The sequence below is a fragment of the Pantoea sp. XAF26B01_ASV70 genome, from assembly GCF_054512635.1.
This window is the reverse complement of record NZ_CM137251.1, coordinates 284,149-736,345: the sequence shown is the minus strand read 5'-3', so window position 1 is coordinate 736,345 and position 452,197 is coordinate 284,149. Positions and strand designations below refer to the sequence as shown.

The window sequence follows — 452,197 nt, the reverse complement described above, 5'->3', positions numbered from 1 at the left end:
CGGTAAAACCTTCATGGCTGATCCAGCTCATCCGAAGTTGAACAATGATGCTTTGAATATCTCAGGAACCAGCCGCGACGGAACTAAAGTTGCAATAACTGATGACTATTTCATGCAGGCTTTTGAATCAGTTAGTGAAAAGGATGAGGGCGTCGCCTGCGCAATGAAACTTTCACGGCTTCTAGGTTTGAGAACGGAAGAAACGGTTCAGTCTGTAAAATCACTTCAGACCTGGAAAAAAGCGCTGCAGAATGGAGATGAAAAGGTTCGCGTTGTTTTCGGTACGAAAGGAGGACGGCCGAGAGATACCACAATAATAAACCGAACTGAAACTATTGAAGCCATTAACAGAGCAATAACTTATTGTGCTGAAAATAATGGAAAACTTATCGATAAACCCTCAATTCATCTGGCAATTGAACGATACAGGAATATCGTACGTGAAGCGGGACTTGTTGGCGAGTTTGCTCCTCATAGTCTTAGATACGCTTATACAAAGGATGTTCTTCAATTCCATAAGGACAGAGGTTTTAGTCAGAAAGAGGCTGAGGCCCTCACCTCGATGGATTTAGGCCACGGTGATGGTAGAGGGCACTATGTAGCTCGGGTATATAACAAAACTAATTAAATCAATTTCAAATAAAGTGCTTCAGAGCTATTAGAAACGCTTGCTTAGAAAGCCAGCCTGCAACGCTGGTCAGTGCTGAATAGTCGCCTTGCGTATTAATGCCTTCAATATATTCCGCTATATCGCGACGCAAAGCCTCGACAATCAAATGTTCATCATCGACTTGATCATCGATGCACCTGAAGTTGATATCATCAATTTTATCATCAGTTACGCGAAAGAAAACTATGCATGGCATTTCAATCTGTTCTTCAACGCCCAAGGCCTCAATGAAACGCTTATTAAAAGCTTTTGCGTTCGGCTCAACTGCCGCAGAATGCAGGTAAAAAAGTGTCATGTCTTTACCGGTCTCCGCGTTAAGTATTTCAAATCCCCTTGCTGATTTGAGGGCTCTCCTAACAGGGCCGTGCTCCATGTCATAAAAAATAAATGCAAAGGCCTTTGCACGTTTCTCCCTCATGTGCTCTTTGCAGATAGTATCAAAAGTCCTTACGAACTCGCTGTATCCCATGCCCGTCGCCCGAGCCCCTTTAACTTTTGAGTCTAAAAAGACCGTAAACATAAGTTCCCTCGCTTATTAACTATTGGTCCTGTGATATCATATATTTTAGGATAACTTATATGTTTCCGATGTCCGTTTTAATCCTAACCTGAAAATCTTTTTTGGACTTGCCGGGACATAAATCATCCAGTAGGATATCCATGCTAACCGTTGTCATCACGACAACTGCCAATGTTCCGGTGATTTGAGAGGAACGCCTTAGGGTAATCACATGCCAATGTCATCACTACCTGAGAGATGACGCTTTCGGGCGGTAACAAATCTGTTTAACCTTTGAAAACAGAGACCCCTGCGGTTAAGGTCCTTTTCTACTTCGCACCACACTCCCATACACCTGTTTTACTCATCTGGCATTCTGTGCCTGATTCTCACTCCTGAGGGATACTTTCCCTCCGGGACGGTTCCCTTTTTTCATAAGGAATCGTACCGATGCATTACACCAGGATGATCAACCCTCTCACGTTACTTAATTGTGATTCGCCAGCTTCGGCAAAAATCATGGTGGATTACGTAAAAACTCAGCTTAACGTACGTCTGGATTACAGACTCATGGTCGATGCAGATCCACAGGTTCCTGCTGACGGCCTTCCTGACTACCTGACTTTTCTGAGACATGTCGCGCATACAGTTGGTTTTGCAACTGAGCATGGCTACATCAGACATGCCTTTATCGAGGAGGCAGTGAACGAGCTCACTCTTCTGGGGACGGCAGTTCACAGTCGTCACTGGAATGGGGCTTTTCAGCAGGGCGTTATCAGTTCCCGGGAGGACACAGAGCTGGACAACGCTATAGAGCAATCGCGCGCAGAGTTTTATCAGAGTGCTGATGCTTATGACATCGACTGACCGCCTTATTAACCGAACAGTTTCTCACCCTAACGGGACTTCTGTCCCCGTCAGGGGCAGGGTTCCTCAATTCTTTAAGGAATCCTTTATGAACGCATTAACGCTTACCGAAGATTTTCAAATCAGTGCCGGCGAACGTAACGCTTACAAAGTCGCACTGGCCAGAGCTGAAGGTGACCTGCTGATTATTGCAGCGCATCGCCGCCTTGGACTTAACACCAGTACCGATGAAGACGGATTTCCATACTACGTCTGGGAAATGGCTGACGTTGCCCGGGACCTGGCGGAACTGTCTGTACGTCAACTCGTGCCAGCATCCTGGCAGCCTTTCTTTGAAGGCCTCTGCCTCATGGCCAGAAACATTGATGAAGCAGCCTGGACGTTTTTTTTCGGCGGTGCCGTTCAGGACGAAGAGGGGCTGATGCACGAAGAACGTGAATGCCAGCGTTATGGCGAATGCTGAACGGACTGCTGTCTGTTTTACCCTTGCGGGGATTTGTCTTCCTGCGGAGACAAATCCTCCTTTCATCTGAAGAGGATTACCTTCATTTGGGTTAACTGTTAACCATCGGCCTGCGTCAGTTTCTGACAAAGGCTCTAACCCGCGCGGGGACAACCTCCCCGCCACAGCGGCGATGGTTTCTCCGCGCTTAATCAGGAGAAAACCATGAGCAGTATAATGCTTTCACTTATCACCCGCCTTTCTGGCGCACTCAACCGGCTTGCCGGCGCTCTGCAGCAACAGCAGGCCGAGTGGTTTACCAACCGCAGCGGCCGCTGCAGCTTTAAGGCAGACGTCGTGCCGACAGAGAACGGGTTCATGCCCGTCATCTCCCGTCGCACCGGCTTCACCCCACGCGACTGGCGTGTTGACCAGTTGCCGGGTGCCGGTACTTACGCAACAGCCCGTAAAGCCCTCAGGGCCGGACGGCTGCTGGCGCAGCAGATGGCGGAGCTTCGCTACCGTTTTGACTGATGGTAACTGAATGACACTTCCCGGAGGGGCTTCCCCTCCCGGGGAGGTCACCTCCTTTTTAAAGGAGCTCTTATGATCCGTTTTACGTCTACCGAACTGCGCCCGCTGCTGACACAGAATCAGGGCAAGGGACGTCCGCTGATACTCGAAAAGAATCTGGGAATTTACATCCGGGTGCCGGATGACAATGGCTGCGCGGAATGGCTGAAAGCCAGTGCTGCCGGCTGCAACCCTGCCACGGATTCTGACTGGTCAGCACTGTGCGATAAGTTAATACCTGAGAGGGAGTTTTCTTTCACCACATTCCTGGACCACAAAATATACGATGCCGTGCTGAACGAGCATCACGATTTGTACCTGAAGCCCGGAATTCATCAGGTGACTAAATCGCTGACCATTTACAAAGAAACCCAGCCACCACTGAAAGAGTATTTACCGGTTGCGGAATACCGCGATCAAGTACAGTGGCTTAGCGAGCAGTCCCGCCTGCATCTTCGCGCCTGCGTGTGCAACGCAGAACGTCTCAGCTGGCGTTCGCAGGCACTGAAGGTTCTCGACAGGGTTATCCGCCTCGATTCTAAGCGTGCTAAACCTGAAGATCGTAAGCGGTTTGACAGCGCCATATATAACGTCAAATCAGATATTGACTCAATTATGCTCGACGGTTCAGTACGTCGTTACTGATTTTCCCACTCCCCGGTGGTGCATTGTCCGCCACCGGGACAGATGCGCCGTTTTTCAGAGACGCATCTCATGAAGAAAAAAACAGCCGGCCGTAAGGCCACAACGGAACAACAGACTGACCTTTATCAGCAGGTCACCGACAAAATCATCATCGCACTGGAAAACGGTGTGCCGCCCTGGCGTCGGCCATGGCGATCGGCGCAGAAGGTTTACGGCGGCGGCTTGCCGGTTAATGCCGTCACGGGCAGGTACTACAGCGGCGTCAACGTGCCGCTACTGTGGATGGCTGCAGAGGAGGCAGGTTACGGAGCCGATCGCTGGCTGACGTATCAGCAGGCTAAGGCTGCCGGCGGACAGGTCAGAAAAGGCGAGCGGAGCGCGATGGCCATCATCTTCAAACCGTTCGAAAAGCAGCTCCGCGACGGCAATGACAGTCCGGTATTCAGGGACGGCGTGCCGGTGATGGAAAAGCTGGCCATGATGAAGCCGCTGCAGCTGTTCAACGTTGCGCAGTGTGAAGGGCTTCCCGATAAAGTGTATGCACTCACGGTGAAGCAACCTGACAGTGACGCTGAGGGATTCTCAACTGAGCAGCAGCAACAGGTTCTGGAAATCCTCAACGCAACCGGGGTGAAGTGCTCTTCTCACCGGCAGAACCGGGCGTATTACAGCCCGGGGGCAGATCGAATTGTGTTGCCTGCAACCTCACAGTTTCGTTCACCTGAAGACTACTGGTCCACGCTGCTGCACGAGCTGGTGCACGCGACCGGCCACCGCAGCCGCCTTGATCGTGAGGGAATAACCTCCTCATCAAGAGAGTTCGGTGATCCCGTATACGCCTTTGAGGAACTGATAGCGGAAACCGGCAGCGCGTTTCTTTGTGCGCATCTCGGCATTTTTGGTGAGGTGCAGCACGAGAGCTACCTGAACGGCTGGCTCAGCGTTTTACGTAACGACAAAAAAGCGTTCTTTCGTGCCTGCCGGCTTGCCCGGGAAGCGTCGGAATATCTGCTGAAGCCGCCGGGTGAAACCCGCACTGAAGCAGCGTAATTAACCCCGGCGACGTCAGTCGCCATCATCCCCCTGAGGGCATCTTCCTCAGGGAGATGCCCTCTTTTTTAAACGCAAAAGAGGAGTACAACGATGTTTTCATGGTGCAAAAACCGTCTGGAAATTACCGGCAAGTCTGTCTGCATCGATATCATGCAGTCCTGGATTGCCGGCACGGAAGTGCCGCTTTACCGCCACGCCATACGGCAGGCCATAAAGCTGTTTCTCGCCGGCTGTGCAGGCATACTCAAACCCGTTAAGGCAACGGAATACCGTGCTTATCCGGAGCTGATTTCATCAGGCACCGGAGGCAGCACATCACCGAACCAGGCATTTCAGCATTTTCTGGAGCTGCTTGAGAAGGACGCCTGGCTTGACGGAACAACGCTCTCGCGAATGGACAAAATCTGGGTCCAGTCGGGCATCGGTGACATCAAATGGGAGGCAATCCCGTTTGCTGCACGCCAGACCATCACCCGGCTTATGGCTGTCCATTACGCCGACTGGTTTGGCGTCGCCTCAGCGGGCGGTCAGTTTGACCCGCAGGAGCGCTGGGAGTGGCTCAGTATAATGCCGGACACCACCTGTCCGTGCGACATGCTGATGGTGATGCCGTCACGTCTGGCCACCGAGATTAACGGGGAAAGTGGCCTTTTCTGTGGTCTTAACACCACGTCAGAACTCTATATCCAGCTTTACGGGACGGAGTTTCCTGCGGGGCACCGGTCGGAGTGTAGCCGTGACGATATCGGTTCGCTGATACTGACGTTCTCCTCTCCCTGGTATCCGCCGTCGGCGGAAGTCATGGGGCAGATGTCGCAGAAGTTTGACTGTGAAATCCGTCACTACTGGATCTCTCCGGATGCCGGCACGTCGGGTTATCACTGTTTTGACAGCGGTGACCACGTCGACAGCGGACCTTATCCGGAGGAGGACTTGCAGTATCAGGTGAGTGAAGGGGCAAGGCTGTATCAGTTCAGTGCTGAAGCAGCTGCGCCGGCCGCCACTGCCGTTGCACACTACGCCGGCGTTCGTGGTTAACTACCGACAGATCCTAATCACAGGTCTGTCAGACAATGGTCACAGCATCTGCTGTGGCCGCTTTTTTCACCCGAAGGGGGAACATCGTTTCCCTTACGGGGCGTGTTCCCTTTTTTTCAGGAAAACACGCATGAGCGTCCGCATCGACAACGAGAAAGAATTTATCTCACTCTTTAACTCCATCGCCCGTGGCACCCGGCGTATCCAGGTGTTTACAGACTTCATCAGCTGCAGTGTGATCGCCATTCAGAATGGCCTGCATTTCTGTGAGAAGCGCGAACAGAAATATATGGCCATCGTGGGCAAATACAAAAAAGAGGACGTTTCATCGATGGCCAGACTGCTGGCATACGTGGTGAACGGACTGGAAGAAAAAACCTGTGACTTTCTCGGGCGCATTTACATGCTGCTTGAACTGGGTGACAAAGACAAAGAACAGTACTTCACCCCGTGGAGCGTGGCGCTGATGATGGCGCAACTGCAGTTCGGCGCGCAACTCAGCAATCCTGAAGAGGTTTTCAGAGACAAGCCGTTTATCACTTTTGCTGAACCGGCCTGCGGCTCAGGAGCTATGACGCTGGCATTCGCCAGCACGCTCAGGAATGCCGGTTATTCGCCACACCGCTATCTATGGGTGTCTGTTACCGATATCGATCCGCTGGCGGCGGGCATGGCCTATATCCAGCTTTCACTCTGCGGCATACCCGGTGAGGTTGTAATCGGGAATGCCCTGTGTGACGAACGGCGGCGGGTACTGCTGACGCCGGTGCATTACTGGAACGGATGGTCAGCACGTCTGCGTGCGCACTCTGGCATCAGGGCTGACGCAGCAGCGTGAAATGACATGATCCCATTAACGAACACTGAACAGAAGGAAAGACATATTTCTCAACATCTGAGGCCGGGTAACCGGCCTTTTTTTATCTTTATTTTGCGGGTATTGAGACGCTTGATTACCTGTAAAGGGCCAATTATTCCGACGCTGTTAACACTTTCGGTCTGGATGTGGTTTATTTTTACAGTATTCAATGAGTTACACCGAAGGTGACTGAGTGCGATTGACTGCCCTGGAATCTCTGGATAATACTGTATGCATAAACAGTAGATTAGGAGGTGCCATGACATGCTCACTTTATACAAATTCCCGCTATCCCCGATCTCGATAGCTGCACCACTTTTCCTCGAAAACTGTCAGGCTGGTTTTCCCAGCCCTGCTCAGGATTATGTTGAACGCGAGTTAGACCTCAACGAATATTGTGTAATGCGCCCTGCAGCGACGTTTTTTGTCCGCGCCTCTGGCCAGTCTATGACGGACATTGGCCTTAACAGTGGTGACTTAATGGTGGTAGATAAGGCCGAATCTCCCCGGCACGGCGACATTGTCATTGCTGAGATTGAAGGCGAATTTACCGTAAAACGCCTGCTGCTCCGCCCCAGGCTGACGCTCCAGCCCATGAATCCTTCCTTCTCCCCTATATACCCAGATCCGGAAACGCTCCAGATTTTCGGCGTGGTCACCTCATTTATTCATAAAACCCGGGGTGAGTGATGTTCGCAATAGTGGACGTCAATAGCTTCTATGCGAGCTGTGAAAAAGTCTTCAGACCTGATTTGCGCAACCAGGCAGTGGTTGTTCTGAGTAATAACGATGGTTGCGTCATCGCACGCAGTGCCGAAAGTAAAAAACATGTCCGTATGGGCGAACCCTGGTTTAAAATCAAAAACGAAAATTTCCCAGTTAAAATTCATGCCTTTAGCTCTAATTATGCGTTATACGCATCGATGTCGAACAGGGTAATGAGCGTTTTAGAAGCTCTGTCACCTCGCGTAGAACAGTATTCGATTGATGAGATGTTTCTGGACGTCCGTGGAATCGATTTTTGCACGGACTTCGAGACATTTGGTCGCGAAGTCCGTTGCAGTGTGCGTGAGCACACCGGCCTTACGGTCGGCGTTGGGGTTGGTAAAACCAAAACGCTAGCAAAATCAGCCCAGTGGAGCAGCAAAGAGTGGCCTCAGTTTGGCGGCGTCCTGGCCATCACATCGCACGTCCGTGCAGAGAAGATGCTTGCCCGCCAGCCCGTTGAGGAGGTCTGGGGAGTAGGCAGACGCATTGCCAAAAAACTGAACGGAATGGGTATTACAACCGCACTGGAGCTCTCCCGCGCCAATCCTGCAATGATCCGTAAACACTTCAGCGTAGTACTGGAGAGGACGGTGCGTGAGCTGAACGGCGAGAGCTGTATCAGTCTGGAAGAGGCGCCGCCGGCAAAGCAGCAGATCGTGTGCTCCCGTTCGTTTGGCGAAAGGGTCACGGAGTATGAACACATAAGACAGGCGATCTGTCAGCATGCCGAGCGGGCGGCCGCTAAATTGAGGGGGGAGAAACAATACTGCAGACAGGTTTGTGCATTCATTAAAACCTCGCCTTTTTCGCCCGGAGAGGCTTACTACGGAAATCTGGCTTCAGAGACACTGATGTCACCCTGTCAGGATTCCAGGGACATTATTGAAGCTGCGATGAGAGCGCTTGATCGAGTGTGGATAAACGGCCACCGTTATGCCAAAGCAGGCGTTATGCTGAACGATTTCACGCCTTCAGGAGTTGCTCAGCTCAATCTCTTTGATGAAGTTCAACCCAGAGCCAACAGCAAGCCTCTGATGCAGGTGATTGACCATATTAATCAGACTGGCATAGGGAATATCTGGTTTGCTGGTCGAGGAATAGCGCCAACATGGCAGATGAAGCGTGAGATGCTATCACCAGCATACACCACTCGATGGAGTGACGTACCTTCTGCAAAATTATGAAATAATTTTTATCATTTATAGCTAAGTTTGATTGAGTTTTTTAGGGAGGCATGTTAAAAAAGTGAGAAATAGGAAGGCTATAATCCCCCACTAATACAAATTCTTAACTGTATATAAATCCAGATGTACATGTGTTAGCGGAAAACATAAAAATTTTAATAATCGAGTTATGAATAGTAAGTGCCTGATATATCCTAGGTATTTCAATTTTTACGAGGCAATAGGATCATATAATCCCACTGCATTTAATTTAAAAAGGAAAGCATGAAAAGACTATTCTTTGAAGAGATTTTAAATTTAAAAGTGGAAATCAATAAGCTTCAGAATGATAAGGATAATGTGGCCATACTAGCTCAATTGCAAGAGACTTTGCTCGATTATCACTGTTGGTTGGAGAAAAAGTATCGCATCAGGAAAGAAAAATTTATAAATCTTCAAAGGATGAAGAAATCTACTGAAAATACAAAAGAAGTATCATTGCTAATCAAATCCGCTATCAAAATAAATAGATATCAGTTGAATGAAATAAAAGAGCTTAAGCTATGGTTAAGGCATATAGGGAACTCAATACCTCACCTTTATTATCACAAGGGCGATTTAAGAGCATACTCTTATTCATTAAATGATGAAAACCTTAAGGAGCTTTCTGGAGATATATTTGGCAAAGATGGGCTTGAGCTTGAGCTGGAGGTTTTTCGTGGTGGAATAGAGCAAGGCTATAAAACTCTGCTAAATGATTTAACAAGTATAATGCGTTATGGTGATGTCACCATCATGGAAAAAGAAATACCTTTTATTATAGAGGTAAAGAAAAGCAGCGCCACTAGTGATAAGGCAGATAAGCAGTTAAAAAATATGAAAGAGATTCAGAAATATCTTTTAGAAGATGTTAGTGAAACAATCAGGGGCGGGGGTTTCATCAATAAAAGGATCGCCATGAGCGAGGATGAAGAAAGTAATAAAGATGCGTTGAATAAGCATTTTTTTAAATCAAAAGAAAAAGGATATGAATTCACTAAAATTGAAGATGGGTTTTATTGCTTTAGTTATTTTCACTCGTCAAATTATAAAGAAAACTTAGATCTCTCAGCATTAGATGGAATGATTAAGCCAACATTTTTCTCTCTTAATAAATTCAAAAATGAAGAGGATCATTCTTTGTTTTATCCATATTCCTTATCAATTGAGGACCCAGTTATCTTTTCGTCATTTATTACTGGCCTTTACTCAATTTATTTTGTTTTTGACAGTCAGATAATTGACGACTCTGCTAATAAATATAATCTTGAGTACGAGTTCATTCCTGAAATTTATGCTATTAAAATGTGGGGGTATGAAGGCGTTAAAGCATACTCGAAAACTTTAATTAAGGCTTTAGTTGAGTTCTCATCTTTTCATTGGGCTGTAAGTCAGATGTTCAATAACTACAGGGTTGCTTTAGAAATGCAAAAAGATATGCAAGAAAACACTATTAAAGACAAATAGAATTTTAGGATGTACAACACAAAAATTGCTTTATCATAACGTATTATTCTGAAGCTTTTTGCCATTGTAAAGCGTCCTTATCAATAACGAAGGTGAGTAATTTATAGTAATCTCATTTATTCTTATACATTTTCATCGAAAGTTCATAAGAATAACGTTAAGATTATCAAGGCATCCATATCATCATGGATAAATTTTATAAATTAATAGGATTGAAAATGAGTGATAATTCTAGTTATGAAATATCTGTAGAGAAAGAAATCGATGAAGAACCATTTGTCGAGTTTGATATCTCAGTTACACCGGTTGATTCAAGCCTATCACTACTTTCTGATCAATTAGAAAATAAGGATATGATCATACCATTTTACCAAAGGAATTTCGTTTGGAAAATAGAGCAAGCTTCTAAACTAATTGAGTCATTTATTATTGGGTTGCCTGTTCCACAAATATTCCTTTATGTCAATGATGATGAGATTCTTGAGGTAATTGACGGTCAGCAAAGGCTTATGTCAATCAAATATTTCATGGATGGTTATTTTGGTGAGACTAAAACAGATAGAAGGCAAGTGTTTCGTTTAAAAGGACTTTCAGAGGCTTCATCACTGAATGGAAAAACGTTTTCAGAGTTATCGAGCAAGGATCAAAGGAAATTAAGAAATGCTACGCTAAGGGCCATTCATATTAAACAACTTTCACCTTCTAGAAGGAATGATTGTGTTTTCCATATTTTTGAAAGGTTAAACACTGGTGGCACACAACTTAAGCCTCAAGAGATCAGGAATGCAGTTTTCAGAGGCGAAATTGTTATGGCTTTACAGGAGTTGAATTCAAGCTATGGATGGATGAAAGCTTTAAAAATAAAAACCAATGATAAACATCAGAGAGACATGGAGTTCGTTCTTCGCATTTTTTCACTTTATAAAAACTGGCAAGATTATGAAAAACCTATGGTTCGTTTTTTAAATGATGCCATGCGTGAAAATAGGGACTTCTCTTCATCAAAAGCTAAGAAGTTTGCAAGCCGTTTTCCTTTAGTAATGAAAGCCATAGCTCAAAATATAGAGGCTCCGTTCAGGCCTAGAGGTGTTGTCAATATGGCGGTAATGGATTCAATAGTGGTCGCATTACTGGAATGTGAAAATTTTGATTTTAGTAAACTCAAAGATACCTATGAAGAAATACTTTCAGATGCAAACTTTCAAAGAACTACAGCAATGTCTACTGCCGATGCCGTGGTTTTGAAAGAGCGTTTCCAAATTGCAAGGGAGTATGTGCAAAGTGCATAAAACTATTATAGGTGATCTTATGAAAGAGTTAGATTTATTCTATGATCAATTAGACAAACTCGCTCCTATTAATGATCCCTCAAAATCGGAAGAAAGGAAAAAATTTGCTATATTTTATGTCGTTTGTGTTGCAGCAACATATGAGAACTGTATTAGGGAAATACTATACGAATACTCAGATTTTTATCATAAGAAATTTTCATTTCAAGTTGAAAAGAAATACGAGCGTTTGAATAGCAAGATTAAATACAATGATCTAAAATCGATCATTGCTAGTTTCGATGGTAATGCGAGATGGTTTGAAGGAAAATGCTCTAAAATAGGGAGGCAATTATCCAAAGACCTACTAAAAGCGTATGACCAAACTTTAGAATGGCGGCATTCAGCTGCGCATGCCAATAAATACCCTACCTCACTGGAGGAGATATATAGAAACCATAGTGTAGTTAAATATGTTATCTATGCATTTGAAGAGGCCTTGTTAGGTTATGTAGGGCAACAACTCCTATCAGAAGCATCTAAGAACGTTCACTTCGCAAAACAAATTAGCATTAGGGTACTCGCCATTTCTTCCTCTGAAAATGAAAAACATATGGAAATTATTGAAAATACAAAAGGGATTATCTCAAGCATTGATAGATTTAAGAAAGATAGACGTATTGCTAGAGTATGCAATAATAAGTCTCTTGAATTACTAACGAAATGTTCCCAATTATTGGATTTAGCAAGAGGGCAGATTAGAACTTTAAGCGCTTTAGGTAATGAATAAAGTATATGTAGCAGCCCAATGTCTCTGGGCTGCTCGATGAATGAGCCTTTTTTATAGGCTTCAAAGAGAATTTAAATTTTCCCGCAAATTTGTTATTCAAACTCACCGCGTGCCGACGCATGAATCTGGGTGAAAAGACGCCTCGTCCAGGTGTCAGTGACGTGCTTCGGATCGGATGAGATATACGTAGATACAATAAGGCTTTCGGATTTAATTCCTGATGCGCCGGCTCCTGTACGGCGAACTTCAATCGTCAGCCTGTCATTTCCCGCCCAGTTTCTGGACATACGATAATAGCTGCCGGGCTCTGCCGACCAGCTGGTGCCTTCAGAAATGGCCGAGGCTGACCAGCCCGCATTCCCCTGTCCGCTGTTGCGCACGGCAGCCACATCCCCGTCTGAGACGAAGCCGAACTTTTCCTTAAGACGCCTCGCCACCGTATCGACCGGTATCAGAACCGGCCCATAGGCATCGCTGATCTGATTGCGTTTTTCCGGCGTGGTCTGGTCTTTTACATCTGAAGGCATTTGATGACCGTCATTCAGCGAACCGAACTGGCCCAGGCCGTTCATGAAGCTGCTGCAGCCGCTGAGCGTGGTCGCCACCACAATGGCAGAGAGAGTAAGGGCTTTTTTTGACATGATATTCTCCGGTTCAGGGGCGGGCTGCACCCGGCAGCCCGTGTGCGTCAGAAAGTGAATGAAAGCTGCGCGGCAGCACCGTAGCTACGGTCTGTACCGGCCATGCCGGTCAGGTCGAGATGCACCACATTGAAAGGTGAAATCCCCACGCCGGCGGTAAGCATGCTCCGATCGCTGTTACGCATGTCTGCACGGTAACCGGCACGCAGCTGCGCCCAGTCCCAGGCATTCAGCTCGGCGCCCACGCCGGCATACTGTGCTTTTTCATCCGAGGCAAAACCGCTTGCCGGAGTCAGGTCAACGTCTGTGGCCAGCGTGACAAAACCGTTGCTCCACGCCGTGCCGGTAGTCGCCTGCGGGCGGATCTGGAAAGTGTCAGTGATGCCGTTGATTTCGCGGGTATTAACGTTACGTGATACAAGGTTTTGTCCGGTCAGTCCGACGGTCCACTCTGGCGTCAGCTGAGCCGCAAAGCCTATATCGACGTTTGCGCCGCTTTCTGAACGCTTCCAGTCACCGCTGCGGAAATCTGACGCGCTGTAATTACCGACGGAAACGTTGTAGTTCCAGGTATCCACGCGCTGGACCTTTGGCGTGATGCCGACAGAAACCGGCGTTTCGCCCAGGGTAAACTGATGCGCAGCGGCGACACCGTATTCCGTGACCAGCGCGGCGACGCCCTGCGCCCGTGAGGTCATCTGGTCAATATCCGTCTGAGTGGGCGAGAAAATGCCGCTCTGTGCCGCATCGAGATAAGCCAGGTCACGCTGTGTGATATCGGTGCGGACTTTCGCCTGTCCCCAGCCCTTTGCCACAAATGCGAAAGGGAGGGTGTCATTCGGAATGGCAATCACCGCAGAAAGCCCGGCACTGGCATGCCCGCTGTCGCCGTCAACGTCCTGCAGGGATTGTTTCAGCGCAGCCGCCTCTCGTGAACTGTTTCCGGTGCCCGCTGACTCGCGGAAGTCGTCAAAGGTGGTTTTTACCCTGTCCAGTCCATCACGCAGGTTATCCGGATCGCTGATTTGTCCCCCCACGCCCGGCAGGATGAGTCCGACGTGGTCACTTCCATCGTGGCGGGTCATCAGCGCGGGGTTGGCCAGCGCAGCGGCCAGATAATTTGAAGAAGCCACGCCCGTTCCCCCCATGGCATCGTTACGCGCCTCGGTCCAGGTGGCTGCGGCATTGACTGACGGCACGGCTGAAACCAGTAATGCCAGGATAATGCTGCGTGTTAACAGTTTTGCTTTCATCAGTTATTTCCTTTTCTTGTTTTTGACAAAGGGGTTTCCCTGGTGCTGATGCACCAAATAAATAAACAGGCTGAGTTTTTATTCTTTAAATACGGTTAACCGAATCTGATGACTTCTTTCAGATAGTCTTCCCACTCAGGTGTAATATGAAACGCCGGGTTTCGTTCCGGTTGCAGTTCCTCCTCGCCCCACATGAATTTTGAGCTGGTTTTTTGCTGGCGCTTAATAATTTCTTCAATGGCAGATAAGACCGGGAGCAGTAATTCAGACCCCTCTCTCAGACTGTCAAATATCCCGCGCGGTAATTTGCGAAATGAAATTTCAGCAATCCTGCCTTTCAGCCGCAGCAATTCGCAGAACGAGATAAAAGCATTTATCTCTGATTCACTGATAACGGAGTGCGGTATCACGCCGGTGAAGTAATTATTTTCAACAGACAGGCCATTAATGTATTTAATCCGGGTCGCTGCGATTAGCATCCCGTCGTCGGGATTAAGCCCTGGCTGACCGGTATCATGCTCTCGCCTGAAAAAACATAAGGACTGAACCGCTGCACCTTTGTGCGGCAGAAGGCATTCAGCAGCCTGCCAGACGTCCCGGAGCGCAATAATCTCCACCGGAGCAATGTCTTCACCGGCGAGCCAGCCGGACTGAACACCGAACCATGATGCAAGCTGCTCCAGTACAGGCAGGGTCAGATGATCGAGCGTGCGCTCACGGTTCTCCAGCACACTCATGCCGATGTTCAGCTCAGATAGCAGTGTGGCCACCTGCGCCACCTCAAGGCCGTGGCGGTCCATCAGGTGCCAGAAGCGCTCATAAACGCGGTTTACCGTGGCTTTGCGGGGCGCTGTCGTTTCAGTAATGACGCCCTCGATGATGACGTTGACCAGCTCAGAGACGGAGATACCGAGGTTGCGTGACACCTGGTGCAGAAACTCCCGCGATGCCGGCCGGAAACGTATGGCCACGGGCGGACTGCCGGTCTTTTTCCCCTCTGCGAACTGCGCCAGCAGCTGCCTCTGCCCGTCGGTCTGCTCAAGGGCGACGCGGGAGAGTATTTCTGTCAGGTTCATACGTTTCATAAAGGCCCTGTTGCTGGATGAATGAGAAAATATTTTGTTAATCTTTTTGTAGCCGGTGTGAATACAGTACCTGGCAGAGCCGGGGGCTGTATAACGCGATATTTCGATCGTTCAGATCGAATACAGGCATGTATTCAGTGTGAATAATTCCTTTACGGCCTGACAGCCGAAATTATTTTTCCGGTTCAGAAGATTTCCGCAGCAGCATTACCGGCCATTCGCTGCGTGACGGGCTGCGCCAGCGCCACTGCCTGAACAGAATTTCCAGCTGCATCAGGGCGCGGGCAGCATCCCGGAAAGGGACACTCGTCAGCCGGCTGCGGTAAGACCAGCCCTGCGCAGTCAGGTACGCCCTGAGTCTGGCCGCCCGCACCGGCGTCAGCAGGTGCGAGGCAATGACGACGGTCTTTCCCTCCTGCAGTGCGGATTCTGCCGCCTCATACACGCCTGACCAGAACCAGCTCACGCGCTCAGGCGTCAGCCCCACGGTGGGCTGCCAGGGAGACAGGTGCACGGTGATGCGTTTTCTGCGGCTCAGCATACAGGGCTTCCTGAGCAGCTGACGGGTGAGCCAGTCGAGCGGCCTGAGCATAAACGGCGAGGCGGCCGTCAGCATCCAGAGCGTCAGATCGCTGCACGGACCGGCCGGGGTCAGCAGGCTGAAAGCGAGCGTGAGCGCCAGCCAGAGAAAGAGGGTCAGGATAACCAGACGTTGCTGCATGGGTGTGTTCAGTTTAATTAACGGATGGTGCGCACAGAAAAGCACGGGACGTTAACGGCGTCCGTCGTAAACCCTGAATCCGGTATGAAAAATTAAAGCAAGCGGGATGTCTGCCTGAGGCAGATAAGGGTTTAGGGTTGCAAACCACGCCCGGTCTCATAGCGTTACGTCATTTCTGAAGCAGAATGAAAGGCAGTGACGATGGTGCGGATAATGAAATGGCTGGCTGGCAGGACGGCGCAAAAGCCGGCGGCGCAGCGGCTGAACACGGACGTGAAAGAGGTGGCGTTTCGCCCGGTCCTCACCGGCAGCGAACTGATGCAGACGGCTGAGCGGCGTAAGCTTGCGAAAATGCTGGCGGAAAACAGCCCCCTGTCGCAGTCCGTGACGGAGGCCTGGTGGCTTCAGCCGGCACAGGCACTGCTTGCGTGCGTACAGGACTGTCCTGCCGCGTGGCGCGGGCCTTACTCCGGGCCGGGGGGATTTGGCGACCTGAGCCTGAGCGTGGCGGTCAGGGCCGTCCGGCTGGTCCGGGGCATGATGCTGCCGCCCGGCGCGGCTTCAGAAGAGCAGTCTGAGCAGGCGCCGGGCTGGGTCTGCGCGGTGTTCTGGGCGGGGCTGTTTCATCATCTGGCCTGGCTGACGCAGGCCGAAGGTGCCACGGAAAAAGGGCGGGTGTGGTATCCGGGCCTGCAGGAGCCGGACAGCGCGTGGCGAATCCGGCCCGCAAAAGAGGTGCAGGTATCACAGCTGACGGGCCAGTACATGGCCGCACGGCTGTTACCGGCGTCCGGAATGCTGTGGCTGCAGCGCTGGCCGGAGATTTCACACTCCCTGCTGCAGTTTATGGCGGGTGAGCGCAGCGGTGTGCTGTACGGCATCATTGCTGAGGCAAGGCAGGGAGCCGGACTGAATTACGGGAATTTATCAGATGCATCCGGAGCGGAATTTGTAAGCATCGTGCCGGAAGTACAGGTCACTGAAACTGCACCAAATTTAGCACACATCGCACCCGTCCTTTTGTCGAGTCATATCAGTTCAGCAAATGTTTCAGAACCGATTGGAAGCGAAGCGGCAAAGTATACTGCACCTCAGTCAGGCGATGGGTCAGGAGGGGCAGAGAATGCCCCCCCGGTCATCACGGCACTGGTGTCGGCCCTGGACAGCATTGATACCGGTTCTGCCCCGGATGAGTCAGCCCCTGATGGCGCGGACAGTGATACGCAGGCAGACCTGCTGGTCGCACTGGACCGCATGACGGCCGGACAGTCGCCGGTCTGTACCGCTGAAGATAACATGCAGCCTCAGCCAGAGCCTGAGCAAACCGCGAGTGCCATGCTGCAGAGCGCGACTACGGAAGCAGTTTCGGCCGCAACAGACGGCGAGCGGTTTATGGAGTGGCTGAGGGAAAGCGTTGAAGGTGGCACGCTGACGGTAAACGAGCGTGACAGTCCGCTGCACGTCCTGGCCGGTTTTGTCTTTCTGGTGTCGCCGGACGTTTTCTTTAAATTCATTGCTTCAAAGCCAGAGAATAACGCCGACAAAAACAGGTTGCAGAAAAGTTTTGAGGCGCTGGGACTTCATCATTCACGAAATGGGAAAGGGTTATACCATTACCATAAATACGACTCGCCGGATAAAAGCGGTCGTTTTACCAGCCTGTCGGGATATATGGTACGGCCCGACATTATATTAAAAAGAGGAAGCTGTCCTGCGGACAGTATATGGCTTTCGCCACGGCGGGAGTAATTACAGGGTTAATAACACTGAGGCTGTCATGTCTGAAAAAGTGACTTTCAATATGATTCTGGAGGATTACTTTTTTAATAAAGTTCTCCGGGAAGCAACAGAATGGAGCTATAAAAAAGTCGTCAAAACGTTTACTGAATATGCCGGGGAATCATTATTACCGGGCAGCGTTACCCGCACGGATGTCCTTAAATGGCGGCGTCACGTCCTCAACGAACAGAAGCTGAGTAAAAGGACCTGGAATAATAAAGTTGCGCATATGCGGGCTATATTCAATCACGCGATGGCCAGCAAACTTATTTCTCTATCGGATAATCCCTTCAACGGGGTGGTCGTGAAACCTGAAATTAAGCGAAAAAAGACACTTACCCGCGAGCAGATGCGAAAGATCGATATTACCATGCAACGTAAGGTTGAACTCGAACAGCTGGGGATACTTGATGTCAGGCCAAACGCGTTGGAACCGGCCTGGTTCTGGAAGACGGTCATAGACACGCTGAAGTATACCGGTATGCGGCAGAATCAGTTACTGCACATCCGGCTGTGTGACGTTGACCTGAACATGGGCGTCATTGAGCTGCGGCCTGAAGGATCTAAAAGCCACCGTGAGCATCGTGTGCCCGTGACCGACAAACTCAGACCCGGTCTGGAGGAGCTGTGCAGGCAGGCGGTCCGGAAAGGGGCAAAATTAAAAGACCAGCTGTTTAACATTAACCTGTTTAACCGGATAAAGAAAAAAAGGTCAGAGGCAGTAACATGGATCATCTGCCGCTGCGGGCTTTTTTCAGGCGGCTGTCAAAAGAGTGCCAATGTGACATCAGCCCGCACCGGTTCAGGCATACAATTGCCACAGATCTAATGAAAACCCCGGAACGAAGCTTGAATGACGTCAAAATGCTGCTGGGACATTCCAGTGTGGCGGTGACACTGGAATACGTTGAAGCCAACATGGATCTTCTGCGGCATAACCTTGAAGAAGCCTTCAGGGTTTAAGACTAATCTTAACCCAAATTTCTAATTAGCTGATAATAAAAAGGGAAAAAAGGCGGGGTTTTACTTTACAGATCGTTGACATAACTGCGATGAAAAGGTAAATACCTGTAACTGAAATACTCGGGATGCGAGAAATCCGGATGATGCGCTAACATCATCCGGATTCTTAATCCCTAAACCCCAGGTGCAGAACGAACGTGACTCATCCTGCACGATGACGAAAAGGGATCTCTGTCTTGCCCGTTAAGAATCTCACCCCTTAACGAACAGGCTCTGAAGAGTGGTGCCCGAACCCGGAATCGAACCAGGGACACGGGGATTTTCAATCCCCTGCTCTACCGACTGAGCTATTCGGGCAACGGGGCGCATTAAACCAAAGCGGCCCGGCAGCGTCAAACGCTTTTCACCAAAATCAAATCGACTGACCGCTTTTCCATCAACCCAAAGAGTGGGTCTGACCTGCCGCCATAAACCTCTCTGTTGGCCGGATATATTTTAGTCAGAAAGCAGGCAGAGTCTGCATTGTGACGCGAAATTGCCGATATAGCATGCGAGACCAACACTAATAATAAGGATCGCCATGTTTTCCACCATTACATCAGGTATCGCTTCCCGTCACAGCTGGCAGAAGCGTTCACACTCAGCGGCAACGCTGAGCTCTCTCAATGGCTCCATCGCCATGATTGAATTCTCTCCCGATGGCTCCATTCTCAGCGCGAATGCGCTGTTTCTGGCGCGCATGGGCTACGCGCTGGCGGAGATCGAAGACCAGCACCACAGCCTGTTTTGTACCGCAGAGCAGCTTGAGTCGCGGGACTATCAGGATTTCTGGCTGCGACTGAACCGGGGCGAAAGCTTCAGCGATAAGTTCCTGCGCGTGGCGAAAAACGGCCGACCGGTATGGCTCGAAGCCAACTATGTACCGGTGCAGAACCGCCATGGCCGGGTGATTAAAATCGTCAAACTGGCAACCGACATCACCGATCATATCAACGATGCGCAGGAGCAGCGCGCCATCACCACCGCCATAGAACGGTCGATGGCGGTGATCGCTTTTAACCTCAAAGGTGAAGTGCTGAAAGCCAATGACAACTTCCTGAAAACCATGGGTTATCGTCGTGAGGAGGTAGAAGGTGTTCACCACCGTCGCTTCTGCTCGCAGGCGCTGCGCGACAGCCGCGAATATAGCGAGTTCTGGCAGCAGCTGAACCGCGGCGAATTTGTCTCAGGTCAGTTTCCCCGGGTCAATAAACGGGGTGAGACTATCTGGCTGCGCGCCACCTACAATCCGGTGTTTGACGAACAGGGCAGGCTCTACAAAATCGTGAAATTCGCCACTGATGTGACCGCGCAGGTGGAAAAGAATCAGCAGGAACATGATGCGGCACAGCGGGCTTATCACACCGCGCTGCAAACGGATGAAAGCACAAAGCTGGGTGCCGATGTTATCGCCAGCAGCGTGCAGACCATGAACGCCCTGGCGGGTGAACTGCAGGGGATCTCCGGTGATATTACCGGACTGAGTGAATCCTCAGAGCGTATCGGCGCGATTGTGGAAGGTATCCGCCGGATAGCCGATCAGACTAACCTGCTGGCGTTGAATGCCGCTATTGAAGCGGCACGGGCAGGAACCCATGGCCGCAGCTTTGCGGTAGTGGCTAATGAAGTCCGCACGCTGGCAGCAAACATCAATCGCGCCACCACCGACATCGAAAATCGGATACAGCAAAACCATCAGCTGGCGAGCCGGGCACTGAAAGGGATTGAATCCAACCTGAAGCGCGCCGATCAGGGCGTACAGCTGGCCCAGGAGGCGGGCGGCGTGATTGCGGAAATCCGTGAAGGCGCAACGGATGTAGTACGCGCCATCGGCCAGGTGACCAAAACGCTTAAAGTCTGACGCTCTGCGGGGGCAACCGCCCCCTTTTAAGGTGTTGCCTGAACCGGCGCTTCTGGCACCGGCGGGATAAAGATATGATCCAGAATCGCCCGCATTACAGGTGCCGCAGTAATTCCTTCGTTGCCACCATTCTCCAGAATTAACGCTACCGCCACTTTCGGGTCATTAAAGGGCGCAAAGGCGGTGTAGAAGATATGGTCACGCAGCCGTACCGGTATCATCTTCGCGTTATAGGTCTGGTTCTGGCGCAGGCTGAACACCTGCGACGTCCCGCTTTTCGCAGCGATGCCATAGGGTGCCGTGTGGAAATATTTATAACCGGTGCCGTTGGGTGCGTTAGCCATGCCAAACATCGCGTGGCGTACCAGCGACCAGTAAGGTGAATGAGGATCGCCAATCTGCGCTTCATGCTGCTGCGGATGATAGTTCTCCACCAGCGTGCCGCGCTGGGTTTTCTCCAGCAGATGGGGAGCAATGACCCGACCGTTATTAATCAGCGCCACCATCGCTTTCACCATCTGAATGGGTGTCGCAATCCAGTAACCCTGCCCAATGCCAACCGACACTGTATCACCCTGATACCAGGCCTTTTTATGCACCTTCTGCTTCCACTCACGGCTCGGCAGTAAACCGCTGTACTCCTCATTCAGGTCAATGCCGGTCGATTTGCCATAGCCAAACTGGCTGAGCATGGTGTGAATGCGATCGATGCCCATCATGAACGCCACCTGGTAGAAGAAGGTGTCGGCAGACTCTTCGATTGCCCGCGTCACATCCAGCATGCCGTGCCCGGTTTTTTTCCAGTCGCGATAGCGCCGGTCCGTGCCTGGCAGCGTCCAGGTAGGTGCGCCAAAGAATTGCGACTGCGGCGTAATCACATGAGTCAGCAGCGCCGACATCGCCATGTAAGGCTTCACCGTGGAGGCGGGCGGATAGAGTCCCTGCGTGACGCGGTTAATCAGCGGCAGATCTTTGTCCTGTAGCAGCTTTTTATAGGCCTGATAGCTGATGCCTTTTACAAACGGATTGGGATCGTAGCTGGGGCTGGAGACCATCGCCAGCACGGAGCCGTCGTGCGGATCTTCAATCAGCAGCGCCGCACGCTGCCCCGCCAGCAGGCTTTCCACATACTGTTGCAGGTGCAGATCCAGCGTCAGCGTCAGGTTTTTACCCGCGACCGGCGGTACCTCTTTCAGCACCCGCACAATGCGGCCATGATTATCCACTTCCACTTCCTGATAACCCGGCTTGCCGTGCAGCAGCGCTTCGTAATAACCCTCAATCCCCTGCTTACCAATGTTATGGTCAGCCGCATAGTTTTCGGCGATGCCTTCCGCATTTAGCCGTTTATAGTCGTTATCGTTGATTTTCGACACATAGCCGATCACATGCGCCAGATCCGCGCCATAGGGATATTCACGATCCTGGTAGGTCTCAATGCTGGCGCCAGTGAAGTGAAACTGATTGACCGCAAAGCGGGCGACCTGCTCTTCAGTCAGCTCCTCTTTCAGCACCACCGGCTTGTAACGGCTGGTCTGCTTCAGCGCATGGCGGAAGGTGTCGATTTCGTCCGGCGTCAGATTAACGATCGGCGTGAGTGCCCGCAGCGTGGCGTCCATGTCGCTGATTTTGTAAGGCGTCAGCGTAATGGCGTACCAGCTGACGTTTCGCACCAGCGGAATGCCGTTGCGGTCATAAATCAGCCCGCGCGTCGGGGCGATGGGGATCATTTTGATGTCGTTCTGGTTAGAGCGCGTCTGGTAATAGCCATGATCACGCACCTGTAAGCGAAAAAGGTTTACGCCAAGAATGGTGAAACAGAGACAGACCAGAGCAAAGGCTATTGCAGCGCGGCGGGCAAACAGCTTCTCTTCAGCTTGGAAGTTACGAAAGTTCATCAGGGGGCATTATCAGGCGATTAATTATTATCTGTTATTGCGCACCATGATAAAGCGCGATCGCGGGCGTGCCAGCGCGAAGATGCACAAGCCTGACCAAAAGTGTGTCATTTGATGTGAATGTTACCGGGACGGCGAGGCGGGAAAATGCAGATCCCCCGGTTAAGGGGGATCTGCGCAAGGGGATCGGGCAGCAGGCGTCAATGCCTGCCACGCTGATTAATCACCCAGCAGAACAGACTCCAGCGCAATCTTGATCATGTCGTTGAAGGTGGTCTGACGCTCAGCAGCGGTGGTCTGCTCGTGCGTACGGATGTGGTCTGATACGGTGCAGATGGTCAGCGCTTTAGCACCGAACTCTGCGGCCACACCGTAGATACCTGCAGCTTCCATCTCAACGCCGAGGATGCCATATTTTTCCATCACGTCGAACATCTGCGGATCCGGGGTGTAGAAGAGATCGGCAGAGAAGATGTTACCTACGCGCGCTTCAACACCCAGGTTTTTCGCCGCATCAACCGCGTTACGCACCATGTCGAAGTCAGCAATCGCAGCAAAATCGTGATCTTTGAAACGCATACGGTTCACTTTGGAATCGGTGCAGGCACCCATACCAATCACGATGTCACGCAGTTTTACATCGGCACGCACGGCACCACAGGAGCCCACACGGATGATCTTTTTCACGCCGAAGTCGGTGATCAGCTCTTTGGTGTAGATGGAGCAGGAAGGAATACCCATTCCGTGGCCCATTACAGAGACTTTGCGGCCTTTATAGGTGCCGGTGTAGCCCAGCATCCCGCGCACGTTGTTAACTTCTACCGGATTTTCCAGGAAGGTTTCAGCAATGTGCTTTGCACGCAGCGGATCGCCAGGCATCAGCACGACGTCTGCGAAATCGCCCATTTCAGCATTAATATGAGGGGTTGCCATTGTTTAATCCTTGTTAAATTGCTGATTTACAGCATGTTCTTGCCATAGTCCATCTCGGACAGGCCAAAATAGTGTGCAATTGTCTGACCAATATCGGCGAAAGTTTCGCGGTAACCGAGTGAACCCGGCTCGACTTTCGGTCCGTAGATAAGAATCGGAATGTGCTCACGCGTGTGTTCAGTACCTTCCCACGTCGGGTCACAGCCGTGGTCAGCGGTCAGGATCAGAATGTCATCTTCTCCGACTAACTCCATCAGCTCAGGCAGACGACGGTCAAACAGCTCCAGCCCGCCCGCATAACCGGCAACATCACGACGATGTCCCCAGGTTGAGTCGAAATCAACGAAGTTAGTGAAAACAATCGCCTGATCCGGCGCGGTTTTCATCTCCTGAATCGTCGCGTCAAACAGCGCATCCAGACCGGTCGCTTTGACCTTTTTGGTAATGCCCTGCTCAGCATAGATATCGGCGATTTTACCCACGGAGATCACGTGACCGCCCTTCTCATCCACCAGCTTTTTCAGCATGGTGGCGGATGGTGGCTCGACTGCCAGGTCGTGACGATTGCCGGTGCGCTCAAACTGACCCGCTTTGTCGCCCACAAACGGACGGGCGATAACCCGGCCAATGTTGTAGCCACCTTCGGTCAGCTCTTCACGGGCGATTTCGCACAGCGCATAGAGACGATCCAGACCAAAGGTCTCTTCGTGACAGGCGATCTGGAACACCGAGTCCGCAGAGGTATAGAAAATCGGCTTGCCGGTTTTCATATGCTCTTCGCCCAGCTGGTCGAGGATCACCGTACCTGAAGAGTGGCAGTTCCCGAGATAGCCCGGCAGATCTGCGCGCTCGACCAGTTTGTCCAGCAGTTCCTGAGGGAAGCTGTTCTCTTTGTCGCTGAAGTAGCCCCAGTCAAACAGCACCGGCACACCGGCGATCTCCCAGTGGCCTGACGGCGTATCTTTACCTGACGAAAGCTCGCTGGCGTAAGCGTACGCGCCGGTGATTTTCGCCTCAGGATCCAGACCTGCCGGGAAGCGGCCGGTCGACAGCTCTGCGGCTTTGCCCAGACCCAGCGCGGTTAGATTAGGCAGATGCAATGGGCCTTTACGTCCCTTGTCTGCTTCACCCCTGAAACAGGCTTCGGCGATGTGACCTAAAGTATCCGAACCTGCGTCGCCGAATTTATCGGCATCTTTACTGGAGCCAATTCCAAAGGAATCGAGAACCATAATAAAAGCACGTTTCATGCAAGTCTCCTGCGCATTGGCGCGTGACAAGTCAAAAAAAAGCGATCAGATCAGTATACCCGAATGCATCGCAGCTGGCACCGGTTACCGGTCAGTTAGCTGATATCGCTCACACGGCGATAGACAACCGGCGTCTCAGCCGGGGCGAAATTACCGAGCACCAGCGCGGCTTTGACCGCGGCGGCGGCCTGCTGCCATTTGTCTTCGCTGCTGGCGTGAATGATCGCCAGTGGACGCTGCGCATCGGCACGTTCGCCCAGGGTGATCATGTCGCTTAAGCCGACGCTGTAATCAATACTGTCGCTGGCACGCTGACGTCCGCCCCCCATTGCCACCACCGCCAGACCCAGCGCACGGGTATCCATGCTGCTGACGATGCCTGGCTGGTCGGCATACACCGGCTTGCTCAGCATGGCTTGCGGCAGATAAGCGTCGTAGCGTTCCACGAAATCGGCAGGTCCCTGCTGGGCAGCGACCATACGACCAAATACCTCGGCTGCTTTGCCGTTATCCAGCACCGTCATCAGTTTCTGACGCGCTTCGGTGTCGCTGGCGGCCAGTTTGCCGGAGACCAGCATTTCGCTGCAGAGCGCCAGCGTCACTTCCAGCAGGCGCGGATTCCGCTCTTCGCCCGTCAGGAAGCGAACCGCTTCACGCACTTCCAGCGCGTTACCGGCTGAGGAGGCGAGAACCTGGTTCATATCCGTCAGCAGTGCGGTGGTCTGGCAACCTGCGCCATTGGCGACGCCAACAATTGACTGCGCCAGACTTTCTGACGCCTCGTAGGTTGGCATAAACGCGCCGGAACCCACTTTGACATCCATCACCAGTGCATCCAGCCCTTCTGCCAGCTTCTTCGCCAGAATCGAGGCGGTAATCAGCGGGATCGAATCGACGGTGGCGGTGATGTCACGCGTGGCGTAGAAACGCTTATCCGCCGGTGCCAGCGAGCTGGTCTGGCCGATAATCGCCACACCCACCTGCTTAATGATCTCGCGGAAGCGATCATCGCTCGGGAAGATATCGAAGCCCGGGATCGCTTCCAGTTTATCCAGCGTGCCACCGGTATGGCCAAGGCCACGACCCGAGATCATCGGGACATATCCGCCGCAGGCCGCGACCATCGGCCCTAACATCAGCGACGTCACATCGCCGACGCCGCCGGTCGAGTGCTTATCCACCACCGGCCCATTGAGGTTAAGTGATTTCCAGTTCAGTACCGTACCGGAATCACGCATCGCCATGGTCAGCGCGACCCGCTCAGGCAGCGTCATATCGCGGAAATAGATGGTCATCGCCAGCGCGGCGATCTGACCTTCCGAAACGGTGTTATCACGCACGCCATTGATGAAGAAGCGAATCTCCTCTTCAGTCAGCGCATGGCCGTCACGTTTTTTGCGAATTATTTCTTGTGGCAGGAACAAGGTAACCCCCTGGTTCAGGGAAATCAGGATGGGGAACAGGCGGTCAGCGACCGCCTGAAGGATCAGTAACCCGCTTTGCTGGTGTCGCTGTCATGACCCAGGGTGTTGAGCAGGCTCGCCAGCAGGCTTGATGCACCAAAGCGGAAATGACGCGCATCGGCCCAGTCGGCACCCAGCGTCTCTTCCGCCATTTTCAGATAGATAGCGGCATCTTCAGCGGTGCGCACGCCACCAGCGGGCTTAAAGCCAACCTGCTGGCTGACGCCTTTATCACGGATCACGTTCATCATGATCTGCGCCACTTCAGGCGTGGCGTTAACCGGCACTTTACCGGTAGAGGTTTTGATGAAATCGGCACCGGCATCAATGGCAATCTCAGAGGCCTGACGGATCAGCGCTTCCTGCTTCAGTTCACCGGTTTCGATGATCACTTTCAGCAGCACATCTGCTTCGGCACAGGCGGTTTTACAGGCTTTCACCAGATCGAAACCGACCTGACTGTTACCGGCGATCAGCGCACGATACGGGAACACCACATCCACTTCATCGGCACCGTAGGCGATAGCGGCGCGGGTTTCTGCCAGCGCAATATCAATGTCGTCATTGCCGTGCGGGAAGTTAGTCACCGTAGCGATGCGGATCTCCGGGGTACCCTGCTCGCGCAGCGTTTTACGGGCAATCGGAATAAAACGCGGATAGATACAGATTGCGGCGGTGTTGCCTGCCGGGGATTTGGCCTGATGACACAGGGCGATCACTTTTGCGTCGGTGTCGTCGTCATTCAGGGTGGTTAAATCCATCAGTTTCAGGGCGCGCAGGGCAAGGTCTTTGATATCGGTCATGAGGCTCTCCAAAGGATCGGGGTGCAACCCACCGGCTCGCCGGCGGAATGTTATAATAATAACACTCTGATGCGGCCTGATATGTGCCAGGAGTCACATAGGAATAAGAAATTAATGCAACATTGCCACGTTTACTGTGACTAACATTACAGATAACGGTACCTGATGGTCATTATACGCCAGCGGGTGCAATGTTACTATTATCACATTTAAGCGCGAAGGCTGCAGGTCGGGTGAGACGCGGGGGGGTCAGTTGCGCAGCGCCGGGAAAGCGGGGTCGAGCTGAAATAGCTGCTGACTGTTGTGCCACAGCGCATCGGCAATCTCCTCAGGTGACTCTTCACGCAGGCTGCAGAGCACCTCCCACACCTGACGCGCCCGCTCCGGACGATTAGGCTGGCCCTGAAAGCCCTGCAGCGGCATATCGGGTGCATCGGTTTCCAGCAGCAGCGAAGAGAGCGGCAGCTGCGCCACAGTCTGGCGGGTTTTGCTGGCGCGTTCATAGGTAATGGTCCCGCCGATGCCAATCGCATAGCCCAGCTTAATAAAGGCCTGCGCCTGCTGCAGGCTGCCCGCGAAACCATGCACCACACCACGGCGCGGCAGATCGTAACGACGCAGAATCTGCGCCAGCTTGTCATGAGTGCGGCGCGAATGCAGGATCACCGGCAGCTGATACGCTTTCGCCAGCTTAAGCTGCGCCTCAAGAAAGCGTTGCTGCTTATCAAACTGCGGATCGTCGCGATAGAGATCCAGCCCGATCTCGCCGATCGCCACCAGCTTACGCGGCCGCTGTTGCAGTAAGGTTTCCAGCTGGTCGAGATGGGCCTCCTGATGATTTTCGATGACGATTGGATGCAGGCCCAGCGCGGCATAGAGCGCCGGTTGCGCCGCGGCTAACGCGCAGACCCGCTCAAAGCGGCTGGCATCGATCGCCGGAACGATAATCTTTTCCACGCCAGCTTCTGCAGCACGTGCCAGGCTGCCAGAGATATCCCCTTCAAACGGCGGAAAATCGAAGTGGCAGTGCGTATCGATAAACTTCATGCCAGCGATCCTTTGTCGTAATCAGCATCATTATCCGCCAGCGGCGGTGTGATGATGAGGCGGGTATCGGGTGCATTGGCTGCCGGAGCAGGCGGCGTTACGATACGCGCCGTGGTCATCGGTTCCGCATCACTCAGCCACTGGCCCAGCGTGGCGAGGAAATAGCGACCGCAACGCCGTCCCAGATGATAATCCTGATTCAGTGAAGCGATGCGGCTCCCCAGCGCACTGCTGGCCAGCGCATGCGGCGGAAAGATTTCGATAATGCGCAAATCATCGGGCGGATTCTCAATGAACTGCTGAATTTCCCGATAGCTCTGCTCATGCTTATTCAGCACGTTGATCATCGGCTGCAGTGCGCCGGTGCTGAGCCAGCGTTCCATCCGCTTAAACCATTTCGGGGTGTAGAACATCTGCGAGGGCACGGTGCGGATCACCACAATGGTATCAGCGCCACGGCGGGCGGCTTCACGCACCGGAATCGCATCGCTGATGCCGCCATCGAGATAGCTGATCCCTTCCAGACTGACCCCCAGCCGGTAAAAACCGGGAATGGCACTGGAGGCTTTGATCAGATCCAGCCAGTTATCGGCGGTCGGGTTGAAGTAGCCAGGCGTGTAGTCGTCACTGCGGCAGGCGCACATATAAAACTCGCGGCCGCTGGAGAACAGCTGTTCCGCGCTGCTCATCGCCAGCGGAAATTCACTGCGGGTGATATCTATCAGCCAGTCGAGATCGATCAGATTGCCACCACGCACAAAGCGCAGCGGATCAAAAAAGAGTTTACTGGTGGTATAGCGGGTAATCACACGTCGGGCATAGCCGGGCTGACCACAGACATAGGCAGAAAGATTTTGTGCACCGGCAGAGGTGCCGAGCATCAGCTGAAAGGGGTTGAATCGGGCACGCTGAAATTCATCTAATACGCCTGCGGTGAAAATGCCGCGTTGACCGCCGCCTTCACAAACCAGCGCAATTTTCTGAGATTTAAACGGAGTCAGGGCCAGAGGTTCAATGGCGCCGAGCGTGACAGGAATGCGTATACCCACTGTGCGAACCTCAAAAAGGGGTTCCGGGTCTGCTGGAGGATCGATCCGTTAAAGACGGCAGCATTCCGGAGAACCAGTCATATGTTCCTTTAACCGGCAGGCCAGCTGGGCTGGCTTACCTTGCAGCGATGTGAAGGTGTCCCTCTCTTCACGTCAGTCGCTACAGATGACTGGTCTCCGCTCTATGCTTTGCGTTGCATTACACTGCAGGACTCATCGGCTAAAGCTTTTTACGGCCGGTAAACAGGCTGATGAGGAACAGGATAATACCAACGACGAAGACAACTTTAGCTGCCCATGCTGCTGTGCCCGCTAAACCGCCAAAACCTAACGCTGCAGCGATCAGTGCGATCACCAGAAAAATAATGCCCCAACGAAACATAAGCCTCTCCTTACCCTATTTAAAAATCGAATATTTTAAAATCGATCTGCTTATTTCATCCCCGGATGGGTATCTTTTATTCGTACGGCCACAGAAGTGGCCGTACGCAAGCTTAAGATTTAACCGTCAGGTCATTCTTAACGCTTTTCACGCCTTCAATGGCTTTAGCAATGCTTTCTGCACGATCTGACTGTGCCTGATTAGCAACCTGCCCTGAAAGCTGAACAACGCCGTCTGTGGTCTCAACTTTTACGTTGCGCGACGGAACAATGTCATCCGCTAATAGCTTAGCTTTAATTTCGCTGGTCGTAGCGGTATCGCCCGCATAACCTTTCATTGATGATGCTTTGCTGTCTCTGACGTGTAGTTTGTCGCTGACGGATTTAACACCTTCGATTTTCTGCACCACAGCTACAGCTTTCTCAGCCTGATCCTGTGAGGTGACGAAACCGCTTAAGGTCACGACGCCGCTATGCGTTTTTACCGAGATATCCGTGCTTTTAATTGCGTCATCATCTACCAGCGCCGCTTTGGCTTTGGCGGTGATGCCGCTGTCATCCATATAACCATCGACTTTTTTCATAGAACTATCGATTTTTGAACCCGCGCTGTCGGCTGTCTGTGACGCTTTCTGCGACATTGATTCGTCAGCCAGTGCGCTGCCGCTGATCAGTGCTGAGCCAATCATGGCGGCCATCAGGGTTTTAGCAATCTTAGTCTTGTTCATCGATATCTTCCTTCTATCAGTTAACTCACCCAAAAACTGTGGGCGCAACAGAGGCACAGGTGCCGCTGCGTTACAGGACGTAAGGACAAGAGAAGTCTCTTCCGCCGTCCGATAGAGTAATCATAGACGGCATTTTGCAAATTGCCTGGCTAACTGGTTGATCACACGTCAAAACAGAAGAAAAACGGGGTTTTTAGGAGGAGTCTGGAAGGAGGAAAACAGGGCCACTCCCAGCTGGAATGGCCCGGAAACAGGCGATTAGTGCTCGCGCGTTTTGCGGAAACGGACGTCAGGGTAACGTTCCTGCGTAATATTAAGATTAACCATGGTTGGCGCGATATAAGTCAAATTATTGCCGCCATCGAGTGCCAGGTTAACTTCGTTTTTACGCTGGAAGTCCTCAAACTTTTTCGCGTCGCTGCATTCAACCCAGCGCGCCGTAGAGACGTTGATCGCTTCGTAGATCGCTTCGACGTTATATTCGCTTTTCAGACGGGCAACCACCACATCGAACTGCAGCACCCCGACCGCGCCCACGATCAGATCGTTGTTATGCACCGGACGGAACACCTGTACCGCACCCTCTTCCGACAGCTGAACCAGCCCTTTCAGCAGCTGTTTCTGCTTCAGCGGATCGCGCAGACGAATACGGCGGAACAGCTCTGGCGCGAAGTTCGGAATACCGGTGAACTTCATGTTTTCACCCTGAGTAAAGGTGTCGCCAATCTGAATGGTGCCGTGGTTATGCAGGCCGATGATATCGCCAGGATACGCTTCTTCAACGTGCGAACGGTCGCCCGCCATAAAGGTCAGGGCGTCGGAGATCACCACATCTTTGCCGGTGCGCACCTGACGCAGCTTCATCCCTTTTTCATATTTACCGGACACCACACGCATAAAGGCCACGCGGTCGCGGTGTTTCGGGTCCATGTTGGCCTGGATCTTAAACACGAAACCGGTGAACTTCTCTTCTTTCGCTTCTACCGTGCGGGTGTCGGTGTCACGCGGCATCGGACGCGGTGCCCATGCCACCAAGCCATCCAGCATATGGTCAACGCCAAAGTTACCCAGCGCGGTGCCGAAGAAGACCGGCGACAGTTTGCCGCTCAGGAAGGCTTCCTGCTCAAACTCGTGCGATGCGCCCTGTACCAGCTCCAGCTCTTCACGCAGCTGTGCCGCCAGATCGTCACCGACTGCGGTGTCGAGGTCCGGGTTGTTCAGCCCCTTCACGATGCGGACATCCTGAATGGTGTGGCCTTTACCGGTCTGGTAGAGATAGGTCTCATCTTTGTAGAGGTGATAAACCCCTTTGAACAGTTTGCCGCAGCCGATAGGCCAGGTGATCGGTGCGCAGGCAATTTTCAGCTCGCTTTCCACCTCATCCAGCACTTCCATCGGGTCGCGGATGTCACGGTCAAGTTTGTTCATAAAGGTCAGGATCGGCGTATCGCGCAGACGGGTAACTTCCATCAGCTTACGGGTACGATCCTCGACGCCTTTAGCGGCATCAATCACCATCAGACAGCAGTCAACCGCGGTAAGCGTACGGTAGGTATCTTCCGAGAAATCTTCGTGACCCGGGGTATCCAGCAGGTTCACCAGGCTATCGCGATAGGGGAACTGCATCACCGAGGTGGTAATGGAGATACCACGCTGTTTCTCCATCTCCATCCAGTCCGACTTAGCGTGCTGGTTAGAGCCACGGCCTTTTACCGTACCGGCGGTCTGGATAGCCTGTCCGAACAGCAACACTTTTTCGGTAATGGTGGTTTTACCGGCATCCGGGTGCGAAATGATCGCGAAGGTGCGGCGGCGTGCCACCTCTTCTAAAAAGGGATTAGACATGGAATTCTTCTCAATAGGCAGCGCAACTTACTGGCGCTGCTGATAAATCACGGTGGCCGGCAGAACCTTACCGGCGGGTAAACGGTGCCAAAAACGATCTTTCATCGTTGGCGGGTCAGCGCGAAGTTACATTGGCGTGAATTCCGGTTACCTGGTCAGCTTTAAGGCGGCATAGCATACAATATTTTGCGCGCGCGGCCTACAGGGAGAGGGGCAGGATTTCAGGGGCGGGGAATCGGGGAAAGGTGGATGCCGCAACAAAGCGGGACGGGTCTGCACCCGCCCCGCCTCCGTTATCCCAGCACCTTTCTGACGCAGGCTTTGAAGATCTGCACACCAATCTCCAGCGAGTCGAGATCAAAATGCATGTCGGGATGATGCAATCCGGGCGTCAGGTTGGTGCCCAGCCCCCAGAAGCCCGCTTTTACACCCGGACGCTTCACCGGATAGTAGAAAAAGTCCTCGCTGCCTGGCGTGGTCCGGGTTGACAGCGCGCCCTCTTCGCCCAGCACCTCGACGATCGCGGCGCGGATCACCGCCGTCGCCTCATCATCAATCTCGGCGGCGGGCATCTCTTTTAATACGCGGACCTCGGCGCTGGCACCCAGGGCCGCCACGCTGTGAGTAATGGCGCGCGTGACCTGCTCTTTCAGCAGCGTCATCGGCCCGTTCTCCTGCGAACGCAGATCCCAGACTACGCGGGCTTCATCCGGCACCGAGTTGGTGACACCGGCGTCGCACAGGAAGCGGGTCGCTTTGACGCTCCAGGTCAGGCCGGGCGAGAGGTGGATGGAGTTGACCGCCTGAACCGCCTGTACGGCAGCATCCAGCGCATTCACCCCCAGGTGCGGACGCGCCGCATGGGCGGGCTGGCCTTTGATGGTCGCTTCCAGCGTGCTGCAGGCTGAGTAGAGCACCGCAGGCACCGCCTGGCCGACCACGCACTCCTCCAGCGGACGCAGATGGAACCCCAGAATCATCTCCACATCATCCAGTGCGCCACCTTCGATCATTGAGAGCGCACCGGCGCCCAGCTCCTCGGCGGGCTGGAACAGGATCTTCAGCCGGCCACGTTTCACCGCGCCCTCCTGCAGCAGAGCCGTCGCCGCCGTCAGCACGACCGAAGAGTGACCGTCGTGACCGCAGGTGTGGCGCGCACACGGCACGCCATCAATGATGTGCCCCAGCGCATCCATATCCGCGCGCAGCGCCAGCACCGGACCCGGCACATCGCTGTCGATCTCGGCCACAATGCCCGTGGTGTTATTGATATTGCGCGTCACCTTCAGGCCCGCTTTCTCCAGCTGATCGGCGATGTAGGCCGAGGTTTTCACCTCCTGAAAACCCAGCTCCGGAATTTCGTGTAAATAGTGGTAATGCTCTAATACCTCAGACACAGGGTTACTCCTGAATAAACAGACGCATAACAGACATTGCGATCAGCGCGTTGATGATGCTCACCAGCATCAGCAGCGGCCAGTATTTTTTTGGCACATCGGCCACGCCCAGCAGCCGTCCCATATATTGCAGCTGCGATCCCATCAGGAAAATCGCCGGGGCCAGAATCGTGATATCCGCGCCGGTCAGCAGCCCTTTGGTCAGCAGACTCACCGCTACGCCGGTACCCGCCGACGATGAGAGCCAGGCGGTGAGCAGCACCGTAATTGCCTCACCCGGCAGGCCGAACAGCCCCATCACTGGCGCAAAAACGTGCCCGAGAAACTGCATGATGCCGAGCAGATTGAGCACTTCTGCCAGCACATAGGCCATCACCACATTTGGCATCAGGTTGTGAATGGCGATGTGAAAGCCTTTACGCGCGCCGGTCACAAACACATCAAAGGGATTACTGCTGGTCGTGATTTTATTTTCCATCGGCGAAATCCTTCTTATAAACACTGTTTAACACAGCGCGCGTTATCGCCGCACCGACAAATTTCAGCACGAACATTAATAACAGCGGAATAATAATCGGCAGCGTCATTGAGGCGAATAGCGCGGAGCCGATGGCGAAATAATTATTGATTAAGCCGGCACCGGAATATTGCCAGGCACTCATCACCACCACCTCTTTTTTACCGATCTGATTCTGGTCGGCCATCTCTTTGGTTAATGCCGCGCCCGCGTCGGTACTTTGCAGGTCGGTGATTAACGCCAGACCGCAATGGCCCGGCAGCCCCATCAGCGGCTTAAGCAGCGGCGTCAGCAACCGATGCGCCGCGCGAATCGCGCCGTAGTGGGTGAAGATTTCCAGCACGCCCAGCGCCAGCATCACCGTGGGCGTCAGCGACAGCGCAAACAGGAAACCCGCTTTGGCACTGAGTCCGCCTGCGCCAAGAAAGGTGTTGCTGGCGGGATCTTTCATGGTGCCAAAGCTGCCGCCCAGCGTGGTGAAGTCAAAGGCGCCCAGCCATGAAAGACCCTCGACGTTATAAAACAGCCCTGAGAAAAACAGGATGGCAAAAATTAACGCGACATAACTGCCTTTGGTCGCCGTCATTTTTACCGGACTTACCACACTTTCATCTGACATTATTTTCTCCTGATAACCTGGCTTGCCGCCTCTTCCCTGCCGTGGCAAGTTTCAATATATGGAACTGAGTTCTAAGCATGATTTATGCCAGAGCCGATTGGCGCGCGATGATTAATGGCCCTGCTGTCACCTCTGGGCGTTTAATCCACGCCCTGCCTGTTATGGCTCTGCGAAATATCTTTTTCTGACGGCAACGTGATATTTCCGGCGCGTTATCAGATGACCGCTATTTCTCCAGCTTCAGCGGCGATTGCACCAGCAGGATAGCGACCGGGCGCACTATCATGGTGCTGAAATCCTGATTTTGTTGCCCGATAAGGAGTGATGCAGAATGAGAATCGCTCGCATTCAATTTGCGAAATAATTCTATTTAAATCAATCAGATAAATTGGCTGTTTTTGCGGAAAAGCCTTCGCTTTACTAACATATTTGATGCATAATTCACCGACTATACCTGTTTATTTAACATCTTCTTAAAAGGACTCGGCCATGCTGACTGCTGAAATGACTGGGCGTTTAAACGACCAGCTGAACCTGGAATTTTTCTCTGCCAATCTTTATCTGCAAATGAGTGCCTGGTGCAGCGACAAAGGCTTTGAGGGTGCCGCTTCCTTCCTGAAGATGCATTCACGCGAAGAGATGCAGCATATGCAGCGTCTTTTTGATTACCTGAGCGATACCGGCGGCATGCCGGTGCTGGGTACCATCGCTGCGCCGCCAGTCTCTTTCACCTCGCTGAATGAAATTCTGCAGCAGGCGCTGGAGCATGAGCAGCTGATCACCAGCAAAATCAATGAACTGGCCCATGCTGCCATGACCTCACAGGATTACTCTACCTTCAACTTCCTGCAGTGGTATGTTGCCGAGCAGCATGAAGAAGAGAAACTGTTCAAAACCGTGCTGGATAAACTGGCGCTGGTCAGCAACAGCGGCAACGGTCTGTTCCTGGTCGATAAAGATCTGGGCCGCATGAGCACCGAGAACCACGCAGAATAATGTTTATCGGCCCCTTTTCGGGGCCGATCTTATTGCCGTCTTGCTGACACCACTGCACCGCTATTCCAGCCGGTAACTCGCGGCTTTCACGCCATTCACCCACAGTTCACGGCTTTCACCCGCAGGCAGTAACAGCGCGATCTCCCGCCAGGCTGGCTGGTAATCTCCACGTTTTTCCACCGTCAGCTCGATACGCGTGGCGCTGCTGCAGAGCGTCCAGCGAAGCCATAGCGCATTACCCTGCTGCCAGCCGTGGCTCTCGCCATCGTCATCAAACATTTCGCCTTGTGTCTGCACGCCTTCGGGGGCAGGCCATAGCTGCCATTGCCGCACCGTATCACGCCGCGCATCGGTGGTGCTTTCGCACTCGCCCAGCGGGATCACCGCACCGGCCCTTACCAGCAGCGGCAACCGATCCAGCGGCGCATCCAGCGTGATGGTCTCACCGCCCGCAAACGCCTTGCCGCTGTGCCAGTCATACCAGCCGCCGCGGTTACGGGGCAGATAGACTTCACGACTGCGCGCGCCCTGCTCCACTACGCTGGCGACCAGCAGATCGCGCCCCAGCATAAAGTCATCACACTCCTGATAGGTCAGCGGATCCTGCTCGTGATCGAGGAAGGTCGGGCGCAGCATCGGCTCATCTTCCACACTGGCCTGCCACGCCAGGTTATAGAGGTAGGGCATCAGGCGATAGCGCAGCCGGATCGCCTCGCGGATCATCGGTGTGACCTCCGGGTACATCCAGGGCTCGTTTACCGTGTGATCGTCATTCCAGGAGTGAATAGTAAAGCGCGGGTGCATAACGCCATTCTGAACCCAGCGCACAAACAGCTCGGCATCCGGCTTATCGCCCGAGAAGCCGCCGACATCGTGCCCGACGTTAAACAGCCCTGAGAGGCTCATCCCCAGTCCCATGCGGATGTTGTAGCGCAGGGTTTGCCAGCTGGTGCGGTTATCGCCGCTCCAGGTCTGTACATAGCGCTGCATCCCGGCGCAGCCGGAACGGGAGATCAGATAAGGGCGTTTGTCCGGTGCAAATTGCTGCTGGGCTTCCATTGAGGCGCGCATCATCAGCAACGGCATTACCGGCCGGATATGCTTGATGGCGATCGGCTGACCAAAACCGTGACAGCGCGCTTCGCCATCCCACACCTCATATTCGTTGTTGTCATTCCAGGTGGAATCGATGCCCTTTTCCAGCAGCTGCCGGGTGACATTCTCCTGCCACCAGCGCACCGCCTGCGGATGAGTGAAGTCGAGGTGCGAGCCTTCATCGTCCCAGAACACCGAACGCTCAGGACGATCCTGCTCAGAGTCACGAATAAACAGCCCATGCGCAGCCACTTCCTGATAGCGCGGATGATCCTGCAGCAGGCAGGGCTTGATGTTGGCTGCCAGCTTCATTCCGGCAGTATGAAACGCGTCGCTCAGCGCATTGGGATTCGGGACTTTGTCGTAGTTCCAGTTGAAGACGTAGCGCTTGTTGTTAATCGAGGTGTAACCCGAAGAGAGCTGGAACGAGTCGCAGGGAATTTCATGCTCGCGACACAGACGGATAAAGGATTGCAGCTGCTGTTGCGCGTCGGGCGCGTCGGTGTAGTGCATGGTGGACCCACTGTAGCCCAGGCTCCACTTCGGCTGAAACAGGGTGCGACCGGTCAGACGCACAAAGGCTTTGGTGACGTCGAGCAGCGTCGGGCCCAGCATCATGTAGTAATCGAGATCGCCCGCCTCGGCGCGGTAGCGACGATAAGGGAGATGGTAGTTATCCAGCTCATTCCCCAGATCGAGCCAGCTGCTGCTCAGGTTGTCATAGAACAGGCCAAAACTGACGCCATCGCGCTGCGTCAGGGTAAACGGAATATGTTTATAGAGCGGATCGGTGCTGGCGGCGTTGTAGCCCATGGCGTCCAGATTACGCATCTCAAAACGGCGGTTAACGCGGTTCAGATCGCCGCTCTTCTCGCCCAGGCCATAAACCCGATCCTGCGGCTGGCGACGCTGATAGTGCTCGACTCCATCACCGTGCGCATTGAGCAGATAGGCACCGGTGTGACGGTCGGCGGCCAGCGGCTGCCAGCTCTCACCATCAAACTGCTCCCAGCTCAGGCAGAGCGGCTGATGCACCGTGACACGCAGCCGTTGCGTGCTGATGCGCAACTGCTGCGCATCGTGTTCAACCTTAAATGCCGGCAGCGTAAAGCCATCCAGCGCCTCACGATCCCGCCCCTGCCAGGGCACGTCGCTGACAGGGGCAATGCTCCAGGTGCGGTTCAGCGCCAGCTCACCGTCGCGCTTCAGCAGCACGCGCATCAGCTTATCCTCCAGCACGTAAAGCCGCAGGAAGTGACGATCTTCGACCTTGAGTTCAACAAAGTGATCGGCCTGCTGATGCAGCGTCCAGTTCTTCAGGGTTTTCATCGCGATATCCTTATGGGTTAGCAGGGCGCTGGCGGCGTTCGGCGACCAGCATCACCAGGAAAACGGCACCAATCAGGTCAAAGAAGCCCATCGCCACAAACAGCGGATTGAAGCCGATGGTATCGGCGGTGACACCGATAATCAGCGAGAAGATAAAGCTGGCGATCCAGGCGCAGGAGCCGCGCATGCCGTTGACCGTGGCCATCTGGCGGCGATCAAAACGCTCCACCACCAGCGCGCTCAGCATGCAGGAGATCACCTGATGGCCGAAGCCACCGACGGAGATCAGGGCGATCGCCAGCCAGGGATCTTTTACCAGCGTCATCAGCGCCAGTGAGACCATCAGCAGTGCGCCGGTCACCGAACTGGCAACAATCGAATTGACGCGGGTGAGACCAAACCAGCGCACATAGATTTTGGTCAGATAGCCGCTGGCAACGCTGCCGAGGTCGGCGGCCAGAAACGGCAGCCAGGCAAACATCACGATCTGCTTGAGATCCATGCCGCGCTCATTGGCCAGATAGAGCGGCACCCAGAAGCTCAGTACCGCCCAGGCCGGTTCGGCCAGAAAAGCCGGGATGGCGATGCCGTAGAATTTCTTCTCTTTACCAATCACTTTCAGCGCGGTGAAGAACGGCAGTTTTTCCCCGATCGCTTCGTTGTCCTGATTAATAAAGGCCCGCTCTTCATCAGAGAGACGAGGATGGCTCTCGGGCGAGTGATATCCCCACCACCAGAGTGCAACCCACAGCAGGCCCAGCCCGCCTGTCAGCAGAAAGGCGCCCTGCCAGCCAAACGTTATGTGCGCGACATAAATAATCGGCGGTGCCAGCATGGCACCAATCGAAAAGCCGACGCCCGCCCAGCCCGCCGCGACCGGACGCTCCTTTTTCGGAAACCAGTCACCGATCGCTTTGGCGTTCGCGGGCGTTGCCGCCGCCTCAGAGGCGCCCATGACAAAGCGCAGCAATGCCAGATGCAGCCAGCTTCCCGCGCCGGCGTGCAGCAGACAGGTCACCGACCAGATCAGCGCACAGATCAGGAAGCCCATCTTCAGTCCGATCACATCGATCAGCCAGCCGCAGATTGGCTGAAACAGGGTATAGGCCAGCTGAAACGCCGCCACCACCCAGGAGTACTGTTCGGTCGTCATGTGCAGACTGTTTTTAAGTTCCGGTGCCAGAATGCCGAGCGAGTTGCGGGTGATGTAGTTGACGGTTACACCCAGCAGGAACATTCCCAGCATCCACCAGCGTAAATTTTTAATCACGCGCACCGTGCGGGATGCACTGATGGGTTTGGTTGTTGATTCGAGGCTCATTGTGCCACTCCTGATTGCCATTGATGACGCACACCGCCTGCTGGCGTACCGCGTGTCCTGTAACGAACTTAGAAAAGTGCGAAACGTGGGTACAGACACTTTTTTGCAACGCTTTTCATGGCAGGCTGGATCCCGGCAGAAAATGGCACTGAAACGCTTATCTGACGCGATTCAGCAGGTTATGAAAAATTTTTCATCAGCAGATTTGAAGGCGATCACAGAATGAAACAAAGGCTGAAAGTAAGCGAAATTGCGGCACTCAGCGGCGTCTCCATCAGTACGGTGTCGCGGGTGCTGGCGGGTAAAGCCAATACCCGGCCCGCCACCCGTGACAAAGTGCTGGCCGTGGCGCAGCAGCAGGGCGTGCTAAACAACCTGCACAGTGGTCGCCTGCTGCTGAATAACCTGATGGTCTTTGCCCCGCCGCGCGCCTTTGATGTACGCAGTGACATCTTCTACTACAAAGTGATTCAGGGGATCAGCCAGGCGGTGGAGCCGCATGAGGTGCGGCTGCGCTACTGCCCGCTGGAGGAGGTGGAAAGTGATGCGGCGCTGTTTATCGATAAGATGCAGCAGACCGAAGCGGCACTGCTGATCGGCATTGATGATGAGCATATTCATCAGCTGGCGGCGGAGATGAACAAACCCTGCGTGCTGATTAACGCCCGCGATCGCCGAATGCGTCTGCCTTCAGTCTCGCCCCATCATCAGCTGATTGGTGAATTCTCAGCGCGCTATCTGTTTGAGCAGGGACACCGGCAGATCCTGTCGCTGCATTGCTTACGCCGCTACACCATGGAGCAGCGATTGCAGGGGGTGCGCGACGCCTGGCATGCCATGAACCTGCGGTTTGACAGCCGCCAGCATCTGCTGACCCTGAACAGCTTCAGCAGCAATGAAGCGGCGGAGCGGCTGAGTGAATATCTGCGCCACTGCCCTGATGCGCTTCGCCCGACCGCGATTCTCGCCAGCGGTGATTACATTGCGGCGGGCGCCGTCACTGCCCTGGAGCAGGCCGGTCTGCGGGTGCCGCAGGATATTTCGGTGATGAGTATGGATGGCTTCAACCTGGCCGCTATCCACGATATTCCGCTGACCTCGGTGCAGGTGCCACGTGATGAGCTGGGCGCAGCGGCAGTGAGAATGTTGCAGGAGATGCGACTGAATCCCGGCACACCCACTGGCAGCCTGCTGCTGAATGGCAGGCTGGTGGTGCGCGAGTCGGTGCGGCGCATTCGCGATAATCTCAGCCATGCGCCGGTCCAGCAGCATGGCCTCTATGATTAACACGGTATGGATTAACACGGTATGGATTAACCCGGCGCGGATTAACCCAGCGTTTTCAGCCGCAGTTCCGACGGCTGAGGCCGTCCGAACAGGAAGCCCTGGAACAGGGTACAGCCCTCATCGCGCAGCTTAGCGAACTGCTCATCGCTCTCCACCCCTTCGGCGGTAATCTGGATATCCAGACTGCGACTCATGCCGGTGATGGCGCGGATAATCGCCAGCGCCTCGCGGCTGTCACCCATATCATTGATAAAGGATTTGTCGATTTTGATTTTGTCGAACGGGAAAGATCGCAGATAGCTCAGCGACGAATAGCCGGTGCCGAAATCATCCAGCGCAATCTGCACGCCCAGCGCCTTGAGGTTTTGCAGGGTACGGATATTACCCAGCGAATCATCCAGCAGCACCGATTCGGTGATCTCAACCTCCAGCCGTGCCGGATCGAGACCCGACTCTTTCAGCGCGCCTTCCACCACCGGCACCAGCGAGCTGTTTTTAAACTGCAGCGGTGAGAGGTTAACCGAGACCGACTGCTCCCCTTCCCAGCTCGCCGCTTCGCGACAGGCTTCGTAGAGTGCAAACGCCCCCAGCATATGAATCAGGCCGGTCTCTTCAGCGATCGGGATGAAGTCGTTGGGCATGATCAGCCCGCGAATCGGATGATGCCAGCGCATCAGCGCCTCATAGCCAATGATGGTGCGGTTATCGCCGTTGGTGATGGGCTGATAGTAGAGCCGCAGATGCCCGCCGCTAATCGCATCGCGCAGATCGTTTTCTATCAGGCGTCGACTGCGCGCCACATCGTCCATCTCCAGCGTGAAATGCTCATAGCGGTTGCGGCCGTTACGTTTGGCTTCATAAAGCGCCATGTCCGCACAGCGCAGCAGCTGCTCCGGCGTATTGGTAATGGTGGTGCTGAGCGCAATACCCACGCTGAGCCCGACCGACAGATTATGGCCTTCAACGTTGACCGGCGGGCGAATCGCCTCAATCAGGCGCTGCGCCACAATGCTCGCCTCTTCATTACTGGCCACCGAAGGCAGCACGATGGCGAACTCATCGCCTCCGATACGCGCCAGAGTATCCTGGTCACGCAGCGCGTTACGCAGACGCTTAGCCACACTGCGCAGCAACTCGTCGCCAATCTGGTGGCCCAGCGCATCGTTCACATTTTTAAAGTTATCGAGATCAAGGCAGAGCGCGGCGGTCTGGCGCTGTATCTGACCGGCAGTGCGCAAGGCTTCACTCAGACGCTGGCGGAACAGAATGCGGTTCGGCAGGCTGGTGAGATTGTCGTGGTGCGCCATATGGTGAATACGGGCATCAGCAGCGCGCTGGTCAGTGACATCTTCCACCAGCAGCATCAGGTAGTTACGTCGCGCATCCTGACCGTTAATCGCGGTGGCGCGGGTATGCAGAATGCGTTCGCCGCTGGCGGTCATCAGCAACTGCTCACGCTCATGCATGCCCTCACTGCGCAGCGCAACATCCGCCAGATTATTAAAGTAATCGCTGAGTTCGGGCGACATACATTCATGCGGGCGCTTGTTGACGATCAGCGATTTCGACAGGCCAAACAGCTGCTGAGTGCGGTCGTTAACCAGCAGGATCTCGCGGGTGATCGCATCTTCAACAATCACGCAGGAGGGAATGTTGGCGATGATATTATCCAGGAATTTAGAGAGCGCGGTTTTCTGGGTGCTCTGGGCTTCAGCCAGATCCCGGGCGCGCAGCACCTGCTGCTCCTGCTCACGGCGTTCCGTGCGGTCGCGGGTGATCTTAGCGAAGCCAACCAGCTTACCGTCATCATCGTGGATCGCGTCGATGACCACATGCGCCCAGAAGGCGCTGCCATCTTTGCGGTAGCGCCAGCCCTCATCTTCAAAACGGCCGGTCTTAAGCGCGATACCGAGATTCGCTTCCGGGATGCGGTTCAGCCGCTCCTGGGAACTGTAAAACAGCGAGAAGTGCTGACCCACCACTTCATCCGCTTTGTACCCTTTGGCACGCTGCGCACCGGCATTCCAGTTCACCACCACGCCATCGACATCGAGCATATAGATGGCGTAATCGGTGACCCCTTCTACCAGCAGACGGAAACGCTGCTCCTGCTCCCGTTGCTGACTGCGGACGCGCTGCTGTTCGGTGCAGTCGCGGGTGATTTTAGCGTAGCCCAGCAGCTTACCCTGATCGTCGCGGATCGTGTCGATCACCACATGCGCCCAGAAGGCGCTGCCATCTTTGCGGTAGCGCCAGCCCTCATCTTCAAAGCGGCCGGTGCGATAAGCGGTTTGCAGGTTCTGCTCCGGGACACGGTTCAGGCGATCCTGGGCGCTGTAGAAGCGGGAAAAATGCTGGCCGACAATCTCTTCCGCCACATAGCCTTTGGCGCGCTGTGCCCCGGCATTCCAGTTCACCACGTTGCCGTCATGATCGAGCATATAGATAGCGTAATCGGTAACGCCCTCCACCAGCAGGCGGAAGCGCATCTCCTGCTCCCGCTCTTTGCGCTGCTGCTCCTGCTGCTGAGTGCAGTCGCGGGTAATACAGGCGTATCCCACCAGCAGACCGGCGTCATTGCGTATCGGGTCGATCGTCTCGTGTGCCCAGAAAGCACTGCCATCTTTGCGATAGCGCCAGCCTTCGCTTTCATGGTGTCCGGTAGTGGCAGCCATATCCAGCCCACGCTGCGGCAGGCCCCGGCGGCGATCTTCTTCGCTATACAACAGGGCGAAGCTGCAGCCAATCATCTCGTCTGGCGTATAGCCTATCGTGCGCTGAGCACCCTGATTCCAGCTGCCGATGATACCGTCAGGTTTTAGCATAGTGATGGCGTAATCATTCACGCTTTGTACCAGCATGCGATAGATGACCTCAGAGTTATTATCCATTGTGATTAGCCTGCTGCTCTGTAGCCGGATGACGGCTTAGGAATGTTCTTAATAGCGTGCGCAGACTACAGCCGAAAAGAGCTGAGATGACAAGCGCATTAAGAAGATTAATCAGTGTTTATAAGGGGTTTATCGGCAGCGGCGAGTAAATGTTCAATGACTCCGTGGCGGCGGCGCGTCAGGCGACCCGCTCCCAGCGCGAGGAGAGCGAATAACGGTGCTGCCAGCAGAGCATTGCCGGACTTTGGCTCATCAGCTGCTGGCACTCTTGCGGCGCGACAAACGCCGGGATCACTTTCTGGGCCGCCGTCTGTCTGATCAGCGCCAGCTGATCGTCGAGTGGCGGATGCACATTCCACGGCAGCCAGCGTGCCATGCCGGATTGCAGCATCTCAAAGGCACGAGTGCCGCTGGAAACGTGACTGCTGAAGATCAGACGAAAGTCGGGCTGATGGCTGAGCTGCGCCGCCAGCCCGCTGTCAGCCACCGCATCCGCCGCGACAATTACCGTATCCGGTCGCCAGCGGTCGGGTGTTGCGACGCGTAATAACCGGGCCAGCGCCAGCATCGCCGCGGCGGGCAGGCTGTTGAGCGCCAGCAACTGCGCCACCTCTTCGCGCACCTGGGGACACATCACCACCGGCAGCCCGCGAGCGCTGAGCTGCAGGGCCATCTCAGGGCCGCGCCCGTGCAGCGGCGCGGTGACCACGGCGCCCCCTTGTGCCGCCAGGGCCAGCGCGTCGATCTGCTGCGCCAGTCGCTGATTGCGGTCGCCATAGGAACCATCGGTAATCAACAGCCGTGCGCGTGGCGGGCAATCAAACGGCAACAGCAGCGATTCGCGACTCCAGTCGCCCATATAGGTGATGCCACCCGCAATTGGCAGATGAAACCAGATCGATCCTGGCGAATGCCCGCTGCGACCGGTAAAGAGATTCAGCGGCCCCAGCGCGCACTGGCCGCGCAATGGCAGGATGCGTCGCGCCTGAGCCGGAACGCCAGCCTCGCCCAGCTGCTGCCAGGTAATCTCACTGGCATAGACCGGCGGTGAACCGATGTCGGCCCAGCTATCCAGCGCCGCCGCGTGATCCACATGGGAATGGGTCAGGCAGAGCGCATCGACCTGGCCGATGGCGTCCATTGCGGGCCGGACGCCCGGCTCCGGCCCGGCACCTAAATCCCATAACAGACGGTATCCCTCTATCTCCAGCAGGAAAGCGGCCGGCAGTTTTCCGCCGACGCCGCTGATCACCGTCAGGCTTGCCATGGCAGGACTCCCTGCGGCAGACGGCGCGTCAGCCGTGAAGCCAGCAGCATTAAGCCCAGCACGATCCCAATCATCAGGCATCCGACCGCCGCCGCCAGCGGCGCCGATCCGCCTTCATCCAGGAAAATAATGGTCGGGCCAAGCGTCTGGGTTTGCGCGGTAACCAGCAGCACTGAAACCTGTATTTCATTCAGCGCGGTGAGGAACACCAGCAGCGCACCGGCCAGCACAGAAGGCGCCGCCAGCGGCAGCAGGATGTCAGTCATCCGCCGCATCAGACCCGCGCCGCATAAGCGCGCCGCCTCATCCAGTGACGGTTCGATTTGCGCGAACCCGGCTAGCGTCGGCCTTAACACCAGCGCCAGGAAATTGGCCAGATAGGCCGCGAGAATAATCCACACCGTTCCGTAAAGGGAAAATCCCAGCAGCGGCAGCGGTCGCAGGAAAAACAGCATCGCCGCCACGCCGGTGACAATGCCGGGCAGCGCATAGGTCAGCTCACTGGCGAATCCCAGCCCCCGCACCAGCCGGGTACGATGCCAGCTGAGAAAGAAAGCCAGGAACAGTGCCATGACGCTGAGCAGCAGCGCCGTCAGGCCGGTGAGCCACAGGCTGGTAAAGAACGCCTGCCGTATCGCCGGATAGCCCCATAGCGCCTGCTGAAAATTCTCCAGCGTCAGGGTTTGCCAGTTCAGAGCCTGACCGAAACCGCGGGTTAAGGCGGTGGTGAGCAATGCGCTGAGCGGCAGCAGCAAGGTGATCACCATCCACAGCCAGGCGATGATTTCGCCCGGCAGTCGCGCGCGCCGCAGCGGCTGGTGCCAGGGTCGTGGCGATCCGCTGACCCGGACATCGCGTCGTCCGCCCAGCCAGCCGCTAATCAGCATCCCGGCGAGGGTGATCAGCGCAATCAGCATCGAGTAGACGGCGGTATTGGGCAGCGCACCGGGGCCGAGGGTATTGAGCTGCTGATAAACCAGCGTAATCAGCGTCGGCACCCGCGCCGGAATACCCAGCATTGCCTGGATACCGAAATTCCCGACCGCAGCGACAAACGCCAGCGCCGCCCCGGCGAAGATCGCGGGGCGCGCCAGCGGCAGGATCACCGTGAACAGAATCTGCCGGGGTGATGCGCCGCTGATACGGGCCGCCTCCACCAGTTCGGCGGGGAGTCGACGCAGGCCAGCCCGCACCGTGAGGAACACCAGCGGCGCATTGTGCAGACCCAGCAGCAGTACCATGCCGGTCGCGGAATAGAGCGGTTGCTGACCGGGTGCCAGCCATGTCCCGCCCAGCGCATTCACCGCTGTGGCCAGCAGACTGCCCGGTGCCAGCGCCTGTACCCAGGCCAGCGCAGTCACCTGCGGCGGGATCATCAGCGGCAGGATAAAGGCGAATACCCAGGCCGCTTTGGCACGCAAATCAGTGAGCGCCACCAGCCAGGCGGCCACCGTTCCCAGCAGCAGCGACAGCAACGTCGCGCTGATGCCGATCGCCAGGGTATTCAGCGTGGCACTGAGCACCCGCCGGCTGGTCAGCAATCTCAGCAGGCGATCGCTATCCAGTATGCCATCCGGTGCCAGCGCGGTTCCCATCAGCCGGGCAAAAGGTGCCACCGACAGCAGGCCGATCACCAACACCAGTATGCCCAGCACCAGCGGTTCCGCCCGCCATCTGCGATGCCTGGCGGCCTGGCCTCTTCGCCATTCGTTGCCCAGCACGCTCACGATCAGCCGCCAAACAGTTCAGTAAAGGTTTTGCGGACCTGAGCATCCTCGGCCACCGCTTGTGCCACATCCGGCGTCAGCAGCGTGATTTGCTCAATCGGCGCAAAGCCACCGGGTGCCGCCACGCGGGCATCGACCGGCCGGTTGCCCTGCTTCGCCACCAGCTGCTGTCCCGCTTCCGACAGCATGAAATCAACAAAGGCTTTGGCGGCCGGCAGATTATGCGCCGACTTCATGATCGCCACCGGCTCGGTCACATAGGAGACGCCCTCCTGCGGATAGACCAGATCGATGGGCGATCCCTGCTTTTTGGCGCGGATAATATCGGCATCCGTGATCACGCCATACTTATCCATGCCGCTGGCAACCGCTTTCAGCGCCGGTCCATTGCCGCCCTGTGGCGCAATGCCGATGGCGGCCAGTTGCTGATAGAACGCCCAGCCTATCGACGGGGTATGGATATCGGTATGCAACTTATAGAGCGCCGCACCGGAATAGAGGGGACTGGGGACCGCAATCTGGCCTCTGTTTTCTTCTACTGCCAGCGCTTTCCAGCTACTGACCGGCTTCGCACGCTGGGTGTTATAGGCGATCACCGTGGCGATAATTTTGGTACCAAAAAAGGTTTTATCCGCATCGTAATAGGCAGGCTTCAGGTGGCTGACCGGGGCGGCCGGATATGAATAGAGCTGCCCCTCTTTCTTGAGCGCACCCAGATTGATCGCGTCGGCCACCAGCAGCACATCGGGTTTGACCTGGCCGCTCATCATCTCCGTGCGCAGCACGTTCATCAGTTGAGTGGTGCCGTTGCGGGTCCACTCCACCTCCACCGCCGGATACGCGGCCTTAAACGCATCGATGGTCTGTTGCGCAATTTCAGGTGCCTGCGACGTGTAAACCACCAGCTTGCCGCCGGGCGCGCCGGCCGCCTGCAACAGGGTTGAGGCCGCGAGGCCCGAGAGCAACAACAGCGCGTGAAGCGGAGTACGAAAAGCCGTTTTCATGGTTTCTGAAACCCTTTATGCAGGAAGAATCCAGCCGTCATCGACGGCGACGCCGACGGTGTCATCCACCGCCAGTAATGCAGCATCATTAAGCGTCAGCGACAGGCTGACATCCGGTTGATTAAGCGGTCGAAGGTTGATCTGATGGTAGCCACCGCGAAAGATAATGTGCTCAACGCGGGCGGCAAACTGCCGCTCTCCCTCAGTGGCGAGGTGAAAACTGACGCTGTGGAAGCTGGCTTTGCCGTGCGGCAGCGGGCGCTGGTGAGGCGAGCAGCGCAGCAAAACCCGCAGCCCGCAGAGCGTGGCGGTTGCCTGACCCGGATCGAGCGGCTCAATGTCGCTGACCGGCAGCACCCGCCCCTCATCAATAAAGGTCGCCACCATCTCATTAGCCGGTTCGCGCCACAGGGTCTGCGGGCTGGCGAACTGCATTACTCTGCCGTGTTCGAGCACTACGATGCGGTCGGCCAGTGCCATCGCTTCGCGTTGATCGTGGGTGATATAGAGTAAGGTGGCGCCGCTGTGGCGATGGAAGCGGCGGAACTCCTCTTCCATGGTGGCGCGCAGATGGACATCAAGGTTAGCCAGCGGCTCATCCAGCAGCACCAGCGTCGGCCGTGCCACCAGGCAGCGTGCCAGCGCCACGCGCTGGCGCTGACCGCCGGAGAGATCGGCGGGTCGGCGGTCGGCGAAGCGATCCAGCCCGACCAGCGTCAGGGCCTGGGTGGTGCGCAGTTCGCGTTCTGCGCGCGCCACACCGTTCACCTTCAGGCTGTAGCCGACGTTCTCCGCGACCGTCATATGCGGCCACAAGGCGTAGTTCTGGAACACCACGCCGAGCTCGCGGGCTTCCGGCGGCAGGTGCAGCCCGTCTGCGGCAACCTGACGTTCACCGATGCGGATTTCACCGCTGTCGAGCGTTTCAAAGCCGGCCAGCAGGCGCAGCAGGGTGGTTTTGCCGCAGCCAGAAGGCCCAAGAACGGCGACAAACTCGCCCTGATTAATCTGTAACGAAATCGCGTCCAGTACCGGCTGGGCGCCGAACGCTTTACTCAGTCCGGTTAACGATATTGCCGCCATCTTACTCTGCCTTTGCCGTTAACATGCTGGGCAAAACGCTACGACAGTTTGATGACAGCCCGGTGACAGCCAGGCTTACGGGACGCGAAAGCCGGGCTGGCGGAGCGGCATCGGGGCGTGCTCGCCCCGTGGCTTACTGCTGGGCGGTGAGCGCCGCAATCGGCTGCCAGATCTCGGTTAATGCGCCCTCTTTGCCGGTAAAGGGATCCTGCGTCGGTAACGGCACTTTTTTCACCTGCTCTTGGGCCATTTTCAGCTTCGCGGGCTCATCGCGCAGTGTCTCCGGTGACATCCCATGCGGATAGGCGCCAATCACCATAAAATCTTCGCTGGCGCTGACCTGCCGATGGCCGACACCCGCCGGAATCAGGACTGCATCGCCTGCGCGCAGGGTCACCATCCGGCCACTGTCGCCGCCAAACAGCACTTCCGCCCAGCCTTCAGCGACGCCCAGCAGTTCATGGGTATTAGGATGATAATGGGTGTATGGGAAGATCGGATAGCGCCAGGCGGGAGGCCAGCCGTTCTCCTCAAAGGTTTTCTCAAACCACGCGGCGATCTCCTCCTCTTCCGGCACCACGCGCGGCCAGATAATCAGAGGTAACGGGTTATTGGGTACACCGCCCGACGGGCTGGCGAGCATCAGATGCTGAGGATTGTCAGAGGCCCCGGCCGAGAAGGTGCCAGCGGCAAAGGACATCATTAATAGCAGACTGGAGGATGAGGCACGCATACAGGTTCTCCGATGTTTTTCTAAGTGTGGCAAACCCGCGGCACAATGCAATGTGCGCCAGACGGCACAATTGAGATAATTGACTGATATTGCTGACTAAAGCCAAATGTGTCGTTAACTATAGGGTCGGAGTGTGCCTGCGCGACAGAGGGTAGCGGTTCTTACTGCGGCAAAGTGTTGCAAAATGTCAGGCGGGAAGTCTAAAGGCGCAGCAGCCCGACGCCCCGGTCACTGTCGTATAAACTGTTATATAAAAAAAGCACAGATCTGTTTCTGATATGCTTGACTGTTATCTGTTGTAATAGCTAACAGATGACAGTGAGGTAACAAATGGACGCTATTAAACAAATCCTGATTGACGAGATCGCCCTGCTTAACCGCGAAGAACGTCGCGACAATTTGCCGCGTTTCAGCCTCTCGTTTCTGAAGAACCACCCTGGCCTCTGGGCAGTAATGTATCTCTGCTACGGCCTGTGCGTGGCGCTGATTTTCACCACCGAGATGCTTGGCTGGCCCGCCTTCTGGTTTGCCACCGTGTTTGTGCTGGTGATGAGTGTGCTGATGCTGCTGGATATCAACCCGAAATATCGCTTTGAAGATATCGATGCCCTCGATCTGCGCGTTTGCTACAACGGCGAGTGGTATTACATTCAGCCGGTGCGCGAACAGGCAATCTCACGCATTCTGTCGCTGCCTGAGACACCAGAACGCGTGAAGAGCGGTATCCAGCGTCTGCTGACGCAAAAAGGGGAAGTGGACTTCTATGATGTCTACTACCTGACCTGGGGCCATCAGGAAGCGGCGCGGGTTTAATCCGCCTGCCCTTCCGCCATCAGCTGACCCAGCTTCGCGATTGCCGCCTCGGCCCGACTATCCCACGGCCAGGCGGTATTTAACCTGAAGCAGTGCCTGAACTGCTCACCTGCCGAAAACAGCTGCCCCGGTGCAATACTGATCCCCTGAGCCAGCGCCCGCTGATAGAGCCGGGTCGTATTGATGCTTTCCGGCAGCGTCACCCAGAGAAAATAGCCGCCGCGCGCTTCGCTGACCGTGGCCTGCGGCGGCAGCACCTTCATTAACGCCTGGCGCACCATCTGCTGTCGCTTCGCCAGAATCTGTCGCAGCCGCTTCAGATGGGTGTCGTAACGCCGCGTGGCAAGAAAATCGGCCAGCGCCAGCTGCATCGGCGCACTGGTAGAGAGCGTGCTCATCAGTTGCAGCCGCTGAATACGCTGCGCATGCTGCCCCGCCGCGACCCAGCCGACCCGAAATCCTGCCACCAGCGACTTTGAAAATGAGCCACAGTGCAGCACGTTCCCCTGGCGATCCCAGGCTTTCGCCGGCAGCGGCGGCGCATCACCCGCCCAGAGTTCGGCATAGACATCATCTTCAATCATCGGTACCTGATAACGCGCCAGCAGTGCGACCAGCTGCTGTTTGCGTTCCGGCGTTAAGGTTACGCTCAGCGGATTCTGCAGGGTGGTCATCAGCCAGCAGGCTTTCACCGGCCAGCGCTGCAGTGCCTCCTCCAGCTGGACGAGGTCGATGCCATTTCTGGCATCGACCGGGATCGCCAGTGCCTTGAGCTTAAGCCGCTCTATCGCCTGCAGCGCGCCATAAAAACTCGGCTGTTCAATCACCACATAATCGCCCGGCTCGGTCAGCGATTGCAGACTGAGGTTCAACGCCTCCAGCGCTCCGCTGGTGATGACAATTTCATCCGGCGACAGGGTGATGCCCTGACGCGCATAGCGCTGCGCCAGCAGCTGTCGCAGTGTAGCGTTGCCGGGCGGCAGATTGTGCAGCGCATCGGTTGGGGTCAGATGATGAGAGACGTTAGCCAGCGAGCGCATCAGCTGGCGCTGCGGAAAGAGTGCGGGATCGGGAAAGGCGGAGCCAAACGGCACGATGGCCGGATCGCGCGTGGCCTGCAGCACATCAAACACAAAGTCGTTGATATCGACCTGTTCACTGATCGCCACGCTCAGCGGCGCGGGTGCTAAGGCACGCGGTGCAACGTAGTAACCCGACTGTGGACGGGAGACGATCCAGCCCTGACTCTCCAGCAACTCATAGGCATGCAGCACCGTCATCAGGCTGACGCCTTGCTGCGCGACCTGCTGACGCAATGACGGCAGACGGGTGCCCGGCAGCCAGATGCCGGCCTCTATCTGCTGCTGAATCTCATCCATCAATCGCTGGTATTTCGCCACGGGTGACCTCTCCTTGTTTGACCGTGAATAGTCTGACCGCGAGACTTTACCACGCACGGCGACCAATGACAGGCGGCGCGAATCGCTTTATCCGATTGCGCTGATTCTTCACGGCTTGAGGCAGGTCAGATCACAGCGACCTGCGGCGTCAGCGGCTGCCCGGCTTCGGCTTCGGCTTCGGCATTAAGACTCACTTCCGCAATCGCCTCTTCAATTTCTGCCACCACATAATCAGCCAGCTCCGGCACCCGCTCCGGGGGAACCGGCTTGCCCAGCAGATAGCCCTGCAGCGTATTACAGCCCAGGCTGGTCAGGAAGGCCTGCTGCTCAGCGGTTTCAACGCCTTCGGCCACCACTTTCAATTGCAGCGACTGCGCCAGCGCCACTATCGCCGACACGATGGTGGCATCTTCTGTGTGATGCTGCAGCTCATTCACAAAGGCCCGGTCAATCTTGAGTTCACTGGCCGGTAGCCGTTTCAGATAGAGCAGGCTGGAGTAGCCAGTGCCAAAGTCATCAATTGAAGCTTTCACCCCGAGCTGGGTCAGCTCAGTCAGAATACGCACGCTCTCATCGGGATCGCGCATCGCGGTGGTTTCCGTCACCTCCAGCGTCAGCAGTTCGGCCGGAATCTGATGTTTTTCCAGCGCATCCACCACCGTCTTCACCAGATTCGATTGCTCAAACTGCAACGCCGACAGGTTCACCGCCACCGACCAGTGCGGATGGCCCTGCAGATGCCACTGGCGCAGCTGGCGACAGGCTTCATGGATTACCCAGTTGCCGATATTGACAATCATTCCGGTCTTTTCTGCCATTGGCAGAAATTTATCGGGCGACAGCAGGCCGCGCTGCGGATGCTGCCAGCGCAGCAGCGCCTCAAAACCGAGAATCGGACCGCTCGGCGCGCAATATTTTGGCTGATAGAACAGGCGCAGTTCATCATGATCCAGCGCCTGCCAGAGATCGTTATTCAGCTGAAGCTGGCTCTGGGCCTGAATGTTCATTGAAGGCTGAAAGAAGGTGTAGCCGTTACGGCCATTATTTTTAGTGTGGTACATCGCCGCATCGGCGTTGAACATCAGTTCGCGCTCATCCACGCCATCGCCGGGATAGACCGCGATGCCAAGACTCAGCGATACCACCAGCTCATAGCGTGAGATATCAAACGGACGATCCACCGCTTTGACCAGCTTATCGGCGATGGCCGCCGCATCATTGGGATCGTCGATCTCCACCAGCAGCACAAACTCATCACCGCCAAGCCGCGCCAGCGTGAAGTAGCCGGTCATCTGCTCGCTCATGCGCTCGGTCACGCCGACCAGCAGACTGTCGCCAATGTGGTGCCCGAACGCGTCGTTGACCGCCTTAAACCCATCGAGATCCATAAACATCAGGGCAAACTGCCTCTGCTCACGGTTCGCTTTGTTAATCGCCTGCTCCAGCCGATCCTCCAGCAGGATGCGGTTGGGCAGTCGCGTCAGGTTGTCGTGCAGCGCCAGCTGTGCCAGCTCGCGATTGGCTTCAGCCAGCGAACTGGCGAGAATCGAGGTACGCGCCTGCATCCGCGCATCCAGCATCGACACCAGCAAGGTAATGCCCAGAATCGAAATAGTGACCACCGTGACCAGAATCGCCAGCCAGTTGCTGTTGACGCCCTGCCCGACCGGATGACTGTGGACGGGAAACTCTGCCGCCATCATGCCGGTGTAGTGCATGCCGGCAATAGCACAGCCCATCACCACCGATGCGCCAATGCGCAGCAGGGTGACCCGACTGGTCTGTCCTTCCCGCAGGTTAAACGCCAGCCACAGCGCGGTGCCAGAGGCGGCCAGGGCGATCGCTACCGACAGCGCCACCCAACCCCATTTCCAGACGATACCGGGGGAGAACATCAGCGCCGCCATGCCGGTGTAGTGCATCGCGACTACGCCGCTGCCGAGGATCAGCGCGCCGCCCGCCAGGCGCGGCAAAGGCAGATCGCCATTGCAGACCAGCCACAGCGCAAATATCGACGCACAAACCGCGATGGCCGCAGAAAAGGCGGTGAGCCCGGCGTTGTAGCTCATGACCATCTCCATGTTCATCGACAGCATGCCGATAAAGTGCATCGCCCAGATGCCGATGCCCATGGAAAAACCGCCGCCGAACAACCAGACCAGCGCAACTTTGCCGGTTGAATGCACCACCCGTCCCGCCATATCTAAGGCGGTGAACGAAGCCAGCATCGCGACAAGAACGGAGACGATGACGATAAAAGAGTCGTATGAGGTCGCTAACATAGTGCATTCCCGCGAAAGCAGAGCTTGTGGTTGGGCAGAGGGTTTTAAAATTATTCTCTTAGTTATCGGCACAGCCCGGCGGTTAATGAGCCGCGAACCCTGCATCCTTCCACTCATTCTGAGTGATGAAATCTATCGTTGCTGTCAACACAGTCAGCCGGACAGTGACGCCACCGGCTGTCGCAGTGAGGGAAAACTCAGCGCCTCAACCCGGTCCGCTGGCGTCGGCTTGCCCAGCAGATAGCCCTGCAGCGCATCAAAGCCTAAGCTGGTGAGCAAATGCTGCTGCTCTTCAGTCTCCACCCCTTCCGCCACCATGCGCAGATTGAGGCTCTGCGCCAGGGTCAGCATGGCGCTGACTACGGTCGCATCTTCACTGCCGGGCCGCAGGCAGTTGATAAAGCTGCGATCAATTTTGAGTTCACTGGCATCCAGATCTTTGAGATGCAGCAGGTTGGCATAGCCGATGCCGAAGTTATCAATCGCGACGCTGACACCCGCCTGCTGCAATTCACGAATGCGCTGCTGGCTGAAAGCGGGATCGCGCATGGCAATCGCTTCAGTGATCTCCAGCATCAGCGCGCTGCCTGGCAGCTGGTAACGCGCCAGGGTCTGCGTCAGGATAGTCAGCAAATCACGCTGGTGAAACTGCAACGCGGAGAGATTCACCGATACCGTCCAGTCACTCTGGCCCTGGCTGTGCCATATCCTGAGCTGACGGCAGGCCTCCCCGATCACCCAGTTACCCAGCGCAATAATCTGACCGGTTTTTTCGGCGCGCGGCAGAAACAGCTCAGGCGTCAGTAAACCGCGCTGCGGATGCTGCCAGCGCAACAACGCTTCGAATCCTATTAACCTGGTGCCGCCGGAACAGAATTTGGGCTGATAGAACAGCCGCATCTGCTCGCGCTCTATCGCCTCCCACAGATCGTTCGCCAGCTCCAGCTGATGCTGCGTCGCGGCGCTCATGGCCGGTTCAAACAGGCACCAGCCGTTTCGTCCGCTGTGTTTGGTGTGGTACATCGCCGCATCAGCATTAAACAATAGCTCCTGCCGGTTGCGACCGTGCAGCGGAAAGATCGCAATGCCCGCGCTGAGTGAAACGTGCAGCAGATAGCGGTCAAGTTCAAACGGCGAACTGATGACTTTAACCAGTTTTTGCGCCAGCTGGCGGGCTGCGCTGATATCGCACTCAGCCATCAGCACAAATTCATCGCCCCCCAGACGCACCAGCAGCATCGTGTTGCTGAGCTGGCTACACAGCCGTTCCGCCACCGCCACCAGCAACCGATCACCGACATGATGTCCCCATGTGTCATTGACCGCTTTGAAGCCATCGAGATCCATATAGATCACGGCAAAGCGATGCTCATTAAGCATCGCCTGTTTAATGGCGAGATCGAGCTGCTGCTCCAGCATTACACGATTGGGCAGCGTGGTCAGGTTGTCATGCATCGCCAGCTGACGCAATTCCTGGTTAGCGCGATTGAGGCGGGTCGCCAGACGCGCGGCGCGTAGCTGCGCATCCAGCATCGAACTCAGCAGAGTGATACCCAGAATAGTCAGGGTAATCAGCGTTACCCACACCGCCAGGCCCGCATTACTGACGCCGTGCGGCTGCATCATACTGCTGGGGCTGAACTCTGCTGCCGCCATACCCACATAGTGCATACCGGCGATGGCGATGCCCATGACCAGAGAGGCCAGCCCGCGCATCAGCATCAGATGATGATCGCCCTGGCGCAGATGAAAGGCCAGCCACAGCGCCAGGCCAGAGGCCGCAAACGCAATCAGCACAGAGAGCGCCACCAGCAGCGCATTCCACTCCGGTTGCGGTTCAATCAGCAGGGCATACATACCAAGATAGTGCATGACCACCACACCCGCGCCCAGGATCAGCGTGCCGCTCAGCAGCCGCTGGCGGGTGAGATGCAGGCCACCCACCGTCTGGCCAAAAGCCAGCACAGACGCCAGGATCGCCACCAGCAGCGAGAGGATCGTCAGTCGCGTGTCATAGCGCATCATCATCGGCAACATCATCGCCAGCATCCCGATAAAGTGCATTGCCCAGACGCCAATCCCCATTGCGATGCCGCCCACCAACAGCCAGAACCGGGCGCTCCAGCCACGGGATACCGCCACTCGTCCGGCGGTATCCAGGGCTGTAAAAGAGGCAATGAACGCCACGATCAGCGAAACGCAGATCAGGACGCTATCCCAGGTGACAGGCAACATGTGCAACTCCTCACCACCCGCGGAGAAACGGGTGCTGTGTACAGTCTGATAAGTGATCTGAAAACACCCGATGGGTGAAAGTGATTAAATTTCGGTATTTTATGGTCCTGAAGGCCGGGCAAAACGCGCCCGCCGACGCTGGCCATTTATAACCTGCATCTTATTAACCGCCCGCAGAGCAAGCCGGTAAACCGTTATTATGTCTGATTGGTACAGGAACATATCACCGAAGCAGAAAGCATGCCAGATACCGAAAAAACAAAGAATTTTGTTTAATCGCCTCGTCTTCGCGCCTTGCTGTTACTGGGTTATCGGCCGGAGTGACGTTTTGATTAATCAAAAATAAATAGCAAGGCTTCGCGTAACGCTTTAACTGATCTATAGTAAGTAAAACTGATATAAATCAGCATTCTTAAGTCTAAGATTTTTCTTAAGATAGCGGCACTGCCTCCCTTGTTATTTTATTTCCTTTATTTTGGGTTGAATCGTTAATAAACACCGGGTGAAAAAGCACTGACTCTGGATAATCCGTAAGGAAATATTATGAAACTCAAGCTTTTTCTGTTTGCCGCTGCAGGATTAACTGTCGCTATTCCGTCATTAACCCAGGCGGCGACGACCTCGGGAACCATCAATGCCACGTTAACCCTGACCACCGGTTGTCTGGTGAACGGCCAGTCGGCTACGGCGGGCGTTAACTTCGGTACCCTGAACTTTGGTAGCAGCGCAGCCACGTTCGATACCCTGAACGCCACACTGGTCGGTGCGGCTGGTAACGGTATTTTTGTGCGCTGCACCACCGGTCAGGATTACAACGTGGTGGTCACCAGCAGCAATACTGCACCGGCGACCATCTACGGCACCGCCTCTGCATCGCCGCGTTATCTGGTGCTGGGATCGGATAATGCGCAGGGCATCGCCTATACCCTCTACAGTGATGCCTCCTTTACCACGGCGATCGCCAACAATACGCCTATCGCCGCCAGCGGTACCACCGATCCGACGCTGGGGACCAACTACGCCATCTATGGCCGGGTGGTCGGCGGCGGCTTCAATCCCCTGATCCCTGCCGGAACCTATACCGACACGATTAACGTTGCCGTGAACTATTAACTGCTGTCGCAGGTAAATACGGGTGGTTCTCTGGCGATCCTGCCTGACGATCGCATGCGGTCTGCCCCTGCTGACAGGGAGTATCAGCGCCTGGAGTCTGCCAACCAGCACCTTCCAGGTTACCGCGTCAATTGTGGCAGGCTGCGTGATATCCGGTACCAATACCGGCGTCTTTGGCACGCTTAATTTCGGTACGCAGTCTGGCGTGGCGGCGAATACCGTCAACGCCAGCTATCTGCAGAGCACCTCGATTAATCTCGCCTGTACACCGGGCACCACGCTGAGCATGAGCATTAATCAGGGCAACAATTTCACCACGACCCGTAACCTGAAGCTGCCCAATTTCAGCAACACCGTTCCCTACACGCTCTTTAGCAACGCCAGCCGCACCACGGTGATCCCAGTCAATCAGGCGGTGCCGCTGAGTTATAGCAATGCCAATAACATTACGCTGCCGATCTACGGTCAGCTACAACTCCCCGGCACTGCGCGCGCCGGCGTTTATACCGACACGCTGACCGTCACCCTGAGCTGGTGAGGTGATAGAAAACAAGGATATGATCATGAAGCCACTGCGCGCCCTGTTGCTGCTGCTAAGTTCCACCCTGCTCTCCCCGGCCTTCGCCGCGAATTCGGTCATGATCTGGCCCATCGATCCCGCCATTAATCCTGAAGAGAAAGCCAGCGAACTCTGGCTGGAGAATCGCGGTAACAGCACCACCATGATGCAGATCCGCGTCTTCAGCTGGCAGCAGAACAATGGCCAGGAGCAGTATCAGACTCAGCAGCAGGTAGTCGCCAGCCCGCCGATGGTGCGGATGGAGCCAGGCCAGAAACAGCTGGTCAGGCTGATTAAACAGACGCCGCCTGCGGCCGGTAAAGAGCTGGCCTATCGGGTGGTGCTGGATGAGATCCCGACCCCGCGTAATCCCGGCGAGAATCAGGCCGGGCTGACTTTCCAGATGCGCTATTCGGTGCCGCTGTTTGTTTATGGTACCGGGCTGAACACAGACAGCGCTCGCCCGGCTCTGCGCTGGCAACAGGTCAGCGAGGGCGGCAGGCGCTGGCTCCAGTTAACCAACAGCGGCAGCGGTCACGCCCGGTTGAGCAATGTGGCGATTGGCGGTCGCAAACTGGGCGAAGGCTTATACGGCTATGTGCTGGCTGACAGCTATCACCGCTGGCCGCTCACCTCGCCGGTGAGCGGCGAACTCACTGCAGAGGTTAACAAGAGCCAGTGGCGCAGCGCTGCCCAGAAGTAAGCGCTGAATGAGACCGTTTTCCCTGCATCCCTGCGCGCTGGCCGTGGCCAGCGTTATTTACGCTTTTACGCCGGATCCTGTGCTGGCGGAGACTTACACATCCCTGCCCCCGCCACCCAGCCTGCAGACCAGCAGCAACGGTCAGCAATATATGCTGGAGCTGGTGATTAACCAGCAGGAGAACGGCAATATTGTGCCGGCAGAGCAGCGCGACGGTCATTTCTGGATTCGCAGTGGCGATTTGCAGCGTGCCGGCCTGCCAGCGGATAAGCTGGGCCAGCAGCCGCAGGTCGATGTCAGCAGCCTGCAACCCATCAAAGTGGAGTATGACGCTGCGCGACAGCGTCTGCTGCTGACCGTACCGCCTGAGTGGCTGCCCGGTCAGGTGATTGGCGAGGCGAAGAACGGACCGCGCTATCCAGGCCGTACCAGCAGCGGCGCGCTGATTAATTATGATCTTTACGCCAGCCGCACGGATAACAGTGGCTCCCGCCTGTCCGCCTGGAACGAACTGCGGCTGTTTGGTGATGCCGGTCATTTCTCCACTAATGGCGTCTGGCAACAGCAGCTGGAAGGCAGTACGACTTATCAGGATGATGGCTATATCCGCTACGACACCTGGTGGAGCAATGAAGATGAGAATGCGGCGGTAAGCTGGCGGGTCGGCGATCTGGTCACCGACTCGCTGGCCTGGAGCAGCAGCGTGCGGCTCGGTGGCATCCGCGTCGGTCGCGACTTCAGCGTCCGTCCCGATCTGGTGACCTATCCGCTGCCCGCCTTTTCCGGTCAGGCCGCCGTCCCTTCCACCGTCGATCTCTTTATCAACGGCTATCGCTCCAGCCAGGCGAACGTGCAGCCTGGCCCCTGGTCGATGACCAATGTGCCATTCGTTAACGGCGCAGGTGATGCCGTGATCACTACCACCGATGCGGTTGGCCGCCGTGTCACCACCACCATGCCGTTTTACGTCTCCAGTAACCTGCTGAAATCGGGGCTGTCGGACTACGCCTTCTCTGCCGGGGCAATCCGCGAAAACTATGGCATAAAGAACTTCGATTATGGTGAGGCAGCGGCCAGCGGCTCTTATCGTTACGGTATGACCGACTGGCTGACGCTGGAGAGCCACGCCGAAGGCAGCGAAACGCTGGCGATGGGCGGGCTGGGTGGTCAGCTGCGCGTCGGCAGCTGGGGCGTGGTCAACGGCGCGGTGGCGCAAAGTCAGCTCGATGGCGAGAGCGGCAGGCAATATAGCTGGGGATATCAGTACAACAACCGCTGGTTCAACATCGGCACTCAACAGACCCAGCGCAGCAGCGACTTCGGCAATCTGGCGCTGGTCGGCAGCCGTGCCGGTAGCCAGGCGGATAGCCGCTACGCACTCTCACGCCGCAGTGCTCAGTACAGCGCCAGCGTCTCGCTGAACCGCTTTGGCAGCGTCGGTGCCGCTTTCATCGACATCACTGACGGTCAGGGCGATCGCACCCGGCTGTGGAACCTCTCATGGAGTAAAAACCTGTGGGGTAACAGCAGTCTGTATGTCTCGGCCAGCCGCGATCAGCAGGAGAAAAGCTGGACCGGAGCGATTTCGCTGGTGATCCCGTTTGGCGAACAGGGCAGCGTGGCCCTCAGCAACGAACGCGACCAGCGTGGCCGCGACAGTCAGCGCGTTTATGCCTCACGCGCCATGCCCAGCGACGGCGGGTTCGCCTGGGATGCCTCCTGGGCGAATCAGAGCGGAGACAGCGGCGATTATCGTCAGGGCAGTCTGCGCTATCGCAACAACCAGATTGATACCTCGGCGGGCTTCTATGGCGATGATGATAACCTCACCCAGTGGGCCGATCTCTCGGGTGCGCTGGTGTTAATGGACAACAGCGTCTTTGCCGCTAACGAGATCAACGACGCCTTTGTGCTGGTGAAGACCAACTATCCCGACGTTAACGTGCGCTACGAGAATCAGTCGATGGGACGCACCAATCAACAGGGTTATCTGCTGGTGCCCGCCATCAGCAGCTACTACCCGGCCAAATATGATATCGACACCCTCGACCTGCCGGCAGATATGACCACGCCACGGGTTGAGCAGCGCTTTGCGGTGAAACGCCAGAGCGGCTATCTGCTCAACTTCCCGGTGGAGAAACTGCGCTCAGCCAGCGTAATCCTGGTCGATGCGCAGGGCCAGCCGCTGCCGGTATCAAGCCTGGTGCAGCGTCCCGATCATCCCACCGAGTATGTCGGCTGGGATGGCATCGTCTGGATGGAAGATCTCACCGCCAGTAACCCGATGCAGGTGGTGACGCCCGATGGCCGCCAGTGCGAAACCGAACTGCGCATCGCCAGCGGTCAGCCGCAGGCGCTGAAAACTTACGGCCCCCTGACCTGTGCGCTGCCCGCCCCTGCCGCAGGCAGCGCCCCCTCTCCCGCTGAATCTTTTACGTCCGGAAACCGACCATGATGAAATCTGTAATACTGGCTGGCCTGCTGCTGTTACTGCCGTCGCTGGGCTACGCCGCCTGCGCCCTGCCCGCCTCGACCGCCAGTTTCGGTTCAGTCACAACCTTTGTGGCTAACACCACCGTCAGTTCCACCACCACCAATGCCAACGTCAACTGTGGCGCGGGTGCCGGGCTGTCGCTGCTGGGCAATAACCAGATCACCTTTCAGCTGACGGGCGCGACCAATAGCAACGGCACGCGCGGTACGCTGAAACGCAGCGGTGATACCGGCAGCGATAATGTGCCGGTGCGGCTCTGCACCGACACGGCCTGCGCTACTGAACTGACGATTGGCGGCACGCCGTTTGTCTATGGTTCGCAGACCCTGATCAACCTGGCGGGTTTGCTCGGCAGCCTTAACTTCGCCATTCCGGTCTATCTGCGCACCGTTCCTGGTCAGGTGGTCGCCGCCGGGACCTACCAGCTGACGCTGAATATGGCTGTGACTTATCGCATCTGCACCAGCGTTGCGATTGGCAATATCTGTTTAAGCGAGCAGAACGGCAGCGGTGTCATCCCGATTAATATCACCGCCATTCTTACCAATGACTGCACCACCATCACCGCGCCGAATATCAGCTTTGGCAGCGCGCCGCTGGTCGGCAGCTTCTCCGCCGTGTCACAGACCATCAATGTGTTGTGCAGCAAAGGCAGCACCTATACCGTCGGGCTGAGCAATGGCAGTTATCCGGTGGGCAGCGTCAGGAATATGGCGAGCGGCGCGAATCGGCTAAGCTATGAAATTTATAAAAGTACCACCAGCAATCGCTGGGGATCGGCAGGCACTGAACGCTGGAGCAGTACCACCTCGACGGCGGTATCCACGGATGGACTGACGCGCGGTTTTAACTACACCGCGCGCATCCTGACCACGCAGAACACGCCGCCAGCCGGAAACTACAGCGACAGCGTGGTGGTCGATTTGTCGTTTTAGAGTGAAGCACTGACCGGCGTGCCGCTGTGACGGGTCTGATACTGCTTCACCATCCGGCCAATCAGCAACGTGCCGATCAACCCACAGACTGCGGCAAAGGTCAGCCAGACGCCCGGCATCGCTTTGTCACCGGTGGCATGGATCAGGTAGCTGGAGATGGCAGGCGTAAAGCCGCCAAACAGCGCCGTCGCCAGGCTGTAAGCCATGGAGAAACCGGCGGCGCGCACCTCCGCAGGCATGATCTCCGCCAGATAGACCACCATCGCGCCGTTATAGCTGGCATAGAGAAACGACAGCCACAGTTCCGCTTCCAGCAGGTGGGCGAAGCTGGCCGATCCCACCAGCCAGTGCAGCACCGGCCAGGTGGTGACAATCATCAGCAGGGTAAAAATGATCAGCAGCGGACGGCGACCGACGCGGTCCGACAACGCCCCCATCAGCGGCAGCCAGATGAGGTTTGAGACACCGACACAGAGCGTCACCAGGAACGCCTGCTTGTCACTCATCATCAACACCGTTTTACCAAAGGTCGGGGTAAAGGCGGTGATCATGTAGAACATCACCGTGGTGGTGACCACCATCAGCATCCCCGCCAGCACCAGCGCCCAGTTGCTGGCGACAGACCGCATGATTTCCGTCATGCTCGGATGATGTTTACGTTTGCTGAACGCCTCGGTCTCTTCCAGCATCCGGCGGATATAGAACAGGAACGGCACAATCAGACAGCCGATCACAAACGGGATACGCCAGCCCCACTCCGTCACCGCCTCTTTCGCCAGCAGATGATTCAGCATCAGACCCAGCAGAGCAGCAAAGATCACCGCAATCTGCTGGCTGCCCGACTGCCAGCTGACGAAAAAGCCTTTGCGTCCTTTGGGCGCGACTTCGGCCAGATAGACCGACACGCCACCCAGCTCCACGCCCGCCGAGAAGCCCTGCAACAGCCGTCCCAGCAGGATCAGAATCGGCGCTGCCACGCCCAGGGTGGCGTAGCCCGGCACCAGAGCGATAGTCAGGGTGCCCATCGCCATTAAGCCCAGCGTCAGCAGCAGCCCTTTGCGACGACCATGATGGTCGATGTAGGCACCGAGGATGATCGCCCCCAGCGGGCGCATCAGGAAGCCGGCACCAAAGGTCATCAGGGTCAGCATCAGGGAGGCAAACGGGTCATCACCGGGAAAGAAGGTTTTTGAAATGGCGGTGGCGTAGTAGCCAAACACCATAAAATCATACATCTCCAGGAAGTTACCACTGGTGACGGTGAAGATGGTTCGGGCGGCACTTTTCGGCGGCTTTTGTAAAGACGGGGTGTGACTCATAACGGCTTCCTGTTGTTTTTTAGCCGTTTTAGCCTGCCTGATGCGGGATTAATGTGACCTGGCTCACCATTGCACTTTACAAACCCATGTACATAAGTAACAACCAATTAACAAGTCAGTTCGAGGAGCATAAGTGATTACCCTGGCCCTGATTTGCCTGATTTTATAGGGCTGGAGAGCAGCCATAAAAAAAGGCGACCTGAACAGTCGCCTTTTTCCTGAGCCGGATAACCCGCTATTTCTTCACGGTTTCCATGCCCATCAGACCAATTTTCAGATAGCCCGCCGTGCGTAGCTTATCCATCACGCTCATCAGCGTTTCATAATCGACTGACTTATCCGCCTGGAAGAAAATGGTGGTCTCTTTATTGCCCTGGGTCTGGTTAGTCAGCACGTTAACCAGCGACTCCGGCGTGACCTGATCGTTACCGACGTAAAGCTGCTTATCCGCTTTAATCGACAGGTAAACCGGCTTTTCCGGACGCGGCTGCGGCGCGCTGGTTGAGGCGGGCAGATTGACGCGTACGTCGACCGTGGCCAGCGGCGCGGCCACCATAAAGATGATCAGCAGAACCAGCATGACGTCGATAAACGGCGTCACGTTGATCTCATGCATTTCACCATCCGTTTCCAGATCGTCGTTTAATCGCATTGCCATAAGAACTTACCCTAAGCGCAGTTTCTGAGCCGTCGCAGGACGCGGAACATCAGTTGCGACGGTGCCCAGATCGATATCACGGCTCTGCAGCAGCATCACCTGAGCGGCGACATCACCCAGCGAGGCTTTGTAGTTGGCGATCATGCGGGCAAAGACGTTGTAGATCACCACCGCCGGAATCGCAGCGATCAGGCCAATTGCGGTTGCCAGCAGCGCTTCGGCGATACCTGGTGCAACAACCGCAAGGTTCGTCGTCTGGGTTTTAGCGATGCCGATAAAGCTGTTCATGATGCCCCATACGGTGCCGAACAGGCCGATAAACGGCGCAACCGAACCGATGGTCGCCAGGAAGCCATTGCCCCGGCCTGCATGACGGCTGAACGCAGCGACGCGGCGCTCAAGGCGGAAACTGGTGCGATCTTTAATCCCGTTGGTATCTTCCACGCCAGCCGACAGTTCAAGCTCATTCTGCGCATCATTCAGCAGCACCACACTGTGGCTGTGGCCGGTAAACGACTGGGCAATGCGGGCGGCGTCATTCAGATTGCGGGCTTCGCTCAGCGCCAGATGCTCGCGCTTCAGGCGGCGCTTAGCGGCGCTGAGTTCGGCATATTTGCCGAAGAAGATCGCCCAGGTCACCACTGAGGCCAATAACAGGCCAATCATGACCACCTTTACCACGATATCGGCATGTTGATACATGCCCCAAACGGAGAGGTCCGTTTGCATCAAATCACTGGCTACCACGCTGCTTCTCCAACTTCTGATTCAGGGATGCGAGACAAGCGCGAATAATAGCAAAACGACGGCGAATTGATAGTAGTTCTCATTAGTATTTACAAAGCTGATCGACGCCATTTACCCGCAATTGACCAGGTTTAAACACTTTTGACAAGGATGTTTCGAAAATGTGAAGTTGCATGAAAATTTATTAAAACATCGTTTCAAAATGTGATGGCATTCATTCAATCAGCATTGCCGCATTTTACTGGCGCGCGTTTTCACTATGCTGGCTCCACACGGTTCTCTCCGGTTAGCCCCCGACGCCGGACGCCGTCCTACCTCAGCGGGAGACAAAATAATGAGAATGACGAAAACATGCCTGGCCAGTGCCCTGGCGGCGATGATGATGAGCGCCACCGCCACGGCACAGGTGATCAAAGTGGCTGAAGTCCAGCCTGCCGGTTATCCGACCGTGGTCGCCCTGCAGCACATGGGCGACAAACTCAAACAGGCCACCGATGGACGGCTGGAGATGAAGCTCTTCGCCGGTGGCGTGCTGGGGGACGAAGATCAGACGCTGCAACAGGTGCAGCTGGGCGCAATCGACATGATCCGTGTGTCGCTGGCGCCAGTCACCTCGATCGCCCCGGAAACCAGCGTGCTGACCCTGCCCTACATTTTCCGCGACATTGACCACATGCACAAAGTGCTGGATGGCGAGATAGGCCGCGAGATTGCCGACAAATTCGATAAAGATCCCAACGCCCGCATGGTGTTCCTGGGCTGGACCGATGCCGGTGAGCGCAACATGATCACCAAGAAGCCGCTGGCAAAACCGGAAGATCTCAAAGGCATGAAGATCCGGGTGCAGAACAGCGCCATCTCGCTGGCGACGCTGAAAGCGATGGGCGCGAATCCGGTGGCGATGGGCGTCAGTGAAGTGTTCAGTGCGATGCAGACCGGCGTGGTCGATGGCACCGAGAACAATCCACCGACCTTTGTCGCCCATAACTATATGCCGGTGGCGAAGTACTACACCCTCAGCGGCCACTTTATCCAGCCAGAGATGATCCTGTTTTCAAAACGCGCCTGGGATCGCCTGAAACCTGAGGATCAGGCGCTGCTGAAGAAGCTCGGCAAAGAGGCGCAGGATGAGGAGCGCCAGCTCTGGGCGACCTATACCGAAGAGTCGATCGCCAAAATGAAGGCAGGTGGCGTCACCTTCCAGCAGACCGACCGTGACTACTTCGTCAAAGCGACCCAGCCGGTGCGCGATCAGTTTGGCGGCAAATATCAGGATCTGATGACCCGGATCGCTGAGGTGAAATAACCCTTCCGCGCCACACTGCCGTGTGGCGTGCTTAATCAGGTATCAATTATGGCTGCTTATACACGTCTGATGGATGGGCTCTATCTGCTCTGCATGCTGGTGGCCGCCGTGGCACTGATGATTATGGTGACGGTGATCCCGATCGGGATCTTCGCCCGCTACGTGATGAACGGCGCGCTCTCCTGGCCGGAACCGGTGGCCATTATCTGCATGATCATTTTTACGTTTATTGGCGCACCGGTCGGACTGCGGGCCGGAACGCATATCTGCGTTTCCATGGTCACCGATCGCCTGTCACCCGCCCGGCAACGCCTGATGCTGCGCGTCAGCGATCTGCTGATGATCATCACCTGTCTGGTGATCTTTCAGGCCAGTTACAGCCTGTGCGAAGCGATGTGGGTACAGACGCTCGCTTCATTACCGGCAGTGACTTACGGCGAGATGTATCTGCCGATTCCGATTGGTGCGATCTTTACCCTGCTGTTTGTTGTTGAGCGATTGCTGACCGGCGATCAGAGCCAGCGGCCGATTGTCACGCTGGGCGGCACCCACTAACGCGGAGCAGAAAAATGGATGCATTGATCTTGATAGGCAGTTTGCTGGTGTTGCTGATGGTGGGTTTTCCGGTCGCCTTTGCGGTGGGGCTGAGCGCCTTTATTGGCGCCTGGTGGATCGATCTGCCGCTGGAAGCGGTGGTGATTCAGGTGACCAACGGCATTAACAAATTTTCGCTGCTGACTATCCCGTTCTTTATTCTCGCGGGTGCGATTATGGCGGAGGGCGGGATTGCCCGGCGGCTGGTCAACTTCGCCTATATCTTTGTCGGCTTTATTCGCGGTGGCCTGTCGCTGGTGAACATTGTCGCCTCCACCTTCTTTGGCGCGATTTCCGGCTCATCGGTGGCGGATACCGCCTCGATTGGCTCGGTGATGATTCCGCAGATGGAGGAGAAAGGCTATCCGCGTGATTTCGCCGCCGCCGTCACCGCCAGCGGCTCAGTGCAGGCGGTGCTGACGCCACCCAGCCACAACTCGGTGATTTACTCGCTGGCGACCGGCGGCATGGTGACCATCTCCTCGCTGTTTGTTGCCGGTATCTTTCCCGGCCTGCTGCTGGGGGGCTGCCTGATGATAATGTGCCTGGGTTTTGCCCATAAACGCGGCTATCCCAAAGGAGAACGTATTCCGTTTCGTCAGGCGCTGAAAATCTTCTTCGACGCGTTCTGGGGCCTGTTTACCGTGGTGATCATTATGGGTGGCATTCTCTCCGGCATCTTTACCGCCTCGGAGTCCGCCGCGATCGCCTGTATCTGGGCCTTTTTCGTCACCATGTTTATCTACCGCGACTTTAAATGGAGCCAGCTGCATATCCTGCTGTTCCGCACCATTAAAACCGTCACCATCGTGATGGTGCTGATCGCCTTCGCGGCCGGATTCGGCGCGGTAATGACCTTTATGCAACTGCCGACGATTATCACCGAGGCCTTTACGAGCCTCTCCGATAACAAATATGTGATCCTGATGTGTATCAACATCCTGCTGCTGGTGGTGGGGACGCTGATGGATATGGCACCGCTGATCCTGATCCTGACGCCGGTGCTGTTGCCGGTCGCCACCGCGCTTGGCGTCGATCCGGTTCACTTCGGCATGATCATGCTGACCAACCTCGGGATCGGCCTGATCACCCCGCCGGTCGGTACGGTACTGTTTGTCGCCAGTGCGGTCAGTAAGCAGAAAATCGAGCAGGTGGTCAGAGCCATGCTGCCGTTTTACGGCATGCTGTTTATCGTGCTGATGCTGATTACCTATATTCCCGCCATCTCCCTCTGGTTACCGCGCCTGATGGGCGTGATGTAGCGTCGGCAAAATCGGGTCCGGTGGCGGACCCGATTTTCATCCTGCGAAGCACTCTGATAATCACCATTGAGTCTCAACCCTGCTGGTCGTTTCGTGGTAACGTGAGGGCTTAGTCAGAAGCGGCAAAGGCGACTCATGACCACCAGAAAAATTGATACCACGCTCGTCAGTGCAGGACGCAGCAAGCGTTATACCCAGGGCTCGGTGAACAGTGTGATTCAACGGGCCTCCTCGCTGGTTTTTGATACGGTCGCGGAGAAGAAACGCGCCACCGCCGGTCGGGCAAAAGGCGAACTCTTTTATGGCCGTCGTGGCACCCTGACGCACTTTGCGCTGCAGGATGCGATGACGGAGCTGGAAGGCGGCGCAGGCTGTGTGCTCTACCCCTGCGGCGCGGCTGCCGTGGCGAACGCGATTCTGGCGTTTGTCGAGGCGGGCGACCACGTGCTGATGAGTGGCGCAGTCTATGAACCGACCCAGGATTTCTGTACTAAAATCCTGACTAAGCTGCAGGTTTCAACGGGCTGGTTCGATCACTGCATCGGCAGTGAAATCGGTGAGCTGGTGCAGCCCAATACCCGGGTCGTTTTCCTGGAATCACCGGCCTCTATTACGATGGAAGTTCAGGATATTCCGGCGATTGTGGCGGCGGTTCGCGCCAAAGCGCCCGAGGCGATCATTATGATCGACAACACCTGGGCAGCCGGTATCTTATTTGATGCGCTGGCGCACGACATCGATATTTCGATTCAGGCGGGCACCAAATATCTGATTGGTCATAGCGATGCGATGATCGGCACGGCGGTCGCCAATGCGCGCTGTATCGATCAGCTGCGCGAGAACTCCTATCTGATGGGTCAGATGGTCGATGCCGATACCGCCTACATGGCGAGTCGGGGGCTGCGCACGCTGGGCACCCGTCTGCGTCAGCATGAAGAGAGCGCGATTCAGGTGGCAGAGTGGCTGGCAGCGCGTCCCGAAGTGGCGCGGGTTAATCACCCGGCGCTGGCGCAGAGCAAAGGTCATCAGTTCTGGCAGCGTGATTTTAACGGCAGCAGCGGCCTGTTCTCTTTTATCCTGCAGGAAAAACTCAGCGCACCCCAGCTGGCGGAATATCTCGATCACTTCCATCATTTCAGCATGGCTTACTCCTGGGGCGGCTATGAATCGCTGATCCTGGCGAATCAGCCGGAAGAGCTGGCCGCGATTCGTCCGGCGGGTGGAGTCGATTTCACCGGTACGCTGGTGCGACTGCATATTGGTCTGGAGCACGTTGACGATCTGCTGGCTGACCTGGACGCCGGTTTTGCGCGCCTGACGCGTTATTAAATTCAGGCAAAAGATAAACAGACGCTAAACAGAAGATGAACCGGGTAGCGGCCACCCGCAGAGTTTGCCGGGCTGCTGCTCATTTATTGTTAAAATTTATCCCAGACCGTTCAGGTCATCAGTGAGGTCGCTGCATTTATTGCGCAGCGCCGCGACCGATTGCCTGAATGCAGACGGATAGTTCCTTGTGACGTGATGGAATAGCAAATGGGTGTTTTACACGAGATTGTCCACGCGCTCTGGCATCAGGATTTTGCCGCGCTGGCAAATCCGGATGTGGTGTGGGTGGTGTACGGCGTGATGTTCCTGACGCTGTTTCTGGAAAATGGGCTGTTACCCGCCTCTTTCCTGCCGGGCGACAGCCTGCTGCTGCTGGCGGGTGCGATGGTGGCAAAAGGGGTGATGGATTTTGTGCCGACGATGGTGATCCTCACCACCGCCGCCAGCCTGGGCTGCTGGCTGAGCTATCTGCAGGGTCGCTGGCTGGGAAATACCCGGCTGGTGAAGAGCTGGCTGATGCATCTGCCCGCGCAGTATCACCAGCGCGCGTGGAATATGTTTAACCGTCACGGCCTGATGGCGCTGCTGGTCGGCCGTTTTCTGGCCTTCATCCGGACGATCCTGCCGACCATGGCGGGCATTGCGGGCTTGCAGAATGGTCGCTTTCAGCTGTTCAACTGGCTCAGCGGCGTGCTGTGGGTCGGCATCGTCGTGACGTTTGGCTATGGCATCAGCCAGGTGCCGTTCATCAAGCGTCATGAAGATCAGGTGATGGCGATCCTGATGATACTGCCGATGGTGTTGCTGTTTCTCGGGCTGTTCGGCAGCATTCTGGTTATCTGGAAAAAGCGTCGGCAGAAACAGGCCTGACGTCAGCGCGTAGCATCAGGATCCGCCGCCACTCAGGCGGACGGATCCGCTACCGTCTGCCGCACACGATTCACCTCTTCCCCTGGCGTCACGCCAAAATAGCGCTTAAATTCCCGCGAAAACTGTGAGGGACTTTCATAGCCAACCCGCACCGCCGCCGCACTCGCTTTCAGTCCATCGTGCAGCATCAGCAATCGCGCCTGATGCAGGCGATATCGCTTGAGATACTGCAGGGGCGACGTCTGCGTGACCGCTTTAAAGTTGTGATGAAAGGCTGAAACGCTCATGTTCACTTCCGCCGCCAGCGCATCGACGCTGAGGTTTTCCGCATAGTGATTCTCAATCCGTCGCAGGGCTCGCGCGATCAGGCTGAATTGCGTCTGTCGGCTCACCAGTGAGAGCAGCGCACCACCAATCGGGCCAGTCAGCACGTAGTAGATAATCTCCCGCACGATGTGCGGCCCCAGCACCCGCGCATCGCGCGGCTGGGTCATCACATCAAGCAGCCGCTCAGCGGCACACAGCATCGGTTCCGTCAGCCACGCCGAGTGGATCCCCGAGGTCTGCGGCTGCGGCTGGAACTGATCGTCATCGCCGATTTCAATCAGCAGATCCTGCAGGCTGGCGGTATCGACATTAAGGCACAGCCCGGCAATCGGCACTTCTGGCGAGGCCCAGGTTTCGCACTCCACCGGCAGCGGCACCGTGAGCATCAGGTACTTGCTGGCGTCATACTGAAACACCGTGCTGCCGAGATAGCCGGTTTTGCTGCCCTGAAACAGGATCACAATGCCGGGCTGATACATCATCGGCGTACGGGGACGATATTGATTAGCGTAAATCAGCGACACATTTTCGACCGGGCAAAGACGGTCGTGACCATGGGTCATTAACGTGACGACCTGCTGCGCCAGCCGGTGACACAGGGCATCGTGCGCCATAGCGACTCCTTTTACGGGCAAAAAGCCAGTGTGCCGTGCGAATGCCTGAATCACCAGCAGCCTGGAGAATCAGGCAAGAAATTTACCGGATCGGGCATGCGGCAGAACCGCTGTTGTTGCCTCAGCTAAGCAGGCTGAGAATTGTTGGCTAGACTTAAGCACAGTGAAATCTCACGGATTAACCGCAACGGAAAGGAGCAACTATGGCAGACCAACCCATTATCAAACTGCGCGATGGCAATATGATGCCGCAACTCGGACTCGGCGTGTGGCAGGCCAGCATTGAAGATGCACGTCATGCGGTGCTGAAAGCGCTGGAGGTCGGCTATCGCTCAATCGATACCGCCGCCGCCTATAAGAATGAAGAGGCGATTGGCCAGGCACTGCAGGAAACTGACGTGCCGCGAGAAGAGATTTTCGTGACCACCAAACTCTGGAACGACGATCAGCAGAACGTTCAGCAGGCGATGGAAACCAGCCTGGAGAAACTGAAACTGGAGCAGGTTGATCTCTATCTGATGCACTGGCCGTGCCCGGAAAAAGACAATTATGTCGATGCCTGGAAGAAGATGATTGAACTGCAGCAGCAGGGGCTGACTAAAAGTATCGGCGTCTGTAACTTCCATGAGGCGCATCTGAAGCGACTGCTGGATGAAACCGGTGTCACGCCGGTGGTGAACCAGATTGAGCTGCACCCGATGCTACAGCAGCGCACGCTGCATGCGTGGAACGCACTGCATCAGATCCAGACCGAATCCTGGAGTCCGCTGGCGCAGGGCGGCAAAGGGGTCTTCGATCAGGAGATCATCAAGTCGCTGGCGAAGAAATATGGCAAGACGCCGGCACAGATCGTAATCCGCTGGCATCTGGATAGCGGCCTGGTGGTGATTCCGAAGTCGGTGACACCAGCCCGCATTGAAGAGAACTTTAAGGTGTTCGACTTCCGTCTGGACAAGCATGAAGTGAGCGATATTGCGAAGCTGGACAGCGGCAATCGTCTGGGGCCGGATCCGGAAACCTTTAACTAAGGCTGGGCGTCACCGGGGACCTCACCTTATCTGCCCTGCGGCGGGGGCAGCTAACGATTAACGCGGTCAGGCGGGCTCTCCCTGCCTGACCGCGCTGTTATGCGCTGGGCTGCACCACCAGCTGACCGGCAGTGCCGCGGTCGGCCAGTTCCAGCGTCTGACTGTAGTAGACGAACGGGAAGTGATCTGACGAACTTTGCGGGAAAGTGACCATCAGTTCCACGCTGCCATCGACCCACACCGTATCTTTCCAGCCACGATCTTCACCCATCGGCTGTGCACCATTCACACTTTTAATCAGGAACATCACGCCCTGGATATGCAGCGACTGTGGCCGGTCAGCATGCAGGATCCAGCGCTCAAAGGTGCCCTGCTGTGCCGTGGTGTCAATGCGGCTCATATCCCAGATCGCGCCGTTAATGCCCGGCATGCTGTCACCGATGCGGAATTCACGGGTGCGAACCGCCACGCCATCCAGAATCTGATCGGCCAGCAGCCGCATCGGCAGATTATCCGTCACCAGCGGCAGCAAGCCGGTTGGCCGCAGCGTCAGGATCAGGGTTGATGTCAGAATGGAGGATGGCTCAAAGAAACCGCGCAGCCGATCCATAATGCCCGCCGCCGTACCTGCGGTAATCGACACTTCATCGCCCTGCGACATATCCACCAGCACTTCGCGGCGTTCGCCCGGCGCCAGTGACAGGCGCTGCACCGCGACCGGCGCAGGCAGATAGCCCTGATCGCTGGCGATGACCATAAACGGGCGATTGTCGCTGAGCACCATCTCATAGCGGCGCGCATTCGAGGCGTTCAGCAGACGCAGACGCACCCAGCCGCGTGATACCTCCACAAACGGATTGCGTACGCCATTCACCAGCAGCGTGTCGCCCAGGAAACCGCCATCCTGCGGCGGGTCATAGACCGGCGTGGCAAAGTTATCGAGCCGCTTGTCCTGAATGATAATCGGGAAGTCATCGACGCCGTAATGCTTCGGCAACGGCAGCTGCCTGCCAATATCATCTTCCACCAGCCACATCCCCGCCAGTCCGTTATAGATGTGCGGAGCCATGCGGTTCGGCGTGTTGGCGTGATACCAGCAGGTTGAGGCCGCCTGACGAATCGGCAGCACCGGCGACCAGTCGACACCGGCTGACATCATACGCGGCGCGCCACCCATCAGCGCGCCCGGCAACTGCAGGCCGCTGATAGTCATGGAGACCGGCTCGTTCAGACGGTTGCTGTAGATCAGCTTAACGTCATCGCCGCTGTAAACCCGGACGGTCGGGCCAAGATAGAGGCCATTAATGCCCCACACCGGCACTTTGTTGTTGTCGCCATTAAAAGACCAGTGGCTGCGCTGCATTGTCAGGAACAGCGGCTGGCCGCGACGGGATTCCAGCAACGGCGGAACCGGAAGTGGCGTATCGCCATTAGCTGAAGAAGCGGCACGCGCCGCATGAGGTAGTACACTGGCGCTAAGCGCCGCTCCGGCAGAAAGCTGGATGAACTGACGTCTGCTGAAAGACATAAAACTTCTGACCCTTTACGCGTGGCGCTAGGCGCCGACCCTGTTTTTATTGATCTGTTTTTGCTGTGCTGCGTTCACGGCGGGCGGACGTGCCCCGCCGTGCGGCATCCCTGCAGGATAGTTCGGCGAATGGTTCGCCGGTCAGATATTTCCGTTTTTTTCGCGTTCTGCGACTTCGGCGTTCAGCTCTTCCAGCTTTGCCGCCATCAGTTCGCGACAGTGGGTCGCCAGCTTACGCACCGACGACGACTCGAAAGCCTTTACATCAATCGGTGGCAGCATCTCAACGATTACCAGCCCGTTTTTCCAGCGATTGAGGTTGATCTTGCCATGCGTGTTAGAGACCACAATCGGAATGATCGGCACACCCGCCGCCACTGCGGCGTGAAAGGCACCGGTTTTAAACGGCAGCAGGCCACGGCCACGACTGCGCGTTCCTTCCGGGAACATCCAGATGGAGATGCGCTTACTGTTAAACTCATCTACCAGCTGACCGATCGTGCCGCGTGCTTTTGCACGGTCATCGCGATCGATCAACAGGTTACCGGTCAGCCAGTAGAGCAGGCCAAAAAATGGCACCCACAACAGGCTCTTCTTGCCCACCGTCACCGTACAGGGCTGCACCATTTTAGCCGCGGTGACCATGTCGTAGTTGTTCTGATGGTTCGCGATGTAGATCGCATTACCATAATTCTCAGCACCTTCCGGTCTGCGCAGTTCTACTTTAAGGCCAAACACCGTCGACAGTTTGCCGAACAGATGGCCAAATGTGGCGACATGACGCGGATTGCGCGGTGAAAACAGACACCAGATACAGCCAGATATACAGACTAAGATCGAATAGATGACCACAATAATGGCACGCAGAATCAGTAACATAGTTCCCTCATTGAGCCACGGCTGACGCGGTGTCAGCCGGGTAGTTTACGCTTCGCTATCCGGGCTCGCCGGACGCGCAGGCGCATCCAGTTCAACACGATCAATTTTTTGCAGGCCGCGCGGTAACAGCGTGCCGCGACGTCCGCGATCGGCGCGGAATTTTTGTAGCTCTTCACTGCGCAGCAGCATTTTACGCTTGCCCACGTGCAGCGTGATAGCGCTGCCCGGCGGCAAAATCATCAGCCAGGCCAGTTTGTCCTGACCGGCGGCCGCTTCCGCGGATGGAATCGAGATGATTTTGTTGCCCTTGCCTTTCGACATCTGCGGCAGCTCCCCGACCGGGAACATCAGCATCCGTCCCGCCTGGGTGATCGCCAGCAGCATGTCATCTTCATGATGGACGGCCATCGGCGTCATCACACGGGCGTTTTCCGGCAGCGTCAGCAGCGCTTTACCGGCGCGGTTGCGCGACACCAGATCGCTGAAGGTACAGATAAAGCCATAACCCGCATCAGAGGCCATCAGCAGGCGCTGGTCATCCGGCTCCATCAGCACCTGTTCAACTACCGCACCCGGCGGTGGCGTCAGCTTGCCGGTCAGCGGCTCGCCCTGCCCGCGCGCGGAAGGCAGCGACGTCGGATCCAGCGTGTAGCTGCGGCCGGTGGAGTCGATAAAGGCCACCGGCTGATTGCTCTTGCCGCGTGCTGCAGCCAGATAGCTGTCGCCCGCTTTGTAGCTGAGTCCGGCTGGATCGATATCGTGGCCTTTGGCGCTGCGCACCCAGCCCATCTGCGACAGCACAATGGTCACCGGTTCAGACGGCACCAGCTCGGTTTCGCTCAGGGCTTTGGCTTCTTCACGCTCACGCAGCGGCGAGCGACGATCGTCGCCGTAGCTGGCGCTGTCAGCCTGTAACTCTTTTTTCAGCAGGGTATTCATCTTGCGTTCAGAGGCCAGCGTGGCCTGCAGCTGATCGCGCTCTTTTTCCAGCTCCGCCTGCTCGCCACGGATCTTCATCTCTTCCAGTTTTGCCAGGTGGCGCAACTTCAGTTCGAGGATCGACTCGGCCTGGGTTTCGCTGATGCCAAAGCGTGACATCAGGACCGGCTTAGGCTCATCCTCAGTACGGATGATCTCGATCACTTCATCGATGTTCAGGAACGCAACCAGCAAACCTTCCAGGATATGCAGGCGGCGCAGCACGCGATCCAGGCGGTGATTCAGACGACGTTTGACCGTATCTCGGCGGAACACCAGCCATTCGGTCAGGATCTCATGCAGGTTTTTCACCGCCGGGCGGTTATCCAGCCCGATCATGTTGAGGTTAACGCGGTAGCTCTTTTCCAGATCGGTGGTGGCGAACAGATGGTTCATCACCTGATCGAGATCGACGCGGTTGGAGCGCGGAACGATCACCAGGCGGGTCGGGTTCTCGTGATCCGATTCATCACGCAGATCCTCCACCATCGGCAGCTTTTTATTGCGCATCTGGTTCGCAATCTGCTCCAGCACGCGCGCGCCCGACACCTGATGCGGCAGCGCGGTAATCACCGCCTCGCCCTCTTCCTTCTTCCAGACTGCACGCTGGCGAATCGAGCCGCGACCGGTCTGATAGATTTTGCGGATCTCGTCACGCGGCGTGATGATCTCCGCCTCTGTAGGATAATCAGGCCCCTGGACAATATCCAGCAGCTGTTCCAGCGTGGTTTTCGGCGAGTCGATCAGTGCGATGGCGGCCTGAGCCACTTCGCGCAGGTTGTGCGGCGGAATATCGGTCGCCATACCCACGGCAATCCCGGTGGTGCCGTTCAGCAGAATATTGGGCAGGCGCGCCGGTAACATCTTCGGCTCCTGCAGCGTGCCATCAAAGTTCGGCTGATAATCGACCGTCCCCTGACCCAGCTCACCCAGCAGCAGCTCGGCATATTTCGACAGGCGGGATTCGGTGTAACGCATCGCCGCGAATGACTTGGGATCATCCGGTGCACCCCAGTTACCCTGGCCATCGACCAGCGGATAACGGTAGGAGAACGGCTGCGCCATCAGCACCATCGCTTCATAACAGGCGCTGTCGCCGTGCGGATGGTATTTACCCAGCACGTCACCTACGGTACGCGCCGATTTTTTGAATTTTGCGCTGGCGCTAAGTCCCAGTTCGGACATGGCGTAGACGATACGTCGCTGAACCGGCTTTAATCCGTCGCCAATGTAAGGCAGGGCGCGGTCCATGATGACGTACATCGAATAGTTTAAGTACGCATTCTCGGTGAATGTGTGCAGGGCAAGACGCTCTGCACCATCCTGAGTCAGTTCACTCATTAATTTCTCATCCTCACATCGTGGCCCACAACGGCGGGACACCCGGCGGTGGTTTGGCGAGGATAGTACCTTATTCGCTGGTGTTAGTCACAGGGGAAGCGCGGGAGAGCAGGCTTCCCGCCGCGCGATTTTATGTGCCAGAGGCACGCCGGATTCAGACCGGCAAGTGTCTGACCTCTCTGTGGAAGTGGATCAGGGCTTTGCGCCCATCCACTGGCGGGCAATGTCACGATATTCGCCGGTGGCGGTGCTGAGATGCAGCCACTGATCGACATAGAGCTTCCAGCTGATATCGTCACGCGGAATCATGTAAGCCTTCTCGCCATACTGCAGCGGTTTGTCGGGATTGATCGCGCAGAGCGTCGGGTAATGTTGCTGCTGAAAACGCGCTTCAGAGGCATCGGTGATCATCACATCCGCCTTGTTGTCCACCAGTTGCCGGAAGATGGTGACGTTATCGTGGAACAGCGTCAGTGAGGCCTTTGGCAGGTGGCTGTGCACAAAGGCTTCGTTGGTGCCGCCTGCCGGTTCAATCAGCCGCACGTCAGGCCGGTTGAGCTGTTCGATGGTCTGGAAGCGATCTTTATCGCTGCAGCGCACCAGCGGGATTTTGCCATCCACATCCAGCGGCCGGGCGAACCAGGCGGTCTGCTGGCGTTTCAGCGTGACGGAGACGCCGCCGACGGCGATATCACACTGCTTTGCCAGAAAATCGGGCATCAGGTTTTTCCAGCTGGTTGGCACCCACTCCACTTTCGCGCCGAGCGAGGTAGCCAGCGCGTTCGCCATGCTGATATCCAGCCCTTCATACTGACCATCGGGTCGCAGGTAGCTGTAAGGCTTGTAATCGCCGGTGGTGCAGACCTTAAGCGTTTTAGAACTGAGGATGGTGTCGAGATGAGATTGTGCCTGGACAGCACCGGTGGCCAGCAGCAAAGAGAGGACAATTTTTTTCATTTTGCGTTTTTCTATAATTGTTTTCACAGTGAGTTTGCCTGCCGATGGTGCCATAAACCGGCGCATTGTTGCTTCCACAGCAAAAGTGTTGTGATCAACCTCCCATTTTTCTGCGACCCCAGCGCGCGTAAGCTAAGCGCCATATTCAGGAAATGAGGCAAACAATTCATGAGCAAGATTTTAATTATCGATGGCGGCAAAACCTTTGCCCACTCTAAAGGCGAACTGAACCACACGCTGACCGACGTTGCGGCCAGCCAGTTGCGTGACATGGGGCATGAGGTGTCTGTGACCCTGGCTGACAGCGACTACGTGGTCGCCGATGAAGTGCAGAAATATGTCGATAGCGATGTGGTGATTTATCAGATGCCTGGCTGGTGGATGGGCGAACCGTGGACCGTGAAGCGTTATATCGATGAAGTCTTTACCGAAGGCCACGGCTCGCTCTACGCCAGTGATGGCCGTACCCGTTCTGATGCGGCGAAGAAATATGGTTCCGGCGGTCTGCTGCAGGGCAAAAAATATATGCTGTCACTGACCTGGAACGCGCCGCTGCAGGCCTTTACCGATCCGGAGCAGTTCTTTGAAGGCGTCGGCGTCGACGGTCTTTATCTGCACTTCCACAAAGCTAACCAGTTCCTGGGCATGGAAGCGCTGCCGACCTTTATCTGCAACGATGTGATTAAAGCGCCGGACGTGCCACGCGATATTGCCGCTTATCGGACCCATCTTAGTCGCGTTTTTGCGTAAGATGGCTGGGGGATACCCCCTATTTTCCCATGAAAGAGGAATTCGCGAATGTTAACAGTCGTTGCTGAAATTTGTGTCAAACCCGGTCGCCGTCAGGCCGTGCTGGATGCGGTGAAAAAACTGATCCCCCTGGTTTTAGAAGAAGAAGGCTGCCATCAGTATGACGCGCTGCTGGACCATCAGGCGCAGGTGCCGTGGAAACAGAACTCGCCGGACTCCATTTTTATGCTGGAACAGTGGGAAACGCTGCGTCATCTGGAGCAGCATCAGCAGATGCCGCACATGGATGCGCATCGCGCCATCATTAAAGATGATGTGGTGGATGTGAAGATTCTGGTGCTGGAACCCAGCGCCTGATTCGTGCTGAAGGCTTAACCCCTTTTCGGTAAACGGGGTCAGTCTGCTGACAACCTCAAACCTGAGTGCCTCTGGCAGCAATGAATTAGCTCAACGCGAAGGGAACACGGTCAGAAGAGGAAAGCGTCCCGCGCCAGGGATGGCGCGGGTAGAGCGACCAGGGACTGGCTTGAGCGCCTTTCCGATCTGACCGTGTTCCCTGTGCAAGCACAATCTCACAGCGAATCCGGCCAGACTTGCCAGCATCTCCAAACCCCTGCCCTATGACAGGGGTTTTTTATTATGGCAGGAGAGATCATAGCAGCTGACGCCGATCAATCTCGGTGCGGAGAAAATCCAGAAAGCAGCCGATGCGCGAAGAGAGCGTGGTGTTGCGGTAATAGACCGCATGCACCGGCAACCGCAGCTCGCGGGTTTCAGCGGGGAGAACCGGCACCAGCCGGCCTGCCGCGCAATCTTCCCGGCTGACAAAGTCGGAGAGGCGTGCGATCCCCTGTCCTGCCAGCGCCAGCTGCCGGATGGTTTCGCCGCTGGAGGCAGAGATTGTGGGCTTAATGCGCATGAAATCGCCATCAGGCTGCCAGATCGGCCAGACGTTGTGCGCCTCAAGATGGCTGAAGCCGATGATTTGATGCTGCGCGAGATCAGCCACGCTCTGCGGGGTGCCCGCTTTCGCCAGATAGGCCGGACTGGCCATCAGCCGGATCGCACTGCTGCCAAGCATCCGGGCGCGCAGCGTAGAGTCGCGCAGTTCGCCGATGCGAATGGCAATGTCCGTTTGCTGCTCCAGCAGATCGATCAGGATATCGTCGGTATTCAGTTCAAGCTGGATCAGGGGATAGCGGGCGCGGAAATCGTCCACCAGCGGCACAATCACATGCAGCATAAAAGGGGTGGCGGCGTTTACCCGCAGCCGCCCTGACGGCATCTCGCGCCGCAGGGCTATCTGCTCTTCGGCCTGCTCAACCGAGGCCAGGATCTGTCGCGCATGCTCCAGAAAAACCTGTCCCTCTTCGGTCAGCGCCAGCCGTCGGGTGGTGCGATGCAGCAGGGTGGTCTGCAGCTTGCTCTCCAGCCGGGACAACGCCCGGCTGATGCCCGAACTGGTCTGCGCCAGCTGGGATGCCGCCGCGGTAATAGAACCGCTGTCCACCACCGCCACCCAGGCACGTAACTCTTCCAGGGTAATTTTCACAAGGATTACTGTCTCTGCTCTGAATCTGCCGGGTTCTCCGGGGATGTGCTGGCTGAAGCACAAAGAGAACAGGACGCTTTCGCGTCCTGTTTTTTTACACTTCGATATCGGCCTTGTCGCCTTTTTCCTGCAACCATTTACGCCGGTCTTCGGAGCGTTTCTTCGCCAGCAGCATATCCATCATGCGCAGCGTCTGATCGATATCCTCTTCACTGATGGTCAGCTGTACCAGACGGCGGGTATTCGGATCCAGCGTCGTTTCACGCAGCTGTAAGGGGTTCATCTCGCCCAGCCCTTTAAAGCGCTGAACGTTAGGTTTGCCCTTTTTGCGTTTCAGCTGCTCCAGCACGCCCTCTTTCTCATCTTCATCCAGCGCGTAGTAGACCTCTTTACCGAGATCGATACGGTAGAGCGGCGGCATGGCAACGTAGACGTGTCCGTTTCTGACCAGTGAACGGAAATGTTTCACGAACAGGGCACACAGCAGCGTGGCGATGTGCAGACCATCCGAGTCCGCATCCGCCAGAATGCAGATCTTGCCGTAGCGCAGCTGTGAAAGATCTTCGCTGTCGGGATCGATGCCGATCGCCACGGAAATATCATGCACTTCCTGCGACGCCAGCACCTCATCGGAAGAGACTTCCCAGGTGTTCAGGATCTTGCCCTTAAGCGGCATGATCGCCTGATATTCACGATCGCGCGCCTGCTTGGCCGAGCCGCCTGCCGAGTCCCCTTCGACCAGGAACAGTTCTGTTTTATTCAGATCCTGCGCGGTGCAGTCTGCCAGTTTGCCCGGCAGAGCCGGACCGCTGGTGAGCTTTTTACGCACCACTTTTTTGGCTGCCCGCATACGTCGCTGGGCGCTGGAGATCGCCAGCTCAGCCAGCTGCTCTGCGATCTGGATATTCTGGTTCAGCCACAGGCTGAAGGCATCTTTTACCACGCCAGAGACAAAGGCTGCGCACTGGCGTGAAGAGAGGCGCTCTTTGGTCTGCCCGGCGAACTGCGGATCCTGCATCTTAACCGACAGCACATAGGCGCAGCGATCCCAGATATCTTCAGCGGAGAGCTTCACGCCACGCGGCAGAATATTGCGATATTCGCAGAACTCGCGCATCGCATCCAGCAGCCCCTGACGCAGACCGTTGACGTGAGTCCCGCCCTGCATGGTCGGGATCAGGTTAACGTAGCTTTCAGTTAACAGCTCGCCGCCTTCCGGCAGCCACAACAGCGCCCAGTCAACCGCTTCCACATCGCCAGCAAAGCTGCCGACAAACGGTTTTTCCGGCAGCGTCGGTAAGCCATTCACCGCTTCGCACAGGTAGTCCGTCAGGCCATCTTCGTAGCACCAGGTCTGTTCGGTATTGTTCAGCTTGTCTTTAAAGACAATCTCAACGCCAGGACAGAGCACCGCTTTGGCTTTCAGCAGATGTGATAAGCGTGACACCGAAAAACGTGGGCTGTCGAAGAAGCTTTCATCGGGCCAGAAATGGACGCGCGTGCCGGTGTTGCGTTTAGCCACCGTGCCGGTAACCGTGAGATCCTGGACTTTGTCGCCGTTCTCAAACGCCATGTCATAGATTTCGCCATTACGGCGCACCGTGACTTCGACGCGTTTTGACAGGGCGTTAACCACCGAGATGCCGACGCCGTGCAGGCCGCCCGAGAACTGATAGTTTTTATTGGAGAACTTGCCGCCCGCGTGCAGACGACACAGGATCAGCTCGACGGCAGGCACGCCCTCTTCCGGGTGAATATCCACCGGCATGCCGCGACCATCATCAATAACTTCCAGCGACTGGTCAGCGTGCAGAATCACTTCAACCCGCTTCGCGTGGCCGCCCAGCGCCTCATCGACGCTGTTATCAATCACTTCCTGACCCAAATGGTTGGGCCGCGTCGTATCGGTGTACATCCCCGGGCGACGGCGAACAGGCTCAAGGCCAGTCAGGACCTCAATGGCATCCGCGTTATAGTTAGATTGACTCATCGTAAATGTCTGATTAGAAGGGTGAAATGGGGTGCGATTTCCGCATTACTCAGGGATGATTCAGACCGAGAAAGTCCAGAATCTGCGGGAAATGGCGCTCGAATCCAGTAAATGCATGATTTCCGCCCTCTTCTACCGTGTGACGGCACGCGCTGTAATAGTCGAGCGCCTGACGGTAATCGAGAACTTCATCGCCGGTCTGTTGCAGCAGCCAGAGTAAATCGGGCGCTTCCAGCGGTTCAATCTGCATTACTTTCAGATCGTAAATGTGGCGTGACTCTAACACATATTGCTGGCCGGTGTAGGGATTCTGATTTTCGCCCAGGAAATCCGCCAGCAGCTCAAAAGGCCGCACCGCGGGATTGACGACCACAGCAGGCAGCATAAAGCATTGCGACAGCCAGGTGGCGTAATAACCGCCCAGCGACGAGCCTACCAGCCCCAGCGTTTCGCCACTGCGGCTCAGTACCAGATCTTCCAGCATTGCGGCGGCATCGGCCGGAAACGTCGGCAGCTGGGGCACGATCATGTCGATCTCCGGATGCTGCGCCTCTAACCATTGCCGGAACTGCGTCGCCTTAGCCGACTGCGGCGAGCTGTTAAAACCGTGCAGATAGAGTAATGCCGCCACGCGTCAGTATCCTTCTGAGTCTAAATCGGGACGAAAAGCGTCGGTGTCGAGCCGGTTAACCTCGGTCTCAAGGCCGCCATCCGGATACAGCGTGAACCAGCGCCAACCTGGTGCCACGGTGTCGATCGTAAAGCTGGTGCAGTGCGGTTTGAACTGAACGCAGGTTGAAGGGGTGGCCAGCACACGACGACCGTGCCACTCAACATCCAGCTCCTGGTGAATATGACCACAGACCAGCGTCCGGGCTAACGGGTAATGCTGTAACACCGCATCGAGCTGATGTGAGTTGCGCAGGCTGTGCTGATCGAGCCAGGTACAGCCAGAGGCCAGCGGATGGTGGTGCAGCAGGACCAGTGTATGACGTTGCGGATAGCGGGCCAGCGCGTTATCGAGCCACTCCAGCTGATAATCGCTCAGCATCCCGTGCGGCACACCCGAGACCTGGCTGTCCAGCAACACAATTTGCCACTGCTCACCCACCAGCACCTGTTTGTGGGCATTGATATGAGCGGCTGCCAGCGTGTCGAACATCGCGGGTTGAAAATCATGATTACCGGGCAGCCAGACGCAGGGCCGCGGCAAACGTGAGATGCCCTCAGCAAAATGCTGATAGGCTTCGATAGAGTGATCCTGGGCGAGATCGCCGGTGGCGATAATCAGGTCGTAATCGCGATGTTGCGCAATAATCGCATCCAGCACCGCTTTATAGCTCGACCAGGTGTTCACCCCAAGCAGCGATTCATGTTTTCCCGCGAACAGGTGGGTATCCGTGATTTGCAAAATCCTGATTTCGGAACCGTTCGCTGCAGGAAGAGTTAGCAGGCTATCCAAAGCGTTTCCTTCGTCTCCACGCCATTTACTGCATTATACGCATCAGCAGACCGGAACTGCCATCGCACCATGTGCCAGGCAGTAGCGCAGCCAGTCTGCGAGAAACTGGTTTATCTGATGTTTTTCATCGCGCTGATGCAATTTTTTATTAGGATAATCATAGCGCGCTTTGAAACGATAGATCTGTTGAGTTGAACACACTTCGGCGACCATCGCATCGTGATAGAGCCTTACCGACATCGAGGGCAGACTCCAGTAACTCACGGCAGGCGCGACCTGGCGGATCTCCACCAGCGTGGTGTAGCGTGTGGACTCCTGGATCGTCAGCTGATAACGGGCGCCACTCACCTGATAGATCACCGATTCTCCCGCCTCATCGTTACGCGGCAGCAGGCGGCGTAACTGGGCGAAATTGGTTTCGCAGAGCCGCATCATTTCGGGAAAGTCAGGGGTATAGCGCTGTTTCATTTTTGTATCCACTCTTCGCGTAGTTTCTCATGGTGCAACGCCAGCCATTGCAGGGCGATGACAGACGCCGCATTGTCAATTATCCCCTCTTCCACCCAGCGGTAAGCCTGTTCGCGGCTCACCACATGGACAAGAATATCCTCATTCTCTTCCTCCAGACCATGGCATCCCTCTGCCTGGCTGGCATCCACTTCCCCAATCAGCACCGACAGACGTTCGCTGGTGCCGCCAGGGCTGGCCAGATAGTTAAGCATGGGCTTAATCCGGCCGACCTCTAATCCTGCTTCTTCAACGGCTTCACGGCGCACGACCTGCTCAACAGATTCACCGGGCTCAATAATGCCGGCGACCATCTCCAGCAGCCAGGGCGAAACACTGCTGTCATAAGCCGGGATGCGGATCTGTTCAATCAGCACCACTTCATCGCGTAAGGGATCATAAGGTAGCAGCACGGCGGCATGTCCGCGCTCAAAAACTTCGCGCTGTACTTCCCCACTCATTTCGCCGTTAAACTGGCGGTGGCGGAAGCGATAACGTACGACGGAAAAAAAACCATCATAGACGGTTTCGCGTGCAATAATTTCTACATCGTTTTTTGTGAAAGTCACAGGGGATTTTTTTTCTTCCGGCATCATCGGGTTCCTTATGCAGATTGAGGTGGAGCGAAAAAAGCCTGTAACCGTGCTCCATGTAAGTGGTTCTTTCTGAATTATTTACGTAAATTAGGGGGAGAAGGCACGTTCAGCCAACTTATCTCACAGTTGCCCTCTGCTAGAATCGGCGATAATTTTTTGGCTTACCCGGCAGCGCACCCACTGCAATTTGCTGCAACAAAAGGAATGCAAATGAAAAAACTGCTCCCATTTTTTATTGGGCTGAGCCTGGGCGGTTTCAGCTTCGCCAGCCAGGCCGAAGACCTGCTTCAGGTTTATCAACAAGCACGTCTGAGCAACCCGGATCTGCGCAGCGCCGCTGCCGATCGCGATTCTGCCTTTGAGAAAATCAACGAAGCGCGTAGCCCATTATTACCCCAGCTCGGCCTGGGTGCAGACTACACCTATAACAACGGCTATCGCGACAGTAGCGGTCTCCATTCCAACACGACCAGCGGCTCGCTGCAATTAACCCAGACTATTTTCGACATGTCGAAATGGCGCGCACTGACCCTGCAGGAAAAAGCTGCCGGTATCCAGGATGTGACCTATCAGGTGGCGCAGCAGGATCTGATTCTGAACACCGCGACCGCCTACTTCAACGTGCTGAAAGCGATTGATACCCTTTCTTACACCGAAGCGCAGAAACAGTCGATCTATCGCGAGCTGGATCAAACCACCCAGCGCTTTAACGTTGGCCTGGTTGCCATTACTGACGTACAGAACGCCCGTGCGCAATATGACAGCGTGCTGGCTAACGAAGTGACCGCGCGTAATAACCTCGATAACAACGTGGAAACGCTGCGTCAGATCACCGGCATGGACTACATGTCGCTGGCGTCGCTGAGCATTGATCGCTTCAGAACCGATAAGCCCGAACCGGTCAGCGCGCTGCTTAAGCAGGCGGAAAGCCGTAACCTGTCGCTGCTCTCTGCGCGTCTGAACCAGGATTTAGCCCGTGAGCAGATCCGCTCAGCTGAAGCTGGTCACATGCCGACGCTGGGTCTGACGGCCTCTACCGGCATGTCGAACAGCAAATATGGCGGCAGCCGTGCGAACCAGAGCCAGGGGTCTACTGACTCCATTACCGGTTCTAACCAGGTGGGTCTGAGCTTCTCACTGCCACTCTATAGCGGCGGCAGCGTCACCTCTCAGGTGAAACAGGCGCAGTACAGCTTCGTCAGCGCCAGTGAATCGCTGGAAAGCGCGCACCGCTCTGCGGTTCAGACAGTCCGCTCATCGTTTAACAACGTGAATGCTTCTATCAGCAGCATCAACGCTTATAAACAGGCCGTGGTCTCTGCGCAAAGCTCTCTGGATGCGTCAGAAGCGGGCTATCAGGTTGGTACGCGTACTATCGTTGATGTGCTGGATGCAACCACCGTGCTCTACAACGCTAAGCAGCAGCTCTCTGATGCGCGCTATAGCTATCTGATTAACCAGCTGAATATCAGCTATGCGCTGGGTACGCTCAATGAGCAGAGCCTGCAGAAACTGAACAGCCAGCTGGGTAAAGAGATCCCGACCTCACCGGAAACGGTAGCACCGGAAAATGCACAGCAGACCGCGCGCGTGGATAGCGGTCCGGCAGCAACCGGCTCTTCTGAGGCAGCACGTCCTGCGGCTCGCCACAGCAGCGGTAATCCTTTCGGTAATTAATGAGCGGACGGGCTGCTTTGCGGCCCGTCTCTCTGTTGAACGTATAACTAAGTAAAGATCCCTGTTGTATCAGGCCTCCAGCTTCAATTTTACCCCCCCATCCCCTATTCTATGCGCTACCTTTGGGCACAGGATAATCATAATGAAACGCACAAAATCTATTCGCTATGCCGCTTTTCGCAAGAGCTGGCAGGCACGCCATTTAACGCCCGTTGCTATCGCCGTTTCGGCGGTATTTATGCTGGCTGGTTGTGAACAGAACGACGAAACAGTTTCGATGTACCAGAATGCCGATGACTGTTCAAAAGCCAATCCGGGCCAGAGTGCGCAATGTACTACCGCATTCAATGAAGCCAAAAAAGAGGCGGAACGCACCGCGCCAAAATATGCCACGCGTGAAGATTGTGTCGCTGAATTTGGTGAAAACCAGTGTCAGCAGACACCGGCTCAGGCGGGCGTGGGCACCACTAATGCCGAATCGCAGCAGAGTGGCGGCAGCTTCTGGATGCCACTGATGGCAGGTTACATGATGGGTCGCATGATGGGCGGTGGTTCGGGCTTTGCACAGCAACCGCTCTTCTCACCGAAAAATGCCCGCAGCCCGGCCAATGGTCAGTTTGTTGATGCATCAGGCCGTAATTATGGTGCAGCAACATCCGGCAAAAGCATGACCGTGCCGAAAACGGCGCTGGCACCAAAACCGGCTACCACCTCCACCATTACCCGTGGTGGCTTTGGTGAAACCGTCGCGAAGCAGAACAGCATGCAGCGTAGCAGCGCCAGCGGCACTTCCAGCCGCTCAATGGGAGGCTAACGCCCCGATGGAACGCATTGCCATTTCAGAGCGCCCAGGCTGGCGCGAAAAAGCCACCGAGTTCGGTTTTCGTTTTCACACCATGCATGGTGAACCCTACTGGTGTGAAGATGCTTATTATCAGTTCACGCTGGCGCAAATCGAGCATCTGGAAGATGTGACCGCTGAATTACATCAAATGTGCCTGCAGGTGGTGGAAAAAGTGGTTAACAGCGAAGCGTTGCTGGCTAAATTCCGCATTCCTAAACACACCTGGGACTTTGTGCGCGATTCATGGCATCAGCGTCAGCCTTCGCTTTACTCTCGTCTGGATCTCGCCTGGGATGGCAAAGGCGATGTAAAGCTGCTGGAGAACAATGCCGATACGCCGACCTCGCTGTATGAAGCGGCGTTTTTCCAGTGGCTGTGGCTGGAGGACCAGCTCAACGCCGGTCAGCTCCCCGCAGGCAGCGATCAGTTTAATAGCCTGCAGGAAAAGCTGATTGAACGCTTTGCCGCGTTACATCAGCAGCACGGCTTCAACTGGCTGCACTTCGCCTGCTGCCGTGATACCGACGAAGATCGCGGCACCGTGCAATATCTTCAGGATTGCGCCACCGAAGCGGGACTGCCGAGTGAGTTTCTCTACATGAATGAAATTGGACTGGGCGAAAAAGGGGAATTTACCGACGCCCAGGATCAGGTGATTAGCAACCTGTTCAAGCTCTATCCGTGGGAATTCATGCTGCGTGAGATGTTCTCCACCAAGCTGGGCGATGCTGGCGTGCGCTGGCTGGAACCGGCCTGGAAAAGCATTATCTCGAATAAAGCCTTGCTGCCGTTGCTGTGGGAGATGTTCCCGAATCATCCTAACCTGCTGCCCGCCTGGTTCGCGGAAGATGACGTGCCGCACATGGACAAATATGTGGTGAAGCCGCTATTTTCACGTGAAGGTGCCAACATCCGCATCGTGGAAAATGGTCAGGAGATCGCCCGCGTCGATGGGCCGTATGGCGAAGAGGGAATGATCGTCCAGCAGTTCCATCCGCTGCCTAAGTTTGGCGACAGCTATACGCTGATCGGCAGCTGGCTGATTGACGATCAACCGGCCGGTATCGGCCTGCGGGAAGATCGCGACCTGATCACGCAGGATCTTTCCCGTTTCTATCCGCACGCTTTTATCGGTTAATGCACCGCAATAATAACAGGCCAGCTTCTGGCCTGTTTTCTTCTGGCTTCACTAACCTACCTGAACCGACAACATGCTGATCGCACCCATCTCCATGCCATCAACCGGAATGCTGATGGCGTCATCTGGCTGACGTGCGCCAAGTACATAGAGCAGCGGCAGATAGTGCTCAGGTGTCGGATTAGAAAGCGCCGCACCAGGATGATCCATAAAGTTAACCAGCGGATGAGAAGCAGCATCGCTCTGCACCGCCAGGTTATCGCGCACGAACTGTTCAAAACTGCTGGCCCATGGATAAACTTCGCTGTTGCCATCCCAGCGCATTTTACGCAGGTTATGTACCACGTTGCCGCTGGCGACAATCATCACGCCCTGATCGCGCAGTGCAGCCAGTTTCTGGCCCATCTCAAAGTGCCATGCCGCAGGTTTGGTGCCATCAATGCTTAGCTGGACCACCGGAATATCAGCCTCCGGATACATCTTGATTAGCACACCCCAGGAACCATGATCCAGTCCCCACTCGTGATCCAGCGTCACCGCAACGGGCGCTAACTGCTCCACCAGCTGCTGCGCCAGTTCAGGCGATCCCGGTGCCGGATAGCGCGTATCAAACAGCGCCTGCGGAAAGCCCCCAAAATCATGAATGGTCTCAGGCTGTGCCATTGCCGTCACGGCGGTGCCGCGCGTATACCAGTGCGCCGAAACCGCAATAATTGCGCGTGGACGTGGCAGAGTATCGCCCAGGTGACGCCACGCGGCGGTATAGCGATTCTCTTCAAGAGCATTCATCGGGCTGCCGTGACCCAAAAACAGCGCTGGCATTCGTAACTGGCTCATTCGTGATCCCCGGGATCGAGTATTTGATAGCCATTACGATACGCGCATCCTCTGCTTTATCACGCGGATAACCATGATGGTGATCATCAGGAAATTTGAATGAAATTTAACGTGGCAGGTTTAACAGTGTTTTCGGCATGAAGGAAAGAGGAGAAGTCAGCGGTCAGGCCGCGCCATCCCGGGCGTCAGGAAGAAAAACAGGCCCAAGAGGGGCCTGTTTATCGCGGCAGCCAGATTAGCTGGCGTGGCGTGTTTCATGCGCGCGACGCCAGGCGATCAGATCTTCAATGGTCACCACCGGCATGTTGTGCTGACGGGCGAACGCAATCGCTTCTGGCGCATGGGCCATGGTGCCATCATCGTTGGTCAGTTCGCACAGCACACCTGCGGGCTTAAAGCCGGCCAGGGTGACTAAATCAATAGTCGCTTCGGTATGCCCGCCACGGGTTAATACGCCGCCTTCACTGGCACGCAGCGGGAAGACATGACCAGGGCGATGCAGATCGGTGGGTTTGGCATTGTCGGCAATGGCGGCGCGGATGGTGGTGATACGATCCTGCGCGGAGACGCCCGTGGTGACGCCTTCTGCGGCCTCAATGGTCACGGTGAAGCCAGTGCCGAAAGAGCTGGTGTTGTTTTCCACCATCATTGGCAGATCGAGCTGCTGGCGACGCGCTTCGGTCAGGCAAAGGCAGACGATGCCGCTGCCGTGACGGATAGTCAGTGCCATCTGTTCAACGGTCATGGTTTCTGCGGCGAAGATCATGTCGCCTTCGTTTTCGCGATTCTCATCGTCGAGTACCATCACACCGCGTCCCTCACGCAGGGCGGCGATAGCACGTTCTACACGCTGTTCAGGCGTGCCAAATTCAGAAAGTAGCGTCTGATTCATGGTAATAAAAACCTTAAAATGTATGGGTTACCAGAATCAGGGCGTGCTTAGGAGTGACGTCAAAAAGACGTGGCAATAACGTGAAGCAGACACAATTGTCCGACAGATGTCGTTACCCTCTCCCATCCGGACTGTAACCGTCGGCCCCGGAATTACACCGGATCTGCTGACCTTTACCTCTCTTTTCATCAAGATAAAGCGCTCGCGGGCTTTCAGCCGAAGCTGATTTACCGCCGGTGGGGAATTGCGCCCCGCCCTGAGAATAAGCACTTTAACTATAACGCCGATCGTTTGAGGCGGCAATCATCAATAGCGCAATTGCTTTTGCATTTCCTGCGTTACCGATTTGAGGTTTATCCTTTTCATTTCTGGCATTACACTTAACACTTATTACGTTGGTAAACACGCTGACACAGCTCCCCGTAACCAGGAAATCATCATGATCGACACGAAAAAAATTGAACAACTTGCCCGTCAGGTTCACGAAGCGATGCCTAAAGGTGTTCGTGAGTTTGGTGATGATGTCGAAAAGAAAATTCGTCAGGTTCTTCAGGCGCAGCTGACCCGGATGGATCTGGTCAACCGTGAGGAGTTTGATGTGCAGACGCAGGTATTACTGCGTACACGTGAGAAGCTGGCGGCGCTGGAGCAGCGTCTGGCGCAGCTGGAAAGTCAGGGTTCATCAGCCGGTACGCCGCCGACGGCAACCGCACCAGTAACACCTGCTGCGGCGACCACACCATCAGCCGCCGTAGCGACCTCACCTGCAGCCTCGCCGTCACCGGTTGCGGACGTGGTGAAGCCTGTTGCGGACAACAAGCCAGAATAAGCCCTTAAGCGGGAGCGCGGCTCCCGCTTACGCTGCGCTTTAGCTGCCGCGGATGGTTTTGATAATGTTGGTAGTGGAGATACCATCTTCGAAGTTCAGCACCTGAACGTCGCCGCCATTTGCCCACACTTCTTTGCTGCCCGCGATATCTTCCGGCTTGTAATCTCCCCCTTTGACCAGCAGGTCAGGGAGAATGCCCGCAATCAGCCGCTGCGGCGTATCCTCTTCAAAGACCACCACCCAGTCGACCGCTTCCAGCGCGCCCAGCACGATCATCCGGTTTTCCTGCGGATTCACCGGACGGCTTTCGCCTTTCAGACGTTTAGTTGACGCATCGCTGTTTACCGCGACAATCAGTCGATCGCCGAGCTTGCGGGCATTTGCCAGGTAGGAGACATGACCGGCATGCAGAATGTCGAACACGCCGTTGGTCATCACCACTTTTTCGCCACGGCGGCGGGCCATCTCAACGGCGGCTTTTAACTGCGCTTCGGTCATGATGCCGAAACCCTGTTCCGGGCGGGCATGAATCGCATTTTCCAGCTCAACGGTGCTGACGGTAGACGTACCCAGTTTACCCACCACCACACCCGCAGCCGCGTTGGCAAGGAAACAGGCTTCTTCCAGCGAATCACCGGCCGCTAATGCCGCCGCCAGCACGCCAATCACCGTATCGCCCGCACCGGTCACGTCATAGACTTCCTGTGCCTGGGTGGGCAGATGCAGAGGCGCTTTGCCCGGCTGCAGCAGCGTCATGCCATTTTCTGAACGGGTCACCAGCAGCGCGGAGAGGTCAAAATCGGCGATCAGCTGGGTGCCGCGCGCCACAATTTCCTCTTCGTTTTTGCATTTACCGACCACGGCTTCAAATTCAGAGAGGTTCGGCGTCAGCAGCGTCGCGCCACGGTAGCGCGCAAAATCGGTGCCTTTCGGGTCGATTAATACCGGTACGCCCGCTTCGCGCGCCAGAGTAATCATGGTCTGCACGCTGGAGAGCGCGCCTTTGGCGTAATCGGACAGCACCAGCGCACCCGCGGCGGCCAGTGACTCACGCATTTTCTGGTGAATCGGCTCCGGATCGACCTGATCAAAGCCCTCTTCAAAATCGAGGCGGATCAGCTGCTGATTACGGGAAAGCACGCGCAGTTTGGTAATGGTCGGATGGCTTTTGACCGCCACGAAGTCACAATGCACGTTGACGTCTTTCAGCGTGTTACTCAACACTCGCGCCGCATCATCTTCGCCAGTCAGGCCAATCAGGCGCGACGCGGCACCGAGTGCTGCAATGTTCATCGCCACGTTTGCCGCGCCGCCAGGGCGCTCTTCAACCGTGTCCACTTTCACCACCGGAACCGGCGCTTCAGGGGAGATACGGCTGGTTGGGCCATACCAGTAACGATCCAACATTACATCGCCAACAACCAGCACTGAGGCTTGGCCGAACGCGGGCAGAGTCACTTTCATTCCAGACACTCCAGACTGCATTAAAAATAGTGCGCGGATGATAGCACAGTTGCGATTTGTGCTATCAGCATCACGCCAGGATAGACGCAGGCGTTATCAGCCAGCGCTGCCAGCTGCTCAGAACCGTCTGCCGCTCCGCTGCATAGGCCTCTGGCTCAACGTGGCCGGGCTGTTCCTGCAGGGCGCGATGGTGCAATGCGTCGCGCAGCGTCACATAAGCCTGCGTCAGCGCCTGTGCTTCATCGGCGGGCATTTTATGGTACTTCGCCATCAGCTCGAAAATGCGCACATTGTCAGACCAGCGCGTCAGTTCAGGCTGCTCAGCGGCGTAGCGTAAGACAAGATATTGGGCGATGAATTCAATATCGGTGATGCCGCCCGCGTCGGCTTTGATATCCCAGCGACCTTTATGTTTGTTGCTGAGGTGAGCGCGCATCTTTTCACGCATCTCACGCACTTCCGTTTGCAGCGCTTCCGCGGCACGTGGCAGTGACAGAATCGCCTGACGAATTACGCTAAAACGTTCACCCAGTGCCGCCTCGCCAAAGACGACGCGTGCCCGGACCAGCGCCTGATGCTCCCAGGTCCAGGCTTCACTGCGCTGATACTCTTCAAAGGCCGCAAAGGTACTGACCAGCATGCCCGCCGCGCCCGAAGGACGCAGGCGCGCATCCACTTCGTAGAGAATGCCGGAGGAGGTGCGGGTACTGAAAAGATGCATGATGCGCTGGGCGAGGCGCAGATAGAACTGGCGGCCATCGATGCTGCGCTCCCCTTCTGTCACCGCGTCTGCCGGGCAGTCATGCAGGAACACCAAATCGAGGTCAGAACTGTAACCCAGCTCCCAGCCCCCCAGTTTGCCGTAGCCCAGCACGGCAAAACCGCGTTCATGTTCATTACTCAGATGCGAAGGACGGCCGTAACGCTGCACCATCATATTCCACGCCTGGCGCACCACAGATTCGATAATCGCTTCTGCCAGCCAGGTGAGATGATCGCTGACTTTCATCACCGGCAGCGTTCCGGCGATGTCGGCGGCAGCAATACGCAGATGCTGTGCCTGCTTAAACTGCCGCACCGCTTCCAGCTGCTGCTCTTCGTCCTCGGTAGGGATGCGCAGCAGATACTGACGCAGCTCATCGCGATAGGCATCGGTGGCGGTTGGCTGATAGAGCGTGGCGGGATCGAGCAGTTCATCCAGCAATAAGGGATGACGCGCCAGCTGGCTGGCTACCATCGGTGAGGCGGCGCACAGGCGAATTAAGTGGCGCAGCGCACCGTGATATTCGGTCAGCAGCTCCAGATAGGTGCTGCGGGTCAGCACGCCGATCAGCAGCGGCGTCAGGCGACCGAGCGTCACCGCCGCATCTTCACGCGGGCAGACTTCGCTCAGCAGACGCGGCATCAGCTGGTCCAGCGCCTGACGGCCACGCGGGCCGATGGTGCGCCGGTTGATATCCTGACGAAACGCCTCCAGCGTCTGGTGCAGCGTAAGCCGCTGCTCGTCACTGAGTTGCGGCACCAGCGGCGCCAGTTCGCTATCCTCCAGCTGGTCCTGCCACAGCACCTGAAACTCTGCCAGCTCACGCTGATCGCCAATCTCAGGGGTATCTTCGCCAATCAGCTCGTCGAAGATGGCGCGCACCGCCGCCATCTGGCCGTCGAGCCGGGTCATCAGAGCAGGCCAGTCGGCACAATCCATCGCCCACGCCAGCCGGGCGCGATGCAGTTCATCCTCTGGCAGGGTCTGGGTCTGCTCGTCGCCCAGGCTTTGCAGCAGATTCTCCAGCCGCCGCAGGAACAGGTAGGCAACACGCAACGCATCGACCTGTTCCGCGGGCAGCAGGGCCAGGGTTTTGATCGCCTCCAGCGTCGGCAGCAGTGAGCGCAGCTGCAACGAGCGCTCACGTCCGCCGCGAATCAGCTGGAATACCTGCACGATAAATTCGGTTTCACGGATGCCGCCCGCGCCCAGTTTGATATTGTTTTTCAGCCCGCGTCGCCGCACTTCGCGGCTGATCATCCCTTTCATGTTACGCAGTGACTGGATCACGCTGAAGTCGATGTAGCGGCGGTAAACGAATGGCCGCAGCATCTGCTGCAGCTCCAGGCTCCAGCGATCGTGGTCATCACCCATCAGCCGCGCCTTGACCATGGCGTAACGCTCCCAGTCGCGTCCCTGCTCCTGGTAATAATCTTCCAGCGCGGCAAAGCTCATCACCAGCGGGCCGCTGTCGCCAAACGGGCGCAGCCGCATATCCACCCGATAGACAAAGCCATCCATGGTGGGTTGATCCAGCACTTTGATCAGCCGCTGTCCCATGCGGGTAAAGAACTGAGCGTTGTCGAGTTCACGCCGTCCGCCACGCGTTGTGCCGTTTTCCGGCCAGGCAAAGATCAGGTCAATATCAGAAGAAAAATTGAGTTCGCCGCCGCCCAGCTTGCCCATGCCCAGAATCAGCATCGGCTGCGCGTCGCCGTCCGCATTACAGGGCGTACCAAAATCACGACAGCAATCCTGATAAACCCAGTCACGCGCCCGGCTGATCAGTACTTCGGCTAATGCGCTGAGCTGTTGCAGGCTCTGTTCGGTTGTGGCGTGCTGCAGAGACTGCATCCAGGCGACGCGTACCAGCATACGGCGACGAAACAGCCGCAGTTCGCGCATCAGGCTCGCTTCACTGTCGATGCCGCTAAGCGCCTGATTGAGCCACGCAGAGTAGTGTTGCCACTCATCAGGCTGCGGCGGCTGGTCGAGCATCGCCTGCCACCAGTCGGGATGTTGTTGCAGGTTTTCCAGCACAAAATCGCTGAAAGCCAGTCCGGCAGCCTGCTCCGGGCTTAACGAAGCCAGCGGAACCCCAATCTGTCGGGCGGCCTCTTCGGCCTGGTCGCGTAGCAACGCGGGAAGTGCTGACAACATAACTCCCTCCTTGATGGCGTGACGGAATACCCGTTAGCGGCCAGCGCCGCTGGTGAGCCAGAACGGAGGCTGTTTCAGCGCCTGCATTGCCAGCCAGGCTAACCCGGACGTCTGTTTTTCATGAATTGCCGACAGCAGCTGTTGCCACGGGTCGAGCCAGCTGACGACCGCCTCAGACGGATAGAATCCCGCCAGCAGGTGGACGGTAAGCAATTGACGCGCCAGACGGGTAGCTTTGTCCTGATACTCGTTGGGTTGTTTTACCGTGATGAACGTTTCTCTCAGATCCGCATTGACGCGGCTCAGCATAATGTCGCTGAAGCGTTTATAGGATCCCTGCAGCTTGGCTTCCCCTTTGGCATCGATCCACTGACGCCACTGAGATTCAGCCAGCCAGTGTGTCAGCGCCAGCTGCGTCTCAACCGAGAGGGAAGATAAGCAGAAAGTGGCAGCATCCTGCTCTTCATTCACCAGCGTCTCTTCCAGCATGGTCAGTTGCTGACGCAGCGCACTGCTGGCTTTACGCGGTACCAGCGCACCAAACAGGCTGAACGCCTGACGCAGCAGATCCAGCGCTTCGCGCACCGCATCCTGGGCCGCCGCATTGCCGCGCAGCCAGACTTCTTCATGATATTGCCAGTGATGAAGTCCTGCCGACATCGCGGCCACCATGCCCTGCTCTACGGTGGCTTTGGCGCCCGCTTTCAGCAGCGGGAAAGGCTGTATCTGGCGCGGCGGATTACCCTGCGCCAGCTGATAGCCGCGGGCGGCTTTGCTCAGGCTGCCCATACGCAGACCGCCCAGCGCCACCAGCTGCTGTGCGAAGGCCAGCAGATCCTGGCGTTCGCCACGTTTCAGCTCCAGCTCGATCTCGCACAGCGGTTCGCTGAGATCACCTGCCGTGACCTCGCCCTGATCAAACGCCACTTCAATTTCACTGTTGCCTGTGGTGATCAGCCAGATCTCGCGCTGGAAATGGGTGGTGAACAGGGGCTGCAAGCGCGGCTGCAGCGCCGCGACATCGGTGCCCTGCGGCCAGATCTCTGCCGGCAGGCGTGCAATGTCCAGAACCGGTTCGCTGAGCTCAACGTTGTATTCCGGACGCTGATGCAGTCCGCCGAGCGTCTGCCCCGCCGCTTTCAGCGTCATTTCATAACGCTGGTCTACGCCGCGGATACGCAATCCCATATCCCAGCGTCGTAGCTGGTTGTCGTCGGTTTCAAAGTAGATGTTGGTCAGCTCGCGAGCAGCCTGATGCTGATGCGGCAGAGTGGAGAGCAGTTCAGCCAGTTTCCCGGCCGCCTGTGGAGTTGCAATGAACTTTAGTTCGATTTCGATGGTCATAATTTTTTATTCACTACGCCGCTGGCACTTAAGAGGGTGTTTCCTGCATATTTCAGGCGATTATCAGCAGGTTACTCAAGCTGTCGCCTGGAGGGCAAGGGGTTATCAGGCGAAGATTAATGCACAGAAGCCGCGCTGTCTCTGCTTTCTTTGCTCTTTCGCAGACCTTTTCGCACTCTCATGAGACCAGGATAGTTCTCATTCAGATTTATGCGAGGCCTCTCCAGACTGTGCCGGTAAATTTTTAGTCAGACTAAGCCAAACGAAATCGAATGAAAAAAATTACTCTCGCTGGACTCACTTTGCTGGCCCTTAGCACCCTTGCACCTGCCCATGCCGAAGAAAAACGCTATGTTTCTGATGAACTTTCTACCTGGGTTCGCAGCGGACCGGGCGATCAGTTTCGCCTGCTCGGTAAGCTGAACGCCGGGGAAGAGGTGCAGCTGTTACAGACCAACAATGACACGCATTATGGCCAGATCCGTGATTCGGAAGGCCGTACCACCTGGATTCCCCTGTCGCAGCTCAGTGCTAATCCGAGCCTGCGCACCCGGGTGCCTCAGCTTGAGCAGCAGGTGAAAGATCTGACCGCCAAACTGGATAACATCGACAACAGCTGGAACCAGCGCACGGCTGAGATGCAGAACAAAGTCGCCAGCAGCGACGGCGTTATCAACGGGCTGAAAGGCGAGAATCAGAAGCTGAAAAATGAGCTGATCGTCGCGCAGAAGAAAGTCAGCGCCGCTAACGTTCAGCTGGATGATAAGCAGCGCACCATCATCATGCAGTGGTTTATGTATGGCGGCGGCGTGCTGGGCGTCGGCCTGCTGCTGGGCCTGTTACTGCCGCACATGCTGCCGCGCCGTAAGAAAAGCGATCGCTGGATGAACTGACACCATTTAGCCGGATTTGAGCAGGGGATCCAGGATCCCCTTTTTGGCATGTCTGCAATCCGGGGAATCTGTGCAACAATAAAATGATATGCACCGCTGATTTCAGGCGCGGGACGCGCCCGGCGTGCAGGTCATTTCTTTTTCTCTGGAGTTTTGCGTGAAGACGTTTCTTGTTGGCGGTGCGGTGCGTGATGCGCTGCTGAATCTGCCGGTTACAGACAAAGATTGGGTGGTGACAGGTTCCACGCCCGAAGCCATGCTTGAGCAGGGCTATCACCAGGTCGGTCGCGATTTTCCCGTTTTCCTGCATCCCGTCAGTCGCGAAGAGTATGCGCTGGCACGTACCGAGCGGAAAAACGGGAAAGGCTACACCGGTTTTGTCACCTGGTCCGCGCCCGACGTGACGCTGGAGCAGGACTTACAGCGCCGCGATCTGACCATCAATGCGATTGCGCAGGATGAAAACGGCGTGCTGGTCGATCCTTATAATGGCCAGCGTGATATTGCCCTGCGCCTGCTGCGTCACGTCTCTGACGCCTTCAGTGAAGATCCGCTGCGGGTACTGCGCGTTGCGCGCTTTGCGGCGCGTTTTGCCCATCTCAACTTTCGTATTGCCCCCGAAACCCAGCTGCTGATGCAGCAGATGGCCGAAAGCGGCGAGCTGTCGAATCTCACTGCTGAGCGGGTGTGGAAAGAGACGGAAAAGGCGCTGAGTTCCCGTAATCCGCAGGTCTATTTTCAGGTCCTGCGCGACTGCGGTGCATTGCAGGTGCTGTTTCCTGAGCTGGATAATCTGTTTGGTATTCCTGCGCCGATTAAGTGGCACCCGGAAATCGATACCGGCGTCCATACGCTGATGACACTGGCGATGGCCGCCGCCCTCTCCAGTGAGATCGAGGTGCGCTTCGCCACGCTGTTCCATGACGTCGGCAAGGCGCTGACGCCGCCTGAGTTGTGGCCCAGCCACCACGGACATGGCCTGGCCGGCGTTCCCCTGGTCGAGGCGCTGTGCCAGCGACTGCGGGTGCCAAATGCGATTCGCGATCTGGCGCTGATTGTGACCGAATTTCACGACGTGGTGCACACCATTGAACGGCAATCTGCCGCGTCGCTGGTAGCACTGTTTGACCGAATCGATGCCTGGCGTAAGCCACAGCGCGTTGAGCAGATGGCGCTGACCAGTGAAGCGGATGCGCGCGGGCGAGCCGGACTGGAGAGCATGCCTTATCCGCAGGGCGACTATCTGCGTCGTGCTTTTGCGCTGGCGCAAGCGGTTCCGACCAAAGCGGTGGTCGAAGCGGGATTTAAAGGTGCAGAAGTGCGGGAAGAGTTGACGCGACGACGGATTAACGCCGTCGCGCAGGGTCTGGCGATTACGCAGCCTGACTAGCAGGCTGCGCTGGCTTTACATGAAGACCATGTAAACCGCGGCTGCCACAATAAAGCGGTAGATCGCGAACGAGACAAATGAGATGCGTTTGATCAGCTGAAGGAAGGCTTTAATCGCAATCAGCGCCACGATAAACGCCGTGACAAAGCCCACCGCGAACATCGGGAAATCCGCCATCGTCAGGAAGCCGATGCTCTTGTACAAATCCAGTACGGTTGCACCCATCATCATTGGCACTGCCAGGATGAAGGAGAACTCCGACGCGGCATAGCGGCTCACGCCCATCAGCATGCCACCGGAGATGGTTGCACCGGAACGTGAGAAGCCCGGCCACAGCGCTAAGCACTGGAAACAGCCAATCATCAACGCCTGACGATAGGTAATATCATCGACGCCCACCGCTTTCGGCTGTTTTGGCTTAAGGTACTCAGCTGCCAGCAGCAGCACACCACCTACCACCAGGGCGTACATCACGTTGATCGGATTAAACAGCGTTTTGATCTGATCGTGCAGCACCAGACCCACGACCACCGCCGGTACCATACCCAGCAGGATATGGATCAGCGACAGACGGCCAGTGCCGACGCCTTCATGTTTGACTTCGCCAAAGTGGATGCCGATCAGGCCAAACAGACGGCGCCAGAACATCACTACTACAGCCAGAATCGATCCTAACTGGATCACAACTTCAAAGGTCTCGGCTTTTTCACCCTCAAAGCCCAGCAGGTGACCCACTATAATCATGTGCCCTGTGGAAGAGACCGGTAAAAATTCGGTCAGCCCTTCCACAACGCCCAGGATTGCAGCTACCCAAAGCTGATGAATATCTGCCATCAAATGTTTCCTCTATCCGTTTCAAAACCATTAAAAAGGCGGTAGCGCGTGGCTATCGCCTGAAATCATGCCGCTATCAGCCTGAATTAAACCTTAAGGTCTACACCATTTCGCCTGCTGTAACGAAACGGTACACGCTATGACAGACAGTAATTTGGTTTGGTTTCATTGTGATGGCAATCACATCGTATTTATTTAGGAATAGTCCCGCGCTCAATTCGCACGCCAACCTGTGCTGCCTGAGCTACAGCCCCCGGTTTGCTTACCTTTATGCGGACGCCAGGCGAATTGAAACGGTTCATCAACAGATCCGCGATTTCTTCAGCAACCCGTTCAACCAGCGCAAAACGACTGCTGGTAAGATGCGTCAGAATCGCCGAGGAGACATCCGCATAGCTGAGACAATCTTTCACATCGTCGCTGCTGGCCGCCAGACGGTTATCCCAGGCCATTTCGACATCGAGCACCAGCTTCTGCTGTATGCCCTGTTCCCAGTCGTAAACGCCAATAGTGGTGAAGACCGTGAGTTGTTCTATAAATACGATATCCATGATGAGAGTCTCTGTTTTTGGCTAAGCCGGATACCACTTCCGGCTGATTATGCGTATTATCCACGGTTAAAGAGATCAAAACGACCCTAAAGGGAACGGTACGGTGTTATGAGTGCTTTCGCGCTTGGTATGATTATTTTCGCGTATCTTTGCGGTTCGATTTCCAGTGCGATTCTGGTTTGCAAACTCGCTGGCCTGCCCGATCCGCGCACACACGGTTCCGGCAATCCGGGTGCCACCAACGTCCTGCGTCTGGGCGGTAAAACCGCAGCAGCCAGCGTATTAGTGTTTGATGTGCTGAAAGGGATGGTGCCGGTCTGGCTGGCCTATCTGATGCACGTGACTCCGCTCTATCTGGGCCTGACCGCCATCGCCGCCTGTCTGGGTCATATCTATCCGGTATTCTTTCACTTTCGCGGTGGCAAGGGTGTGGCGACGGCATTTGGCGCGATTGCGCCGATTGGCTGGGACTTAACCGGGCTGGTCACCGGCACCTGGCTGTTAACGGTCTTACTCAGCGGCTATTCCTCGCTGGGTGCCATCGTCAGCGCGCTGATTGCGCCTTTTTATGTGTGGTGGTTCAAACCGCAGTTCACCTTCCCGGTTTCTATGCTCTCCTGTCTGATCCTGCTGCGTCATCACGACAATATTCAGCGGCTGTGGCGGGGTCAGGAAGGCAAGATCTGGAAGCGCAAAAAGAAATCTCAGCCATAAAAAAAGCCGGCAAGCCGGCTTTTTTCACATCAGATGGCGGGCAGTTCCGCCAGCGGCCAGCGCGGTCGCACGCTGACGCTTAACTCTCCCCGCGTTCCGCCTTTTAACCGCACCATGCCCGCATACGCGATCATCGCACCGTTATCGGTACAGAACTCCGGGCGGGCGTAGAACACTTCGCCGCCGCGCTTTTGCATCATGATCGCCATCTGCTCGCGCAGTGTGCGGTTAGCGCTGACGCCACCGGCGATCACCAGACGCTTAAAGCCGGTCTGATCCAGCGCACGCTTACATTTGATCGACAGCGTATCTACCACCGCATCTTCAAAGGCGCGGGCGATGTCAGCACGGGTCTGAGCATCATCATCATTGGCGCGGATGGTATTGGCGGCAAAGGTTTTCAGGCCAGAGAAGCTGAAATCCAGGCCCGGACGATCGGTCATCGGACGCGGGAAGGTAAAACGTCCCGCCGTGCCCTGCTGCGCCATCTTCGACAGCATTGGCCCGCCCGGATAATCCAGCCCAAGCAGCTTGGCCGTTTTGTCGAACGCTTCACCCGCGGCATCATCGATCGATTCACCCAGCAGCGCGTATTCACCAATGCCGGTGACGCTAATCAGCTGCGTATGTCCGCCCGACACCAGGAGTGCGACAAACGGAAATTCCGGCGGATTCTCTTCCAGCATCGGCGCCAGCAGGTGGCCTTCCATATGGTGGACCGGCACGGCGGGGACTTTCCAGGCAAACGCCAGGGCGCGGCCAATGGTGGCACCAACCAGCAGCGCACCGACTAGTCCAGGGCCTGCTGTGTAAGCCACCGCGTCGATCTGCTGCGGCTCCAGACCGGCCTCTTTCAGCGCAGCCTGAATCAACGGCACGGTTTTCCGCACGTGATCACGTGAGGCCAGTTCCGGCACCACACCGCCATAATCGGCGTGCAGTTTTACCTGGCTGTAGAGTTGGTTAGCCAGTAATCCGGCCTCGTCATCATAGATTGCGATGCCGGTTTCATCGCACGACGTTTCAATACCCAGAATTCGCATTGCATCACCTCATTCTTGCGGCGCGCAGTTTATCACAGCAATTGGATGTGCAGCGCGGGCATCCACCGTAAAAAGTCATTTTCTGTCGGCTAAAGAGTGCGCTATACTCCCGCCCCTGGAAAAACCGGCAGCCGCACAGGCAAACGCTCCTGTTGGTTTCAAATTATCCATGGTGCTTTACAAACCAACTTGAGTTGGAGTAAAATGCTGCACCATTTTGAAATGTGCTGGCGCCGCAGTCAGCAGCAAAAACCGAATTTTATCGAGGTGAGAGTTACATGCCGGTAATTAAAGTACGTGAAAACGAGCCATTTGACGTAGCACTGCGTCGCTTCAAGCGTTCATGCGAGAAAGCAGGCGTTCTGGCTGAAGTTCGTCGTCGTGAGTTCTATGAAAAACCGACTACCGAACGTAAGCGCGCTAAAGCGTCAGCAGTTAAGCGTCACGCCAAGAAACTGGCTCGCGAAAACGCACGCCGCACTCGTCTGTACTAAGTCGTTCCGGAGGTCCGCCTCCACCGCGTGATTCACGCAGACAGAGTCAAGTAAAAGGCCGTGCTTTCCGAAAGGAAGCGCGGCTTGTTGCCGTTTATGAGCTGAAAATCTGGGGCGTATGGCTGGACGAATTCCACGCGTATTTATCAACGATTTACTTGCCCGCACGGATATCGTGGATCTTATCGATGCCCGCGTTAAGCTGAAAAAGCAGGGTAAGAATTTCCATGCGTGCTGTCCTTTCCATAATGAAAAAACGCCCTCTTTCACCGTAAACGGCGAAAAGCAGTTCTATCACTGTTTCGGCTGTGGTGCACACGGCAACGCTATCGACTTTTTAATGAACTTTGATCGTCTGGAGTTTGTGGAAAGTATTGAAGAGTTAGCCACTTCCCACGGTTTAGACGTGCCTTACGAAGCAGGCAGCGGGCCCAGCCAGATGGAACGCCATCAGCGCCAGAGCCTGTATCAGCTGATGGAGAACCTGAACGGTTTTTATCAGCAGGGTCTGCAGCAATCCAGTGCGCAGCCAGCACGCGACTATCTTGATCGTCGTGGTCTGAGCGCCGAAATCATCAATCACTTCGCCATAGGTTACGCGCCAGCCGGCTGGGATAACGTTCTCAAGCGTTTTGGTAAGCAATCGGAAGATCGCGAGTCATTGATGGAAGCGGGCATGCTGGTCAGCAATGACAAAGGCCGAACTTATGACCGGTTTCGCGACCGCGTCATGTTTCCGATCCGCGATAAGCGTGGACGCGTCATAGGTTTTGGCGGACGCGTACTGGGTAACGATACGCCGAAGTATCTGAACTCGCCGGAAACACCTATTTTCCATAAAGGCCGCCAGCTCTATGGCCTTTATGAAGCCGTTAAGAACCATCCTGAACCCGCCCGCCTGTTAGTGGTTGAGGGATACATGGACGTGGTTGCGCTGGCGCAGTACGGGATAGATTATGCCGTCGCGTCATTAGGCACCTCCACCACTGCTGAACACATTCAGTTGCTTTTCCGCAGTACCGACACCGTGATCTGCTGTTACGACGGCGACAGGGCTGGTCGTGAAGCGGCATGGCGTGCGCTTGAAACCGCATTGCCTTACATGAATGATGGTCGTCAGCTACGCTTTATGTTTTTACCCGATGGTGAAGACCCGGATACGCTGGTGCGCAAAGAGGGTAAAGACGCCTTCGAAGCGAGGATGGAGCAGGCAATGCCGCTCTCTTCGTTTTTATTTGATAGCCTGCTGCCGCAGGTGGATCTGAGCTCACGCGACGGAAAAGCGCGCCTGAGCACGCTGGCTTTACCGCTGATTACGCAGATCCCTGGTGAGACCTTACGTATTTATATGCGTCAGGAACTGGGGAATAAGCTGGGTATTCTTGACGACAATCAGCTTGAAAAGCTGATGCCGAAGCTGGCCGCAAGCGGAACGACGCCGGTAGCGCCACCGCTGAAGCGTACCACTATGCGCGTGCTGATCGCGTTGCTGATTCAGAGTCCGCAGCTGGCCACCCTGGTGCCTTCGCTTGATGGGTTGTCTGAGTCAAAAATGCCGGGTTTACCGCTATTTATTGAATTAGTGGGCCGTTGTAATGAGAATCCTGGATTGACCACCGGTCAGCTACTAGAGTTATATCGCGGAACAAATTTTAGTCAGACGCTTGAAACACTGGCGATCTGGAACCACATGATAGTAGATGAGGAAGCCGAAGCGGTGTTTCAGGACTCGCTGGCCAGCATCTACGACTCTGCTCTTGAAGAGCGCCTGGAGTTTTTGATTGCGCGTGAACGCACCCAGGGACTGAGCGCCGATGAGCGCCGGGAACTCTGGACTCTCAGTCAGGCGTTTGCCAGAAAGTAACTGTTTTCAGCACGCTGCCCGTTCTGACAGATGAAAGGGCAGATTGCCTGTTTTAGTGCTGACACCCGTTTCGCTACCGTGAACAGTCCGGGATCGAAATGGCCCGCAGCACATAGTTTTAAGGCCGCAGGCGTCGAAGTCAGTCTGGTCACCGCCAGCGCACAGCTTCCGGAGCGTACTGAAGTACGTGAGGAAAGCGAGCACTGCCGGAGAGCAGAATGGCAAGTAAGCCAGGCCAGCAGCACAAAATTTAAAGGCCGCAGGCGTCGAAGCCAGTCTGGTCACCGCCAGCGCACAGCTTCCGGAGCGTACTGAAGTACGTGAGGAAAGCGAGCACTGCCGGGGACAAGAATGGCAAGTAAGCCAGGCCCTTAGCACAGAGTTTATACAAGCGGCTTAAGTGCCGATTACTGATGGGCAAAGCCCACGCCGCGACGAAGGCAGCGGCAAGAATTAAATGCCTTTACTGCTATTGTTGGCTCGCTGCCGACCGACACCAATCTAATTTAACAGAAGTGTGGATACCGTCTTATGGAGCAAAACCCGCAGTCACAGCTCAAGCTTCTTGTCACCCGTGGTAAGGAGCAAGGCTATCTGACCTATGCTGAGGTCAATGACCATCTGCCGGAAGATATCGTCGACTCAGATCAGATCGAAGACATCATCCAGATGATTAACGACATGGGTATTCAGGTGGTTGAAGAAGCCCCGGATGCCGACGATCTGATGCTGAACGAAAACAGCTCCGATACTGACGAAGATGCCGCGGAAGCTGCCGCTCAGGTGTTATCCAGCGTTGAATCTGAAATCGGGCGTACCACTGACCCGGTCCGCATGTATATGCGTGAAATGGGTACCGTTGAACTGCTGACGCGCGAAGGCGAAATTGACATCGCTAAGCGTATTGAAGACGGTATCAACCAGGTTCAGTGTTCTGTAGCCGAATACCCTGAAGCGATTACGTATCTTCTGGATCAGTACGACAAAGTTGAAGCAGGCGAATCACGCCTCTCCGATCTGATCACCGGTTTCGTCGATCCTAACGCAGAAGAAGATATCGCCCCAACGGCAACGCACGTGGGCTCTGAACTTTCTGAAGCCGATCGTAAAGACGATGAAGAAGAAGATGAGGAGGATGATGACAGCTCCGACGACGATAACTCAATCGATCCGGAACTGGCGCGCGAGAAGTTTTCTGACCTGCGTAAGCAGTATGAAACTACCCGCGCAGTGATTAAAAGCAAAGGTCGCAGTCATGCTGCCGCCGTTGCTGAAATCCAGAACCTCTCTGATGTCTTCAAGCAGTTCCGCCTGGTACCGAAGCAGTTCGATTACCTGGTAGGCAGCATGCGCACCATGATGGAACGCGTCCGTACGCAGGAACGTCTGATCATGAAGCTCTGTATTGAGCTGTGCAAAATGCCGAAGAAAAACTTCATCACGCTGTTTACCGGCAACGAAACCAATGAAACCTGGTTCAAAGCCGCACTGGCCATGAACAAGCCGTGGTCTGAAAAGCTGCTGGAAGTGCAGGATGACGTGACACGTTCCCTGCAGAAACTGGCGCAGGTCGAAGAAGAGACCGGTCTGACCATTGAACAGGTCAAAGACATTAACCGTCGCATGTCGATCGGTGAAGCCAAAGCACGTCGCGCCAAGAAAGAGATGGTGGAAGCTAACCTGCGTCTGGTTATTTCGATTGCCAAGAAATATACCAACCGCGGTCTGCAGTTCCTTGACCTGATTCAGGAAGGTAATATCGGCCTGATGAAAGCGGTAGATAAGTTTGAATATCGCCGTGGTTACAAGTTCTCGACCTATGCGACCTGGTGGATCCGTCAGGCTATCACCCGCTCTATCGCCGACCAGGCGCGTACCATCCGTATTCCGGTGCATATGATTGAGACCATCAACAAGCTCAACCGTATTTCACGCCAGATGCTGCAGGAGATGGGCCGCGAACCTACGCCGGAAGAGCTGGCTGAACGTATGCTGATGCCAGAAGATAAAATCCGCAAGGTGCTGAAAATCGCTAAAGAGCCGATCTCTATGGAGACGCCGATTGGTGATGATGAAGATTCACATCTGGGCGATTTTATCGAAGACACCACGCTGGAGCTGCCGCTGGATTCTGCTACCTCAGAGAGCCTGCGTTCTGCGACCCATGACGTGCTGGCTGGCCTGACCGCGCGCGAAGCGAAAGTGCTGCGCATGCGTTTCGGTATCGATATGAACACTGACCATACGCTGGAAGAAGTGGGCAAACAGTTCGACGTTACGCGTGAGCGTATTCGTCAGATTGAAGCCAAAGCTCTGCGTAAACTGCGCCATCCGAGCCGTTCGGAAGTGCTGCGCAGCTTCCTCGACGATTAAGTCAGACAAAAACCCCGGTTCGCCGGGGTTTTTTATGCCTGCCTGTTACTGCCTCTCCCCTGCCCTGCGCAGATTCATTCGTTCCCCGCATGCAGTTCCACATAGAGCTGACGATAAGCCTCTACCATCTCGTCCAGAGATGCGCGATTAAGGCCGCTGGGATTCGGCAACACCCACACCTGCGTTTTCCCCATACATATAGGCTGTTTGCCCCATTCGACTTTGCTCTGCTTAAAAGCACGACGAAACGCATCCTTACCCAGAATCGCCAGCGCAGCCGGCTGGTAATCCAGCACCTTTTCCATCAGCCGTTTGCCGCCATCGCGCAGCTCATCAGGCGCTAACTCACTCGCCTGCACTGTGGGCCGCTCAACCAGCATGGTGATGCCGCAGCCGGTTTCCGTTAAGCGCTGCTCCTCTTCCGGCTTCAGCTGCTGCTGGGTGAATCCGGCCAGATGGATCACTTTCCAGAACCGGTTGCCGGGATGCGCAAAGTGAAACCCCTGATGGGCGGTTGACTGACCCGGGTTAATGCCACAGAACAGCACATCAAGATCGGAGGTGATGATGTCGCGGATCGCGTGTTCGCTCATGCCGCCACCTCCAGCGTACGCTGCTTCAGCGCATCGCGGCTGCGTTGCAGCATCTGGCTGGCCTGCTCTGCATCCGGACAGGCTCGCGCCATCGCCAGCGCGCCAACCATCTCTGCGAGCATGCTGGAGGCCAGCGCTTCCGCATCGGGCAACTCCAACTCACGTAATATCTGCGCCAGACCGGCATGCATCGCGTTAAAGCCCTGTGCGAAGATCTGCCGCGTTGGCTGTGGAAGATGAGCTACTTCACTCACCAGAGCGGCTAATGGACAGCCCTGCGCCGGTGCATTGCGATGCGCCTCGGAAAGATAGCTATCAATAAAATCTGCCAGCTGCTGCGCTGGCTGGGTCACGGACTCCGCGGGCTTTAAGGTATCGGCTTCAGCAAACATATGCTTCAGCACCTCCTCAACCAGCTCCTCGCGTGAGGTAAAATGCGCATAAAAACCGCCGTGTGTCAGCCCGACCCGCTTCATCAGCGCCGCTACACCAATTCCTTCGGTGCCGGTTTCACGCATCACGCGCGCCGCCTCATCAAGGATACGCCGCCGCGTATGCGCTTTGCTGCTCTGCTTCTCCATCTCATCTCCTGCGGTGTCTGCTACGTAGCGTCTGGCTATTATAGTAATTATTACGGTCATCATATTCCAGCTTGACGACAGATATGATGATCGTCATATTGATGGCTATTATGACGACCATCATACGAGGAAAAAGAGATGTCACAATCAGGCACAGCTTTAATCACCGGCGCATCCAGCGGTATCGGTGCGACCTATGCAAAACGACTGGCAGCACGCGGTTATGATTTGATTCTGGTCGCACGCGATCAGGGGCGGCTCACCACCCTGGCTGACGCACTGGCAAAGCAGCACGATATTCGGGTGACGGTTATGGCGGCTGACTTAACGCACGAGCAGGATCTGCAACGCGTGGAGTCGGAACTCGCGAACAACGCACAGATTACGCTGCTGCTGAACAACGCGGGCATGGGCGTTGAGGGTGAGTTTCTGGAGGCGGACATCACACGCATTAACACCATGCTGGCGTTAAATATTCTGGCACCCACCCGTCTGGCACAGGCGGCTGGCCGGGCTTTCAAAGCGCGCGGAAATGGCATCATTATCAATATCGCCTCGGTGTTGTCGCTGGTGCATGAGATGTTCAACGGCGCTTATAACGCCACTAAGTCTTATGTACTGACTCTGACGCGTGCGATGCAGCGTGAACTCGCAGAGAGCGGCGTGCAGGTACAGGCGGTGTTGCCCGGTGCGACCCGTACAGAAATTTTCGACCGCGCAGGCCAGTCTATTAATGACATCCCGGCTGAAATGCTGATGGACGTTGATGAGATGGTGGACGCCGCGCTTGCCGGACTCGACAGCAAGGAGACGGTAACCATTCCGGCACTGGAGGATCTGCAGATGTGGCACGACTACGATCAGGCACGTGGCACGATGGTTCCTCATCTTTCGCGGAATCAATCAGCATCCCGTTATCGTCAGCGCTGAGTCAGCTATCAGCCATAATGACTGAAGTCCGGTTTCACTAAAGGCACGGAGAAGCATTATCCGTGCCTGTTTGCGACTTAGGGATCGCGGTTCGCCAGATTTGTTATAGAAATCAGCAGGTAAATCACTGCTGCTTATTTCAGCAACCGGTGGCTGAGTGCTGGATTGCCCTGAAGAGATACTTTATAATCCCCGCTCCGCTGGCCCCTTAGCTCAGTGGTTAGAGCAGGCGACTCATAATCGCTTGGTCGCTGGTTCAAGCCCAGCAGGGGCCACCAAATTTTACCTTTAAAATCAGCATATTGAAGCTAGCTTTCAGGGTGGCTTTTTTGTTTATCCTTCAAATCCCCCTTCCTTGTTTCTCTCTTCCTATAAAAATCTGAAATTTTTCTGTTAAGCCACCGCCAGCTAACCCGGCAGGCCGGAAATCTGCTGATTGATGTCCGATTCCATCAGATGGAAAGTTCGGCCTTTCGCGAACTCAACAGGCGGCGTGATGATGCCTTAGTGCGCATATCTCCACTGGTCGGGGCCGTGCCGAGTAAACTACGTCAGGGAGATGAAGGCTTCAGTATATTGCCGCGTCAGTAGTTTCACCTCTCCCTTTCCCTGATTAACCTCACACTCTCATACCCACTATTTTCCCCGTAAAAGACACCGCTAATCCTCACTCTGATAGCCCGACTGATACCCCGGAGTCACTTTTTAACCCTGCAGAGGGTGTATCAGATTATTTTCATAAACCCGCTATATTTACGGATATAAACAAATGCAGTCCAGACGGGCCAATTGAAATCTGCACAACGTGTGCGCTGAGGTCAGATTCACAATGCTGCAGATTAATTTATTGAACAGAAGAGTATGAATAGATTAGAGGTTTATCATGAAAAGTTCATCAAGTGCTGAACTCTGCTGCCGGGTAATTCGTGGAAGAACCATCATGCCGCTGAAGAAAGTTGCGTTGTATCAGGTCGAATTTGAAAATGGCAGATTTGCTGTGTTACGCATTAATAACCTTCTGACGCTTCAGGAAGGCGATATTATCTCAAGAGTTAATGAAGTGTGGTCTGCAGGACCAGATATTATTCAACTGTCACCATTCGAATTTCTCGGCCAGGGTGAATCACAACGTTATTTCACCGAGTACGAAAGATAATGCAGAATTATCAGCACATTGAAATTAATGTTACGGATAAATTGCCTCAATGAGGGATAAGGTTAAACAGTATGACTTGCTGCTGCCTGGTGATCGCAACATAAAAAGACGACGGACTTTATATAACATACAATGACTTACAGTGAGGGCATAAGACTGCCTGTCCTTTATTCTTTTTAGCTACAGACTGTCTGGAAAACTTTTTACACACCGGACACTGTGTATTGGTTTCGCTGCTGTGTAGCGCGTCGAAGAGAAAGCTCAACCAGGTCATGTCGTTATCCTCTGAAATGTTGCCATCAGCGTAACACAGTAGAAGTAAATTAATTTTTTTATCTGTCGGGTCTGATGTTAAACAGGGATAAGGTGAGGAGAAGGCAGCTGTTTATTTTTTTAACTTTATTTTATCGCCATAAGAGAACGCCAGCCGGTTAATCAGGATAGCTACGAATAACGGAAACAGGACTATAATCAATATCATCTACACCTGTTTATCACCTCCAGCCCTTCTTTTGGCTCCTTTTTTGTCATCCTTTCTTTTTTTCCGGATCCAGCTGCTGCGTAAGCGCAAGGAAATGAGTGTGAAAATAAAACTGACGACGTGGTTCAGCCGGGAAAGTGAATTACCCGATGAGCATTTTCCTTTGTTCCCGACTGAAGGTATTTATCAGGCCCACCGGCCAGATATTTTTTCGGCTGAACAAATGGATAACTACGGCGAAAAATTAGCGAAAACGCATAATCTGTCGGGTGGAAAATGGTCCTACCGACTGTTGCAGCAGCTGGCAGATAATGAACTGTCATTGACGCGCAGCGCAGAGATCCTGAGTGAAGGCGATAAGCGCAGCCAGACACCGGCGGCCGTCTGGATACTGGATAATTTTTACATCATTGAAGAGCAGATCCGCCTGGTCCGGCACCTGTTACCGGCAAAATTTGGTAAAGGACTGCCCATGCTGGAGGAGTCGGCTCATTACCTGCGCATCCAGGCTATCGCCGAGGAGATGATTAAGCACAGTGATGGCAGACTGGAAACCAGCGTCCTGCATCCTTTTATCGCTGCCTACCAGCGCGTTACGCCCCTGCTGCTCGGCGAACTGTGGGCCATGCCTGCCATGTTACGGTTTGCGCTTATCAACAATCTGTCCCGGATTGCGGCTGACGTCGCCAGGGTACATCAGGAACGTAATAAAGCGGAGCAGTGGATCAGCGATATCCTCTCCACTGCCGCCGAAGATGCGTCAAAAGTTATTCTGGTCATCGCTGATATGGCCCGCCAGAACCCGCAGGTTTCCGGCGCTTTCGTCGCTGAACTTGAACGGCGCTTAAGTGGCCAGAACAATACTCTGGCGTTAACCTGGGTCGAACAACAGCTGGAAAATACCGGCCGGAAAACCTCGGAAGTCATTGAGCAGTTCAACCGGCAGCTGGCCCTGAGTCAGCTCTCTGTCAGCAACAGTATTACTGGCCTGCGGCAACTCGGCGAAATTGACTGGCAGGCCTTTGTCGAATCCGTCAGCCTGGTTGAGAAAGTCCTGCAGCAGGATCCCACCGGAACATACCCGCTGATGCATTTTGACAGTCGCGATGACTACCGCCACGTGATTGAACGTCTGGCACGGCACAGTCGCTTTGATGAACGTGAAGTCGCCCAGGCTGTGCTGACGCTGGCCAGCCAGCCTGATCTTCACCTGCGTCAGCAGCATGTCGGCTATTACCTGCTGGATAAAGGATTTCAGCAACTGGAACAGCAGCTTGACGTTAAGGTGACGTGGCTGAACAGGAGCCGGCAGCATCTGAGTCAGACCCCTTTACTCTCCTGGTTAGGCAGCCTTTTACTGCTGACAACCGCGTTTACCGCCGAGATGCTCTACAGCACCCATCAGGCGGGCATGGTATCTTTATTGTGGTTGCTGGTGCTGCCCGCCATCATTGTCAGCAGCCAGCTAGCCTTGCAGTTGCTGAGCGAGTTAACCACCCGTAGCCGCCATCCCCTTCCCCTGCCCCGACTCGATTATGCTCTGGCGGTACCGGAGCATGACCGCACACTGGTAGTTATCCCCTGTTTACTCAGCAGCAATGAGGGAACAGACGCCCTGCTGCGCTCTCTGGAAATCTGCTATCTCGGTAACGCCTTAGTGAATATCAGTTTTGCGTTACTGACCGACTTTACCGATAGCGCCGAACAGGACCATCATCATGACGCCGCGCTTATCCGTTACGCCGTGCTGAAAACGGAAGCGCTGAATCGGCGCTACAGCGGGGGTAAATCGGATATTGCGCTGTTCTCCCTGTTACACCGTGACCGCACCCATAATATTTCTCAGGGTGTCTGGATGGGGTATGAACGCAAGCGCGGTAAGATCCATGCCCTGAATCGCTGGCTTCAGGGTGAAGAAAACGCCTTCAGCGTCACGGTAGGTGCCACGCAGACGCAGCTGCACAGCGTTAAATATGTGATTACTCTCGACAGCGACACAATACTGCCGCGTGAGACAGCGCATAAGCTGATTGGCGTCATGGCCCACCCGCTCAATGCGCCGGTATTCGACGATGTCAAAAATCGGGTAGTTGAAGGCTATGCCATCCTGCAGCCTCGTCTGGCTGAAGAGATACCGGTTAACGGTCAGAGCCGCTATGCCCGGCTGTGCAGCAGCATTCCGGGGAATGATGCTTACTCCTCACTCTCATCCGATATTTATCAGGATCTGTTTGGTGAAGGCTCATTTGTCGGCAAGGGTATTTACGATGTCGCTGCCTTTAGCCGGGCGATACGCAATACCTGTCCGGAAAATCTGGTGCTGAGCCATGACCTGCTTGAGGGGTGCTATGCCCGCTCCGGTGTGGTCAGTAACGTCGTCCTGTATGAACAATATCCGGATAGTTATCTGAGCGATGTTGCCCGACGATTTCGCTGGGTGCGGGGCGACTGGCAGCTCCTTAACTGGCTACGGTTGCAGGTGCGGCAGGAAGATTGCAGCCGTCAAAAAAACCCGCTCAGTGCGCTTTCCCGCTGGAAATTAACAGACAATCTGCGCCGCAGCCTGGTAGCGCCTGCCCTGCTGATGCTGGTGTTTATGCTGTGCACGATAGTACCGAACCCAATATTCTGGCTAGGATGCATCATGCTCTTTCTGCTGCTTCCGGGACTGCCAGCGTTGGTAATCGACGGGGTGACGAAAAGTAAAACGCGTGCCTGGCGGCAGCATCTATCCATGCTGGTCACCGATGCCTTTAACCGCCTCTCCCGCGCTGGCCTGGCGCTGGCCATCCTGCCTCACGAGAGTTACTGGTCGCTGAAGGCGATTATCGTGACCTTATGGCGCCTGACTATCAGCCATCGCTACCTGAACGAGTGGAAGAGCGCTTCATCACTGAAACCTGTCGAGCCTGATGTGCGCCATTTCTACCGCCGCATGTGGATTAATCCGGTAGCAGGCGCGGCTCTGGTATTCCTGACCAGCCTGAGCATGCCGTCGATGACGCATGTCGCACTGGCGCTCGCTTTATTGTGGGCGGTCGCCCCCGCGTTACTGAGCCGCATGAGCCAGCCCAAACGCGCTCAGCCAGGCAGCCTTTCAGCGGAACAGCGCATCTTTTTGCGTCGCACCGCGCGTAGAACCTGGGCCTGGTTTAACGAATTTGCCAGCAGTGATAACAACCATTTGCCGCCGGATAATCTGCAGGAGATTCCGGAGTCGCGGGTGGCCAACCGGACCTCACCGACCAACATTGGCCTGTCGCTGCTGGCAAACCTGACGGCATGGGATTTTGGTTATATCAGCCAGAATCGGGTCATCAGCCGGACGCTCGACACCCTCGATACCCTTGATCGAATGGAGCATTTCAGAGGACATCTTTATAACTGGTATGACACCCAGACGTTAAAACCACTGAACCCACGCTACGTCTCAACGGTAGACAGCGGTAATATGGCGGCTCACCTTGTGACCCTTCAGGCTGGCCTGGCGCAGTGGAAATACCAGCCGGTGATGTCTCTCCCCTGTATCCTGGAAGGTCTCTCCGATACCTTCTCACTGCTTAAAGACCAACTGAGCGACACCCGCAGCGACATTGTGGAACAAATCGCAGCTAAGCTAAGCCTGATGCAGCGCGCTTCACCCACCGATTTTCACGCCGGGATGCAGGCTCTGCTGGCATTAAGCGTATTGGCAGAACAGGCTTATCTTCCGACAACGCGGGTAAACTGGCCGGCGCTTTTCCATCAGCAGCTGGTGGATTTTACTCAGGAGTGGTCCCTCCTTTTCAGCTGGGTTAGCCCGGATGCGCCACTGCCTGCCGACATTCCGTCATTGCTGTGGCTCGCTGAGTTGAACCTGAACCGCCCCGGACTCCCGGAAAAACAGGCAGAGACTGCGATATGGGCCGCCCGCGAACGAATGGCTGCCCTGCTGGAGCTGGACAGCCGCCTTAGCGATCACGCCAGTATGGACTTCCGCTTTCTCTATTATCCGGCCACGTCTTTACTCAGCGTGGGCTATAACATGGACAGCGGTCTGCTGGACGCCAGCAAATATGACCTTTTCCCTTCAGAAGTCCGCCTGACGCACTACTTTGCTATTTCCACCAGTCAGCTTCCGGCCAAGAGCTGGTTTGTACTGGGGCGCTTATTTACTCAGCTTAATAACCAGCCCGCCGTGATGTCATGGAGCGGCTCAATGTTTGAATACCTGATGCCGCACCTGGTCATGCCGGTTTACCCCGACACGCTGCTGGAAAAGATGGCGTTATCGGCGGTCAGGCAACAGATTGCCTCGGGTAACAGCACCGATACGCCCTGGGGCGTTTCGGAATCGGGTTACGCTGCGTTTGACGTCAATCATAACTACCAGTATCGGGCATTTGGTACGCCAGAACTGGGTCTGAAACGCGGCCTAAATGACAATCATGTTGTTGCGCCCTATGCGACGCTGCTGGCGCTGATGGTGCTGCCGCAGGAGGCGACGGCTAATCTGATAAGACTTAAAAAAATGGGTGCCAGCGGTGACTACGGTTATTACGAAGCGCTGGATTTCACCGCGGATCGACTGGCTCCCGGTCAGCCATTTGCGATCGTCAAATCGTATATGGCTCATCATCAGGCGATGGGATTGCTTGCACTCTCTCACCAGTTGCTGGATGCGCCCATGGTCGCGCGGTTTATGTCCAGCGCACTGTTTCAGTCGTCGCGTTTGCTGCTTCAGGAAAAAGTGCCTGATGATATTGAGCTCTATACCCCACGCCGCAGTTTTGTCGAAAACAGTGACCCTAAACAGCAGCGCAGCATTCCCGACCAGCGTGAATTCAGTGGTTCAGATCCGCGCCAGCCACAACTGCAGCTGCTTTCCAATGCAGATTATCATCTGATGGTGACGCACGCGGGGACAGGCTACAGCCAGTGGAAGGGGCTGGCACTCACCCGCTGGCGTGCAGATAGCACCAGCAACAACTACGGAACGTTCTGCTACGTTACCGATCAGCAATCCGCCGAAGTGATTGCTCACAGCTATCAGCCGACCTGCTGCGAGCGTCCGCATTATAAAACCCGTTTCAATGATGCCGGGATTGAGTTTGACGCTTCAGGCACCACCTTCAGCATTCACACGCATATCGTGGTCTCCCCGGAAGATGATGTGGAGATCAGACGCATCACGGTCACTAACCGTTCCCGTCAGACCCGCCCGTTTGATATCACCAGCTACACCGAAGTGGTACTGGCACCAGCAGCCAGCGATATGGCCCACCCTGCGTTCAGTAATCTGTTCGTCCAGACTGAGATCGTTGACAGGCTGGAAGCGATTCTGGCTCACCGTCGGCCACGTGAAGAGAAAGAAGTGACGGCATGGATGTTTCACGCGATGGCGATACATGGCAATACCGGCCGCCAGACCTCTTTTGAAACCGACCGGGCTCGTTTTCTCGGGCGCGGCAGGACGCCAGCCGATGCTCAGGCGCTGATGCCGGGCAGTGAATTAACGGGTCAGCAGGGAGCGGTGTTAGATCCCGTGTTATCAATTCGCCAGTCAGTGACGTTAAAAGCGGGAGAGGCCGTCACCATCGATATGCTTTACGGTGTGACACTTCAGCGTGACACCACTATTGCGCTGATTGAGAAGTACCGTAACCACATCAGCGCCGATCGGGTGTTTGAACTGGCGTGGTCCCACAGTCAGGTCGCCTTGCGTCAGTTGAATATCCGCACCGAAGATACCAGCCTGTTTAATCAGCTGGCCAGTGCCGTACTGTTTTCCAGCGCCGAAATGCGTGGCGAATCAGACGCGCTGATGCAGAACCGGCTGGGCCAGGAGTCATTGTGGCGCCATGCGATTTCGGGTGATCTGCCGATTCTTTTGGTTCGGATAGAAAACATTAATCAACTCGACCTGGTCACCACGCTCATTCAGGCGCACCAGTACTGGCGACAAAAAGGACTGACGGTCGATCTGCTCATCCTGAACAGCGACCAGGGCGGCTACCAGCAGAACCTGTTCAATCAGCTCACGACCCTGATCCCTGCCGGAGATGAACGGCAGCAGGCGGACAAACCTGGCGGCATATTTATCCGCAAAAGCGAAAGTTTTTCCGCTGACGATCTGCAACTGTTGCTGAGCGTCGCGGCGGTCGTGCTGGAAGGCCGGAACGGCAGCCTCGCCGATCAGCTCAGCACGCTGTTAAAACCGGTGCGCACCCCGCCTGCTTTTGCATTTCCATCGGTCAGTAAGACGCCGCCGCCTGCAGCCGTCACCTTTTCGCCGGAGCGGTTGCAGTTTTTTAATGGCACCGGTGGCTTCAACGAGGACGGCAGCGAATATCACATCATTCTTTTCGGCCAGCAGCAGACGCCTGCGCCGTGGTGCAATGTGCTGGCCAACAGCCAGCTTGGTACCGTCATTTCCGAGAGTGGTCAGGGCTATAGCTGGTATGAAAACGCGCATGAATATCGTCTGACGCCCTGGCACAATGACCCCGTCAGTGACAGCTCTGGCGAAGCGCTTTATCTGCGTGATGAAGAGACGGGTGATGTCTGGTCGCCCACGCCGCTTCCGGTTCGCGGCAAGGGGGATTATCTGACCCGTCATGGCTTCGGTTACAGCACGTTTGAACACACGGAGTATGGCATCAGCAGCACGTTAACGGTGTTCGTGGCAGAGGAGGCGCCGGTCAGACTTTCCCTGCTGACGCTGAGTAACCTCTCTGGCAAAACGCGTAATCTGTCGATTACCGGATACGTCGAATGGGTTCTGGGTGAGCTGGCGAGCCGCTCCGCAAGGCATGTGGTGACCTCCCCTGCCGCTATCGCGACAGGCAGCGCGGTTCTGGCCAGAAACTTTTATAACAGCACGGGCTCTGCGCGGACCGCTTTTTTTGCCGTCACAGGTACCCGGATTGCGCACAGCGGCAACCGGCTTGAGTGTCTGGGTCGTAACGGCACCACACGGCAGCCCGCGATGATGAATGTTCGTGGTCTGTCGGGTAACACCGGGGCAGGAATGGATCCCTGCGCCGCGCTGCAGACGCTGACGACACTGATTGACGGCGACAGCCGCAGCTTTGTTTTTGCCCTCGGCGTGGGGGAAGATGAGGGTGCAGTGACCGCGCTGATGCAGCAGTTCCTCTCCACCGGGGAGGCACAGAATGAGCTGACCAGGGTTAAACAGCACTGGCACCAGCTACTGACTAAAGTGCAAATCCAGACACCGGCAACGGAGGTCGATTTACTGGCAAACGGCTGGCTGCTTTACCAGACGCTGGCCAGCCGTTTGCTGGCACGCAGCGGATATTACCAATCCGGTGGTGCCTTTGGTTTCCGCGATCAGTTGCAGGATACGCTGGCGCTGACCCACGCTGCCCCTCAGCGCCTGCGCGATCAGCTGTTGTTGTGTGCATCCCGCCAGTTTATTGAGGGAGATGTACAGCACTGGTGGCATCCGCCTGCTGGCCGTGGCGTCAGAACCCGCTGCTCCGACGACTACCTGTGGCTGCCCTATGCGCTGTGCCGCTATGTGCAGGCAACCGATGATATGGCGCTGCTGTCACAGCCCGTCAGCTACCTTGAAGGTCGCCTGCTGGCAGAGGACGAAGAGTCTGTCTATGAGCTTCCGGGCGTCAGTAAGATTAATGAACCGCTATGGCAGCACTGCGTTCGCGCGGTTAACCACGCCCTTAATTACGGTCAGCACGGCCTACCGCTGATGGGCTCAGGGGACTGGAACGATGGTATGAGTACCGTCGGGATTGCCGGCAAGGGTGAAAGCGTCTGGCTCGGCTTCTTCCTCTATACGGTTCTGGACCGCTTTGCCGCGCTGGCTGTGCGGTTCGGCGATACCGATACCGCCCGCCACTGTCAGGAGCACGCGCAGACGCTCAAAACCGCGCTTAACCATGCGGCCTGGGATGGCGAATGGTATCTGCGCGGCTTTTTTGACAGTGGCCAGACGCTCGGTTCACATGCTGACAGTGAGTGCCGGATAGACGCCATTGCCCAGAGCTGGTCGGTACTCTCTGGCGCAGGCGAGGACGCCAGATGCCGGTCAGCGATGGAGGCGCTTTATCAGCATCTGGTTGATAAGGATAACCGGCTGATTAAATTGCTCACTCCGCCTTTCGATGGCGCAGGGCCAAATCCGGGCTACATTCGCGGTTATTTACCGGGCGTCAGGGAAAATGGCGGTCAGTACACCCATGGGGCTCTGTGGGCGATTATGGCCTTTGCGGCGATGGGTGAAACAGAGCGCGCCTGGTCCCTGCTCTCTATGATTAATCCGGTTAATCATAGTGGCAATCAACAGGATATGACGATCTACAAAGCAGAGCCTTATGTGATGGCTGCGGATGTGTATGCGGCCGAAGGCCACAGCGGGCGGGGTGGCTGGACCTGGTATACCGGTTCGTCAGGCTGGACCTATCAGCTTATCAGTGAGAGTCTGCTTGGGATAACCCGGCGCGGCAACGCGCTGTCTGTCCGGCCACAGCTTCCCGCTGACTGGTCAGAGATAAAAATTGTCTACCGTGAGGGGGAAGGGATCTACAACATCCGGGTCACTCGCGGTGACAGCACCTATCAGCTGTGGCTGGATGGCAAACGGTGTGACGGTGACGAAATAGCGCTGGAAAGCCATCGCCAGGAACATCAGGTTGAAGTCAGGCTGGGCTCTGCATCAGGTTAAGTTAAACCTGACACCCCGCCTGCATCAGGTTAAAGAGGAGATTCAGTGACCTTTGCGAGCGGGCCGTTGAGCTGCCACCCGCGTCAGCACGGGCAGCTCAACGGCAGCGTTCTGGTGAGTGGCGAGGGTTAATCGCCTGCTCACAATTATCTGTCGCCCTGCCCTGTTTTCCCTCGCGAAGCCCATGCTATCTTGTGGTTTTGATTTTTTCAGTGGGCAAAATTGATGACAAAGTTGCGGGTAGGGATCGTGTTTGGCGGGAAATCGGCTGAGCATGAGGTGTCGTTACAGTCGGCCAAAAATATCCTTGAGGCGATCGACAAAACCAGGTTTGACGTGGTGTTGCTGGGCATTGATAAGCAGGGACACTGGCGTCTTAACGATGCTTCAAACTTCTTACTTAACGCTGAAAATCCGGCGCTGATCGCGCTGAATCACGCCGCTGAAGATGTGGCGCTGGTGCCCGGCACGACTCAGCAGCAGATCATCACCCGTCATAACGCCCATCCACTGTCGCAGATCGACGTTATTTTCCCTATCGTGCACGGTACGCTGGGTGAAGATGGCTCCCTGCAGGGCCTGTTGCGTATGGCCTCGTTACCTTTTGTCGGTTCCGACGTGCTGGGCTCTGCGGTCAGCATGGATAAAGATTTTACCAAACGCCTGCTGCGCGACGCCGGCCTCAACGTCGCGCCGTGGGTGAGCGTCACCCAGGCCCAGCGCGCACAGCTGGACGCCAGCGCAGTCATTGCCCGCTTTGGCCTGCCGCTGTTTATCAAACCCGCCAACCAGGGTTCATCGGTGGGCGTCAGCAAAGTGGACAGCATTGAAGAGTTTGATGCCGCGCTGGCGCTGGCCTTCTCCTTTGACCGCAAGGTGCTGATTGAACAGGGTATCAAAGGTCGCGAGATCGAGTGTGCGGTGCTGGGCAACGATGCCCCTGAAGCCAGCCCCTGCGGTGAAGTGGTGGTGCATGACGCCTTCTACTCGTATGACACCAAATATATCTCTGAGAGCGGTGCGCAGACGGTGGTCCCGGCAGCCATTTCACCGGAAACCAGCGATGCGATACGTGAGGTTGCCATCAAAGCCTTTACCGCGCTGGAGTGCTTTGGCATGGCGCGCGTCGATGTGTTTTTAACTGCCGATGGCGAAATTATCGTCAACGAAGTGAATACCCTGCCCGGCTTCACCAATATCAGCATGTATCCGAAACTGTGGCAGGCGGCCGGACTCAGCTATCAGGATCTGATCAGTCGTCTGATCGACCTGGCGATTGAACGCCACCAGCAGGCCAGTACCCTGAAAAGCAGCGTCAGCTGACAGAACCCGGCGGCGTGGCGTTATGCCACGTCGCTGGTGATGGCACGGTAGTTAACCGGCGAGGTCTGATTGCGGCCATTGCGTTTCGACAGATAGAGATTTTTATCGGCTGCGGAGATCAGCCGGTTGATCACGCGGTGCCACTCCGTCGCCTCACCGGCACTGCCATGCGCCAGCCCCAGACTGACGGTTACCGTGGCCGTACTGCCCTGCAGCCAGAACTTCTCTTTAGCCATCTTCTGCCGGATGCTCTCAGCAAGAAAATAGAGCTTTTCCGGATTCTGGTCGAACAGCACCACCGCAAACTCTTCGCCGCCAAAACGGCAGATGCGCCCCTCTTTACCCACGACGCGCTGCATACGGCGGGCGATCTCTTCCAGCACGCTGTCACCCGCATCATGACCAAAATTGTCGTTAATCGCTTTAAAATAGTCGACATCCAGCAGGATCACGCCCGCCCGGCGGTCCGGGAAGATCGGCTCAGCACGCAGACTTTCATAGAGGCCGGAACGCGACAGCAGCCGGGTCAGGAAGTCATAGTTGGCGCGCAGCGCCAGACGCTGGTTGAGCTGGCGAATCGCATCCATGCTCACCGCCACAATCAGCGGGCTGATCGCAATGGTCGCCACGCCCAGCCGTGCCGAGGTCAGATGGGTGATCGGCAGCATATTGTCATCGCCCTGGATATTCATCACACCGTGCGAAACCAGAATAATTTCGCTAATGCCGGTGAGCAAAATCACCAGGCTGGTGAGCGGCATCGGCAGCACGATGGCGCACCAGACCAGCGCCGGAACCGGGAACGTCAGGCTGCCTGCGCCGCCCATCATCGCGCCAATCATCAGCGAAAAAATCACGGCGACAACCGGTGCCAGCTTGCGCATCTGCATTAACTGCCGGGGCGACAGCGACGCCCAGTCGCGCGTCAGCAAAAAGGGCAGCAGCATCAGCCCGGTTGAGAACTGTTCGCTGAACCATTCGCCCCAGGCCGTCACCAGCCCGCTGTTAAAATCGGCCTGCTGCGCCAGCGCCCCCCAGCTGGCGCAGGCCAGTCCGGCCAGCAGACAGGCCGGAAAAATGCGCAGCACGCTGGTTATACGCTCGCTGCCGGAGTCGTGCTGAAGATGTTTTACCAGCAGCGTCACCGCCACCAGCACAAACAGAAGATTCGCCATGTTGAGGGTAAAAGCAGAGAGCGCCCAGCCTGAAAAAACGATGTCGTTAAACACCATCGCAGCAAAGGTGGCCAGGTAATAGCGGGTCTGATGCAGAAAAGGATTCCGGACGATCACGCCAGTGACAATCGCATTGACCGGCCAGAACAGCGACAGCTCCTGTGGAAAGCGCAGGTGTCCGCCGATAAAGCAAAACAGCAACGTGATTAAAAACAGTGAAAATGCGTTCTTCTTAACGTTGTGCTCTTCAAACAGCTGTATGCGCATACATCCGGACCTTGTCACAGAGAGGCTGGCTGTCCACGCCAGCCTGGACAGGCGCGTGGTGTCAGAATGATTAAATCCTGAATCTCCTCAATGTCATCCGGCGATAAAACCTCGTTTCATGGGCTAACTCAGAAAAGTTACCGTTTTGAGGCTAAACCCATCAGATGACAGCAAAAACTGGGGCTCTATTATGCATCGCAAATAAAAAAATCGGATATCCGAGATATCCGATTTTTGCTGTTCTGACGACTTTACCGTTGCGCTAAACGCTATTTTACGGCAACCGGCCACTGACTCAGGCGAATGCCGCGTTTGTCGGCATTATCGCCAAAATCTTTCAGCACCGCTTTGACGTCGGGATCGATATATTCCGCATTGTCGTTATCGACGATGACTACGCTGTTCTCCGGGATCTCATCCAGCAATCCCTGCAGCTTTGGATTGTGCATAAAGGTCAGGTTCTGCTGAAAGCGCAGCACGTAGTGGTCGTCATAGCGGGTGAGCTGCAGCGCGTTGCGATGGCTTTTATAGATGCTATAGAGGATCTGCGTGGCGATGCCGATACCAATCCCGACCAGCATGCCCAGCGTGATAATACCGACGATGGTGGCCAGAAACGGCACGTACTGCTGCGCGCCCATCCGGAACTGCTCAATAAACAGTTTGGGTGTCGCCAGCTTGTAGCCGGTATAGAGCAGCACGGCAGCGAGGCTGGCCAGCGGAATGGCGTTCAGCATCTCACTGAACCACATGCCGCAAATCAGCAGCAGCACACCGTGAATGAAGATCGACAGTTTGGTCTGCGCGCCCGCACTGACGTTAACCGAACTGCGCACAATCACCGCCGTTATCGGCATCGCGCCAAGGAAACCGGCCGCCAGGTTACCGATGCCCTGCGCGAACATCTCTTTGTTAGGCGATGGCGCGGGCGTCTGAGGACGCAGTTTTTTCAGCGCCTCCTGACTCAGCAGCGTTTCCAGACTGGCGACCAGGGCTAAGGTTACCGCAACAACCCAGACCTGCGGATTCTGCCAGGCCATCCAGTCGGGCGTTTCCAGCTCTGCTACCAGCGCGGAAATGCTGTCAAAAGCGGGCAACGAAATACGCGCCAGACCGCTGGTCATCTCCGGGAACAGCCGTCCACCCAAGACGGTAGCAAGGCAGCCTATCAGCACGGCAATCAGCGGCCCAGGGATCCAGGCCAGCGCTTTGATCCGCTTCACCGGTGCGGTAGTCCAGAGACATAAAATGGCCAGGCCGACACCCGCTACCGCTACCGCAGGCAGCGAGAAGGTCATCTCACCGGTCACCAGTGAAACCAGCTCCGCATCGCCCGCGGCTCCCAGCGCCACCGGGATCTGCTGCATGATCAGCAGCAAACCGATCGCCGCCAGCATCCCTTTGATGACGCTGCCCGGCACCAGCGAAATAAACCGTCCGGCACGCAGCAGGCCAAACAGACATTGCAGTGCTCCGGCGATAATCAGCGCGGTGAGAAAGGCGGAAAAACTGCCCAGAGACGCCATTGAGGCAACGACGATGGTGACCAGGCCTGCCGCCGGGCCGCTGACGGCAAACCGGGACGGACTCAGTGATGTGACCACCAGGCCGCCAATCACACCAGTCAGCAGACCGGCAAACGGCGGTAATCCGCTGGCCTGTGCGATGCCAAGACAGAGCGGTAAGGCGACCAGAAACACCACCAGACCCGCAGGAATGTCGCGACGCAGGGTATCGAGGTTCATAATGAAGGTTCCTCTGCAGATTGATGAATCAGCTCTTTAAGATGGCCGGAGCGCAGGTCATACACACAACCAAACACCTCCAGTTCCTGGCCCGATTGCCAGATTTGCCGGACCGGTTCAGATTTCACCAGTCTGGCGAATTGCGCCTTAACGTTGGCCTCAACCAGCCGATCGAGCTGTTCACCCGGCTCCGCGTCTGAAGGGGGGCTTTCCGCCAGGCCATGCTGAATGTCATGACGCAACGTCTGAATGCGTCTCGCCAGCGCGCTCTCCTGCCCGTCCAGCACGCTGCCCGGCAGATTCTGCGCGGCTTCCACCCCACCGCAGCCATAGTGGCCGCTTAATACAATGCGTTTTACACCGAGAAAGAAGAGCGCGTATTGCAGCACGCTCAGTAAATTGTCATCGTCTTCAATCACCATGTTGGCGATATTACGATGCACAAAGAGTTCGCCAGGATGGGAGCCAGTTAAGACTTCTGCCGGAACGCGACTATCAGAACAACCTATCCAGAGTGAGTGCGGCTTTTGCTGATGAAGGAATTTTTTAAAGTAGTCTGGATTACGCTGGCGGCGCTGTAATGCCCAACTGCGATTTTTCGCTAATAAGGGTTTAAGTGTCGTCACAATCATCTTCTCTCTACTACCGGGATGTCGCATCCTGGCTAACCACAAAGTGTATCGGCTCACAAATAAAGCGTGAGCCGCCAGGTAAATAAGAACTGAGTCACAGAAAAAGGTTATAGCCGCTAACCATTACCAATGCACGAGCAATATTTCACAGCACTTTAACATCATGCTATTTGTCAATCTGGCGTCAGTAAGAGTCAGGGGTGAGTAAATTTAATTAAGCAGCAGAGAAGTGAAATAATTAGCGGAAATCATTTTAAGTTCAATAATTTCAATAGATTAAAATACAAAAGATAATAAACTAAAGTTATTGCTGACAAAAAAATACAATCATTAACCAAGGGGATATTCACTGCCATACCAACCGGCCTGCTTTTTACCAGGAATACTCTTAATTAAAAAATTAACCATTAGCACGATCAACCGGCTTAATTGCTGATAGCCAGTCAGATATGCCTGATTTTAGATAAGAATGAAGCAAGAGATAATTAATTTAATTTGCAGCAAAATAGTGACGGGAGAAAGTAAATCAGGACCATGTTTTAACAGAGCCTGACACGGTCAGGCTCTTTTTCTTGACGAATTATTTACCGTTCCAGCTTTGCAGGCGCGATTCCCGCACAGACAGCTGCTGTTCGGGCGTCAGTTTATTGTAGTTTTCCGCCATTCCGCTCTCCCAGTCGCCGTAGAGCGGATTCGGCAGCACGATGAACTGCGTTCCAAACTGCTGATGGTTAAGATTCACAAAATCACGACGCGTCTGATTACCCTGATGCCAGGTCGCGCCACCAAAATCGTTGAGGTTATCGCCAACGTAGAGCACCACGTTATAGCCGGCATTTTTAATGGCATCGAAACGCGCCTGCTTATTGGAGCTGTCAGTATTCAGACGTACCGTTTTATCGCTGACGTTGGGGAAGCCAAGCTGCTGCATGTTAGCGACCGTGGCCGCGTAATCTTTCTGATCGCGGTTCGACACATAGAACAGCGTGCCGCCATTCTGTGTGACATGACGCGCAAACTCTATCGCGCCCGGCACCGCTTTCGCCTGCCGCGCCTGTGTCCAGGCTGACCAGGTTTTGCTGCTGAACGGCTGGCCGTTCTTCGCCTGCCACGCGCTGTAGGCGCTGTTATCCAGCATCGTCTCATCCAGATCGACAATCACCGCTTTGGGTTTGCCAGTCAGCGAGGGGGCCTGATCAAACGCCATACGCGCGGTATTAAATGCCTGCCAGGTCAGCGCCTGATATTCACCAGACTGCTGGAACCAGTTTACCGCCAGCACCGATTGCTGGCCGAGTTGCTGTTGCGCGGTCTGATGTGTCGACGAGGCGCAGCCGGTAAGCAGCAGCGCGACCAGTCCGGATGCAGCCAGTTTTGCGGAGGTTTTCATCATTTCATCCTTAAGGTGAGAAAGGTCTGAGGAGAAGCTTCAAAAATGTAGCAGTTAACGTAAGCTGTGGGCAGCCCAACGCACGCTGTTATAACAGGAGATTCCTATGGCCGTGATCCCGCGCTCGCCATTGCTCGATTCGCTGGAGTGGCTCGAATATGCGTTTCAGCCAGCCGGTGAGCCCCCACCCGCTGATGCAGCCTATGGACATCAGCGCCACAGCGCGACCGTGGTCACCGATATCGAGAACATCCCACCCAAAAGCTGCGAGTCTGACGGCGTGATTAGCAGCGGGACGCGCCCGGTGGCGGTCTACACCGCCGACTGCCTGCCAGTGCTGTTCGCCGATCGCCAGCAGCGGATCGTGGCCGCGGTTCATGCCGGACTCAAAGGTACGCTGGCGGGTGTGCTGACCCGCGCGGTTGAAAAACTGTGCGAGCAGCGCTGTGAGCCGCAGAACCTGATGGTGGCGATCGGTCCGGCGATGGGCCCCTGCTGTTATGAACTGGCCGAACCGCAGCTGGCGGAGATTGCGCAGAACCCGGCATTGGCCAGCGGGCTGCGCTGGCACCAGAACCAGCCGGTTAATCCTCTGGCGCAACGTCCACAGGCCGCTGCCCGCCAGCAGGGTGTCTGGTTCGATCTGCCTGCGCTGGCAACGCAGTTGCTGATAAACGCGGGTGTGCCAGCTGCGCAGATCGATAACGTCAATGTCTGCACCTACTGCATGGCCGAAAGCGGTTCAAGCTACCGCTTCAATACCCACCACGGCAGCGGCTATCACTCCCGCTATTCGTGGATCCGTCGACGTTAATGGGTTTTCTGGCACCGCGCTGACAGCATGTAGCGGAACCTGAACAGCGACGGGCGCTGACGCCTGTCGCAAAGCTACGCGGGCCACGGATGGCGGTCTTCACCTCTTTGCGCAAGGCACGGGCGACCTCCGCCCACTCTTTGTTACTCACCTCACTCCCCTGCCGTTGTTTATGATTTCACTCACACCCTGACATTCTTTCACTTTTTTTTAACGCAGAAGTGGCTAGAGTGAACTCATCCGACCACTTTACCGTGAGTGACTATCATGTCCGTCAATCCTGACTATCCTGCGCTGTTTACGCCGCTGGACCTTGGCTTTACCCGACTGAAAAACCGCTTTCTGATGGGGTCGATGCACACCGGACTGGAAGAACACCCGGATGGCGCAGCCCGGCTGGCGGCTTTCTACGGCGAGCGGGCGCGTGAAGGCGTCGCGCTGATCGTCACCGGCGGCATCGCCCCCAATGCCCAGGGTGTCACCACCGCGCATGGCGCGATGCTCACCGACGAGACGCAATGTGACTGGCACCGGCAGATTACGGAGGCGGTACATCAGCATCAGGGCAAAATCGCCCTGCAGATCCTGCATACCGGTCGTTACAGCTATCAGCCCGATCTGGTTGCGCCCTCGGCACGCCAGGCGCCGATTAACCCGTTTACGCCACAGGCGATGAGCGAGGCGGCGATTGAACAGACCATTGATGACTTTGCCCGCTGCGCCCGCCTGGCACAGCAGGCGGGCTACGATGGCGTGGAGATCATGGGTTCCGAAGGCTATCTGATTAATCAGTTTCTGGTGAAGCACACCAATCAGCGCACCGACCGCTGGGGCGGCGACTTCCGGCAGCGGATGCAGTTCGCGCTGGCGATTACCCGCGCCGTTCGCGCCGCGACCGGTGACGCCTTTATCATCATCTTCCGGTTGTCGATGCTCGACCTGATCGAAGAGGGCAGCACGCTGGAGGAGACGCTGTTGCTGGCGGGCGAGCTGGAGCAGTGCGGCGTCACGCTGTTTAATACCGGTATTGGCTGGCATGAGGCGCGCATCCCGACCATCGCCACCTGCGTGCCGCGTGCGGCCTTTGCGTGGGTGACGCAGCGCCTGCGTGAACAGGTGAAGGTGCCGGTCATCGCTACCAATCGCATCAACCATCCCGCCGTCGCCGAGCAGCTGTTGCAGTCCGGCTGCGCCGATATGGTGTCGATGGCGCGCCCTTTTCTCGCCGATTCCGCCTTTGTCACTAAAGCACAGCGCGGTGAACCGGACAGCATCAACACCTGCATTGCCTGTAATCAGGCCTGCCTCGATCAGGTGTTCGCCGGTAAAATTACCTCCTGCCTGGTCAATCCGCGCGCCTGCCATGAGTCGCTGATGCCGGTCATCGCCAGCACCGCCCCGCGCAGGCTGGCCGTAGTGGGTGCCGGTCCGGCCGGCATGGCGTTTGCGCTGCAGGCGGCGCAGCGCGGTCATCAGGTAACACTCTATGAGGCCGCGCCGGAGATAGGCGGTCAGTTCAATATTGCCCGGCTGATCCCTGGCAAATCGGAGTTCAGCGAAACGCTGCGCTATTTCCGGCATGAGCTGGCGGCCGCAGGCGTGACGGTTCAGACGGGCTGGCGGGTGACGGCGGATCAGTTGAGTGACGCCGATGAAGTGGTGCTGGCGACCGGCATTCAGCCGCGTACGCCCGATATTCCGGGCATCGACCACCCCAGCGTGCTGAGCTATCTGGAAGTGCTGCGCGATAAGCGCCCGGTAGGTAAACGGGTAGCGATTATCGGCGCCGGCGGTATTGGCTTTGATGTGGCGGAGTATCTGTCACATCCATCCCATGACGAGGATCTGGCGGCGTTTTATGCCGAATGGGGCATCGACCACAGCCTGACGCAGCGTGGCGGCGTGATGAAACCCGAGCCGCCTGCCGCGTTACGGCAAATCTGGCTGCTGCAACGCCGATCGGGAAAACCGGGTGCCGGGCTGGCAAAAACCACCGGCTGGATCCATCGCGCCAGTCTGCAGGCGCAGGGCGTAGAGATGTGGGGCGGCGTTGAGTATCTGGCGATTGATGACAGCGGCCTGCATCTGCGGCGCAACGGCGAAACGCTGCTGCTGGAGGTCGATAATGTGATTATCTGTGCCGGACAGGAGCCGCAGCGCGAACTGGAAGCCGCGCTGCGTGCAAAAGGACAGAGGGTGACAGTCATCGGCGGTGCGGATGTGGCGCAGGAGCTGGATGCGCGCCGTGCGATTGCGCAGGCGACGCAGCTGGCATTAACCGTCTGACTAGCGCATTTTCACCGCGCGCAGCACCACAAACTTCTGGTTAGAGGCGATCAGCGTACAGTTACCAAACAGCTTCTTCAGCTTGTGGTGATAATCGAGGTGGCGGTTGCCGACAATGCGCAACTCGCCGCCATACTGAAGGCAGCGTTTGGCATCGCGGAACATCTGCCATGCCAGGTGATCGGTCACCGCGTGCTGCTGGTGGAACGGCGGGTTGCACAGCACCGCGTGCAGCCGATCTGACGGATAGCCACTCAGCACGTTGTTCACCAGGAACTGACAGCGTGACAGATCCTCAGGACGGTTCACTTCCACATTAAGCTTGCTGGAGGCGACCGCCATGTAAGACTCATCAAGGAAATGCACCTCGGCCTGCGGGTTCTGCTCCAGCGCCACCAGTCCCACCACGCCGTTACCACAGCCGAGATCGACAATCTCGCCCTCAATGTTTTCCGGCAGATGCTGCACAAAGAGCCGTGCGCCGATATCCAGCGAAGCGCGCGAGAAGACGTTGGCGTAGTTGTGAATCTGATAAGGGGTGCCATCCAGCGGCCAGACCAGCGTCGGCGTGGCCTCACGCAGTTCAGGCTTGCTGAACTGGCTGTAGATCAGACGCGCTTTTTTCCACGCCAGTGAGGTTTTGGTTTCACCAATGATCTGTTCGAACAGCTGCAGCGTAGAGTTATGGATCTCTTTGGCGCGCGCCGCCGCCAGAATCACCGTATCAGGCGTGACAACTTCGCGAATGGCGCGCAGCTGGTGCTCCAGCAGCGCCAGGGTTTTAGGCACCTTGATCAGCACAGCCGCAGGTGAAGCAGGCAGGTCAGCCAGGCTATCAACAAAGTGAACGTTGCTGTCATCCAGCCCATTAAAGGTCAGATTCTGACGGGCGGCCTGCTGGCTCAACCAGGAGTCGCTGACGTGCCAGACGGTACGCGAATTCAGGGCGCAGGTTAAGGCCCCGAAACTGTCGTTGAAGACCAGCACCGGCCCCTCTGGCAGCGCCTGCTGTAACAGATATTCATCAGCCGCATCCCAGGCTTGTAATGGACTTTCGTCACGCATCTGCGGGAAGCGATGCAGGATCAGTGTGCGATCGTTCAGTTCAAGTTGGCTCATGAATTCTCCGGCGTGGTACACTTTGGTTGATTTTCGCCCCAAAATCGGGGGCGCAGTATACTGTCTTTCGCCTGGAATCCCTAATGTCCTCACTGATCTACCTTCAGGGTTATCCTGCCCCCCTTCTTGAGCAGGTTCAGTCGCTGATCGCCCATCAGCGCTTAGGTGCGTTCCTGCAGGAACGTTATCCCGACACCCACGACGTGATGAGTGATAAAGCGCTGTATGACTACACGCAGGCGCTGAAAAATCGCTATATGCGCAATGCGCCGCCGATCAGCAAAGTGATGTGGGATAACAAGATTAAGGTGATGAAGCATGCACTCGGGCTGCACACAGCCATCTCGCGGATTCAGGGCGGTAAGCTTAAGGCGAAAGCGGAAATCCGTATCTCGACCTTTTTCCGCCTCGCGCCAGAGCCGTTTCTGCGGATGATCGTGGTGCATGAGCTGGCACACCTTAAAGAGAAAGATCACGATAAGGCGTTCTACCAGCTCTGCTGCCATATGGAGCCGGATTATCACCAGCTCGAATTTGATGCGCGACTGTGGATGACGGACCAGGCGATGCGCGGCAACGCGGCTTAAAGAAACTCCTGCGCTTTCTGAATCAGGCTGGTTTTGGTCAGCGCGCCCAGAAAGCGCCGTTCCTGCGGATTGTTGAGCACCGGCAACCGCTCCAGTGTCACCGCCGCAAAGGCTTCCCATCCCTCACGCATACTCTGATTCTGATACACCACCGGGAAATCCTGATCCATCACGCACTGCACCGGTGAGTCGAGGGTGATCTCCTGGGCCAGCACCCGGCGCGAAATTTCATGAATCGAGACCACACCGAGGAAAGCGCCCGCGGCGTTGATCACATAAACATAGCGTTCACGCTTCAGGGAGCTGACCGCCAGCGCCTTCCCCACCGACTCCTCCGGCTGCAACGCCGCACCCGCAATAATCAGCTCGGCAATGCGCATGTTATCGAAATCATATTTCGCTTCTGAACGGCTGAAGTGATGACTCACGACCGGATAAGTACTGGCGGATTGCAGGCGATAGACCACCATCGACGCCAGCACCGTGGCGATCATCAGCGGAAACAGCAGGCTGCTGTTGAGCGTCATCTCCAGCACCATCAGCATCGCCATCAACGGCGCCTGACTGACCGCCGCCAGCACCGCCGCCATACCAATCGCGGCATAGAGCAGCACATTGCCGAGCGGCAGATGCAGCGCCGCACCCACCGTCGCGATGATCACCCCCAGCAGCGCGCCAATCAGCAGCGAAGGGGTAAAGAGTCCGCCGACGGCGTTCGACCCTACCGACAGGCTGGTAGCAAGGGTTTTCAGCACCAGCAACAGCAGCAGACCCGGCAGCAGGTAGTGCCCGGCCATCACTTTGACGATCACCTCGTAGCCGTTGCCGAGGATATCAGTGGAGATCAGCGCCAGTAAGCCGACCGCAAAGCCGCCCGCCCCGAGGCGCAGCGGCAGGGAGGCGACCCGGCTGAACAGCACTTTGCTGCGGGCGATGCATTTAATCACGATCCAGCCCGCCAGACCGGCGCACAGACCAATCACCACCGTCATCAGCAGGCTGCTGAGATCCATGGCGAAGTTCGCGTTTGCCAGCGGATAGAGCGCGCTGCGAAAACCCAGCGTCCACATGGTCATCACCGCCGTGGCGGCAGCGATGATCAGGGGGATCAGCCGCTGCAACGCAGAAATGCCGAAGGCGATTTCCGCCACAAAAATCGCTGACGCCAGCGGCGCATGGTAAACCGACGCGAGGCCCGCCGCCGCGGCCATCGCCACCACGTCACTGTTTTTCAGGTTAAGTGAGGCCGGTAACAGGCGACCAATCGCACTGCCGCACAGTGCCGAGAGCTGCACCATCGGCCCCTCTTTACCTATCGACGCGCCGCTGCCGATACTGGCAATCGACGATAAGGCGCGGAACAGTGAGGTCCGGGTCGGCACCGCATCCAGCCGGGCGTTGATCACTTCAAGGTAATCCGTTTTCACCGTCTGCTGCTGCTCGATGGCAACGGCATAACGCAGAAAATAGCCCGCCAGTACGCCGCCCGCCCCCACCAGCAGCGGCCAGAAGATCCACGGCCAGAGATGCAGGGATTCGGTTATTTCGCCACTGCGGGCAAACAGCAGATGGTTGATCAGTTCAATCACGCCGCGGAAAGCCAGCGTCACCAGCGACGCCGCACACCCGACCGGAATGGCGATCAGAAGTGTGGTCCAGTTTAATGCGTGCTTACTTGCTTTCACCTGCGCTCCCTGGTTGGTACATAAACATCATCGCTTCCGCATATTATTGGAATGCGGATCGCAGGATCAATCCCTGCCCGCCCGGCACCATTGCACAGCGTGGGTGAGATGTTACTCTGCCGCTTTACAGCTGCCGGAGAGATGACGTGATTCGTTTTGCCATTGTGGGAACAAACTGGATTACACGCCAGTTTATTGATGCCGCTCATGAAACCGGAGCGATGAAGCTCTGTGCGGTCTATTCACGCAGTCAGCAGCAGGCTGAGGCCTTTATCGCCGATTATCCCTGCAGACAGACCTTTACCTCACTGGAAGCGCTGGCCGCCAGCCCGGAGATCGATGCGGTCTATCTGGCCAGCCCCAACGCCCTGCACTGCCAGCAGGCGCTGCTGTTTATGTCGCACGGCAAGCATGTGATTTGCGAAAAACCGCTGGCCTCTAACCTGGCAGAAGTGGAACAGATGATCGCCTGCGCCCGTGAGCATCAGGTGGTGCTGTTTGAGGCGTTTAAAACTGCCAGCCTGCCTAATTTCCTGCGGCTGCAGCAGGCACTGCCTGACGTGGGTAAACTGCGAAAAGCGCTGCTGAATTACTGCCAGTACTCCTCACGCTACCCACGCTATCTCAACGGTGAGAACCCCAATACCTTTGATCCGCGCTGGTCGAATGGCTCAATTATGGATATCGGTTATTACTGTCTGGCCTCGGCGGTGACGCTGTGGGGCGAGCCAGATCGTGTGCAGGCCAGCGCGACTTTGCTTGCGAGCGGCGTGGACGCGCACGGCGTGGTGGTGCTGAGTTACGCTGATTTCGATGTGACGATCCTGCATTCGAAGGTGAGTGATTCCAGCCTGCCCAGCGAGATTCAGGGTGAAGCGGGCGCGCTGGTGATAGAGAAGTTATCGGAGTGCCAGCAGCTGACTTTTGTGCCGCGGAGCGCGGAAAAGCAGACGCTGAGCCAACCGCAGCATATCAACACTATGCTGTATGAAGCCGCCGCTTTTGCCCGGCTGGTTGAGCAGCGTCAGGTGGACCACCCTTCGCTTGAGGTTTCGCGGATTACTGCGTCGCTGCTGACTGAGATACGCCGCCAGACCGGCGTAATCTTCCCGGCCGACCAGGCTGCTGTGTAAATATTTCTAAATATGTCTGAGAGGTGTTGCTTCCTGTGCGGCTAAACCGTAACTTACCCTCCTGCAAAGGGGAGTAACTTGTAAGCTGATTGATCGTCATTACGATGCGAAAGCATCCGGTCATCAGGCAACCCGGAATCAATTTCTGTGTTGTAAGTGAGACCTTGCCGGAAGGCGAGGTTTGCTTACACAAAAATAAGCGGCTGACGTCTTCTGACTTCAGCCGTTTTTTTTTATTTTTCGGACAGGATACGAATATGCAAACTGTGGGTACGCCTTTACTGTGGGGCAGCTTTGCGGTTGTGGTGCTTATCATGCTGGCTATCGACCTGCTGTTGCAGGGACGCCGTGGCGCGCAGACCATGTCTTTCAAACAGGCGGCCGTCTGGTCGCTGATCTGGGTTTCAGTCTCACTGCTGTTCAGCGCCGCCTTCTGGTGGTATCTGGAGGGCAGCGCGGGACGTGAAGTCGCTAACACGCAGACGCTCGCCTTCCTGACCGGTTACGTGCTGGAAAAAGCGCTGGCGGTGGATAACGTCTTCGTCTGGCTGATGCTGTTCAGTTACTTCTCTATTCCGGCCAATCTGCAGCGCCGGGTGCTGATCTATGGGGTATTAGGCGCTATCGTGCTGCGTACCATCATGATCTTCGCCGGTAGCTGGCTGGTCACGCAGTTCAGCTGGATCCTCTATGTGTTCGGTGCCTTCCTGCTGTTCACCGGTGTGAAAATGGCGCTGGCGAAAGAGGATGACAGCGCGGTGGGCGAAAAACCTGTGGTGCGCTGGCTGCGTAAGCATCTGCGCATGACTGACGATCTCGACGGCGAGAAGTTCTTCACCCGCAAAAACGGCGTGCTGTTTGCGACGCCACTGCTGCTGGTGCTGATCATGGTAGAAATCAGCGACGTGATCTTTGCGGTCGACAGTATCCCGGCGATCTTCGCCGTGACCACTGACCCGTTTATCGTACTGACCTCAAACCTGTTCGCTATCCTGGGTTTGCGTGCCATGTACTTCCTGCTGGCAAACGTGGCGGAACGGTTCTCGATGCTGAAGTATGGCCTGGCGATTGTGCTGGTGTTCATCGGCTTTAAGATGCTGATTGTCGACCTCTACCATATCCCGGTCGGTATCTCGCTGGGTGTGGTCGGTGCCATTCTGGCATCAACCCTGCTGATTAATGCCTGGGTTAACCGCAAAAGAGACCAGAAAAAGCTCGCACCATAATTACCTGCAGGGGCAGCCGATGCCCCTGTTTTATTTTGTGGCAGCCTGTCACGCCATTTCATCCCTCTGTCACACTTCCACTATCCAGCATAATAAAAATCTGACCTGCTCCACAGTGACAGAACTTTCTCTTTTCTCGTCCGATCTTTTCCTTATACTCCGCCGGGCAAACCGTTTTAGCCGATGCAAAACATCGCGTCTGAAACTACATCCGCGACAAAATATAGAAAATATTATGCAGAAAACTCTCTCCGCACGTCTGGGCACGCTGCTCGCCGGAAGCCTGGTGAAGCAAATCATGATTGGGCTGATCGCCGGTGTGGCGCTCGCCTGGATTTCACACGATGCCGCTATCGCGGTCGGTCTGCTGGGTGAACTGTTTGTCAGTGCGCTGAAAGCAGTCGCGCCATTGCTGGTACTGATGCTGGTGATCGCCTCGATTGCCAACCACCAGCAGGGCCAGAAGAGCAATATCCGGCCGATTATTATGCTTTATCTGCTGAGCACCTTTTTCGCGGCGGTGGTCGCGGTGGTCTTCAGCCATCTGATCCCGCAGACGCTGACGCTGGCGGTGGGCACCACGGAAATCACACCACCATCCGGCATCACCGAAGTGTTACGCGGACTGCTGATGAGCATGGTGTCGAATCCAATCACGGCCCTGATGAACGCCAACTACATCGGCATTCTGGTGTGGGCAATTGGTCTCGGGCTGGCGTTCCGTCACAGCAGTGACACTACCCGCGCCTTTCTCAATGATGCCTCTCATGCGGTGACCTGGCTGGTACGCTGCGTGATTCGCTGCGCGCCGATTGGTATTTTCGGTCTGGTGGCCTCGATCCTCGCGTCTACCGGCTTTGGCGCGCTGTGGCAATATGCGCATCTGCTGGCGCTGCTGCTGGGCTGTATGGTACTGATGGCGCTGGTGGTGAACCCGCTGCTGGTGTTCTATAAAATCCGTCGCAACCCCTATCCACTGGTCTTCACCTGCCTGCGCGAAAGTGGCGTGACCGCCTTCTTTACCCGCAGTTCTGCCGCCAACATTCCGGTGAATATGGCGCTAGCGAAACGTCTGGATCTGGATGAGGATACCTATTCGGTGTCGATTCCACTGGGCGCAACCATCAGTATGGCGGGGGCATCGATTACCATTACCGTGCTGACGCTGGCGGCGGTGCATACGCTGGGGATCAGCATTGATGTGCCGACGGCAATTCTGCTGAGTCTGGTGGCATCACTCTGTGCCTGTGGTGCATCTGGCGTGGCGGGCGGTTCGCTGCTGCTGATCCCGGTGGCCTGTAACATGTTCGGCATTCCGAATGATCTGGCAATGCAGGTGGTGGCGGTCGGCTTTATTATCGGCGTCCTGCAGGATTCAGCGGAAACCGCGCTGAACTCCTCAACCGATATTCTGTTTACCGCCGCTGTCTGTCAGGCAGAAGCGGAGCGCGAAACCAGCCGGGCTTAACCTTTCAGATAGCTCAAAAGCTCAAAGAGTGGGTGGCAGAGTCCGAAGAGCAAAGCGTCCCGCGCCAGGGAAGGCGCGGGCCGAGCGAGCAGGGATGCTTTAAGCGACTTTGCGATCGGACTCTGCCACCCACGAAGGGCACAGGATTAACCGACGGTAATAACAACATCAGGATCGCCATTGTTTGCCTGACAAACTATAGCGTCACACCGCTTTTGAAAATCGCCAGCTCGCGGAAATCGTTCTTCTCGTTGTTGGTCGACTGACCGCTGGCAATCGCCACAATGCTGTCGACAAAGTCTTCCAGCATCGCATCCATACTCATTCCCTCGATCAACCGTCCGGCATTAAAGTCGATCCAGTGCGGTTTCTTCTCCGCCAGCGGCGTATTGGTGGCCAGCTTCACCGTCGGCACAAAACCGCCATAAGGTGTGCCGCGTCCGGTACTGAACAACACCATGTGGCAACCGGCGCCTGCCAGCGCACTGGTGGCGACCGCATCATTACCCGGCGCACTCAGCAGATTCAGCCCCGGCGTTTTTAACCGTTCGCCATACTTCAGCACATCGACCACCTGGCTCTGCCCCGCTTTCTGAGTACAGCCCAGCGACTTCTCCTCCAGCGTGGTGATACCGCCCGCTTTGTTGCCTGGCGACGGGTTTTCGTAGATCGGCTGCTGGTGATCGATAAAATACTGTTTGAAATCGTTGATCATCGCCACCGTTTTGCTGAAGGTCTCCTCGTCGCGACAGCGACTCATCAGAATCCGCTCTGCGCCAAACATTTCCGGCACTTCGGTCAGTACGGTCGTGCCGCCATTGGCGATCATCTGGTCCGAGAAACGTCCCAGCAACGGATTGGCGGTGATGCCAGACAAACCATCCGAACCGCCGCACTCCAGACCAAACTTTAGCTCGCTGAGTTTGCCCGGCTCGCGCTGGTCGTGACGCATTTTTTCATACAATGCGTGCAGCCGCTCCAGCCCGGCTTCCACCTCATCGTCATGCTGCTGGCACACCATAAACTCGACCCGGTCGCTTTCAAACGCGCCGAGGGTGTCACGGAAGGCATCAACCTGATTGTTTTCGCAGCCGAGACCAATCACCAGCACCGCGCCAGCATTAGGATGGCGCACCATGTTCTGCAGCATGGTGCGGGTGTTTTCGTGATCCTGCCCCAGCTGCGAACAACCGAAGGTATGGCTGAACAGGAACGCGCCATCGATGTCTTCTGCATCCTGCGTCTCCTTCAGAAAGCGCTGCAGGATCTGACGCGCAATGCCGTTGACGCAGCCGACGGTCGGCAGGATCCACAGCTCATTGCGGATGCCGACCTCGCCGTTAGCACGACGGTAGATCTGCACCTCACGGTCACCCGGCTGCGGCGGCAGCGTCACAAACTCGGGCTGATACGCATACTGATCCAGATCGCTGAGATTGGTGCGGGCGTTCTGCGAATGGATTAACTCACCGGCGGCCACAGGCTGCGTGGCATGGGCAATCGGCAGCCCATATTTGATCACCAGCTCATCCTGCGCGATAGGCTGCAGGGCAAATTTATGCCCGCGTCCGACCGCCTGTTGCACCGCCACACGCAGTGGCGGCAGCTCTATCGTGGCGCCCGCGTCTAAATCACGTAACGCCACGGCGACATTGTCGCGGGGATCAATTTTAATTGCGTCTTGCATAGCGTTATCTCAGTTGGCTCAGCGCCTCACGCATTCCGTGGGCGATGATATTTTGCAGGTGTTGGGTGACAGCCGCAGCCAGTCCGGGCTGACGGGTTAAATCTTCACCCCAGTGTTGCGCGTCGCTGAGTACGCCGTTCACCAGCTGTTGCGGTGACAGCTGATCCGCATCAAGTGCTTTCCAGGCGTCGGCGTAGCGCTGTAACCACTGCGGCTCGTCCTGCAATGGCCAGCTTTTGCCGGCTGACTCGCCGCGATAAAAAGCGATCAGCGCGGCCAGCGCAAAGGTGATGTGTGTCGGCCACTCGCCGGTTTGCTGATGCGCGGCAAGGAGTGGCGTCAGCAGACGGGTGCGGAATTTGGTCATGCCATTAAGGGCAATCGACAGCAGCGCGTGGCGAATAAACGGATTGCGGAAACGACGCTGTACCGCATCGGCAAACACGTGCAGTTCATCGGCAGGCAGATCCAGCGTCGGGATCACTTCGTGACGCAGCAGGCTATCCACAAATCCGGCGATAGCCGGATCGGCCATCGCCTCTCCCACACTCTCAATACCGGCCAGAAACGCGACCGGTACCATCGCAGTGTGTGCGCCATTGAGAATGGCCACTTTCTGCGCTTTATAGGGCGCAATGTCATCCACATGCCGAACCTGCGGCGACAGCGCCGCCAGCTTCAGTTCATTAAACAGCGCCGACGGCCCCTGAATCACAAACTGATAGTAGACTTCGCCCGCCACCAGATAGCGATCTTCATAACCCAGCTCGCGTTGCAGCGGCTCGCTTTCCGCCGGGAAGCCGGTGACGATGCGGTCGACCAGGGTGTTATAGAACGCGCAGTGCTGATGAACCCAGGTTTTAAATTCGGAGGGCAGATGCCACTGATCGGCGTAGCGCAGCACCAGATCGCGCAGCGTGTCGCCGTTATGGTCAATCAGCTCGCACGGCACCACCAGCCAGCCCCGGTCGCTGGCGCCATTGAAGTGGGAATAGCGCGCCCACAGCAGCTGCGTCAGTTTGCCGGGGAAACTGCTGGCGGGCTGATCGGTGAGCTGATCGGTGCCGACAAAGGCGATGCCCGCTTCGGTGGTATTGGAGAAGACCATGCGCAGATCAGGATTACGGGCCAGCGCCATAAACTCGCCGAACTGCTGCCAGGGCTGGATTTCACGATTGAGGCTGCGGATCAGCCGGGTTTCGCTGACCTGCTCGCCCTGATCGTTCAGCCCGCGGATCAGTGTGGTATAGAGTCCATCCTGCTGATTCAGGCTGTCGCTGACTTCACGGTTGCGCGGCCGCACCACCACGATCCCGGCATCGGTGCCCTGATGTTCATTGAGCCAGTCGATCTGCCAGTCAATAAAGGCGCGCAGGAAGTTGCCTTCGCCGAACTGGATCACCCGGTCGCGATAGACTGCGCCCGGAAAGTCGTGACGGTTTAGCCTTTTCATTATCAGGCTCCCAGCTCGATGCCGAAGTAATCGCGGGCATTGTTGAAGCAGATGTTCTGTACCATCTGACCTAACAGTGCTTCATCGGCTGGCGCTTCACCCTGCTCCACCCAGCGGCCTATCATCTGGCACAGTAGCCGGCGGAAATATTCGTGGCGGGTGTAGGAGAGGAAGCTGCGGCTATCGGTCAGCATGCCGACGAAACGGCTCAGCAGACCAATCTGCGCCAGCTGCGTCATCTGACGCTGCATACCATCCAGCTGATCGTTAAACCACCAGGCTGAACCAAACTGCATCTTGCCCGCCTGACCTTCGCCCTGGAAGTTGCCCGCCATGGTGGCCAGGACTTCGTTGTCGCGCGGGTTCAGGCAGTAGAGAATGGTTTTAGGCAGCGCATTATTGAGATTCTGCGCGCCCAGCAGGCGTGCCAGCGGTTCGGCCAGCGGCTGGTCGTTGATCGAATCGAAGCCGACATCAGGCCCCAGCAGCTGGTACTGGCGCGGATTGGTGTTGCGCAGTGCGCCAATGTGATACTGCTGCACCCAGCCACGGCGGGCATATTCGCTGCCCAGCCAGACCAGCACCGCCGTTTTAAACTGTGCCGTTTCCTGCGGGTTGGGTACGGCACCGCTGCGACGACGCGCCAGAATCGCATCCAGCATGGCGTCATCCGCCTCGGCGTAGCAGACCACATCCAGCGCGTGATCGGAGACTTTACAGCCGTGCGCCGCGAAGTGATCCAGCCGCTGATGCAGTGCGCTGCGCAGATCGTCAAAACGCTGCACGCTGATGTCCGTCAGCTGCTCCAGCGTCTCGATCCACGGCAGGAAGGTTTCCGCTTCGATATTAAACGCTTTGTCCGGACGCCAGCTCGGCAGCACTTTAACGCTGAAGCTGGCATCGTCTGCCAGCGCGCGGTGATGGCGCAGGTCATCCAGCGGATCGTCAGTGGTGCCCACCATCTTCACCTTCATCTGCTGCATGATGCCGCGCGTGGTAAAGCTATCCTGCGCCAGCAGTTCATTGCAGCGATGCCAGATGCTGTCAGCCGTTTTCTCAGAAAGCAGCGTATCGGTAATACCGAAAGGCCGGCGTAACTCCAGGTGGGTCCAGTGATAGAGCGGGTTGCCGATGGTGTGCGGTACGGTGCGCGCCCAGGCGTCAAATTTTTCACGATCGCTGGCGTTACCGGTACAGAACGCCTCAGCCACACCGTTGGCGCGCATGGCCCGCCACTTATAGTGATCGCCCTTCAGCCAGATGTCATAAAGGTTGGCGAAGCGATAATTTTCGGCAATCTGCTGCGGCGGTAAGTGGCAGTGATAGTCGAAAATCGGCTGATCCTTTGCATAGTCGTGATAGAGACGACGGGCGAATTCGGTATCCAGCAAAAAATCTTCGGTCATGAAACGTGACATACATGCTTCCTCATCGACTGAACCACGGATGGCCCAAAGTTATCATACCAATTTTAGTCCGTTACGGATTTATTTGCGATCCTGCTCACATAAACGGCGGTAGCTGGCTGCCGTTATGGACGTTTTTGTCGCCCGCATCGCGCTAAATGGCTGTCATTACGCAGGTTTCCAGTATCCCACAGTGCAGAAAGGGTTTTTGTGATGGCTCTCAACTTTTAAAGTTGTATAACAAGTTAGGCTCTCGCCCCATCGTGAGGTCGTTAGCGACTCACAAATGGCAAGGTCATAACAGGGTTGCTCATACAGAACCTGCGGGCGTGAGCAGAGCTGCATCACGTGCTGTCCCGCTCCAGATAACAACAGCGGCAAGACCGCATACAGAACTGGAAGAGGTAGAGGATGCGTAAGATCAAAGGGTTACGCTGGTACATGATTGGACTGGTGACGCTCGGTACGGTGTTGGGGTATCTGACCCGTAACACCATTGCCGTGGCGGCCCCGACATTAATGTCAGAGCTGCATATCACCACGCAGCAGTACTCCTACATAATTGCGGCCTATTCAGCCTGCTACACGCTGATGCAACCGGTGGCAGGTTATGTACTGGATCTGCTCGGCACCAAAGTCGGCTACGCGGTGTTTGCTATTATGTGGGCGATTTTCTGTGCCGCTACGGCGATGGCGGGCAGCTGGGGCGGACTGGCGCTGGCACGTGGCGCAGTCGGTGCGGCTGAAGCGGCGATGATCCCGGCCGGACTGAAAGCGAGCAGCGAATGGTTCCCGGCTAAAGAGCGTTCGGTCGCCGTGGGCTACTTTAACGTGGGTTCGTCTATCGGTGCGATGCTGGCTCCGCCGCTGGTGGTCTGGGCGATTGTGGCGCACAGCTGGCAGATGGCATTTATCATGACTGGTGTGCTGAGCATGGCCTGGGCACTCAGCTGGCTGGTGTTTTACAAACACCCGAAACAGCAGAAGAAGCTGAGCGATGAAGAGCGCGACTACATTATCTCCGGCCAGGAAGCGCAGCATCAGACCGGCAACACCCGCAAAATGTCAGCACTGGAGATTATCCGTAACCGCCAGTTCTGGGGTATTGCCCTGCCGCGCTTTCTGGCAGAACCGGCATGGGGAACGTTCAACGCCTGGATTCCGCTGTTTATGTTTAAGGTTTACGGCTTCAATCTGAAAGAGATTGCGATGTTCGCCTGGATGCCGATGCTGTTCGCGGACTTCGGCTGCATCCTCGGTGGCTATCTGCCGCCGCTGTTTCAGCGCTGGTTCGGCGTTAACCTGATCGTCTCCCGCAAGATGGTCGTGACGATGGGTGCGGTGTTAATGATTGCGCCGGGCACCATCGGCCTGTTCACCAGCCCCTACGTCGCCATTGGTCTGCTGTGCATCGGCGGGTTTGCGCATCAGGCCCTCTCTGGCGCGCTAATCACCCTCTCCTCAGACGTTTTCGGCCGCAATGAAGTTGCCACGGCTAACGGCCTGACCGGCATGGCAGCCTGGACCGCCAGCACCATGTTTGCGCTGGTGGTCGGTGCACTGGCCGATACGCTGGGCTTCAGCCCACTGTTTGCCGCGCTGGCGGTGTTTGATCTGCTGGGCGCCGTCGTTATCTGGACGGTTCTGAAAAATAAACCCATTTCAGAGCTGAATGCCGAAGCCGTTATTCCGCAGGCCAGCGCCGTTCGCAGTTAATCTGCCGGGCTGGCGCAAGCCAGCCCATTTCCTCGCACCTCCTGAAGTGGTATAACAACTTATCTGTCTGCTACCAGGATTGTGCTATGGACTTCACTGAATCCCGTCGACTTTATCAACAGCTGGCCAGCGAGCTGAAAAGCCGCATTGAAACCGGGATCTATCCGGTGGGTGACAAACTGCCTGCTGAGCGCCTGATTGCCGAAGAGATGGAAGTGAGCCGCACCGTCGTACGTGAAGCGATCATCATGCTGGAAGTTGAAGGCTATGTTGAGGTCCGCAAAGGCTCGGGCATCCACGTCATTGCCAGCCAGCAGCAGAACCGCATCGCTTCCACCAGCAGTCAGCTGGAGTTCGCCACGTTTGGCCCCTTCGAACTGCTTCAGGCTCGTCAGCTGATTGAGAGTAATGTGGCCGAGTTCGCTGCAACGCAGGTAACGCGTCAGGACATTATCGACCTGATGGCGATTCAGGAAAAAGCCCGCCAGGAGGATCACTTCCGCGACTCCGAGTGGGATATGCAGTTTCATGTACGTATCGCGCAATCCACCCAGAACAGTGCCTTAGCCGCCATCGTTGAAAAAATGTGGCTGCATCGCCTGCACAATCCCTACTGGCTCAAACTTCACGAACACATCGACCAGCGCAGCATTCTCAGCTGGTGCGACGACCACGATCAGATTCTTAAAGCTCTGATGCGCAAAGATCCCGCCGCCAGCAAACTGGCGATGTGGCAACATCTGGAAAATACTAAACAGATGCTGTTTAACGCGACGGCGGATGATTTTGAATTTAACGTGGATCGATACATGTTTGGTGAGAATCCGGTCATCCTGCCTGATGGGTCCAATAACGCCCGCTAAAAGTGCCTGAAAATGCCCTGAGATGGTCAGTTAATCTGCAATAGTGTCAGGTCATGTAAAGCTCCTTTTTACACGCCGTTTCACAAGGTAAAACTCCTGTTCGCCAGAGAGTTTTCCTGTCTCAGACAGGCGATTTTTGTTACAGTTATCGCCCTTTTATTACCCTTTGCGACTGGGGGTTATAAAGTCGCTGATTTAACAATCAATTCTGGAAGGATCCGGAAAATCCCGCCCAGGCTGCGCTCCTAAAATTTATAACGAAATGCCGGTCTGCGTTTAAGTCCCTGTGGGACATGTTTAACAATGATGTTCAGGAATGAATTGATGGATATTTTGCAATCGTTGCTGCATGCCCTCTGGCAGCAGGACTACGAAACCCTCTCCGATCCCACGCTGGTATGGGCCATTTACGGCGTGCTGTTTATGATTTTGTTTTTAGAAAATGGCCTTCTTCCCGCTGCATTTCTGCCAGGTGACAGTCTGCTGATTCTGGTCGGCGTACTGATTGCCAAAGGCACCATGAGCTTCCCCCTGACGATTCTGGTTTTAACGACCGGTGCCAGTCTTGGCTGCTGGGTGAGCTACTTACAGGGCCGCTGGCTGGGTAACACGCCCACGGTACAGAAATGGCTCTCCCATCTTCCCGCCCAGTATCATCTGCGCGCGCACAGCATGTTCCATCGTCACGGCTTATCTGCCCTGCTGATTGGTCGCTTTATCGCGTTTGTGCGTACTCTGCTGCCTACCATCGCCGGATTGTCAGGCCTCAGTAATGCCCGCTTTCAGTTCTTCAACTGGGTAAGTGCGTTCCTGTGGGTAGTGATTCTGACCGTTATCGGCTTCGCGCTGGGTAAAACCCCGATTTTCCGTCGTTATGAAGATGAGATGATGTTCTTCCTGATGATGCTGCCGCTGGCGCTGCTGGTGTTTGGTCTGGTGGGATCGCTGGTGGTGATATGGCGTAAGCGTCAGGCGAATCAGAACGGGAAAGCCGAGTAATGAAACTGCTGCAGGCTATTCCTAAACGGTGGTTACCGTGGTTGATCGCTGGCGTCTTTGCGCTGGTCGCGCTTTGTGTGGTCCCCGGTCTGATGAAGCACGAGACGGTGGTGCAGATTCGGGTTTCCCATGCTGGCGCCACCCTGCCCGATGGTTTTTATCTCTACCAGCAATTAAGTGCGCAGGGTATTCGTATCAAAAGCATTACGCCTGCGGGTGATGCACTGATCATCCATTTTGATAGCGAAGAGCAGAGCCTGGCGGCCCAGAAGGTGTTACGCCGTCTGCTGCCACAGGGCTTTATTGTGGCGCAGCACGATCACTCTCAGCACCTCTCACTGGCGTAATCCCCCGACTCCCCTCTCCTTTTCAGACCGTCGCGCCATCCTGCGGCGGTCTGAAAGGCGCTCTATCTCCCGGTCTTCTTTGAACTTTTTACTATGGGTGTCTATGCTTAAGCGAGAGTCGATTCTTAGCACCCGCAGCCATATGATTACGCGGGTGATGACGGATCAGGTCGCAATGGAAGGGTCCAGGACCAATGAAATATCAAGTATTACTGGGAGTCGCGCTGTTTTCGCTGTCGGGATCGCTGCTGGCGGCAGAATCGCTGTGTGAGCAGAAAGAGCAGGATATTCAGCGTGAAATCGGGATGGCGCAGAAGCATAACAACCAGCGCCGGGTTAACGGTCTGGAGCGCGCGCTGACCGAAGTCCGGGCCGATTGCAGCGACAAAAAGCTCGAGGCCGCCCATCTGGAAAGAATTAACGCTCAGAAGCAGAAAGTTGCTGAGCGTGAGCACGCACTCAGGGAAGAGCGTGAAGAGGGCCATGACAAGGAGAAGATTGCTAAGCGACAACAAAAACTGGATGAAGCGCGCCGGGAGCTGAAAAAGTTACAGGCGGAGCCCTATTAATCGGAACTAACCAACTGATGTTAAAGGAGTATTTTATGTCTAAAGACACATCATCGGAACATTTGCGTGCTGAACTGAAAAACCTGGCCGATACCCTGGAAGAGGTGCTGAGCAGCAGCACTGAAAAATCCAAAGGCGAGCTGGATAAACTTCGCAATAAAGCGCGTGTGGCGCTGGATAGCTCACGTGAACGTCTGGGCGAATCAAGCGAGCGCATTGCTGCGACCACCCGCGAAGCGGCGCAAAAAGCCGAAGGCTACGTGCGTGAAAATCCATGGCATGGTGTGGGTATCGGTGCAGCGATTGGCGTCGCACTGGGCATGCTCATTTCGCGTCGATAATTATGGCTGACTCACAGCATAACCACGGCCCGGCTAAAGGGGTCATTAACATCGGCCAGCGCATTGTTACCACGCTGGTTGGCATGGTCGAGACACGCGTTCGTCTGGCAGTGGTGGAACTGGAGCACGAGAAAGCTAACCTGATTCAGCTGCTGTTGATGGTTGGCCTGACAATGCTGTTCACTGCATTTGGTCTGATGAGCCTGATGGTTCTGATTATCTGGGCAGTGGATGCGCAGTACCGTCTGATGGCCATTGGCATCACGACCGGCACGCTGCTACTGCTGGCGGTTATTCTGGGGCTCTGGACGCTTCACAAATCACGTCAGTCCACGCTGTTGCGCCACACGCGCAAGGAGCTGGAAACAGACCGGGATTTACTTGAGGACCAGCGCTGATGAGCCGCCGCGAGCGTGAAGAACGCATCCATGAACTGCTTAAGCATGTGCAGCAGCAGCGGCTGGATTTAAGCGCTGCGCGGCGTGACTGGCTGGAAGGCACCGCCCATTACGATCGCGGCTGGTTCACCTTCCTCAGCTTACGCCGCTACCTGGCCATTGGCAGCAGTGCGCTGGCTATCTACTCCGTTCGCAGTCCCAACATGCTGTTACGCTGGGTAAAACGGGGATTCGGCGCCTGGAGTACCTGGCGCATGATCAAGTCCGCTCTGCCACCGCGTTAATTTTGCTAAAAGCCGGTCCTGAAAAGGCCGGCTTTTCTTCATCAGAATTTCTGAAAAACACTGACAGTATATCTCGCTTACAACCTTTCCACTCCGCGACTATCATCTCCAGCTATCAACCCAATGAACGCAATACTGCTTTCAGCGGGCATAAACCTTGCGGGCAGCTTGCCCTGCATCCCTGATAGCGCTGGAGTAAATGATGAAAAAATTCGAAGACGTTGGTTTGTTACTGGCTCGCATCCTGATGCCAATCCTGTTCATTACGGCTGGCTGGGGCAAAATCACCGGTTATGCAGGTACTCAGCAATATATGGAAGCAATGGGCGTCCCGGGCTTTATGCTGCCGCTGGTTATCCTGCTGGAGTTTGGCGGCGGTCTGGCTATCCTGTTTGGTTTCCTGACACGTTTCACTGCCCTGTTTACTGCAGGCTTCACCATCCTGACCGCGTTTCTGTTCCACAGTAACTTTGCCGAAGGCGTGAACCAGCTGATGTTCATGAAGAACCTCTCTATCGCCGGTGGTTTCCTGGTGTTAGGTCTGGTGGGTCCTGGTGCGTACAGCATTGATCGCCTGATCAGCAAAAGAAAAACACAGCCAGCGATTGCGCGCTAATCTCACATAAAGCGTAATGCCACATATACTTAGCAGGGCGGGGACATTTCCCCGCCCTGTTTGCATTGGAGCCATTATGGGACAGTTAATTGACGGTGTCTGGCATGACACCTGGTACGACACCAAATCTACCGGCGGACGCTTCAAGCGTTCAGAGTCGGCTTTCCGCAACTGGGTTACCGCGGATGGCAGTGCTGGCCCGGTGGGTAAAGCGGGATTTGTCGCCGAACGCGACCGCTATCATCTTTATGTCTCGCTGGCCTGCCCCTGGGCGCACCGCACGCTGCTGATGCGTCAGCTGAAGGGCCTTGATAGCATGATCGATGTCTCCGTAGTGCATCCGCTGATGCTGGAGAATGGCTGGACGTTCGATGATAATTTTCAGGATGCGACCGGCGATAAGCTCTACCAGAATGAGTTCCTCTATCAGCTCTATCTGCACGCCGATCCGCAATACAGTGGCCGCGTAACCGTGCCGGTATTGTGGGACAAGCAGCAGAACACCATCGTCAGCAATGAGTCTGCCGATATCATCCGCATGTTCAACAGTGCGTTTGATGCTGTCGGTGCCCGTGCCGGGGATTATTATCCTGTTGCTCTGCACGAAAAGATTGATGAACTGAATAGCTGGATCTACGACACCGTGAACAACGGCGTTTACAAAGCGGGCTTTGCTACTTCTCAGTCCGCTTACGACGAGGCAGTCACTGCGCTGTTCCATTCGCTGTCGCGGCTGGAGCAGATTTTAGGCCAGCATCGCTATCTCACCGGCGATCAACTGACCGAAGCGGATCTGCGGTTGTGGACCACACTGGTGCGATTTGATCCGGTCTATGTGACCCACTTTAAATGCGATCGCCATCGCATCAGTGACTACAGAAACCTGAGTGGTTTCCTGCGTGATATCTATCAGATGCCTGGTATCGCAGAGACGGTTAATTTGCCGCATATTCGTCATCACTACTATTGCAGCCATAAGACCATCAACCCGAATGGCGTCATTTCGCTGGGCCCGGCGTTTGACTGGGACGAGCCGCACGGCCGCGGTTAAGCTGCCTGCATATCGCGCAGGGAGCAGATACAATCTGACCGCAATGACAATCTAAACGCGAAGGGAACAGGGTCAGAAGAGGAAAGCGTCCCGCGCCAGGGATGGCGCGGGCCGAGCATGTCAGGGATGACGGATTTTGCGACTTTCCGATCTGACCCTGTTTCCTTTGCAGGCGCGATCTCACCGCTGACCTTCAAACCACCGCGCGTCACAAAGCAAAAACCCCGCCGAAGCGGGGTTTTTGATAAAAAGCCGACGCTGACCGTTCAGGCAGATTGCTTAAACCACACGTCGCGTATCTGGTTTTGGGGGGAAGAGTCGCTTGATTAGTGCTGGAGATTGGGTCACTGAAGATTGTCAGCGAAAATCTACCTTACTTAGCGTTAGCGAATGTGATTTGCTGTCATGAGATATATAGAAGTAAGGCGTAACATTACCTTCCTTTTCCCATTTTTCAGACCATCCATTATGCTCCACCGCCCTGTAACCTAAGGACGCCAGATAATTTTTAACCTCAACTAAAGGAGCATCCGTGCTGTAAACAATACTACTTTCCTGCGGTTGACTACCATCCTGCGCGGTAAACGTAAAATGATATGATTCAGATGCACGTGGGGCCCTCCTGATATCCCTGTCAGTGTATAGATAATATGCCCATAGATTTGACTGAGTGTAACCTTCATCCCGTTCAGCCACCTTCTGCATACTAAAATCAATCAGCATGAAAATAATGATAATGACAGCGCCGATTGCAGCGATCCTTTTTAACATTTTCACTCTCTGTTTACTGAAATGCGTTAATGATTCCGGCTTTATCATTAGACCGTCGCACTATGTCATCATTCGGAGTAAATTTATATGGCATAACCTGTTTCATAAATCGCGGAAGCTGACCTTTATAAGGGCGTGGGCAGGTGAATTTTTCTATAGGATCAGGAAATAACAAGGGTAAAAAAACCCGTATTCTTATAACGACTAATCGGTCCATAATGGTCCCATCGGCGTAGGGCTGATTCTTTGCTGGCAATCTTAAGTTCTCCCCAATATACGCGGGGATAATTAACTTTATAGAAACCAAATAAGTCCGACACAAGATCCTCGCCACTGAAACCGCTATCAGTATACCAACTAAACCAGGGCATTGACTGCCAATTTTCAAAAGCGACAGCAGTACTCATCATCATCGCCAATGCAATACTCTGCCTTTCTGTGAGAGTTCTCCCTTTTTTTATCTCCCAGACATTAAAGCAACCAGTAGCAAATCGGCTGATCCCCATAGTTTGTTCATAACGCACCCGGTAATAAGAATCGCTGCCAGCTTCACCAGTGGAGAACTGTGCCATAAGTTTACGAACATCATCTCCGCGAGCGTGACCCATATCAAGCCAGCCAAGCACTCCTGAATAAAGAAGCCCATGCCTAATCCCGTTTTCTGAACCAAATCGGGATGAATCCAGGATTTCTCCACGATTGCTCAAATTGGGTACCTCACAAATCCACGAGTCATAATTCCCTCTATTTAATTTCCATTTTCCCCTGTGAGGAATATTACAAAATTTAACCACAATAACAATAAGCACAAACCACAGGAAAAGCTCTATTTAGTGAATGCCATGTGTACGGTAACCCGCGAAAAATGATGCACCGGTATTAGCTGTACCTGTACTCAGTATCGAATATTTTGCTATATAGGCAATGCTTCGACTTTGTGATGTATATGAAGCTGTAATTGCTGTTGATGTAAATGCAAAAAGTTTTTCATTCTCTGTAGTCGTCTGCCCAGGGACGCTGAGCATGATGCACCAAACTTCGACATTGATCGCTGCATGCTTATACTCTGCAAAGCAAAATCCCGCCGAAGCGGTAATGCCAGTCAGTTAAGCGACAGGTGATAACGCAGTCTGGTGCCGGGCAGGGGCTGGCGGTCCTCGCGCCGCTGCGCGGTCCCTTCACTTCATTCCTCTGCCTGACGGACCGCCGGGGATGGCACATCCTGTGCCGCCCCGCCTTTCGCCCGCGTCCTGCGGGCTCTCCTGGCAGACTCATTCTGTTCAGCGCTGCGGATTGCCTGCCCCAGCCCGGCCCCAGCTTGCTCTGAAACTTCCGTGCGTATTGTTAAAAAGGGCACGAGAGTGGAGGCCAGCGCGCCTCTGCTGCTGAAAGGGCTATCCACAGCGCTGAGGCGTGACGGCGGGCCAGAAGTCCATGCCGGGAAGCGTGGACAGTTCGGGGCCGGCCAGGGAGGGCCGATCCCCGAACGGTTCGTCGGCACGACGTCAAAGCCGAAGGTACCGCGTGAGCGGCGCGAGGACGGCCCGGCAGCAGCAGCGGTGCTCAGGCCCGCACTTCGGCTCGCTTGCCCATAAAAAAGGCTGTCACGTTTGACCGTGACAGCCTCTACAAATCTAATCTTAACTGATCAGCATTACGCCGGAGCGGGGTTTTTGATAAAAAGTCGAAGCTGACCGTTAAGTCAGGAGCAACCAACCATACGTCAGGCATCTATGGCGCAGGAGTTGTCTAGTGTCGCAAACCGTATCGCAGTTTGTGTTGCAGATAAAGCCAAGCTGCGATGGTTTATCCTCTACTCTTTCTTGCTGGATCGCCTGCTTTCCCATTCTTCTCTAGCAATTTGTAGCTGTTCATCTCTCAACTTTTTTTCGTCAATTCTATCTTCTGTGCCATAGGTGTCTGTTTGAATCCGCTTCGAACCTTTCGCGATATGCATCCAATCTTCACGAATTTTTTTAATTTGTTGTGAAATTTCTGTCATTGGATTTTTGGCACCCAATTGACTCATACCAGCAAAAGAAGCCATGTCGTATTTATAATTAGTGACCTCTTTCTTCGTAGAGTTTGGTTTTTTGGTCCAGCTAATGTTGACTTGAAAAACCTTCCCTTCTATCTGTTTGTAGTCACAAAGATTACTGGTCATTGTTTGACCATTTCTTAGGACGCTTATTTGCCGTAAAGGGATAGTCTGATCTTTTCGATGGGAGGCATTTTGGAGAGGTGGATCAAATGTGACCTCAATGTTGAATGCCGGTGCGTTCCCAGTGTTAGCAATACTTATATCAAAGTACAGCATCGACCATGCGTTAGGTTCCAGCGTTGCCACTACTTGAGGCTGCTCGGAGGCATCGACCATTCGCTTTGTCTCATCTGCCAAAATACGGGTTACACGCCATAAGAAAAAAGTTGCTACGGCAGTTAACAGTGCAGCAAAAGCAGAAATGAAAGTGCTGATTTTGTCAATTTGATCAAGGAAGTAGTGAATCATTTGTTCGTACCTTATGCCTCAGCCCCTGTTGATTTTCCCATATTGTATGCTGCTGCGGGTATTAGTTTTATAAATTCTATTCACTATCGTCAGTATCAAAGGTTTTGCTGTACGGACAGCGCTTCGACTTCGTGACGAAGGTAAATGTGTAGATGCTGTTGCTGTAGAAGCATAGTGTTTTGCCGTTTTCGGTCGAAGATTGTTTTGGAGAACTCATCATTATACGCCCCGCTGAACATTCAAGGGTCACCGTTAGCAGCGCTAAAACTAACCAACAAAACTTCATTACGCCTCTCCTGTGAATGCAACCATTGAGTCGATACCAATCAACAAACTATATGGTGTAGTAACCACATTGATCAATTTTATTTATCGTTAAAATCGAAATTATCACTTAAAGTGGTTAGAGTGTTTCTCCGAAGATTGATACATCAATTGTTTCCAAGGAGATGGTGTTGAACGCTAAATTCATAAAAAAAACAGATTTATATTTTTACCTCTATATGGTTGCGCCGCTATTGTTCCCAGTGGTTTACTTCATTAGCAACAATGACATAGTCGCATGCGGTGCTTTCTACGCACTAGCCTTTATCTGTATGTTTTTTGACCGAAAGGGGTTAATCAAAATCGGGGATATACCTAAAACTGGGATTGTCGGATCAGTGGTAAGAACACTCTTTTTCCCTCCTGCGTATGTATTCCTCAGAGCGGAGGATGCTGGCATGAAAAAGTGGCGCTGGTTTTTGACTGCCATTGCCATTGCTCTTGTCACTGCATATATCAGTTCAACGATAGATAAAAGCGAGTCAATCAAGACAGCAGCTTGTGAAATTACAACATCAATCTTTAAAGACCGGGACAGCGATGTGAAATGCATCGTTGTTAATGACCTTGAGAAGGTTTCAGGCAAGTACTACCGTGCCAAGGCCCTTCTCACTAATGGTGTTGATATGCCAATCACAATCGAAGACCGTGGTGATGACTACATTTACGTGACACTTGCACCTCTCAATAACTTGATTGATTGACAAATAAGGGGAGAAATCCCCTGATTTCCTACCCCGCTCCCCTGCTGCTGCTGCTGCTGCTGCTGCTGCTGCTGCTGCTGAGAATATTCCAGCAATGCCCCTCACTAAAAGTACATCCCCCATAAAACATCAACGGCACGATGTCTGATCGGTAAGGCAGTCTCTATCTGTTCGTTGTATTTGAATTTATTCTTTACCAAATATCTATTACACTTGTTGACAAACATGATCTTGATGATAAAAGCGCGTTTATCGACGCCATAAGGTAGAATTAGTCCCCCTTCAAGCAAAAGGTAATTTTATGCTCAACCTGCTTACTTACCCAGATGCAAAGCGCTGGCTCAATGATGCACTCAAGCGACATTCATCAGAAATTTACGGGAAAATAAAACCTGCTGTAGTTTGGACGAACTCTTTGGATGAGGAGGGACAGTTGATTGTTCCTGTTGATCCTTATGAGTTATCTCAACTGATAAATCAAGATCCGTTCATAATACTCCATAACCATGATCCGGGTAACCCGAAAGGACAGGTCTTAGAAAGCGCCGTGTTTGAAGATGGCTCTGGTGTTGTTTTTGTTGCTGCTATTATGGGGTTTTACGCTGGGGGTAATACATTAGAGTTTGGAACAATGGATTTGAATTTGGATGATATTTACCAGTCTCCACGAGAGCTACCTGATATGACAGAAGAAACTTGGATTGAATTAGCCTATGATCCAAGGGATGTTAGTCCACAGTGGATCGAACACATCAGCAAAAATGCACCGTTAAAAATTAAAACAAACGAGTCATCATATAATGATGCCCAAACAACTCAAGAATTGGTTAGCATCGGAATCAGTTACTTAGCTATAGTTTGGAATCCCTTTGTGACTGCTGTTGCATCAGAAGCTGGAAAGAAAACATATACGGCGCTTCATAACTGGATTTTGAAATTATTTAATGAATTATCTGAAAGAAAAAATCCCATTATCAATCTTGTTTCCCATCAAAACGGGTGTCAAGTATCTTTCATATTACGTGGTAAAGACGTTAAACAACACTACGCTGCCCATAAAATGTTATCGAGTGCTGGGGTACAAGCTGCCGAGTTGATAAGAAAATTAAAAAATCAAGACAAGGTTCCAACACAGCTAACATATGAATGGGATAAAGAATCCCAGTTATGGTATCCAACATATGCAGTGCTGACGGACAAAAGCATAATTGTTGATAGAGCGACACTTATCGCTATAGAACAATTACCTGAGGGATTAAGCCTCGGATTAATCAAAGGGAAGTCGCGGACATGATTTAAGCATAGCTATTGGTTTTCATCTGTAGAGCACAGCTTGGTATTTTTCGTAACATGGTCTGTTATGAGTATAGGTATTAGTAAAAACCAGTACGTTTATTGCGTCAGTAAAGTATGCCTATGCCGCATCCCTGCTGGCGCGGAGTCGTACCAATTGCCAGATTTTTCACTCAGAAAAGTTTCGGCGAGGCGGGGACGAATTTAAAGCGGTCCGGATTTTCTTCCTGGATTTTTCGAGCGGCGTTTATTGCCCTTTCCAGTGCGTCAAGGGCGATGTCAGCGGGGCATGGTGGTCCCTTCTTATTAACGGTCATGGGGCGCCCCAGTCAGGAGCATATCGCGGAGTCGCTGTCGCATAGCGTCACTCTCCGCTGCGGCTACTTCCTCAGCACGACGTTTTGCTTCGTTAGTGGCGTCTTGAACAAGCTTGTCCACTTCACGCTCCATCGCGGCGGCGAGTTCGTCGTGATATGCATCCTCCACCTGTCGTTTCAGGTCGGCGATCTCCTTCTCCACCAACTCCATCGGTTTGCGTAGCGTGATGCTTATGTTTCCCTTACCAGCAACGTAGACCGACTGCGGAAGCGATATGTCATATCGCCAACCTTCCAGTGTCCTCTCTTGGAGTTGTTGGATAGCCAGCGGCGCGGCAGCATTGAAACGCTGGAAGGTGCTGGTTGCTGTGTAGCGTTGTATAGCCGTATCAATACGCGCTGCCAGCACGGCGACATCAGGTCGGAACCGTTTTGCGGCCTCGCTTAGGAATGCCTGTAAATCGCTCTCTGCGGCTCTTAGAACCTGTCTCTTTGTAGCCATTGTTATCTCCGTAATCAGCTGTAAATGGACGTAAAAGCCTGCTGGCGCTCTCAGTGGGCGTCATTTGGTGCGACCTTTAATACGGTCATCTTTTGGTGTTGATGTATCAGGCTATTAGGCGTATTCGCCGTACTAACTCTGACCACACGCGGGGCAATACTGGGGTGTCTGAGGGCAGAATCGAAACCATCGAGTTACTTCGGCCCGACCAAATGTCACACCAGCGAGACTGCGCTCTTCCAGTGCAGCCAAAGCTCGGTATGTAGTAGACAGCGGCAGTTCTACGCAACGAGAAACCATCTCGGCAGTAACGGGAATATCAATTGTGTTTAAGTAGTGCAGAACGTTGATCCTCGGGGTTGTGGCGCGTAGATCAACGGTATTCAGTAAGTTTGCCAGAGTTGTACGTTCTGCGCGATTGGGATACGTGAACAGAACTGGCGTGGGCATTACATACATTGTGCTCCTTATGAAAGTGGGAAGGGTTTAAACCCTATGCATTGATTTTACACGATTTACTTAAAAAAGTAAATTTTAATGAGAATGATTATCATTTTAGCCAATCAAGGTTCTTCACGACTGGTAGTAAATCAGAAACAGTAAATCGGTGGGTGTAACGCTGTGTCTGACCTGTCTGTGAGTGCTCATGACCCACCACCTGCTGCACAAGCTGTGTGTTATTGGTCTTCTGCGTTTCGGTGATAAAAGTGTGTCGTAGGCTATGCACGATTCGGCGGCTTTTGTAGTCGTCCATATACTCAATACCCGCAGTTTCACGTATTACATGGAAAATACGGGTAAGCTGCGTATTGTTAGTTATTTCATATTGTTAGTTATTTCAGGAAAGACCTTTTCGCCAGCTTTTTTACCTTGTAGGTATTTTAAAAAACCCATATCAACCAGACGAGGTGCAAGGGGGACTTGTCTCGTTCCGGCATCTGTTTTGCTGTCCTCAATCATAATGTAGTGCCATTTACTGTCATCATCGATACGAACATCCGATACCATTAGTTTCGATATCTCAGCACGTCGGGCACCCGTGTACGAAAGTAACAAGAAGGCCCATTTCTTCCAGTCTTCAAGTGTCGAAAAATGCTCAACCAGCTTCCGCATTTCTGTACGACTGTAGTTGCCATAGCTCTTGCTTTGAGCTTCGTATCTAACGTTGTTTGTTGGCGATGTTTCAAGTGCTCCAATTTCCACGGTTAGGTAGGTGGAAAACAGCCCCTGGCAGAGTTTCAGATAATCTTTGACCGTCTTAGGTGCTACGACATCCTCTTCCGGGATATCATCAAGATCCAGACATTGCTGGATAGCCATGCTTTTGTAGGGCTTCTTGTTCTGACGTGGAAGCCCTTTCACTACTTCAAGCAAGTTTTTAATATCACGCCGGGTAATATCCTTAACGGGTGTATCAGCTCCCAGCACTAATTTAAAAACCTCGAAATATTTCTCATTACCTTGTCGAATCTTCGGTTTCCAGTCGGATTTAAACTTGAGGAATCCTTCCCACGCCTCGGACAAGGTTAGCACCTCTTCTGTGGCGATATCTTACGGAGTGGTTAACGGCGTAAAGGTAGCTGGAATGCTTTGTTTCATACTGGCAAGTATTTGTGAATAACCACCAAAATCATTGCGTGAAAAAGCGGACAGTGCCGATTGTGACTGATGCAGGGTAACAGAGTATTTTGCTGCGGCATCTGCTATTGCCCTTTCCTTTCCGTCGATATCAAAACCGGATGACAAGGATTTTTTGAAATAAACCTTGGTCGCTGATTCTTCACCGCTGAACAATACATCCTGATAATAATTCTGGAAGAAAGATGAGCTAACTTCTTTCAGGCCCACTGGCGTGGGTGACATTGCACTTTCTAAGCGTTCTATACGAGCTTCCGCAGGGATAGATTCGACATAGGCCAGAACTTCAGCATTCAGACCCGCTACAAATAAATCAATATCTTGGATGGTAAGTTTTTTCATCGTTTTTATGATTTCGGCAAATTGCTGTCGCGTTATCCTACCAAGCCTGAGCAGAGAGATGGAAGGCGCAAGACGAGAAATCATTACCTGGCAACGACGAGGGCTATCAGTCCCTAACGAGCAACGGAAAAACTGGCTATCAGGAAAGCGAAAATAGACATAGTAAATGTCATTACGGCGGAGTGTGTGGGGGATGTTGCAACCGTTGGTGTATCCCATTTTGTATCCCAATTGGTTTCTGAGAACCTGAGACACACCAACGTATTGTTTTTGAATGAGTCGAAGCTGACCGTTAAGCCGGGTTCTGTCGTGGACAGTCATTCATCTAGGCCAGCAATCGCTCACTGGCTCAAGCAGCCTACCCGGGTTCAGTACGGGCCGTACCTTGTGAACCCCTATTTGGCCTTGCTCCGGGTGGAGTTTACCGTGCCACGAACTGTTGCCAGTCGCGCGGTGCGCTCTTACCGCACCCTTTCACCCTTACCTGATCCCATTTCTGGGCCATCGGCGGTTTGCTCTCTGTTGCACTGGTCGTAGGCTTGCGCCTCCCAGGCGTTACCTGGCACCCTGCCCTATGGAGCCCGGACTTTCCTCCCCTCTGCCCGTCTCCCCACAAGTGAGGACGACGACAAAGCGGCGACTGTCTGGTCAGCTTCGGCGCGGGATAATAGGACATTCGCCGGCGTTTGTCACGCCTCTTGCTGCTCCAGCGCATACTTATAAAGCGCATTTTTCTTCACGCTGTGGATCTCAGCGGTCAGCGCAGCCGCGCGTTTCAACGGCAACTCTTTTTGCAGCAGCGCCAGCGTACGCAGCGCATCGGCTGGTAACGCATCTTCATCATCGGTCTTGTAACCTTCGACAATCAGCACCATCTCGCCTTTGCGACGATTCTCATCTTCTTTTACCCACGCCAGCAGCTCGCCGACCGGTGCACCGTAAATCGACTCCCAGGTTTTGGTCAGCTCGCGCGCCAGCACCACGTAGCGTTCGGCACCCAGCTCACTCACCATATCCTGCAGGCTGTCGATCAGACGGTGGGTCGACTCATAGAAAATCAGCGTGCGCGGCTCCTGCACCAGCGCCCGCAGGGCGTCGCAACGGCCTTTGGTTTTCGCGGGCAGAAACCCTTCGTAACAGAAACGATCGGATGGCAGTCCTGCGGCACTTAATGCAGCAATGGCAGCACAGGCGCCCGGCAGCGGCACCACACGAATGCCCGCTTCACGGCAGCGACGCACCAGATGGTAGCCCGGATCGTTGATCAGCGGCGTGCCAGCATCAGAAACTAAGGCTATGCTTTGACCCTCCTGCAGCTTCGTCAGCAGCAGTTCAGCCTTGTGCTGCTCGTTGTGGTCATGAAGTGAGAAGAGTCGCGCATTGATGGCGAAATGTTGTAGCAACAGTCCGGTATGACGTGTATCTTCCGCAGCGACCAGATCGACGCTCGAAAGCACCGTCAGCGCCCGCTGGGTGATATCACCCAAATTACCAATCGGGGTTGGAACGATGTAGAGCGTGCTGGCAGAAATCTCTGCCCGATCGAGTTGTTTCATTGTTTCATCCGAATTGCCGATTTAATATTGAGCATCTTGAAAAAAACATCACTGGATACAGTATGCTTCCTTCAAAAGTCGTTCGTCATAAAGCAGGACGCTTTCTGCCTGTCATTCTTGCTGGGCTGATTTTAGCCGCATGTAGCGGTCAGGGGCCGCAAACCTCAACCGTCAATATTCAGGGGCCCGTCACAGCCAGCTCCGCTTACTATCTGCAGCAAGCGCAGCAAAGCAGCGATGATAGCAAGACCGACTGGCAATTACTTGCAATCCGCGCCCTATTGAAGGAAGGAAAGTATCCTGAGGCGACTCAGCAACTGAGCCAGTTGCCGCAGCAGCTCTCTGAGACGCAGCAACAGGAATCCCTGCTGCTGAAAGCGCAATTGCTGATTGCACAGCAGAAGATCAAAGACGCCGAACCGCTGTTAGCGGCAGTGAAAACCGGCGCACTGTCGCAGGATCAGCTGGCGCGTTACTACAGCCTGCAGATCGCCAGCGCACAGGGTCGCCCTTCACTCTCGCTGCTGCGCAACTATATTGCCCAGGAGCCGCTGCTGAAAGGCACCGATCATCAGGGCAATATCGACGCCACCTGGCAGACACTGACCCAGATGTCGCCGCAGGAAGTCAGCAACCTGGTCATCAATGCCGATGAAAATGTGCTGCAGGGCTGGCTGGATCTGCTCGCGGTCTGGCGCGCCAACACGCAGGATGCCGAGATGCTCAAGTCAGGCATCAAAGACTGGCAGACCCGCTATCCGCAGAACCCGGCGGCCAAAACGCTGCCGACGCAGCTGAGCCAGATGCAGAACTACACCAAAGCTTCAACCAGCATCATCGCGCTGCTGCTGCCGCTGAATGGCCAGGCTCAGGTGTTCGCCAACGCGATTCAGAAAGGCTTTAATGATGCGAAGAATGGCATCTCCGCGCCGGTCACTCAGCCTGCGGCAGCTCAGCCCGCCGCTGCTGATGCAACCGCCAGCACCCAACCCGCTGCCGCTGCTGGTTCTTCCACCGATCCCATCAGCGCGCCGCAGCAGCAACAGCCTGCCGACACGACGCCACAGCCTCAATCACAGCCTGCTGCCGCAGAACCGGCCAGCAACGCACAGATCAAGGTCTATGACACCAGCAGCCAGCCGATTGAGCAGGTGATGCAGCAGGCACAGCAGGATGGTGCCACCATCGTGGTCGGCCCGCTGCTGAAGAGCAACGTTGAGAAGGTCGCCAACAGCCAGACGCCACTGAATGTGCTGGCGCTCAACGAGCCGGAAAAGATCCAGAACCATCCGAATATCTGCTACTTTGCGCTTTCTCCTGAAGACGAAGCGCGCGATGCGGCGCACCATATCTGGGATCAGGGCAAACGCCAGCCGCTGTTGCTGGTTCCGCGTAGTGGACTGGGCGATCGCGTCACCAACGCCTTTGCTCAGGAGTGGCAGACGCTGGGTGGCAGCACGGTGATGCAGCAGCGCTTTGGTTCGACCTCAGAGCTGAAGCAGGGCATTAACAGCGGCGCGGGCATCAGCTTATCCGGTACGCCAGTGAACGCTGCACCTGCCGAGCCGCAGGGTGTTACGATTGCGGGCCTGACTATCCCGGCACCGCAGCAGAACACGCCAGATGTGGTCAGCACCAGCAGCGGTGGTGGTGTCGATGCGGTCTACATCGTCTCAACGCAGGACGAACTGCAGCTGATCAAACCGATGATCACCATGCGCACCGGCAGTCGCAGCAATATCTCGCTCTACGCCAGTTCGCGCAGCGCGCAAGCCGGTGCCGGCCCGGACTTCCGTCTGGAAATGGATGGCCTGCAGTTCAGCGATATTCCGCTGCTCTCCGGCAGCAATCCTGGCCTGATGCAGCAGACGTCGAAGTCATTCAATAATGACTATTCGCTGGTGCGTCTCTATGCCATGGGAATGGATGCCTGGACGCTGGCGAATCACTTTAACCAGATGCGTCAGTCACCTGGCTTTACTCTGGACGGCAATACCGGCAAGCTCAGCGCCGACACGGATTGTGTGATCAACAGGAAGTTGACATGGAACCAGTATCGTCGGGGCGAAATCGCACCGGCCAACTAAATCGGCGTCAGACTGGCGCCAGGTATGAAGAAGATGCCCGGCGCTATCTGGAGCAGGCTGGCCTGATATGGGTCGCCAGTAATGTTCACTTTCGCAATGGTGAACTTGACCTGATAATGCGTGACGGGCACTGTTGGGTGTTTGTTGAAGTTCGCTACCGACGCGATGCGCGTTATGGTGGCGCGCTCGCCAGCGTAACCCGGAATAAACAACAAAAGCTGCTGCGCGCTGCCGCTCTCTGGCTGGCGCAACGCGGCGGCAGTTTTGAAACAGTGAATTGCCGTTTCGACATCATCGCCATTACCGGCACGGCGCTCGAGTGGCTGCCGAATGCCTTTAATGCAGACGTTTAGAACCAGGTGGTCGTGTGCAGGACAGAATTAAAGCGTGTTTTACCGAAAGTATTCAAACTCAGATTGCCGCAGCCGAAGCGTTGCCCGATGCCATCTCCCGCGCCGCTATGACGCTGGTGCAGTCGTTACTGAATGGCAATAAAATCCTGAGCTGTGGCAACGGTGCCTCATCCGCCAATGCACAGCACTTCGCCGCCAGCATGATCAACCGTTTCGAGACCGAACGCCCAAGCTTACCGGCGCTGGCGTTGAGCGCCGACAATGTGATGCTGACCGCGATTGGTAATGACCGCCTGCACGATGAGATCTATGCCAAGCAGGTGCGCGCCCTGGGACACGCAGGCGATGTGTTACTGGCTATCTCAACCCGTGGCAACACCCGTGACATCGTTAAGGCCGTGGAAGCGGCGGTAACACGCGATATGACTATCGTTGCGCTTACCGGGTATGATGGCGGAGAGCTCGCCGGACTGCTGGGTCCGCAGGATGTGGAGATCCGCATTCCGTCGCATCGCAGCGCCCGTATTCAGGAGATGCATATGCTCACCGTTAATTGCTTATGCGATCTGATCGATAACACTCTCTTTCCCCATCAGGAATGACCGAAGGAGCACGAATGAAAGCATTGAATGCTATAGCTATTCTGTTAACCGCCATGCTGCTGCAGGGCTGCGTTGCGGTTGTGGCGGGTGGCGCAGCGGTTGCCACTAAAACGGCCACCGATCCACGCTCGGTGGGTACGCAGGTTGATGACAGCACGCTGGAGCTACGCGTGACTAACGCGCTGGCTAAAGATCAGCAGATTAAAACCGATGCCCGCATTATCGCCACGGCCTATCAGGGCAAAGTGTTGCTGACCGGTCAGGCGCCTTCGCAGGAGATCGCCGGTCGTGCCAAACAGATCACCATGGGCGTTGATGGCGCAACCGAGGTCTATAACGAGATTCGTATCGGCCAGAAAGTGACGCTGGGCACCACGTCGTCAGACACCTGGATTACCACCAAAATCCGATCGCAGCTGCTGGGCAGCGATCAGGTGAAATCCTCCAACGTGAAGGTGACGACGGAGAATGGCGAAGTGTTCCTGCTGGGTCTGGTGACACCGCAGGAAGCGCAGGCAGCGGCTGATGTCGCCAGCCGCGTCAGTGGCGTGAAGCACGTCACCACGGCCTTCACCATGCTGAAGTAGTACGCAAAACGCAAAAAAGGCGGCCATGGCCGCCTTTTTTATTGCCCGATGTTCAGACGGGAATGTCGATGACCAGTGCGCGGGTCGCGGTTTTCGCCGTCAGTTGCAACAGCTTCTCTTCCTGCAAAAAGGCACCATCGCCACAGCCCAGCTTCTCCTGATGATCCGTGCCGGACATCGCTTCCAGCGAACCGTGAATCGACTGCAGATAGGCACGCGGCCCCTGTAACCGCAGCGAATGCTTTTCGCCTGGTGCCAGCTCGACCTGATGAATCCACACCTGCTGACGCAGTTGCAGACTGTCGTCCATGCCATCCGGCGAGGCGATCAGCTGGGACAACCGGCCATCCGTCAGGGCGATTTTCTGCATCCGCGGATTTTCGCGCTCCGGACAGGCGGCCAGCCAGAGCTGCATGCGTGTCAGCGGTCGATCTTTGCTCAGGTTCATTTCGGTGTAACTCACACCCGGCTGGGCAGAGAGCAGCAGCGCTTCCCCTTCCCGCACGCTGATGGTGTTGCCTTCGCTGTCGCGGTATTCAGCTTCACCCTGCAGCACGATGTTCAGGACATCAACCTGTGGATAGGTGCGCGGCTGAAAAGCGGCACCTGGCGCCAGCACTTCCTGGTTCAGTACGCGCAGTGACGCGTACCCCATCAGTTTGGGATCAAAATAGTGGCCAAAAGAGAAACTGTAGCGCGCCTGTAACCAGCCGAAATCGGCCTGACCACATGCGGACGCACTGCGTGTTGTTATCATTGTTTACCTCCAGCATCCGGTGACGAGGATCGGCCACGGACTATATGCTCCCATGGTAAAAGTCTGGACGCCGGATTGTTAGCCAGTTAATCTGCCGGGCATGTTCAAATTTCCTGACAGAGAACCGGGATGGCTAAAGAGCGTGCGTTAACCCTTGAATCTTTACGCGTTATGGATGCGATTGATCGGCGTGGCAGTTTTGCCGCGGCGGCGGATGAACTGGGGCGCGTCCCTTCCGCCCTCAGCTACACCATGCAAAAGCTGGAAGAGGAGCTGGATGTGGTGCTGTTTGACCGTTCCGGTCACCGTACCAAATTTACTAACGTGGGACGCATGCTGCTGGAGCGTGGCCGGGTGCTGCTGGAAGCAGCCGATAAGCTCACCACCGATGCGGAAGCGCTGGCACGTGGCTGGGAAACCCATCTGACCATCGTCACCGAAGCACTGGTACCTGTTGATGCGCTGTTTCCGCTGGTGACGCGACTGGCCGACAAGGCCAATACGCAATTTTCGCTGGTGACGGAAGTGCTGGCGGGCGCATGGGAACGGCTGGAACAGGGCCGGGCCGATATCGTGATCGCCCCCGATATGCACTTCCGCGCCTCCACCGAGATCAATACGCGCAAGCTCTACACCATGATGAGCGTCTATGTCGCCAGTGCCGACCATCCGATTCATAACGAGCCTGAACCCCAGTCTGAAGTGACGCGGGTGAAATACCGTGGCATTGCGGTCGCAGATACCGCGCGTGAGCGTCCGGTGCTGACCGTGCAGTTACTGGATAAGCAGCAGCGCCTGACCGTGAGCAGCATGGACGATAAGCGCCGTGCGCTGCTGGCTGGCCTGGGCGTGGCGACCATGCCCTATTCGCTGGTAGAGCAGGATATTGCGGAAGGCCGTCTGCGGGTGGTGAGTCCGGAATATACCCGCGAGGTCGATATTATTATGGCGTGGCGGCGTGACAGCATGGGCGAAGCCAAATCCTGGTGCCTGCGTGAGATCCCGCGCCTGCTGGCGAAGAAAAACTAAAGCGCCGATTCAGGGCGAGGGCCAGGAGCGGCTCAGGCAATCCATCGCCACTGCCCTGAAGCGGGTGAAATCGGTGCTGTCCCGCAGGCGTGTCATCGCCCTTTCACGCAGGAACGTCACAAACAGATCGTATATCGCCATCGCCTCTTCATATTCACTTTTGCTGATCGCCAGCAGGAAAATGACATAGGCGGTATCGTCTCCCCAGGCGATGCCGTGCGGCGCCAGCACGGTGTAAACCACGGTTTTCTTTGCCAGCAGCCCCAGCGAGTGCGGCAGCGCAATGCCTTCGCCGAGCATGGTGCTGACAATCGCTTCGCGCTCTTCAACCGACGGATAGAACGCCGCATCCACAAATCCCTCCGCCTCCAGTTGATCGCACAGCTGGCGAAACAGTTCAGACTGGGTCATCGGCCTGTCGACGATATGAAAGTGCTGAGCATCAAAAAATTTCGCCAGCATATAGGGCCGGGTACGGTCCACCAGCACCAGCTTGCCAATCTGTTCCAGCTGAAAACCGGTGGGAAACGGCGACATCACCACCACCGGTTTCTCTTTTTCGCTGAGCCGGATGGTAGAGATAACAAAATCTTCGTCGATGCGGCTGCGCGCCTCATACTCGCGCTGGGACAGGCGGGCCGTGACCTGCAACTGCGGATATTTGCGCAGCAGCATCGCCTCAATCATTCGCAGCGTAGAGTTACCGCTGTCGCAGACCAGCAGCACCTGCGGATGACGCTGATAACCGACGTCATAGTGGCGCTCCAGCCCGACACCGATATGCAATACCAGAAAGCCAATCTCATTCTCGGTGATGACGTAAGGGGTATATTTCCCCCAGCTGGTCACCGCCGCTAAGGTGACATCATAGGCCATGGGATAGTGCTGTTTGATGTTGCTGAGCAGCGGGTTGGGAATATGAATCTGATAGCGCACCCGCGTAATCATGGTTTTGATGTGGGTGAGCAGGTCAGCACGCAGCTGCTGATCGTTTTGCAGATTGAAGTTGTAATGCGTGTTGATAAAGCTGAGCAGATAATCCACCAGCGCGTCGGCGTCATCAGCATTGATGGCGCTGGGAGCAATCGCCTGAATGCGTCGCGCGGCGATATTGACCCGCAGCCAGTTCTCTTCCGCCGGTGAAATCGGTTTGCTGACCAGCGGACGCATCAGATTAATCAGGTGATGGGCCGCTTCACGCACCTCATCACCAATCTCCTCTGCACCCGGATCGTTAAGCGGATAGCCTTCACTGATGCGCCGCACCGCCACGGCGCAGTAAAGCCGCAGATAGCGTTCACCCTCATCGCTGAGCCGAATGTTGTGCTGAGCAAAACAGCTTTGCAGCAGCGGGCGCAGCGTCTCCAGCATGCCGCTGTTCAGCGCTTCGATAGTCAGCAGCGGGCTCTCGGGCTGCGCCTGATCAATTTGCCATAACAGGTCGGTCAGGCAGGTACGAATTGCCACTTCGCTGCCAAACAGCTTCATGCCGTAGTGTGGCTTGCTCTCAATGGTGAGGTGATAGCGCCCCAGCCATTCGCGCACCTCCGCCATATCATTCTGCAGGGTCGCGCGGCTGACAAACCACTCCTCTGCCAGCTCTTCAAGTTTCAGGGAATAGGCGGCGGTAAGAAAGCGGGTCAGCAGGTAGCGAACCCGATCCGGCGAGGTGCGCGGCACCCGTAGCGGCGACGCGGTATGCTGTTGCAGATGCTGAAAGCGCTGAGCATCCTCAATCTTCAGCTGATAGCCCGCGCCGCGATTGAGGACAAACTGCGCGCCATGTTCTGCCAGCAGCGCATTCAGCGCCGTGATATCGGTACGCACGGTGCGTGTCGAGACGGCGAAACGCCGCGCCAGCTCATCCTGAGGCAGCGTTTCGTTTTGCATGGCATCGAACAGTTGCGCAAGGCGCTGATTGGGAAATCTCACAAGCGTTACCTGTTTGCAGACAGAAATAGGGAACATCAGCCTACGGAGATCGTCTCGCAACGTCCATGCTGCGCGATCTGCCTGTTGCAGGCAGATCGTGTTGATCTCTAAGCCAGCAGCGTTTTACAGATGGCCAGCAACTGCTTCACATCTTCAACGCGGGTCTCTCCGCTGGCTTTGTCGATGATCGAACTGTAGACGTGCGGGATCACTTTGCTGACGCCCGACTCCAGCGCTATGCGCACGATCTCACCGAAATTTTCCAGATCGATGCCGCCGGTTGGCTCCAGCCAGAAATCCAGTTTTGCACAGGCTTCCGCCACAGCGCGATACTCATCCACCGCCTGCAGACCGCCCATCGGGAAATATTTTACCGAGCTGCCGCCCATATCCTGCAGCATCGCGATGGCCGTTTCGACGGGCACTATCCCGTCACGCTGTTTTGAGCTGCGCGGTCCTGTGGAGATTTTCACCTGACCTGGCGTGCCGGTGGGCGAGATCAGCCCGTTCACTATCGTCTGCGACTGCCCCAGCAGCGCACGGCTGGTGGCGACGCCGGTAAAGACCTGATTCACATGCTGCGGTTGCAGCACTGCCGCGATCTCACTCACCATCTGTGACTGGTTGGGATCGCCCGCACCCAGACCAATCGAGAGCGCATTATCGATCAGCGCGGCATACTCGCGCATATCGGCGATAGCGGCTTCATTGCTGGCGTAGTTTTTCGACAGTACGCCGACCAGCACATGCCCTTCTGCCGCCTGCCAGATAGCGCGTGCATTCTCTTTCGATCCCGCCAGTACGTTAAGGCAGAGACGATCCTGATAGAAATTGGGGGTCAGCGTCATGCGTTTTTCTCTCCGTTTAACAGTGCCTGAATGCGGGTGAAAATAGTGTGCAGTTGATCGGCGCTGACGCTGCGCACGTCCGCCTCAATGATCCCTTCGTTGGCTTTGTAGCCACGGAAGTAGATCGCCACATCGCCGTTTTTCAGCGCCTGCACCAGATCGCCGGTGCGCTGCTGGATCGCGGCTTCGTCGAACTTGATCTCAGCACGGGCGATGTCGCGTCCGGCTGCGTCCCACACTACCCGGGCCGTCACGCCATTCAGACTGTTGAGCTGTTCAATGAACGGCGTCATTTTTTCCACCATCTGCGCACCACTGATTTTTGGCTGCGTCAGATAGTTTTCAATCGCCTGGGTCAGCCCCAGGATCCCCTCTTTGCCCACTTTCATCGCGCGGCCAATGCCGTTGGTCTGGCGTTTGACCCACTCAACGTAGTGGTGTCGGCCAATTACCAGTCCGCTGGTCGGCCCTTCAATCGCTTTTGCTCCGCTGTAGATCACCAGATCGGCACCCGCCTGGTAGTAGCATTGCAGATCCTCTTCTGCCGCCGCATCGACGATCAGCGGGACGCCATGCTGGCGCGCAACGGCTGCGGCCTGCGCCACATCGAGATGGCTCTTCTGCACACAGTGGTGCGATTTTACATAGAGGATCGCCGCGGTCTGTGGGGTGATCGCCGCCGCCAGCTGGGCGGGTGAGCACTCGTTGCTGTAACCCGCTTCCACCAGTTGCCCGCCACCCAGTGCCACCATGCTGCCGACCGGTGCGCCATAGTTCACGTTGTGCCCTTTCGGCACCACAATCTGATGCGGGACGGTCAGCGGCGCGGCATGCAGGTTATCCACCAGCCAGTCGTTGTCTTTCACAATCACCGCCGCCACGCTCTGGGCGATACCGGCCGAGGCGCAGGAGACCACCAGCGCGTTCTCCACCTTCAGCAGACCGGCGATATAAGCACCGGTCTTATCCACCAGATCTTTCATTTCGAAGTAGTGATCGAGGCCATATTTCACCGTATCGATCACCTCACTCGATGGCGTAGAGACGCCGAGGATCGTCATACGGCCAGAGGCATTAATCACCGGCTTCAGGCCATACTTTTCATATACCGAGGTCATGCGCTATTCCTTCTTCAGTCGCGATCCACGTACCAGCAACGACGGCCGCCAGCGGGACCAGATGCTTCTCACCTGCGACCTGTTCACCTTCTGAATCGATGAATGGCCGGGTTTCCTCTTTGACGCTAAACACTGTCAGATCGGCGTCGTAGCCCACTTTCAGCTGGCCTTTGCGCTGCAGGCGCAGTCCTGCCGCCGCATTGACCGTTACGCAGTCAATCACCTGCGGCAGGGTCATACCGACACTGAAAAATTTCGACATCACATGCGCCAGGTTGTGAACCGGTCCGGCCAGACGATTGCGGCAGTAGATGTCAGAGCTGATGGTGTCGGGCAGAATGCCCTGCGCAATCGCCGCGCGGGCGACTTCAAAGCTGAAGCTGGCACTGCCGTGGCCGACATCAAGTTTGACGCCACGCGCGATAGCCTGTTTTACCGCCGCTTTGAGTTCGCCCTGCGGCGTCAGGATACGGTTGGGTTTGCCGTTAAAGCAGTGCGTGATGATATCGCCCGTGGTGAGCAGATCCGCAATCTGGTCGAGATTGGGCGGATTATTGCCAATGTGAACCATCAGCGGCAGCCCGCCGGTTTCCTGCTGGATCGCCTTCGCTTTAATCAGCGGCTGCACACCATTCTCGCCCACCACGCTGCTGCTGATGCGCGCCTTGAGGCCGACAATAAAATCGGGCAGCCGCGCCACCGCCTGCTGCACCGCCTCGCCATCTATCTGCGTCATGTCAGCCAGCTCATTCTGGGTGACGATGCCGGTGCGGGCGATATTGATCAGCGCATAAACCTGGGTCTGTGCCGCGCGTGTCAGCCGGTAAAAGTCATCAATGTGCTCTGCGCCGGTGCTGCCCGCATCGACAACCGTGGTGACGCCATGCGCTACGCCAATCGCATCCGCTTCATCATGATAAATTGGTGATTTGGGATAGCAGTGAACGTGGGAGTCGATCCAGCCTGCGCTGAGGTAGTAACGGCCAGCCAGATCGCGCTCGTGCTGCGCGTTACCCTGCACCTTGCCTATGGCGGCGATACGGCCATCCTGCAGCGCAATGTCGACCACCTGCTCATCGCTGAGACGCGCACCGCGAATAATCAAGTCGTACATGGTTTCTCCTTAACGGCAGCCCGCTGCCGGGCTGCCGGTGAGATCAGAGAGCAATCGGAAACAGTGCCCCAAGGATCATCGCGCCGAGGATGGCGCCGCCGGTAATGGGCTTGTTCCAGAGATAGAAGAGCAGCGCGCCCAGCAGCGAACCCAGGCCAATCGGAATGGATGCCGCCATGGCTGACAGGATGATCAGCGGCCCCAGAAAGCGCCCCGAGGCATTACCCGCACCCATCATCACGTCTGCGCCGTAGGTTGAGTCGTTCTGATTGATGGTGAATTTACGCGCCAGAATAATCAGGTAGCCAATCGCCACACCAATCACCAGGCCCGTCGCCAGCGAGGCAGCGAAGTTCGCCACCGGGAAGACAATGCCCGCACCCAGCAGCAGTGCCGGAACGCCCAGCCCGACGCCGGTCTGAATCGCCCCGCCGATATCCAGAATGCCCACCAGCGAGCCTTCGATGATACGGGCGAACAGGAAGCTGGCACCAAAGGCGGCGACCGCGCCGTAGACGCCGGTCTCCATGCCTGCGCGCAGCATCGACACAAACGCCACTTCGTTGAACGCGCCGATGCCATAGAGGTAATACATGTGTGTCCCGGCAAAGACGCCAGAAGAGAGCAGGCCAACAAAGATCGGGAAAGACCAGTCGGCGTACCAGAAGCCTTTATTTTCGTTCATCGCATCGCCTCTTATTTGCCGCTGACTGAGTTATGGATCATGTCGAGCCAGCCGGGAATGCCGAGCTGGAAGGACTGCAGCAGCTTCATATCGAAACCACGGAAGAAGCCGCTCAGCACAAACAGCAGCACGATGGCGGTCATCATGACTTTGGTGACCCGGTTCCAGCCGCTCTCTTCCACGCCTTTACCGATCAGGATACCCAGCACCAGTCCCGGCACGGCGTTGCCCATGATCAGCTGCGCCAGACCGCCAAAAATGGTGGCCCAGAAACCTGACTTTCTGCCCGCGTCGATCGCCGCCAGCCAGAAGATCACCGGCATGACGGTGTTCACCAGCAGGTTAGCGGCGGGCACCAGCACTTTGACCGCCGTGACCTGCAGCGCAGCCGGAACAGCCGAGGCGGTGGAGTTGAGGAAGGCGACCACGATCATGCCGATGATGCCGCAGGCGATGGCCATTTTTTTCGGATCGTGCAGCGTCTCCGCCACATTACGATTCTTCACCATCAAGGCGGCCGCACCCCAGTTTGGAATGATGCGATGATCCACATCCTGAGTGAATGAACCGGCTGCAACCGACGATGCCCAGGCATTGAAAAAGAAGCCAAGACCAAAGGAGAAGTGGGATGCCGGATCGCCCTCGCACGAGTTCAGTTCGCCCAGCGTACGGAAAGCGCCCATGCCCTGAGTGGTTGGCGCGTGGAACATGCGCGCCGCACCCGCACCGACGCCGACCCCTACCAGCCCGCCAATGATCAACGACTTAAACAAAATGATTAAAAACATGTTGTTGTACCTTGTTGTCGTTTTTACCTGCCCAATCGCACGCCGCCGCATCGCCCACGCCTGATCATCGCGATGTCGCGACAGCAGAGCATCGGGCAAACGGCTGGCTGGCGTTAACAGGCTCTGCTTTACGATGCCGCCGTGAACGCCACCTGTTCGGTGTCGAAAACGGTGACGCTGACGGTGATCTCCAGCGTGACGCTGAAGCTCCGCCGTTGGCGCGCCAGAAAGAAGAAGAGAAACTTCTCGGTTTTGACGCTCTCCTGCGCGCGCAGCACCCGGACATCCTGAGGTTCAATGCGCAGCAGAATTTTTTGCGTCGCGCGCAGAACCTGGTTCTGCACACGACTCAGGGCATCGGCAAAGGCTTTCGCTTTGGTGTCGCCTTTGCCCTCGACCGTCACCTGGGTAACGTATTGTTCTTTCATAATCAGCTGCCGTGCTTCTTGTTCCAGGCCTGCACCAGCCGCTCACCTAACTCTTCTTTATCCATAAAGCCGAAGCCCAGCACCGTGGCACCTTCATTAATGGCGGTGACGCCTTCGTCGACAGAACGCATGCCATGCTTTGCTTTGTAGCCATATTTGTTCTGAGCGGTGATAGCACCGGCGCCGCCGCTGCCGCAGAACGAGATGCCGAAATCGGCGTTTTCCGCCTTCATCACGTCACCCAGTTTCATGTCAGCGGCGACACCTGGCACCACGACGGCACGGCCACCCGCTTTTTCGATGCCCGCCGCCACTTTCTGTCCTTTACCTAAACGATCACCAATCACTACTGTTACCATCTTATGTTCCTCTCTGGTTGTTTGATCGCGCGACTTCAATATGCACTGACAGCAGCCAGGCCTCTTCGCGGGGCAGATTGCCAAACAGATCGACGACCTGCTGCGCCAGCGCTAACGTTTCCGGCGGAATATCCTCAAACAGCTCCGCTTCCACTTCCGGCAGCGGCTCACCGCTCAGCGAGCGTGACGCCATGGCACCGACATGCGATTGCAGCATCTGCTGCTGAACCGCATTGGGCTGAATACCCTGCTGCTGATAGATCGCAGCAATCTGCGTCATCACGCTGTCAGCCAGCTGTTGCACTTTCTCAGGTGCCGCTTCATACACCGGGACGCCGTTATTACTCACCTTGCTACTCCTGTTAAACCGGATAATTCGCGTTAAAAACAAATTAGCGGTCATCGCCCCGGCTGTGGAGAGGCAACATTTCCAGCAGCAAGTGGAAATTGAAGTGAAGGTTGTGCGTCAGATCGCAGGCTGCATGCTTAGTGCGACACGCGTCGCAGAATGCGTAATTTGATGGATTTAACCGTGTAAGACGGTGATGTTGTGCGGCGACAAGCCGGACGCGCGGGGGTTCAGGGTGCGGTGATAAGCAGAAGTGATGGTAAAAAACCGCCGGCCTGGCTGGCCGGCGATCTGATTAACGGAATTTCTTATGGTTGGTATTGCGGATGTCGTCGAACTTCGCTGCTTCGCGTTTCGCCCCGTCCACATTGTTGGCTTTCGCCAGCGCGCTGACCACATCGATCTGCGCGATCAGTGAGTCGATACCGGCATGGAAATCTTTCACCTGTGGGCTGTCAGCCGGCTGGCCTTCCAGCTTATCCGGCGTGCCCTGTCGCGCATCCTGTGCCGCGGCACGCATTTTGGTCAGCGCCTGCTGCATCTCCTGGGCATTGTCACTTTTTTTGACGATTTTCAGGTTCGCATTCAGTGTATCCATATCCTGCTCCAGATCCGCCGCATAGAGACTGACGCTGGAGAACAACAGAGAAGCCGACAACATTGCAATCACATGCTTACGCATCATTACTTCCTTTTTATTGTGATGAAAAAAAAGCAGCCAACCGGCTGCTTCAGGAATCCATCTTTATTGTCCCGCTATCTTCATCTCAGGCAGTAACACTGAACCGCACTGGATATTGCTGCGGGTTTCAATATCGTTACCGATGGTCACCATATTGCGCCACATCTCTTTGAGATTTCCGGCGATAGTCACTTCGCTGACCGGGTACTGAATAACGCCATTCTCGACCCAGAACCCGGCCGCACCGCGTGAGTAATCACCAGTAATGGCGCTGACGCCCTGTCCCATCAGTTCGGTCACCACTAACCCGGTGCCCATCTGCTTCAGCAGGTCGTCAAAGCTGTGGCCCTGGCCCGCAATGCGCCAGTTATGAATGCCGCCAGCGTGACCGGTGCTGGTCAGGCCCAGTTTGCGGGCTGAGTAGCTGGTTAACAGCCAGGTCTGCAGCACGCCATCTTTGATGATGTCGCGCGCCTGGGTACGCACCCCTTCGCTGTCGAATGGCGTGGAGGCGAGCCCTTTCAGCAGATGCGGCTGTTCATTGATGGTGAGCCACTCCGGCAGGATCTGCTGACCCATAGAATCCAGCAGGAAGGTCGATTTACGGTAAACGTTGCCGCCGCTGATCGCGCCAACCAGATGACCAAATAAGCCGGTTGCCACTTCTGAGGCGAAAATCACCGGGGCTTTCATGGTCGGAAGTTTACGCGGTGCCAGACGGGAGAGCGTGCGGCGCGCGCACTCTGCACCGACCCACTCCGGGCTCTTCAAATCTTCAAACGCGCGCCCAATGGTGTAGGCGTAGTCGCGCTCCATATTACCATCCTGCTCGGCAATCACGCTGCTGGAGAGCGAGTGACGGCTTGAGCAGTAGCTCTGTAACATACCGTGGCTGTTGCCAAAGACTTTGATGCCGACGTGGCTGTTGAAGCTGCCACCTTCAGTGTTGGTAATACGCTTGTCGGCGCGCAGTGATGCCTGTTCCGCCTGCGCAGCCAGTTCAATGGCGCGGTCAGCATCAATCTCCCAAGGATGGTAGAGATCCAGGTCTGGCGCATCATAGGCCAGCAACTCTGCGTCGGCCGGACCGGCAAAGGGATCGGGCGAGGTATAGCGCGCAATATCAATCGCCGCCTGCACGGTGCGTTTGATCGCGTCCGGGCTGAGGTCGGTCGATGAGGCGCTGCCTTTACGATTCTGATGATAGACGGTGATGCCCAGCGCACCGTCGCTGTTGAATTCGACGTTTTCCACTTCGCCATAGCGGGTGCTGACCCCGATGCCGGTGGTTTTACTGACTGCCACTTCCGCGCTGTCAGTGCTTGCTTTAGCCAGTTCAAGTGCCTGCGCAATGGCCTGCTCCAGTACTTTTCGCTGTTCTGCAACCTGAGTAGATACGTTCATCGACCTGCCGTCTAATCTTATGTGTGAATGATTTGAGTCTATCAGAGTCAGAGAACAATTTCGCAGTCACCCGATAAACTGGTAGGATTAGCCTCTTTTTTTGGGAGCCCGGAAATGACCAAACAGCCCGATGAGTGGCTCGACGATGTGCCAGATAATGACGAAGAAGAAGATGAAGAGATTATCTGGGTCAGTAAGAGTGAAATTAAACGCGATGCAGAAGAGTTAAAGCGCCTGGGTGCCGAACTGGTTGATCTGGGTAAAAACTCGCTGGATAAAATCCCGCTGGATGAGCGCCTGCGTACCGAAGTTGAACTGGCACAGCGCATCAAGAAAGAGGGTCGCCGCCGTCAGCTGCAGCTGATCGGTAAACTGCTGCGCAGTATTGATGTGGAGCCGATCCGCGTTGCGCTGGATAAGCTCAATAATCGCCATAACCAGCAGGTTGCGCTGTTCCATAAACTGGAAATGCTGCGCGATCGTCTGATTGAACAGGGTGATGAAGCGATGGGCGACGTGATTGCGCTTTATCCCGATGCCGATCGTCAGCAGTTACGCAGCATGATCCGTAACGCGCAGAAAGAGAAAGCGGGCAGCAAGCCGCCGAAGTCTGCCCGTCAGATTTTCCAGTATCTGCGCGAACTGGCCGAAGCGAAGTAACGCCATGGCGGGCAGCCTCGCCCGCCTCCCGGCAGCGCATTCATCGATAGATATAGAGAATACCGGTGCGCAGCCGCAGCTGGCGTTCGCTCGATGTCGCAGAACGTCCGATATCACCAAAGGTGACGTAAGGCACCCAGACGCGATCGTTGCCAAGCGCATAATCGAACTGTAACTCCTGTTCGTAATCGTCATGTTTATTGGCAAAGAGTTTCGCATCCGCGTGCTTATATACCAGCTTATAGGTGGTGGTCAGCCGATCGCTTTTATTTCGCAGATAGAGATCAAAACGGTTGGCAGTGCGATGCCGGTCAGTATCGCAATAATCAATACCGCCGGTGCGGCATTGATCGTCATGCGCATAATCGGTCAGCTCAAGACGATAAAGGCCACCGAGAGACCAGCGATCATTAAATTTATACCAGGGTGCCACACCAAATTTCCATTCAGTGCGCGAGGAGTTAAATTCTGGCTGAATAAAAGGCGACACTGTCCAGTTTCCCCAGTAATACGACTTCAGAAAGGTCACCTCCACTACGTTTAACACGGTGTCATTATAATATTTGTCTTTTGGATCGGCGCCGCCGGTTTTGAATTTGGTTTCGACGCCGAGAAACATATTGTCCGGCAGCGTGGTGCTCAGACCCAGCTTGTCGTAGTGCGTGCGGTCGCGAAGGCGGTACTCATGCCGGTAATCAACGGTGGCCGTGGCCAGCGCCGCAGCAGAACTGCATAACAACGCGGCGCCCAGCAAAAACGACAATGAATTATTGTTTCCCATATGAACATCCTTATTAGTGGTAATCAGAGCAATGAATTATCCGAACTCATTCGTTTAACCCAGAGTTAACTTATATTTAAAACCCTCATCAATATAAGAGCGCGCATAAAGAGAACCTGTTATTTATCCCTTTAACTTTAACGCGTTAATTATTATTCCTCAGTTACTACAGGGATGATGCTAGAAATAACCGGCGAGAGCGGCCTTTCTGTTTCAGACACTAATAAGAAAAATATGGCAACGGCAGGAAGAGTGAGCAGATCGAATTCAAAAATATGCGGGATTTATTGAGGGAATAATATTTCCGGAGATAATGCTTTTAAAAAAAAAGCGCCCGAAACGGGCGCCTGTGACATTATGCCAGCCTGTCCAGCAGCTTCTGGTGGATGCCACCAAACCCGCCGTTGCTCATGACCAGAATCGTGTCGCCTGGCTGAGCGGCTTTGGCCACCATTTCCACCAGGGTATCGATATCCGCGCTCCAGTGCGCAGGCGGAATGCACGCTTCTGCGACATCAGATACCTGCCACGGAATATGGTGCGGCTGGAACAGAAAGACCTCATCAGCTCGCGCCAGCGACGGTGCCAGATCGTTCTTGCTGACGCCCATCTTCATGGTATTAGAGCGTGGCTCCAGCACAGCCAGGATACGCGCTCTGCCGCCAACTTTGCTACGCAGGGCAGCCAGCGTCGCCAGAATCGCGGTCGGATGGTGGGCGAAGTCATCATAGACTTTGATGCTGTTCACTTCGCCGCGCAGCTCCAGCCGTCGACGCGCATTGATAAAGCTGTTCAGCGCCTGGCCTGCATCTTCCGGCTTCACACCCACATGGCGCGCGGCAGCGATCGCCATCAGCCCGTTGTGCATATTGTGTTCACCCACCAGAGCCCAGTTCACTTCCCCGACTTTTTCGCCGTCGAGCCAGATTTCCCAGTGAGACGCATCGTTGGTGAGCTTCTTCGCCTGCCAGCGCCCGTGCTCGCCGACGTTCTCGTGTTCGCTCCAGCAGCCCATCGCCATCACCTGTTTGAGGTTAGGATCATGTTCCGGCAGCAGGATCTTGCCCTGGCCCGGTACGATCCGCACCAGATGGTGGAACTGCTTCTGGATCGCGCGCAGATCGTCAAAGATATCGGCGTGATCAAACTCAAGATTATTGAGGATCAGCGTACGTGGGCAGTAATGGACAAACTTGGAACGCTTATCGAAAAACGCGCAGTCGTACTCATCCGCCTCAATCACGAAGAATGGACTTTTTCCTAATTTTGCCGAGACATCGAAGTTTCCGGGCACACCACCAATAATAAAGCCTGGCTCAAGGCCGCAGGCCTCAAGAATCCACGCTGCCATGCCGGCTGTGGTGGTTTTGCCGTGGGTTCCCGCGACCGCCAGCACCCAGCGATCGCGCAGCACGAAATCGTGCAGCCACTGCGGGCCAGAGAGGTAAGGAATGTTGCGTTCCAGCACCGCTTCCACGCAAGGATTACCCCGCGTCATCGCGTTGCCGATAATCACCAGGTCAGGCACCGGGTCAAGCTGACTGGCGTCGTAACCTTCTGTTAATTCAATACCTTGCTGTTCAAGCAGAGTACTCATAGGTGGGTAAACGTTGGCGTCTGACCCGGTCACCTGATGACCAAGTGAACGGGCCAGCATCGCCAGACCGCCCATAAAAGTGCCACAAATCCCGAGGATGTGAATGCGCATTACGTGATCCATTACTCAAAAGTTCGGCGCACAGTGTAACGCCGCTCGCAGATGGAAGAAACGGATTAGGACTATGGTTTTTGAAGTTCAATCGGCTAAACTGCGTACGCATCCGTTGGCAGACTGTTACGCGTGCTGCCACTCCATCGAAGATTCAGGGAATGTGTTATGAAAACGTTGGGCGAATTTATCGTCGAGAAGCAGCATGACTTTCCGCACGCTACAGGTGAACTGACAGCGCTGATTTCCGCTATTAAGCTGGGTGCCAAAATCATCCACCGCGATATCAACAAAGCCGGTTTAGTGGATATTCTGGGTGCCAGCGGCGTCGAGAATATTCAGGGTGAGCAGCAGATGAAACTTGATCTGTTTGCCAACGAGAAACTGAAGGCAGCACTGAAAGCACGCGGCATCGTCGCCGGTATCGCTTCTGAGGAAGAAGACGAGTTTGTGATCTTTGAAGGTGAAGAAAACGGTAAGTACGTGGTGTTAATGGATCCACTGGATGGTTCTTCTAACATTGACGTTAACGTTTCTGTCGGCACCATTTTCTCTATCTACCGCCGCGTCAGCGAACCGGGTACGCCAGTTGTTGAAGCGGACTTCATGCAGCCAGGCAACAAGCAGGTCGCTGCCGGTTATGTGGTTTACGGCTCCTCCACCATGATGGTTTATACCACCGGTGCAGGCGTGCATGCGTTTACTTACGATCCGTCTCTGGGTGTGTTCTGCCTCAGCCACGAACGTATGACCTATCCACCAACGGGTCACACCTACTCCATTAACGAAGGTAACTACATTCGTTTCCCGCAGGGTGTGAAGAAATATCTGAAGTTCTGTCAGGAAGAGGATCTGCCCACGCACCGTCCTTATACCTCACGTTACATCGGATCGCTGGTCGCGGATTTCCATCGTAACCTGCTGAAAGGCGGCATCTACCTCTACCCAAGCACTGCCAGCCATCCTCAGGGTAAGCTGCGCCTGCTGTATGAGTGCAACCCGATGGCGTTCCTGGCAGAGCAGGCGGGCGGTAAAGCCAGCGACGGTCAGAAGCGTATTCTGGATATTCCACCGGTCACGCTGCACCAGCGCTGCCCGTTCTACTGCGGTAACGAGGCGATGGTGAACGACGTTGAGCGTTTCCTGGCCGAGTTCCCGGATTGCCGTCAGGGTTAATCCGGCAGGGGTATAAAAAGTCATATAAAAAGTAAGGGCGCGATTTTCGCGCCCTTGCTGTTTTTACGCCGTCTGCAACCTGAACTGCGCCATGGTTGCCTGAAGCTGATCGGACTGCGCTTCCAGCGACTGGGTCGCGGCGGTTGCCTGCTCCACCAGCGCCGCGTTCTGCTGCGCCGCCGCATCCATCTGTGTGACCGCCAGATTGACCTGCTCAATGCCACGGCTCTGTTCGTCGGAGGCCATCGAGATTTCTTTCATCAGTGCCGTTACGCGCATGACCTCACCAGAAATCTCATCCATGGTTTCCCCGGCCCGCGTCGCCATCTCGCTGCCCTCTTTGACCCTCGACTGTGAATCACTAATCAGCGTACGGATCTCTTTGGCCGCGTTAGCGCTGCGCTGTGCCAGCGTGCGCACTTCATTTGCCACCACCGCAAAGCCACGGCCCTGTTCGCCTGCGCGCGCCGCTTCAACGGCCGCGTTGAGCGCCAGGATATTGGTCTGGAAGGCGATACCATCAATCACGCCAAGAATGTCGCCGATACGATTGGCACTGTCGGTAATCTCATGCATTTTTTCCATCACATAGCAGACCACCTCCGCGCCGCGATCGGCAGTATCAGAGACCGCGTTAGCCAGCTGGTGCGCCTGCTGGGCGTTGCTGGCGTTAAGCCGCACGGTTGCCGTGAGCTGCTCCATGCTGGCGGCCGTCTGCTCCAGCGAGGCGGCGGACTCTTCGGTACGCTGCGACAGATTGACGTTGCCCGCGGCCAGTTCACGACTGCCGATGTCGATCTGCATACTCGCTTCGCGCACCTGACTCACCGAGGTACGCAACGACTGCTGCATCCCGGCGAGCGCATGATTAAGCCGCCCCAGCTCATTGTTGCCCGACGGTGGCAGCGCCTGCGAGAGGTCGCCCGCCGCGACCTGCTCAAGATGGAGAATGGCCAGGTTCAGCGGCTGCAGCAGCATCCGGCGCAGCAGTTGCCAGGCGAGCACCAGCAGCAGCAGTGTTAATACCACCGCCACGGCGATCAGGATTTTCATTTTGGTTTCGTTGTAGGCCGCCTGCGCCAGCTGGGCCTGGGTGATCTGATCGGCCAGCTGGCTGAAGTCCGTGACGGCCTTGTTGTAGCTGGCTGCCAGCGTCGCCAGGTTGCCTTCCAGCAGCTGGTAATACTCGTCGGTATATTGCTTATCCAGGGCGTTCATCATCGGTTTGATACCCTGGTCGAGATAGGCTTTGTAACTGGCCGAAACCGCATCGGCCAGCTTTTTACCGTGCGCCGTCACCGTTCCGGCGTCCACAAAGCGCTTCAAACTTTGCTGTGATGAGACCACATCCGCCTGCGACAGTTTTGTTACTGCCGCCCCCTCTTCCAGTAAACCAATTTCAATTTTACGCACCGCCAGCGCGGCGTTAGCGCGGGCCCGCATCAGATCGGCATTGCTCTGGTAAAGACTGTTCAGCTCGATCCCCTGAATGCGGTTGATCACATCCAGCGAGCGATTCCCTTTGTTAATTGCCACGATACCCATAAAACTCACCGCCAACAGCAGCAGTGTCATAAATGCCAGCAATGCCAGCAACCCCGTGCGAAGTGATAACTGTTTCATCCAGATAGTTTCCGTGTATGTGAAAAGGCAAATTTTCCAGCGGCCCTAAAACGGATGAAGTATCGGCAGTAACGGCGCGAAACTTTAACCCTGATTAGTGTTAACAACTTGATCATCACGGGAACATCCATCAAGCTAATCGCCGCTTATCCGTTATCCGGAGAAAAGAATGAAACCAGGATTACTTCTGATGCTGCTGTGCCTCAGCACGGCGGCGCTGGCAGAGGATCTGCCGACAGACGCCTCGCCCGATCGCTGCCTCAATGACGCCTCGACTACCCTTGCCATGAACCAGTGCTACGCTGCGGCCAATCGGGCCTGGGATCAGGAGATGAATAAGCAGTACAACAAACTGATGAAAACCCTCTCCGGCGAACCTAAAAACAAACTGCGTGCCGCGCAACGCGCCTGGATGAGCTACCGCGACAGCTGGCTTGAGGCGAGCCGCAGCCAGCTCAGTTCACAAGGCTCGCTGGGCAGCGTGGCGCTGAGCGCTCAGAGCCTGAGCCTGGTGCGCAATCAGGCACTGATGTTGCAGTCACTTGGTAAAGGCAGCTGTGCTAACCCCGATGACTGCTGATCGATAACCGGTTTTTGCGCTGGCTGAAGTCAGCGCGCTCATTAACCTTCAGGGAGAAACCATGGCTGCTTACGCCTCGACCATCATTCTGATTTGCCTTGCCGTGCTGAGTTATTTCGTTCACAACAACGCGGTCACAATTTCAATTCTGGTGCTGCTGGCGATTAAAATTACCCCGCTGGCTCAGTTCTTCCCCTACGTAGAAAAACAGGGCATTACCTTAGGCATCATTATTCTTACCGTGGCGGTGATGGCCCCGCTGGCAAGCGGCTCACTGCCCGCCTCTGCGCTGATCAAGTCGTTTGCTAACTGGAAGTCGATTGTGGCGATTCTGGTGGGGATCTTTGTCGCCTGGCTGGGCGGCCGTGGCGTGAACTTTATGAGCGTCCAGCCTTCGGTGATTGGTGGTCTGCTGATTGGTACAGTGATTGGCGTGGCGTTCTTCCGAGGGGTGCCGGTAGGACCACTGATTGCCGCAGGCATTGTTTCGCTGTTTGTGGCGGCTAAGTAGCGTTTGGGCGCATTCCGAAACGCCAAAAAGGGGGCATACTTTCAGAGTCAGTTGGCTATAATAGCCGACACTCAACATACGACTACTGAAGGAATGCCAGATGAGTTTGAACCAGGTGCCAGCAGGTAAAGACCTGCCAGAAGATATCTACGTTGTCATTGAGATCCCAGCGAATGCTGATCCGATCAAATATGAAGTTGATAAAGAGTCTGGTGCCCTGTTTGTAGACCGTTTCATGTCTACCGCCATGTTCTATCCGTGCAACTACGGCTACATCAACCATACCCTTTCTCTGGATGGTGATCCGGTTGACGTACTGGTTCCGACCCCGTATCCACTGGTTCCAGGCTCAGTGATCCGCTGCCGTCCGGTTGGCGTGCTGAAAATGACCGACGAGTCTGGCGAAGATGCCAAACTGGTTGCCGTTCCGCACACCAAACTCTCTAAAGAGTACGATCACATCAAAGATGTGAACGACCTGCCAGAACTGCTGCGTGCACAGATCACCCACTTCTTTGAGCACTACAAAGATCTGGAAAAAGGCAAATGGGTGAAAGTGGATGGCTGGGATAATGCCGAAGCCGCTAAAGCTGAAATCATCTCCTCTTACGAGCGCGCACAGAAGAAGTAATTCTGCTGCCGGTTTGTGAGTCGAAAAAAAAACACCGTCCGGATGGACGGTGTTTTTGTTCAGGCCTCTGGCTCCTCATCGCGCTTCAGCCAGTCACCACTCATGATGCGCTGGCGTCCTGCCACTGAGCGTTGATAGACATAAAGCCATGCACTGCCAAACGGCGTCTGAGTCAGATAACGTTTGTACTCTCCCCCTTTGGTGCGAAGCGCATCCAGCTCCGCAAGGGTTGAGGCATCAATGCGGTACACCTCACAATGTACCGCTCCATTGCCCTCAATCACGCCGGGATAATGGCCCAGACTGTAAAGCTCAAAGCCTTCAATCTGGTGATCACCCAGCCACTGCGCATTCGTCATCCAGTGACTGTTTCCCTGTTTGCGCCGTAAACTGCCGTAGACAATTATTCGCATTGCTAAAACTCAAACTGATAGAGCAAATCGAGAGCCTGATCCACACCGGACACGGCTTCCAGATAGAGTTTAGGCATCAGGCGGTAACGCAAGGTTAACGTCGCCAGTGAATCAAATATGCCAACACCGTATTTTACCTGCAGACCCGGTAGCACATAGCCGCTGACCTGCACCTGCTGGCTGTCGCCAACACCGGCAGTATCAACAGCGAGATTGCTGACACCGAATGTCTCCCCGATTTTACCCACAACCTGCCCACTTTGTGCAACCCCTAAGCCAACAAGTGCTGAAGTGAGGGCGTTACTGTCGCCGTCGCTGCCCAATCCCTGACCGCGCAGCAGATAGGAAAGCGCTTCCTGTTGCGACATCGCCGGATCGGAGAAGACTTCCGCTTTTGGCTCATCCGCCAGGCCAGTGACGCGCAGACCCGCGGTGACGCCATCTTCGGTGGCATCCGGGTTACGGATGGCTTCCAGGTTGACGTAAGGCTGATCCGGCGGACCGGCAAACTGCAGCTCGCCTTTACGCACGATCAGATCCTGACCATAAGCGTGGAAGCGACCGGACGGAATGTTGATCTGACCGTTCAGGCCGAGTCCTGACTTATCCTGCACCATTTTCAGATCGCCATTCAGCTTCGCTTTCAGGCCAAACGCAGAGAGCCGCACATCGTTGCCGACGTGGATCACCAGATTGCTGTTAATCGGAATCGCGGCGGTTTGCGGTGCAATCGGCTTCAGCTGTTTATCCAGCAACAACTCATCCGACGAAACGCCAGTGGCGCTTTCCGGCACTTCCTGCACCGTGATGCGCGCCCATGGAATATCGACCCGGCCATCAAGGTTAAAGGCCGCTGGCGTCGCTTCAAACACCAGATCCGGCGAGACATCCATGCGCACCATCGGCGGCACGGTCACGCGAACCCGGCTGCCCTGCGCCGCAATGCGCGCACGCCAGTTGTCGAGCTGGCTCCAGTCTGCGTTACCGCTGAGGTTGATATTGCCCTGCCCGGTCTGCACCAGCCCGTTCAGGGTGGAGCTCATGCCGTTAAACACCAGATTCAGGTTGGCACTGGTCAGGTCAACCGGCATAAAGTTGCCATCCACATCCACACCCGTCAGGCCAAGCTGACCAAATACCTGCGGCTGCTGCACGCTGCCGCCCAGGCGCAGGCTGCTGTTCAGGCTGCCTTTGATCTTCTCGCCCTGCATCAGTGCCGGATTGAGCATCGCCAGCGAGACATTGCGGATGTTGACGTTACCGCCCAGCGTGCGACGGTTTTGCGGATCGTCGATCTGCACGTTGCCATCCAGCTGACCGTTATTGGCGATGCGGATCAGCCAGTCGAGCTGGGCGCGCCCGTTTCGCAGCGCGGCATTGAGGTTCAGCGTGTCAAAGGCGATCGGCAGATTGTTGCCCTGCACATCCTGCACCACTTTCACGCCGTTGCCCTTCAGCGCCACGGTACCGGTCGGCAGGCTGCCATCGGCAGTCCAGTTGACGCGCACGTCGCCGCTGAACAGGCCGCTAAGCTGAGTCGCATCCGGCATAAACGGCTTCACCATCGCCAGGTCAAAGCGATTCAGCACCACATGCGCCTTGCCTGCCGGGCCCACTTCAACCGGCTCCGGCACACAAATTTGCGCATTGGGGTTCTGCCAGCAGTGTGGGCCGATGGTGGCCGTCTGGCGGCTGTTCAGATAGTCGATGGCCATGGCGCGGGTCAGACGCCACTCACCGACTGGCGTATCAAAGTGGGTGTCGTTCAGCGACCCTTTCCAGCGCTCGGTCTGGCGATCAAAGCTGCCGTTCAGCGCCAGCTGGCCAGAGACCGGTTTGCCCTGCACATTGAGCTTCAGCTGATGCTGATGCTCATTGCCGTCCGCGTTCAGCGTCAGCAGGCTGATGTTCAGCGCATCCTGCTTCAGCTGCTCGACGCGCAGTTGCAGTTTACCCGCCACCTGCTCGCCGGAACGGACGTCGCCATTCAGGGTGACGCGATTGATCTGCATCTGCTGCCAGCGCAGACCACGGGCATTAAGATCGGCCAGCAGCTGCGGTGCCTTCAGGGTACCCCGCGCTTTTATTGTGCCGTTGATGACGCCGCCCAGACCCGGCAGCGCATTGTCGAGCTGGGGTGCGTCGATACTGGCATCGAGATCCAGACTGTCGCCCAGCGCGCCTTTAACATCCAGATGGTTGCGTCCCAGCGCCAGCTTAATGCCCGGCACCGTCCACTGGTTGTAGCTGTTACCGGTCAGGGAGCCATCAGCGGTCACGGCGTTCTGTTTCACATTGCCTTTCAGCTGTAGCTGCGGCACGCTCAGTTGCCAGCTGCCACCATACAGACTGCCGCGGGTGGTGATTTTGCCATCCAGCCTTGCTGGCCAGTCGGGATACTGTTTAGCGGTATTAATTCCCGCCAGCGTCAGCTCACTGCGCCAGCTTATCGCCTTGCTCCAGTCCACCAGCGCGGTGAGATCGATATTGCCCTGCAGCGCAGCCACGCGCAGGCGGTCGAGGCTGAACTGCTCAACGTTGCCTTTACCCGTCAGCGAGATCGTCGCCGGTGGTACAGATTCACCCTTCACGGCAGTCTGCAGCGACATCACATAGTCGGTGGCTTTGCCTTTGAACTGATAGTCCAGGTTATCCGCCTGATACGCTACCGGACCGGTCAGCGGCCAGCGTAACTGCGGACTGGTCAGCTTCAGTGACAGCGGCAGTCCCGCCACCGCCAGCTGGGTCGTGGCGTCCAGCTGCGCATTCACTGGACCGGAGAGGTTCAGCCCCATCTTCAGCTCGTCGCGCATCGCGCCATTAAGTTTCAGCGCGAGCTTTTCGCCTTTAATCGGATCGGTATTCACTGTGCCGTTAAGGGAGAAATCGACAGGCCAGTTATCCGCCAGCGTCGCCTGACCGCTACCCTTCAGGTTGCCGAGGTTCGAGTCCACCTCCAGCGTGCTGAGCTGCATCTGACGATCGGCGGTTCTGGCTTTCAGCAGCAACCGGCTGACGGAAATATCGGTGTCGCCGGTAATGCGCAGCTGTTCACCCAGAATCTGCTGCACCTCAATATCCAGCGGCAGACGGAAATCAGGCATCTCAGGCAGCAGGGGTTGCGCAAACATCGCCTGCAGCGTTTCACCCAGCGGTTTTTCAGCGGGATGTGGCTGCTGGACTTTCGGCTCCACCACCTCGTCATTGACCACTTTCGCCGCTTTCGGCAGCGCAATCAGCAGGCTTTGAATATGGGTCGGATTCAGCGTCAGCGCACGATCCTGCCACTGCAGGCCGGTGGTGAAGTCGAGCAGCGATATTGCGGTATCATCAACTTTGACATTGATATTGTGCAGGCCAAAGTGACGCAGCGTGATGGGGTATGGCGTGCTGAGGTTAGTGTTGCCACTCTCCTCTTCCGGCGCTGGTGCCGCAGGCGTCATTTTCTTGCTGTCGACCACCACGCTGATATCGCGCAGGGAGACATCGTTAACGCACACGGAGGAGTGCAGCAGGCAGTTGAGATCCACCGCCAGATGAATTTGCCCGGCATCAACGCTGACGCCGGGCATTTCGTAACGCAGACCGTTAAGGGTCAGGTTACGCCAGCCCCCATCGACCTGCTTGATTGACAGGCCCGGCACCCAGCGCGACGCACCTTTCAGCACTAAATGCAGCCCAGGCGTGGTACCGATTAAAAATGCCACCCCACCCAACAGCACGACCAGAAAGATCAGAATGCCGATCAGGACCTTTTTCCACAGCTTCATAGTTCTGGCCCCAGCCCTACGTAAAATTGTAATCCATGCTCTTCGTCATCCCCGATGGGTCTGGCGATATCAAATTTGATTGGGCCAACCGGTGAAGACCAGCGCACGCCGACGCCCGCACCGGTTTTGACGTTACTTTGCTTGATGTCGTTAACCGCTTCGCCCGAGTCGACAAACACCGCGCCCCACCATTTCCCGGTGACGTTGTACTGATATTCCAGCGATCCGGTGGCGAGTTTTGATGCACCGGTGAGTTTGCCGTCATCATCGCGCGGTGAAATATTTTTGTATTTGTAGCCACGAATACTGCGGTCACCACCGGCAAAGAAGCGCAGATCCGGCGGCACTTTTTCGAAGTCGTTGGTTTCGATCCAGCCCAGATTGCCGCGCGCCACAAAGCGATGACTGTCGCCAAGGGTACGGATCCAGACGTTTTGCGCCTGCAGGATCAGGAAGTCGACGTCTGAACCCCAGGTGGTATCAGAGACGTCTGCCGAATAGCGCTGTGAATCGCCCCATGTCGGCATCAGGCCGCCACGGGAACGGGTACGGTTTACGCTGACGCCGGGATAGAGCAGCATAGTGGTGTTGGTCACGCTGCCCTGAGTAAAGTGATCCAGGCTCCAGCGCAGGTTGACCGCCTTCTGCCAGCCGCTGCTGCTGTCCCAGTTGCGCGACATCGCAAGCGTAGTGGTATCCGCTTTGGTGTCGTTGAGGTCGGTGCGCTTCAGGCCGCCGGAGAAGGTGTAGTACTGCTCAAGCGGGCTTTTCAGCAGCGGCACTTTGTAGCTGAGATCGACCTGCTGTTCCGGCGCGGAAACGTAGGCGCTGGCCGCCAGGCTGTGGCCGCTGTCGTTGATCCACGGTTTTTTCCAGGTCCCTTTCAGGCGCGGACCGACGTCTGTGGAATAGCCGACGCCGGTTTCAATGGTGTTTTCGGTGCGGGGTGACATTACTGCGCTCAGCGGCAGCACTTTGGTCTGTCGTCCCTTGCTGAATTCCGGCGCGACCACCACCGAATTAAACCAGCCGGTAGCGGAGAGGCGGCGATTCAGCTCGGCTAAATCGCGGGAGCTGTAGTAGTCCCCCTCTTTAAACGGCACCAGGTTTTGCAGGTACTCTTCGCGAATTTGCGATCCCTGGAAAGTAACGTCGCCGAAGCGATAGCGTTCGCCACTGTCGTAGTCGATATCCCAGAACGCTTCACGCCGCTCAACCGAGACACCAAGCTGGCTTTTTTTAAACATGCCGTCGAAATAGCCGTTACGCAGTGCGAGATTAGAGAAGCCGCTTTTGAATTTGTCATATTGCCCGTGGTTAAGCTGGCTGCCCACTTCAGGGCGTCCCTGCTTCACCCAGGCTTTGTAATCCGCGTCATTGCGCGCATCGCCTTCGACCACAATCGTGCTGCCGCCGATTTTTACCGGTTCACCAGGCGTTACGTGTGCCACTAATACCGGTCGTCCACCCTGCGCAGGCGCGGGGCGGGATTCGAAATCGATGGTGGGCTCGTAATAACCGAGCGCGCGCAGCCCCTCTTTTATCGCAACAGAAACGCGCGCGCGAAAGCGGCCATCATTAGAGACCTCATCGCTGCCGATGGTGGACAGACGCGCTCTGACATTCTTTTGCAGATCCCCGGATAAGCCGTCTACCTGTAATCGCACTGTCGCCGCCTCAAGGGCGGGCGCGGCAAGCAGCAGGCCAGCCATGCAATAAACATAAAATCGTGGCACCTGTACTCCTGTTAATCATGCCGGCCCCTTTTCCGCGGGGCGCTTATTAATCTTCTTTGCCCGCACTACCGCAACGGCAACATCCTCATCATAGCCGCACTTTATGGCAAACGGCGGAGCAACACTGACATCTAAGTCAAATAACGGGGCTATTGTCGGTAAATGGGGTGAGCGATACAACTCCTGCGGGTCGGAATGATCAGTCCGATATGACTCACTCAGATAAATCCGAGTCTGTAACCGGCCGCTCTGGCTGCTAATGCGCCCTTAAGCAGCGGTTTGCCCTCTGGCGGCGCAATGAGCGCTCCTGCTATAATCGGCCACCACAGGCATGCCGCCTGTTTTCATTTCTGCCCCGACATGTCGTTTGTTGTCGAACTGGCGCAGACATTTTTGGCACGGATAGCTTTGTTTCACGGATAAACCAACTCTGTTTGCGCTTACCCACGCTGCCCAGGCCAAAAATGACAAGTGGATAACCCTTTGGATCTCATATGTTAGATAGCTTACTTGTCATTCTGTTACTGATCGTAATCAGTGCCTTTTTCTCCCTGTCGGAGATCTCGCTGGCGGCCGCCCGTAAGATCAAACTGAAACTGCTGGCCGATGAAGGCAACGTAAATGCGCAGCGCGTGCTGAAAATGCAGGAAACGCCGGGCATGTTCTTCACCGTGGTGCAGATTGGCCTCAACGCCGTCGCCATCCTGGGGGGTATTGTTGGCGATGCGGCGTTTTCGCCGGTTTTCAGCGGCCTGTTTAACCGGTTTGTCTCGCCGGAACTGGCGGAGCAGCTCAGCTTTATCTGCTCCTTCACCATCGTCACCAGCCTGTTTATCCTGTTTGCTGACTTAACCCCAAAGCGGGTCGGCATGGTCGCACCGGAAACCATCGCGCTGCGCATCATCAACCCGATGCGTTTCTGCCTGCTGATAATGCGTCCGTTGGTGTTTCTGTTTAATGGCCTGGCTAACGTCTTCTTCCGTATTTTCAAGCTGCCGATGGTGCGTAAAGATGACATCACCTCCGACGACATCTACGCGGTGGTGGAAGCCGGTGCGCTGGCTGGCGTGCTGCGTAAGCAGGAGCATGAGCTGATTGAAAACGTGTTTGAGCTGGAGTCACGTACCGTTCCCTCCTCAATGACCTCACGTGAGAATATTGTCTGGTTTGATCTGCACGAAGATGAGACCAGCCTCAAAACCAAAATCGCCCAGCATCCTCACTCGAAGTTTCTGGTCTGCAGCGGCGATATCGACCATATCGTTGGCTATGTTGACTCCAAAGAGCTGCTGCTGCGCGTGCTGGGTAATCAGAGCATGGCGCTGAACAGCGGCCTGCAGATTCGCTCGGCGCTGATCGTGCCGGACACGCTGACCCTCTCTGAAGCGCTGGAAAGTTTTAAAACCGCCGGAGAAGATTTCGCGGTGATCATGAACGAATATGCGCTGGTTGTAGGCATTATTACCCTGAATGATGTGATGACCACGCTGATGGGCGATCTGGTTGGTCAGGGTATGGAAGAGCAGATTGTAGCGCGCGATGAGAATTCATGGCTGGTTGAAGGCGGTACGCCGATTGATGACGTGATGCGCGTGCTGGACATTGATGATTTCCCGCAGTCAGGCAACTACGAAACCATCGGCGGCTTTATGATGTATATGTTGCGTAAGATTCCGAAGCGTACCGATTTTGTGAAGTTTGCTGGCTACAAGTTCGAGGTGGTGGATATTGATAGCTATCGCATCGATCAGCTGCTGGTCACCCGCATCGATGAACGACCGCCGGTGCTGAGCATGACGAAAAGCGAAGAAGAGTAGAATGACCAGCAGTCTGGCCCAGCAGGCGTAATTGCTGCAGGCAGTCTGGAAACGGACAGCGCGGAACAACCGGAATGTGACGTAGTCTGTGAGAATTGTTGGCACTGCTCAGGTTCAGAGTGACAAATAAAATGGCCTGACTGGCCAGACACTAAGGGCGCCATCGGCGCCCTTATGATTAGTTGAACTCAAGTTTGAGACGAACGACCTGGCGGTTAATTTCTGACATCACGCTCAGGTGCTGTTTGTCTTTGACGCGCGGGATTAATACTTTCCCTTTGTCGAACTCGAACGCGCCGACGTCCTTGATATACAACCTTCCTTTGAACAGCGTTTTTACATATTTCGCTATTTGTAGCGGATTATAGCGCTGGAAGATCTTCATACTGACTAACTCCTGTACATTTTTAAGCACGCTTCGCTGTTTCCAAATTTGGTTCCAGCCCATGAAGCGCGAATTCGCGATAACTATAGAACACTCAAACCTACTAATGTTCCTAAAAGTGATTTTTTTTACTGAATTGACACATCATTACAGAACACTCTGTTATCAGGCTCACACAACACAGTATAAACCTTCGTTGGTTAAGGAATTGTGGCGGCCATAACAAACCTGACACCTTTCCAGGACAGGCGCATCATCCCTGCTTACTATTGCAGTAAAATGACTAACTGGTCTGATCACTCAAGGAAATAGCAATGCGAATAATTCTGGCAGCTGTAGCGTTGTCTTTACTGATACCGGCAAGCGTGATGGCTCATGACCTCAGGCAGGATATGCGGGTACCGGCCGTTGGCGTGAACGACAAAGGCGAGCTGTTATTGCAGCAGGATAAGTTTAGCTACAAAAACTGGAATAGCGCGCAGCTCGGCGGAAAAGTTCGCGTGGTTCAGCACATCGCGGGTCGCTCATCCGCTAAAGAGATGAATGCCGCATTGATCGAGGCGATTAAGGCCGCGAAGCTGCCGCATGATCGCTATCAGACCACCACCATCGTGAATACAGATGATGCCATTCCCGGTACGGGCATGTTTGTGCGCAGCAGCGTCGAGACTAACAAGCAGCAATATCCGTGGTCGCAGTTTGTTGTCGACAGCAAGGGCAATGTGCAGCATGCCTGGCAGTTACAGCCGGGCGGTTCCGCCATTGTGGTGCTGGATAAGCAGGGTAAGGTGAAATTTGTGAAGGATGGATCGCTGACGCAGGATGAAGTGACAAAAGTGATTACGCTGGTCACCTCCCTGCTTAAGGATTAATCGCTGAAGCCCCGGTGGGAAGAGCATCGCCCGCCGGGGTTTCAGCCTTCAGCAGGCTGAGCGCTCAGACAGCGTTAAAACAGTGAAACGCGGAAGCCAGGATTAAGGAAGGATTCGCGCGGCGCGTAGTCCAGAGTTTTACCCTGCCAGTCGTGCACATGCGCGCCCGCCGCCATCGCCACGGCATGGCCCGCGCCGGTATCCCAGATGTTGGTGGGTCCGAAACGGGGATAGAGCTGCGCTTTTCCTTCTGCCACCAGGCAGAATTTCAGTGAGGATCCGGTCGCGACGGTCTGATGTTCACCTAACTGCTTCAGGTACTCTTTCATCTCATCGTCGTCGCCATGTGAACGACTTACCACCACCAGCGGAGGACGCGCATCACGGACATGAATCTGTTCACGCTGACCGCCCTCCTCTTTCCACGCTTTGCCGTCTGCAGCGGAATACATCACGCCCAGCACCGGCGCATAGACTACGCCCATTACCGGCTTGCCTGCTTCGATTAGCGCAATATTAACGGTAAATTCGCCGTTACGCTTGATGAACTCTTTGGTGCCATCCAGCGGATCGACCAGCCAGTAGCGCTGCCAGTGCTGACGCACTTCCCAGGCTGGCGGATCTTCTTCTGACAGCACGGGGAGATCAGGCGTTAACTTTTTGAGGCCCGCGAGGATCACCTCGTGTGCAGCGATATCCGCGGCGGTCACCGGCGAATCATCCGATTTGTGAGAAACGTCAAGCGGCGCGGCACCGTTATAGACCTGCATAATCGCGTCGCCTGCTTCGCGTGCCAGTTGGCAGATTTGCTCTAACATTTTTCACCTCATTGTGTCTGTCTGCTGCCGGATCAGCTCATCGTCAGATAGTGACATTTTAGCAGTTCCGCCTGAAGTACCCATTTACAGGCACTTTGGCGATTCAATTTATAGATATATCAATATCATAGTTACCCATTTATCGCCACGCCTGTGCCGCTACGCCTCCATCGTTTAAGAATCCGTCGCTGACCGATGCGCCAAAACGTTATACCCATCACGATTTAAAATGACTATCTGTCATGCTTTTACATTATTTTGAGATCCTTATTTATTTTGCAGCAGGAGCAAGCATGTTTAAGCCCGGAATGATGTTACTGGCACTGAGCGTTTCCGTCGCCACCCAGGCGGCGACGGTGGATTTGCGGATACTGGAAACCACCGATCTGCACAGCAATATGATGGATTTCGACTATTACAAAGACACGCCAACCGAGAAGTTTGGTTTGGTGCGAACCGCCACGCTGATCCACGCCGCACGCCAGGAGGTGAAAAACAGCCTGCTGGTCGATAACGGCGACATCATTCAGGGCAGCCCGCTGGGTGACTACATGGCGGCCAAAGGATTACGTGAGGGCGAGATCCATCCGGTCTACAAGGCGCTCAACACGCTGGATTACAGCGTCGGTAACCTCGGTAATCATGAATTCAATTATGGCCTGCCCTACCTGAAAAAAGCGCTGGCGGGCGCACGCTTTCCCTATGTGAACGCCAACGTGATTGATGTGAAGAGCGGCAAACCGCTGTTTACCCCATACCTCATCAAATCCACTACGGTGGTTGATCGTGAGGGCAAAACGCAGACCCTGAAGATAGGTTATATCGGCTTTGTGCCGCCGCAGATCATGGTGTGGGATAAAGCCAACCTGCAGGGCAAGGTACGCGTCGATGACATCACCGAAACGGCTCGCCGCTACGTGCCTGAGATGCGCGCGCAGGGCGCCGATCTGATTATCGCTATTCCCCACTCCGGCCTGAGCAGCGAGCCGTATCACACGATGGCGGAGAACTCGGTTTACTATCTCAGCCAGGTGGAAGGCATTAACGCCATCCTGTTTGGTCATGCGCATGCGGTCTTCCCCGGCAAGGAGTTTGCTGACATCAAGGGTGCAGATATCGCCAACGGCACCCTGAACGGTATTCCGGCGGTGATGCCAGGCATGTGGGGCGATCACCTTGGCGTGGTTGACCTGGTGCTGAACAATGAGGGCGGACGCTGGCAGGTGAGCAGCGGCAAAGCACAGGCGCGGCCAATTTACGATACCGCAGCGAAGAAATCGCTGGCGGCAGAGGATCCGGCGCTGGTGAAGGTACTGGCTGACGATCACCGCGCCACGCGAGAGTTTGTGGCGAAGCCCATCGGCAAGTCCGCCGATGTGATGTACAGCTACCTGTCGCTGGTACAGGACGATCCGACGGTACAGATCGTCAATAATGCCCAGCGCGCCTACGTGGAGCATTTCATTCAGGGCGATCCGGATCTGGGCCGCCTGCCGGTGCTCTCTGCTGCTGCGCCGTTTAAAGCGGGCGGACGTAAAAACGATCCGGCCAGCTATGTCGAAGTGGAGAAAGGCGCGCTGACCTTCCGTAACGCGGCCGATCTCTATCTCTATCCCAATACCCTGGTGGTCATGAAAGTCACCGGTGCGCAGGTAAAAGAGTGGCTGGAGTGCTCAGCGGGCCAGTTTAATCAGATCGATCCCCACAGCACGAAAACGCAGTCGCTGATCAACTGGGATTTCCGCACCTATAACTTTGATGTGATTGACGGGGTTAATTATCAGATTGATGTGACCCAGCCCGCGCGCTACGACGCAGAGTGTCAGTTGATCCATCCTGAGGCCTCACGTATCCGTCAGCTTAGCTGGCAGGGTAAACCCGTCGATCCACAGGCGACCTTCCTGGTGGCGACCAATAACTATCGCGCTTACGGCGGTAAGTTTGCCGGCACCGGAGATAAATACATCGCCTTTGCCTCGCCGGATGAGAACCGTTCCGTGGTTGCCGCCTACATCAGCGCGGAAACCAAAGCGCACGGTGAAGTTCAGCCGAAGGCGGACAATAACTGGCGGCTGGCACCGATTACCTCATCCACCCCACTCGACATTCAGTTTGAAACGGCACCGGGTGACAAAGCGACCGGGTTTATTAAGCAGCATGCGCAATATCCGCTTCAGCCCAAAGGGACAGATGCGATCGGCTTTGCTCTGTGGCAGGTGAATTTACAGCAGAAATAAGGCGGAAGAAAACGCTGCAACCGGGGGGGTTGCAGCGTGCGGAATTACAGAATTTCCAGCAGTTCGACTTCGAAGATCAGGGTGCTGAATGGTGGGATAGAGGCACCCGCACCGCGCTCGCCATATGCGAGGTTCTGTGGGATCACCAGTTCCCATTTTGAGCCAACCGGCATCAGGGTCAGCGCTTCAATCCAGCCTGGGATCACGCCGCTTACCGGGAATTCCGCCGGTTCGCCACGGGCAACAGAGCTGTCGAATACGCTGCCGTCGATCAGTTTACCGGTGTAGTGAACGCGTACGCGATCCTGACGTGATGGGATTGGACCTTCGCCCTGCGTAATCACGCTGAACTGCAGACCTGATTCGGTGCTGCTCACGCCTTCACGCTGCGCATGTTCCTGCAGGAACGCCTGACCTTCTGCGGCCATGGCTTCGGTGCGCTCACGACGCACGCCTTCAGCGCGTTCATGCACTTCACGCAGTGCGCGATGAACCACATCAACCGGTACGGCCGGCGAGTTCCCTTCCAGCGCGTCGCGCAGACCCGCGAGCAGTGCTTCTGGTTGCAGACCCTGCAGACCAGATTCCAGCAACTGCTGGCCAACCTGTAAACCAATACCGTAACTTGCTTGTGCTTCGACGCTGTCGAAAGAAGGGGTAGTCATCTTCGTTCCTTTCACTCTCGGATAAATTCGAACGGGCAGCATAGCAGCGCAGGCCGCTGGCGTAAAATGCCCTGCATCGCAGATGACTTTTGCCGGGGAAAGAGAAACAATAGAGCCGTCAATTTTATCAATGCTGGCAGGCACTTCGCGCCGGTATTGCCCATACTATAACTATCGGGGGGGATCACCCCCTCTGTAGCACACGAATAAGAGAGCAAATATGGGCCAGATAGCCCCACGACGCCGCAGGATGCGTGCAAAATATCTTGTATCCCGGCTGCAGACCTGGCTGGCCGCACGCAGGCTAAAGCAGCCTGCCGGAGAGGAGGAACCCCGAATGGCTTCAGACACGTCATCCCGCCTGCCGACATGGCTTCAGCGTATCTGGCATTTTACCGACCACATTCGCTGGATGGACCCGCTGCCTGCGCTGCACCGCCGTGGCATTGTGGCCGCACTGCTGGTGATGCTGGTGGCGTTTCTCTGGCCCGCCAGCACGCTGCGCTATCCGGTCGAGCAGCCGGTCGCACCCCAGACGGAGAAAGAGGTGCCGATGCAGGCGGATATTTATGAGAACAACAGTAGCCGCCAGCCGTCATCCTCACCGTCTCAGCAGACGCCAAAAGCCGATTCTCAGGGCGAGTGGCGCAATCTGACCATCGCTTCCGGTCAGACGCTGGCGCAGCTGTTTCGTGATAATAGTCTGCCGGTCAATGATGTGTTTGCGATGGCGCGGGTGGAAGGCAGCGATCAGCCACTCAGCTCACTGAAAAGTGGTCAGCAGGTGAAAATCCGTCAGGATGCGCAGGGGGCGGTAACAGGTCTGACGGTGGAGGGCGCAAACGGTCCGGTGCTGTTTACACGTCAGCCAGACGGCAGCTTTATTCGCGCGCAGTAACGCGAACAGCGGCGATTGAAAGGCACAAAAACAAAAACGCCGGCACAGGGCCGGCGTTTGTGTCGTGCTCAGTTAATAAAGATTAACCAGCAACTACTTTCACGTTCAGTTTCGCGAATACTTCGCTGTGAACCTGGAAGCTTACTTCATGCTCACCGGTAGTACGCAGAACGCCGTTCGGCAGACGAACTTCGCTCTTAGCCACTTCAACGCCAGCTGCAGTCACTGCATCAGCGATGTCGCGGGCACCGATTGAACCGAACAGTTTACCTTCATCGCCCGCTTTAGACGTGATGGTTACAGTGCCCAGTTCATTGATTTTCTCAGCGCGTGTAGTTGCTGCAGACTGAACGTCAGCCAGTTTGGCTTCCAGTTCAGCACGGCGTGCTTCGAAGAACTCAACGTTTTTCTTGGTAGCAGGAACAGCTTTGCCCTGTGGTACCAGGAAGTTACGAGCGTAGCCCGCTTTAACGTTAACCTGATCACCCAGGGTGCCAAGGTTTGCTACTTTATCAAGCAGAATAACTTGCATTACCTTATCCTCTTAAAGTCGTTAATGGACAGTTGCCGATTACTGATGACGATCAGTGTACGGCAGCAGAGACAGGTAACGCGCACGCTTGATGCAGCGAGCCAACTGACGCTGGTATTTTGCACGAGTACCGGTGATACGGCTCGGGACAATTTTACCGCTTTCGGTAATGTAGTTTTTCAACGTTGCGATGTCTTTGTAATCGATCTCAACAACGCCTTCCGCGGTGAAACGGCAGAACTTGCGACGACGGAAATAACGTGCCATTAGGCTAGTCTCCAGAATCTATCAATTCAATCTGCTCGGCATGGAACACCACTTTGCTCTGGCCATTTCGTGCCTGATGGCAACTAATGAAACCGTCGAGTGTGAGTTGCGTGCCGACCGTTATATGTTGAGTAATCACCTGATGGGCGCTGCCGCTGATAATAACCGGCATACGACACCAGGCTTGCCGGTGAAACCCGGCCTCCTCCTGCACTGAGCGGTGCTCAAGCACGAACTGACAGTGAGGAATTCCTGACGGGCTAACTCTTCGAACCGGTGTCTTGCACACAGTGCCAGACAGGCGAAGTCGATTAACCGTCACGATGGATTACTCTTCAGAATCCCCAGCATCTGACTCATCAGCGGATTCGTTAGCAAAATCTTCGCGACGATCACGACGCTCATCTTTCGCTTTAACCATCGGCGATGCTTCAGTTACCGCGTTTTTAACGCGCATAACCATGCTACGGATAACGGCGTCGTTGAAGCGGAAGTTCGTTTCCAGCTCATCGATCGCTTCCTGCGGCGCTTCAACGTTCATCAGAACGTAATGCGCTTTGTGCAGTTTATTGATCGGGTAAGCCAGCTGACGGCGGCCCCAGTCTTCCAGACGGTGAATCGTGCCTTCTGCACCAGTGATAGCACCAGTGTAACGCTCGATCATGCCAGGAACCTGTTCGCTCTGGTCAGGATGAACCATAAATACGATTTCGTAATGACGCATCGAAATTGCTCCTTACGGATTATTCAGCCTCCTGTCGGGGTCAACCGCGGCCCATGGAAGCAAGGAACGTTATAGGCTGTGTCCCACAAAGGTTCGTTGTGACGAGCGTTTGTGGGACACAGCCTGAGAATGCGGCTGAAAAATTGACGCGTAATCATACTGGCGGCGACGGCTAAACTCAAGCGCACATTTCAACAAATGCCATCCGGCGTGCCATATACGGTAGCTTTTCGTGCTAATCATGTGAATACAGCGCGTTAAGCGGGAAAGGTTCAAAAAAGCTGATAAAGAGCTTCAGGCGGACGATCTGGCGATAATGTGCACAGTCGCTAAACTTAATGCAGACGCTACGGTTTGGCTTATCGGCGTCTAACAGAGTGTGTTCCCTGAAGTGAGGAGTCGGGCATGAAAACGTTCGTCATCGCCACTTTACTGGGTCTCTTCCTGTCTCCACCCGCTCTTGCCAGCAATGCTGACTGTGCGCAGCAGATAAGAAGTCACAGCAGCGAAGCGGCATCGGGTTATATCTACGTTAATCGGCTGGATGCGCCACAAAAGAATCCGGTCAACGCGCCTGCCAGAGCAGCAGAAAAATCGTCTGCGCACTGGTAAGTGCTGGTAAATTTACGGGCGGCAGATCCACTCTCCGCCCGCTCATTTTATAGCTGCTGTTTAAAAAAGCTGACCAGCGCCGTCAATGCTGATGGCGTGATCTTATGTCCAATCTGTTTTTCAGACAGCGAAGTCAGATGCTTCGCCAGCCCGTTGTCACGCAGCGCCCTCTCCAGCCGGACGCTCTCCGCCCAGGGCACCACCTCATCCGCCTCACCATGCCACAACAGCAGCGGACGGTTTGCCAGGGCCTCCAGCCGGTTGCAGGGATCGTAGTCGGCCAGCGGTGCCATGCGGGCAGCAAACTGCGCTTGCTGCTCAGGCGTGTCGGCCACCAGCGGCGGAAAGAGCGACTGACTGAGCTGCATAAAATAGCCCGATCCCATCAGGCAGGCGACGCTCTGAATCTGCGGATAACGTGCCATCGCGCCCAGCGCCGTCATGCCGCCCATCGACGCGCCCGCCACCGCAAAACGCTCGCTGGCGATCAGATCGTCAGCGCGCAGCGCCGATTCCAGCTGCGGCAGCTCATCAATGTTCTGTTTCAGAATCTCCCAGAAGCGACCAAGGCGTGCATCGGCATCGCCGTGATAGCGCGCGCCGTGCAGATCCGCATCCGGCATCACCGCCCGGAACCCCGCCTGTGCCAGCGCGACTGCGAAGTAGGCGTAGACCTCTTTTGAAGAGGTAAAGCCGTGATAAAACAGCACGGTAGGCAGTGGCTGATGCCGTTGTCCGGCAGGCGTGGCGTGCAGGCATTCGATACCGGCCAGCGTTTCTGTGGTGAGTTCAATCATGGTCTCTCCTGAGAAGGGGCAAGGCGTGCCGATTGAGTGTACGTCTGCGGGTTAATTTACGAAATCCCCTGCTGCGTTTAGTCGCCAGATTTCGGCCTAAACTTTTCCCGCGCTTTGCCGTTGATGTTGTGTCCCCCTAACTTGATCAAAGGTAATTTATGAAGCGTCTCTCTCTCAGCGGCCTGAGTCTTGGAGTTAAGCTGTCTGTACTGACGTCTCTCAGCGTAGCGTTATTGTTGCTGGTTCTGACGCTAACCCAGAGCCACACCGCTTCGCGGCAGCTGGAAAATCTCGCCATCGATGACATGCAAAACCAGGTGCAGGGCATCAGTGAAATGGCCACTATGTTCAACGCCACCCTCACCGAAGAGGTGGCTCACTACACCAGTCTGTTTACCAGTTTCCTGCCTAAGCGTTTTAGCCTGGATGAAGGCTCCCGGGTGCAGGTCGGTGCCTTCTCGACGCCGGTGCTGCGCGCCGGGTTAAAAACGCTGAACCTCGACCAGACCGCGGTAGACGATTTCACCGAACGCACCGCCGCCGTGGCGACCATTTTTGTGCGTGATGGCGATGATTTTATCCGTATTTCCACCTCGCTGAAAAAGCAGGATGGCAGTCGCGCAATCGGTACGCAGCTTGACCGCAACGGCGCCGCCTGGAAAAGCGTCAGTCAGGGCGACGTCTATCAGGGGCTGGCGACGCTGTTCGGCCATCGCTACATCACACAATATCAGCCGGTAAAAGATGAGAGTGGCAAGGTTGTCGCCATCCTGTTTGTCGGCGTTGGCATTGATAAGCAGTATGCGCTGATGCGTGAAAAAATCCTGGCACGCAAGCTGGGTGATAGTGGTCATTTCTTTGTGCTCAACGGCACGCCCGGTAAGACGCAGGGAGAGTATCTGTTCGATCAGCACGACGAAGGAAAACGACCCGCCTGGGATGACGCGACACTCCAGCCGCTGCTGACTCAGCCGCAGGGCATGCTGCAGGCAGAGATCAACGGCGAGCACCAGATTCTGGCATGGCAGCAGCTGCCGGGCTGGAACTGGGTGATTGCCGGCGAAGTTAACCGTGAAAGCCTGCTCGCCCCGATTACGCATAGCCGTAACCTTTTCCTGATAACCGGACTGATTCTGGTGGTGGTCTTTGCGCTGGGGTTTGTCTGGTACAGCCGTCGGGCGATTACCCGTCCGCTGCAGCAGGTGATCCATCTGGCGGAGCAATATGCCGCCGGGAATCTGCAGGTCCATATGGATACCCAGCGTCGCGATGAAGTGGGCCAGTTGATCGTTGCGATCAACGGCATTGGTGATGGTCTGGAGAAAATCGTCAGCCAGGTGCGCGGCGCGGCGCAGGAGATCAGCGACGGCACAGACACCATCGCGGCCAGCAGTCATAACATCAGCGAGCAGATCGGACGTCAGGCCAGCAGTGTGGAACAGACCTCCGCCAGCATGGAGCAGTTTGGCGCGACGGTTGAACACACCGCAGACAGCCTGCGTCAGGCGATGTCACTGGTGGCCGAAGCCAGCGATATCGTCAGTCACGGCAGCCAGACGGTGGTGCGCTCGGTCAACACCATGTCGGCAATTAAGGTTTCATCACAAAGCATTGCGGATATCACCCACGTGATTGAGTCGATCGCCTTCCAGACCAATATCCTGGCGCTGAACGCCGCCGTTGAAGCGGCACGTGCCGGGGAACAGGGCCGTGGCTTTGCCGTGGTGGCCGCAGAAGTGCGTGCGCTGGCACAGCGTTCTGCGCAGGCCGCTAAAGAGATTGATGGACTGATTGCGACCTCCATCAGCAACGTGGCGGAAGGCCATCAGTTATCTGAGCAGACGCGCGATGCGATGAGCGACATTGTGACCCACATCGAGCAGGTGCAGGCGCTGATGGGCGAGATCAACGTGGCGGCGCAGCAGCAGGCGGCAGGCATCGGCCAGGTTAATCTGGCGATGAACCAGATCAGCCAGGCGACTCACCAGAACAGCGAACTGGTGACACAGGCGGAAAACAGCGCGCAGAACCTGAGTGATAAAGGGCATCACCTGACCCAGTTGGTCAGCGTATTCAGCCTTAAATCCTGACGTCATTCAGGGCGATGACATACACTTAATGCTTCGTCCTGAAAGAGGGTTTTGCTATGCGTTTCGCTTATCTACTGATGATAAGCCTGCTGCTGGCAGGCTGTTCCGCGCTTGAGACCACGCCAAAAGCACCGCCCGCGCCGACGCAACAGGCGCAGGAGATTTCACGGGCGCAGAGTGGTGGTTTGCCGAAACTGGGCAATATTACCGTTAATGTGCGCGGCTCACCGGATGATGCCGGGCGGGCCGTGGCCACCCGGGCTAACCAGGCCGGTGCGGCTTACTATCAGATCGTGGCGCTGAGTGAAACGGTAATGCCCGGTCTCTGGTACGCCAGCGCGATTCTTTACGGCGCATCACCTGCCACAGGCACGGGCCAGTAAACGGTCTGTGATTGCTGCCTCAAGGGGGCGGGAGCCACGCCGATCGAGCCACTGCTGGCACCATGCATCCGCCAGCGGCGGTTCGCCATATTTCAGTAGCTGAGCGCCGGTCGCAAGCTGCAGCAGCGTGCGGGTCACCTCGCGCGCCTGCTCTTCGGGGACTTTGCTTATTCGCAGCCGTAACTGACGCCAGCGCGCATCGAAATGACGATTACTCCCTTTCACCGCTTCAAATTCCTGGCCCAGCATCTCCGAAACCTCTGCCTGACGGGTGAGCACGCGCAGTACGTCAAGACACATCACGTTGCCCGACCCTTCCCAGATGCTGTTGACCGGTATGTCACGATAGAGGCGCGGCAGCTCGCTCGCTTCGCAGTAGCCGATGCCCCCCAGCACTTCCATCGACTCCGCGACGAACGGGGCTCCCGCTTTGCAGATCTGATATTTTGCAGCCGGAGTGAATACGCGGGCAAACGTGACCTCATGCGGTTTTGCCGGTTGTGACCAGGCGCGCGCCAGCCGCATCAGCAGCGCGGTTTGTCCCTCCAGCTGCAGCGCCTGCTGTGCCAGAACCTGACGCATCAGCGGCTGATCCACCAGGTTTTTCCCCATCACCTGGCGCTGATGTGCATGCCAGAGTGCCACCGAGAATGCACGCCGCATCTGACCATGACTGCCGAGTGCGCAGTCGAAGCGCGTCATACCGCCCATTTTAAGGATCAGCCGCACGCCTTCGCCCTCTTCTCCCAGCAGCCAGCCGGTCGCATCGCGAAACTCCACCTCACAACTGGCATTTGAGCGATTACCCAGCTTATCTTTAAGCTGCTCAAGCTGGATGGCGTTGCGTGACCCATCAGGCAACAGGCGCGGCAGGAAGAAACAGCTTAATCCGGCGGGCGTCTGCGCCAGCACCAGATGCGCATCGCTCTGCGGCACCGAGAAGAACCATTTGTGGCCGGTCAGCCGGTAGGCTTCACCCGGGCCGCGCGCCCCCAGCGGCTCGGCCCGGGTAGTGCTGGTGAGCAGATCGCTGCCGCCCTGTTTTTCCGTCATGCCCATACCGATCAGCAGACCCTGCTTCTGGTCGCCGGGCTGCGCATGGGTATCGTAACGATCGCTGAGCAGCGGATCGAGCCAGCCTTCGAACGCGGCGGGCAGATAAGTCTGCAGCAGTGGAATGGCCGCGTGCGTCATGGTCACCGGGCAAAGCGTGCCCGCTTCAACCTGTGCGTGCAGAATAAAGCGCGCAGCGCGCGCCACGCTGGCCTGTTCACGTACTGTGGGATGCCAGCTGAGATTATGCAGGCGGCTGGCGCAGACACCCTGCATCAGCAGGTGCCAGGCGGGGTGAAAACGGACTTCATCCATCCGTACGCCACGGGCGTCGTAGCGCAGCAGCTCAGGTGGCTCCGCGTTGGCGAGCCGGCCCAGCTCCAGCGACTCGGCGCTGCCCAGCTGTCGGCCTACCGAAGCCAGCCATTCCCGGTCCCATCCGGCGCCTTCGCGTGACAGTGCCTCGCCGAGCGGCGTATCAGACAGGAACAGGTTGCTGTTGCTCAGAGGATGGGGCTGATTAAAAACGGTGTGTGTTGTCCAGGTCATAACCACTCCTCGCGGATGTCACTCAGTAAGTATACCCGTCGTCTTTCAAGCTGCATTTTTGTTGGCTGCGTTCACTCACCCGAATCACTTACTCATGTAAGCTCATCGGGATTCGTTCTCTTGCCGCCTCAATGCAACCCGAAATCCTTTGGGTATATACGAATGACGCGCAGTTATGCCTGGTACAGAAACTAATTTGTGGCGAGGATCACATCGGGGATCAGGCGTTGCGCTGACGCACCGCTTCAAACAGGCAGACACCCGTAGCCACCGAAACATTCAGCGAAGAGACGCTGCCGGCCATCGGAATGCTGATCAGCTCATCGCAATGCTCACGGGTCAGACGACGCATGCCTTCCCCTTCCGCGCCCATCACCAGCGCCATCGGACCGGTCATTTTGCTCTGGAAGACGGTATGGTCAGCTTCACCTGCGGTACCGACAACCCAGATGTTGTACTCCTGCAGCAGACGCAGGGTACGTGCCAGGTTGGTGACGCGGATCAACGGCACATTCTCTGCCGCGCCGCTGGCCACTTTTTTGGCCGTTGCATTCAGGGGCGCAGAGCGATCTTTCGGCACGATAATCGCGTGCACACCGGCCGCATCGGCACTGCGCAGGCAGGCACCCAGATTGTGCGGATCGGTGACCCCGTCCAGCACCAGCAGGAAGGGTTTGTCCAGGCTCTGCAGCAGATCCGGCAGGTCGCCTTCCTGATACTGACGACCCGGTTTTACCCGCGCCACAATACCCTGATGCACACCGCCTTCAACCTGGCTGTCGAGCCACTTGCGCTCGGCCAGCTGAATCACGACCCCCTGAGCTTCCAGCGCGGCGACCACGGGTTGCAGGCGACGATCGTCGCGGCCTTTGAGGATAAAGACTTCCTGGAAACGTTGTGGATCACGTTCCAGCAGCGCCTGCACGGCATGGATACCAAAAATAATTTCGCTCATCGATCTGCTCAGTGTTTGGAAATGAATGAATGACCGCCCTTTCTCAGTGAGAAAGGGCGGGTGCGCGCATCAGTCAGGCTGCGCCTTTTTTCTGGCGCGCTTCGCCCGGGTGGCGGCGGCGATTTTACGGGTTTTTTCCGAGACGTTTTTACTTTTATTCTCGGTATTTGCAGCGGCGGGCTTACTCTTGTCGCCCCGGAAAGCGGCGTCCGGCTCGAAGTTGGACTTCTTGCTCGCATCACGACGGCGTTTCGCTGGCGCTTTGTCGTCACGCTTCGCCCGGTCGCGTGCGGTTTTGCCTTCACCACGTACCTGACGCTGGCTGGAGATCAGGGCAAAGTCGATTTTACGCTCATCCATATGGACGGCTTCAACACGCACTTCAACCGTGTCACCCAGACGATAGGTGCGACCGCCCGATTCACCGATCAGACGCTGACCTACCGGGTCAAAACGGTAGTAATCGTTGTCGAGCGTCGAAACGTGGACCAGACCATCAATGAACAGATCGCTTAAGCGTACAAAGAAGCCAAATCCGGTCACGCTGGAAATGACGCCGTTGAAGACGTTGCCAACCTGATCCTGCATGAAGTCACACTTGAGCCAGTCCGCGACGTCACGGGTCGCTTCATCGGCGCGGCGTTCGGTCAGAGAACAGTGCAGGCCCAGTTGCAGCATCTGCGGCATGTCGTAGTGATAGCCGCCGGTTGCTGTCGTCATATCTTTGGCGACGCTGCGATCTCTCGGCATCAGGTATTTAATGGCGCGCTGTACCAGGCCTTTACCTTCGTCCTGCTCTTTTGCCAGCAGATATTTGATGGCGCGATGCAGCGTCAGATCCGGATAACGACGGATTGGCGAGGTAAAGTGCGCATACGACGAGAGCGCCAGACCAAAGTGACCGCGGTTTTCCGGATCGTAAACGGCCTGCTTCATCGAACGCAGCAGCATGGTTTGCAGCATTTCCGCATCAGGACGATCGGCAACCTGCTTCAGCAGCGCCGCATAGTCGATTGGCTGCGGTTTATTGCCGCCAGGCAGGCTCAGTCCCAGCTCGTTGAGCACGGTACGGAAGCTCTTGATGCTTTCGTCGGTCGGGCGATCGTGATCGCGGAACAGCGCCGGTTCCTGATTTTTCTCAACGAAGCGTGCCGAGGCGATGTTCGCCAGGATCATGCACTCTTCGATCAGCTTATGGGCGTCATTACGTGACACGCGCTCAACACGCTCAATACGGCGCTCGGCGTTGAAGATAAACTTCGCCTCTTCCGTTTCAAACGAGATACCGCCGCGCTCTTCACGAGCGGCTTCCAGCGCATGATAGAGGTTGTTCAGCTCTTCAAGGTCTTTAACCAGCGGCGCATACTGCTGGCGCAGCTCTTTGTCGCCCTGCAGAATGTTCCAGACTTTGTTGTAGGTCAGACGCGCATGGGAGTTCATCACCGCTTCGTAGTGCTTGAAGCCGGTCAGTTTACCTTTGGTCGAGATGGTCATCTCGCACACCATACAGAGGCGATCGACCTGCGGGTTAAGCGAACATAAGCCATTCGACAGCACTTCCGGCAGCATCGGCACAACCTGCGACGGGAAGTAGACCGAGGTTCCGCGCTGATGCGCTTCGTCATCCAGTGGGGTGCCAGGACGGACGTAATAGCTGACATCCGCGATAGCTACCCACAGACGCCATCCGCCACCACGCTTCTTCTCACAGTAAACAGCATCATCAAAGTCACGGGCATCTTCACCATCGATGGTGACCAGCGGCAGCTTACGCAGATCGACGCGGCCTTTTTTGGCCTCTTCCGGGACTTCTTCTTTCAGTTTGCTGACCTGAGCTTCCACTTCCGGCGGCCAGGTGTGCGGGATTTCATGCGTACGCAGCGCCATATCCACGGCCAGGCTGGTACCCATATCATCGCCCAGAATCTCGGCGATTTTACCGATCGCTTTGCTGCGACGGTTCGGACGCTGGACCAGCTCAACCACCACCACGGAACCCATACGGGCATTCATCGTCTCTTCAGGTGGGATGAGGATGTCAAAACTCAGGCGACTGTCGTCCGGTACCACGAAGCCAGCACCGGCATCGGTAAAGTAACGGCCAACGATCTGATTGTTGCGGGGTTCCTGCACCCGGACCACGCGCGCTTCGCGGCGGCCTTTGCGATCGGCACCCAGCGGCTGCGCCAGGATCACGTCACCGTGCATACAGAATTTCATCTGTTCTGCGGAAAGGTAGAGGTCATCTTTCTGACCTTCTGCCCGCAGGAAGCCGTAGCCATCACGGTGGCCAATGACTTTACCGCGCAGGAGATCAAGACGTTCTGGCAGGGCATAACACTGACGGCGGGTGAACACCAGCTGACCATCACGCTCCATGGCGCGAAGGCGGCGACGCAGCGCCTCAAGGTGTTCTTCTTCCTGCAGATTCATCTCTTCAGCCAGCTCTTCGCGGCTGGCCGGTTTTTCACGTTTTTCTAACAGAGCCAGAATAAATTCACGGCTCGGAATAGGGTTTTCGTATTTTTCAGCTTCTCTATCCTGAAAAGGATCTTTTGACATAGCGGTTCCTCCGATGTCATTTAATATTTATTTCCACCGGCGATCTGGACAAGATGATCTCATAAAGTGGTGTATTTCCTTCGACCAGATCTGCCAACGTATAGCTATCCAGCTCCTGCAAAAATCGCTGCACCGCATCATGTAGCGCCTGCTTCAGACGACAGGCTGGCGTGATGGAACAGGACGCGCAATCCACTAATTGTAGTGGTTCCATCTTACGTACCACATCGCCAATGACAATCTGACGAGCTGGCATACCCAGACGAATGCCCCCGTTTTTACCACGCGTTGCGGCGACATAGCCCGCCCGGCTCAGCTGATTGATAATTTTGACCATATGATTACGGGACAAACCATAAGTGTTCGTCACTTCCGTAATATTGGTCTGCTGACCTTCCGGCAACGATGCCAGATAAATCAGTGCCCGTAAGCCATAATCAGTAAAACTCGTGAGCTGCACAGTAACCTCAGTGAACCTTCAGGCGCGGCGTGACCTTATCCGCCCTGTGATTGATGCCAGGATTAAATCGGATCGCCATTCGATTAGCTACGATGATAAACCAGAGTCTGTCTGGCCGTGCGCTTTTTTAAGCCAGCAGAAGGTTTGACAAGCGAAGGGAGGTTAAGTGGCATCAAAGAATGGAAAAACAAGGGCCGGACAGCGTCCGGCCTGAATGATTACGCGTCGAACGGGTCGCGCAGAATCATTGTTTCACTACGATCAGGGCCGGTTGAGATGATATCAATCGGCACACCCGTTACCTCTTCCACACGCTTGATGTAGTCACGCGCAGCCTGAGGCAAACCTTCCAGCGTCTTGACGCCAAACGTTGTCTCGCTCCAGCCTGGCAGGGTTTCGTAGATCGGCTCAATGCCTTCCCAGTTCTCTGCCGCCAGTGGCGTGGTGGTCACTTCGCGGCCATCAGGCATACGATAAGCCACACAGATCTTCACCTCTTTCAGGCCATCCAGCACGTCCAGCTTGGTCATGCAGAAACCTGACAGGGAGTTGATCTGGACCGCGCGGCGAACCGCTACCGCATCCAGCCAGCCGGTACGACGACGACGACCGGTGGTCGCGCCAAACTCATTACCCTGCGCACAGAGGAATTCGCCGGTTTCATCGAACAGCTCGGTCGGGAACGGGCCTGCGCCAACGCGGGTTGAGTAAGCTTTCACAATACCCAGCACGTAGTCGACATAACGCGGGCCAATGCCTGAACCGGTCGCTACGCCACCTGCGGTGGTGTTGGATGAGGTCACGTACGGATAGGTACCGTGATCGATATCCAGCAGCGTACCCTGCGCACCTTCAAACATAATCAGATCGCCACGCTTACGCGCGACGTCCAGCAGTTCAGATACGTCAACGACCATGCCAGTGATGATGTCAGCGACTTCCATCACATCACTCAGCACTTTATCGAAGTCGACTGCCGGCTCTTTGTAGTACTCCACCAGCTGGAAGTTGTAGAAATCGACCACTTCTTTCAGCTTGGCAGCAAAGGTTTCTTTGTTAAACAGGTCGCTGACGCGCAGGGCACGGCGAGCGACTTTATCTTCATAAGCCGGTCCGATGCCACGCCCCGTGGTACCAATCGCTTTGGCGCCACGAGCACGTTCACGCGCCATATCCATCGCAACATGATATTGCAGGATCAGCGGACAGGCTTCAGAAATCAGCAGACGTTCACGTACCGGAATCCCGCGCGCTTCCAGGCCTTTCATCTCTTTCATTAAGGCTTCAGGAGAGAGCACTACGCCGTTACCAATGATGCTGGTGACGTTATCGCGCAGAATGCCAGAAGGGATCAGGTGGAGGACGGTTTTTTCACCGTTGATGACAAGCGTGTGGCCCGCATTGTGGCCGCCTTGATAACGCACAACGTAATTCGCGCGCTCAGTCAGAAGGTCTACAATCTTACCTTTACCTTCGTCACCCCATTGGGTGCCCAGTACGACGACGTTCTTACCCATTTCTCAAAATCACCGATTGCTTAAAAAAGGATTCTACCATCTGATCCCGTGGTTTTCAGCACTTTTAGCATACGATTGCGCGCTTTTTTGCCTGAGTTTTGATCACTACAACATGTTGGGGATAATAGCGTTGAAAGGCACAATTTAGCCGGTCTGAACGTGAGCCTCAGAGGTTGCCGTGCAGGCTGAGCATGCAGTAAATCACCATACCAGCAACGACCAGTCCTCCACCAAAGCGGTGCAGCAGACGATCGGGCAATCGCGTCATCGTCAGGATCATGCGTCGCCAGGCGCGCGGCATAAACATCGGTCCCAACCCTTCCAGCACTAACACCAGCGCCAGCGCCATCCAGATGCTTGTTTTCATTCTGATACCCAAAAAAAAGGGCCGACAACATTGTCGGCCCACAGGTTATATCAGTTCTTAGCGTGTCGCGTTAGAGGGCGCCTTCATATATCGGAAGAAGTCGCTATCCGGGCTTAACACCATCACATCCTGATCGCTATTGAAGCTGTTTTCATAGGCACGCAGGCTACGAATAAAGGCGTAGAAGTCAGGATCTTTGCTGAACGAATCGGCAAACAACCGCGCCGTTTCCGCATCACCGTCACCGCGTGTAATCAGCGCTTCACGCTGGGCTTCAGCCAGAGTACGGGTGACCTGGTAATCGGCCTGGGCGCGCAGTTTTTCCGCCTCTTCCTGACCCTGTGAACGCTGGCTACGCGCTACCGCTTCACGCTCAGCACGCATACGGTTGAAGATCGCATCAGACACTTCAGTCGGCAGGTTGATCTGCTTGATGCGAACATCCACCACCTGAATACCTAACGCCGCCATACTGTTCGGGTTTGGTGCTGGCTCGCTGCTGTTGGTTTCACGCTCGACACGGGCCGCTGCACTGGCAATCGCGTCATCAGCCGCAGGGGTTGCGATTTCATCATCGTTGCCTGCAGAGCCGGTATTCAGCGCGTCACGCACATCGGTGGTCAGACGACCACGAGAGTCCGTTACGATATCTTTCACATCCAGACGACCCATCTCAGAACGCAAGCGGTCACTGAACTTACGTTTCAGCAGCACTTCCGCCTGAGAGACATCACCGCCACCGGTGGCCAGGTAGTAGCGACTGAAGTCGCTGATACGCCACTTGATGTAGGAGTCCACGATCAGATCTTTCTTCTCTTTGGTGACGAAGCGATCGGCCTGGTTATCCATGGTCTGGATACGCGCATCCAGCGTTTTAACCGTTTCCAGGAATGGAATCTTGAAATGCAGACCCGGCTCAAACACCTGCGGCTTGTTTTCGCCGTCGCGCAGGACTTTACCGAAGCGCAGAACAATGCCTCGCTGCCCTTCCTGCACCACAAACAGGGACGCATAGAGCGCCACCAGCACGACAATGATTAAAAATACTATTGGCTTACGCATCGATTACTCTCTCCCTTCGCGCTGGCTGTCGCTGCGCTGAGCATTTGCCCGACGCTGATCCATGATGTTGTCCGGACTGTATGACGACGTTTCATTGCGGCTGGCACTGCTATCGGAGCGCGCAGGCAGCGAAGAACCATTCGCGCCTTTCTGACCATTCTGGCCCGATGAAGTCTGACCGCCACGCATCAGTTGATCCAGCGGCAGCACCATCAGGTTATTACTCCGATCGTTAACCAGTACTTTGCGGGTATGGCTCAGCACACGTTCCATGGTCTCGATATAGAGGCGCTCTTTGGTGATTTCGGGTGCAGCTTTATACTCAGGCAGGATCTTGGCGAAACGCGCCACCTCACCCTGCGCTTCCAGAACGGTACGCTCTTTGTAAGCGCGTGCCTCTTCCAGAATACGTTGCGCCTGGCCGTTAGCACGAGGCTGAACTTCGTTGGCGTAAGCTTCGGCTTCGCGAACATACTGCTCGCGGTTTTCGCGTGCGGCAATCGCGTCGTCAAATGCAGACTTCACCTCTTCCGGCGGACGTGCAGCCTGGAAGTTGACGTCCAGCACCGCGATCCCCATGTTATAAGGGCGAATCGTCTCGTCGATTTCACGCTGGGTATCGCTACGCACCACAGTACGACCTTCGGTCAGGATGCGGTCCATGGTAGAGCGACCAATCACGCCGCGCAGTGCGCTGTCGGTAGCCTGACGCAGGCTGTCGTCCGCGCTGGTCACAGCATAAAGATAACGTTCCGGATCGGTCACGCGGTACTGCACGTTCATCTCCACGCGCACCACGTTCTCATCCGAAGTCAGCATGACGCCAGAAGCAGCCAGTTCGCGCACCGATTCAACGTTAACCGCACGCACCTGATCAACGAATGTCGGCTTCCAGTTCAGGCCGGGTTCGACCAGATGGCTGAATTTACCGAAGCGCGTCACCACGCCACGTTCCGCTTCTTTGATGGTGTAGAAACCGCTTGCAGCCCAGATGACTACAGCAGCAACAGCCACGATACCAACAATTTTGCCACCGCTGCCGGAGCCGCGCTGACCGTTGTCGTTCTGTTTGCCACCGCCCAGTCCACCAAGCTTCTTGCTCAGCTTACGGAAGATATCATCCAGATCAGGAGGCCCGGATTCCCGTCCTCCCTTATTCCCCCCAGAGTTGCCGCCTTGATTATTGCTGCTTCCCCACGGGTCGCGGTCCTGTCCGTTATTTCCGGGCTGATTCCACGCCATGTTTCTACTCCATTTATTGTAATTACGATTTTTACCCTTCAGCTTTCGGATTGCAGCGGTGTTGGCTGCCTTCGCTCACCCCGGTCACTTACCTGCGTAAGCTCCCGGGGATTCACTCAGTTGCCGCCTTGCTGAAATCCAAAATACTCGGGTAACGCCAGCGTATTCGGGTCTGCAAAGAAAGTGCGACAATCTTCAATTTTTAAGGTAAATGCGTTTGGGCAATATCAAACAATGTAACTGGTCAGCGACGGTTCCTGCTTACATAAACGCATCCACTCAATAATGGGCATACGAATCTGCAATCCTACACTGCCGTCTTCTTCATTCCACTCTTTCTCAATCGCCTGCAGCTGATAGAAACGGCTGCGAAGTCGCCCCGCTTCCGGTGGCAGACGTAATGCGTGCTGGGCTATTTCACCCGCCAGACGCTCAGACAGCGCCTGCCATAGCAACGGAATGCCTGCGCCTGTCTGGGCGGAAAGCCAGACGCGGATTGGCAGGTTCTCTTCGTTACGATCGATACGCGGTTCAAATCCGTCGAGCATATCGATTTTATTCATCACCAGTAACGTCGGGATTTCGTCCGCTTCAATTTCTTCCAGTACGGCATCGACGGCGGCGATATTTTCCGTGACGCGAAGGTCAGCCCCATCAATCACGTGCATTAACAGCGTCGCCTGACGTGTCTCCTGCAGCGTGGCTTTAAAAGCGGCAACCAGATCGTGAGGAAGATGGCGAATAAAGCCTACCGTGTCCGCCAGTACCACGTCCCCGACATCAGCAACATTCAGACGGCGCAGTGTAGGGTCGAGCGTCGCAAACAGCTGGTCTGCGGCAAAGACGTTGGCGGAGGTCATGGCGTTAAAGAGGGTCGACTTGCCGGCGTTGGTGTAACCCACCAGCGAAACCGTTGGCACATCCGCTTTGGCTCGTGACTGACGTCCCTGCTCACGCTGTTTTTCAACTCGCTCAAGACGAGACAAAATCTGACTGATACGGCCGCGCAGCAGTCGGCGGTCCGTTTCTAACTGCGTTTCACCCGGGCCACGTAAACCAATCCCGCCTTTCTGGCGTTCAAGGTGGGTCCAGCCGCGCACCAGACGTGTCGCAAGATGGCGCAGCTGTGCCAGCTCAACCTGCAATTTACCTTCGTGGGTACGTGCGCGTTGGGCAAAGATATCCAGAATTAAACCGGTGCGATCAATGACCCGGCATTCGCACAGGCGCTCGAGGTTTCTTTCCTGAGCGGGCGTAAGGGCATGATCGAATAATACGACCGATGCTCCTGTTGTTTTTACCGCATCGGCAATTTCAACGGCCTTTCCTTCACCGACAAAATACTTGGGATGTGGCGCTTTGCGGCTGCCAGTAACCACTTGCAGCGCCTCAACGCCAGCAGAAGAGACCAGGGTTTCAAACTCCTGCAAATCTTCTACTTCTTTGTCTTGGGAGAACCAGATGTGTACCAGTACGGCCTGCTCACCGGCTTCATAACGGTCAAACAAGCTATAACCTCGCTAAATAAAAGACCAGGACGGAAAATCGCTGTTCTCCGTTCCTGGCTGTACGGTGACGCGTTATTCTGCGTTATCACCGTCTTGTTGTGGCTGTGGCTGCGCAGTTGTGTTGCTGCCGCCATGATGGTAATTGTTGCTGCCGCCACCGGTATTATTGCTATGGTGAGAAACCGGGCGTGAAGGAACAACGGTAGAAATGGCGTGCTTATACACCATCTGACTCACCGTGTTTTTCAACAAAATGACGAACTGATCAAATGACTCAATCTGACCCTGCAACTTAATACCGTTAACCAGATAAATCGAAACCGGAACACGTTCACGACGCAGTGCGTTCAAAAACGGGTCTTGTAATGATTGCCCCTTAGCCATTCTATCTTTTCCTTATATGCTTGTTGTTTGTTGCAAGTAGAACCTATGGTTCTGAAAAAACTGCGTAAAAATTTGCGCACGATAACCCATCAATTGTACACAATCACCCATGCTTCGCACTAAGAACCTGTAACACTGTATCACGCGCCAGCCGGGGCTCGTCACTGTCAAGCCAGTGAACATTTTCCCAACCGCGTAACCAGGTCATCTGTCGCTTAGCAAGCTGCCGGGTTGCGCAAATTCCCCGATAAACCATCTCGCTGTAATCGATTTCGCCCGATAAATAAGACCACATCTGACGATAGCCAACACAACGAATGGAAGGCATGTCCGTATGCAAATCACCTCGTGCAAAAAGGGCCCGAGACTCCGCTTCAAATCCTGACGCCAACATCTGCTCAAAACGCAACGCGATGCGCTGGTGCAGCAATTCACGGCTCGCGGGGGCGATGGCAAACTGTTGCACGTCGTAGGGTAACGCTTCACCGGATGTTTTTGTCAGTTCCGTTAAAGTTTTACCCGAAATAAAAAAAACTTCCAGTGCTCGCGAAAGTCTCTGCGGATCATTCGGATGAATACGACTGCCGGCAACCGGGTCGATTTCACACAGCTGGCGGTGTAAAGCTTCCCAGCCTTTTTCACGCGCCGTTTGCTCTATCCGCTGACGAACGTCGGGATCGGCCGAGGGCAACGGCGACAATCCTTCAAGTAACGCCTTGAAGTAGAGCATGGTTCCACCAACAAGCAACGGTATTCGTCCGGCTTCAACGATATCCGCCATTTCTGCTAAAGCATCCCGCCGGAACTCCGCTGCCGAATAGGCTTCAGCGGGATCGCGAATGTCGAGCAGACGATGGGGTGCCACTGCTAACTCCTCAGCCGACGGTTTCGCCGTACCAATATCCATCTGACGATAGATTAAGGCAGAGTCTACGCTGATTAGTTCCACTGGTAACCGCTTACGCAATTCAATTGCTAAAGCAGTCTTGCCAGAAGCCGTGGGTCCCATCAAAAAAATAGCCTTTGGCCGGCCAGCCTGGTTTAATTCACTCATGCTTCAACGCGTTGATCGCGCTCTCAATCTCTATGGGCTGTAATAAGCCTGAAGGCGGCGATTTCAGTAGCTGTGGGCAAAGCCGTTCAAGCTCTGCCAGCAGGTTGATCGCCTGTGAGTGATTCCAGTCGGAGGACTCTGTATCCTGACGCCGCGCCAGCCACTGGGCCAGTTGCGTCGCAGAGATCTCCTGCTGCCGGGCGAGATAGCCTAACAGCTCAGGAATCAAGATTTGTAAATTTTGTGTTCGTAACGGTAAAGGCACCGCGCGTAAGGTCACGTGGTCACCTTCGGGCTGAAGATCAATACCCATCTGATTGAGCAGGCTGCTCTTTTCTTTTGCGGCCTGCCGTTCATCCAGGGCGATTTTGAGCCGCACCGGAATCAGCAGGGGTTGCGGTTTAAGCCCTTCCTCACCCGGTTCAAGCTGCGCCTGTTTCAGCCAGCGCGCCGCGACCGGCAGCGCCATCAGCATTAACTTCTGATCCTGCTCCAGCAGCGCATAGTGGTTTTGCAACACAGTCAGTACCCGGCCAAAGCTCTGGGCATGCGCGGCCAGCGGCGAGGGTTTTTCGGCCGGACGCGGTGCCGGTTCACGGTTTTTTGGCGGCGGCGTGGCGCTGACAGGCGTTTTCAGCAACTGCTGATAAACCGCGCCTTCACGCTGACGATACACGTTCTCTTTGTTTTGCCAGGCCGGCGCCGCTGCGGGCGGTGTTTGCCGCGTGGAGGCTGAAGATTGATTCTCGCTGGCGGGCGCTGCAGGCTGCGCAAAATGATTCCCCCCCGCCGCCTGACGGTTTTCCGGCTGCCAGCGCGGTGCGGCTTCTTCTGCCTGCAGCGCAGGCAAAATGGGTGACGCTATCGCCTGTAACGCGCTGACCACGCCCTGATAAATAAAATCATGCACCAGGCGTGACTGATGAAAACGCACTTCATGCTTGGCCGGGTGAACGTTGACATCCACCTGATGCGGATCGATCTCCAGATAGAGCACGTAAGCGGGCTGCTGGTCATCCTGGAGCTGGGTCTGGAAAGCCTGGCGAATAGCGTGATTAATCAGCTTGTCGCGCATCATCCGGCCATTGACGTAGCAATATTGTAACTCGGTGACCTGGCGCGAACCGGCGGGATCGGCGACCCAGCCGCGCAGCGAGAGATCATCATGCTGCCAGTCAATTCGCAGCGCATGCTGAATAAACGTGGTGCCGCAGATAGCCGCCAGTCGCCGTTCGCGCTGGCTCTCCTCGCTGACGGCCCGATACTGACGCATCATTTTGCCGTTGTGGCTCAGTGAAAGCGCGACATCAAAACGCGCCAGTGCAATACGACGGATCACTTCGTCGATATGACCGAACTCGGTTTTCTCTGTGCGCATAAATTTGCGGCGTGCCGGGGTGTTATAAAACAGATCCAGCACTTCGAGCGTAGTCCCACAGGGATGCGCAGCCGGTTTAACCGTTACCGTCATATCACGCCCTTCCGCATAGGCCTGCCAGGCTTCGGTTTGATCGGCGGTACGTGAGGTTAAGGTCAGGCGGGAGACAGAACTGATACTGGCGAGCGCTTCACCGCGAAAACCCAGGCTCATGATCGCTTCCAGATCATCCAGTGAGGCGATTTTACTGGTGGCGTGTCGGGCCAGCGCCATCGACAGCTCGCTTTTCACGATGCCGCAGCCGTTGTCACGAATGCGGATAAGCTTTGCGCCCCCCTTTTCAATATCAACGTCAATGCGCGTTGCACCAGCATCCAGGCTGTTCTCCACCAGCTCTTTTACAACCGATGCAGGACGTTCAACCACTTCACCCGCCGCAATCTGGTTTGCCAGTTGGGGCGGTAAAATTTGTATCGGCATGGTTTTCCTTTTAGCTGGCCGCCCGGCGCAGCGGCCGGGCAAACAATCAGGATGCAGGGATTTTCAGGTTCTGCCCCAACATGACGTTGGTCGATTTCAGATTATTGGTCTGCATTATCGCTTTCGGGCTGACGCCATAATGTGCGGCAATGCCGGTCAGTGAATCCCCCACAACCACTTTATGACGCACAATGCCGCGTGGCGTGGCGCGCGTGGTGCGGCTGGCGGCCGCACTGGCCGGCACTTTCAACCGCTGTCCGACCCATACCACATCCCGCTTCAGGGTGTTCATTTCACGCAGGGTCGACATGCTGACGCCATACTTCGCGGCAATCCCGGAAAGTGTCTCACCGCGCGTTACCGTATGGCGCTGAGTTACGCCGGTATATTGCGTCACCCCGGTCGCCGGGTTGCTGGCGACGTTAACCGCTGGCGACGAGCCCAGCGGCCGGTTTTCCTCCTTTGGGATGGATTGCAGCGGGTGCGCCAGGAAATAAGTGCGCAGACCTTTATAGATCGACTGCGCAATCTTATCCTGGTGTGCGCTACTGCCAAGCAGTCGCTCCTCCGAGGAATTACTGATAAAGCCGGTTTCCACCAGCAAAGAAGGAATATCGGGTGAACGCAGCACGCCAAGACTGGCATGCTCAGGCAGACGTTTATGCAGCGACGTCACGCTGCGCATCTGCTGCAACACTTTCTGGGCGATGTCATAACCGACCCGCTGCGAGTGACCGAATTGCAGGTCAAGTACCGCCTGGCTGAGGTAGGGGTCGGCCTGACTGTTAGCCAGCAGGTCACCTGCGCCGCCCAGCAGCTCAGACTGTTTCTCTTTCTGCTCCAGCCAGTTAGCCATCTCGTTATTGGCCCGGCGGTTTGATAATACCCAGACCGATGCACCGGTCGCCGCATGGCTCGGCGCGGCGTCAGCATGAATTGAAACCAGCACGTTGGCGTTGGCTTTACGCGCCACGTCGGAGCGGCCCATAACCGAGATAAAATAGTCGCCATCACGCGTCAGGACGCCTTTAAACATCGGATCGTTATTCAGCAACACCCGCAGTTTACGTGCAATTGCGATTGTGACGTTCTTCTCTTTCAGTCCGCGCTGCCCGATAGCGCCGGGATCCTGACCGCCATGTCCGGCATCAATCGCCACAATCACGGTATCATTCTGGCTGACGGCCCGGCCAGGACTCACGGTGCTGGCTGTGCTGGTCACGGACGTCACCGGATTCGAATTAAAGGGGTTAGCCGCTGCGGCACTCTGGGTGGGCACGCGCGTCGGGGCCGTTACCGGCGCAGGCACACTGCGCGTAACAGCAGGTGGCTTACCGGTAATGGTGAAGACCACGCTGTAGCTGTTGCCATTGCGCTGGGTGACCGCCCGGGTTTTACCCGCCTGCGTCAGCTCAAACACCAGCCGCACGCTCTGTTTATCTTTCGGGGTGCTGGTGCGAATTCGCTTTACGATGTTTTCGCCGCTGAAATTTAACGGCAGCCCCTGAACCACGCCGCTCTGGCGCACATCAAGCACCACACGGTCAGGATTGCGCAGCGGGAAGAAGCCATAGACAGGCTGTCCGGCAAAGTTCAGGGTGATGGTTGCCTGGCTGTCGCCATTAGCGACTTTGATATCCGATAGGGTGGCGGCAAACAGGGGTGTACAGACCAGCAGCAACAGTGTCACCAGCGCTATTTTCATCCGTGACATCATGCCTGATCCCTGCCCTGACCAAATTGTTCAAGCCATTGCTGGCCCGACGAGGATTGTGCCGTCAGTTCCGCTTCACGCGCCTCACCCACGTAACGCAGCGTTAGCGTGAGATCGGGCGGCGGCAGAAAACCGGCGCCCTGCTGCGGCCATTCAACCAGGCAGATAGCATCGCCGCTGAAATAGTCGCGGATGCCCATGAATTCAAGCTCTTCAGGATCGGCAAGACGATAGAGGTCGAAGTGATAAAGTGTGCGGTCGTCCAGCGTGTAAGGCTCAACCAGCGTGTAAGTAGGGCTTTTGACGTTGCCCTGATGGCCCAGCGCCTGCAGAAAGCCGCGGCTGAAGGTGGTTTTACCCGCCCCCAGATCGCCATAGAGATAAATCACTGCCGCGCTGCCACAGGCGCGCGCCAGCTGAGCGCCCAAACTGAGCGTAGCCGCCTCATCGGGCAAAGAGATAACACAGGTCTTCATGCTTCTTTATTCATCTCAGGATTAACAAACTGCCACAGCAGATCCAGTAAATCAGTTGCCAGCATACCGCGCGTACCACGTTCCGCAGCGACCGCATCGGCCGCGGCACCATGTGCAACGCAGCCGGCGCAGGCCGCATCAAACAGCGTCAGTTTCTGGCCCACCAGCGAGGCGATGATTCCACTCAGGAGATCGCCCATACCGCCGGAGGCCATACCGGCATTGCCCACGTCAGCAAAGGCCATTTCACCTTGCTCGCTGGCAATCAGCGTACCGGCACCTTTCAGTACCACTACACCACCATAACGCTGCGCCAATGTCTGCGCTGCATGTAAGCGGTCACTCTCAATTTCACTGGTCTCGGTATTCAGCAAACGCGCCGCTTCTCCAGGATGCGGCGTAATAATGCGATTCTGACGTTTCTCCGCACTGATTGCCAGCAGGTTAAGTGCATCCGCGTCCCAAAGCATCGGCTTTTCACTGCTCGCTACCCGCTTCAGCGCCCGCTTTCCCCAGTCGCGCTGACCCAGACCGGGCCCTATCGCAATGACATCGGCCCACTCCAGCGCCTCCGTCAGGCGCTCATCGGTCAGTTCATCGACCATAATTTCGGGCCGGGCGGTCAGGATCGGAATAATATTATCTTTGTGAGTAAGTACTCGCACCAACCCACTACCGCTGCGCAACGCCGCTTCGGCCGTCATCCGTACCGCGCCAGCGGTACCGGCATCGCCCCCCACTACCAGCAGCCGGCCGTGACTGCCCTTGTGCGAGGTTGGTTTGCGCGGCTTGAGCCAGCGGGTTAATGCGCTGGCATCATAACGCGCAATGGGAGCCACTTCGCCCGCCAGAAAAGCGGCCAGGCCGAGATCGGCATAGTAAAGCTCTCCAATGTAATCTCGCGCTTTGCCGGTGATCTGGCCCGGTTTAAGAGCAACCACACTCAGCGTATGGCTGGCATTAATTACCTCACCGGGCGCGGTGCCATTGCGGGCTGATAAACCGGAAGGCATATCAATGGCAAGTTTCGGCGCCGCATGAGCGTTCGCCTGCTGGATCAGCGTGGCATAGGGTTCTTCGGGCGCACGATGACTGCCGGTTCCCAGCAGCGCATCCACAATCACATCGATCTGCTCTGGCCAGACCGCATCGGCCGCATGAATTTCACCGCCCGCATCCAGCCACGCGTCCCGTGCACGCTGCGCCTCTTCCGGCAACACTTTTTCACTTTCGCACGCCAGCAGCGTAACGGTTTTGCCCGCCGCCTGTCCCAGTCGCGCCAGCACATAACCATCGCCACCGTTATTGCCGTGGCCACACAGAATCAGCCAGTGGCTGGCCTCTGGCCAGTGCGCAGTCAGATGCTCGTAAGCGGCCTGTCCGGCACGCAGCATCAGCTCATACAGCGTAATGCCGAGCGCATCGGCCCCCTGTTGCTCAAGCCGGGCCACAGCCTGCGCAGGCCAGACAGAATATGGTAAACTGCGGCTGTTTTTCTTCGAATCCTGGTTACTCATGTCATACCCTCTCGATCTTCATCAATTCGCACAACAGATTAAACAGTGGGGATTGGATCTCGGCTTTCAGCAGGTCGGCATCACCGATACCGATCTCAGTGCGGAAGAGCCGCGCCTGCAGGCGTGGCTGGATAAGCAGTATCATGGCGAGATGGAGTGGATGGCGCGACACGGCATGATGCGGGCGCGTCCTCATGAACTGCTGCCCGGCACGCTGCGCGTTATCAGCGTTCGCATGAACTACCTTCCGGCCAAAGCTGCCTTTGCCAGCACGTTGAAAAATCCCCAGCTGGGCTATGTCAGCCGTTATGCATTAGGTCGTGATTACCACAAAGTATTGCGCAATCGACTGAAAAAGCTCGGAGAAATGATCCAGCAGCATTGTGGCGAGCTTAATTTTCGCCCGTTTGTGGATTCGGCCCCGCTGCTTGAGCGGCCGCTGGCGGCCAAAGCGGGACTCGGCTGGACCGGCAAACATTCGCTGATACTGAATCGGGAAGCAGGCTCATGGTTTTTCCTCGGCGAACTGCTGATCGATATTCCGCTGCCGGTAGATACACCGCAGCAGGAGCAGTGTGGCCGCTGTGTCGCCTGCATGACGATCTGCCCCACCAGCGCGATCGTTGAGCCCTACGTCGTGGATGCCAGGCGCTGTATTTCCTATCTCACCATTGAGCTGGAAGGCGCGATCCCGGAAGAATTTCGCCCGCTGATGGGCAACCGGATATATGGCTGTGATGACTGCCAGCTGATCTGTCCGTGGAATCGCTATGGACAACTCAGTGACGAAAGCGACTTTTCACCGCGAGCGGCGCTACACGCCCCTGAGCTGATCGATCTGTTTCAATGGGATGAAGCGAAGTTTTTACGCATCACTGAAGGCTCAGCGATTCGCCGCGTTGGTCATTTACGCTGGCTGCGTAATATTGCAGTGGCGCTGGGTAACGCGCCCTGGTCGCCCGAAATCGTTCAGGTACTGGAACAACGACTCGGTGAAAGTGACCTGCTGGATGAACATATTCTGTGGGCAATCACGCAGCAGCAGCAGAAACGCGAGCAACTCGTGGTTGAAGTGCAACCTGCCCAGCAGAAGCGCCTGGTTCGTGCAGTAGAGAAGGGTTTACCGCGTGATGCGTGATTGAACAGCTTGATCGCGAATTATCGTTTTCCACATGCTGTGAATAAAAATAAAAAGCTGTTGTCATTCAACTGCAACAACGCTGATTTTGCTGTTAAATAACAAATTGAAATATTTTCATAATGATAAATATCAATAACTTATATAAAAGTTGTGTTTATTTAATAATGAGGCTATCGCTTCGGTTAACCTGCAAGGTTGTGGATAACTCTGTTCAAAAGCCATTTACAGATCGCCGTAACAGGCGCAGATGATGGGGTGCAGTGCTGTGGATAACCTTCATGAAACAATCAAAATCACGCGACGTAAAACAGTCGGCTAACGGACTGAAATGAGGGTGATGTTAAATCTGGAGCGGGAAACGAGACTCGAACTCGCGACCCCGACCTTGGCAAGGTCGTGCTCTACCAACTGAGCTATTCCCGCATAGAAGGGCACTGCTAAATAAAACTGGAGCGGGAAACGAGACTCGAACTCGCGACCCCGACCTTGGCAAGGTCGTGCTCTACCAACTGAGCTATTCCCGCAAAGAGGGTACTGCTTACATTTTAAAACTGGAGCGGGAAACGAGACTCGAACTCGCGACCCCGACCTTGGCAAGGTCGTGCTCTACCAACTGAGCTATTCCCGCGCCTTGTACCGTTAATAAATTCTTCACCGGTACGGGGTGCGCATTATACGAGAAATCGTTGCTGCTGCAAGCGTCTGAAAGCAAAAATTTTCGCTTTCAGCGCGTTTGCTGATTAAATCAGCAACCTGGTGATTTCATGCGCACCCGTCGCCGATTAAAGCTGCAAAAAGTGTTCGCGGTAGTACGCCAGCTCCGCCACGGACTCACGGATATCATCCAGAGCCTGGTGCGTCCCCCCTTTTTTGAAGCCAGGAAGGATATCGGGTTTCCAGCGACGAGCCAGCTCTTTCAGGGTACTGACATCCAGATAACGATAGTGGAAGTACGCTTCCAGCTCAGGCATGTACTTAAACAGGAAACGACGATCCTGCCCGATGCTGTTGCCGCAGATAGGCGAGGTGTTCGCCGGAACCCACTGTTTCAGGAACTCAATGGTTGCCAGCTCTGCTGCGCGATCGTCAATCTGACTCTCCTTCACCCGCGCAACCAGACCGCTGTTGGTATGAGTGCGGACATTCCACTCATCCATCAGCGCCAGCTGCGCATCGGACTGATGAACGGCCATGACCGGCCCTTCCGCCAGAATGTTCAGGTTGGCATCAGTCACCAGGGTCGCAATTTCAATAATGCGATCGTGCGTCGGATCAAGTCCGGTCATCTCAAGATCAATCCAGATCAGATTCTGTTCATTTCCAGTAGCCATGCTGTTTCCTGCGGTTGCTGTAGTCGTCATTTACGATGAATAAGGTGTATCATAGACGTTTTGCCCAGCCGGGCGAAATCTGGCTAACGCTGTGAGGGTGAGTGAGTAAAAATAAACTGTCGAAGGGCCAACAACGCCGCGTAAGCGCTAACCACGATCGCCGTCTCAACCAACGCAGAGAGCGTCCGGAAGCGGATGACAACCTGTTTGGTGAAGCTGCAGATGGGGTCGTTGTCAGCCGTTTTGGCATGCACGCTGATGTTGAGGATAGCGCAGGCGTCGCCCACCGCTGCAATATCCGCCGTACCATTCGTTCGCTGGTCACCGGCGACCGGGTGCTGTGGCGTCCGGCAACCAGCGGCAACAAAGGTATTGTTGAAGCGGTGCATGAGCGCACCAGCGTATTAACCCGCCCCGATTTTTACGACGGCGTGAAGCCGATGGCGGCGAATATCGACCAGATCATCGTCGTCTCCGCAATCCTGCCTGAACTGTCGTTAAACATCATCGACCGCTATCTGGTTGCCAGCGAAACGCTGGATATTGAACCGTTGCTGGTACTGAACAAAACCGATCTGCTGGATGACAAGGCGCGCGACTTTGTCGATAAGCAGATGGATATCTATCGCAATATTGGCTATCGCGTGGTGATGGTCTCCAGCCGGGCGAAAAACGGCATGGACGACCTGAAAGCGGCGCTGACCGACCGCATCAGTATCTTTGCCGGTCAGTCTGGCGTCGGCAAATCGAGTCTGCTGAATGCCCTGCTCGGCTTCGACAAAGAAGAGCAGGTCGCTATTCTGACTAACGAGGTTTCGGATGGCTCAGGCTTAGGCCAGCACACCACCACCGCATCGCGCCTTTATCACTTCCCGGACGGCGGCGATGTGATCGATTCACCTGGCGTGCGTGAGTTCGGTTTATGGCATCTTGAGCCGGAACAAATTACCCGCGGATTTGTCGAATTCCGCGCATTCCTTGGCGATTGCAAATTCCGCGATTGTAAACACGGCAGCGATCCCGGCTGTGCCATTCGCGAAGCGGTCGAACAGGGCAAAATCAACAGGTCCCGTTTTGATAACTACCACCGTATCCTGGAGAGCATGGCGCAGGTAAAAACGCGTAAAAATTTCCCTGATGGTGAAAGTTAATCGGTATAACCGCGTCTGAACGGATAAGCCGGGGCATTTTGCGAGGTGCATTCCAGTCGCGCGTCCAGACCGTGCAGCGTGCCGGAATTCGGGTATAGTCGCCATCTGAACGGGGCGCTGCTACAATCCGCCCCCTTTTTTACAACGTCATAAAATAGCCAGGAGGCTAAGGTGTTTGATCGTTTAAAACTCGGCTTGAATCATATTCTCCCGAAGAAATGGCTGACTGAACTTGCCGGTTGGGGCGCCAGTCGCCGCGGTGGTTGGTTGACCAAACTGGTCATTGACATCTTTGTCTGGTTTTACAAAGTCGACATGGCGGAAGCGCGTAAGCCCGATACCGCCAGCTATCGCACCTTTAATGACTTTTTCGTTCGTCCGCTGAAAGATGATGCGCGTCCGGTGGATGCCGATGCCAATCTCATCGCCCTGCCCGCGGATGGCGCTATCAGCCAGCTCGGCCACATTGATGGCGATCAGATTTTCCAGGCTAAGGGTCATCACTACACCATCGACGCCCTGCTGGCGGGTGATGAGCGGATGGCATCCCAATTTGTTGATGGCGAGTTCGTCACCACCTATCTGGCGCCCCGTGATTATCACCGCGTCCATATGCCGTGCAACGGCATCCTGCGTGAGATGATTTATGTGCCTGGCGACCTCTACTCCGTCAACCCGCTGACCGCGCGTAATATTCCCAACCTGTTCGCCCGTAACGAGCGCGTCATCTGCTACTTCGAAACCGATATCGGGCCGATGGTGCAGATCCTGGTGGGTGCCACCATTGTCGGCAGCATCGAAACCGTCTGGGCTGGCACCATCACGCCACCGCGTGAAGGCGTGATCAAGCGCTGGCACTATCCGGCAGCGGATGATGAAAGCGCCGTGGTGCTGTTGAAAGGCCAGGAAATGGGCCGCTTCAAGCTTGGCTCTACCGTCATCAATCTGTTCGCACCTGGCCGCGTCAAACTGGCTGAAAGCCTGGAAGCAGAAAGCAAAACCCGTCTGGGTCAACCGCTGGCGATTGCGCTGCCGGTCGCGACAGACATTTCAGACGTCATCGTCGATTAAATTGAGTGTCCTCTGTGCGTTCGATTCTCCTCCTGCTGCTGAGCCTGTGGCTCAGCAGCCCGGCCTTCGCGGCCAGCCTTCCTGACGCCAGCCAGCTTAAACAGCAGCTGGAAGAGATAAAATCGGCCAAAAGTTCACCCTCGCAGGCTGAACAGATCCAGACGATTGAAGCCGCCTTAAACTTTCTCTCTGAACGCGATGAATCGCTGGAGCGCGCGGCGCAATATCAGCAGGTTATTGATGATTTTCCGCGTCTGGCGCGCGAACTGCGTCAGCAGATCGCCGCGCTGAGTGACAGCGGGAAAACCGTGCGCAACAACATGAGCAGCGCCGAGCTGGATCAGGAGATCCTGCAGGTCAGCAGCCAGCTGCTGGAAGAGGGGCGTCAGGCACGGCAGGAGCAGGATCGGGCGCGTGAAATCAGTGATTCGCTGTCGCAACTGCCGCAGCAGCAGACGGAAGCACGCCGGGCGATGACGGAGAGTGAACGCCGTTTGCAGAGCGTCAGCAGCAGTTCGCCACAGGGGCAGCTGCAGCTGGCGGCTCGCCAGGCGGAAAGCGCCGCGAATAAAGCGCTGGTCGATGAACTTGAGCTGGCACAGCTCTCTGCCAACAACCGTCAGGAACTGGCGCGGATGCGGGCTGAAGCCCACCAGCGCAAAGCGACTCAGCTCGATAACTATCTTCAGGCGCTGCGCAACCAGCTCAACGATCAGCGGCAACGTGAAGCCGAAGTCGCGCTGGCCCGCACCGAGCAACTGGCAGAAAACAGTGGCGATCTTCCGCCAGAGATCAGCGATCAGTTTCGGGTTAACCGCGAACTCTCGGTTGCCCTGAATCAGCAGGCGCAGCGCATGGATCTGGTGGCGTCGCAGCAGCGACTGGCCACTAACCAGATTATTCAGGTCCGTCAGGCGCTCTCTACCCTGCGTGAACAGTCGCAGTGGCTGGGTGCCTCTAATCTGCTGGGCGAAGCGCTACGGGCGCAGGTCGCGCGTCTGCCGGAGATGCCCAAGTCGCAGCAGATTGATAATGAGATGGCACAGCTTCGCGTGCAGCGTCTCAATTATGAAGATCTGCTGGAGCGCCAGGAGGCGCTGCGCAAGGGACGGCAGGCCGATGGTCAGCCCTTCACCGCAGACCAGAAGCGTATTCTTGATGCGCAGCTACGCACTCAGAGGGAACTGCTCAATTCGCTGATCTCCGGCTGTGACACGCTGATTCTGGAGATCACTAAGCTCAAGGTTGGCAACACGCAGTTGCAGGATGCGCTGACGGAAGTCAAAGAGGCGACGCACCGCTATCTGTTCTGGACCGCCGACGTTAACCCGATTGGTTTGAGTTATCCGCTGGATCTGGCCAAAGATCTTTCCCGTCTGCTGTCGCTGGATACGCTGGGTCAGCTCGGCAAAGCGATGGCGATGATGTTTACCAGCCGCAACTCAGTGCTGCCGATTATTGGTGCGTTGCTGCTGGTCGGCTTCAGCATCAGTTCGCGTCGCCACTTCAATGCTTTCCTTGACCGTTCCGCCAGCAAAGTCGGCAAGGTCACTCAGGATCGTTTCCGCCTGACTATCCGTACCCTGTTCTGGTCGATCCTGGTGGCGCTGCCGCTGCCGGTGTTATGGGGTGCGCTGGGTTATGGCCTGCAGAACGCCTGGCCCTACCCTATCGCCGTAGCGATTGGTGATGGCATTACCGCCACGCTGCCGCTGCTGTGGGCGTTTATGATCAGCGCTGCCTTTGCCCGTCCTAACGGCCTGTTCATTGTGCATTTCCGCTGGCCGCAAAATCGGGTGGCGCGCGCCATGCGCTACTACTCGCTGAGCATCGGATTAATTGTGCCGCTGATTATGTTGCTGATCGCCTTTGGTAATCTGGAAGATCGGCAGTTCTCCTCATCGCTGGGCCGTCTCTGTTTCATCCTGATCTGCGGGGCAATCAGCATTGTCACCGTGAGCCTGAAGCGTTCCGGGATTCCGCTCTATCTCGATAAAGAGGGAAATGGCGAGAACATGGTGAATCGGATGCTGTGGAACCTGATGATCGCTATGCCGCTGATGGCTGCCCTCGCCTCCGCTGTGGGTTATCTGGCTACCGCGCAGGCGCTGCTGGCGCGACTGGAGACCTCTGTCGCCATCTGGTTCCTGCTGCTGGTTATCTATCACATTATCCGGCGCTGGATGCTGATTCAGCGTCGCCGTCTTGGCTTTGATCGCGCCCGTCAGCGTCGTGCCGATATGCTGGCTAACCGTGCGCGCAGTGAAGAAGAGAAGGAGCAAGGCTCTCTGAACACTGATGCGATTGAAATTGAAGAGCCGGTAATTGACCTGGATGCGATCAGTGCGCAGTCGCTGCGGCTGGTACGCTCTATCCTGATGCTTATCGCCCTGGTCTCCGTGATTGTGCTGTGGTCAGAAATCCATTCGGCCTTTGGCTTCCTGGAGAATATTCAGCTGTGGGACGTCAGTACCTCAGTACAGGGCGTAGAGTCGATTCAGCCCATCACCCTGGGGTCAGTGCTGATCGCCATTCTGGTGTTTATTATCACCACCCAGCTGGTGCGCAATATGCCCGCGCTGCTTGAGCTGGCGCTGTTGCAGCATCTTAATCTGACGCCAGGTACGGGTTACGCCATCACCACACTGACCAAATATCTGCTGCTGTTGATTGGCGGGCTGATTGGTTTCTCAATGATTGGTATTGAGTGGTCGAAGCTGCAGTGGCTGGTTGCCGCGCTGGGTGTGGGACTGGGGTTTGGTTTGCAGGAGATTTTTGCCAACTTTATCTCAGGTCTGATTATCCTGTTCGAAAAGCCGATTCGTATCGGCGATACCGTGACGATCCGCGACCTGACCGGCAGTATCACGCGAATTAATACCCGCGCGACCACCATTACCGACTGGGACCGCAAAGAGATCATCGTGCCGAACAAGGCCTTTATCACTGAGCAGTTTATTAACTGGTCGCTGTCCGATTCCGTGACGCGCGTGGTGCTCACCATTCCGGCTCCGGCGAAAGTCAGCAGTGAACAGGTGACCACCATTCTGATCCAGGCGGCTGAACGCTGCAGCTATGTCCTGGACACGCCGCAACCGGAAGCCTTCCTGGTCGATCTGCAGCAGGGCATTCAGTTATTTGAACTTCGTGTGCATGCTGCTGAGATGGGACACCGTATGCCGCTGCGTCACGAACTGCATCAGTTGATTCTGAGCGGATTTGATCAGCACGGTATTGAGATGCCGTTCCCGCCGTTCCAGATGCGTATGGAAACCCTGGGTAAGAAGCTGCCTGCCAGCAACGGCACACCCGCTGCCCGCGCCTATAAGTCTGGCGGACTGTAATGCAAAACGCCCGGCAAAGCCGGGCGTTATTGCAAGTCTGAGCCGTCAGTTACTGCTTAACGAACTCTTCGCCCTGGGCGATATCTTTCTTCAGCGTATCCAGCATGCCTGACAGCGCCTGCTGTTCGTAAGCGCTGAGGGTACCAATCGGCCTGCGTTCAGCCACACCGTTTTTACCCAGCAGCAGCGGCTGGGAGAAGAAGCGCGCATGTTCACCCTCGCCTTCTACGTAAGCACACTCCACCACATTAGCTTCACCCTTCAGCGCGCGTACCAGTGACAAACCGAAACGTGCGGCTGCCTGGCCCATCGACAGCGTGGCCGAGCCGCCACCCGCTTTGGCTTCCACCACTTCGGTGCCGGCGTTCTGGATGCGTTTGGTCAGATCAGCCACTTCCTGATCGCTGAAGCTGACGCCTTTAACCTGCGACAGCAGCGGCAGAATGGTTACGCCAGAGTGGCCACCAATGACCGGGACTTCCACCTGGTCAGGCTGCTTGCCTTTCAATGCAGCCACAAAAGTATTGGCGCGAATGATATCCAGCGTGGTCACGCCGAACAGCCGATTTTTGTCGTAAACACCGTGCTTTTTCAGCACTTCTGCCGCAATGGCCACGGTGGTATTGACCGGATTGGTGATGACACCAATCAACGCTTTAGGTGCCGTTGTGGCAACCTGTTCGATCAGATTACGGACGATACCTGCGTTAACGTTAAACAGGTCGGCGCGATCCATACCGGGCTTACGTGCGACACCCGCGGAAATCAGTACCACATCGGCACCCTGTAAGGCAGGCGTGGCGTCTTCTCCACTGAATCCCTGAATAGCCACTGCGGTAGGAATATGGCTGAGATCAACGGCAACACCCGGCGTAACCGGCGCGATGTCATACAGCGAGAGTTCTGAACCTGCGGGAAGCTGGGTTTTGAGCAGAAGTGCGAGCGCCTGGCCTATGCCGCCAGCGGCACCGAGAACGGCAACTTTCATTCTTAACTCCTTATTAAGGTGGGGCAGAGATGGGCCGAAATTCTATCTGTGTCAGACCTTAATCAACTGCTCAGGCGATGATAAATATCCGTTGTTAATTCTACGTGTTTTCACACTTAATCTCCGGATTCAAAAGTTACTTATCATTGCACCTGAATGACCGACAACTTTGCCGTCGTCAGACAGAGAACGGCTACGTGCGTTTTCTGTTACTACACCACCAATAATATAACAACTTTGCAACCTTCGCCTTCCGGGGCTGTGACGCGTGTTTTGGTCTGAGCGGATTTATTTGCTATTATCGCCGCCCGCTAGCCGCCCGGACGCTGCTCATCAATCGAACGATTGCATAAAAATGCATATAAATGCATAATCACCACTCTGCCGCGGGCGGATGCGCGGTTATTCTCTCTATTTATTGGTAACCTATGCGAAACCCATCGAAACAAGACGATCTGGTTAAGGCTTTCAAAGCCTTATTAAAAGAAGAAAAATTCAGTTCCCAGGGCGAAATTGTTCAGGCGCTTCAGGACGAGGGCTTTGAAAATATCAATCAGTCCAAAGTCTCGCGAATGCTGACCAAGTTTGGCGCAGTGCGCACCCGGAATGCCAGGATGGAGATGGTCTATTGCCTGCCCGCTGAGCTGGGTGTGCCGACCACCACCAGCCCGTTAAAAAACCTGGTACTGGATATCGACTACAACGATGCCCTGGTGGTGATTCATACCAGTCCCGGCGCAGCACAGCTGATTGCACGTATGCTGGATTCACTGGGTAAGTCGCACGGGATTCTGGGTACCATCGCGGGTGATGACACAATCTTTATTACCCGCGCGCGTGACTTCACCGTTAAGCAGCTGCACGGTGCCATCCTCACCCTGTTTGAACAGGAACTCTGATCGCGGACTGACGACCGGCCATCATGCGCCAGATCGTCAGTTCGTTCTCTCTGCTCACCCCGTTCCACGACAGTTACCCGCTCTGGATAAGTAATAAGCCTGCTTTTACACGCCCGGCTGTTGGTCAGATCGATAACTCTGCTTCACTTTATGCGCTATTTTACACTGCTTTACATCACTGAACCGGCACCATTGCCCGGATCCAGATCAAACTCCAGCCCGATACACCCCCGACTTTCGCACTAAAAGTTAAAGTGATCTATCTCACTGTTTTTGCAATTAAAAGTGGCTTAAAGGTTACTTTTTGCCCTTTTTTTATAACGTTAAGTTATTAAAAGTAGCCATAAGGATAAAGAATCACAAAAAAACATTATTAGCGGGGTATTAATTTCTGACGTTATTAGTTCTATACTTCTTTTCGTGATGCAAATCACACTAAATAAAAAGATAAAAATAGACGACGAGGAAAAATCTATGAACGTAAAAACTACTATTGCTACCCTGAGCATTCTCTCCGCCCTCTCATTTGGTGCTGTGGCAGCAGAATCTATTGATGCGTCACAGGCACAGAATCTGCAGGCTGTCGGCACCATCAGTGTCAGCGGCGTGGCGGGTTCACCGATGGATATCAAACAGAAACTCAGCGACAAAGCCGATCAGCAGGGCGCAAAAGCCTATCGCGTGATTGAGGCATACAACAACGGCAACTATCACGCTACCGCCGCACTGTATAACTAAGGCGTAACCGATAATGCCATCTGCTCTCTGTCTGACGCGCCCTTTTGCGCTCCGGAGAGCTGAAGCAGAAATTTCAGGAGAGTTGACCATGAAAATGAAATTAGCTATCGCTGCACTGAGTCTGGCATCCCTGTTCTCAGTGGGTGCTAACGCCGCCAGCCTGGTGTCCAATGAACAGGCACAGGGTCTGCAGCCAATGAATCAGACCATCAGCATTGGTGGACGAAATGGCGACCAGACGCATATCCGTCAGGTGCTGTCAGAGAAAGCGGATGCCCAGGGCGCAAGCCACTATCGCATCATCGAAAACAACCAGGATAACACCTGGCATGTCACCGCTGAGCTTTATAAATAATTAACCGTGATGACGCCTGAAGGGCGTCAGAAGATATCGACGACCCGCCTTTACGAGTAACCGCAGGTTGTTGAATGTATTGAGGAGATAATCATGAATATCAAAACAACCATCGCTACAGTCAGTCTGCTTTCCGTTATGGCGTTCGGCGCATCAGCCGCACAGCTGGTCACCGGCGATCAGACGCAGAACCTGCAGCCTGCGGGCACCGTGACCATCAGTGGAACCGCGGGATCGCCAATGGATTACCGCGCTGAGCTTTCTCAGAAAGCGGATGAACAGGGTGCCAGCGCCTATAAAGTTATTGAGGCGCGCACCGGCGATAACTATCACATCACCGCACAGCTTTATAAATAATTCCTCGTCAGATGTATGACGAACCCTTTGGCCCCGCTCGCCGGGGCCTTTTTTTATCTGACGTTTTATCTGACGTTAAAGTGAAGCTGACCTTCCAGCTCCTCTTCCGCTTCATCAAATAACAGAATCAGCGCGCCATAACGCCGTCGCTGTCCCCTGCCCAGATTAACAAACTCAATCTCCAGCGGCAGCGGTAACAGATCGCCTGTCACCACATCCCATAATCCATCCAGATCGCAGATGCGGCGCTCCTCCAGCGCAAATCGCTCGCTGAACTGGCGGAAGAAATGGGCCTGATCGACAATTTCATTAAAATCAAAACGCTCGATTTTCATGCTGACGGCTCCCATGCTCCGTCTGCGGGCGACCTGCGTCGCCCGTTACTGTCCGCTAGCTCAAACCGCCCAGGTGCAGCGCTTTGACCTCCAGATACTCTTCCATGCCGAGTACCGAACCTTCGCGGCCCAGCCCCGACTCTTTCACACCACCAAACGGCGCCAGCTCGGTTGATACGGCACATTCATTAATGCCGATCATGCCGCTTTCCAGCGCGGCTGAAACACGGAACACCCGCTGCAGATTCTGGGTGTAAAAGTATGCGGCAAGGCCGAACGGTGTATCGTTAGCACGACGGATGACCTCATCTTCATCATCAAAGCGGAAACAGGCAGCCACCGGACCAAAGGTCTCCTCCTGCGCGAGCTGCATCCCTTCGTGCGCCTCAGTAATCACAGTGGGCTGCCAGAAGTTGCCACCCAGCGCATGTCGCTCGCCACCCGCCAGTAATTTGCCACCTTTTGCTACCGCATCATTGACGTGCTGCTCAACCTTTTCCACCGCCGATGCCTCAATTAATGGCCCGACAATCACGCCCTCTTCCATGCCGTTGCCCACCTTCAGCTTGTTCACTTCGGTAGCCAGCTGCTGAGTAAAACGATCATAGATAGCATTGTGAATGTAGAAGCGGTTTACGCTGACGCACACCTGGCCCGCATTACGGAATTTGTTGGCAATGGCGCCCTGTACGGCGGCATCAATGTCGGCATCGTCAAACACGATATAAGGGGCATTACCCCCCAGCTCCATCGACACTTTTTTCATGGTTTCGGCAGCATTGCGCATCAGCAGCTTGCCCACCTGGGTGGAGCCGGTGAACGAGATTTTACGCACCGCTTTGCTGGCCATGATGGCATCGCTGATGGCATGGGTATCACCGGCTACTGCATTCAGTACACCATCAGGCACGCCTGCCTCCTTCGCCAGCGCCAGCAGGGCAAAGGCAGAGAGTGGCGTGTTATTGGCAGGTTTGATAATGCCGGTGCAGCCGGCAGCCAGAGCTGGCCCCAGTTTGCGGGTCAGCATCGCCATCGGGAAGTTCCACGGCGTAATGGCAGCCACAACGCCAATCGGTTCGCGGGTTGCCAGAATACGGGAGCCGGGTTTAGCTGGCGGAATAATCTCACCATTGGTCCGTTTCGCCTGCTCGGCGAACCACTGAATAAAACTGGCGGCGTATTCTACTTCCCCTTCCGCCTCTTTCAGGGGCTTGCCCTGTTCGGTCGTCATCAGCTGTCCCAGCCAGCGCTTGTTCTCAATGATCAGCTGGTACCAGCGAGTGAGAATTTCAGCGCGCGCTTTTGCAGTCTGCGCCCGCCAGGCGGGAAATGCGCGCTCCGCTGCGGCGATAGCCTGTTCCGTTTCAGCTTTACCCGCTTTTGCCACCTGTGCAATCACCTCACCGGTCGCCGGATTGGTCACGTCAAAGGTAGAAGGCGCCTGATGCCACTGACCGTCCGCTAAATAGCCGGTCCGGAACAGTTCGCTCTCTTGCAGTGATTTCATTGATTCGCTCCTGTCAGTTTTGCTCTTCCGTCTGGAGAGTATAGTTGGCAAAAGCGACAGATTTTGTGATGGGTGGGGATTGCGCAGGCCGCTGCAGGTCACAGCGGCCAGATTCAGATTTGGATGAGCGTGTTCTGATACTTATCCAGCATCATAGCCAGTCGTTTTACCGGTTCCGTTACGCTGGCGGGAGCCTCGTAATGGGCCAGTTTTTCCTGATAGACATCCAGCTCTTTCAGCAGACGTTCAAAGTAGTAACGCCGCTTGTCATCGCTGCTGGCGGAGATCACCCGGTCAGCGGTGTAACGCAACTGCCGGTGATAAGCAGAGAGATCGGCATTCACCGGCACTTCTGCGTCGCGTAACCGCTGATGACCGATGATCAGCGTCAGGGCGATGCGATATTTGTTGATATCGCCCGGAAACAGATTCAGCAGCAGAAACAGTTGCTGATAGAGCGCTGGCAGATGGTTTTCACGCCGGCGCGCCTGATTGGTCGTCATGGCAGAGACAGCCGCATACATAAAGCGGTTCAGCAACTTGCGGCCGGTGCGCGCTTTTGATTTATCACGAATCAGCAGGATCACCATCATCGCCACGAAGCAGCCGATGACCTGGCCCAGAACGTTATCGAGAAAGACGTTAATGTGGAATTCCATCGGATTATCCAGCACCAGAACGTTAAGGGTGCCAATCAACGCCCCCAGCGTGCCGAGCTGACGCCGCTGAATGAAGATACCACCGATAAAACCGAGCAGGCCGATTGCGATGCAGAGCAGCAGTGCGCTCTGCTGCGTCGCCGGGAGTACATACATAAAGTAGAGCGCGCCCAGCGGAACCGCGACCGTCATGCCGTAGAGAAAGTCCTTTGCCATCATCAGCGGGTTGGGCATGCGCATCGCCAGCGCGGTGATGACAGCCAGCATGACCATGCAGCCACTGCCAGAGGTCCAGCCGGTATAGAGCCAGAACAGCGAACCCAGCGCGGTCGCCACAAAGGTACGGATACCATTGATCATCGCATGATGCGTTTCAGCGGAACGCGCCTGGATCACCACTTCGCGCTGCAGAATCTCCTCTTCCAGCGAGGTGATCCGGCTATTACTTTTGATCCCTTTCAGCAGCAGCAGATATTCGGTAGCAGTGCCTACCCAGCTGGCCAGCGTGACCGGCGTTGATTTGCCGCTGGCACCAATCACCCGCCGCATCACTTTCATCCGCTTATGCACCTCTTCAACGGTCGAGGCTGGTTTTTCAACCATCAGACGATACTGGGGCGGAATGTAATCAGGACGGGAATTCTGGATCAGAAAGGTTTCGGCTGCCTGTGTAATCAGCGTCAGTGACAGCGTATTGAGCATCTGCAAACGGCGATTGCTGTTCTTCCAGCGTGAGGACTCCATCATCAGCTGGCTGCGCATACTGTTCAATGCCGTGGTGCGCCTTACCAGCGCGCTCCAGGCTTTATCGACCTCTTCTTTATCACCGTGAGCGACGCAGAGTTGCAGCAGGTTATAGTGTGCCACCAGCAGCGAATCGACCTCAGCGTCGATCACTTTTTTAATCGAACGGGGTGAGAAAATCATGTCGGCCAGAATGGCACACAGAATGCCGAGTACGATTTCACTGCAGCGCTCTACCGCATATTGTGGCACCAGCGTCAGACCGCCGCTGGCATTAGCCGTCACCACAATAATCAGCGCGGTGTAGCCCGCCAGTCCGAGCGCGTAAGAGTTTTCTACCTTGATCAGCGAAGAGAGCCAGACGCAGAGTCCTGCCCAGATGCAGCACAGCAGCAGCATCACGACCGGTGCACGCACGGTGGCGATCATGATGGTCAGCGCGGCGATACAGCCAATAAATGTCCCGATAATACGCAAAACGCCGCGATAGCGCAGCGCCCCGGAATAGGGGTCCCCCCCTGCTGCAAACGCGGTGCCGCCGGCCACGATACCGGCGGTCATCACCGCCCAGCGCGGCGTTTCAAGGTTAAAGTGAAAACCCACCATCAGCGCTAACACCAGCGCAAAGGTGAGCTTTACCGGGAACCGCAGGAACTCGATCATATCGCCCTCTTAACCAAACTCACGCAGGCGATTAAACAGTCGGACCATCGGTGAAACCTGTTCAGGCTGACGATCGGCCTGACCGGTGATCACCACTGTCGCTGTCGTGCCCGCCGGGAAGCGATTGCCGGGCTGCTGATCAAGCCGGATGCGCACCGGCACACGTTGCGCCAGACGCACCCACTCCAGATTGGAGTCCACCGTTGCCATGCCTTTGCTGTCGACCGAGCTGCTGCTGTTGGTGACGCCAGCCGCCACACTGTCTACGGTGCCGCGCAACACGATGTTGCTGCCAAGTGGGGTGACTTCCGCGCGGAAGCCCTTCTCCACGCCGTGCAGTTTGGTCTCTTCCAGGTAAGCCAGCACATAGAAAGAGTGCTGCTGAACCAGCGCCACGGCAACCGAACCACGGGTAATAAACTCACCCTGGTAGACATTCAGGTTAGTGACCCAGCCATCGGATGGCGCTTTCACCGTGGTGCGCTCAAGGTCAATCTTCGCCAGATCGCGTGTCGCCACCGATTTCGCCAGCTGATGTTCGCTGGTTTGCAAATCGTTATTGGATTGTTCGATAGCCTCGCGCGACATGGCGGAGGTGCCCAGCTGGTTACGGCGCCCGGCTTCGCGACGTTTCTCACTGACCAGTGCCTGGTAATATTCAACATCCGCCTGCGCCTGATCGAGCGCTTTTTGATAGCGCGGCCGGTCAACCACAAACAGCGTATCGCCCTTCTTCACCAGCTGGTTGTCGTGCACCGGAACCTCGGTAATCAGGCCGGTGACGTCAGGGGAGATCGCCACCACGTCAGCGGCGAAACGCGCATCACGGGTCCAGGGCGATTCGGTATAGAAGACCCAGGCACGGAAAATAATGACCACTGCGATGATGACCAGCAGGATAGTAATCGCGTAGCGCGCGATTTTTCTTATGAGTGCTTTCACTTAAACCTCAGACTAATAAACGGGAGACAAGGTAAAACACACAGCAGTAAAGCGCTGTATTAAAAAGTGCCGGATGCCAGACAAGATCGTAGATACCGCTCGGCGTAAGCACGCGTTTCACTAACCAGAACAGCATCAGTGAAATAATAAGTTCGATGAAAATGGGCGGAAAAGAGAGCCCAAACATGACAAATACCGGAAGCACACTCATCACAAATCCTTAGTTCGACCTTGCCGGGATACTCATGCCTCTTCAGATGTCGCAGGAAAACCCTCTGGAAGCGTTATCCGAACCGCAGCTGGCTTAATAATAGCGTATCATCGAAGGGTATCAGGCAATGAAGAATCACCGGGAAATACCCCGGCGCGCTTATAATAACGCGCCTGACTATAAGTTTTCTACAGAATGTGATCTAAATCACTTTTAAGTCAGAGTAAATAATGGAACGACTGAAAGGCATGTCTGTCTTCGCTAAAGTGGTCGAACTGGGTTCGTTTACCGCTGCGGCGCGTCAGCTTCATCTGAGCGTCTCATCAATCAGCCAGATCGTCGCGAAACTGGAAGATGCATTGCAGGTGAAACTGCTGAATCGCAGTACCCGCAGTATCGGGCTGACCGAAGCGGGCAAAATCTATTATCAGGGCTGTCGCCGTATGCTGGCCGAAGCGACGCAGGTGCATGAACAGCTTTACGCTTTTAACAATACGCCCATTGGCGTACTGCGAATTGGCAGCTCCTCTACCATGGCGCAGAACGTGTTAGCTGGCATGACCAGCGATATGCTGCGGGAATATCCGGGGCTGAGTGTGAATCTGGTCACCGGCGTTCCGGCCCCGGATCTGATCGCGGATGGTCTGGATCTGGTGATTCGGGTGGGAGCGTTAAAAGATTCCAGCTTATTTTCGCGTCGCCTGGGTGCGATGCCGATGGTGGTGTGCGCCGCAAAAAGCTATCTGGCGCAGCATGGTACGCCGGAGAAGCCGGGTGATATCGATAATTTTTCCTGGCTGGAATATAGCGTACGGCCCGATAACAATTTCGAACTGATTGCGCCGGAAGGATTAGTGACACGCCTGGCACCGCAGGGGCGTTTTGTGACCAATGATTCCCTGACGCTGATTCGCTGGCTGAAGTCGGGCAATGGCATCGCCTATGTGCCGATGATGTGGGTGATTGATGAGATCACCGCAGGCGAGATCGATATTCTGTTTCCGCAGTATCAGTCCGATCCGCGCCCGGTCTACGCGCTCTATACCGAGAAGGATAAGTTACCGCTTAAGGTGCAGGTCTGTATCGATTATCTGACCGGCTATTTTGAACAGGTGGCTGAACAGTATCAGCAGCATCGTAAAAGCTAACAATAGATTGTTGACAACATCTGTCCCGACCAGCTGTAAGACCCAGCCAGCGAAGGGAACACGGTCAGATCGGAAAGACGCAAAATCCGTCATCCCTGACACGCTCGGCCCGCGCCATCCGTGGCGCGGGACGCTTTCCTCCTCTGCCCGTGTTCCCTGCGCTTTCAGCTATTGCATTGCTGCCAGGTTCATCCGGCTATGGATTTGTCAGCATTCTGACAACCCGCCAGGCGGCGGGTTGTTGGGGTCACATCAGGCGGTGCCGCCGATGGTCAGTTTATTCAGCTTCAGGGTCGGCTGACCGACACCGACCGGCAGGCTCTGTCCCTCTTTACCACAGACGCCGACGCCTTTATCCAGCGCCAGGTCATTACCCACCATCGAGATCTGCTGCATCGCTTCGATGCCGGAACCAATCAGCGTTGCGCCTTTAACCGGTTTGGTGATTTTGCCGTTCTCAATCAGATAAGCCTCTGAGGTTGAGAAGACAAATTTGCCGGAGGTGATATCCACCTGACCGCCACCAAAGTTGGGCGCATAGAGGCCATACTCAACGCTTTCAATAATATCCTGCGGCGATGACTTGCCAGCCAGCATATAGGTGTTGGTCATGCGCGGCATCGGCAGATGCGCGTAGGATTCACGACGTCCGTTACCGGTAGGGCTAACCCCCATCAGTCGCGCATTCAGCTTGTCCTGCATGTAGCCTTTCAGTACACCATTCTCAATCAGCATGTTGTACTGACCGGGAACGCCCTCATCATCTACTGCCAGTGAACCGCGCAGCCCTTCAAGGGTGCCGTCATCCACCACGGTACAGAGGTCAGACGCAACCTGCTGACCAATTTTACCGCTGAACACCGAGGTGCCACGGCGATTGAAGTCGCCTTCCAGACCGTGACCGACCGCTTCATGCAGCAGCACGCCCGGCCAACCCGCACCCAGTACCACTGGCAACGCACCAGCAGGTGCGGCCACGGCGGAGAGATTCACCAGCGCCATACGCACTGCTTCACGCGCCCAGGCGTCAGCGCGGACTTCGCCATCTTCATCTGCCAGGAAAAACGCATAACCGGTACGCGCACCGCCGCCGCTTGCGCCGCGTTCACGTTTGCCCTGATCTTCCACCTGGACACTAATAGAGAGGCGAACCAGCGGACGGACATCTGCCGCCAGCGTGCCGTCAGTCGCGGCTACCAATACCTGCTCGTAAACGCCGGTCAGGCTGGCATTGACTTCCTGCACGCGCGGATCAGCCGCACGAGCCACTTTATCAACGCGATGCAGCAGGGCAATTTTGTCTTCACGTGTCAGGCTGCTCAGCGGATCGATAGCCTGATAGAGCGAACGGTTCATCACGGCAGAAAGCGTGTGTGCCTTGCCATTTCCCTGTTCGCGTACGATGCTGCGTGCGGCTTCAGAGGAGAGACGCAGTGCATTCAGCGTGATCTGGTCTGCATAGGCGAAGCCGGTTTTCTCCCCGCTGACCGCGCGCACACCCACACCCTGATCGATATGGTAGGAGCCATCTTTAATGATTTTGTCTTCCAGCACCCAGGATTCGTGAAAGCTGGACTGAAAATAGAGATCGGCATAATCCAGACGACGTTCTGAAAGCTGCCCTAACAGGGAAAATAGGTCCTGCTGATTAATGCCGTTAGCAGTCAGTAACTGCTCACTTACCAGGTTCAGAGTCATCGTTTCTCACTCATTATGTGCTCAGATAATCATAGCCTGCGGTAATTCCGGTACGGCGTCAAATTCACTTGTTGTCAGTTTCACGCGGTTTACGCAGCACTTCATTGATTTCCGGTTTATCCAGCGGGCCACTGATGTGATAACGCAGCAGCGATATCTTGTTCCACAGGGGTCCCAGAACTTTACTGGCGGCAAACACCGCCGCGCCAATTACCGGATTGATGGCAAAAGCTGTCGCCACACCGACCGAGGCGGATATTTCCGGCGCAACCACCGCTTCCATGTCGATCTGACGCTTCACCAGGTCGAGATTACCCTGCATCGCAATGTCCGCTTCCAGGCCATCCACCAGCAGATTATCGGTGCGCATCATGCCGTTTTCGATCCAGGCGGTGCCGTTAATCGAGTCGAAGTAGAAAGAATTGGTGAAGGTGTCGCTGAAGTCGAAGCGCAGCTTGCGCAGTAGCGCATCAAAGCTCACCAGCCGCAGAATTTTCCCGGCGGCACCGGTATTCACATCGGCGATCTGGCCTTTGCCAAAGTGGGTCTTCAGGGTGCCGCTCAGCGTCTCTGCCGAGGGCTGCCAGGGGGCAGAGCGCCAGTGCAGGTCATACGCAATATCAAATGGCGCATCGCGCAGCGGCGTGTTGACCCCAAACCAGTTGGTCGCGTTATTAATATTCGGGCCTTTCAGCGTGCCCTTCAGCGAAGTGCGCTGGTCGTCCGGGCGGTTAACCCATTCCCCGTTGATTTTCAGTTGTGAACTGCCAGTATCCACTTTTCCGTTAGTAAGCGCTAACGTATCTCCGCGGGGTTGCAGCATCGCGGAGACCTGACCATATTTCTGACCCAGCACCCAGCACTCTTTACAGCGCAACTGTAACGCGGGCCACTGGCTGAAGTTAATATTCGTGGCTTTTTGAGGTGGCGCTTTGCCGCCTTTGCCTTCACCGTTATCCCACTGCGGATTGTAGTAAAGGTAATCCAGGTTCACCTGCCACGGTGCTTTCGGTGCCATTGCCAGCGCACCATGCAGCTCTTTAGCCCTGACGCCGACCTGACCCTTGCCGCCCGCACTCTGAGCCAGTGTCGCTTCAACCTCATGCCATTGCTGCCCGGCCAGGGTGACGGCCGGGCTACGAAGCGTGATATTGCCGGGCAGCGTGACGCCACCCGTTTTGAGGCCGCCGCCTGACTCGCTGCCCCCGGATGCTCCCCCTGCGGCCATCATCGCCACCCAGGCCTCGCCATCCAGCGCGGGCAGGTTCAGTACCATGCCGGGATGATCGGGCAGAGCAGGTGTTTTCTGCGCATCATTCAGCCAGATGCCACGATCGACGCGCAGCGTCGGCTCCAGCAACCAGCGGCTGTTAAAGCGATGGTTTGCATCGACGCTGCCACTGAGATCGAAATGGTGCAGGTCGCCACTGGCCTTGATTGCGACTGGCATCGCCTCACCGGCTTTCTTATCGAGCGGTGCAGGTAAGTGACTACTTACTTCTTTTGCATTACCGTTCAGCGTCACGTCATAACGCGCGCCGCCATGATGGGGCAGCGTAATATTGACGTCGCCCTGCCACGGCAGATTTCCGCCCAGCTGCTTGCTGACGGCTGCAGGAAGCCGGCTGATTTTAGCAGGCTGCCAGTCGCCCTGAAGTTTGACGTTCACGCCAAAATCGTCCGGATTCTCTTTGGTGCTGAAACGCACGCCCATCGGCTGACCAAACCAGTTCGCACGCAGATCCTCACTGGCCAGATTGCCGTTGTCGTAACGGAAGCGCCCGGAGAGATTGTTAATGGTGGTTTTTAACGGTTTGATAAACAGCGAATTATTGTTCAGGTCCACATTGCCACGGGCATGAACCTGCTCACCATCCAGCGGGATATCCAGATTCAGGTGGCCGCCGACGCGGCCTTTGATTTCCAGCTGTTCCAGCGCGGCACCCAGTGAAGGTTTCAGCGGAGTCTGCCCGAAATAGTCCGCGATCTGCTGGCCTTCACCACTGATATCACCCTCAATGATCAGTTTTTCTTTCAGGTAGTCGGGGATGACCGCAGTGACGTTGCGCGCGTCCACCTCGCCCAGTTTCGCCACCGGCGCTTTCATCCAGAGGCCGTCATTCAGGAAGTTAAGGTCGATATCGAGATTGCTTAACGCTGGCCATTTGGGCTGAAACGCATAGGTTGCCTGGCGAAGCGGCACCCAGACCTGGAACATGCCATCATTATGCTTGAACGGGAACAGCGCCGGATTACCGGCAAACAGCAGTGTGGCGTTGTCCACCTTGCCACCCTTCACTGCCCCACTCAGATAGTGCGTCAGGCTGTTACCCAACAGCGGCACCGGGAAGTAACGCCAGGCATCGCCCGCATCGGTAAGCCGGATACCAGCCAGAATATCCAGACGAGGCTCACCGCCGCTATTCTGCTGGTAGCTGAAGTCGCCGCGCGCCCAGAGCGAGCGTGCCTCCAGGTCAAGATTTTCGCCCGCCAGCGTGAGGCCATGATCATCATTCAGCCAGCGCAGCGCACCGGTCACCCGCTTAATCTCTAACGGAGCCTGGAACATGTCGCCATAGGGAACGGTCGCCGCCCCCATATCCACACTGACCTGACCATTGCTCAGGCTGCCGCGCGCTTCACCGCTTAAATGGCTGATGCCCGGCAACAGTTTCCAGTGCTGCCAGCTGAAATCACGCCACTTCACCTGTACGCGGGTTTTTTCAGGCTGCTGTAACGGAATATCCAGCGCCAGGCCATCGATGGTGCCCTGTGGCTGCAGCGTCTGCCAGTTTTCAAACAGTGCCGGAGAGAGCGGCGCAAACAGCGGAACGATCGGCGCAATATGACTCAGCACCAGCTGTGTGGCGCGAACGCGCACTTCCGGCTGACCATCCGGTCCCAGCATCTGCTTATCTTCAGGACGCCATAACAGAGAGAAGTGACCGGCGGGCCAGGCGTGGCCGTCGGTGCTGAGCCGGGTTTGTGGCACATTGACCACCCAGCCATTCTGGAAACGTGACAGATGCGCGGTCAGCCCATCGACCTCAATGCGGTGTCGTCCGGTCTCGCCCTGCCAGCTGGCTCCGCCCTTGCGCAGCAGCAGATCACCGGCGTAGATGTCGCCATCGCGCAGGTTAACCCAGGCCGCCAGGCTAAATCGGGCGCTATCCAGTCGTGTATTGTCACGCACCCAACGGCCCAGCCACGGGCGCATATCGACGTCGTCGGCCTGCATCCAGATGCGGCCATCATTGAGTAAACCGTTGCTGTCGTTAAGATCAAGCCGCACCTGGACCACGCCGTGCTGGCCGGTGAAGCTCGACAGGCTGACTTCGCCTTCGGCCCGGTGGCGGTTATCTTCATTGACCCAGGTGAGTCGCGGGATCGCCAGCTCAGCATGCTGACCGGAAGGGGTGCGGAAACGGATGGTGCTGTCACGCAGGTCAAAATGGTCAAACTGACGCAGGAAGAGTTCGTTTATCTGCGCCGGACGGAAGCTGTTTTTCTCTTTGTCGTTATCCAGCAGCGGGCGATTAGTATCGAGGTGCAACTGCCAGAAGGTCAGATCGCGAAACTGCCACCGCCAGTGCAGCAGGGACTGCCAGACGTCGAGAGCCAGATTGATACGTTTGATAGTGAGTTTGCCGTTCTCATGCAGATCGACGCTAAGATCGCGAACCTGCAGGGTTGGGCCAAAATTCTCCCATTTACCCTGTAACTGGCTGGCGTTGACCGGCACGCCGCTGCTGTCGGAGATGTATTGCAGAAGGTTGCTGCGATAGCTGTCGAGATGCGGCATCACCAGACGCAATCCGCTGACCAGCAGCGCGACAATCACGATGATTGCCGCGACCAGCAGTAACAAAATCCTCGGCAACTGCCTCACTCACGCCTCTCCTTGTGTTCCGTAAACGACGGATAGTTGGTTCTCATACCCGACCGTCTCCCGATAAAAGCGTTAAAACGCGCATTTTATCTCAAACAAGGGCGATTTTTCAGCCCGATATCCGAAGAAACCGGTGACCGGGCTGGCGTTACATCATCACTACGTCGAACTGCTCCTGAGTGTAGAGCGCTTCGACATGAACTTTAACCTGCTTGCCGACAAAGATTTCGACTTCAGCCAGTGCATGAGACTCGTCAGTTTTTAACGCCTCACCCACCGTCGGTGAAACATAGACCAGAAAGCGGTCAGAATCATAAGCGTGATGAACCCGGACAATCTCACGCATGATTTCATAGCAGACCGTTTCAACGGTTTTCAGCGTGCCGCGCCCTTTGCAGACCGGGCAGTCCTGACACAAAACGTGCTCAATGCTTTCACGGGTACGCTTACGCGTCATCTCCACCAGACCCAGCGCCGAGAAACCATTAATACCGGTTTTAACCCGATCTTTACTGAGCGCGCTTTCCAGCGAATGCAATACCCGGCGGCGATGGTCTTCGTTGCTCATATCGATGAAGTCGATAATGATGATGCCACCAAGATTACGCAGTCGCAGCTGACGTGCGATCGCCTGAGTGGCTTCAACATTGGTATTAAAGATCGTCTCATCAAGGTTACGATGGCCGACAAACGCACCGGTGTTGATATCGATGGTGGTCATCGCTTCGGTCTGATCGATGATCAGATATCCGCCTGACTTTAGTTCAACTTTTCGATCCAGCGAGCGCTGAATCTCATTTTCGACGTCAAACAGGTCGAAAATAGGCTGTTTACCGTTGTAGAGCTCCAGCTTACCGGCCATTTCCGGGATATATTCACCGGTAAATTCCACCAGCATATCGCAGGTCAGGCGGGAGTCGACCCGGATGCGATCCAGCGCCGCGCCCGCAAAATCACGCAGAATGCGCTGGGCCAGAGCCAGCTCACCGTAGAGCAGGCAGCGGGTCTGATTGCGCTTTTTACGCTCGCTGACTTTGGTCCAGAGTCGTTTGAGAAAAGCCGCGTCCTGCGCCAGCTCCTCTTCCCCGATGCCTTCTGCGGCGGTACGGATAATAAAGCCGCCCAGATCGTCGCAGTAGTCAGCCACGACCGCTTTAAGCCGATCGCGCTCTTTCTCGCTCTCAATACGCTGAGAGACACCCACATGCGATGCGCCTGGCATAAAGACCAGGTAACGCGAAGGCAGCGTGATGTCAGTGGTCAGCCGGGCACCTTTGGTGCCAAGCGGGTCTTTGACGACCTGAACCACCAGATCCTGTCCCTGCCGCACCAGCTCGGCGATATCCCGCACGATAAAGTTTTTCTTTTCGTCGCCCGCCACACATTCAGTATGCGGCATGATATCTGAGGCATGCAGAAAGGCCGCTTTCTCCAGACCGATATCAACAAAGGCGGCCTGCATGCCGGGCAGAACACGGCTTACACGGCCTTTATAAATATTGCCAACGATGCCGCGCCGCGCCTCACGCTCAATGTGAATTTCCTGCAGTATGCCGCCGTCAATATAGGCAACACGTGTTTCAGAAGGCGTGACGTTTACCAGTAATTCAGCCGTCATGTTGACCCCTTACGGCACGCAGTGACTCGAAATGGCTGATCAACTCCCCTGTCTCAACCAAGGGTAATCCGACCACTGCATGGTAGCTTCCATTAATTTTGCGGACAAAGTTTCCTCCCCTGCCCTGAATACCGTATGCACCCGCTTTATCCATTGGCTCGCCGGTCGCGATATAGTCGTCGATGTCGGTGGCGGTTAAGGTGCGGAATGTCACATCAGTGATTACGACGCAATCCAGCGCCTGCTGACTGTCGGCCAGCGCTACCGCCGTCATCACCTGATGCGTATGACCAGAGAGTTTGCACAGCATCGCGCGGGCATTAGCGGCATCGCGCGGCTTTTCCAGCACTTCGCCATTCAGCACCACAATCGTATCCGCGCCCAGCACCGGCAGATCCTGCGCGGCCAGTTTGACACCCGCCTGCGCTTTATCATTGGCCAGACGGCGGACATAGATCTCCGCCGCTTCGTTCGGCTGACGCTGCTCTTTAACGTCAGTCACGATGCGCTCGAATGTCAGACCAAGTTGAGTTAACAGCTCACGACGACGCGGTGAACCGGAAGCAAGATAGAGGGTTACCATAAATTTCCTTATTGAACAGCGAACTGACGACGAATTTTTCTCATCAATAAGAATAGCCAGGGCCAGAGAATACCGTCGACGACACTGCTCCAGAAAATTTCAGGTCGGAATGAAACGTTGATTACCAGGAATTCAGCCCAGAAGACAATCACATCCATCGCCAGCGACAGCACCATAACCATTAACGCTTGCTGCCACAACGCTAAGTTGCGGAATAACTGGAACTTAAAGGCAATCAGGTAGGCGATGATACTGAGCGCCAGCGCACGCACGCCGAGTGTGGAACCCGCAATCAGATCCATGATGGCACCCAGCACAAATCCGCTACCGACATTGACCCGATGCGGCAGTGCGAGTACCCAATAGATAAGGATCAACAGCAGCCATGAGGGCCGGAACATATAAATTTCATCCGGCCAGGGCATGATCTGCAGGACAAGCGCAACCAGGAAGGAGAGCCAGATGACCCAACGTCCCTGGCTGCGATATCGACTCAAGGCTGCCCCCCGCGTGAACGCGAGGAGTTGCTTTGTCCACTGCTGCTGGTAGCTGACGGTGCAGGCGGTCCCATCTGTACGGCAGGCGCAGGCGGGCCCATTTCTCCCGCAGGCGGTAAGACCTGCGGCATCATCTGCATCAGACGCTCGTTCGCAACGCGATGAACTTCATCCTGCGGCAGCGGCATATCACCATTGCGATCGGCGCCCCACAGCAGCAGCAGGTAACGCAGACGCTGCAGACCCGCGGTCGGATGCGCCTGAATCACCGTATAGGCGCGTTGGGTATCCACTTTTACCGAGGAAACCACACCCACCGGATAGCCTTCAGGGAATCGGCCACCAATACCTGAAGTCACCAGTACATCGCCGACCCGAATGTCCGTATTACCCGGCAGATGCTCAAGCTGAAGATCTTCAGTACAACCGTTACCTGCGGCAATGACACGAATATCATTACGCAGCACCTGAATCGGCAGGGCATGTGACGCATCACAGATTAGCAGAACACGGCTGGTGAGTTGTCCGACAGCAATGACCTGACCGACTACCCCTTTATCACTGATGACCGGCTGGCCTTCATAGACGCCGTTGACGCTGCCTTTGTCGATTACCACCTGGTCGGTGTAAGGATCGGTGCCGGTAGAAATGACCTGTGTCACCATCTTTTGCTCATCCTGACGCAGCGGTGAACCCAGCAGTTCACGCAGGCGTGCGTTTTCCTGCTTATATTGCCCCAGCATTAGCAGGTTACTGTTTTTCAGGAAGAGCTCACGACGTAACGCTTTGTTTTCCTGCTCGAGTTGCTGACGCGACGCCAGCGACTCTGACACGCCATCCAGCAACTGACGTGGCCCATTGGCCAGGAAGTAAAACGGACTGACCGACGTATCCAGATAGTTGCGTATTTGGGTGAAAGAACCCACACGGCTGTCGGCAATGATAATGGCAATCGCCACGATAACCGCCAGGAATAGACGCAACTGCAGGGAAGGTCCCCTGCTAAAAATCGGCTTCATATAATCTGCGTGATCCTCGACAACAGGAGAGGAAGCGACGGCATAACACCGTGCTTCCCTGGGCTGAACGCACTGCACCGGCACAGATTGCGCCGGTTCACATGCCACTCCCTCGCATGATCATTGCGTTCTTAGCCGGTTGAGGCAATTATTCTTCGCTGAACAAATCGCCGCCATGCATGTCGATCATTTCCAGCGCTTTGCCGCCACCGCGAGCCACACAGGTCAGTGGATCCTCAGCAACCACAACCGGAATGCCCGTCTCTTCCATCAGCAGACGATCCAGGTTGCGCAGTAACGCACCACCGCCGGTCAGCACCATGCCGCGCTCCGAAATATCTGAAGCCAGCTCAGGCGGACACTGCTCAAGGGCAACCATCACCGCGCTAACGATGCCGGTTAATGGCTCCTGCAGCGCTTCCAGAATTTCATTAGAGTTCAGTGTAAAGCCGCGCGGTACACCTTCTGCCAGGTTACGACCACGCACTTCGATCTCACGGACTTCATCACCCGGATAGGCTGAACCGATCTCATGCTTAATACGTTCTGCGGTCGCTTCGCCGATCAGTGAACCGTAGTTACGACGCACATAATTAATAATAGCTTCATCGAAACGATCGCCACCAATACGCACTGACGAGGAGTAGACCACACCGTTCAGCGAGATCACCGCAACTTCTGTGGTACCGCCACCAATATCCACCACCATTGAGCCAGTCGCTTCTGAAACGGGCAGACCCGCACCAATTGCTGCAGCCATTGGCTCTTCAATCAGAAACACTTCACGCGCGCCTGCGCCCTGAGCGGATTCACGAATCGCGCGGCGTTCAACCTGTGTTGCCCCGACGGGTACGCAGACCAGCACACGCGGGCTGGGACGCATAAAACTGTTGCTGTGAACCTGCTTGATGAAGTGTTGCAGCATCTTTTCGGTCACGAAGAAGTCAGCGATAACGCCATCTTTCATCGGACGAATCGCTGCGATATTGCCTGGCGTACGGCCAAGCATCTGTTTGGCCTCATGACCCACGGCCGCAACACTTTTCGGTGAACCGGCACGATCCTGTCGAATAGCGACGACGGAGGGCTCGTTCAGTACGATGCCCTGTCCTTTCACGTAAATCAGGGTATTCGCGGTACCCAGGTCAATGGACAAGTCGTTGGAAAACATGCCACGAAATTTTTTAAACATACTAAGGGGTAATCCTGCAAGCTGGGGGCGGAAAATAAAATCCGCTTACTTTACCAACCACACGAAGCTGCCACAAGGCGCAAAAACGTTCTGCTTCGGTGAAAAAAGACGCCTGATTGCGTTTAAGTCATCTGAACTGGCGATCCACAACAGCAGAATGGCGACCAGACGCCATCAGCACTGCATTTCACGCTATTTCCCCTCGCCCTGTCCGACATAAAATCTAACATTTCCGGCAGTAAGTTCAGAGGTTCAGACGCGGATAAACATTAAAAAAAACCGTAAATTTCCGTCAGTACGACAGCAATTCATTAAATACGGTAACGTTGTGAATACTTCTTCACGTTACTGTTAACCGGAAGCGAGGGAGCAAAAAAGTCGCCCTGCCCACCTGCTACGCCCAACGCGACTAAAGTTTGCCACTCCGCTTTAGTGCGGACACCGGTAGCAAACACCTGAATGCCCGTACATTTACAGACTTCCAGCAGACTCTGCACAAACAGCTGATTTTCAGTCCGGCGCTCAATATTGCGTACCAGACCGGCATCAAGCTTGATCAGTTCCAGCGGCAGCTGTCGTATGTAGGCGCTGCTTACCACGGTTAAACCCGCCTGATTTACCGCAACCCGACAGCCAAAAGCCTTAAGTGCGCGGAAAACTGGCGTTAAACGGTTGATGTGTTGACAAACATCTGCCTCGGCAAGTTCAAATAAAAATCGTTTTCTTTGCGCTTTCGGGCACTGCAGCAGCATGTTCTGCAGCCAGAGGACAAAAGAGCGCTGCAGAAGCGAGGTAATCGTCACCGGGATCACCAGCGTCTCTTCTGGCCAGAGTTCAGAGAGTGCCGCAATGCGAGTCATTAACTGGCGATCCCAGCCATCAGCCATGCCGAGCTGCTGTACCAGGGGCATATATTCTGCGGCCAGCACTTCTTTATCGCCGTCGAAGATGCGGGTCAGCATCACCCGGTGCTGTACCTTACCCTCAATATTGACGGTGGGTTTATGATAGAGCCGCGGGCCGCCACGGCTAAGCGTGTTCTCCAGCAGGGTTCGCCAGCGCACACTACCCCGCCCGGCGTCCTGCGGATTTCCGGCACCATTGGTCCAGTTGTTGCCGCCCAGCAGTGCCGCACGTCGGGTAGCCATTTCGGCATTTTCCATCACCTGCGGCACAGTCTGCCCGCTGTGCCAGGCGCTGATACCGATATGAATGAGATCATCACGATTAACCAGCCGCATCGGCGGCAGAGAATCAACAGCATTGATCAGCTGATCCGCAATACTGTTTGCCTCTTTAAGACTGCGATGCGGCAGTAGCACGGCAAAATCACTGCGGAAATAGCGTGCCAGCAGGGCGCCAGGATAGCGCAGCACAAAGGTGGAAAGCATGTTGACGAAATTGAAGAGGTACTCCTCAACCAGCCCCGGCTCCAGCGAATCCTTCAGCGTGTCCAGATCGGGCAGGCGCACCATCATCACCACACCATGGGTGCCGACAGCTTCCTGATCCTCCAGCAGGGTGGCGAGCTGGTTATCAAAGAACAGCCGGTTGTTGAGACCGGTGCGTCCATCCTGCGCAGCAAAGGTGCGGATCAGCGTGTCGATACGCAGACGCTGCTCGCCCGCTTCCTGCAGATCCGCCAGCAACACATCCAGTGCGCGGCTCGCTCTCGGTGGCCACTCATCCGCACCGCGTTTCGGCATTACGCCGCGCTCACCGCTGATAATCGCCTCTGCCCGCACTTCAAGATGCTCCATACCGCGCCACTGACGACTGAGCCAGCGATGCATCAGCAGCAGCACCAGACTCATCACCAGCATGACGGTAAACAGGATGCCCAGCGTAGAGGTGCCGGTAATGGAGCGCAGCCAGGTTTTGGCAGGATCAAGGGTGACGACCCGCAGCTCTAACCCCGTCTGGTGCATCAAAGGCACATCGACCTGGATAAAACGATTAGGCTCGTCTTCCAGCATCTGGTTTTCGTGTCGGGAGAGGGTAAGGAAAGTCTGCCTGCCGTTGTGAAGGGAAATCTGCTCGGCATTCATTATCGGCATCATACGCGTGAGCCAGACATGCAGCTCTGCCGGCGTCTGGGTGAACATCGCCTGATCCACTTCGGTCGCCAGTATCTGCGCCCGATGTTCAACCCGCTGATGACTGAACCAGAAAACACTGAATGCACAGCCTGCCAGCATCAACGACATGGCCAGCAGGCTTAAAAAGGTAATAAACGCAGATAATTTTGTGGTTAATCGCATCCCTGTGCCTGTATTACTGCGGTGATAACCGGATCACCCAACCTTGTACCGTCAGCCTGACGAAAACGCGAGCAAAAATAGCATAATTTGCCGTTGCCGACAGCGCCGGGACGTATGAAGCCGAAGTATATCGTCGGGATATCATCGCTGACGTTGATCCTGGCACTTTTCGGTGCATTCTCATCGTACCGGCCAGCCAGGAAATTTCACATTTTCAGGGCGAAACTGGCTGATATCAGTAATAGTCATCATGCTGGTTAATGACATCCTGTCTGGAGAGGGCACCATGAAACGCACACCCCGTCTGACCGAAGCCGACGTAACGCCGGAAAGCATTTTTAACATGAAGCGCCGCCAGGTGCTGAAAACGCTGGGACTGAGCGCAGCGGCGATGGGTATGCCGGGCGTGGCGCAAGCCGATATTCTCAGCTGGTTCAAAGGCAACGATCGCCCACCCGCGCCAGCAGGCCGGCCGCTGGACTTTACCAAACCAGCGCAATATCAGGCCGATCTGACCTTAACGCCTGCGGATAAAGTTTCCGGCTATAACAACTTCTATGAGTTCGGGCTGGATAAGGCCGATCCGGCTGCCAATGCCGGTACGCTGAAAACAGAACCCTGGAAACTGACCATTGATGGCGAAGTGGCTAAACCCGTGACCCTGGATATGGATGACATCTTTAAACGGTTTGCCATGGAGCAGCGAATCTATCGCATGCGCTGCGTGGAGGCCTGGTCGATGGTGGTGCCCTGGATAGGCTTCGAGCTGAATAAGCTTATCTCTCTGGCGGAACCCACCAGCAAAGCGCGTTTTGTCGCCTTTCAGACACTGTACGATCCTGAGCAGATGCCAGGTCAGAAAGATCGCTTTATTGGCGGCGGACTCAATTATCCCTATGTCGAAGGTTTACGTCTGGATGAAGCCATGCATCCGCTGACCATTCTGACCACCGGCGTCTATGGCAAAGCGCTGCCGCCGCAGAATGGCGCGCCGATTCGCCTGACGGTGCCGTGGAAATATGGTTTTAAGGGCATTAAGTCGATTGTCAAAATCACCCTGACCGCAAATCAGCCACCAACGACCTGGAATCAGATCGCCGCAGATGAATATGGTTTTTATGCCAATGTGAATCCGCATGTTAATCATCCACGCTGGTCGCAGGCCACTGAGCGATTTATTGGCCCGGGCGGCAGTCTGAAGGTCGAACGTCAGCCAACTCTGCTGTTTAACGGCTATGCCGAACAGGTTGCGTCGCTCTATCGTGGCCTGGATTTACGGGAGAATTACTAGGTGGTACGCCTGTCGATAAAACAGATCACCTGGCTTAAGGTGATTCTGCATCTGGCGGCCCTGTTGCCGCTGGTTTATCTGGTTCTTGCCGCGATGCAGGGCGGCCTGAGTGCGGATCCGGCAAAAGATATTCAGCATTTTACCGGCCGCATGGCGCTGAAACTGCTGCTGGGTACGCTGCTGGTCTCACCGCTGGCACGTTATGGCAGGCAACCGCTGTTAATCCGCACGCGACGTCTGCTTGGCGTCTGGACGTTTGTCTGGGCTTCTCTCCATCTGCTGAGCTATTACCTGCTGGAGCTGGGCGCTGACAATCTGCGTCTGCTGGGCAGCGAGCTGATTTCCCGTCCCTATCTGACACTGGGGATTATCAGCTGGCTGATATTACTGGCCCTGGCGCTGACGTCGTTTCAGCGCGCTCAGCGCAAGCTCGGTAAGCGATGGCAAACTCTGCACAACGCGGTCTATCTGGTGGCCATTCTGGTGCCGATTCACTATATCTGGTCAGTGAAAACCGTGTCACCCCAGCCACTTATCTACGCACTACTTGCTGCAATACTGTTAGCCTGGCGTTACAAAAAATTTCTCAAATGGTGGCCTCGCTAGCGCTTCACCCGTTGTTTTCCTCTGCACTTTTCTGATAAAAGATGTGGCCCGCAGGCCACATCCGATCATCTTCGCAGATAAGACCAGTATTTTGCTGCGAAATGACACGAAACGGATATAATGCCCGGCTTTATTGCTCGTCGGGTCTTCTTTTTCATTCTCAAAGGTGACAAATGAAGATTCGCAAGGTATTTTACGCGATGCCTCAATGATTGCGGGAGATGGCAGCACGATGGCGCATAAATTACATATTCTGCTTTTAAACGGGCCCAACCTGAACCTGTTGGGAACGCGTGAACCTGAGAAGTATGGTCATACCACGCTGCGTCAGATCGTTGACGATTTGACACGTCAGGCAGACCAGTTGAATGTGGAATTGAGCCACCTGCAAACCAATGCTGAATTTCAGCTGATTGATCGCATTCATGAGGCCAAAGGCAATGTGGATTACATCATTATTAATCCTGCCGCGTTTACCCATACCAGTGTCGCACTACGTGATGCCCTGCTGGCGGTAGAAATACCGTTTATCGAGGTTCATCTCTCCAACGTGCATGCCCGCGAGCCCTTCCGCCATCACTCCTATCTTTCTGATGTCTCTGCTGGCGTGATCTGTGGGCTTGGCGCTGACGGCTACACATGGGCTTTACAAACGGCAGTAAAACGCCTGTCTCAAACTAATTAATCAAACTGAGTACGGAACCCCACTCATGGATATTCGTAAAATTAAAAAACTGATCGAACTGGTTGAAGAGTCTGGCATTTCAGAGCTGGAAATTTCTGAAGGTGAAGAGTCCGTTCGCATCAGCCGTGCACCTGCAAACGTGGGTTACCCGATGATGCAGCAGACTTACGCTGCGCCGGTTCAACAGCCTGCTCTGGCAACAGCTGTTGCTCCTGTTGCAGCGGTTGCCGAAGCGGCACCGGCTGAAATCAGCGGTCACATCGTGCGTTCACCAATGGTAGGGACCTTCTACCGTACGCCGAGCCCGGATGCGAAAGCCTTTGTGGAAGTCGGCCAGAAAGTGAATGCCGGCGATACCTTGTGCATCGTCGAAGCCATGAAAATGATGAACCAGATCGAAGCTGACAAATCAGGTGTAGTGAAAGCTATCCTGGTTGAAAGCGGTCAGCCGGTCGAATTTGACGAGCCACTGGTTATCATCGAGTAACGGGGCAGATCATGCTGGATAAAATTGTTATTGCTAACCGTGGTGAGATTGCGCTGCGCATTCTGCGTGCCTGTAAAGAACTGGGCATCAAGACTGTTGCGGTACACTCAAGCGCGGATCGTGACCTGAAGCACGTGCTGCTGGCAGACGAAACCGTCTGCATCGGCCCGGCGCAGTCAGTTAAAAGTTACCTCAACATCCCGGCGCTGATCTCTGCTGCAGAGATCACCGGCGCGGTGGCGATTCACCCTGGCTACGGCTTCCTCTCTGAGAATGCCGATTTTGCTGAGCAGGTTGAGCGCTCCGGCTTTATCTTTATCGGTCCGAAAGCAGACACCATTCGCCTGATGGGCGACAAAGTCTCTGCGATTAATGCGATGAAGAAAGCAGGCGTCCCAACCGTACCCGGTTCTGACGGTTCGCTGACCGATGATATGGAAAAAAACCGTGCCTTTGCGAAGCGCATCGGTTATCCGGTCATCATCAAAGCCTCTGGCGGCGGCGGCGGTCGTGGTATGCGCGTTGTGCGCAGCGACAAAGATCTGGAACAATCCATCAACATGACGAAAGCGGAAGCCAAAGCGGCTTTCAGCAACGACATGGTTTACATGGAGAAGTATCTGGAGAATCCGCGCCACATCGAGATTCAGGTTCTGGCTGACGGCCAGGGCAACGCGATCTATCTGGGCGAACGTGACTGCTCTATGCAGCGTCGTCACCAGAAAGTGGTTGAAGAAGCGCCAGGCCCAGGTATTACTGAAGAACAGCGCAGCTTTATCGGCAATCGTTGTGCCAAAGCCTGTATTGAGATTGGCTATCGTGGCGCAGGTACCTTCGAGTTTCTTTACGAAAACGGTGAGTTCTACTTCATTGAGATGAACACCCGTATTCAGGTGGAACATCCGGTGACCGAGATGATCACCGGTGTGGATCTGATCAAAGAGCAGCTGCGCATTGCTGCGGGTCAGCCACTGTCGATCAAACAGGACGAAGTGGTTATTCGCGGACATGCGGTCGAGTGCCGTATTAACGCTGAAGATCCGGTCACCTTCCTGCCAAGTCCGGGTAAAATCACCCGCTTCCATGCGCCAGGCGGTTTTGGCGTGCGCTGGGAGTCGCATATTTACTCAGGCTACACCGTACCGCCGTATTACGACTCCATGATCGGTAAGCTGATCACCTATGGCGAAACGCGCGACGTGGCTATCGCCCGCATGAAGAATGCGCTGGCGGAACTGATCATCGACGGTATCAAAACCAACGTTGAACTGCAGATGAAAATCATGTCCGACGAAAACTTCCAGCACGGTGGAACCAATATCCACTATCTGGAGAAAAAACTCGGCTTGCACGAGAAGTAAACGCAACGCTGAGTCAGTCAGAGGCCGGTTAATCCGGCCTTTTTCTTTTGCCGCTGGCGTTAAGGTTGAATCATGGATGCTCGTTTTATACAGGCACATAAAGAGGCGCGCTGGTCGCTCTACCTCACCCTGCTCTGGCTCGCTGCCTGGGGGCTTTCTGCCTGGCTGGGTGGCAGTGAAATTGGTATCACCGGCCTGCCGCGCTGGTTTGAACTCTCCTGCCTGTTTGCTCCCCTGTTGTTCATATTCCTGTGCTGGATGATGGTGCGGTTAATTTTCCGCGACATGCCGCTGGAGGACACAAATGAACAGTGAAATTATCCTGCCGTTACTGATTTATCTGGTGTTGATTGCCGCGCTGTCGGTGTTTGCCGTGCGCAAAAGGCGCGAGGGTAGCTTCCTCACTGAATATTTCCTTGGCAGCCGCTCCATGGGCGGATTTGTGCTGGCGATGACGCTCACCACCACCTATATCAGCGCCAGCTCGTTTATTGGTGGTCCCGGTGCCGCCTACAAATATGGGCTGGGATGGGTATTGCTGGCGATGGTGCAGGTGCCCGCCGTCTGGCTCTCGCTGGGTGTGCTGGGGAAAAAGTTTGCCATCCTGGCGCGCAAGCATAATGCGGTGACGCTGAATGACATGCTCTACGCCCGCTATCAGAGCCCGCTGCTGATCTGGCTGGCGAGTCTGAGCCTGCTGGTTGCCTTTATCGGTGCCATGACGGTGCAGTTTATTGGCGGCGCGCGGCTGCTCGAAACCGCCGCAGGCATCCCGTATGACACGGGTCTGCTGATTTTTGGCGGCACTATTGCGCTCTACACCGCTTTTGGCGGGTTCCGTGCCAGCGTTCTCAATGACGCCATGCAGGGCATCGTGATGCTGATTGGCACATTTCTGCTGCTGTTCGCGGTGATTCATCAGGCTGGCGGCCTGAGCACGGCCGTGCAGAAACTACATGACATTGATCCCGCTCTGCTGTCGCCGCAGGGACCGGGTGAGATTATAACGCCGACCTTCCTCAGTTCATTTGTCGTGCTGGTCTGCTTTGGGGTGATTGGCTTGCCGCATACTGCGGTGCGCTGCATCTCTTATAAAGACAGCAAGGCAGTCCATCGGGCCATTATTCTGGGTACCATTGTGGTGGTGATCCTGATGCTGGGAATGCATCTGGCCGGTGCGCTGGGCCGGGCGATACTGCCGAATCTGACCGTGCCGGATAGTGTTATACCCACCCTGATGATCACTGTGCTGCCACCGTTAGCTGCCGGACTGTTTCTGGCAGCCCCCATGGCAGCCATTATGTCGACCATTAATGCCCAGCTGTTACAGGCTTCGGCTACGCTGATCAAAGATCTCTATCTGCGTGTTGCCCCACAGCAGATGGAAAATGAGACGCGGCTGCGGCTGTTATCTGGCACCATTACGTTCGCACTGGGTCTCCTGCTGCTGATTGCGGCCTGGAATCCACCCGATATGATTATCTGGCTCAACCTGCTGGCCTTTGGCGGCCTTGAGGCGGTTTTCCTCTGGCCGCTGGTACTGGGTCTCTACTGGGAACGCGCTAATGCCGCAGGCGCCATCACCGGCATGGTGGTGGGTGGAGGCTGCTACGCTTTTCTGGCGAGCCTGAACCTGCAGATTCTGGGTTTTCATCCCATTGTGCCCTCACTGCTTTTAAGCCTGCTGGCATTTTTAGTGGGCAACCTGTTTGGACGCGCGCCGCAAACGGTCGACGCGCCGCAACATTGACGGAAAGAGAGACGTTATGCCGTGGATTCAAATCAAAATTAATAGCTCAGGTGAACACGCGGAAACGCTGAGCGATGCGCTGATGGACATCGGTGCGGTTTCAGTGACCTTTCAGGATACCAACGACACGCCGGTGTATGAGCCGCTGCCAGGTGAAACCCGCCTGTGGGGCGATACCGATGTTATCGGCCTGTTCGATGCAGAAACTGATATGGCCGCGATTACCGCCGAACTGGCGCAGCATCCGTTGCTGGGCGCCGGTTTTCGTCACCGGATCGAGCAGATCGAAGATAAAGACTGGGAGCGCGAATGGATGGAAAACTTCCATCCGATGCGCTTCGGTGAGCGGCTCTGGATCTGTCCGAGCTGGCGTGATGTGCCGGATCCTGATGCCGTCAACGTGATGCTCGATCCCGGCCTGGCGTTTGGGACCGGCACGCATCCGACCACCTCACTCTGCCTTACCTGGCTTGACGGGCTGGATCTGGTGGGCAAAACGGTGATCGATTTCGGCTGTGGTTCGGGGATCCTGGCGATCGCCGCACTGAAGCTGGGTGCGGCTCAGGCGATCGGGATTGATATCGATCCGCAGGCTATTCAGGCCAGCCGGGATAATGCTGAGCGCAACGGCGTCTCTGATCGCCTGTCGCTCTATCTACCCCACCAGCAACCCGAAAATCTGCAGGCTGATGTGGTGGTGGCCAATATCCTGGCCGGCCCGCTACGTGAACTGGCACCGCTGATCAGCGTACTGCCGAAGTCTGGCGGTCATCTGGGCCTCTCGGGCGTGTTAGAGAGCCAGGCAGAGAGCGTCTGCGAAGCGTATGTCAGCGAGTTCACGCTCGACCCGGTTGCGGTTAAAGAGGAGTGGTGCCGGATAACCGGGATTAAATCCTGAATATGGCGCCTGTCTGCCGCCTCTGATATCGCTCTGCCCGGAACAAAGTGCCTTAACAGAACATTCAGCCAGCCCGTAGCGTAAGTTGCGGGCTTTCCCGATTTGAAATGGATGCTTGTATCGTTAATCACGGCATGTGACGTTTTTTATCTGGCGAATTGACGTACTTTTCTGGAAAAACTTTTGCTCACAATTTCAGCATAAATTGTTAAGTCATTGATATTTAAGCTTAATAAATATGCGCATCGATCATGACCCGGATTTCATTGATCTTTCTTGCTGATTGTTCAAAGTTTGGCCTTTCATCTTCCTGCAAAAATGCGTAATATACGCCGCCTTGCAGACACAGTATGGCCATTCTGACTTCATGCGTATTGGAAACCTCCAGCTGAGAAATCGACTGATTGCAGCACCGATGGCCGGTATTACCGACAGGCCGTTCAGGGCGCTGTGTCACGAAATGGGTGCAGGCATGGCAGTTTCTGAGATGTTGTCTTCAAACCCGGAAGTCTGGGCTAGCGACAAATCTCGATTACGTATGGTTCACAGCGATGAGCCAGGCATTCGCGCCGTGCAAATTGCCGGTTGCGATCCCAGTGAAATGGCGCAAGCTGCACGCATTAATGTTGAGGCTGGTGCACAGGTCATCGACATTAATATGGGATGCCCTGCCAAGAAGGTTAACCGCAAAATGGCGGGTTCAGCCTTGCTGCAATATCCCACCGTGGTGGAGTCAATTCTCTCCGCAGTGGTTAATGCAGTGAATGTGCCGGTTACGCTGAAAATTCGTACTGGCTGGGATCCTGAAAACAGGAACTGTGTCGCGATTGCCCAATTGGCTGAACGCTGCGGTATACAGGCTCTGACGATACATGGTCGCACTCGTGCCTGCCTGTTCAACGGAGAAGCTGAATATGACAGCATTCGGACAGTTAAGCAGAGTGTCTCCATTCCGATTATCGCGAATGGAGACATAACTGACCCGCATAAAGCCAGAGCGGTGCTCGACTATACAGGGGCCGATGCTCTGATGATAGGACGTGCTGCTCAGGGAAGACCGTGGATCTTCCGGGAAATCCAGCATTATCTGGACACTGGGGAGTTGCTTGCCCCGCTGCCGATGGCAGAGGTCAAGCGCTTGCTTGTTTCGCATATACGTGAGCTGCACGACTTTTACGGTTCAGGCAAGGGATACCGTATAGCGCGAAAGCACGTCTCCTGGTACCTGCAGGAGCACGCCCCGAATGACCAGTTTCGGCGCACATTCAACGCCATTGAGGATGCCAGCGAACAGCTGGAGGCGTTGGAGGCATACTTCGAAAATCTTGCGTAACGAAATAAAGAGCTGAAAGAACTATGTTCGAACAACGCGTAAATTCTGACGTACTGACCGTTTCAACCGTTAACTCACAGGATCAGGTAACTCAAAAACCTTTGCGTGATTCGGTTAAACAGGCACTGAAGAACTATTTTGCTCAACTGAATGGTCAGGATGTGAGCGACCTGTATGAGCTGGTTTTGGCTGAAGTCGAGCAGCCTCTGTTGGACATGGTGATGCAGTATACCCGTGGCAATCAGACCCGTGCTGCCCTGATGATGGGTATCAACCGCGGTACGCTGCGTAAGAAATTGAAAAAATACGGCATGAACTGATTTTTAGTTCTGTCTGTAAATCACGCCAGCCTTCGGGCTGGCGTTTTTATTTGTGCGTCGACGCACAAAGCCACGGTAATGATAGTGAAACAGTTTCCGGTAATATGGTAACTGTAGTTGCAATCGCTGGCGTGATATTTCACCCTCTCGCTTTCGCCCGCTGTGATTTGACTTAGTGCCTGCCTGACCCTCACCTCGCTTCACATCCCCGCCACTGCTGGGTATGTGACTTTCTGCGCATTAAAAAGCAACGCAATCTCTTCATACATTTCTGCCTGAGTGAATGCTCACACTGCTCCCACATAGTGAAACTATTTGCACTAAATGTGATCGGGTCGACTCGCATTGCTTCCTTTTGGTGCGCCATATTAGCGGAACTTTCTAAGTGCTTCCGATTATTAACCGTTCTTTCATACGAATTCAGGAACCTGCAAACCTGGCATCAGCTTTGCAGAGTCGTGGATGGCTGACCGCCACAGACAGGAAAAACGCACACTAAAGTGCGCAAACATAACAACATGATCCCGCCACACAGGATGCTTTATGAAAAAGATGATGCTCTCTACGCTGATCGCTGCTGCCTCGCTGGTTGCCGTTGCTCAGCAAGCACACGCAGGCACCACACTGGATGCGATAAAGAAAAAAGGTTTTGTTCAATGTGGTATCAGTGACGGCTTGCCGGGCTTCTCCTATGCAGATGCTGGCGGCAAGTTTACCGGTATCGATGTGGATGTGTGTCGTGCGACGGCTGCCGCTGTGTTTGGTGATGCGACCAAAGTGAAATATACCCCGCTGACCGCGAAAGAGCGTTTTACCGCTCTGCAGTCCGGCGAGGTGGATGTGCTTTCACGTAATACCACCTGGACCTCATCGCGCGATGGCGGCATGGGCTTCCTGTTTGCGGGCGTGAACTATTACGACGGTATCGGCTTCCTGACTCACCAGAAGGCCGGCCTGAAAAGTGCGAAAGAGCTGGATGGTGCCACTGTCTGTATTCAGGCGGGAACCGACACCGAGCTGAACGTAGCGGACTTCTTTAAAGCCAACAAAATGCAATATACGCCTGTAACCTTCGACCGCTCTGATGAATCGGCTAAAGCGCTGGATAGCGGACGTTGCGATACGCTGGCGTCTGACCAGTCTCAGCTTTACGCATTACGCATTAAGCTGGGCAAACCGGACGAATTTATTGTTCTGCCCGAAGTGATCTCCAAAGAGCCGCTGGGGCCGTTGGTGCGTCGTGGTGATGATGACTGGTTCACCATCGTGAAGTGGTCGCTCTACGCCATGCTGAATGCGGAGGAGATGGGCATCTCCTCGAAGAACGTTGACCAGATGACGGCCAAGCCAACCACACCAGACATGGCACACTTCCTGGGCGCCGAAGGTGATTTTGGTAAGGATCTGAAGCTGGATAACAAGTGGGCCTACAACATCGTCAAGCAGGTAGGTAACTATCAGGAAAGCTTTGACCGTAACGTCGGTAAAGACAGCGCACTGAAGATTGCACGTGGTCAGAATGCGTTGTGGAACCAGGGCGGTATTCAGTACGCACCACCGGTACGTTAACAGACCTCACTAATCGGGCACCCTATTCTGTGGTGCCCTACCCCAGCTTTCGTTACTGAGGTTTCAACATGTCACAACGCCCAACCGTGAAAAGGGATTTTTCATTTGGTAATCCCACGGTTCGCGCCTGGATTTATCAGCTCATCGCCGTCGTCGCGGTGCTTGGTGTGGTGGGTTATCTGGTGCATAACACCATTATTAACCTTGCTAATCGCGGTATTACATCGGGGTTTGGATTTCTTGAGCGCACTGCCGGTTTCGGCATCGTTCAGCATCTGATTGAGTACACTGAGGGAGATACCTACGCGCGCGTGTTTCTGGTCGGATTAACCAACACGCTGCTGGTCTCTGCACTCTGTATTGTTTTCGCTTCGATTCTCGGATTCGCGGTCGGTCTTGCCCGCCTTTCTGACAACTGGCTGCTGCGGAAACTCTCGAATATCTATATCGAAACCTTCCGTAATATCCCACCCCTGCTGCAAATCTTCTTCTGGTACTTTGCAGTCTTACGCAATCTACCGGGCCCACGTCAGGCGCTGAATGCTTTTGACCTGGCATATGTCAGTAATCGCGGACTCTACGTTCCATGGCCGACCTATGCAGCAGGCAGCTGGCCGTTTGTTATTGCACTGCTTCTGGCCGCGGCTGTGAGCTATGGCCTGTACCGCTTTAACCGTAAACATCAGCTGAAAACCGGTCAGTTACGTCGCACATGGCCCGCTGCCGTTGTGATGCTGATTCTCTTTCCTTTGCTTGCACACATTGGGTTTGGCCCAGCCACGCACTGGGATGTGCCACAACTGCGCGGTTTCAATTTCCGTGGCGGCTCGGTGATGATACCGGAGCTGGCAGCCCTGACGCTGGCACTGTCGATTTATACGTCGTCGTTTATTGCTGAAGTGATCCGCTCCGGGATCCAGTCGGTCCCCTATGGTCAGCATGAAGCAGCGCGGTCGCTGGGGCTGCCTAATCCGGTTACGCTGCGCCAGGTGATTATTCCTCAGGCCATGCGCGTCATTATTCCGCCACTAACCAGCCAGTATCTGAACATCGTGAAGAACTCTTCACTCGCCGCCGCTATCGGTTATCCCGATATGGTGTCGCTGTTCGCCGGATCGGTACTGAATCAGACCGGTCAGGCTATCGAGACGATTGCTATCACGATGGGCGTTTACCTGATTATCAGCCTGCTGATATCAATGCTTATGAACTTCTACAACCGCAAAATTGCGCTGGTTGAGCGTTAAGAGAACGGGATAACTATGTCTGTGACTACGCATGAAACGCCCCCCGTCCCGACGACTCTGGTCAGTCGCGCCTGGTTTTGGGCTCGTAAAAACCTGTTTTCCAGCTGGTTTAATACGCTACTGACGCTGTTTTGCATCTGGGTTATCTGGCACGTCATTCCGCCCGCGCTGAACTGGCTGGTCTTTCAGGCAAACTGGATCGGCACCACGCGCGCCGATTGCACCAAAGAGGGTGCCTGTTGGGTCTTTATCCATGCTCGTTTCGGCCAGTTCATGTATGGGCTTTACCCGCATGAGTTGCGCTGGCGTATTAACCTGGCGCTGGTGATCGGCCTGCTGTCGATTGTGCCGATGTTCCTGAAGAGCCTGCCGTATCGTGGACGCTACATTGCTGCCTGGGCTGTCATCTATCCGGTGATTGTCTGGTTTCTGCTGTATGGCGGCTATCTGGGGCTGGAACGTGTCGAAACACGTCAGTGGGGCGGATTAACGCTGACGCTGATTATTGCGTCGGTGGGTATTGCCGGTGCGCTGCCGCTGGGTATTTTGCTGGCACTGGGCCGTCGCTCACGCATGCCGGTCGTGCGCACGCTGTCGATTATCTTTATTGAGTTCTGGCGCGGCGTGCCGCTGATTACCGTGCTGTTTATGTCATCCGTGATGCTGCCGCTGTTTATGTCTGAAGGCACTAACATCGACAAGCTGGTGCGCGCGCTGGTCGGGGTCATTCTGTTCCAGTCCGCCTATGTGGCAGAGGTGGTTCGCGGTGGCCTGCAGGCACTGCCGAAAGGTCAGTACGAAGCAGCCGAATCTCTGGCGCTGGGCTACTGGAAGACGCAGATGCTGGTTATTCTGCCCCAGGCGCTGAAGCTCACTATTCCCGGCCTGGTCAATACCATCATCGCACTGTTTAAAGATACCAGCCTGGTCATCATCATTGGTCTTTTCGATCTGTTCAGCAGCGTCCAGCAGGCAACGGTCGATCCGACCTGGCTGGGGATGTCGACCGAAGGTTATGTCTTTGCTGCACTGGTCTATTGGATCTTCTGTTTTAGCATGTCGCGCTACAGCCAGTATCTGGAAAAGCGCTTTCACACCGGGCGTACATCGCACTGAGGTTTTACATGACTGACTCTATGACACACTCTTCCGACGCGTTGATGATCTCGCTTGAGAACGTGAATAAATGGTACGGGCAATTCCATGTACTGAAAGACATCAACCTGCAGGTTAAACCCCGTGAACGCATCGTACTGTGCGGACCTTCCGGCTCCGGCAAATCGACGACGATCCGCTGTATCAACCATCTGGAAGAGCATCAGCAGGGCCGCATTGTTGTTGACGGTATCCATCTTAATGATGACGTTCGTAACATTGAGCGCGTGCGCACCGAAGTCGGTATGGTCTTCCAGCACTTCAATCTCTTTCCGCATCTGACCGTACTGCAAAACTGCACGCTGGCACCTTCCTGGGTAAGAAAGATTCCAAAGAAGGAAGCTGATGAGCTGGCCATGCACTATCTGCAACGCGTGCGTATTGCCGAGCATGCACATAAGTTTCCGGGCCAGCTCTCTGGCGGACAGCAGCAGCGTGTCGCCATCGCCCGCTCACTCTGTATGAAACCCAAAATTATGCTGTTTGATGAGCCCACGTCAGCGCTGGATCCTGAGATGGTTAAAGAGGTGCTGGATACGATGATTGGTCTGGCGGAGGATGGGATGACCATGCTGTGCGTCACCCATGAGATGGGCTTTGCCCGAACGGTGGCTGACCGGGTGATCTTTATGGATCGGGGAGAGATCGTCGAAGTCGCGCCACCACAGGAGTTTTTTGCGAATCCAAAATCGGAGCGTACCCGGGCGTTTTTATCGCAGGTTATTCACTGATCAGACGTTCAGTTATCTCATTACCCGGCCTGGTGCCGGGTTTTTTTATAGCCTGAACAGCCGCTTTAATATGCTTACTGACCTGTTGCTGTTATGAATAGACAGACAGATACGCTGTGAAGAGGGAGTTTTATCGCGGTTTGCCACAACGAAAAAAGCCCTTCGCATACGCAAAGGGCTCTCTCTTATTTGATGCCTGGCAGTTCCCTACTCTCGCATGGGGAGACCCCACACTACCATCGGCGCTACGGCGTTTCACTTCTGAGTTCGGCATGGGGTCAGGTGGGACCACCGCGCTACAGCCGCCAGGCAAATTCTTTTATTTACCGAACTCGTGTCTTAACTGGTGCTGATACCCAGAGTCGAACTGGGGACCTCACCCTTACCAAGGGTGCGCTCTACCAACTGAGCCATATCAGCACACTAAATTTGATGCCTGGCAGTTCCCTACTCTCGCATGGGGAGACCCCACACTACCATCGGCGCTACGGCGTTTCACTTCTGAGTTCGGCATGGGGTCAGGTGGGACCACCGCGCTAAAGCCGCCAGGCAAATTCTTTGTGCTCTGTCCTGTGTCTTTTGTGCTGATGCTGCGTTGGCCGCCCTCGCGCTACTCCGTCACATACTTCAGTATGCTCCTTCGTATCGCTCGGTTGCCGCCTTGCCTCAGCGCAAAATCCTTCGGACTTCAGTCCGCAGGACACAACTGTATCCGGTTAACAAGCTGAAAACCTGTCTCTCAAAAACGCCTCTGGCGTTGTAAGGTTAAGCCTCACGGGTCATTAGTACCGGTTAGCTCAACGCATCGCTGCGCTTACACACCCGGCCTATCAACGTCGTAGTCTTCAACGTCCCTTCAGGACTCTCAAGGAGTCAGGGAGAACTCATCTCGGGGCAAGTTTCGTGCTTAGATGCTTTCAGCACTTATCTTTTCCGCACTTAGCTACCGGGCAATGCCATTGGCATGACAACCCGAACACCAGTGGTGCGTTCACTCCGGTCCTCTCGTACTAGGAGCAACCCCCCTCAATTCTCCAGCGCCCACGGCAGATAGGGACCGAACTGTCTCACGACGTTCTAAACCCAGCTCGCGTACCACTTTAAACGGCGAACAGCCGTACCCTTGGGACCTACTTCAGCCCCAGGATGTGATGAGCCGACATCGAGGTGCCAAACACCGCCGTCGATATGAACTCTTGGGCGGTATCAGCCTGTTATCCCCGGAGTACCTTTTATCCGTTGAGCGATGGCCCTTCCATTCAGAACCACCGGATCACTATGACCTGCTTTCGCACCTGCTCGAGCCGTCACTCTCGCAGTCAAGCCAGCTTATGCCATTGCACTAACCTCACGATGTCCGACCGTGATTAGCTGACCTTCGTGCTCCTCCGTTACTCTTTAGGAGGAGACCGCCCCAGTCAAACTACCCACCAGACACTGTCCGCAGCCCGGATCACGGGCCTACGTTAGAACATCAAACATTAAAGGGTGGTATTTCAAGGTTGGCTCCACGCAGACTGGCGTCCGCGCTTCAAAGCCTCCCACCTATCCTACACATCAAGGCTCAATGTTCAGTGTCAAGCTGTAGTAAAGGTTCACGGGGTCTTTCCGTCTTGCCGCGGGTACACTGCATCTTCACAGCGAGTTCAATTTCACTGAGTCTCGGGTGGAGACAGCCTGGCCATCATTACGCCATTCGTGCAGGTCGGAACTTACCCGACAAGGAATTTCGCTACCTTAGGACCGTTATAGTTACGGCCGCCGTTTACCGGGGCTTCGATCAAGAGCTTCTCCTTGCGGATAACCCCATCAATTAACCTTCCGGCACCGGGCAGGCGTCACACCGTATACGTCCACTTTCGTGTTTGCACAGTGCTGTGTTTTTAATAAACAGTTGCAGCCAGCTGGTATCTTCGACTGGCTTCGGCTCGGGGAGCAAGTCCCTCCACCTACGCGCCAGCGTGCCTTCTCCCGAAGTTACGGCACCATTTTGCCTAGTTCCTTCACCCGAGTTCTCTCAAGCGCCTTGGTATTCTCTACCTGACCACCTGTGTCGGTTTGGGGTACGATTCTGTGTTACCTGATGCTTAGAGGCTTTTCCTGGAAGCTGGGCATTTATCACTTCAGCACCGTAGTGCCTCGTCGTCACGCCTCAGCGTTAATAAGGGACCGGATTTACCTGGACCCTCCGCCTACACGCTTAAACCGGGACAACCGTCGCCCGGCTGATATAGCCTTCTCCGTCCCCCCTTCGCAGTAACACCGAGTACAGGAATATTAACCTGTTTCCCATCGACTACGCCTTTCGGCCTCGCCTTAGGGGTCGACTCACCCTGCTCCGATTAACGTTGAACAGGAACCCTTGGTCTTCCGGCGAGCGGGCTTTTCACCCGCTTTATCGTTACTTATGTCAGCATTCGCACTTCTGATACCTCCAGCATGCCTCACAGCACACCTTCGACGGCTTACAGAACGCTCCCCTACCCAACAACACATAGTGTCGCTGCCGCAGCTTCGGTGCATGGTTTAGCCCCGTTACATCTTCCGCGCAGGCCGACTCGACCAGTGAGCTATTACGCTTTCTTTAAATGATGGCTGCTTCTAAGCCAACATCCTGGCTGTCTGTGCCTTCCCACATCGTTTCCCACTTAACCATGACTTTGGGACCTTAGCTGGCGGTCTGGGTTGTTTCCCTCTTCACGACGGACGTTAGCACCCGCCGTGTGTCTCCCGTGATAACATTCTTCGGTATTCGCAGTTTGCATCGGGTTGGTAAGCCGGGATGGCCCCCTAGCCGAAACAGTGCTCTACCCCCGAAGATGAGTTCACGAGGCGCTACCTAAATAGCTTTCGGGGAGAACCAGCTATCTCCCGGTTTGATTGGCCTTTCACCCCCAGCCACAGGTCATCCGCTAATTTTTCAACATTAGTCGGTTCGGTCCTCCAGTTAGTGTTACCCAACCTTCAACCTGCCCATGGCTAGATCACCGGGTTTCGGGTCTATACCCTGCAACTTAACGCCCAGTTAAGACTCGGTTTCCCTGCGGCTCCCCTATACGGTTAACCTTGCTACAGAATATAAGTCGCTGACCCATTATACAAAAGGTACGCAGTCACCCTGATAAATCAAGGCTCCCACTGCTTGTACGTACACGGTTTCAGGTTCTGTTTCACTCCCCTCGCCGGGGTTCTTTTCGCCTTTCCCTCACGGTACTGGTTCACTATCGGTCAGTCAGGAGTATTTAGCCTTGGAGGATGGTCCCCCCATATTCAGACAGGATACCACGTGTCCCGCCTTACTCATCGAGCTCACAGCATGTGTGTTTTTGTGTACGGGAGTATCACCCTGTACCCTGCGACTTTCCAGACGCTTCCACTAACACACAAGCTGATTCAGGCTCTGGGCTGCTCCCCGTTCGCTCGCCGCTACTGGGGGAATCTCGGTTGATTTCTTTTCCTCGGGGTACTTAGATGTTTCAGTTCCCCCGGTTCGCCTTGCAGCACTATGTATTCATGCTGCAATGATGCACAGAGTGCACCGGGTTTCCCCATTCGGACATCGACGGCTGTAGCGGTTCATATCACCTTACCGTCGCTTTACGCAGATTAGCACGTCCTTCATCGCCTCTGACTGCCTGGGCATCCACCGTGTACGCTTAGTCGCTTAACCTCACAACCCACAGGCGTTTTACAACGCTGCGAATTGCAAGCATTTGAGAGACTCGAACGCATCGCATTGTCATCCCTTATTACGGAGGAATGACGCGCTGCGTCGTTTCAATTTTCAGCTTGTTCCGGATTGTTAAAGAGCAAATATCTCAAACGCGGCCCGGCTGCTTACGCAACCAAATCGGTTTTGAGATACTGTATGGAGACACCTTTCACCTGTCACCAAGCAGGTGGCGTCCCCTAGGGGATTCGAACCCCTGTTGCCGCCGTGAAAGGGCGGAGTCCTAACCGCTAGACGAAGGGGACACAAAAGTGTCACGACTTCGCAGCCGTCCTGCTCATTACTTTTTATCAGACAATCTGTGTGGACACTGCGCGGGAAGGTATCTTCAGGTAAGGAGGTGATCCAACCGCAGGTTCCCCTACGGTTACCTTGTTACGACTTCACCCCAGTCATGAATCACAAAGTGGTAAGCGCCCTCCCGAAGGTTAAGCTACCTACTTCTTTTGCAACCCACTCCCATGGTGTGACGGGCGGTGTGTACAAGGCCCGGGAACGTATTCACCGTGGCATTCTGATCCACGATTACTAGCGATTCCGACTTCACGGAGTCGAGTTGCAGACTCCGATCCGGACTACGACGCACTTTGTGAGGTCCGCTTGCTCTCGCGAGGTTGCTTCTCTTTGTATGCGCCATTGTAGCACGTGTGTAGCCCTACTCGTAAGGGCCATGATGACTTGACGTCATCCCCACCTTCCTCCGGTTTATCACCGGCAGTCTCCTTTGAGTTCCCGACCGAATCGCTGGCAACAAAGGATAAGGGTTGCGCTCGTTGCGGGACTTAACCCAACATTTCACAACACGAGCTGACGACAGCCATGCAGCACCTGTCTCACGGTTCCCGAAGGCACTAAGGCATCTCTGCCAAATTCCGTGGATGTCAAGAGTAGGTAAGGTTCTTCGCGTTGCATCGAATTAAACCACATGCTCCACCGCTTGTGCGGGCCCCCGTCAATTCATTTGAGTTTTAACCTTGCGGCCGTACTCCCCAGGCGGTCGACTTAACGCGTTAGCTCCGGAAGCCACTCCTCAAGGGAACAACCTCCAAGTCGACATCGTTTACGGCGTGGACTACCAGGGTATCTAATCCTGTTTGCTCCCCACGCTTTCGCACCTGAGCGTCAGTCTTTGTCCAGGGGGCCGCCTTCGCCACCGGTATTCCTCCAGATCTCTACGCATTTCACCGCTACACCTGGAATTCTACCCCCCTCTACAAGACTCAAGCCTGCCAGTTTCAAATGCAGTTCCCAGGTTAAGCCCGGGGATTTCACATCTGACTTAACAGACCGCCTGCGTGCGCTTTACGCCCAGTAATTCCGATTAACGCTTGCACCCTCCGTATTACCGCGGCTGCTGGCACGGAGTTAGCCGGTGCTTCTTCTGCGGGTAACGTCAATCGACAGGGTTATTAACCCCATCGCCTTCCTCCCCGCTGAAAGTACTTTACAACCCGAAGGCCTTCTTCATACACGCGGCATGGCTGCATCAGGCTTGCGCCCATTGTGCAATATTCCCCACTGCTGCCTCCCGTAGGAGTCTGGACCGTGTCTCAGTTCCAGTGTGGCTGGTCATCCTCTCAGACCAGCTAGGGATCGTCGCCTAGGTGGGCCATTACCCCGCCTACTAGCTAATCCCATCTGGGTTCATCCGATAGTGAGAGGCCCGAAGGTCCCCCTCTTTGGTCTTGCGACGTTATGCGGTATTAGCCACCGTTTCCAGTGGTTATCCCCCTCTATCGGGCAGATCCCCAGACATTACTCACCCGTCCGCCACTCGTCACCCAAGGAGCAAGCTCCTCTGTGCTACCGTCCGACTTGCATGTGTTAGGCCTGCCGCCAGCGTTCAATCTGAGCCATGATCAAACTCTTCAATTTAAGTTTGATTTGCTTAAACAAGTTAAGCGGTGCTCATCTGTAAAACGTCATAATGAATTTCATTATGTGTTCACTCGTGAGGCTTGATATTTTCTTACGTCCGGAGACGCTGATATCAATCCTGCGAGTGCCCACACAGATTGTCTGATAAATTGTTAAAGAGCAGTGCGAACAGTGCGTTAGCGTCCTGTCGCGAGGTGGCGTATATTACGCTTTCCTCCTGCAGAGTCAACCTCTATTTCAGAAGTTTTTCTCCGGCGGCGCAGTCTCCTGTGCCTCTCAACCCGCTTCCCGTTGCCGGTGTTCCGTGTCGATGGAGGCGCATTATAGGGATCCCGTTTCAGAGCACAACCCTTTTTTTGGATCTTTTATCTGAACGGTTATAAATGATCCAGATTGATGAGATCGCCAGCGATCCAGGCCAGAATTGGCTTGTCAGCTGCCTGAAATCGCATCAGGCTGCATTGAAAACAGAACAAAGGAGAACATGATGACTTCCGCCCTACGTCCATATAAAGACCTTTTCCCGCAAACCGGCCAGCGCGTTATGGTCGATCCAAGCAGTGTTGTGGTCGGTGATGTCATAATGGAGGACGACGTGAGCATCTGGCCGCTGGTTGCGATTAGGGGGGATGTGAATCAGGTGCGCATTGGTGCCCGTACTAATGTACAGGACGGCAGCGTTCTGCACGTTACGCATAAATCAGCGTCTAACCCGCAAGGCTTCCCTCTTATTATTGGCGAGGATGTCACGATCGGGCATAAAGCGATGTTGCACGGCTGTACCATTGGCGATCGCGTGCTGGTCGGAATGGGATCGATTCTGCTTGATGGCGTAATAGTAGAAGAAGAGGTGATGATTGGTGCCGGAAGTCTGGTGCCGCCAGGTAAAAGACTGGAGAGCGGCTATCTCTATCTGGGTAGTCCGGTCAGGCAGATCAGGCCGCTGAATGACAATGAGAAGGAAGGTTTACGCTATTCCGCTAATAATTATGTCGCCTGGAAAGATGATTACCTGGCGGGAGATAACCAGATCCAGCCCTGAGCATCAATATTATCCTGACGGATAGCCGCTTCGGCCTCATCTTCCAGATCCCAGCGATGGTGCTGAAACAGCGCCATCGCCTCCCCTTCACCAAAACGTGAGGCCAGCGACTTCCCGCTGATTGCACAGGTCAGCCGCATGCCGTTGACCAGCACCGGGAAACAGACCGCGTTCAGTTCAGCATTATAGGTTTCATCATCAGGAAACTGTATCGCCTGATTCATGGCTGCATGGCCTGTTTAAGCTGGGTAATCACCGGCGCGATTTCCGGCATCACACCGTGCCACAGATAGAAGGCATGAGCAGCCTGCCCCACCAGCATGCCCAAACCATCTGCCAGATGAGCCGTGCCCTGCGCCTGACACCAGCGCAGGAAAGGCGTCAGCCCGCTTTGATAAAACATGTCATAACAGCGCACATCAGCATGAATGACTGCTGCAGGTAAAGGAGGGGTTTCGCCATTCACACCGCTTGAGGTCGCATTAATGATCAGATCAAAGTGCTGATCTGTCAGCTGCTCAAAACCACATGCGCGGATAGTGCCGCTCGCTGCAAACAGGCCAGCCAGCTCTTCCGCCCGCGCGGCGGTACGGTTAACAACAGTGAGTGTCACGCCTGCTGAGAGAAGCGGCAGAATGACCCCACGTGCAGCACCGCCCGCCCCCACCAGCAAAACCTTGTCACCAGCATTGATCATCTTCAGCCGTTCAAGATCGCTTAACAGCCCGATACCATCCGTGTTGTCACCCAGGATCTGCCCATCGCTGAGTTTTTTCACCGTGTTTACCGCGCCGGACAGGGCTGCACGTTCGCTGAGCTGATCGGCAAATTCCCATGCCTGCTGTTTAAAAGGTAACGTCACGTTGGCGCCACGGCCTCCCTGTTCGAAAAAGGCAGAGAGCGCCTGAGGAAAACCATCTATCGGGGCACAAATCCGACCATAGCGATGTTCAACGCCCGTCTGTTCAGCGAAAGCCTGATGGATCAGCGGAGATTTACTGTGGTTGATCGGATTACCGAAAACGGCGAATTGATCCATGAATTAGCCCTGACGTATAAGTTCGCCGCTGATGACATCGCGGATTTCAGAGGGATTGAGCCGCCCACCTGTTTTTCCCGACAGAACCGGGAACTGCTCACCAAACTGCTGCTTCACTTCTTCAGCCGTTCGGCAGGGAGGCAGGCCTGACAGATTTGCACTGGTTGAGACCAGCGGTTTACCAAATGCGCGGCAAAGGGCCTGCACATCAGGATGGTCACTGACGCGAATGGCCAGTGAATCAAACTGTCCGGTAAGCCAGCGAGGCGTTTGTGGCGGAACGGGTACGACAAAGGTCACCGGGCCGGGCCAGCATGCAAACATCCGCTCACGCTGGATCACAGACAGTTCCCGAGCGGAGATGTAAGGTTCCAGCTGGGTGTAATCAGCCGCAATCAGGATAAGCCCCTTTTCTACCGGACGCTGTTTCAGTGCCAGTAAAGCCATGACGGCAGATTCACTGTCAGGGTCACAGCCCAGACCAAATACGGCTTCAGTAGGATAGGCGATGACCGCCTGTCGATTCAGCTGCTCTAGGCAGGTTTCAAGTGAATCGGCGAGGTGTTGATTTTCCATGGTCTATGAATTCTCTTCAGCAATGGCTTTGCCACAACTTTTACTGGCGCAAAAGCGTTTGATCCCTTGGGCCGTCTTTTTTTCAACTAATAGCGGATACTGGCAATAAGGACAGATTCCGGCAATGGGTGTCAGATTCACAACAAACTGGCAGGCTGGATAGCGATCGCAGGAGTGAAACGTTTTGCCGTAACGGGAGCGCCGCTGAACTAACCGGCCTTCATGGCACTGTGGACAGGCCAGCGAGGTTTCATCTGGTTTGTCGATGGTTTCGGTGTATCCGCATTCCGGATAGAGGCTACAGCCAATGAACATGCCAAATCGCCCCTGCCGCAACACTTTATCCGCACCGCATTCGGGACAGGCGTGGCCTTCCAGCACTTTGACCACATGACCATCGGCCTGACCCTTTAAGGGTCGAATGTAGTCGCATGCCGGGTAGTTCGCGCAGCCCAGAAAAGGACCGTGTTTACCGGAGCGGATAACCAGTTCTGCCCCGCAAGCGGGGCAGGGACCCTGTTTACGCACGGTGAAGAGTGCAGCTTTACTCATAGCGATCAATGCATGAAAGGAAATTTAATGCAGCATACCTTCATTGGCGTCGAATAGCAGTTCTTCCATCTGCTGATAGGCATTTTCACATCCGGGAATGTTGAACAACACCATCAGTACCACCCATTTGAGATCCTCCAGGTCAAACTCAGAGGTATCCAGCGCCATAATGCGTTCGATGACCATTTCACGCGTTTCCAGGTTCAGCACCTGAATCTGCTCCAGGAACAGCAGGAAACCACGGCTGTCAGCATCTAAACGTTTGCTCTCTTCATCGGTATAAATACGCATGGAGAGCGGATCATTTGTCAGTAAAATTGGCGCAACCAGTCCTTCCTGATAGTCAGCCAATCTTTCTAACCAGTTCAGCGCACTGTAAATATCTTCACGATGGAACCCGGCATCCGTCAGGTCGTCTGTCAATCTGTCCTGATCAACACCCATTTCTGCTTCGTTGTGGATATATGTCTCAAACAAATACATCAGTACGTCGAACATGGCATGCCCTCCTCAATCGGACATAGCCGCCGGGTACAGCTGCGATCCATCCTGCTAACTCCAGTTCCAGCAACTGAGCTGAGATAACTGGCACAGATTGGCCGGCACGTTCAGCGACAACGTCAACAGGTGTAACATCATCACCTACGTTAGCCAACACATCAGCAAATGGCAATGGAGCATCGTCACTCACCTCAGAATAAATTTCACCGGCCGGTGTCATCGGCAGCCAGTTAAGTGCACTTGCCAGATCTTCCACGATGTTATGGGGATGGGCCACCAGCAGCGCCCCCTGCTGAATCAGCCAGTTTACGCCTTCGCTTAACGGGTTACCGAGCGCGCCAGGTAAGGCATAGACATTACGATTTTGCTCCAGCCCATACCGCGCCGTTACCAGGGAACCACTCTTCAGCGAGGCTTCTACCACCAGCACCCCATGGCTCAGGCCGCTGATAATACGATTACGGCGCGGAAAATTAAGCGGATGCGGCAGGGTCGTCAGCGGAAACTCAGAAACTACCGCACCACCCTGTTCAACGATCTCTGCGGCAAGATGGGCATGATTGCTGGGATAGAGCCGCTGCAAACCACTACCTAACACGGCCACCGTTTTACCGCCTACGTTGAGTGCTGCCTGATGCGCAACACCATCAATACCCCTTGCCAGTCCGCTGGTAATGGTCAGACCGCTGAGGCTTAAGTGCTGGGTAAACCAGTCGCACCAGTAGCGGCCATAGTGTGAACAGTTTCGGCTGCCCACCACCGCTAACTGTGGTGTGCTGATAAGCGCAGGATCGCCATCAATATAGAGCAGCGGCGGAAAGCGGTTGGTTTCTTTAAGACGGGCAGGATAGGCCGCGTCCAGAGCAGTCACCAGATGGTGAGCCGGACTCTGAGCCAGCCAGGAATAGACTTCTGTAAGATTTTTTTCATTATAATCATCATATTGCTGGCACTGGCTCTCATCTAAGCCAAGCCGGATAAGCTGCTCCCTGTCTGCCTGTCCGGCACCTATTTGCTGCGCCACATCAACCCAGCGTTTTCCTGTCATTCCAGTGACGGCGGCCAGCCGTACAGACTGCGCTATTTTGTCCATCTTCAGCTCCCTGATCGCCCTTGCTTCCTGCCGCAGAATGCTGTCAATCAGGCCTCGAAAAGTCTACAATATAAGGTAGTAATCTTTTCTTAACCGAATACAGATCTGGATATTTATGTCAGTTTTGCAGGTATTACATTTCCCTGACGAGCGTCTTCGCAAAGTTGCTGCGCCCGTTAAAGAAGTTAACGCAGACATTCAGCGTATCGTTGATGATATGTTCGAGACGATGTATGCCGAAGAAGGTATCGGTCTTGCGGCTACGCAGGTCGATATTCATCAGCGCATTATCGTGATTGACGTCTCTGAAAGTCGTGAAGAGCGTTTAGTGCTGATTAACCCTGAGCTGCTGGAAAAAAGTGGTGAAACCGGCATTGAAGAGGGTTGCCTCTCTATTCCGGAACAGCGCGCATTTGTTCCGCGTGCCGAGCGGGTAAAGGTCCGTGCACTGGATCGCGAGGGTAAAAGTTTCGAACTGGAAGCCAGCGAGTTACTGGCCATCTGTATCCAGCATGAGATCGATCATCTGGAAGGCAAACTGTTTATCGATTATCTGTCGCCTTTAAAGCGGCAACGGATCAAAAATAAATTAGAGAAACTGGCGCGTCAGAACGCGCAGGCTTCCTGAGATCTTAATAAGGGATAAACGTGTCTGCCCCGCTAAAAATCATCTTTGCTGGCACACCTGACTTTGCAGCGCGTCATCTTGACGCGCTGCTTGCTTCTGAACATCAGGTTATCGCCGTATTCACCCAACCCGACCGTCCTGCTGGTCGCGGTAACAAATTAACGCCAGGCCCGGTCAAAACGCTGGCGATGGCACATGACATTCCGGTTTATCAGCCTAAGTCACTGCGACCTGAAGAAAATCAGCAACTGGTTGCTGACCTCAAGGCCGATGTGATGGTGGTTGTAGCCTACGGATTAATTCTGCCCAAGGCCGTGCTTGATATGCCACGTCTGGGATGCATCAATGTCCATGGCTCACTGCTGCCACGCTGGCGCGGAGCTGCGCCTATTCAACGTGCGCTCTGGGCTGGCGACAGCGAAACCGGCGTGACCATCATGCAGATGGACGTGGGACTGGATACCGGCGATATGCTGCATAAGCTGGCCTGTCCGATTACTGCCCAGGATACCAGTGCCACGCTGTATGACAAGCTGGCACAGCTTGGCCCACAGGGGCTGCTGGATACGCTGACATTACTGACCACTCAGCAGGCTTCACCTGAAAAACAGGATGAAACGCTGGCCAACTATGCTGAGAAACTCAGTAAAGAGGAGGCACGTCTTGACTGGACACTCTCTGCAGAACAGCTTGAGCGTTGTATTCGCGCTTTTAACCCGTGGCCGATGAGCTTTTTCACCATTGAAGATCAGCCGGTTAAAGTCTGGCAGGCAAGCGTTCTGCCCCACTGCGATCGTGCGCTTGGTGAAATTATCCATGCTGACAAGCATGGCATCCAGGTGGCAACGGCTCAGGGCGTACTGAACCTGCTCCAGTTGCAGCCCGCCGGTAAAAAACCGATGTCGGCTCAGGATCTTCTCAACTCGCGCCGGGAATGGTTTGAACCTGGAACCCTTCTGGACTGACTCTCAGGCCCGGTCCCTCACCGGGCCTTTTGTTTGATGACAAAACCCTATGACTAAATCTATCAACCTGCGTAGCCTCTCGGCTCAACTTATTGAGCGTGTGGTCGACAAGGGCGAATCCCTGAATACGGCACTGCCAGCCGCCCAGAAAAAGCTCTCTGACAAAGATAGCGCATTAGTGCAGGAGATCTGTTTTGGCGTATTGCGCACATTACCGCAGCTGGAAGCGCTGATTGGCAAACTGATGGAGCGTCCACTTACCGGCAAACAGCGGGTTCTGCACTATCTGATCATGGTCGGGCTTTATCAGCTGGAATATACCCGTGTGCCTGCCCATGCCGCACTGGCAGAAACCGTCGCGGGCGCCGAAGTACTGAAGCGCACCAGTATGAAAGGCTTATTAAATGGCGTATTACGCCAGTTTCAGCGTCAGCGGGAAGAGCTGCTCGCCACTGTTCAGGATGGCCCGCAACGCTATCTGCATCCGGGATGGCTGCTAAAGCGTTTACAGCATGCCTGGCCGGAACAATGGCAACAGATTGTCGAAGCAAATAATCTGCGTCCGCCGATGTGGCTGCGGGTTAATCGCCAGCACCACGATCGTGACACGTGGCTGGCTATGCTGGCCGAAAGCGGCAGGAATGCACAGCCTGCTGTCGATGTGACGGATGCGCTGCGGCTTGACGCCCCTGCCCCGGTCAGCCAGCTACCAGGCTTTGATCAGGGTTGGGTTACCGTGCAGGATTTATCTGCTCAGCGCTGTGCCTTGCTGCTTGAGCCCCAAAACGGCGAACAGATTCTGGATTTATGCGCTGCGCCCGGCGGTAAAACGACCCATATCCTTGAAATCGCGCCTCAGGCCGAAGTTATGGCCGTCGACGTGGATGCGCAGCGTCTTAAACGCGTAAATGAGAATCTGCAACGACTGGGTATGAAAGCAGACGTGAAACAGGGTGATGGACGAACGCCGCAACAGTGGTGCGGCGATCGTCAGTTTGACCGTATTCTGCTGGATGCGCCCTGCTCTGCTACCGGTGTGATCCGACGCCATCCTGATATTAAGTGGCTGCGTCGCGATCGGGATATCGCCGAGCTGGCAAAGCTTCAGGGTGAAATTCTTGATGCTATCTGGCCGCACCTGAAACCTGGCGGTACACTGATTTATGCCACCTGTTCCATCCTGCCTGAAGAGAATCATCAGCAGATAGATGCTTTCCTGCAGCGCCAGCATGATGCGCAGGCTGAGCCCCTCGGAGATGCGCCCGCGAACGGCTTACAGGTATTCCCGGAAGCCGAGGGCGGAGATGGTTTCTTCTACGCTAAGCTGATAAAAAAATCGGGTACAAACTGAAATGAGTATTGATAAGCGATGAAAATAATCATTCTGGGCGCAGGACAGGTTGGCGGAACCCTGGCAGAAAATCTGGTGGGTGAAAACAACGATATCACGGTGGTTGATACCGACTCTTCACGCCTGCGTCACCTGCAGGATAAGTTCGATCTTCGCGTCGTGCAGGGTCATGGTTCTCATCCACGCATTTTACGTGAGGCGGGTGCAGAAGATGCCGACATGCTGGTTGCCGTAACCAACTCCGATGAAACCAACATGATTGCCTGTCAGATTGCTTATTCGCTTTTCAATACGCCGAATCGTATCGCCCGTATTCGCGCGGCCGATTATCTGCGTGATGCGGACAAATTATTTATTCCTGAAGCGGTGCCTATCGATCACCTGATCTCGCCTGAACAGCTGGTGATCGACAATATCTATCGTTTAATCCAGTACCCTGGCGCATTGCAGGTCGTCAACTTTGCTGAAGGCAAAGTCAGCCTCGCCGTGGTGAAAGCTTATTATGGCGGGCCACTGGTAGGAAATCCGCTGTCGATCATGCGTGAGCATATGCCACACATTGATACCCGCGTAGCCGCTATATTTCGTCAGGATCGCCCCATTCGCCCGCAGGGTTCAACCATCGTAGAAGCGGGTGATGAAGTCTTTTTCATTGCAGCCAGTCAGAACATTCGTGCGGTAATGAGTGAAATGCAGCGGCTGGAGAAACCTTATAAACGGATTATGCTGGTAGGTGGCGGTAATATCGGTTTCGGTCTGGCACAAAAACTTGAGAAAAATTACAGCGTGAAGCTGATTGAACGTAACCCCCAGCGCGCAGCAGAACTGGCAGAGCATCTTCACGACACAGTCGTCTTTTATGGCGATGCGTCAGATCAGGAACTTCTCGCTGAAGAACATGTTGATCAGGTTGATCTCTTTATCGCCGTCACCAATGATGATGAAGCCAATATTATGTCAGCCATGCTGGCAAAAAAGATGGGGGCGAAGAAGGTTATGGTGCTGATTCAGCGCCGCGCCTACGTCGATCTGGTACAAGGCAGCGTTATCGATATCGCTATTTCACCTCAGCAGGCCACGATTTCTGCCCTGCTTGGTCATGTGCGCAAAGCGGATATCGTGGGCGTTTCATCGCTACGACGCGGTATTGCAGAAGCGATCGAAGCGATAGCGCACGGAGACGAATCAACTTCACGCGTGGTCGGCCGCTCCATTGATGATATCAAACTACCGCCAGGCACCATTATTGGCGCAGTGGTTCGTGGAGACGATGTGATGATTGCCAATGATAACCTGCGAATTGAACAAGGTGATCATGTCATCATGTTCCTGACCGACAAGAAGTTTGTATCAGATGTGGAACGTCTCTTCCAGCCGAGTCCATTTTTCCTGTAAATGCCGCGTTTATAGGCGAACAGAACACAAGGAACGCAAAACTGCCGCTTAATTCGCTGTGTTGATGGCAAAACCAGTAGGGTTTGTTAGACTTTATGGCATTGGCTTGGGCAAGGAGATAAGTATGAGTTTAATCAAAGAGTTTCGCGATTTCGCAATGCGCGGCAATGTGATGGATTTAGCCGTCGGTGTCATCATCGGTGCTGCATTCGGTAAAATTGTTTCATCGTTAGTCGCCAACATCATTATGCCGCCTTTAGGCTTACTGATTGGTGGTGTCGATTTTAAATCATTCGCCTGGGTACTTAAGCCTGCAGTTGGTGATGCTCCAGCCGTTGTAATGCAGTACGGTATCTTCCTTCAGACCATCTTCGATTTCGTCATCATCGCTTTCGCAATCTTTATGGCGATCAAGTTAATGAATCGTCTGTACAAGAAAAAGGAAGTAGAGAAGCCAGTGGCTAAACCGTCAAACGAAGAAGTTCTGCTGACTGAAATCCGCGATCTGCTGAAACAGCAGAATAGCCGGGTCTAGTTAATAAGCCGCCGCACAGGCGGTTTTTTTAACCGTAAAAGCAGAAGGGCAGTGATAAGACGCTTTCTTATCACTGCCCTCCCATCCAGTCCCCTTGCCATGTTTCTCTTTCCGCTTGAAACTACCTTTACCCTTTTGCTTCTGCTCTATGCGTTGCCGAAATAGTGGGTCGTGTAACAGAGCCTGAATCGCGTTATCGCGGATTTGCCCTTTGGTGTGCTGATATTTACTCATGACGCCTCCTGTTGAGATGGTCTGATACTCTATTCCTTTGCAGCAAAATAACAATATGCTTATTTGCTCGAAGCCTCTCCCCGCTCCAGCGCCTCAAGAATTGAGCACGAAATGCTACTGTGACTGTCACCACAACAGGCATCGGAAAGGTGTCGCAGGGAACGCTGCATCGTTTCTAACTCTGCGATCATCTGAGCAACTTCACTCAGCCGTTTTTCAACGATCGCTTTTGATTCCTGACAGGTGTGATGCGCAGGATCAACCCGGATCGAAAGTAGCTCTCTGATCGCTTCCAGACTGAAACCCAGTTTACGACCATAACGAATAAATTTCAGACGCTGAAGATCGCCCTCGCTGTAAAGGCGAAAGCCACCTTCAGTACGACCATCATGATCCATCATCTGCTGCTTTTCATAAAAACGGATAGTGTCTGGCGTCACCTCCGCAAGCTTAGCTAACTGACCGATACGAAACATTTACTCCTCCTCGCGGAAACGATGCTGAATAGCAGTGGAATAACTGCCATGGAGAAAATCGGTACTGATACCCGCCTGGCGTAATCTTAGCTCCAGCACCTGAAGCCGATGGCAATGATCCTGATAATTTTGATCCGCAGGATCGAGGTTACGAAGAAGATCGTTAACTTCCATGGCTTCCCGTCTGAGCTCAAGCTCCGGCGGCAGAAAGCCCGCATTTTTCAGTAAACGGTAGCCTGCTCTTAACTCAGGCGGAACATGACTGTCATCATCCAGCTGCAGCGGCTTACCGGAGCCGGGAAGATTACTCAGCTCGCCTTTTTCCAGCGCCGCTTTGATGTGCTGTTCAGCAAGTTCATCAACCAGCCACATAGTTAGCTCCTTTGAACATGAAAAGAGTAAGTTCTAAGGTAGTAAATTTCAGGCAATAAAAAACCCGCCGAAGCGGGTTTTTTACGTTGCTACAGATTACTCTGCGGCTGCTTCTGCTTGAGCTTCTGGACGATCAACCAGCTCGATGTAAGCCATCGGAGCGTTGTCACCAGCACGGAAGCCACACTTCAGAATACGAGTGTAACCACCGGCACGGCTCGCGAAACGCGGGCCCAGCTCATTAAACAGTTTTGCCACGATCTCGTTATCACGAGTACGGGCGAATGCCAGACGACGATTAGCTACGCTGTCGGTCTTGGCAAGAGTAATCAGCGGCTCAACTACGCGACGCAGTTCTTTGGCTTTCGGCAGAGTCGTTTTGATGATCTCATGACGAACCAGAGAACCGGCCATGTTGCGGAACATAGCCTGACGATGGCTGCTGTTGCGGTTCAGTTGACGACCACTCTTACGATGGCGCATGACCTTATCCTTCTCAGTGAAACCTTAACCTGTGATCTGATTATTCATCAGCAATGCTTGCTGGCGGCCAGTTCTCGAGGCGCATGCCCAGAGAAAGACCACGCGAAGCCAGCACATCTTTAATCTCGGTAAGAGATTTTTTACCAAGGTTAGGCGTTTTAAGCAGCTCAACCTCGGTACGCTGTACCAGATCACCGATGTAGTGGATAGCTTCTGCCTTAAGGCAGTTAGCAGAGCGGACAGTCAATTCCAGATCGTCAACAGGGCGCAGCAGGATCGGATCGAATTCTGGTTTCTCTTCTTTAACTTCCGGCTGACGTACATCACGTAAGTCAACGAAAGCTTCAAGTTGTTCTGCCAGAATGGTTGCCGCACGACGAATCGCCTCTTCAGGATCGATTGTGCCGTTGGTTTCCATTTCGATGACCAGCTTGTCCAGGTCGGTGCGCTGCTCTACACGCGCTGCTTCAACATTGTAGGCGATACGGTCTACAGGGCTGTAGCAAGCGTCAACTAACAGGCGGCCGATTGGGCGCTCATCTTCTTCCGAATGAATTCGGGCAGAAGCCGGCACATAGCCACGACCACGCTGAACTTTGATACGCATGCTGATAGCAGCGTTCTCATCGGTCAGATGGCAAATGACATGCTGAGGCTTGACGATTTCGACATCACCATCATGGGTAATGTCGGCTGCAGTCACAGGGCCAATGCCAGATTTATTCAAGGTCAGAATAACTTCATCTTTCCCCTGAACTCTTACCGCCAGCCCTTTCAGGTTGAGCAGGATTTCCAGGATATCTTCCTGTACTCCCTCTTTGGTGCTGTACTCATGAAGTACACCATCAATTTCAACCTCGGTCACCGCGCAACCCGGCATGGATGAAAGCAGAATACGGCGCAGTGCGTTACCAAGAGTATGGCCAAAGCCACGCTCTAAAGGCTCAAGGGTCACCTTGGCGTGCGTCGAACTCACTTGCTCGATATCTACCAGGCGCGGTTTTAGAAACTCTGTCACAGAACCCTGCATTGTGTCCTCTCTTTGGTACTAAGCCTTACTTGGAGTAAAGCTCGACGATCAGGTGTTCGTTAATGTCCGCAGACAGATCAGTACGTTCAGGAATACGCTTGAACACACCTTCCATCTTAGTCGCATCAACTTCCAGCCAGGTTGGCTTTTCACGCTGCTCAGCCAGCTCCAGAGCGGCCTTCACGCGAGATTGCTTTTTGGCTTTCTCACGGATGCTAACGACATCATTCGGAGATACCTGATAAGAAGCGATGTTAACAACGCGACCATTTACCAGAACAGACTTATGGCTAACCAGCTGACGTGCTTCTGCACGAGTGGCACCAAAGCCCATACGATAAACTACGTTGTCCAGACGACCTTCCAGCAGAGCCAACAGGTTTTCACCGGTGTTGCCTTTCAGACGAGCTGCTTCTTTATAATAGTTACGGAACTGACGCTCCAGCACGCCGTAGATACGACGAACTTTTTGCTTTTCACGTAACTGACCGCCGTAATCAGACAGACGCGGTTTACGCGCACCATGCTGACCAGGGGCTTGTTCAATCTTACACTTGGAATCAATCGCGCGAACGCCAGACTTAAGGAATAAGTCAGTGCCCTCACGACGGCTCAGCTTGAGCTTAGGACCCAAATATCTTGCCATTTTCTTTCTCCAACTATCCTAAAAAAACGGGCGTTATACGCGACGTTTTTTCGGCGGACGACAACCGTTATGAGGGATCGGAGTCACATCAGTAATATTAGTGATGCGGAAACCAGCGGCGTTCAAAGCACGAATCGTAGATTCGCGACCTGGACCCGGACCCTTTACCATAACTTCCAGGTTCTTAATTCCGTAATCTTTTACCGCTTCTGCACAGCGCTCTGCAGCGACCTGAGCAGCAAACGGAGTGGATTTACGTGAACCGCGGAAACCGGAACCACCGGCGGTTGCCCAACCCAGTGCGTTACCCTGACGATCAGTAATGGTAACGATGGTGTTGTTAAAAGAAGCATGGACATGAGCCACGCCATCTGAGACTTGTTTTCTTACACGCTTACGTGCACGAACTGGTGCCTTTGCCATTATTTACTCACCCCGATTATTTCTTGATCGGTTTACGCGGACCCTTACGGGTACGTGCGTTGGTCTTAGTACGCTGACCGCGAACCGGAAGACCACGACGATGGCGCAAACCACGGTAGCAACCAAGGTCCATAAGACGCTTGATGCTCAGGGTGATTTCACGGCGCAGATCACCTTCTACAACGAATTTCGCAACTGCATCACGCAGCTGATCAATTTGTTCTTCAGACAGCTCACTGATCTTAACATTTTCAGCAATACCCGTTGAAGCGCAGATGGCTTTAGAACGAGTTTTACCGATACCGAAGATCGAAGTTAATGCGATAACGGTATGTTTTTGATCAGGAATGTTAATGCCTGCTATACGGGCCACTATGCACTCCTATAATTAAACAAGCACGTCCCATGCTGAAAAGCCCGTTTTCAGGATACTCAAATGGAAACGCACTGACATACAAAAGATTGGCTGGCTAATCTAGCCAGCTCAACCCGACTTTGCAAGAAAAATATGTGACAAAATCAGCCTTGGCGCTGTTTATGCTTTGGCTCGGCGCTGCAGATCACACGGACGACACCGTCGCGACGAATGATTTTGCAGTTACGACATAATCTCTTGACGGAAGCACGAACTTTCATTTTTACTCTCCGTAACTTCTCAACCAACTGAATTAACGGCCGTAGCCTTTCAGGTTAGCTTTCTTCAGTGCCGACTCGTACTGACTTGACATCATCAGAGTTTGCACTTGAGCCATAAAGTCCATGATGACGACAACTACGATAAGCAGTGAAGTACCGCCAAAGTAGAAGGGAACCTTCATCGCATCACGCATGAACTCCGGGATAAGGCAGATAAACGTAATGTAGAGAGCGCCGATTAAGGTCAATCGCGTCATTACTTTATCAATATACTTCGCCGTTTGCTCTCCCGGACGAATTCCCGGTACGAATGCACCAGACTTCTTCAGGTTATCTGCTGTTTCACGTGGGTTGAAAACCAACGCCGTATAGAAGAAACAGAAGAAGATGATTGCAGTCGCATAGAGTAGCACATAAAGCGGCTGTCCTGGCTGCAAATACAGCGAAATTGTTGTCAGCCAGTTCCAACCGGTACCGCCCCCAAACCACGATGCAATCGTTGCCGGGAACAGAATAATGCTGGAAGCAAAAATGGCTGGAATGACGCCTGCCATGTTCACTTTCAACGGTAAATGTGTGCTCTGTGCAGCGTAAACGCGACGACCCTGCTGACGTTTTGCGTAGTTCACCACAATGCGGCGTTGACCACGTTCAACAAAGATAACAAAGAAGGTCACTGCGAATACGAGTACTGCAACCAACAGCAACAGAAGGAAGTGCAGGTCGCCTTGCCGCGCTTGCTCGATGGTATGGCCAATGGCCGGCGGGAGACCCGCAACGATACCTGCGAAGATAATGATCGAAATACCGTTACCGATACCACGTTCAGTAATCTGTTCGCCCAGCCACATCAGGAACATCGTTCCTGAGACCAGACTCACAACAGCGGTAAAGTAGAAAGCAAAGCCTGGATTCATTACCAGGCCTTGCATCCCTGGCATATTCGGCAGACCGGTAGCAATACCGATCGACTGAAATATGGCCAATACCAACGTACCGTATCGGGTGTACTGGCTAATCTTACGACGGCCAGCCTCCCCTTCTTTCTTAATTTCCGCTAACGCTGGATGAACCACCGTTAATAACTGGATGATAATCGATGCCGAAATATACGGCATGATGCCCAGTGCGAAGATAGAAGCACGGCTCAGAGCACCACCAGAGAACATGTTAAACATTTCAATGATGGTGCCACGCTGTTGCTCAAGCAGTTTGGCAAGTACAGTGGCATCAATACCAGGGATTGGAATAAAAGAGCCAATACGGAAGACAATGAGTGCGCCGATTACAAACAGCAGTCTGCGTTTCAGCTCACCAAAGCCACCCTTGGCACTTTGAAAATCTAATCCCGGTTGTTTAGCCATCTGCTACTTATTCCTCGATTTTACCGCCAGCAGCTTCGATTGCAGCACGTGCACCTTTGGTGACACGCAGACCGCGAACCGTTACCGGTGTAGAAACTTCACCAGACAGAATTACTTTAACGAATTCAATCTGAACACCGACAATGTTGGCTGCTTTCAGCGCGTTCAGGTCGACGATACCGCCTTCAACTTTCGCCAGATCAGACAGACGAATCTCTGTGGTGATCATTGCTTTGCGAGAGGTGAAACCGAACTTCGGCAGACGACGGTACAGAGGCATCTGACCACCTTCGAAACCGCGACGTACGCCACCGCCAGAACGTGAGTTCTGACCTTTGTGACCACGACCACCGGTTTTTCCGAGGCCAGAACCGATACCACGACCCAGACGCTTGGTAGCGTGCTTAGACCCTTCGGCCGGAGACAGAGTATTTAAACGCATCTCTTACTCCTCCACTTTAACCATATAGGAAACCGCGTTAACCATACCGCGTACTGCAGGCGTGTCTTCACGCTCAACGGTGTGGCCAATACGACGCAGACCCAGGCCAACCAGAGTGGCTTTATGCTTAGGCAAGCGGCCGATTGAACTACGGGTTTGAGTGATTTTAATAGTCTTAGCCATCGTGATTACCCCAGAATTTCTTCAACGGATTTACCACGCTTAGCAGCGACCATTTCCGGAGATTTCATATTGCCCAGGCCGTCGATAGTTGCACGAACCACGTTAATCGGGTTAGTAGAACCATAGGCTTTTGCCAGTACGTTATGAACTCCAGCGACTTCCAGAACGGCGCGCATTGCACCACCGGCAATAATACCGGTACCTTCTGAAGCCGGCTGCATGAACACGCGGGAACCCGTGTGTGCACCTTTAACTGGGTGCTGCAGGGTGCCGTTGGTCAGCGCGACGTTAACCATGTTGCGACGGGCTTTCTCCATCGCTTTCTGGATCGCTGCTGGAACTTCACGCGCTTTACCGTAACCAAAACCTACGCGACCATTACCATCGCCTACCACAGTCAGTGCTGTGAAGGAGAAGATACGACCACCTTTAACAGTTTTAGAAACACGGTTTACCGCGATCAGTTTTTCCTGCAGTTCGCCAGCTTGTTTCTCGATGTGTGCCATCTTAGACCTCTACCTTAGAACTGAAGGCCAGCTTCACGGGCAGCATCTGCCAGTGCCTGGACGCGACCATGATATTGGAAACCGGAACGGTCGAAAGAAACACCAGTGATGCCTTTTTCGATTGCGCGTTCTGCGATAGCTTTACCTACTGCAGCTGCGGCTTCTTTATTACCGGTATACTTCAGTTGTTCAGTGATAGCTTTTTCTACAGTAGAAGCAGCGACCAGAACTTCGGAACCGTTCGGGGCGATTACCTGTGCGTAAATATGACGCGGGGTACGATGTACCACCAGGCGAGTAGCACCCAGCTCTTTGAGCTTGCGACGTGCACGGGTCGCACGACGGATACGAGCAGATTTCTTATCCATAGTGTTACCTTACTTCTTCTTAGCCTCTTTGGTACGCACGACTTCGTCGGCGTAACGGACACCCTTGCCTTTATAAGGCTCAGGACGACGGTAGGCGCGCAAGTCCGCTGCAACCTGACCAATCAGCTGTTTATCAGCGCCTTTCAGCACGATCTCAGTCTGAGTTGGACATTCTGCAGTGATACCCGCGGGCAGCTGGTGATCGACTGGATGAGAAAAGCCCAGAGACAGGTTAACCACGTCGCCTTTAACGGCTGCACGATAACCTACACCAACCAGCTGCAGCTTCTTAGTGAAGCCTTCGGTAACACCGATTACCATTGCGTTCAGCAGCGCGCGAGAAGTACCCGCCTGCGCCCAGCCGTCAACGAAACCTTCGCGCGGAGCGAAAGTCAGAGCGTTGTCAGCATGCTTAACTTCAACAGCATCATTGATAGTACGAGTCAGCTCGCCGTTTTTACCTTTAATCGAAATTACCTGACCGTTGAGTTTTACCTCTACGCCGGCAGGAACAACGACAGGTGCTTTAGCAACACGAGACATATGTATCCTCCGATTACGCTACGTAGCAGATAATTTCGCCACCAAGACCTGCCTGGCGCGCTGCACGATCAGTCATGACACCTTTAGATGTAGAAACTACAGCGATGCCCATACCAGCCATTACCTTTGGCAGCTCATCTTTTTTCTTATAGATGCGCAGACCAGGACGGCTTACTCGCTGAATGCTTTCTACAACAGCTTTGCCCTGGAAATACTTGAGAGTAAGTTCCAGTTCCAGCTTGATGTCGCCTTCGATTTTGAAATCTTCAATATATCCTTCTTCCTTCAGAACGTTGGCAATTGCCAATTTCAGCTTGGAGGAAGGCATGGTGACCGCAACTTTGTTTGCGGCCTGACCGTTACGGATACGGGTCAGCATATCCGCGATCGGATCTTGCATGCTCATCTGTGTTACTCCCGTGATTCAATTGGTGACAATTACCAGCTAGCCTTTTTCAGGCCCGGGATTTCACCGCGCATGGCGGCTTCGCGGACCTTGATACGGCTCAACCCAAACTTCCGCAGGAAACCGTGCGGACGACCTGTTTGACGGCAGCGGTTACGCTGACGCGAAGGGCTGGAATCACGCGGCAGACTCTGCAGCTTCAGAACAGCATCCCAACGATCTTCGTCGGAAGCGTTCACATCAGAGATGATCGCTTTCAGTTCAGCGCGTTTAGCGAAGAATTTGTCTGCTAATTTTGCACGCTTAACTTCGCGTGCTTTCATAGATTGCTTAGCCATTAAGTAACCCTACCTTACTTACGGAACGGGAAGTCAAAGGCAGCCAGCAGAGCACGGCCTTCATCATCAGATTTCGCAGTAGTGGTAATGGTGATATCCAAACCACGAACGCGATCGACTTTGTCGTAGTCGATTTCTGGGAAGATGATCTGCTCACGTACACCCATGCTGTAGTTGCCACGACCATCGAATGACTTAGCGGACAAGCCACGGAAGTCACGGATACGTGGAACAGCAATGGTGACCAGACGCTCAAAGAACTCCCACATGCGCTCGCCACGCAGAGTTACTTTACAGCCGATCGGATAGCCCTGACGGATTTTGAAGCCTGCAACTGATTTGCGTGCTTTGGTGACCAGCGGTTTTTGACCGGAGATTGCTGCCAGGTCTGCTGCTGCGTTATCCAGCAGTTTCTTGTCAGCGATCGCTTCACCAACACCCATGTTCAGGGTGATCTTCTCGACCCGAGGGACTTGCATGACAGAATTGTAGCCAAACTCTGTCATGAGTTTCTGGACTACTTCGTCTTTGTAGTAATCATGCAGTTTCGCCATCGTACTACTCCAAATTACTTGATAGTTTCGCTGTTAGACTTGAAGAAACGGACTTTTTTGCCGTCTTCGAATCTAAAGCCTACACGGTCAGCCTTACCAGTTGCCGCGTTGAACAGTGCAACGTTAGAAACCTGAATAGCAGCTTCTTTTTCAACGATGCCACCTGGTTGGTTCAGAGCCGGAACCGGCTTCTGATGTTTCTTCACCAGGTTGATACCTTCAACGATGACCTTACCAGAAGACAGGACATTCTTAACTTTACCGCGCTTACCTTTATCTTTACCGGTTAACACGATAACTTCGTCGTTACGACGGATTTTAGCTGCCATTGTTCGCTCCTTAGAGTACTTCTGGTGCCAGAGAGATAATTTTCATGAACTTTTCAGTACGAAGTTCACGAGTTACCGGCCCAAAAATACGCGTACCGATAGGCTGCTCACTGTTATTGTTCAGAATAACGCATGCATTACCATCGAAGCGAATGACAGAACCGTCCGGGCGACGAACACCCTTCCTGGTGCGCACCACTACCGCCTTCAGGACATCACCTTTTTTGACTTTACCACGCGGAATTGCTTCCTTGATGGTAACTTTGATGATGTCACCGACGCCTGCGTAGCGACGGTGCGAGCCACCCAGAACCTTGATACACATTACGCGACGTGCACCGGAGTTGTCGGCGACGTTCAGCATAGTCTGTTCTTGGATCATTTTAGTGCTCCGCTAATGTCAACTACTACTTCGGGACCTAAACCTCAGGTCGTTAGAAAGCCCCATAATTGAGGGCGCGGCATTGTAACACCGGTTCTCACAGATGGGTAGAAAAAATAAACGGCTCTCAATCGAGCCGCTGATTTCCCCTGATGACAGGGAGGGCGTATTCTAGGGAATAGTGCGAACAGTAGCAAATGTAATCTGCCTTATTTTTCGTCGCCTCCCAAATAAAGTGCCCTTCTGACTCAACCAGCCAGTTTCCTGGCCAGTTGGTTATGCTGACGCAACACGGCTGGCAGTTCAATTCCGGCCACTTGTCCGTCCCGTACCCGGACTTTTCCGTTAATGATGCTATAGGCAACCTGTCCCGGATTACAGAACACCAGGGCGGCTACAGGATCGTGCCCTGCCCCGGCAAGTCCAATTCGATTCAGGTCAAAAATGGCCAGATCGGCCATCATGCCCGGCGCAATGGTGCCCACATCATCGCGGTTTAGTACCTTTGCTCCACCCAGCGTCGCCAGTTCCAGTGCCTGACGTGCCGTCATCGCATCCGGGCCGAAGCCAACGCGTTGCAGCAGCATCGCCTGACGAACCTCGGCCATCATGTCTGAGCTGTCATTGGAGGCTGAGCCATCCACACCCATACCCACGTGTACGCCGGCATCACACATATGGCGTATCGGCGCAATACCGGAACCGAGACGCATGTTCGAGCAGGGACAGTGCGCGACGCCGGTACCGGTACGTGCAAAGAGTTCTATGCCATGCTGATCCAGTTTGACGCAGTGTGCATGCCAGACATCCGGTCCTACCCAGCCGAGGTCTTCAACATACTGTGCTGGCGTCATATTGAATTTTTCACGGCTATAACGGATATCGCTGTCGTTCTCCGCCAGATGGGTGTGCATTGAGACGTTGAAGCTGCGTGCCATCGCTGCGGATTGCTTCATCAGCTCACGGCTGACTGAAAACGGCGAACATGGCGCAACCACGATGCGTAACATCGAACCGTGGCTGTCATCATGGTAGCGCTCAATCACACGCTGCGTATCTTTAAGAATGGCGGCTTCATCCTCTACCAGTGCATCGGGTGGTAAGCCACCCAGGGACTTACCGACGCTCATGCTGCCCCGGCTCGCATGGAAACGCATGCCCATTAAGGCTGCAGCCTCAATACTGTCGTCAAGCTTACAGCCATTCGGGTAGACGTAGAGATGGTCACTGGTAGTGGTGCAGCCGGAGAGCATTAACTCGGCCATGGAGATCTGTGTTGAGATATGAATCATCTCAGGCGTCAGATTCTGCCACAGTGGATAGAGGTGGGTCAGCCAGTTAAAGAGCTCGCCGTTTTGCACTGCAGGAATAGCGCGGGTCAGGCTCTGATACATGTGGTGATGCGTATTGATCAGGCCAGGGATGACAATATGTCCTCGCAGATCGATGATCTCATCCGCGCTATCAGGTAACGAGCGTGCTTCCCCGACTGCAAGGATCTTATTTCCTTTTATCAGAATAGAGGCGTTACCTATTTCCCTACGGTCAGCATCCATGCAGACCACACATTCAGCATTCTTCAGTAACAGAGTTCGTTCCATGCTATTGCCTGTGGGTAGTGGTTGTGTGTTACCCGATAATAGCGGCAAGCTTTTGGCAGAGCTAATCGCAGGTAACGCAGCTAACAGTGGCAATTTTAACAGTGACCGGCGTAAGCGGTCATGACTCTCCATTTTCACGGCACATTTCCTTGTACAGTTATGATAACCCCGGCGTTTATAGCCTGGCGTTTTCAGGCCACCTCGCCTGAAGAGAGGCAGCTTAATCCCTGCAAGCCCCTGAATTTGTGAGCGCCATCAAATCCGTATTGCTGCGGGCACAAATGGATCAAGCCCGAATCGCAGGCAAAAAAAAACCCCCTGCCGAAGCAGAGGGTTTCCTCAGAAAAAACGATTCTTATTACAGAACAGCTTTCTCGATTACGCGAACCAGGGTCCAGGATTTAGTCTTGGACAGTGGACGGCATTCGCGGATTTCTACCACGTCACCAATTCCACATTCATTGTTCTCGTCATGGATGTGCAGCTTGGTCGTACGTTTAATGAATTTGCCGTAGATCGGGTGTTTCACGAAACGTTCGATAGCAACAACTGCAGATTTCTGCATTTTGTCACTTACTACACGACCCTGCAGAGTACGGATTTTATCGGTCATTACGAACCCGCCTTCTCAGTCAGTAAAGTCTTAACGCGTGCAACATCACGGCGAACCTGTTTCAGCAGATGAGTCTGCTGCAGTTGGCCAGATGCTGCCTGCATGCGCAGGTTAAATTGCTCACGCAGCAGATTAAGCAGCTCAGTGTTCAGCTCTTCAACGCTTTTTTCACGCAGCTCAGTTGCTTTCATTACATCACCGTCTTAGTTACAAAGGTGGTTTTGATAGGCAGTTTTGCTGCTGCCAGCTTGAATGCTTCACGGGCCAGCTCTTCTGGTACGCCGTCCATTTCATACAGGACTTTACCAGGCTGGATCAGGGCAACCCAATACTCTACGTTACCCTTACCTTTACCCATACGCACTTCCAGCGGCTTCTCGGTGATCGGTTTGTCCGGGAATACTCGGATCCAGATCTTACCTTGACGCTTAACTGCACGGGTCATAGCACGACGTGCTGCTTCGATCTGACGAGCAGTCAGACGACCACGGCCAACAGCTTTCAGACCGAAAGTACCGAAGCTGACATCCGTACCCGCAGCCAGACCGCGGTTACGGCCTTTGTGCACTTTACGGAATTTCGTACGCTTTGGTTGTAACATCAGCGACTCTCCTTACTTACGGCCTTTACGCTGCTGCTTTTTAGGTTGAGCAGCCGGTTCCGGTTGTTCAACAGCAGCCATACCACCCAGGATCTCACCTTTGAAGATCCATACCTTAACGCCGATTACACCATAAGTGGTGTGCGCTTCAGAGGTGTTGTAGTCAATGTCAGCACGCAGTGTGTGCAATGGCACGCGACCTTCACGATACCATTCGGTACGTGCGATCTCGGCGCCACCCAGACGGCCGCTAACTTCGACTTTAATACCCTTCGCGCCAAGACGCATGGCGTTCTGAACTGCACGCTTCATAGCACGACGGAACATCACACGACGCTCCAGCTGTGAAGTGATGCTGTCAGCTACCAGTTTCGCGTCCAGTTCCGGCTTGCGGACTTCGGCGATATTAATCTGTGCAGGAACGCCAGCGATATTCGCGACGACCGTGCGCAGTTTTTCTACATCTTCGCCTTTCTTACCGATAACGATGCCCGGACGAGCGGTGTGAATAGTCACACGGATGCTCTTCGCTGGACGCTCGATAACGATACGAGAGACAGATGCTTTAGCCAGTTCTTTAGTCAAAAACTGACGTACTTTAAAATCGCTGTCCAGGTTGTCAGCGAATTCTTTGGTGTTCGCAAACCAGGTAGAGTTCCATGGTTTTACAATACCCAGGCGAATACCATTAGGATGTACTTTCTGACCCATTGCTAGTCTCCAGAGTCTCAGCGATCGGACACAACCACAGTAATGTGGCTGGTGCGCTTCAGGATGCGATCTGCACGACCTTTGGCACGCGGCATAATGCGTTTCATGGTCGGACCTTCATCAACGAAAATTTTCGTGATTTTCAGATCGTCGATATCAGCGCCATCGTTGTGTTCGGCGTTAGCAATGGCAGATTCCAGAACTTTTTTGACCAGTACAGCCGCTTTCTTATTGGTGTAGGTCAAAATGTCCAGTGCCTGCGACACTTTCTTACCGCGAATCAGGTCAGCAACAAGGCGAACCTTCTGAGCAGAAGAACGAGCGTGGCGATGTTGAGCTAAAGTTTCCATCTCTTCCTCCTACTTATTTCTTCTTGGCTTTTTTATCAGCCGCGTGACCGCGATAAGTACGTGTCGGCGCGAATTCACCCAGTTTGTGACCAACCATTTCGTCGGAAACAAAGACAGGAACGTGCTGACGACCATTATGGACAGCGATGGTCAAACCGATCATGTTAGGAAAGATCGTTGAACGACGGGACCAAGTGCGCAAAGGCTTCTTGTCACCGCTTTCCACCGCTTTCTCTACCTTCTTCAGCAAGTGCAGGTCAATAAAAGGACCTTTCTTGAGAGAACGTGGCATGGCTTATCCTCTAATATTATTTGCTACGGCGACGTACGATAAACTTATCGGTACGCTTGTTGCTACGGGTCTTCTTACCTTTGGTCTGAACGCCCCACGGAGTTACCGGGTGCTTACCAAAGTTACGACCTTCACCACCACCGTGCGGGTGATCAACTGGGTTCATCGCGGTACCACGAACGGTAGGACGAACACCACGCCAACGGGCTGCACCAGCTTTACCCAGAACGCGCAGCATATGCTCAGCGTTGCCGACTTCGCCCAGTGTTGCGCGGCAGTCAGACTCGACTTTACGCATTTCACCTGAACGCAGACGCAGGGTAACGTAAGAACCTTCACGCGCAACGATCTGCACGTAAGCACCGGCTGAGCGAGCAATCTGACCGCCTTTGCCTGGTTTCATTTCTACGTTATGCACGGTTGAACCCACCGGGATGTTACGCATCGGCAGAGTGTTACCTGCTTTAATCGCAGCATCAACGCCAGATTGGATCTGGTCGCCGGCTTTCAGGCCTTTAGGGGCCAGGATGTAACGGCGCTCGCCGTCTTTGTACAGAACCAGTGCGATGTTCGCAGAGCGGTTCGGATCGTACTCAAGACGTTCAACAACTGCCGGGATACCGTCTTTGTTGCGTTTGAAGTCAACAATACGATAAGCCTGCTTGTGACCACCACCGATATGACGGGTAGTGATACGACCATTGTTGTTACGGCCACCGGATTTGCTGTTTTTTTCTACCAGCGGGGCAAATGGTTTGCCCTTGTGCAGCTCCGCGTTTACCACTTTAACTACATGGCGACGACCCGGAGATGTCGGTTTACATTTAACAACTGCCATTGTCTTTCTCCTCCGACTTACTCAGCGCCGCCAGCGAAGTCCAGATTCTGGCCTTCTTTCAGGGTGACGTAAGCTTTTTTCCAGTCGCTACGACGACCGATACGCTGTCCTTGACGCTTAACTTTGCCCTTAACTACCAGGGTGTTTACGTCTTTAACTTCTACTTCGAACAGTTTCTCAACAGCAGCAACGATCTCTGCTTTGGTCGCGTCATTAGCAACTTTGAGAACGATGGTATTGGTTTTTTCCATCGCGCTAGATGCTTTTTCAGATACGTGCGGCGCGCGCAGTACTTTCAGCAGACGTTCTTCACGGATCATGCCAGCATCTCCTCAACTTGCTTAACTGCATCAGCAGTCATAACGACTTTGTCGAAGGCGATCAGGCTAACTGGGTCGATACCGGATGCATCACGTACGTCAACCTTGTACAGGTTGCGCGCAGCCAGGAACAGATTCTCATCCAGTTCACCGGTGATGATCAGCACGTCTTCCAGAGCCATGTCTTTCAGTTTCTGTACCAGCAGCTTGGTTTTCGGTGCTTCTACAGCAAATGATTCGACAACGATCAGACGATCTTGACGTACCAGTTCGGACAGGATGCTTTTCAGCGCGCCGCGGTACATCTTTTTGTTAACTTTTTGACTGTGGTCCTGCGGCTTCGCAGCAAAGGTCACACCACCTGAACGCCAGATTGGGCTCTTTACAGAACCTGCACGCGCACGGCCGGTGCCTTTTTGACGCCATGGCTTTTTGCCTGAACCGGTTACTTCGGCGCGAGTTTTCTGCGCGCGAGTACCCTGGCGGGCGCCAGATGCGTAAGCAACAACAACCTGGTGAACCAGCGCTTCGTTGAAATCACGACCGAAGGTAGTTTCGGAAACAGTCAGCGCGCTCTGCGCGTCTTTCAATACTAATTCCATTGCTATCCCCTTACGCCTTCACAGCTGGTTTAACGATCAGGTCGCTACCGGTAGCACCGGGAACTGCACCTTTAACCAGCAGCAGGTTGCGCTCAGCGTCAACACGTACTACGTCCAGACTCTGAACGGTTACGCGCTCATTACCCAGCTGACCTGCCATTTTCTTGCCTTTGAACACTTTGCCCGGAGTCTGGTTCTGACCGATAGAACCCGGAACGCGGTGAGACAAGGAGTTACCGTGAGTAGCGTCCTGGGTACGGAAGTTCCAGCGCTTAACGGTACCGGCGAAACCTTTACCTTTAGAGGTACCGGTTACGTCAACTTTCTTAACTTCAGCGAAAATCTCAACGCTGATGCTCTGACCTACAGAGTATTCTTCACCTTCAGCGGTGCGGAATTCCCACAGGCCACGGCCAGCTTCAACGCCAGCTTTAGCAAAATGACCAGCTTCAGGTTTGGTCACACGGTTTGCTTTTTTAGCACCGGTGGTAACCTGAATTGCCTGGTAACCATCGTTTTCCAGGCCTTTGACCTGAGTAACGCGGTTCGCTTCAACTTCGATTACGGTGACGGGGATAGAAACGCCATCTTCAGTGAAGATGCGGGTCATGCCCACTTTTTTACCGACTAAACCAATCATTGTTTCAACCTCTCAATCGCTCGATGACCTGATTAACCCAGGCTGATCTGCACGTCAACACCGGCAGCCAGATCCAGACGCATCAGAGCATCAACGGTTTTTTCAGTTGGCTCAACGATGTCTACCAGACGCTTGTGAGTGCGGATTTCGTACTGATCACGCGCATCTTTGTTAACGTGCGGAGAGATCAGAACAGTAAAACGCTCTTTGCGGGTTGGCAGCGGGATTGGACCACGAACCTGCGCACCAGTGCGCTTGGCGGTCTCAACGATTTCCGCGGTTGATTGATCGATCAGACGATGATCAAACGCTTTAAGACGGATACGGATTCTTTGGTTCTGCATGAGACCAGAGCTCCAAACTTTTTATAGACGAAAAAAATTACTACTCGAGCCCATTACGATTGATGGGAGAGTGTAATCGTTCAGCATATAACTCCACAATTGGGAGTATTGTCAGGCGGCCTAAATTTCAGCCGTCTGCGATTCTGCTCGAATCGCGCCTGCAATATCTGCAGGCCCGCGCATTATACGTAAATCTGTTCAGGAAGCAACCCGTGTTGAGGTTTTACCCATTAAATTGTGGCCGGTTCGTGAAGCGTGCGTCGCATTGCACTGCCGTATCGCTGATAAATCAGTTATTCAGTTGTGAGTCTGTTTCCGCCCTTCTTCATTCATAGGTGACACAGAACCCGTTGCCCACGAGAGTGCATCTAACCTTTCGTCCGGAGCATAATCATGTCGCCCACTCTGATAACTCACATTGCTGCACTCGCAGGCGGAGGTGCATTGGGAAGCTTTCTTTCGCTGACCAGCCAGCGCTTCACCCCCGCCCTCTCACCCGCTCAATGGTTTGCCCTGCTCTGCTTTCCGGGTTCGCACTGTAATCATTGCCAGCAGCGCCTGCTGTGGCGAGATGCGCTGCCGTTAGTCAGCTGGCCTGGCTTAAAAGGACGGTGTCGCTTCTGTCATCGCGCGTTCGGCGCAGAAAGCGTTGTCATTGAATGGCTGTTCGCCCTTCTGTGCCTGCTGGTGCTGCAGAGTTTTGACCACTCTGCGGAGGCTATTTTTATTATTACGGCCTCCGGCCTCTTGCTGCTCGTGGCTGCCATCGATCGTCGCCACTTCTGTATACCTGACCCGCTCAATTATCTGCTGCTCTGGTCCGGATTATTCCATGCCACGCTGTCCGGAACCGAAACAACGGCGATATGGGGTGCTGTGGCGGGCTACTGTGCGTTGTGGCTGCTCGCCTGGAGCTATCGGCAGATGCGGGGGTACGAGGGATTAGGTTATGGCGATATCAAGCTCCTCGCAGCGTTAGGTGCCTGCTGTGGCTGGCAGGCATTACCCTGGATTGCGCTGGGTGCCACCGTTATGGCGCTGACGTCGATCGTGATGCTGCAACTGCGGGGTTTTATTCAGGGGGACAGCCCGCTGCCGTTTGGCCCTTTCCTGGCCATTGCGGGCTGGGTAACGATAGTGCTGCAGACCCGATTCACTCTTGTTTGATTTGAGCCTGCAGATAGTTCTGGATGCCCATCTTCTGGATTAACTCAAGTTCCGTCTCAATCCAGTCGATGTGATGTTCCTCATCAGCCAGGATTTCAATCATCATGTCACGGCTGACATAGTCATGCACTTTGTCAGCATAGGAGATAGCTTCACGTAGGTCTTTCGCGCCCTCCAGCTCCAGATTCAGGTCTGAACTCAGCATCTCTTCAACATCTTCACCGATACGGAGCCGTCCCAGATCCTGAAGATTTGGGATCCCTTCAAGGAAAAGAATACGCTCAATATATTTATCGGCATGTTTCATCTCATCGATTGATTCATGGTATTCCACATCATTGAGGCGCGTCAGACCCCAGTTTTTGAACATGCGCGCATGAAGAAAGTACTGATTGATAGCAACCAGTTCATTTCCAAGCAGTTTGTTGAGATGACTGATAACTTTGATATCGCCCTTCATTGTTAACCCTCCGCGTCTGGTTTATTAGAGCGTAGATGCGGTTAAAAAGAAGTCAAAAAAACGCGACAGATATTGTGGGTATTCACGCACCGATCGTCGGTCAGGCTATCTCTTTGTAGAGTGGTGCATGCTGCATCTCTTCATCCATAATTTCACGCGCAGCACGAATGCATTTGCCGCATTGCTTGCCGACCGGCACAAGCTGGCGCAGTTGCTGAATAGATTTTGGCTGATAGCGACGCACGACTTCACGAAGGGTTTTATCACTGATGGCATTACACAGGCAGACGTACATTGATTCATCACTCGGGTACATTTTCTGTACACAGTGTAAATGCGAATCGTTTTTATTTCAAACCCACCCTTTGCAGGGTTATGGCGTTTTCAGAGCAAAAAAAAAGAGCACCGAAGTGCTCTTTTTACTGTGTTGCAGTGGCCATTTACACAGCCACAGCAGATATCACAATTAAGCGATAACTTTAGCAACAACACCCGCGCCAACGGTACGGCCGCCTTCGCGGATTGCGAAGCGCAGACCTTCGTCCATTGCGATTGGGTGGATCAGGGTAACAACCATTTTGATGTTGTCGCCTGGCATTACCATTTCAACGCCTTCTGGCAGCTCTACTGAGCCGGTTACGTCAGTTGTACGGAAGTAGAACTGTGGACGATAGCCTTTGAAGAACGGAGTATGGCGACCACCTTCGTCTTTAGACAGAACGTAAACTTCTGACTCGAACTGGGTGTGCGGCTTGATTGAGCCTGGCTTAGCCAGAACCTGGCCACGCTGGATGTCTTCACGCTTGATACCGCGCAGCAGAACACCACAGTTTTCGCCTGCCTGACCCTGGTCCAGCAGCTTACGGAACATCTCAACACCGGTACAGGTTGATTTCACAGTATCTTTGATACCCACGATTTCAACTTCGTCGCCGACTTTAACGATGCCGCGCTCAACACGACCGGTAACAACGGTACCACGGCCAGAGATTGAGAATACGTCTTCGATTGGCAGCAGGAACGGCATGTCGATCGCACGCTGTGGCTCTGGGATGTAGTTGTCCAGATGCTCAGCCAGTTCGATGATTTTCGCTTCCCACTCTGGGTTGCCTTCCAGCGCTTTCAGAGCAGAACCACGAACGATTGGAGTGTCGTCGCCTGGGAAGTCATATGCTGACAGCAGGTCACGAACTTCCATCTCTACCAGTTCCAGCAGCTCTTCATCATCAACCATGTCACACTTGTTCAGGAACACGATGATGTAAGGAACGCCAACCTGACGACCCAGCAGGATGTGCTCACGGGTCTGTGGCATTGGGCCATCAGTCGCAGCAACAACCAGGATCGCGCCGTCCATCTGCGCAGCACCGGTGATCATGTTTTTCACATAGTCGGCGTGGCCTGGGCAGTCAACGTGCGCATAGTGGCGAGTCGGGGTTTCATACTCAACGTGTGAAGTGTTGATGGTGATACCACGTGCTTTCTCTTCTGGTGCGTTATCGATCTGATCGAATGCACGAGCCTGGCCGCCGTAAGTTTTAGACAGTACGGTGGTGATAGCTGCAGTCAGGGTGGTTTTACCGTGGTCGACGTGACCGATGGTGCCCACGTTTACGTGCAGTTTGTTACGCTGAAATTGCTCTTTCGCCATGGCGATAATTCCTTACGTTGTGCCTTCACCATCTGGGTGAAGGCATCAGTTCAAATTTAAACCGTAGCTTATTTGCTACGAGCTTCAATAACGGCCTGCGCTACGTTGTTTGGCGCATCGTCATACTTCAGGAACTCCATGGAGTAAGAAGCACGACCTTTGGTCAGAGAACGCAGCTGAGTTGCGTATCCGAACATCTCAGACAACGGAACTTCAGCGTGAATCTGAACGCCAGTAGCGTTAGATTCCTGCCCTTTGAGCATACCACGACGACGGCTAAGGTCACCGATGACATCACCCGTGTTCTCTTCTGGCGTTTCAACTTCAACCTTCATGATAGGCTCAAGCAGAACAGGTGTCGCTTGTTTAAAGCCTTGTTTGAAGGCAAGAGACGCGGCCAGTTTAAACGCCAGTTCTGAGGAGTCGACATCGTGGTAAGAACCGAAGTGCAGACGCACGCCCAGATCCACAACCGGGTAACCAGCCAGAGGGCCTGATTTCAGCTGCTCCTGGATACCTTTGTCAACCGCAGGGATGTATTCACCAGGAATCACACCACCTTTGATGTCGTTGACAAATTCGTAGCCTTTCGGGTTCGAACCTGGCTCCAGTGGGTACATGTCGATAACAACATGGCCATACTGACCACGACCACCAGACTGCTTGGCGTGTTTACCTTCAACATCGGTAACTTTGTTGCGAATCGCTTCACGGTAAGCAACCTGTGGTTTACCCACGTTTGCTTCAACGTTGAACTCACGCTTCATACGGTCAACGATGATGTCGAGGTGCAATTCACCCATACCGGCGATGATGGTCTGGTTAGATTCTTCATCAGTCCATACGCGGAATGATGGGTCTTCTTTTGCCAGACGGCCCAGAGCCAGACCCATTTTTTCCTGGTCAGCTTTGGTTTTTGGCTCAACGGCGATAGAGATTACCGGCTCCGGGAACTCCATGCGCTCAAGGATGATGACGTTATCTGGGTCACACAGGGTGTCACCAGTGGTCACATCTTTCAGGCCGATCGCAGCTGCGATATCACCCGCACGAACTTCTTTAATCTCTTCACGCTTGTTAGCGTGCATCTGAACGATACGGCCCAGACGCTCACGGTTTGACTTAACCGGGTTGAACACGGTGTCACCCGTGTTAACAACACCAGAGTAAACGCGGAAGAAGGTTAAGTTACCCACGAACGGGTCGGTAGCGATTTTGAACGCCAGTGCAGCAAACGGCTCGTTGTCATCAGAGTGACGAACAGCCGGCGTGTCTTTACCGTCGTCCAGCATACCGTTGATCGCGGTAACGTCAGTCGGTGCTGGCAGATATTCAACAACTGCATCCAGCATCGCCTGAACACCTTTGTTCTTAAATGCAGAACCACAGGTTACCAGGATAATTTCGTTGTTCAGAACACGCTTACGCAGAGATGTTTTGATCTCTTCTTCAGTCAGTTCTTCACCACCGAAGAATTTCTCCATCAGCTCATCAGAGCCTTCAGCAGCGGCTTCAACCAGCTTCGCATGCCATTCTTCAGCCAGTTCCTGCATATCAGCTGGGATATCTTCGTAGACGAAGGTTACACCCTGGTCTGCGTCGTTCCAGTTGATTGCTTTCATTTTCACCAGGTCAACAACACCGGTGAATTTCTCTTCTGCGCCGATAGCCAGCTGCAGAGGAACTGGAGTTGCGCCCAGACGAACTTCCATCTGTTTAACAACTTTCAGGAAGTTAGCACCCATGCGGTCCATTTTGTTAACGAACGCAATGCGTGGAACTTTATATTTGTTAGCCTGACGCCATACAGTCTCAGACTGTGGCTGAACGCCACCAACTGCACAGTAAACCATTACCGCGCCATCAAGCACACGCATAGAACGTTCAACTTCGATGGTGAAGTCAACGTGTCCTGGGGTGTCGATAATGTTTACGTGGTGTGGTTCAAACTGCTTGGCCATACCAGACCAGTAACAGGTGGTTGCAGCGGAGGTGATGGTAATACCACGTTCCTGTTCCTGCTCCATCCAGTCCATGGTTGCTGCGCCGTCATGTACTTCACCGATTTTGTGGTTTACACCGGTGTAGAACAGAACGCGTTCGGTAGTGGTAGTCTTACCGGCGTCGATGTGCGCACTGATACCGATATTACGGTAGCGGGCAATGGGTGTTTTACGAGCCATTTGATTCCTCTGATTCTCGGACGTTCAAGGTAAGTCGACCCCAGCGGGTTGGCTGATTGAGCGCCCGCTGGTTTAACAACTACGTGGTGATTACCAACGGTAGTGTGCGAACGCCTTGTTGGCTTCTGCCATGCGGTGAACGTCTTCACGTTTCTTAACTGCTGTACCTTTGTTCTCTGCAGCATCAGAAAGTTCGTTCGCCAGGCGAAGAGCCATTGATTTATCACCGCGTTTACGAGCAGCATCTACGATCCAGCGCATTGCCAGAGCATTACGACGAACCGGACGGACTTCTACTGGTACCTGATAAGTAGAACCACCAACGCGACGTGACTTAACTTCGACAGTCGGACGCACGTTTTCCAGGGCTACTTCAAAAGATTCCAGCGCGTTTTTACCTGAACGCTGAGCCAGGGTCTCAAGCGCGGTATAAACGATTGATTCTGCAGTAGATTTTTTACCATCTACCATCAGGATATTTACAAATTTGGCCAGCAGCTCTGATCCGAACTTAGGATCTGGCAGAATTTTACGCTGACCAATGACGCGACGACGTGGCATGGAAATACTCCGTTGTTAATTCAGGATTGTCCAAAACTCTATGAGTTTATTTTGACATTTAATTTAAAACGTTTGGCCTTACTTAACGGAGAACCATTAAGCCTTTGGCTTCTTCACGCCGTACTTGGAGCGAGCCTGCTTACGGTCTTTAACACCTGAGCAGTCAAGCGCGCCACGAACGGTGTGGTAACGCACACCTGGCAGGTCTTTTACACGACCGCCACGGATCAGGATCACGGAGTGTTCCTGCAGGTTATGACCTTCACCACCAATGTAGGAGGTAACTTCAAAACCGTTGGTCAAACGCACACGGCAGACTTTACGCAGTGCGGAGTTTGGTTTCTTAGGAGTGGTGGTGTACACACGAGTACAAACGCCACGTTTTTGCGGGCAAGCTTCCAGCGCCGGCACGTTGCTCTTTGCAACTTTGCGGACGCGTGGTTTGCGAACCAGCTGGTTAACTGTTGCCATTAAATAGCTCCTGGATTTGCTTTTGCTTCGTAAACACGTAATAAATCACCTCGTAGAATTACGAGGAGGCAGAATTTTAGGGCTGAGTCAAAGGGGTGTCAAGAAATAACCAGGTTTTAGCCGATTACCAGACCATTTGTTGCTGATGCCTGATCGTTAGCGTGACAAACCCAGTATAGTCTACTGACTGCACACGAGTCGAAATTTGTCCAGCGAGACCGCGAGCCTGGACATCTTCGTCCAGCACCCAGAGCGTCGCTTCGCTCTCTGACAGTCGCATCAATGCGTGGCTGCCAGCTATAGCGGCCAGCACGCCATCCTGCAATAGCAGCAGGTCATCACCCGCACCCGCCATTAAAAGCAGGCTCTCAAGGTCACAGTGTGCCGGTGAGTGCAGTAACGTATGCAGCATTAACGTCTCTTAAAAAGTAAGAATGCGATCGTAGCTGGCCAGCGTCTGTCGCAGCGCCGGCGCGTCCAGTAGCGTAACATCCAGCAACCGGTCAGCGTCAACCTCTAATCCACGCGCTATCAGCGATGTCCGGCAGAGATAGCAGTGTTCAATCTCATACAGTGCCAGCACGCCAAAGGTCGCGGCATAGTGACGGCTCTTAATCGTCTCAGGTTGCTGGTGCAGATTAAGCTGCAGCACGCCATCACCGATAAAAAACAGGCCGATATCCTCACTGAGCGCGCCCGTGGCCAGCGCGGCATCCAGCCCTTCACGTCCTGCGCTGCTGCCGTGCGGCGCCCGGGTAAAGACAAACGCGACCCGATTCATCAGAACTGCACCATGCGTTCACAGCTTAGCGCCGCTTCCGCCAGCGCGCCCAGCCCACTCAGGGTAAAGCCCGGCTGCAGGTTACTGCCCGCCAGCTGGAGTCGTGCCGCTTCCTGCTGGTCGCTGACGCCACGACGCAGCGCGGCCGCCACACAAATATTCAGTGCCACACCCTGCTCCTGATGCAATGTCTGCCACGCGCGCACCAGATCAAACTCATCACTGGCGGGCGACGTCAGTTGGTTAGCGTTCAGCACCCCTTCGCGATAGAAGAAAACGCTGTCAAGCTGATGGCCTGCCGTCAGCAGTGCGCGGGCAAACAGCCAGGCACTGGTCGCCTGTTGCGTACCGTAAGCCGGGCCGGTGACCAGCAGGGTGTAACGCATTACCGCTCCTGCCCCTGGAAGTCGCCATTTTTAAACTGACGGATGTAGAGATAGACGGTGTGTTTGGAAATATTCAGCCGATCGGCCACCTGGTTGATGGCATCCTTGATGTCGAAGATCCCCTTCTCATACAGGTTCAGCACAATCTGACGATTCTTGGCGTTGTTCGATACATTACGGTCAGCACTCACCTCTTCAATGGTGAACTCCAGCGTCTGCATCACCAGATCGTCTACCGAACTGGCGAAGTTGACGTTGGAGTCAACCTGCTGCATCTCGGGCGGCATAAAGGTCGACATGATCTGTGAGAACGGCACATCAAGGTTCATGTTGATGCAGAGCAAGCCAATGACCCGTTGCTGACGGTTACGAATCGCAATCGTGACCGATTTCATCAGCACGCCGCTTTTGGCACGTGTGAAGTAAGCACGGGAGACATTACTGTCCGCGCCATGCATATCATGCAGCATACGCAGGGCTAAATCGGTAATAGGCGAACCGACTTTACGTCCAGTGTGTTCACCATTAGCGATACGCACGGCCGAACACTTAAGATCTTCAAGCGAATGCAGGACAATTTCACAATGCGAACCGATCAACATCGCCAGGCCATCCACGACAGCCTCGTACGATTTCAGAATATCGTAATCACTTTGTTCGAACGGGCGCTGCTCCAGAAGATCGAAGTCGCTCAGTTCACCCGGATTGAATGGATTAGACATTGAAGAGTATCACCCTGAATGGCTGGAGCCTGTCACAGCGGCTTATGGGCAGACTCAATATTGGGATAATTAGGCAGGCATTAGTCTGGCAAATGTCGTCGGCTTATGCCAGAGGTTTGTCGTGAAGCCGAAATGAAACCGCCGCCCGGAGGCGGCGGTCAGCAGATTACTGCGCTTTTTCTGCAGCAGCAGGCGCAGGAGCCTGTGCTTTTTCATCTGCCTTTGGCGCTGGTTTGATATCAAGCAGCTCGACATCAAACACCAAGGTGGAGTTAGCCGGGATGCCCGGAACGCCATTTTTGCCGTAAGCCAGATTTGGTGGGATAACCAGCTTGATCTTGCCGCCTTTCTTCACGTGCTTCAGACCTTCAGTCCAGCCAGGGATGACACCATCCAGACGGAATGAAAGTGGCTCGCCACGGGTATAAGAGTTGTCGAATTCAGTACCGTCAATCAGCGTACCTTTGTAGTTTACCACTACAGTGTCGCTGTCTTTAGGTGCGTCGCCGGTACCCTCTTTCTCAACTTTATACAGCAGGCCGCTTTCGGTTTTCTTCACGCCGCTCTCTTTAGCAAATTTGGTTGCGTAAGCTTCGCCCTTTTCAGAGTTCTCTTTCGCATCTTTTTCCATTTTCGCTGAGGCTGCGCCTTTCACGCGGCCTTCAAAGGATTGCAGCGTCTGCTCAATCTCTTCATCAGAGAGTTTGCTCTTGCCACCAAATGCATCCTGAACACCAGCGATCAGCTGCTGCTTATCCAGTTTGATGCCCAGTTTTTCCTGCTCCTTCAGGGAGTTGTCCATGTAGCGACCCAGTGAAGCACCCAGCGCGTAGGCAGACTGCTGGTCTTCATCTTTGAAGGCAGCATTTTTCGGTGCCTGAGGCGCAGACTGTGGCGCGGCGGCTGGTGCAGCCTGTGGCGCCGCAGCGGTATCTGCCGCCATTGCCAGCGGAGCATTCAGCGCAACAGCCATGGTGGTAGCTAACAATGTGACTTTAAACAGTGATTTCATCCATTCTCCAAAACCGAAGCGTCTAACCTCGGGAAACATTGCGGACTTCAGGGTCCACACTATAACTTTACGTGGCAGTGTCGAACACTCCCACAATGTAATTACCCGGTTAACCTCCGACCTTTATAACATCGGGAAGTTTCATCAGAGATGATGCCGCGCTGCCTTTTTTCAAGCGCAACGCCTCCGGGCGTGAAAAAAACAGGTGATTCCTGGCATTCAGATCGTAGAATCACGCCCCGAGTCGCACCTTAACAGAGGAACAGGTCATGCAACAATCTGAGTGGGAACAGCGTCTGGAGACGCTGGAGAGCAAACTGGCCTTTCAGGAGATGACTATCGATCAGCTGAACAGCGCGGTCGTTCAGCACGAGCTGGAGATGAATAAGATGCGTGAGCAGATGCGCATTTTAACTGACAAGCTCAAAGCGAATGCGCCATCGATCGTCGCCTCACAATCTGAAGAGACGCCACCACCGCACTACTGATCGCGGGCTATCTGGCCCCGGCTTACCCGGGCAGAACCAGAATACGCGCCAAAAGAAAGGCCACCCGAGGGTGGCCTTGAAAGGTCTGTTGAGACTTAGTGGCTGCAGCCGCAGCCGCCAGTGCCACAACCGCCTTTACCCTGATCGTGGTCGTGATCATGGCCGTGATCGTGGTCATGATGATGGCCATCTGCACCGTGAACGTGGCCATGAGCCAGTTCTTCCGGCGTGGCTTCGCGGATAGCAACCACTTCAACGTTGAAGTTCAGGTTCTGACCCGCCAGCATGTGGTTACCATCAACCACGACGTGATCATCTTCCACTTCGGTGATTTCTACCGGTACCGGGCCCTGATCGGTTTCTGCCAGGAAGCGCATGCCAACCTGCAGTTCGTCAACGCCCATGAAGACGTCTTTAGGAACGCGCTGCACCAGGTTATCGTCATACTGACCGTAGGCATCGTTTGCCGGGATATGCACGTCAAACTTGTCGCCGGCAATGTGGTTTTCCAGCGCATTTTCCAGACCAGAAATCAGGGAACCATGACCGTGCAGGTAGTCTAACGGTGCACTCACCGGTGACTCGTCAACTAACACGCCGTCTTCTGTACGTACCTGATAGGCCAGGCTTACCACCAGGTCTTTTGCTACTTTCATGATATCTCCTAACCGTTGAGAGCTGAGATCCCGTCTCATTGGTCTATTCTTTCGTGCAATAACACCAACCAGAAAGGTTCGGGGCTGAGTACAAGAGGGTTTTCACTTTCTCTTGCGACTACAGCGTTAATGGCGACAATTGTAACGGAATTCAATCCCGCTGTAAGTCCAGGCGTAAAAAAAGCTGCGCCATTCCGCTACTCAGGATGAAAAATACCGATAACCTGCTCATTAGTGCGAACCTGATCGCGCGCCTGCTTATCGGCCTCACGCATCTGGTGACCACACTTCACGCACTCCACCACATCGACATTATTTTCACGCCACATTGCCAGCGTGTCCTTCTCCTGGCAGTGCGGGCATGTCGCACCAGCAATAAAACGTTTACGCATTAGCTTCTGCCTGTTTAAAGAGGTTATTCATCATCGTCCCAGCCGTCGATCTGCCGCTTTTCGCGCTGCATTTCACGCTGGAAGATATCTTCCAGTTCACGCCGCGCTTCACGGACGCGCGAAGCCTGCGCGCTTTCAGAGAGATTGGGCATCAGCTCGCGCAGCATCCGCATATCAAGATGGCGGAAATACTGCTGGGCGCGGTGCGCCTGATGCGGATGCATCCCCAGCGTCATCAGCGTTTTACGTCCCAGCTCCAGCGCACTGGAGAAGGTCTCACGCGAGAACTGCGTGACGCCCGCCTGAAGCAGTTCATGCGCTTCTACACGGCCCCGGGCGCGCGCCTGAATCTGCAACTGCGGAAAATGCTGCTGGCACAGATGTACAATCGTCATCACATCTTCGGGCTCGTTACAGGTGATCACAATCGCCTGAGCGCTGGCCGCACCGGCTGCCCGCAGCAACTCCAGTTCAGTGGCATCGCCGTAATAGACCTTATAGCCATATTTCCGCATCAGACTGACTGCACTGATGTCGCGCTCAAGCACGGTGATGCGTTTGTTATTCGCCATCAGCAAACGACCCACCACCTGCCCGAAGCGACCAAAACCCACCACAATCACCTGCGGCTGATCGTCTTCGACAAAGTGTTTCTCTGCCTCGTCATCCGGCTCATTGAAGCGGCGTGCCAGCAGACGATCGATTCCCTTCATCAGCAGCGGTGTGGTCATCATCGACAGGGTCACCGTCACCAGCAGCATCGGCAGTTGATCGCCAGAGAACAGCTTTGCCGAGGAGGCCGCTGAAAAGAGCACAAAGGCGAACTCGCCCCCCTGACTCAGCACGCCAGCAAACTGCTGCCGCTCAGAGCTGCGCAAGCCATAAATGCGCGCCAGCAGATAGAGCACCAGCGTTTTCACCGCCACCAGCGTCACGACACCCAGCAGGATGGTCACAATATGGGTATAGAGCACACCGAGGTTGAGCGCCATGCCAACCGAAATAAAGAACAGGCCCAGCAGTAAACCTTTAAACGGGTCGATGGCGACTTCCAGCTCATGCCGGTACTCGCTCTCTGCCAGCAGGATCCCGGCAATAAAGGTCCCCAGCGCCATCGACAGACCCAGCGCATCCATAAACAGCGCCGAGCCCAGCACCAGCAGCAGCGAAGCGGCGGTAAAGACTTCGCGCACGCCCGACGCAGCGATGTAACGGAAGATAGGCCGCAGCAGATAGCGTCCGCCTACCAGCATGCCGGCAAACGCCAGTACTTTCATGCCGACCTTCATCCAGTCGATATGACCGCTGTCGGTTCCGGCCAGCAGCGGGATCAGCGCCAGGGCTGGGATCACCGCGATATCCTGAAACAGCAACACCGAAAAGCCCAGTTGCCCCGCTTCGCTGCGGTTCATGCCTTTATCCATCATCAGCTGCAGGGCCATGGCGGTCGAGGACATCGCCAGACCAATGCCGCCAATGATCGCAGCCTGCCAGCTAAAGTTGGTCAGCCACAATAAGCCGCCCAGAATCGCCGCTGAGAAGATCACCTGCGCCGCGCCGACGCCAAAAATGGAGCGGCGCAGCGCCCACAGCTTTGCCGGGTTCAGCTCCAGCCCGATAATAAACATCAGGAACACCACGCCGAGCTCAGAGAAGTGCAGAATCTCGTCGACGTCGCTGATAAAGCCTAATCCCCACGGGCCGATAGCGATACCCGCCACCAGATAGCCCAGAACTGCACCAATACCGAGGCGAGCCGCCACCGGTACAATCAATACCGCCGCGACCAGATAAATCACCCCGGCGGTCAGCAGCGTTTGCCCTTCCATCTATACCCCTCCATTCGGCAGCGGTGCCGCCAGCCAGTCGCCATAGGCGCGGGCGTAATTTTTCATTAATTCAGGACTCTGACGACGCGCCCAGTAGACGATCATCGGCGGCATCCAGTGCATACGGCACATCTGCGCGGTCAGCTCAAAAGGACGCATAATGTCATTGAGCGAATAGCGGTTCAGACCCTGATGTCTGAAGGCACTTTCCGGTTCTCCGGTGGTGACGACGCTGCGCCAGTACTTTCCTTCCAGCGCATTGCCATCCACGCCATTGGCGAAACCGCGCGACAGAACTCTGTCCAGCCACTCTTTCATCAGCGCCGGACAGCTATAGGTATAGAGCGGATGCTGAAAAATGATGACATCATGTTCACGCAGCAGCTGTTGTTCATGGTGAATATCGATAAAAAAATCCGGATAGGTTGCGTACAGATCGTGCACGGTAACGTGTTCCAGTGCCTGAGCCGGCTGCAGCAGAATCCGATTGGCGATCGAATCCTGTGATTCCGGATGAGCATAAAGCAGCAAAACCCTGGGTGGCTGCGACATCCTTTCCCTCCAAAGCGTCGTCATTGGTGCGGTTTTCCGCTACCATGCACGACGCAGCAAAATCTCATTATGTTGCCAGTAAATTAACATATTCTGACGATACGGCGCTTACATGATTGTCTTCTCAGCCTTACAAATTCGCCGCGGCATCCGCGTCCTGCTCGACAATGCCACCGCCACCATTAATCCCGGCCAGAAGGTCGGGCTGGTGGGTAAAAACGGCTGTGGAAAATCCACGCTGCTGTCGCTGTTAAAAGGTGAAATCACCAGCGATGCCGGTACCGTCACTTTCCCCACTCACTGGGCGCTGGCCTGGGTGAATCAGGAAACCCCTGCGCTGGATAAAGCCGCGCTGGAGTACGTGATTGATGGCGATCGCCAGTTTCGCCAGCTTGAAGCAGAACTGGCGGACGCCAATCTGCGTGACGATGGCAATGCCATCGCGCTGCTGCATGGCAAGCTGGACGCGGTGCAGGCGTGGAGCATCCATGCGCGCGCCTCAAGCCTGCTGCATGGTCTGGGCTTCAGTCAGGAACAGCTGCAACGCCCGGTCAGCGACTTCTCGGGTGGCTGGCGCATGCGCCTCAACCTGGCACAGGCGCTGATTTGCCGTTCCGATCTGCTGCTGCTGGATGAACCGACCAACCACCTCGATCTCGATGCGGTGATCTGGCTGGAGCGCTGGCTGAAGAGTTATGAAGGCACGCTGATCCTGATCTCGCACGATCGTGACTTCCTCGATCCCGTCATCGACAAAATTATTCATATCGAACAGGAGTCGATGTTCGAATATACCGGCAACTACAGCTCCTTTGAGCGGCAGCGCGTCGCCAAACTGGCTCAGCAGCAGTCACTGTATGAGAGCCAGCAGGAGAAAGTGGCGCACCTGCACAGCTACATTGATCGCTTCCGCGCTCAGGCCACCAAGGCGAAGCAGGCGCAGAGCCGCATCAAGATGCTGGAGCGCATGGAAATGATTGCGCCCGCCCATGTCGATAACCCGTTCAGCTTCACTTTCCGCAAGCCGGAGAACCTGCCTAATCCGCTGATGAAGATGGAGAAGGTCACTGCGGGTTATGGCGATCGTATTATTCTCGACGCCATCAAGCTCAACCTGGTCCCCGGCTCGCGCATCGGCCTGCTGGGACGTAACGGTGCCGGTAAATCGACCCTGATTAAGCTGCTGGCGGGTGAGCTGGAGGCGATGGACGGCAAGATGGGTCTGGCGAAAGGGATCAAGCTCGGTTACTTCGCCCAGCATCAGCTGGAGTATCTGCGAGCTGATGAGTCACCGCTGCAGCATCTGTCGCGTATTGCGCCTGAGGTGCTGGAACAGCAGCTGCGCGACTATCTGGGCGGCTTCGATTTCCGCGGCGATAAAGTCACTGAAATCACTGAGCGCTTCTCCGGCGGAGAGAAAGCGCGACTAGTGCTGGCGCTGATTGTCTGGCAGCGCCCTAACCTGCTTCTGCTGGATGAACCCACCAACCATCTCGATCTCGATATGCGCCAGGCGCTGACCGAAGCGTTGATCGACTTCGAAGGTGCGCTGGTCGTGGTATCGCACGACCGACATCTGCTGCGCGCGACCACCGACGATCTCTATCTGGTGCATGATGGCAAAGTGGATGTGTTTGAAGGCGATCTCGAAGATTATCAGAAGTGGCTGAGCGATCTGCAGAAGCAGCAGGCGCAACAGGATGCCGCGCCGAAGCAGGATAACGGCAACAGTGCCCAGGCGCGTAAAGACCAGAAGCGTCGTGATGCTGAACTGCGCACCCAGACGCAACCGCTGCGCAAAGAGATAGAGAAGCTGGAAAAGCAGATGAGCAAATGGCAGAGCCAGCTGGCCGAAGCCGAAGCTCAGCTCTCAGACAGCGCTATCTATGAACAGAGCCGTAAAGCGGACCTGACCACCGCGCTGCAGCGTCAGGCGGAGAGCAAATCTGCGCTGGAAGAGGTGGAGATGGCGTGGCTGGAAGCGCAGGAACAGCTCGAACAGATTATGGCCTCATAAAAAAATCTCCCCGCGAGCGGGGAGATTCTCTTTTAACGAGGTTTATCGCCCAGCACCGTTGCCCGCTGCATAATGCGCCGGGCAGGATAGTAATCAGCATTGGCATAATGCTGAGTGACCCGATTATCCCAGATAGCCAGATCGTCTGGCTGCCAGCGCCAGCGCACCTGAAACTCCGGTTTGGTGGCGTGCGCAAACAGAAAGCCCAGCACCGCATCACTCTCTTTCTCGCTTAAATCGACGATCCGCGTGGTAAAGCCCTCATTCACAAACAGCGCTTTTTTGCCGCTGACCGGATGGGTGCGGATGACCGGATGCTGCACCGGCGGATGTTTTTCTACCGCCTGCTGCCAGCGCTGATGCTCCTCCTCCGTTTTGCGGTACTTATACTCCTGGAATGACTTTTTGAAATCATGCTCGGCATGGAGACCTGCCAGCAGCTGCTTAAAGGGTTCAGAGAGCGCTTCGTAAGCCGCAATGCCGCTGGTCCAGAGCGTGTCACCCCCCGACTCCGGTAATACCTTCGAGGCCAGCAAGGCGATCGCTGGCGGCGTATCAATAAAGGTGACATCGGTATGCCAGTTGTCATTATCTGGCGGATTATCCTGATGGGTATCCAGCACGATAATCTCCTCGACGCCTTCCGCATGCGGATAGACCGGATGGATGTGCAGATCGCCAAAGCGGATTGCCAGCGCGCGGTGCTGTTCCGGCGTTATTTTCTGGTCACGCAGAAACAGCACCTGATGACGCAGCAGGCCATGATAAAGCTGCTCAAACTGAGCATCACTCAATGGGCGAGACACATCCAGGTTTGAGACCTGCGCGCCAATGTACGGGCCAAGCGGGGTAAAACTGAGACGTTCGTTCATGATTGTTCTCCACTCCAGGGCGTCAGACGGCGCTGCAACGCGCGGAGCCCGAGTTCTAAGCTAAAAGCAATAAAGGCGATTACCGCGATACCCGCCAGCACCACATCGGTGGCGAGGAATTCTCCTGCTGACTGCACCATAAAACCCAGACCCCGCGTGGCAGCAATCAGCTCAGCGGCCACCAGCGTTGACCAGCCAACCCCCAGACCGATGCGCAGACCGGTGAGGATCTCCGGCAACGCGCCTGGCAGAATCACCCAGCGCAGCAGTTGCCAGCGATTAGCCCCCAGCGAGCGCGCCGCACGCAGTCGGACCTGCTGCGTGTTACGCACACCGGCCAGGGTGGAAAGCGTCACCGGCGCGAAAATCGCCAGATAGATCAGAAGGATTTTCGAGGTCTCACCAATGCCGAACCAGATCACCATCAATGGCAGATAGGCGAGTGGCGGAATCGGGCGATAGAGTTCAATCAGAGGATCGAGCAACCCGCGAGCGACCGGGCTGAGGCCCATCAGGATCCCTACCGGAATGCCGATGGCGGCAGCGGCAGTCAGCGCAATCAGCATTCGTGTCAGGCTGGCGGCCAGATGCTGCCACAGCGTGGCATCCATAAAGCCCTGCGCGCTGGCAATCAGCAGCAGCTTGCTTAACACCTGCTGCGGCGACGGCAGGAACAGCGGGGCAATCAGGCCCAGCGCGGTCACGCCCCACCAGAGCAGCAACAGCAGAGAGAGACTCAGCATGCTCAGCGTAAAGGCGGTTGAAAACGGCCAGCGCAAACGACGGCGCACCGGCAGAGACTTGTCATTGATGAGTGCACTCATGCAAACGCCTCCCGCTGATCAAAGACCCGGCTCAGCACATACTCGCGCTGGGCGATAAACTGCGGATCGGATTTGATGCTGCGGCACGACTCTCCCGCGGCAAAGCGCTGACCAAAGCCAGGACGCAGCCGCTCTACGATGCGGCCCGGTCCTGGCGACAGCAGAATCAGTTCGCTGGCCAGGAAAATCGCCTCTTCTATGTCGTGCGTAATCAACAGAATCTGTTTACCGCTGTCGCGCCACAGCGTCAGCAGCAGGGTTTGCATCTGCTCTCGGGTAAAGGCATCCAGTGCGCCGAAAGGCTCATCCAGCAATAGCAGTTGTGGATCGGTAGCCAGCGCACGCGCAATGCCCACCCGCTGACGCTGACCACCGGACAACTGCCAGATGGCGCGCTTTTCCGCACCTTCAAGCCCCACCTGCCTGATTAACCGGCGGGCAATCGCGTCGCGATCCGGGCGTGACATCCCCGCCAGCTGCAGGCCAAAGGCGACGTTATCCAGCACGTTGCGCCACGGCAGTAATCCTTCATGCTGAAACACCACGCCGCGCTCCGCACCAGGCCCGGTCACCGGCTGGTTATCCAGCGTGATGCTGCCCGACTCCACCGGCAGGAAACCGGCAACCAGATTGAGCAGTGTGGTTTTGCCGCAGCCGGAGGGGCCGAGCACCACCAGCAGTTCATGGCTATCCAGCTGCAGATTGATATCCTGCAACACCGGCTGTCCGGCATAACGGGCATTAAGGTGAGCGATGCGCAGCATAGTGCCTCCTTAAGGTTTAACTAATGGCTCGACGAAACGGGAGGTCACATAGCTGCTGTAGTCGTTATCCGCCTGCGGCACCCGGCCCTGTGCTTTCAGAAACTGCGCGGTATCGACGATCGCTTTATTGACCGGTTTGCCCAGTTGCTCAACCTGCTGCTGCGCCGTGAGGTAGGTATTGCCCTTCACCAGACCGGGCACCTGTGCTTCCGGCACACCGCTAAGGCGAGAGAGTTTGCTGAGGTTATCGGACTGCTTCAGCCAGCTGTCGGGGCTGTTCAGGTAGGCCTGCTGCGCGTCAAGCGCGCTGCGGGCAAAAGCAGTCACGATCTCCGGATGCTGCTGAGCAAAATCTTTGCGTACCACCCAGACATCCAGCGTCGGCGATCCCCAGCTTCCCACTTCCGCAGAGTCGGTTAACACCTTGCCCTCTTTTTCCAGCTCATTAACCGCCGGTGCCCAGACGTAAGCGCCATCAATGTCGCCACGCTGCCAGGCAGCAATAATCGCTGGCGGCTGCAGATTGACCAGCTGTACCTGTGACGGTTTGATGCCCCAGTGTTTCAGCGCAGCCAGCAGGCTGTAGTGGGTGGTGGAGATGAACGGCACCGCGATGCGTTTGCCAATTAAATCTTTGGGCGTAGTGATGTTCTTCTTCACCACCAGCGCTTCAGAGTTGCCCAGCTGAGAGGCGAGTAAAAAGGCTTCAATCGGCAGCTTCTGCGCCGCCGCGACCGCTAACGGACTGGAACCGATATTGCCAATCTGGACGTCACCGGACGCCATCGCACGTAATACCCCGGCGCCGCTGTCAAACTTGCGCCAGTCAACGCTGGCCCCGCTCTCTTTAGCAAAGCTGTTGTCAGCCTGCGCCACTTTCGCCGGCTCAGCCGAGGTCTGGTAAGCCACGGTGACATTGACCGCATCAGCCCGAAACGCCAGCAGCGCCAGCGCTGCGGCTAAAAAAGTTAAACGTGTTGCTGCCATGATCACTACCCCACCGTTTTTATAGTGGAGGCAGTGTCTCTGCGCGCTATAGTTTCATAAAGGAATTAAAAATTATCCCTAATAGAAATAAGTTCTTAGATCACTATCTGCAAAACAAAGTTAAAAATCGCAAATGCTGAAAATAGCTAAAGTAAGCAAAAATGTCAGGCGCTCACATTGTCCCTGTGCTATTCATATGCGTTCCCAATTATTGCCTGTTAAGGTTTCTGAATCCGATGTCGATCGAGAAAGTCGCTCAGCTGGCTGGCGTCTCCAAAGCCACGGTATCGCGGGTTCTCAACGCGCATCCCGGCGTGAAGCCCGATACGCGTGAGAAAGTTCTGGCGGCAATCTCTGCCTGCGACTATCAGCCCAACTTACTGGCGCGTCAGCTGCGTACGTCGCAAAGCAACATGCTGCTGGTGCTGATCTCGGATATCACCAATCCCTTCTGTTCACGCGTGGTTCAGGGCATCGAGGCCGAAGCGGAACTGCACGGCTATCACATCCTGCTCTGTAACTCCGCCTCGCAGCTCCAGCGTGAAGCCGCCTATCTCTCCCTGCTGACCGGAAAAGTGGTGGATGGCGTAATTACTATGGATGCGGCCTCCGGTTTACAGGATTTGCAGGCGCTCATTGCCGGGGCGCCCTGGGTACAGTGCTGCGAATTTGATCCGGATATCCCCGCCTCCTCGGTCAGCATTGATCACCTTGAAGCCGCGCGCGACACCGTCCACTACCTTGCCGGTAAAGGGCGTAAACGCATCGGGCTGATCAATGGCGACATGCGTTACCTTTACTCACATCATCGTGAAAAGGGCTACCGGCAGGCGATTGAGGAGCTGGGGTATGCGTGGTCCGGCGTCTCCTACACTTACGAAATCTCCTGTGAGGCGGGCAGTCAGGGGCTGAGGGAGTTGATGGCGCTGCCGGAACCGCCGGATGCGGTGTTTGCGGTTTCAGATGTGCTGGCGGTAGGCGTGGTGCATGCGGCGCTGGAAGCGGGTCTGCGCGTGCCGGAAGATCTGGCGGTGGTCGGGTTTGATGGCGTGTCGTTTACCCGCAGCCTGAATCCGCCGCTGACGACCATCGAGCAGCCGATGAACCAGCTGGGCGCGCGTAGCGTGCAATTGCTGCTGCAAAAGATCCGCAATGCTAATGCGCCAGTCATCCGCGAGGTGCTGCCGTGGACGCGCGTTGAACGCGCATCCAGCTAACTTAGTGCCAGATTAACAGCACGCAGGCAGCGGTCAGCAGCCCCATGGCGAGGTTAAAGATTTTCCAGGCGCGACGGCTGCGCAGAATGCGGCCGATCATCGCACCAAATCCCATCCAGATAACACCCGACACCAGATTAACCAGAAACATGCCGATGCTTATCGCCATCACTGAATGGCGATATGCGTCACCGGCCAGGCTGAAACTGGCGACCGCGCCCAGCGCCATCAGCCAGGCCTTGGGATTGATCAACTGCAACAATCCGCCCTGCCAGAAGGGCATCGGCGCATCCGGCGCCTGATCGGTTTCCAGCTTCTCATAACTGGACGTCGCTATCTTCCATGCCAGCCAGAGCAGATAGAGGCTACCGGCGATTTTCAGCACCAGGTGCAGCGAAGGATAGAGCAGGATCAGCCCGCCGACGCCAAAGGCCACCATCAGCAGCATCACCTGCATCCCGATCATGATGCCAATCATCAGCGGAATGGTGCGCATAAAGCCAAAATTAGCGCCCGAGGCGGTGAGTAACATATTATTAGGCCCGGGCGTAATGGCCGCGACCCAAAGAAATCCCAACATTGATAAGAAAAGACTCAGTTCCATGGCAATCGGGTACTCCTTACCCTGCAAGAAAAAACTTATCGAAGCTAACAGTGTGATATGGAACAGACAAGCTTTTACCACATGAAATTTACCGGACCGGAAAACGAGCACTTCACGCCTCCTGAGAGTCTGCGTAACGCGCACCTGCAGACCCTGCTGCCGCGCCTGCTACGTCGTCGTATCACGGGCGATCCCCACTGGCAACGTCTCGACCTGCCGGATGGCGACTTCGTCGATCTCGCCTGGAGTGAAGATCCGCAGTTCGCGCAGCATAAACCGCGCGTGGTGCTGTTTCATGGGCTGGAGGGCAGTTTTCATAGCCCCTATATTCATGGACTGATGGCGATCTGCCATGCGCGCGGCTGGCTGGCGGTGGTGATGCATTTTCGCGGCTGCAGCGGCGAACCGAATCGGCTCAACCGCATCTATCACTCCGGCGAAACCGAAGATGCCCGTTTTTTTCTGCACTGGCTGCGCACCCGCTGGGGCCGCGTACCCACCGCCGCGGTCGGTTTCTCGCTGGGCGGTAACATGCTGGGCTGCCTGCTGGGCCAGCAGGGCGCAGCCGCTGAGGTAGACGCGGGCGTCATTGTCTCCGCTCCGCTGTTGCTGGAGCCCTGTAGCCTAAAACTGGAACGCGGCTTCTCACGCGTCTATCAATACTATTTGCTGGCGCAGCTCAAGAAAAATGCCCGCCGCAAACTGCACGCCTGGCCGGATACGCTGCCGGTCAATCTGGCGCAGCTGAAATCGCTGCGGCGACTGCGCGATTTTGATGATGCCATTACCGCCCGCGCCCACGGTTTTCTGGATGCGGCCGATTACTATCATCGTGCCAGCGCCATGCCCTGGCTGAAGCACGCAGAGAAACCGCTGCTGATCATTCACGCCAAAGATGATCCTTTTATGAGTGATGAGGTGATCCCGCACAGCAGCCAATTATCTGCCACTATTACTTATCAACTGACACCACACGGCGGCCATGTAGGTTTTGTTGGTGGGACATTACGCCAGCCTGAAATGTGGCTGGAACAGCGTATCCCCCAGTGGATCGCCCCTTTTCTGGATAACTGATCTCGTGATTATTCCCTGGCAACAGGTCTCACCTGAGACCCTTGAAAATCTGATTGAAACCTTTGTGCTGCGCGAAGGCACGGACTATGGCGAGCAGGAACGCAGCCTGATCGACAAGGTGGCCGATGTGCGACGTCAGCTGGAAACGGGTGAAGTGGTACTGGTGTGGTCGGAACTGCACGAATCGGTCAATATCATGCCGCGCAAAGAATTTCGTGGCTGATGCACCCAACGGCATTTCGTGTTAACAATGCCTATTGCCCGACCTCACAGGGAGCTTTTCTATGTCTGCACGTCATCCCATTATCGCGGTGACTGGTTCCAGCGGCGCAGGGACCACCACCACCAGCGTGGCGTTTCGCAAAATCTTTCAGCAGCTCGATCTTCATGCGGCGGAGCTGGAAGGTGACAGTTTTCACCGCTTTACCCGCCCTGAAATGGATATGGCGATTCGTAAGGCGCGCGATTTAGGACGTCATGTCAGCTACTTTGGCCCGGAAGCCAATGACTTTGGCCTGCTGGAGCAGAGCTTTAAAGAGTATGGTCAGAGCGGACAGGGCCAGTCGCGTAAATATCTGCATACCTACGATGAAGCGGTGCCGTGGAATCAGGTGCCCGGCACCTTTACGCCGTGGCAACCGCTGCCGCAGAACACCGATATTCTCTTCTACGAAGGGCTGCACGGCGGTGTGGTGACGGCGCAGCACAACGTAGCAGAACAGGTTGATCTGCTGGTTGGCGTGGTGCCGATTGTGAACCTGGAGTGGATACAGAAGCTGGTGCGCGACACCGGCGAGCGCGGCCATTCACGTGAAGCGGTCATGGATTCGGTAGTGCGCTCGATGGAAGATTACATCAACTTCATCACACCACAGTTCTCACGCACTCACCTCAACTTTCAGCGCGTCCCGACGGTCGATACCTCAAACCCGTTCGCTGCCCGCTCTATTCCGTCACTGGATGAGAGCTTTGTGGTGATCCACTTCCAGGCGCTGGAAGATATCGACCTCCCCTACCTGCTGGCGATGCTGCAGGGCTCGTTTATCTCGCACATCAATACGCTGGTGGTGCCTGGCGGCAAAATGGGTCTGGCGATGGAGTTGATCATGGGTCCGCTGGTGAAGCGGCTGATGGAAGGTAAGCGAATAGAGTAAGAGGCCAGCAAAAACCGCTCTGAGAGCAGATGTCTTTCATAAAGATGGTAAAACTGGCTTTCCTGCGGCTAAAGACTTACCGCTGAGCAGGCTTCAGGGAGCATAAACCTTTCGCAAAGACGCAAAACCGCCATCCCTGGCCCGCGATGCTTTGCTACAGGTATATGCTCCCTTCGCTTCACGTCCGGCAACCGCATCCGGTTTCAGGAAGGTCGCTACAGACAACGCCTGGGCAGAAAGAATCTGGCAGCAATAGATAAGTTCAACACGCTGGGAACCGGGTCAGAAGAGGAAAGCGTCCCGCCGCCCGGATAAAAACGCCGGGAGCGTTTTTGAACAACGCAACGCGTTGGCCCGGCTACGGGCGCACCTCAGGGATGAGGTGCGTAATCGCGCGGGCCGAGCGGCCAGGGATTGGCTTAAGCGACTTTCCGATCTGACCCGGTTCCCAGCGCAGGCACAGTCTGACAGCAGAGCACGACAGATTTTGCCCGCGACCTTAAAAGATCCCTGCTGGTACTAAAGTTCGATCACTTCATAGCTATGCGTAATGTTGACGCCTTTACCCAGCATGATGGCCACAGAGCAATATTTTTCAGCAGAAAGATCCACGGCGCGTGATACCGCTTTATCCTGGAGGGCTTTACCACTCACGATAAAATGCAGGTTGATGTGCGTAAAGATTCGCGGCGCCTCTTCACGACGTTCTGAGGTCAGTTTTACTTCACAATCAGCCACATCGTTTCGGCCTTTTTGCAGAATTGATACCACGTCAATCGCGCTGCATCCGCCCGCCGCCATCAGCACCATCTCCATTGGGCTGGGCGCTTTATCACCCGAATTTCCATCCATCAGTATCTGATGGCCGGATGAGGATTCTCCGAGGAATGTCAGCCCTTCTACCCATTTCACTCTTGCCTGCATGATTTTTGCTCCGGAATACGCTGTTTTGTCGCCAGAGTACGCTTTCGCCTGGTAAACAGCAATCCAGAGAAATCCGCCCGTAGCTGAAGCGAGACAACAGAAGACAGTCGGCAAAAGCTGTGCTACAAACAGTGCTGAAAATATTTTTCGTCACCCGATGACGAAGCCGGGAAGGATGATGCGCACTGCGCCTGATGCGGCCCGAATAATTTCCTGAAATGGAAACGCTTGAAGCTTTCACCGCCTGACAGGGAAAACTGCCCCCTGTATTTTGGGCACGATTACAACAGAGGATAATAGCGAATGGTTCTCGGCAAACCGCAAACAGACCCTACACTCGAATGGTTCCTGTCCCATTGCCATATTCACAAGTATCCATCCAAAAGTACGCTGATTCACCAAGGTGAAAAAGCAGAAACGCTTTACTACATCGTGAAAGGTTCCGTTGCGGTTCTGATTAAAGATGAAGAAGGCAAAGAGATGATTCTTTCCTACCTGAATCAGGGCGATTTTATTGGTGAACTTGGCCTGTTCGAAGAAGGCCAGGAGCGCAGCGCCTGGGTACGTGCGAAAAGCGCGTGCGAAGTGGCGGAAATTTCTTACAAGAAATTCCGTCAGCTGATCCAGGTTAACCCTGACATCCTGATGCGACTCTCATCGCAGATGGCGCGTCGCCTGCAGGTGACGTCTGAAAAAGTGGGTAACCTCGCTTTCCTCGACGTAACCGGACGCATTGCACAGACCCTGCTCAACCTGGCGAAGCAGCCAGATGCCATGACGCATCCCGACGGCATGCAAATTAAAATCACTCGTCAGGAAATTGGCCAGATTGTTGGTTGTTCACGTGAAACCGTGGGCCGTATTTTGAAGATGCTGGAAGATCAGAACCTGATCTCCGCACACGGCAAAACCATCGTCGTTTACGGCACCCGCTAATTCCTGTCACCCACGGCGTGATGGCAACATCACGCCGTTATTGTTTGTGTTGGGCCGATGTGGCGTCGAATTATTTACCATCCTGAAGTTAACTACGCCTTGCGGCAAACGCTGGTGCTCTGTCTGCCGGTGGCGCTGGGCTGGCTGGCTGGCGACCTGCAAAAAGGTCTGCTGTTCTCATTAGTGCCCGCCTGCTGCAACATCGCCGGTCTGGATACCCCGCATAAACGCTTCTTCAAACGCCTGATTGTTGGCGGCAGCCTGTTTGCCCTCGGCAGCTTTCTGATGCAGTGGCTCACCCTGCATGCTATTCCGCTGCCGCTGATTCTGTTTGCCATGCCCTTATTGCTCGGCGTTACCGGGGAGATCAGCCCGCTGCATGGTCGTCTGCTGCCCGGCACCCTGATTGCCGCCATCTTTACCCTGAGCCTGATTGGCCGCATGCCAATCTATGTTCCCCCGCTGCTCTATATCGGCGGCACGCTATGGTACGGGCTCTTTAACTGGTTCTGGTTCTGGCTGTGGAAAGAGCAGCCAATGCGCGAAAGCCTGAGCCTGATCTATCGCGAGCTGGCTAACTACTGCGACGCAAAATATACCCTGCTGACGCAGCTGACCGATCCAGAAAAGGCGCTGCCGCCGCTGCTGGCTCGTCAGCAGAAAGTGGTCGATCTGATTAACACCTGTTATCAGCAGATGCATATGCTGTCGGCAAGCCGCGATCACAGCCATAAACGGCTGACGCGCGCCTTTCAGGTGGCGCTGGATCTGCAGGAACATATCTCGGTCAGCCTGCATCGGCCGGAAGAGGTGCAGAAGCTGGTCGAACAGAGCCACGCCGAAGCGGTGATCCGCTGGAATGCCAAAACCATCTCGGCCCGGTTGCGGGTGCTGGCGGATAACATTCTCTATCACCAGCTACCCGATCGCTTTGCGATGGATAAACAGCTCGGCGCGCTGGAGAAAATCGCCCATCAGCATCCCGACAATCCGGTGGGTAACTTCTGCCTTTACCACTTCAACCGCATCGCGCGGGTCCTGCGCACCCAGAAACCCCTTTATCAGCGCGATCTGATGGCTGACCGCCAGCGCCGTCTGCCGCTGTTACCGGCACTGCGCAGTTATCTCTCGTTTCGCTCATCGGCCCTGCGCACTGCCGGCCGCTTTGCGGTGATGCTGATGCTGGGCAGCGCGCTGGCGCTGTTCTTCAACATCCCCAAACCCTACTGGATCCTGATGACCATCATGTTCGTCAGCCAGAACGGCTACAGCGCTACCCGTGTCCGCATTCAGCACCGGGCGCTGGGCACTTTTGCCGGTCTGGTGATCGCGGCCGCCACGCTGCGCATGGCGGTGCCGGAGTCGCTGGTGCTGCTGATCATGCTGGCAATTACTTTTATCAGCTATCGCTTTACCCGCCAGTTTTATGGCTGGTCGATGATTGGCTTTACGGTCACGGCGGTTTACTCGCTGCAATTGCTGTCGCTGAATGGCGCGCAGTTTCTGCTGCCGCGACTCATGGATACGCTGATGGGTTGTCTGATCGCCTTTGGCGGGATGCTCTGGCTGTGGCCGCAGTGGCAGAGCGGCTTACTGCGGCAGAACGCCCATGACGCACTGGAAACTTATCAGGATGCGCTGCGGCTGTTGCTGGGTGACGAACAGTCACCAGAGAAACTGGCTTATCAGCGGGTGAAGGTCAATCAGGCACACAATGCGCTGTTTAACTCACTGAATCAGGCGATGCAGGAACCCGCGTTCAACTCCCGCTATCTGAGTGATATGCGGCTTTGGGTCACGCACAGTCAGTTTATCGTCGAGCATATCAACGCCATGACGATTCTGGCGCGTGAGCACACCATGCTCACTGCCTCGCTGGCTGAGCGTTACCTGCAATCCTGTGAAATCGCGCTGCAGCGGTGTCAGCAGCGGCTGGAATATGATGGTGAAAGCTCACAGGTTAACCTGCTGGATGAGCTGGAGAACATCAGTGAGGGACCGATCACGGTGGTGGAGCAGCATGTGCGGCGCATTCTCGATCATCTGAGCGTGATGTACACCATTTCATCGCTGGCGTGGAACCAGCGGCCGCAACATGGCCGCTGGCTGATCAGACGCTTACGTAAAAACTAAGCTAGCCGTTGAGCACGTTGCCGACGGCCGTGGCGAAGCGGCTCATGCCCTCTTCGATATCGGCAGGCTCAATGATCAGTGACGGGGCAAAACGCATCACGTCGGTGCCGGCAACCAGCACCATCACGCCTTCTGCGGCCGCGGCATTCAGGATATCGCGTGCTTTACCGGCATGCTGCGGTTTCAGCGCCGCGCCAATCAGCAGACCCTTGCCGCGAATATCGCTGAAGAGATCATACTTCGCATCGATGGCCTGCAGCGCCGTGACAAAGTGCTGACGACGTGTCTCAACGCCTGCCAGCACCTCCGGCGTATTGATAATATCGAGCGCAGTTTCGGCGATGGCGCAGGCGAGTGGATTGCCGCCATAGGTGGTGCCATGCACGCCCGGCGCCATGGTCGAGGCGATCTCGTTAGTGGTCAGCATGGCGCTGACCGGGAAACCGCCGCCCAGCGCTTTGGCTGAGGTCAGAATATCGGGCTGGATGCCATAATGCTCATAGGCGAATAGCTTGCCGCTGCGCCCCATGCCGCTCTGCACTTCATCCAGCACCAGCAGCGCCTGGTGCTGATCGCAAAGCTCACGCAGTCCCTGCATAAATTCCTGCGTTGCGGGCACGACGCCACCCTCCCCCTGAATCGGTTCAACCACAATGGCGCAGGTATGATCGTCAATGACCGCTTTCACTGCGTTCAGATCATTGAACGGCACATGGACGATATCCGCCGGTTTAGGCCCGAACCCATCAGAATATTTTGGCTGTCCGCCGACCGTGACGGTAAACAGCGTCCGGCCATGAAAGGCGTTATGAAAGGCGATAATCTTACTTTTGAATGGGCTGTGACGTTTGCAGGCGTAGTAGCGCGCCAGCTTAAAGGCGGCCTCGTTGGCTTCGGCCCCGGAGTTAGCGAAGAAGACCCGCTCGGCAAAGGTCGCCTGAATTAACTTACTGGCAAGACGCAGCGCCGGTTCGTTGGTGAAGACGTTGCTGGTGTGCCACAGCGTCTCGCCCTGACTTTTCAGCGTCTCGACCAGCGCAGGATGGCAGTGTCCAAGTGCGGTGACGGCGATACCACCTGAGAAATCGATATACTCTTTGCCCTGCTGATCCCATACACGACTGCCCTTGCCTTTTACCGGCACGAACTGCGCAGGTGCATAAACAGGCAAAATAACGTTATCGAACGTCTCCCGCGTGACCGCAATTTTTTCCGCTGCCATTGATGACCCCATTTAGATGATTGATGTGCAACTTTGAAATAATAATCACAAAATATGCATAAAAAATCACTCAAAGGCAACTTATTGCTCAAGGAAATTGCGCAGCAGCTGATGTCCCTGCTCGCTGAGAATGCTTTCGGGATGGAACTGCACGCCTTCCAGCGCCAGGGTTTTATGGCGGAATCCCATAATTTCGTCAGGCTCGCCGTCACGCACCGTCCAGGCAGTCACCTCGAAGGCATCTGGCAGGGAGTCGCGCTGTACAATCAGCGAATGGTAGCGGGTCACGGTTAGTGGATTATTCAGAGTGCGGAACACGCCCTGGCCAGTGTGCTGAATCGCAGAGGTTTTGCCGTGCATCACCTGACGCGCACGCACGACCTGCGCGCCATACGCCTGCGCAATTGCCTGATGGCCCAGACAGACGCCCAGCACCGGCAGCTGACCGGCGAAATGCCGGATCGCCGCCAGCGAAATGCCTGACTCCGACGGCGTGCAGGGACCAGGGGAGATCACCAGATGAGTCAGCGGTAACGCCGCCATCTGCTCCAGCGTGATGGCATCATTGCGCACCACCTGAACCTGCGCGCCCAGCTCGCAGAAATATTGATAAAGATTCCAGGTAAAGGAGTCGTAATTGTCGATAAGCAGCAGCATGGCCAGTCCAGAATAATTACCCGCGCCGCTATTCTACGCGGTTAAGCCGCCTCGCTCACCATTTTCGCAAATACCTGCTCCAGCAGAGTCAGGTCTCCGGCCACACCGGCCTGATTCGCCGCTTTCCAGCTTTCAGCGTCAGTCTCTTCCCAGGAGAGCAGATAACCGGCATGCAGCGCCAGCTGTTCAAAGAAAATCCGCTGCGCCCGACCGTTTCCGTGGCGGAAAGGATGCAACATATTGATTTCGCAGTAGTAGTGGGCAACACGCTCAATAAACGCGTCACGTGGCAGGTCAGCAAGGCCCTTCTCCTCCTCCAGCGCGGCCATCAGGGCGTTACCTTCCTTTTCGATATATTCGAAATGACAGAACGGCGTCTCATCGCGCCAGATATCGATAGTGCGCAGTTCACCAGCCCAGCTGTAGACGTCCTGAAACAGCGTACGGTGGATCTGGCGCAGGTAAGGCAGTCCAGGATTACGTGGGCCCAGCTCCAGCGTGGCGGCACGCGCCGCACTAAAACTCAGCTCCGCCTTACGCAGCTGCGCGGCATCGTGAATATCGGGCAGGTTTTTCAGCACATTGTCATGCTGCCACAGATAGGGATCCTGGCTGACGGCGGTATTAGAGTCCATATTGCCTCCTCAGTGACGCCAGACGTGCGGCCGCATCATCGCTGTTTACGCTGGTTTCATTTGGCGAGAAGCCTTCCAGCCGACAGCTGGCCTGATAGCTGGCGCTACGCCGCTGTCGCCACAGGGTGACCTTCTGTTTTTCGGTGAGTTTGTTCGCCATGCCGCCTCCTGCTCAGGTTTTTGCCCTAAGTATAAGAGCAAATTCTGGCTTTGCCGGATGCGGCAGGCGGTCGCCATCCGCAGATGGCGACGAACGGACTTAAGGCAGGACTTTGGCGGAGAGGATAACTACCGGTTTGGATGGAACATTCTGGTAAGGACCCACATCTTTGGTCGGTACCTGAGAAATTTTTTCAACCACATCCTGACCTTTCACAATCTTACCAAATACGGCATAGCCAAAATCGCGCTGTCCGTGATCGAGGAATGCATTATCCGCGACGTTGAGGAAGAACTGGCTGGTCGCACTGTCTTTATCGGCGGTACGCGCCATGGAAATCGTGCCGCGCAGGTTACGCAGGCCATTATCCGCTTCATTCTTGATCGGCGCGTTGGTCTGCTTCTGCTGCATGTCCGTAGTGAAGCCCCCACCCTGCACCATAAAGCCCGGGATCACGCGGTGAAAAATGGTGTTGTTGTAAAAACCGTTGTTGACGTAATCAATGAAGTTTTTCACAGAAACCGGCGCTTTCTGGTTATTCAGTTCGAGTTCGATATTGCCGGCGGAGGTGGTGAGCAGAACGTGGGTGTCACCTTTTGCAGCCAGCGCCTGGGCGGAAACGGAAGAGAGCGCTAACAGGGTGATGGCCGCTGTTAAAGTACGTTTAAACATGAAAGATTCCTTACCTGGGAGAGCGGGCACAAAAACGTGATTGATTGTAAAGAGACTCTATTCCAGGAGCCAGCGTTTTACCTATATTTACGCTGTGGCAGCAAATGAGGGGAGCAAACGTTAAACCCCGGCAATTACGTGATTAAAATCACACAACACATGAAATATGGATCTCTGGTTTCACTGGTTGTTTATTAAGATCACGGTTCCGTTTACACTTTCTGACACTTTTTGGCACCCGGTTCTCAACAGGTTCAGAACATGACAAACCGTAATCGTATTGGCCTCACCTGGATAAGCTTCTTCTCCTACGCGCTTACCGGCGCGCTGGTGATTGTTACCGGCATGGTAATGGGCGATATCGCAAAAGATTTCCAGATCCCCATCTCCAGCATGAGTAATACCTTCACCTTCCTCAACAGCGGCATCCTGGCGGCGGTTTTCCTGAACGCCTGGCTGATGGTGATTGTGCCACTGAAGCGTCAGCTGATTTTCGGCTTCGTCCTGATGGTACTGGCGATAATCGGGTTGATGACCAGCCGCGATCTGACCGTCTTCTCGCTCTGTATGTTTGTGCTGGGCGTGGTCAGCGGCATTACTATGTCGATCGGCACCTTCCTGATCACCCATATGTATGAAGGCCGCCAGCGCGGTTCGCGCCTGCTGTTTACCGACTCCTTCTTCAGCATGGCGGGCACGCTGTTTCCGGTGCTGGCGGGGATTCTGCTGGCGCGTCAGCTGCCGTGGTACTGGGTCTACGTCTGCATCGGCTTTATCTACGTCGCGATCTTCATCATGACGCTGTTTGTCGAGTTCCCGGTGCTGCGTAAGCCCGAAAACAGCCCGACAGTTGAGAAAGAAAAATGGGGTGTGGGCGTGCTGCTGCTGGCAGTGGCGGCGCTCTGCTACATTCTGGGCCAGCTTGGCTTTATCTCCTGGGTGCCGGAATATGCCACCAAAGTCATGGGCATGAATATTAATGATGCCGGACAACTGGTGGGCAGCTTCTGGACCGCGTATATGGTGGGTATGTGGGCCTTCAGCTTCCTGCTGCGCTTCTTCGATCTGCAACGCATTCTGATGGTACTGGCGGGACTGGCTACCGTACTGATGTACTGGTTCGTCAGCAGCAGCGATGCCAGCATGCTGAAGTGGATCATTATGGTGTTGGGCTTCAGCTCCAGCGCAATTTACACCACCATCATCACGCTCGGCTCGCTGCAGACCAAAGTAGCGTCACCGAAACTGGTGAACTTTATTCTGACCTGCGGCACCGTCGGCACCATGCTGACCTTCGTGGTGACCGCGCCGATTGTTGAGAAGAGCGGCGTGCACACGGCGCTGGCCACCGCCAACGGCCTCTACGCGGTGGTGTTTGTGATGTGTGTCCTGCTGGGGCTGGTCACTAAACATCGCTCGCACGGTCACGTTACGCATTAATCATTCAGGGCGGCGATTGATCGCCGCCCTGCTGTTTAACGCCGGAAGTCTATCCGCTCCCGCTCCCGCCAGTAAATCTCGCTTTCTGCAGGTTTCGTCTCTGCCACCACAGTGCCGCGACGCAGCGAGTAGCGCACCGGAACCTGCCTTCTTACCGCATCAAAACCACTCTCTGCCGGCAGAATAATCAGGCTGGCATCGTTGCCGGTCTGAATGCCATAGCCTGACAGCTGCAGCGTCTTCGCGCTGTTATGCGTAATCAGATCCAGACCCGCATCAATCTGCTCATAGCCCATCAACTGACTGACGTGTAAGCCCATATGCAGCACCTGCAGCATGCTGGCGGTGCCCAGCGGATACCAGGGATCGAACACATCGTCGTGGCCGAAACAGACGTTAATCTCCGCCTCCAGCATCTCTTTCACCCGCGTAATGCCGCGCCGCTTAGGGTAGGTATCAAAGCGGCCCTGCAGGTGAATATTGACCAGCGGATTCGCGACAAAATTAATGCCCGACAGCTTAAGCAGTCGAAACAGTCGTGAGGTATACGCGCCATTGTAAGAGTGCATCGCGGTGGTATGACTGGCCGTCACGCGCGCGCCGTTGCCATCGCGATGCGCCAGCGCCGCCACGGTTTCCACAAAGCGCGACTGTTCATCATCGATCTCATCGCAGTGAACATCGATCAACCGATCATAGCGGTTAGCCAGCGCAAAGGTTTTATGCAGCGACTCAACGCCATATTCACGGGTGAATTCGTAATGCGGGATCGCGCCGACCACATCCGCGCCCAGCCGCAATGCCTCCTCCAGCAACGCTTCACCGTTGGGATAAGAGAGAATACCCTCCTGGGGAAAAGCAACAATCTGGATAGTGATCCACGGCGCCATCTCTGCCTTTAGCTCCAGCATCGCTTTAAGCGCCGTCAGTGACGGGTCAGAAACGTCAACATGGGTACGGACAAACTGAATGCCGTTGGCAATCTGCCACTTCAGCGTCTGCATCGCCCGCCGCTTAACATCTTCATGGCTGAGCATGGCTTTGCGTTCAGCCCAGCGCTCAATGCCTTCAAACAGCGTCCCGGACTGGTTCCACGCGGGTTCGCCAGCGGTCTGGGTGGTATCCAGATGAATATGCGGCTCAATAAAAGGCGCGCAGGCTAAGCCACCCTCGCCGTCCAGCGATTCATCCGCCGGTGAAGCGTGCTGCGGCTGGGCTGAGAGCCGGGCAATTTTGCCATCGGCGATGGCGATCTGCCATAACCCATCCCGCCAGGGTAAACGCACGTTATTGATCCACTTAGGTGACATCATTGCCGACTCCTTTTCCGGTTTTGTGTTTTAAAACTAACACGATTCAGGTGACCCGCCGCAAGCCCGAATAATCAGCGGGTTATCCGCACCAGAAAAAATTATTTCAAATCAACCATATACCTCTTAATGTGTATATGGCGTCGTGGTTGATGTATATCAATAAGTGCCAGAAACGGCGCGCTATTGTAGCCGCAGATATCGCAAATTTGAGGCAAAAATGAGCAAGCACAATGTCGTCGTTATCGGTAACGGCATGGTCGGCCACCGCTTCATAGAAGAATTACTAGAGAAAGCGGAACCTGACCAGTTTTCGCTGACCGTCTTTTGTGAAGAACCCCGTGTCGCCTATGATCGTGTCCACCTGTCCGCCTACTTTTCCCATCACACCGCTGAAGAATTGTCGCTGGTTCGTGAAGGCTATTACGACAAACATCAGGTCAATCTGCTGTTGGGTGAACGCGCCATCACCATTAACCGTGATGAGAAGCTCATCCACTCCAGTACCGGTCGCGCGGTGCATTACGATACGCTGATTTTTGCCACCGGCTCTTATCCGTGGATCCCGCCAATTAACGGTGCCGAAGGCAGCGACTGCTTTGTCTATCGCACCATCGAAGATCTCAACGCCATCGAAGCCTGTTCGCGCCGCAGCAAACGCGGCGCGGTGATTGGCGGCGGCCTGCTGGGGCTGGAAGCGGCGGGCGCACTGAAAAATCTGGGCATTGAAACCCACGTCATTGAATTTGCGCCGGTGCTGATGGCGGAGCAGTTAGATCAGCAAGGCGGTGAGCAGCTTCGTCGCAAGATTGAGCAGATGGGTGTACGGGTCCACACCGGTAAAAACACCCAACAGATTGTGCATCACGAGCAAGGCGGCAAAACGCTGCAGTTTGCTGATGGCAGCGCGCTGGAGGTCGATTTCATCGTCTTCTCCACCGGCATTCGCCCGCAGGACAAACTGGCGAAGCAGTGTGGATTAGCACTGGGGCCGCGCGGCGGCATCGCCATTGACGACCAGTGCCGGACCAGCGATCCCACTATCTACGCCATCGGTGAGTGCGCTGCCTGGCAGAATCGCGTCTATGGCCTGGTGGCGCCGGGTTACAAAATGGCCCAGGTCGCCAGCGACCATCTGCTGGGCCGCGACAATGCGTTTACCGGCGCGGACATGAGCGCCAAACTGAAGCTGCTGGGTGTTGATGTTGGCGGCATTGGCGATGCGCGCGGCACCACGCCAGGCGCTCGCAGCGTGGTCTGGCTGGATGAGAGCAAATCGATCTACAAGCGCCTGATTATCAGCGAAGATCAGAAAACCCTGCTGGGTGCCGTCCTGGTGGGCGACACCAGCGATTATGGCAACCTGCTGCAGCTGGTGCTGAATGGTATTCCGCTGCCTGCTAATCCGGAAGCGCTGATTCTGCCAGCCGGCAGCGGGGATAAACCGGCCATCGGCGTCGATTCTCTGCCTGATACCGCACAAATCTGCTCCTGTTTTGACGTCAGTAAAGGCGACATCATTAAGGCGGTACAGGGTGGCTGTCATACCGTGGCAGCACTGAAAAGCAGCACCCGTGCCGGCACCGGTTGCGGCGGCTGTATCCCACTGATCACCCAGGTTCTCAACAGTGAACTCAGCCGTCAGGGCATTGAGGTCAATAACCATCTTTGCGCCCACTTCGCCTGGTCACGTCAGGAGCTTTATCACCTGATTCAGGTAGAGGAGATTAAAACCTTTGACGAACTGCTGGCCCGCTATGGTCAGGGTTATGGCTGTGAAGTGTGCAAGCCGGTGGTTGGCTCACTGCTCGCCTCCTGCTGGAATGAATATGTGCTCAAACCCCAGCACGCGCCGTTACAGGACAGCAACGACCTCTACCTTGGCAACATCCAGAAAGATGGCACCTACTCGGTGATCCCGCGCTCGCCCGGCGGTGAAATCACGCCCCAGGGACTGAAAGTAATTGGCGAGATCGCCGAGCGCTATCAGCTCTACACCAAAATTACCGGCTCTCAGCGCATCGGTCTGTTTGGCGCGCAGAAAGACGATCTGCCCGCTATCTGGTCACAGCTGATCGACGCCGGATTCGAAACCGGCCAGGCCTACGCCAAGGCGCTGCGGATGGCGAAAACCTGCGTTGGCAGCGCCTGGTGCCGTTATGGCGTGGGTGACAGCCTCGGCTTCGGCGTGATGCTGGAGAACCGCTACAAAGGCATCCGTACGCCGCACAAGATGAAGTTTGGCGTCTCTGGTTGCACCCGCGAATGTGCGGAAGCACAGGGCAAAGATGTCGGCATTATCGCGACGGAAAAAGGGTGGAACCTCTACGTCTGCGGCAACGGCGGCATGAAACCGCGCCATGGCGATCTGCTGGCGGCCGATCTCGATCAGCAGACGCTGGTCACCTATCTCGACCGTTTCATGATGTTCTATATCCGCACTGCCGACAAACTGCAGCGCACCTCGCTGTGGCTGGAGAGTCTGGAAGGCGGCATCGACTATCTGCGTAAGGTGATCGTGGATGACAAACTTGGCCTCAACGGCCAGATGGAGCAGCAGCTGGCCGCACTGCGCGCCAGCGTCAGCTGTGAATGGAAAGCGACGCTGGAAGATAAGGATCACCTGACGCGCTTTGCCCACTTTATCAACTCGCCGCAACGCGATCCTGGCGTGCAGCGGGTCGCGGAGCGCGACCAGCACCGCCCGGCACGCGCCGATGAACGCATTGCCGTGACCCTGATTGAGGAGACCGAATCATGAGCCAGTGGAATCCGGTGTGCCCGCTGACGCAGATCCTGCCCGCTACGGGCGTCTGCGCGCTGGTCAAAGGCCAGCAGGTTGCTATCTTCCGTCCCCGCAACGATGAGCAGCTCTATGCCATCAGCAATATCGACCCCTTTGCCGATGCCAGCGTGCTGTCACGCGGCATTATTGCTGAACATCAGGATGCGCTCTGGGTTGCCAGCCCGCTGAAAAAGCAGCGTTTCCGTCTTAGCGATGGCTACTGCATGGAGGATGAAACGCGCTCCGTGGCGGCCTGGCCGGTGCGGGTCAATGCCGGACAGGTTGAAGTCTGCCTGTAACTCCCGTCAACAGCCCGCCTCCGCGGGCTTTTTTAAGGACGTCTGATGGACTACTTCCCCTTATTCTGCCGCCTGCAGGGCCGACGCTGCCTGCTGGTCGGCGCAGGTGACGTGGCTGAGCGGAAAGCCCGCCTGCTGCTGGAGGCCGGCGCCGAGCTGCTGGTCGGTGCCCTTGATTTCTCCCCCGCCTTCCGGCAATGGGCGCAGCAGGAAACCATCACGCTGCTGCCAGGGGCGTTTGATCCGCACTGGCTCACCGGCTGCTGGCTGGTGGTCGCCGCAACCAGCGACGATGCGGTTAATCAGCAGGTGGCTGAAGCCGCCGAAAAACAGCAGATCTTCTGCAATCTGGTGGATGCGCCGCAGCAGGCCAGCGCCATTATGCCGTCGATTATCGATCGTTCCCCGCTGATGGTCGCCGTCTCTTCCGGTGGACGCGCGCCGGTACTGGCGCGCCTGTTGCGGGAGAAGCTGGAGGCGATGCTGCCGCAACACCTTGGCCAGCTGGCGCAGCTGGCAGGCACCCTGCGCACGCGGGTGAAACAACAATTCAGCGCTGTCAGTGCCCGCCGCCACTTCTGGGAACGCTTCTTTAACAGCGAGCGGCTGGCCCAGACGCTGGCCAACGGCGACAGTGAACGCGCGGAGCAGATTACCCACCAGCTCTTTAACGCTGACCTTCGCCAACAGGGTGAAGTGGCGCTGGTCGGTGCCGGTCCGGGTGATGCCGGATTACTGACCCTGAAAGGCTTACAGCTGATCCAGCAGGCAGACGTCATCGTCTATGACCGGCTGGTCTCCAATGAGATCCTGAATCTGGTGCGCCGCGATGCCGAGCGCATTTTTGTCGGGAAACGCGCCGGACATCACTGCGTACCGCAGAATGAGATTAACCAGCTGCTCTGCGAACAGGCGCAGCGGGGAAAACGCGTAGTGCGGCTGAAAGGCGGCGATCCCTTTATCTTTGGTCGCGGCGGTGAAGAGCTGGAAGCGCTGGCGCAGCGGCAGATTCCGTTCAGCGTGGTGCCGGGGATCACCGCCGCATCGGGCTGTGCGGCTTACAGCGGTATTCCCCTGACCCACCGCGATCATGCGCAGAGCGTCAGACTGGTTACCGGACATCTGCAGAAAGAGGGCTCGCTCGCCTGGCAGACGCTGGCGGCGGAACAGCAGACGCTGGTCTTTTATATGGGGCTCACGCAGGCCGGAGACATTCAGCAGCAGTTGATAAAGCACGGTATGCGCAGCGATATGCCGGTAGCGCTGGTGGAAAACGGCACCACTACGCGTCAACGCGTGGTCACCGGGACACTGAGCGAGCTGGAGGCGTTAGCCGGTCAGGTGACCAGCCCCAGCCTGATGATCATCGGCAGCGTGGTAAGTCTGCGTGACAGTCTGCGCTGGTTCTGAGTCCGGCAAATAAAAACGGCGGGCACAATGCCCGCCGTCCTGGTTGTCTGCTCAGCCATTACGGCATCGCGACAAAGCCTACCGCCTGATACACCTTCTTCAGCGTTTCCTGCGCCTGTGCGCGTGCTTTGGCCGCGCCATCGCGCATCACCTGCTCCAGCAGTGCTTCATCGTTGCGGAAGCTGTGATAACGCTCCTGCAGCTCAGAGAGCATACCCGACACAGCATCGGCTACTGCGCCTTTCAGGTGACCATACATCTTGCCTTCGAACTCCTGCTCCAGCTCGGCGATGGTTTTACCGGTCACGCCCGACAGAATATCCAGCAGGTTAGAGACGCCCGCTTTCTCTTTGATGTCGTAGCGCACCACTGGCGGCTCTTCAGAATCGGTGACGGCGCGTTTAATCTTCTTCACGACCGCTTTCGGATCTTCCAGCAGGCCGATCACGTTATTGCGGTTATCGTCAGACTTGGACATCTTCTTCGTCGGTTCCAGCAGCGACATCACGCGCGCGCCAGACTTCGGAATCAACGGCTCTGGTACTTTGAAGATATCGCCATAAATCGCATTGAAGCGATGCGCGATGTCGCGGCTCAGCTCCAGATGCTGCTTCTGATCTTCACCCACCGGCACCTGATGGGTCTGATAGAGCAGAATGTCAGCCGCCATCAGCACCGGATAGTCGAACAGACCGGCGTTAATGTTCTCTTCGTAACGCGCTGATTTATCCTTGAACTGCGTCATGCGGCTCAGTTCACCGAAGTAGGCATAGCAGTTCAGGATCCAGCTCAGCTGCGTGTGCTCTGGCACATGCGACTGAACAAAGATGGTGCTTTTTTGCGGGTCGATACCACAGGCCAGATAGAGCGCCAGCGTGTCCAGCGTCGCTTTACGCAGTGCAACAGGATCCTGACGCACGGTGATCGCGTGCAGATCAACGATGCAATAAATGCAGTGGAAATCATCCTGCATCTGCACCCACTGACGCAGCGCTCCCATATAGTTGCCAATGGTCAGTTCGCCGGACGGCTGTGCGCCGCTGAAAACGATGGGTTTCATACTTATGTCCTGATATTTACAGCCCCAGAGCGGGCAAAAGTTCGTCGAAAGAGTCGAGGGTTAAATCGGGCTGGCTGGTGGCAATCGGCTCGCCATAGTTATAGCCAAAGGTCATGCCGATATTGGGTACGCCCGCCGCCTGCGCCGCCTGGATATCATTGCGTGAGTCGCCGACAAACAGCAACTCATTCGGCAACACACCAAAGGTACCCAGCACCATAAAGATTGCCGCAGGATGCGGTTTTTTAACCGGCACATCGTCGCCACCGATAATCAGCGAAAACGCATCAGCAATGCCAAGCGACTCCAGCAGCGGTGCCACAAACGGCGTCGGCTTGTTGGTGACTATCGCCATCGGCAGCCCGGCGGCCTTTAAGGCGGCCAGCGTCTGCTTTACCTGTGGAAACAGCGTACTGCCCGCATCCACGGTATCGGCATAATGCCGGTCAAACAGTGCCCGCGCATCACGCTGCTCTTCCGGCTGCGGCTCACGGCCCAGCGCGAAGGTCAGCGCGCGGGCCATCATGATATCCGCGCCGTTGCCAATCCAGGTTGAGACACGCTCAAGGCCCGCCTGCGGCAGACGGAGATCGTTCAGCGTGCGGTCAATCGCATCGGCCAGGCCGGGTGCGCTATCCACCAGTGTCCCATCAAGATCAAACGCCAGCGCACGAATATCAGTGAAATGAGCCATTGGCCTTCTCCAGTTCGTTGCGCATATCGTCGATCACTTTTTTATAGTCAGGGTGACCGAAGATCGCGGAACCGGCGACAAACATATCGGCACCGGCGGCAGCGATCTGGCCAATGTTGTCGATCTTCACGCCGCCATCCACTTCAAGACGAATGCTGTAACCGCTCTGATCGATACGTCTGCGCGCTTCACGCAGTTTATCCAGTGTACCAGGAATAAATGACTGACCGCCAAAGCCAGGGTTCACTGACATCAGCAGAATGATATCCAGCTTATCCATGACGTAATCGAGGTAGCTCAGCGGGGTCGCCGGGTTAAACACCAGACCCGCTTTGCAGCCATGCTCTTTGATGATTTGCAGGGTGCGGTCAACGTGTTCGCTGGCTTCGGGATGAAAGGTGATGTAGGTGGCACCCGCTTTGGCGAAATCAGGGATTAGCGCATCTACCGGCTTCACCATCAGATGCACATCGATGGGGGCAGTGATGCCATAGTCGCGCAGTGCTTTCAGCACCATCGGACCCATGGTCAGATTAGGCACGTAGTGGTTGTCCATCACGTCGAAGTGAACCACGTCACCTCCGGCCGCCAGCGCTTTGGCTGTGTCTTCGCCCAGGCGAGCAAAGTCCGCCGAAAGGATTGAAGGGGCCAGCAAATATTGTTTCATCCGATTCTCCCACTGTTGTGCGCCAGCACGCAGGCTGGCGTAATGCGTTGGTCGCGGACGAAACAGACTAGCTATAAAGTGCCAGCAGTTCGTCGACCTTGGTGCGACCCGTTATGCTTCGGCTGATAGAACGCCGGGCTTTGACCACATGTAACTCTGCATCCTGATACCATAAACGCGTCAGTGCAGTGTCGTGGTTAGAAATCAGTACCGGTATCCGGTTCTCCGACGAAGCCAGCTTTGCCGCTAACGCCGCCAGGTTCTCCTGCTCACGCAGGCTGAAGCTGTTGGTGTGATAAGCCGTGAAATTGGCCGTTGCCGACAGCGGCGCATAAGGCGGATCGCAATAGACTACCGAGCCTTTACCGGCATTGGTCAGGGTAACATCGTACGATTCACAGACAAACGTCGCTTTTTGCGCACGCTCGGCAAACCATAACAGTTCTGCTTCCGGAAAGTAGGGTTTGCGATAGCGGCCAAACGGCACGTTGAACTCGCCACGCAGGTTATAGCGACAGAGGCCGTTGTAACAGTGACGGTTCAGATAGAGGAACAACAGCGCGCGCAGGTAGGCGTCGGTGCTGGTGTTAAATTCGGTGCGACGCTGGTAATAACAGATCTCGTTGTTACTTTCCGGCGTAAACAGCAGCTGCGCGTCACGGATGAAATCCGCCGTGCGCGTTTTAACAATGTTATAGAGATTAATCAGGTCACTGTTGATATCAGCCAGATGGTAGCGATCAAATTCAGTGTTCAGAAACACCGAACCCGCGCCAACAAAGGGTTCTACCAGACAGTCGCCTTGCGGCAGATGGCGATGGATCTCTTCTACTAAGGGAAATTTTCCCCCTGCCCATTTCAGGAAAGCGCGATTTTTTTTCATGCTGTCGTGGTTATTACATCTTATTGTGAGGCTGTGGCTGGACCGACAGCAGATCTGCGCTTAAAACGGGGCCAGAAACTGGCCCCACATCCGCTATTGGCTGGCTTCTTTCTTCACCTGGCTTACTGGTTTAACCCACGGGTTCTTCGCACGCACTTCGGCAGGCAGTGAGGCTACCGCGCGTTTGGCATCAGCCGGTGTGGCATAGGAACCACTCACCAGCACGTACCACGACTGACCGTTACGGGTGGTTTTGTAGACGTGATACCCACTCAGATTCTGCTGCTTAGCCCAGGCATTCAGGCTTTCCGCCTTCGATGCACCGCTCAGCTGCAGGGTATAGCTGCCGCCTGGCAATGATTTGCTGGCTGAACTGCTGCCTGCCGCCGCAGTGGCCGGAGCAGAAGGGGCTGGCGTACGTGCTGGCGTGGTATGTGTTTTGCTGTCACGGGTTGCAGGCTTCGAAGCAGTTTTATGCGATGAATCGTGCGCCGGACGGGCAGAAGTGTTTGATTTGTTTGGCGTCTGACGGCCTGCAGGGGCCGTAACCGGATTCGCAGCCGTTCCGGCATTGCCGCTGACCGTGGCAGGGGCTGTTGGCAGTGAACTGCCACCCTGCGTGCCCATCGCGGCACTGTCGACCTGCTGCTGCTGATTACTCAGCGCGCTGTTCAGATCGCCCGGCAGCGTGACACGCTGCTGATTTGCTGGCGTCTCAACAGGGGCGGCCTGCGTAGGCGTTGAAGCCACAGGCGGCATTGAGACGTCGCGCTGCGGGTCAGACGCAGCATTACCGCTGGTCGCCGCGTTATTTTCGCTGGTAGCTGGCGTGGTCTGCCCGCCGGTTGGCGTCGTCTGTCCACCTGACATGGAAGAGGAGCCAGCCAGGTCGATGTTCTTCTCACTGCCGGAACCGCCGCCAGCGGCAGGCGTATTGCCCGCAGTCGCAGGTTTTTTCTCATCCGGGCCATTCAGCGCCGAACCAATACCCAGTACCAGTAACAGCAGAACCAGGATCCCGACACCCATCATGATGCGCTGGCGCGAAACCGGTATTTTGGCTGCGGGAGACGACTTACGAGGGCGCGAGGGACGGCGATCGCTGGCGTCAGGTTTTAACTCATCTTCCGGTTTAAACTCATCCATTTTGCCTCCTCCGTAAAGCGGCATTCCGCACTGCGCACCCTGCGCGCCGCGTCACCACTCAACTGCTTAATCTCAGGATTGCTGACAATCATTAATTGCAGCCAGCACCATATCATGTGCCACGCCACCACGCACTTCAGAGCGGCCAATCGACAGCGGGAGTACCAGCCGCAATTCGCCCGCCAGAACTTTCTTATCGCGCATCATGTGCGGCAGATACATCTCCGCACTCATCGCCTCCGGCCCATGTACCGGCAAACCGGCACGCAGGAACAGAGCAATAATGCGGTCCGTCTCCTGTGCCTGGAACTGCCCCAGGCGTTCAGCCGTGCGTGCCGCCATCACCATGCCCGCTGCAATCGCTTCACCGTGCAGCCAGTTGCCATAGCCCATGTGTGCTTCAATCGCATGACCAAAAGTATGGCCCAGATTCAGCAACGCCCGCTGACCGTTTTCACGTTCATCGGCGGCCACGACTTCGGCTTTCAGTTCACAGCAGCGACGAATGCAGTACGCCAGCGCCTGTTCATCCAGCGCCAGCAGGGCATCAAGATTCTGCTCCAGCCACTGGAAAAACGCACCGTCGAGGATGATGCCGTACTTAATCACTTCCGCCAGACCCGACGCCAGTTCGCGCGCGGGCAACGTCTGCAGACAGGCAGTATCAATCACCACCGACGCGGGTTGATAAAACGCGCCGATCATGTTTTTGCCCAGCGGATGGTTAACGGCCGTTTTGCCGCCAACCGAAGAGTCGACCTGCGACAGTAAGGTGGTCGGTACCTGAATAAAGCGTACGCCACGCTGATAACTGGCCGCAGCAAAACCGGTAAGATCGCCAATGACGCCGCCGCCTAAGGCGATAAGCGTCGTATCACGACCGTGCGGCTTTTGCAGGAGCGCGGTAAAAACCTGATCCATCACGGCCAGCGTCTTATATTGCTCGCCGTCGGGTAAGATCACCTGATCCACTTTTACACCTGCCGCCGTCAGCAGCGCCGTCAGCTGGTCAAGATAAAGCGGAGCCAGCGTCTGGTTTGTCACCACCATGGCGTTTTCGCCCGCGGTTAGCGGCCAAAAAGAAGCCGGATCGTTAAACAGTCCGGCAGCGATAGTGATGGGGTAACTGCGTTCCCCCAGTGAGACGGTGATCTTCTCCATGATGCCCGATACCTGTTAAGGAGCCTTCGAACGTTGGATCAACTTTTTTCCAACATGTGGATAATCTGATTCGCCACCACTTTCGCACTCTGATCATCTGTGCGAATGGTTACATCGGCGATCTCTTCGTAGAGCGGGTTACGTTCGCCAGCCAGCGCTTCGAGCACTTCACGCGGCGGTGAATCCACCTGCAGCAACGGACGTTTTTTGTCACGTTGGGTGCGCGCCAGTTGCTTCTCGATGGTGGTTTCAAGATAAACCACAACACCGCGGGCGGAGAGACGATTACGCGTTTCCCGGGATTTGACGGAACCACCGCCTGTCGCCAGGACGATGCCTTGCTTCTCGGTCAGTTCGTTAATGATTTTTTCTTCGCGATCGCGAAAGCCAGCTTCGCCTTCGACATCAAAAACCCAGCCCACATCCGCTCCGGTGCGTCGCTCAATTTCCTGATCGGAATCGAAGAACTCCATGTTGAGTTGCTGAGCCAACTGACGGCCAATAGTGCTTTTGCCGGCACCCATCGGCCCAACCAGAAAGATATTGCGTTTCTCTGCCATTTTGTCGGTATTACTAAGAATTCGTTAATGATACCCCGCGTTCAGCATTTGCTGGCGGGACAGGAACTGAGACCTCATGAGCGTTAGCAAGAGTCAGATGAAAAATTATCTCAACACTCAAGGCTGTTTGGCAACCGATTATATTGCCTTCAGCACATCCATTTCTGAATTGGCCTGTGTTCGCGAAACTGTAACGCGCCAGCGCTGCGTCTTTACAACGCTGCGTACAGAGGAGTTTTCTGATCTGTTTGCCGGGATTTACCCAGCATAGACGGTTACACCGTATTGAAAATCGCTAAACCTTGTAAGCTAATTCCTCTCCTGCGTCAACGCAGATGGCCTTAAGGGACGCATTTTCCGTTTTATCCAGCCGTAAGCGCTGCTTCCCTGACCAATCGCGGTGTAATGAAGATCACCAGCTCTCTTTTTTTGCGCTGATCAGATTGCTGGCGAAACAACCCGCCAATCAGCGGCACATTTCCCAGTAGCGGCACCTGATTCTGTCCGCGGGTGCGCTGCTGCTGAAAGATACCGCCTAACGCCAGTGTTTGCCCGTCACTGACCGTGACCTGGGTCTCAATTTCCTGTTTATCGATGGATAATATGTCGCTATCGCCGGTTCTGATGCTGCGACCCGGCATATTCTGACTGATATGGATCTTCAGCTGGATGCGACCATTGCCGGAAATCGTCGGTGTCACCTCCATACCCAGTACCGCTTCTTTAAACTCAATACTGGTGGCACCGCTGTTTCCTGCCGACACTTCATAAGGAATTTCTGTGCCCTGCTTAATCGAGGCGGTCTGCTGATGTGAGGTAAAGAGGCGCGGACTGGCGATGATTTCAATCTGGTTCTCCTGCTCCAGCGCACTTAACTCCAGATCCAGAAGCTGCCCTCCGATGCGCGCCAGCGCCATACCCACGCTGATGCCAGGTGAACTCACCGCCAGCGGAACATCCAGCCGGGGATGATGCAGGATATCTGTTACGGCGGCGTCCCCCGCCTGCAATCCCCACTTCACGCCCAGCTCCTGCAGATGCTCCTCGCTGATAGTAACGATGTGGGCTGACAGCTCAATCTGTTCCAGTGGCAGATCCAGCGCCCGTATCCAGCGCTCCGTCTCTTTTAAAGCCGCCGCACTATCGCGCAGTAACAATGCGTTGGTGCGTTTGTCGACCGTCACGCTACCGCGCGGTGTCATCAGCGACTGACGCTCACTCAGCAGGCTGGCATATACCTCGCTGGCGCTGGCATAACGCAATATCACAGCGCGCTGTTGCAAAGGAACCTGCTGCAACTGCGACTGCTGCTCAGCCTCACGTGCCTGCTGCTGAGCCTGCTGCCAGCTTTCCGGATAGACCAGCAGGACATTATCCTGTTCAACCAGCGTCAGCTTTGCCATGCGCGCCACCAGGTCCAGCGCCTGATGCCAGGGCAGGTTATCCAGCCGCAGCGATAACGAACCTTCAACCTCTGGCGCAATCATCAGATTGATCTGCTGATAGTCAGCCAGCGCCTGCAAAATACGCTCTACCGGGGCGTTATCAAAAGTCAGACTGAGAGGCTCCTCATCAGCGGCGTAAACCGGCAGCAGGCAGCTTAGTAGCAGCAGAGTGGTTATCATTATCATGCGAACGTCCTTTTAAATAAAATGCGGCCTGTTGTGCGTTGCAGCTATTCGGCACCGCTAAGGTGAGGCTGCGGCGGGTCATATCCGCCAGTTGCCAGGGTGCGAATGGAAATGGCTTGCCGGTGCGGGCCGTAATACTCTCTCCCTGCGGGGTCAGCAGCCAGGCATGGAAATGCGCCTCCCGGCCAATAATCCCCTGCAGACGCCAGCCCGTGAGCGGTTCCACTGTCGCCTCACAGACGGAACCGGCTACAGGCCGGAACGGATCGCGCGCCAGCACGCCGCCACAGCACAACAGTAAAATCAGCAGACTATGGCGCATCGTCAGGTTCCAGCCAGAGTTGAGCCACCAGGTACTGCGGCTGCGCCAGCAGCTGGAAATGCACCGGAAACGGTGCGGAGGCCTGGGCCAGCTCGGCAAAAAGCGACTGGAACGCCGGCCACTGCAGATGCAGCGTCAGCATGCGTGAGGGGGCGTCCGGCTGCCACTCATCCAGCTGGCTACGGCGTGCCGCCAGGATCTCTTCCACTGCACGGCCCGATGCAGATGCTGATCTCGCGATCTGTATCGACTGCAGCTGCGCCTGCAACTGTGCATTATCGGGGTTCTGACGCCACTGGTGCTGGCGCTGCTGCAGAGTGCGGATCAACTGCAACAGCGTATGCTGTTCAGCAATGAGCGCCTGCTGCTGTGGCCGTAACCACAGGATCCAGGAGAGCAGCAGCAGACCGGATAAGAGCGCGGCGAGCAAGCTATAGCGCGCAATAGCGGCCATCTGCCACCAGCGCTCCCACCATTCACTCACTGTTCACCTCCTGCATCTCTGCCCTCAGTGAAAACCGATAATGGCCATCAGCCTGACGCTTAACCCCGCCCTGCTTCACCAGACCAAACAGGGCCACAGTGGTTAATTGCTGGCGGAACTGTCGGACTGCCGCCATATCCTGTGCCCGCCCCTCCAGTGTCAGACGGTTGTCGCGCTTCTCCAGCCGGGTCAGCCAGGCGGTGTCGGGCAGCAACGCGGGTAAATCGAGCCAGAACTGCTGCCAGGCGGCCAGTTGTGCAGCCTGCTGGCGATGCTTCACCTGCTGTTTTTGCACGACCGCGAGCTGCTCCAGTAACTGCTTTTGTTGCGCTAACTGCTGCCCCAGGCTTTCCAGCGCCTGCTGCTGCGTCCTGCTCGCCTGTGCCACCTGCTGACGCGTCTGCTGGATCCGCCAGGTTTGCTGCATCACCACCAGTAACAGGGCGCCAGTCGCCAGTGACAGCACGACCAGGCTCTGTCGCCGCTGCTGTTGCCGACGGCGCTGCCGCCAGGGCAGCAGATTAACCGCGACCATCACTCATCTCCGTCGCGCAGCGCCAGCCCGGCCGCCAGCGCAAAAGCGCCCGGATTCTCCGGCAAAGGTGGCTGCTTATAACGAAACAGATCAAAAGGGGAAAACGCGCTAACGTCTGCGGGCAACGGCGTCTGCTCTGCGGTACACCAGGCGACAGAACGCGCCCCGGGAAAGGCCTGCCGTTGCAGTGCCTCCAGCGTGGCGGCTTCGCCTGTGTCAGCAGCGGTGTGCGCATCGCTCCAGAGCCAGCGGTTATCCTGCTGCAGAACCAGTACCGCATCGTCCTGCAGCGCTGCCTGCCGGGCTAACCGCTTCAGCGCCTCGGTGGTCAGTTCGAACACCTGCGGCTTTAAACCCGCCTGCAACAGGGGGGCCGCCCACTGGTCGATAATCTCCAGCCGCGCTGCCGTGACGCAGAGCTGCCCGCTCTGCACATCCGGCCGGTAATCCAGCGCCAGCGCAGCGGGCTCCAGCGGAAAGAGACGGCGCGCGGCCGCCTGCACGTAGTGCCCCAGCGCGGGCTCCTTCAGCGACTGCGCAGGCAGGGGAAGCTGGCGCTGCAGCACCAGCTGGGCTGGCAGTCCGACCCGCAGCGAATAACGGCGTGGCAACCGCTGACGCCAGGTCGTTAAGGCCGCCAGTAATTCAGGCGAAGATTGCAGCACGCCGTTTCTTAACGTATCTTGCGGCAGCCGCTGCTGCCACCAGTGGCGTAGCTGCCAGCCATCACGACGAGGCTGGAGGGCCAGGGCGCAAATCTGCCTATTCTGAATATCCAGCCCAATTTGCCAGGTATGAAAAGCCATACGCGCGATCTCCTTATCGTCCGGGAAAATGGACATATCAAAGCGTCTGGCTTGCCTTTATACTACCGCGCGGTTGTTTATAAACTGCTCAAACGACAACAGATGGGAAATTCCAGGTGAAGTTCGTAAAGTATTTATTGATCCTTGCAGTGTGTTGCATCCTGTTGGGAGCTGGCTCGATTTATGGTTTATACAAATACATAGAGCCACAGCTGCCCGACGTAAACACGCTGAAAGATGTGCGTCTGCAAACCCCTATGCAGGTTTACAGCGCCGATGGCGATCTGATCGCCCAGTATGGCGAAATGCGCCGTATTCCGTTGACTCTGCAGCAAGTGCCACCTGTGATGGTGAAAGCGTTTATTGCGACCGAAGATAGCCGTTTTTATGAGCACCATGGTGTTGATCCGGTGGGTATTTTCCGTGCGGCCAGCGTTGCGCTGGTCTCCGGTCACGCCTCGCAGGGTGCCAGTACTATCACTCAGCAACTGGCCCGTAACTTCTTCCTGAGCCCGGAACGCACCCTGATGCGTAAAATAAAGGAAGCGTTCCTGGCGATCCGCATTGAGCAGTTGCTGAACAAAGATGAAATCCTTGAGCTCTACCTGAATAAGATCTACCTCGGCTACCGTGCTTATGGCGTTGGCGCAGCCTCACAGGTCTATTTTGGTAAGCCGGTTGACCAGCTGTCGCTGAGTGAGATGGCGATGATTGCCGGTCTGCCGAAAGCCCCTTCCACCTTTAACCCGCTTTACTCGCCGAGTCGTGCCCTGTCGCGCCGCAACGTGGTGCTGGCGCGTATGCTGGATCAGCATTACATCACGCAGCAGCAGTATGATGAGGCGCGTAATACGCCGCTGGTCGCGAAGTATCACGGTCCGGAAATCGCTTTCTCTGCCCCCTATCTCAGCGAGATGGTGCGTCAGGAGATGGTGAAACGCTACGGTGAGAATGCCTACACCGACGGTTACAAGGTCTACACCACCGTGACCCGTCGCCTGCAGGAAGCCGCGCAGACCTCAGTTCGCAATAACGTCATGGCCTACGATATGCGTCATGGCTATCGCGGCCCGACCAGTGTGCTGTGGAAAGTGGGTGAACCGGCCTGGGATCAGACCAGGATTGAGAAAGCGCTGAAGACGCTGCCGGTCTATGGTCCGCTCAATCCGGCAGTCGTAACCGAAGCGCGCAGCGATGAAGCGACCGTGATGCTGAAAGATGGCAGCAATGTGTCGCTGGCATTAGCGGGTGTGCGCTGGGCGCGTCCTTATAAGTCTGACACCGTGCAGGGCCCGACGCCGAAAAGCGTGACGCAGGTATTGCAGGCCGGCCAGCAGATCTGGGTGCGCAAAGTGGGTGATGAGTGGTGGCTGGGCCAGGTGCCGGATGTGAACTCGGCGCTGGTCTCGCTGGATCCGAATGATGGTGCGGTGCGCGCGCTGGTAGGCGGCTTTGCCTTTAACCAGAGCATGTTTAACCGTGCGACCCAGGCGCTGCGTCAGGTCGGCTCTAACATCAAGCCTTTCCTCTATACCGCCGCAATGGATCGCGGGCTGACGCTCGCCTCAATCCTTAACGATGTGCCGATTTCACGCTGGGATGCGGGTGCGGGTGCTGACTGGCGTCCCAAGAACTCACCGCCAACTTACGATGGTCCGATTCGTCTGCGTCAGGGTTTAGGCCAGTCGAAAAACGTGGTGATGGTGCGTGCGATGCGTGCGATGGGCGTGGATTACGCCGCTGAGTATCTGCAGCGCTTTGGTTTCCCGGCTCAGAACATTGTTCACACCGAATCGCTGGCATTAGGTGCGGCCTCGTTTACCCCGTTACAGGTGGTGCGCGGCTACTCCGTGATGGCGAATGGCGGCTTCCTGGTCGATCCTTACTTCATCACCCGGATTGAGAACGAACAGGGCGGCCTCGTATTTGAAGAGAAACCGAAGATCGCCTGCCCGCAGTGCAATCTGCCAGTGATCTATGGCGAGACCAAAAAAGCACTGGCTCTGAATGAAGAGAGCGTCGAGAACGTTGCAGCCTCAAATAACAACCAGAATCAGGCCGTTCCTCAGCCTGAACTGGAGCAGGTTCCCGCTCAGGCACAACAGGGTGAGCAGCAATATGCACCCCACGTGATCAACACCCCGCTCACCTTCCTGATCAAGAGCGCGCTGAACAGTAACATCTTTGGCGAACCGGGCTGGATGGGAACAGGCTGGCGTGCCGGGCGTGACCTTAAGCGTAATGATATCGGCGGTAAAACCGGTACCACTAACAGCTCGAAAGATGCCTGGTTCTCGGGTTACGGCCCTGGCGTGGTCACCTCAGTCTGGATCGGCTTTGATGATGCGCGCCGCAATCTGGGCCGCAGCACGCTCTCCGGTGCCATTCCCGATCAGATTTCGGGCTATGAAGGCGGTGCGAAGAGCGCGCAACCGGCATGGGATGAGTACATGAAGAGTGCGCTGGATGGCGTACCGGTGCAGCCGTTAACGCCGCCGGATGGTGTGGTCACGGTGACGATTGATCGCAGCACCGGCAAGCTGGCAAATGGAGGGGGGTAACACCCGTCAGGAGTACTTCATCAATGGCACCCAGCCAACCGAATATTCGGTTCATGATGTGGGTACCACCATTATGGATAACGGTGAAAGTCACGAGCTGTTCTGATGTGACCCACGAAACCGCACTGTAAAAAAGGCCGACGTCAGTCGGCCTTTTTTTATTCAGTCACAGATGATATTCAGTAACTCAGCCGCCCCTGCTTCACCAGCCATTCGCGCGCCATAAACAGCGCACTGACATTACGTGCCTCGCGGAAATCGGGTTCATCCAGCAGCGACATCATATCGCTCAGCGGCCAGCGGTGGACAATCAGCGGCTCCGGCTCATCGCCTTCCAGCTTTTCAGCGTAAAGACCTTCCGCCACCACGATGTTCATTTTGCTGGAAAAGTAAGAGGGTGCCATGGTGAGTTTGCCCAGCGTTGTCAGCTGATCGGCACCAAAACCGACCTCTTCTTTCAGTTCGCGAACTGCCGCTTCATTCACGGTTTCACCTGAATCGATCAGCCCCTTGGGGAAACCAAGCTCATAGGTTTCCAGTCCGACGGCATACTCCTGAATCAGGATCAGATGGTCATCAATAATCGGCACAATCATCACCGCTTCACGCTCTGAGGGCTTCATCCGCTCATAAACGCGATGCGCACCATTGCTGAAAGTCAGATCGACCGATTCAATGGTGAATAACCGTGAACGTGCCACGGCGGTGATATTGAGGATGTCAGGTTTTTTTGGAATTTTCATATCAGCCTCAAATTATTTTGCGCCGGCTATCTGGAGCGAATTAGCATACCTAACCACAGGCAATTGTGCGACAGTCAGACAATCACGTTATCGTTACACAGATTACATCGATTGAATAACAGCCTTTGGTTATCACTTAAGACTAAATTTGCATTAGTCAATATGCTGCGATAAGTTTCAGATAATACCGATATTTAATCCAGTCTGAGCCGGTTACCATTCGGACAAGGCAGGGTTTAACAAATGCTAATCAGATATACGCTGGCACTATTTCATCGGGTGTCTGACTCCTCAGGGTTATATAATCTTCCGGAATGCCTCTTTTATAGTGAGCATAACCGAAAGCGAAAGTTTAAAGTGAAGGCAGCATTTTGGCTGAATTGAGCAGAGCATGAGCACAATCTTGATGATCCTGGCCATAGTGCTGACCTGTTCAATCCTGGCAGGCATTGGGTTCTGGTACGCTATGCGGCATCGTCCGCCGTTGGCGAAACCTCTGCCATTTATCAGTCCGCCCTGCCGTAAACTGTCTGCTCAGGAGCGTGAGGCGGTTGATAAGTATGTCGCCGCGCTGGAAAAGCAGCCCCGTACCACGGTGACGACCGATAAGCGCAGCGCGTCCGAACGACTGACGCTGACGGCACAAAGCAACAATGTCTACCCCGTTACCCGTGCGATTACCCGCTACGGACTCTCTACGGACGATCCCCATAAATGGCGCTACTACCTTGATGAAGTTGAAGTTCATCTGCCGCCGCTGTGGGAACAGTACATCGCCGACGAAAACTACGTTGAGTTAATCCGCACCCAATCTATTCCGCTGGTGATCTCGCTGAACGGCCACTCGCTGGTGGATTACGCCGTGGATCAGCAATCGCTGCCGACGCTGATGCGTCCGGTGTCGACCAACGCCTCTATCCGCAAAGCGGAAACGGAAAACGTCGAACTGCTGCAGGTGCGCAAAGAGACGCCGGAAGAGTATCGTCTGTCGCGACCAGATGGCACGCGTGAAGCGGTGCTCATCTCTCTTGCCTTCTTACTCTTCTTCTTCAGCCTGTTAGTCCCCGCAACGCTGATGATCTGGCTGGTGCTGACGGGTGCAGTCATGATTGCCGCCAGCCTGTGGCTGCTCTACCGCATTCCGGGTGAGCGCGGCCTGCGTGACATACACTGCCTGCGCGGCGCGCCAAAGCGCTGGGGCCTGTTCAGCGAATCGAACCAGGAGCAGAGCAATATCACGCTGGGGATTATTGACCTCGCCTATCCACCACACTGGCAGCCTTATGTCGCGCACGATCTCGGACAGGTGACGGATGTGGAGATCTACCTTAACCGTCAGGTGGTGCGTCAGGGTCGCTTCCTGTCGCTGCAGGATGAAGTCAAAAACTTCCCTATTCAGCGCTGGCGGAAAAACGTGGTGCTGGCCTGCGGTTCACTGATGGTGCTGACCATGCTGGTCACCTGGATCCCGCTCGGCATGCCGATCAAACTCAGTCTGGCCTGGGCCAGGGGCACTGACAGCCTGGAGGTCAGCAGCGTCGATAAACTCAGCAGCGTGCCCCTGAATATTGGCGACAACCTCAAAGTGAGCGGTACCGGCATGTGTTCGGTGCCGGACAACTATCAGAGCAACCGAAGTTACGCCTTCATGCCGTTCGACTGCTCGGCGGTCTACTGGAATAACGCCACGCCGTTGCCGCAGCCACAATCGGACATTATTGATAAAGCCGCTGCTCTGCTGGAGACCACCACAAAGCAGCTGCATCCGGAAACCAATACCGATCCTAAACTGAATCCGCAGCTGGCCTCCGCGATTCAGAAGTCCGGCATGATCCTGCTGGATGACTTCTCCGATCTGGTGATGAAAACGCAGGATCTCTGTAATCAGCCACAGGATTGTATGCGCCTGAAAAATGCGCTGGTGAACCTGGGCAATGCCAAAGACTGGGAAGCGCTGATGCGTCGCGCAGATTCCGGCCAGCTAAACGGCATGAATGTGCTGCTGCGGCCGGTCAGTGCCGAAGCCCTGGAAAACCTGGTCAATACCGCCACCTCGACCTTCTTTTTCCGCGAAACCCGTCGGGCGGCAGAAAATCTTAACAGCCCGCCGCCAGGGGGGTTCCTGATCGTCAGCGACGAGGGTCGCCAGCTGGTGAATCAGCCTCAGCCAACCGTGTCGCTGTTTGATCTCGATCCGCCCTCTCAGTGGCGCGAACTGCAACGTATCTCCGCCATGCTGCTGCATACGCCTTTCAGCGCCAGCGGCATCATCACCAGCATTTCAACGGATGCCAACGGCACGCGTCACATCGTGCTGCACAATGAACCGGATGCCATGGCGCAGTGGCGCTATCTCGGCACCGTATTGCTGCTATTGGTGCTGCTGACCTGCGGTGTGATCAATGGGTTACTGGCGCTGCGCCGTATGCACCTTAATCGCCAGCGCATGATCGATATCCAGCACTACTACGACAAGTGTTTCAATCATAACCTCGGCACTTTGCAGAGCGTGCGCCCGATATTCTGAGCCCTGCCCTTCTGTGCTACCCTGTCGCCCGGTTTTTTTACAGGGTGAAACATCCGCATGCTCAACTGGTCTGAGATTGATACCGTGCTGCTCGACATGGATGGCACGCTGCTGGATTTGGCATTTGATCGCCACTTCTGGCTGGAGCATGTGCCTGAACAACTCAGTCAGCAACGCGGCATCACCCGGGCGGAAGCCGAAGCGATCATCGCGGAAAAGTATCAGGCCGTCGCCCATACGCTAAACTGGTATTGTCTGGATTACTGGGCAGAAGCGCTGGCGCTGGACATCCGTGCCATGACCTGGGCGATGCGCAGCCGCATTGCGCTGCGTGACGATACGCTGCCTTTTTTGCAGGCTCTGCGCCGCGCGGGCAAGTCCACTATCCTGCTGACCAACGCGCATCCTTACAATCTGGACGTCAAACTGGCGCAGACAGGTTTAGCGCCGCACCTTGATTTATTACTTTCCACCCATACCTTTGGGTATCCGAAAGAAGACCAACGTTTATGGCAGGCGGTACAACAGCACACCGGCTTTTCTGCGCCGCGCACGCTGTTTATCGATGATAGCGAAGTGATTCTGGATGCTGCGGCGTCATGGGGCATCGGCGAGTGCTTAGGCGTAAAGAACCCCGATTCGGGTCGTCCTGAGCAAATCTTTCAGCGTCATCGCGCCACCGGCGACTACCGGACGCTGATCTGAGTCAGGAGCAGCAATGAAGAAAGAGAAAAGCAGCGAAGAGGTACGCCTCGACAAGTGGCTGTGGGCCGCGCGCTTTTACAAAACCCGGGCGATTGCGCGGGAGATGATTGAAGGCGGCAAAGTGCATTACAACGGCCAGCGCAGCAAACCCGGCAAGGTGGTAGAGCTGAATGCGGAACTGACACTGCGTCAGGGCAACGATGAACGCACCGTGGTGGTGGCGGACATCAGCGCTCAGCGCCGTCCCGCCAGCGAGGCCCAGCAGCTCTATCGCGAAACCGATGCCAGCATTGAAAAACGCGAAAAAATGGCGCAGGCGCGCAAAATGAATGCGCTGACTATGCCCCATCCCGATCGGCGACCTGACAAAAAAGAGCGTCGCGATTTGATGAAGTTTAAATTATCGGGCGATGAATAACGCCGTCTTAGCTGACGCGCCATCGCCCCGTACCAGTGAGAGAAAAAATATGTCAGCCCAGGATCAACTGCACCGTTATCTGTTTGAAAATGCCGCCGTGCGCGGCGAGCTGGTGAACGTCTCTGACACCTGGCGTGAAACCGTAAAGAACCATGATTATCCGGCACCGGTTAAAACGCTGCTGGGTGAGATGCTGGTCGCCACCAGCCTGCTGACTGCCACGCTGAAGTTTGATGGCGAAATCACCGTGCAATTGCAGGGTGACGGTCCGCTGTCGCTGGCGGTGATCAACGGTAACAACAACCAGGAACTGCGCGGCGTAGCGCGCATCAAAGGCGACATCCCGGACGACAGTACCCTGAAAAGCATGGTGGGCAATGGCTATCTGGTAATCACCATTTCCCCTGAAAAGGGCGAACGTTATCAGGGTGTGGTGGGACTGGAAGGTGAAACACTGGCGGAGTGCCTGGAAGATTACTTCATGCGCTCAGAGCAGCTGCCAACGCGGCTGTTTATCCGCACCAGCGACAAAGGCGCCGCGGGTATTCTGCTGCAGGTGATGCCGGCGCAGGATACGGAGAAAGAGGTTTTCGACCATCTGGCAACGCTGACCGAAACCATTAAAACGGAAGAGCTGATCGATCTGCCTGCGAATGAAGCGCTGTGGCGTCTCTACCATCAGGAAGAGGTCACCCTCTACGATCCGCAGCCAGTGATCTACAAATGCACCTGCTCGCGTGAGCGCTGTGGCGAAGTACTGACCACGCTGCCGCAGGAAGAGGTGGATGAGATCATCGCGGAAGATGGCAAAATCGACATGCACTGCGACTATTGCGGCTCAAACTACGTGTTTGACGCCGTCGATATCGCCGGTATTCGCAGCCACTCCCTTGAGAATAATAACCAGCTTCACTGATTTATCGGGCGGCTTCTGCCGCCCCTTCCCCGCCGCCAATGCCTATCCCCATAATTTTTCAGACAAATTATCTTTTTTTACTTTCATAACATCTTTTAAACGTTCGAAACATAGCCTTAACGCGCCCTGAGTCGCATTTTTAGATCACTGCCCTTTTTCCCTTAACGCAGAAGAGTAAACTGCGCGCGATCGTGCAAACGCCCGGAAGTCAGAGGCAGATGCCCTGAATTGCCCGGTGATCTTTGCAGGCTGTCGTGACGAAGCGCAGTCGACTGTCAGTGATTTGCCGCACCCGATACAACAGCCGGTGGCACGATCCCAACCTATCTCTGCTTTGCAGAACAGACACCGATTTAAGGAGCAGTAAAATGCGCGTTAACGGCCTGACCTCGCAAGACCTTGCCGCTTTGGGCATCGTGGATACCACGGAAGTGGTTTACAACCCTGATTACGACACGCTTTTTCAGGAAGAGACGCGCCCGGACCTCGAAGGTTTTGCTCGTGGCACCCTGACGCAGAGCGGCGCGATTGCAGTAGACACCGGGATTTTCACCGGGCGATCGCCAAAGGATAAGTACATTGTGCGTGACGACACCACGCGCGATACCCTGTGGTGGAACGACCAGGGCACCGGCAAAAACGACAATCAGCCCCTGTCGCAGGAGACCTGGAACGCGCTGAAAAGCTGCGTCACCCGCCAGCTTTCCGGCAAGCGCCTGTTTGTGGTGGATGCGTTCTGTGGTGCCAATGCCGATTCCCGTCTGAGCGTACGTTTTGTCACCGAAGTGGCCTGGCAGGCACACTTCGTGAAGAACATGTTCATCCAGCCTGACGACGCTGAACTGGCCGAATTCACTCCCGACTTTGTGGTGATGAACGGCGCCAAATGCACCAATCCAGACTGGCAGGCGCAGGGTCTTCACTCTGAAAACTTTGTCGCCTTCAATCTGACTGAACGCATGCAGCTGATTGGCGGAACCTGGTACGGCGGCGAGATGAAGAAAGGTCTGTTCGCCATCATGAACTACCTGCTGCCGCTGAAAGGCATCGCCTCAATGCACTGCTCAGCAAATGTGGGTAAAGCGGGCGATGTGGCGGTCTTCTTTGGCCTCTCGGGCACCGGCAAAACCACACTTTCTACCGATCCTGACCGCCAGCTGATCGGTGACGATGAGCACGGCTGGGACGATGATGGCGTGTTTAACTTCGAGGGCGGCTGCTACGCCAAAACCATCAACCTCTCTGAGCAGGCTGAGCCGGAGATTTACCGCGCCATTCGCCGCAATGCGCTGCTGGAAAATGTGGTGGTTCGCGAAGATGGCAGCGTCGATTACGACGACGGCAGCAAAACCGAAAACACCCGCGTCTCCTATCCGATCAATCACATCGACAATATCGTGCAGCCGGTCTCAAAAGCGGGCCACGCGAAGAAAGTGATTTTCCTGACCGCCGATGCGTTTGGCGTGCTGCCACCGGTTTCACGTCTGACACCGGAGCAGACGCAGTATCATTTCCTGTCAGGTTTCACCGCCAAACTGGCGGGGACCGAGCGTGGCGTCACTGAGCCGACCCCCACCTTCTCCGCCTGTTTCGGCGCGGCGTTCCTGATGCTGCATCCGACGCAGTATGCGGAAGTGCTGGTGAAACGGATGGAGGCGTCCGGTGCGCAGGCTTATCTGGTCAATACCGGCTGGAACGGCAGCGGCAAACGCATCTCACTGAAGAATACCCGCGCCATTATCAATGCCATTCTGGCGGGTGAGCTGGATGATGCGCCGATGGAAACGCTGCCGATCTTTAATCTGCAGATGCCGGTTACGCTGGGCGAACTGGATAGTGATACGCTCGATCCGCGTCGTAGCTGGGAGAGTGAGGAGAAGTGGACCGCCGCCGCCGAAGGTCTGGCGCAGCGCTTTATTGATAACTTCGACAAGTACACGGATAACGCTGCAGGTGCTGCGCTGGTGAAAGCTGGCCCGCAACGCTAAAAGAAGCGGCGCGGCAATGAAACTGCCGCGCCGTTTTTATCATCCCGACACGCTGTTGCTGCCGTTGTTGTGGCTCAGCGCCATGCTTTCCACTAACGGCAACCAGGCACGAATGCGTAAACCGCCGCGTTCGCTCTCGCCAATCTCCAGCGAGCCCTGATGAGCATCAATAATACGCTGCACGATCGCCAGGCCCAGACCGGTACCGCTGGTGCTGCGGGCGCTGTCGCCGCGCACAAAGGGCTGGAACAGATGCGCCAGCTGATCCGGCTTAATGCCAGGTCCATCATCTTCCACCTGGAACCAGGCACGATGCAGTTCCCGTCCGCTGCTGACCCTGATCCAGCCATTACCGTATCGCGCGGCGTTGACCACCAGGTTAGCCAGTGCCCGTTTAATCGACAGCGGGTTGATATCCAGCATTAACTCTTCCGGCATCACCGCATTTTCGATCTCACGTTCATAGCCGCTTTCAGCGGCCACCACTTCGCCCAGCACACTGTTAAGGTCGGCCCGCTCAGTCTGCATCTCCTGACCGGTGCGCAGGTAGTCGATGAACTGTTCGATAATGGCGTTGCACTCTTCGATATCTTTATTAATCGATTCGGCCAGGTAGCCATCCTGCTCGCTCATCATCTCGGTGGCGAGACGAATACGGGTCAGCGGCGTTCGCAAATCGTGGCTGACGCCCGCCATTAACAGCGTGCGGTCATCCGCCAGCTGCTTCACCCCGGCCGCCATCTGGTTAAAGGCGCGGGTCACCGATCGCACTTCTGACGCGCCATACTCGCGCAGCGGCGGCGGAATAATCCCGCGCCCGACCTGCAGGGCGGCGTGCTCCAGATCCACCAGCGGTCGGTTCTGGATGCGGATAAACAGCCAGGCACCGCCAATCGCCAGCAGCATAATCGCCAGGGTGTAGCGGAACAGCGGCGAGAAGTCGCCCTGATGAATCTCAGTCAGCGGCACCCGCACCCAGATATCGGGCGACAGCCAGGTTTTCAGCCAGACGACGGGCGAGTTTTTGTTAACCTCAACCCGCACATCGGTGGGACCGCCAAGCTGCTGGCCCATCTGCTCGCTCAGGAATTCATAGTGCTGCGCCCATCGTAATCCGCTCTCCTCTGCTGCTGCATTGGTGTAGAGCGAGATCCCCAGTTCGCGGTAGATTTCCCGGCGAAACGCCGGTGGCACTTCCAGCTGCGTGCCATCTTCCAGCTGCAACCGGTCGGTCATCAGCATACGAACTTCGTAAGCGAGCACCTTATTGAACTGTTGCAGGCTGGGAAGAATGGCGAAGTTCAGCACCACCAGATAGGTCGTTACCAGGCTGACAAACAGCAGGGTAACGATCAGCAGCAGGGTGCGGGCAAACGAACTGCGAGGCGAGAAGCGCAGTCGCTTCATGCTTTACTGCCGTCCGGCACAAAGACGTAGCCCAGACCCCAGACGGTCTGGATATAACGCGGATGCGCAGGATCCTCTTCCACCATGCGACGCAGGCGGGAGATCTGGACGTCAATCGAACGTTCCATGGCGCTGTATTCACGGCCACGCGCCAGGTTCATCAGCTTATCGCGAGACAGCGGCTCACGTGGATGGCTGACCAGTGCTTTCAGCACCGCAAACTCACCGCTGGTCAGCGGCATCGGCTCATCTTCACGGAACATCTCGCGGGTGCCGAGGTTAAGTTTGAACTTACCAAAGGCGATGATCGCCTCTTCCTGCGAAGGCGCGCCTGGCAGTTCATTAGCCTGACGGCGCAGCACCGCACGGATGCGCGCCAGCAGCTCACGCGGGTTAAAGGGTTTAGGAATATAGTCGTCAGCGCCGATCTCCAGCCCCACGATACGATCCACCTCTTCGCCCTTGGCGGTCACCATAATAATCGGCATCGGGTTGCTCTGACTGCGCAGACGACGGCAGATAGAGAGACCATCCTCGCCTGGCAACATCAGGTCGAGCACCATCAGATGAAAGGATTCACGGGTTAACAGACGATCCATCTGCTCGGCATTAGCGACACTGCGCACCTGAAAGCCCTGCTCGGTGAGATAGCGTTCAAGCAGTGCACGCAGACGCATATCATCATCGACGACCAGAATTTTGTAGTTCTCTTGCATTTTCAACTCCCAAAGGCGCTATTGCCTGAGCCAACATTGTTAAAAAAAGATGCCTTATAGTGACAGTCATTAATGGTTTATATTCTAGCCAAAATTGTTACAAAGCATATTAAACAGGAGCTTATATTTGATTTAAGGCCATTTCGGGTCAGTTTTAACGCGTCTGGCGCTGCCCGGCCCCTGTTACGGCAAATCTGAAAAAACGGCTCTGTTTCTCTGAATCGCTGGCGTCAGAAGCGGGCCAGTTTTTATTCGATGAACGAATTCAGCAAGTTAGCAGACAATTTGACTTAATGATCAGCCATCACTGTGGATAAGCTCCAGATAATCTACCTCAACAGCAGTCAGGCAGCATAATATTCCAGCAAACCTGCGTAACGCCCCACTCTCCTCTCGGATTAGTTTCAGCGGTGCCACCAGCAAGACCAGTTGAAATTAAAGTCCGTTAAATCAATCAGTAAAGCCAACTTTTCGCCTTCTCCGTTTTCAACCAGACTGCTCAGGCAACATTCGATGTCTCAACGGGGATTACACACAATGAAAAAAACAATTTTACTGCTGAGCGCGCTGGCATTAAGCAGCGTCACTCCAGCTTATGCTGCCACAGCCACCGGTGAAGCAGCTGGCGCAGCGGCAACCACCACAGCACAAGGTAACTCTAACGCCATCGGTGTTGGCGCAGTCGCAGCCCTGCTGGGCGTTGCGCTGGCCACCATGGGCGGCGGCGGCGGTGACGGTCACAGCACCGGTACATCGACCACCACGGCGACTCACGCCGGTAAATAAGTATCACGACTTCTTTTACAGCTTCAGATTACTGGCTTCAGATTGTTGTTCAGCACCAACCCTTTCGCCGCCGGGGAAGTCAACGTGGGTTTTTAGCCTTTAAAAACCCTTTCCCCGCCCTTTTTTGCCGCGCCCCCTTTGTCTTACACTGTTCTTCTTTGGATCTCTCTGGCCGGTATAGCATGAAAACCCGACTCATTACCCGCGAAGGCTTCGATAAGCTGAAAGCAGAACTCGACTATCTCTGGCGTGAAGAGCGACCGGAAGTGACAAAAAAAGTCACCTGGGCTGCCAGTCTTGGCGATCGCAGTGAAAATGCCGATTATCAGTACAACAAAAAACGGCTGCGTGAAATCGACCGTCGCGTTCGCTATCTGACCAAAAGTCTTGAACAGCTGCGTATCGTTGACTATTCACCCCAGCAGGATGGCAAAGTCTTCTTTGGCGCCTGGGTGGAAATTGAAAACGATGAAGGCGACCTCAAACGCTTCCGCATTGTGGGCTACGATGAGATTTTTGGCCGCAAAGATTACATCTCCATCGACTCGCCCATGGCGCGGGCGCTGCTGAAAAAAGAGGTCGGCGATGCTGCCACCGTCGAGACGCCAGTGGGGCCGGCGCTGTGGTATATCAACGCGATTGACTACCCGCAATAACCCTTCAGATTATCGCTGAAAGCCGCCCGCGTCTCTGGCAATTTTAACCATCAATCCGTATAACTGTCGGCTATTTCTCAACCCGGAAAGCAAGACAATCCTGATGATGAAAGTTCTGAGCCAGATAATTGCCAGTGAGCTCAAGGCGCGTCCAGAGCAAGTTGACGCCGCCGTTCGCCTGCTGGATGAAGGGAATACCGTGCCGTTTATCGCACGCTATCGTAAAGAGGTCACCGGCGGGCTGGATGATACCCAGTTGCGCCAGCTGGAAACCCGCCTCAGCTATCTGCGTGAACTTGAAGAGCGACGCCAGTCGATTCTGAAGTCGATTGACGATCAGGGGAAACTCACTGACGACCTCGCCCGCGCGATCAACACCACCCTCAGCAAAACCGAGCTTGAAGACCTCTACCTGCCCTACAAACAGAAACGCCGGACGCGTGGACAGATCGCTATCGAAGCGGGTCTGGAGCCGCTGGCGGAGACGCTGTGGCAGGAGCCGTCTCACATTCCTGAGCAGCTTGCCGAACAGTATGTCGATGCCGACAAAGGCGTCGCCGACGTCCGTGCCGCGCTGGATGGTGCCCGCTACATTCTGATGGAGCGTTTCGCTGAAGATGCCGCGCTGCTGGCGAAGGTGCGTAATTACCTGTGGAAAAATGCCCATCTGGTGTCACGCGTGGTGGAAGGCAAAGAGGAAGCGGGCGCGAAGTTCCGCGACTACTTTGATCACCATGAAGCGCTGAGCGGCGTGCCGTCGCACCGTGCGCTGGCGATGCTGCGTGGCCGCAACGAAGGCGTGCTGCAACTGTCGCTGAATGCCGATCCACAGTTTGATGAAGCACCGCGTGAAAGCCACGGCGAAACGCTGATTGCTGAGCACCTGAACCTGCGCCTGAATAACGCTCCTGCCGACAGCTGGCGTAAAGCGGTGGTGAGCTGGACGTGGCGCATCAAGGTGATGCTGCATCTGGAAACGGAGCTGATGGGCACGGTGCGCGAACGCGCAGAAGATGAAGCGATTAACGTCTTTGCCCGCAACCTGCACGATCTGCTGATGGCCGCTCCCGCCGGTATGCGCGCCACCATGGGGCTGGACCCAGGCCTGCGCACCGGTGTCAAAGTGGCGGTGGTCGATGCCACCGGCAAGGTCGTCGCGACCGATACCGTCTATCCGCATACCGGCCAGACCGCGAAAGCCGCGGCCGCCGTAGCGGCACTCTGCATTAAGCATCAGGTTGAGCTGGTGGCGATTGGCAACGGCACCGCTTCACGTGAAACTGAGCGCTTCTTCCTGGATCTGCAGCAGCAGTTCCCGCAGGTCACGGCGCAAAAAGTGATTGTCAGTGAAGCTGGCGCATCTGTCTATTCGGCCTCTGAACTGGCGGCGCTGGAGTTCCCGGATCTCGATGTTTCGCTGCGCGGCGCGGTGTCGATTGCCCGACGTTTGCAGGATCCGCTGGCTGAGCTGGTGAAAATCGACCCGAAATCGATCGGTGTGGGTCAGTATCAGCATGACGTCAGTCAGAGCCAGCTGGCGAAGAAACTCGACGCGGTAGTAGAAGATTGCGTGAATGCCGTCGGCGTTGACCTCAACACCGCCTCGGTGCCGCTGCTGACCCGCGTGGCGGGCCTGACGCGCATGATGGCGCAGAACATTGTCGGCTGGCGTGATGAGCATGGCCGCTTCCAGAACCGTCAGCAGTTGCTGAAAGTGAGCCGTCTTGGGCCAAAAGCCTTTGAACAGTGTGCGGGCTTCCTGCGCATCAACCATGGCGATAACCCGCTGGATGCCTCGACTGTGCATCCGGAAGCCTACCCGGTGGTGGAGCGCATCCTGGCCGCCACCGAGCAGGCACTGAGCGATCTGATGGGCAACACAGGCAGCCTGCGTAATCTCAGCGCCCGCGATTTCATTGATAAACGTTTTGGTCTGCCGACCGTCACCGACATCATGAAAGAGCTTGAGAAGCCGGGCCGCGATCCGCGTCCTGAGTTTAAAACTGCACAGTTCGCTGAAGGCGTAGAGACGCTGAACGATCTGACGCCGGGCATGATCCTCGAAGGTGCCGTCACTAACGTGACCAACTTCGGTGCATTTGTGGATATCGGCGTGCATCAGGATGGCCTGGTGCATATCTCTTCGCTCTCCGATCGCTTCGTGGAAGATCCGCATCAGGTGGTGAAAGCGGGCGATATCGTCAAAGTGAAAGTGATGGAGGTCGATCTCCAGCGCAAGCGTATTGCCCTGACCATGCGTCTTGATGAGCAGCCAGGCGAAGGCAATGCCCGTGGTGGCGCGAAAAACGCTGCTCCGCGCGAGGAGAAACGTCAGAACACCGCGAAAGGTCGTCCGCGTCCGGTCAGCTCGTCAGCAGGTAACAGTGCGATGGGTGATGCGCTGGCTGCGGCTTTCGGTAAAAAACGCTAAGCTTTTCAGGGGGCCACTGCCTGGCCCCCTCTTCACACCCTTCTCCCCGGTTGAAAATCCCCGCCATCGCGCTACGCTAAAAAGACGCCTGTCATAAAAACAACACCTGCTGTGGCACCCAATTCACGATGGAAACGATCACCGATCTGATTGATAAGATTTATGCTGGCACATTTCCGGAGGCGACCTTTGCGCGCCTGCTGGCTGACATCGCCACCGCCCGCGAGGCCATTAAGCTGCCGCGCAAGGCACACTGGGATGAGCAGGATGTGGTGCTGATCACCTATGCCGATCAGTTTCGCGAAGCCGATAAACCCACGCTCAGCACCTTTTCCCGGTTCTATCAGCAGCACCTGCAATCCACGTTTCCGCTGGTTCACCTGCTGCCCTTTTTCCCCTGGTCGTCCGATGACGGCTTTTCGGTGATTGATTACCATCAGGTCGATCCGCTGTGCGGCGACTGGCAGGACATTGCGCGGCTGCATCAGGAAACCCGGCTGATGTTCGATTTTGTCTGCAACCATATGTCGGCACACAGCGCCTGGTTCAGCCACTTCCTGGCGCAGGATCCCGGCTGGGACGATTTCTTTATCAGTATGCCGCCCGCCACCGATCTCAGCGCCGTGACGCGTCCGCGCACCTCGCCGCTGCTGACGCCGTTTAAAATGGCGGATGGCGAAACCCGCTTTATCTGGACCACCTTCAGCGCTGACCAGATCGACCTCAACTTTGCCAATCCTGAGGTGCTGCTGCGCATGGTCAATGTGCTGCTCGATTACCTGAAACGCGGCGCTGACTATGTGCGTCTCGATGCGGTCGGCTACATGTGGAAAACGCCCGGCACGCGCTGTATTCATCTGGAAAAGACTCATCAGCTGGTGAAGCTGTTTCGCGCTATTGCCGACCAGGTTGCGCCTGGCACGGTGATTATCACCGAGACTAACGTGCCGCATCAGGACAACATCAGCTATCTGGGCAACGGGCACGATGAGGCGCAGATGGTCTATCAGTTTTCACTGCCGCCACTGGTGCTGCATGCGATTCACACCGGCTCGGCGCGCGCACTGCGGCAGTGGGCGAGCGCTCTGGATCTCAGCAGCAACGACACCACCTTTTTCAACTTTCTGGCGTCACACGACGGCATCGGCCTTAATCCGGCGCGCGGCATTTTGTCTGAAGTAGAGATTGTGGCGCTGGTGCGCGATCTGGCGCTGGAAGGCGCGCTGGTCTCCTATAAAAACAACCCTGACGGCACCACCAGCCCCTATGAAATCAACGTCACCTATCTGGATGCGCTCAACCGTGAAGATGACGATGACGCCACGCGGCTGAAACGTTTTTTGCTGGCCCATGCGATTCTGCTGGTCTTTCCCGGCGTGCCTGCCATCTATATCCAGAGCATTCTGGGTGGTCGTAACCATTACGATGGCGTGCGCGCCGCCGGACACAACCGGGCGATTAATCGGCAGAAGTATGATTTACAGCAGATAGAAGCGGATCTGGCAGGCGGTAACTGGCTACGCCAGCAGGTCTATACCCGGCTCGGGCAACTGATTCAGCTGCGTCGTCGTCAGCCTGCGTTTCACCCGGATAATCCGATGACGCTTTATGAGAGCGAAAATGCCGTGCTGGTGCTCAGACGTCATCAGCCAGAAAGCGGCGACGGGCTGCTGTGCGTGTTTAATCTCAGTGGACGGTCAGTGGAGACGCAATTACCGGTGGCGCATACGTTGCAGGATGTGGTGAGCGGAGAGAAAATAGATGGCACCCAGCCGGTTAAGCTGGATGCCTGGCAGTTCATGTGGCTACGTTAATTACTTGTAGACTTCAGCCGTTGCGCTGAATTTGCCGTGTTCGCGACCGGCGATCACCAGGTAATATTTACCGCCTTTTTCGTCAGCGAGCTGCGACAGCACTTTTTTAGCATCCATTGGCGAGGTGGTTTCCGCCGTGGTGTTAACGGTGCCGATCTTCTGCAGGTTCATTGTCTTAACTTCTTCTTTGGTGACTTCTTTCGCTGCCATCGCAGAAAATGAAATCGCGCCCATCATCATTGAAGCCACAACCCATTTAAAAACCTTCATTATGTTTACCCTCATTCATGATCCATTGTGAGATGTAAGCAGCCGCTAAACGCGTAAGGCAGTATGGAACGGCATAGTCATTTCCATGACTAATCACATAAAATTGCAACGGCCTCGCTCACAGAGAGAAGTATTGCTGCTGTCTGCGATTTTGCCAGTTCAAAGCGTCATTATCACGGCAGATTACTGATAAAATTAACAATATGCTGGCAAAAGCGCTCAGGATGGGAAATAAAAGGCGCATGTGCGGCTTTTTCGATAACCACTGAGGGCGATGCTGGCAACATTTCATCTATCTCCGCCGCAATCCGGCGCGGCACCAGTCCATCTAACGCGCCATAGAGTCGCAGGAACGGCAGCGTAATTTGCGGTAACGCGTCGCGCAGATCGACCTGGCGCAGAATATCCAGTCCGCCATCCAGCACCGCCACCTCCGGCATCGGCTGCGACAGCACCACCTCTTTCAGCTGCCGCGCATCGGCGCGAGCCGTTTCGGTACCCAGCGTCTGCAGCGCCAGAAAGCGCTCCACCGTGCGCTGGAAATCGTTGCTGAGCATCTGCTGAAAGTTCTGCAGCGTCTCCGGTTTAATGCCGGGCCAGCTCTCTGTGGCGGTGAAACAGGGCGACGAGGCAACGGTGATCAGTGCAGCCAGTTTTTCTGGCGCACTCAGCGCCAGCTGCGTCGCCACCAGTCCGCCCAGCGACCAGCCCACCACAATCGACTGCGGTGGCAGCGCAGGCAGCAATTGCGCTGCCATCTGCTCCAGCGTCAGCGCACCGAAATGCTGGCTGCGGCCATAGCCGGGCAGATCGACCAGATGCAGGCGATAGTGCGCACTGAGTCGCGGAATGATGCTTTGCCAGACTTCGGCATTCAGTCCCCATCCGTGCAGCAGCACAAGATCGCGTTTTCCTTCTCCGCAGGTGTGCCAGTAGAGCGACGTCATCAGTTACTATCCCGAAAATGATAAGGAGGTCGCTATGCTAGCAATGCCTGCCCTGTGTTGGCTATGCCGGATGCCGTTGCGGATAGCCCGGCACGGCATCTGCAGCTTATGTCTGCGCGGATTACCGCCGTTACCGCTGCTCTGTCCACGCTGCGGATTGCCGGCAGGTTCAGCAAAGGTCGCCTGCGGCCGCTGCCAGCTTAAACCGCCCGCCTGGCAGGCGCTGGTCTGCGTCAATGACTATTGTCCGCCGTTCAGCCAGTGGGTTAACCAGCTTAAATTTTCTCACATAACCGCACTCAGGGTGATGCTGGCGCGGCTGCTTTTGCTAAGCTGGCTTAATGTTTACCGGCGTGGCAGTGTGCCGCGTCCCGATCTGCTGCTGCCGGTTCCGCTGCATCGGCGACGACGCTGGCAGCGTGGCTTTAATCAGACGGTACTGCTGGCCGCACCGCTGGCGCACTGGCTGGGATGTGAATGGCGCGAAGGTCTTTCCCGCAAGCGCGGGGGCGCATTACAGCATCAGCTCAGCGCCCGCCAGCGCCGCACCAACTTACGGGGTGCTTTCTGCCTTGAAATGGTGGTGCAGGGACGCCATATCGCTCTGCTGGATGACGTCATTACCACCGGCAGTACGGTAGATGAAATCAGCCGCCTGTTAATGGCCCAGGGTGCCGCCAGCGTGCAGGTCTGGTGCCTGTGCCGTACCTTGTAGAGCGTCTTTGATGGGCGTATTATAACCAACTAAATTAGTCAACTATTGAGCAATCGACATGATCCGAATTACTGACTCTGCCCAGGAACATTTTTCTAAACTGCTATCCAAACAAGAAGATGGCACCCAGATTCGCGTATTCGTGATTAACCCGGGTACGCCAACAGCCGAGTGTGGCGTCTCTTACTGTCCGCCCGATGCCGTTGAAGCTACTGACACCGAACTGAAGTTCGAAAAGCTCTCTGCTTACGTTGATGAACTGAGCAAGCCGTATCTGGAAGATGCTGAAATTGACTTCGTTACCGACAATCTTGGTTCACAGCTGACGCTGAAAGCGCCGAATGCCAAAATGCGTAAAGTCTCTGATGATGCGCCAATGGTTGAGCGCGTTGAGTATCTGCTTCAGGCGCAGATCAACCCACAGCTGGCCGGCCATGGCGGTCGCGTGTCGCTGATGGAGATCACCGATGAGGGCTACGCCATTCTGCAGTTTGGCGGCGGCTGTAACGGCTGTTCGATGATCGACGTGACCCTGAAAGATGGTATCGAGAAAGAGCTGCTGGCCGCCTTCCCGGAACTCAAAGGCGTGCGGGATATTACTGAGCATCAGCGCGGTGAACACTCGTTCTACTGATGAATAAGCGGGGTTTGCAGTCAGAATCTGCCCTCTCCGCTGAGAGATCGAGCCTGCTCAGGGAACGCGGTCAGATCGGAAAGACGCAAAATCCGTCATCCCTGACACGCTCGGCCCGCGCCATCCCTGACGCGGGACGCTTTCCTCCTCTGCCCGCGCTCCCTGCGTGTTGAGTTGAGCAGTTGCTGCCAGATTTATTCTGATCAAGTTTTATCATCGGTCAGAAACGGCAGCCTGGCTGCCGCGCTTCTGTTATTGCCCTTTCTGTCCTGACTGACGCTGCTGGCTGACCACCTTCAGCAGTGCATTCACTTCTTTGTCCGCAAAGATCTCCTCCAGCGTTTTGCTCAGCTTGCGTCGCCAGTTAGGGTACTGCTCCACCGTGCCCGGGACGTTGACCGGCGTGGTCATGCCAAGCCAGTCCTCAGGCTGCAGGCCAAGCAGCGCACTCTCGGTATCCGCCAGGAAGCGATGTATTGCCCGATTCAGCGCAGGCGTCATGGTGAGCCTCTCTGCCTTCTTCTGGCTGCGTGCCGGTAAGGCACCCGCCTGATGCAGCGCATCCAGCAGCGCCTGCTTCTGCGCGGCGCGCTGCTGATGTAACGCTTTCACCGCATCGCCAGGATAGAGGCCAATCTTCTCCCCCAGCGCCAGGTCGCCCTGCTCCCAGAAGCCGGTCAGCGTAGGCAGATCGTGCGTGCTGGCGCTGGCGATAGACTGGCGCGGATAGTCCTGCGGCGCGCGATAGCGCTCATCCTTCTCCTGCTCAAACCAGAGCACCTTCCATGAAAAGACGCCACTTTTACGCAGCAGGCTGACAATCTCCTGGGGCACAGTGCCAAGGTCTTCACCAATCACCATGCAGCGCAGCCGGTGGCTCTCCAGCGCCAGGATAGCCAGCAGATCGTTGACCGGATAGGCCACATAGGCGCCTTTATCCGCCGTCTCCCCGGCAGGCACCCACCACAGACGCAGCAGTGACATCACATGGTCGATGCGCAGCGCGCCGCAGTCGCGCATGTTGGCGCGCAGCATGTCGATAAATGGCTGGTAGCCGCGCGCCTTCATGACATGCGGATCCATCGGCGGTAAGCCCCAGTTTTGTCCCAGCGGACCGAGACGGTCAGGCGGCGCACCTACCGAGGCCTTGAGGCGGTAAAGCTCCGGGTCGTGCCAGGTTTCCGCGCTGCCTTCCGCCACGCCCACTGCCAGGTCACGATAGAGTCCGACGCTCATGCCCAGCGCCTGACTGTGCGTCCAGCAGCCAGAGAACTGCTGCTGCGCCAGCCATTGCAGCCATTGCCAGAAGGCGATCTCCTCTTCATGCTGTGCACACCACTGCTGCACCTCCGGCAACTGGCTGTTGCGCCACCCTTCCGGCCACGCAGGCCAGCCGCCCTGCTGCGCCTTATCTGCCCGTCGCTCCAGCTGTATGCCGTCGTAGGCGGCCTGATAACGCAGGCTGTCGCCGCCTTCATGCACAAAGGCCGCCCAGGATTGATGCTCTTCGCTCTGGCTGTCTCGCGCCTGAAAGTGTGCCCAGGCGTGCCGCAGCGCAGCGAGCTTAAGCGCCATTACCGCCTCGTAGTCAACCAGCTCCGCCTCACGCGCTTTGGTCAGCGCCTTCCGGGTTCTGGCGCTGTTCCACCACTTCTGTGCCGCCGCGCTTTGCTGAAAATCGGCCACCTGACTGACGTCGATATAGATTACGTTCAGCCAGCGGCGCGACGACGGGCTGTACGGACTGGCGAAACCGGCGCTGGCGGGATAGAGCGCATGCAGCGGATTCAGCCCGACGAAATCGCCACCGCGTTCAGCCAGCTGCACCAGCAGCTGGTCGAGATCGCCGAAGTCGCCGATGCCCCAGTTCTGTTCAGAGCGCACGGTGTAGAGCTGCACCAGCGCACCCCAGCGTTTTTCCCCCGCCTCCAGCGCCGGAGGCAGATAGCAGCGGCGCGGCGCGACGATAATCCGCGTCTGCCAGCTTTTTTTGCCCTTACTGAGTGTGAGCTGGTGGTACCCCTGCGCCAGCGGGCCAGGCAGTGTAAAAGGCTCACTGGCGGTTAACTCGCCGCTGTGCTGTTTGCCGTTTTCAGTCTGCAACTGCCAGCGGTAAACGCCGCTGCCCTGTGGCGTCAGCTGTCGCTTGCCACTGCCGCTGAACACCGCGACCGGCGGCAGCGGCGATTTTTTTGCGTCCTGCGGATCGTCCATCACCGCCAGCAGCGCCTGCAGGGTCTCATCGCTGATCGCCTCTTTCTCGCCATTGACGTTGATGTAGTCCAGTGAAATTCCCGCGGCACGGGCGGCCTGACCGAGTGAATGTTGCTTCATTGCTGCTCCTTAGCGCGGTGCCTGCCAGATACGTTGCTGATAGTCACGAATCGACCGGTCCGAACTGAACATGCCGGTTCGTGCCGTATTGAGGATGGCGGCGCGGGTCCAGCCTTCCGGGTCGCGCCACAGGGCTTCCACCCGTTGCTGCGCCTCGATGTAAGCCTGGAAGTCGGCCAGCACCAGCCAGGGATCGCCATGTTTCGTCAGGCTCTCCAGCATCAGGTCAAACGCATGTTTATCCCCGTTGCTGAATTTGCCCTTCTCCAGCGATTTCAGTAGATCGTCCAGCGGCTTGTTCTGCTTACGCACCTTTTTCGGGTTATAGCCTTTCGCCTTGAGCGCTTTGACCTCATCCACGGTGTGACCGAAGATAAAGATATTCTCCTCACCCACCTGTTCGGCAATCTCGACATTGGCGCCATCCAGCGTGCCAATCGTCAGCGCACCGTTCAATGCCAGCTTCATGTTGCCGGTGCCGGAGGCTTCATATCCGGCGGTGGAGATCTGCTCTGAGAGATCGGCCGCCGGGATCATCAGTTCGGCCACGGTGATGCGGTAGTCCGGGATGAACACCACTTTGAGTCGGTCACCGACCCGTGGATCGTTGTTCACCACCTCCGCCACCTTGTTAATGGCGTAAATGATATTTTTGGCGAGGTAATAACCCGGCGCGGCTTTGGCCCCGAACAGGAACACCCGTGGCGTAAAGGTGACATCCTCCGGGTTATGACAGATTTTCTGATAGCAGTAGAGGATATGCAGCAGGCTGAGGTGCTGGCGCTTGTACTCATGCAGCCGTTTGATCTGCACATCGAACAGCGCGGCGGGGTTCACGATAATCCCCGTGTGGCGGGCGATATACTCCGTAAGCTGCGCTTTGTTCTGCTGTTTGATGCTGCGATAGCGCTGACGAAACGCCTGATCGTCGGCATACGCCTCCAGACCGCTTAACGCCTCAAGGTTATTGGCCCACTCGGTTTTCAGCGTCTCATCAATCAGCCCGGCCAGCGCCGGATTACACTGCTTCAGCCAGCGGCGCGGCGTGATGCCGTTGGTGACGTTGTGGAATTTCTGCGGCCAGAGCTGGTGATATTCCGGGAAAAGATCGCTGACCACCAGGCTTGAGTGCAGCGCCGCCACGCCGTTGACCGCAAACCCGCTGACGACGCAGAGATTCGCCATCCGCACCTGACCGTCAGCGACCACCGCCAGCTTGTGCCACATCGCTTTGTCATCCGGCCAGCGCTGCTTCACCTGCTTTTTCAGCCGCTGGTTGATCTCTTTGATGATCAGCATATGGCGCGGCAGCAGACTGCGCATCAGCTTCTCATCCCAGCGCTCCAGCGCCTCCGGCATCAGCGTGTGGTTGGTGTAGGCAAACAACCGGCTGGTGATCTGCCACGCCTCATCCCAGCTCAGCTGATGCTCATCCAGCAGCACGCGCAGCATCTCCGGGATGGCGATGGTGGGATGTGTATCGTTGAGCTGAATCACTTCGAAGTCAGGCAGGCTGTGAATGCTGCGTCCCGCCAGATGGTGACGACGCAGGATATCCGCCACCGCACAGGCGCACTGGAAATATTGCTGCATCAGGCGCAGCCGCTTACCGGCCTGATGGTTGTCATTGGGATAGAGCACTTTGGTCAGTTTTGCCGCCTCGATGCCCGGCTGCTCCGCCTGCAGAAAATTGCCGTCGTTAAACGCCGTGAGATCAAAAGGATGCGCACTCACTGCCTGCCACAGACGCAGCGGCAGCGTCACGCCGTTGCGGTAGCCGGTCACCGGCAAATCCCAGGCCTCACCGCGCAGCGTAAAATCAGGCAGCCAGCGTACACTGCCGTTTTCCTGCTTTTCTACCCGGCCCCCCATCGCGACTTCCACATCCAGCGCCGCGTTGTGGCGGAACCAGGGATAGCGCTCACGCTGCCAGTCATCGGGCGCTTCAATCTGCTGACCATCATCGAAAGACTGGCGGAACAGGCCATACTGGTAGTTCAGTCCGTGGCCGGTGGCGGACTGCCCCACCGTTGCCATCGAATCCATGTAGCAGGCGGCCAGTCGTCCCAGCCCGCCGTTACCCAGCGCCGGATCGACCTCCTGCTCCAGCAGTTCCGTTAAATCGAACTCGTGCTCAGCCAGCGCCGCTTTGACGTCGTTATACCAGCCGAGATTGAGCAGGTTGTTGCCGGTCAGACGGCCAATCAGAAACTCCATCGAGAGGTAATTAACGTGACGCTGCTGCACAGCCGGACGCGGTGCCGGTTGTGCGTCCAGTAGCTCCGCCAGCGCCGCGCTGACCGCCTGCCACGCCTGGTGCGGGGTCATCTGCTGGGCGGAACGGAGACTTAACTGTTGCCACTGGCGGGTAAAGGTGGCATTAAAACGGGCTTTATTAAATTTTTGCTGCGGCATATCACTCCCTTCTGTTACGCAATGAGGTGAAGCAAAAATAGAAAGCGCACGGGCTGGCAACCGGGTGCCAGCAACCGTTAAGTAAAGACGGGAGTGAGGAAAAAAGCGACAGCAATCAAATAAAAACGCCAGCCGGGAGGCTGGCGTGGCAGGAATCAGCAGAGTTCGAGGTGAACCTCATGCTGCTCAATCACCTTCATTACGCTGGCAGGCGGCGTTTTGTCGGTGTAGAGGTAGTCAAGCAGACTCATGTTGCCGAGGTTGACCATGGCGTTACGGCCAAACTTCGAGTGATCCACCACCAGCATCACGCAGCGTGAATTTTCAATGATGGCACGCTTGGTGCGGACTTCGTGATAGTCAAACTCCAGCAGCGAACCATCCATATCGATGCCGCTGATCCCCAGAATGCCGTAGTCGAGCCGGAACTGAGAAATGAAGTCGAGCGTCGCTTCACCCATTACCGCGCCATCACGGGTCCGCACTTCACCGCCCGCGATAATGACCCGGAAATCGGGTTTATCCATCAGCAGCATGGCGACGTTAAGGTTATTGGTGACCACGCGCAAATCGCTGTGGTTGAGCAGCGCATGCGCCACCGCTTCCGGCGTGGTGCCGATATCGATAAACAGCGTGGCACCATCCGGGATCTGGCTGGCCACGCGCTGGGCAATCCGCGCTTTTTCCGCTGACCACATCATTTTACGGTCGTGCCAGGCGGTATTCTCAGAGCTGGAGGGAAGCGCCGCGCCGCCGTGGTGACGCTGAATTTTGTTCTGATCGGCCAGATCGTTGAGATCGCGACGAATGGTTTGCGGGCTGACCTCAAAATGATCCACCAGCTCCTCAGTACTGACATATCCCTGACGACGGACTAAATCGATAATCGCGTCATGACGTTGCGTCTGCTTCACGTTCCTCTCCTGTTAACCCGCATAATCCTGTCTAACGACGCGTGACTTTACGCGTATCCACCAGCGCCATCGCCAGTCCGACCACCAGACCGGCGACGTGCGCCGCGTTGGCAATAGCCAGACCAAAGACGCCAAACCAGCCAATCACCAGCCAGACCAGCGCAAAACCGATCAATCCCCGTTCAAGATAGACGCCGCTGTCGGGATCGCGCTCCCCGCGCAGCCAGCAGTAACCCATCAGGGCATAGACCACGCCCGACAGGCCACCAAACCAGATGCCGCTGAACTTCGCCTGCAGCCAGCCGCTGAGCAGAGCCGAAATCAGCAGGATGACAAAGAGTTTGCCGCTGCCAAGTCGCTTCTCAACCGCGCCGCCCAGATACCACCACCACATCAGATTAAACAGAATGTGCAGCAGTGAAAAGTGCAGCAGCGCATGGCTGAACCAGCGCCAGACCTGAAGATGCTGATCGGCATCCGGCCAGGAGAGCCAGGCCATCACGGTGCGATCGCCCATGACCTGCATCAGAATAAATATCGCGATACAGAGCACCATCAGCGTCATGGTCAGCGGACCGGCACGCTCACGGATATTCGCCCAGATATTGCTGCGCTCATAGCGCAGGCCACTGTCAGTTTTTCCGCTGTGCCAGCTGGCGGCCTGATAACGCGGATGGTTAGGGTCGTGCAAAAACTGCTGAAGTTCGTTTTCGACCAGTGAAATCTTGCTCTCATCATCCAGCATGATGACGTAGTGATTTTCATGCTCAATACGCAGCGTGATGCCCCGCGTCGCCATGTAGTCAACAAAGGCCTGCGCCATGCGGGGCTGATTAAATTGAGTAATGCGCATCAGTAACTCTCCATGTGACGAGCGGCAATCTATTCGCTGCCGAGGGCAACCTGCTGAGGAAAGGCAGCACGCCAGGCATCAAAGCCGCCATCAATGCTGTACGCCGCGCTGAAGCCCTGTCCCAGCAGATATTGTGCCGCGCTTTTGCTGCTGTTGCCGTGATAGCACATCACCAGCACCGGCAGGCTGTGATCGGCACCAGTGACAAAATCGCTGAGGTTGCTGTTGGTCAGATGCAACGCACCCGCCGCATGACCCAGGGCATAACTTTGCGGATCGCGGATATCTACCAGCAGCGCACCCTGCGCCAGACGCGCCTGCGCCTGCTGCACATCAATACATTCGAACGTTTCCATGGGATCTCTCATAACAGCGTCACAATAGCGCGTAGTGTAACCCGAGAATCCACGCCGATAACCTGACAATCGTTACGGCTATCGGTTTTTTTGGTGGGCAGAATGTTAGCTATATCACGCAAAAATGTTTTTACCTGGTTAAAAGCTGGCGTCAATGTTGGTTTGCGATTATGATTATGCTCGAAAACGAACATTAGTGAACTATTCCGAACATCGGAGGAGATGACGTGGAAACCAAAGACCTGATCGTGATCGGCGGCGGCATCAACGGTGCCGGCATTGCAGCAGACGCTGCAGGACGCGGACTGTCGGTGTTAATGCTGGAGGCGCGGGATCTGGCTTGCGCGACCTCCTCTGCCAGTTCAAAACTGATTCACGGCGGCTTGCGCTACCTTGAACATTACGAATTCCGTCTGGTCAGTGAAGCACTGGCCGAGCGTGAAGTGCTGCTGAAAATGGCTCCGCATCTGGCGTTCCCGATGCGCTTCCGTCTGCCGCATCGTCCGCATCTGCGTCCGGCGTGGATGATCCGTACCGGCCTGTTTATGTATGACCATCTTGGCAAGCGTACCAGTCTGCCAGGCAGTAAAAGTTTGCGATTTGGCGCGGATTCGGCCCTGAAGCCGGAAATTACGCGCGGATTCGAATATTCTGACTGCTGGGTCGATGATGCCCGCATGGTGGTACTGAACGCACAGGAAGTCGTGAAGCGTGGCGGCGAAGTCCGTACCCGCACCCGCGTGACCCGTGCCTGGCGTGAAGGCGGCCTGTGGAAGGTCGAAGCGGAAGATGTCGACAGCGGTAAAACCTTTACCTGGCAGGCGAAAGGCCTGGTCAATGCTGCCGGCCCGTGGGTCAAACAGCTGTTCGACGACAGCCTGAAGCTGAAATCGCCTTACGGTATTCGCCTGATCAAGGGCAGCCACATCGTGGTGCCACGCGTCCATACCGAAAAGCAGGCTTACATTCTGCAGAACGAAGATAACCGCATCGTGTTTGTCATCCCGTGGATGGATGAGTTCTCTATCATCGGTACCACCGACGTCGAGTACAAAGGCGATCCGAAAAACGTCAATATTGATGACAGCGAGACCGACTATCTGCTGAAAGTGTTCAACGGACACTTTAAAAAGCAGCTGACCGCTGACGATATCGTCTGGTCCTATTCCGGTGTCCGTCCGCTGTGTGATGACGAATCCGATTCGCCACAGGCGATAACCCGTGATTACACCCTGGATGTGCGCGACGATAATGGTCAGGCTCCGCTGCTGTCGGTGTTTGGCGGCAAGCTGACCACCTACCGTAAGCTGGCAGAACATGCGCTGGAGAAACTGGCGAAGTACTACCCGAACGCGGGCCCGGCATGGACGAAGAACTGCGTGTTGCCAGGCGGAAATATCTCCGGCACCCGTGAAGATTATGCGGCCAGCCTGCGTCGTCGCTATCCGTTTATCAGTGAAAATATGGCGCGCCACTTCTCGCGCACCTACGGCAGCAGCACTGAAACCCTGCTGGCTGGCGCGAAAAGCCTGGACGATCTGGGCGAGAACTTCGGTCACGAGTTTTACGAAGCAGAATTACGCTACCTGGTGCAGCATGAGTGGGTTCGTGAGCTGGATGATGCTATCTGGCGTCGTACCAAACAGGGCATGTGGCTGACCAAAGAGCAGCAGGCGCGAGTCACCGAGTGGCTGGCAGCGAAAGCTAAACCCGCCCTGTCGCTGGCATCATAAACGGACAGTAACTAACTAAAGAATCAGAAAGCAGGCTTCGGCCTGCTTTTTTTATGTCTGCGATAGCGGGTCGGTGAATCCGGGTGCTGATCCAACAGGTTGCGCTTTTCAGCGTGTAGCAGAGTTTATTTTTGTACGACGAACTTTTTATTAAAAATGCCAGGCTCAAACCATTTTTTATACAGAAATCCGTTTATGCGATCACATTTTTGGTCAGCGCCTAAACTCAACTCTTTCTGCTTCGCATATCAAAACGTTCACATCCTATTGTTACTGTAAATATAACGTTCAGGCTTTTTGCTTAATTGAACGACGTCATCAGAAAGCACAAACTTTCCTCAGTAAAAACGAAACAACCGTTATTTTAATCAGGAGGTTGAAATGAACACAGGCCAAACGCCTGCCCGGGAATGGAACACACGCCGCAGTGAAAAAGCGCGTCGTCTGGCATCCTTCCCTGTTGATGGCAAAGTCATTCCTACTGAAAGAGCTGTAGAAGCATTTGAAAAACTGATTGCACCGGGCGACCGGGTGGTACTGGAAGGGAATAACCAGAAGCAGGCCGATTTTTTATCACGTACCCTGGCTGAGGTTAATCCGGCGATAGTACACGACCTGCATATGATTATGCCGAGCGTGGGTCGCAGTGAGCATCTGGATATTTTCGAAAAAGGCATTGCGCGTAAACTCGACTTCTCTTTTTCCGGTCCGCAAAGTCTGCGTATTTCTCAGTTGTTAGAAGATGGTCAGCTGGAAATAGGCGCAATCCACACCTATATCGAACTCTATTCCCGCCTTTATGTCGATCTGAGTCCAAACGTCGCGCTGATTGCCGGTTATAAAGCTGACCGCAAAGGCAACCTTTACACCGGCCCGAGTACTGAAGATACGCCTGCCCTGGTGGAAGCCGCCGCGTTCCGTGACGGTATCGTGATTGCCCAGGTAAATGAGCTGGTCGATGACGAGACCGACCTGCCCCGCGTCGATATTCCCGGCTCCTGGATCGATTACATCGTCGTAGCCGATAAACCTTTCTTTATCGAACCGCTGTTTACCCGCGATCCGCGCCTGATTAAGCAGGAACATATCCTGATGGCGATGATGGCGATTAAAGGCATTTACGCCGAACATCAGGTGCAGTCACTTAACCACGGTATCGGTTTTAACACCGCCGCGATCGAACTGCTGTTACCCACCTACGGCGAACAACTCGGCCTGAAAGGCAAAATCTGTAAGCACTGGACCCTTAACCCGCATCCGACGCTGATCCCGGCGATTGAGAGCGGCTGGGTTGAAAGCGTGCACTGCTTCGGTGGCGAGCTGGGCATGGAAGAGTACATTCGCGCCCGTCCCGATATCTTCTTCACCGGCAGCGACGGCTCTATGCGCTCTAACCGCGCCTTCTGTCAGCTGGCAGGTCAGTATGCGGTGGATATGTTTATCGGTGCCACCCTGCAGGTCGATGGCCTGGCAAACTCCTCAACCGTGACCCGCGGTCGCCTTTCCGGGTTCGGCGGTGCGCCTAACATGGGCCACGATCCGCACGGCCGACGCCATGCCACGCCTGCATGGCTCAATATGATCACCGAACCGGACCCGATGCAGCGCGGTAAAAAACTGGTGGTTCAGATGGTGGAAACCTTCCAGGCCGGTGCCAAACCGACCTTTGTTGAAACGCTTGATGCCGTTGAAGTGGCGAAATCGACCGGTATGCCGCTGGCACCGGTGATGATCTATGGCGATGACGTCACCCATGTGCTGACCGAAGAGGGTATTGCCTATCTCTATCGCGCGGAAAGCCTTGAAGAGCGCCGTGCGATGGTCGCTGCGGTAGCCGGCATCACCGATATCGGCCTTGGCGTCGATGCGGCGCGCGTGGCGGCCCTGCGTAAAAGCGGCAAAGTGGTCTATCCGGAAGATATGGGCATTCGTCGTTCAGATGCGACCCGCTCACTGCTCGCCGCCAGCAGCGTCTCTGACCTGGTGGAATGGTCGGGTGGTCTTTATAACCCACCGGCAAAATTCCGGAGCTGGTAATGAAACTTCTGTCGCAGACTCAAACCGAGGCGCAGGCCAGCCAGCTGGCGACGATTGCGCGCGATTGTCTGACCGATGAAGCGCGGCTAAGCCCCAAGCCGGGTCTGGTAGACAGTCGGGGAAACGGCGCGCATCAGGACCTGACGCTGGCGCTGATGGAGCGTTCCGCTCACAGCCTTGTGCCGACCTTTCTGGCGCTGGCCCGTCACAGCTGGCTGCGTCCTGCTGATATTGCCCTGCGTGAAACGGTGGGTCGGCTGGGCCGTGACGGTGAACAGCAGATGATGGCGGCAACCGGCGGCGTCAACACCCATCGGGGTGCGATCTGGGCGCTGGGACTGCTGGTCAGTGCTGCAGCCATGCACGGTGGCGCGGCCAGTGGCGACCAGCTGACCCGCACCGCAGCCGCGCTGGCCAGCCTGCCCGACCGCGCCGCGCCAAAACTGTTCAGCAAAGGGTTAAAAGCGACGCATCGCTATCAGGTGCCCGGCGCACGCGAAGAGGCGCAACAGGCGTTTCCTCACGTGATGAAGCTGGCGCTGCCGCAGCTGCTGACAAGTCGTGCAACGGGTGCCAGTGAAAGCGAAGCCCGCCTTGATGCGCTGATGGCGATCATGACCTCGCTCAGCGATACCTGCGTGCTGTCACGGGCCGGTATGACCGGACTGAAAGCGATGCAGCAGGGAGCACGCGCCGTGCTGCTGTCTGGCGGCTGTCGCACAGCAGGCGGTCAGAAGGCGCTGGCGCAGCTCGACCAGCGCATGCTGTCGCTAAACGCTTCGCCTGGCGGGGCCGCCGATTTGCTGGCCGCGACGCTGTTTATTGATCGGGTCTGTTCACCTGAACATTCTTATTTCTAGAGGCCATTATGGAACACATCACATTATCTTTACCTGCTAACCGCTCACTCAGCGGTAAAGCTCTGGCAGGGGTCGTTGGTTCCGGTGATATGGAAGTGCTGTACACCGCAACTGAAGGACAAACGCTTAGCATTGATATCACCACCTCACTGGATAACAGCGACGCCCGCTGGAAGGCGCTGTTTGACCGCCTGAATTTAACCAACGGTCTGCCTGCCGGAAAGCTGATTATTCACGATTTCGGCGCGACACCCGGCGTGGCGCGTATCCGTATTGAACAGGTATTTGAGGAGGTGAGCCATGCGTAACGATGCCAGTTTTATTGAATTACGCGCCCGTGAGCGCGCCCGTGCACTGCTGGACGACGGCAGCTATCGCGAACTGCTGGATCCTTTCGAAGGCATCATGTCGCCGTGGCTGGCCCCGCAGGGTGTGGTGCCGCAGTCAGATGACGGCATGGTGGTGGCTCGCGGCACGCTGAACGGTCAGCCTGCGGTCGTTATCGCCATTGAAGGCACCTTCCAGGGTGGCAGCATGGGCGAAGTCTCCGGTGCCAAAATGGCGGCGGCGCTGGAACTGGCAGCCGAAGACAACCGCAATGGAATACCCACTCAGGCGGTGCTCTGCCTGGAAACCGGCGGCGTGCGTTTACAGGAAGCCAATCTGGGGCTGGCGGCGATTGCCGATATTCATGCCGCGATTGTCGATCTGCGCCGCTATACCCCGGTTATCGGCATTATTGCCGGTACCGTCGGCTGCTTTGGCGGGATGTCCATCGCCGCTGCGCTGTGCAGCTACCTGATTGTGACGCGTGAAGCGCGCCTGGGGCTGAACGGTCCGCAGGTGATTGAGCAGGAAGCGGGCATTGAAGAGTATGACTCGCGCGATCGGCCGTTTATCTGGAGCATGACCGGCGGTGAAATCCGCTACGCCAGCGGCCTGGTCGATGCGCTGGTCGGTGATGGCGTCAATGCGGTTAAGAGTGCGATGAATGACTTCATCGCTAAAGGCGTTCCGGCGCAGAACCGCAGCGATAAATATGCCGATTTCCTGCCACGTCTGACGCAGTTCGACACCCGTCAGCAGGCGGACACGGCGCAGATTAAACAGCTTTTCGCCCGGGAGGATAAATAATGACCCAGACAAACAGCCGCGGTGCAATCTGGCTGGAAAAACTTGCACCTGATGCGCAGCGCCTCAGCGGCCTGTGCGCCTCTGTCCAGGTGGCGGACGGTGAACTTAATGGCGAAAGCGTGCGCTTTATCGCCGTGGTGCCCGATGCACAAAACCACTATCCGCGTGCCGCGAGGGGCGAAGTCGGTCTGCTGGAAGGCTGGACGCTGGCGAAAGTGGTGAATGAAACGCTGGAAGAGGACAAGAACAGCGACGTGAAACGCCCGATTGTGGCGGTGATCGACGTGCCGAGTCAGGCATATGGCCGTCGCGAAGAGGCGTTCGGTATTCATCAGGCGCTGGCCGGGGCTGCGGGCGCTTATGCCAAAGCACGCCTTGCGGGTCATCCGGTGATTGGGCTGATTGTTGGCAAAGCGATGTCTGGTGCCTTCCTGGCGCACGGTTATCAGGCCAACCGCCTGATTGCGCTCAACGATCAGGGTGTGCTGGTGCACGCGATGGGTAAAGAGTCCGCCGCGCGTATCACGCTGCGTTCGGTGGAGGCGCTGGAGAAACTGGCGGCGACCATTCCGCCGATGGCCTATGACGTGAATAACTTCGCCACGCTGGGTCTGCTCTCCGATCTGCTGAACGTGGCCAATCCCGATGCGCCTTCTGACGCCGATGTGGCGATGGTCGAGATCGCGTTGCAGAAAGCCATTAGCGATGCGCGTCAGGATCCGAGCCTGAAAAACCGGCTGGGCGCATCCAATCGCCACAGCTCCTCCCTGGTTCGCGAGCGGATGCGCGCAACCTGGTAATTAAATAAAAAAATAAACCTGCCGAAACCGGTCTGACGGGGCGCATTGCTAAGTGCGCCCCGGGGCAGTGGCCGTGTTCAGAATTATAAACATCGCTGTTAACAGAAAATTCTTTCTTAAATACAGGTGATTTATGATTTATATAATTGTTCATGCCCTTGCTCCGATTTTTGTCATCATGCTGCTGGGTTTCTGGGCCGGTAAGGCCGGAATGGTCAACAACAAAGACGTCTCTCTGCTGAATATTTTCGTCATGGATTTTGCGCTGCCCGCCGCGCTGTTCAGTGCCACGGTACAAACGCCCTGGCCGGGCATCGTGGCGCAATGGCCGCTGATTGTGGTTATTACCGGCGCAATGTGGATTACCTATGGAGCTGTCTATTTCGCGGCTACAAAAGTTTTCAAAAAGTCACCGCAGGATGCGGCTGTGCTGACACTGACGGTGGCGCTGCCAAATTACGCCGCGCTGGGCCTGCCCATTCTGGCCAGCGTGCTGGGTGAAAATGGTGCCACTTCGCTCTCGGTAGCGGTCTCCATCGCCTGTGGTTCAGTGCTGCTTACACCGCTTTGCCTGCTGATTCTGGAACGTGAAAAAGCGTTTGCCGATGGCACCGAACACGGTTCAACCCTGACCATGCTGCCAATTCTGATGTGGCGTTCTGTGAAAAAACCGATCGTACTGGGACCGTTGATTGGCGTGGTGTTATCAGCGCTGGGCGTTAAAATGCCTGATCTGGTGCTGGCCGCCATCAAACCGCTGGGTCTGGCTGCCACCGCCGCTGCACTCTTCCTGACCGGTGTCATCCTGTCGGCACGCAAACTGAAACTCAACGCGGTGGTGGGCGTCGGCACGGTAACTAAACTGCTGATTCAGCCCTTTATCGCCTGGGGTCTGGTGCTGGCATTGGGTCTCAGCGGTCCGGTGGCCATTACCGCCATTCTGATGATTGCGCTCTCCGCCGGTTTCTTCGGGGTGGTGTTTGGCAACCGCTTTGGCGTGCAGTCGCCGGATGCAGAGGCTGTGCTGCTGCTCAGCTCTATTCTCTGTATTTTGTCATTACCGCTGTTCATTACGCTGACATCAGGAATGTAATATGAGCTCTGTACCGCGCCCCCACGATCTGCTCTGGCTGCGAGACGGCAACGCCTTAGCCGCCATCAGTGAGAGCTGGATCAGTCAGTTCTGGCATCCCGGCCTTCCGGTCGTGGTGCGGCGCGACCGGAGCGAAACCGGGCTGATACCGGTGGGTGTGCGCGGCGAGCGCCGCGAACAGCGCGCCGCCGGATGGGTCAATGCAGCGGATATCGTTCGCGTTGTCACGCCGGAGATGCTGGCGGCGCGTGCGCAGTTGCTTGCCTCGCCGTTTACCGCTTATGCGCCGGTCGGCGCGGCGATTGCCCTCAGTGAGCACGACTGGCCGTGGCGCTGGGGTATTACCGGCAGTACCGGTTACGCACTGGCAACACAGCAACCCACGCTGCATGCCGCCAGCGATCTTGATTTAGTTATTCGCGCGCCAGAGCCGCTGGCGCGCGATGCGCTGCAACGCTGGCAGGCGCAAACCGACACGCTGGCCTGCCGGGTCGATACGCAGGTAGAAACGCCGTCCGGCGCGTTTGCCCTCAGCGAGTGGCTGCGTGAAGGCCGCGCGCTGGTTAAAACCGTTACCGGGCCGATACTGACCGCTTCACCCTGGAGCAGGGAGCTACAATGAAAATACTCTTTACCTTTCCCGGCCAGGGCACTCAGCGTGCCGGGATGTTACAGCACCTTCCCGACGGCGACGCCCTGTTAAACAGCGTGCGTGCAGTGCTGGGCGACGAGACTGACCAGCTCGACAGTGCCGATGCACTGCGCCACACGCGCGCCGTGCAGCTCAGTCTGCTGATTTGCGGTGTCGCCTGGGCGCGCGAGCTGATTCGCCGTGGGGTGAAACCCGATATCGTCAGCGGTCTGTCGATTGGTGCGTTTCCTGCTGCGGTGATTTCCGGCGCGCTGGATTTCAGTGATGCTTTGCGGCTGGTGGCGCTGCGCGGCGATCTGATGGAGCAGGCTTATCCGGAGGGATATGGCCTGACCGCCATCACCGGCCTGACGCTGAGTCGTCTGGAAAAACTGCTGCCCGGCAGCAACACCTATATCGCCAACCTGAATGCGGAAACGCAGATTGTGATTGCTGGCCGCGACGAGGATATGGCGGTAGTCGCGCAGAAAGCGCTGGATGCCGGTGCCAGCAAAGCGATTAAACTCGCGGTGAGCGTGCCGTCGCACTGCGCGCTGCTGGATAAGCCCGCCGCAGAACTGGCGCGCGCATTCGGGTCCGTCAGCCTTTCCCGTCCCCATTGCGCTTACCTCAGTGGTTCAACCGGACGCGTGATTTGGGAGCCGGAGAAGATTGCCGACGACCTTGCCTTTAATATGGCGCGTACGGTGCAGTGGAATGATGCGATGGTTTCAGCCAATCAGCGCGATGCCCGACTGGCGATTGAGATGCCGCCTGGCAATGTGCTGACCGGCCTGACGCTTCAGGCGGGCTGGCAGGGCGACGCGATTTGTCTGGAGCGCAACAGCGTTGAGGTTGCACTCCATCTGGTTAAACGGCTGAGTCAGTAAGGCTGCGGGCGTACATCCGCCCTTCTGCCGCCAGTGCCAGCAGGTCATTATCCCGTTCGCGGCGATGTGAGTAGACAATCGAGATCTGCTGACGCATCTGGTAAGGCTCAGCGAGCGTCAGCAGCTGAATGTTGTTTTCATACACCTTCTTCATCCGTCCCGGAATCAGCGCCAGGCCGACGCCCGCCTGCACCAGGCTTATCATCGAGAAGATGTCATTCACCTGGGTGACCATGCGCGGTTCAAATCCGGCTATCTGGAACGCCTCCTGCGAACCGGCATAGGTTGCAAACCCTTCAGCCAGGGAGACAAAATCACGGTCGGCATAATCACGCAGATCCACCGGACCGGCTCCGTCCCGCATCTCCCCGGCCGGTGTGGCCAGAAAGATCCTGTCTTCAAACAGCGGAATCACATCAAAATGCGCGTCGCTGAGTTCGCCGTCATCGGTGGCGATCAGAATCGCATCCAGCGCATCATCTTCAAGCATATTCAGCAGCATTTGATTGGAACCCATGGTCAGATCGAGCTCCAGCGTGGGCCGACGTAGCTTCATGCCCATGATCAGCCGGGGAATGGTCTCCAGCGTCAGGGAGTAGAGCGTGCCAAGTCGCAGACGCCCTCCGCCGATGCCTGCGACTTTGCGCGCCTCTTCAATGCCTTTGCCCATCAGGGTGGTCACATCGCGACAGTAGTCCAGCAGCGTCCAGGCGGCAGGCAGCGGCACCAGGTTGCGGCCCTTGTGGATAAACAGCGGGCAGTCGATGCCCTCTTCCAGCGTATGCAGTGCGCGATGCACGCTGACGCTGCTCAGCGCCAGCGCTTCCGCCGTACGGGCGATATTGCCCTTGCTCATAAACATCATGAAGACGCTGAGTTTACGGAAGGTAATTTCCTGGTTGATGTTGTCACTCATTGCTGCTGTTGCCTGTAGGGTCATTTTGCTTTCCCGCATAGTAGCGATTCTCAGCCAGGGTGTAATGATCTGGCTCGCACAAGAGGCACTTACGGAGGCAGAGGCGATAAGAGGCTGAACCTTCTGAAAGAGGAGCGGGATAGACGGTGAGCAAAGAGAGCACAGGAGAGTGCGGCCGATCCCTCGGCCGCAAAGAAAGTCAGAAACCTGACTGCACGCGCCTTACAACCTTACTGGCGAGATATTCCAGATCTCATCAGCGTACTCCTGAATCGTACGGTCCGACGAGAAGTAGCCCATTCCGGCGATGTTTTTAGCCGCGCGGCGTTGCCACTCATCCGGTTTACGGTAGAGCGCATCCACTTTATCCTGGGTATCCACATAGCTGCGATAATCCGCCAGCAACTGGTAGTGATCGCCGAAGTTGACCAGTGAATCGAACAGATTGCGGTAGCGGCCCGGATCCTGCGGACTGAACAGACCGGAAGCAATCTGAGTCAGCACCTGATGCAGCTCTTCATCCTTTTCATAATAGTCACGCGGGTTATAGCCCCCTTTACGCAGGGCTTCGACCTGCGGCGTGGTATTACCGAAAATGAAGATGTTCTCTTCACCGACGTGATCCAGCATTTCAACGTTGGCCCCATCCAGCGTTCCGATGGTCAGCGCGCCATTCAGCGCAAACTTCATATTACTGGTGCCGGACGCCTCTGTCCCTGCGGTAGAGATCTGCTCAGAGAGATCGGCCGCCGGAATAATGATCTGCGCCAGGCTCACGCTGTAGTTCGGGATGAAGACCACCTTCAGTTTGTTCTTCACCTGCGGATCGTTGTTGATCACATTGGCGACATCGTTGATCAGATGAATGATGTGCTTGGCAACGTAATAGGCCGACGCCGCTTTACCGGCAAAAATATTGACGCGTGGCACCCAATCCGCCTGCGGATCGGCCTTGATACGGTTGTATCGGGTGATCACATGCAGCACGTTGAGCAACTGGCGTTTGTACTCGTGAATGCGCTTGATCTGCACATCAAACAGCGCGTTCGGGTCGAGCACCACGTCCAGATTCTTCGCCACCCAGTCGGCCAGCCGACGCTTGTTCTGATACTTGGCGACCGCCACTTTTTCAATAAACGCCGGATAGTCGATCTGCGCCTTCAGCTCGCCCAGCTGGCTGAGATCGGTGCGCCAGTTGCGGCCAATCTCCTCATCCAGCACCTCTGACAGCGCCGGGTTCGCCAGCGCCAGCCAGCGACGCGGAGTGACGCCATTGGTTTTGTTACAGAAGCGACCAGGGAACAGACGGGAGAAATCGGCAAACAGCGACTGTACCATCAGGTTGGAGTGCAGCTCCGAAACACCGTTTACTTTGTGGCTGACCACCACCGCCAGCCAGCCCATGCGTATCCGGCGGCCATCGTTTTCGTCGATGATCGAAATGCGCGACAGCAGATCCAGGTCATCGGGATAGTGATCCTGAATGGTCTTAAGGAAGAAGTCGTTAATTTCAAAAATAATGCTGAGGTGACGCGGCAGGATCTTGCCGATCATATCGACCGGCCAGGTTTCCAGCGCTTCGGTCATCAGCGTATGGTTGGTGTAGGAGAAGACCTGACAGCAGACGTCAAAAGCGTTGTCCCAGCTGAATTTATGATCGTCGATCAGCAGACGCATCAGTTCGGGGATCGCCAGCACCGGATGGGTATCATTCAGGTGAATAGCGATTTTATCCGCCAGGTTGTCCCAGGTCTGATGCATCCGCCAGTGACGATTCAGAATGTCCTGCACCGTCGCGGAGACCAGGAAATATTCCTGACGCAGGCGCAGCTCGCGGCCTGAGTAGGTCGAATCATCCGGATAGAGCACGCGCGACACGTTCTCGGAGTGGTTTTTATCTTCCACCGCCGCAAAGTAGTCGCCCTGGTTGAACTTGCCGAGGTTGATTTCGTTGCTGGCCTGCGCGCCCCACAGCCGTAAGGTGTTGGTAGCGTCGGTGTCAAAGCCCGGAATGATCTGGTCATAGGCCATCGCCAGGATCTCTTCGGTCTCCAGCCAGCGCACTTTCGCGCCTTCGTGCTGGACGCGGCCACCAAAGCGCACTTTGTAGCGGGTATTGAAACGCTGGAATTCCCACGGATTACCATATTCAAGCCAGTAATCCGGCGACTCTTTCTGCTCACCTTCCACAATGTTCTGTTTGAACATGCCGTAATCATACCGGATGCCATAGCCACGGCCCGGCATGCCCAGCGTCGCCAGTGAGTCGAGGAAACAGGCCGCCAGGCGACCCAGACCACCGTTGCCCAGCCCCGGATCGTTCTCCTCTTCCATCAGCTCGGCCAGATCCAGTCCCATCTCATCCAGCGCCTGGTTGAGATCGTCATAAATCCCCATCGCCAGCAGCGCATTGCCCAGCGTGCGGCCCATCAGAAACTCCATCGACAGGTAATAGACCTGCCGGACATCCTGCGACAGCTGAGCACGGCTGGAACGCAGCCAGCGCTCCACCATCCGGTCGCGCACCGCCAGCAGCGAGGCGTTAAGCCACTCATGCTTATTGGCGATAGAGGGATCTTTGCCGATGGTAAACATCAATTTATAGGCAATCGAATGCTTTAAGGCATCAACCGTCAACGTTGGTGAGGCGTAAGTGAAAGGTGCATTCATATCCAGTTTTCCCAATCCGTTACATCAAACGTTGGTAGAGATCACGGTAGGCTTGTGCTGCCACCTGCCAGCTAAAGTCCATCGCCATTGCCTGGCGCTGAACATAGCGCCAGAGCGAAGGACGGGACCACAACACAAACGCGCGCCGGATAGCCCGAAGCAGTGACCAGGCGTTTGCATCTTCAAAACTGAATCCACTGGCGATGCCGTCGGCCAGATTCTCCAGTGAGCTGTCATTCACGGTATCGGCCAGCCCGCCGGTGCGACGCACTAACGGCAACGTACCATACTTGAGGCCATAAAGTTGTGTCAGACCACAGGGCTCAAAGCGACTCGGCACCACAATCACGTCCGCGCCGCCGACAATGCGGTGTGAGAACGCTTCGTGATAGCCGATCTGCACGCCGACGCTGCCCGGATGCTCTGCCGCCGCCGCCAGGAAGCCCTGCTGCAGTTCAGCATCGCCCTGGCCCAGCAGCACCAGTTGACCGCCCTGCGCCAGCAAGCCGGGCAGCGCCTCCAGCACCAGGTCCAGCCCTTTCTGTTTGGTCAGACGGCTGATCACGCAGAACACCGGCGCTTTATCATCTACCTTGAGACCCATCGCCACCTGCAGCTGACGTTTGTTCTCCGCTTTCGCTTCCAGCGTGTCGCGGTTATAACGCGCGCTGAGCAGCAGATCGTGCGCCGGATCCCAGATAGAGGGATCAACGCCGTTGAGAATGCCGCTAAGACGGCCTTCACGCATCCGCTGTGCCAGCAGGGTTTCCATGCCGTAAGCATATTCGGCAGAGGTAATTTCATGGGCGTAAGTCGGGCTGACCGCCGTGATATGGTCGGCGTAAAAAAGTCCCGCTTTCAGGAAGGAGATCTGACCGAAGAACTCCAGCCCGTGCATGTTAAAGAACGACCATGGCAGGCCAATCTCTTCCATGTGGTGCGCCATGAACAGCCCCTGATACGCCAGGTTGTGCACGGTGAAGACCGATTTAGCCGGACGACCACGCGCTTCCAGATAGGCGCAGGTCAGGCCTGCGTGCCAGTCATGGGCATGCACAATATCGGGACGCCACATCGCGTCCATGCCGCACGCCAGTTCACAGCCAACCCAGCCCAGCAGCGCAAAGCGCAGATAGTTGTCGACATACGCAAACTGCGATTCGTCATGGTAGGGACTACCCGGACGATCGTAGAGGCCGGGAGCATCAATTAAGTAGATGCCCACACCGTTAAATTCACCAAATAGCAGACGTACATGACCGGCAAATGTTTCTCGCTCTGTCACGACCTGGAGATCAGGTATGCCTTTGCGCAATGCGGGAAAAGCGGGCAGTAGTACCCGCGTATCCGTGCCGCCCGCAATTTGTGCCTGAGGTAATGCCCCGACTACATCAGCCAGTCCGCCCGTTTTTAGCAGCGGGAAAAGTTCCGAACAGACATGTAAAACCTGCATCCTCGACCTCATTAAGTTATCCGACACGCTCCGCGTGCCGATTGCGTAAGTTTCGCTTATCGCTTACAGCCCCGCTTTGGCCAGCCTGGCCAGCATGGCGCGGGTTACCAGTACGATGCCTTCATCCGAACGGTGAAACCGGCGACTGTCTTCATCCGGGTTTTCGCCAATGACCATGCCTTCCGGTAACTCGCAGGCACGATCAATGACGCAGCGACGCAGACGACACGATCGGCCCACTACCACATCAGGCAGCAGTACAGTTGAATCTATATTGCAAAAAGAGTTAACGCGTACCCGCGGGAACAGCACCGAATTGACCACCACTGAACCGGAGATGATGCAGCCCCCCGAGACCAGCGAGTTCATAGTCATCCCGTGACTGCCGGAACGATCCTGAACAAATTTGGCCGGCGGCAGCGGCTCCATGTGGGTACGAATCGGCCAGGTGACGTCATACATATCGAGTTCAGGCATCACCGATGCCAGGTCGAGATTGGCGCGCCAGTAGGCTTCCAGCGTCCCGACGTCGCGCCAGTAAGGCGGCGCATTGTCATCGTTCTGTACGCAGGAGAGCGCGAAGGAGTGCGCATAGCCTTCGCCGCTTGCCACGATTTTCGGCAGGATATCTTTGCCGAAGTCGTGGTTAGAGCCTGGCGTCTGCAGATCCTCTTCCAGCAGTTCATAGAGATAGTCTGCGTTGAAAACGTAGATCCCCATGCTGGCGAGCGCCTGGGTGTCATCACCCGGCATGGTGGGCGGTTTCGCGGGTTTCTCCACGAAGTCGATCACCATATTCTCTTCGTCCACCGCCATCACGCCAAACGCCGTGGCTTCATGCACCGGCACCGGTAAACAGGCAATGGTACATTTCGCCTCGTTGACCACGTGATCCAGCAGCATGCGTGAATAATCCATCTTATAAATGTGGTCCCCGGCAAGGATCACGATGTACTGCGCCTGATAGCGGCGAATCACATCAAGGTTTTGCGTCACGGCATCGGCCGTCCCGCGATACCACTGTTCGGTCGAAAATCGCTGCTGCGCTGGCAGCAAATCGACAAACTCATTCATCTCTTCATTGAAGATCGACCAGCCACGCTGGATGTGCTGAGTCAGGGTATGAGACTGATACTGAGTAATCACGCCAATCCGTCGGATACCGGAGTTGACGCAGTTGGAGAGGGCAAAGTCGATAATGCGGAACTTGCCGCCGAAATGCACCGCCGGTTTGGCACGTTTGGCCGTTAAATCGACCAGGCGCGTGCCGCGTCCGCCGGCGAGGATCAGAGCAACCGTCTGTGTAGGGAGCTGGCGGGCCAGCATCAGGTGATCTGTTCTATCTAACTTAACCATGTCTGACTCCTTATGATTGCTTTTGGAACACGCACACACCGTGTGCGGGACCATGCCAGACAGTTAGCAGGATGGGGTTGTCGTCCCCGGCGAAAGGAGGAAGGGCGCGCCATTCTCCGTCTGGTAACACGATGTCATTCACCGTATCCGTGGCGTTTATTGTTATTAACCAGCGGCCGGACAGCAGGATCTGCAATCTGTGCATCCCCTGTGCCCATTCATCGTGTTGCAGTGGCTGGCCACCGGCATTGAGCCACTGCACATTGCCGTCACCGTCCTGCCACCAGCGATCTGCGGTCAGCGCCGGAATGCGCTGGCGCAGCTCGATCAGTGCAGCGGTGAATCCGACTAATCCCTTCTCATCCGCCTGCCAGTCAAGCCAGCTCAGGGCGTTGTCCTGACAGTAAGCGTTGTTATTGCCGCGCTGGGTGTGGCCGCGCTCATCGCCTGCCAGCAGCATCGGCGTGCCCTGTGACAGCAGCAGCGTCGTCAGCAGTGCCCGCACGCTGCGACGGCGACGTTCAATCACGTCGAAGCTGACGTTCAGCCCCTCTTTGCCGTGGTTGTGGCTGTAGTTATCGCCGTGACCATCACGGTTATCTTCCCCGTTCGCTTCGTTGTGTTTACGTTCGAAGCTCACCACATCCCACAGCGTAAAGCCGTCGTGGGCGGTGATCAGGTTAACCGTGGCGTGTGGCGACCGGTCATCATGCTGGTAGAGATCGCTGGAGGCGGCAAAGCGACGGACGAACTCGCCGTTGCTTATGTCGCCGTGCAGCCAGTAACGACGCGCGGTGTCGCGAAACTGATCGTTCCATTCGGCAAACGGCGGCGGAAAACGACCAACCTGATAGCCGTCAGGGCCGATATCCCAGGGTTCAGCAATCAGCTTGACCTGAGAGAGCAGCGGACAGGCGCGTATCGCCGCAAAAAATGGCGCATCAGGCTGGTAATCCGGTGTGCGGCCCAGCACCGGCGCGAGGTCAAAGCGGAAGCCGTCGACGTGGCAGACCCGCACCCAGTAGCGCAGCGCCTCTAAAGCCCACGTCATCACCTGCGGATGATGGATATTCAGCGTGTTGCCGCAGCCGGTCCAGTTCTGATAATCGCCCTGCTCATCGAGCCAGTAGTAGCTGGCGTTGTCGATGCCGCGCATGGAGATTGTCGGGCCAATCTCATCCAGTTCAGCGGTGTGGTTGAACACCACATCCAGCAGCACTTCGATACCCGCGGCGTGCAGGTTTTTGACCGCCTGCTGAAACTCCTGCAACGGCGTCACGCCCGGCTGACCGGAGGCGTAACGGGGATCCACCGCCCAGAGCGCAAAGGGGTTATAGCCCCAGTAGTTGCTGAGGCCGAGCTGCAGCAGTCGCGGCTCGCTGGCGAAGTGCGCCACCGGCAGCAGCTCAAGGGTGGTAATCCCCAGACTGCGCAGGTAATTCACCATAACAGGATGACCGAGCGCCGCGTAAGTCCCGCGCAGCGTTTCCGGAATTTCCGGATGCTGCTGCGTCAGGCCGCGCACGTGGGCTTCGTAAATCACCGTGTTACCCCAGGGAATACCCGGTGCGACGTCGTCCTGCCAGTCAAAATCCTCCGCGACTACCCGTGACTTCGGCGCAATCGCCGCGTTGTCATGCGGATCGGGCTGCGCCTCGCCGCTATGAAACAGCGGGTCATCCGGTACATCGCCCTCAACCGCGCGGGCGCAGGGGTCAACCAGCAGCTTCGCCGGATTAAAACGGTGTCCCTGCTGCGGTGCCCAGGGACCATGCACCCGGTAGCCGTAGCGCTGTCCCGGTTTTAACGCCGGAACATAACCATGCCAGATATCCCCGCTGCGGCCAGGCAGGTCAAGACGCTGTTCTGCGCCCTGCTCATCAAACAGGCAGAGCTCTACGCGCCCGGCATGCTGTGAGAACAGGGTGAAGTTAACGCCTTTGCCATCGTAACTGGCACCCAGCGGTTCGGGATCTCCGGCAGTGATGGTCATTCAGCCTCCCGCACCAGCCATACCGTTGCCAGCGGCGGCAGATTGAGACTCAGCGACTGCGGTCGCCCGTGGCTCTCCTGCTCATCGGTATGCACCCGATGGTTGCGCACGTCGCTGCCGTGATACTCATGCTGATCGGTATTCAGCACTTCACGCCAGTAGCCAGGCTGGTTAACGCCAAAGCGATAGCCCGGACGCGGCACCGGCGTAAAGTTACTGACCACGATCACTTCGTTGCCTTCACGGTCACGACGGACAAAGGCGAAGACGGAGTGTTCCGCATCGTTTACCACCAGCCACTCAAAGCCTGCCGGATCGAAGTCGAGCTGATGCAGCGGCGTGTAGTACTGATAGGTGTGGTTGAGATCGCGCACCAGACGGTGAACGCCGTGGTGCCAGTTGTCGTCCCCTTCCAGCAGATGCCAGTCAAGGCTGACATCGTGGTTCCACTCGCGACCCTGGGCAAATTCGTTGCCCATAAACAGCAGTTTCTTGCCGGGGAAGCCCCACATCCAGCCGTAGTAAGCACGCAGGTTGGCGAACTTCTGCCATGCATCGCCCGGCATACGATCGAGAATCGAGCGCTTACCGTGCACCACTTCGTCATGCGACAGCGGCAGCACAAAGTTTTCGGTGTAGTTGTACATCATGCCGAAGCTCATCAGATCGTGATGGTGCTTACGGTAGATGGGATCGACCTTCATGTAGTCGAGTGTGTCGTGCATCCAGCCCAGATTCCATTTGAACCAGAAACCCAGCCCGCCGTCTTCGGTGGGACGCGTCACGCCAGGATAGTCTGTCGACTCTTCGGCCATGGTCACCGAACCGGATGCCACGGTGCCGAGCGTACGGTTGGTGTGACGCAGAAACTCAATCGCTTCCAGGTTTTCACGGCCGCCGTACTGATTCGGCACCCATTCCCCTTCGCTGCGGCTGTAGTCGCGGTAGATCATCGACGCCACCGCATCCACACGCAGGCCATCAATGCCAAAGCGCTCCGTCCAGTAGAGCGCGTTGCCCGACAGGTAGTTGCTCACTTCCCGGCGACCAAAGTTGTAAATCAGGGTATTCCAGTCCTGGTGAAAGCCTTCACGCGGGTCGCTGTGCTCATAGAGCTCGGTGCCGTCGTACCTTGCCAGACCGAAATCGTCGCTGGGGAAGTGGCCCGGCACCCAGTCGAGCAGCACGTTGAGGCCCGCTTCATGGGCGGCGTCAATGAAGGCGCGGAACTCGTCACGGGTACCAAAACGTCGGGTCGGCGCATACATGCCCAGCGGCTGATAGCCCCAGCTGCCATCAAACGGATGTTCGTTGATCGGCAGCAGTTCGATATGGGTAAAGCCCATCTCTTTGACGTAGGGCACCAGCTGTTCAGCCAGCTCTTTGTAGCTCAGCCAGAAGTTGTTGTCGGTGTGACGACGCCAGGAGCCCAGATGCACTTCATAGATGGAGATCGGCGCGTCGAAGGCGTTGGCCGCCTTGCGCTCCGCTTTCATCTCAACCGGCTCTGGCAGACCACAGATCATCGACGCAGTCTGCGGACGCATCTGCGCCTCAAACGCGTACGGGTCCGCTTTGATGCGCAGTTCGCCATTGGCGTCGATGATTTCATACTTGTAGAGCTGGCCGTTGACCGCGCCCGGTACAAACAGCTCCCAGATGCCCAGTTCCTGACGCAGACGCATCGGATGACGGCGGCCATCCCAGAAGTTGAAATCGCCAACCACTGACACGCGACGGGCGTTGGGTGCCCAGACGCAGAAGCGGGTGCCAAAGACGCCATCGATGACGTCGCCGTGCGCGCCCAGCGTCTCATAAGGGCGCAGGTGCGTCCCTTCTGCCAGCAGCCACAGATCCATCTCCTGCAGCAGCGGGCCAAAGCGATAGGCATCGTCTATCAGGTTTTGCTGGCCGTGCCAGTTCACCGCCAGCTGATAGCGGAACGGGTTTTTGCGGCGTGGAATAACGCCACTGAAAAAGCCACGTGCATCTTCACACACCAGCTGAGCCAGTTTGCGCCCGGTGGAGGTTTCAATGACCCACACTTCAAGCGCTTCGGGGAGCAATGCCCTGACTTCAAGGCCTTGCTGAGTTCGGTGCATCCCTAGTAACGAAAAAGGGTCGGCATAATTACCCGCAAACAGGGCATTGATCGCATCGCGATCGGGAAGCTCTGACATGACTTTCTTCCTGTGATAATTGGCAGCCGAAATGAACGCGACACAGCCTGTCGCGGTCCACCTGCGCTGCTCTTCATTGAGCCATACGTACAACGACAAAGAAGTCAGGCCATTCCGTGGGAAAAGTGTTTTTGCCGTGTACCACAACCATTTAATCCGGAAAGCACAAGAGTTACCTGTGGCACATCATGGTTAAATCATAGCTTGGTCACGGCACTTGCCATGGACTAAAGCAAAATAATCTTAACCGACCGGCAAAAAAGGGAAGTTGATCACTGAGTAAGCGAAACGGCAGATTGTTTCGTGTACGACAAAAACAAAAAAGGCCGGATAAATCCGGCCTTTGGCGATGTTTTCTGTTTAGCTGGTTAACAACCGCAGCATGCGACGTAGCGGTTCGGCTGCGCCCCATAACAGCTGGTCGCCCACCGTGAAGGCAGAGAGATATTCCGGCCCCATATTCAGTTTACGCAACCGGCCAACCGGCGTGGTCAGCGTACCGGTGACAGCGGCAGGCGTCAGTTCACGCATCGTCAGTTCGCGGTCATTCGGCACCACTTTGACCCACTCATTGTGAGAGGCCAGCAGCTGCTCAATTTCAGCCAGCGGCAGGTCGCGTTTCAGCTTCAGCGTAAAGGCCTGGCTGTGGCAGCGCAGTGCCCCGACGCGCACGCACAATCCATCAACGGGGATGACGTTACGGGTGGCGAGGATCTTGTTGGTCTCCGCCTGGCCTTTCCACTCTTCGCGGCTCTGACCGTTTTCCAGCTGTTTGTCGATCCACGGAATCAGGCTGCCCGCCAGCGGCACGCCGAAGTTATCGGTCGGCAGGGTGCCGGAACGGGTGAAGTCGGTCACGCTACGCTCGATGTCGAGGATGGCGGAGGCCGGGTTCTGCAGCGCAGGCGCAACGTGATCGTGCAGCATGCCCATCTGGGTCAGCAGTTCACGCATGTGGCGCGCGCCGCCGCCAGAGGCCGCCTGATAGGTGGCAACCGAAGCCCACTCCACCAGGTCCTGAGCAAACAGGCCGCCCAGCGACATCAGCATCAGGCTGACGGTACAGTTACCGCCGACAAAGGTTTTGATCCCACTGTCGATGCCCTGGCGAATCACCGCATGGTTGACCGGATCGAGGATGATGATGGCATCATCTTTCATGCGCAGCGTGGAGGCCGCATCAATCCAGTATCCCTGCCAGCCGCTGGCGCGCAGCTTTGGATAGACGTCACTGGTGTAGTCGCCGCCCTGGCAGGTAATAATGATATCCAGCGCCCGCAGCGCCTCAATATCAAACGCATCCTGCAGTGTGCCCTGCTGTTTGCCCGCAAATGCGGGTGCCGCCTGACCATGCTGCGACGTCGAGAAGAAGACCGGATTGATTGCATCAAAATCACGCTCTTCACTCATGCGGGACATCAGCACAGAGCCGACCATACCGCGCCAACCAACAAAACCTACATTCTTCATGTCGTGTCCGTCTAAGGCAGTTACACCTGCTTTTCATTTCAGAGGAGAGAGCGGCGTGCTATTTTCACGCCGCTCTGCGTAATAATAAGATTTACCTGTGTCCCTTCACTCTACAAAATGCAGGCCGGGTAGCAAGTGAATTAATTCGATTACGCTAACTTTTTCAGCAGCGTAACTAATAACTCCGCTTTTTCGTGAACAACATGGCGTAAAACCGATGACTGAAATGATTTCAGCGACAATATTATTGTTGTTAATTATGGATCCGCTGGGCAATCTGCCGATTTTTATGTCGGTTTTAAAGCATCTGGAGCCGAAACGGCGGCGAGTGGTGCTGATCCGTGAAATGTTGATTGCTCTGATCATCATGCTGCTGTTCCTGTTTACCGGTGAACGCATCCTGGCATTTTTGAATCTGCGTACTGAAACGGTGTCGATTTCCGGCGGGATCATCCTGTTTCTTATCGCCATTAAGATGATTTTCCCGTCGGCGGAAAGCAGCAGTTCTGGTTTACCGGCGGGTGAAGAGCCCTTCCTGGTGCCACTGGCGATCCCACTGGTAGCCGGGCCATCGCTGCTGGCGACGCTGATGCTGCTGTCGCATCAATATCCGCATCAGATGTCGCACCTGGTCGGCGCGCTGCTGATCGCCTGGGGCGTGACGGTGGGTATTCTGCTGATGTCAGGTCTGTTCCTGCGGCTGCTGGGCGACAAAGGCGTGAATGCGCTGGAGCGGCTGATGGGATTAATACTGATTATGCTGGCAACTCAGATGTTCCTGGACGGCATTCGGGCTTATCTGAAGTTATAACCGCACCTTTGCCCTTTTGCCCTTTTGCCCTTTTGCCCTTTTGCCCTTTTGCCCTGGCAGGCTGGCAGGCAACCGCATTAATCCAGCCTGTTTATCACAAAGTTACGGCATTGAAATGAACAATATTATTTATATAATGAGGTTGTTATTGCCCTTTTTTTTCGGTGCGCTCTATCTGATAACAGGTTACTTCTCCCTTCAGGAAGTGCTGCAGTATGCCAACGGCGGCCATTCAGGAGTGATCACCGATATGCGCAGTTATCTGGTTGCCCCGCTACTCTGCGCGTTGCTCTGGCTGCTGGTTTATCTGGTAGCCTGGTGGGGTTTCAGAAAAATTGCCTTTCTGTCCGCGGCTAAAGAAACAGCCTTTCAGGCACTATTCTTTCTGGCAAATATACTCTGTTTGGCTGGACTGACCGTATTATCCGTCTCGGGCCGGAAAGCGGCGTTGAATGACGTGCAGCTGATCCATGTTGACGTTAATGATTTTGCCTGGGTTTACTTACTTGCCACCGCCATTACGCTGGTTGTTTTTGCTGTGATAAGAAGAAAATGGGCATGAACAGGCTGCTTCAGATTATCAAAAGCTGTCTGCTGCGTACGTTTAACTATGAGGGGCGTGAAGGAAGGACGAGCTATTTTATTTTCCTGCTGTTTCAGCTGGTCTGGTTCTGCAGTTATCTGCAATGGTTTACCGGGCCACAACATGAAATAGGCTTAATCGCGCTGCTGCTGTTTATTTTGCCTGTTTTTTCCTGTGGGGTGAGGAGAATAAATGACTCTGGCTATTCACGCGGCGTCATTGTCCTTTTGGTAGTGGCGCCTTATCTGCTGTTCCCTTTTTTACTCTTCCCCCGCTCTCGGGAAAAAAACCTGACGGACCGATAGCCCGTCGGGTTAGTCAGGAAAGCAGTTCGAAAGCAATCATACCTACGATAGCCCCGGTAGTGCCGAGAATGGTTTCCATCAGCGTCCAGGTTTTCAGCGTTTCCGCTTCGCTGGCCCCGGTGAAGCGACCAAACAGCCAGAAACCGGCATCGTTCACATGGCTGATAATGATTGAGCCACCGCCGATGCAGATTGACAGCGCCGCCAGCTGAGCACCGCTGTAGTGCAACGGTTCAATCACCGGCATGATCAATCCGACCGTGGTCAGACAGGCGACCGTTGCCGATCCCTGAATCACCCGCACCGCACCTGACAGGATAAAGCAGGCCAGCGCAATCGGCAGTCCTGCGCCGGTCAGCGCATTGCCCAGCACCGGACCCACGCCGGAGTCCACCAGCACCTGCTTAAACACGCCGCCCGCGCCAATCACCAGCAGGATAATCCCGGCCGGTTGCAGTGCGCTGCCACACACCTGCATTACCCGCTCTTTATCCATACCCTGACGGTAAGCCAGGCCATAAATCGCCACCAGCAGCGCCAGCAGGATTGCGGTGAAAGGATGGCCGATAAATTCCAGCCACTCATACAGGGTGGTGCCTTCGGTCGTGAAGCGTGCGCCGATGGTTTTCAGGCCAACCAGCACCAGCGGAAACAGAATCAGTGAGAGGCTGAAGCCAAACGACGGCAGCTTGCTCTCATCGACATCCGGTTGATGATCTTCCGGCGGCGCGCTGAACGAGACGTGGTTGCCAATGAAGTTGCCAAACAGTGGTCCGGCAATCAGCATGCCCGGGATCGCCGCACAGAGACCCAGCAGGATCATCCAGCCAAAGTCTGCGTGCATCTGCGAGGCCAGCAGCATCGGGGCCGGTCCGGGCAGCAGAAACGCCGCCGCTGCGGCCACACCAGCAAACAGCGGGATCACCAGCTTCACCAGATTGCCGCCGGTACGCCGTGCCACCGCAAAAGCGATACTGATCAACAGCACGACTGCCACCTCAAAAAAGAGCGGCAGCGCGCAGATCAGACCGGCAATGCCCATCGCATAATGGGCACGGCTCTGACCAAAGGTTTTCAGCATCCGGATGGCGATCTGATCAACTGCGCCGGTTTCATGCAGGATTTTGCCGAACATCGCGCCCAGCGCGACCACAATCGCGAGGAAGCCGAGCGTGCCGCCCATCCCCTTCTGCATGGTTTCAGCGATTTGATTCAGTGGCATGCCGGAGAACAGCCCGGCACCGATGGACACTAACATCAATGCGACGAAGGCGTGCATACGGGCCTTCATCACCAGGAAAAGCAGCAGCAGCACGGAGCCTGCTGCGGTTAAAACGAGTGTTGCGGTATTCATCTCTAACCCTGGCTGATAGCGTCCTGGATAGTCGCAACCGTAGCTGCCACCACATCGTCCAGTGAATGCGCGATATCCACCACCAGTACATCCGGCTCGTCCCGCCCTGGCTCTTCCAGCGTCGCAAACTGCGTCACCAGCATCTGCGGCTTGAAGAAGTGGCCTTTACGCGCTTTCAGGCGAGCTTCGATGGTGTCGAAGTCGCCCTTCAGGTAGACGAAACGCAGATTGTCATTTCCCTGACGCAGGATGTCGCGATAACTTTTCTTCAGGGCTGAACAGACAATGATGGAAATCGCCTGGGTGCGCTGCATGGCAAACGCGGCGTCGTTCAGTGCCTGTAACCATGGCTGGCGATCGTTGTCATCCAGCGGATGACCATCGGCCATCTTCAGGATGTTGGCGCGGGGGTGGAGAAAATCACCGTCAAGAAAGGCTGTATTCAGCTGGTGAGAGACCTGATTGGCGACGGCAGACTTTCCGCTGCCTGAAACGCCCATCAGGATAAAAACGTGATGCGACGGGGATTGCGTTGTCATTTTTCTGCTCCGGCAGGTGAGAATTTGCCAATGTTACCGATAACAATGTCGTTTCTCATTCTCCTGGCCGCTTAACAGCCTGGCAACCTTTTTACCAGGAAATGCATGAAAGTGTGAGCTGACTCATAAAAACGCCACAATCAGATGCTGCCACCTTCACTGATCTCAAAACCGACATCCAGCGGCTGGCAGGTGCTGGTTTCTCCGGCAATGCGCGCCAGCAGCAGCGCCGCAGCTTCACGCCCCATGCGGTCGCGTGGCGTCAGCACTGTTGCCAGTTGTGGCGTGACAACCTGACTGATGTCATGGCCGTGGAAACCGGCTATCGCCATCTGAGAGGGCACCTGCAATCCCTGGCGCTGGCACTCAAACATCGCGCCGACCGCCAGATCGTCATTGGTACAGAACAGGCTATCTGTTTCGGGGTAAAGGCGCTGCGCCTCACGCAGCAGATCACAACCGGCGCTGAATGAAGAGGCATCTTCCATCATCACACTGCGTGGCGTCAGCCCCGCTTCGCGCATCGCGATTTCGTAACCGCGCTGCTTCTGCAGCGTACGTTCATCCAGGCGTGCGCCGAGGTAGACGGTATGACGATGACCTTTGCTGAGGATTGCCTGCGTCATCTGCCGGGCCGCCTCAACGTTATCGAAGCCTACCGCCATATCCAGGCAGGGCGTGACGCTGTCCATCACCTCAATGACCGGGATACCGGCCACTTCCAGCATGCGCAGCGTGCCTGGTGTATGGGTGCGTTCGGTGAGGATAACCCCATCAATGTTCCAGCCCAGCAGCGAGCGCAGTTGCAGCTCCTCTTTTTGCGGGTTGTAACCAAAGTGGGCGACCAGCGTCTGATAGTTGGCTTCGTCAGTTACGGCTTCGATGCCGCGCAATACGTCAGCAAAAACCTGGTTTGTGAGTGACGGCAGCAGTACGCCAATGGCGCGGCTGGTGGCGTTAGAAAGCATATCGGGGGCGCGATTGGGGATATAACCCAGCTCATCCAGTGCCACCGCAATCTTATCCCGCAGGGCAACGGAGACCTGCTCTGGATTACGCAGGTAACGGCTGACGGTCATTTTAGTAATGCCGACGCGATCGGCAACGTCCTGTAATACCGGTCTTTTCTTCTTCATCGTAGCGCCTGGGATCGCCCTTAAAGCTAAAGTACGATGAGTCTATCACTTTTCTGTCACAAAATTGCCAACCGGGCGCGACGATGCGCGCCCGTTATCTGCTTAGACCGGTGGCAGATCAAACAGCAGGACTTCTGCAGCCGAGCTGGCTTCAATGGTCAGCGCGCTTTCGTCCCAGATAGCCAGAGCATCGCTGGTGGTGATCGCGTTGCCGTTAACGGTAACATCACCTTTCACCACCTGAATCCAGATACGACGTCCCGCATCAATCGCGACATTGTCCTGTTCGCCGGCAGCCATTACCCAGCGCGATAAGGTCATGTCCTGAAAGACTTTCAGCGATCCTTCACGGGCATCCGGGCTTAACACCAGCTGACGTCCCTGCACATCCGGGAAGCGGCGCTGATCGTAGCGTGGTTCGATACCGGTACGCTCAGGAATGATCCAGATCTGATAAAGGTGCAGCGGCTCGCTTTCGCTGGCGTTGTACTCAGAGTGACGTACGCCGGTGCCGGCGCTCATAATCTGGAACTCCCCTGCCGGGATCTGCTCTTTGTTGCCCATGCTGTCCTGATGCTCAACCGTACCGGAGAGCACGTAGGTCAGGATTTCCATATCTTTGTGAGGATGGGTACCAAACCCCTGGCCGCCATCAATCACATCTTCATTGATGACCCGCAGCGCGGAGAAACCCATAAAGTTCGCATCGTGATAGCTGGCGAAAGAGAAAGTGTGCCAGCTATCCAGCCAGCCATGGTTTGCGTGACCGCGTTCTTCAGCTTTGCGTACATAAATCATGTTCAAATCTCCTCAATGTTTTTTATAGTCTGTCCCTGAGGCGGTCTGATTGATAGCTGAAAAACTTCACGCCTCTGTTCAAAATAGTTGAATGAGCATTGAGCAGTGACTGAAAAGCACTGAAGAAGGGCAGGCAAAAAAAAAGCCAGCGGATAAGCTGGCTAAATAATACTGGAAGCAATGTGAGCAATGTCGTGCTTTCTCAGGCTGTCGGGCGACCTCCCGAGAACGCATGACAATAATAATCATTATCATTCGCGTCTGTAAAGTCATTTTCACTTTTTTTACCCTGATTAACGCGGTGAATACCTTGATGTTTAAAGGGTTTTAATGGGCTAAAGGAGAAACCATGAATGAAATAGTTGTCCGCCACGTCACGCCTGAAGATGCTGCTGCGCTGCACAGGATTTACGGTCAGCCAGATACCCAGGCCAGCACACTTCATTTGCCCCACTCATCACTCCAGATGTGGCATACCCGTCTCGCGACGCCTCAGCCCCATGCGCATCTGCTGGCGGCCTGTATCGATGATGTCGTCGTCGGTCAGTGTGCGCTGCATGTGGAAGAGCGCGCCAGACGCCGTCATGTCGCCTCACTGGGTATGGGCGTGGATGAACGCTATCGTCAGCGTGGCGTCGGAACCGCACTCATGCGTGAAATGGTCGCGTTGTGCGACAACTGGCTACAGGTGAGCCGAATGGAACTGACAGTATTCGTCGATAATGGCCCGGCTATCGCCCTTTATCAGCGTTTCGGTTTTGAGATTGAGGGAACGGCTAAAGGCTTCGCGATGCGGCACGGTGAACTGATCGACGCGCATTATATGGCGCGGGTTAAAGCCTGACGTGTGTGAAAAAGGGCACTTTTCAATGCCCTCCAGACCGATGACAAACCCAAAAGTTAACGAACCTGGCAGCAACTTATTAGCCTAACGCGCAGGGAACACGGGCAGAAGAGGAAAGCGTCCCGCGCCAGGGACGGCGCGGGCCGAGCAGTCAGGGATGACGCTTTTGCGTCTTTCCGATCTGACCGTGTTCCCTGAGCAGGCTCGATCTCACAGCCACTCAACCCCGTCCTGGCTATCAGATATCAATAACCCGCACTCAAATCATCGATGCTGCGCGGATCGGAAGCGCCATAGAGCATGCCATCCGGCCCGATCATGATGCTCTGTGTACTGCCCATCGACGGCAGTACCTTCACATGCTGACCTTTGGTTTCCAGCAGACGCAGCGTATCGGGACTGAAGCCCTTCTCCACCCGCAGCTGATCCGGCAGCCACTGATGATGGAAGCGCGGCGCATTAGTGGCTTCCGCTACGTTCATCCCGAAATCGATGCTGTTAACCACCATCTGCAACACCGTGGTGATAATGCGGCTGCCGCCAGGACTGCCGGTCACCAGCCAGGTTTTGCCCTCTTTGGCGACGATGGTCGGCGACATCGATGACAACGGACGTTTCGCCGGTTGCACCGCATTCGCTTCCCCGCCGACCAGTCCGTAGACATTGGGCGTGCCGGGCTTGGCTGAGAAGTCATCCATCTCGTTATTCATCAGGATGCCGCTGTTGCCCGCCACAATTCCGCTGCCGAAATAGGTGTTAAGCGTATAAGTCACCGCGACCGCATTCCCCTGCTTATCCACCACCGAGAAATGGGTAGTCTGATTGCTTTCATAAGGTTCGAGCTTGCCCGGTTTGATCTCGCTGGAGGGCCGCGCCTTCGCCACATCGATCTGCTGCGCCAGGGTTTTGGCATAGGCTTTACTGGTCAGCGCCTGCCACGGCACCTTCACGAAATCGGGATCGCCGAGATATTCCGAACGGTCCGCGTAGGCATATTTCTCCGCTTCTGCCATCACCTGCATGGCATCAGCACTGCCAAAGCCCATCTTCGCCAGATCGAAGTTCTCCAGGATATTCAGAATCTGCACGATGTGGATGCCACCGGATGACGGCGGCGGCATTGAGAAGACTTCATAGCCACGGTATGTCCCGCTAATTGGCTTACGCTCGACCGCACGATAGGCCGCCAGGTCAGCTTTGTTGATCAGGCCGCCATGCTGCGCCATCTCTCCGGCGATCTCATCCGCGATTTCACCTTTATAAAAAGCATCCGGCCCCTGACGGGCAATCAGTTGCAGGCTGTGAGCCAGGTTTTTCTGCACCAGCCTATCGCCCTTCTGCCACGGCGTACCGTCCGGTTTGTAGAAGATCGCTTTGCTGTTGGGATGGGTGATCAGCACTTCTTTACCGTAGGTTTTCAGATCGTCCGCCAGCGCGTCGTTGACCGGAATACCGTCACGCGCCAGTTTGATCGCCGGGGCCAGCAGCGTGCTCAGCGGCAGAGTGCCATATTTCTGCGCAGCCAGCGCCAGTCCGGCCACGGTGCCCGGCGTGCCGGAGGCGAGATGTGATGTCAGCGACAGCTTGCTGTCGGCGTTGCCCTGCTTATCCAGGAACATGTCACGCGACGCGTGTCCCGGTGCCATTTCACGGAAATCGATAGCCGTGGCGCGGCCAGAGGCAGTGCGCAGCAGCATAAAACCACCGCCGCCGAGGTTGCCCGCCTGCGGATGGGTCACGGCCAGCGCAAAGCCTACCGCCACCGCGGCATCCACCGCATTGCCGCCCTGACGCAGGATCTCGACGCCAACCTGCGTCGCCATCGCATCCACTGACGCTACCATGCCGTGCTGCGCTTTTACCGGGTGAAAAGTGTCACTGTCCACACCGTAGGAGACCGGCGGTGCCTGCGTTGGCGCGGCGTTAGCGCCTGCCACTACGGTGAAACTCATCACCAGCGACCAGCTAAGCTGACGCACTGTTTGCTGCATTTTCATCCTGCCACCATCCCATATTGTTATTTACATTTTTTTATCATTTCTGCAAGTGCCTACAAATACAGCAAAATAACCGGGGTTAAGTCAAATCAGGAATAGATCGGAAAGTAAGGTCTGTGATATCGGGTAAACTTATGGCTACGACCCTGATATCGGTGTACGCCGTTGTGCACCCAAAACCCTGTCGCTTTAAGGAAGGAGGAGTGATGAAAAAGTGGATGATTATTCTGGCCGCTCTGCTGCCTTTCGCCAGTCAGGCGAACACGCTGAACAGCACTAACGATCCGAATAAACCTGGCTATAACCCCAGCCAGCAGCGGATGCAGTCGCAGATGCAGACCCAGCAGCAACAGCAACAGCTGAAGCTGCGCCAGGATCAGCAGCGTCAGACGCAGGACACGCAGCGTAAAATGCAGGAGCAGCGGAACAGCGCCCAGCAGCGGGTGATTACCACGCAGCCGGGCCAGCAGAATCAGAATCAGAATCTAAACCAGAACTAATGAAAATCGGGGCCGATGATGTCGATGGCATCAGTACAGATGGCATCGACGCCCCATTTCAGCAATTCCCGCGCCCGATCCGGGCTGTTCACGGTATAAACCAGAATCTTCAGGCCTGCGGCTTTCAGTTCGGTGACCCGCTCAGCGGTCAGCACCTTATGATTAAGGTGAATTGAGACGCACGCCAGCGCAGCTGTTTTCTCCTGCCACTGCGGGTCCCAGCTGTGCGACAGCAGGCCACGCGGCAACTGCGGCTCTGCCTTCATCGCGGCTTCCAGCGCCTCAAAAGAGAACGAAGAGAGCAACGGTGCGACCTGATCCTGCCACAGTATCGCGGCAGCCTGCGCCACGGCGCGTCCGGTTTCAGCGTCGCTGCCGGTGGTCGGTTTGATTTCGATGTTCGCCATCATCTGATGCTGACGGCAGCGTGCCGCCACCTGATCCAGCCGCGCCAGCTTTTCACCGGTAAACGCGTTGCCAAACCAGCTGCCCGCATCAAGCTGCGACAGCTTCTCCCACGGCAGCTGACCCGCCACGCCCCAGCCGTTGCTGGTGCGATCGAGCGTGTCGTCATGCAGCAGGAAGATCTGCGCATCGGCCGATAATTTGGCATCAAATTCAATCATCTGATGACCATATTTCGCGCCAGTGTCGATCGCCGCCAGCGTATTTTCCGGTGCCAGTTTACCGCCGCCGCGATGGGCGACGATGTGGGGATAGGGCCAGTGTTGTGTGCTCATTCCAGACGCTTTCCATGGGTTGAATCGAAGAAGTGTAACGCATCTGACGGCAGATGCAGCCACAGCGTACTGCCTGGCTGCGGGCGTTCACTGTGGGCTAAGCGTACCACCAGTGGCGTGTCACCGATGCGGCCATGTGCCAGATTATCAGCCCCCAGCATCTCCAGCGTATCGACCCGCAGCGGCACGCCGCCCTGCTCGCGGCTACTGAGCCGGATGTGCTCTGGCCGGATACCCAGCACCACCGGCCGGTTAGCCCATTTCGCTTTACTGTCGCTGAGCGGCAGAGCGTGCGAGGCGTCGAGGTCAAAGCGCGATCCATCGCTGCTGAACTGCCCTTTCAGCAGATTCATGGCGGGCGCGCCAATAAACGAGGCAACGAACTGGCTGGCGGGACGCTCATACACCTCGACCGGCGTGCCAAGCTGCTCGACCACCCCTTTGTTCATCACCATCACCCGCTGCGCCAGCGTCATCGCCTCCACCTGATCGTGGGTGACATAGAGGCTGGTGGTCTGTAAGCGGCGATGCAGCTGCTGCAGTTCCAGCCGCATCTGCACCCGCAGACGGGCATCAAGGTTGGAGAGCGGCTCATCAAACAGAAAAACTGCCGGTTCACGCACGATCGCGCGGCCCATCGCCACGCGCTGCCGCTGTCCGCCGGAGAGTTCGCGAGGCCGACGCATCAGCAGATGATCCAGCTCCAGACTGCGCGCCGCGTCGAGCACCCGCTGGCGGACCTGCTCTTTGCCCATGCCACGGATTTTCAGGCCATAGGCCATGTTCTCCTCCACCGACATATGGGGATAGAGCGCGTAGTTCTGGAACACCATTGCAATCCCGCGATCTTTTGGCTCTTCCTGAGTAACGCGCCGGTCGTCGATATAGATATCGCCGGAGCTGACGCGCTCCAGTCCGGCCACCATGCGCAGCAGGGTCGATTTACCGCAGCCGGATGGTCCGACCATCACCATAAATTCGCCGTCATTGATGGTGACATTCAGCGGCTGAATGATCTGATTTTTGCCATCGTAGGATTTGGTTACTGCCTGAAGGGTTACGCCTGCCATCTTATTTCTCACTCTCAACCAGACCGCGCACAAAGGCACGCTGCATGACTAACACCACCACCAATGGTGGGATCAGGGTTAATAACATTGCCGCCATCACTTCATTCCACTGGGTCGGCGATCCGCTGGAGGAGATCATGCTTTTAATCCCCGCCACCGCCGTGCCGAGGCTGGCGTCATTGATGATCAGCAGCGGCCACAGGTACTGGTTCCAGCCGTAGATAAAGGTGATCACAAACAGCGCCGCCAGATTGGTTTTCGACAGCGGCAGAACAATGTCGATAAAGAAGCGCATCGCGCTGGCACCGTCGATGCGTGCCGCCTCCACCAGCTCATCCGGCAGCGACATAAAGAACTGGCGGAACAGGAAAGTGGCGGTGGCCGAGGCCATCAGCGGCAGGGTTAATCCGCTGTAGCTGTCGAGCAGGTTGAGATCGGCGATCACCTGCACCGTCGGGAAGATACGCACCTCTACCGGCAGCATCAGGGTGATGAAGATCAGCCAGAAAAAGAGCGTGCGCAGCGGAAAGCGAAACCAGACCAGCGCAAACGCCGACAGCATCGACACCGTGATTTTGCCGAAGGTGATGCCCAGCGCCATGATCATGCTGTTGAGCAGCATCAGGCCAAACGCCGGCCCGTTGCCGTTGACGCCATGCGTCCAGATGCGCGAGATGTTCTCCCACAGGTGCGTGCCGGGCACCAGCGTCATCGGCACCTGATAGACCGCTTCGTTATCCAGCGTCGCCGCCACAAAGGCGACATAGAGCGGAAACAGGATGGTGAGCACGCCCAGCACCAGCACGATGTGGCTGAAGAGATCCAGCCCGCGTCGATTCTCAATCATTGGTATTGCACCTTACGTTCAACAAAGCGGAACTGGAGCACCGTCAGCCCGATGACCAGCAGCATCAGCACCACCGACTGCGCAGCGGACGAGGAGAGATCCAGACCGGTAAAGCCTTCGCGATAGATTTTGTAGATCAGCGTGGTGGTCGCCTGCACCGGCCCGCCGCCGGTGGCGGCATCGATCACCGGGAAGGTATCGAAGAAGGCGTAGATCAGATTCACCACCAGCAGGAAGAAGCTGACCGGCGTAATCAGCGGCAGCGAGAGGTTGAAGAAGCGACGCACCGGTCCGGCACCGTCAATGGCGGCGGCTTCCACCAGCGATTTGGGGATCGATTGCAGTGCGGCGAAGAAGAACAGGAAGTTGTAGCTCATCTGCTGCCAGATCGATGCCAGCACAATCAGGAACATCGCCTGACCGCTGTTTTGCGCATAGTTCCAGTTGTAGCCGATGTGGTTCAGCAGATAGCTGAACAGGCCCAGGCCCGGATTAAACAGGAACATCCACAGTACCGCGGCCACGACAGGCGCAACGGCGTAGGGCAGCAGCAACAGCGTCTGATAGAGACGGCGCAGCCGCACCACATAATCCACCAGCGCCGCCAGCAGCAGCGAAAAGACCATGCCGAACACCGTGACCATGCCGCTGAATTTTATGGTGGTCCAGAACGAATCCAGATAGTAAGGATCGGCAAACAGGCGTCTGAAATTTTCCAGCCCGACAAAGCTGCTGGAGATGCCAAAAGGATCGAGGCTTTGCAGCGAGTACCACAGCGCTTCACCGGCAGGCCAGAGAAAGAAGATGGCGGTAATCAGCAGTTGCGGCAGCACCAGAAGATAGGGCAACAGACTGGTGCGAAAGACCGGACGAGATGAAGACATGGCGTACCTGGCGTCAGAGAGAGGGGCCAGCCTGAGCTGGCCCGCAAGGAGAGATTACTTCACCTGCTGCTGGAAGCGGCGCAGCAACTCGTTACCGCGTTTCACTGCGTTATCCATCGCGTTCTGCGGCGACTGCTTGCCGGTCCAGACGCTTTCCAGCTCTTCGTCGATCACGGTACGAATCTGCGGCATGTTGCCCAGACGCATGCCTTTGGTGAACGGCAGTGGCGGCTTGTTCATCATCTGACGGGTAGCGATATCCGCACCCGGATTCTTATCGTAGAAGCCCTGCTGTTTAGTCAGCTCGTAGGCGGCGGTGGTAATCGGCAGATAGCCGGTTTTCTGGTGCCATTCCGCGGCGATTTCCGGTTTAGCGAGGAACTGCATAAACTCAGCCACGCCTTTGTAGGTTGTCGCATCTTTGCCTTTCATCACCCACAGGCTGGCACCACCGATCAGGGCGTTCTGCGGCGCATTCGGCACGGTCTCGTCATACGGCATCATGCCAACACCGAAGTTGAATTTGGCGTAATGACGGATATCAGCCAGCGAACCCGATGAGGCAGTGGTGATACCGCAGTCGCCGTTGTAGAACTTGGCGGTGGACTCATCTTTGCGGCCAAAGTAGGTGAAGTCCCCTTTCTTGTTCATCGCTTCCAGCAGCTCGATATGACGAACCAGTACCGGTTTGTTGAACTCCAGCACCGCATCAAGTCCGTCAAACCCGTTGTTTTTGGTCGCTACCGGCAGAGCGTGCCAGGCGCTGAAGTTTTCAATCTGGATCCAGCCCTGCCAGCCGCTGGCGTAGCCACAGCTCATGCCCGATTTGCGCAGTGCAGCGGCATCCGTCGCCAGCTCCTGCCAGGTTTTCGGCGGCTGGTCCGGGTTCAGACCCGCTTTTTTAAAGGCGTCTTTGTTGTAGTAGAGCACTGGCGTCGAGCTGTTGAACGGCTGAGAGATCAGCTGACCTTTGCTGTCGCTGTAGTAGCCCGCCACAGTTGGCACGAACTGCTTTTCATCAAAGGGGATTCCGGCGTCTTTGAAGACCTGATGCACCGGCACAATCGCCTGCGAGGCCATCATGGTCGCCGTACCGACTTCATAAACCTGCAGCACCGCAGGGGCTTTGCCGCTGCGCATTGCCGCAATTCCTGCTGCCAGGCTCTGCTCGTAGTTACCTTTGTAGGTCGGAACAATTTTGTAATCGGGATGCGTCTGGTTAAAACGCTGTGCCAGCGAATCCACTTCTTTGCCTAGCTCGCCTTCCATAGAGTGCCAGAAAGGGATCTCAGTGGCGGCCATGGCATGGCTGCTGAGCGTCAGACCGAGCAGCACGCTCATCAGGCTACGACGAAAGGTAACGACGGACATAGAATTTTCCTGTGCAGGTAAATACGCGTGAAATCACGGATTTCTGTTTCGCGAAGTAACATGACACGGGGAAATGAAGGATTAATAACAGAAAGATGACAGCCGGGTGACAGACCGGTATGCGCAAAAGAGGAGTCTGGCAGCGCAGCGGTAACGCGGCACCGCTGCCAGGTTTTGGTTACATAATTTGCAGAGCGGCTGGGCAGTAAAAAAGCCCGCAGCGGATTCTACCTCACCAAATGCAAAAGGCGATGGCGGCCCCTCTACACCGACACTCAAGGCCGTCTGCGCCGCATCACACACCCATTTTGAAGGCCGTCGGCGGCGCAGGCAGGTTGCGGGCGGACAGCGCGCAGCCACCGGAGCGTACACGTAGTACGTGAGGATGGCGAGCACTGCCCAACCGCAACCTGACCAGTAAGCCAGGCCTGTGTACCAAAGCGCGCAGTAACCGGAGCGTATATATATACGTGAGGATTACGAGCACTGCCCGGTGTCGAAATGGCAAGTAAGCCAGGCCGTGCCCCATCAGGCACCTAAGTAAGCACTGCGGACGGCTTCGTTGGAAAGGAGTGCTGAACCTGTGTCTTCAAGCACCACATGCCCGTTCTCCAGCACATAGCCCCTATCCGCCAGCTTCAGCGCCTGATTCGCATTCTGCTCCACCAGGAAAATCGTCATCCCCTCGCTGCGCAGCTGCTCAATGGTGTCGAAGATTTGCTGAATAATGATCGGTGCCAGTCCCAGAGACGGCTCATCCAGCAACAGCAGGCGCGGCTGGCTCATCAGCGCACGACCAATCGCCAGCATCTGCTGTTCACCGCCCGACATCGTCCCGGCGCGCTGGATTTTACGCTCCTCCAGCCGCGGGAAGAGTTCATAAACGCGCTTGATCCGCGTCAGGTAGTCCGGACGGCTGGCAAAAAAGCCCCCCATCGCCAGGTTCTCTTCTACCGTCATGCGCGAAAAGACCCGTCGGCCTTCCGGCACGATGGCGATCGCTTCACGCATAATGCGTGAGGTTTGCCAGTCGGTAATGGTTTTGCCATCAAAGGTAATGGTGCCCTGCGTCGCGCGCGGCTCGCCGCATAGCGTACCCAGCAGCGTGGTTTTTCCTGCACCGTTAGCGCCAATCAGGGTGACGATTTCGCCCTGATTGATATAGAGACTGACGTTGTGCAGCGCCTGAATTTTGCCGTAGTGGGCGCTGACGTTCTCAATGGTTAACATCGCATTTGCCATCTCAGGCCTCTCCTAAATAGGCACGAATGACATCCGGGTTATTACGAATCTCTTCCGGCGTTCCGTTAGCCAGCGGCGTTCCCTGATTGACCACATAAATACGGTCAGAAATCCCCATCACCAGCTTCATATCATGTTCAATCAGCAGCACCGACACCTTGTGTTCGCCACGCAGTTCCGCAATCAGCGCATCCAGCTCATGGGTCTCTTTGGGGTTAAGGCCCGCTGCCGGTTCATCCAGCATCAGGATTTCCGGGCGCGTCACCATACAGCGCGCAATCTCCAGCCGACGCTGCTGACCATAGGCCAGATTGCCCGCCTGACGGTTAGCCAGATCCAGCAGCCCCACCCGCTCCAGCCAGGTCGCCGCACGATCCAGCGCCTCGCTCTCACTGCGGCGAAACGCCGGCGTTTTCAGCAGACCGGAAAATACGCCGCTTTTCAGATGCTGATGCTGCGCCACCAGCAGGTTCTCAATGACCGTCATCTCACGGAACAGACGCACGTGCTGGAACGTCCGCACGATGCCCATCCGCGCAATCTTCTGGCCCGGCAGCCCTTCAAGATGCTGCTCACGCAATGTGATCGTCCCGCCGGTTGGCTTGTAAAAGCCGGTCAGGCAGTTGAACACGGTGGTTTTACCGGCACCGTTGGGGCCAATCAGCGAAACGATCTCCTGCGGACGCAGCTCCAGCGCCACATTGTTCACGGCTAACAGACCGCCGAAGCGCATCATCAGGCCTTCAACGGCTAATAAAGGCTGAATCATGCCTGCTCTCCTTGTTTACCGGTTCTGAGCTTCAGATGCGGACGCTTCATCGGCAACAGGCCCTGCGGACGCCAGATCATCATCAGCACCATCAGGCCACCCAGCACCAGCATGCTGTACTCATTGAGATCGCGCATCAGCTCGCGTGACACCACCAGCAGAATGGCGGCCAGAATCACCGCAAACTGCGACCCCATCCCGCCCAGCACCACAATCGCCAGCACAAAGGCGGATTCGACAAAGGTAAAGGATTCCGGGCTGACAAAGCCCTGACGCGCCGCGAACAGGCTGCCGGCAAAACCGGCAAACGCGGCACTGATGGTAAAGGCGGTCAGCTTGATGCGGGTCGGGCTGAGGCCCAGTGAACGGCAGGCAATCTCATCCTCACGCAGGGCTTCCCAGGCTCGGCCCAGCGGCATCCGCAGCAGCCGGTTGATCACAAACAGCGTCAGCACCACCAGCAACAGCGCCACCAGGTAGAGGAAGATAATGCGGTCGCTGGGATCGTACTTCAGCCCAAAGAAGTTATGGAAGGTATCCCAGCCGCCTTCCCGCGGCGTACGACCAAACTCCAGACCAAACAGCGTCGGTTTCGGGATCTGGCTGATGCCGTTCGGCCCGCCGGTCAGGGCGGTATTGTTCAGCAGCAGAATACGCACGATCTCACCGAAGCCCAGCGTCACTATCGCCAGATAGTCGCCGCGCAGTCGCAGCACCGGGAAGCCCAGCAGCAGACCAAACAGCGCGGCAACTATGCCGGAGAGCGGCAGGCACTGCCAGAAGCCGAGACCGTAATAGTGGTTCAGCAGCGCAAAGGTATAGGCACCGATGGCGTAAAAGCCGCCATAACCCAGCACCAGCAGGCCAGAGAGGCCGACCACCACGTTTAAGCCCAGACCGAGCATCACGTAGATCAGCGTCATGGTGGCGATATCGACGGTGCCGCGTGACACCAGGAATGGCCAGGCAACGGCGGCGATAATCAGCACCGCCATCACCAGTTTCTGCTTCGGCGTCGAGCCATCCAGACCCGGTAACACCAGCGCCGGACCGGAGATTTTCTTCAGGCCGCTTTGCCATACCGGACGCAGCAGCTGAAACAGAAACACCACCGCACAGCCTGTGGCGATCCAGTTCCAGCGCACGCTGCCGGCGTTCTGCACTACCAGATTAGTGCCGTCCAGATTCAGGCGCAGCCCCATAAAGAAGGTGGCGAGTACCAGCAGCATCACCGAGGAGATCAGGGCATTGATAAAGGAAGTCTTCATACTTTTTCGACCTCCGGGCGACCCAGAATCCCGGTCGGCATCACCAGCAGCACCACAATCAGCAGGGCAAACGAGACCACATCTTTATATTCCGTGCTGAGATAGGCCGAGGTCAGCGCCTCGGCGATGCCCAGTACCAGACCACCAATCATCGCGCCCGGAATACTGCCAATCCCGCCCAGCACGGCGGCGGTGAATGCCTTCATACCTGCCATAAAGCCGATGAAGGGGTTGATTGAACCGTAGAACTGTCCCAGCAATACGCCCGCCACCGCGGCCATCGCGGCACCGATGACAAAGGTCAGCGAGATCACGCGGTCCGTGTTAATTCCCAGCAGGCTGGCCATTTTCAGGTCTTCTGCGCAGGCGCGGCAGGCGCGGCCCATGCGTGAGTAGCGGATAAAGGTGGTCAGCGCCAGCATCGCCAGGAACGTCACCACCCAGATCACTATCTGCATGGTAGAAATCGTGGCGGCAAAGCCGTTGCTCTCGCCTACCGTCCACTGTCCGGTAATCAGACTCGGCAGCGCCAGGTCGCGTGAACCCTGCGTCAGGCTGACGTAGTTTTGCAGGAATATCGACATCCCGATGGCGGAGATCAGCGCAATCAGGCGCTTGGATGAGCGCACAGGCCGGTAGGCGACGCGCTCAATGCTCCAGCCGTAGGCGCTGGAGATAATTACCGCCATCACAAAGCCGGCCGCAATCATCAGCCAGGTGGTGTCGATGCCCATCATCATCAGGGCGGCAATCACGATAAAGGAGACATAGCTACCGATCATGTAGACCTCGCCGTGGGCGAAGTTGATCATGCCGATAATGCCGTAAACCATGGTGTAACCGATGGCGATCAGCGCGTAGGTGCTGCCCAGGGTCACACCGTTAAACATCTGCTGAATAAAATAGAGAAACTGCTCGGACATACCTTGACCCTTACTTAACCGATCATGGGCGATCGGGGTACAAAAAACGCCTGGCAGACCAGCACCAGGCGTTCGTGTCGCTGGTCAGGGGAAACCGGTTAACCGGTCTCCCGCTCACCACAAAACAGCCTGGTTTACTTCACAGCAGTCGAGGTGCCATCGGCATGCCATTTAAAGACGCCGAATTCAAAGCCCTTAAGGTCACCCTTCTCATCCCAGTTAAGGTTGCCCATCACGGTTGGCACCTCGGCACCTTCCTTGAGGTTTTTCACGATAGCGTCCGGCTCAGCGCTCTTGCTGCGCTCCATGCCGGTTGCCAGCGACTGCAGTGCGGCATAGGTGGTCCAGACGAACGGTCCGGTCGGATCCAGTTTCTTCGCTTTCAGCGCTTCCACGATCGGTTTGTTGGTTTCAACCTGGTCATAGCGTTTTGGCAGGGTCACCAGCATGCCTTCAGAAGCGGCACCGGCGATGTTGGACAGCGAGGCGTTACCCACGCCTTCCGGTCCCATAAACTGGGTTTTCAGGCCCGCAGCACGTGCCTGACGCACGATCTGGCCCATTTCCGGGTAGTAACCGCCGAAATAGACGAAATCGACGTTCTCTTTCTTGAAGCGCGCGACCAGCGTAGAGAAATCTTTATCGCCAGCGGTGATACCTTCAAACATCACGATATTAGCGCCCTGCTTTTTCAGGCTCTCCTGTACGGAGCGCGCCAGGCCTTCGCCATACTGCTGTTTGTCATGCACTACGGCGATGCGCTGCGGTTTAAGCTCGCTCATCACATATTTCGCGGCGGTCGGCCCCTGATCGGAGTCGAGACCGGTGGTGCGCATAATCAGTTTATAGCCGCGGGAAGTCAGGTCAGGGGCGGTCGCCGCCGGGGTAATCATCAGCACACCTTCATCTTCATAGATGTCAGAAGCGGGCTGGGTGGATGAAGAGCAGAGATGGCCGATCACGTAGCGGATGCCGTCGTTAATCACCTTGTTCGCTACCGCAACCGCCTGTTTCGGGTCACAGGCGTCGTCATATTTCACCGCAACCAGTTTGTTGCCGTTAACACCGCCTTTGGCGTTGATATCTTCAATTGCCTGAGTCGCACCGGCGAACTGCATGTCGCCGTACTGCGCCACCGGGCCAGACATTGCGCCAACAATCGCCACTTTGATATCTTCAGCCAGCGCCGCATGGCTCATCGCCAGTGCTACACATCCCGCCAGTAATGCGCGACCTTTCATTTTCATCCTGACTACCCCATTTGTTTTGTCGTGTATGTTGTGAGTGTTTGTGCTGTCAGATAAAGTCGAAAACTGATTAAGCATGAATGAGTTAGCGTACTTTTCTGACATTTTTTATTAATAAGGCTTTATTTTTCAGGTTATTAAACAGGAAGTTTCTTCTGTAAATCAACTGACATATTCAGAATTGACTGAGTGAAACAGCATAATACACTGGAGGCAACGGCCGGTTTTTCACCGCTTTGCCAGCGCGTTATGCTGGATTGATCGCACGCTCTCCCTGTTTACAACTATCATCCTGGCATCCCGACCATCTTTTGACCTGTTTTATTGATGAAAATGTGGTAGCACTCTGGTTGTACATTTTCGCTGCACTTTCCCCTGTTACAGAGGTTTTTGTTATGAAGCTCACTATCCAGCGTTTAACCACGCTGACCGCGCAGGACCGCATTGATCTTGGCAAAGTCTGGCCGGATCTGGAGATTGAACAACTGGAGCAGCAGCTGGATGAGCGCCATCGTCTCTATGCTGCCCGTTTTAACGACCGGCTACTGGCGGGTTTGCAGCTGGAAATCGCCGGGATCCACGGCAAAGTTCACCGGCTGTCGGTGCGCGATGTCACGCGCCGACGCGGGGTGGGACAATATTTACTGGAGGAGACGATCAGGCAGAATGGGTCGATAGCGGACTGGTGGATTGCCGATGATGGCAGTGACGATCAGCAGGTGCGGGCAGCCTTTATGCAGGCGTGTGGCTTCAGGGCGCAGAGTGACGGCTGGATAATGGCGGTAGAATAGTCAGGCGCAGAAAAACAAAAAGGGCGACATAAAGTCGCCCCTTAAGATGTCGAAGTGCGTTACGCTTCGATCGCCATACGCAGTTTCTTCATGGCGTTCTTTTCCAGCTGCCGGACACGTTCGGCTGACACGCCGTACTGATCGGCCAGCTCCTGCAGCGTGGTTTTATTGTCTTCGTCCAGCCAGCGGGCGCGAATGATGTGCTGACTACGCTCATCCAGACCTTCCATCGCATAGCTCAGCTTGTCAGCCGCGTGCGCATCCCAGTTATCCTCTTCAATGCCGTCAGCAAAGTCAGAGGTTTTATCCTGAAGATAAAGCACGGGTGCCATAGAGCGGCCTTCGCTGCTCTCGTCGTCGGCAGACATATCAAAGGTCATATCCTGCGCGGCCATACGCGATTCCATTTCACGCACATCTTTGCTGCTTACGCCCAGCTCACGCGCAACCATCTCGACTTCGTCCTGATTGAACCAGCCCAGACGCTGCTTGGTTTTACGCAGGTTAAAGAACAGCTTACGCTGTGCTTTGGTGGTCGCGACTTTCACGATACGCCAGTTACGCAGCACGTATTCGTGAATCTCCGCTTTAATCCAGTGCACGGCAAACGAAACCAGACGCACGCCCACTTCTGGGTTGAAGCGACGTACCGCTTTCATCAGGCCGATATTGCCTTCCTGGACCAGGTCAGCCTGTGGCAGACCGTAGCCGGAGTAATTACGAGCGATATGAACTACAAAGCGTAGGTGAGACAGGATCAGCGTCTTTGCCGCATCCAGATCGCCCTGGTAATGCAGCCGTTCAGCCAACGCTTTTTCCTCTTCTGCCGAGAGCATCGGCCAGGTATTCGCAGCCCGGACGTAAGACTCCAGGTTGCCAAGAGGAGCAATAGCTAAAGTTTGCATTTCTTTGGTCATTCAAACCCTCACAAATTCAGTGGAATTGCCGCACATTTCCCTGCGCAGACGATACATTACGTCAACGTCGCGCGAAATCCGAAAGCAATCTGTGCTACTTAGAGTGGTAAAGTTATCCACAAGTTCAATTATAGCGGTGAATATTTTACACACAGATGACAGGAAGGGAAGAGGGGAAATATCCTCTGCACCCACCATCGGTAGCAGAGGACCATTATAACAAAAAAATGTTGCAGGCGTTTACTGCGGCGTAAATCGACGTAAATGTTGTACCGTTGCCAGCCACGCAGCCACCCAGCCGATGATCGCCGCAATCAGTAACAGCAGCAGCGCCTCATCCCAGGAGAAGCCTTCCAGCGAGAAGGTGGTACCAAATACCGTCGCTACACTGGCAACAACGGACTGCAGACGCAGCACCAGCACTTCCGACAGCAGCAGCGACAGCACCGCCCCGCTGAAGCCCAGCAGCGCCCCGCCATAGAGGAACGGACGCAGGATAAAGCCGTCAGTGGCACCAATCAGCTTCTGCACGTTAATGGTGTCGCGTCGGGCAAAGATGCTGAGCCGGACGCTGTTACCGATCACCAGGAACACTGCCACGATCATCAGCACGCCAATCATTGAAGCGATCTGCCCCACCAGCCCGGTCAGCGCCGCCAGCCGCGCAAACCAGCTATCATCCATACGCACTTCATCCACGCCCTGCACTTTGGTTACCCGATCGCGCAGGCTTTGCATGGTGTCTGAGTTCTGGAAATTGAGCTTAGGTGTGATGATGGCCACCGCAGGCAGCGGATTCTGCTCCAGCATATCCATTGCGCCGCCAAAGCCTGACCAGTTGCGGAACTCGTTCAGCGCCTCTTCCCGCGTCAGGTAGTTGACGTTATCCACGCCTTCGACCTGCTTGAGCTGCGCCACCACGTTTTCTGCCGCCGTGTCATCCAGCGTTTTGGAGAGATAAACGGTTAACTGCGGCGCCGGATACCACTGCGTTGCCGCCTGGCTGACGTTTTTCCATACCATGTAGCAGACGCTGGGCAGCGTCAGTGAAATGGCGATGACCATCACCGTCAGCAGGGTTGCCAGCGGCTGACGCCACATATCAGAAAGCGTACCGCGCAGCGCATAGCGCCACTGCTCCTGCCAGCCGCCTTTCAGCGCTTTACTCTTCGACTGCTGCTTCGCTTTCGGCGCAGCCGGACGTTTAATGCGTTTATTGACCATCGTGGCCTCCGTGCAGACGTCCCTGATTCAGCGTCATCATCCGGTAGTTGCGTCGGGCGATAAGACCGCTGTCATGCGTCGCCATCAGGACGGTGACGCCGACGCGGTTAAACTCTTCGAACAGGCGCAGAATATCTTCTGACAGCGCGTCGTCAAGGTTACCGGTCGGTTCATCGGCCAGCAGCACGGCTGGCTTGTTCACCACCGCACGGGCGATGCCCACACGCTGCTGTTCACCGCCAGAAAGCTGAATCGGATAACTTTTCGCTTTGTCGAGCAGACCCACTTTATCCAGTGCCGCCGAAACGCGACGACGAATGTCTTCGCCGCTGGCACCGGAGATAATCAGCGGGATCGCCACATTTTCATAAACCGAACGATCCATCAGCAGGTGGTGATCCTGGAAAATCATGCCGATCTGACGACGCAGGAAAGGCACCTCGCTGTTACGCAGGCGGGAAATGTCATGGCCGCTGAACCAGATTTTTCCGGCACTCGGGCGCTCAATGCCACAAATCAGCTTCAGCAAGGTACTTTTACCGGCACCGGAGTGGCCGGTCAGAAACGCCATTTCGCCGGGACGCAGACGGAAATCTACCCCCTGCAGCGCCTGACGTCCGCCGAGATATGCCTTACTGACCTCTTCAAAGCGAATCATCCTAATTAGTCCTCTCGGGCAAACAGTGCCTCAATAAAATCTTCCGCCTTAAACGGCCGTAAATCTTCAATGCCTTCACCGACACCAATGTAGCGAATCGGAATACCGAACTGATCGGCCACCGAGAAGATCACGCCGCCTTTGGCGGTGCCATCCAGCTTGGTGAGCGCAATCCCGGTCACGCCAACGGCTTCGTTAAACAGTCGGGCCTGGCTGACCGCATTCTGTCCGGTGCTGGCATCCAGCGTCAGCATCACTTCGTGTGGCGCTGAATCATCCAGTTTCTTCATCACGCGGGTGATTTTTTTCAGCTCTTCCATCAGGTGCGATTTGTTCTGCAGACGACCCGCGGTATCGGCAATCAGCACGTCAACGCCACGCGATTTAGCCGCCTGAATAGCATCGAAGATCACCGAAGCGGAATCTGCACCGGTGTGCTGAGCAATCACCGGAATGTTATTGCGCTGGCCCCACACCTGCAGCTGCTCAACAGCCGCGGCGCGGAAGGTATCACCAGCCGCTAACATCACGGATTTGCCTTCAGCCTGATACTGGCGCGCCAGTTTACCGATGGTGGTGGTTTTACCTACACCATTGACGCCAACCATCAGGATCACAAACGGCGTTTTGCCTGAGACGTCCAGTGGCGCGTCCACTTTCGCCAGAATCGAGGCCATCTCCGCTTTCAGCAGGCCGAAGAGCGCTTCCGCGTCACGCAGCTGCTTGCGGTTTGCCTGCTGGGTCAGATGCGTGATGATGCGGCGAGTGGTATCCACACCCACATCCGCAATCAGCAGCTGCTCTTCCAGCTCGTCAAACAGCTCATCATCAATCTTTTTGCCACGGAACAGGCTGATAAAACCGGAACCGAGGTTCTGACGGGTTTTCACCAGGCTGCGCTTCAGGCGGGCAAAGAAGCCCTCTTTGCTGGGACGCTCCTGCTCCTGCACGATGAGTGGCGCGGCGGCCAGCGGGAGATCGCTGACGGTATCGGATAATGTCTCTGCCGGTTCCGCGTCGGTGACTTCGGCTTCGCCCAGTGCCAGTGCGGTCAGCTCTTCCTCGGTGAGCGGTGCTTCCGCTTCGCTGTCCGGGGTTTCAACGATCGCAGCTTCGTCCGGCGTCAGCGCTTCATCGCTTAACGGCGCTTCGGCTTCGCTGTGCGGGGTTTCAACGATCCCGGCGTCATCCAGCGCCAGCGCGGTCAGCTCTTCTTCGCTTAACGGCGCGTCCGCTTCGCTGTCCGGGGTTTCAACGATCGGGGCGTCGCCCAGTGCCAGGGCGGTCAGCTCTTCTTCGCTTAACGGCGCATCGGCGGGTTCCGCATCAACGGCTGGTTTTACCACGTCGTCGGCGTCGATAACCGGCGTCGCGTCATGTTCAGGTGCGGCGATTTCCAGTAGCGCTTCAGGATCGGCCTCAATCGGCGCAGCTTCATCCAGCACCATGGGTGCTGACTCGTGCGGCGCTGCCGCGGTGACTTCCGCCTCACGCTGCTGCCCGGCCACCGTTTCGGTGATAACGACAGTCTCTTCCGCTTGCGCTTCAGCCTGGCTTAATGCCGGGGCGTCCTGTTCTGCCTGCTGCTCTGCGGGTTCTGCGACCTCTTGTGTCTGCTCCTCCGCTACAGGTTGTTTCTCTTCCTCTTTGCCAAATCCCAGCCAGGAAAAAAAGCCACGTTTTTTCTCTTTTGCCATTGTGTGACGACACTCCTCGATGGCTTTGTCCCGGTCGCGCGTGGTTTCCAGGGGTAAATCAATGAAAGTTGGTCAGCGCCAGACCGGCGTAAACCGCAGAATAATGCATGACTTCAGCAACTCAGTAGTCTAACACTTTCCAGCCAGCTCACCACAGCACCCTTTTTTAACGTTTCTTCTCACCGATTCGCCCGTTAAACTACGCAACAAATTATGACGAGTTGTGAGCAAGATGAATAAAAACCCCCGCAGTACAGGCGGTGCCGGGCAGATTCGCATCATTGGCGGCCAGTGGCGCGGACGCAAACTGCCGGTGCCGGACAGCGCCGGACTGCGCCCGACCACCGATCGGGTACGTGAGACGCTGTTTAACTGGCTGGCCCCGGTGCTGCCAGAGGCGCGCTGCCTCGACTGCTTTGCCGGTAGCGGCGCATTAGGACTGGAAGCCCTGTCGCGTTACGCGGGATCGGCAACGCTGCTGGAGCTGGAACGTCCGGTGGCGCAGCAGCTGACAAAAAATCTGCAGACGTTGCGCGCCAGTAATGGCACCGTGATTCAGACCAATGCGTTAAACTGGCTGGCACAGCAAGGTGAACCGTTCGATGTGGTGTTTATCGATCCGCCGTTTCGTCAGGGATTGCTGGAACAGACGTTACAGCTGCTGGAGCAGAATCACTGGCTGGCCGATCAGGCGCTGATTTACGTCGAAAGTGAAGTGGAAAATGGCGCACCGCCGGTGCCGCCAGAGTGGGATCTTTATCGCGAGAAAATAGCCGGACAAGTGGCTTATCGTTTGTATCAACGTCAACAGGAGACGCAGGATGTTACTTAATTTGGGGCGTCTGTTGATGCTATGCGTATGGGGATTTCTGCTGGCTAACCTGGTTCATCCCTACCCGAAACCGCTGACTTATTTTATCAACGTTGCGCTGATTTTCATGATCCTGATGCATGGCCTGCAGCTGGTGTTACTGCGCACCACGCAGACCAAAGATGCGCCGCCGATTGACCGCGTCACCCAGGCCAAAGTGTTTCTGTTCGGGGTGTTCGAACTGGTCGCCTGGCAGAAGAAAAACTTCCCACGCAAGAAATAATTCCGGGCGGGCGCACTGCCCGCCGGTTACTGCCGGGGTGTGAAGCTGATAAAGCGCGTGCCCTGCATCTTCAGTTCACCTCTGGCGCCCTTGTCCAGCTGATGATATTCCGCCTCTTTAAGCTGCACTTTGATGTCGCTGGCACCGTTAAGCGGGTGAAACAGCACCTCGTAGCGCATCTCTTCCCCGGCGATCACTTCCCGCTGCCGCGAACGGCGATTGGGTGCAGGAAATTCACGTTTGGTTTTGACCTCAGCCTGCAGAGAACGCTCGGGTGAAGCGTCATTCACCGCCACTTCCCGGCGTTGCTTAATGAACTGACGGGTCGCCAGCACGGCGATAATCGCCAGAACGATGATAAAGATTAGCGGCGGTTTGCTCATAGCGTTCTTGTGCCTGCAGGATGATTAATCAGGCGGCAAAGCATACAACCAGAGTTGCCTGATTGTCACATCTCAGAGGCTTAACCTAAACTGGAAGGGATATTTTGGGATCTTTCACCATTTTGAACAAAAAAGGGAGAAACAATGCTCTGGTCTTTCCTCGCTGTACTTTTCTCCGGCTGGCTCTATGTCGACGCCACCTATCGCGGCCCGCAATGGCAACGCTGGTTATTTAAGCCGGTCACGCTGCTGCTGCTTGTCGGGCTGGCCTGGCAGGCACCGGTGCTGCAGACTACGGACTACCTGATTCTGGCCGGTCTGGTCGCGACGCTGGTCGGTGATGCGTTAACGCTGCTGCCACGTCAGCAGATGCTCTATGCCATCGGGGCTTTCTTCCTGTCGCACCTGCTTTATACCCTCTGCTTCGCCGCCAGCATGACCATGACCTTCTTCTGGCCAATTCCGCTGACGCTGCTCATCATCGGTGCCGCCCTGATTGGCGTCATCTGGAGCCGACTGGAAGATCTGCGCTGGCCTGTCTGCACCTTTATCGGCATGACGCTGGTGATGACCTGGATAGCGACCGAGCAGTACTTCTTCCGCCCGACCGATTACAGCTTCTCGATCATGGTGGGTGCCGGTCTGCTGCTGCTGGCAAACGCCGTCTGGTTTATCTCACACTATCGTCGCCGCTTTACCGCCGACAGCGCGATTGTCGCCGCCTGCTACTTCGCCGGTCACTTTATGATCGTGCGCTCGTTGTGGGTCGTCTGAAAAAATAGCCTTGACTCTGGAGTTCACTCCAGAGTGTAGGATAAGGGATGGGCTGCGTTGCTCATCCCACTATCCTTACACTCTGGAGGTCATATGCATCAACATCACGCCTGTGGCTGCGGCAAACCCCGTGCCAGTCACGCCGCAGCAAAACCGCTGTGCCAGGTTCGCCAGGCCCGCCCCCTCTCCCTTTCTATCCACGCCGCGACGCCTGTACCTGCCGAGACGGCAGGCTGTTGCTGTGACAGTCACTGCAGCTCTGGCAACGACGCCGACACCGCTGAGGAAAGCGACCGGCGAGGTGCCGACAGTTATCCCTTTAGCTGGCAGGTCAGCGGGATGGATTGCCCGTCGTGTGCCCGCACCATTGAAACCGCTGTCCGTCAGGTGAGTGGCGTGACCGATGCCCGTGTCTTGTTCAGCAGCGAGAAACTGGTGGTCAACGCTGACCAGGACGTACAAAACGCCGTTGAACAGGCGGTGAAAAAAGCCGGATTCCAGCTCGCAACCCCATCAGCCACGTCGGCCACATCCCCCGCTACGCCGGGCTGGCAGCATAACCGGATGCTGATTTTGCTGGCGCTGCTGGTGCTTGCCAGTAGCATTCTCAGCCAGTTCGCGCCCGCGTGGGGCGATCGGCTGTTTGTGCTGACCACGCTGGTCGGCCTGGTCCCGGTGGCGCGCGGTGCCTGGCAGCGTCTGCGCAGCGGATCGCCTTTTACTATTGAGACATTAATGACGCTGGCGTCAGCTGGCGCACTGATTATTGGCGCACACGCTGAAGCCGCGATGGTGCTGGTGTTGTTTCAGCTGGGCGAACAGCTGGAAAGCTATGCCGCTTCCAGGGCGCGCAGCGGCGTTACCAGCCTGATGGCGTTGCGGCCTGAATCGGCGATCCGTCTTGAACAGGGCAAACGTACTGAGGTACCGCTCGCAGCGCTGCAACCCGGCGATGTGATTGAAGTCGCGGCGGGCAGCCGCTTGCCGGTCGATGGCAGCTTAATCAGCCCGCTTGCCAGTTTCGATGAGAGCGCGCTAACCGGTGAATCACTGCCGGTAACGCGGGCCAGCGGCGAAAAAATCCTCGCCGGTGCTACCAGCGTTGATCGCCTAGTGATGCTGGAAGTGGTGTCGAAGCCGGGTGAAAGCGCGATCGACCGTATCCTGCAGCTGATTGAAGAAGCGGAAACGCATCGTGCGCCGGTCGAACGCTTTATCGACCAGTTCAGCCGTATTTACACGCCGCTGGTCATGCTGCTGTCGCTGCTGGTGATGGTGGTGCCGCCACTGCTCGGCGCAGGCGACTGGCAGCCGTGGATCTACAAAGGGCTGACACTGCTGTTGATTGGCTGCCCCTGTGCACTGGTGATCTCCACGCCTGCCGCCATTACCTCCGGGCTGGCTGCAGCGGCGCGACAGGGCGCACTGATCAAAGGCGGTGCGGCGCTGGAGCGGCTGAGTTCGGTGCGCAGAATGGCGTTTGATAAAACCGGTACTCTGACGCTGGGCAAGCCGCAGCTGACGCAGATCCTGCGCTTTGGCACGGCCAGCGAGTCAGAGATGCTGGCGCTGAGCGCCGCTGCGGAACAGGGTGCCACCCATCCGCTGGCCAGCGCTATCGTGGCGGCCGCGCAGGCGCGTGATCTGGTGATTCCTGACGCGCAGGATCAGCAGGTGCAGGCGGGACGCGGCATCAGCGCGAAAGTCGCTGGCCAGCAGATTCAGCTGCTGACGCCCGGCCATGCACCCGGTCTGACGCCGCAGCAAAATGCGCAGATAGCGCAACAGGAAGCTGAAGGTGAAACCCTGGTGGTGCTGATGCGCGATGGCGAAGCGCTGGGTGCGCTGGCTCTGCGCGATCAGTTGCGCGACGACGCCGTCGAGGCGTTAAAGGCGCTGAAAAAGCTGGGTATTGAGAGCCTGATGCTGACCGGCGACAATCCGCGCGCTGCGGCGACCATTGCCCGCCAGCTCGATATTGATTATCGCGCCAGTCTGCTGCCCGCCGATAAAGTCGCGGCGATCCGCGAACTGAGTCAGCAACAGCCGCTGGCGATGGTCGGGGATGGCATTAACGACGCGCCAGCAATGAAAGCGGCAACGCTGGGCATTGCGATGGGCAGCGGCACCGATGTGGCGCTGGAAGCGGCCGATGCTGCCCTGACGCGTAATCAGCTCAGCAATCTGGCTCCGATGATTGCGCTGGCACGCCGGACTCGGCGCATCATCCGTCAGAATATCGGTATTGCGCTGGGGCTAAAGGCGATTTTCCTGGTCACAACCCTGCTGGGTCTGACCGGACTCTGGCTGGCGGTGCTGGCAGATTCGGGTGCGACCGCGCTGGTCACCGCCAACGCGCTGCGGTTACTGCGTCGCCGCGCCTGAGCAGGCGGCTTCTGATCTGAAGAGTGAGGTTAACGGCGGCCTGTACGGCTGTCGTCAACCCGCCATGCCTTTGCGGATCAGAAACTGATAGGGCAGCGTGTCGGTTTGCTGCGCCAGCAAGCCATGTTCCATAAAGCGGCAGAAGCCGGGAATATCGCGCGTGGTGGCCGGATCATCGGCGATGATCAGCAACGTCTCGCCATCCTGCAGGCTGCGTACGGTTTTGCGCACCATCATCACCGGCTCCGGGCAACGCAGGCCACGGGCATCCAGCTGATGGTCGGCAGAGGAAAAAGCATCGCTCATAATCAACTCGGTTCAGGTAAGGGGCGCTCATTCTAGCGCGTGCTGGCGGTGAAGCAAGGCGATAACGATTGCGCTAAAATTAACCATTGCATAAAAAGCACAACGCGGTAAGATGCCGCCGCTTTTTGCTCATAAAACTGCCAGGCGCTGCCCGAACGGCGTCCCGCAATGGGTTCCCTCACCCCAACATTAAAAAGGTTGAATATGCTCGCATTTTCTTCGCGTCAGCGCATGCATGCGCTTTTCTGGTTATCGCTGTTTCACCTGCTGGTGATCACTTCGAGTAACTATCTGGTTCAGTTGCCTATTTCAGTGTTTGGCTTCCACACCACCTGGGGTGCATTCAGCTTCCCGTTTATCTTCCTGGCGACCGACCTCACCGTGCGTATTTTTGGCGCACCGCTGGCCCGACGCATTATTCTGGCCGTGATGATCCCGGCGCTGTTTATCTCTTACAGTGTCTCGGCGCTGTTCTATCAGGGTGAATGGCAGGGCTGGCAGGCACTGGAAGTGATGAATCTGTTTGTTGCCCGTATCGCCTGCGCCAGCTTTATGGCTTACGCGCTGGGTCAGATCCTCGACGTTCACGTGTTCAACCGTCTGCGTCGCCTGCCACAGTGGTGGATTGCGCCGGGCTGCGCCATGTTCCTCGGGAATATCAGCGATACGCTGGCCTTCTTCTTTATCGCCTTCTATAAAAGCCCCGATGCGTTTATGGCGCAGCACTGGGTTGAGATTGCCCTGGTGGATTACAGCTTCAAAGTGCTGATCTGCATGGTCTTCTTCCTGCCCGCCTACGGCGTGCTGCTCAACGCGGCGCTGAAGCGTCTGGCTGAACGCCAGACCGCCCGCCAGGTCAATTTCGGCTAAGCGCCCATACGGTTTCCACTACTATCCGCTAAGATCTTCTGACAATCATCAGGTTGCGTTTGCAACCTGATTCCTGTTGTATTAATGCCTGACTGGAAACTTAAAAAGGGATTCTGATGCGCAACCTGGTGAAATATGTAGGAATGGGTTTACTGGTACTCGGCTTAGCAGCCTGTGACCAGAAGAAAGATGAAGCGGCGAATGACAACGGCGTCAGCGCCAGTCAGTCGGCGCAAACCGTCACGCTGATGGATGGCAAACTGAGCTTCTCGCTGCCACCAGGCATGTCCGATAAAAGCGGTAAACTGGGTTCGCAGACCACTAACATGCACGTTTATGCGGATGAAACCGGTGCCCGCGCCATTATTGTGATTGCCGGTGACCCGACCAATGATGGGCTGGATGTGCTGTCGCAGCGCATGGAACAGCAGCAGCGTAACCGCGATCCGCAGTTGCAGGTGGTGTCGAACAAATCTGTGACGCTGAAAGATCAGCCCGCACAGCAGCTGGATACGGTGATTTCTGCCAACAACCAGACCTCATGGTCTTCGGTGGTTCTGGCGAAAGTGGATGGCAAACTGGTGACGCTGCAGATTACGCTGCCAGGTGATAATCAGCAGCAGGCGCAGAGCGATGCTGACAACATCGTGAAAAGCATTACACTGAAGTAAACCAGACGGCTGGCTTCCCTGCACGGCGGGAAAGCCAGCCTTCGGTCAGAAGGGCTTTTTATAAACCTGCATTCTCGCGAATATATTTCCGCGCTTTCACCGCATATTCAAACGGATTGGCCAGTGCCGGATCCTGCTCCGCTTCAACCACCATCCAGCCTTTATAGCCGTAATCATCCAGGATTTTGAACACCGGTCTGAAGTCGATCACGCCATCGCCCGGTACGGTAAAGGTGCCCTTTTTCACTCCTTCCAGGAACGAGAGATGTTTCTCACGCACCTCGGCGACCACCTCATCACGCACATCCTTAAGATGCACGTGGAAGATGCGCGGCAGATATTTCTCCAGTACCGCCAGCATCTTCTGCTGGGAGCCTTCGGAGTAGTAGACGTGGCCGGTGTCATAGAGCAAACCGACCTGCTCGTCGGTCATCTCCATAAACCGGTCAATCTCTTCAGTGGTCTGAATGCCGGTGCCCATGTGGTGATGCAGCGTCACGCGCATCCCCTTCTCCGCCGCGATGCGGGCCAGTTCGTTGTAGCCTTCCGCGGTTAACTGCCACTCTTCATCGCTGAAAATGGCCTTCTCTTCAAACACCGCAAGCCCGGTGCCCTGAATACTTTTGCTCTGCTCGGAACAGCCAATCACCCGCGCGCCCATCGCATGCAGGAAGTTCATATGCTCGATGAACTGTTCGATAGTTTTCTGTTTGTCGCCGTTGGCGAAAAAGGTGCTGAACCAGGCGTTGCAGATCTCGATGCCGCGAATGTCGAGCATCGGTTTCAGAATCGCCGGATCGCGGGGATATTTGCTGCCTACTTCGCTGCCGGTAAAGCCAGCCAGCGCCATCTCACTGACGGTTTGCTGGAAGGTATTCTCACTGCCGAGATCCGGCATGTCATCGTTGGTCCAGCCGATCGGGGCGATCGCCAGTTTTACATTCTCTTTGTTCATTATCTTATTCCCAGGCGTAGAGCGGCCATGCCGCATAGACAGCTAAATCAGTTATAGAAAGCAGGACGCGGCGGCATCTCTACCGGCTCAATCGCACCACTGTTCTGCGCTTTAATGCAGGCATCGGCGGCGACTGAGGCGGCAAAGCCATCCCAGGCAGAAGGACCGGTCAACTGGCCCGCTTTGATGTCGTTGATAAACGCCTGAAGCTCAACGTCATACGCCTCGATAAAGCGATCTTTCCAGTCCACCAGAATGGTGTTCGACAGGCGGGCCTCTTTGCGCAGCTGCACCGAAGAGGGCTCTGGCAGGCGGGCAATCCCCTCTTCACCCACCACTTCACACTGAATGTCATAGCCGTAAGCGCAGTTAACGAAGATCTCGACGTCAATGCGAACCCCTTTCTGGGTTTCGAACAGCACGATCTGCGGATCTTTCAGCTGACTGTGTGACTTCGAGGTAACGCGCGGGAAGACTACCTGCACCGTTTTATAGTCATCGTTTGTCAGCCAGCGCAGCACATCCAGCTCGTGGATCAGGGTGTTGGTGATCGCCATCGGCGTGGTGTAGTTCTCCGGCACGGTCGGGTTGCGGTGCGCGCAGTGCAGCATCAGCGGCTCACCGATATCGCCATCAGTGATCACTTTTTTCAGTGCACGGTAGCCCGCATCGTAAGGACGCATAAAGCCGACCTGCACCAGGCGTTTACCCGCCTGAATCTCTGCATCCACGACCCGGCGGCAGCCCTCAGCGCTCATCGCCAGCGGCTTCTCACAGAACACCGGTTTACCGGCGGCAATCGCCGCTAAGGTGAACTCTTCATGGGTCGGATCCCATGAGGTGACCAGCACCGCATCAACATCCGGAGACTGAATCACGTCGTGTCCATTTTCGAATACCTCCGCCTCAATATTCAGGCGTTGCAGTGCGGCACGCGCGCCTTCGACATTAATGTCAGAGACGGCAACCACCTGTGCACCCTGCAACACATGGCTGCAGCGACGAATATGTTCCTGACCAATTGCACCTGTACCGATGACGCCAAGTTTCAAAGTCATAATTACACCTGTGTAGGGTTCGTACGGAGAAGAGCAAAACGGGCCGTGGCACGGCCCTGAAATTAATATTTTCGCGCCTGATCCAGATGGCTGTTGAGCTTGTCCGCCACCGCCTGAGAACGTTCGGTCTTCGAGGCCTGCGCCACGCCGACGTGCCACCAGCTGAAATATTTGTGGATCATGGTTTTTGGCAGCACTTTGATGTCGATAAGAGTGGAAACCGTCTGGGTGCGGGCATCTTCCAGCGCCGCCTTAAGCTGCTCCAGCGTGGTCACACGATAGGTTTTGCAGCCATAACCGGCGGCAATAGCGGCGAAATCGACCGGGATAAAGCCGCCGTCCAGCTTGCCGCCTTCCGCATTACGGAACCGGAACTCAGTGGTAAAGCTGTCCATGCCGTGTTCCATCTGCAGGTTATTGATGCAGCCGTTGGTCATGTTATCCAGCAGCACTACGTTGATCTTCGCCCCTTCCTGAATCGAGGTGACCAGCTCTGAGTGCAGCATCATAAAGGAGCCATCACCGACCAGCGCATAGACCTCGCGCTGCGGCTGCGCCAGCTTCACACCCAGCGCGGCATTCACTTCATAACCCATGCAGGAGTAGCCATATTCAACGTGATAGGCGTTGTAATCTTTGGTGCGCCAGACGCGCTGCAGGTCGCCCGGCAGACTGCCCGCCGCTGCCACTACCACTGCGTCTTTCGGCAGTTGCTCATTTAAGGTGCCGAGCACGCTGCTTTGCGTCAGTAGCGACTGGGTCAGGCGGTTAAACTCAGCGAACACTGCTTCGCGGTCGAGATGATCCGCAATCTCCGGCACAAAGTCGCCATCGTGATATTCCACCTGGTAGACGCGCTGCGTCTCTTTCAGCAGCTGGCTCTGCGCCTGCTCAATCTGATTGCCCCAGTCATTACTGTAGTGCTGCGAGGCCAGCCCGGCGGTGAGCGCGGTCAGCCCTTCGCGGGCATCAGCCAGCAGCTGCACGCCATCGAGCTTGTAGCTGTCAAAGTTGCTGACGTTGATGTTCAGGAAGCTGACATCAGGATGCTGGAAAATCCATTTCGACGCGGTGGTGAAGTCGGTATAGCGGGTGCCGATGCCGATCACTAAATCGGCCTCTTTCGCCAGCAGGTTAGCCGCCAGACAGCCGGTTTCGCCCACGCCGCCGACATTCAGCGGATGGTCAGAGACCAGCGTGCCTTTGCCCGCCTGCGTCTCCGCAAAGGGAATCTGATAGCGCTCGGCAAACTGCCGCAGCGCCTCGCCCGCTTCGGAGTACTTCACTCCGCCGCCGCAGATAATCATCGGCTTGCGCTTACGGTTAATCAGCGTCAGGGCATCTGCCAGCTGCGCCGCCACTGGCAGGCGGCGATCCAGACGGTGCACCCGTTTCTGGAAGAAGTAGTCAGGGTAATCCCAGGCTTCGCCCTGCACATCCTGCGGCAACGACAGCGTGACCGCGCCGGTTTCTGCCGGATCGGTCAGTACGCGCATGGCGTTGATACAGGCGGACATCAGCTGTTCCGGGCGGCTGACGCGATCCCAGTATTTGCTGACGGCGCGGAAGGCATCGTTGGTGCTGATGCTGAGATCGTAGCTCTGCTCAATCTGTTGCAGCACCGGATCGGGCTGGCGGGTTGCGAAGACGTCGCCTGGCAGCAGCAGCAGAGGAATGCGGTTGGCGGTCGCGGTCGCCGCGGCGGTGATCATATTGGCCGCACCAGGCCCCACAGACGAACTGCAGGCGATAATCTGGCGGCGCAGCGACTGGCGCGCAAAGCCGGTGGCAGCATGAGCCATGCCCTGCTCATTACGGCCCTGGTAGACCACCAGATCGCCGCTATCCTGTTCCAGCGCCTGGCCCAGCCCCAGCACGTTGCCATGTCCGAAAATGGCGAAGATGCCCTTTACGAACTTCGTCTCAACGCCATCGACATCAATGAATTGATTATCAAGAAATTTAACCAGCGCCTGTGCCGTGGTCAGTCTGATAGTGCCCATATTCTTCCTTACATGCTGGTGGACCCCGACTTCCGCGACAGAACGCCAGGCGTTGTCATCGGCGGAAAAGGCGACCTGAATAACTGAAACGTGAGGCGATTATAAACAAATATATTTTTCATAAAACACGATTACAGAAGAAACATTTCATTTTGCGAGTGAGATCAAATTTAATGACGACAACAGGTCTGGCGGGCGATTGCAGTGGGGAAATCTGGAACTTTTAACAGAGAGTGGTGCCTGATAAAAAAATTCATTTCAATGCAGCAGCTTGCCTGACTGGCGTGCGGATTCCTGCGATCCCCTTCACAACCCTGACATACCGCACATCACGCTGGCAGAGTTTGCGCAGGCGGGCGGCAATCAGGAGTTTTACCTGGTTCACAAAATTGCGATGGATATTTCATTTCGTATTGAATATGGAATTTTTATTCCTCATACTCCCCTCATAGCCAGTCAGACACCTACAGACCCGGAAGCAGAGCGTAACTGGTGTCGGTCTTTACGCCCGCCAGCGCTGCTAATCACAGAAGGAAACCACAGGTATGAGTACACAACAGAAACCGCTTGATGTGATTTGTATCGGGCGCATCGCCGTTGATTTTTATGGCCAGCAAATCGGGGCGCGACTGGAAGATGTCACCTCCTTTGCTAAATATCTGGGCGGCTCGTCGGGCAATGTCGCCTATGGCACCGCGATTCAGGGGCTGAAATCGGCGATGCTGGCGCGGGTGGGAGATGAGCATAATGGTCGCTTTCTGCGTGAAGAGTTGCAGCGCGTAGGCTGTAACACCGATGCGCTAATCACCGATCCGCAGCGTCTGACCGGACTGGTGATCCTCGGCATCAAAGATGAAGAGACTTTTCCGCTGATTTTCTACCGCGATAACTGCGCCGATATGGGCCTGGTTCCGGACGATATCGACGAAGCCTTTATTACCTCTGCGCGCGCCGTGGCGGTTACTGGCACCCACTTATCCCATCCTCAGACCCGCGAAGCGGTGCTGAAAGCGCTGGATATCGCCCGCCGCAACGGCCTGCGCACGGCGCTGGATATCGATTATCGTCCGGTGTTGTGGGGACTGACCTCTCTGGGCGACGGTGAAACGCGTTTCATTGAGTCGTCACAGGTCACGCAGCAGTTACAGGAAGTGGTGCACTATTTCGATTTGATCGTCGGCACCGAAGAGGAGTTTCATATTGCCGGTGGCAGTACCGACACCCTGACGGCGCTGAAAAACGTGCGTCAGGCGAGTCAGGCGACGCTGGTCTGCAAACGTGGACCGCTGGGTTGCGTGGTGTTTGAAGGCGAGATCCCGGATAGCTGGGAACAGACTGAGCTGCACACGGGCGTACGCGTCGAGGTTCTCAACGTGCTGGGCGCGGGCGATGCCTTTATGTCTGGCCTGCTGCGCGGCTGGCTGAATGATGAGGGCTGGACTCAGGCGTGCCGTTACGCCAACGCCTGTGGAGCGCTGGTGGTATCACGCCACGGTTGTGCGCCCGCCATGCCAACCAAAGCGGAGCTGGATGATTTCCTGAGTCGCGACAAAGAGGTGAAGCGTCCCGATCTCGACAGCCGTCTGAACCATCTGCACCGCGTGACTACCCGCAAGCAGCAGTGGCCGGAGCTGAATGTCTTCGCCTTTGACCACCGCAAACAACTGGCGGATATGGCGCAGGAAGCGGGCATGGACGAAAGCCGCATTCCGGAACTGAAACTGCTGCTGCTGGAAGCCGCTCAGCAGGCTGCCAGAGAAGCAGGATTAGAGAATAAAAGCGGGATTCTGGCGGATACGACCTACGGTCAGAAGGCGCTGAACGCCATCACCGGTAAGAACTGGTGGATTGGCCGCCCGATTGAGCTGCCGAGCTCGCGGCCGCTGCGCCTGGAACATGGCAACATCGGCTCGCAGCTGATCGACTGGCCTGCCGAACACGTGGTGAAATGTCTGGTCTTCTATCATCCACATGACAGTGCTGAACTGCGTAAAGAGCAGGATGAGCTGGTGCTCGACGTCTGGAACGGCTGTAACAAAAGCGGTCATGAGCTGCTGCTGGAAGTGATTCTGCCTGACAACAACCCGGATAAGAATGAAACGTATTACTTTGATATGTTGAGCCATTTCTACAGTCTGGGCATCCAGCCTGACTGGTGGAAACTGCCACCGCTGTCGGCGGAAAGCTGGCAGGCGATCAGCGGTCTGATTGAGCAGCAGGATCCCCACTGTCGCGGCATTCTGTTACTCGGTCTGGATGCGCCCGAAGAGAAGCTTAAAGCGGGCTTCGCCGCGGCGGCCAAAGCGCCCTGGGTGAAAGGTTTTGCGGTAGGCCGCACTATCTTTGGTCAGCCTTCCCGCCAGTGGTTACAGGGGGAGCTGGACGATCAGGCGTTGATTGACACGGTTAAAGGCAACTATCTGCGACTGATTGAGTACTGGCGCGCTGCCCGCGCCTGATTTGCAGCTCTGTCAAAAAGCCGCTTTTAGACCGTGCAGTCACAGGGAACACGGTCAGATCGGAAAGACGCGAAAGCTGCCATCCATGGCATGCTCGGCCCGCACCATCCTTGGTGCGGGACGCTTTCCTCTTCTGACCGTGTTCCCTGCTCGTTTAGCTAATGTGTTGCTGCCAGACCCGATTTTTCAGCAATCTGCAGCCATTCCAATCTGAATGGTGAAAGACTGCATACTTCCATCCCTGCTGGCATTTCATCCCGGCTTTCATCCTGACATTGCCCGCGAAAAGTCATGCATCGGGCGCTAAAGCTAATCTGTGAACCATTTCATAAAGCCATGAAATAAACCGCGTCGTTGACGCAAAGAAATGAAATTTTCCATCCATCTGATACTATAGCGCTCATTATGCAGCCATTATTCTAATTATACGGGCAGAAGTGATGAACAATAATCCCACCCAACTTTCTCTCTTGCAGGACGATATTCGTCGCCGCTACGAAACGCTGAGCAAGCGTCTTAAACAGGTTGCGCGCTACATCCTTGATAACAGTAACAGTATTGCTTTCGATACCGTCGCCTCGATTGCTCAACAGGCCGATGTGCCACCGTCGACGCTGATCCGCTTTGCGAATGCTTTTGGCTTCAGCGGCTTCAACGAAATGAAACAGGTTTTTCGTCAGCATCTGATGGAGGAGACGGTCAACTATACCGAGCGCGCTCGCCTGTTTCGCCAGACCTCCACGGACGACAGCGCCAGTGCGCCTGAAAGTCCGGCGGAAATCCTCAACGTCTTTACCATGGTTAACAGCCAGGCGCTGCAGCAGCTGGCGATGCAGGTTAATCCTGAGCAGCTGAACAAAGCGGTGAAACTGCTGAATGAGGCTGAGAATATCTATGTTATCGGCCTGCGCCGCTCTTTCAGCGTCGCCTCCTACCTGGTCTACGCGCTGCGTCATCTTGAGCGCCGCGCTTTCCTGATTGATGGCCTGGGCGGGATGTTTACCGAGCAGCTCAGCCTGGTAAACCCGAAAGATGTAGTGATTGCGATTAGCTACTCGCCTTATGCACGTGAAGCGGTCGAGGTGGTTGAAATGGGTGCCAAACGCGGTGCGCATCAGATTGCCATTACCGACAGTCAGGTCAGTCCGCTGGCCGCCTTCAGCGATGTCTGCTTTGTGGTACGTGAAGCGCAGGTCGATGGCTTCCGTTCGCAGGTCGCTTCACTCTGCCTGGCACAGACGCTGGCGGTTTCGCTGGCACTGAACAACGCAAAGACCAGCTGAGTTCCACACACAAAAAAGGGCAGCGCGACAGGCTGCCCTTTTTACTGATATGAACGCGGATTATAAACCGTGATTGCTGTTTATTTTTCAGCGAAGACTTACGCTTTCCGTGGATAGCTGTCGCTGTTCACCCAGGCGTGATCTTTCTCCCAGGTAAATTTCCACAGCCGCACCGGCCCCGCCATCACGTTCAGATAGTAGTTATTGTATCCCGCCAGCGTCGCTACCGGATGATAGCCGCGCGGTACCATCACCACGTCGCGATTATAGGGTGCCATACAGACATCCAGGGAACGGTCGTCGGTGTAAACGCGCTGCATGGCAAAGCCAGGTTCCGGATCGAAACGGTGATAGTAGGTCTCTTCCAGGTAGGTTTCGTTTTCACTCTCCTCCTGGTCGTGCTTGTGGCTGGGATAAGAGCTGGTATCGCCCTCGTTGGTATAGACTTCCACCACCAGCAGGCTATCAGCCGGTTCATTGTCAGGCAGGATATTGTGAACCAGGCGCTGGTTGCGCCCTTTTCCGCGATGCTCAACACCAACATCGGCTGGTGCAATCAGGCGCGCAGGCAGATTCCCCTGACCGGGTGCATTACAGACCGCCAGCTCAAGATCGCTGTCAGCGTAAACCTCCACTTCATCATCATGCGGCACATAAACGGAATGAGGCGGTACGCGCTCAAAAGGCGACATGCGCTGACCGATACCGGGAAAATCAGCATGGCGGGTTTTTACGGAGGCCAGCCCGGCCACCAGCACCAGACACAGCTCTTTGTCACCACTACTGAGGCGCAGGGTTTCCCCTTTCTTCAGCAAATAGGCATCAAATCCCACATAACGCCAGCCGGCGCGCTCAGGCGTCACATGCTGAATACGACCCTGCGCGTCAGGGGCTTGTGCTTTCGACAGTAAAGACATCCTGATACTCCTCTCTGTCACGATTGACGCTGCGGTGGGCTCGCGGGCGCGGTGCCAGCGAACAAAGCGACCGGCAGATTATCCTGCCGGTCGCGCACCGGGATCAGCGTTGAAATGAATCAGCCTAAGGTTGGCATACTGAATTCAGACACAGTCTGCTGACCGGATGGCCAGCGTACGGTGGCCGTTTTCATGCGGGTATAGAAACGCACGCCATCCGGCCCATGGACATTGAGCGCGCCAAACACTGAACGTTTCCAGCCGCCGAAGCTGTGGAATGCCATCGGTACCGGAACCGGCACGTTGACACCGACCATACCTGCTTCAACGTTCTGCACAAACTCACGTGCGGTGTGACCGTTGCTGGTGAAAATCGCGCTGCCGTTGCCGAATTCATGGCTGTTAACCAGTTGCAGCGCACTGTCGTAGTCCGGCGCGCGCATGATGCTCAGCACCGGCCCGAAAATCTCTTCACGCCAGATCACCATCTCAGAGGTGACATGATCAAACAGCGTGCCGCCGACGTAGTAACCTTCGGCGTGACCTGCAACCTGCACGTTACGCCCATCGACCACCAGCTTCGCGCCTTCCTGCTCGCCTTTGTCGATGTAGCCCAGCACTTTCTTCTGGTGCGCCGCCGAAACGACCGGTCCCATCTCATTTTCATCAGCGCCCTGATTAATGCCAGGGCCGATACGCAGCGCGTTCACCAGCGGAGTCAGACGGGCGATCAACTTGTCGGCGGTATCATCGCCCACGGCGACCACAACTGGCAGCGCCATGCAGCGTTCACCAGCAGAGCCAAACGCACCACCCATAATCGCGTTGACGGTGGCATCCAGGTCGGCATCCGGCATAACGATAGCGTGGTTTTTCGCCGCGCCAAACGCCTGTACCCGCTTGCCGTGGGCGCTGGCGGTTTTATAGATATGCTCAGCCACGCCAGAAGAACCGACGAAGCTCACCGCGGCAATACGCGGATCTTTATAGAGTTGCTCAGCATCTTCATTGGAACTGTGTACGACGTTGAATACGCCATCGGGCAGGCCCGCTTCGGTCAGCAGTTCAGCCATACGCACTGCCGCGGAAGGATCCAGCGCCGGTGGCTTCAGCACAAAGGTGTTACCGCAGGCCAGGGCTATCGGGAACATCCACAGCGGTACCATCGCCGGGAAGTTAAACGGCGTAATGCCCGCCACGACGCCGACCGGTTGCATCAGCGAGTAGCTGTCAACGCCGCTGCCGACGTTCGGGGAATATTCGCCTTTGAGCAGATGGGGGATCCCGCAGGCAAACTCAATCACTTCGATGCCACGCGTCAGTTCACCCAGCGCATCAGACCAGACTTTGCCGTGCTCAGAGACAATCAGCGCCGCCAGCTCGTCACGGTGCTTCTCCATCAGGGCTTTGAAGTTGAACAGAACGCGGGCGCGACGCAGCGGCGAGGTTTTCGACCAGGCGGCAAAAGCGTCATGCGCGACACCAATCGCCTGGGCCACTTCATCAGCGGTACTTTGCGTCAGTTCACGTACCACTTTGCCGGTTGCCGGATCGTAAACAGGAATGGTTTCGTTGCTGGCGCTGAAAGTGGTTTTACCGCCAATAAAGTTACCTATGATTGTCATGATGTTGCCTCTTTAGATGGTTAAGTTCCCTGCAGACGGACCATGCGACCTGCCACACTGCCTGACCAGGCAAACCTGAAAGCGTGCTATGAAGCTATTACAGTGGAACAAATTTTTCAAATGGTTCTTTTTGGAAAATTTGATTTTAGCGGCACAGATCGCATTTTTCCTGCCACTTAGTCTCTCGCGGCATCACGATGACGGGAGGCCACTAATAGCGGCCAGCCTTAGCGCAGCAGGGTAATAGCCGGGGAGTGGTTTGGGCGTTTTACTGCGAAGTCGATCCAGCCTTTATGCATCGGGCTGAAACGGAATATGAAATTAATGCGAGGCTGATCTAATAATTTGTGTTTCATTATTCACTATTAATGAAATAAATGTTCTCTTTGGTCGCATCATCCTCCTGTCCCGGAGTCAGTGCATGGCCATCGATCCAACCCGTTTCTGTATCAACCGCAAAATTGCGCCCCGGCTCTCGCTGGAGGCATTTTTTCAGCTGGTTCAGCGTCTGGGGCTGAGCAAGGTTGAACTGCGTAATGACATGCCGGGCGGCAGCGTCACTGACGATCTCAGCACCGATCAGCTGCGCGCTCTGACCGACAGGTATCATATTGATATCATCACCATTAATGCGCTCTATCCGTTTAACCGCATTGATGACGCGCTACTGGCCCGGGCCGAAGCACTGTTACAGACAGCACAACAGATTGGTGCAAAGGCGCTGGTCATGTGTCCGCTGAATGAGGGGATAGCCGTGTCGCCTCAGCAAACCCAGGCGGCGATGCAGCAGCTGGCCCCGCGTTTTGCCCACTATGGCATTCAGGGGCTGGTGGAGCCGCTGGGTTTTCCGGTCAGCTCGCTGCGTTCGGCGGTACAAGCGCAGCAATTGATCGCCGCGGCGGACGTGCCCTTTAAGCTATTGCTGGATACCTTTCACCATCATCTCTATGAGCAGGCTGAGCAGGAGTTTCCAGCAGGCATTGATGTTAACCAGATCGGTCTGGTGCACCTTTCGGGCGTGGAAGATCGCCGTCCGACCGCCGAACTAACCGATGAAGAACGCATCATGTTGAGTGATAACGATGTACTGAAGAGCGTGGTGCAGGTAAAGCGGCTGGAGATGCTTGGCTATAAGGGCGTTTATGCCTTTGAGCCTTTCTCCAGTCAGCTCAGCAACTGGACCCCTGCGGAGGTTGAACGCCAGATCCGCAACAGTATTGAACTGCTGCAAGCCTGAATCCTGTTCTGCGCTTTGCGCGCACCATTAATCGGTTTATCTGTGTCTGAAAAGACGTTCTGGCCCGCTGCTGGGCCATTTTTTTTATCCTGAAGAATCGTCTGCTGCCGGTAACACCGCCTGACGCCGCTGCATGCGCAGCGTGCAGAAAAAAGCGACGCAGACCAGCAGCGCCGTGAGCAGGTAGACGCGTGAGACACCCGCATAAGTCATGATGAATCCGGCAAGTGGCCCGGTTATGCCCAGCGACAGATCCATAAAGGCGGTGTAGGTCGCCAGCGCGCTGCCCTGATTCTGCTGCGGCACCACTTTTACCGCCACCACGCCCAGCGCCGGGAATACCAGCGAGAAGCCGGCACCGGTCAGAAATGCGCCCGCTTTTGCCATCCAGGGATCACCCGCTGCGGCCACCAGAAACAGTCCGGCGGCTTCAACCGCCAGGCAGATGCTGGCGACCCGCAGACCGCCGTGGCGGTTAATCGCATTCGGGAACAGCAGGCGCGCGCCGACGAAAGCGCCGCTGAACAGGGAGAGCGCAAAGGCGGCCCCTTCCCAGCCTTTATCCTGATAGAACAGGGTAATAAAGGTGGCGATGACACCGAAACCCGCCGAACCCATCGCCAGAATCGCACCAAAACCGGCGATTTTCCCCAGCACCGCACGAAACGGCAGGGGTCTGGCCCGGCTGGCTTTTACGGCCGGACGCGGCACCGCGCAGACGATGCCTACCACGCAGATAGCAACAATGACCAGCGACAGCCACAGCAGGCCACCCGCCCGGAATATCACCACGCCGAGCGGCGCACCAATCGCCATCGCGCCATAAGTGACAATGCCGTTCCAGGAGATAACCCGGCCAATGTGCAGCGAACCCACCCGCGCCACACCCCACAACGAGGTGCCGGTGCCGGTAAAACTCTGGCCCACGCCCAGAATCAAGCGGCCCACGCAGAGCAGCGTCAGGCTTAACAGCGGTGATTCGATGAGCGCCGCCAGCAAAATACATAACCCGCTGATCAGACAGCCCACCAGGCCGGTCACCACCACTTTCTTTGGCCCCCAGAGATCGGCATAGCGTCCGGCGTGTGGGCGGCTCAGCAGCGTCGCCACATATTGCAGGCTGATTACCAGGCCCGCCCAGAATGCGCTGAAGCCCAGCTGGTCATGCACCCATCCTGGCAATACCGCCAGCGGCAGACCGATAGTGAGATAGCTGGCAAAGTTGTAGGCCACGATAGAGAGGATCAGCAGAGAGATGTGCAGGTTTCCGGATGGGGTGTTCGGTTCCGCGGCAGGCTGTTCAGGCATGAGTCCTCGCGCTCGTATTTGGCTGAATGATAAGGTTTATCCTTTAACTATACCCGCTTTCGCCACTGGCGCATCTTAATGACACGGCTATCGGGCGGCTGCCCCTGCCCGGACGTGCAGCAGAAAGCCGGGTAAAAACCGGCACAATGGGGAGTTGCTGCTCTGCCGCGATAGCTGAGTGCTGTGGCGCTGATTACATCACCCACCTGCCACCGCGCTTTACCGTTTCTCTGATAAATCAGATTGTTAATTTTGTTTCAGCTACACTTTCAACAGCCAAATTACGTTATGAGAGAGAGAATGAGCGAGCTGCAACGGGAAAAGATCGGGCAAAATATTCTGATAAAACTGGCGATGCTGGTCATTATCCTCGCCGGGGTTCGGGCAGCGTCCGATATTCTGGTTCCGCTGCTGCTGGCGGCGTTCTTTGCCATTGTGCTGAATCCACTGGTGACGATGCTGATGCGGCGTGGCTTCCGCCGTGGACTGGCGATTGGGCTGGTGATCACGGTGATCTTCTGCGCACTCGTGCTGCTGGGTGCCATTATTGCCAGCTCAATGAGCGAGTTTTCCGATCTCTATCCGCAACTGCGCGCCACCATGGAGCAGAAAATGACGGTGCTGCAACATCTGGCGGCGGGCTTTCATCTTAATATTTCAACCGATGCGCTGGTACAGCGTTTCGATCCTAATACCATGATGAACCTGGCTACCGTGGCGCTGAGCGGCTTTTCCGGCGCGATGACCAATACCGTGCTGCTGGTGCTGACCGTGGTCTTTATGCTGTTTGAGGTCCATCACCTGCCCTATAAAATGCGCAACGCGCTGGTGAATCCGAAAATTCGCATCGCCGGACTGCATAAAGCACTGAAAGGCGTCACGCACTATCTGGCGCTGAAAACCCTGGTGAGTCTGATAACCGGCATCGCGGTCTGGCTGAGTCTCTATCTGCTGGATGTGAAGTTTGCGCTGTTATGGGGTGTCGTGGCGTTTATCCTCAACTTTATTCCCAATATCGGCCCGATTATCGCCGGTATCCCGCCCTTCCTGCAGGCGTTGTTACTGAACAGCCTGTTTGATGCCGCGATGGTGGCGGCGCTGTTTACCGCGATTCATATGGTGTTTGGCAATATGCTGGAACCGCGACTGATGGGGCGCGGTCTTGGCTTATCGACGCTGGTGGTGTTCCTGTCGCTGGTGTTCTGGGGCTGGCTGCTCGGTCCGGTCGGCATGCTGCTCTCGGTGCCGCTCACCAGCATTACTAAAATTCTGATGGAGACCACGCCAGGCGGCAGCCGTCTGGCGATTATGCTGGGCACCGGACGACCTAAGCGGGCGCGGGCATTAACCAAGTAGCCGCTGCTGCACATGCTGCAGATGGCTCTCCATCGCCTGACGTGCAGCCACTTCATCGCCCGCCACAATCGCATTGGCGATCTGCTGATGGTCAGCGTTCATCTCCTGCGCGAAGCTGTTATCGGCATAATGGCGCTCCAGTCGCTGCACATGCGGGCTGTGGCGCCGGTTCCATAACTGCTCCAGCAGGTCGCGTAATACATCATTGCCGCTCATCTCACTGATAAGCAGATGGAAGCGCTTGTCCTGCTCCAGAAAGGCCGCGTCGTTTTCATTGTACTGCTGCAGTTCAGCGGTCAGCGCCAGCAGTGCTGCACGCTGAACGGTGGTGCCGTTACGTGCGGCAAATCCTGCCAGCATCCCTTCAAAGGCTTCACGCGCCTGCAACAGATCCTGCAGACTGCAGGTTTCGCTCTCCTGCGGAACCGCGGCCTGCGGCAGCGGCTGGGCGACGTAAACGCCGTTGCCAGTGCGGATATCGACCCAGCCGGTCATCTCCAGCGCAATCAATGCTTCACGCACTGATGAACGACTGACACCCAGCTGTTTTGCCAGCTCACGCTCCGGTGGCAGTAAACCACCTGCCACAAAGTCACCGCGCGTGATACCGGCCATGATGACGTTGGCGATCTGACGGTACAGGCGCTCGGTTTTTATTACTGGCAGCGTCATCACCCTCTCCTCTGATTGCACGTAAAAGCGATCTCTTCACCGATGCAGTTTGTCATGCTGCGATCCGGATCACGGCCCTGTTTTGTCCACTATCATACTCTTGGTCCAGCGGCCTGACCACTGGGCCACATCACAGTTGAGGAGTAAAAATGGAACATACATGGCGATGGTACGGCCCCAACGACCCGGTCTCACTGGATGATGCGCGTCAGGCGGGCGCGACCGGCATTGTGACGGCGCTGCACCATATCCCTAACGGCGAGGTGTGGCCGGTTGAGGAGATTAAAGCGCGTCAGGCACTGCTGGCGGAAAAAGGTCTGGTCTGGTCGGTGGTGGAGAGCATCCCGGTCCATGAGGCGATTAAAACCCAGCGTGGTGACTACCTTCGCTATATCGCCAATTATCAGCAGTCGATACGCAATCTGGCCGCCTGCGGCATTGATACCGTCTGCTACAACTTCATGCCGGTGCTGGACTGGACCCGAACCGACCTCGCCTGGACGCTGCCGGATGGCGCAAAAGCGCTGCGCTTCGACGCCGACGCTTTCGCGGCCTTCGAGCTTTATCTGTTGCAGCGTCCGGGAGCGGAACAGGATTACAGCCCAGCCGAGCAGCAGGCCGCCGCTCAGCGCTTTGCCGCCATGAGCGCAGAAGAGAAAAGCACTCTGGTGCGCAATATTATCGCCGGTCTGCCTGGCGCCGAAGAGGGTTACACCCTGGAGCAGTTTCAGGCGCAGCTGACGCAGTATGACGGCATCGACAAAGCGAAACTGCGCGAGCATATGGCGACCTTCCTGCGCGCCATTGTGCCGGTTGCGGAGGAAACGGGCGTTAAACTGGCGGTGCATCCGGATGACCCACCACGTCCTATTCTGGGCCTGCCACGCATTATTTCTACCCAGGAAGATATGCAGTGGCTGAAAGAAACCGTGGACAGTCTGCACAACGGTTTCTGTTTCTGTACCGGCTCCTATGGCGTGCGTGCCGACAATGCGCTGGTTGAGATGGCGGAAACCTATGCCGACCGCATTAACTTTATCCATCTGCGCGCCACAAAACGCGAGGCAAACCCGGCCAGCTTCCATGAAGCGGCGCATCTGGCGGGCGACGTCGATATGGTCGGCGTGATCAAGGTTATTCTGGCGGAAGAGCAGCGCCGCCGTCGGGCGGGCAACCTGCGGGCGATTCCCATGCGTCCCGATCACGGCCATCAGATGCTGGACGACCTGCATAAGCGCACCAATCCCGGTTATTCCGCCATTGGCCGCCTGAAAGGCCTTGCCGAACTGCGCGGCGTTGAAGTAGCGCTGAAACAGATCTATTTTGCCGATTAAATAAAACGTCCTGCCCTGCGCCCGCCCTGTGACGGGCCAGGGTCTCTCCTGGCCACTGCGGCGGATCGGCCTTCTGCCCTGCCTCCCGTTTTCACCTGATTGTTTTGCTGCATCGCAACGAAAACCAAACAACCTGTCAAAAAATGCAATGTCTGGTCGATAATTGACCTTAGTCAGTTCTCCTGATCGCAAAAACGCTAATCTGCACCGCCCGGAGAGATGCTATGCTGCGCCACTGATCAGCACCTCCGCATAACACCAATAATACTCAGAGGATTCAGCGGTGCCGCTACTGAAACGAAAACGCGACTACGCCAGGCTGGTGATTATTATTTCCGGCGTGCTGCCTCTGATTATTGGCATTTTTTTCACCGCCCTGGATGCGCGCCACACCGTGCATCAGCAGCAGGTCACCGCGGCGAATACGCTGTTATCTCAGGCTGAAAGAATGAGCGACAGCGCCTGGGATATGATTACCGTGCTGCGCCAGTTTCATCATCAGCCCTGCAGCCGGATTGAAAACCAGTTGCAGCGCATTGGCTCGCTAAACCCCTATTTTCGTGCGATCGGTAAAATGGAGCAGGATCACATCGCCTGCTCGTCGGTGTATGGTTCACGCCCAGGCCTGCTGAAAGAGATGATCATGCGCGACGCGCCGGTTACCGGAAAAGCCTGGTGGAGTCTGTCCATTGCCGGAACAACGGGCGTACCGGACCGTCCGGCCGTGATTTTTATGCGCGATTTGCCCGATGGCGAGGGATTCTGGGCAGTGATTGATGGCCAGTATCTGATCGATTTTATGCGCGCGATCAGCAGCAGCCATCTCTATCATTTCAGCATGACGTTCAGCGGCGGCGCGCCGATCTCGTTTGGCGATCCACACATCGCCGCGTCCAGCTGGTTTGAACCCATGATTTATCAGGCCCTCTCCCACCGCTATCCGCTCTCTGTCACCCTCATTGCCTCACCCTCTGAACTGATCTCGGCCTGGCGTCAGGTGATGTTTATCATCATGCCGATGGCCGCTATCTTCTCTATTCTGCTGATGATGCTGATGGCGAACTGGCTGAAACGGCGTATTTCATGGCGCGATGAGATTCGCCGGGCCATCACCAGCGGCCAGTTCAGGGCGCACTATCAGCCGGTCTATGACAACCGGCTGCAACGCTGCAGCGGCGCTGAAGCCCTGCTGCGCTGGACAACGCCCGACGGTAAAGGCGTGCGGCCAGATATTTTTATCGGCGCAGCAGAAGCGGAAGGCATGATTGTGCCGCTGACCCGCCATCTGCTCGATTTAATTGCAGAGGATGTGCAGGCGTGGCAGGTTGAGCCCCATTTCCACCTGGCCATTAACGTGGCGGCGGATCATCTGCAGCATCCTGACTTTGTCGACGATATGCTGCAGTTTGCCGAACGGATCAAAGATAAGCAGTTCCTGATTACCCTGGAGCTGACCGAACGCAGCCTGATCAAAGATGGCGCTGAGGTGGCTCGCAAGCTGGAGCAGTTACGTGGTTGCGGAATGAAGGTCGCGATTGATGATTTTGGGACCGGACACTGTTCGCTGAGCTATTTACAGACCTTCACGATAGATTATCTGAAAATCGATCGCGGCTTTATCAACGCGATTGAATCCCTGGAAGGCAGAACGCCGGTGCTGGACGCCATTATCCAGCTCAGCCATGAGCTTGAGCTGGAAGTGCTGGGAGAAGGCGTTGAGACCGCGTTACAGTTCAGCTATCTGCAACGGCGCGGCGTGGTCTTTATCCAGGGCTATTATTATGCCCGCCCGATGGACAACACGGCGCTGGTTGCCTGGCTGACCGATCGGGGCGAACAGCCGATTGAACGGGAGCTGGCTCTTCAGACCCGGCAGGAACCCGACGTCTGAACCAGAGCAGATGGCAGCTGAACCGCCAGTCGAGCCACATTCACTCATCTTTCTGCTCTCCGCCCTGTGATGCAAAGCGGATAACCGCTTCCGGTGCCAGCATGCCTCGTAACTTCCCCCTCTTTGCCCCTGTTTTGCTGAAAAAAACGGCGGTCGTCACGCTCAGTGATAATTTTTTTGCGGTTGCAAATAGCTCTATTTGTTGTAAAAACAGGCCGGATGTAGCCCAAACATGACAGATATCACACAAAAACGGTATACTCTGTCGCTGTTCGCAATAATCACAACAGTAATTATTGTGTCTGCCGGCGCATAAACAGTGCTTATTTACGGCTATGCTTAAATTTCTCAACGCAGCGGTCTGAACGACTCACACCCGGCTCGCGCCGTTGAGGACTTTCGTGTTCCAATACAGGGTAATTCTATGAAATTGCGTAGGAAGCGTGTAAAACCAATTGGGATCGATGATGTGACTATCATCGATGATACCCGTTTACGTAAAGCCATCACCGCGGCCTCTCTGGGCAACGCGATGGAGTGGTTCGACTTCGGTGTTTACGGCTTTGTGGCCTATGCGCTGGGTAAGGTCTTTTTCCCGGACGTTTCACCGGGCGTTCAGATGATTGCGGCGCTCGCCACTTTCTCTGTTCCTTTCCTGATTCGCCCGTTGGGTGGACTGTTCTTCGGTATGCTGGGCGACAAATATGGTCGTCAGAAAATCCTCTCCATCACCATCATCATCATGTCGGTCAGTACCTTCTGTATCGGCCTGATACCGTCCTACGCCTCCATCGGCATCTGGGCACCTATTCTGCTGCTGTTAGCGAAGATGGCTCAGGGCTTCTCGGTGGGCGGTGAATATACCGGCGCCTCAATCTTTGTGGCCGAATATTCGCCTGACCGTAAACGCGGCTTTATGGGAAGCTGGCTCGACTTTGGTTCGATTGCGGGCTTCGTGCTCGGTGCGGGCCTGGTGGTGCTGATTTCCTCCATTATCGGAGAAGAGAGTTTCCTTGAGTGGGGCTGGCGTCTGCCGTTCTTCGTCGCGCTGCCGCTGGGAATTATCGGTCTTTACCTGCGTCATGCGCTGGAAGAGACCCCGGCATTCCAGCAGCACGTAGACAAACTGGAACAGGGCGACCGCGAAGGCCTGCAGGATGGTCCACAGGTATCGTTTAAAGAGATTGCGACCAAACACTGGCGCAGCCTGCTCTCCTGTGTCGGTCTGGTTATCGCCACTAACGTCACCTACTACATGTTGCTGACGTACATGCCGAGCTACCTGTCACATAACCTGCACTACAGCGAAGACCACGGTGTGATGATTATCATCGCCATCATGATCGGTATGCTGTTTGTCCAGCCAATGATCGGCATGATGAGTGACCGTTTCGGCCGTCGTCCGTTTGTCATCATCGGCAGTATCGCCCTGATGATCTTCGCGATTCCTGCCTTTATGATGATCAACAGTGGCGTACTCGGACTGATTTTTGGTGGTCTGCTGCTGCTGGCAGTGATCCTCAACGCCTTTACTGGCGTGATGGCCTCTTCACTGCCTGCGATGTTCCCGACGCACATCCGCTACAGTGCGCTGGCGAGTGCGTTTAACATCTCGGTACTGGTTGCCGGTCTGACGCCAACGCTGGCTGCCTGGCTGGTAGAAACGACCAATAACCTCTACATGCCAGCCTACTATCTGATGGTGGTGGCAGTGATTGGTCTGATTACCGGTCTGTACATGAAAGAAACTGCCAATAAGCCCCTGAAAGGCGCGACACCGGCGGCTTCTGATATGGAAGAAGCGCGCGAAATCCTGCAGGAACATCACGATAACATCGAGCACAAAATCGAAGATATCGACGAAGAGATCTCCCGTCTGGAAGCGAAACGTAAAAACCTGGTGCAACAGCATCCGGATATCAACGAGTAACCGTTCTGCTCTCCCGCCGCCCGGCGGGAGAGTTCTTTTCCCCTCTCCTGACCGCACACAAACCTTCATCCCTCGCAGGCAAAGGGAGTAAACTGTTGTCACTTTTTTCACCTGCGTAAGAATGAAAATGTCTGATTATTCCCTTATCCAGCGCCCAAGAAGATTGCGCGCCAGCGCCTCAATGCGTGAAATGTTCCAGGAGTCCTCACTGAGCCTGAACGATCTGGCTCTGCCCATCTTTGTTGAAGAAGAAGTCGACGATTACAAAGCGATTCAGGCGATGCCTGGCGTGATGCGTATTCCGGAAAAACGTCTCGCCTATGAAATTGAGCGCATCGCCAAAGCGGGTATCCGCTCGGTGATGACCTTCGGTATTTCGCACCACACCGATGCCACCGGCAGCGATGCCTGGAACGAGAACGGTCTGGTGGCACGTATGTCCCGCATCTGCAAAGATACCGTGCCAGAAATGATCGTGATGTCTGACACCTGCTTCTGTGAATACACCAGCCACGGCCACTGTGGCGTGTTGTGTGATCACGGCGTCGATAACGATGCTACCCTGGAAAACCTGGGTAAGCAGGCCGTCGTTGCCGCCGCAGCCGGTGCGGATTTCATCGCCCCGTCAGCGGCGATGGATGGTCAGGTTGAGGCGATTCGCCGGGCACTGGACGCCGCGGGCTTCACTCAGACCGCCATCATGTCCTACTCCACCAAATTCGCCTCCTCGTTTTACGGCCCGTTCCGTGAAGCGGCCGGAACAGCGCTGAAAGGCGACCGTAAAACCTACCAGATGAACCCGATGAACCGTCGTGAAGCGATCCGTGAATCGCTGCTCGACGCGGCACAGGGCGCGGATTCACTGATGGTGAAACCGGCAGGTGCTTATCTGGATATCCTGCGCGATATCCGTGAACGTACCGAATTGCCGCTGGCGGCTTATCAGGTGAGTGGTGAATACGCGATGATCAAATTTGCCGCTCAGGCCGGTGCCATTGATGAACGCAATGTGGTGCTGGAAAGCCTGGGTGCGATTAAACGCGCCGGTGCAGACCTGATTTTCAGCTATTTCGCCCTTGATCTCGCCGAACAAAAAGTGCTCTGATCCCCTCCTTATAAAGAGCGTGATGGCTATGTCACGCTCTTCTTCTTCGCCGTAAGGCAAACACCAGAACCTGGCTTGAGCTAAAAAAATAAAGGGCTCTGTGATGAAAGCACCTGAAATCGCTGCCGACGAGGCACAACGTTTATCGCAGTTGCGTGCGCTGAACATAATGAACACACCAGCGGAAGAAAGATTTGATCGTTTAACCCGTCTGGCGCGCCGCCTGTATGACGTTCCTATCGCGTTAGTCAGCCTGCTGGAAGCTGATCATCAGTGGTTTAAATCCGCTCAGGGCTATGAACCCGCAGGATCGCCCCGCGACATCTCCTTTTGCGGTCATGCCATCCTGCAGGATGAGATTATGATCGTTGAAGATGCCGCAGAAGATGAACGTTTTTATGATAATCCGCTGGTTACCGGCGAACCGCACATCCGCTTTTATGCCGGCTGTCCGCTGCGGGCACCGGGCGGCGCTAAAATGGGTACCCTCTGTATCATTGGTCGTGAACCGCGTCAGTTTAATGAAGAGGATCAGGCCACGATGCGCGACCTGGCCGCCATGGCCGAAGCGGAACTGGTCGCCTTTCAGACTGCCACCTGTGATGAACTGACGCAGATCACCAATCGTCGCGGCTTTATGACGCTGGGACAGATGGTGCTGAACGAGTGCCGGCTGAAAAACCGGCCTGCCTGCCTGACCTTTCTCGATCTCGACAAATTTAAGCAGATTAATGACACGCTGGGCCACCGCGAAGGCGACCGGGCGCTGATGGACTTTGCCGATGCGATGAAAGTGGTGTTTAAGCATTCGGATCTGTTTGCCCGTCTGGGTGGCGATGAGTTTGTGGTGCTGTTTAATGGTCTGCAGCAGCAGCAGAGCGAAGCGCTGCTCCTGCAGTTTGACCGTTATCTGCAACAGCAATCAGTCAGTCTGAACCGCCGTTACCGCCTGCAATTCTCGTCCGGCGTCGTGGAGTTTGACGCGGCGCATCCGCAATCGCTGGAGCAGTTGCTGCACGACAGCGATGAGCAGATGTACCTCAGTAAAAAGCAGAAACGCGTGGCGATCTAAGGTCAGGCGCCGCAGCGCCTGACGGTTCAGGGGACGCGCCAGATCGTCGAGCAGCGTCTGGTTAAATTTTGCCGGTTCTTCCATTTGCGGCGCGTGTCCCATACCGGGGAATTCGATTAAGCGCGCCCCCGGAATGCGTTTTGCGACCTCTTTCCCCAGTACCGCGTAATCACCCAGCCGGGCTTTCACCTCTGCCGGGGCGATATCACTGCCGATGGCAGTCGTGTCTGAGGTGCCGATCATCAGCGTGGTGGGCACTTTCAGATCGCCGAATTCATAAAATACGGGCTGAGTGAAGATCATGTCGTAGATTAAGGCGGAGTTCCACGCCACCTTCTGGTGGCCCGGCCCGCTGTTGAGTCCGGCCAGCATATCAACCCACTTGTCATATTCGGGTTTCCAGCGACCGACATAGTAGGTCTGCTGCTCATACTTCTTAATGCCCTCTGCGCTGAGTTTGAGTTCGCGCTGATACCACTGATCTACGGATCGCCACGGTGCGCCTTTGGCTTTCCAGTCCTCCAGCCCGATCGGGTTAACCAGCACCAGCTTCTGTGTCTGTTCCGGGTACATCAGCGCATAACGTGTTGCCAGCATCCCGCCAGTGGAGTGACCCATAATCACCGCCTTCTTCACACCCAGCCGGGTGAGCAACTGATGGGTGTTATCTGCCAGCTGCTGAAAACTGTACTGGTAACTGGCTGGTTTGGTCGAGCTGCAGAAGCCAATCTGGTCGGGCGCGATAACGCGATATCCCTGCTGACTGAGTGCGCGAATGGTCTCTTCCCAGGTCGCGCCACAGAAGTTTTTACCGTGCATCAGCACCACGGTTTCGCCGTTGGCCCTTTGCGCCGGTTTCACATCCATATAGCCCATACTCAGCGATTGCTGCTGGGATTTAAAATCAAAATGCTGCAACGGATAGGGGTATTGAAATCCTTCCAGCTGTTCGCCATACACACCAGCGGCACTGGCAGGTGCATGAGCAAATAACGCCAGCGAGGTGAGCAAGGCGGCAAGCGGTTTTTTCAGCGCGTATGTCGGGCTCATCCGGGGGGTTCTCCAGGTTAAAGGTGAGCCGTAAGCCTGGCATGTCGCAGCCAAAAATCTATTGATGTGCCGTGCTATAGCCGTGATTACAGAGATTCCGGCAAGGTAAACCGTGAGTCTGGCTGCGGACTCACGGCTCATTTTGATTAACGTCCCGCGGAACAACTTATTCATTCACCTACAATTACCAACAGATTAATCACAATTCATCTTTTTTATTAATAACACCCCCTCAAATGAATATCTTCAGAGATAACGATTAAAATCCTGAAAAATCTTTACGCAAAGAATAAGCACATTAAGATAAATATTTTAGAATCTTCTTAAATCAAACAGGGGGTTCTATGAACGAAAATAAATATAACGAAAGCGTGATCGTCTCTATCACTGAGTGGATTAATAATAATCTGGATCAGCGTTTAAGCGTTGATGATATTGCAGAAAAGGCGGGTTACTCTAAGTGGTATTTACAGAAACTTTTTGCCCGTTATCATAATGAAACCCTGGCGCGATATATTCGTAAGAAAAAGCTTAACGCCAGTGTTCATGATTTAAAAAACAGCCGCACGCCCATCATCAGCCTGGCGCTGAAATACCATTTTGAAAGCCAGCAATCCTTTACCCGATCTTTTAAGCAGATTATGGGTTGCACGCCGAGCGTCTGCCGTAAACGTCTGATGAAGGACGAGGCAAAGCAGCAGCTGGCCGACGTTGATGATCCCTGTGCGCTGTGCAGTTACGGTCGGGCGGAAAGCATAAAGCAGAGCTGTGGCGTAACAGTCCGGCCTGTTACGCGCTCAGCGCGCGGATATGCGCCGGCAGACGCTTTCCGCGAAATAGGTTAATCAGGATTCATCCGGCTGATAATATTGCACACCAATCTTAATACGCTCACGTCCCTGGGTGACGCGATGACGATTGGTGTCGCGCAGTGAATAGACACAGCCACAATATTCCTGCTGATAGAAACTCTCGCGCTTGCTGATTTCAATCATGCGCGATGACCCACCACCTTTACGCCAGTTAAAATCCCAGTACATCAGATCCGGATACGCCGCCGCTGCGCGGACTCCGCAGCTGTTAATCTGCTTCATATCTTTCCAGCGCGAAATACCCAGGCAACTGGTCATCACCGGAAAACCGTTCTCATGGGCATAGAGTGCCGTACGTTCAAAGCGCATATCAAAGCACATGGTGCAGCGTTCACCCCGTTCCGGTGACCACTCCAGGCCGCGCGCCCGCTCAAACCAGTTATCCCGGTCATAGTCCGCATCAATAAACGGCACACCAAATTTTTCGGCAAAGCGAATATTCTCCTCTTTACGCAGCTCATACTCTTTGAGCGGGTGAATATTCGGGTTGTAGAAATAGATCGTGTATTCAATGCCGGATGCCAGCATCGCTTCCATCACCTCACCCGAGCAGGGTGCGCAACAGGAGTGCAGCAGGACTTTTTTATGGCCGCCCGGCAGAGGCAGCGGCTGACGCTGGAAAGGTTCAGACATAAGCACCTTCAATCAATAGCAGTAAAGCGGCAGTGTAATGCCGCAGGCGGGTAGTTGCAAAACCTGACCTGACGCGCCCTGTTTTGCGTAATCGTGCCCCGGCCGCAGTTTCCCTCTCCTGAACCAACCCGCTGATCTCTGATGCTTTCTTATCGCAGCAATGCTGTGTGGCACCGGTGATAGCCGGAAGTGTGATCGCCCCCACACTGGCATCGACTATGTTTACATAACATTAACAATATTGACACAGAACCCCCGCAAGGAGACTCGCATGGTCGCGGCAAAAAAATCGGGAAATCAACAGAACCGCTTTACCTGGTTCGTCTGTTTTATGGCTGCGCTGTCCGGCCTGCTGTTTGGTCTGGATATCGGCGTCATTGCAGGTGCCTTGCCGTTTCTGGCGAAGGATTTGCAGATCACTAACCATCAGCAGGAGTGGGTAGTGAGTTCGATGATGTTTGGCGCGGCGCTGGGCGCACTAGCGGCGGGCTGGATGTCATCAAAGCTGGGACGCAAGAAAAGTATGCTGGCGGGGGCGACGCTGTTTGTCATTGGCTCGCTGTGGTCAGCCTTCTCACCGGATGTGGCGTCGCTGGTCTGTGCCCGCGTGATGCTGGGTCTGGCGGTGGGGATCGCCTCTTACACCGCGCCACTCTATCTGGCGGAGATTGCGCCTGAACGTATTCGTGGCTCAATGATTTCGATGTACCAGCTGATGCTGACCACTGGCATTGTCGTGGCCTATCTCTCCGACACCGCGTTCAGCTACAGCGGTAACTGGCGCGGGATGCTCGGCGTGATCGCCATTCCGGCGGTGATCCTGTTTATCGGCGTGCTGTTTCTGCCCAACAGTCCGCGCTGGCTGGCGGCGCACGGACGCTTTAACGAGGCGCAGCGGGTGCTGGATCGGCTGCGTAACAGCAGCGAACAGGCCCGGGAGGAACTGGAAGAGATCCGGGAAAGCCTGCAGGTGAAGCAGCGCGGCTGGTCGCTGTTCCGTTCTAATGGCAATTTCCGCCGCGCGGTGTGGCTGGGTATGCTGCTACAGGTTATGCAGCAGTTTACCGGCATGAATGTGGTGATGTATTACGCGCCTAAAATCTTCAACATCGCCGGCTTCTCCAGCACCAGTGAGCAGATGTGGGGCACGGTGATTGTCGGGCTGGTCAATATGCTGGCCACGCTGATTGCGATCTTCTTTGTCGATCGCTGGGGTCGCAAGCCGATGCTCACCACCAGTTTTCTGGTGATGGCGGTTGGCATGGGCGTGCTGGGAACGCTGTTGCACATCGGCGTTGAGACAGATTTCCGCAAATACTTTGCTGTCGCGATGCTGCTGATGTTTATCGTCGGCTTTGCGATGGCGGCCGGACCGGTGATCTGGCTGCTCTGTTCAGAGATTCAGCCACTGAAAGGGCGTGATTTCGGCATTACCGCCTCCACCACCACTAACTGGGTCGGCAATATGATTGTTGGCGCCACCTTCCTGACCATGCTGGATCAGCTGGGTAATGCCAACACCTTCTGGTTCTACGGCGCACTCAACCTGGTATTTATCGTGCTGACGCTGATGCTGGTGCCGGAGACCAAACATGTGACGCTGGAGCACATTGAACGCAATCTGATGAAGGGTAAAGCGCTGCGTGACATCGGGGCGTAACCGCCCCGCTTCAGCCTACCACTGCAGTTGCTGGCCGGCGTAATCGACATAGTGATGACCACCACGACCGCGCCACTGGATCAGCTGCTGGACGATACCGGCGGCACTCTCTTCTGCCGTCAGGGGCGCACTCTCGCCGCCCATATCCGTTTTCACCCAGCCGGGATGCAGCGTCAGCAGCGTCCCGCTCTGCGCTTCCACTGCCGGAGTCAGCGTGCGGCTCAGCATATTCAGTGCGGCTTTGCTGGCCGAGTAAATCGGCATCTGCGCCTCCGGATTTTCATTCAGGCTGCCGAGCTGAGATGAGGTCAGCGCCAGCACGCCTTCCTGTTTCAGCAGCGGCAACAGGATCTCTGCGCTGCGAACCGGGGCGATCGCATTGGTCAGGAATAGCTGCGCCAGCGCCTGATCGTCACTCTGCAACACTTTCTGGTGCGCAGGCCCGGAAATCCCGGCGTTAATCAGAATCGCATCGAACGACTTGCCACTGAGCTGGCTGGCAAACTGTTGAACCGCTGATGAGTGGGTCATATCCAGCGAATGCCAGTGAATGTCTGGCCGGTTACCCTGTTCCGGGATGCCACTGCGATGCGTGGCCGTGACCTGCCAGCCCTCATCGGCAAAGGCCTGTGCCACCGCGAGACCGATACCGCGTGAAGCACCAATAATCAGAACCTCTTTTTGCTGAGCCATATTCATTCCTCGTTGATTGTCTCGTCACAAGCTTAACGGTAAATCTGCCCAGGCAGCGGCCAGTTGTGCTTTTTAGCCAGACGACCGCACTGCAGGTAAAACCCCACGGCGTAGCGCTGTTGATGGCTTTCCATCATTAAATCGCTTTATCTTTTACTTTTAACCGGTTAGAAGAGATAAACAGTCTGACAGGCAGCAGTCAATTTGCCATTTTCGCATGGAGTCTGAATGAAAAAGCTCACCTTAGAGGTGGTGGCAAAAATGGCAGGCGTCGGGATTGCGACGGTCGATCGGGTGCTGAATGAGCGCGGCGGCGTCTCCCTGGAGACCAGCCGTAAAGTCCTGAAAGCCGCACGCGAAGTGGGGCTGAAGCGTCTGCTGCCAGAGGAGTACCAGCATCCGTGGCAGATTGAGGTGTTCCTCAGCAATAACGGCTCATCCTTTTTTCAACAGCTCACCACCCATTTCAGCGAGGTCGCCAGTCAGCTTGGCTATCGCCGCCTGAAACTACACAAAACCCTGGTGGCCGAAGCGCAGCCTGAGCAGCTGGCGCAAAGCATTATCGCCCGCAGCAGCACCCGCGACGGCATCATTGTTTTTGCGCATGACTCGCCGCCCATCTATCGGGCACTGGCGCTGTGCCGCAGCCGCAATGTGCCGGTGATCACCATCGTCACCGATCTGCCCGATGCCGACCGCTTGTGTCATGTTGGTATCGACCAGTATCAGGCGGGACGCACAGCCGGACTGCTGATGAGTAAGACAGTGAACCAGCCCGGCGACATTCTGATGGTCAGTGGCCGTTTTGATTACCGCGCCCATCGTCAGCGCATCGCGGGATTTCGTGAGGCCATGGAACAGCGCGCGCCGCAGCGTCATCTGCGTGAAGTGCTGTCGGGTCAGGATCAGCGGGAAACCATCCGCAGTGAACTGGCTCGCCATCTGCGTCCGTCGCAGGCAATTGCAGGGGTCTATAACACCGGCATGGGGAATAGTGATGTCAGCGACACCCTGCGCGCCCACCAGCTGCTGGGTAAATGCACCTACATCACCCATGAGCTTTATGATGTCACCCGCCAGCTACTGCTGAACGATGAAGTGGCTTTTACCCTGGATCAGCATGCTCAGCAGCATGCCCGTTTAGCGATTGATCTGATGCTGAGTCATCTCGAAACCGGCTATCAGCCAGATGTCTATCAGGCGGGGAAAGTGGCCTTTCGGCTGTTTACGGCGGAAAATATGGTGTGAGGTGGAAACTGTTTCCCCTGATGAAGCGCTGTCATTAAGGGAAACAGATTGGGCTCGATTAACCCGCGGCATCCCGGCTTTTATCGTCCGGGCTGTCCGCATCGTCATTACCCTGGCTCTTCTCCACTTCCTGCGGATGTCCCATCGAAAGCGCAGCCGCACTGGCCGGGTCGAACAGCGACAGACTCTCAATCTGGTCAACCATGATCACTTTACGGAACGACATCGCATCTTTGGGTTTCGAGTCGAGCGTGATGTCGTGCTCGGCGTACCACTTGCTGTAGTTATGTTCCACCGCCAGCTTCAGCGTCTTGCTGTCGCGATATCCGCTCAGCATCGGGATCAGCACGATATTTTTGGTGCTCTCATATTCAAAAGTCGAAGCATGAATCATGCCGATGTAAATGCGGCGCGACTTCATTGTAATCCACGCCAGTTCGCCCTCTTCCATGCACTGAAATAACAGTTGCTCCACACCATTAGAGCGTGACAGCTGCTGATAGAGGTCTTTACGACCGGAAACGTTCAGTCGTGCACTGCCTGCCCAGTTTGAGCGGTAAAGGCAGAGAAGAATGGCAAAGGTGAGCATGATCACCACGGGAGCCTGGATGCCCAGGAAACTCCAGTTCATAAACTCCACCTGCCACTTCAGGTGGACGCCGGGGATCATCTGGACGGCGTTGGCGATGCCGGAGATACAGAGCAGCACCAGCCAGATGATACCGGTCGCAAACACACCCTGCAGGACGAAAATACAACCGTAAAGCGCGACCAGGAAATAGACATCCCAGCCCGACGAACGACGGATTTTAAAGCGGCTGTTCAAATCACGGCTGGTGTACCAGTAACCACTGACCATCAACACCATAAATATTGCGGTACCCACCTCACACTCCCTTTAACGTATTCACGTGGCGGGCAAAATCTTCATGGACTTCCTCGCTCAGCGTGTTGACCGAGATATTGCCGTTTTCATCAATAATGATGCGCTCACCTTCAGCGATCGAGTCGTTGATATCCTGACGGGTCATGATCTGCAGAAACTTATCCGGACTGGCAAAGACCGACTTAACAAATTTAAACATGGCGATCCACTTATTGGCCTGAAAATTGAAGTATGTGACCGAATCCACACTCTCGCCTGTTTAATTTCGGGTGAAATTTCTTAAAATCAATTAATTAGCGAAGCGGTAGTGGCGTTGCCCGTGCCGTTTTCCGCTGAAATCTTCAACGTAACCAGCAGCATGGCGTAGCAGCATCGCATTTTTACCGTGCAGGTCTGCAACGACGTCTGGTCGCCTCTCTGCCAGGAAGCGCTAAGCTCATTGGTTAGCCGCTTTCTGTCACCCTGTCTGAAACGCATCGAGGAATGTTTGCATGAAACTACGAACACTGGGCCGTACCGGTCAGCGCGTCTCCGAAATTGGCTTTGGCGCATGGGCCATTGGCGGAACCTGGGGGGAAGTGAGCATGGAGGATGCCAAAGCCGCGCTGAATGCTGCGCTGGATGCGGGCATCACCTTTATTGATACCGCCGATGTCTATGGCGATGGCCGTTCCGAAAAAATCATCGCAGAGGTGCTGAATCAGCGCGGCGGTGAACGTCCGTTTGTGGCAACCAAGCTGGGGCGTCGCCTCTCGCCACATGTGGCTGAAGGTTACAATGCTGAAAACCTCAACGCCTTTATTGACCGTTCACGCGAGAACCTGCAAACCGACACGCTGGATTTAGTGCAGCTGCATTGCCCGCCGACCGAGGTCTACTACAACCCGGACGTCTTTGCGGTGATGGATGAGATGGTCGCTGCCGGAAAAATCCGTCACTACGGTGTCTCCGTTGAGAAAGTTGAAGAAGGTCTGAAGGCGCTGGAGTTTCCAAACGTCTCGTCAATTCAGCTGATCTACAACATTTTCCGCCAGCGTCCGGCTGAACTGCTGCTGCGTGAAGCGAAACGCCGTGATGTGGCGATCATCGCCCGTGTGCCGCTGGCGTCGGGACTCCTGACCGGCAAAATGCGTGCCGACAGCGTGTTTGCTGCTGACGACCACCGCACCTTTAACCGTAATGGCGAAGCGTTCGATAAGGGCGAGACCTTTTCCGGCGTGCCTTATGAGGTGGCGCTGGAGGCGGTTGACGAGATTCGCCGCTTTGTCACTGGCGACACCACCATGGCGATGTTTGCCCTGCGCTGGATACTGATGAACGAAGATGTCAGCGTGGTGATCCCTGGCGCGAAAAACCGCGAACAGGCTGAAGCCAATGCCCGCGCCAGCGATGTCGATGCGCTCTCTGCAGATACGATGGCGGCGCTGAAGCAGATCTATCAGGAGAAGATCGCACCTCACGTGCATCAGCGCTGGTAAATGCCTTACAACGCCTGGGCGCAGGCCCAGGCGGAACTCCACGCCCACTGGAAGTTATAGCCGCCCAGCCAGCCGGTGACATCAGCCACTTCACCAATAAAGTAAAGTCCCGGCACCGCACGCGCCTCCATCGTTTTCGAGGAGAGCTGTGTGGTATCCACGCCGCCCAGCGTCACTTCAGCAGTTCGATATCCCTCGGTGCCGTTTGGCTGAATGCGCCAGGCGTGCAGCGTCTGCGCCAGCTCGGTTTGCTGTTTGCTGTTGAGCTGCTTCAGGGTGATATCCGGCACCACCTTCAGCGTCTGCAATACTTCCACCAGACGCTTCGGCAGGATTTTCGCCAGGCTGTTCTTCAGGCTGAGATTCGGGTGTGCTTCACGCTGCGCCGTCAGAAACGCCTCAAGCGGCGTGGCAGGCGACAGATCGATGGTGACGAATTCTCCGGGTAGCCAGTAGCTGGAGATTTGTAACACCGCCGGGCCGGAGAGGCCGCGGTGGGTAAACAGCATCGCCTCTTTGAAGCGGGTGCCATCCTGCGCATCGATAGTGGTCTCCAGCGCGACACCTGACAGCGTCTGCAACTGCTCCAGCAGCGGTTTGTGCAGGGTAAAGGGCACCAGCGCCGCCCGCGTCGGAAAGACGCTCAGCCCGAACTGCTCCGCTATTTTATAGCCAAACGGCGTGGCACCCAGGCCAGGCATCGACAGACCGCCGCTGGCGATGACCAGCTTCTCCGCCTGAACCGTGCTGCCGTTAAGTTGCAGGGTATAGCCGCTTTCATCGCGCGCCACGCTGAGCACTTCACTGCGCAGCCGCAGGGTGACATTGCCTTTGTCACATTCGGCCAGCAGCAGATCGACAATCTGCTGGGCGGAGTCGTCGCAGAAGAGCTGGCCCAGGGTTTTCTCGTGCCAGGCGATACCGTGGCGGTTAACCAGATCGATAAAATCCCACTGGGTATAACGCGCCAGCGCCGATTTACAGAAATGGGGATTGTGCGACAGATACGCCGCCGGTTCGGTGTAGAGATTGGTGAAGTTGCAGCGGCCACCGCCAGACATCAGAATTTTACGTCCCGGCTTTTTGCCGTTATCCAGCAGTAACACGCGGCGTCCCCGCTGCCCGGCCTGGGCGGCGCAGAACAGCCCTGCGGCTCCGGCACCAATGATGATAACGTCAAACTGTTCCACTACGACTCGCTCACTTAACTGGAAAGGCGCAGATTGTAGTGATCTGCTCACTGAGACGCCAGCGTCAAAAAAATGCCGCAAATGTGTCATATTGTATCTGTCTAATATCTAACCCTTTTTCTCTGAGTTACCCTTACGCCTTACATCGAAAGGTTAAATTAGCGCTATATTTTCCTTTCCCATACAGCACGTTGTCGCGGATAATGCGCCGCGTTCATGTCCTCCAAAAATGGCGTAACGTTTATGCTACATCTGTTTGCTGGTCTAGACCTCAGTACTAGCCTGTTATTGGTTCTTGCCCTGCTGTTTGTATTGTTTTACGAAGCGATCAACGGTTTCCACGACACGGCCAACGCAGTTGCGACGGTCATCTATACGCGTGCCATGCGTGCCCAGCTTGCTGTGGTCATGGCGGGTGTATTTAACTTCCTTGGCGTGCTGCTCGGTGGATTGAGTGTCGCTTACGCTATTGTTCATATGCTTCCCACCGATC

At 55.6% G+C, this 452,197-nt stretch carries 424 protein-coding genes, 7 tRNA genes, 4 rRNA genes, 1 other RNA gene, 4 pseudogenes and 1 riboswitch (2 of these 441 running past the window's edge); of the genes and pseudogenes, 173 read left to right on the top strand and 267 right to left on the bottom strand.

Annotated elements, in window-relative coordinates; translation table 11 throughout:
• A protein-coding gene (locus ACX8ZY_RS03510) for an integrase domain-containing protein (protein ID WP_459260626.1) crosses the window boundary here: on the top strand, nt 1–628 show its 3' portion. The gene continues 254 nt to the left of window position 1, outside the view; the window shows 628 of its 882 coding nt (coding positions 255–882); its start codon lies off the left edge, out of view; its stop codon occupies nt 626–628.
• 7 nt (nt 629–635) lie between these two features.
• Here ACX8ZY_RS03510 and ACX8ZY_RS03505 read toward each other — a convergent pair whose 3' ends face one another.
• Nucleotides 636–1,190 (bottom strand): hypothetical protein, encoded by a 555-nt coding sequence (locus ACX8ZY_RS03505; protein ID WP_459260625.1) that lies wholly within the window; start codon nt 1,188–1,190, stop codon nt 636–638.
• A 429-nt stretch (nt 1,191–1,619) separates the two neighbouring features.
• Between ACX8ZY_RS03505 and ACX8ZY_RS03500 the strand changes: the two genes are divergently transcribed.
• The 12 genes from ACX8ZY_RS03500 to ACX8ZY_RS03445 all read left to right on the top strand — a co-directional run bounded on the left by ACX8ZY_RS03500 (nt 1,620) and on the right by ACX8ZY_RS03445 (nt 12,141).
• Entirely contained in the window at nt 1,620–2,036 is a 417-nt protein-coding gene (locus tag ACX8ZY_RS03500) for a hypothetical protein (protein WP_459260624.1), read from the top strand.
• A gap of 88 nt (nt 2,037–2,124) precedes the next feature.
• On the top strand, nt 2,125–2,499 hold the full coding sequence (locus ACX8ZY_RS03495; RefSeq protein ID WP_459260623.1) for a hypothetical protein: 375 nt from the start codon (nt 2,125–2,127) through the stop codon (nt 2,497–2,499).
• Nucleotides 2,500–2,703: 204 nt separating this feature from the next.
• Nucleotides 2,704–3,012, top strand: coding sequence for a hypothetical protein (locus tag ACX8ZY_RS03490; RefSeq protein WP_459260622.1), 309 nt, complete (start codon nt 2,704–2,706; stop codon nt 3,010–3,012).
• 72 nt (nt 3,013–3,084) lie between these two features.
• On the top strand, nt 3,085–3,696 hold the full coding sequence (locus ACX8ZY_RS03485; protein WP_459260621.1) for a hypothetical protein: 612 nt from the start codon (nt 3,085–3,087) through the stop codon (nt 3,694–3,696).
• Nucleotides 3,697–3,765: 69 nt separating this feature from the next.
• Nucleotides 3,766–4,746: an ArdC family protein gene (locus ACX8ZY_RS03480; protein WP_459260620.1), complete on the top strand. Its 981-nt coding sequence runs from the start codon at nt 3,766–3,768 to the stop codon at nt 4,744–4,746.
• Between the two features lie 93 nt (nt 4,747–4,839).
• Complete coding sequence (locus ACX8ZY_RS03475; protein WP_459260619.1) at nt 4,840–5,787, top strand: DUF1281 domain-containing protein; 948 nt, start codon at nt 4,840–4,842, stop codon at nt 5,785–5,787.
• Between the two features lie 130 nt (nt 5,788–5,917).
• Entirely contained in the window at nt 5,918–6,625 is a 708-nt protein-coding gene (locus ACX8ZY_RS03470) for a DNA methyltransferase family protein (RefSeq protein ID WP_459260618.1), read from the top strand.
• 285 nt (nt 6,626–6,910) lie between these two features.
• A complete protein-coding gene (gene umuD, locus ACX8ZY_RS03465; protein ID WP_069025716.1) occupies nt 6,911–7,336 on the top strand; it encodes a translesion error-prone DNA polymerase V autoproteolytic subunit in 426 nt (141 codons plus the stop codon).
• Nucleotides 7,336–8,598, top strand: a complete 1,263-nt coding sequence (umuC, locus tag ACX8ZY_RS03460; protein ID WP_459260617.1) for a translesion error-prone DNA polymerase V subunit UmuC — start codon at nt 7,336–7,338, stop codon at nt 8,596–8,598. The genes umuD and umuC overlap by 1 nt, the downstream gene beginning before the upstream one ends.
• A 264-nt stretch (nt 8,599–8,862) precedes the next feature.
• Nucleotides 8,863–10,083, top strand: coding sequence for a hypothetical protein (locus ACX8ZY_RS03455; RefSeq protein WP_459260616.1), 1,221 nt, complete (start codon nt 8,863–8,865; stop codon nt 10,081–10,083).
• A gap of 185 nt (nt 10,084–10,268) precedes the next feature.
• On the top strand, nt 10,269–11,372 hold the full coding sequence (locus ACX8ZY_RS03450) for a DUF262 domain-containing protein (RefSeq protein WP_459260615.1): 1,104 nt from the start codon (nt 10,269–10,271) through the stop codon (nt 11,370–11,372).
• Between the two features lie 19 nt (nt 11,373–11,391).
• A complete protein-coding gene (locus ACX8ZY_RS03445) occupies nt 11,392–12,141 on the top strand; it encodes a HEPN domain-containing protein (RefSeq protein ID WP_459260614.1) in 750 nt (249 codons plus the stop codon).
• Between the two features lie 92 nt (nt 12,142–12,233).
• Here ACX8ZY_RS03445 and ACX8ZY_RS03440 read toward each other — a convergent pair whose 3' ends face one another.
• The 4 genes from ACX8ZY_RS03440 to ACX8ZY_RS03425 form a co-directional block, all read right to left on the bottom strand.
• Nucleotides 12,234–12,782 (bottom strand): LptM family lipoprotein, encoded by a 549-nt coding sequence (locus ACX8ZY_RS03440; RefSeq protein ID WP_459260613.1) that lies wholly within the window; start codon nt 12,780–12,782, stop codon nt 12,234–12,236.
• Between the two features lie 47 nt (nt 12,783–12,829).
• Nucleotides 12,830–14,035 carry a conjugal transfer protein TraF gene (locus ACX8ZY_RS03435; protein ID WP_459260612.1) on the bottom strand — a complete coding sequence of 402 codons (1,206 nt, stop codon included), beginning with the start codon at nt 14,033–14,035 and terminating at the stop codon, nt 12,830–12,832.
• 95 nt (nt 14,036–14,130) lie between these two features.
• Complete coding sequence (locus ACX8ZY_RS03430) at nt 14,131–15,120, bottom strand: conjugal transfer protein TraE (RefSeq protein ID WP_459260611.1); 990 nt, start codon at nt 15,118–15,120, stop codon at nt 14,131–14,133.
• Between the two features lie 172 nt (nt 15,121–15,292).
• Nucleotides 15,293–15,841: a pili assembly chaperone gene (locus ACX8ZY_RS03425; RefSeq protein WP_459260610.1), complete on the bottom strand. Its 549-nt coding sequence runs from the start codon at nt 15,839–15,841 to the stop codon at nt 15,293–15,295.
• Between the two features lie 213 nt (nt 15,842–16,054).
• Between ACX8ZY_RS03425 and ACX8ZY_RS03420 the strand changes: the two genes are divergently transcribed.
• Together ACX8ZY_RS03420 and ACX8ZY_RS03415 are read left to right on the top strand one after the other, a co-directional pair.
• The gene (locus tag ACX8ZY_RS03420; protein ID WP_459260609.1) at nt 16,055–17,590 is read left to right on the top strand and encodes a conjugal transfer nickase/helicase domain-containing protein; all 1,536 of its coding nucleotides are present in this window, start codon (nt 16,055–16,057) and stop codon (nt 17,588–17,590) included.
• Nucleotides 17,591–17,618: 28 nt separating this feature from the next.
• Nucleotides 17,619–18,583 (top strand): annotated as a pseudogene (locus ACX8ZY_RS03415) (tyrosine-type recombinase/integrase).
• Between the two features lie 281 nt (nt 18,584–18,864).
• Here the strand turns inward: ACX8ZY_RS03415 and ACX8ZY_RS03410 are convergent.
• A tRNA-Phe gene (locus ACX8ZY_RS03410) sits at nt 18,865–18,940 on the bottom strand.
• A gap of 223 nt (nt 18,941–19,163) precedes the next feature.
• Between ACX8ZY_RS03410 and ACX8ZY_RS03405 the strand changes: the two genes are divergently transcribed.
• Nucleotides 19,164–20,483 (top strand): methyl-accepting chemotaxis protein, encoded by a 1,320-nt coding sequence (locus ACX8ZY_RS03405; RefSeq protein ID WP_064689983.1) that lies wholly within the window; start codon nt 19,164–19,166, stop codon nt 20,481–20,483.
• A 26-nt stretch (nt 20,484–20,509) separates the two neighbouring features.
• Here the strand turns inward: ACX8ZY_RS03405 and mrdA are convergent, their stop codons facing one another.
• The 13 genes from mrdA to ACX8ZY_RS03340 all read right to left on the bottom strand — a co-directional run bounded on the left by mrdA (nt 20,510) and on the right by ACX8ZY_RS03340 (nt 34,413).
• Nucleotides 20,510–22,381 carry a penicillin-binding protein 2 gene (gene mrdA / locus ACX8ZY_RS03400; RefSeq protein ID WP_010248949.1) on the bottom strand — a complete coding sequence of 624 codons (1,872 nt, stop codon included), beginning with the start codon at nt 22,379–22,381 and terminating at the stop codon, nt 20,510–20,512.
• Nucleotides 22,382–22,600: 219 nt separating this feature from the next.
• Nucleotides 22,601–23,314 carry a purine-nucleoside phosphorylase gene (gene deoD / locus ACX8ZY_RS03395; protein ID WP_010248951.1) on the bottom strand — a complete coding sequence of 238 codons (714 nt, stop codon included), beginning with the start codon at nt 23,312–23,314 and terminating at the stop codon, nt 22,601–22,603.
• A 26-nt stretch (nt 23,315–23,340) separates the two neighbouring features.
• Nucleotides 23,341–24,564 (bottom strand): phosphopentomutase, encoded by a 1,224-nt coding sequence (gene deoB, locus ACX8ZY_RS03390; RefSeq protein ID WP_010671093.1) that lies wholly within the window; start codon nt 24,562–24,564, stop codon nt 23,341–23,343.
• 95 nt (nt 24,565–24,659) lie between these two features.
• The gene (gene deoA, locus ACX8ZY_RS03385) at nt 24,660–25,988 is read right to left on the bottom strand and encodes a thymidine phosphorylase (RefSeq protein ID WP_421665228.1); all 1,329 of its coding nucleotides are present in this window, start codon (nt 25,986–25,988) and stop codon (nt 24,660–24,662) included.
• Nucleotides 25,989–26,050: 62 nt separating this feature from the next.
• On the bottom strand, nt 26,051–26,830 hold the full coding sequence (gene deoC, locus ACX8ZY_RS03380; RefSeq protein WP_010248957.1) for a deoxyribose-phosphate aldolase: 780 nt from the start codon (nt 26,828–26,830) through the stop codon (nt 26,051–26,053).
• Between the two features lie 249 nt (nt 26,831–27,079).
• On the bottom strand, nt 27,080–27,877 hold the full coding sequence (locus ACX8ZY_RS03375; protein ID WP_010671095.1) for a TatD family hydrolase: 798 nt from the start codon (nt 27,875–27,877) through the stop codon (nt 27,080–27,082).
• Nucleotides 27,874–28,926 (bottom strand): patatin-like phospholipase family protein, encoded by a 1,053-nt coding sequence (locus ACX8ZY_RS03370; RefSeq protein ID WP_031594053.1) that lies wholly within the window; start codon nt 28,924–28,926, stop codon nt 27,874–27,876. The genes ACX8ZY_RS03375 and ACX8ZY_RS03370 overlap by 4 nt, the downstream gene beginning before the upstream one ends.
• Nucleotides 28,927–29,146: 220 nt before the next feature.
• Entirely contained in the window at nt 29,147–29,308 is a 162-nt protein-coding gene (locus ACX8ZY_RS03365) for a DUF1328 domain-containing protein (RefSeq protein WP_003848537.1), read from the bottom strand.
• Nucleotides 29,309–29,420: 112 nt separating this feature from the next.
• The gene (gene osmY / locus ACX8ZY_RS03360) at nt 29,421–30,035 is read right to left on the bottom strand and encodes a molecular chaperone OsmY (RefSeq protein WP_010671097.1); all 615 of its coding nucleotides are present in this window, start codon (nt 30,033–30,035) and stop codon (nt 29,421–29,423) included.
• 258 nt (nt 30,036–30,293) lie between these two features.
• Nucleotides 30,294–31,880 carry a peptide chain release factor 3 gene (gene prfC, locus ACX8ZY_RS03355; protein ID WP_010671098.1) on the bottom strand — a complete coding sequence of 529 codons (1,587 nt, stop codon included), beginning with the start codon at nt 31,878–31,880 and terminating at the stop codon, nt 30,294–30,296.
• A 293-nt stretch (nt 31,881–32,173) separates the two neighbouring features.
• On the bottom strand, nt 32,174–33,277 hold the full coding sequence (locus tag ACX8ZY_RS03350; protein ID WP_421665227.1) for a M20 peptidase aminoacylase family protein: 1,104 nt from the start codon (nt 33,275–33,277) through the stop codon (nt 32,174–32,176).
• A gap of 4 nt (nt 33,278–33,281) precedes the next feature.
• Nucleotides 33,282–33,755 carry a YjiG family protein gene (locus ACX8ZY_RS03345; protein WP_010248980.1) on the bottom strand — a complete coding sequence of 158 codons (474 nt, stop codon included), beginning with the start codon at nt 33,753–33,755 and terminating at the stop codon, nt 33,282–33,284.
• The gene (locus ACX8ZY_RS03340) at nt 33,745–34,413 is read right to left on the bottom strand and encodes a nucleoside recognition domain-containing protein (RefSeq protein WP_010671100.1); all 669 of its coding nucleotides are present in this window, start codon (nt 34,411–34,413) and stop codon (nt 33,745–33,747) included. Before ACX8ZY_RS03340 ends, ACX8ZY_RS03345 begins: the two co-directional genes overlap by 11 nt.
• Before the next feature lie 489 nt (nt 34,414–34,902).
• Between ACX8ZY_RS03340 and ftnA the strand changes: the two genes are divergently transcribed.
• The gene (gene ftnA / locus ACX8ZY_RS03335) at nt 34,903–35,409 is read left to right on the top strand and encodes a non-heme ferritin (RefSeq protein ID WP_010248984.1); all 507 of its coding nucleotides are present in this window, start codon (nt 34,903–34,905) and stop codon (nt 35,407–35,409) included.
• Between the two features lie 60 nt (nt 35,410–35,469).
• Here the strand turns inward: ftnA and ACX8ZY_RS03330 are convergent, their stop codons facing one another.
• Together ACX8ZY_RS03330 and ACX8ZY_RS03325 are read right to left on the bottom strand one after the other, a co-directional pair.
• A complete protein-coding gene (locus tag ACX8ZY_RS03330; RefSeq protein WP_421665226.1) occupies nt 35,470–37,833 on the bottom strand; it encodes a glycoside hydrolase family 31 protein in 2,364 nt (787 codons plus the stop codon).
• Between the two features lie 10 nt (nt 37,834–37,843).
• Nucleotides 37,844–39,154 (bottom strand): MFS transporter, encoded by a 1,311-nt coding sequence (locus ACX8ZY_RS03325; protein ID WP_010248988.1) that lies wholly within the window; start codon nt 39,152–39,154, stop codon nt 37,844–37,846.
• On the opposite strand from ACX8ZY_RS03325, the gene ACX8ZY_RS03320 reads away from it, so the two are divergent.
• The gene (locus ACX8ZY_RS03320; RefSeq protein ID WP_033758796.1) at nt 39,126–39,380 is read left to right on the top strand and encodes a hypothetical protein; all 255 of its coding nucleotides are present in this window, start codon (nt 39,126–39,128) and stop codon (nt 39,378–39,380) included. The two genes, ACX8ZY_RS03325 and ACX8ZY_RS03320, sit on opposite strands and share 29 nt — an antisense overlap.
• Nucleotides 39,377–40,441, top strand: a complete 1,065-nt coding sequence (locus ACX8ZY_RS03315; RefSeq protein ID WP_010248992.1) for a LacI family DNA-binding transcriptional regulator — start codon at nt 39,377–39,379, stop codon at nt 40,439–40,441. Before ACX8ZY_RS03320 ends, ACX8ZY_RS03315 begins: the two co-directional genes overlap by 4 nt.
• Nucleotides 40,442–40,482: 41 nt before the next feature.
• Here the strand turns inward: ACX8ZY_RS03315 and ACX8ZY_RS03310 are convergent, their stop codons facing one another.
• The 6 genes from ACX8ZY_RS03310 to ACX8ZY_RS03285 form a co-directional block, all read right to left on the bottom strand.
• The gene (locus tag ACX8ZY_RS03310) at nt 40,483–43,332 is read right to left on the bottom strand and encodes a sensor domain-containing protein (protein ID WP_033785611.1); all 2,850 of its coding nucleotides are present in this window, start codon (nt 43,330–43,332) and stop codon (nt 40,483–40,485) included.
• A 178-nt stretch (nt 43,333–43,510) separates the two neighbouring features.
• The gene (locus tag ACX8ZY_RS03305) at nt 43,511–44,599 is read right to left on the bottom strand and encodes an MBL fold metallo-hydrolase (RefSeq protein WP_022623869.1); all 1,089 of its coding nucleotides are present in this window, start codon (nt 44,597–44,599) and stop codon (nt 43,511–43,513) included.
• Nucleotides 44,587–46,326, bottom strand: coding sequence for an ABC transporter permease (locus ACX8ZY_RS03300; RefSeq protein WP_089414915.1), 1,740 nt, complete (start codon nt 46,324–46,326; stop codon nt 44,587–44,589). Before ACX8ZY_RS03300 ends, ACX8ZY_RS03305 begins: the two co-directional genes overlap by 13 nt.
• 2 nt (nt 46,327–46,328) lie before the next feature.
• On the bottom strand, nt 46,329–47,330 hold the full coding sequence (locus ACX8ZY_RS03295) for an ABC transporter substrate-binding protein (RefSeq protein WP_459260608.1): 1,002 nt from the start codon (nt 47,328–47,330) through the stop codon (nt 46,329–46,331).
• 15 nt (nt 47,331–47,345) lie between these two features.
• Nucleotides 47,346–48,413, bottom strand: a complete 1,068-nt coding sequence (locus ACX8ZY_RS03290; RefSeq protein ID WP_400369434.1) for an ABC transporter ATP-binding protein — start codon at nt 48,411–48,413, stop codon at nt 47,346–47,348.
• A gap of 133 nt (nt 48,414–48,546) precedes the next feature.
• A complete protein-coding gene (locus ACX8ZY_RS03285; RefSeq protein ID WP_010249001.1) occupies nt 48,547–49,146 on the bottom strand; it encodes a cupin domain-containing protein in 600 nt (199 codons plus the stop codon).
• Between the two features lie 330 nt (nt 49,147–49,476).
• Between ACX8ZY_RS03285 and ACX8ZY_RS03280 the strand changes: the two genes are divergently transcribed.
• Nucleotides 49,477–49,959, top strand: coding sequence for a YlaC family protein (locus ACX8ZY_RS03280; RefSeq protein WP_010249002.1), 483 nt, complete (start codon nt 49,477–49,479; stop codon nt 49,957–49,959).
• On the opposite strand, the gene ACX8ZY_RS03275 is transcribed toward ACX8ZY_RS03280, so the two are convergent.
• The 3 genes from ACX8ZY_RS03275 to ACX8ZY_RS03265 form a co-directional block, all read right to left on the bottom strand.
• Nucleotides 49,956–51,359 carry an aminotransferase-like domain-containing protein gene (locus ACX8ZY_RS03275; protein WP_010671109.1) on the bottom strand — a complete coding sequence of 468 codons (1,404 nt, stop codon included), beginning with the start codon at nt 51,357–51,359 and terminating at the stop codon, nt 49,956–49,958. The genes ACX8ZY_RS03280 and ACX8ZY_RS03275 overlap by 4 nt on opposite strands.
• Before the next feature lie 125 nt (nt 51,360–51,484).
• A complete protein-coding gene (locus tag ACX8ZY_RS03270) occupies nt 51,485–53,641 on the bottom strand; it encodes a putative bifunctional diguanylate cyclase/phosphodiesterase (protein ID WP_010249004.1) in 2,157 nt (718 codons plus the stop codon).
• Between the two features lie 153 nt (nt 53,642–53,794).
• The gene (locus ACX8ZY_RS03265; protein ID WP_421665223.1) at nt 53,795–55,876 is read right to left on the bottom strand and encodes a putative bifunctional diguanylate cyclase/phosphodiesterase; all 2,082 of its coding nucleotides are present in this window, start codon (nt 55,874–55,876) and stop codon (nt 53,795–53,797) included.
• 543 nt (nt 55,877–56,419) lie between these two features.
• Between ACX8ZY_RS03265 and ACX8ZY_RS03260 the strand changes: the two genes are divergently transcribed.
• From ACX8ZY_RS03260 to ACX8ZY_RS03240, 5 genes are read left to right on the top strand one after another with little or no spacing between them, the layout of a single operon-like run.
• On the top strand, nt 56,420–56,989 hold the full coding sequence (locus ACX8ZY_RS03260; protein ID WP_010249006.1) for a spore coat protein U domain-containing protein: 570 nt from the start codon (nt 56,420–56,422) through the stop codon (nt 56,987–56,989).
• Between the two features lie 43 nt (nt 56,990–57,032).
• Nucleotides 57,033–57,527 (top strand): Csu type fimbrial protein, encoded by a 495-nt coding sequence (locus tag ACX8ZY_RS03255; protein WP_154210535.1) that lies wholly within the window; start codon nt 57,033–57,035, stop codon nt 57,525–57,527.
• 25 nt (nt 57,528–57,552) lie between these two features.
• Nucleotides 57,553–58,251: a fimbrial biogenesis chaperone gene (locus tag ACX8ZY_RS03250; protein ID WP_010671112.1), complete on the top strand. Its 699-nt coding sequence runs from the start codon at nt 57,553–57,555 to the stop codon at nt 58,249–58,251.
• Nucleotides 58,252–58,258: 7 nt separating this feature from the next.
• A complete protein-coding gene (locus ACX8ZY_RS03245; RefSeq protein WP_346541660.1) occupies nt 58,259–60,706 on the top strand; it encodes a fimbria/pilus outer membrane usher protein in 2,448 nt (815 codons plus the stop codon).
• Nucleotides 60,703–61,680 carry a Csu type fimbrial protein gene (locus ACX8ZY_RS03240; RefSeq protein ID WP_010249011.1) on the top strand — a complete coding sequence of 326 codons (978 nt, stop codon included), beginning with the start codon at nt 60,703–60,705 and terminating at the stop codon, nt 61,678–61,680. Before ACX8ZY_RS03245 ends, ACX8ZY_RS03240 begins: the two co-directional genes overlap by 4 nt.
• On the opposite strand, the gene tcuC is transcribed toward ACX8ZY_RS03240, so the two are convergent.
• The 3 genes from tcuC to exbB form a co-directional block, all read right to left on the bottom strand.
• Nucleotides 61,677–62,999, bottom strand: coding sequence for an MFS transporter (gene tcuC / locus ACX8ZY_RS03235; protein ID WP_010671115.1), 1,323 nt, complete (start codon nt 62,997–62,999; stop codon nt 61,677–61,679). The two genes, ACX8ZY_RS03240 and tcuC, sit on opposite strands and share 4 nt — an antisense overlap.
• A 235-nt stretch (nt 63,000–63,234) precedes the next feature.
• A complete protein-coding gene (gene exbD, locus ACX8ZY_RS03230; protein ID WP_010249013.1) occupies nt 63,235–63,657 on the bottom strand; it encodes a TonB system transport protein ExbD in 423 nt (140 codons plus the stop codon).
• A 6-nt stretch (nt 63,658–63,663) separates the two neighbouring features.
• A complete protein-coding gene (exbB, locus tag ACX8ZY_RS03225) occupies nt 63,664–64,386 on the bottom strand; it encodes a tol-pal system-associated acyl-CoA thioesterase (RefSeq protein WP_187491970.1) in 723 nt (240 codons plus the stop codon).
• Nucleotides 64,387–64,738: 352 nt separating this feature from the next.
• Between exbB and ACX8ZY_RS03220 the strand changes: the two genes are divergently transcribed.
• The 5 genes from ACX8ZY_RS03220 to ACX8ZY_RS03200 all read left to right on the top strand — a co-directional run bounded on the left by ACX8ZY_RS03220 (nt 64,739) and on the right by ACX8ZY_RS03200 (nt 69,765).
• Nucleotides 64,739–65,710: a TRAP transporter substrate-binding protein gene (locus ACX8ZY_RS03220; protein ID WP_010249015.1), complete on the top strand. Its 972-nt coding sequence runs from the start codon at nt 64,739–64,741 to the stop codon at nt 65,708–65,710.
• Nucleotides 65,711–65,758: 48 nt separating this feature from the next.
• A complete protein-coding gene (locus ACX8ZY_RS03215) occupies nt 65,759–66,265 on the top strand; it encodes a TRAP transporter small permease (RefSeq protein WP_010249016.1) in 507 nt (168 codons plus the stop codon).
• 14 nt (nt 66,266–66,279) lie between these two features.
• Complete coding sequence (locus ACX8ZY_RS03210) at nt 66,280–67,566, top strand: TRAP transporter large permease (protein ID WP_022623879.1); 1,287 nt, start codon at nt 66,280–66,282, stop codon at nt 67,564–67,566.
• 135 nt (nt 67,567–67,701) lie between these two features.
• On the top strand, nt 67,702–68,895 hold the full coding sequence (gene metC, locus ACX8ZY_RS03205; RefSeq protein WP_421665222.1) for a cystathionine beta-lyase: 1,194 nt from the start codon (nt 67,702–67,704) through the stop codon (nt 68,893–68,895).
• Nucleotides 68,896–69,102: 207 nt separating this feature from the next.
• The gene (locus tag ACX8ZY_RS03200; protein WP_010249020.1) at nt 69,103–69,765 is read left to right on the top strand and encodes a DedA family protein; all 663 of its coding nucleotides are present in this window, start codon (nt 69,103–69,105) and stop codon (nt 69,763–69,765) included.
• A gap of 32 nt (nt 69,766–69,797) precedes the next feature.
• Here the strand turns inward: ACX8ZY_RS03200 and ACX8ZY_RS03195 are convergent, their stop codons facing one another.
• The gene (locus tag ACX8ZY_RS03195) at nt 69,798–70,706 is read right to left on the bottom strand and encodes an AraC family transcriptional regulator (protein ID WP_010249021.1); all 909 of its coding nucleotides are present in this window, start codon (nt 70,704–70,706) and stop codon (nt 69,798–69,800) included.
• 203 nt (nt 70,707–70,909) lie between these two features.
• Here ACX8ZY_RS03195 and dkgA point away from each other — a divergent pair, with 203 nt between their 5' ends.
• The gene (dkgA, locus tag ACX8ZY_RS03190) at nt 70,910–71,734 is read left to right on the top strand and encodes a 2,5-didehydrogluconate reductase DkgA (RefSeq protein ID WP_010249022.1); all 825 of its coding nucleotides are present in this window, start codon (nt 70,910–70,912) and stop codon (nt 71,732–71,734) included.
• 97 nt (nt 71,735–71,831) lie between these two features.
• Here the strand turns inward: dkgA and ftsP are convergent, their stop codons facing one another.
• From ftsP to ACX8ZY_RS03170, 4 genes are all read right to left on the bottom strand, one after another.
• Nucleotides 71,832–73,262, bottom strand: coding sequence for a cell division protein FtsP (ftsP, locus tag ACX8ZY_RS03185; RefSeq protein WP_010249023.1), 1,431 nt, complete (start codon nt 73,260–73,262; stop codon nt 71,832–71,834).
• Nucleotides 73,263–73,403: 141 nt separating this feature from the next.
• Nucleotides 73,404–74,141: a 1-acylglycerol-3-phosphate O-acyltransferase gene (locus tag ACX8ZY_RS03180; RefSeq protein ID WP_010671121.1), complete on the bottom strand. Its 738-nt coding sequence runs from the start codon at nt 74,139–74,141 to the stop codon at nt 73,404–73,406.
• A 45-nt stretch (nt 74,142–74,186) separates the two neighbouring features.
• Nucleotides 74,187–76,460, bottom strand: a complete 2,274-nt coding sequence (gene parC / locus ACX8ZY_RS03175; protein ID WP_010671122.1) for a DNA topoisomerase IV subunit A — start codon at nt 76,458–76,460, stop codon at nt 74,187–74,189.
• A 192-nt stretch (nt 76,461–76,652) separates the two neighbouring features.
• Nucleotides 76,653–77,471 carry a transporter substrate-binding domain-containing protein gene (locus tag ACX8ZY_RS03170; RefSeq protein ID WP_033759091.1) on the bottom strand — a complete coding sequence of 273 codons (819 nt, stop codon included), beginning with the start codon at nt 77,469–77,471 and terminating at the stop codon, nt 76,653–76,655.
• Between the two features lie 114 nt (nt 77,472–77,585).
• On the opposite strand from ACX8ZY_RS03170, the gene ACX8ZY_RS03165 reads away from it, so the two are divergent.
• Together ACX8ZY_RS03165 and ACX8ZY_RS03160 are read left to right on the top strand one after the other, a co-directional pair.
• Nucleotides 77,586–78,167, top strand: a complete 582-nt coding sequence (locus ACX8ZY_RS03165) for an NAD(P)H-dependent oxidoreductase (protein ID WP_010249028.1) — start codon at nt 77,586–77,588, stop codon at nt 78,165–78,167.
• Nucleotides 78,168–78,215: 48 nt separating this feature from the next.
• Nucleotides 78,216–78,524 carry a putative quinol monooxygenase gene (locus tag ACX8ZY_RS03160; RefSeq protein WP_010249029.1) on the top strand — a complete coding sequence of 103 codons (309 nt, stop codon included), beginning with the start codon at nt 78,216–78,218 and terminating at the stop codon, nt 78,522–78,524.
• Nucleotides 78,525–78,819: 295 nt separating this feature from the next.
• Here ACX8ZY_RS03160 and ACX8ZY_RS03155 read toward each other — a convergent pair whose 3' ends face one another.
• The 6 genes from ACX8ZY_RS03155 to nudF form a co-directional block, all read right to left on the bottom strand.
• A complete protein-coding gene (locus tag ACX8ZY_RS03155) occupies nt 78,820–79,719 on the bottom strand; it encodes a LysR substrate-binding domain-containing protein (RefSeq protein WP_010671124.1) in 900 nt (299 codons plus the stop codon).
• Nucleotides 79,720–79,813: 94 nt separating this feature from the next.
• Entirely contained in the window at nt 79,814–81,709 is a 1,896-nt protein-coding gene (parE, locus tag ACX8ZY_RS03150; RefSeq protein WP_421665221.1) for a DNA topoisomerase IV subunit B, read from the bottom strand.
• 49 nt (nt 81,710–81,758) lie between these two features.
• The gene (yqiA, locus tag ACX8ZY_RS03145; RefSeq protein WP_187491938.1) at nt 81,759–82,340 is read right to left on the bottom strand and encodes an esterase YqiA; all 582 of its coding nucleotides are present in this window, start codon (nt 82,338–82,340) and stop codon (nt 81,759–81,761) included.
• A gap of 3 nt (nt 82,341–82,343) precedes the next feature.
• Nucleotides 82,344–83,171 (bottom strand): 3',5'-cyclic-AMP phosphodiesterase, encoded by an 828-nt coding sequence (gene cpdA, locus ACX8ZY_RS03140; RefSeq protein ID WP_010671125.1) that lies wholly within the window; start codon nt 83,169–83,171, stop codon nt 82,344–82,346.
• Nucleotides 83,172–83,213: 42 nt separating this feature from the next.
• Nucleotides 83,214–83,639, bottom strand: a complete 426-nt coding sequence (locus ACX8ZY_RS03135) for a DUF1249 family protein (RefSeq protein ID WP_008925735.1) — start codon at nt 83,637–83,639, stop codon at nt 83,214–83,216.
• Nucleotides 83,636–84,271 carry an ADP-ribose diphosphatase gene (gene nudF, locus ACX8ZY_RS03130; RefSeq protein ID WP_033758832.1) on the bottom strand — a complete coding sequence of 212 codons (636 nt, stop codon included), beginning with the start codon at nt 84,269–84,271 and terminating at the stop codon, nt 83,636–83,638. Before nudF ends, ACX8ZY_RS03135 begins: the two co-directional genes overlap by 4 nt.
• Nucleotides 84,272–84,484: 213 nt before the next feature.
• Here nudF and tolC point away from each other — a divergent pair, with 213 nt between their 5' ends.
• The 3 genes from tolC to ACX8ZY_RS03115 all read left to right on the top strand — a co-directional run bounded on the left by tolC (nt 84,485) and on the right by ACX8ZY_RS03115 (nt 87,933).
• Entirely contained in the window at nt 84,485–85,951 is a 1,467-nt protein-coding gene (gene tolC, locus ACX8ZY_RS03125) for an outer membrane channel protein TolC (protein WP_010249035.1), read from the top strand.
• 142 nt (nt 85,952–86,093) lie between these two features.
• Entirely contained in the window at nt 86,094–86,765 is a 672-nt protein-coding gene (locus ACX8ZY_RS03120) for a DUF1190 family protein (RefSeq protein WP_010249037.1), read from the top strand.
• A gap of 7 nt (nt 86,766–86,772) precedes the next feature.
• Nucleotides 86,773–87,933 (top strand): glutathionylspermidine synthase family protein, encoded by a 1,161-nt coding sequence (locus tag ACX8ZY_RS03115; protein ID WP_421665220.1) that lies wholly within the window; start codon nt 86,773–86,775, stop codon nt 87,931–87,933.
• Nucleotides 87,934–87,984: 51 nt separating this feature from the next.
• Here the strand turns inward: ACX8ZY_RS03115 and ygiD are convergent, their stop codons facing one another.
• Both ygiD and ribB read right to left on the bottom strand, forming a co-directional pair.
• Complete coding sequence (gene ygiD, locus ACX8ZY_RS03110) at nt 87,985–88,770, bottom strand: 4,5-DOPA-extradiol-dioxygenase (protein ID WP_158131379.1); 786 nt, start codon at nt 88,768–88,770, stop codon at nt 87,985–87,987.
• A 235-nt stretch (nt 88,771–89,005) separates the two neighbouring features.
• A complete protein-coding gene (gene ribB / locus ACX8ZY_RS03105; RefSeq protein WP_022623886.1) occupies nt 89,006–89,662 on the bottom strand; it encodes a 3,4-dihydroxy-2-butanone-4-phosphate synthase in 657 nt (218 codons plus the stop codon).
• Between the two features lie 110 nt (nt 89,663–89,772).
• Nucleotides 89,773–89,930: riboswitch (FMN riboswitch) on the bottom strand.
• Nucleotides 89,931–90,101: 171 nt separating this feature from the next.
• On the opposite strand from ribB, the gene ubiK reads away from it, so the two are divergent.
• The gene (ubiK, locus tag ACX8ZY_RS03100; RefSeq protein ID WP_010249045.1) at nt 90,102–90,491 is read left to right on the top strand and encodes a ubiquinone biosynthesis accessory factor UbiK; all 390 of its coding nucleotides are present in this window, start codon (nt 90,102–90,104) and stop codon (nt 90,489–90,491) included.
• 39 nt (nt 90,492–90,530) lie between these two features.
• Here ubiK and hldE read toward each other — a convergent pair whose 3' ends face one another.
• The 3 genes from hldE to ACX8ZY_RS03085 form a co-directional block, all read right to left on the bottom strand.
• Nucleotides 90,531–91,955, bottom strand: a complete 1,425-nt coding sequence (hldE, locus tag ACX8ZY_RS03095; protein ID WP_031590883.1) for a bifunctional D-glycero-beta-D-manno-heptose-7-phosphate kinase/D-glycero-beta-D-manno-heptose 1-phosphate adenylyltransferase HldE — start codon at nt 91,953–91,955, stop codon at nt 90,531–90,533.
• A gap of 70 nt (nt 91,956–92,025) precedes the next feature.
• Complete coding sequence (gene glnE, locus ACX8ZY_RS03090) at nt 92,026–94,878, bottom strand: bifunctional [glutamate--ammonia ligase]-adenylyl-L-tyrosine phosphorylase/[glutamate--ammonia-ligase] adenylyltransferase (protein WP_421665219.1); 2,853 nt, start codon at nt 94,876–94,878, stop codon at nt 92,026–92,028.
• 33 nt (nt 94,879–94,911) lie between these two features.
• Entirely contained in the window at nt 94,912–96,222 is a 1,311-nt protein-coding gene (locus tag ACX8ZY_RS03085) for a CYTH domain-containing protein (RefSeq protein ID WP_421665218.1), read from the bottom strand.
• Nucleotides 96,223–96,494: 272 nt separating this feature from the next.
• Between ACX8ZY_RS03085 and ACX8ZY_RS03080 the strand changes: the two genes are divergently transcribed.
• Both ACX8ZY_RS03080 and ACX8ZY_RS03075 read left to right on the top strand, forming a co-directional pair.
• Entirely contained in the window at nt 96,495–97,115 is a 621-nt protein-coding gene (locus tag ACX8ZY_RS03080) for a TIGR04211 family SH3 domain-containing protein (RefSeq protein WP_010671133.1), read from the top strand.
• Nucleotides 97,116–97,272: 157 nt separating this feature from the next.
• Nucleotides 97,273–98,505 (top strand): multifunctional CCA addition/repair protein, encoded by a 1,233-nt coding sequence (locus ACX8ZY_RS03075; protein ID WP_421665217.1) that lies wholly within the window; start codon nt 97,273–97,275, stop codon nt 98,503–98,505.
• A 15-nt stretch (nt 98,506–98,520) separates the two neighbouring features.
• On the opposite strand, the gene bacA is transcribed toward ACX8ZY_RS03075, so the two are convergent.
• Together bacA and folB are read right to left on the bottom strand one after the other, a co-directional pair.
• Nucleotides 98,521–99,339 (bottom strand): undecaprenyl-diphosphate phosphatase, encoded by an 819-nt coding sequence (gene bacA, locus ACX8ZY_RS03070; RefSeq protein ID WP_010671134.1) that lies wholly within the window; start codon nt 99,337–99,339, stop codon nt 98,521–98,523.
• A gap of 191 nt (nt 99,340–99,530) precedes the next feature.
• Complete coding sequence (folB, locus tag ACX8ZY_RS03065) at nt 99,531–99,890, bottom strand: bifunctional dihydroneopterin aldolase/7,8-dihydroneopterin epimerase (RefSeq protein ID WP_052271463.1); 360 nt, start codon at nt 99,888–99,890, stop codon at nt 99,531–99,533.
• 108 nt (nt 99,891–99,998) lie between these two features.
• On the opposite strand from folB, the gene plsY reads away from it, so the two are divergent.
• On the top strand, nt 99,999–100,604 hold the full coding sequence (gene plsY, locus ACX8ZY_RS03060; RefSeq protein WP_010249063.1) for a glycerol-3-phosphate 1-O-acyltransferase PlsY: 606 nt from the start codon (nt 99,999–100,001) through the stop codon (nt 100,602–100,604).
• 29 nt (nt 100,605–100,633) lie between these two features.
• Here plsY and tsaD read toward each other — a convergent pair whose 3' ends face one another.
• Nucleotides 100,634–101,647, bottom strand: a complete 1,014-nt coding sequence (gene tsaD, locus ACX8ZY_RS03055) for a tRNA (adenosine(37)-N6)-threonylcarbamoyltransferase complex transferase subunit TsaD (RefSeq protein WP_010249066.1) — start codon at nt 101,645–101,647, stop codon at nt 100,634–100,636.
• Between the two features lie 278 nt (nt 101,648–101,925).
• On the opposite strand from tsaD, the gene rpsU reads away from it, so the two are divergent.
• From rpsU to rpoD, 3 genes are all read left to right on the top strand, one after another.
• On the top strand, nt 101,926–102,141 hold the full coding sequence (rpsU, locus tag ACX8ZY_RS03050) for a 30S ribosomal protein S21 (protein ID WP_001144069.1): 216 nt from the start codon (nt 101,926–101,928) through the stop codon (nt 102,139–102,141).
• 118 nt (nt 102,142–102,259) lie between these two features.
• On the top strand, nt 102,260–104,005 hold the full coding sequence (gene dnaG, locus ACX8ZY_RS03045; protein WP_010699748.1) for a DNA primase: 1,746 nt from the start codon (nt 102,260–102,262) through the stop codon (nt 104,003–104,005).
• A 531-nt stretch (nt 104,006–104,536) separates the two neighbouring features.
• Nucleotides 104,537–106,378 (top strand): RNA polymerase sigma factor RpoD, encoded by a 1,842-nt coding sequence (rpoD, locus tag ACX8ZY_RS03040; protein WP_010699749.1) that lies wholly within the window; start codon nt 104,537–104,539, stop codon nt 106,376–106,378.
• 74 nt (nt 106,379–106,452) lie between these two features.
• On the opposite strand, the gene mug is transcribed toward rpoD, so the two are convergent.
• Together mug and ACX8ZY_RS03030 are read right to left on the bottom strand one after the other, a co-directional pair.
• Nucleotides 106,453–106,971, bottom strand: a complete 519-nt coding sequence (gene mug, locus ACX8ZY_RS03035; protein WP_115758050.1) for a G/U mismatch-specific DNA glycosylase — start codon at nt 106,969–106,971, stop codon at nt 106,453–106,455.
• Nucleotides 106,968–107,552, bottom strand: coding sequence for a TetR/AcrR family transcriptional regulator (locus ACX8ZY_RS03030; protein WP_421665216.1), 585 nt, complete (start codon nt 107,550–107,552; stop codon nt 106,968–106,970). Before ACX8ZY_RS03030 ends, mug begins: the two co-directional genes overlap by 4 nt.
• 138 nt (nt 107,553–107,690) lie before the next feature.
• On the opposite strand from ACX8ZY_RS03030, the gene ACX8ZY_RS03025 reads away from it, so the two are divergent.
• From ACX8ZY_RS03025 to ACX8ZY_RS03015, 3 genes are all read left to right on the top strand, one after another.
• Nucleotides 107,691–108,482 (top strand): SDR family NAD(P)-dependent oxidoreductase, encoded by a 792-nt coding sequence (locus ACX8ZY_RS03025; protein ID WP_143789733.1) that lies wholly within the window; start codon nt 107,691–107,693, stop codon nt 108,480–108,482.
• 202 nt (nt 108,483–108,684) lie between these two features.
• Nucleotides 108,685–108,760: transfer RNA gene (locus ACX8ZY_RS03020), tRNA-Ile, on the top strand.
• A 605-nt stretch (nt 108,761–109,365) separates the two neighbouring features.
• Nucleotides 109,366–109,638: a hypothetical protein gene (locus ACX8ZY_RS03015; protein WP_244637881.1), complete on the top strand. Its 273-nt coding sequence runs from the start codon at nt 109,366–109,368 to the stop codon at nt 109,636–109,638.
• Nucleotides 109,639–109,756: 118 nt separating this feature from the next.
• Here ACX8ZY_RS03015 and ACX8ZY_RS03010 read toward each other — a convergent pair whose 3' ends face one another.
• The gene (locus ACX8ZY_RS03010; protein ID WP_216844881.1) at nt 109,757–109,912 is read right to left on the bottom strand and encodes a YnfU family zinc-binding protein; all 156 of its coding nucleotides are present in this window, start codon (nt 109,910–109,912) and stop codon (nt 109,757–109,759) included.
• 307 nt (nt 109,913–110,219) lie between these two features.
• On the opposite strand from ACX8ZY_RS03010, the gene ACX8ZY_RS03005 reads away from it, so the two are divergent.
• Together ACX8ZY_RS03005 and ddlA are read left to right on the top strand one after the other, a co-directional pair.
• Nucleotides 110,220–118,805, top strand: coding sequence for a GH36-type glycosyl hydrolase domain-containing protein (locus tag ACX8ZY_RS03005; protein WP_421665215.1), 8,586 nt, complete (start codon nt 110,220–110,222; stop codon nt 118,803–118,805).
• A gap of 225 nt (nt 118,806–119,030) precedes the next feature.
• Nucleotides 119,031–120,128 (top strand): D-alanine--D-alanine ligase, encoded by a 1,098-nt coding sequence (gene ddlA / locus ACX8ZY_RS03000; RefSeq protein ID WP_010699767.1) that lies wholly within the window; start codon nt 119,031–119,033, stop codon nt 120,126–120,128.
• Between the two features lie 20 nt (nt 120,129–120,148).
• Here ddlA and ACX8ZY_RS02995 read toward each other — a convergent pair whose 3' ends face one another.
• The 4 genes from ACX8ZY_RS02995 to ACX8ZY_RS02980 all read right to left on the bottom strand — a co-directional run bounded on the left by ACX8ZY_RS02995 (nt 120,149) and on the right by ACX8ZY_RS02980 (nt 125,337).
• Complete coding sequence (locus tag ACX8ZY_RS02995) at nt 120,149–121,570, bottom strand: GGDEF domain-containing protein (RefSeq protein WP_421665213.1); 1,422 nt, start codon at nt 121,568–121,570, stop codon at nt 120,149–120,151.
• Between the two features lie 269 nt (nt 121,571–121,839).
• A complete protein-coding gene (locus ACX8ZY_RS02990) occupies nt 121,840–123,315 on the bottom strand; it encodes a SulP family inorganic anion transporter (protein WP_052271971.1) in 1,476 nt (491 codons plus the stop codon).
• A complete protein-coding gene (locus ACX8ZY_RS02985; RefSeq protein WP_029519418.1) occupies nt 123,312–123,947 on the bottom strand; it encodes a carbonic anhydrase in 636 nt (211 codons plus the stop codon). Before ACX8ZY_RS02985 ends, ACX8ZY_RS02990 begins: the two co-directional genes overlap by 4 nt.
• A 580-nt stretch (nt 123,948–124,527) precedes the next feature.
• The gene (locus ACX8ZY_RS02980) at nt 124,528–125,337 is read right to left on the bottom strand and encodes a 5'-nucleotidase, lipoprotein e(P4) family (protein ID WP_010699771.1); all 810 of its coding nucleotides are present in this window, start codon (nt 125,335–125,337) and stop codon (nt 124,528–124,530) included.
• Between the two features lie 106 nt (nt 125,338–125,443).
• On the opposite strand from ACX8ZY_RS02980, the gene ACX8ZY_RS02975 reads away from it, so the two are divergent.
• Nucleotides 125,444–126,151: a polyphenol oxidase family protein gene (locus ACX8ZY_RS02975; RefSeq protein ID WP_158131372.1), complete on the top strand. Its 708-nt coding sequence runs from the start codon at nt 125,444–125,446 to the stop codon at nt 126,149–126,151.
• A gap of 267 nt (nt 126,152–126,418) precedes the next feature.
• Complete coding sequence (locus ACX8ZY_RS02970; RefSeq protein WP_421665212.1) at nt 126,419–128,437, top strand: oxidoreductase; 2,019 nt, start codon at nt 126,419–126,421, stop codon at nt 128,435–128,437.
• On the opposite strand, the gene rlmG is transcribed toward ACX8ZY_RS02970, so the two are convergent.
• On the bottom strand, nt 128,438–129,556 hold the full coding sequence (rlmG, locus tag ACX8ZY_RS02965; RefSeq protein WP_421665211.1) for a 23S rRNA (guanine(1835)-N(2))-methyltransferase RlmG: 1,119 nt from the start codon (nt 129,554–129,556) through the stop codon (nt 128,438–128,440).
• Between the two features lie 83 nt (nt 129,557–129,639).
• On the opposite strand from rlmG, the gene ACX8ZY_RS02960 reads away from it, so the two are divergent.
• Entirely contained in the window at nt 129,640–130,143 is a 504-nt protein-coding gene (locus tag ACX8ZY_RS02960; RefSeq protein ID WP_010256568.1) for a M48 metallopeptidase family protein, read from the top strand.
• On the opposite strand, the gene ACX8ZY_RS02955 is transcribed toward ACX8ZY_RS02960, so the two are convergent.
• Complete coding sequence (locus tag ACX8ZY_RS02955; RefSeq protein ID WP_258993405.1) at nt 130,140–131,828, bottom strand: chloride channel protein; 1,689 nt, start codon at nt 131,826–131,828, stop codon at nt 130,140–130,142. The two genes, ACX8ZY_RS02960 and ACX8ZY_RS02955, sit on opposite strands and share 4 nt — an antisense overlap.
• Before the next feature lie 146 nt (nt 131,829–131,974).
• On the opposite strand from ACX8ZY_RS02955, the gene ACX8ZY_RS02950 reads away from it, so the two are divergent.
• The 3 genes from ACX8ZY_RS02950 to sstT all read left to right on the top strand — a co-directional run bounded on the left by ACX8ZY_RS02950 (nt 131,975) and on the right by sstT (nt 135,655).
• Nucleotides 131,975–132,961, top strand: coding sequence for a Gfo/Idh/MocA family protein (locus ACX8ZY_RS02950; RefSeq protein ID WP_258993404.1), 987 nt, complete (start codon nt 131,975–131,977; stop codon nt 132,959–132,961).
• A 257-nt stretch (nt 132,962–133,218) separates the two neighbouring features.
• Nucleotides 133,219–134,187: a TerC family protein gene (locus ACX8ZY_RS02945; protein ID WP_010699777.1), complete on the top strand. Its 969-nt coding sequence runs from the start codon at nt 133,219–133,221 to the stop codon at nt 134,185–134,187.
• 235 nt (nt 134,188–134,422) lie between these two features.
• Nucleotides 134,423–135,655, top strand: coding sequence for a serine/threonine transporter SstT (gene sstT / locus ACX8ZY_RS02940; protein ID WP_033758873.1), 1,233 nt, complete (start codon nt 134,423–134,425; stop codon nt 135,653–135,655).
• 196 nt (nt 135,656–135,851) lie between these two features.
• On the opposite strand, the gene ACX8ZY_RS02935 is transcribed toward sstT, so the two are convergent.
• Genes ACX8ZY_RS02935 through uxaC form a run of 3 tightly spaced genes read right to left on the bottom strand, consistent with a single transcriptional unit; the run spans nt 135,852 to nt 140,213 of the window.
• The gene (locus ACX8ZY_RS02935) at nt 135,852–137,342 is read right to left on the bottom strand and encodes a UxaA family hydrolase (protein ID WP_421665210.1); all 1,491 of its coding nucleotides are present in this window, start codon (nt 137,340–137,342) and stop codon (nt 135,852–135,854) included.
• Between the two features lie 4 nt (nt 137,343–137,346).
• Nucleotides 137,347–138,795, bottom strand: coding sequence for a tagaturonate reductase (locus ACX8ZY_RS02930; RefSeq protein ID WP_421665209.1), 1,449 nt, complete (start codon nt 138,793–138,795; stop codon nt 137,347–137,349).
• 2 nt (nt 138,796–138,797) lie between these two features.
• Nucleotides 138,798–140,213, bottom strand: a complete 1,416-nt coding sequence (gene uxaC, locus ACX8ZY_RS02925; protein WP_346552805.1) for a glucuronate isomerase — start codon at nt 140,211–140,213, stop codon at nt 138,798–138,800.
• Between the two features lie 399 nt (nt 140,214–140,612).
• On the opposite strand from uxaC, the gene ACX8ZY_RS02920 reads away from it, so the two are divergent.
• From ACX8ZY_RS02920 to ACX8ZY_RS02875, 10 genes are all read left to right on the top strand, one after another.
• A complete protein-coding gene (locus tag ACX8ZY_RS02920; RefSeq protein ID WP_010699779.1) occupies nt 140,613–141,917 on the top strand; it encodes an MFS transporter in 1,305 nt (434 codons plus the stop codon).
• Nucleotides 141,918–142,003: 86 nt separating this feature from the next.
• Nucleotides 142,004–142,780, top strand: a complete 777-nt coding sequence (gene exuR / locus ACX8ZY_RS02915) for a transcriptional regulator ExuR (RefSeq protein ID WP_022623920.1) — start codon at nt 142,004–142,006, stop codon at nt 142,778–142,780.
• Nucleotides 142,781–143,104: 324 nt separating this feature from the next.
• The gene (locus tag ACX8ZY_RS02910) at nt 143,105–143,779 is read left to right on the top strand and encodes a DedA family protein (RefSeq protein ID WP_010699781.1); all 675 of its coding nucleotides are present in this window, start codon (nt 143,105–143,107) and stop codon (nt 143,777–143,779) included.
• A complete protein-coding gene (mzrA, locus tag ACX8ZY_RS02905) occupies nt 143,779–144,126 on the top strand; it encodes an EnvZ/OmpR regulon moderator MzrA (RefSeq protein WP_010256540.1) in 348 nt (115 codons plus the stop codon). The genes ACX8ZY_RS02910 and mzrA overlap by 1 nt, the downstream gene beginning before the upstream one ends.
• Before the next feature lie 194 nt (nt 144,127–144,320).
• Nucleotides 144,321–144,695: a DUF1090 domain-containing protein gene (locus tag ACX8ZY_RS02900; RefSeq protein WP_010256536.1), complete on the top strand. Its 375-nt coding sequence runs from the start codon at nt 144,321–144,323 to the stop codon at nt 144,693–144,695.
• Between the two features lie 35 nt (nt 144,696–144,730).
• A complete protein-coding gene (locus ACX8ZY_RS02895) occupies nt 144,731–145,036 on the top strand; it encodes an ElaB/YgaM/YqjD family protein (RefSeq protein WP_010256532.1) in 306 nt (101 codons plus the stop codon).
• A 2-nt stretch (nt 145,037–145,038) separates the two neighbouring features.
• Nucleotides 145,039–145,434 (top strand): phage holin family protein, encoded by a 396-nt coding sequence (locus ACX8ZY_RS02890; RefSeq protein ID WP_010256529.1) that lies wholly within the window; start codon nt 145,039–145,041, stop codon nt 145,432–145,434.
• Complete coding sequence (locus ACX8ZY_RS02885; protein WP_010256526.1) at nt 145,434–145,718, top strand: YqjK-like family protein; 285 nt, start codon at nt 145,434–145,436, stop codon at nt 145,716–145,718. The genes ACX8ZY_RS02890 and ACX8ZY_RS02885 overlap by 1 nt, the downstream gene beginning before the upstream one ends.
• Nucleotides 145,719–145,920: 202 nt before the next feature.
• Entirely contained in the window at nt 145,921–146,334 is a 414-nt protein-coding gene (locus ACX8ZY_RS02880) for a DoxX family protein (RefSeq protein ID WP_010256522.1), read from the top strand.
• Nucleotides 146,335–146,410: 76 nt separating this feature from the next.
• The gene (locus tag ACX8ZY_RS02875) at nt 146,411–147,385 is read left to right on the top strand and encodes a glutathione S-transferase family protein (protein ID WP_033769817.1); all 975 of its coding nucleotides are present in this window, start codon (nt 146,411–146,413) and stop codon (nt 147,383–147,385) included.
• 357 nt (nt 147,386–147,742) lie between these two features.
• On the opposite strand, the gene ACX8ZY_RS02870 is transcribed toward ACX8ZY_RS02875, so the two are convergent.
• The 4 genes and pseudogenes from ACX8ZY_RS02870 to ACX8ZY_RS02855 all read right to left on the bottom strand — a co-directional run bounded on the left by ACX8ZY_RS02870 (nt 147,743) and on the right by ACX8ZY_RS02855 (nt 150,951).
• On the bottom strand, nt 147,743–148,156 hold the full coding sequence (locus ACX8ZY_RS02870) for a hypothetical protein (protein WP_233273073.1): 414 nt from the start codon (nt 148,154–148,156) through the stop codon (nt 147,743–147,745).
• Nucleotides 148,157–148,169: 13 nt separating this feature from the next.
• Nucleotides 148,170–148,863: pseudogene (locus ACX8ZY_RS02865) on the bottom strand (hypothetical protein).
• 1,106 nt (nt 148,864–149,969) lie between these two features.
• The gene (locus tag ACX8ZY_RS02860) at nt 149,970–150,665 is read right to left on the bottom strand and encodes a hypothetical protein (protein WP_421665208.1); all 696 of its coding nucleotides are present in this window, start codon (nt 150,663–150,665) and stop codon (nt 149,970–149,972) included.
• A 76-nt stretch (nt 150,666–150,741) separates the two neighbouring features.
• A complete protein-coding gene (locus ACX8ZY_RS02855) occupies nt 150,742–150,951 on the bottom strand; it encodes a hypothetical protein (RefSeq protein WP_233273071.1) in 210 nt (69 codons plus the stop codon).
• A gap of 163 nt (nt 150,952–151,114) precedes the next feature.
• Between ACX8ZY_RS02855 and ACX8ZY_RS02850 the strand changes: the two genes are divergently transcribed.
• Both ACX8ZY_RS02850 and ACX8ZY_RS02845 read left to right on the top strand, forming a co-directional pair.
• A complete protein-coding gene (locus ACX8ZY_RS02850) occupies nt 151,115–151,693 on the top strand; it encodes a hypothetical protein (protein ID WP_158131368.1) in 579 nt (192 codons plus the stop codon).
• A gap of 301 nt (nt 151,694–151,994) precedes the next feature.
• Entirely contained in the window at nt 151,995–152,987 is a 993-nt protein-coding gene (locus ACX8ZY_RS02845) for a hypothetical protein (RefSeq protein WP_421665206.1), read from the top strand.
• A 305-nt stretch (nt 152,988–153,292) separates the two neighbouring features.
• On the opposite strand, the gene ACX8ZY_RS02840 is transcribed toward ACX8ZY_RS02845, so the two are convergent.
• The 6 genes from ACX8ZY_RS02840 to rsmI form a co-directional block, all read right to left on the bottom strand.
• Nucleotides 153,293–153,805, bottom strand: a complete 513-nt coding sequence (locus ACX8ZY_RS02840) for a hypothetical protein (RefSeq protein ID WP_158131366.1) — start codon at nt 153,803–153,805, stop codon at nt 153,293–153,295.
• Between the two features lie 550 nt (nt 153,806–154,355).
• Nucleotides 154,356–154,559, bottom strand: a complete 204-nt coding sequence (locus ACX8ZY_RS02835; RefSeq protein ID WP_233273069.1) for a hypothetical protein — start codon at nt 154,557–154,559, stop codon at nt 154,356–154,358.
• A 62-nt stretch (nt 154,560–154,621) separates the two neighbouring features.
• Nucleotides 154,622–155,329: a site-specific integrase gene (locus tag ACX8ZY_RS02830; protein ID WP_233273068.1), complete on the bottom strand. Its 708-nt coding sequence runs from the start codon at nt 155,327–155,329 to the stop codon at nt 154,622–154,624.
• Nucleotides 155,330–155,356: 27 nt separating this feature from the next.
• Nucleotides 155,357–156,004: a hypothetical protein gene (locus tag ACX8ZY_RS02825; protein WP_233273067.1), complete on the bottom strand. Its 648-nt coding sequence runs from the start codon at nt 156,002–156,004 to the stop codon at nt 155,357–155,359.
• Nucleotides 156,005–156,062: 58 nt separating this feature from the next.
• Nucleotides 156,063–156,441, bottom strand: an RNA gene (gene rnpB / locus ACX8ZY_RS02820) — RNase P RNA component class A.
• Between the two features lie 33 nt (nt 156,442–156,474).
• Nucleotides 156,475–157,341: a 16S rRNA (cytidine(1402)-2'-O)-methyltransferase gene (gene rsmI, locus ACX8ZY_RS02815; RefSeq protein ID WP_010256516.1), complete on the bottom strand. Its 867-nt coding sequence runs from the start codon at nt 157,339–157,341 to the stop codon at nt 156,475–156,477.
• Nucleotides 157,342–157,403: 62 nt separating this feature from the next.
• Here rsmI and ACX8ZY_RS02810 point away from each other — a divergent pair, with 62 nt between their 5' ends.
• The 4 genes from ACX8ZY_RS02810 to dolP are packed head-to-tail and all read left to right on the top strand — an operon-like array spanning nt 157,404 to nt 160,970.
• Entirely contained in the window at nt 157,404–159,428 is a 2,025-nt protein-coding gene (locus ACX8ZY_RS02810) for a penicillin-binding protein activator (RefSeq protein WP_033758882.1), read from the top strand.
• Nucleotides 159,386–159,781 carry a YraN family protein gene (locus tag ACX8ZY_RS02805; RefSeq protein ID WP_010699787.1) on the top strand — a complete coding sequence of 132 codons (396 nt, stop codon included), beginning with the start codon at nt 159,386–159,388 and terminating at the stop codon, nt 159,779–159,781. The genes ACX8ZY_RS02810 and ACX8ZY_RS02805 overlap by 43 nt, the downstream gene beginning before the upstream one ends.
• Nucleotides 159,782–159,795: 14 nt before the next feature.
• Complete coding sequence (diaA, locus tag ACX8ZY_RS02800) at nt 159,796–160,383, top strand: DnaA initiator-associating protein DiaA (protein WP_010256507.1); 588 nt, start codon at nt 159,796–159,798, stop codon at nt 160,381–160,383.
• A gap of 14 nt (nt 160,384–160,397) precedes the next feature.
• Nucleotides 160,398–160,970, top strand: a complete 573-nt coding sequence (gene dolP / locus ACX8ZY_RS02795) for a division/outer membrane stress-associated lipid-binding lipoprotein (protein WP_010256504.1) — start codon at nt 160,398–160,400, stop codon at nt 160,968–160,970.
• Nucleotides 160,971–161,022: 52 nt separating this feature from the next.
• Here dolP and ACX8ZY_RS02790 read toward each other — a convergent pair whose 3' ends face one another.
• The gene (locus ACX8ZY_RS02790; protein WP_010256500.1) at nt 161,023–161,727 is read right to left on the bottom strand and encodes a pirin family protein; all 705 of its coding nucleotides are present in this window, start codon (nt 161,725–161,727) and stop codon (nt 161,023–161,025) included.
• 129 nt (nt 161,728–161,856) lie between these two features.
• Here ACX8ZY_RS02790 and ACX8ZY_RS02785 point away from each other — a divergent pair, with 129 nt between their 5' ends.
• Entirely contained in the window at nt 161,857–162,756 is a 900-nt protein-coding gene (locus ACX8ZY_RS02785) for a LysR family transcriptional regulator (protein WP_010256496.1), read from the top strand.
• A 9-nt stretch (nt 162,757–162,765) separates the two neighbouring features.
• Here ACX8ZY_RS02785 and ACX8ZY_RS02780 read toward each other — a convergent pair whose 3' ends face one another.
• The 11 genes from ACX8ZY_RS02780 to pmbA all read right to left on the bottom strand — a co-directional run bounded on the left by ACX8ZY_RS02780 (nt 162,766) and on the right by pmbA (nt 172,463).
• Entirely contained in the window at nt 162,766–164,688 is a 1,923-nt protein-coding gene (locus ACX8ZY_RS02780; RefSeq protein ID WP_031594357.1) for a BglG family transcription antiterminator, read from the bottom strand.
• 107 nt (nt 164,689–164,795) lie between these two features.
• Nucleotides 164,796–165,536, bottom strand: coding sequence for a 2-dehydro-3-deoxy-phosphogluconate aldolase (gene dagF, locus ACX8ZY_RS02775; RefSeq protein WP_069025419.1), 741 nt, complete (start codon nt 165,534–165,536; stop codon nt 164,796–164,798).
• Nucleotides 165,533–166,654: a DgaE family pyridoxal phosphate-dependent ammonia lyase gene (locus tag ACX8ZY_RS02770; protein ID WP_033769812.1), complete on the bottom strand. Its 1,122-nt coding sequence runs from the start codon at nt 166,652–166,654 to the stop codon at nt 165,533–165,535. The genes dagF and ACX8ZY_RS02770 overlap by 4 nt, the downstream gene beginning before the upstream one ends.
• On the bottom strand, nt 166,638–167,768 hold the full coding sequence (locus tag ACX8ZY_RS02765) for an amidohydrolase/deacetylase family metallohydrolase (RefSeq protein WP_154210841.1): 1,131 nt from the start codon (nt 167,766–167,768) through the stop codon (nt 166,638–166,640). The genes ACX8ZY_RS02770 and ACX8ZY_RS02765 overlap by 17 nt, the downstream gene beginning before the upstream one ends.
• Before the next feature lie 43 nt (nt 167,769–167,811).
• Nucleotides 167,812–168,453 carry a DUF4310 family protein gene (locus tag ACX8ZY_RS02760; RefSeq protein WP_158131364.1) on the bottom strand — a complete coding sequence of 214 codons (642 nt, stop codon included), beginning with the start codon at nt 168,451–168,453 and terminating at the stop codon, nt 167,812–167,814.
• 11 nt (nt 168,454–168,464) lie between these two features.
• Nucleotides 168,465–169,241 (bottom strand): DUF4311 domain-containing protein, encoded by a 777-nt coding sequence (locus tag ACX8ZY_RS02755; protein ID WP_010256480.1) that lies wholly within the window; start codon nt 169,239–169,241, stop codon nt 168,465–168,467.
• 128 nt (nt 169,242–169,369) lie between these two features.
• Nucleotides 169,370–169,669, bottom strand: coding sequence for a DUF4312 family protein (locus ACX8ZY_RS02750; RefSeq protein WP_010256479.1), 300 nt, complete (start codon nt 169,667–169,669; stop codon nt 169,370–169,372).
• 2 nt (nt 169,670–169,671) lie between these two features.
• Nucleotides 169,672–170,028: an SFCGS family glycine-rich protein gene (locus ACX8ZY_RS02745; RefSeq protein ID WP_010256477.1), complete on the bottom strand. Its 357-nt coding sequence runs from the start codon at nt 170,026–170,028 to the stop codon at nt 169,672–169,674.
• A 1-nt stretch (nt 170,029) separates the two neighbouring features.
• Nucleotides 170,030–170,377 (bottom strand): glycine dehydrogenase, encoded by a 348-nt coding sequence (locus ACX8ZY_RS02740; RefSeq protein ID WP_022623928.1) that lies wholly within the window; start codon nt 170,375–170,377, stop codon nt 170,030–170,032.
• Between the two features lie 295 nt (nt 170,378–170,672).
• Nucleotides 170,673–171,059, bottom strand: coding sequence for a cytochrome b562 (gene cybC, locus ACX8ZY_RS02735; protein WP_010256473.1), 387 nt, complete (start codon nt 171,057–171,059; stop codon nt 170,673–170,675).
• A gap of 63 nt (nt 171,060–171,122) precedes the next feature.
• Entirely contained in the window at nt 171,123–172,463 is a 1,341-nt protein-coding gene (pmbA, locus tag ACX8ZY_RS02730) for a metalloprotease PmbA (protein WP_158131363.1), read from the bottom strand.
• A 114-nt stretch (nt 172,464–172,577) separates the two neighbouring features.
• Between pmbA and yjgA the strand changes: the two genes are divergently transcribed.
• Complete coding sequence (gene yjgA / locus ACX8ZY_RS02725; protein WP_010256467.1) at nt 172,578–173,123, top strand: ribosome biogenesis factor YjgA; 546 nt, start codon at nt 172,578–172,580, stop codon at nt 173,121–173,123.
• A gap of 40 nt (nt 173,124–173,163) precedes the next feature.
• Here the strand turns inward: yjgA and ACX8ZY_RS02720 are convergent, their stop codons facing one another.
• Nucleotides 173,164–173,904, bottom strand: a complete 741-nt coding sequence (locus tag ACX8ZY_RS02720; protein ID WP_010256466.1) for an oligogalacturonate-specific porin KdgM family protein — start codon at nt 173,902–173,904, stop codon at nt 173,164–173,166.
• A gap of 355 nt (nt 173,905–174,259) precedes the next feature.
• A complete protein-coding gene (mpl, locus tag ACX8ZY_RS02715) occupies nt 174,260–175,612 on the bottom strand; it encodes a UDP-N-acetylmuramate:L-alanyl-gamma-D-glutamyl-meso-diaminopimelate ligase (protein ID WP_158131361.1) in 1,353 nt (450 codons plus the stop codon).
• Nucleotides 175,613–175,780: 168 nt separating this feature from the next.
• On the opposite strand from mpl, the gene fbp reads away from it, so the two are divergent.
• The gene (gene fbp, locus ACX8ZY_RS02710) at nt 175,781–176,788 is read left to right on the top strand and encodes a class 1 fructose-bisphosphatase (RefSeq protein ID WP_158131360.1); all 1,008 of its coding nucleotides are present in this window, start codon (nt 175,781–175,783) and stop codon (nt 176,786–176,788) included.
• 63 nt (nt 176,789–176,851) lie between these two features.
• On the opposite strand, the gene ACX8ZY_RS02705 is transcribed toward fbp, so the two are convergent.
• Entirely contained in the window at nt 176,852–178,411 is a 1,560-nt protein-coding gene (locus ACX8ZY_RS02705) for a methyl-accepting chemotaxis protein (RefSeq protein WP_010256457.1), read from the bottom strand.
• 169 nt (nt 178,412–178,580) lie between these two features.
• Between ACX8ZY_RS02705 and ACX8ZY_RS02700 the strand changes: the two genes are divergently transcribed.
• From ACX8ZY_RS02700 to ppa, 3 genes are all read left to right on the top strand, one after another.
• Nucleotides 178,581–178,991: a lysozyme inhibitor LprI family protein gene (locus tag ACX8ZY_RS02700; RefSeq protein ID WP_158131359.1), complete on the top strand. Its 411-nt coding sequence runs from the start codon at nt 178,581–178,583 to the stop codon at nt 178,989–178,991.
• 61 nt (nt 178,992–179,052) lie between these two features.
• Complete coding sequence (locus ACX8ZY_RS02695) at nt 179,053–179,502, top strand: DUF441 domain-containing protein (RefSeq protein WP_003855520.1); 450 nt, start codon at nt 179,053–179,055, stop codon at nt 179,500–179,502.
• A 100-nt stretch (nt 179,503–179,602) separates the two neighbouring features.
• Complete coding sequence (gene ppa, locus ACX8ZY_RS02690; protein ID WP_003855519.1) at nt 179,603–180,133, top strand: inorganic diphosphatase; 531 nt, start codon at nt 179,603–179,605, stop codon at nt 180,131–180,133.
• Between the two features lie 59 nt (nt 180,134–180,192).
• On the opposite strand, the gene ACX8ZY_RS02685 is transcribed toward ppa, so the two are convergent.
• The 3 genes from ACX8ZY_RS02685 to tamA are packed head-to-tail and all read right to left on the bottom strand — an operon-like array spanning nt 180,193 to nt 186,028.
• Nucleotides 180,193–180,546: a gamma-glutamylcyclotransferase family protein gene (locus ACX8ZY_RS02685; protein WP_010256451.1), complete on the bottom strand. Its 354-nt coding sequence runs from the start codon at nt 180,544–180,546 to the stop codon at nt 180,193–180,195.
• Between the two features lie 2 nt (nt 180,547–180,548).
• The gene (gene tamB / locus ACX8ZY_RS02680) at nt 180,549–184,316 is read right to left on the bottom strand and encodes an autotransporter assembly complex protein TamB (protein ID WP_421665205.1); all 3,768 of its coding nucleotides are present in this window, start codon (nt 184,314–184,316) and stop codon (nt 180,549–180,551) included.
• The gene (gene tamA, locus ACX8ZY_RS02675) at nt 184,313–186,028 is read right to left on the bottom strand and encodes an autotransporter assembly complex protein TamA (RefSeq protein WP_459261076.1); all 1,716 of its coding nucleotides are present in this window, start codon (nt 186,026–186,028) and stop codon (nt 184,313–184,315) included. The genes tamB and tamA overlap by 4 nt, the downstream gene beginning before the upstream one ends.
• A 518-nt stretch (nt 186,029–186,546) precedes the next feature.
• Between tamA and paeA the strand changes: the two genes are divergently transcribed.
• On the top strand, nt 186,547–187,869 hold the full coding sequence (gene paeA, locus ACX8ZY_RS02670; RefSeq protein ID WP_010256442.1) for a polyamine export protein PaeA: 1,323 nt from the start codon (nt 186,547–186,549) through the stop codon (nt 187,867–187,869).
• A gap of 178 nt (nt 187,870–188,047) precedes the next feature.
• On the opposite strand, the gene ACX8ZY_RS02665 is transcribed toward paeA, so the two are convergent.
• On the bottom strand, nt 188,048–188,254 hold the full coding sequence (locus tag ACX8ZY_RS02665; RefSeq protein ID WP_003855513.1) for a DUF1107 domain-containing protein: 207 nt from the start codon (nt 188,252–188,254) through the stop codon (nt 188,048–188,050).
• A gap of 314 nt (nt 188,255–188,568) precedes the next feature.
• On the opposite strand from ACX8ZY_RS02665, the gene ACX8ZY_RS02660 reads away from it, so the two are divergent.
• Complete coding sequence (locus ACX8ZY_RS02660) at nt 188,569–189,126, top strand: YtfJ family protein (protein ID WP_022623931.1); 558 nt, start codon at nt 188,569–188,571, stop codon at nt 189,124–189,126.
• Between the two features lie 74 nt (nt 189,127–189,200).
• Here ACX8ZY_RS02660 and cysQ read toward each other — a convergent pair whose 3' ends face one another.
• The gene (gene cysQ, locus ACX8ZY_RS02655; protein WP_010256437.1) at nt 189,201–189,944 is read right to left on the bottom strand and encodes a 3'(2'),5'-bisphosphate nucleotidase CysQ; all 744 of its coding nucleotides are present in this window, start codon (nt 189,942–189,944) and stop codon (nt 189,201–189,203) included.
• Between the two features lie 293 nt (nt 189,945–190,237).
• Between cysQ and ACX8ZY_RS02650 the strand changes: the two genes are divergently transcribed.
• The gene (locus ACX8ZY_RS02650; RefSeq protein ID WP_050680379.1) at nt 190,238–192,181 is read left to right on the top strand and encodes a bifunctional 2',3'-cyclic-nucleotide 2'-phosphodiesterase/3'-nucleotidase; all 1,944 of its coding nucleotides are present in this window, start codon (nt 190,238–190,240) and stop codon (nt 192,179–192,181) included.
• 44 nt (nt 192,182–192,225) lie between these two features.
• Here the strand turns inward: ACX8ZY_RS02650 and fklB are convergent, their stop codons facing one another.
• On the bottom strand, nt 192,226–192,846 hold the full coding sequence (gene fklB, locus ACX8ZY_RS02645; protein WP_010256433.1) for an FKBP-type peptidyl-prolyl cis-trans isomerase: 621 nt from the start codon (nt 192,844–192,846) through the stop codon (nt 192,226–192,228).
• A gap of 220 nt (nt 192,847–193,066) precedes the next feature.
• Between fklB and ACX8ZY_RS02640 the strand changes: the two genes are divergently transcribed.
• Nucleotides 193,067–193,744 carry a LysM-like peptidoglycan-binding domain-containing protein gene (locus tag ACX8ZY_RS02640; protein ID WP_153020899.1) on the top strand — a complete coding sequence of 226 codons (678 nt, stop codon included), beginning with the start codon at nt 193,067–193,069 and terminating at the stop codon, nt 193,742–193,744.
• An 82-nt stretch (nt 193,745–193,826) separates the two neighbouring features.
• Here ACX8ZY_RS02640 and rplI read toward each other — a convergent pair whose 3' ends face one another.
• Genes rplI through rpsF form a run of 4 tightly spaced genes read right to left on the bottom strand, consistent with a single transcriptional unit; the run spans nt 193,827 to nt 195,267 of the window.
• Nucleotides 193,827–194,276 carry a 50S ribosomal protein L9 gene (gene rplI / locus ACX8ZY_RS02635; protein WP_158131356.1) on the bottom strand — a complete coding sequence of 150 codons (450 nt, stop codon included), beginning with the start codon at nt 194,274–194,276 and terminating at the stop codon, nt 193,827–193,829.
• Between the two features lie 39 nt (nt 194,277–194,315).
• Nucleotides 194,316–194,543 carry a 30S ribosomal protein S18 gene (gene rpsR, locus ACX8ZY_RS02630; protein ID WP_002210155.1) on the bottom strand — a complete coding sequence of 76 codons (228 nt, stop codon included), beginning with the start codon at nt 194,541–194,543 and terminating at the stop codon, nt 194,316–194,318.
• A gap of 4 nt (nt 194,544–194,547) precedes the next feature.
• Nucleotides 194,548–194,865 (bottom strand): primosomal replication protein N, encoded by a 318-nt coding sequence (gene priB, locus ACX8ZY_RS02625; RefSeq protein ID WP_010256154.1) that lies wholly within the window; start codon nt 194,863–194,865, stop codon nt 194,548–194,550.
• Between the two features lie 6 nt (nt 194,866–194,871).
• On the bottom strand, nt 194,872–195,267 hold the full coding sequence (gene rpsF / locus ACX8ZY_RS02620; RefSeq protein WP_003855334.1) for a 30S ribosomal protein S6: 396 nt from the start codon (nt 195,265–195,267) through the stop codon (nt 194,872–194,874).
• Nucleotides 195,268–195,672: 405 nt separating this feature from the next.
• Here rpsF and ACX8ZY_RS02615 point away from each other — a divergent pair, with 405 nt between their 5' ends.
• Nucleotides 195,673–195,879 carry a hypothetical protein gene (locus ACX8ZY_RS02615; RefSeq protein ID WP_010256150.1) on the top strand — a complete coding sequence of 69 codons (207 nt, stop codon included), beginning with the start codon at nt 195,673–195,675 and terminating at the stop codon, nt 195,877–195,879.
• A 47-nt stretch (nt 195,880–195,926) separates the two neighbouring features.
• Here ACX8ZY_RS02615 and yjfP read toward each other — a convergent pair whose 3' ends face one another.
• The gene (gene yjfP, locus ACX8ZY_RS02610) at nt 195,927–196,676 is read right to left on the bottom strand and encodes an esterase (RefSeq protein WP_010256146.1); all 750 of its coding nucleotides are present in this window, start codon (nt 196,674–196,676) and stop codon (nt 195,927–195,929) included.
• A gap of 158 nt (nt 196,677–196,834) precedes the next feature.
• Here yjfP and ACX8ZY_RS02605 point away from each other — a divergent pair, with 158 nt between their 5' ends.
• Together ACX8ZY_RS02605 and bsmA are read left to right on the top strand one after the other, a co-directional pair.
• The gene (locus tag ACX8ZY_RS02605) at nt 196,835–198,766 is read left to right on the top strand and encodes a methyl-accepting chemotaxis protein (RefSeq protein ID WP_033758909.1); all 1,932 of its coding nucleotides are present in this window, start codon (nt 196,835–196,837) and stop codon (nt 198,764–198,766) included.
• A gap of 56 nt (nt 198,767–198,822) precedes the next feature.
• Nucleotides 198,823–199,149 carry a biofilm peroxide resistance protein BsmA gene (bsmA, locus tag ACX8ZY_RS02600; protein ID WP_010699802.1) on the top strand — a complete coding sequence of 109 codons (327 nt, stop codon included), beginning with the start codon at nt 198,823–198,825 and terminating at the stop codon, nt 199,147–199,149.
• Here bsmA and ACX8ZY_RS02595 read toward each other — a convergent pair.
• The 15 genes from ACX8ZY_RS02595 to nnr form a co-directional block, all read right to left on the bottom strand.
• Nucleotides 199,123–200,751 (bottom strand): isovaleryl-CoA dehydrogenase, encoded by a 1,629-nt coding sequence (locus ACX8ZY_RS02595; protein ID WP_421665204.1) that lies wholly within the window; start codon nt 200,749–200,751, stop codon nt 199,123–199,125. The two genes, bsmA and ACX8ZY_RS02595, sit on opposite strands and share 27 nt — an antisense overlap.
• Before the next feature lie 220 nt (nt 200,752–200,971).
• Nucleotides 200,972–201,706, bottom strand: a complete 735-nt coding sequence (gene rlmB / locus ACX8ZY_RS02590) for a 23S rRNA (guanosine(2251)-2'-O)-methyltransferase RlmB (protein WP_010699804.1) — start codon at nt 201,704–201,706, stop codon at nt 200,972–200,974.
• A 69-nt stretch (nt 201,707–201,775) separates the two neighbouring features.
• Nucleotides 201,776–204,268 carry a ribonuclease R gene (gene rnr / locus ACX8ZY_RS02585; protein ID WP_061902002.1) on the bottom strand — a complete coding sequence of 831 codons (2,493 nt, stop codon included), beginning with the start codon at nt 204,266–204,268 and terminating at the stop codon, nt 201,776–201,778.
• A 16-nt stretch (nt 204,269–204,284) separates the two neighbouring features.
• Nucleotides 204,285–204,728 carry a nitric oxide-sensing transcriptional repressor NsrR gene (nsrR, locus tag ACX8ZY_RS02580; RefSeq protein ID WP_010256130.1) on the bottom strand — a complete coding sequence of 148 codons (444 nt, stop codon included), beginning with the start codon at nt 204,726–204,728 and terminating at the stop codon, nt 204,285–204,287.
• 218 nt (nt 204,729–204,946) lie between these two features.
• Nucleotides 204,947–206,245 carry an adenylosuccinate synthase gene (locus ACX8ZY_RS02575; protein WP_010256129.1) on the bottom strand — a complete coding sequence of 433 codons (1,299 nt, stop codon included), beginning with the start codon at nt 206,243–206,245 and terminating at the stop codon, nt 204,947–204,949.
• Nucleotides 206,246–206,411: 166 nt separating this feature from the next.
• Nucleotides 206,412–206,612: a DUF2065 domain-containing protein gene (locus tag ACX8ZY_RS02570; protein ID WP_010256126.1), complete on the bottom strand. Its 201-nt coding sequence runs from the start codon at nt 206,610–206,612 to the stop codon at nt 206,412–206,414.
• A gap of 57 nt (nt 206,613–206,669) precedes the next feature.
• On the bottom strand, nt 206,670–207,674 hold the full coding sequence (gene hflC / locus ACX8ZY_RS02565; protein ID WP_010256123.1) for a protease modulator HflC: 1,005 nt from the start codon (nt 207,672–207,674) through the stop codon (nt 206,670–206,672).
• A gap of 3 nt (nt 207,675–207,677) precedes the next feature.
• Nucleotides 207,678–208,916: an FtsH protease activity modulator HflK gene (hflK, locus tag ACX8ZY_RS02560; RefSeq protein WP_033769798.1), complete on the bottom strand. Its 1,239-nt coding sequence runs from the start codon at nt 208,914–208,916 to the stop codon at nt 207,678–207,680.
• Nucleotides 208,917–209,143: 227 nt separating this feature from the next.
• A complete protein-coding gene (hflX, locus tag ACX8ZY_RS02555) occupies nt 209,144–210,424 on the bottom strand; it encodes a ribosome rescue GTPase HflX (RefSeq protein WP_010256119.1) in 1,281 nt (426 codons plus the stop codon).
• Between the two features lie 72 nt (nt 210,425–210,496).
• Nucleotides 210,497–210,808, bottom strand: a complete 312-nt coding sequence (gene hfq / locus ACX8ZY_RS02550; RefSeq protein WP_010256116.1) for an RNA chaperone Hfq — start codon at nt 210,806–210,808, stop codon at nt 210,497–210,499.
• A gap of 103 nt (nt 210,809–210,911) precedes the next feature.
• Nucleotides 210,912–211,862 carry a tRNA (adenosine(37)-N6)-dimethylallyltransferase MiaA gene (gene miaA, locus ACX8ZY_RS02545; RefSeq protein WP_010256112.1) on the bottom strand — a complete coding sequence of 317 codons (951 nt, stop codon included), beginning with the start codon at nt 211,860–211,862 and terminating at the stop codon, nt 210,912–210,914.
• The gene (mutL, locus tag ACX8ZY_RS02540) at nt 211,855–213,720 is read right to left on the bottom strand and encodes a DNA mismatch repair endonuclease MutL (protein WP_010699808.1); all 1,866 of its coding nucleotides are present in this window, start codon (nt 213,718–213,720) and stop codon (nt 211,855–211,857) included. The genes miaA and mutL overlap by 8 nt, the downstream gene beginning before the upstream one ends.
• Nucleotides 213,721–213,766: 46 nt before the next feature.
• Entirely contained in the window at nt 213,767–215,437 is a 1,671-nt protein-coding gene (gene amiB, locus ACX8ZY_RS02535) for an N-acetylmuramoyl-L-alanine amidase AmiB (RefSeq protein ID WP_022623938.1), read from the bottom strand.
• Nucleotides 215,434–215,910: a tRNA (adenosine(37)-N6)-threonylcarbamoyltransferase complex ATPase subunit type 1 TsaE gene (gene tsaE / locus ACX8ZY_RS02530; protein WP_010256103.1), complete on the bottom strand. Its 477-nt coding sequence runs from the start codon at nt 215,908–215,910 to the stop codon at nt 215,434–215,436. The genes amiB and tsaE overlap by 4 nt, the downstream gene beginning before the upstream one ends.
• Complete coding sequence (gene nnr / locus ACX8ZY_RS02525; protein ID WP_421665201.1) at nt 215,907–217,427, bottom strand: bifunctional ADP-dependent NAD(P)H-hydrate dehydratase/NAD(P)H-hydrate epimerase; 1,521 nt, start codon at nt 217,425–217,427, stop codon at nt 215,907–215,909. The genes tsaE and nnr overlap by 4 nt, the downstream gene beginning before the upstream one ends.
• Here nnr and queG point away from each other — a divergent pair.
• Nucleotides 217,426–218,565 carry a tRNA epoxyqueuosine(34) reductase QueG gene (gene queG, locus ACX8ZY_RS02520; RefSeq protein ID WP_421665200.1) on the top strand — a complete coding sequence of 380 codons (1,140 nt, stop codon included), beginning with the start codon at nt 217,426–217,428 and terminating at the stop codon, nt 218,563–218,565. The two genes, nnr and queG, sit on opposite strands and share 2 nt — an antisense overlap.
• Before the next feature lie 350 nt (nt 218,566–218,915).
• Here the strand turns inward: queG and ACX8ZY_RS02515 are convergent.
• From ACX8ZY_RS02515 to orn, 4 genes are all read right to left on the bottom strand, one after another.
• Nucleotides 218,916–218,991 (bottom strand) — tRNA-Gly (locus ACX8ZY_RS02515).
• Nucleotides 218,992–219,016: 25 nt separating this feature from the next.
• Nucleotides 219,017–219,092, bottom strand: a tRNA-Gly gene (locus ACX8ZY_RS02510).
• Between the two features lie 28 nt (nt 219,093–219,120).
• Nucleotides 219,121–219,196 (bottom strand) — tRNA-Gly (locus ACX8ZY_RS02505).
• A 154-nt stretch (nt 219,197–219,350) separates the two neighbouring features.
• On the bottom strand, nt 219,351–219,899 hold the full coding sequence (orn, locus tag ACX8ZY_RS02500; protein WP_010256094.1) for an oligoribonuclease: 549 nt from the start codon (nt 219,897–219,899) through the stop codon (nt 219,351–219,353).
• Between the two features lie 101 nt (nt 219,900–220,000).
• Here orn and rsgA point away from each other — a divergent pair, with 101 nt between their 5' ends.
• From rsgA to mscM, 3 genes are all read left to right on the top strand, one after another.
• Entirely contained in the window at nt 220,001–221,050 is a 1,050-nt protein-coding gene (gene rsgA, locus ACX8ZY_RS02495; protein ID WP_425021256.1) for a small ribosomal subunit biogenesis GTPase RsgA, read from the top strand.
• A gap of 171 nt (nt 221,051–221,221) precedes the next feature.
• Complete coding sequence (gene asd / locus ACX8ZY_RS02490; protein ID WP_264367232.1) at nt 221,222–222,121, top strand: archaetidylserine decarboxylase; 900 nt, start codon at nt 221,222–221,224, stop codon at nt 222,119–222,121.
• 14 nt (nt 222,122–222,135) lie between these two features.
• Entirely contained in the window at nt 222,136–225,465 is a 3,330-nt protein-coding gene (gene mscM, locus ACX8ZY_RS02485) for a miniconductance mechanosensitive channel MscM (RefSeq protein WP_010256086.1), read from the top strand.
• A 49-nt stretch (nt 225,466–225,514) separates the two neighbouring features.
• Here the strand turns inward: mscM and mdh are convergent, their stop codons facing one another.
• Nucleotides 225,515–226,453 carry a malate dehydrogenase gene (gene mdh, locus ACX8ZY_RS02480; protein ID WP_010699812.1) on the bottom strand — a complete coding sequence of 313 codons (939 nt, stop codon included), beginning with the start codon at nt 226,451–226,453 and terminating at the stop codon, nt 225,515–225,517.
• 428 nt (nt 226,454–226,881) lie between these two features.
• Here mdh and argR point away from each other — a divergent pair, with 428 nt between their 5' ends.
• From argR to yhcN (ACX8ZY_RS02460), 4 genes are all read left to right on the top strand, one after another.
• Nucleotides 226,882–227,352 (top strand): transcriptional regulator ArgR, encoded by a 471-nt coding sequence (gene argR / locus ACX8ZY_RS02475; protein ID WP_010256080.1) that lies wholly within the window; start codon nt 226,882–226,884, stop codon nt 227,350–227,352.
• Nucleotides 227,353–227,826: 474 nt separating this feature from the next.
• Nucleotides 227,827–228,090: a peroxide/acid stress response protein YhcN gene (yhcN, locus tag ACX8ZY_RS02470; RefSeq protein WP_022623941.1), complete on the top strand. Its 264-nt coding sequence runs from the start codon at nt 227,827–227,829 to the stop codon at nt 228,088–228,090.
• Between the two features lie 88 nt (nt 228,091–228,178).
• On the top strand, nt 228,179–228,445 hold the full coding sequence (locus ACX8ZY_RS02465; RefSeq protein WP_010256074.1) for a YdgH/BhsA/McbA-like domain containing protein: 267 nt from the start codon (nt 228,179–228,181) through the stop codon (nt 228,443–228,445).
• Nucleotides 228,446–228,538: 93 nt separating this feature from the next.
• Nucleotides 228,539–228,802: a peroxide/acid stress response protein YhcN gene (yhcN, locus tag ACX8ZY_RS02460; RefSeq protein WP_010256072.1), complete on the top strand. Its 264-nt coding sequence runs from the start codon at nt 228,539–228,541 to the stop codon at nt 228,800–228,802.
• Between the two features lie 65 nt (nt 228,803–228,867).
• On the opposite strand, the gene ACX8ZY_RS02455 is transcribed toward yhcN (ACX8ZY_RS02460), so the two are convergent.
• The 5 genes from ACX8ZY_RS02455 to aaeX all read right to left on the bottom strand — a co-directional run bounded on the left by ACX8ZY_RS02455 (nt 228,868) and on the right by aaeX (nt 233,863).
• Nucleotides 228,868–229,137, bottom strand: coding sequence for a barstar family protein (locus ACX8ZY_RS02455; RefSeq protein ID WP_010256069.1), 270 nt, complete (start codon nt 229,135–229,137; stop codon nt 228,868–228,870).
• Between the two features lie 55 nt (nt 229,138–229,192).
• Entirely contained in the window at nt 229,193–230,644 is a 1,452-nt protein-coding gene (locus ACX8ZY_RS02450; RefSeq protein ID WP_421665198.1) for an NAD-dependent succinate-semialdehyde dehydrogenase, read from the bottom strand.
• A 113-nt stretch (nt 230,645–230,757) separates the two neighbouring features.
• Nucleotides 230,758–232,710, bottom strand: coding sequence for a p-hydroxybenzoic acid efflux pump subunit AaeB (gene aaeB, locus ACX8ZY_RS02445; protein ID WP_010256064.1), 1,953 nt, complete (start codon nt 232,708–232,710; stop codon nt 230,758–230,760).
• Nucleotides 232,711–232,719: 9 nt separating this feature from the next.
• Nucleotides 232,720–233,652 carry a p-hydroxybenzoic acid efflux pump subunit AaeA gene (gene aaeA, locus ACX8ZY_RS02440; protein ID WP_010256061.1) on the bottom strand — a complete coding sequence of 311 codons (933 nt, stop codon included), beginning with the start codon at nt 233,650–233,652 and terminating at the stop codon, nt 232,720–232,722.
• A gap of 7 nt (nt 233,653–233,659) precedes the next feature.
• The gene (aaeX, locus tag ACX8ZY_RS02435; RefSeq protein WP_010256058.1) at nt 233,660–233,863 is read right to left on the bottom strand and encodes a p-hydroxybenzoic acid efflux pump operon protein AaeX; all 204 of its coding nucleotides are present in this window, start codon (nt 233,861–233,863) and stop codon (nt 233,660–233,662) included.
• Between the two features lie 230 nt (nt 233,864–234,093).
• Between aaeX and aaeR the strand changes: the two genes are divergently transcribed.
• Nucleotides 234,094–235,011: an HTH-type transcriptional activator AaeR gene (gene aaeR / locus ACX8ZY_RS02430; RefSeq protein WP_010256055.1), complete on the top strand. Its 918-nt coding sequence runs from the start codon at nt 234,094–234,096 to the stop codon at nt 235,009–235,011.
• 252 nt (nt 235,012–235,263) lie between these two features.
• Here the strand turns inward: aaeR and tldD are convergent, their stop codons facing one another.
• The 8 genes from tldD to csrD form a co-directional block, all read right to left on the bottom strand.
• Nucleotides 235,264–236,709: a metalloprotease TldD gene (tldD, locus tag ACX8ZY_RS02425; protein ID WP_060681163.1), complete on the bottom strand. Its 1,446-nt coding sequence runs from the start codon at nt 236,707–236,709 to the stop codon at nt 235,264–235,266.
• A 64-nt stretch (nt 236,710–236,773) separates the two neighbouring features.
• Complete coding sequence (gene yhdP, locus ACX8ZY_RS02420) at nt 236,774–240,598, bottom strand: AsmA2 domain-containing protein YhdP (protein WP_459260607.1); 3,825 nt, start codon at nt 240,596–240,598, stop codon at nt 236,774–236,776.
• Between the two features lie 148 nt (nt 240,599–240,746).
• Nucleotides 240,747–242,216 carry a ribonuclease G gene (gene rng / locus ACX8ZY_RS02415; RefSeq protein ID WP_003855268.1) on the bottom strand — a complete coding sequence of 490 codons (1,470 nt, stop codon included), beginning with the start codon at nt 242,214–242,216 and terminating at the stop codon, nt 240,747–240,749.
• Nucleotides 242,206–242,799, bottom strand: coding sequence for a Maf family protein (locus ACX8ZY_RS02410; RefSeq protein WP_421665197.1), 594 nt, complete (start codon nt 242,797–242,799; stop codon nt 242,206–242,208). Before ACX8ZY_RS02410 ends, rng begins: the two co-directional genes overlap by 11 nt.
• A gap of 8 nt (nt 242,800–242,807) precedes the next feature.
• Nucleotides 242,808–243,296 carry a rod shape-determining protein MreD gene (gene mreD, locus ACX8ZY_RS02405; RefSeq protein ID WP_010256045.1) on the bottom strand — a complete coding sequence of 163 codons (489 nt, stop codon included), beginning with the start codon at nt 243,294–243,296 and terminating at the stop codon, nt 242,808–242,810.
• Nucleotides 243,293–244,315, bottom strand: a complete 1,023-nt coding sequence (gene mreC, locus ACX8ZY_RS02400; protein ID WP_010256043.1) for a rod shape-determining protein MreC — start codon at nt 244,313–244,315, stop codon at nt 243,293–243,295. Before mreC ends, mreD begins: the two co-directional genes overlap by 4 nt.
• 148 nt (nt 244,316–244,463) lie before the next feature.
• The gene (gene mreB / locus ACX8ZY_RS02395; protein WP_004385136.1) at nt 244,464–245,507 is read right to left on the bottom strand and encodes a rod shape-determining protein MreB; all 1,044 of its coding nucleotides are present in this window, start codon (nt 245,505–245,507) and stop codon (nt 244,464–244,466) included.
• A gap of 311 nt (nt 245,508–245,818) precedes the next feature.
• Nucleotides 245,819–247,768, bottom strand: coding sequence for an RNase E specificity factor CsrD (gene csrD, locus ACX8ZY_RS02390; protein WP_010699819.1), 1,950 nt, complete (start codon nt 247,766–247,768; stop codon nt 245,819–245,821).
• A 286-nt stretch (nt 247,769–248,054) separates the two neighbouring features.
• Between csrD and msrP the strand changes: the two genes are divergently transcribed.
• From msrP to ACX8ZY_RS02320, 14 genes are all read left to right on the top strand, one after another.
• Nucleotides 248,055–249,059, top strand: a complete 1,005-nt coding sequence (gene msrP / locus ACX8ZY_RS02385; RefSeq protein ID WP_010256016.1) for a protein-methionine-sulfoxide reductase catalytic subunit MsrP — start codon at nt 248,055–248,057, stop codon at nt 249,057–249,059.
• Nucleotides 249,060–249,665, top strand: a complete 606-nt coding sequence (msrQ, locus tag ACX8ZY_RS02380) for a protein-methionine-sulfoxide reductase heme-binding subunit MsrQ (protein WP_010699820.1) — start codon at nt 249,060–249,062, stop codon at nt 249,663–249,665. It abuts the gene before it with no gap.
• A gap of 232 nt (nt 249,666–249,897) precedes the next feature.
• Nucleotides 249,898–250,350 carry a type II 3-dehydroquinate dehydratase gene (aroQ, locus tag ACX8ZY_RS02375; RefSeq protein WP_010256011.1) on the top strand — a complete coding sequence of 151 codons (453 nt, stop codon included), beginning with the start codon at nt 249,898–249,900 and terminating at the stop codon, nt 250,348–250,350.
• A gap of 25 nt (nt 250,351–250,375) precedes the next feature.
• Complete coding sequence (gene accB / locus ACX8ZY_RS02370) at nt 250,376–250,837, top strand: acetyl-CoA carboxylase biotin carboxyl carrier protein (protein WP_010256009.1); 462 nt, start codon at nt 250,376–250,378, stop codon at nt 250,835–250,837.
• A gap of 11 nt (nt 250,838–250,848) precedes the next feature.
• Nucleotides 250,849–252,198: an acetyl-CoA carboxylase biotin carboxylase subunit gene (accC, locus tag ACX8ZY_RS02365; protein WP_010256007.1), complete on the top strand. Its 1,350-nt coding sequence runs from the start codon at nt 250,849–250,851 to the stop codon at nt 252,196–252,198.
• 72 nt (nt 252,199–252,270) lie between these two features.
• Complete coding sequence (locus ACX8ZY_RS02360) at nt 252,271–252,513, top strand: YhdT family protein (protein WP_010256005.1); 243 nt, start codon at nt 252,271–252,273, stop codon at nt 252,511–252,513.
• Nucleotides 252,503–253,948 (top strand): sodium/pantothenate symporter, encoded by a 1,446-nt coding sequence (gene panF, locus ACX8ZY_RS02355; protein WP_010256003.1) that lies wholly within the window; start codon nt 252,503–252,505, stop codon nt 253,946–253,948. Before ACX8ZY_RS02360 ends, panF begins: the two co-directional genes overlap by 11 nt.
• A 16-nt stretch (nt 253,949–253,964) precedes the next feature.
• On the top strand, nt 253,965–254,846 hold the full coding sequence (prmA, locus tag ACX8ZY_RS02350) for a 50S ribosomal protein L11 methyltransferase (RefSeq protein WP_010699821.1): 882 nt from the start codon (nt 253,965–253,967) through the stop codon (nt 254,844–254,846).
• Nucleotides 254,847–255,213: 367 nt separating this feature from the next.
• Entirely contained in the window at nt 255,214–256,179 is a 966-nt protein-coding gene (dusB, locus tag ACX8ZY_RS02345; RefSeq protein WP_008925814.1) for a tRNA dihydrouridine synthase DusB, read from the top strand.
• Nucleotides 256,180–256,202: 23 nt separating this feature from the next.
• Complete coding sequence (gene fis / locus ACX8ZY_RS02340; protein ID WP_003855228.1) at nt 256,203–256,499, top strand: DNA-binding transcriptional regulator Fis; 297 nt, start codon at nt 256,203–256,205, stop codon at nt 256,497–256,499.
• A 543-nt stretch (nt 256,500–257,042) separates the two neighbouring features.
• The gene (locus tag ACX8ZY_RS02335) at nt 257,043–258,068 is read left to right on the top strand and encodes an amino acid ABC transporter substrate-binding protein (RefSeq protein WP_010255984.1); all 1,026 of its coding nucleotides are present in this window, start codon (nt 257,043–257,045) and stop codon (nt 258,066–258,068) included.
• A gap of 68 nt (nt 258,069–258,136) precedes the next feature.
• Entirely contained in the window at nt 258,137–259,315 is a 1,179-nt protein-coding gene (locus tag ACX8ZY_RS02330; RefSeq protein WP_033780626.1) for an amino acid ABC transporter permease, read from the top strand.
• A 15-nt stretch (nt 259,316–259,330) separates the two neighbouring features.
• Complete coding sequence (locus ACX8ZY_RS02325) at nt 259,331–260,431, top strand: amino acid ABC transporter permease (protein ID WP_010255980.1); 1,101 nt, start codon at nt 259,331–259,333, stop codon at nt 260,429–260,431.
• A gap of 8 nt (nt 260,432–260,439) precedes the next feature.
• Nucleotides 260,440–261,201 (top strand): amino acid ABC transporter ATP-binding protein, encoded by a 762-nt coding sequence (locus ACX8ZY_RS02320; RefSeq protein WP_010699823.1) that lies wholly within the window; start codon nt 260,440–260,442, stop codon nt 261,199–261,201.
• Nucleotides 261,202–261,395: 194 nt separating this feature from the next.
• On the opposite strand, the gene rrf (ACX8ZY_RS02315) is transcribed toward ACX8ZY_RS02320, so the two are convergent.
• The 6 genes from rrf (ACX8ZY_RS02315) to ACX8ZY_RS02290 form a co-directional block, all read right to left on the bottom strand.
• Nucleotides 261,396–261,511 (bottom strand): 5S ribosomal RNA (gene rrf, locus ACX8ZY_RS02315).
• A gap of 34 nt (nt 261,512–261,545) precedes the next feature.
• Nucleotides 261,546–261,621, bottom strand: a tRNA-Thr gene (locus tag ACX8ZY_RS02310).
• Between the two features lie 14 nt (nt 261,622–261,635).
• A 5S ribosomal RNA gene (gene rrf, locus ACX8ZY_RS02305) occupies nt 261,636–261,751 on the bottom strand.
• Nucleotides 261,752–261,962: 211 nt separating this feature from the next.
• A 23S ribosomal RNA gene (locus tag ACX8ZY_RS02300) occupies nt 261,963–264,871 on the bottom strand.
• Nucleotides 264,872–265,101: 230 nt separating this feature from the next.
• Nucleotides 265,102–265,176: transfer RNA gene (locus ACX8ZY_RS02295), tRNA-Glu, on the bottom strand.
• 88 nt (nt 265,177–265,264) lie between these two features.
• Nucleotides 265,265–266,806 (bottom strand): 16S ribosomal RNA (locus ACX8ZY_RS02290).
• Together the 16S, 23S and 5S rRNA genes with 2 tRNA genes alongside form the textbook arrangement of a ribosomal RNA operon.
• 490 nt (nt 266,807–267,296) lie before the next feature.
• Between ACX8ZY_RS02290 and ACX8ZY_RS02285 the strand changes: the two genes are divergently transcribed.
• Nucleotides 267,297–267,851: a gamma carbonic anhydrase family protein gene (locus ACX8ZY_RS02285; protein WP_033768385.1), complete on the top strand. Its 555-nt coding sequence runs from the start codon at nt 267,297–267,299 to the stop codon at nt 267,849–267,851.
• Here the strand turns inward: ACX8ZY_RS02285 and ACX8ZY_RS02280 are convergent.
• From ACX8ZY_RS02280 to dprA, 6 genes are read right to left on the bottom strand one after another with little or no spacing between them, the layout of a single operon-like run.
• Nucleotides 267,818–268,075, bottom strand: coding sequence for a DUF1488 family protein (locus ACX8ZY_RS02280; RefSeq protein ID WP_033772956.1), 258 nt, complete (start codon nt 268,073–268,075; stop codon nt 267,818–267,820). The genes ACX8ZY_RS02285 and ACX8ZY_RS02280 overlap by 34 nt on opposite strands.
• Nucleotides 268,072–268,890 (bottom strand): shikimate dehydrogenase, encoded by an 819-nt coding sequence (aroE, locus tag ACX8ZY_RS02275; protein ID WP_010671594.1) that lies wholly within the window; start codon nt 268,888–268,890, stop codon nt 268,072–268,074. Before aroE ends, ACX8ZY_RS02280 begins: the two co-directional genes overlap by 4 nt.
• A gap of 3 nt (nt 268,891–268,893) precedes the next feature.
• Entirely contained in the window at nt 268,894–269,466 is a 573-nt protein-coding gene (tsaC, locus tag ACX8ZY_RS02270; protein ID WP_010252735.1) for an L-threonylcarbamoyladenylate synthase type 1 TsaC, read from the bottom strand.
• Nucleotides 269,467–269,469: 3 nt separating this feature from the next.
• Nucleotides 269,470–270,018, bottom strand: coding sequence for a DNA topoisomerase family protein (locus tag ACX8ZY_RS02265; protein WP_421665196.1), 549 nt, complete (start codon nt 270,016–270,018; stop codon nt 269,470–269,472).
• 24 nt (nt 270,019–270,042) lie between these two features.
• Nucleotides 270,043–270,516, bottom strand: a complete 474-nt coding sequence (gene smg / locus ACX8ZY_RS02260) for a DUF494 family protein Smg (protein WP_010252741.1) — start codon at nt 270,514–270,516, stop codon at nt 270,043–270,045.
• Nucleotides 270,488–271,612: a DNA-protecting protein DprA gene (gene dprA / locus ACX8ZY_RS02255; RefSeq protein ID WP_158131345.1), complete on the bottom strand. Its 1,125-nt coding sequence runs from the start codon at nt 271,610–271,612 to the stop codon at nt 270,488–270,490. Before dprA ends, smg begins: the two co-directional genes overlap by 29 nt.
• 115 nt (nt 271,613–271,727) lie before the next feature.
• Between dprA and def the strand changes: the two genes are divergently transcribed.
• The 5 genes from def (at nt 271,728) to mscL (ending at nt 276,486) form a co-directional block, all read left to right on the top strand.
• A complete protein-coding gene (gene def, locus ACX8ZY_RS02250; RefSeq protein WP_010252747.1) occupies nt 271,728–272,240 on the top strand; it encodes a peptide deformylase in 513 nt (170 codons plus the stop codon).
• Nucleotides 272,241–272,260: 20 nt separating this feature from the next.
• The gene (gene fmt, locus ACX8ZY_RS02245; protein WP_459260606.1) at nt 272,261–273,205 is read left to right on the top strand and encodes a methionyl-tRNA formyltransferase; all 945 of its coding nucleotides are present in this window, start codon (nt 272,261–272,263) and stop codon (nt 273,203–273,205) included.
• A 49-nt stretch (nt 273,206–273,254) separates the two neighbouring features.
• A complete protein-coding gene (rsmB, locus tag ACX8ZY_RS02240; protein WP_421665195.1) occupies nt 273,255–274,556 on the top strand; it encodes a 16S rRNA (cytosine(967)-C(5))-methyltransferase RsmB in 1,302 nt (433 codons plus the stop codon).
• A gap of 18 nt (nt 274,557–274,574) precedes the next feature.
• Nucleotides 274,575–275,951, top strand: a complete 1,377-nt coding sequence (gene trkA / locus ACX8ZY_RS02235; RefSeq protein ID WP_010252756.1) for a Trk system potassium transporter TrkA — start codon at nt 274,575–274,577, stop codon at nt 275,949–275,951.
• Nucleotides 275,952–276,075: 124 nt separating this feature from the next.
• Nucleotides 276,076–276,486, top strand: coding sequence for a large-conductance mechanosensitive channel protein MscL (mscL, locus tag ACX8ZY_RS02230; protein ID WP_010671590.1), 411 nt, complete (start codon nt 276,076–276,078; stop codon nt 276,484–276,486).
• Here mscL and ACX8ZY_RS02225 read toward each other — a convergent pair whose 3' ends face one another.
• The 32 genes from ACX8ZY_RS02225 to rpsJ all read right to left on the bottom strand — a co-directional run bounded on the left by ACX8ZY_RS02225 (nt 276,487) and on the right by rpsJ (nt 293,113).
• A complete protein-coding gene (locus tag ACX8ZY_RS02225) occupies nt 276,487–276,720 on the bottom strand; it encodes an alternative ribosome-rescue factor A (RefSeq protein WP_010252762.1) in 234 nt (77 codons plus the stop codon).
• Nucleotides 276,721–276,779: 59 nt separating this feature from the next.
• On the bottom strand, nt 276,780–277,196 hold the full coding sequence (zntR, locus tag ACX8ZY_RS02220; RefSeq protein ID WP_010252765.1) for a Zn(2+)-responsive transcriptional regulator: 417 nt from the start codon (nt 277,194–277,196) through the stop codon (nt 276,780–276,782).
• Nucleotides 277,197–277,568, bottom strand: coding sequence for a DnaJ family domain-containing protein (locus tag ACX8ZY_RS02215; protein WP_022625141.1), 372 nt, complete (start codon nt 277,566–277,568; stop codon nt 277,197–277,199). It abuts the gene before it with no gap.
• Nucleotides 277,569–277,664: 96 nt separating this feature from the next.
• Nucleotides 277,665–278,051, bottom strand: a complete 387-nt coding sequence (rplQ, locus tag ACX8ZY_RS02210) for a 50S ribosomal protein L17 (RefSeq protein ID WP_003850180.1) — start codon at nt 278,049–278,051, stop codon at nt 277,665–277,667.
• A 40-nt stretch (nt 278,052–278,091) separates the two neighbouring features.
• Nucleotides 278,092–279,081, bottom strand: coding sequence for a DNA-directed RNA polymerase subunit alpha (locus ACX8ZY_RS02205; RefSeq protein ID WP_003850179.1), 990 nt, complete (start codon nt 279,079–279,081; stop codon nt 278,092–278,094).
• Nucleotides 279,082–279,106: 25 nt separating this feature from the next.
• Nucleotides 279,107–279,727, bottom strand: a complete 621-nt coding sequence (gene rpsD / locus ACX8ZY_RS02200; protein ID WP_008927131.1) for a 30S ribosomal protein S4 — start codon at nt 279,725–279,727, stop codon at nt 279,107–279,109.
• A 33-nt stretch (nt 279,728–279,760) separates the two neighbouring features.
• Complete coding sequence (gene rpsK / locus ACX8ZY_RS02195; RefSeq protein WP_004160563.1) at nt 279,761–280,150, bottom strand: 30S ribosomal protein S11; 390 nt, start codon at nt 280,148–280,150, stop codon at nt 279,761–279,763.
• A gap of 16 nt (nt 280,151–280,166) precedes the next feature.
• Nucleotides 280,167–280,523, bottom strand: a complete 357-nt coding sequence (gene rpsM, locus ACX8ZY_RS02190; protein ID WP_003850176.1) for a 30S ribosomal protein S13 — start codon at nt 280,521–280,523, stop codon at nt 280,167–280,169.
• A gap of 146 nt (nt 280,524–280,669) precedes the next feature.
• Nucleotides 280,670–280,786, bottom strand: coding sequence for a 50S ribosomal protein L36 (gene rpmJ, locus ACX8ZY_RS02185; protein WP_010252805.1), 117 nt, complete (start codon nt 280,784–280,786; stop codon nt 280,670–280,672).
• Nucleotides 280,787–280,818: 32 nt separating this feature from the next.
• The gene (secY, locus tag ACX8ZY_RS02180; protein WP_003850175.1) at nt 280,819–282,150 is read right to left on the bottom strand and encodes a preprotein translocase subunit SecY; all 1,332 of its coding nucleotides are present in this window, start codon (nt 282,148–282,150) and stop codon (nt 280,819–280,821) included.
• 7 nt (nt 282,151–282,157) lie between these two features.
• Nucleotides 282,158–282,592 carry a 50S ribosomal protein L15 gene (gene rplO, locus ACX8ZY_RS02175; RefSeq protein WP_003850168.1) on the bottom strand — a complete coding sequence of 145 codons (435 nt, stop codon included), beginning with the start codon at nt 282,590–282,592 and terminating at the stop codon, nt 282,158–282,160.
• A gap of 3 nt (nt 282,593–282,595) precedes the next feature.
• The gene (rpmD, locus tag ACX8ZY_RS02170; protein WP_003850166.1) at nt 282,596–282,775 is read right to left on the bottom strand and encodes a 50S ribosomal protein L30; all 180 of its coding nucleotides are present in this window, start codon (nt 282,773–282,775) and stop codon (nt 282,596–282,598) included.
• Between the two features lie 5 nt (nt 282,776–282,780).
• Nucleotides 282,781–283,281, bottom strand: coding sequence for a 30S ribosomal protein S5 (gene rpsE, locus ACX8ZY_RS02165; protein ID WP_003850164.1), 501 nt, complete (start codon nt 283,279–283,281; stop codon nt 282,781–282,783).
• 14 nt (nt 283,282–283,295) lie between these two features.
• Nucleotides 283,296–283,649: a 50S ribosomal protein L18 gene (gene rplR / locus ACX8ZY_RS02160; RefSeq protein WP_003850163.1), complete on the bottom strand. Its 354-nt coding sequence runs from the start codon at nt 283,647–283,649 to the stop codon at nt 283,296–283,298.
• Nucleotides 283,650–283,658: 9 nt separating this feature from the next.
• The gene (gene rplF / locus ACX8ZY_RS02155) at nt 283,659–284,192 is read right to left on the bottom strand and encodes a 50S ribosomal protein L6 (RefSeq protein WP_003850161.1); all 534 of its coding nucleotides are present in this window, start codon (nt 284,190–284,192) and stop codon (nt 283,659–283,661) included.
• 13 nt (nt 284,193–284,205) lie between these two features.
• Complete coding sequence (gene rpsH, locus ACX8ZY_RS02150; protein ID WP_003850158.1) at nt 284,206–284,598, bottom strand: 30S ribosomal protein S8; 393 nt, start codon at nt 284,596–284,598, stop codon at nt 284,206–284,208.
• A 32-nt stretch (nt 284,599–284,630) separates the two neighbouring features.
• Entirely contained in the window at nt 284,631–284,936 is a 306-nt protein-coding gene (rpsN, locus tag ACX8ZY_RS02145; RefSeq protein ID WP_008927132.1) for a 30S ribosomal protein S14, read from the bottom strand.
• A 14-nt stretch (nt 284,937–284,950) separates the two neighbouring features.
• Nucleotides 284,951–285,490, bottom strand: a complete 540-nt coding sequence (gene rplE, locus ACX8ZY_RS02140; protein ID WP_003850155.1) for a 50S ribosomal protein L5 — start codon at nt 285,488–285,490, stop codon at nt 284,951–284,953.
• 14 nt (nt 285,491–285,504) lie between these two features.
• Nucleotides 285,505–285,819: a 50S ribosomal protein L24 gene (gene rplX, locus ACX8ZY_RS02135; RefSeq protein ID WP_003850150.1), complete on the bottom strand. Its 315-nt coding sequence runs from the start codon at nt 285,817–285,819 to the stop codon at nt 285,505–285,507.
• A 10-nt stretch (nt 285,820–285,829) separates the two neighbouring features.
• On the bottom strand, nt 285,830–286,201 hold the full coding sequence (gene rplN / locus ACX8ZY_RS02130) for a 50S ribosomal protein L14 (protein WP_006120590.1): 372 nt from the start codon (nt 286,199–286,201) through the stop codon (nt 285,830–285,832).
• Between the two features lie 248 nt (nt 286,202–286,449).
• Nucleotides 286,450–287,802 (bottom strand): 8-oxoguanine deaminase, encoded by a 1,353-nt coding sequence (locus tag ACX8ZY_RS02125; RefSeq protein ID WP_033772970.1) that lies wholly within the window; start codon nt 287,800–287,802, stop codon nt 286,450–286,452.
• A gap of 358 nt (nt 287,803–288,160) precedes the next feature.
• Nucleotides 288,161–288,415, bottom strand: coding sequence for a 30S ribosomal protein S17 (gene rpsQ / locus ACX8ZY_RS02120; RefSeq protein ID WP_003850147.1), 255 nt, complete (start codon nt 288,413–288,415; stop codon nt 288,161–288,163).
• Nucleotides 288,415–288,606 (bottom strand): 50S ribosomal protein L29, encoded by a 192-nt coding sequence (rpmC, locus tag ACX8ZY_RS02115; protein ID WP_003850146.1) that lies wholly within the window; start codon nt 288,604–288,606, stop codon nt 288,415–288,417. The genes rpsQ and rpmC overlap by 1 nt, the downstream gene beginning before the upstream one ends.
• Entirely contained in the window at nt 288,606–289,016 is a 411-nt protein-coding gene (gene rplP, locus ACX8ZY_RS02110; RefSeq protein WP_008927134.1) for a 50S ribosomal protein L16, read from the bottom strand. Before rplP ends, rpmC begins: the two co-directional genes overlap by 1 nt.
• 12 nt (nt 289,017–289,028) lie before the next feature.
• On the bottom strand, nt 289,029–289,727 hold the full coding sequence (rpsC, locus tag ACX8ZY_RS02105; protein WP_009087585.1) for a 30S ribosomal protein S3: 699 nt from the start codon (nt 289,725–289,727) through the stop codon (nt 289,029–289,031).
• Between the two features lie 17 nt (nt 289,728–289,744).
• A complete protein-coding gene (gene rplV, locus ACX8ZY_RS02100; protein WP_008927136.1) occupies nt 289,745–290,077 on the bottom strand; it encodes a 50S ribosomal protein L22 in 333 nt (110 codons plus the stop codon).
• Between the two features lie 13 nt (nt 290,078–290,090).
• Complete coding sequence (gene rpsS, locus ACX8ZY_RS02095) at nt 290,091–290,369, bottom strand: 30S ribosomal protein S19 (RefSeq protein ID WP_001138115.1); 279 nt, start codon at nt 290,367–290,369, stop codon at nt 290,091–290,093.
• A 16-nt stretch (nt 290,370–290,385) separates the two neighbouring features.
• On the bottom strand, nt 290,386–291,207 hold the full coding sequence (gene rplB, locus ACX8ZY_RS02090) for a 50S ribosomal protein L2 (protein WP_008927137.1): 822 nt from the start codon (nt 291,205–291,207) through the stop codon (nt 290,386–290,388).
• Between the two features lie 17 nt (nt 291,208–291,224).
• Nucleotides 291,225–291,527 (bottom strand): 50S ribosomal protein L23, encoded by a 303-nt coding sequence (gene rplW / locus ACX8ZY_RS02085; RefSeq protein WP_003850708.1) that lies wholly within the window; start codon nt 291,525–291,527, stop codon nt 291,225–291,227.
• Entirely contained in the window at nt 291,524–292,129 is a 606-nt protein-coding gene (gene rplD / locus ACX8ZY_RS02080) for a 50S ribosomal protein L4 (protein WP_003850711.1), read from the bottom strand. Before rplD ends, rplW begins: the two co-directional genes overlap by 4 nt.
• Before the next feature lie 10 nt (nt 292,130–292,139).
• Nucleotides 292,140–292,769 carry a 50S ribosomal protein L3 gene (gene rplC, locus ACX8ZY_RS02075; RefSeq protein ID WP_003850712.1) on the bottom strand — a complete coding sequence of 210 codons (630 nt, stop codon included), beginning with the start codon at nt 292,767–292,769 and terminating at the stop codon, nt 292,140–292,142.
• A gap of 32 nt (nt 292,770–292,801) precedes the next feature.
• Entirely contained in the window at nt 292,802–293,113 is a 312-nt protein-coding gene (rpsJ, locus tag ACX8ZY_RS02070; RefSeq protein WP_001181005.1) for a 30S ribosomal protein S10, read from the bottom strand.
• A gap of 393 nt (nt 293,114–293,506) precedes the next feature.
• Between rpsJ and ACX8ZY_RS02065 the strand changes: the two genes are divergently transcribed.
• Nucleotides 293,507–294,280 (top strand): prepilin peptidase, encoded by a 774-nt coding sequence (locus ACX8ZY_RS02065; RefSeq protein WP_421665194.1) that lies wholly within the window; start codon nt 293,507–293,509, stop codon nt 294,278–294,280.
• Here ACX8ZY_RS02065 and bfr read toward each other — a convergent pair.
• The 11 genes from bfr to fkpA all read right to left on the bottom strand — a co-directional run bounded on the left by bfr (nt 294,267) and on the right by fkpA (nt 302,507).
• Nucleotides 294,267–294,740: a bacterioferritin gene (gene bfr, locus ACX8ZY_RS02060; protein ID WP_010253012.1), complete on the bottom strand. Its 474-nt coding sequence runs from the start codon at nt 294,738–294,740 to the stop codon at nt 294,267–294,269. The genes ACX8ZY_RS02065 and bfr overlap by 14 nt on opposite strands.
• Nucleotides 294,741–294,840: 100 nt before the next feature.
• The gene (gene bfd, locus ACX8ZY_RS02055) at nt 294,841–295,035 is read right to left on the bottom strand and encodes a bacterioferritin-associated ferredoxin (RefSeq protein ID WP_010671585.1); all 195 of its coding nucleotides are present in this window, start codon (nt 295,033–295,035) and stop codon (nt 294,841–294,843) included.
• Between the two features lie 171 nt (nt 295,036–295,206).
• Nucleotides 295,207–296,391 carry an elongation factor Tu gene (gene tuf / locus ACX8ZY_RS02050; RefSeq protein ID WP_010253018.1) on the bottom strand — a complete coding sequence of 395 codons (1,185 nt, stop codon included), beginning with the start codon at nt 296,389–296,391 and terminating at the stop codon, nt 295,207–295,209.
• Nucleotides 296,392–296,459: 68 nt separating this feature from the next.
• Nucleotides 296,460–298,574, bottom strand: a complete 2,115-nt coding sequence (gene fusA / locus ACX8ZY_RS02045; protein ID WP_010253020.1) for an elongation factor G — start codon at nt 298,572–298,574, stop codon at nt 296,460–296,462.
• Nucleotides 298,575–298,664: 90 nt separating this feature from the next.
• Nucleotides 298,665–299,135, bottom strand: coding sequence for a 30S ribosomal protein S7 (rpsG, locus tag ACX8ZY_RS02040; RefSeq protein WP_003852909.1), 471 nt, complete (start codon nt 299,133–299,135; stop codon nt 298,665–298,667).
• A gap of 96 nt (nt 299,136–299,231) precedes the next feature.
• Nucleotides 299,232–299,606, bottom strand: coding sequence for a 30S ribosomal protein S12 (gene rpsL, locus ACX8ZY_RS02035; RefSeq protein ID WP_003852912.1), 375 nt, complete (start codon nt 299,604–299,606; stop codon nt 299,232–299,234).
• A gap of 124 nt (nt 299,607–299,730) precedes the next feature.
• On the bottom strand, nt 299,731–300,018 hold the full coding sequence (tusB, locus tag ACX8ZY_RS02030; RefSeq protein ID WP_033768100.1) for a sulfurtransferase complex subunit TusB: 288 nt from the start codon (nt 300,016–300,018) through the stop codon (nt 299,731–299,733).
• Nucleotides 300,019–300,027: 9 nt separating this feature from the next.
• Nucleotides 300,028–300,387, bottom strand: coding sequence for a sulfurtransferase complex subunit TusC (tusC, locus tag ACX8ZY_RS02025; protein WP_010253027.1), 360 nt, complete (start codon nt 300,385–300,387; stop codon nt 300,028–300,030).
• Nucleotides 300,387–300,773: a sulfurtransferase complex subunit TusD gene (tusD, locus tag ACX8ZY_RS02020; RefSeq protein ID WP_010253028.1), complete on the bottom strand. Its 387-nt coding sequence runs from the start codon at nt 300,771–300,773 to the stop codon at nt 300,387–300,389. The genes tusC and tusD overlap by 1 nt, the downstream gene beginning before the upstream one ends.
• Nucleotides 300,773–301,495, bottom strand: coding sequence for a helix-turn-helix transcriptional regulator (locus tag ACX8ZY_RS02015; RefSeq protein ID WP_010253029.1), 723 nt, complete (start codon nt 301,493–301,495; stop codon nt 300,773–300,775). The genes tusD and ACX8ZY_RS02015 overlap by 1 nt, the downstream gene beginning before the upstream one ends.
• A gap of 166 nt (nt 301,496–301,661) precedes the next feature.
• Complete coding sequence (gene fkpA / locus ACX8ZY_RS02010; protein WP_010253030.1) at nt 301,662–302,507, bottom strand: FKBP-type peptidyl-prolyl cis-trans isomerase; 846 nt, start codon at nt 302,505–302,507, stop codon at nt 301,662–301,664.
• 269 nt (nt 302,508–302,776) lie between these two features.
• Here fkpA and ACX8ZY_RS02005 point away from each other — a divergent pair, with 269 nt between their 5' ends.
• On the top strand, nt 302,777–302,995 hold the full coding sequence (locus ACX8ZY_RS02005) for a SlyX family protein (protein ID WP_010253031.1): 219 nt from the start codon (nt 302,777–302,779) through the stop codon (nt 302,993–302,995).
• Nucleotides 302,996–303,090: 95 nt separating this feature from the next.
• Here the strand turns inward: ACX8ZY_RS02005 and slyD are convergent, their stop codons facing one another.
• The 4 genes from slyD to kefG all read right to left on the bottom strand — a co-directional run bounded on the left by slyD (nt 303,091) and on the right by kefG (nt 306,424).
• Complete coding sequence (slyD, locus tag ACX8ZY_RS02000; protein WP_010253032.1) at nt 303,091–303,651, bottom strand: peptidylprolyl isomerase; 561 nt, start codon at nt 303,649–303,651, stop codon at nt 303,091–303,093.
• Between the two features lie 197 nt (nt 303,652–303,848).
• Nucleotides 303,849–304,043 carry a YheV family putative zinc ribbon protein gene (locus tag ACX8ZY_RS01995; RefSeq protein ID WP_010253033.1) on the bottom strand — a complete coding sequence of 65 codons (195 nt, stop codon included), beginning with the start codon at nt 304,041–304,043 and terminating at the stop codon, nt 303,849–303,851.
• Nucleotides 304,044–304,066: 23 nt separating this feature from the next.
• On the bottom strand, nt 304,067–305,872 hold the full coding sequence (gene kefB, locus ACX8ZY_RS01990) for a glutathione-regulated potassium-efflux system protein KefB (RefSeq protein ID WP_010253035.1): 1,806 nt from the start codon (nt 305,870–305,872) through the stop codon (nt 304,067–304,069).
• A complete protein-coding gene (kefG, locus tag ACX8ZY_RS01985; RefSeq protein WP_421665193.1) occupies nt 305,873–306,424 on the bottom strand; it encodes a glutathione-regulated potassium-efflux system ancillary protein KefG in 552 nt (183 codons plus the stop codon).
• Between the two features lie 112 nt (nt 306,425–306,536).
• Here kefG and ACX8ZY_RS01980 point away from each other — a divergent pair, with 112 nt between their 5' ends.
• Nucleotides 306,537–308,441, top strand: coding sequence for an ABC transporter ATP-binding protein (locus ACX8ZY_RS01980; protein ID WP_010671582.1), 1,905 nt, complete (start codon nt 306,537–306,539; stop codon nt 308,439–308,441).
• Between the two features lie 32 nt (nt 308,442–308,473).
• Here ACX8ZY_RS01980 and tauD read toward each other — a convergent pair whose 3' ends face one another.
• Genes tauD through tauA form a run of 4 tightly spaced genes read right to left on the bottom strand, consistent with a single transcriptional unit; the run spans nt 308,474 to nt 311,888 of the window.
• Nucleotides 308,474–309,313, bottom strand: coding sequence for a taurine dioxygenase (gene tauD, locus ACX8ZY_RS01975; protein WP_307618474.1), 840 nt, complete (start codon nt 309,311–309,313; stop codon nt 308,474–308,476).
• Nucleotides 309,310–310,137, bottom strand: a complete 828-nt coding sequence (gene tauC, locus ACX8ZY_RS01970) for a taurine ABC transporter permease TauC (RefSeq protein WP_010253046.1) — start codon at nt 310,135–310,137, stop codon at nt 309,310–309,312. Before tauC ends, tauD begins: the two co-directional genes overlap by 4 nt.
• Nucleotides 310,134–310,901 carry a taurine ABC transporter ATP-binding subunit gene (gene tauB, locus ACX8ZY_RS01965; RefSeq protein WP_010671580.1) on the bottom strand — a complete coding sequence of 256 codons (768 nt, stop codon included), beginning with the start codon at nt 310,899–310,901 and terminating at the stop codon, nt 310,134–310,136. Before tauB ends, tauC begins: the two co-directional genes overlap by 4 nt.
• A gap of 9 nt (nt 310,902–310,910) precedes the next feature.
• The gene (gene tauA, locus ACX8ZY_RS01960; RefSeq protein WP_010253052.1) at nt 310,911–311,888 is read right to left on the bottom strand and encodes a taurine ABC transporter substrate-binding protein; all 978 of its coding nucleotides are present in this window, start codon (nt 311,886–311,888) and stop codon (nt 310,911–310,913) included.
• A 236-nt stretch (nt 311,889–312,124) separates the two neighbouring features.
• On the opposite strand from tauA, the gene ACX8ZY_RS01955 reads away from it, so the two are divergent.
• Nucleotides 312,125–313,105 (top strand): LacI family DNA-binding transcriptional regulator, encoded by a 981-nt coding sequence (locus tag ACX8ZY_RS01955; protein ID WP_031593718.1) that lies wholly within the window; start codon nt 312,125–312,127, stop codon nt 313,103–313,105.
• A gap of 1 nt (nt 313,106) precedes the next feature.
• Here the strand turns inward: ACX8ZY_RS01955 and ACX8ZY_RS01950 are convergent, their stop codons facing one another.
• A complete protein-coding gene (locus tag ACX8ZY_RS01950) occupies nt 313,107–313,709 on the bottom strand; it encodes a LysE family translocator (RefSeq protein WP_010253059.1) in 603 nt (200 codons plus the stop codon).
• 57 nt (nt 313,710–313,766) lie between these two features.
• Between ACX8ZY_RS01950 and ACX8ZY_RS01945 the strand changes: the two genes are divergently transcribed.
• The 3 genes from ACX8ZY_RS01945 (at nt 313,767) to ACX8ZY_RS01935 (ending at nt 315,937) form a co-directional block, all read left to right on the top strand.
• Nucleotides 313,767–314,783: a hydrolase gene (locus ACX8ZY_RS01945; protein ID WP_421665192.1), complete on the top strand. Its 1,017-nt coding sequence runs from the start codon at nt 313,767–313,769 to the stop codon at nt 314,781–314,783.
• Between the two features lie 4 nt (nt 314,784–314,787).
• Complete coding sequence (locus ACX8ZY_RS01940) at nt 314,788–315,006, top strand: YheU family protein (protein WP_010253066.1); 219 nt, start codon at nt 314,788–314,790, stop codon at nt 315,004–315,006.
• Nucleotides 315,007–315,067: 61 nt separating this feature from the next.
• Nucleotides 315,068–315,937 carry a phosphoribulokinase gene (locus ACX8ZY_RS01935; protein WP_459260605.1) on the top strand — a complete coding sequence of 290 codons (870 nt, stop codon included), beginning with the start codon at nt 315,068–315,070 and terminating at the stop codon, nt 315,935–315,937.
• Nucleotides 315,938–316,456: 519 nt separating this feature from the next.
• Here ACX8ZY_RS01935 and ACX8ZY_RS01930 read toward each other — a convergent pair.
• On the bottom strand, nt 316,457–316,861 hold the full coding sequence (locus tag ACX8ZY_RS01930; RefSeq protein WP_010253071.1) for an OsmC family protein: 405 nt from the start codon (nt 316,859–316,861) through the stop codon (nt 316,457–316,459).
• A gap of 303 nt (nt 316,862–317,164) precedes the next feature.
• Here ACX8ZY_RS01930 and crp point away from each other — a divergent pair, with 303 nt between their 5' ends.
• A complete protein-coding gene (gene crp / locus ACX8ZY_RS01925) occupies nt 317,165–317,797 on the top strand; it encodes a cAMP-activated global transcriptional regulator CRP (RefSeq protein ID WP_003852956.1) in 633 nt (210 codons plus the stop codon).
• 57 nt (nt 317,798–317,854) lie between these two features.
• Nucleotides 317,855–319,930, top strand: coding sequence for a YccS/YhfK family putative transporter (locus tag ACX8ZY_RS01920; RefSeq protein WP_010253083.1), 2,076 nt, complete (start codon nt 317,855–317,857; stop codon nt 319,928–319,930).
• A gap of 1 nt (nt 319,931) precedes the next feature.
• On the opposite strand, the gene argD is transcribed toward ACX8ZY_RS01920, so the two are convergent.
• The 5 genes from argD to ppiA form a co-directional block, all read right to left on the bottom strand.
• Nucleotides 319,932–321,152, bottom strand: coding sequence for a bifunctional acetylornithine/succinyldiaminopimelate transaminase (gene argD, locus ACX8ZY_RS01915; RefSeq protein WP_022624054.1), 1,221 nt, complete (start codon nt 321,150–321,152; stop codon nt 319,932–319,934).
• Between the two features lie 81 nt (nt 321,153–321,233).
• Nucleotides 321,234–321,809, bottom strand: coding sequence for an aminodeoxychorismate/anthranilate synthase component II (locus tag ACX8ZY_RS01910; RefSeq protein ID WP_033758980.1), 576 nt, complete (start codon nt 321,807–321,809; stop codon nt 321,234–321,236).
• A gap of 41 nt (nt 321,810–321,850) precedes the next feature.
• Entirely contained in the window at nt 321,851–322,444 is a 594-nt protein-coding gene (locus ACX8ZY_RS01905; protein WP_163763315.1) for a putative adenosine monophosphate-protein transferase Fic, read from the bottom strand.
• Nucleotides 322,434–322,604: a YhfG family protein gene (locus tag ACX8ZY_RS01900; RefSeq protein ID WP_010253095.1), complete on the bottom strand. Its 171-nt coding sequence runs from the start codon at nt 322,602–322,604 to the stop codon at nt 322,434–322,436. The genes ACX8ZY_RS01905 and ACX8ZY_RS01900 overlap by 11 nt, the downstream gene beginning before the upstream one ends.
• Before the next feature lie 99 nt (nt 322,605–322,703).
• Nucleotides 322,704–323,276, bottom strand: a complete 573-nt coding sequence (gene ppiA, locus ACX8ZY_RS01895; protein WP_459260604.1) for a peptidylprolyl isomerase A — start codon at nt 323,274–323,276, stop codon at nt 322,704–322,706.
• Nucleotides 323,277–323,537: 261 nt separating this feature from the next.
• Here ppiA and tsgA point away from each other — a divergent pair, with 261 nt between their 5' ends.
• The gene (gene tsgA / locus ACX8ZY_RS01890) at nt 323,538–324,716 is read left to right on the top strand and encodes an MFS transporter TsgA (RefSeq protein ID WP_010253099.1); all 1,179 of its coding nucleotides are present in this window, start codon (nt 323,538–323,540) and stop codon (nt 324,714–324,716) included.
• 35 nt (nt 324,717–324,751) lie between these two features.
• Here the strand turns inward: tsgA and ACX8ZY_RS01885 are convergent, their stop codons facing one another.
• Nucleotides 324,752–326,029 (bottom strand): cytosine deaminase, encoded by a 1,278-nt coding sequence (locus ACX8ZY_RS01885; protein WP_163763316.1) that lies wholly within the window; start codon nt 326,027–326,029, stop codon nt 324,752–324,754.
• Nucleotides 326,030–326,246: 217 nt separating this feature from the next.
• Here ACX8ZY_RS01885 and nirB point away from each other — a divergent pair, with 217 nt between their 5' ends.
• Genes nirB through cysG form a run of 3 tightly spaced genes read left to right on the top strand, consistent with a single transcriptional unit; the run spans nt 326,247 to nt 330,520 of the window.
• Nucleotides 326,247–328,787: a nitrite reductase large subunit NirB gene (gene nirB, locus ACX8ZY_RS01880; RefSeq protein WP_421665191.1), complete on the top strand. Its 2,541-nt coding sequence runs from the start codon at nt 326,247–326,249 to the stop codon at nt 328,785–328,787.
• Nucleotides 328,784–329,110 carry a nitrite reductase small subunit NirD gene (gene nirD, locus ACX8ZY_RS01875; protein WP_010253107.1) on the top strand — a complete coding sequence of 109 codons (327 nt, stop codon included), beginning with the start codon at nt 328,784–328,786 and terminating at the stop codon, nt 329,108–329,110. The genes nirB and nirD overlap by 4 nt, the downstream gene beginning before the upstream one ends.
• Before the next feature lie 45 nt (nt 329,111–329,155).
• Nucleotides 329,156–330,520, top strand: a complete 1,365-nt coding sequence (gene cysG, locus ACX8ZY_RS01870; RefSeq protein WP_421665190.1) for a siroheme synthase CysG — start codon at nt 329,156–329,158, stop codon at nt 330,518–330,520.
• A gap of 58 nt (nt 330,521–330,578) precedes the next feature.
• Here cysG and trpS read toward each other — a convergent pair whose 3' ends face one another.
• From trpS to aroK, 7 genes are all read right to left on the bottom strand, one after another.
• Nucleotides 330,579–331,580 (bottom strand): tryptophan--tRNA ligase, encoded by a 1,002-nt coding sequence (gene trpS, locus ACX8ZY_RS01865; RefSeq protein WP_010253111.1) that lies wholly within the window; start codon nt 331,578–331,580, stop codon nt 330,579–330,581.
• Between the two features lie 16 nt (nt 331,581–331,596).
• Entirely contained in the window at nt 331,597–332,274 is a 678-nt protein-coding gene (locus tag ACX8ZY_RS01860; protein WP_010253114.1) for a phosphoglycolate phosphatase, read from the bottom strand.
• A complete protein-coding gene (gene rpe / locus ACX8ZY_RS01855) occupies nt 332,258–332,941 on the bottom strand; it encodes a ribulose-phosphate 3-epimerase (protein ID WP_010253116.1) in 684 nt (227 codons plus the stop codon). Before rpe ends, ACX8ZY_RS01860 begins: the two co-directional genes overlap by 17 nt.
• A gap of 67 nt (nt 332,942–333,008) precedes the next feature.
• The gene (dam, locus tag ACX8ZY_RS01850) at nt 333,009–333,824 is read right to left on the bottom strand and encodes an adenine-specific DNA-methyltransferase (RefSeq protein ID WP_022624047.1); all 816 of its coding nucleotides are present in this window, start codon (nt 333,822–333,824) and stop codon (nt 333,009–333,011) included.
• A gap of 93 nt (nt 333,825–333,917) precedes the next feature.
• Entirely contained in the window at nt 333,918–334,970 is a 1,053-nt protein-coding gene (locus ACX8ZY_RS01845; RefSeq protein WP_158148949.1) for an SPOR domain-containing protein, read from the bottom strand.
• A gap of 72 nt (nt 334,971–335,042) precedes the next feature.
• The gene (aroB, locus tag ACX8ZY_RS01840) at nt 335,043–336,131 is read right to left on the bottom strand and encodes a 3-dehydroquinate synthase (RefSeq protein ID WP_010253124.1); all 1,089 of its coding nucleotides are present in this window, start codon (nt 336,129–336,131) and stop codon (nt 335,043–335,045) included.
• Between the two features lie 38 nt (nt 336,132–336,169).
• Nucleotides 336,170–336,691 (bottom strand): shikimate kinase AroK, encoded by a 522-nt coding sequence (gene aroK, locus ACX8ZY_RS01835; protein ID WP_003852989.1) that lies wholly within the window; start codon nt 336,689–336,691, stop codon nt 336,170–336,172.
• Between the two features lie 97 nt (nt 336,692–336,788).
• Here aroK and ACX8ZY_RS01830 point away from each other — a divergent pair, with 97 nt between their 5' ends.
• Nucleotides 336,789–336,962, top strand: a complete 174-nt coding sequence (locus tag ACX8ZY_RS01830; RefSeq protein WP_223265993.1) for a hypothetical protein — start codon at nt 336,789–336,791, stop codon at nt 336,960–336,962.
• A 91-nt stretch (nt 336,963–337,053) separates the two neighbouring features.
• Here the strand turns inward: ACX8ZY_RS01830 and hofQ are convergent, their stop codons facing one another.
• From hofQ to pilM, 5 genes are read right to left on the bottom strand one after another with little or no spacing between them, the layout of a single operon-like run.
• On the bottom strand, nt 337,054–338,322 hold the full coding sequence (hofQ, locus tag ACX8ZY_RS01825) for a DNA uptake porin HofQ (RefSeq protein ID WP_158148948.1): 1,269 nt from the start codon (nt 338,320–338,322) through the stop codon (nt 337,054–337,056).
• Nucleotides 338,264–338,644, bottom strand: coding sequence for a DNA utilization family protein (locus tag ACX8ZY_RS01820; RefSeq protein WP_158148947.1), 381 nt, complete (start codon nt 338,642–338,644; stop codon nt 338,264–338,266). Before ACX8ZY_RS01820 ends, hofQ begins: the two co-directional genes overlap by 59 nt.
• A complete protein-coding gene (locus tag ACX8ZY_RS01815) occupies nt 338,634–339,128 on the bottom strand; it encodes a HofO family protein (RefSeq protein ID WP_158148946.1) in 495 nt (164 codons plus the stop codon). The genes ACX8ZY_RS01820 and ACX8ZY_RS01815 overlap by 11 nt, the downstream gene beginning before the upstream one ends.
• On the bottom strand, nt 339,121–339,663 hold the full coding sequence (locus ACX8ZY_RS01810) for a PilN domain-containing protein (RefSeq protein WP_158148945.1): 543 nt from the start codon (nt 339,661–339,663) through the stop codon (nt 339,121–339,123). The genes ACX8ZY_RS01815 and ACX8ZY_RS01810 overlap by 8 nt, the downstream gene beginning before the upstream one ends.
• The gene (gene pilM, locus ACX8ZY_RS01805; RefSeq protein WP_132499652.1) at nt 339,663–340,469 is read right to left on the bottom strand and encodes a type IV pilus biogenesis protein PilM; all 807 of its coding nucleotides are present in this window, start codon (nt 340,467–340,469) and stop codon (nt 339,663–339,665) included. Before pilM ends, ACX8ZY_RS01810 begins: the two co-directional genes overlap by 1 nt.
• Before the next feature lie 116 nt (nt 340,470–340,585).
• On the opposite strand from pilM, the pseudogene mrcA reads away from it, so the two are divergent.
• Nucleotides 340,586–343,136 (top strand): annotated as a pseudogene (mrcA, locus tag ACX8ZY_RS01800) (peptidoglycan glycosyltransferase/peptidoglycan DD-transpeptidase MrcA).
• A 73-nt stretch (nt 343,137–343,209) separates the two neighbouring features.
• Here mrcA and nudE read toward each other — a convergent pair.
• Nucleotides 343,210–343,773, bottom strand: a complete 564-nt coding sequence (gene nudE, locus ACX8ZY_RS01795; protein WP_010253151.1) for an ADP compounds hydrolase NudE — start codon at nt 343,771–343,773, stop codon at nt 343,210–343,212.
• Between the two features lie 391 nt (nt 343,774–344,164).
• Between nudE and ACX8ZY_RS01790 the strand changes: the two genes are divergently transcribed.
• The 5 genes from ACX8ZY_RS01790 to pckA all read left to right on the top strand — a co-directional run bounded on the left by ACX8ZY_RS01790 (nt 344,165) and on the right by pckA (nt 350,327).
• Nucleotides 344,165–346,300 (top strand): intracellular growth attenuator family protein, encoded by a 2,136-nt coding sequence (locus tag ACX8ZY_RS01790; protein WP_010253154.1) that lies wholly within the window; start codon nt 344,165–344,167, stop codon nt 346,298–346,300.
• Between the two features lie 57 nt (nt 346,301–346,357).
• Nucleotides 346,358–347,005, top strand: a complete 648-nt coding sequence (gene yrfG, locus ACX8ZY_RS01785; RefSeq protein WP_022624036.1) for a GMP/IMP nucleotidase — start codon at nt 346,358–346,360, stop codon at nt 347,003–347,005.
• Nucleotides 347,006–347,018: 13 nt separating this feature from the next.
• Entirely contained in the window at nt 347,019–347,423 is a 405-nt protein-coding gene (hslR, locus tag ACX8ZY_RS01780; RefSeq protein ID WP_010253159.1) for a ribosome-associated heat shock protein Hsp15, read from the top strand.
• A gap of 49 nt (nt 347,424–347,472) precedes the next feature.
• On the top strand, nt 347,473–348,339 hold the full coding sequence (gene hslO, locus ACX8ZY_RS01775; RefSeq protein ID WP_010671560.1) for an Hsp33 family molecular chaperone HslO: 867 nt from the start codon (nt 347,473–347,475) through the stop codon (nt 348,337–348,339).
• A 368-nt stretch (nt 348,340–348,707) separates the two neighbouring features.
• Complete coding sequence (pckA, locus tag ACX8ZY_RS01770; protein ID WP_010253165.1) at nt 348,708–350,327, top strand: phosphoenolpyruvate carboxykinase (ATP); 1,620 nt, start codon at nt 348,708–348,710, stop codon at nt 350,325–350,327.
• A 39-nt stretch (nt 350,328–350,366) separates the two neighbouring features.
• Here pckA and envZ read toward each other — a convergent pair whose 3' ends face one another.
• A complete protein-coding gene (gene envZ, locus ACX8ZY_RS01765; RefSeq protein ID WP_010253168.1) occupies nt 350,367–351,734 on the bottom strand; it encodes a two-component system sensor histidine kinase EnvZ in 1,368 nt (455 codons plus the stop codon).
• Complete coding sequence (ompR, locus tag ACX8ZY_RS01760; protein ID WP_003853014.1) at nt 351,731–352,450, bottom strand: osmolarity response regulator transcription factor OmpR; 720 nt, start codon at nt 352,448–352,450, stop codon at nt 351,731–351,733. Before ompR ends, envZ begins: the two co-directional genes overlap by 4 nt.
• A gap of 537 nt (nt 352,451–352,987) precedes the next feature.
• Here ompR and yjbE point away from each other — a divergent pair.
• The 4 genes from yjbE to ACX8ZY_RS01740 all read left to right on the top strand — a co-directional run bounded on the left by yjbE (nt 352,988) and on the right by ACX8ZY_RS01740 (nt 358,137).
• Entirely contained in the window at nt 352,988–353,236 is a 249-nt protein-coding gene (gene yjbE / locus ACX8ZY_RS01755; protein ID WP_010253177.1) for an exopolysaccharide production protein YjbE, read from the top strand.
• Nucleotides 353,237–353,418: 182 nt separating this feature from the next.
• On the top strand, nt 353,419–353,892 hold the full coding sequence (gene greB / locus ACX8ZY_RS01750) for a transcription elongation factor GreB (protein WP_010253180.1): 474 nt from the start codon (nt 353,419–353,421) through the stop codon (nt 353,890–353,892).
• 103 nt (nt 353,893–353,995) lie between these two features.
• Complete coding sequence (locus ACX8ZY_RS01745; protein ID WP_421665188.1) at nt 353,996–356,323, top strand: Tex family protein; 2,328 nt, start codon at nt 353,996–353,998, stop codon at nt 356,321–356,323.
• A gap of 128 nt (nt 356,324–356,451) precedes the next feature.
• Nucleotides 356,452–358,137 (top strand): alpha-amylase family glycosyl hydrolase, encoded by a 1,686-nt coding sequence (locus tag ACX8ZY_RS01740; protein WP_022624034.1) that lies wholly within the window; start codon nt 356,452–356,454, stop codon nt 358,135–358,137.
• Here the strand turns inward: ACX8ZY_RS01740 and ACX8ZY_RS01735 are convergent, their stop codons facing one another.
• Together ACX8ZY_RS01735 and bioH are read right to left on the bottom strand one after the other, a co-directional pair.
• Nucleotides 358,138–358,407 (bottom strand): YdgH/BhsA/McbA-like domain containing protein, encoded by a 270-nt coding sequence (locus tag ACX8ZY_RS01735; protein WP_010253187.1) that lies wholly within the window; start codon nt 358,405–358,407, stop codon nt 358,138–358,140. It lies immediately after the preceding gene.
• 173 nt (nt 358,408–358,580) lie between these two features.
• Nucleotides 358,581–359,354 (bottom strand): pimeloyl-ACP methyl ester esterase BioH, encoded by a 774-nt coding sequence (gene bioH / locus ACX8ZY_RS01730; RefSeq protein ID WP_050680523.1) that lies wholly within the window; start codon nt 359,352–359,354, stop codon nt 358,581–358,583.
• A gap of 34 nt (nt 359,355–359,388) precedes the next feature.
• Between bioH and gntX the strand changes: the two genes are divergently transcribed.
• Nucleotides 359,389–360,069 carry a DNA utilization protein GntX gene (gntX, locus tag ACX8ZY_RS01725; protein ID WP_022624032.1) on the top strand — a complete coding sequence of 227 codons (681 nt, stop codon included), beginning with the start codon at nt 359,389–359,391 and terminating at the stop codon, nt 360,067–360,069.
• A gap of 58 nt (nt 360,070–360,127) precedes the next feature.
• The gene (gene nfuA, locus ACX8ZY_RS01720) at nt 360,128–360,703 is read left to right on the top strand and encodes a Fe-S biogenesis protein NfuA (protein WP_010253194.1); all 576 of its coding nucleotides are present in this window, start codon (nt 360,128–360,130) and stop codon (nt 360,701–360,703) included.
• A 252-nt stretch (nt 360,704–360,955) separates the two neighbouring features.
• Here the strand turns inward: nfuA and malQ are convergent, their stop codons facing one another.
• The 5 genes from malQ to glpE form a co-directional block, all read right to left on the bottom strand.
• Nucleotides 360,956–363,037, bottom strand: coding sequence for a 4-alpha-glucanotransferase (gene malQ, locus ACX8ZY_RS01715; RefSeq protein ID WP_421665187.1), 2,082 nt, complete (start codon nt 363,035–363,037; stop codon nt 360,956–360,958).
• Nucleotides 363,038–363,046: 9 nt separating this feature from the next.
• Nucleotides 363,047–365,452 carry a maltodextrin phosphorylase gene (malP, locus tag ACX8ZY_RS01710; protein WP_158131325.1) on the bottom strand — a complete coding sequence of 802 codons (2,406 nt, stop codon included), beginning with the start codon at nt 365,450–365,452 and terminating at the stop codon, nt 363,047–363,049.
• A gap of 155 nt (nt 365,453–365,607) precedes the next feature.
• Complete coding sequence (locus ACX8ZY_RS01705) at nt 365,608–366,366, bottom strand: DeoR/GlpR family transcriptional regulator (RefSeq protein WP_010253201.1); 759 nt, start codon at nt 366,364–366,366, stop codon at nt 365,608–365,610.
• A gap of 31 nt (nt 366,367–366,397) precedes the next feature.
• Nucleotides 366,398–367,219 (bottom strand): rhomboid family intramembrane serine protease GlpG, encoded by an 822-nt coding sequence (gene glpG, locus ACX8ZY_RS01700; protein WP_010671549.1) that lies wholly within the window; start codon nt 367,217–367,219, stop codon nt 366,398–366,400.
• A 29-nt stretch (nt 367,220–367,248) separates the two neighbouring features.
• Nucleotides 367,249–367,575, bottom strand: a complete 327-nt coding sequence (glpE, locus tag ACX8ZY_RS01695; RefSeq protein ID WP_052270778.1) for a thiosulfate sulfurtransferase GlpE — start codon at nt 367,573–367,575, stop codon at nt 367,249–367,251.
• A gap of 227 nt (nt 367,576–367,802) precedes the next feature.
• Here glpE and glpD point away from each other — a divergent pair, with 227 nt between their 5' ends.
• From glpD to mdcH, 9 genes are all read left to right on the top strand, one after another.
• On the top strand, nt 367,803–369,308 hold the full coding sequence (glpD, locus tag ACX8ZY_RS01690; RefSeq protein WP_010671548.1) for a glycerol-3-phosphate dehydrogenase: 1,506 nt from the start codon (nt 367,803–367,805) through the stop codon (nt 369,306–369,308).
• A gap of 381 nt (nt 369,309–369,689) precedes the next feature.
• A complete protein-coding gene (mdcA, locus tag ACX8ZY_RS01685; RefSeq protein WP_010253213.1) occupies nt 369,690–371,345 on the top strand; it encodes a malonate decarboxylase subunit alpha in 1,656 nt (551 codons plus the stop codon).
• Nucleotides 371,345–372,205 (top strand): triphosphoribosyl-dephospho-CoA synthase, encoded by an 861-nt coding sequence (locus ACX8ZY_RS01680; RefSeq protein WP_421665186.1) that lies wholly within the window; start codon nt 371,345–371,347, stop codon nt 372,203–372,205. The genes mdcA and ACX8ZY_RS01680 overlap by 1 nt, the downstream gene beginning before the upstream one ends.
• 8 nt (nt 372,206–372,213) lie before the next feature.
• Complete coding sequence (mdcC, locus tag ACX8ZY_RS01675) at nt 372,214–372,513, top strand: malonate decarboxylase acyl carrier protein (protein WP_010253220.1); 300 nt, start codon at nt 372,214–372,216, stop codon at nt 372,511–372,513.
• Nucleotides 372,506–373,339 (top strand): biotin-independent malonate decarboxylase subunit beta, encoded by an 834-nt coding sequence (locus ACX8ZY_RS01670; RefSeq protein WP_249655021.1) that lies wholly within the window; start codon nt 372,506–372,508, stop codon nt 373,337–373,339. Before mdcC ends, ACX8ZY_RS01670 begins: the two co-directional genes overlap by 8 nt.
• The gene (mdcE, locus tag ACX8ZY_RS01665) at nt 373,339–374,139 is read left to right on the top strand and encodes a biotin-independent malonate decarboxylase subunit gamma (protein ID WP_033768059.1); all 801 of its coding nucleotides are present in this window, start codon (nt 373,339–373,341) and stop codon (nt 374,137–374,139) included. The genes ACX8ZY_RS01670 and mdcE overlap by 1 nt, the downstream gene beginning before the upstream one ends.
• A 133-nt stretch (nt 374,140–374,272) precedes the next feature.
• Nucleotides 374,273–375,232 (top strand): AEC family transporter, encoded by a 960-nt coding sequence (locus ACX8ZY_RS01660; protein WP_010253228.1) that lies wholly within the window; start codon nt 374,273–374,275, stop codon nt 375,230–375,232.
• A gap of 1 nt (nt 375,233) precedes the next feature.
• Nucleotides 375,234–375,854: a malonate decarboxylase holo-ACP synthase gene (locus ACX8ZY_RS01655; RefSeq protein ID WP_421665185.1), complete on the top strand. Its 621-nt coding sequence runs from the start codon at nt 375,234–375,236 to the stop codon at nt 375,852–375,854.
• Nucleotides 375,851–376,753 (top strand): malonate decarboxylase subunit epsilon, encoded by a 903-nt coding sequence (gene mdcH, locus ACX8ZY_RS01650; protein WP_010253234.1) that lies wholly within the window; start codon nt 375,851–375,853, stop codon nt 376,751–376,753. The genes ACX8ZY_RS01655 and mdcH overlap by 4 nt, the downstream gene beginning before the upstream one ends.
• Here mdcH and ACX8ZY_RS01645 read toward each other — a convergent pair.
• From ACX8ZY_RS01645 to asd (ACX8ZY_RS01615), 7 genes are all read right to left on the bottom strand, one after another.
• A complete protein-coding gene (locus tag ACX8ZY_RS01645; protein WP_033768056.1) occupies nt 376,734–377,669 on the bottom strand; it encodes a LysR family transcriptional regulator in 936 nt (311 codons plus the stop codon). The two genes, mdcH and ACX8ZY_RS01645, sit on opposite strands and share 20 nt — an antisense overlap.
• 222 nt (nt 377,670–377,891) lie before the next feature.
• A complete protein-coding gene (gene glgP, locus ACX8ZY_RS01640; RefSeq protein WP_010253240.1) occupies nt 377,892–380,339 on the bottom strand; it encodes a glycogen phosphorylase in 2,448 nt (815 codons plus the stop codon).
• Nucleotides 380,340–380,358: 19 nt separating this feature from the next.
• Nucleotides 380,359–381,792 carry a glycogen synthase GlgA gene (glgA, locus tag ACX8ZY_RS01635; RefSeq protein WP_010253243.1) on the bottom strand — a complete coding sequence of 478 codons (1,434 nt, stop codon included), beginning with the start codon at nt 381,790–381,792 and terminating at the stop codon, nt 380,359–380,361.
• A 63-nt stretch (nt 381,793–381,855) separates the two neighbouring features.
• Entirely contained in the window at nt 381,856–383,148 is a 1,293-nt protein-coding gene (gene glgC, locus ACX8ZY_RS01630; RefSeq protein ID WP_010253246.1) for a glucose-1-phosphate adenylyltransferase, read from the bottom strand.
• Between the two features lie 10 nt (nt 383,149–383,158).
• Nucleotides 383,159–385,141 (bottom strand): glycogen debranching protein GlgX, encoded by a 1,983-nt coding sequence (glgX, locus tag ACX8ZY_RS01625; RefSeq protein ID WP_425021026.1) that lies wholly within the window; start codon nt 385,139–385,141, stop codon nt 383,159–383,161.
• Nucleotides 385,138–387,321, bottom strand: coding sequence for a 1,4-alpha-glucan branching enzyme (gene glgB / locus ACX8ZY_RS01620; protein WP_033780976.1), 2,184 nt, complete (start codon nt 387,319–387,321; stop codon nt 385,138–385,140). The genes glgX and glgB overlap by 4 nt, the downstream gene beginning before the upstream one ends.
• A 360-nt stretch (nt 387,322–387,681) precedes the next feature.
• Nucleotides 387,682–388,791, bottom strand: coding sequence for an aspartate-semialdehyde dehydrogenase (asd, locus tag ACX8ZY_RS01615; RefSeq protein ID WP_010671542.1), 1,110 nt, complete (start codon nt 388,789–388,791; stop codon nt 387,682–387,684).
• 217 nt (nt 388,792–389,008) lie between these two features.
• Between asd (ACX8ZY_RS01615) and ACX8ZY_RS01610 the strand changes: the two genes are divergently transcribed.
• The 3 genes from ACX8ZY_RS01610 to ACX8ZY_RS01600 all read left to right on the top strand — a co-directional run bounded on the left by ACX8ZY_RS01610 (nt 389,009) and on the right by ACX8ZY_RS01600 (nt 390,490).
• Nucleotides 389,009–389,602, top strand: a complete 594-nt coding sequence (locus ACX8ZY_RS01610) for a YhgN family NAAT transporter (protein WP_003853054.1) — start codon at nt 389,009–389,011, stop codon at nt 389,600–389,602.
• 115 nt (nt 389,603–389,717) lie between these two features.
• Nucleotides 389,718–390,164 (top strand): hypothetical protein, encoded by a 447-nt coding sequence (locus ACX8ZY_RS01605; protein ID WP_459260603.1) that lies wholly within the window; start codon nt 389,718–389,720, stop codon nt 390,162–390,164.
• Nucleotides 390,161–390,490 (top strand): DUF805 domain-containing protein, encoded by a 330-nt coding sequence (locus tag ACX8ZY_RS01600; protein WP_010671539.1) that lies wholly within the window; start codon nt 390,161–390,163, stop codon nt 390,488–390,490. The genes ACX8ZY_RS01605 and ACX8ZY_RS01600 overlap by 4 nt, the downstream gene beginning before the upstream one ends.
• Before the next feature lie 13 nt (nt 390,491–390,503).
• Here ACX8ZY_RS01600 and gntU read toward each other — a convergent pair whose 3' ends face one another.
• The 4 genes from gntU to ACX8ZY_RS01580 form a co-directional block, all read right to left on the bottom strand.
• Complete coding sequence (gene gntU / locus ACX8ZY_RS01595; RefSeq protein ID WP_010671538.1) at nt 390,504–391,844, bottom strand: gluconate transporter; 1,341 nt, start codon at nt 391,842–391,844, stop codon at nt 390,504–390,506.
• A gap of 2 nt (nt 391,845–391,846) precedes the next feature.
• Nucleotides 391,847–392,383 (bottom strand): gluconokinase, encoded by a 537-nt coding sequence (gntK, locus tag ACX8ZY_RS01590; RefSeq protein ID WP_022624019.1) that lies wholly within the window; start codon nt 392,381–392,383, stop codon nt 391,847–391,849.
• A 140-nt stretch (nt 392,384–392,523) separates the two neighbouring features.
• A complete protein-coding gene (gntR, locus tag ACX8ZY_RS01585) occupies nt 392,524–393,519 on the bottom strand; it encodes a gluconate operon transcriptional repressor GntR (RefSeq protein WP_010253274.1) in 996 nt (331 codons plus the stop codon).
• Nucleotides 393,520–393,621: 102 nt separating this feature from the next.
• Nucleotides 393,622–394,317: a pirin family protein gene (locus ACX8ZY_RS01580; protein ID WP_010671535.1), complete on the bottom strand. Its 696-nt coding sequence runs from the start codon at nt 394,315–394,317 to the stop codon at nt 393,622–393,624.
• A gap of 349 nt (nt 394,318–394,666) precedes the next feature.
• On the opposite strand from ACX8ZY_RS01580, the gene ACX8ZY_RS01575 reads away from it, so the two are divergent.
• Nucleotides 394,667–395,161 (top strand): GNAT family N-acetyltransferase, encoded by a 495-nt coding sequence (locus tag ACX8ZY_RS01575; protein ID WP_010671533.1) that lies wholly within the window; start codon nt 394,667–394,669, stop codon nt 395,159–395,161.
• Between the two features lie 245 nt (nt 395,162–395,406).
• Here the strand turns inward: ACX8ZY_RS01575 and ggt are convergent, their stop codons facing one another.
• On the bottom strand, nt 395,407–397,158 hold the full coding sequence (gene ggt / locus ACX8ZY_RS01570; RefSeq protein WP_061704360.1) for a gamma-glutamyltransferase: 1,752 nt from the start codon (nt 397,156–397,158) through the stop codon (nt 395,407–395,409).
• A gap of 206 nt (nt 397,159–397,364) precedes the next feature.
• On the opposite strand from ggt, the gene ACX8ZY_RS01565 reads away from it, so the two are divergent.
• Nucleotides 397,365–397,658, top strand: a complete 294-nt coding sequence (locus tag ACX8ZY_RS01565) for a DUF2756 domain-containing protein (protein WP_010253283.1) — start codon at nt 397,365–397,367, stop codon at nt 397,656–397,658.
• Here ACX8ZY_RS01565 and ugpQ read toward each other — a convergent pair.
• The 10 genes from ugpQ to ACX8ZY_RS01515 form a co-directional block, all read right to left on the bottom strand.
• Nucleotides 397,655–398,398, bottom strand: coding sequence for a glycerophosphodiester phosphodiesterase (gene ugpQ / locus ACX8ZY_RS01560; RefSeq protein WP_010671531.1), 744 nt, complete (start codon nt 398,396–398,398; stop codon nt 397,655–397,657). The genes ACX8ZY_RS01565 and ugpQ overlap by 4 nt on opposite strands.
• Nucleotides 398,395–399,468: a sn-glycerol-3-phosphate import ATP-binding protein UgpC gene (locus ACX8ZY_RS01555; RefSeq protein ID WP_010253289.1), complete on the bottom strand. Its 1,074-nt coding sequence runs from the start codon at nt 399,466–399,468 to the stop codon at nt 398,395–398,397. Before ACX8ZY_RS01555 ends, ugpQ begins: the two co-directional genes overlap by 4 nt.
• Nucleotide 399,469: 1 nt before the next feature.
• The gene (ugpE, locus tag ACX8ZY_RS01550) at nt 399,470–400,315 is read right to left on the bottom strand and encodes a sn-glycerol-3-phosphate ABC transporter permease UgpE (protein WP_010671530.1); all 846 of its coding nucleotides are present in this window, start codon (nt 400,313–400,315) and stop codon (nt 399,470–399,472) included.
• The gene (gene ugpA / locus ACX8ZY_RS01545) at nt 400,312–401,199 is read right to left on the bottom strand and encodes a sn-glycerol-3-phosphate ABC transporter permease UgpA (protein ID WP_010253295.1); all 888 of its coding nucleotides are present in this window, start codon (nt 401,197–401,199) and stop codon (nt 400,312–400,314) included. Before ugpA ends, ugpE begins: the two co-directional genes overlap by 4 nt.
• Before the next feature lie 54 nt (nt 401,200–401,253).
• The gene (gene ugpB, locus ACX8ZY_RS01540) at nt 401,254–402,570 is read right to left on the bottom strand and encodes a sn-glycerol-3-phosphate ABC transporter substrate-binding protein UgpB (RefSeq protein WP_337037915.1); all 1,317 of its coding nucleotides are present in this window, start codon (nt 402,568–402,570) and stop codon (nt 401,254–401,256) included.
• A gap of 528 nt (nt 402,571–403,098) precedes the next feature.
• Nucleotides 403,099–403,812 carry a high-affinity branched-chain amino acid ABC transporter ATP-binding protein LivF gene (gene livF / locus ACX8ZY_RS01535; RefSeq protein WP_029519452.1) on the bottom strand — a complete coding sequence of 238 codons (714 nt, stop codon included), beginning with the start codon at nt 403,810–403,812 and terminating at the stop codon, nt 403,099–403,101.
• Between the two features lies 1 nt (nt 403,813).
• The gene (livG, locus tag ACX8ZY_RS01530; protein WP_010253302.1) at nt 403,814–404,581 is read right to left on the bottom strand and encodes a high-affinity branched-chain amino acid ABC transporter ATP-binding protein LivG; all 768 of its coding nucleotides are present in this window, start codon (nt 404,579–404,581) and stop codon (nt 403,814–403,816) included.
• Nucleotides 404,578–405,849 carry a high-affinity branched-chain amino acid ABC transporter permease LivM gene (locus ACX8ZY_RS01525; RefSeq protein ID WP_010253305.1) on the bottom strand — a complete coding sequence of 424 codons (1,272 nt, stop codon included), beginning with the start codon at nt 405,847–405,849 and terminating at the stop codon, nt 404,578–404,580. The genes livG and ACX8ZY_RS01525 overlap by 4 nt, the downstream gene beginning before the upstream one ends.
• Complete coding sequence (gene livH, locus ACX8ZY_RS01520; protein ID WP_009087789.1) at nt 405,846–406,772, bottom strand: high-affinity branched-chain amino acid ABC transporter permease LivH; 927 nt, start codon at nt 406,770–406,772, stop codon at nt 405,846–405,848. Before livH ends, ACX8ZY_RS01525 begins: the two co-directional genes overlap by 4 nt.
• A gap of 134 nt (nt 406,773–406,906) precedes the next feature.
• Nucleotides 406,907–408,019, bottom strand: a complete 1,113-nt coding sequence (locus ACX8ZY_RS01515; protein WP_459260602.1) for a branched-chain amino acid ABC transporter substrate-binding protein — start codon at nt 408,017–408,019, stop codon at nt 406,907–406,909.
• A gap of 395 nt (nt 408,020–408,414) precedes the next feature.
• Between ACX8ZY_RS01515 and panM the strand changes: the two genes are divergently transcribed.
• Nucleotides 408,415–408,810, top strand: coding sequence for an aspartate 1-decarboxylase autocleavage activator PanM (gene panM / locus ACX8ZY_RS01510; protein WP_010253313.1), 396 nt, complete (start codon nt 408,415–408,417; stop codon nt 408,808–408,810).
• Nucleotides 408,811–408,869: 59 nt separating this feature from the next.
• On the opposite strand, the gene rpoH is transcribed toward panM, so the two are convergent.
• The 4 genes from rpoH to ftsY all read right to left on the bottom strand — a co-directional run bounded on the left by rpoH (nt 408,870) and on the right by ftsY (nt 413,306).
• Nucleotides 408,870–409,727, bottom strand: a complete 858-nt coding sequence (gene rpoH / locus ACX8ZY_RS01505; protein ID WP_010253314.1) for an RNA polymerase sigma factor RpoH — start codon at nt 409,725–409,727, stop codon at nt 408,870–408,872.
• Nucleotides 409,728–409,967: 240 nt separating this feature from the next.
• The gene (gene ftsX / locus ACX8ZY_RS01500) at nt 409,968–410,951 is read right to left on the bottom strand and encodes a permease-like cell division protein FtsX (protein ID WP_010253316.1); all 984 of its coding nucleotides are present in this window, start codon (nt 410,949–410,951) and stop codon (nt 409,968–409,970) included.
• Nucleotides 410,941–411,609, bottom strand: coding sequence for a cell division ATP-binding protein FtsE (ftsE, locus tag ACX8ZY_RS01495; RefSeq protein ID WP_010253318.1), 669 nt, complete (start codon nt 411,607–411,609; stop codon nt 410,941–410,943). The genes ftsX and ftsE overlap by 11 nt, the downstream gene beginning before the upstream one ends.
• Before the next feature lie 5 nt (nt 411,610–411,614).
• A complete protein-coding gene (gene ftsY / locus ACX8ZY_RS01490) occupies nt 411,615–413,306 on the bottom strand; it encodes a signal recognition particle-docking protein FtsY (protein ID WP_250327953.1) in 1,692 nt (563 codons plus the stop codon).
• Between the two features lie 232 nt (nt 413,307–413,538).
• On the opposite strand from ftsY, the gene rsmD reads away from it, so the two are divergent.
• Both rsmD and ACX8ZY_RS01480 read left to right on the top strand, forming a co-directional pair.
• Nucleotides 413,539–414,138, top strand: a complete 600-nt coding sequence (gene rsmD / locus ACX8ZY_RS01485; RefSeq protein ID WP_250489570.1) for a 16S rRNA (guanine(966)-N(2))-methyltransferase — start codon at nt 413,539–413,541, stop codon at nt 414,136–414,138.
• Nucleotides 414,128–414,400, top strand: a complete 273-nt coding sequence (locus tag ACX8ZY_RS01480) for a DUF1145 family protein (RefSeq protein ID WP_003852192.1) — start codon at nt 414,128–414,130, stop codon at nt 414,398–414,400. The genes rsmD and ACX8ZY_RS01480 overlap by 11 nt, the downstream gene beginning before the upstream one ends.
• A gap of 26 nt (nt 414,401–414,426) precedes the next feature.
• Here the strand turns inward: ACX8ZY_RS01480 and ACX8ZY_RS01475 are convergent, their stop codons facing one another.
• A complete protein-coding gene (locus ACX8ZY_RS01475) occupies nt 414,427–414,783 on the bottom strand; it encodes a DUF2500 domain-containing protein (protein WP_022624010.1) in 357 nt (118 codons plus the stop codon).
• 144 nt (nt 414,784–414,927) lie between these two features.
• Here ACX8ZY_RS01475 and ACX8ZY_RS01470 point away from each other — a divergent pair, with 144 nt between their 5' ends.
• On the top strand, nt 414,928–415,557 hold the full coding sequence (locus ACX8ZY_RS01470) for a lysoplasmalogenase (protein WP_086906610.1): 630 nt from the start codon (nt 414,928–414,930) through the stop codon (nt 415,555–415,557).
• Between the two features lie 93 nt (nt 415,558–415,650).
• On the top strand, nt 415,651–417,942 hold the full coding sequence (locus tag ACX8ZY_RS01465; RefSeq protein ID WP_207254309.1) for a zinc/cadmium/mercury/lead-transporting ATPase: 2,292 nt from the start codon (nt 415,651–415,653) through the stop codon (nt 417,940–417,942).
• 54 nt (nt 417,943–417,996) lie between these two features.
• Here the strand turns inward: ACX8ZY_RS01465 and tusA are convergent, their stop codons facing one another.
• Nucleotides 417,997–418,248 carry a sulfurtransferase TusA gene (tusA, locus tag ACX8ZY_RS01460; protein ID WP_010253330.1) on the bottom strand — a complete coding sequence of 84 codons (252 nt, stop codon included), beginning with the start codon at nt 418,246–418,248 and terminating at the stop codon, nt 417,997–417,999.
• A gap of 204 nt (nt 418,249–418,452) precedes the next feature.
• Here tusA and ACX8ZY_RS01455 point away from each other — a divergent pair, with 204 nt between their 5' ends.
• Both ACX8ZY_RS01455 and ACX8ZY_RS01450 read left to right on the top strand, forming a co-directional pair.
• Nucleotides 418,453–419,118, top strand: coding sequence for a 7-cyano-7-deazaguanine/7-aminomethyl-7-deazaguanine transporter (locus ACX8ZY_RS01455; RefSeq protein ID WP_010253331.1), 666 nt, complete (start codon nt 418,453–418,455; stop codon nt 419,116–419,118).
• A gap of 116 nt (nt 419,119–419,234) precedes the next feature.
• Entirely contained in the window at nt 419,235–419,789 is a 555-nt protein-coding gene (locus ACX8ZY_RS01450) for a DcrB family lipoprotein (protein WP_010253333.1), read from the top strand.
• A 58-nt stretch (nt 419,790–419,847) separates the two neighbouring features.
• Here the strand turns inward: ACX8ZY_RS01450 and iolE are convergent, their stop codons facing one another.
• The 3 genes from iolE to iolD form a co-directional block, all read right to left on the bottom strand.
• On the bottom strand, nt 419,848–420,744 hold the full coding sequence (iolE, locus tag ACX8ZY_RS01445) for a myo-inosose-2 dehydratase (protein ID WP_033773068.1): 897 nt from the start codon (nt 420,742–420,744) through the stop codon (nt 419,848–419,850).
• A 47-nt stretch (nt 420,745–420,791) separates the two neighbouring features.
• Entirely contained in the window at nt 420,792–421,802 is a 1,011-nt protein-coding gene (locus tag ACX8ZY_RS01440; protein WP_010253336.1) for a Gfo/Idh/MocA family protein, read from the bottom strand.
• Between the two features lie 62 nt (nt 421,803–421,864).
• Nucleotides 421,865–423,805 (bottom strand): 3D-(3,5/4)-trihydroxycyclohexane-1,2-dione acylhydrolase (decyclizing), encoded by a 1,941-nt coding sequence (gene iolD / locus ACX8ZY_RS01435; RefSeq protein WP_010253337.1) that lies wholly within the window; start codon nt 423,803–423,805, stop codon nt 421,865–421,867.
• A gap of 545 nt (nt 423,806–424,350) precedes the next feature.
• Here iolD and ACX8ZY_RS01430 point away from each other — a divergent pair.
• Together ACX8ZY_RS01430 and ACX8ZY_RS01425 are read left to right on the top strand one after the other, a co-directional pair.
• Nucleotides 424,351–426,264 carry a bifunctional 5-dehydro-2-deoxygluconokinase/5-dehydro-2-deoxyphosphogluconate aldolase gene (locus tag ACX8ZY_RS01430; protein ID WP_421665180.1) on the top strand — a complete coding sequence of 638 codons (1,914 nt, stop codon included), beginning with the start codon at nt 424,351–424,353 and terminating at the stop codon, nt 426,262–426,264.
• A 440-nt stretch (nt 426,265–426,704) separates the two neighbouring features.
• Complete coding sequence (locus ACX8ZY_RS01425) at nt 426,705–427,547, top strand: MurR/RpiR family transcriptional regulator (protein ID WP_010253340.1); 843 nt, start codon at nt 426,705–426,707, stop codon at nt 427,545–427,547.
• Nucleotides 427,548–427,645: 98 nt separating this feature from the next.
• Here ACX8ZY_RS01425 and iolB read toward each other — a convergent pair whose 3' ends face one another.
• Together iolB and ACX8ZY_RS01415 are read right to left on the bottom strand one after the other, a co-directional pair.
• Entirely contained in the window at nt 427,646–428,464 is an 819-nt protein-coding gene (gene iolB / locus ACX8ZY_RS01420; RefSeq protein ID WP_250327950.1) for a 5-deoxy-glucuronate isomerase, read from the bottom strand.
• Nucleotides 428,465–428,583: 119 nt separating this feature from the next.
• A complete protein-coding gene (locus ACX8ZY_RS01415) occupies nt 428,584–430,089 on the bottom strand; it encodes a CoA-acylating methylmalonate-semialdehyde dehydrogenase (protein ID WP_010671520.1) in 1,506 nt (501 codons plus the stop codon).
• A gap of 421 nt (nt 430,090–430,510) precedes the next feature.
• Between ACX8ZY_RS01415 and ACX8ZY_RS01410 the strand changes: the two genes are divergently transcribed.
• Nucleotides 430,511–431,326: a TIM barrel protein gene (locus tag ACX8ZY_RS01410; RefSeq protein ID WP_033759068.1), complete on the top strand. Its 816-nt coding sequence runs from the start codon at nt 430,511–430,513 to the stop codon at nt 431,324–431,326.
• Between the two features lie 84 nt (nt 431,327–431,410).
• Here the strand turns inward: ACX8ZY_RS01410 and ACX8ZY_RS01405 are convergent, their stop codons facing one another.
• Nucleotides 431,411–432,634 carry an MFS transporter gene (locus tag ACX8ZY_RS01405; RefSeq protein WP_033785697.1) on the bottom strand — a complete coding sequence of 408 codons (1,224 nt, stop codon included), beginning with the start codon at nt 432,632–432,634 and terminating at the stop codon, nt 431,411–431,413.
• 300 nt (nt 432,635–432,934) lie between these two features.
• On the opposite strand from ACX8ZY_RS01405, the gene ACX8ZY_RS01400 reads away from it, so the two are divergent.
• Nucleotides 432,935–433,990, top strand: coding sequence for an AI-2E family transporter (locus ACX8ZY_RS01400; RefSeq protein ID WP_010253354.1), 1,056 nt, complete (start codon nt 432,935–432,937; stop codon nt 433,988–433,990).
• On the opposite strand, the gene ACX8ZY_RS01395 is transcribed toward ACX8ZY_RS01400, so the two are convergent.
• Nucleotides 433,979–434,662 (bottom strand): FadR/GntR family transcriptional regulator, encoded by a 684-nt coding sequence (locus ACX8ZY_RS01395; RefSeq protein WP_031594155.1) that lies wholly within the window; start codon nt 434,660–434,662, stop codon nt 433,979–433,981. The genes ACX8ZY_RS01400 and ACX8ZY_RS01395 overlap by 12 nt on opposite strands.
• 149 nt (nt 434,663–434,811) lie before the next feature.
• On the opposite strand from ACX8ZY_RS01395, the gene uxuA reads away from it, so the two are divergent.
• The 5 genes from uxuA (at nt 434,812) to ACX8ZY_RS01370 (ending at nt 441,994) form a co-directional block, all read left to right on the top strand.
• Nucleotides 434,812–435,996 (top strand): mannonate dehydratase, encoded by a 1,185-nt coding sequence (uxuA, locus tag ACX8ZY_RS01390; RefSeq protein WP_033768013.1) that lies wholly within the window; start codon nt 434,812–434,814, stop codon nt 435,994–435,996.
• A 283-nt stretch (nt 435,997–436,279) separates the two neighbouring features.
• Nucleotides 436,280–437,887: an EAL domain-containing protein gene (locus ACX8ZY_RS01385; protein ID WP_158131310.1), complete on the top strand. Its 1,608-nt coding sequence runs from the start codon at nt 436,280–436,282 to the stop codon at nt 437,885–437,887.
• 424 nt (nt 437,888–438,311) lie between these two features.
• Nucleotides 438,312–439,817, top strand: coding sequence for a glycine betaine/L-proline transporter ProP (gene proP, locus ACX8ZY_RS01380; protein WP_010253365.1), 1,506 nt, complete (start codon nt 438,312–438,314; stop codon nt 439,815–439,817).
• A gap of 127 nt (nt 439,818–439,944) precedes the next feature.
• Nucleotides 439,945–440,922 (top strand): porphobilinogen synthase, encoded by a 978-nt coding sequence (hemB, locus tag ACX8ZY_RS01375; protein ID WP_010671515.1) that lies wholly within the window; start codon nt 439,945–439,947, stop codon nt 440,920–440,922.
• Nucleotides 440,923–441,025: 103 nt separating this feature from the next.
• Entirely contained in the window at nt 441,026–441,994 is a 969-nt protein-coding gene (locus tag ACX8ZY_RS01370) for a GGDEF domain-containing protein (protein ID WP_010253370.1), read from the top strand.
• A gap of 30 nt (nt 441,995–442,024) precedes the next feature.
• On the opposite strand, the pseudogene ACX8ZY_RS01365 reads toward ACX8ZY_RS01370, so the two are convergent.
• Nucleotides 442,025–443,044, bottom strand: a pseudogene (locus ACX8ZY_RS01365) (alpha/beta fold hydrolase); the annotation flags it as partial.
• A 344-nt stretch (nt 443,045–443,388) separates the two neighbouring features.
• Between ACX8ZY_RS01365 and ACX8ZY_RS01360 the strand changes: the two are divergent.
• On the top strand, nt 443,389–443,889 hold the full coding sequence (locus ACX8ZY_RS01360) for a helix-turn-helix domain-containing protein (protein ID WP_187492226.1): 501 nt from the start codon (nt 443,389–443,391) through the stop codon (nt 443,887–443,889).
• Here the strand turns inward: ACX8ZY_RS01360 and ACX8ZY_RS01355 are convergent, their stop codons facing one another.
• On the bottom strand, nt 443,890–444,549 hold the full coding sequence (locus tag ACX8ZY_RS01355; RefSeq protein WP_010253376.1) for an epoxyqueuosine reductase QueH: 660 nt from the start codon (nt 444,547–444,549) through the stop codon (nt 443,890–443,892).
• 271 nt (nt 444,550–444,820) lie between these two features.
• On the opposite strand from ACX8ZY_RS01355, the gene ACX8ZY_RS01350 reads away from it, so the two are divergent.
• A complete protein-coding gene (locus ACX8ZY_RS01350) occupies nt 444,821–446,209 on the top strand; it encodes a sugar porter family MFS transporter (protein ID WP_163851034.1) in 1,389 nt (462 codons plus the stop codon).
• Nucleotides 446,210–446,224: 15 nt separating this feature from the next.
• On the opposite strand, the gene ACX8ZY_RS01345 is transcribed toward ACX8ZY_RS01350, so the two are convergent.
• Nucleotides 446,225–446,902, bottom strand: coding sequence for an SDR family oxidoreductase (locus ACX8ZY_RS01345; RefSeq protein WP_258993310.1), 678 nt, complete (start codon nt 446,900–446,902; stop codon nt 446,225–446,227).
• Nucleotides 446,903–447,130: 228 nt separating this feature from the next.
• On the opposite strand from ACX8ZY_RS01345, the gene ACX8ZY_RS01340 reads away from it, so the two are divergent.
• The gene (locus tag ACX8ZY_RS01340; protein ID WP_010253385.1) at nt 447,131–448,150 is read left to right on the top strand and encodes a LacI family DNA-binding transcriptional regulator; all 1,020 of its coding nucleotides are present in this window, start codon (nt 447,131–447,133) and stop codon (nt 448,148–448,150) included.
• Between the two features lie 58 nt (nt 448,151–448,208).
• Here ACX8ZY_RS01340 and ACX8ZY_RS01335 read toward each other — a convergent pair whose 3' ends face one another.
• Together ACX8ZY_RS01335 and ACX8ZY_RS01330 are read right to left on the bottom strand one after the other, a co-directional pair.
• Complete coding sequence (locus ACX8ZY_RS01335) at nt 448,209–449,036, bottom strand: hypothetical protein (RefSeq protein WP_010253387.1); 828 nt, start codon at nt 449,034–449,036, stop codon at nt 448,209–448,211.
• A gap of 1 nt (nt 449,037) precedes the next feature.
• Nucleotides 449,038–449,235: a hypothetical protein gene (locus ACX8ZY_RS01330; RefSeq protein WP_010253388.1), complete on the bottom strand. Its 198-nt coding sequence runs from the start codon at nt 449,233–449,235 to the stop codon at nt 449,038–449,040.
• A gap of 292 nt (nt 449,236–449,527) precedes the next feature.
• Here ACX8ZY_RS01330 and ACX8ZY_RS01325 point away from each other — a divergent pair, with 292 nt between their 5' ends.
• Nucleotides 449,528–450,514: an aldo/keto reductase gene (locus tag ACX8ZY_RS01325; protein WP_031593468.1), complete on the top strand. Its 987-nt coding sequence runs from the start codon at nt 449,528–449,530 to the stop codon at nt 450,512–450,514.
• Nucleotides 450,515–450,519: 5 nt separating this feature from the next.
• Here the strand turns inward: ACX8ZY_RS01325 and ACX8ZY_RS01320 are convergent, their stop codons facing one another.
• Complete coding sequence (locus ACX8ZY_RS01320) at nt 450,520–451,704, bottom strand: BaiN/RdsA family NAD(P)/FAD-dependent oxidoreductase (protein WP_010253390.1); 1,185 nt, start codon at nt 451,702–451,704, stop codon at nt 450,520–450,522.
• Nucleotides 451,705–451,947: 243 nt separating this feature from the next.
• On the opposite strand from ACX8ZY_RS01320, the gene pitA reads away from it, so the two are divergent.
• Nucleotides 451,948–452,197, top strand: partial view of an inorganic phosphate transporter PitA gene (gene pitA / locus ACX8ZY_RS01315; RefSeq protein ID WP_031292107.1) — the 5' portion only. The gene runs 1,253 nt beyond the window's last position; 250 of the gene's 1,503 nt are visible here — the first part of the coding sequence; it begins with the start codon at nt 451,948–451,950; the stop codon falls past the right edge of the window.

What these genes read in the sequence shown, in the direction of transcription:
- ACX8ZY_RS02660 (WP_022623931.1), top strand. Translation starts at nt 188,569, where the DNA reads ATGCGAATAATTCTGGCAGCTGTAGCGTTGTCTTTACTGATACCGGCA.
- accB (WP_010256009.1), top strand. Translation starts at nt 250,376, where the DNA reads ATGGATATTCGTAAAATTAAAAAACTGATCGAACTGGTTGAAGAGTCT.
- ACX8ZY_RS03505 (WP_459260625.1), bottom strand. Translation starts at nt 1,190, where the DNA reads ATGTTTACGGTCTTTTTAGACTCAAAAGTTAAAGGGGCTCGGGCGACG.
- ACX8ZY_RS03340 (WP_010671100.1), bottom strand. Translation starts at nt 34,413, where the DNA reads ATGTCAGATGAAAGTGTGGTAAGTCCGGTAAAAATGACGGCGACCAAA.
- mdcC (WP_010253220.1), top strand. Translation starts at nt 372,214, where the DNA reads ATGGAACACATCACATTATCTTTACCTGCTAACCGCTCACTCAGCGGT.
- ACX8ZY_RS03305 (WP_022623869.1), bottom strand. Translation starts at nt 44,599, where the DNA reads ATGGCAAGCCTGACGGTGATCAGCGGCGTCGGCGGAAAACTGCCGGCC.
- rpsQ (WP_003850147.1), bottom strand. Translation starts at nt 288,415, where the DNA reads ATGACCGATAAAATCCGTACTCTGCAGGGTCGTGTAGTAAGTGACAAA.
- ACX8ZY_RS01900 (WP_010253095.1), bottom strand. Translation starts at nt 322,604, where the DNA reads ATGGCGAACAAACTCACCGAAAAACAGAAGGTCACCCTGTGGCGACAG.
- tauB (WP_010671580.1), bottom strand. Translation starts at nt 310,901, where the DNA reads ATGCTGCGCATCGCTCACCTTAATGCCCGTTATGCCGGACAGCCGGTG.
- ACX8ZY_RS03285 (WP_010249001.1), bottom strand. Translation starts at nt 49,146, where the DNA reads ATGCGTGCCTCATCCTCCAGTCTGCTATTAATGATGTCCTTTGCCGCT.
- gntU (WP_010671538.1), bottom strand. Translation starts at nt 391,844, where the DNA reads ATGAATACCGCAACACTCGTTTTAACCGCAGCAGGCTCCGTGCTGCTG.
- exbD (WP_010249013.1), bottom strand. Translation starts at nt 63,657, where the DNA reads ATGGCAATGCGATTAAACGACGATCTGGAAACGGATGGTGAAATGCAT.
- yrfG (WP_022624036.1), top strand. Translation starts at nt 346,358, where the DNA reads ATGCTCAACTGGTCTGAGATTGATACCGTGCTGCTCGACATGGATGGC.
- ACX8ZY_RS01440 (WP_010253336.1), bottom strand. Translation starts at nt 421,802, where the DNA reads ATGACTTTGAAACTTGGCGTCATCGGTACAGGTGCAATTGGTCAGGAA.
- hflC (WP_010256123.1), bottom strand. Translation starts at nt 207,674, where the DNA reads ATGCGTAAGCCAATAGTATTTTTAATCATTGTCGTGCTGGTGGCGCTC.
- ACX8ZY_RS03295 (WP_459260608.1), bottom strand. Translation starts at nt 47,330, where the DNA reads ATGAAAACGGCTTTTCGTACTCCGCTTCACGCGCTGTTGTTGCTCTCG.
- ddlA (WP_010699767.1), top strand. Translation starts at nt 119,031, where the DNA reads ATGACAAAGTTGCGGGTAGGGATCGTGTTTGGCGGGAAATCGGCTGAG.
- cysG (WP_421665190.1), top strand. Translation starts at nt 329,156, where the DNA reads ATGGACTACTTCCCCTTATTCTGCCGCCTGCAGGGCCGACGCTGCCTG.
- ACX8ZY_RS02720 (WP_010256466.1), bottom strand. Translation starts at nt 173,904, where the DNA reads ATGGGAAACAATAATTCATTGTCGTTTTTGCTGGGCGCCGCGTTGTTA.
- malQ (WP_421665187.1), bottom strand. Translation starts at nt 363,037, where the DNA reads ATGAAGCAACATTCACTCGGTCAGGCCGCCCGTGCCGCGGGAATTTCA.
- ribB (WP_022623886.1), bottom strand. Translation starts at nt 89,662, where the DNA reads ATGAATCAGACGCTACTTTCTGAATTTGGCACGCCTGAACAGCGTGTA.
- mpl (WP_158131361.1), bottom strand. Translation starts at nt 175,612, where the DNA reads ATGCGCATTCACATCCTCGGGATTTGTGGCACTTTTATGGGCGGTCTG.
- ACX8ZY_RS01565 (WP_010253283.1), top strand. Translation starts at nt 397,365, where the DNA reads ATGAAAAAGTGGATGATTATTCTGGCCGCTCTGCTGCCTTTCGCCAGT.
- ACX8ZY_RS02990 (WP_052271971.1), bottom strand. Translation starts at nt 123,315, where the DNA reads ATGAACCTCGATACCCTGCGTCGCGACATTCCTGCGGGTCTGGTGGTG.
- ACX8ZY_RS03490 (WP_459260622.1), top strand. Translation starts at nt 2,704, where the DNA reads ATGAGCAGTATAATGCTTTCACTTATCACCCGCCTTTCTGGCGCACTC.
- ACX8ZY_RS03080 (WP_010671133.1), top strand. Translation starts at nt 96,495, where the DNA reads ATGAAAAAAATTACTCTCGCTGGACTCACTTTGCTGGCCCTTAGCACC.
- ACX8ZY_RS02575 (WP_010256129.1), bottom strand. Translation starts at nt 206,245, where the DNA reads ATGGGTAAGAACGTCGTCGTACTGGGCACCCAATGGGGTGACGAAGGT.
- ACX8ZY_RS02455 (WP_010256069.1), bottom strand. Translation starts at nt 229,137, where the DNA reads ATGAAAATCGAGCGTTTTGATTTTAATGAAATTGTCGATCAGGCCCAT.
- ACX8ZY_RS02265 (WP_421665196.1), bottom strand. Translation starts at nt 270,018, where the DNA reads ATGAGTAAAGCTGCACTCTTCACCGTGCGTAAACAGGGTCCCTGCCCC.
- tamA (WP_459261076.1), bottom strand. Translation starts at nt 186,028, where the DNA reads ATGGCTGGCCTGCTGCTTGCCGCGCCCGCCCTTGAGGCGGCGACAGTG.
- rplV (WP_008927136.1), bottom strand. Translation starts at nt 290,077, where the DNA reads ATGGAAACTTTAGCTCAACATCGCCACGCTCGTTCTTCTGCTCAGAAG.
- ACX8ZY_RS03240 (WP_010249011.1), top strand. Translation starts at nt 60,703, where the DNA reads ATGATGAAATCTGTAATACTGGCTGGCCTGCTGCTGTTACTGCCGTCG.
- gntK (WP_022624019.1), bottom strand. Translation starts at nt 392,383, where the DNA reads ATGACAACGCAATCCCCGTCGCATCACGTTTTTATCCTGATGGGCGTT.
- ACX8ZY_RS02975 (WP_158131372.1), top strand. Translation starts at nt 125,444, where the DNA reads ATGGCCGTGATCCCGCGCTCGCCATTGCTCGATTCGCTGGAGTGGCTC.
- ACX8ZY_RS02410 (WP_421665197.1), bottom strand. Translation starts at nt 242,799, where the DNA reads ATGGTAACCCTCTATCTTGCTTCCGGTTCACCGCGTCGTCGTGAGCTG.
- mreB (WP_004385136.1), bottom strand. Translation starts at nt 245,507, where the DNA reads ATGTTTAAAAAATTTCGTGGCATGTTTTCCAACGACTTGTCCATTGAC.
- bsmA (WP_010699802.1), top strand. Translation starts at nt 198,823, where the DNA reads ATGCGTTTCGCTTATCTACTGATGATAAGCCTGCTGCTGGCAGGCTGT.
- ACX8ZY_RS03475 (WP_459260619.1), top strand. Translation starts at nt 4,840, where the DNA reads ATGTTTTCATGGTGCAAAAACCGTCTGGAAATTACCGGCAAGTCTGTC.
- ACX8ZY_RS03250 (WP_010671112.1), top strand. Translation starts at nt 57,553, where the DNA reads ATGAAGCCACTGCGCGCCCTGTTGCTGCTGCTAAGTTCCACCCTGCTC.
- ugpA (WP_010253295.1), bottom strand. Translation starts at nt 401,199, where the DNA reads ATGTCTTCATCTCGTCCGGTCTTTCGCACCAGTCTGTTGCCCTATCTT.
- rpsN (WP_008927132.1), bottom strand. Translation starts at nt 284,936, where the DNA reads ATGGCTAAGCAATCTATGAAAGCACGCGAAGTTAAGCGTGCAAAATTA.
- ACX8ZY_RS01455 (WP_010253331.1), top strand. Translation starts at nt 418,453, where the DNA reads ATGCTCGCATTTTCTTCGCGTCAGCGCATGCATGCGCTTTTCTGGTTA.
- kefG (WP_421665193.1), bottom strand. Translation starts at nt 306,424, where the DNA reads ATGTCGCAGCCACCCAGGGTTTTGCTGCTTTATGCTCATCCGGAATCA.
- tldD (WP_060681163.1), bottom strand. Translation starts at nt 236,709, where the DNA reads ATGACTCTGAACCTGGTAAGTGAGCAGTTACTGACTGCTAACGGCATT.
- rsmD (WP_250489570.1), top strand. Translation starts at nt 413,539, where the DNA reads ATGAATAAAAACCCCCGCAGTACAGGCGGTGCCGGGCAGATTCGCATC.
- ACX8ZY_RS01330 (WP_010253388.1), bottom strand. Translation starts at nt 449,235, where the DNA reads ATGTTTAAATTTGTTAAGTCGGTCTTTGCCAGTCCGGATAAGTTTCTG.
- rpsC (WP_009087585.1), bottom strand. Translation starts at nt 289,727, where the DNA reads ATGGGTCAGAAAGTACATCCTAATGGTATTCGCCTGGGTATTGTAAAA.
- uxuA (WP_033768013.1), top strand. Translation starts at nt 434,812, where the DNA reads ATGGAACATACATGGCGATGGTACGGCCCCAACGACCCGGTCTCACTG.
- ACX8ZY_RS02330 (WP_033780626.1), top strand. Translation starts at nt 258,137, where the DNA reads ATGTCACAACGCCCAACCGTGAAAAGGGATTTTTCATTTGGTAATCCC.
- queG (WP_421665200.1), top strand. Translation starts at nt 217,426, where the DNA reads ATGTCATACCCTCTCGATCTTCATCAATTCGCACAACAGATTAAACAG.
- ACX8ZY_RS03445 (WP_459260614.1), top strand. Translation starts at nt 11,392, where the DNA reads ATGAAAGAGTTAGATTTATTCTATGATCAATTAGACAAACTCGCTCCT.
- ACX8ZY_RS01430 (WP_421665180.1), top strand. Translation starts at nt 424,351, where the DNA reads ATGAGTACACAACAGAAACCGCTTGATGTGATTTGTATCGGGCGCATC.
- ACX8ZY_RS01470 (WP_086906610.1), top strand. Translation starts at nt 414,928, where the DNA reads ATGCTCTGGTCTTTCCTCGCTGTACTTTTCTCCGGCTGGCTCTATGTC.
- ACX8ZY_RS03160 (WP_010249029.1), top strand. Translation starts at nt 78,216, where the DNA reads ATGTTAACAGTCGTTGCTGAAATTTGTGTCAAACCCGGTCGCCGTCAG.
- ubiK (WP_010249045.1), top strand. Translation starts at nt 90,102, where the DNA reads ATGATCGACACGAAAAAAATTGAACAACTTGCCCGTCAGGTTCACGAA.
- dagF (WP_069025419.1), bottom strand. Translation starts at nt 165,536, where the DNA reads ATGACGCTGACCCCCAATTTCTATCAGGATCGTCTCTGCCTTAACGTA.
- iolE (WP_033773068.1), bottom strand. Translation starts at nt 420,744, where the DNA reads ATGAACAAAGAGAATGTAAAACTGGCGATCGCCCCGATCGGCTGGACC.
- umuC (WP_459260617.1), top strand. Translation starts at nt 7,336, where the DNA reads ATGTTCGCAATAGTGGACGTCAATAGCTTCTATGCGAGCTGTGAAAAA.
- ugpE (WP_010671530.1), bottom strand. Translation starts at nt 400,315, where the DNA reads ATGATTGAGAATCGACGCGGGCTGGATCTCTTCAGCCACATCGTGCTG.
- aaeB (WP_010256064.1), bottom strand. Translation starts at nt 232,710, where the DNA reads ATGATCGAGTTCCTGCGGTTCCCGGTAAAGCTCACCTTTGCGCTGGTG.
- ACX8ZY_RS02360 (WP_010256005.1), top strand. Translation starts at nt 252,271, where the DNA reads ATGGATGCTCGTTTTATACAGGCACATAAAGAGGCGCGCTGGTCGCTC.
- ACX8ZY_RS03030 (WP_421665216.1), bottom strand. Translation starts at nt 107,552, where the DNA reads ATGGAGAAGCAGAGCAGCAAAGCGCATACGCGGCGGCGTATCCTTGAT.
- ACX8ZY_RS03320 (WP_033758796.1), top strand. Translation starts at nt 39,126, where the DNA reads ATGGGTTTGGTTGTTGATTCGAGGCTCATTGTGCCACTCCTGATTGCC.
- ACX8ZY_RS01810 (WP_158148945.1), bottom strand. Translation starts at nt 339,663, where the DNA reads ATGGTCGCGGTTAATCTGCTGCCCTGGCGGCAGCGCCGTCGGCAACAG.
- ACX8ZY_RS01860 (WP_010253114.1), bottom strand. Translation starts at nt 332,274, where the DNA reads ATGGCTCATTTCACTGATATTCGTGCGCTGGCGTTTGATCTTGATGGG.
- rplR (WP_003850163.1), bottom strand. Translation starts at nt 283,649, where the DNA reads ATGGATAAGAAATCTGCTCGTATCCGTCGTGCGACCCGTGCACGTCGC.
- ACX8ZY_RS02930 (WP_421665209.1), bottom strand. Translation starts at nt 138,795, where the DNA reads ATGAAAAGGCTAAACCGTCACGACTTTCCGGGCGCAGTCTATCGCGAC.
- ACX8ZY_RS03365 (WP_003848537.1), bottom strand. Translation starts at nt 29,308, where the DNA reads ATGTTTCGTTGGGGCATTATTTTTCTGGTGATCGCACTGATCGCTGCA.
- rnr (WP_061902002.1), bottom strand. Translation starts at nt 204,268, where the DNA reads ATGTCAAAAGATCCTTTTCAGGATAGAGAAGCTGAAAAATACGAAAAC.
- ACX8ZY_RS02840 (WP_158131366.1), bottom strand. Translation starts at nt 153,805, where the DNA reads ATGGCTACAAAGAGACAGGTTCTAAGAGCCGCAGAGAGCGATTTACAG.
- deoD (WP_010248951.1), bottom strand. Translation starts at nt 23,314, where the DNA reads ATGGCAACCCCTCATATTAATGCTGAAATGGGCGATTTCGCAGACGTC.
- aaeX (WP_010256058.1), bottom strand. Translation starts at nt 233,863, where the DNA reads ATGAGTGTGCTTCCGGTATTTGTCATGTTTGGGCTCTCTTTTCCGCCC.
- ACX8ZY_RS02650 (WP_050680379.1), top strand. Translation starts at nt 190,238, where the DNA reads ATGTTTAAGCCCGGAATGATGTTACTGGCACTGAGCGTTTCCGTCGCC.
- fklB (WP_010256433.1), bottom strand. Translation starts at nt 192,846, where the DNA reads ATGACTACCCCTTCTTTCGACAGCGTCGAAGCACAAGCAAGTTACGGT.
- aaeR (WP_010256055.1), top strand. Translation starts at nt 234,094, where the DNA reads ATGGAACGACTGAAAGGCATGTCTGTCTTCGCTAAAGTGGTCGAACTG.
- tcuC (WP_010671115.1), bottom strand. Translation starts at nt 62,999, where the DNA reads ATGAGTCACACCCCGTCTTTACAAAAGCCGCCGAAAAGTGCCGCCCGA.
- ACX8ZY_RS02985 (WP_029519418.1), bottom strand. Translation starts at nt 123,947, where the DNA reads ATGATTGTGACGACACTTAAACCCTTATTAGCGAAAAATCGCAGTTGG.
- hemB (WP_010671515.1), top strand. Translation starts at nt 439,945, where the DNA reads ATGTCTGATTATTCCCTTATCCAGCGCCCAAGAAGATTGCGCGCCAGC.
- metC (WP_421665222.1), top strand. Translation starts at nt 67,702, where the DNA reads ATGACCACCAGAAAAATTGATACCACGCTCGTCAGTGCAGGACGCAGC.
- zntR (WP_010252765.1), bottom strand. Translation starts at nt 277,196, where the DNA reads ATGTTTCGTATCGGTCAGTTAGCTAAGCTTGCGGAGGTGACGCCAGAC.
- ACX8ZY_RS03290 (WP_400369434.1), bottom strand. Translation starts at nt 48,413, where the DNA reads ATGGCGGCAATATCGTTAACCGGACTGAGTAAAGCGTTCGGCGCCCAG.
- ACX8ZY_RS01845 (WP_158148949.1), bottom strand. Translation starts at nt 334,970, where the DNA reads ATGGATGAGTTTAAACCGGAAGATGAGTTAAAACCTGACGCCAGCGAT.
- rpsH (WP_003850158.1), bottom strand. Translation starts at nt 284,598, where the DNA reads ATGAGCATGCAAGATCCGATCGCGGATATGCTGACCCGTATCCGTAAC.
- ACX8ZY_RS01410 (WP_033759068.1), top strand. Translation starts at nt 430,511, where the DNA reads ATGGCCATCGATCCAACCCGTTTCTGTATCAACCGCAAAATTGCGCCC.
- ACX8ZY_RS02960 (WP_010256568.1), top strand. Translation starts at nt 129,640, where the DNA reads ATGTCCTCACTGATCTACCTTCAGGGTTATCCTGCCCCCCTTCTTGAG.
- rpsR (WP_002210155.1), bottom strand. Translation starts at nt 194,543, where the DNA reads ATGGCACGTTATTTCCGTCGTCGCAAGTTCTGCCGTTTCACCGCGGAA.
- tusB (WP_033768100.1), bottom strand. Translation starts at nt 300,018, where the DNA reads ATGCTGCATACGTTACTGCACTCACCGGCACACTGTGACCTTGAGAGC.
- hofQ (WP_158148948.1), bottom strand. Translation starts at nt 338,322, where the DNA reads ATGATAATGATAACCACTCTGCTGCTACTAAGCTGCCTGCTGCCGGTT.
- accC (WP_010256007.1), top strand. Translation starts at nt 250,849, where the DNA reads ATGCTGGATAAAATTGTTATTGCTAACCGTGGTGAGATTGCGCTGCGC.
- tusD (WP_010253028.1), bottom strand. Translation starts at nt 300,773, where the DNA reads ATGCGTTACACCCTGCTGGTCACCGGCCCGGCTTACGGTACGCAACAG.
- rpsU (WP_001144069.1), top strand. Translation starts at nt 101,926, where the DNA reads ATGCCGGTAATTAAAGTACGTGAAAACGAGCCATTTGACGTAGCACTG.
- ACX8ZY_RS02615 (WP_010256150.1), top strand. Translation starts at nt 195,673, where the DNA reads ATGAAAACGTTCGTCATCGCCACTTTACTGGGTCTCTTCCTGTCTCCA.
- ftnA (WP_010248984.1), top strand. Translation starts at nt 34,903, where the DNA reads ATGCTGACTGCTGAAATGACTGGGCGTTTAAACGACCAGCTGAACCTG.
- miaA (WP_010256112.1), bottom strand. Translation starts at nt 211,862, where the DNA reads ATGAGTGAATTAAACCAGGCTGGCCGGCCAAAGGCTATTTTTTTGATG.
- fis (WP_003855228.1), top strand. Translation starts at nt 256,203, where the DNA reads ATGTTCGAACAACGCGTAAATTCTGACGTACTGACCGTTTCAACCGTT.
- ACX8ZY_RS02605 (WP_033758909.1), top strand. Translation starts at nt 196,835, where the DNA reads ATGAAGCGTCTCTCTCTCAGCGGCCTGAGTCTTGGAGTTAAGCTGTCT.
- hflK (WP_033769798.1), bottom strand. Translation starts at nt 208,916, where the DNA reads ATGGCGTGGAATCAGCCCGGAAATAACGGACAGGACCGCGACCCGTGG.
- ACX8ZY_RS02860 (WP_421665208.1), bottom strand. Translation starts at nt 150,665, where the DNA reads ATGATTCACTACTTCCTTGATCAAATTGACAAAATCAGCACTTTCATT.
- ACX8ZY_RS01350 (WP_163851034.1), top strand. Translation starts at nt 444,821, where the DNA reads ATGGTCGCGGCAAAAAAATCGGGAAATCAACAGAACCGCTTTACCTGG.
- nudF (WP_033758832.1), bottom strand. Translation starts at nt 84,271, where the DNA reads ATGCCGGAAGAAAAAAAATCCCCTGTGACTTTCACAAAAAACGATGTA.
- rplQ (WP_003850180.1), bottom strand. Translation starts at nt 278,051, where the DNA reads ATGCGCCATCGTAAGAGTGGTCGTCAACTGAACCGCAACAGCAGCCAT.
- ACX8ZY_RS02225 (WP_010252762.1), bottom strand. Translation starts at nt 276,720, where the DNA reads ATGAGTAAATATCAGCACACCAAAGGGCAAATCCGCGATAACGCGATT.
- mug (WP_115758050.1), bottom strand. Translation starts at nt 106,971, where the DNA reads ATGAGCGAACACGCGATCCGCGACATCATCACCTCCGATCTTGATGTG.
- argD (WP_022624054.1), bottom strand. Translation starts at nt 321,152, where the DNA reads ATGGCAGCGGAAAAAATTGCGGTCACGCGGGAGACGTTCGATAACGTT.
- ACX8ZY_RS02790 (WP_010256500.1), bottom strand. Translation starts at nt 161,727, where the DNA reads ATGATAACAACACGCAGTGCGTCCGCATGTGGTCAGGCCGATTTCGGC.
- rplX (WP_003850150.1), bottom strand. Translation starts at nt 285,819, where the DNA reads ATGGCAGCTAAAATCCGTCGTAACGACGAAGTTATCGTGTTAACCGGT.
- yjgA (WP_010256467.1), top strand. Translation starts at nt 172,578, where the DNA reads ATGACCAAACAGCCCGATGAGTGGCTCGACGATGTGCCAGATAATGAC.
- ACX8ZY_RS01660 (WP_010253228.1), top strand. Translation starts at nt 374,273, where the DNA reads ATGATTTATATAATTGTTCATGCCCTTGCTCCGATTTTTGTCATCATG.
- parE (WP_421665221.1), bottom strand. Translation starts at nt 81,709, where the DNA reads ATGAGTCAATCTAACTATAACGCGGATGCCATTGAGGTCCTGACTGGC.
- ACX8ZY_RS03345 (WP_010248980.1), bottom strand. Translation starts at nt 33,755, where the DNA reads ATGGAAAATAAAATCACGACCAGCAGTAATCCCTTTGATGTGTTTGTG.
- ACX8ZY_RS03015 (WP_244637881.1), top strand. Translation starts at nt 109,366, where the DNA reads ATGAAAAGTTCATCAAGTGCTGAACTCTGCTGCCGGGTAATTCGTGGA.
- deoB (WP_010671093.1), bottom strand. Translation starts at nt 24,564, where the DNA reads ATGAAACGTGCTTTTATTATGGTTCTCGATTCCTTTGGAATTGGCTCC.
- bacA (WP_010671134.1), bottom strand. Translation starts at nt 99,339, where the DNA reads ATGGCAGATATTCATCAGCTTTGGGTAGCTGCAATCCTGGGCGTTGTG.
- ACX8ZY_RS03280 (WP_010249002.1), top strand. Translation starts at nt 49,477, where the DNA reads ATGGACGCTATTAAACAAATCCTGATTGACGAGATCGCCCTGCTTAAC.
- ACX8ZY_RS01735 (WP_010253187.1), bottom strand. Translation starts at nt 358,407, where the DNA reads ATGAAGGTTTTTAAATGGGTTGTGGCTTCAATGATGATGGGCGCGATT.
- ACX8ZY_RS03265 (WP_421665223.1), bottom strand. Translation starts at nt 55,876, where the DNA reads ATGTTGCCTGTCACCTGGGATAGCGTCCTGATCTGCGTTTCGCTGATC.
- ACX8ZY_RS01905 (WP_163763315.1), bottom strand. Translation starts at nt 322,444, where the DNA reads ATGGACTCTAATACCGCCGTCAGCCAGGATCCCTATCTGTGGCAGCAT.
- rpe (WP_010253116.1), bottom strand. Translation starts at nt 332,941, where the DNA reads ATGAAACAATATTTGCTGGCCCCTTCAATCCTTTCGGCGGACTTTGCT.
- iolD (WP_010253337.1), bottom strand. Translation starts at nt 423,805, where the DNA reads ATGGGCACTATCAGACTGACCACGGCACAGGCGCTGGTTAAATTTCTT.
- rsmB (WP_421665195.1), top strand. Translation starts at nt 273,255, where the DNA reads ATGACTAAATCTATCAACCTGCGTAGCCTCTCGGCTCAACTTATTGAG.
- mdcH (WP_010253234.1), top strand. Translation starts at nt 375,851, where the DNA reads ATGAAAATACTCTTTACCTTTCCCGGCCAGGGCACTCAGCGTGCCGGG.
- ACX8ZY_RS02855 (WP_233273071.1), bottom strand. Translation starts at nt 150,951, where the DNA reads ATGAAGTTTTGTTGGTTAGTTTTAGCGCTGCTAACGGTGACCCTTGAA.
- ACX8ZY_RS01790 (WP_010253154.1), top strand. Translation starts at nt 344,165, where the DNA reads ATGAGCACAATCTTGATGATCCTGGCCATAGTGCTGACCTGTTCAATC.
- ACX8ZY_RS02995 (WP_421665213.1), bottom strand. Translation starts at nt 121,570, where the DNA reads ATGCGCATACAGCTGTTTGAAGAGCACAACGTTAAGAAGAACGCATTT.
- ACX8ZY_RS03210 (WP_022623879.1), top strand. Translation starts at nt 66,280, where the DNA reads ATGGATGCATTGATCTTGATAGGCAGTTTGCTGGTGTTGCTGATGGTG.
- tsaC (WP_010252735.1), bottom strand. Translation starts at nt 269,466, where the DNA reads ATGGAAAATCAACACCTCGCCGATTCACTTGAAACCTGCCTAGAGCAG.
- hslR (WP_010253159.1), top strand. Translation starts at nt 347,019, where the DNA reads ATGAAGAAAGAGAAAAGCAGCGAAGAGGTACGCCTCGACAAGTGGCTG.
- ACX8ZY_RS02570 (WP_010256126.1), bottom strand. Translation starts at nt 206,612, where the DNA reads ATGAAAACAAGCATCTGGATGGCGCTGGCGCTGGTGTTAGTGCTGGAA.
- mdcA (WP_010253213.1), top strand. Translation starts at nt 369,690, where the DNA reads ATGAACACAGGCCAAACGCCTGCCCGGGAATGGAACACACGCCGCAGT.
- plsY (WP_010249063.1), top strand. Translation starts at nt 99,999, where the DNA reads ATGAGTGCTTTCGCGCTTGGTATGATTATTTTCGCGTATCTTTGCGGT.
- umuD (WP_069025716.1), top strand. Translation starts at nt 6,911, where the DNA reads ATGCTCACTTTATACAAATTCCCGCTATCCCCGATCTCGATAGCTGCA.
- ompR (WP_003853014.1), bottom strand. Translation starts at nt 352,450, where the DNA reads ATGCAAGAGAACTACAAAATTCTGGTCGTCGATGATGATATGCGTCTG.
- ACX8ZY_RS02005 (WP_010253031.1), top strand. Translation starts at nt 302,777, where the DNA reads ATGCAACAATCTGAGTGGGAACAGCGTCTGGAGACGCTGGAGAGCAAA.
- ACX8ZY_RS03325 (WP_010248988.1), bottom strand. Translation starts at nt 39,154, where the DNA reads ATGAGCCTCGAATCAACAACCAAACCCATCAGTGCATCCCGCACGGTG.
- ACX8ZY_RS02285 (WP_033768385.1), top strand. Translation starts at nt 267,297, where the DNA reads ATGACTTCCGCCCTACGTCCATATAAAGACCTTTTCCCGCAAACCGGC.
- cysQ (WP_010256437.1), bottom strand. Translation starts at nt 189,944, where the DNA reads ATGTTAGAGCAAATCTGCCAACTGGCACGCGAAGCAGGCGACGCGATT.
- ACX8ZY_RS01395 (WP_031594155.1), bottom strand. Translation starts at nt 434,662, where the DNA reads ATGACGCTGCCAGTAATAAAAACCGAGCGCCTGTACCGTCAGATCGCC.
- rpoD (WP_010699749.1), top strand. Translation starts at nt 104,537, where the DNA reads ATGGAGCAAAACCCGCAGTCACAGCTCAAGCTTCTTGTCACCCGTGGT.
- rplP (WP_008927134.1), bottom strand. Translation starts at nt 289,016, where the DNA reads ATGTTACAACCAAAGCGTACGAAATTCCGTAAAGTGCACAAAGGCCGT.
- ACX8ZY_RS02015 (WP_010253029.1), bottom strand. Translation starts at nt 301,495, where the DNA reads ATGTCTAATCCATTCAATCCGGGTGAACTGAGCGACTTCGATCTTCTG.
- ACX8ZY_RS02450 (WP_421665198.1), bottom strand. Translation starts at nt 230,644, where the DNA reads ATGAAATCACTGCAAGAGAGCGAACTGTTCCGGACCGGCTATTTAGCG.
- ACX8ZY_RS01995 (WP_010253033.1), bottom strand. Translation starts at nt 304,043, where the DNA reads ATGCGTAAACGTTTTATTGCTGGTGCGACATGCCCGCACTGCCAGGAG.
- ACX8ZY_RS01480 (WP_003852192.1), top strand. Translation starts at nt 414,128, where the DNA reads ATGTTACTTAATTTGGGGCGTCTGTTGATGCTATGCGTATGGGGATTT.
- ygiD (WP_158131379.1), bottom strand. Translation starts at nt 88,770, where the DNA reads ATGAGCCAGTTACGAATGCCAGCGCTGTTTTTGGGTCACGGCAGCCCG.
- rpsE (WP_003850164.1), bottom strand. Translation starts at nt 283,281, where the DNA reads ATGGCACACATCGAGAAACAAGCTGGCGAACTGCAGGAAAAACTGATC.
- tusA (WP_010253330.1), bottom strand. Translation starts at nt 418,248, where the DNA reads ATGAGCGATGCTTTTTCCTCTGCCGACCATCAGCTGGATGCCCGTGGC.
- ACX8ZY_RS01935 (WP_459260605.1), top strand. Translation starts at nt 315,068, where the DNA reads ATGTCTGCACGTCATCCCATTATCGCGGTGACTGGTTCCAGCGGCGCA.
- secY (WP_003850175.1), bottom strand. Translation starts at nt 282,150, where the DNA reads ATGGCTAAACAACCGGGATTAGATTTTCAAAGTGCCAAGGGTGGCTTT.
- ACX8ZY_RS02945 (WP_010699777.1), top strand. Translation starts at nt 133,219, where the DNA reads ATGCAAACTGTGGGTACGCCTTTACTGTGGGGCAGCTTTGCGGTTGTG.
- ACX8ZY_RS03195 (WP_010249021.1), bottom strand. Translation starts at nt 70,706, where the DNA reads ATGGCGCACGATGCCCTGTGTCACCGGCTGGCGCAGCAGGTCGTCACG.
- msrP (WP_010256016.1), top strand. Translation starts at nt 248,055, where the DNA reads ATGAAACGCACACCCCGTCTGACCGAAGCCGACGTAACGCCGGAAAGC.
- ACX8ZY_RS02705 (WP_010256457.1), bottom strand. Translation starts at nt 178,411, where the DNA reads ATGAAACAGTTATCACTTCGCACGGGGTTGCTGGCATTGCTGGCATTT.
- ACX8ZY_RS02845 (WP_421665206.1), top strand. Translation starts at nt 151,995, where the DNA reads ATGCTCAACCTGCTTACTTACCCAGATGCAAAGCGCTGGCTCAATGAT.
- ACX8ZY_RS02125 (WP_033772970.1), bottom strand. Translation starts at nt 287,802, where the DNA reads ATGGAACGAACTCTGTTACTGAAGAATGCTGAATGTGTGGTCTGCATG.
- ACX8ZY_RS03375 (WP_010671095.1), bottom strand. Translation starts at nt 27,877, where the DNA reads ATGAAGTTTATCGATACGCACTGCCACTTCGATTTTCCGCCGTTTGAA.
- ACX8ZY_RS02325 (WP_010255980.1), top strand. Translation starts at nt 259,331, where the DNA reads ATGTCTGTGACTACGCATGAAACGCCCCCCGTCCCGACGACTCTGGTC.
- smg (WP_010252741.1), bottom strand. Translation starts at nt 270,516, where the DNA reads ATGTTCGACGTACTGATGTATTTGTTTGAGACATATATCCACAACGAA.
- tamB (WP_421665205.1), bottom strand. Translation starts at nt 184,316, where the DNA reads ATGAAGCTGTGGAAAAAGGTCCTGATCGGCATTCTGATCTTTCTGGTC.
- ACX8ZY_RS01910 (WP_033758980.1), bottom strand. Translation starts at nt 321,809, where the DNA reads ATGCTGCTGCTTATCGACAATTACGACTCCTTTACCTGGAATCTTTAT.
- ggt (WP_061704360.1), bottom strand. Translation starts at nt 397,158, where the DNA reads ATGAAAATGCAGCAAACAGTGCGTCAGCTTAGCTGGTCGCTGGTGATG.
- ACX8ZY_RS02875 (WP_033769817.1), top strand. Translation starts at nt 146,411, where the DNA reads ATGGGACAGTTAATTGACGGTGTCTGGCATGACACCTGGTACGACACC.
- deoC (WP_010248957.1), bottom strand. Translation starts at nt 26,830, where the DNA reads ATGACCGATATCAAAGACCTTGCCCTGCGCGCCCTGAAACTGATGGAT.
- hldE (WP_031590883.1), bottom strand. Translation starts at nt 91,955, where the DNA reads ATGAAAGTGACTCTGCCCGCGTTCGGCCAAGCCTCAGTGCTGGTTGTT.
- ACX8ZY_RS02920 (WP_010699779.1), top strand. Translation starts at nt 140,613, where the DNA reads ATGCGTAAGATCAAAGGGTTACGCTGGTACATGATTGGACTGGTGACG.
- rplO (WP_003850168.1), bottom strand. Translation starts at nt 282,592, where the DNA reads ATGCGTTTAAATACTCTGTCTCCGGCCGAAGGGTCTAAGCACGCTACC.
- mreC (WP_010256043.1), bottom strand. Translation starts at nt 244,315, where the DNA reads ATGAAGCCGATTTTTAGCAGGGGACCTTCCCTGCAGTTGCGTCTATTC.
- rplE (WP_003850155.1), bottom strand. Translation starts at nt 285,490, where the DNA reads ATGGCGAAACTGCATGATTACTACAAAGACGAAGTAGTCCAGAAACTC.
- greB (WP_010253180.1), top strand. Translation starts at nt 353,419, where the DNA reads ATGAAAACCCGACTCATTACCCGCGAAGGCTTCGATAAGCTGAAAGCA.
- ACX8ZY_RS03135 (WP_008925735.1), bottom strand. Translation starts at nt 83,639, where the DNA reads ATGAAACAGCGCTATACCCCTGACTTTCCCGAAATGATGCGGCTCTGC.
- rplB (WP_008927137.1), bottom strand. Translation starts at nt 291,207, where the DNA reads ATGGCAGTTGTTAAATGTAAACCGACATCTCCGGGTCGTCGCCATGTA.
- ACX8ZY_RS02880 (WP_010256522.1), top strand. Translation starts at nt 145,921, where the DNA reads ATGAAAAAATTCGAAGACGTTGGTTTGTTACTGGCTCGCATCCTGATG.
- tsgA (WP_010253099.1), top strand. Translation starts at nt 323,538, where the DNA reads ATGACAAACCGTAATCGTATTGGCCTCACCTGGATAAGCTTCTTCTCC.
- ACX8ZY_RS01405 (WP_033785697.1), bottom strand. Translation starts at nt 432,634, where the DNA reads ATGCCTGAACAGCCTGCCGCGGAACCGAACACCCCATCCGGAAACCTG.
- ACX8ZY_RS01830 (WP_223265993.1), top strand. Translation starts at nt 336,789, where the DNA reads ATGAAAAATTATCTCAACACTCAAGGCTGTTTGGCAACCGATTATATT.
- ACX8ZY_RS02465 (WP_010256074.1), top strand. Translation starts at nt 228,179, where the DNA reads ATGAAAATGAAATTAGCTATCGCTGCACTGAGTCTGGCATCCCTGTTC.
- mutL (WP_010699808.1), bottom strand. Translation starts at nt 213,720, where the DNA reads ATGCCGATACAAATTTTACCGCCCCAACTGGCAAACCAGATTGCGGCG.
- ACX8ZY_RS02825 (WP_233273067.1), bottom strand. Translation starts at nt 156,004, where the DNA reads ATGGGATACACCAACGGTTGCAACATCCCCCACACACTCCGCCGTAAT.
- fkpA (WP_010253030.1), bottom strand. Translation starts at nt 302,507, where the DNA reads ATGAAATCACTGTTTAAAGTCACATTGTTAGCTACCACCATGGCTGTT.
- tolC (WP_010249035.1), top strand. Translation starts at nt 84,485, where the DNA reads ATGAAAAAACTGCTCCCATTTTTTATTGGGCTGAGCCTGGGCGGTTTC.
- slyD (WP_010253032.1), bottom strand. Translation starts at nt 303,651, where the DNA reads ATGAAAGTAGCAAAAGACCTGGTGGTAAGCCTGGCCTATCAGGTACGT.
- ACX8ZY_RS02870 (WP_233273073.1), bottom strand. Translation starts at nt 148,156, where the DNA reads ATGTTAAAAAGGATCGCTGCAATCGGCGCTGTCATTATCATTATTTTC.
- rpsK (WP_004160563.1), bottom strand. Translation starts at nt 280,150, where the DNA reads ATGGCAAAGGCACCAGTTCGTGCACGTAAGCGTGTAAGAAAACAAGTC.
- rpmC (WP_003850146.1), bottom strand. Translation starts at nt 288,606, where the DNA reads ATGAAAGCAACTGAGCTGCGTGAAAAAAGCGTTGAAGAGCTGAACACT.
- ACX8ZY_RS02770 (WP_033769812.1), bottom strand. Translation starts at nt 166,654, where the DNA reads ATGACCTCGGTATATGAAAAGTATGGCCTGAAGCCGGTGATTAATGCC.
- rplD (WP_003850711.1), bottom strand. Translation starts at nt 292,129, where the DNA reads ATGGAATTAGTATTGAAAGACGCGCAGAGCGCGCTGACTGTTTCCGAA.
- nirB (WP_421665191.1), top strand. Translation starts at nt 326,247, where the DNA reads ATGAGCAAGCACAATGTCGTCGTTATCGGTAACGGCATGGTCGGCCAC.
- ppiA (WP_459260604.1), bottom strand. Translation starts at nt 323,276, where the DNA reads ATGTTTAAACGTACTTTAACAGCGGCCATCACCCTGTTAGCGCTCTCT.
- malP (WP_158131325.1), bottom strand. Translation starts at nt 365,452, where the DNA reads ATGCCGCAGCAAAAATTTAATAAAGCCCGTTTTAATGCCACCTTTACC.
- tauC (WP_010253046.1), bottom strand. Translation starts at nt 310,137, where the DNA reads ATGAGTGCACTCATCAATGACAAGTCTCTGCCGGTGCGCCGTCGTTTG.
- ACX8ZY_RS03200 (WP_010249020.1), top strand. Translation starts at nt 69,103, where the DNA reads ATGGGTGTTTTACACGAGATTGTCCACGCGCTCTGGCATCAGGATTTT.
- nirD (WP_010253107.1), top strand. Translation starts at nt 328,784, where the DNA reads ATGAGCCAGTGGAATCCGGTGTGCCCGCTGACGCAGATCCTGCCCGCT.
- ACX8ZY_RS01950 (WP_010253059.1), bottom strand. Translation starts at nt 313,709, where the DNA reads ATGGAACTGAGTCTTTTCTTATCAATGTTGGGATTTCTTTGGGTCGCG.
- ACX8ZY_RS01645 (WP_033768056.1), bottom strand. Translation starts at nt 377,669, where the DNA reads ATGAGTGACAACATCAACCAGGAAATTACCTTCCGTAAACTCAGCGTC.
- gntR (WP_010253274.1), bottom strand. Translation starts at nt 393,519, where the DNA reads ATGAAGAAGAAAAGACCGGTATTACAGGACGTTGCCGATCGCGTCGGC.
- ACX8ZY_RS02700 (WP_158131359.1), top strand. Translation starts at nt 178,581, where the DNA reads ATGAAACCAGGATTACTTCTGATGCTGCTGTGCCTCAGCACGGCGGCG.
- ACX8ZY_RS01600 (WP_010671539.1), top strand. Translation starts at nt 390,161, where the DNA reads ATGAACAGGCTGCTTCAGATTATCAAAAGCTGTCTGCTGCGTACGTTT.
- tsaD (WP_010249066.1), bottom strand. Translation starts at nt 101,647, where the DNA reads ATGCGAATTCTGGGTATTGAAACGTCGTGCGATGAAACCGGCATCGCA.
- ACX8ZY_RS01555 (WP_010253289.1), bottom strand. Translation starts at nt 399,468, where the DNA reads ATGGCAGGCGTAACCCTTCAGGCAGTAACCAAATCCTACGATGGCAAA.
- rpsD (WP_008927131.1), bottom strand. Translation starts at nt 279,727, where the DNA reads ATGGCAAGATATTTGGGTCCTAAGCTCAAGCTGAGCCGTCGTGAGGGC.
- prfC (WP_010671098.1), bottom strand. Translation starts at nt 31,880, where the DNA reads ATGTCTAATCCCTTTTTAGAAGAGGTGGCACGCCGCCGCACCTTCGCG.
- tusC (WP_010253027.1), bottom strand. Translation starts at nt 300,387, where the DNA reads ATGAATCGGGTCGCGTTTGTCTTTACCCGGGCGCCGCACGGCAGCAGC.
- ACX8ZY_RS02935 (WP_421665210.1), bottom strand. Translation starts at nt 137,342, where the DNA reads ATGCAAGACGCAATTAAAATTGATCCCCGCGACAATGTCGCCGTGGCG.
- rplW (WP_003850708.1), bottom strand. Translation starts at nt 291,527, where the DNA reads ATGATCCGTGAAGAACGTCTGCTGAAAGTACTGCGCGCGCCGCACGTA.
- ACX8ZY_RS01515 (WP_459260602.1), bottom strand. Translation starts at nt 408,019, where the DNA reads ATGAAAATGAAAGGTCGCGCATTACTGGCGGGATGTGTAGCACTGGCG.
- ACX8ZY_RS03085 (WP_421665218.1), bottom strand. Translation starts at nt 96,222, where the DNA reads ATGACCATCGAAATCGAACTAAAGTTCATTGCAACTCCACAGGCGGCC.
- ACX8ZY_RS03485 (WP_459260621.1), top strand. Translation starts at nt 3,085, where the DNA reads ATGATCCGTTTTACGTCTACCGAACTGCGCCCGCTGCTGACACAGAAT.
- paeA (WP_010256442.1), top strand. Translation starts at nt 186,547, where the DNA reads ATGTTAGATAGCTTACTTGTCATTCTGTTACTGATCGTAATCAGTGCC.
- glnE (WP_421665219.1), bottom strand. Translation starts at nt 94,878, where the DNA reads ATGTTGTCAGCACTTCCCGCGTTGCTACGCGACCAGGCCGAAGAGGCC.
- ACX8ZY_RS03455 (WP_459260616.1), top strand. Translation starts at nt 8,863, where the DNA reads ATGAAAAGACTATTCTTTGAAGAGATTTTAAATTTAAAAGTGGAAATC.
- ACX8ZY_RS02205 (WP_003850179.1), bottom strand. Translation starts at nt 279,081, where the DNA reads ATGCAGGGTTCTGTGACAGAGTTTCTAAAACCGCGCCTGGTAGATATC.
- ACX8ZY_RS02885 (WP_010256526.1), top strand. Translation starts at nt 145,434, where the DNA reads ATGAGCCGCCGCGAGCGTGAAGAACGCATCCATGAACTGCTTAAGCAT.
- mrdA (WP_010248949.1), bottom strand. Translation starts at nt 22,381, where the DNA reads ATGAACTTTCGTAACTTCCAAGCTGAAGAGAAGCTGTTTGCCCGCCGC.
- glpG (WP_010671549.1), bottom strand. Translation starts at nt 367,219, where the DNA reads ATGCGCATTACTCAATTTAATCAGCCCCGCATGGCGCAGGCCTTTGTT.
- ACX8ZY_RS01355 (WP_010253376.1), bottom strand. Translation starts at nt 444,549, where the DNA reads ATGTCTGAACCTTTCCAGCGTCAGCCGCTGCCTCTGCCGGGCGGCCAT.
- ACX8ZY_RS02745 (WP_010256477.1), bottom strand. Translation starts at nt 170,028, where the DNA reads ATGGTAACAGTAGTGATTGGTGATCGTTTAGGTAAAGGACAGAAAGTG.
- yhcN (WP_022623941.1), top strand. Translation starts at nt 227,827, where the DNA reads ATGAACGTAAAAACTACTATTGCTACCCTGAGCATTCTCTCCGCCCTC.
- ACX8ZY_RS03500 (WP_459260624.1), top strand. Translation starts at nt 1,620, where the DNA reads ATGCATTACACCAGGATGATCAACCCTCTCACGTTACTTAATTGTGAT.
- trkA (WP_010252756.1), top strand. Translation starts at nt 274,575, where the DNA reads ATGAAAATAATCATTCTGGGCGCAGGACAGGTTGGCGGAACCCTGGCA.
- ACX8ZY_RS02895 (WP_010256532.1), top strand. Translation starts at nt 144,731, where the DNA reads ATGTCTAAAGACACATCATCGGAACATTTGCGTGCTGAACTGAAAAAC.
- ACX8ZY_RS01415 (WP_010671520.1), bottom strand. Translation starts at nt 430,089, where the DNA reads ATGACAATCATAGGTAACTTTATTGGCGGTAAAACCACTTTCAGCGCC.
- pilM (WP_132499652.1), bottom strand. Translation starts at nt 340,469, where the DNA reads ATGGCTTTTCATACCTGGCAAATTGGGCTGGATATTCAGAATAGGCAG.
- ACX8ZY_RS03330 (WP_421665226.1), bottom strand. Translation starts at nt 37,833, where the DNA reads ATGAAAACCCTGAAGAACTGGACGCTGCATCAGCAGGCCGATCACTTT.
- ftsP (WP_010249023.1), bottom strand. Translation starts at nt 73,262, where the DNA reads ATGTCTTTCAGCAGACGTCAGTTCATCCAGCTTTCTGCCGGAGCGGCG.
- glgC (WP_010253246.1), bottom strand. Translation starts at nt 383,148, where the DNA reads ATGGTTAAGTTAGATAGAACAGATCACCTGATGCTGGCCCGCCAGCTC.
- glgX (WP_425021026.1), bottom strand. Translation starts at nt 385,141, where the DNA reads ATGACCATCACTGCCGGAGATCCCGAACCGCTGGGTGCCAGTTACGAT.
- ugpB (WP_337037915.1), bottom strand. Translation starts at nt 402,570, where the DNA reads ATGTCCGTCGTTACCTTTCGTCGTAGCCTGATGAGCGTGCTGCTCGGT.
- glgB (WP_033780976.1), bottom strand. Translation starts at nt 387,321, where the DNA reads ATGTCAGAGCTTCCCGATCGCGATGCGATCAATGCCCTGTTTGCGGGT.
- mzrA (WP_010256540.1), top strand. Translation starts at nt 143,779, where the DNA reads ATGAAACTGCTGCAGGCTATTCCTAAACGGTGGTTACCGTGGTTGATC.
- fusA (WP_010253020.1), bottom strand. Translation starts at nt 298,574, where the DNA reads ATGGCTCGTAAAACACCCATTGCCCGCTACCGTAATATCGGTATCAGT.
- dolP (WP_010256504.1), top strand. Translation starts at nt 160,398, where the DNA reads ATGAAAGCATTGAATGCTATAGCTATTCTGTTAACCGCCATGCTGCTG.
- nnr (WP_421665201.1), bottom strand. Translation starts at nt 217,427, where the DNA reads ATGAGTAACCAGGATTCGAAGAAAAACAGCCGCAGTTTACCATATTCT.
- panF (WP_010256003.1), top strand. Translation starts at nt 252,503, where the DNA reads ATGAACAGTGAAATTATCCTGCCGTTACTGATTTATCTGGTGTTGATT.
- rpsS (WP_001138115.1), bottom strand. Translation starts at nt 290,369, where the DNA reads ATGCCACGTTCTCTCAAGAAAGGTCCTTTTATTGACCTGCACTTGCTG.
- ACX8ZY_RS02750 (WP_010256479.1), bottom strand. Translation starts at nt 169,669, where the DNA reads ATGAAAGAACAATACGTTACCCAGGTGACGGTCGAGGGCAAAGGCGAC.
- livG (WP_010253302.1), bottom strand. Translation starts at nt 404,581, where the DNA reads ATGATTCAGCCTTTATTAGCCGTTGAAGGCCTGATGATGCGCTTCGGC.
- rpsF (WP_003855334.1), bottom strand. Translation starts at nt 195,267, where the DNA reads ATGCGTCATTACGAAATCGTATTTATGGTTCATCCTGACCAGAGCGAA.
- rplI (WP_158131356.1), bottom strand. Translation starts at nt 194,276, where the DNA reads ATGCAAGTTATTCTGCTTGATAAAGTAGCAAACCTTGGCACCCTGGGT.
- tsaE (WP_010256103.1), bottom strand. Translation starts at nt 215,910, where the DNA reads ATGAAGACCTGTGTTATCTCTTTGCCCGATGAGGCGGCTACGCTCAGT.
- cybC (WP_010256473.1), bottom strand. Translation starts at nt 171,059, where the DNA reads ATGCGTAAGCATGTGATTGCAATGTTGTCGGCTTCTCTGTTGTTCTCC.
- ACX8ZY_RS03310 (WP_033785611.1), bottom strand. Translation starts at nt 43,332, where the DNA reads ATGGATAATAACTCTGAGGTCATCTATCGCATGCTGGTACAAAGCGTG.
- ACX8ZY_RS01980 (WP_010671582.1), top strand. Translation starts at nt 306,537, where the DNA reads ATGATTGTCTTCTCAGCCTTACAAATTCGCCGCGGCATCCGCGTCCTG.
- proP (WP_010253365.1), top strand. Translation starts at nt 438,312, where the DNA reads ATGAAATTGCGTAGGAAGCGTGTAAAACCAATTGGGATCGATGATGTG.
- ACX8ZY_RS01680 (WP_421665186.1), top strand. Translation starts at nt 371,345, where the DNA reads ATGAAACTTCTGTCGCAGACTCAAACCGAGGCGCAGGCCAGCCAGCTG.
- ACX8ZY_RS01745 (WP_421665188.1), top strand. Translation starts at nt 353,996, where the DNA reads ATGATGAAAGTTCTGAGCCAGATAATTGCCAGTGAGCTCAAGGCGCGT.
- fbp (WP_158131360.1), top strand. Translation starts at nt 175,781, where the DNA reads ATGAAAACGTTGGGCGAATTTATCGTCGAGAAGCAGCATGACTTTCCG.
- ACX8ZY_RS01820 (WP_158148947.1), bottom strand. Translation starts at nt 338,644, where the DNA reads ATGCGCCATAGTCTGCTGATTTTACTGTTGTGCTGTGGCGGCGTGCTG.
- ACX8ZY_RS01450 (WP_010253333.1), top strand. Translation starts at nt 419,235, where the DNA reads ATGCGCAACCTGGTGAAATATGTAGGAATGGGTTTACTGGTACTCGGC.
- rpsJ (WP_001181005.1), bottom strand. Translation starts at nt 293,113, where the DNA reads ATGCAGAACCAAAGAATCCGTATCCGTCTTAAAGCGTTTGATCATCGT.
- ACX8ZY_RS03245 (WP_346541660.1), top strand. Translation starts at nt 58,259, where the DNA reads ATGAGACCGTTTTCCCTGCATCCCTGCGCGCTGGCCGTGGCCAGCGTT.
- rplF (WP_003850161.1), bottom strand. Translation starts at nt 284,192, where the DNA reads ATGTCTCGTGTTGCTAAAGCACCTGTCGTTGTTCCTGCCGGCGTAGAG.
- ACX8ZY_RS02785 (WP_010256496.1), top strand. Translation starts at nt 161,857, where the DNA reads ATGGCTAAAGAGCGTGCGTTAACCCTTGAATCTTTACGCGTTATGGAT.
- ACX8ZY_RS01370 (WP_010253370.1), top strand. Translation starts at nt 441,026, where the DNA reads ATGAAAGCACCTGAAATCGCTGCCGACGAGGCACAACGTTTATCGCAG.
- ftsX (WP_010253316.1), bottom strand. Translation starts at nt 410,951, where the DNA reads ATGGTCAATAAACGCATTAAACGTCCGGCTGCGCCGAAAGCGAAGCAG.
- exbB (WP_187491970.1), bottom strand. Translation starts at nt 64,386, where the DNA reads ATGCAAACGGACCTCTCCGTTTGGGGCATGTATCAACATGCCGATATC.
- ACX8ZY_RS03435 (WP_459260612.1), bottom strand. Translation starts at nt 14,035, where the DNA reads ATGAAAGCAAAACTGTTAACACGCAGCATTATCCTGGCATTACTGGTT.
- yjfP (WP_010256146.1), bottom strand. Translation starts at nt 196,676, where the DNA reads ATGATTGAACTCACCACAGAAACGCTGGCCGGTATCGAATGCCTGCAC.
- ACX8ZY_RS03420 (WP_459260609.1), top strand. Translation starts at nt 16,055, where the DNA reads ATGAAATGGCTGGCTGGCAGGACGGCGCAAAAGCCGGCGGCGCAGCGG.
- uxaC (WP_346552805.1), bottom strand. Translation starts at nt 140,213, where the DNA reads ATGTCACGTTTCATGACCGAAGATTTTTTGCTGGATACCGAATTCGCC.
- ACX8ZY_RS02065 (WP_421665194.1), top strand. Translation starts at nt 293,507, where the DNA reads ATGTCGCCCACTCTGATAACTCACATTGCTGCACTCGCAGGCGGAGGT.
- dnaG (WP_010699748.1), top strand. Translation starts at nt 102,260, where the DNA reads ATGGCTGGACGAATTCCACGCGTATTTATCAACGATTTACTTGCCCGC.
- envZ (WP_010253168.1), bottom strand. Translation starts at nt 351,734, where the DNA reads ATGAAGCGACTGCGCTTCTCGCCTCGCAGTTCGTTTGCCCGCACCCTG.
- ftsY (WP_250327953.1), bottom strand. Translation starts at nt 413,306, where the DNA reads ATGGCAAAAGAGAAAAAACGTGGCTTTTTTTCCTGGCTGGGATTTGGC.
- ACX8ZY_RS03170 (WP_033759091.1), bottom strand. Translation starts at nt 77,471, where the DNA reads ATGGCACCATCGGCAGGCAAACTCACTGTGAAAACAATTATAGAAAAA.
- ACX8ZY_RS01580 (WP_010671535.1), bottom strand. Translation starts at nt 394,317, where the DNA reads ATGATTTATGTACGCAAAGCTGAAGAACGCGGTCACGCAAACCATGGC.
- ACX8ZY_RS03470 (WP_459260618.1), top strand. Translation starts at nt 5,918, where the DNA reads ATGAGCGTCCGCATCGACAACGAGAAAGAATTTATCTCACTCTTTAAC.
- ACX8ZY_RS02970 (WP_421665212.1), top strand. Translation starts at nt 126,419, where the DNA reads ATGTCCGTCAATCCTGACTATCCTGCGCTGTTTACGCCGCTGGACCTT.
- hfq (WP_010256116.1), bottom strand. Translation starts at nt 210,808, where the DNA reads ATGGCTAAGGGGCAATCATTACAAGACCCGTTTTTGAACGCACTGCGT.
- rpsL (WP_003852912.1), bottom strand. Translation starts at nt 299,606, where the DNA reads ATGGCAACAGTTAACCAGCTGGTTCGCAAACCACGCGTCCGCAAAGTT.
- def (WP_010252747.1), top strand. Translation starts at nt 271,728, where the DNA reads ATGTCAGTTTTGCAGGTATTACATTTCCCTGACGAGCGTCTTCGCAAA.
- glpE (WP_052270778.1), bottom strand. Translation starts at nt 367,575, where the DNA reads ATGGAAACGTTCGAATGTATTGATGTGCAGCAGGCGCAGGCGCGTCTG.
- dprA (WP_158131345.1), bottom strand. Translation starts at nt 271,612, where the DNA reads ATGGACAAAATAGCGCAGTCTGTACGGCTGGCCGCCGTCACTGGAATG.
- glgP (WP_010253240.1), bottom strand. Translation starts at nt 380,339, where the DNA reads ATGAATGCACCTTTCACTTACGCCTCACCAACGTTGACGGTTGATGCC.
- ACX8ZY_RS01955 (WP_031593718.1), top strand. Translation starts at nt 312,125, where the DNA reads ATGTCGATCGAGAAAGTCGCTCAGCTGGCTGGCGTCTCCAAAGCCACG.
- rpoH (WP_010253314.1), bottom strand. Translation starts at nt 409,727, where the DNA reads ATGACCAAAGAAATGCAAACTTTAGCTATTGCTCCTCTTGGCAACCTG.
- ACX8ZY_RS03220 (WP_010249015.1), top strand. Translation starts at nt 64,739, where the DNA reads ATGAGAATGACGAAAACATGCCTGGCCAGTGCCCTGGCGGCGATGATG.
- ACX8ZY_RS03495 (WP_459260623.1), top strand. Translation starts at nt 2,125, where the DNA reads ATGAACGCATTAACGCTTACCGAAGATTTTCAAATCAGTGCCGGCGAA.
- amiB (WP_022623938.1), bottom strand. Translation starts at nt 215,437, where the DNA reads ATGATGTCACGGATGAAAATAGCGCTGGTGACACTGTTGCTGCTGGTC.
- rpmJ (WP_010252805.1), bottom strand. Translation starts at nt 280,786, where the DNA reads ATGAAAGTTCGTGCTTCCGTCAAGAGATTATGTCGTAACTGCAAAATC.
- ACX8ZY_RS02765 (WP_154210841.1), bottom strand. Translation starts at nt 167,768, where the DNA reads ATGTACGACTTGATTATTCGCGGTGCGCGTCTCAGCGATGAGCAGGTG.
- ACX8ZY_RS01400 (WP_010253354.1), top strand. Translation starts at nt 432,935, where the DNA reads ATGAGCGAGCTGCAACGGGAAAAGATCGGGCAAAATATTCTGATAAAA.
- kefB (WP_010253035.1), bottom strand. Translation starts at nt 305,872, where the DNA reads ATGGAAGGGCAAACGCTGCTGACCGCCGGGGTGATTTATCTGGTCGCG.
- ACX8ZY_RS03315 (WP_010248992.1), top strand. Translation starts at nt 39,377, where the DNA reads ATGAAACAAAGGCTGAAAGTAAGCGAAATTGCGGCACTCAGCGGCGTC.
- csrD (WP_010699819.1), bottom strand. Translation starts at nt 247,768, where the DNA reads ATGCGATTAACCACAAAATTATCTGCGTTTATTACCTTTTTAAGCCTG.
- aroQ (WP_010256011.1), top strand. Translation starts at nt 249,898, where the DNA reads ATGGCGCATAAATTACATATTCTGCTTTTAAACGGGCCCAACCTGAAC.
- mdcE (WP_033768059.1), top strand. Translation starts at nt 373,339, where the DNA reads ATGACCCAGACAAACAGCCGCGGTGCAATCTGGCTGGAAAAACTTGCA.
- yjbE (WP_010253177.1), top strand. Translation starts at nt 352,988, where the DNA reads ATGAAAAAAACAATTTTACTGCTGAGCGCGCTGGCATTAAGCAGCGTC.
- rpsG (WP_003852909.1), bottom strand. Translation starts at nt 299,135, where the DNA reads ATGCCACGTCGTCGCGTCATTGGTCAGCGTAAAATTCTGCCAGATCCT.
- ACX8ZY_RS01340 (WP_010253385.1), top strand. Translation starts at nt 447,131, where the DNA reads ATGAAAAAGCTCACCTTAGAGGTGGTGGCAAAAATGGCAGGCGTCGGG.
- pmbA (WP_158131363.1), bottom strand. Translation starts at nt 172,463, where the DNA reads ATGAACGTATCTACTCAGGTTGCAGAACAGCGAAAAGTACTGGAGCAG.
- ACX8ZY_RS03480 (WP_459260620.1), top strand. Translation starts at nt 3,766, where the DNA reads ATGAAGAAAAAAACAGCCGGCCGTAAGGCCACAACGGAACAACAGACT.
- ACX8ZY_RS01655 (WP_421665185.1), top strand. Translation starts at nt 375,234, where the DNA reads ATGAGCTCTGTACCGCGCCCCCACGATCTGCTCTGGCTGCGAGACGGC.
- rng (WP_003855268.1), bottom strand. Translation starts at nt 242,216, where the DNA reads ATGACGGCTGAATTACTGGTAAACGTCACGCCTTCTGAAACACGTGTT.
- ACX8ZY_RS01920 (WP_010253083.1), top strand. Translation starts at nt 317,855, where the DNA reads ATGTGGCGTCGAATTATTTACCATCCTGAAGTTAACTACGCCTTGCGG.
- rlmB (WP_010699804.1), bottom strand. Translation starts at nt 201,706, where the DNA reads ATGAGCGAAATTATTTTTGGTATCCATGCCGTGCAGGCGCTGCTGGAA.
- ACX8ZY_RS03430 (WP_459260611.1), bottom strand. Translation starts at nt 15,120, where the DNA reads ATGAAACGTATGAACCTGACAGAAATACTCTCCCGCGTCGCCCTTGAG.
- ACX8ZY_RS02595 (WP_421665204.1), bottom strand. Translation starts at nt 200,751, where the DNA reads ATGACCTGGACAACACACACCGTTTTTAATCAGCCCCATCCTCTGAGC.
- ACX8ZY_RS02640 (WP_153020899.1), top strand. Translation starts at nt 193,067, where the DNA reads ATGGGCCAGATAGCCCCACGACGCCGCAGGATGCGTGCAAAATATCTT.
- ACX8ZY_RS03215 (WP_010249016.1), top strand. Translation starts at nt 65,759, where the DNA reads ATGGCTGCTTATACACGTCTGATGGATGGGCTCTATCTGCTCTGCATG.
- tuf (WP_010253018.1), bottom strand. Translation starts at nt 296,391, where the DNA reads ATGGCGAAAGAGCAATTTCAGCGTAACAAACTGCACGTAAACGTGGGC.
- gntX (WP_022624032.1), top strand. Translation starts at nt 359,389, where the DNA reads ATGCTAGCAATGCCTGCCCTGTGTTGGCTATGCCGGATGCCGTTGCGG.
- ACX8ZY_RS02280 (WP_033772956.1), bottom strand. Translation starts at nt 268,075, where the DNA reads ATGAATCAGGCGATACAGTTTCCTGATGATGAAACCTATAATGCTGAA.
- ACX8ZY_RS01945 (WP_421665192.1), top strand. Translation starts at nt 313,767, where the DNA reads ATGGAACAGACAAGCTTTTACCACATGAAATTTACCGGACCGGAAAAC.
- ACX8ZY_RS01740 (WP_022624034.1), top strand. Translation starts at nt 356,452, where the DNA reads ATGGAAACGATCACCGATCTGATTGATAAGATTTATGCTGGCACATTT.
- ACX8ZY_RS03025 (WP_143789733.1), top strand. Translation starts at nt 107,691, where the DNA reads ATGTCACAATCAGGCACAGCTTTAATCACCGGCGCATCCAGCGGTATC.
- parC (WP_010671122.1), bottom strand. Translation starts at nt 76,460, where the DNA reads ATGAGTGAACTGACTCAGGATGGTGCAGAGCGTCTTGCCCTGCACACA.
- folB (WP_052271463.1), bottom strand. Translation starts at nt 99,890, where the DNA reads ATGGATATCGTATTTATAGAACAACTCACGGTCTTCACCACTATTGGC.
- nfuA (WP_010253194.1), top strand. Translation starts at nt 360,128, where the DNA reads ATGATCCGAATTACTGACTCTGCCCAGGAACATTTTTCTAAACTGCTA.
- ACX8ZY_RS01610 (WP_003853054.1), top strand. Translation starts at nt 389,009, where the DNA reads ATGACTGAAATGATTTCAGCGACAATATTATTGTTGTTAATTATGGAT.
- ACX8ZY_RS01425 (WP_010253340.1), top strand. Translation starts at nt 426,705, where the DNA reads ATGAACAATAATCCCACCCAACTTTCTCTCTTGCAGGACGATATTCGT.
- asd (WP_010671542.1), bottom strand. Translation starts at nt 388,791, where the DNA reads ATGAAGAATGTAGGTTTTGTTGGTTGGCGCGGTATGGTCGGCTCTGTG.
- ACX8ZY_RS02980 (WP_010699771.1), bottom strand. Translation starts at nt 125,337, where the DNA reads ATGAAAACCTCCGCAAAACTGGCTGCATCCGGACTGGTCGCGCTGCTG.
- ACX8ZY_RS02760 (WP_158131364.1), bottom strand. Translation starts at nt 168,453, where the DNA reads ATGAACGAAAATAAAGGCTTCTGGTACGCCGACTGGTCTTTCCCGATC.
- rsmI (WP_010256516.1), bottom strand. Translation starts at nt 157,341, where the DNA reads ATGAAACAACTCGATCGGGCAGAGATTTCTGCCAGCACGCTCTACATC.
- trpS (WP_010253111.1), bottom strand. Translation starts at nt 331,580, where the DNA reads ATGAAACCCATCGTTTTCAGCGGCGCACAGCCGTCCGGCGAACTGACC.
- ACX8ZY_RS02755 (WP_010256480.1), bottom strand. Translation starts at nt 169,241, where the DNA reads ATGTTTTTAATCATTTTGTTTAAGTCGTTGATCATTGGCGGGCTGGTA.
- ppa (WP_003855519.1), top strand. Translation starts at nt 179,603, where the DNA reads ATGAGTTTGAACCAGGTGCCAGCAGGTAAAGACCTGCCAGAAGATATC.
- mscL (WP_010671590.1), top strand. Translation starts at nt 276,076, where the DNA reads ATGAGTTTAATCAAAGAGTTTCGCGATTTCGCAATGCGCGGCAATGTG.
- panM (WP_010253313.1), top strand. Translation starts at nt 408,415, where the DNA reads ATGAAGCTCACTATCCAGCGTTTAACCACGCTGACCGCGCAGGACCGC.
- ACX8ZY_RS02910 (WP_010699781.1), top strand. Translation starts at nt 143,105, where the DNA reads ATGGATATTTTGCAATCGTTGCTGCATGCCCTCTGGCAGCAGGACTAC.
- aroK (WP_003852989.1), bottom strand. Translation starts at nt 336,691, where the DNA reads ATGGCAGAGAAACGCAATATCTTTCTGGTTGGGCCGATGGGTGCCGGC.
- glgA (WP_010253243.1), bottom strand. Translation starts at nt 381,792, where the DNA reads ATGCAGGTTTTACATGTCTGTTCGGAACTTTTCCCGCTGCTAAAAACG.
- ACX8ZY_RS02685 (WP_010256451.1), bottom strand. Translation starts at nt 180,546, where the DNA reads ATGCGAATAATTGTCTACGGCAGTTTACGGCGCAAACAGGGAAACAGT.
- ACX8ZY_RS03165 (WP_010249028.1), top strand. Translation starts at nt 77,586, where the DNA reads ATGAGCAAGATTTTAATTATCGATGGCGGCAAAACCTTTGCCCACTCT.
- hslO (WP_010671560.1), top strand. Translation starts at nt 347,473, where the DNA reads ATGTCAGCCCAGGATCAACTGCACCGTTATCTGTTTGAAAATGCCGCC.
- ACX8ZY_RS02835 (WP_233273069.1), bottom strand. Translation starts at nt 154,559, where the DNA reads ATGGACGACTACAAAAGCCGCCGAATCGTGCATAGCCTACGACACACT.
- orn (WP_010256094.1), bottom strand. Translation starts at nt 219,899, where the DNA reads ATGGCTACTGGAAATGAACAGAATCTGATCTGGATTGATCTTGAGATG.
- ACX8ZY_RS03010 (WP_216844881.1), bottom strand. Translation starts at nt 109,912, where the DNA reads ATGACCTGGTTGAGCTTTCTCTTCGACGCGCTACACAGCAGCGAAACC.
- pckA (WP_010253165.1), top strand. Translation starts at nt 348,708, where the DNA reads ATGCGCGTTAACGGCCTGACCTCGCAAGACCTTGCCGCTTTGGGCATC.
- ACX8ZY_RS02810 (WP_033758882.1), top strand. Translation starts at nt 157,404, where the DNA reads ATGCTTCCTTCAAAAGTCGTTCGTCATAAAGCAGGACGCTTTCTGCCT.
- bfr (WP_010253012.1), bottom strand. Translation starts at nt 294,740, where the DNA reads ATGAAGGGCGATATCAAAGTTATCAGTCATCTCAACAAACTGCTTGGA.
- dkgA (WP_010249022.1), top strand. Translation starts at nt 70,910, where the DNA reads ATGGCAGACCAACCCATTATCAAACTGCGCGATGGCAATATGATGCCG.
- ACX8ZY_RS02850 (WP_158131368.1), top strand. Translation starts at nt 151,115, where the DNA reads ATGGTGTTGAACGCTAAATTCATAAAAAAAACAGATTTATATTTTTAC.
- livH (WP_009087789.1), bottom strand. Translation starts at nt 406,772, where the DNA reads ATGTCCGAGCAGTTTCTCTATTTTATTCAGCAGATGTTTAACGGTGTG.
- ugpQ (WP_010671531.1), bottom strand. Translation starts at nt 398,398, where the DNA reads ATGAGCACACAACACTGGCCCTATCCCCACATCGTCGCCCATCGCGGC.
- bioH (WP_050680523.1), bottom strand. Translation starts at nt 359,354, where the DNA reads ATGACGTCGCTCTACTGGCACACCTGCGGAGAAGGAAAACGCGATCTT.
- ACX8ZY_RS01360 (WP_187492226.1), top strand. Translation starts at nt 443,389, where the DNA reads ATGAACGAAAATAAATATAACGAAAGCGTGATCGTCTCTATCACTGAG.
- sstT (WP_033758873.1), top strand. Translation starts at nt 134,423, where the DNA reads ATGCAGAAAACTCTCTCCGCACGTCTGGGCACGCTGCTCGCCGGAAGC.
- bfd (WP_010671585.1), bottom strand. Translation starts at nt 295,035, where the DNA reads ATGTACGTCTGCCTGTGTAATGCCATCAGTGATAAAACCCTTCGTGAA.
- yhcN (WP_010256072.1), top strand. Translation starts at nt 228,539, where the DNA reads ATGAATATCAAAACAACCATCGCTACAGTCAGTCTGCTTTCCGTTATG.
- livF (WP_029519452.1), bottom strand. Translation starts at nt 403,812, where the DNA reads ATGGCAAATGCGATGTTAACCATTGAGAACGTCAGCGCCCACTACGGC.
- ACX8ZY_RS01325 (WP_031593468.1), top strand. Translation starts at nt 449,528, where the DNA reads ATGAAACTACGAACACTGGGCCGTACCGGTCAGCGCGTCTCCGAAATT.
- ACX8ZY_RS01525 (WP_010253305.1), bottom strand. Translation starts at nt 405,849, where the DNA reads ATGAAGACTTCCTTTATCAATGCCCTGATCTCCTCGGTGATGCTGCTG.
- ACX8ZY_RS02695 (WP_003855520.1), top strand. Translation starts at nt 179,053, where the DNA reads ATGGCTGCTTACGCCTCGACCATCATTCTGATTTGCCTTGCCGTGCTG.
- ACX8ZY_RS03180 (WP_010671121.1), bottom strand. Translation starts at nt 74,141, where the DNA reads ATGTTACTGATTCTGCGTGCCATTATTGTGGTCATCTATTCGATCTTA.
- ACX8ZY_RS01345 (WP_258993310.1), bottom strand. Translation starts at nt 446,902, where the DNA reads ATGGCTCAGCAAAAAGAGGTTCTGATTATTGGTGCTTCACGCGGTATC.
- rplC (WP_003850712.1), bottom strand. Translation starts at nt 292,769, where the DNA reads ATGATTGGTTTAGTCGGTAAAAAAGTGGGCATGACCCGCATCTTCACT.
- ACX8ZY_RS03115 (WP_421665220.1), top strand. Translation starts at nt 86,773, where the DNA reads ATGGAACGCATTGCCATTTCAGAGCGCCCAGGCTGGCGCGAAAAAGCC.
- ACX8ZY_RS02805 (WP_010699787.1), top strand. Translation starts at nt 159,386, where the DNA reads ATGGAACCAGTATCGTCGGGGCGAAATCGCACCGGCCAACTAAATCGG.
- iolB (WP_250327950.1), bottom strand. Translation starts at nt 428,464, where the DNA reads ATGTCTTTACTGTCGAAAGCACAAGCCCCTGACGCGCAGGGTCGTATT.
- dam (WP_022624047.1), bottom strand. Translation starts at nt 333,824, where the DNA reads ATGAAAAAAAATCGCGCTTTCCTGAAATGGGCAGGGGGAAAATTTCCC.
- ACX8ZY_RS02890 (WP_010256529.1), top strand. Translation starts at nt 145,039, where the DNA reads ATGGCTGACTCACAGCATAACCACGGCCCGGCTAAAGGGGTCATTAAC.
- argR (WP_010256080.1), top strand. Translation starts at nt 226,882, where the DNA reads ATGCGAAACCCATCGAAACAAGACGATCTGGTTAAGGCTTTCAAAGCC.
- tauD (WP_307618474.1), bottom strand. Translation starts at nt 309,313, where the DNA reads ATGAACGAACGTCTCAGTTTTACCCCGCTTGGCCCGTACATTGGCGCG.
- rplN (WP_006120590.1), bottom strand. Translation starts at nt 286,201, where the DNA reads ATGATCCAAGAACAGACTATGCTGAACGTCGCCGACAACTCCGGTGCA.
- ACX8ZY_RS01670 (WP_249655021.1), top strand. Translation starts at nt 372,506, where the DNA reads ATGCGTAACGATGCCAGTTTTATTGAATTACGCGCCCGTGAGCGCGCC.
- ACX8ZY_RS02215 (WP_022625141.1), bottom strand. Translation starts at nt 277,568, where the DNA reads ATGTGGCTGGTTGATGAACTTGCTGAACAGCACATCAAAGCGGCGCTG.
- ACX8ZY_RS02320 (WP_010699823.1), top strand. Translation starts at nt 260,440, where the DNA reads ATGACTGACTCTATGACACACTCTTCCGACGCGTTGATGATCTCGCTT.
- nudE (WP_010253151.1), bottom strand. Translation starts at nt 343,773, where the DNA reads ATGAAAATTCCAAAAAAACCTGACATCCTCAATATCACCGCCGTGGCA.
- aroE (WP_010671594.1), bottom strand. Translation starts at nt 268,890, where the DNA reads ATGGATCAATTCGCCGTTTTCGGTAATCCGATCAACCACAGTAAATCT.
- prmA (WP_010699821.1), top strand. Translation starts at nt 253,965, where the DNA reads ATGCCGTGGATTCAAATCAAAATTAATAGCTCAGGTGAACACGCGGAA.
- rpmD (WP_003850166.1), bottom strand. Translation starts at nt 282,775, where the DNA reads ATGGCTAAGACTATTAAAATCACTCAAACCCGTAGTTCAATCGGCCGC.
- ftsE (WP_010253318.1), bottom strand. Translation starts at nt 411,609, where the DNA reads ATGATTCGCTTTGAAGAGGTCAGTAAGGCATATCTCGGCGGACGTCAG.
- ACX8ZY_RS02900 (WP_010256536.1), top strand. Translation starts at nt 144,321, where the DNA reads ATGAAATATCAAGTATTACTGGGAGTCGCGCTGTTTTCGCTGTCGGGA.
- ACX8ZY_RS01475 (WP_022624010.1), bottom strand. Translation starts at nt 414,783, where the DNA reads ATGAGCAAACCGCCGCTAATCTTTATCATCGTTCTGGCGATTATCGCC.
- dusB (WP_008925814.1), top strand. Translation starts at nt 255,214, where the DNA reads ATGCGTATTGGAAACCTCCAGCTGAGAAATCGACTGATTGCAGCACCG.
- ACX8ZY_RS03120 (WP_010249037.1), top strand. Translation starts at nt 86,094, where the DNA reads ATGAAACGCACAAAATCTATTCGCTATGCCGCTTTTCGCAAGAGCTGG.
- rlmG (WP_421665211.1), bottom strand. Translation starts at nt 129,556, where the DNA reads ATGAGCCAACTTGAACTGAACGATCGCACACTGATCCTGCATCGCTTC.
- ACX8ZY_RS02335 (WP_010255984.1), top strand. Translation starts at nt 257,043, where the DNA reads ATGAAAAAGATGATGCTCTCTACGCTGATCGCTGCTGCCTCGCTGGTT.
- tauA (WP_010253052.1), bottom strand. Translation starts at nt 311,888, where the DNA reads ATGGCAGCAACACGTTTAACTTTTTTAGCCGCAGCGCTGGCGCTGCTG.
- ACX8ZY_RS03450 (WP_459260615.1), top strand. Translation starts at nt 10,269, where the DNA reads ATGGATAAATTTTATAAATTAATAGGATTGAAAATGAGTGATAATTCT.
- ACX8ZY_RS03260 (WP_010249006.1), top strand. Translation starts at nt 56,420, where the DNA reads ATGAAACTCAAGCTTTTTCTGTTTGCCGCTGCAGGATTAACTGTCGCT.
- ACX8ZY_RS01605 (WP_459260603.1), top strand. Translation starts at nt 389,718, where the DNA reads ATGAACAATATTATTTATATAATGAGGTTGTTATTGCCCTTTTTTTTC.
- aroB (WP_010253124.1), bottom strand. Translation starts at nt 336,131, where the DNA reads ATGGAGAAGATCACCGTCTCACTGGGGGAACGCAGTTACCCCATCACT.
- ACX8ZY_RS03405 (WP_064689983.1), top strand. Translation starts at nt 19,164, where the DNA reads ATGTTTTCCACCATTACATCAGGTATCGCTTCCCGTCACAGCTGGCAG.
- exuR (WP_022623920.1), top strand. Translation starts at nt 142,004, where the DNA reads ATGGACTTCACTGAATCCCGTCGACTTTATCAACAGCTGGCCAGCGAG.
- ACX8ZY_RS01885 (WP_163763316.1), bottom strand. Translation starts at nt 326,029, where the DNA reads ATGATGTCACCTAAGTGGATCAATAACGTGCGTTTACCCTGGCGGGAT.
- ACX8ZY_RS01575 (WP_010671533.1), top strand. Translation starts at nt 394,667, where the DNA reads ATGAATGAAATAGTTGTCCGCCACGTCACGCCTGAAGATGCTGCTGCG.
- osmY (WP_010671097.1), bottom strand. Translation starts at nt 30,035, where the DNA reads ATGAACAAGACTAAGATTGCTAAAACCCTGATGGCCGCCATGATTGGC.
- crp (WP_003852956.1), top strand. Translation starts at nt 317,165, where the DNA reads ATGGTTCTCGGCAAACCGCAAACAGACCCTACACTCGAATGGTTCCTG.
- ACX8ZY_RS01465 (WP_207254309.1), top strand. Translation starts at nt 415,651, where the DNA reads ATGCATCAACATCACGCCTGTGGCTGCGGCAAACCCCGTGCCAGTCAC.
- ACX8ZY_RS01930 (WP_010253071.1), bottom strand. Translation starts at nt 316,861, where the DNA reads ATGCAGGCAAGAGTGAAATGGGTAGAAGGGCTGACATTCCTCGGAGAA.
- ACX8ZY_RS03270 (WP_010249004.1), bottom strand. Translation starts at nt 53,641, where the DNA reads ATGTTAGCGACCTCATACGACTCTTTTATCGTCATCGTCTCCGTTCTT.
- ACX8ZY_RS02665 (WP_003855513.1), bottom strand. Translation starts at nt 188,254, where the DNA reads ATGAAGATCTTCCAGCGCTATAATCCGCTACAAATAGCGAAATATGTA.
- ACX8ZY_RS03425 (WP_459260610.1), bottom strand. Translation starts at nt 15,841, where the DNA reads ATGCAGCAACGTCTGGTTATCCTGACCCTCTTTCTCTGGCTGGCGCTC.
- mdh (WP_010699812.1), bottom strand. Translation starts at nt 226,453, where the DNA reads ATGAAAGTTGCCGTTCTCGGTGCCGCTGGCGGCATAGGCCAGGCGCTC.
- ACX8ZY_RS03440 (WP_459260613.1), bottom strand. Translation starts at nt 12,782, where the DNA reads ATGTCAAAAAAAGCCCTTACTCTCTCTGCCATTGTGGTGGCGACCACG.